Annotated in this window: 483 protein-coding genes, 12 tRNA genes, 2 pseudogenes and 2 CRISPR repeat arrays (2 of these 499 cut by a window edge); of the genes and pseudogenes, 266 read left to right on the top strand and 231 right to left on the bottom strand. The window is 46.0% G+C overall.

The features are described 5' to 3' along the window. The 3 genes from trpB to LPQ35_RS09005 all read left to right on the top strand — a co-directional run. Positions 1 to 467, top strand: partial view of a tryptophan synthase subunit beta gene (trpB, locus tag LPQ35_RS09015; RefSeq protein WP_193808617.1) — the 3' end only. 700 nt of this gene lie to the left of the window's left edge; only the last 467 of its 1,167 coding nucleotides appear in the window; its start codon lies off the left edge, out of view; it ends in the stop codon at positions 465 to 467. After that, complete coding sequence (trpA, locus tag LPQ35_RS09010) at positions 460 to 1,209, top strand: tryptophan synthase subunit alpha (protein WP_193808618.1); 750 nt, start codon at positions 460 to 462, stop codon at positions 1,207 to 1,209. Before trpB ends, trpA begins: the two co-directional genes overlap by 8 nt. 158 nt (positions 1,210 to 1,367) lie before the next feature. Next, positions 1,368 to 2,291, top strand: a complete 924-nt coding sequence (locus tag LPQ35_RS09005; RefSeq protein ID WP_193808619.1) for a phosphoribulokinase — start codon at positions 1,368 to 1,370, stop codon at positions 2,289 to 2,291. A gap of 14 nt (positions 2,292 to 2,305) precedes the next feature. Here LPQ35_RS09005 and LPQ35_RS09000 read toward each other — a convergent pair whose 3' ends face one another. After that, the gene (locus LPQ35_RS09000; RefSeq protein WP_193808620.1) at positions 2,306 to 3,808 is read right to left on the bottom strand and encodes a Na+/H+ antiporter; all 1,503 of its coding nucleotides are present in this window, start codon (positions 3,806 to 3,808) and stop codon (positions 2,306 to 2,308) included. Positions 3,809 to 4,006: 198 nt separating this feature from the next. On the opposite strand from LPQ35_RS09000, the gene LPQ35_RS08995 reads away from it, so the two are divergent. Next, entirely contained in the window at positions 4,007 to 4,834 is an 828-nt protein-coding gene (locus tag LPQ35_RS08995) for an EamA family transporter (RefSeq protein ID WP_193808621.1), read from the top strand. Here LPQ35_RS08995 and LPQ35_RS08990 read toward each other — a convergent pair. Both LPQ35_RS08990 and LPQ35_RS08985 read right to left on the bottom strand, forming a co-directional pair. Then, positions 4,784 to 6,691 carry a type II secretion system F family protein gene (locus tag LPQ35_RS08990; protein ID WP_193808622.1) on the bottom strand — a complete coding sequence of 636 codons (1,908 nt, stop codon included), beginning with the start codon at positions 6,689 to 6,691 and terminating at the stop codon, positions 4,784 to 4,786. The two genes, LPQ35_RS08995 and LPQ35_RS08990, sit on opposite strands and share 51 nt — an antisense overlap. After that, complete coding sequence (locus LPQ35_RS08985) at positions 6,675 to 8,219, bottom strand: type II/IV secretion system ATPase subunit (RefSeq protein WP_346297624.1); 1,545 nt, start codon at positions 8,217 to 8,219, stop codon at positions 6,675 to 6,677. Before LPQ35_RS08985 ends, LPQ35_RS08990 begins: the two co-directional genes overlap by 17 nt. A 183-nt stretch (positions 8,220 to 8,402) precedes the next feature. Here LPQ35_RS08985 and LPQ35_RS08980 point away from each other — a divergent pair, with 183 nt between their 5' ends. Continuing rightward, entirely contained in the window at positions 8,403 to 9,047 is a 645-nt protein-coding gene (locus LPQ35_RS08980; RefSeq protein ID WP_193808430.1) for a YIP1 family protein, read from the top strand. Here the strand turns inward: LPQ35_RS08980 and LPQ35_RS08975 are convergent. Beyond that, positions 9,044 to 9,352, bottom strand: coding sequence for a DUF5611 family protein (locus LPQ35_RS08975; RefSeq protein WP_193808429.1), 309 nt, complete (start codon positions 9,350 to 9,352; stop codon positions 9,044 to 9,046). The genes LPQ35_RS08980 and LPQ35_RS08975 overlap by 4 nt on opposite strands. Before the next feature lie 50 nt (positions 9,353 to 9,402). On the opposite strand from LPQ35_RS08975, the gene LPQ35_RS08970 reads away from it, so the two are divergent. The 3 genes from LPQ35_RS08970 to LPQ35_RS08960 all read left to right on the top strand — a co-directional run bounded on the left by LPQ35_RS08970 (position 9,403) and on the right by LPQ35_RS08960 (position 11,586). Continuing rightward, positions 9,403 to 10,119, top strand: coding sequence for a proteasome assembly chaperone family protein (locus tag LPQ35_RS08970; protein WP_193808428.1), 717 nt, complete (start codon positions 9,403 to 9,405; stop codon positions 10,117 to 10,119). A 5-nt stretch (positions 10,120 to 10,124) separates the two neighbouring features. Further along, positions 10,125 to 10,514: a DUF473 domain-containing protein gene (locus LPQ35_RS08965; protein WP_048093557.1), complete on the top strand. Its 390-nt coding sequence runs from the start codon at positions 10,125 to 10,127 to the stop codon at positions 10,512 to 10,514. 79 nt (positions 10,515 to 10,593) lie between these two features. Then, positions 10,594 to 11,586, top strand: a complete 993-nt coding sequence (locus LPQ35_RS08960) for an L-threonylcarbamoyladenylate synthase (RefSeq protein WP_193808427.1) — start codon at positions 10,594 to 10,596, stop codon at positions 11,584 to 11,586. Here LPQ35_RS08960 and LPQ35_RS08955 read toward each other — a convergent pair. Genes LPQ35_RS08955 through LPQ35_RS08930 form a run of 6 tightly spaced genes read right to left on the bottom strand, consistent with a single transcriptional unit; the run spans position 11,583 to position 14,783 of the window. After that, positions 11,583 to 12,110 (bottom strand): PUA domain-containing protein, encoded by a 528-nt coding sequence (locus tag LPQ35_RS08955; protein WP_193808426.1) that lies wholly within the window; start codon positions 12,108 to 12,110, stop codon positions 11,583 to 11,585. The genes LPQ35_RS08960 and LPQ35_RS08955 overlap by 4 nt on opposite strands. Beyond that, the gene (locus LPQ35_RS08950; protein WP_193808425.1) at positions 12,077 to 12,508 is read right to left on the bottom strand and encodes a hypothetical protein; all 432 of its coding nucleotides are present in this window, start codon (positions 12,506 to 12,508) and stop codon (positions 12,077 to 12,079) included. Before LPQ35_RS08950 ends, LPQ35_RS08955 begins: the two co-directional genes overlap by 34 nt. 36 nt (positions 12,509 to 12,544) lie before the next feature. Next, entirely contained in the window at positions 12,545 to 12,955 is a 411-nt protein-coding gene (locus LPQ35_RS08945; RefSeq protein WP_193808424.1) for a DUF1641 domain-containing protein, read from the bottom strand. Positions 12,956 to 12,965: 10 nt separating this feature from the next. Beyond that, positions 12,966 to 14,105: an FAD-dependent oxidoreductase gene (locus LPQ35_RS08940; RefSeq protein WP_193808423.1), complete on the bottom strand. Its 1,140-nt coding sequence runs from the start codon at positions 14,103 to 14,105 to the stop codon at positions 12,966 to 12,968. Between the two features lie 27 nt (positions 14,106 to 14,132). Then, complete coding sequence (locus tag LPQ35_RS08935; protein ID WP_193808422.1) at positions 14,133 to 14,369, bottom strand: sulfurtransferase TusA family protein; 237 nt, start codon at positions 14,367 to 14,369, stop codon at positions 14,133 to 14,135. Positions 14,370 to 14,390: 21 nt separating this feature from the next. Next, the gene (locus LPQ35_RS08930) at positions 14,391 to 14,783 is read right to left on the bottom strand and encodes a DsrE/DsrF/DrsH-like family protein (RefSeq protein WP_193808421.1); all 393 of its coding nucleotides are present in this window, start codon (positions 14,781 to 14,783) and stop codon (positions 14,391 to 14,393) included. Between the two features lie 128 nt (positions 14,784 to 14,911). Between LPQ35_RS08930 and LPQ35_RS08925 the strand changes: the two genes are divergently transcribed. Further along, positions 14,912 to 15,676: an ATP/GTP-binding protein gene (locus LPQ35_RS08925; protein WP_193808420.1), complete on the top strand. Its 765-nt coding sequence runs from the start codon at positions 14,912 to 14,914 to the stop codon at positions 15,674 to 15,676. Here the strand turns inward: LPQ35_RS08925 and LPQ35_RS08920 are convergent. The 11 genes from LPQ35_RS08920 to LPQ35_RS08870 form a co-directional block, all read right to left on the bottom strand. Continuing rightward, positions 15,673 to 15,939: a MoaD family protein gene (locus LPQ35_RS08920; protein WP_193808419.1), complete on the bottom strand. Its 267-nt coding sequence runs from the start codon at positions 15,937 to 15,939 to the stop codon at positions 15,673 to 15,675. The two genes, LPQ35_RS08925 and LPQ35_RS08920, sit on opposite strands and share 4 nt — an antisense overlap. Positions 15,940 to 16,013: 74 nt before the next feature. Further along, the gene (locus tag LPQ35_RS08915; protein WP_193808418.1) at positions 16,014 to 17,078 is read right to left on the bottom strand and encodes a 4Fe-4S binding protein; all 1,065 of its coding nucleotides are present in this window, start codon (positions 17,076 to 17,078) and stop codon (positions 16,014 to 16,016) included. A gap of 118 nt (positions 17,079 to 17,196) precedes the next feature. Then, on the bottom strand, positions 17,197 to 18,282 hold the full coding sequence (locus LPQ35_RS08910; RefSeq protein WP_193808417.1) for a histone deacetylase: 1,086 nt from the start codon (positions 18,280 to 18,282) through the stop codon (positions 17,197 to 17,199). Beyond that, positions 18,279 to 19,775 carry a hydantoinase/oxoprolinase family protein gene (locus LPQ35_RS08905; RefSeq protein ID WP_193808416.1) on the bottom strand — a complete coding sequence of 499 codons (1,497 nt, stop codon included), beginning with the start codon at positions 19,773 to 19,775 and terminating at the stop codon, positions 18,279 to 18,281. The genes LPQ35_RS08910 and LPQ35_RS08905 overlap by 4 nt, the downstream gene beginning before the upstream one ends. 58 nt (positions 19,776 to 19,833) lie before the next feature. Next, a complete protein-coding gene (locus LPQ35_RS08900) occupies positions 19,834 to 20,478 on the bottom strand; it encodes an N-glycosylase/DNA lyase (protein ID WP_193808415.1) in 645 nt (214 codons plus the stop codon). After that, the gene (locus LPQ35_RS08895) at positions 20,471 to 20,635 is read right to left on the bottom strand and encodes a 30S ribosomal protein S27e (protein ID WP_048090934.1); all 165 of its coding nucleotides are present in this window, start codon (positions 20,633 to 20,635) and stop codon (positions 20,471 to 20,473) included. Before LPQ35_RS08895 ends, LPQ35_RS08900 begins: the two co-directional genes overlap by 8 nt. 6 nt (positions 20,636 to 20,641) lie before the next feature. Next, entirely contained in the window at positions 20,642 to 20,920 is a 279-nt protein-coding gene (locus LPQ35_RS08890; protein ID WP_193808414.1) for a 50S ribosomal protein L44e, read from the bottom strand. Next, positions 20,917 to 21,471, bottom strand: coding sequence for a hypothetical protein (locus LPQ35_RS08885; protein ID WP_193808413.1), 555 nt, complete (start codon positions 21,469 to 21,471; stop codon positions 20,917 to 20,919). Before LPQ35_RS08885 ends, LPQ35_RS08890 begins: the two co-directional genes overlap by 4 nt. A gap of 2 nt (positions 21,472 to 21,473) precedes the next feature. Then, positions 21,474 to 22,538, bottom strand: a complete 1,065-nt coding sequence (gene priS / locus LPQ35_RS08880; RefSeq protein WP_346297623.1) for a DNA primase catalytic subunit PriS — start codon at positions 22,536 to 22,538, stop codon at positions 21,474 to 21,476. 24 nt (positions 22,539 to 22,562) lie between these two features. Next, positions 22,563 to 23,474, bottom strand: a complete 912-nt coding sequence (locus LPQ35_RS08875; RefSeq protein WP_193808411.1) for an EamA family transporter — start codon at positions 23,472 to 23,474, stop codon at positions 22,563 to 22,565. Further along, on the bottom strand, positions 23,407 to 23,946 hold the full coding sequence (locus LPQ35_RS08870; RefSeq protein WP_346297622.1) for a molybdopterin-dependent oxidoreductase: 540 nt from the start codon (positions 23,944 to 23,946) through the stop codon (positions 23,407 to 23,409). The genes LPQ35_RS08875 and LPQ35_RS08870 overlap by 68 nt, the downstream gene beginning before the upstream one ends. A 71-nt stretch (positions 23,947 to 24,017) precedes the next feature. On the opposite strand from LPQ35_RS08870, the gene LPQ35_RS08865 reads away from it, so the two are divergent. The 4 genes from LPQ35_RS08865 to LPQ35_RS08850 all read left to right on the top strand — a co-directional run bounded on the left by LPQ35_RS08865 (position 24,018) and on the right by LPQ35_RS08850 (position 26,581). Continuing rightward, a complete protein-coding gene (locus tag LPQ35_RS08865; protein ID WP_193808410.1) occupies positions 24,018 to 24,674 on the top strand; it encodes an amino acid racemase in 657 nt (218 codons plus the stop codon). 39 nt (positions 24,675 to 24,713) lie between these two features. Beyond that, a complete protein-coding gene (gene argB / locus LPQ35_RS08860; RefSeq protein ID WP_193808409.1) occupies positions 24,714 to 25,586 on the top strand; it encodes an acetylglutamate kinase in 873 nt (290 codons plus the stop codon). A gap of 4 nt (positions 25,587 to 25,590) precedes the next feature. Beyond that, on the top strand, positions 25,591 to 26,355 hold the full coding sequence (locus tag LPQ35_RS08855; protein WP_203219036.1) for a TIM barrel protein: 765 nt from the start codon (positions 25,591 to 25,593) through the stop codon (positions 26,353 to 26,355). 151 nt (positions 26,356 to 26,506) lie between these two features. Next, positions 26,507 to 26,581: transfer RNA gene (locus LPQ35_RS08850), tRNA-Ile, on the top strand. Between the two features lie 267 nt (positions 26,582 to 26,848). On the opposite strand, the gene LPQ35_RS08845 is transcribed toward LPQ35_RS08850, so the two are convergent. Then, positions 26,849 to 27,100: a type II toxin-antitoxin system HicB family antitoxin gene (locus LPQ35_RS08845; protein WP_193808408.1), complete on the bottom strand. Its 252-nt coding sequence runs from the start codon at positions 27,098 to 27,100 to the stop codon at positions 26,849 to 26,851. Between the two features lie 253 nt (positions 27,101 to 27,353). Further along, positions 27,354 to 27,437 (bottom strand) — tRNA-Leu (locus LPQ35_RS08840). A 202-nt stretch (positions 27,438 to 27,639) separates the two neighbouring features. Here LPQ35_RS08840 and LPQ35_RS08835 point away from each other — a divergent pair. Genes LPQ35_RS08835 through LPQ35_RS08810 form a run of 6 tightly spaced genes read left to right on the top strand, consistent with a single transcriptional unit; the run spans position 27,640 to position 33,281 of the window. Further along, positions 27,640 to 28,542: a hypothetical protein gene (locus LPQ35_RS08835; RefSeq protein WP_193808407.1), complete on the top strand. Its 903-nt coding sequence runs from the start codon at positions 27,640 to 27,642 to the stop codon at positions 28,540 to 28,542. Positions 28,543 to 28,549: 7 nt separating this feature from the next. After that, the gene (locus LPQ35_RS08830; protein WP_193808406.1) at positions 28,550 to 29,047 is read left to right on the top strand and encodes a DUF7288 family protein; all 498 of its coding nucleotides are present in this window, start codon (positions 28,550 to 28,552) and stop codon (positions 29,045 to 29,047) included. A gap of 2 nt (positions 29,048 to 29,049) precedes the next feature. Continuing rightward, entirely contained in the window at positions 29,050 to 29,463 is a 414-nt protein-coding gene (locus LPQ35_RS08825) for a hypothetical protein (RefSeq protein ID WP_193808405.1), read from the top strand. Next, positions 29,432 to 31,831 carry a PKD domain-containing protein gene (locus LPQ35_RS08820; RefSeq protein WP_193808404.1) on the top strand — a complete coding sequence of 800 codons (2,400 nt, stop codon included), beginning with the start codon at positions 29,432 to 29,434 and terminating at the stop codon, positions 31,829 to 31,831. Before LPQ35_RS08825 ends, LPQ35_RS08820 begins: the two co-directional genes overlap by 32 nt. Further along, positions 31,828 to 32,532, top strand: coding sequence for a DUF7289 family protein (locus LPQ35_RS08815; protein WP_193808403.1), 705 nt, complete (start codon positions 31,828 to 31,830; stop codon positions 32,530 to 32,532). The genes LPQ35_RS08820 and LPQ35_RS08815 overlap by 4 nt, the downstream gene beginning before the upstream one ends. Then, positions 32,529 to 33,281, top strand: a complete 753-nt coding sequence (locus LPQ35_RS08810) for a DUF7289 family protein (RefSeq protein ID WP_193808402.1) — start codon at positions 32,529 to 32,531, stop codon at positions 33,279 to 33,281. The genes LPQ35_RS08815 and LPQ35_RS08810 overlap by 4 nt, the downstream gene beginning before the upstream one ends. A gap of 51 nt (positions 33,282 to 33,332) precedes the next feature. Here the strand turns inward: LPQ35_RS08810 and LPQ35_RS08805 are convergent, their stop codons facing one another. Next, positions 33,333 to 33,680, bottom strand: coding sequence for a response regulator (locus LPQ35_RS08805; protein ID WP_193808438.1), 348 nt, complete (start codon positions 33,678 to 33,680; stop codon positions 33,333 to 33,335). Positions 33,681 to 33,858: 178 nt separating this feature from the next. On the opposite strand from LPQ35_RS08805, the gene LPQ35_RS08800 reads away from it, so the two are divergent. The 6 genes from LPQ35_RS08800 to LPQ35_RS08775 all read left to right on the top strand — a co-directional run bounded on the left by LPQ35_RS08800 (position 33,859) and on the right by LPQ35_RS08775 (position 39,788). Further along, complete coding sequence (locus LPQ35_RS08800; protein ID WP_193808401.1) at positions 33,859 to 35,217, top strand: PAS domain S-box protein; 1,359 nt, start codon at positions 33,859 to 33,861, stop codon at positions 35,215 to 35,217. A 76-nt stretch (positions 35,218 to 35,293) separates the two neighbouring features. Further along, positions 35,294 to 37,141, top strand: coding sequence for an aldehyde ferredoxin oxidoreductase C-terminal domain-containing protein (locus tag LPQ35_RS08795; protein WP_193808400.1), 1,848 nt, complete (start codon positions 35,294 to 35,296; stop codon positions 37,139 to 37,141). Between the two features lie 39 nt (positions 37,142 to 37,180). Next, positions 37,181 to 38,314 carry a radical SAM protein gene (locus LPQ35_RS08790; protein WP_193808399.1) on the top strand — a complete coding sequence of 378 codons (1,134 nt, stop codon included), beginning with the start codon at positions 37,181 to 37,183 and terminating at the stop codon, positions 38,312 to 38,314. Further along, on the top strand, positions 38,302 to 38,553 hold the full coding sequence (locus LPQ35_RS08785) for a hypothetical protein (RefSeq protein WP_193808398.1): 252 nt from the start codon (positions 38,302 to 38,304) through the stop codon (positions 38,551 to 38,553). Before LPQ35_RS08790 ends, LPQ35_RS08785 begins: the two co-directional genes overlap by 13 nt. Positions 38,554 to 38,592: 39 nt before the next feature. Next, positions 38,593 to 38,784, top strand: a complete 192-nt coding sequence (locus LPQ35_RS08780; protein ID WP_193808397.1) for a CooT family nickel-binding protein — start codon at positions 38,593 to 38,595, stop codon at positions 38,782 to 38,784. Further along, positions 38,781 to 39,788, top strand: coding sequence for a type II glyceraldehyde-3-phosphate dehydrogenase (locus LPQ35_RS08775; RefSeq protein ID WP_193808396.1), 1,008 nt, complete (start codon positions 38,781 to 38,783; stop codon positions 39,786 to 39,788). The genes LPQ35_RS08780 and LPQ35_RS08775 overlap by 4 nt, the downstream gene beginning before the upstream one ends. Before the next feature lie 39 nt (positions 39,789 to 39,827). Here LPQ35_RS08775 and LPQ35_RS08770 read toward each other — a convergent pair whose 3' ends face one another. The 6 genes from LPQ35_RS08770 to LPQ35_RS08745 all read right to left on the bottom strand — a co-directional run bounded on the left by LPQ35_RS08770 (position 39,828) and on the right by LPQ35_RS08745 (position 45,066). After that, positions 39,828 to 40,238, bottom strand: coding sequence for a nucleotidyltransferase domain-containing protein (locus LPQ35_RS08770; protein WP_193808395.1), 411 nt, complete (start codon positions 40,236 to 40,238; stop codon positions 39,828 to 39,830). After that, entirely contained in the window at positions 40,208 to 40,627 is a 420-nt protein-coding gene (locus tag LPQ35_RS08765) for a HepT-like ribonuclease domain-containing protein (RefSeq protein ID WP_193808394.1), read from the bottom strand. The genes LPQ35_RS08770 and LPQ35_RS08765 overlap by 31 nt, the downstream gene beginning before the upstream one ends. An 82-nt stretch (positions 40,628 to 40,709) precedes the next feature. Beyond that, positions 40,710 to 42,344 (bottom strand): aldehyde ferredoxin oxidoreductase C-terminal domain-containing protein, encoded by a 1,635-nt coding sequence (locus LPQ35_RS08760; RefSeq protein ID WP_193808393.1) that lies wholly within the window; start codon positions 42,342 to 42,344, stop codon positions 40,710 to 40,712. Positions 42,345 to 42,394: 50 nt separating this feature from the next. Then, positions 42,395 to 42,934: a YbhB/YbcL family Raf kinase inhibitor-like protein gene (locus LPQ35_RS08755; RefSeq protein WP_193808392.1), complete on the bottom strand. Its 540-nt coding sequence runs from the start codon at positions 42,932 to 42,934 to the stop codon at positions 42,395 to 42,397. Positions 42,935 to 43,004: 70 nt separating this feature from the next. Next, positions 43,005 to 43,751: an acetoacetate decarboxylase family protein gene (locus tag LPQ35_RS08750; RefSeq protein WP_193808391.1), complete on the bottom strand. Its 747-nt coding sequence runs from the start codon at positions 43,749 to 43,751 to the stop codon at positions 43,005 to 43,007. A 13-nt stretch (positions 43,752 to 43,764) separates the two neighbouring features. Beyond that, positions 43,765 to 45,066, bottom strand: coding sequence for an acyl-CoA dehydrogenase family protein (locus tag LPQ35_RS08745; protein ID WP_193808390.1), 1,302 nt, complete (start codon positions 45,064 to 45,066; stop codon positions 43,765 to 43,767). A 328-nt stretch (positions 45,067 to 45,394) separates the two neighbouring features. Here LPQ35_RS08745 and LPQ35_RS08740 point away from each other — a divergent pair. Then, positions 45,395 to 45,467 (top strand) — tRNA-Arg (locus tag LPQ35_RS08740). A gap of 181 nt (positions 45,468 to 45,648) precedes the next feature. Then, positions 45,649 to 45,954 (top strand): DUF3795 domain-containing protein, encoded by a 306-nt coding sequence (locus LPQ35_RS08735; RefSeq protein WP_193808389.1) that lies wholly within the window; start codon positions 45,649 to 45,651, stop codon positions 45,952 to 45,954. 76 nt (positions 45,955 to 46,030) lie between these two features. On the opposite strand, the gene LPQ35_RS08730 is transcribed toward LPQ35_RS08735, so the two are convergent. Next, a complete protein-coding gene (locus tag LPQ35_RS08730; protein ID WP_193808388.1) occupies positions 46,031 to 46,786 on the bottom strand; it encodes an MBL fold metallo-hydrolase in 756 nt (251 codons plus the stop codon). A 217-nt stretch (positions 46,787 to 47,003) separates the two neighbouring features. Here LPQ35_RS08730 and LPQ35_RS08725 point away from each other — a divergent pair, with 217 nt between their 5' ends. Further along, a complete protein-coding gene (locus tag LPQ35_RS08725; protein WP_203219035.1) occupies positions 47,004 to 48,149 on the top strand; it encodes an aldo/keto reductase in 1,146 nt (381 codons plus the stop codon). A gap of 8 nt (positions 48,150 to 48,157) precedes the next feature. Here the strand turns inward: LPQ35_RS08725 and LPQ35_RS08720 are convergent, their stop codons facing one another. Both LPQ35_RS08720 and LPQ35_RS08715 read right to left on the bottom strand, forming a co-directional pair. Then, on the bottom strand, positions 48,158 to 48,643 hold the full coding sequence (locus LPQ35_RS08720; RefSeq protein ID WP_193808386.1) for an NUDIX domain-containing protein: 486 nt from the start codon (positions 48,641 to 48,643) through the stop codon (positions 48,158 to 48,160). A 651-nt stretch (positions 48,644 to 49,294) separates the two neighbouring features. Beyond that, positions 49,295 to 50,485, bottom strand: a complete 1,191-nt coding sequence (locus LPQ35_RS08715; protein WP_203219034.1) for a magnesium transporter — start codon at positions 50,483 to 50,485, stop codon at positions 49,295 to 49,297. Positions 50,486 to 50,706: 221 nt separating this feature from the next. Here LPQ35_RS08715 and LPQ35_RS08710 point away from each other — a divergent pair, with 221 nt between their 5' ends. The 5 genes from LPQ35_RS08710 to LPQ35_RS08690 all read left to right on the top strand — a co-directional run bounded on the left by LPQ35_RS08710 (position 50,707) and on the right by LPQ35_RS08690 (position 54,917). After that, complete coding sequence (locus LPQ35_RS08710; protein ID WP_193808385.1) at positions 50,707 to 51,075, top strand: molybdopterin dinucleotide binding domain-containing protein; 369 nt, start codon at positions 50,707 to 50,709, stop codon at positions 51,073 to 51,075. Position 51,076: 1 nt separating this feature from the next. Then, positions 51,077 to 52,330, top strand: a complete 1,254-nt coding sequence (locus LPQ35_RS08705) for a formylmethanofuran dehydrogenase subunit B (RefSeq protein ID WP_193808384.1) — start codon at positions 51,077 to 51,079, stop codon at positions 52,328 to 52,330. A 5-nt stretch (positions 52,331 to 52,335) separates the two neighbouring features. Further along, complete coding sequence (locus tag LPQ35_RS08700; protein ID WP_193808383.1) at positions 52,336 to 54,018, top strand: formylmethanofuran dehydrogenase subunit A; 1,683 nt, start codon at positions 52,336 to 52,338, stop codon at positions 54,016 to 54,018. Position 54,019: 1 nt separating this feature from the next. Continuing rightward, positions 54,020 to 54,724, top strand: coding sequence for a formylmethanofuran dehydrogenase subunit C (locus LPQ35_RS08695; RefSeq protein ID WP_193808382.1), 705 nt, complete (start codon positions 54,020 to 54,022; stop codon positions 54,722 to 54,724). A gap of 119 nt (positions 54,725 to 54,843) precedes the next feature. Beyond that, positions 54,844 to 54,917, top strand: a tRNA-Arg gene (locus tag LPQ35_RS08690). An 85-nt stretch (positions 54,918 to 55,002) separates the two neighbouring features. Here LPQ35_RS08690 and LPQ35_RS11195 read toward each other — a convergent pair. Both LPQ35_RS11195 and LPQ35_RS08685 read right to left on the bottom strand, forming a co-directional pair. Continuing rightward, positions 55,003 to 55,080, bottom strand: a pseudogene (locus tag LPQ35_RS11195) (hypothetical protein); the annotation flags it as partial. A 393-nt stretch (positions 55,081 to 55,473) separates the two neighbouring features. Continuing rightward, a complete protein-coding gene (locus LPQ35_RS08685) occupies positions 55,474 to 56,082 on the bottom strand; it encodes a MarR family transcriptional regulator (RefSeq protein WP_193808381.1) in 609 nt (202 codons plus the stop codon). Between the two features lie 74 nt (positions 56,083 to 56,156). Here LPQ35_RS08685 and LPQ35_RS08680 point away from each other — a divergent pair, with 74 nt between their 5' ends. The 8 genes from LPQ35_RS08680 to LPQ35_RS08645 all read left to right on the top strand — a co-directional run bounded on the left by LPQ35_RS08680 (position 56,157) and on the right by LPQ35_RS08645 (position 60,775). Next, on the top strand, positions 56,157 to 56,363 hold the full coding sequence (locus LPQ35_RS08680) for a hypothetical protein (RefSeq protein WP_193808380.1): 207 nt from the start codon (positions 56,157 to 56,159) through the stop codon (positions 56,361 to 56,363). A gap of 175 nt (positions 56,364 to 56,538) precedes the next feature. Next, positions 56,539 to 59,214: a bifunctional DNA primase/polymerase gene (locus LPQ35_RS08675; RefSeq protein ID WP_193808379.1), complete on the top strand. Its 2,676-nt coding sequence runs from the start codon at positions 56,539 to 56,541 to the stop codon at positions 59,212 to 59,214. Then, positions 59,211 to 59,633: a hypothetical protein gene (locus tag LPQ35_RS08670; RefSeq protein ID WP_193808378.1), complete on the top strand. Its 423-nt coding sequence runs from the start codon at positions 59,211 to 59,213 to the stop codon at positions 59,631 to 59,633. The genes LPQ35_RS08675 and LPQ35_RS08670 overlap by 4 nt, the downstream gene beginning before the upstream one ends. Positions 59,634 to 59,635: 2 nt before the next feature. Next, positions 59,636 to 59,836, top strand: coding sequence for a hypothetical protein (locus tag LPQ35_RS08665; protein WP_193808377.1), 201 nt, complete (start codon positions 59,636 to 59,638; stop codon positions 59,834 to 59,836). Beyond that, positions 59,836 to 60,024 carry a hypothetical protein gene (locus tag LPQ35_RS08660; RefSeq protein WP_193808376.1) on the top strand — a complete coding sequence of 63 codons (189 nt, stop codon included), beginning with the start codon at positions 59,836 to 59,838 and terminating at the stop codon, positions 60,022 to 60,024. The genes LPQ35_RS08665 and LPQ35_RS08660 overlap by 1 nt, the downstream gene beginning before the upstream one ends. After that, complete coding sequence (locus LPQ35_RS08655) at positions 60,021 to 60,239, top strand: DUF736 family protein (protein ID WP_193808375.1); 219 nt, start codon at positions 60,021 to 60,023, stop codon at positions 60,237 to 60,239. The genes LPQ35_RS08660 and LPQ35_RS08655 overlap by 4 nt, the downstream gene beginning before the upstream one ends. 4 nt (positions 60,240 to 60,243) lie before the next feature. Continuing rightward, positions 60,244 to 60,441 (top strand): hypothetical protein, encoded by a 198-nt coding sequence (locus LPQ35_RS08650; RefSeq protein ID WP_193808374.1) that lies wholly within the window; start codon positions 60,244 to 60,246, stop codon positions 60,439 to 60,441. After that, entirely contained in the window at positions 60,419 to 60,775 is a 357-nt protein-coding gene (locus LPQ35_RS08645) for a hypothetical protein (protein WP_193808373.1), read from the top strand. Before LPQ35_RS08650 ends, LPQ35_RS08645 begins: the two co-directional genes overlap by 23 nt. Positions 60,776 to 60,937: 162 nt before the next feature. On the opposite strand, the gene LPQ35_RS08640 is transcribed toward LPQ35_RS08645, so the two are convergent. After that, a complete protein-coding gene (locus LPQ35_RS08640; protein ID WP_193808372.1) occupies positions 60,938 to 61,234 on the bottom strand; it encodes a hypothetical protein in 297 nt (98 codons plus the stop codon). 71 nt (positions 61,235 to 61,305) lie between these two features. Next, positions 61,306 to 62,877, bottom strand: a complete 1,572-nt coding sequence (locus LPQ35_RS08635) for a hypothetical protein (protein WP_203219033.1) — start codon at positions 62,875 to 62,877, stop codon at positions 61,306 to 61,308. Positions 62,878 to 62,995: 118 nt separating this feature from the next. Between LPQ35_RS08635 and LPQ35_RS08630 the strand changes: the two genes are divergently transcribed. After that, the gene (locus LPQ35_RS08630; RefSeq protein ID WP_193808371.1) at positions 62,996 to 63,385 is read left to right on the top strand and encodes a hypothetical protein; all 390 of its coding nucleotides are present in this window, start codon (positions 62,996 to 62,998) and stop codon (positions 63,383 to 63,385) included. A 279-nt stretch (positions 63,386 to 63,664) separates the two neighbouring features. On the opposite strand, the gene LPQ35_RS08625 is transcribed toward LPQ35_RS08630, so the two are convergent. The 4 genes from LPQ35_RS08625 to LPQ35_RS08610 form a co-directional block, all read right to left on the bottom strand. Then, on the bottom strand, positions 63,665 to 64,657 hold the full coding sequence (locus LPQ35_RS08625) for a hypothetical protein (protein ID WP_193808370.1): 993 nt from the start codon (positions 64,655 to 64,657) through the stop codon (positions 63,665 to 63,667). A 295-nt stretch (positions 64,658 to 64,952) separates the two neighbouring features. Further along, positions 64,953 to 66,578: a DHA2 family efflux MFS transporter permease subunit gene (locus tag LPQ35_RS08620; RefSeq protein ID WP_346297621.1), complete on the bottom strand. Its 1,626-nt coding sequence runs from the start codon at positions 66,576 to 66,578 to the stop codon at positions 64,953 to 64,955. Further along, the gene (locus tag LPQ35_RS08615; RefSeq protein WP_193808369.1) at positions 66,575 to 68,692 is read right to left on the bottom strand and encodes a hypothetical protein; all 2,118 of its coding nucleotides are present in this window, start codon (positions 68,690 to 68,692) and stop codon (positions 66,575 to 66,577) included. The genes LPQ35_RS08620 and LPQ35_RS08615 overlap by 4 nt, the downstream gene beginning before the upstream one ends. Next, positions 68,679 to 69,200, bottom strand: a complete 522-nt coding sequence (locus tag LPQ35_RS08610) for a helix-turn-helix transcriptional regulator (protein WP_193808368.1) — start codon at positions 69,198 to 69,200, stop codon at positions 68,679 to 68,681. The genes LPQ35_RS08615 and LPQ35_RS08610 overlap by 14 nt, the downstream gene beginning before the upstream one ends. Before the next feature lie 108 nt (positions 69,201 to 69,308). On the opposite strand from LPQ35_RS08610, the pseudogene LPQ35_RS08605 reads away from it, so the two are divergent. The 3 genes and pseudogenes from LPQ35_RS08605 to LPQ35_RS08595 all read left to right on the top strand — a co-directional run. Continuing rightward, positions 69,309 to 69,600 (top strand): annotated as a pseudogene (locus LPQ35_RS08605) (catalase-peroxidase); the annotation flags it as partial. 73 nt (positions 69,601 to 69,673) lie between these two features. After that, positions 69,674 to 70,069: a hotdog fold thioesterase gene (locus LPQ35_RS08600; RefSeq protein ID WP_193808367.1), complete on the top strand. Its 396-nt coding sequence runs from the start codon at positions 69,674 to 69,676 to the stop codon at positions 70,067 to 70,069. Between the two features lie 179 nt (positions 70,070 to 70,248). Beyond that, positions 70,249 to 70,812: a hypothetical protein gene (locus tag LPQ35_RS08595; RefSeq protein ID WP_193808366.1), complete on the top strand. Its 564-nt coding sequence runs from the start codon at positions 70,249 to 70,251 to the stop codon at positions 70,810 to 70,812. Here the strand turns inward: LPQ35_RS08595 and LPQ35_RS08590 are convergent. Genes LPQ35_RS08590 through LPQ35_RS08565 form a run of 6 tightly spaced genes read right to left on the bottom strand, consistent with a single transcriptional unit; the run spans position 70,789 to position 77,355 of the window. Continuing rightward, entirely contained in the window at positions 70,789 to 71,946 is a 1,158-nt protein-coding gene (locus LPQ35_RS08590) for an iron-containing alcohol dehydrogenase (protein ID WP_193808365.1), read from the bottom strand. The two genes, LPQ35_RS08595 and LPQ35_RS08590, sit on opposite strands and share 24 nt — an antisense overlap. After that, complete coding sequence (locus LPQ35_RS08585; RefSeq protein ID WP_193808364.1) at positions 71,939 to 72,673, bottom strand: TSUP family transporter; 735 nt, start codon at positions 72,671 to 72,673, stop codon at positions 71,939 to 71,941. Before LPQ35_RS08585 ends, LPQ35_RS08590 begins: the two co-directional genes overlap by 8 nt. Then, positions 72,670 to 73,527: a 3-hydroxyacyl-CoA dehydrogenase NAD-binding domain-containing protein gene (locus LPQ35_RS08580; protein WP_193808363.1), complete on the bottom strand. Its 858-nt coding sequence runs from the start codon at positions 73,525 to 73,527 to the stop codon at positions 72,670 to 72,672. Before LPQ35_RS08580 ends, LPQ35_RS08585 begins: the two co-directional genes overlap by 4 nt. Beyond that, positions 73,527 to 74,456: an NAD-dependent epimerase/dehydratase family protein gene (locus tag LPQ35_RS08575; protein WP_193808362.1), complete on the bottom strand. Its 930-nt coding sequence runs from the start codon at positions 74,454 to 74,456 to the stop codon at positions 73,527 to 73,529. The genes LPQ35_RS08580 and LPQ35_RS08575 overlap by 1 nt, the downstream gene beginning before the upstream one ends. A gap of 1 nt (position 74,457) precedes the next feature. Further along, positions 74,458 to 76,110 (bottom strand): thiamine pyrophosphate-binding protein, encoded by a 1,653-nt coding sequence (locus tag LPQ35_RS08570; protein ID WP_193808361.1) that lies wholly within the window; start codon positions 76,108 to 76,110, stop codon positions 74,458 to 74,460. 9 nt (positions 76,111 to 76,119) lie between these two features. After that, positions 76,120 to 77,355: an MFS transporter gene (locus LPQ35_RS08565; protein ID WP_193808360.1), complete on the bottom strand. Its 1,236-nt coding sequence runs from the start codon at positions 77,353 to 77,355 to the stop codon at positions 76,120 to 76,122. A gap of 366 nt (positions 77,356 to 77,721) precedes the next feature. On the opposite strand from LPQ35_RS08565, the gene LPQ35_RS08560 reads away from it, so the two are divergent. From LPQ35_RS08560 to LPQ35_RS08495, 14 genes are all read left to right on the top strand, one after another. Continuing rightward, on the top strand, positions 77,722 to 77,949 hold the full coding sequence (locus LPQ35_RS08560) for a hotdog domain-containing protein (RefSeq protein ID WP_193808359.1): 228 nt from the start codon (positions 77,722 to 77,724) through the stop codon (positions 77,947 to 77,949). A 122-nt stretch (positions 77,950 to 78,071) separates the two neighbouring features. Then, positions 78,072 to 78,353, top strand: coding sequence for a monovalent cation/H+ antiporter complex subunit F (locus LPQ35_RS08555; protein ID WP_048090849.1), 282 nt, complete (start codon positions 78,072 to 78,074; stop codon positions 78,351 to 78,353). After that, positions 78,335 to 78,646 carry a monovalent cation/H(+) antiporter subunit G gene (gene mnhG / locus LPQ35_RS08550; protein ID WP_193808358.1) on the top strand — a complete coding sequence of 104 codons (312 nt, stop codon included), beginning with the start codon at positions 78,335 to 78,337 and terminating at the stop codon, positions 78,644 to 78,646. The genes LPQ35_RS08555 and mnhG overlap by 19 nt, the downstream gene beginning before the upstream one ends. After that, the gene (locus LPQ35_RS08545) at positions 78,643 to 79,191 is read left to right on the top strand and encodes a Na+/H+ antiporter subunit E (RefSeq protein WP_193808357.1); all 549 of its coding nucleotides are present in this window, start codon (positions 78,643 to 78,645) and stop codon (positions 79,189 to 79,191) included. Before mnhG ends, LPQ35_RS08545 begins: the two co-directional genes overlap by 4 nt. Beyond that, positions 79,175 to 79,981, top strand: coding sequence for a hydrogen gas-evolving membrane-bound hydrogenase subunit E (gene mbhE / locus LPQ35_RS08540; RefSeq protein WP_193808356.1), 807 nt, complete (start codon positions 79,175 to 79,177; stop codon positions 79,979 to 79,981). Before LPQ35_RS08545 ends, mbhE begins: the two co-directional genes overlap by 17 nt. Further along, positions 79,974 to 80,432 (top strand): MnhB domain-containing protein, encoded by a 459-nt coding sequence (locus LPQ35_RS08535; RefSeq protein ID WP_193808355.1) that lies wholly within the window; start codon positions 79,974 to 79,976, stop codon positions 80,430 to 80,432. The genes mbhE and LPQ35_RS08535 overlap by 8 nt, the downstream gene beginning before the upstream one ends. Then, complete coding sequence (locus tag LPQ35_RS08530) at positions 80,419 to 80,820, top strand: NADH-quinone oxidoreductase subunit K (RefSeq protein ID WP_193808354.1); 402 nt, start codon at positions 80,419 to 80,421, stop codon at positions 80,818 to 80,820. The genes LPQ35_RS08535 and LPQ35_RS08530 overlap by 14 nt, the downstream gene beginning before the upstream one ends. Continuing rightward, positions 80,817 to 82,301 carry a proton-conducting transporter membrane subunit gene (locus tag LPQ35_RS08525; RefSeq protein WP_193808353.1) on the top strand — a complete coding sequence of 495 codons (1,485 nt, stop codon included), beginning with the start codon at positions 80,817 to 80,819 and terminating at the stop codon, positions 82,299 to 82,301. The genes LPQ35_RS08530 and LPQ35_RS08525 overlap by 4 nt, the downstream gene beginning before the upstream one ends. Further along, a complete protein-coding gene (locus tag LPQ35_RS08520; protein ID WP_193808352.1) occupies positions 82,298 to 83,770 on the top strand; it encodes a proton-conducting transporter membrane subunit in 1,473 nt (490 codons plus the stop codon). The genes LPQ35_RS08525 and LPQ35_RS08520 overlap by 4 nt, the downstream gene beginning before the upstream one ends. Further along, complete coding sequence (locus LPQ35_RS08515; protein WP_193808351.1) at positions 83,767 to 84,006, top strand: hypothetical protein; 240 nt, start codon at positions 83,767 to 83,769, stop codon at positions 84,004 to 84,006. The genes LPQ35_RS08520 and LPQ35_RS08515 overlap by 4 nt, the downstream gene beginning before the upstream one ends. Before the next feature lie 5 nt (positions 84,007 to 84,011). After that, entirely contained in the window at positions 84,012 to 85,700 is a 1,689-nt protein-coding gene (locus tag LPQ35_RS08510) for a Na(+)/H(+) antiporter subunit D (protein ID WP_193808350.1), read from the top strand. 169 nt (positions 85,701 to 85,869) lie between these two features. Then, a complete protein-coding gene (locus LPQ35_RS08505) occupies positions 85,870 to 87,537 on the top strand; it encodes an acetolactate synthase large subunit (RefSeq protein ID WP_193808349.1) in 1,668 nt (555 codons plus the stop codon). A 3-nt stretch (positions 87,538 to 87,540) separates the two neighbouring features. Beyond that, entirely contained in the window at positions 87,541 to 88,026 is a 486-nt protein-coding gene (gene ilvN / locus LPQ35_RS08500; RefSeq protein WP_193808348.1) for an acetolactate synthase small subunit, read from the top strand. Next, entirely contained in the window at positions 88,023 to 89,444 is a 1,422-nt protein-coding gene (locus LPQ35_RS08495) for a radical SAM protein (RefSeq protein WP_193808347.1), read from the top strand. The genes ilvN and LPQ35_RS08495 overlap by 4 nt, the downstream gene beginning before the upstream one ends. 232 nt (positions 89,445 to 89,676) lie before the next feature. Here LPQ35_RS08495 and LPQ35_RS08490 read toward each other — a convergent pair whose 3' ends face one another. Genes LPQ35_RS08490 through LPQ35_RS08465 form a run of 6 tightly spaced genes read right to left on the bottom strand, consistent with a single transcriptional unit; the run spans position 89,677 to position 96,763 of the window. Then, positions 89,677 to 91,512: a DUF2298 domain-containing protein gene (locus LPQ35_RS08490; RefSeq protein WP_193808346.1), complete on the bottom strand. Its 1,836-nt coding sequence runs from the start codon at positions 91,510 to 91,512 to the stop codon at positions 89,677 to 89,679. Then, complete coding sequence (locus LPQ35_RS08485) at positions 91,509 to 93,071, bottom strand: flippase-like domain-containing protein (protein WP_346297620.1); 1,563 nt, start codon at positions 93,069 to 93,071, stop codon at positions 91,509 to 91,511. The genes LPQ35_RS08490 and LPQ35_RS08485 overlap by 4 nt, the downstream gene beginning before the upstream one ends. Before the next feature lie 6 nt (positions 93,072 to 93,077). After that, positions 93,078 to 93,998, bottom strand: coding sequence for an ATP-grasp domain-containing protein (locus LPQ35_RS08480; protein WP_193808344.1), 921 nt, complete (start codon positions 93,996 to 93,998; stop codon positions 93,078 to 93,080). After that, positions 93,988 to 94,491: a TIGR00288 family NYN domain-containing protein gene (locus tag LPQ35_RS08475; protein WP_193808343.1), complete on the bottom strand. Its 504-nt coding sequence runs from the start codon at positions 94,489 to 94,491 to the stop codon at positions 93,988 to 93,990. The genes LPQ35_RS08480 and LPQ35_RS08475 overlap by 11 nt, the downstream gene beginning before the upstream one ends. Positions 94,492 to 94,523: 32 nt before the next feature. After that, on the bottom strand, positions 94,524 to 95,270 hold the full coding sequence (locus tag LPQ35_RS08470; RefSeq protein WP_193808342.1) for a YchF/TatD family DNA exonuclease: 747 nt from the start codon (positions 95,268 to 95,270) through the stop codon (positions 94,524 to 94,526). Continuing rightward, the gene (locus tag LPQ35_RS08465) at positions 95,270 to 96,763 is read right to left on the bottom strand and encodes a 2-isopropylmalate synthase (RefSeq protein ID WP_193808341.1); all 1,494 of its coding nucleotides are present in this window, start codon (positions 96,761 to 96,763) and stop codon (positions 95,270 to 95,272) included. The genes LPQ35_RS08470 and LPQ35_RS08465 overlap by 1 nt, the downstream gene beginning before the upstream one ends. Before the next feature lie 159 nt (positions 96,764 to 96,922). Here LPQ35_RS08465 and LPQ35_RS08460 point away from each other — a divergent pair, with 159 nt between their 5' ends. The 4 genes from LPQ35_RS08460 to LPQ35_RS08445 all read left to right on the top strand — a co-directional run bounded on the left by LPQ35_RS08460 (position 96,923) and on the right by LPQ35_RS08445 (position 99,286). Continuing rightward, complete coding sequence (locus LPQ35_RS08460; protein WP_193808340.1) at positions 96,923 to 97,396, top strand: (2Fe-2S)-binding protein; 474 nt, start codon at positions 96,923 to 96,925, stop codon at positions 97,394 to 97,396. Positions 97,397 to 97,555: 159 nt separating this feature from the next. Then, positions 97,556 to 97,855, top strand: coding sequence for a helix-turn-helix transcriptional regulator (locus tag LPQ35_RS08455; RefSeq protein WP_193808339.1), 300 nt, complete (start codon positions 97,556 to 97,558; stop codon positions 97,853 to 97,855). After that, a complete protein-coding gene (locus LPQ35_RS08450; RefSeq protein WP_193808338.1) occupies positions 97,852 to 98,535 on the top strand; it encodes an ATP-binding cassette domain-containing protein in 684 nt (227 codons plus the stop codon). The genes LPQ35_RS08455 and LPQ35_RS08450 overlap by 4 nt, the downstream gene beginning before the upstream one ends. Continuing rightward, on the top strand, positions 98,525 to 99,286 hold the full coding sequence (locus tag LPQ35_RS08445) for an ABC transporter permease (RefSeq protein WP_193808337.1): 762 nt from the start codon (positions 98,525 to 98,527) through the stop codon (positions 99,284 to 99,286). Before LPQ35_RS08450 ends, LPQ35_RS08445 begins: the two co-directional genes overlap by 11 nt. A gap of 61 nt (positions 99,287 to 99,347) precedes the next feature. Here the strand turns inward: LPQ35_RS08445 and LPQ35_RS08440 are convergent, their stop codons facing one another. After that, positions 99,348 to 99,986, bottom strand: a complete 639-nt coding sequence (locus tag LPQ35_RS08440) for a PAS domain-containing protein (RefSeq protein WP_193808336.1) — start codon at positions 99,984 to 99,986, stop codon at positions 99,348 to 99,350. Between the two features lie 127 nt (positions 99,987 to 100,113). Between LPQ35_RS08440 and LPQ35_RS08435 the strand changes: the two genes are divergently transcribed. Next, positions 100,114 to 101,625: a multiheme c-type cytochrome gene (locus tag LPQ35_RS08435; protein ID WP_193808335.1), complete on the top strand. Its 1,512-nt coding sequence runs from the start codon at positions 100,114 to 100,116 to the stop codon at positions 101,623 to 101,625. 124 nt (positions 101,626 to 101,749) lie between these two features. Here the strand turns inward: LPQ35_RS08435 and LPQ35_RS08430 are convergent, their stop codons facing one another. Genes LPQ35_RS08430 through katG form a run of 3 tightly spaced genes read right to left on the bottom strand, consistent with a single transcriptional unit; the run spans position 101,750 to position 105,403 of the window. Further along, positions 101,750 to 102,442, bottom strand: a complete 693-nt coding sequence (locus tag LPQ35_RS08430; RefSeq protein WP_193808334.1) for a DUF554 family protein — start codon at positions 102,440 to 102,442, stop codon at positions 101,750 to 101,752. Between the two features lie 29 nt (positions 102,443 to 102,471). Further along, positions 102,472 to 103,164 carry a DUF72 domain-containing protein gene (locus LPQ35_RS08425; RefSeq protein WP_193808333.1) on the bottom strand — a complete coding sequence of 231 codons (693 nt, stop codon included), beginning with the start codon at positions 103,162 to 103,164 and terminating at the stop codon, positions 102,472 to 102,474. Positions 103,165 to 103,213: 49 nt separating this feature from the next. After that, complete coding sequence (gene katG / locus LPQ35_RS08420; protein WP_193808332.1) at positions 103,214 to 105,403, bottom strand: catalase/peroxidase HPI; 2,190 nt, start codon at positions 105,401 to 105,403, stop codon at positions 103,214 to 103,216. Positions 105,404 to 105,680: 277 nt separating this feature from the next. Here katG and LPQ35_RS08415 point away from each other — a divergent pair, with 277 nt between their 5' ends. The 3 genes from LPQ35_RS08415 (at position 105,681) to LPQ35_RS08405 (ending at position 109,472) form a co-directional block, all read left to right on the top strand. Continuing rightward, entirely contained in the window at positions 105,681 to 106,589 is a 909-nt protein-coding gene (locus LPQ35_RS08415) for a formylmethanofuran--tetrahydromethanopterin N-formyltransferase (RefSeq protein WP_193808331.1), read from the top strand. Further along, on the top strand, positions 106,586 to 108,205 hold the full coding sequence (locus LPQ35_RS08410) for a DUF2070 family protein (RefSeq protein WP_193808330.1): 1,620 nt from the start codon (positions 106,586 to 106,588) through the stop codon (positions 108,203 to 108,205). The genes LPQ35_RS08415 and LPQ35_RS08410 overlap by 4 nt, the downstream gene beginning before the upstream one ends. Positions 108,206 to 108,326: 121 nt before the next feature. Beyond that, positions 108,327 to 109,472: a DUF401 family protein gene (locus LPQ35_RS08405; protein WP_193808329.1), complete on the top strand. Its 1,146-nt coding sequence runs from the start codon at positions 108,327 to 108,329 to the stop codon at positions 109,470 to 109,472. Here LPQ35_RS08405 and cbiB read toward each other — a convergent pair. Continuing rightward, complete coding sequence (gene cbiB / locus LPQ35_RS08400; RefSeq protein WP_346297619.1) at positions 109,414 to 110,247, bottom strand: adenosylcobinamide-phosphate synthase CbiB; 834 nt, start codon at positions 110,245 to 110,247, stop codon at positions 109,414 to 109,416. The two genes, LPQ35_RS08405 and cbiB, sit on opposite strands and share 59 nt — an antisense overlap. A gap of 89 nt (positions 110,248 to 110,336) precedes the next feature. On the opposite strand from cbiB, the gene LPQ35_RS08395 reads away from it, so the two are divergent. Continuing rightward, complete coding sequence (locus LPQ35_RS08395) at positions 110,337 to 110,783, top strand: protease complex subunit PrcB family protein (RefSeq protein ID WP_193808328.1); 447 nt, start codon at positions 110,337 to 110,339, stop codon at positions 110,781 to 110,783. Here LPQ35_RS08395 and LPQ35_RS08390 read toward each other — a convergent pair. Next, on the bottom strand, positions 110,770 to 112,065 hold the full coding sequence (locus LPQ35_RS08390) for an NADP-dependent malic enzyme (RefSeq protein WP_346297618.1): 1,296 nt from the start codon (positions 112,063 to 112,065) through the stop codon (positions 110,770 to 110,772). The two genes, LPQ35_RS08395 and LPQ35_RS08390, sit on opposite strands and share 14 nt — an antisense overlap. 138 nt (positions 112,066 to 112,203) lie before the next feature. On the opposite strand from LPQ35_RS08390, the gene LPQ35_RS08385 reads away from it, so the two are divergent. Both LPQ35_RS08385 and LPQ35_RS08380 read left to right on the top strand, forming a co-directional pair. After that, a complete protein-coding gene (locus LPQ35_RS08385; RefSeq protein WP_193808327.1) occupies positions 112,204 to 112,734 on the top strand; it encodes a ribbon-helix-helix protein, CopG family in 531 nt (176 codons plus the stop codon). Positions 112,735 to 112,836: 102 nt separating this feature from the next. Continuing rightward, positions 112,837 to 114,648 carry a DASS family sodium-coupled anion symporter gene (locus LPQ35_RS08380; RefSeq protein WP_193808433.1) on the top strand — a complete coding sequence of 604 codons (1,812 nt, stop codon included), beginning with the start codon at positions 112,837 to 112,839 and terminating at the stop codon, positions 114,646 to 114,648. Positions 114,649 to 114,701: 53 nt separating this feature from the next. Here LPQ35_RS08380 and LPQ35_RS08375 read toward each other — a convergent pair whose 3' ends face one another. Further along, on the bottom strand, positions 114,702 to 115,316 hold the full coding sequence (locus tag LPQ35_RS08375) for a VIT1/CCC1 transporter family protein (RefSeq protein ID WP_193808326.1): 615 nt from the start codon (positions 115,314 to 115,316) through the stop codon (positions 114,702 to 114,704). Positions 115,317 to 115,360: 44 nt separating this feature from the next. Between LPQ35_RS08375 and cysS the strand changes: the two genes are divergently transcribed. After that, positions 115,361 to 116,758, top strand: a complete 1,398-nt coding sequence (cysS, locus tag LPQ35_RS08370; protein ID WP_193808325.1) for a cysteine--tRNA ligase — start codon at positions 115,361 to 115,363, stop codon at positions 116,756 to 116,758. Positions 116,759 to 116,803: 45 nt separating this feature from the next. Here cysS and LPQ35_RS08365 read toward each other — a convergent pair whose 3' ends face one another. Both LPQ35_RS08365 and LPQ35_RS08360 read right to left on the bottom strand, forming a co-directional pair. Further along, positions 116,804 to 117,943, bottom strand: a complete 1,140-nt coding sequence (locus tag LPQ35_RS08365; protein WP_193808324.1) for an MFS transporter — start codon at positions 117,941 to 117,943, stop codon at positions 116,804 to 116,806. A gap of 36 nt (positions 117,944 to 117,979) precedes the next feature. Next, positions 117,980 to 118,456 carry a multiprotein bridging factor aMBF1 gene (locus tag LPQ35_RS08360; RefSeq protein WP_193808323.1) on the bottom strand — a complete coding sequence of 159 codons (477 nt, stop codon included), beginning with the start codon at positions 118,454 to 118,456 and terminating at the stop codon, positions 117,980 to 117,982. Positions 118,457 to 118,573: 117 nt separating this feature from the next. Here LPQ35_RS08360 and LPQ35_RS08355 point away from each other — a divergent pair, with 117 nt between their 5' ends. The 8 genes from LPQ35_RS08355 (at position 118,574) to LPQ35_RS08320 (ending at position 126,427) form a co-directional block, all read left to right on the top strand. Further along, the gene (locus LPQ35_RS08355; protein WP_203219032.1) at positions 118,574 to 119,782 is read left to right on the top strand and encodes a proteasome-activating nucleotidase; all 1,209 of its coding nucleotides are present in this window, start codon (positions 118,574 to 118,576) and stop codon (positions 119,780 to 119,782) included. A 72-nt stretch (positions 119,783 to 119,854) separates the two neighbouring features. Then, positions 119,855 to 121,606 (top strand): putative nucleotidyltransferase substrate binding domain-containing protein, encoded by a 1,752-nt coding sequence (locus LPQ35_RS08350; RefSeq protein WP_193808321.1) that lies wholly within the window; start codon positions 119,855 to 119,857, stop codon positions 121,604 to 121,606. Then, on the top strand, positions 121,603 to 122,223 hold the full coding sequence (locus LPQ35_RS08345) for an exonuclease domain-containing protein (protein WP_193808320.1): 621 nt from the start codon (positions 121,603 to 121,605) through the stop codon (positions 122,221 to 122,223). The genes LPQ35_RS08350 and LPQ35_RS08345 overlap by 4 nt, the downstream gene beginning before the upstream one ends. 193 nt (positions 122,224 to 122,416) lie before the next feature. Beyond that, the gene (locus tag LPQ35_RS08340) at positions 122,417 to 123,577 is read left to right on the top strand and encodes an ABC transporter substrate-binding protein (protein ID WP_193808319.1); all 1,161 of its coding nucleotides are present in this window, start codon (positions 122,417 to 122,419) and stop codon (positions 123,575 to 123,577) included. Then, complete coding sequence (locus tag LPQ35_RS08335; RefSeq protein ID WP_193808318.1) at positions 123,574 to 124,308, top strand: ABC transporter permease subunit; 735 nt, start codon at positions 123,574 to 123,576, stop codon at positions 124,306 to 124,308. The genes LPQ35_RS08340 and LPQ35_RS08335 overlap by 4 nt, the downstream gene beginning before the upstream one ends. Further along, positions 124,305 to 125,162, top strand: coding sequence for a branched-chain amino acid ABC transporter permease (locus LPQ35_RS08330; protein WP_193808317.1), 858 nt, complete (start codon positions 124,305 to 124,307; stop codon positions 125,160 to 125,162). The genes LPQ35_RS08335 and LPQ35_RS08330 overlap by 4 nt, the downstream gene beginning before the upstream one ends. After that, a complete protein-coding gene (locus LPQ35_RS08325) occupies positions 125,146 to 125,784 on the top strand; it encodes an ATP-binding cassette domain-containing protein (RefSeq protein WP_193808316.1) in 639 nt (212 codons plus the stop codon). Before LPQ35_RS08330 ends, LPQ35_RS08325 begins: the two co-directional genes overlap by 17 nt. Next, a complete protein-coding gene (locus LPQ35_RS08320; RefSeq protein ID WP_193808315.1) occupies positions 125,762 to 126,427 on the top strand; it encodes an ATP-binding cassette domain-containing protein in 666 nt (221 codons plus the stop codon). The genes LPQ35_RS08325 and LPQ35_RS08320 overlap by 23 nt, the downstream gene beginning before the upstream one ends. A gap of 74 nt (positions 126,428 to 126,501) precedes the next feature. Here the strand turns inward: LPQ35_RS08320 and LPQ35_RS08315 are convergent, their stop codons facing one another. Genes LPQ35_RS08315 through LPQ35_RS08300 form a run of 4 tightly spaced genes read right to left on the bottom strand, consistent with a single transcriptional unit; the run spans position 126,502 to position 132,817 of the window. After that, positions 126,502 to 128,145 (bottom strand): AMP-binding protein, encoded by a 1,644-nt coding sequence (locus LPQ35_RS08315; protein ID WP_193808432.1) that lies wholly within the window; start codon positions 128,143 to 128,145, stop codon positions 126,502 to 126,504. A gap of 10 nt (positions 128,146 to 128,155) precedes the next feature. Beyond that, positions 128,156 to 130,081, bottom strand: coding sequence for an AMP-binding protein (locus tag LPQ35_RS08310; protein ID WP_193808314.1), 1,926 nt, complete (start codon positions 130,079 to 130,081; stop codon positions 128,156 to 128,158). A gap of 44 nt (positions 130,082 to 130,125) precedes the next feature. Continuing rightward, positions 130,126 to 131,478, bottom strand: a complete 1,353-nt coding sequence (locus LPQ35_RS08305) for a CoA transferase (RefSeq protein WP_193808313.1) — start codon at positions 131,476 to 131,478, stop codon at positions 130,126 to 130,128. A gap of 10 nt (positions 131,479 to 131,488) precedes the next feature. Next, entirely contained in the window at positions 131,489 to 132,817 is a 1,329-nt protein-coding gene (locus tag LPQ35_RS08300) for a CoA transferase (protein WP_428832250.1), read from the bottom strand. A 433-nt stretch (positions 132,818 to 133,250) separates the two neighbouring features. Here LPQ35_RS08300 and LPQ35_RS08295 point away from each other — a divergent pair, with 433 nt between their 5' ends. The 3 genes from LPQ35_RS08295 (at position 133,251) to LPQ35_RS08285 (ending at position 135,991) form a co-directional block, all read left to right on the top strand. Beyond that, positions 133,251 to 133,961, top strand: coding sequence for a histone deacetylase (locus LPQ35_RS08295; protein ID WP_346297616.1), 711 nt, complete (start codon positions 133,251 to 133,253; stop codon positions 133,959 to 133,961). Positions 133,962 to 134,156: 195 nt separating this feature from the next. Beyond that, positions 134,157 to 134,387: a hypothetical protein gene (locus LPQ35_RS08290; protein WP_193808311.1), complete on the top strand. Its 231-nt coding sequence runs from the start codon at positions 134,157 to 134,159 to the stop codon at positions 134,385 to 134,387. Beyond that, on the top strand, positions 134,387 to 135,991 hold the full coding sequence (locus LPQ35_RS08285) for a sodium:solute symporter family transporter (protein WP_193808310.1): 1,605 nt from the start codon (positions 134,387 to 134,389) through the stop codon (positions 135,989 to 135,991). The genes LPQ35_RS08290 and LPQ35_RS08285 overlap by 1 nt, the downstream gene beginning before the upstream one ends. A 61-nt stretch (positions 135,992 to 136,052) precedes the next feature. Here LPQ35_RS08285 and LPQ35_RS08280 read toward each other — a convergent pair whose 3' ends face one another. After that, positions 136,053 to 136,808, bottom strand: a complete 756-nt coding sequence (locus tag LPQ35_RS08280; protein WP_193808309.1) for an alpha/beta fold hydrolase — start codon at positions 136,806 to 136,808, stop codon at positions 136,053 to 136,055. Between the two features lie 81 nt (positions 136,809 to 136,889). Here LPQ35_RS08280 and LPQ35_RS08275 point away from each other — a divergent pair, with 81 nt between their 5' ends. Beyond that, the gene (locus LPQ35_RS08275; protein ID WP_346297615.1) at positions 136,890 to 137,012 is read left to right on the top strand and encodes a hypothetical protein; all 123 of its coding nucleotides are present in this window, start codon (positions 136,890 to 136,892) and stop codon (positions 137,010 to 137,012) included. Between the two features lie 52 nt (positions 137,013 to 137,064). On the opposite strand, the gene LPQ35_RS08270 is transcribed toward LPQ35_RS08275, so the two are convergent. Continuing rightward, on the bottom strand, positions 137,065 to 137,841 hold the full coding sequence (locus LPQ35_RS08270; protein WP_346297614.1) for a TIGR00366 family protein: 777 nt from the start codon (positions 137,839 to 137,841) through the stop codon (positions 137,065 to 137,067). Between the two features lie 40 nt (positions 137,842 to 137,881). After that, on the bottom strand, positions 137,882 to 138,178 hold the full coding sequence (locus LPQ35_RS08265) for a TIGR00366 family protein (RefSeq protein ID WP_346297725.1): 297 nt from the start codon (positions 138,176 to 138,178) through the stop codon (positions 137,882 to 137,884). 309 nt (positions 138,179 to 138,487) lie between these two features. Here LPQ35_RS08265 and LPQ35_RS08260 point away from each other — a divergent pair, with 309 nt between their 5' ends. The 6 genes from LPQ35_RS08260 to LPQ35_RS08235 are packed head-to-tail and all read left to right on the top strand — an operon-like array spanning position 138,488 to position 143,871. Beyond that, positions 138,488 to 139,633 (top strand): thiolase domain-containing protein, encoded by a 1,146-nt coding sequence (locus tag LPQ35_RS08260; protein WP_193808306.1) that lies wholly within the window; start codon positions 138,488 to 138,490, stop codon positions 139,631 to 139,633. 5 nt (positions 139,634 to 139,638) lie between these two features. Next, the gene (locus LPQ35_RS08255) at positions 139,639 to 140,838 is read left to right on the top strand and encodes a thiolase domain-containing protein (RefSeq protein ID WP_193808305.1); all 1,200 of its coding nucleotides are present in this window, start codon (positions 139,639 to 139,641) and stop codon (positions 140,836 to 140,838) included. A gap of 5 nt (positions 140,839 to 140,843) precedes the next feature. After that, the gene (locus tag LPQ35_RS08250) at positions 140,844 to 141,374 is read left to right on the top strand and encodes an OB-fold domain-containing protein (RefSeq protein WP_193808304.1); all 531 of its coding nucleotides are present in this window, start codon (positions 140,844 to 140,846) and stop codon (positions 141,372 to 141,374) included. Positions 141,375 to 141,379: 5 nt separating this feature from the next. After that, positions 141,380 to 141,853, top strand: a complete 474-nt coding sequence (locus LPQ35_RS08245) for a zinc ribbon domain-containing protein (protein WP_193808303.1) — start codon at positions 141,380 to 141,382, stop codon at positions 141,851 to 141,853. 46 nt (positions 141,854 to 141,899) lie between these two features. Then, positions 141,900 to 143,084, top strand: a complete 1,185-nt coding sequence (locus tag LPQ35_RS08240) for an acyl-CoA dehydrogenase family protein (RefSeq protein ID WP_193808302.1) — start codon at positions 141,900 to 141,902, stop codon at positions 143,082 to 143,084. A gap of 4 nt (positions 143,085 to 143,088) precedes the next feature. Next, the gene (locus LPQ35_RS08235; RefSeq protein ID WP_193808301.1) at positions 143,089 to 143,871 is read left to right on the top strand and encodes an enoyl-CoA hydratase-related protein; all 783 of its coding nucleotides are present in this window, start codon (positions 143,089 to 143,091) and stop codon (positions 143,869 to 143,871) included. A gap of 30 nt (positions 143,872 to 143,901) precedes the next feature. Here the strand turns inward: LPQ35_RS08235 and LPQ35_RS08230 are convergent, their stop codons facing one another. Genes LPQ35_RS08230 through cobS form a run of 3 tightly spaced genes read right to left on the bottom strand, consistent with a single transcriptional unit; the run spans position 143,902 to position 145,765 of the window. After that, positions 143,902 to 144,552 (bottom strand): protein-L-isoaspartate O-methyltransferase, encoded by a 651-nt coding sequence (locus tag LPQ35_RS08230; RefSeq protein WP_193808300.1) that lies wholly within the window; start codon positions 144,550 to 144,552, stop codon positions 143,902 to 143,904. After that, entirely contained in the window at positions 144,516 to 145,016 is a 501-nt protein-coding gene (locus LPQ35_RS08225; protein WP_193808299.1) for an NTP transferase domain-containing protein, read from the bottom strand. The genes LPQ35_RS08230 and LPQ35_RS08225 overlap by 37 nt, the downstream gene beginning before the upstream one ends. A 23-nt stretch (positions 145,017 to 145,039) precedes the next feature. Beyond that, a complete protein-coding gene (gene cobS / locus LPQ35_RS08220) occupies positions 145,040 to 145,765 on the bottom strand; it encodes an adenosylcobinamide-GDP ribazoletransferase (RefSeq protein WP_193808298.1) in 726 nt (241 codons plus the stop codon). 55 nt (positions 145,766 to 145,820) lie between these two features. On the opposite strand from cobS, the gene LPQ35_RS08215 reads away from it, so the two are divergent. The 4 genes from LPQ35_RS08215 to LPQ35_RS08200 are packed head-to-tail and all read left to right on the top strand — an operon-like array spanning position 145,821 to position 148,392. Then, positions 145,821 to 146,030 carry a winged helix-turn-helix domain-containing protein gene (locus LPQ35_RS08215; protein ID WP_193808297.1) on the top strand — a complete coding sequence of 70 codons (210 nt, stop codon included), beginning with the start codon at positions 145,821 to 145,823 and terminating at the stop codon, positions 146,028 to 146,030. Further along, positions 146,027 to 147,172, top strand: coding sequence for a radical SAM protein (locus tag LPQ35_RS08210; RefSeq protein WP_193808296.1), 1,146 nt, complete (start codon positions 146,027 to 146,029; stop codon positions 147,170 to 147,172). Before LPQ35_RS08215 ends, LPQ35_RS08210 begins: the two co-directional genes overlap by 4 nt. Beyond that, on the top strand, positions 147,169 to 147,702 hold the full coding sequence (locus tag LPQ35_RS08205; RefSeq protein ID WP_193808295.1) for an ASCH domain-containing protein: 534 nt from the start codon (positions 147,169 to 147,171) through the stop codon (positions 147,700 to 147,702). Before LPQ35_RS08210 ends, LPQ35_RS08205 begins: the two co-directional genes overlap by 4 nt. A 36-nt stretch (positions 147,703 to 147,738) precedes the next feature. Then, positions 147,739 to 148,392, top strand: a complete 654-nt coding sequence (locus LPQ35_RS08200; RefSeq protein WP_193808294.1) for an adenylate kinase — start codon at positions 147,739 to 147,741, stop codon at positions 148,390 to 148,392. Here LPQ35_RS08200 and LPQ35_RS08195 read toward each other — a convergent pair. Beyond that, positions 148,382 to 149,089, bottom strand: coding sequence for an alpha/beta fold hydrolase (locus LPQ35_RS08195; protein WP_193808293.1), 708 nt, complete (start codon positions 149,087 to 149,089; stop codon positions 148,382 to 148,384). The two genes, LPQ35_RS08200 and LPQ35_RS08195, sit on opposite strands and share 11 nt — an antisense overlap. Next, positions 149,086 to 149,448 carry an ArsR family transcriptional regulator gene (locus LPQ35_RS08190; RefSeq protein WP_048090743.1) on the bottom strand — a complete coding sequence of 121 codons (363 nt, stop codon included), beginning with the start codon at positions 149,446 to 149,448 and terminating at the stop codon, positions 149,086 to 149,088. The genes LPQ35_RS08195 and LPQ35_RS08190 overlap by 4 nt, the downstream gene beginning before the upstream one ends. Before the next feature lie 118 nt (positions 149,449 to 149,566). Between LPQ35_RS08190 and pyrH the strand changes: the two genes are divergently transcribed. After that, positions 149,567 to 150,226 carry a UMP kinase gene (gene pyrH / locus LPQ35_RS08185; protein ID WP_193808292.1) on the top strand — a complete coding sequence of 220 codons (660 nt, stop codon included), beginning with the start codon at positions 149,567 to 149,569 and terminating at the stop codon, positions 150,224 to 150,226. On the opposite strand, the gene LPQ35_RS08180 is transcribed toward pyrH, so the two are convergent. Beyond that, a complete protein-coding gene (locus LPQ35_RS08180; protein WP_193808291.1) occupies positions 150,216 to 151,193 on the bottom strand; it encodes a hypothetical protein in 978 nt (325 codons plus the stop codon). The two genes, pyrH and LPQ35_RS08180, sit on opposite strands and share 11 nt — an antisense overlap. Positions 151,194 to 151,244: 51 nt before the next feature. Between LPQ35_RS08180 and LPQ35_RS08175 the strand changes: the two genes are divergently transcribed. The 5 genes from LPQ35_RS08175 to LPQ35_RS08155 all read left to right on the top strand — a co-directional run bounded on the left by LPQ35_RS08175 (position 151,245) and on the right by LPQ35_RS08155 (position 154,872). Further along, positions 151,245 to 152,342 carry a DUF362 domain-containing protein gene (locus LPQ35_RS08175; protein WP_193808290.1) on the top strand — a complete coding sequence of 366 codons (1,098 nt, stop codon included), beginning with the start codon at positions 151,245 to 151,247 and terminating at the stop codon, positions 152,340 to 152,342. Between the two features lie 122 nt (positions 152,343 to 152,464). Next, positions 152,465 to 152,869 carry a DUF123 domain-containing protein gene (locus LPQ35_RS08170; protein WP_193808289.1) on the top strand — a complete coding sequence of 135 codons (405 nt, stop codon included), beginning with the start codon at positions 152,465 to 152,467 and terminating at the stop codon, positions 152,867 to 152,869. Beyond that, positions 152,856 to 153,263 carry a translation initiation factor IF-2 subunit beta gene (locus LPQ35_RS08165; protein WP_048090726.1) on the top strand — a complete coding sequence of 136 codons (408 nt, stop codon included), beginning with the start codon at positions 152,856 to 152,858 and terminating at the stop codon, positions 153,261 to 153,263. Before LPQ35_RS08170 ends, LPQ35_RS08165 begins: the two co-directional genes overlap by 14 nt. Further along, positions 153,260 to 153,556, top strand: coding sequence for a DUF424 family protein (locus LPQ35_RS08160; RefSeq protein ID WP_193808288.1), 297 nt, complete (start codon positions 153,260 to 153,262; stop codon positions 153,554 to 153,556). Before LPQ35_RS08165 ends, LPQ35_RS08160 begins: the two co-directional genes overlap by 4 nt. Then, a complete protein-coding gene (locus LPQ35_RS08155) occupies positions 153,526 to 154,872 on the top strand; it encodes a transcription antitermination factor NusB (RefSeq protein ID WP_193808287.1) in 1,347 nt (448 codons plus the stop codon). The genes LPQ35_RS08160 and LPQ35_RS08155 overlap by 31 nt, the downstream gene beginning before the upstream one ends. On the opposite strand, the gene LPQ35_RS08150 is transcribed toward LPQ35_RS08155, so the two are convergent. Beyond that, positions 154,869 to 155,909: a hypothetical protein gene (locus LPQ35_RS08150; RefSeq protein WP_193808286.1), complete on the bottom strand. Its 1,041-nt coding sequence runs from the start codon at positions 155,907 to 155,909 to the stop codon at positions 154,869 to 154,871. The two genes, LPQ35_RS08155 and LPQ35_RS08150, sit on opposite strands and share 4 nt — an antisense overlap. Positions 155,910 to 156,032: 123 nt before the next feature. Between LPQ35_RS08150 and LPQ35_RS08145 the strand changes: the two genes are divergently transcribed. Beyond that, the gene (locus LPQ35_RS08145) at positions 156,033 to 156,479 is read left to right on the top strand and encodes an adenylyltransferase/cytidyltransferase family protein (RefSeq protein ID WP_193808285.1); all 447 of its coding nucleotides are present in this window, start codon (positions 156,033 to 156,035) and stop codon (positions 156,477 to 156,479) included. Here LPQ35_RS08145 and LPQ35_RS08140 read toward each other — a convergent pair. The 7 genes from LPQ35_RS08140 to LPQ35_RS08110 are packed head-to-tail and all read right to left on the bottom strand — an operon-like array spanning position 156,436 to position 161,478. Next, a complete protein-coding gene (locus tag LPQ35_RS08140) occupies positions 156,436 to 156,660 on the bottom strand; it encodes a KEOPS complex subunit Pcc1 (RefSeq protein WP_193808284.1) in 225 nt (74 codons plus the stop codon). The genes LPQ35_RS08145 and LPQ35_RS08140 overlap by 44 nt on opposite strands. After that, entirely contained in the window at positions 156,636 to 157,940 is a 1,305-nt protein-coding gene (locus LPQ35_RS08135) for a DHHA1 domain-containing protein (protein ID WP_193808283.1), read from the bottom strand. Before LPQ35_RS08135 ends, LPQ35_RS08140 begins: the two co-directional genes overlap by 25 nt. Before the next feature lie 40 nt (positions 157,941 to 157,980). Next, complete coding sequence (gene mer, locus LPQ35_RS08130) at positions 157,981 to 158,982, bottom strand: 5,10-methylenetetrahydromethanopterin reductase (protein ID WP_193808282.1); 1,002 nt, start codon at positions 158,980 to 158,982, stop codon at positions 157,981 to 157,983. 44 nt (positions 158,983 to 159,026) lie between these two features. Next, positions 159,027 to 159,776 carry a hypothetical protein gene (locus LPQ35_RS08125; protein ID WP_193808281.1) on the bottom strand — a complete coding sequence of 250 codons (750 nt, stop codon included), beginning with the start codon at positions 159,774 to 159,776 and terminating at the stop codon, positions 159,027 to 159,029. Between the two features lie 56 nt (positions 159,777 to 159,832). Next, complete coding sequence (locus tag LPQ35_RS08120; RefSeq protein ID WP_193808280.1) at positions 159,833 to 160,981, bottom strand: hypothetical protein; 1,149 nt, start codon at positions 160,979 to 160,981, stop codon at positions 159,833 to 159,835. A 20-nt stretch (positions 160,982 to 161,001) separates the two neighbouring features. Continuing rightward, positions 161,002 to 161,199, bottom strand: a complete 198-nt coding sequence (locus tag LPQ35_RS08115; protein WP_193808279.1) for a DUF2249 domain-containing protein — start codon at positions 161,197 to 161,199, stop codon at positions 161,002 to 161,004. 6 nt (positions 161,200 to 161,205) lie between these two features. Beyond that, complete coding sequence (locus LPQ35_RS08110) at positions 161,206 to 161,478, bottom strand: iron-sulfur cluster assembly protein (RefSeq protein ID WP_193808278.1); 273 nt, start codon at positions 161,476 to 161,478, stop codon at positions 161,206 to 161,208. Between the two features lie 112 nt (positions 161,479 to 161,590). Here LPQ35_RS08110 and pheT point away from each other — a divergent pair, with 112 nt between their 5' ends. From pheT to LPQ35_RS08095, 3 genes are all read left to right on the top strand, one after another. After that, a complete protein-coding gene (gene pheT, locus LPQ35_RS08105) occupies positions 161,591 to 163,234 on the top strand; it encodes a phenylalanine--tRNA ligase subunit beta (RefSeq protein WP_193808277.1) in 1,644 nt (547 codons plus the stop codon). Positions 163,235 to 163,357: 123 nt separating this feature from the next. After that, entirely contained in the window at positions 163,358 to 163,588 is a 231-nt protein-coding gene (locus tag LPQ35_RS08100; protein WP_193808276.1) for a hypothetical protein, read from the top strand. Then, complete coding sequence (locus tag LPQ35_RS08095; RefSeq protein WP_193808275.1) at positions 163,536 to 164,663, top strand: radical SAM protein; 1,128 nt, start codon at positions 163,536 to 163,538, stop codon at positions 164,661 to 164,663. Before LPQ35_RS08100 ends, LPQ35_RS08095 begins: the two co-directional genes overlap by 53 nt. Here LPQ35_RS08095 and LPQ35_RS08090 read toward each other — a convergent pair. The 3 genes from LPQ35_RS08090 to LPQ35_RS08080 form a co-directional block, all read right to left on the bottom strand. Continuing rightward, positions 164,657 to 166,063, bottom strand: coding sequence for a dihydrolipoyl dehydrogenase (locus tag LPQ35_RS08090; protein WP_193808274.1), 1,407 nt, complete (start codon positions 166,061 to 166,063; stop codon positions 164,657 to 164,659). The two genes, LPQ35_RS08095 and LPQ35_RS08090, sit on opposite strands and share 7 nt — an antisense overlap. Before the next feature lie 88 nt (positions 166,064 to 166,151). Next, complete coding sequence (locus tag LPQ35_RS08085) at positions 166,152 to 167,864, bottom strand: long-chain fatty acid--CoA ligase (RefSeq protein ID WP_346297613.1); 1,713 nt, start codon at positions 167,862 to 167,864, stop codon at positions 166,152 to 166,154. 154 nt (positions 167,865 to 168,018) lie between these two features. Next, a complete protein-coding gene (locus tag LPQ35_RS08080) occupies positions 168,019 to 168,429 on the bottom strand; it encodes a phosphate-starvation-inducible PsiE family protein (protein WP_193808522.1) in 411 nt (136 codons plus the stop codon). A 216-nt stretch (positions 168,430 to 168,645) separates the two neighbouring features. Here LPQ35_RS08080 and LPQ35_RS08075 point away from each other — a divergent pair, with 216 nt between their 5' ends. Beyond that, the gene (locus LPQ35_RS08075) at positions 168,646 to 168,828 is read left to right on the top strand and encodes a hypothetical protein (RefSeq protein ID WP_193808521.1); all 183 of its coding nucleotides are present in this window, start codon (positions 168,646 to 168,648) and stop codon (positions 168,826 to 168,828) included. Between the two features lie 145 nt (positions 168,829 to 168,973). Here the strand turns inward: LPQ35_RS08075 and LPQ35_RS08070 are convergent, their stop codons facing one another. From LPQ35_RS08070 to LPQ35_RS08040, 7 genes are read right to left on the bottom strand one after another with little or no spacing between them, the layout of a single operon-like run. Continuing rightward, positions 168,974 to 170,137: a YchF-related putative GTPase gene (locus LPQ35_RS08070; RefSeq protein ID WP_193808520.1), complete on the bottom strand. Its 1,164-nt coding sequence runs from the start codon at positions 170,135 to 170,137 to the stop codon at positions 168,974 to 168,976. Then, entirely contained in the window at positions 170,134 to 170,391 is a 258-nt protein-coding gene (locus LPQ35_RS08065) for a DUF2095 family protein (protein ID WP_193808519.1), read from the bottom strand. Before LPQ35_RS08065 ends, LPQ35_RS08070 begins: the two co-directional genes overlap by 4 nt. Further along, complete coding sequence (locus LPQ35_RS08060) at positions 170,333 to 171,208, bottom strand: acyltransferase (RefSeq protein WP_193808518.1); 876 nt, start codon at positions 171,206 to 171,208, stop codon at positions 170,333 to 170,335. Before LPQ35_RS08060 ends, LPQ35_RS08065 begins: the two co-directional genes overlap by 59 nt. Before the next feature lie 5 nt (positions 171,209 to 171,213). Further along, the gene (locus tag LPQ35_RS08055) at positions 171,214 to 172,440 is read right to left on the bottom strand and encodes a 2,3-bisphosphoglycerate-independent phosphoglycerate mutase (protein ID WP_193808517.1); all 1,227 of its coding nucleotides are present in this window, start codon (positions 172,438 to 172,440) and stop codon (positions 171,214 to 171,216) included. A gap of 38 nt (positions 172,441 to 172,478) precedes the next feature. Then, on the bottom strand, positions 172,479 to 172,958 hold the full coding sequence (locus LPQ35_RS08050; protein ID WP_193808516.1) for a DUF2299 family protein: 480 nt from the start codon (positions 172,956 to 172,958) through the stop codon (positions 172,479 to 172,481). Then, positions 172,959 to 173,429 carry a chorismate pyruvate-lyase family protein gene (locus LPQ35_RS08045; protein ID WP_193808515.1) on the bottom strand — a complete coding sequence of 157 codons (471 nt, stop codon included), beginning with the start codon at positions 173,427 to 173,429 and terminating at the stop codon, positions 172,959 to 172,961. After that, positions 173,426 to 174,382, bottom strand: coding sequence for an AAA family ATPase (locus tag LPQ35_RS08040; protein ID WP_193808514.1), 957 nt, complete (start codon positions 174,380 to 174,382; stop codon positions 173,426 to 173,428). The genes LPQ35_RS08045 and LPQ35_RS08040 overlap by 4 nt, the downstream gene beginning before the upstream one ends. Positions 174,383 to 174,463: 81 nt before the next feature. Between LPQ35_RS08040 and LPQ35_RS08035 the strand changes: the two genes are divergently transcribed. Both LPQ35_RS08035 and LPQ35_RS08030 read left to right on the top strand, forming a co-directional pair. Next, the gene (locus LPQ35_RS08035; RefSeq protein WP_193808513.1) at positions 174,464 to 175,468 is read left to right on the top strand and encodes an NMD3-related protein; all 1,005 of its coding nucleotides are present in this window, start codon (positions 174,464 to 174,466) and stop codon (positions 175,466 to 175,468) included. After that, the gene (locus tag LPQ35_RS08030) at positions 175,465 to 176,469 is read left to right on the top strand and encodes a class I SAM-dependent methyltransferase family protein (protein WP_193808512.1); all 1,005 of its coding nucleotides are present in this window, start codon (positions 175,465 to 175,467) and stop codon (positions 176,467 to 176,469) included. Before LPQ35_RS08035 ends, LPQ35_RS08030 begins: the two co-directional genes overlap by 4 nt. On the opposite strand, the gene LPQ35_RS08025 is transcribed toward LPQ35_RS08030, so the two are convergent. Beyond that, positions 176,450 to 176,947 (bottom strand): signal peptidase I, encoded by a 498-nt coding sequence (locus tag LPQ35_RS08025; RefSeq protein ID WP_193808511.1) that lies wholly within the window; start codon positions 176,945 to 176,947, stop codon positions 176,450 to 176,452. The genes LPQ35_RS08030 and LPQ35_RS08025 overlap by 20 nt on opposite strands. 19 nt (positions 176,948 to 176,966) lie before the next feature. Here LPQ35_RS08025 and LPQ35_RS08020 point away from each other — a divergent pair, with 19 nt between their 5' ends. The 3 genes from LPQ35_RS08020 to LPQ35_RS08010 are packed head-to-tail and all read left to right on the top strand — an operon-like array spanning position 176,967 to position 180,168. Beyond that, positions 176,967 to 178,442, top strand: a complete 1,476-nt coding sequence (locus tag LPQ35_RS08020) for a DNA-directed DNA polymerase II small subunit (protein WP_193808510.1) — start codon at positions 176,967 to 176,969, stop codon at positions 178,440 to 178,442. Between the two features lie 39 nt (positions 178,443 to 178,481). After that, entirely contained in the window at positions 178,482 to 179,390 is a 909-nt protein-coding gene (argF, locus tag LPQ35_RS08015; protein WP_193808509.1) for an ornithine carbamoyltransferase, read from the top strand. A gap of 1 nt (position 179,391) precedes the next feature. Beyond that, complete coding sequence (locus tag LPQ35_RS08010) at positions 179,392 to 180,168, top strand: NAD+ synthase (RefSeq protein ID WP_193808508.1); 777 nt, start codon at positions 179,392 to 179,394, stop codon at positions 180,166 to 180,168. Here the strand turns inward: LPQ35_RS08010 and LPQ35_RS08005 are convergent. Next, entirely contained in the window at positions 180,154 to 180,864 is a 711-nt protein-coding gene (locus tag LPQ35_RS08005) for a glucose-6-phosphate isomerase family protein (RefSeq protein ID WP_193808507.1), read from the bottom strand. The genes LPQ35_RS08010 and LPQ35_RS08005 overlap by 15 nt on opposite strands. Positions 180,865 to 180,988: 124 nt before the next feature. Between LPQ35_RS08005 and LPQ35_RS08000 the strand changes: the two genes are divergently transcribed. The 10 genes from LPQ35_RS08000 (at position 180,989) to thrC (ending at position 192,667) form a co-directional block, all read left to right on the top strand. Further along, a complete protein-coding gene (locus LPQ35_RS08000) occupies positions 180,989 to 181,459 on the top strand; it encodes a (Fe-S)-binding protein (RefSeq protein WP_193808506.1) in 471 nt (156 codons plus the stop codon). 4 nt (positions 181,460 to 181,463) lie between these two features. Beyond that, on the top strand, positions 181,464 to 182,681 hold the full coding sequence (locus LPQ35_RS07995; RefSeq protein ID WP_193808505.1) for a formylmethanofuran dehydrogenase subunit B: 1,218 nt from the start codon (positions 181,464 to 181,466) through the stop codon (positions 182,679 to 182,681). After that, the gene (locus LPQ35_RS07990; RefSeq protein WP_193808504.1) at positions 182,682 to 183,071 is read left to right on the top strand and encodes a molybdopterin dinucleotide binding domain-containing protein; all 390 of its coding nucleotides are present in this window, start codon (positions 182,682 to 182,684) and stop codon (positions 183,069 to 183,071) included. 151 nt (positions 183,072 to 183,222) lie between these two features. Beyond that, entirely contained in the window at positions 183,223 to 185,634 is a 2,412-nt protein-coding gene (cdhA, locus tag LPQ35_RS07985; protein ID WP_193808503.1) for a CO dehydrogenase/acetyl-CoA synthase complex subunit alpha, read from the top strand. 22 nt (positions 185,635 to 185,656) lie between these two features. Beyond that, on the top strand, positions 185,657 to 186,202 hold the full coding sequence (gene cdhB / locus LPQ35_RS07980; RefSeq protein WP_193808502.1) for a CO dehydrogenase/acetyl-CoA synthase complex subunit epsilon: 546 nt from the start codon (positions 185,657 to 185,659) through the stop codon (positions 186,200 to 186,202). Positions 186,203 to 186,219: 17 nt separating this feature from the next. Beyond that, entirely contained in the window at positions 186,220 to 187,785 is a 1,566-nt protein-coding gene (gene cdhC, locus LPQ35_RS07975; protein ID WP_193808501.1) for a CO dehydrogenase/CO-methylating acetyl-CoA synthase complex subunit beta, read from the top strand. Between the two features lie 88 nt (positions 187,786 to 187,873). After that, positions 187,874 to 188,656, top strand: a complete 783-nt coding sequence (locus LPQ35_RS07970) for an AAA family ATPase (protein ID WP_193808500.1) — start codon at positions 187,874 to 187,876, stop codon at positions 188,654 to 188,656. 17 nt (positions 188,657 to 188,673) lie between these two features. Next, positions 188,674 to 190,056: a CO dehydrogenase/acetyl-CoA synthase subunit delta gene (cdhD, locus tag LPQ35_RS07965; protein WP_193808499.1), complete on the top strand. Its 1,383-nt coding sequence runs from the start codon at positions 188,674 to 188,676 to the stop codon at positions 190,054 to 190,056. A 4-nt stretch (positions 190,057 to 190,060) separates the two neighbouring features. Further along, positions 190,061 to 191,479 carry an acetyl-CoA decarbonylase/synthase complex subunit gamma gene (acsC, locus tag LPQ35_RS07960; RefSeq protein WP_193808498.1) on the top strand — a complete coding sequence of 473 codons (1,419 nt, stop codon included), beginning with the start codon at positions 190,061 to 190,063 and terminating at the stop codon, positions 191,477 to 191,479. A gap of 30 nt (positions 191,480 to 191,509) precedes the next feature. Then, on the top strand, positions 191,510 to 192,667 hold the full coding sequence (gene thrC, locus LPQ35_RS07955; protein ID WP_193808497.1) for a threonine synthase: 1,158 nt from the start codon (positions 191,510 to 191,512) through the stop codon (positions 192,665 to 192,667). Here the strand turns inward: thrC and LPQ35_RS07950 are convergent. Beyond that, a complete protein-coding gene (locus LPQ35_RS07950) occupies positions 192,648 to 193,205 on the bottom strand; it encodes a tRNA-wybutosine modification methyltransferase TYW3 (RefSeq protein ID WP_193808496.1) in 558 nt (185 codons plus the stop codon). The genes thrC and LPQ35_RS07950 overlap by 20 nt on opposite strands. Then, the gene (locus tag LPQ35_RS07945) at positions 193,202 to 193,843 is read right to left on the bottom strand and encodes an MBL fold metallo-hydrolase (protein ID WP_193808495.1); all 642 of its coding nucleotides are present in this window, start codon (positions 193,841 to 193,843) and stop codon (positions 193,202 to 193,204) included. Before LPQ35_RS07945 ends, LPQ35_RS07950 begins: the two co-directional genes overlap by 4 nt. 74 nt (positions 193,844 to 193,917) lie before the next feature. Here LPQ35_RS07945 and LPQ35_RS07940 point away from each other — a divergent pair, with 74 nt between their 5' ends. Further along, a complete protein-coding gene (locus LPQ35_RS07940; RefSeq protein ID WP_193808494.1) occupies positions 193,918 to 194,328 on the top strand; it encodes an archease in 411 nt (136 codons plus the stop codon). On the opposite strand, the gene LPQ35_RS07935 is transcribed toward LPQ35_RS07940, so the two are convergent. After that, positions 194,325 to 195,503, bottom strand: a complete 1,179-nt coding sequence (locus LPQ35_RS07935; RefSeq protein ID WP_193808493.1) for an argininosuccinate synthase — start codon at positions 195,501 to 195,503, stop codon at positions 194,325 to 194,327. The genes LPQ35_RS07940 and LPQ35_RS07935 overlap by 4 nt on opposite strands. Before the next feature lie 82 nt (positions 195,504 to 195,585). On the opposite strand from LPQ35_RS07935, the gene LPQ35_RS07930 reads away from it, so the two are divergent. Beyond that, positions 195,586 to 195,792, top strand: a complete 207-nt coding sequence (locus LPQ35_RS07930) for an ArsR family transcriptional regulator (RefSeq protein WP_193808492.1) — start codon at positions 195,586 to 195,588, stop codon at positions 195,790 to 195,792. After that, a complete protein-coding gene (locus tag LPQ35_RS07925; protein ID WP_193808491.1) occupies positions 195,789 to 196,529 on the top strand; it encodes a BtpA/SgcQ family protein in 741 nt (246 codons plus the stop codon). Before LPQ35_RS07930 ends, LPQ35_RS07925 begins: the two co-directional genes overlap by 4 nt. Before the next feature lie 3 nt (positions 196,530 to 196,532). On the opposite strand, the gene tgt is transcribed toward LPQ35_RS07925, so the two are convergent. After that, positions 196,533 to 197,723: a tRNA guanosine(34) transglycosylase Tgt gene (gene tgt / locus LPQ35_RS07920; RefSeq protein ID WP_346297612.1), complete on the bottom strand. Its 1,191-nt coding sequence runs from the start codon at positions 197,721 to 197,723 to the stop codon at positions 196,533 to 196,535. Positions 197,724 to 198,382: 659 nt separating this feature from the next. Here tgt and LPQ35_RS07915 point away from each other — a divergent pair. The 3 genes from LPQ35_RS07915 to LPQ35_RS07905 all read left to right on the top strand — a co-directional run bounded on the left by LPQ35_RS07915 (position 198,383) and on the right by LPQ35_RS07905 (position 200,273). Continuing rightward, positions 198,383 to 199,045 carry a glutamine amidotransferase-related protein gene (locus LPQ35_RS07915; RefSeq protein WP_193808489.1) on the top strand — a complete coding sequence of 221 codons (663 nt, stop codon included), beginning with the start codon at positions 198,383 to 198,385 and terminating at the stop codon, positions 199,043 to 199,045. Between the two features lie 37 nt (positions 199,046 to 199,082). Next, positions 199,083 to 200,030 (top strand): methenyltetrahydromethanopterin cyclohydrolase, encoded by a 948-nt coding sequence (gene mch / locus LPQ35_RS07910; protein WP_193808526.1) that lies wholly within the window; start codon positions 199,083 to 199,085, stop codon positions 200,028 to 200,030. Positions 200,031 to 200,199: 169 nt separating this feature from the next. Next, positions 200,200 to 200,273, top strand: a tRNA-Phe gene (locus LPQ35_RS07905). A gap of 51 nt (positions 200,274 to 200,324) precedes the next feature. Here LPQ35_RS07905 and LPQ35_RS07900 read toward each other — a convergent pair. Next, entirely contained in the window at positions 200,325 to 201,227 is a 903-nt protein-coding gene (locus tag LPQ35_RS07900; RefSeq protein ID WP_193808488.1) for an IS481 family transposase, read from the bottom strand. A 267-nt stretch (positions 201,228 to 201,494) separates the two neighbouring features. Here LPQ35_RS07900 and LPQ35_RS07895 point away from each other — a divergent pair, with 267 nt between their 5' ends. Together LPQ35_RS07895 and LPQ35_RS07890 are read left to right on the top strand one after the other, a co-directional pair. After that, positions 201,495 to 202,655 carry a CBS domain-containing protein gene (locus tag LPQ35_RS07895; RefSeq protein WP_193808487.1) on the top strand — a complete coding sequence of 387 codons (1,161 nt, stop codon included), beginning with the start codon at positions 201,495 to 201,497 and terminating at the stop codon, positions 202,653 to 202,655. A gap of 510 nt (positions 202,656 to 203,165) precedes the next feature. Next, positions 203,166 to 203,240 (top strand) — tRNA-Ile (locus tag LPQ35_RS07890). Positions 203,241 to 203,408: 168 nt separating this feature from the next. Here LPQ35_RS07890 and LPQ35_RS07885 read toward each other — a convergent pair. From LPQ35_RS07885 to LPQ35_RS07870, 4 genes are all read right to left on the bottom strand, one after another. Further along, the gene (locus LPQ35_RS07885) at positions 203,409 to 204,860 is read right to left on the bottom strand and encodes a menaquinone biosynthesis decarboxylase (RefSeq protein ID WP_193808486.1); all 1,452 of its coding nucleotides are present in this window, start codon (positions 204,858 to 204,860) and stop codon (positions 203,409 to 203,411) included. A gap of 115 nt (positions 204,861 to 204,975) precedes the next feature. Further along, the gene (rnhB, locus tag LPQ35_RS07880) at positions 204,976 to 205,611 is read right to left on the bottom strand and encodes a ribonuclease HII (protein ID WP_193808485.1); all 636 of its coding nucleotides are present in this window, start codon (positions 205,609 to 205,611) and stop codon (positions 204,976 to 204,978) included. Between the two features lie 94 nt (positions 205,612 to 205,705). Continuing rightward, entirely contained in the window at positions 205,706 to 206,452 is a 747-nt protein-coding gene (locus LPQ35_RS07875) for a hypothetical protein (protein WP_193808484.1), read from the bottom strand. A 340-nt stretch (positions 206,453 to 206,792) separates the two neighbouring features. Next, positions 206,793 to 208,091 (bottom strand): signal recognition particle receptor subunit alpha, encoded by a 1,299-nt coding sequence (locus LPQ35_RS07870; RefSeq protein ID WP_193808483.1) that lies wholly within the window; start codon positions 208,089 to 208,091, stop codon positions 206,793 to 206,795. Between the two features lie 39 nt (positions 208,092 to 208,130). Between LPQ35_RS07870 and LPQ35_RS07865 the strand changes: the two genes are divergently transcribed. After that, positions 208,131 to 209,081, top strand: a complete 951-nt coding sequence (locus LPQ35_RS07865; RefSeq protein ID WP_193808482.1) for an MBL fold metallo-hydrolase — start codon at positions 208,131 to 208,133, stop codon at positions 209,079 to 209,081. On the opposite strand, the gene LPQ35_RS07860 is transcribed toward LPQ35_RS07865, so the two are convergent. From LPQ35_RS07860 to LPQ35_RS07850, 3 genes are read right to left on the bottom strand one after another with little or no spacing between them, the layout of a single operon-like run. After that, positions 209,029 to 209,673 carry a hypothetical protein gene (locus LPQ35_RS07860; RefSeq protein ID WP_193808481.1) on the bottom strand — a complete coding sequence of 215 codons (645 nt, stop codon included), beginning with the start codon at positions 209,671 to 209,673 and terminating at the stop codon, positions 209,029 to 209,031. The two genes, LPQ35_RS07865 and LPQ35_RS07860, sit on opposite strands and share 53 nt — an antisense overlap. Continuing rightward, positions 209,670 to 210,740, bottom strand: coding sequence for an ATP-binding cassette domain-containing protein (locus LPQ35_RS07855; protein ID WP_346297611.1), 1,071 nt, complete (start codon positions 210,738 to 210,740; stop codon positions 209,670 to 209,672). The genes LPQ35_RS07860 and LPQ35_RS07855 overlap by 4 nt, the downstream gene beginning before the upstream one ends. A gap of 23 nt (positions 210,741 to 210,763) precedes the next feature. Further along, positions 210,764 to 211,375 carry a biotin transporter BioY gene (locus tag LPQ35_RS07850; protein WP_193808480.1) on the bottom strand — a complete coding sequence of 204 codons (612 nt, stop codon included), beginning with the start codon at positions 211,373 to 211,375 and terminating at the stop codon, positions 210,764 to 210,766. 97 nt (positions 211,376 to 211,472) lie between these two features. Here LPQ35_RS07850 and LPQ35_RS07845 point away from each other — a divergent pair, with 97 nt between their 5' ends. After that, entirely contained in the window at positions 211,473 to 213,803 is a 2,331-nt protein-coding gene (locus LPQ35_RS07845) for a penicillin acylase family protein (protein WP_193808479.1), read from the top strand. Beyond that, a complete protein-coding gene (locus tag LPQ35_RS07840; RefSeq protein WP_193808478.1) occupies positions 213,800 to 214,099 on the top strand; it encodes a hypothetical protein in 300 nt (99 codons plus the stop codon). The genes LPQ35_RS07845 and LPQ35_RS07840 overlap by 4 nt, the downstream gene beginning before the upstream one ends. Here LPQ35_RS07840 and LPQ35_RS07835 read toward each other — a convergent pair. Continuing rightward, positions 214,090 to 214,413 carry a hypothetical protein gene (locus tag LPQ35_RS07835; protein WP_193808477.1) on the bottom strand — a complete coding sequence of 108 codons (324 nt, stop codon included), beginning with the start codon at positions 214,411 to 214,413 and terminating at the stop codon, positions 214,090 to 214,092. The two genes, LPQ35_RS07840 and LPQ35_RS07835, sit on opposite strands and share 10 nt — an antisense overlap. An 86-nt stretch (positions 214,414 to 214,499) precedes the next feature. Between LPQ35_RS07835 and hisH the strand changes: the two genes are divergently transcribed. Both hisH and LPQ35_RS07825 read left to right on the top strand, forming a co-directional pair. Further along, positions 214,500 to 215,081: an imidazole glycerol phosphate synthase subunit HisH gene (hisH, locus tag LPQ35_RS07830; protein ID WP_193808476.1), complete on the top strand. Its 582-nt coding sequence runs from the start codon at positions 214,500 to 214,502 to the stop codon at positions 215,079 to 215,081. A 45-nt stretch (positions 215,082 to 215,126) separates the two neighbouring features. After that, positions 215,127 to 215,199: transfer RNA gene (locus LPQ35_RS07825), tRNA-Met, on the top strand. 194 nt (positions 215,200 to 215,393) lie between these two features. Here the strand turns inward: LPQ35_RS07825 and LPQ35_RS07820 are convergent. Both LPQ35_RS07820 and LPQ35_RS07815 read right to left on the bottom strand, forming a co-directional pair. After that, positions 215,394 to 215,528, bottom strand: a complete 135-nt coding sequence (locus LPQ35_RS07820) for a DUF2283 domain-containing protein (RefSeq protein ID WP_193808475.1) — start codon at positions 215,526 to 215,528, stop codon at positions 215,394 to 215,396. A 110-nt stretch (positions 215,529 to 215,638) separates the two neighbouring features. Continuing rightward, complete coding sequence (locus LPQ35_RS07815) at positions 215,639 to 216,364, bottom strand: transglutaminase domain-containing protein (protein ID WP_193808474.1); 726 nt, start codon at positions 216,362 to 216,364, stop codon at positions 215,639 to 215,641. Positions 216,365 to 216,736: 372 nt separating this feature from the next. Here LPQ35_RS07815 and LPQ35_RS07810 point away from each other — a divergent pair, with 372 nt between their 5' ends. Then, positions 216,737 to 217,210 carry a hypothetical protein gene (locus LPQ35_RS07810; protein ID WP_193808473.1) on the top strand — a complete coding sequence of 158 codons (474 nt, stop codon included), beginning with the start codon at positions 216,737 to 216,739 and terminating at the stop codon, positions 217,208 to 217,210. Positions 217,211 to 217,224: 14 nt separating this feature from the next. Here LPQ35_RS07810 and LPQ35_RS07805 read toward each other — a convergent pair whose 3' ends face one another. The 3 genes from LPQ35_RS07805 to LPQ35_RS07795 all read right to left on the bottom strand — a co-directional run bounded on the left by LPQ35_RS07805 (position 217,225) and on the right by LPQ35_RS07795 (position 219,075). Further along, entirely contained in the window at positions 217,225 to 217,671 is a 447-nt protein-coding gene (locus tag LPQ35_RS07805) for a pyridoxamine 5'-phosphate oxidase family protein (RefSeq protein ID WP_193808472.1), read from the bottom strand. 4 nt (positions 217,672 to 217,675) lie between these two features. Further along, positions 217,676 to 218,878, bottom strand: coding sequence for a DUF7530 family protein (locus tag LPQ35_RS07800; protein ID WP_193808471.1), 1,203 nt, complete (start codon positions 218,876 to 218,878; stop codon positions 217,676 to 217,678). Between the two features lie 123 nt (positions 218,879 to 219,001). After that, a tRNA-Thr gene (locus LPQ35_RS07795) sits at positions 219,002 to 219,075 on the bottom strand. A 98-nt stretch (positions 219,076 to 219,173) separates the two neighbouring features. Here LPQ35_RS07795 and LPQ35_RS07790 point away from each other — a divergent pair. Then, a complete protein-coding gene (locus LPQ35_RS07790; RefSeq protein ID WP_193808470.1) occupies positions 219,174 to 219,554 on the top strand; it encodes a carbonic anhydrase in 381 nt (126 codons plus the stop codon). Between the two features lie 100 nt (positions 219,555 to 219,654). Next, on the top strand, positions 219,655 to 220,653 hold the full coding sequence (locus LPQ35_RS07785; RefSeq protein ID WP_193808469.1) for an aminotransferase class I/II-fold pyridoxal phosphate-dependent enzyme: 999 nt from the start codon (positions 219,655 to 219,657) through the stop codon (positions 220,651 to 220,653). On the opposite strand, the gene mtnP is transcribed toward LPQ35_RS07785, so the two are convergent. Together mtnP and LPQ35_RS07775 are read right to left on the bottom strand one after the other, a co-directional pair. Then, the gene (mtnP, locus tag LPQ35_RS07780; protein WP_193808468.1) at positions 220,624 to 221,472 is read right to left on the bottom strand and encodes an S-methyl-5'-thioadenosine phosphorylase; all 849 of its coding nucleotides are present in this window, start codon (positions 221,470 to 221,472) and stop codon (positions 220,624 to 220,626) included. The two genes, LPQ35_RS07785 and mtnP, sit on opposite strands and share 30 nt — an antisense overlap. Beyond that, positions 221,469 to 222,173: a phosphoribosyltransferase family protein gene (locus LPQ35_RS07775; protein ID WP_193808467.1), complete on the bottom strand. Its 705-nt coding sequence runs from the start codon at positions 222,171 to 222,173 to the stop codon at positions 221,469 to 221,471. Before LPQ35_RS07775 ends, mtnP begins: the two co-directional genes overlap by 4 nt. A gap of 109 nt (positions 222,174 to 222,282) precedes the next feature. On the opposite strand from LPQ35_RS07775, the gene LPQ35_RS07770 reads away from it, so the two are divergent. From LPQ35_RS07770 to LPQ35_RS07745, 6 genes are all read left to right on the top strand, one after another. Beyond that, entirely contained in the window at positions 222,283 to 223,074 is a 792-nt protein-coding gene (locus tag LPQ35_RS07770) for an alpha/beta fold hydrolase (protein ID WP_346297610.1), read from the top strand. An 81-nt stretch (positions 223,075 to 223,155) separates the two neighbouring features. Continuing rightward, positions 223,156 to 224,751, top strand: coding sequence for a hypothetical protein (locus LPQ35_RS07765; RefSeq protein ID WP_193808465.1), 1,596 nt, complete (start codon positions 223,156 to 223,158; stop codon positions 224,749 to 224,751). 40 nt (positions 224,752 to 224,791) lie between these two features. Beyond that, positions 224,792 to 225,571, top strand: coding sequence for a CBS domain-containing protein (locus LPQ35_RS07760; protein WP_193808464.1), 780 nt, complete (start codon positions 224,792 to 224,794; stop codon positions 225,569 to 225,571). 5 nt (positions 225,572 to 225,576) lie between these two features. Then, positions 225,577 to 225,855, top strand: coding sequence for a phosphoribosyl-ATP diphosphatase (hisE, locus tag LPQ35_RS07755; RefSeq protein WP_193808463.1), 279 nt, complete (start codon positions 225,577 to 225,579; stop codon positions 225,853 to 225,855). Next, complete coding sequence (locus tag LPQ35_RS07750; RefSeq protein WP_193808462.1) at positions 225,830 to 226,120, top strand: signal recognition particle subunit SRP19/SEC65 family protein; 291 nt, start codon at positions 225,830 to 225,832, stop codon at positions 226,118 to 226,120. The genes hisE and LPQ35_RS07750 overlap by 26 nt, the downstream gene beginning before the upstream one ends. Beyond that, complete coding sequence (locus tag LPQ35_RS07745) at positions 226,117 to 227,100, top strand: DNA methyltransferase (RefSeq protein WP_193808461.1); 984 nt, start codon at positions 226,117 to 226,119, stop codon at positions 227,098 to 227,100. The genes LPQ35_RS07750 and LPQ35_RS07745 overlap by 4 nt, the downstream gene beginning before the upstream one ends. Positions 227,101 to 227,133: 33 nt before the next feature. On the opposite strand, the gene LPQ35_RS07740 is transcribed toward LPQ35_RS07745, so the two are convergent. From LPQ35_RS07740 to LPQ35_RS07730, 3 genes are all read right to left on the bottom strand, one after another. Next, positions 227,134 to 228,840 carry a hypothetical protein gene (locus tag LPQ35_RS07740; RefSeq protein WP_193808460.1) on the bottom strand — a complete coding sequence of 569 codons (1,707 nt, stop codon included), beginning with the start codon at positions 228,838 to 228,840 and terminating at the stop codon, positions 227,134 to 227,136. A 5-nt stretch (positions 228,841 to 228,845) separates the two neighbouring features. Beyond that, on the bottom strand, positions 228,846 to 230,057 hold the full coding sequence (locus LPQ35_RS07735; RefSeq protein WP_193808459.1) for a hypothetical protein: 1,212 nt from the start codon (positions 230,055 to 230,057) through the stop codon (positions 228,846 to 228,848). 162 nt (positions 230,058 to 230,219) lie between these two features. Continuing rightward, positions 230,220 to 230,726 (bottom strand): DUF6653 family protein, encoded by a 507-nt coding sequence (locus tag LPQ35_RS07730; protein ID WP_193808458.1) that lies wholly within the window; start codon positions 230,724 to 230,726, stop codon positions 230,220 to 230,222. Positions 230,727 to 231,003: 277 nt separating this feature from the next. Between LPQ35_RS07730 and LPQ35_RS07725 the strand changes: the two genes are divergently transcribed. Further along, positions 231,004 to 231,234, top strand: a complete 231-nt coding sequence (locus LPQ35_RS07725) for a ribbon-helix-helix protein, CopG family (RefSeq protein ID WP_203219045.1) — start codon at positions 231,004 to 231,006, stop codon at positions 231,232 to 231,234. Between the two features lie 198 nt (positions 231,235 to 231,432). Here the strand turns inward: LPQ35_RS07725 and LPQ35_RS07720 are convergent, their stop codons facing one another. Both LPQ35_RS07720 and LPQ35_RS07715 read right to left on the bottom strand, forming a co-directional pair. Next, positions 231,433 to 232,164, bottom strand: coding sequence for a TatD family hydrolase (locus LPQ35_RS07720; protein WP_193808457.1), 732 nt, complete (start codon positions 232,162 to 232,164; stop codon positions 231,433 to 231,435). A 122-nt stretch (positions 232,165 to 232,286) separates the two neighbouring features. Next, on the bottom strand, positions 232,287 to 232,523 hold the full coding sequence (locus LPQ35_RS07715) for a HEPN domain-containing protein (protein WP_193808456.1): 237 nt from the start codon (positions 232,521 to 232,523) through the stop codon (positions 232,287 to 232,289). 272 nt (positions 232,524 to 232,795) lie between these two features. On the opposite strand from LPQ35_RS07715, the gene LPQ35_RS07710 reads away from it, so the two are divergent. Together LPQ35_RS07710 and LPQ35_RS07705 are read left to right on the top strand one after the other, a co-directional pair. After that, a complete protein-coding gene (locus LPQ35_RS07710; RefSeq protein WP_193808455.1) occupies positions 232,796 to 233,014 on the top strand; it encodes a hypothetical protein in 219 nt (72 codons plus the stop codon). Then, positions 232,999 to 233,442, top strand: coding sequence for a putative toxin-antitoxin system toxin component, PIN family (locus LPQ35_RS07705; protein WP_193808454.1), 444 nt, complete (start codon positions 232,999 to 233,001; stop codon positions 233,440 to 233,442). Before LPQ35_RS07710 ends, LPQ35_RS07705 begins: the two co-directional genes overlap by 16 nt. 55 nt (positions 233,443 to 233,497) lie before the next feature. On the opposite strand, the gene ilvD is transcribed toward LPQ35_RS07705, so the two are convergent. Then, the gene (gene ilvD / locus LPQ35_RS07700) at positions 233,498 to 235,138 is read right to left on the bottom strand and encodes a dihydroxy-acid dehydratase (RefSeq protein WP_193808453.1); all 1,641 of its coding nucleotides are present in this window, start codon (positions 235,136 to 235,138) and stop codon (positions 233,498 to 233,500) included. Between the two features lie 187 nt (positions 235,139 to 235,325). Here ilvD and LPQ35_RS07695 point away from each other — a divergent pair, with 187 nt between their 5' ends. Further along, a complete protein-coding gene (locus tag LPQ35_RS07695; RefSeq protein WP_193808452.1) occupies positions 235,326 to 235,895 on the top strand; it encodes a hypothetical protein in 570 nt (189 codons plus the stop codon). Between the two features lie 63 nt (positions 235,896 to 235,958). On the opposite strand, the gene LPQ35_RS07690 is transcribed toward LPQ35_RS07695, so the two are convergent. The 7 genes from LPQ35_RS07690 to LPQ35_RS07660 form a co-directional block, all read right to left on the bottom strand. Then, positions 235,959 to 236,294 (bottom strand): nucleotidyltransferase domain-containing protein, encoded by a 336-nt coding sequence (locus tag LPQ35_RS07690; RefSeq protein ID WP_193808451.1) that lies wholly within the window; start codon positions 236,292 to 236,294, stop codon positions 235,959 to 235,961. Beyond that, positions 236,282 to 236,662: a HEPN domain-containing protein gene (locus LPQ35_RS07685; protein ID WP_193808450.1), complete on the bottom strand. Its 381-nt coding sequence runs from the start codon at positions 236,660 to 236,662 to the stop codon at positions 236,282 to 236,284. Before LPQ35_RS07685 ends, LPQ35_RS07690 begins: the two co-directional genes overlap by 13 nt. A 330-nt stretch (positions 236,663 to 236,992) precedes the next feature. Then, complete coding sequence (locus tag LPQ35_RS07680; RefSeq protein ID WP_193808449.1) at positions 236,993 to 237,310, bottom strand: DsrE family protein; 318 nt, start codon at positions 237,308 to 237,310, stop codon at positions 236,993 to 236,995. 25 nt (positions 237,311 to 237,335) lie between these two features. Then, positions 237,336 to 237,947, bottom strand: a complete 612-nt coding sequence (locus tag LPQ35_RS07675; RefSeq protein ID WP_193808448.1) for a nitroreductase family protein — start codon at positions 237,945 to 237,947, stop codon at positions 237,336 to 237,338. 235 nt (positions 237,948 to 238,182) lie between these two features. Continuing rightward, on the bottom strand, positions 238,183 to 238,518 hold the full coding sequence (locus LPQ35_RS07670) for a DUF4387 family protein (protein WP_193808447.1): 336 nt from the start codon (positions 238,516 to 238,518) through the stop codon (positions 238,183 to 238,185). A 10-nt stretch (positions 238,519 to 238,528) separates the two neighbouring features. Further along, positions 238,529 to 239,878 carry an acyclic terpene utilization AtuA family protein gene (locus tag LPQ35_RS07665; protein WP_193808446.1) on the bottom strand — a complete coding sequence of 450 codons (1,350 nt, stop codon included), beginning with the start codon at positions 239,876 to 239,878 and terminating at the stop codon, positions 238,529 to 238,531. A 141-nt stretch (positions 239,879 to 240,019) separates the two neighbouring features. Continuing rightward, positions 240,020 to 240,985 carry an NrpR regulatory domain-containing protein gene (locus LPQ35_RS07660; RefSeq protein WP_193808445.1) on the bottom strand — a complete coding sequence of 322 codons (966 nt, stop codon included), beginning with the start codon at positions 240,983 to 240,985 and terminating at the stop codon, positions 240,020 to 240,022. A gap of 301 nt (positions 240,986 to 241,286) precedes the next feature. Here LPQ35_RS07660 and LPQ35_RS07655 point away from each other — a divergent pair, with 301 nt between their 5' ends. Next, positions 241,287 to 242,663: a TRAP transporter large permease subunit gene (locus LPQ35_RS07655; protein WP_193808444.1), complete on the top strand. Its 1,377-nt coding sequence runs from the start codon at positions 241,287 to 241,289 to the stop codon at positions 242,661 to 242,663. A gap of 12 nt (positions 242,664 to 242,675) precedes the next feature. Beyond that, positions 242,676 to 242,924 (top strand): hypothetical protein, encoded by a 249-nt coding sequence (locus LPQ35_RS07650; protein ID WP_193808443.1) that lies wholly within the window; start codon positions 242,676 to 242,678, stop codon positions 242,922 to 242,924. 120 nt (positions 242,925 to 243,044) lie between these two features. On the opposite strand, the gene sucD is transcribed toward LPQ35_RS07650, so the two are convergent. The 6 genes from sucD to LPQ35_RS07620 form a co-directional block, all read right to left on the bottom strand. Next, the gene (sucD, locus tag LPQ35_RS07645) at positions 243,045 to 243,914 is read right to left on the bottom strand and encodes a succinate--CoA ligase subunit alpha (protein WP_193808442.1); all 870 of its coding nucleotides are present in this window, start codon (positions 243,912 to 243,914) and stop codon (positions 243,045 to 243,047) included. Continuing rightward, positions 243,915 to 245,069, bottom strand: coding sequence for an ADP-forming succinate--CoA ligase subunit beta (gene sucC / locus LPQ35_RS07640; protein WP_193808441.1), 1,155 nt, complete (start codon positions 245,067 to 245,069; stop codon positions 243,915 to 243,917). It lies immediately after the preceding gene. Next, positions 245,066 to 246,286 (bottom strand): acyl-CoA dehydrogenase, encoded by a 1,221-nt coding sequence (locus tag LPQ35_RS07635; protein ID WP_346297609.1) that lies wholly within the window; start codon positions 246,284 to 246,286, stop codon positions 245,066 to 245,068. The genes sucC and LPQ35_RS07635 overlap by 4 nt, the downstream gene beginning before the upstream one ends. 361 nt (positions 246,287 to 246,647) lie before the next feature. Beyond that, positions 246,648 to 247,346 (bottom strand): uracil phosphoribosyltransferase, encoded by a 699-nt coding sequence (upp, locus tag LPQ35_RS07630; protein ID WP_193808266.1) that lies wholly within the window; start codon positions 247,344 to 247,346, stop codon positions 246,648 to 246,650. Positions 247,347 to 247,350: 4 nt separating this feature from the next. Next, positions 247,351 to 248,631, bottom strand: a complete 1,281-nt coding sequence (locus LPQ35_RS07625) for a solute carrier family 23 protein (RefSeq protein ID WP_193808265.1) — start codon at positions 248,629 to 248,631, stop codon at positions 247,351 to 247,353. Between the two features lie 108 nt (positions 248,632 to 248,739). After that, positions 248,740 to 248,813 (bottom strand) — tRNA-Gly (locus LPQ35_RS07620). Positions 248,814 to 248,899: 86 nt separating this feature from the next. Here LPQ35_RS07620 and LPQ35_RS07615 point away from each other — a divergent pair. Then, positions 248,900 to 250,180: a thymidylate synthase gene (locus LPQ35_RS07615; RefSeq protein ID WP_193808264.1), complete on the top strand. Its 1,281-nt coding sequence runs from the start codon at positions 248,900 to 248,902 to the stop codon at positions 250,178 to 250,180. A 6-nt stretch (positions 250,181 to 250,186) separates the two neighbouring features. Here LPQ35_RS07615 and hxlA read toward each other — a convergent pair whose 3' ends face one another. After that, positions 250,187 to 251,485 (bottom strand): 3-hexulose-6-phosphate synthase, encoded by a 1,299-nt coding sequence (gene hxlA, locus LPQ35_RS07610; protein WP_193808263.1) that lies wholly within the window; start codon positions 251,483 to 251,485, stop codon positions 250,187 to 250,189. An 83-nt stretch (positions 251,486 to 251,568) separates the two neighbouring features. Between hxlA and LPQ35_RS07605 the strand changes: the two genes are divergently transcribed. Then, entirely contained in the window at positions 251,569 to 251,955 is a 387-nt protein-coding gene (locus LPQ35_RS07605) for a hypothetical protein (protein WP_193808262.1), read from the top strand. Here LPQ35_RS07605 and LPQ35_RS07600 read toward each other — a convergent pair. Together LPQ35_RS07600 and LPQ35_RS07595 are read right to left on the bottom strand one after the other, a co-directional pair. Beyond that, on the bottom strand, positions 251,949 to 253,127 hold the full coding sequence (locus LPQ35_RS07600) for a tripartite tricarboxylate transporter permease (RefSeq protein ID WP_193808261.1): 1,179 nt from the start codon (positions 253,125 to 253,127) through the stop codon (positions 251,949 to 251,951). The genes LPQ35_RS07605 and LPQ35_RS07600 overlap by 7 nt on opposite strands. Next, positions 253,091 to 253,759 (bottom strand): hypothetical protein, encoded by a 669-nt coding sequence (locus LPQ35_RS07595; RefSeq protein ID WP_193808260.1) that lies wholly within the window; start codon positions 253,757 to 253,759, stop codon positions 253,091 to 253,093. The genes LPQ35_RS07600 and LPQ35_RS07595 overlap by 37 nt, the downstream gene beginning before the upstream one ends. Positions 253,760 to 253,814: 55 nt before the next feature. On the opposite strand from LPQ35_RS07595, the gene LPQ35_RS07590 reads away from it, so the two are divergent. From LPQ35_RS07590 to LPQ35_RS07570, 5 genes are all read left to right on the top strand, one after another. Next, positions 253,815 to 254,066: an NMD3-related protein gene (locus tag LPQ35_RS07590; protein ID WP_346297608.1), complete on the top strand. Its 252-nt coding sequence runs from the start codon at positions 253,815 to 253,817 to the stop codon at positions 254,064 to 254,066. Then, positions 254,056 to 255,012, top strand: a complete 957-nt coding sequence (locus LPQ35_RS07585) for a TPD domain-containing protein (RefSeq protein WP_193808258.1) — start codon at positions 254,056 to 254,058, stop codon at positions 255,010 to 255,012. Before LPQ35_RS07590 ends, LPQ35_RS07585 begins: the two co-directional genes overlap by 11 nt. A gap of 86 nt (positions 255,013 to 255,098) precedes the next feature. Next, the gene (locus tag LPQ35_RS07580) at positions 255,099 to 255,635 is read left to right on the top strand and encodes a hypothetical protein (RefSeq protein ID WP_193808257.1); all 537 of its coding nucleotides are present in this window, start codon (positions 255,099 to 255,101) and stop codon (positions 255,633 to 255,635) included. Between the two features lie 57 nt (positions 255,636 to 255,692). Further along, the gene (locus tag LPQ35_RS07575) at positions 255,693 to 256,235 is read left to right on the top strand and encodes a hypothetical protein (RefSeq protein WP_193808256.1); all 543 of its coding nucleotides are present in this window, start codon (positions 255,693 to 255,695) and stop codon (positions 256,233 to 256,235) included. A 38-nt stretch (positions 256,236 to 256,273) separates the two neighbouring features. Then, a complete protein-coding gene (locus LPQ35_RS07570) occupies positions 256,274 to 257,035 on the top strand; it encodes a DUF169 domain-containing protein (protein ID WP_193808255.1) in 762 nt (253 codons plus the stop codon). On the opposite strand, the gene pdxT is transcribed toward LPQ35_RS07570, so the two are convergent. Both pdxT and pdxS read right to left on the bottom strand, forming a co-directional pair. Further along, a complete protein-coding gene (gene pdxT / locus LPQ35_RS07565; protein ID WP_193808254.1) occupies positions 257,027 to 257,614 on the bottom strand; it encodes a pyridoxal 5'-phosphate synthase glutaminase subunit PdxT in 588 nt (195 codons plus the stop codon). The genes LPQ35_RS07570 and pdxT overlap by 9 nt on opposite strands. Continuing rightward, the gene (pdxS, locus tag LPQ35_RS07560; protein ID WP_428832249.1) at positions 257,611 to 258,618 is read right to left on the bottom strand and encodes a pyridoxal 5'-phosphate synthase lyase subunit PdxS; all 1,008 of its coding nucleotides are present in this window, start codon (positions 258,616 to 258,618) and stop codon (positions 257,611 to 257,613) included. The genes pdxT and pdxS overlap by 4 nt, the downstream gene beginning before the upstream one ends. A 60-nt stretch (positions 258,619 to 258,678) precedes the next feature. Between pdxS and LPQ35_RS07555 the strand changes: the two genes are divergently transcribed. The 3 genes from LPQ35_RS07555 to LPQ35_RS07545 all read left to right on the top strand — a co-directional run bounded on the left by LPQ35_RS07555 (position 258,679) and on the right by LPQ35_RS07545 (position 260,829). Next, on the top strand, positions 258,679 to 259,761 hold the full coding sequence (locus LPQ35_RS07555) for an LUD domain-containing protein (RefSeq protein ID WP_193808252.1): 1,083 nt from the start codon (positions 258,679 to 258,681) through the stop codon (positions 259,759 to 259,761). Positions 259,762 to 259,791: 30 nt separating this feature from the next. Continuing rightward, positions 259,792 to 260,679 carry a malate dehydrogenase gene (locus tag LPQ35_RS07550; RefSeq protein WP_193808251.1) on the top strand — a complete coding sequence of 296 codons (888 nt, stop codon included), beginning with the start codon at positions 259,792 to 259,794 and terminating at the stop codon, positions 260,677 to 260,679. A gap of 67 nt (positions 260,680 to 260,746) precedes the next feature. Beyond that, positions 260,747 to 260,829, top strand: a tRNA-Ser gene (locus LPQ35_RS07545). A 39-nt stretch (positions 260,830 to 260,868) separates the two neighbouring features. On the opposite strand, the gene LPQ35_RS07540 is transcribed toward LPQ35_RS07545, so the two are convergent. Further along, positions 260,869 to 261,045 carry a hypothetical protein gene (locus tag LPQ35_RS07540; RefSeq protein ID WP_346297607.1) on the bottom strand — a complete coding sequence of 59 codons (177 nt, stop codon included), beginning with the start codon at positions 261,043 to 261,045 and terminating at the stop codon, positions 260,869 to 260,871. A gap of 170 nt (positions 261,046 to 261,215) precedes the next feature. After that, entirely contained in the window at positions 261,216 to 261,419 is a 204-nt protein-coding gene (locus tag LPQ35_RS07535; RefSeq protein ID WP_346297606.1) for a hypothetical protein, read from the bottom strand. 49 nt (positions 261,420 to 261,468) lie between these two features. Here LPQ35_RS07535 and LPQ35_RS07530 point away from each other — a divergent pair, with 49 nt between their 5' ends. Further along, positions 261,469 to 262,479, top strand: a complete 1,011-nt coding sequence (locus tag LPQ35_RS07530; RefSeq protein WP_193808249.1) for a DUF362 domain-containing protein — start codon at positions 261,469 to 261,471, stop codon at positions 262,477 to 262,479. 13 nt (positions 262,480 to 262,492) lie between these two features. Here the strand turns inward: LPQ35_RS07530 and LPQ35_RS07525 are convergent, their stop codons facing one another. The 4 genes from LPQ35_RS07525 to LPQ35_RS07510 all read right to left on the bottom strand — a co-directional run bounded on the left by LPQ35_RS07525 (position 262,493) and on the right by LPQ35_RS07510 (position 265,235). Beyond that, positions 262,493 to 262,675: a 4Fe-4S binding protein gene (locus LPQ35_RS07525; RefSeq protein ID WP_193808248.1), complete on the bottom strand. Its 183-nt coding sequence runs from the start codon at positions 262,673 to 262,675 to the stop codon at positions 262,493 to 262,495. Positions 262,676 to 262,768: 93 nt separating this feature from the next. Beyond that, the gene (locus LPQ35_RS07520) at positions 262,769 to 263,125 is read right to left on the bottom strand and encodes a Mov34/MPN/PAD-1 family protein (protein ID WP_193808247.1); all 357 of its coding nucleotides are present in this window, start codon (positions 263,123 to 263,125) and stop codon (positions 262,769 to 262,771) included. Further along, on the bottom strand, positions 263,122 to 264,138 hold the full coding sequence (gene hisC / locus LPQ35_RS07515) for a histidinol-phosphate transaminase (protein WP_193808246.1): 1,017 nt from the start codon (positions 264,136 to 264,138) through the stop codon (positions 263,122 to 263,124). The genes LPQ35_RS07520 and hisC overlap by 4 nt, the downstream gene beginning before the upstream one ends. Positions 264,139 to 264,173: 35 nt before the next feature. Next, positions 264,174 to 265,235, bottom strand: coding sequence for a glycosyltransferase family 2 protein (locus LPQ35_RS07510; protein WP_346297605.1), 1,062 nt, complete (start codon positions 265,233 to 265,235; stop codon positions 264,174 to 264,176). Between the two features lie 173 nt (positions 265,236 to 265,408). Between LPQ35_RS07510 and LPQ35_RS07505 the strand changes: the two genes are divergently transcribed. The 5 genes from LPQ35_RS07505 to LPQ35_RS07485 all read left to right on the top strand — a co-directional run bounded on the left by LPQ35_RS07505 (position 265,409) and on the right by LPQ35_RS07485 (position 270,530). Beyond that, a complete protein-coding gene (locus tag LPQ35_RS07505) occupies positions 265,409 to 266,332 on the top strand; it encodes a glutamine amidotransferase (RefSeq protein WP_193808245.1) in 924 nt (307 codons plus the stop codon). A gap of 5 nt (positions 266,333 to 266,337) precedes the next feature. Next, on the top strand, positions 266,338 to 267,015 hold the full coding sequence (locus tag LPQ35_RS07500; protein WP_203219024.1) for a GXGXG domain-containing protein: 678 nt from the start codon (positions 266,338 to 266,340) through the stop codon (positions 267,013 to 267,015). After that, entirely contained in the window at positions 267,016 to 268,467 is a 1,452-nt protein-coding gene (locus tag LPQ35_RS07495; RefSeq protein ID WP_193808243.1) for a glutamate synthase-related protein, read from the top strand. Between the two features lie 170 nt (positions 268,468 to 268,637). Continuing rightward, the gene (gene glnA / locus LPQ35_RS07490; protein ID WP_193808242.1) at positions 268,638 to 270,083 is read left to right on the top strand and encodes a type I glutamate--ammonia ligase; all 1,446 of its coding nucleotides are present in this window, start codon (positions 268,638 to 268,640) and stop codon (positions 270,081 to 270,083) included. 135 nt (positions 270,084 to 270,218) lie between these two features. Then, a complete protein-coding gene (locus LPQ35_RS07485; RefSeq protein WP_193808241.1) occupies positions 270,219 to 270,530 on the top strand; it encodes a hypothetical protein in 312 nt (103 codons plus the stop codon). On the opposite strand, the gene LPQ35_RS07480 is transcribed toward LPQ35_RS07485, so the two are convergent. From LPQ35_RS07480 to gatB, 3 genes are read right to left on the bottom strand one after another with little or no spacing between them, the layout of a single operon-like run. Then, the gene (locus LPQ35_RS07480) at positions 270,523 to 271,491 is read right to left on the bottom strand and encodes a hypothetical protein (RefSeq protein ID WP_193808240.1); all 969 of its coding nucleotides are present in this window, start codon (positions 271,489 to 271,491) and stop codon (positions 270,523 to 270,525) included. The two genes, LPQ35_RS07485 and LPQ35_RS07480, sit on opposite strands and share 8 nt — an antisense overlap. A 34-nt stretch (positions 271,492 to 271,525) precedes the next feature. Beyond that, positions 271,526 to 271,981, bottom strand: coding sequence for a pantetheine-phosphate adenylyltransferase (locus tag LPQ35_RS07475; protein ID WP_193808239.1), 456 nt, complete (start codon positions 271,979 to 271,981; stop codon positions 271,526 to 271,528). Further along, positions 271,978 to 273,402 (bottom strand): Asp-tRNA(Asn)/Glu-tRNA(Gln) amidotransferase subunit GatB, encoded by a 1,425-nt coding sequence (gene gatB / locus LPQ35_RS07470; protein WP_193808238.1) that lies wholly within the window; start codon positions 273,400 to 273,402, stop codon positions 271,978 to 271,980. Before gatB ends, LPQ35_RS07475 begins: the two co-directional genes overlap by 4 nt. A 247-nt stretch (positions 273,403 to 273,649) precedes the next feature. On the opposite strand from gatB, the gene ppcA reads away from it, so the two are divergent. The 6 genes from ppcA (at position 273,650) to LPQ35_RS07440 (ending at position 278,558) form a co-directional block, all read left to right on the top strand. Beyond that, positions 273,650 to 275,074: a phosphoenolpyruvate carboxylase gene (gene ppcA, locus LPQ35_RS07465; protein ID WP_193808237.1), complete on the top strand. Its 1,425-nt coding sequence runs from the start codon at positions 273,650 to 273,652 to the stop codon at positions 275,072 to 275,074. Positions 275,075 to 275,115: 41 nt separating this feature from the next. Next, positions 275,116 to 275,187, top strand: a tRNA-Cys gene (locus tag LPQ35_RS07460). 257 nt (positions 275,188 to 275,444) lie between these two features. Further along, positions 275,445 to 275,594, top strand: coding sequence for a hypothetical protein (locus LPQ35_RS07455; RefSeq protein WP_193808236.1), 150 nt, complete (start codon positions 275,445 to 275,447; stop codon positions 275,592 to 275,594). 89 nt (positions 275,595 to 275,683) lie between these two features. Further along, entirely contained in the window at positions 275,684 to 276,322 is a 639-nt protein-coding gene (locus tag LPQ35_RS07450; RefSeq protein WP_193808235.1) for an SAP domain-containing protein, read from the top strand. 83 nt (positions 276,323 to 276,405) lie between these two features. Next, the gene (locus tag LPQ35_RS07445; protein WP_193808234.1) at positions 276,406 to 277,287 is read left to right on the top strand and encodes a hypothetical protein; all 882 of its coding nucleotides are present in this window, start codon (positions 276,406 to 276,408) and stop codon (positions 277,285 to 277,287) included. A gap of 641 nt (positions 277,288 to 277,928) precedes the next feature. Next, positions 277,929 to 278,558 (top strand): hypothetical protein, encoded by a 630-nt coding sequence (locus LPQ35_RS07440; RefSeq protein WP_346297604.1) that lies wholly within the window; start codon positions 277,929 to 277,931, stop codon positions 278,556 to 278,558. Positions 278,559 to 278,577: 19 nt separating this feature from the next. On the opposite strand, the gene LPQ35_RS07435 is transcribed toward LPQ35_RS07440, so the two are convergent. The 3 genes from LPQ35_RS07435 to LPQ35_RS07425 all read right to left on the bottom strand — a co-directional run bounded on the left by LPQ35_RS07435 (position 278,578) and on the right by LPQ35_RS07425 (position 282,150). Next, positions 278,578 to 279,471, bottom strand: coding sequence for a glycyl-radical enzyme activating protein (locus tag LPQ35_RS07435; protein ID WP_193808233.1), 894 nt, complete (start codon positions 279,469 to 279,471; stop codon positions 278,578 to 278,580). Positions 279,472 to 279,473: 2 nt separating this feature from the next. Next, a complete protein-coding gene (locus tag LPQ35_RS07430; protein WP_193808232.1) occupies positions 279,474 to 281,801 on the bottom strand; it encodes a formate C-acetyltransferase/glycerol dehydratase family glycyl radical enzyme in 2,328 nt (775 codons plus the stop codon). Positions 281,802 to 281,901: 100 nt separating this feature from the next. Continuing rightward, positions 281,902 to 282,150, bottom strand: a complete 249-nt coding sequence (locus LPQ35_RS07425) for a hypothetical protein (protein WP_193808231.1) — start codon at positions 282,148 to 282,150, stop codon at positions 281,902 to 281,904. Between the two features lie 91 nt (positions 282,151 to 282,241). Here LPQ35_RS07425 and LPQ35_RS07420 point away from each other — a divergent pair, with 91 nt between their 5' ends. Beyond that, positions 282,242 to 282,973, top strand: a complete 732-nt coding sequence (locus LPQ35_RS07420; protein WP_193808230.1) for a histone deacetylase family protein — start codon at positions 282,242 to 282,244, stop codon at positions 282,971 to 282,973. 117 nt (positions 282,974 to 283,090) lie between these two features. Next, positions 283,091 to 285,187 (top strand): ATP-binding protein, encoded by a 2,097-nt coding sequence (locus tag LPQ35_RS07415; RefSeq protein WP_193808229.1) that lies wholly within the window; start codon positions 283,091 to 283,093, stop codon positions 285,185 to 285,187. On the opposite strand, the gene LPQ35_RS07410 is transcribed toward LPQ35_RS07415, so the two are convergent. The 9 genes from LPQ35_RS07410 to cutA all read right to left on the bottom strand — a co-directional run bounded on the left by LPQ35_RS07410 (position 285,188) and on the right by cutA (position 294,976). Then, positions 285,188 to 287,404, bottom strand: coding sequence for an amino acid permease (locus LPQ35_RS07410; protein WP_193808228.1), 2,217 nt, complete (start codon positions 287,402 to 287,404; stop codon positions 285,188 to 285,190). Positions 287,405 to 287,516: 112 nt separating this feature from the next. Next, positions 287,517 to 289,166, bottom strand: coding sequence for an arginine--tRNA ligase (gene argS, locus LPQ35_RS07405; protein ID WP_193808227.1), 1,650 nt, complete (start codon positions 289,164 to 289,166; stop codon positions 287,517 to 287,519). Beyond that, the gene (gene prf1 / locus LPQ35_RS07400; protein WP_193808226.1) at positions 289,166 to 290,389 is read right to left on the bottom strand and encodes a peptide chain release factor aRF-1; all 1,224 of its coding nucleotides are present in this window, start codon (positions 290,387 to 290,389) and stop codon (positions 289,166 to 289,168) included. The genes argS and prf1 overlap by 1 nt, the downstream gene beginning before the upstream one ends. A 10-nt stretch (positions 290,390 to 290,399) precedes the next feature. Continuing rightward, on the bottom strand, positions 290,400 to 291,161 hold the full coding sequence (gene uppS / locus LPQ35_RS07395; RefSeq protein WP_193808225.1) for a polyprenyl diphosphate synthase: 762 nt from the start codon (positions 291,159 to 291,161) through the stop codon (positions 290,400 to 290,402). Then, positions 291,142 to 291,450, bottom strand: a complete 309-nt coding sequence (locus tag LPQ35_RS07390; RefSeq protein ID WP_193808224.1) for a DUF2551 domain-containing protein — start codon at positions 291,448 to 291,450, stop codon at positions 291,142 to 291,144. The genes uppS and LPQ35_RS07390 overlap by 20 nt, the downstream gene beginning before the upstream one ends. Positions 291,451 to 291,454: 4 nt before the next feature. Further along, entirely contained in the window at positions 291,455 to 292,447 is a 993-nt protein-coding gene (locus LPQ35_RS07385; RefSeq protein WP_193808223.1) for a radical SAM protein, read from the bottom strand. Further along, on the bottom strand, positions 292,444 to 293,943 hold the full coding sequence (gene lysS / locus LPQ35_RS07380; RefSeq protein WP_193808222.1) for a lysine--tRNA ligase: 1,500 nt from the start codon (positions 293,941 to 293,943) through the stop codon (positions 292,444 to 292,446). The genes LPQ35_RS07385 and lysS overlap by 4 nt, the downstream gene beginning before the upstream one ends. A 23-nt stretch (positions 293,944 to 293,966) precedes the next feature. Then, positions 293,967 to 294,668: a nucleotidyltransferase domain-containing protein gene (locus LPQ35_RS07375; protein WP_193808221.1), complete on the bottom strand. Its 702-nt coding sequence runs from the start codon at positions 294,666 to 294,668 to the stop codon at positions 293,967 to 293,969. Then, positions 294,665 to 294,976, bottom strand: a complete 312-nt coding sequence (gene cutA / locus LPQ35_RS07370; protein WP_193808220.1) for a divalent-cation tolerance protein CutA — start codon at positions 294,974 to 294,976, stop codon at positions 294,665 to 294,667. Before cutA ends, LPQ35_RS07375 begins: the two co-directional genes overlap by 4 nt. A 53-nt stretch (positions 294,977 to 295,029) precedes the next feature. Between cutA and LPQ35_RS07365 the strand changes: the two genes are divergently transcribed. Genes LPQ35_RS07365 through LPQ35_RS07355 form a run of 3 tightly spaced genes read left to right on the top strand, consistent with a single transcriptional unit; the run spans position 295,030 to position 297,835 of the window. Further along, a complete protein-coding gene (locus LPQ35_RS07365; RefSeq protein WP_193808219.1) occupies positions 295,030 to 295,482 on the top strand; it encodes a hypothetical protein in 453 nt (150 codons plus the stop codon). Positions 295,483 to 295,514: 32 nt separating this feature from the next. Next, positions 295,515 to 296,969 carry a site-2 protease family protein gene (locus tag LPQ35_RS07360; RefSeq protein WP_193808218.1) on the top strand — a complete coding sequence of 485 codons (1,455 nt, stop codon included), beginning with the start codon at positions 295,515 to 295,517 and terminating at the stop codon, positions 296,967 to 296,969. Then, the gene (locus LPQ35_RS07355) at positions 296,966 to 297,835 is read left to right on the top strand and encodes an ATP-binding protein (protein WP_193808217.1); all 870 of its coding nucleotides are present in this window, start codon (positions 296,966 to 296,968) and stop codon (positions 297,833 to 297,835) included. The genes LPQ35_RS07360 and LPQ35_RS07355 overlap by 4 nt, the downstream gene beginning before the upstream one ends. On the opposite strand, the gene LPQ35_RS07350 is transcribed toward LPQ35_RS07355, so the two are convergent. From LPQ35_RS07350 to ftsZ, 7 genes are all read right to left on the bottom strand, one after another. After that, positions 297,832 to 298,017 (bottom strand): hypothetical protein, encoded by a 186-nt coding sequence (locus LPQ35_RS07350; RefSeq protein ID WP_193808216.1) that lies wholly within the window; start codon positions 298,015 to 298,017, stop codon positions 297,832 to 297,834. The two genes, LPQ35_RS07355 and LPQ35_RS07350, sit on opposite strands and share 4 nt — an antisense overlap. Positions 298,018 to 298,026: 9 nt before the next feature. Then, the gene (locus tag LPQ35_RS07345; RefSeq protein ID WP_193808215.1) at positions 298,027 to 298,446 is read right to left on the bottom strand and encodes a PIN domain-containing protein; all 420 of its coding nucleotides are present in this window, start codon (positions 298,444 to 298,446) and stop codon (positions 298,027 to 298,029) included. Then, on the bottom strand, positions 298,413 to 299,639 hold the full coding sequence (locus LPQ35_RS07340) for a translation initiation factor IF-2 subunit gamma (protein WP_193808214.1): 1,227 nt from the start codon (positions 299,637 to 299,639) through the stop codon (positions 298,413 to 298,415). Before LPQ35_RS07340 ends, LPQ35_RS07345 begins: the two co-directional genes overlap by 34 nt. 161 nt (positions 299,640 to 299,800) lie before the next feature. Further along, on the bottom strand, positions 299,801 to 300,274 hold the full coding sequence (locus LPQ35_RS07335; protein ID WP_193808213.1) for a 50S ribosomal protein L11: 474 nt from the start codon (positions 300,272 to 300,274) through the stop codon (positions 299,801 to 299,803). 3 nt (positions 300,275 to 300,277) lie between these two features. Next, on the bottom strand, positions 300,278 to 300,733 hold the full coding sequence (locus tag LPQ35_RS07330) for a transcription elongation factor Spt5 (RefSeq protein ID WP_048090474.1): 456 nt from the start codon (positions 300,731 to 300,733) through the stop codon (positions 300,278 to 300,280). Continuing rightward, positions 300,730 to 300,903 carry a protein translocase SEC61 complex subunit gamma gene (locus LPQ35_RS07325; protein ID WP_048090472.1) on the bottom strand — a complete coding sequence of 58 codons (174 nt, stop codon included), beginning with the start codon at positions 300,901 to 300,903 and terminating at the stop codon, positions 300,730 to 300,732. Before LPQ35_RS07325 ends, LPQ35_RS07330 begins: the two co-directional genes overlap by 4 nt. A 33-nt stretch (positions 300,904 to 300,936) precedes the next feature. Next, entirely contained in the window at positions 300,937 to 302,025 is a 1,089-nt protein-coding gene (gene ftsZ, locus LPQ35_RS07320; protein WP_048090470.1) for a cell division protein FtsZ, read from the bottom strand. 74 nt (positions 302,026 to 302,099) lie between these two features. On the opposite strand from ftsZ, the gene LPQ35_RS07315 reads away from it, so the two are divergent. The 15 genes from LPQ35_RS07315 (at position 302,100) to LPQ35_RS07245 (ending at position 313,112) form a co-directional block, all read left to right on the top strand. Then, entirely contained in the window at positions 302,100 to 303,314 is a 1,215-nt protein-coding gene (locus tag LPQ35_RS07315) for a dihydroorotase (protein ID WP_193808212.1), read from the top strand. A gap of 398 nt (positions 303,315 to 303,712) precedes the next feature. Beyond that, on the top strand, positions 303,713 to 305,974 hold the full coding sequence (gene ppsA, locus LPQ35_RS07310) for a pyruvate, water dikinase (RefSeq protein ID WP_193808271.1): 2,262 nt from the start codon (positions 303,713 to 303,715) through the stop codon (positions 305,972 to 305,974). Next, complete coding sequence (gene hpt, locus LPQ35_RS07305) at positions 305,974 to 306,534, top strand: hypoxanthine/guanine phosphoribosyltransferase (protein ID WP_193808211.1); 561 nt, start codon at positions 305,974 to 305,976, stop codon at positions 306,532 to 306,534. The genes ppsA and hpt overlap by 1 nt, the downstream gene beginning before the upstream one ends. Next, entirely contained in the window at positions 306,521 to 307,468 is a 948-nt protein-coding gene (gene dph2 / locus LPQ35_RS07300; protein WP_346297603.1) for a diphthamide biosynthesis enzyme Dph2, read from the top strand. Before hpt ends, dph2 begins: the two co-directional genes overlap by 14 nt. Before the next feature lie 127 nt (positions 307,469 to 307,595). Next, positions 307,596 to 307,838, top strand: a complete 243-nt coding sequence (locus tag LPQ35_RS07295; RefSeq protein WP_193808209.1) for a hypothetical protein — start codon at positions 307,596 to 307,598, stop codon at positions 307,836 to 307,838. Positions 307,839 to 307,969: 131 nt separating this feature from the next. After that, complete coding sequence (locus LPQ35_RS07290) at positions 307,970 to 308,416, top strand: 30S ribosomal protein S13 (RefSeq protein WP_048090460.1); 447 nt, start codon at positions 307,970 to 307,972, stop codon at positions 308,414 to 308,416. A 10-nt stretch (positions 308,417 to 308,426) separates the two neighbouring features. Beyond that, positions 308,427 to 308,951, top strand: coding sequence for a 30S ribosomal protein S4 (locus LPQ35_RS07285; protein WP_048090458.1), 525 nt, complete (start codon positions 308,427 to 308,429; stop codon positions 308,949 to 308,951). A gap of 1 nt (position 308,952) precedes the next feature. After that, on the top strand, positions 308,953 to 309,354 hold the full coding sequence (locus LPQ35_RS07280) for a 30S ribosomal protein S11 (RefSeq protein WP_048090456.1): 402 nt from the start codon (positions 308,953 to 308,955) through the stop codon (positions 309,352 to 309,354). Positions 309,355 to 309,382: 28 nt separating this feature from the next. Next, a complete protein-coding gene (locus LPQ35_RS07275; RefSeq protein ID WP_193808208.1) occupies positions 309,383 to 310,171 on the top strand; it encodes a DNA-directed RNA polymerase subunit D in 789 nt (262 codons plus the stop codon). 2 nt (positions 310,172 to 310,173) lie between these two features. After that, positions 310,174 to 310,743, top strand: coding sequence for an HVO_0476 family zinc finger protein (locus tag LPQ35_RS07270; RefSeq protein WP_193808207.1), 570 nt, complete (start codon positions 310,174 to 310,176; stop codon positions 310,741 to 310,743). Then, positions 310,724 to 311,686, top strand: a complete 963-nt coding sequence (locus tag LPQ35_RS07265; RefSeq protein ID WP_193808206.1) for a nucleotidyltransferase domain-containing protein — start codon at positions 310,724 to 310,726, stop codon at positions 311,684 to 311,686. Before LPQ35_RS07270 ends, LPQ35_RS07265 begins: the two co-directional genes overlap by 20 nt. Before the next feature lie 23 nt (positions 311,687 to 311,709). Then, positions 311,710 to 311,782, top strand: a tRNA-Val gene (locus tag LPQ35_RS07260). Positions 311,783 to 311,944: 162 nt separating this feature from the next. After that, positions 311,945 to 312,136 (top strand): hypothetical protein, encoded by a 192-nt coding sequence (locus LPQ35_RS07255; RefSeq protein WP_193808205.1) that lies wholly within the window; start codon positions 311,945 to 311,947, stop codon positions 312,134 to 312,136. A 296-nt stretch (positions 312,137 to 312,432) separates the two neighbouring features. Further along, positions 312,433 to 312,693, top strand: a complete 261-nt coding sequence (locus LPQ35_RS07250) for a hypothetical protein (protein ID WP_193808204.1) — start codon at positions 312,433 to 312,435, stop codon at positions 312,691 to 312,693. Then, complete coding sequence (locus tag LPQ35_RS07245) at positions 312,690 to 313,112, top strand: PIN domain-containing protein (protein WP_193808203.1); 423 nt, start codon at positions 312,690 to 312,692, stop codon at positions 313,110 to 313,112. The genes LPQ35_RS07250 and LPQ35_RS07245 overlap by 4 nt, the downstream gene beginning before the upstream one ends. On the opposite strand, the gene LPQ35_RS07240 is transcribed toward LPQ35_RS07245, so the two are convergent. From LPQ35_RS07240 to LPQ35_RS07230, 3 genes are read right to left on the bottom strand one after another with little or no spacing between them, the layout of a single operon-like run. After that, on the bottom strand, positions 313,084 to 315,021 hold the full coding sequence (locus LPQ35_RS07240) for a type B DNA-directed DNA polymerase (protein WP_193808202.1): 1,938 nt from the start codon (positions 315,019 to 315,021) through the stop codon (positions 313,084 to 313,086). The genes LPQ35_RS07245 and LPQ35_RS07240 overlap by 29 nt on opposite strands. Further along, positions 314,933 to 315,238, bottom strand: coding sequence for a hypothetical protein (locus tag LPQ35_RS07235; RefSeq protein ID WP_193808201.1), 306 nt, complete (start codon positions 315,236 to 315,238; stop codon positions 314,933 to 314,935). The genes LPQ35_RS07240 and LPQ35_RS07235 overlap by 89 nt, the downstream gene beginning before the upstream one ends. Before the next feature lie 3 nt (positions 315,239 to 315,241). After that, a complete protein-coding gene (locus LPQ35_RS07230; protein ID WP_193808200.1) occupies positions 315,242 to 315,733 on the bottom strand; it encodes a hypothetical protein in 492 nt (163 codons plus the stop codon). Positions 315,734 to 316,218: 485 nt separating this feature from the next. Continuing rightward, a CRISPR array of direct repeats spans positions 316,219 to 318,323; the repeat unit is 24 nt; unit sequence GAATCTCATAAGGAGAACGGTAAC. Positions 318,324 to 318,426: 103 nt separating this feature from the next. Here LPQ35_RS07230 and LPQ35_RS07225 point away from each other — a divergent pair. Continuing rightward, entirely contained in the window at positions 318,427 to 318,651 is a 225-nt protein-coding gene (locus LPQ35_RS07225; protein WP_193808199.1) for a hypothetical protein, read from the top strand. Positions 318,652 to 318,891: 240 nt separating this feature from the next. After that, positions 318,892 to 319,029, top strand: coding sequence for a hypothetical protein (locus LPQ35_RS07220; protein ID WP_193808198.1), 138 nt, complete (start codon positions 318,892 to 318,894; stop codon positions 319,027 to 319,029). 61 nt (positions 319,030 to 319,090) lie between these two features. Here the strand turns inward: LPQ35_RS07220 and cas6 are convergent, their stop codons facing one another. The 7 genes from cas6 to LPQ35_RS07185 are packed head-to-tail and all read right to left on the bottom strand — an operon-like array spanning position 319,091 to position 326,222. Further along, the gene (gene cas6 / locus LPQ35_RS07215) at positions 319,091 to 319,873 is read right to left on the bottom strand and encodes a CRISPR-associated endoribonuclease Cas6 (RefSeq protein WP_193808197.1); all 783 of its coding nucleotides are present in this window, start codon (positions 319,871 to 319,873) and stop codon (positions 319,091 to 319,093) included. Continuing rightward, the gene (gene csm5, locus LPQ35_RS07210) at positions 319,866 to 320,897 is read right to left on the bottom strand and encodes a type III-A CRISPR-associated RAMP protein Csm5 (protein ID WP_193808196.1); all 1,032 of its coding nucleotides are present in this window, start codon (positions 320,895 to 320,897) and stop codon (positions 319,866 to 319,868) included. Before csm5 ends, cas6 begins: the two co-directional genes overlap by 8 nt. Next, positions 320,887 to 321,717 carry a type III-A CRISPR-associated RAMP protein Csm4 gene (gene csm4 / locus LPQ35_RS07205; RefSeq protein WP_193808195.1) on the bottom strand — a complete coding sequence of 277 codons (831 nt, stop codon included), beginning with the start codon at positions 321,715 to 321,717 and terminating at the stop codon, positions 320,887 to 320,889. Before csm4 ends, csm5 begins: the two co-directional genes overlap by 11 nt. Before the next feature lie 38 nt (positions 321,718 to 321,755). After that, a complete protein-coding gene (gene csm3, locus LPQ35_RS07200; RefSeq protein ID WP_193808194.1) occupies positions 321,756 to 322,562 on the bottom strand; it encodes a type III-A CRISPR-associated RAMP protein Csm3 in 807 nt (268 codons plus the stop codon). A 1-nt stretch (position 322,563) separates the two neighbouring features. Then, complete coding sequence (gene csm2 / locus LPQ35_RS07195; RefSeq protein ID WP_193808193.1) at positions 322,564 to 323,109, bottom strand: type III-A CRISPR-associated protein Csm2; 546 nt, start codon at positions 323,107 to 323,109, stop codon at positions 322,564 to 322,566. Next, a complete protein-coding gene (gene cas10, locus LPQ35_RS07190) occupies positions 323,110 to 325,566 on the bottom strand; it encodes a type III-A CRISPR-associated protein Cas10/Csm1 (protein WP_193808192.1) in 2,457 nt (818 codons plus the stop codon). 2 nt (positions 325,567 to 325,568) lie between these two features. Then, positions 325,569 to 326,222, bottom strand: a complete 654-nt coding sequence (locus LPQ35_RS07185) for a DUF6293 family protein (RefSeq protein ID WP_193808191.1) — start codon at positions 326,220 to 326,222, stop codon at positions 325,569 to 325,571. 141 nt (positions 326,223 to 326,363) lie between these two features. Between LPQ35_RS07185 and cas4a the strand changes: the two genes are divergently transcribed. From cas4a to LPQ35_RS07155, 6 genes are all read left to right on the top strand, one after another. Next, positions 326,364 to 327,248 (top strand): type I-A CRISPR-associated protein Cas4/Csa1, encoded by an 885-nt coding sequence (cas4a, locus tag LPQ35_RS07180; RefSeq protein ID WP_193808190.1) that lies wholly within the window; start codon positions 326,364 to 326,366, stop codon positions 327,246 to 327,248. Beyond that, positions 327,232 to 328,173 carry a CRISPR-associated endonuclease Cas1 gene (cas1, locus tag LPQ35_RS07175; RefSeq protein WP_193808189.1) on the top strand — a complete coding sequence of 314 codons (942 nt, stop codon included), beginning with the start codon at positions 327,232 to 327,234 and terminating at the stop codon, positions 328,171 to 328,173. The genes cas4a and cas1 overlap by 17 nt, the downstream gene beginning before the upstream one ends. Beyond that, positions 328,173 to 328,448, top strand: coding sequence for a CRISPR-associated endonuclease Cas2 (cas2, locus tag LPQ35_RS07170; RefSeq protein WP_193808188.1), 276 nt, complete (start codon positions 328,173 to 328,175; stop codon positions 328,446 to 328,448). Before cas1 ends, cas2 begins: the two co-directional genes overlap by 1 nt. Continuing rightward, entirely contained in the window at positions 328,423 to 328,977 is a 555-nt protein-coding gene (gene cas4, locus LPQ35_RS07165; protein ID WP_193808187.1) for a CRISPR-associated protein Cas4, read from the top strand. The genes cas2 and cas4 overlap by 26 nt, the downstream gene beginning before the upstream one ends. A 304-nt stretch (positions 328,978 to 329,281) precedes the next feature. After that, a CRISPR array of direct repeats spans positions 329,282 to 330,197; the repeat unit is 24 nt; unit sequence GAATCTCATAAGGAGAACGGTAAC. Between the two features lie 103 nt (positions 330,198 to 330,300). Continuing rightward, a complete protein-coding gene (locus tag LPQ35_RS07160) occupies positions 330,301 to 331,038 on the top strand; it encodes a CRISPR-associated protein Csx14 (protein WP_193808186.1) in 738 nt (245 codons plus the stop codon). Further along, positions 331,035 to 332,306, top strand: coding sequence for a TM1812 family CRISPR-associated protein (locus tag LPQ35_RS07155; RefSeq protein WP_193808185.1), 1,272 nt, complete (start codon positions 331,035 to 331,037; stop codon positions 332,304 to 332,306). The genes LPQ35_RS07160 and LPQ35_RS07155 overlap by 4 nt, the downstream gene beginning before the upstream one ends. Before the next feature lie 95 nt (positions 332,307 to 332,401). Here the strand turns inward: LPQ35_RS07155 and LPQ35_RS07150 are convergent, their stop codons facing one another. The 4 genes from LPQ35_RS07150 to LPQ35_RS07135 all read right to left on the bottom strand — a co-directional run bounded on the left by LPQ35_RS07150 (position 332,402) and on the right by LPQ35_RS07135 (position 336,699). Next, positions 332,402 to 333,388, bottom strand: a complete 987-nt coding sequence (locus LPQ35_RS07150; RefSeq protein WP_193808184.1) for a lamin tail domain-containing protein — start codon at positions 333,386 to 333,388, stop codon at positions 332,402 to 332,404. Positions 333,389 to 334,132: 744 nt separating this feature from the next. Further along, positions 334,133 to 334,561, bottom strand: a complete 429-nt coding sequence (locus LPQ35_RS07145) for a DUF365 domain-containing protein (protein ID WP_193808183.1) — start codon at positions 334,559 to 334,561, stop codon at positions 334,133 to 334,135. Between the two features lie 5 nt (positions 334,562 to 334,566). Next, positions 334,567 to 336,258: a GmrSD restriction endonuclease domain-containing protein gene (locus LPQ35_RS07140; RefSeq protein ID WP_193808182.1), complete on the bottom strand. Its 1,692-nt coding sequence runs from the start codon at positions 336,256 to 336,258 to the stop codon at positions 334,567 to 334,569. After that, on the bottom strand, positions 336,259 to 336,699 hold the full coding sequence (locus LPQ35_RS07135) for an EVE domain-containing protein (protein WP_193808181.1): 441 nt from the start codon (positions 336,697 to 336,699) through the stop codon (positions 336,259 to 336,261). It lies immediately after the preceding gene. A 133-nt stretch (positions 336,700 to 336,832) separates the two neighbouring features. Here LPQ35_RS07135 and LPQ35_RS07130 point away from each other — a divergent pair, with 133 nt between their 5' ends. From LPQ35_RS07130 to LPQ35_RS07110, 5 genes are all read left to right on the top strand, one after another. Continuing rightward, entirely contained in the window at positions 336,833 to 340,774 is a 3,942-nt protein-coding gene (locus LPQ35_RS07130; protein WP_193808180.1) for an Eco57I restriction-modification methylase domain-containing protein, read from the top strand. A 452-nt stretch (positions 340,775 to 341,226) separates the two neighbouring features. After that, a complete protein-coding gene (locus LPQ35_RS07125) occupies positions 341,227 to 341,667 on the top strand; it encodes a hypothetical protein (protein ID WP_193808179.1) in 441 nt (146 codons plus the stop codon). 131 nt (positions 341,668 to 341,798) lie between these two features. Next, on the top strand, positions 341,799 to 342,230 hold the full coding sequence (locus LPQ35_RS07120) for a DUF365 domain-containing protein (RefSeq protein ID WP_193808178.1): 432 nt from the start codon (positions 341,799 to 341,801) through the stop codon (positions 342,228 to 342,230). Positions 342,231 to 342,269: 39 nt separating this feature from the next. Next, positions 342,270 to 345,632 carry a helicase-related protein gene (locus LPQ35_RS07115; RefSeq protein WP_193808177.1) on the top strand — a complete coding sequence of 1,121 codons (3,363 nt, stop codon included), beginning with the start codon at positions 342,270 to 342,272 and terminating at the stop codon, positions 345,630 to 345,632. A gap of 133 nt (positions 345,633 to 345,765) precedes the next feature. Beyond that, complete coding sequence (locus tag LPQ35_RS07110; protein ID WP_193808176.1) at positions 345,766 to 346,452, top strand: hypothetical protein; 687 nt, start codon at positions 345,766 to 345,768, stop codon at positions 346,450 to 346,452. Positions 346,453 to 346,675: 223 nt separating this feature from the next. On the opposite strand, the gene LPQ35_RS07105 is transcribed toward LPQ35_RS07110, so the two are convergent. The 4 genes from LPQ35_RS07105 to LPQ35_RS07090 all read right to left on the bottom strand — a co-directional run bounded on the left by LPQ35_RS07105 (position 346,676) and on the right by LPQ35_RS07090 (position 349,559). After that, entirely contained in the window at positions 346,676 to 347,002 is a 327-nt protein-coding gene (locus tag LPQ35_RS07105) for a hypothetical protein (RefSeq protein ID WP_193808175.1), read from the bottom strand. A gap of 290 nt (positions 347,003 to 347,292) precedes the next feature. Further along, positions 347,293 to 348,543 (bottom strand): DUF2130 domain-containing protein, encoded by a 1,251-nt coding sequence (locus LPQ35_RS07100; RefSeq protein WP_193808174.1) that lies wholly within the window; start codon positions 348,541 to 348,543, stop codon positions 347,293 to 347,295. Positions 348,544 to 348,593: 50 nt separating this feature from the next. Further along, positions 348,594 to 348,746, bottom strand: a complete 153-nt coding sequence (locus LPQ35_RS07095) for a hypothetical protein (protein ID WP_193808173.1) — start codon at positions 348,744 to 348,746, stop codon at positions 348,594 to 348,596. 195 nt (positions 348,747 to 348,941) lie between these two features. After that, positions 348,942 to 349,559 carry a hypothetical protein gene (locus tag LPQ35_RS07090; protein ID WP_193808172.1) on the bottom strand — a complete coding sequence of 206 codons (618 nt, stop codon included), beginning with the start codon at positions 349,557 to 349,559 and terminating at the stop codon, positions 348,942 to 348,944. A 96-nt stretch (positions 349,560 to 349,655) separates the two neighbouring features. Here LPQ35_RS07090 and LPQ35_RS07085 point away from each other — a divergent pair, with 96 nt between their 5' ends. The 7 genes from LPQ35_RS07085 (at position 349,656) to LPQ35_RS07055 (ending at position 359,485) form a co-directional block, all read left to right on the top strand. Beyond that, entirely contained in the window at positions 349,656 to 350,675 is a 1,020-nt protein-coding gene (locus LPQ35_RS07085) for a hypothetical protein (protein WP_193808171.1), read from the top strand. A gap of 20 nt (positions 350,676 to 350,695) precedes the next feature. After that, positions 350,696 to 351,079: a hypothetical protein gene (locus LPQ35_RS07080; RefSeq protein WP_193808170.1), complete on the top strand. Its 384-nt coding sequence runs from the start codon at positions 350,696 to 350,698 to the stop codon at positions 351,077 to 351,079. Between the two features lie 69 nt (positions 351,080 to 351,148). Continuing rightward, positions 351,149 to 351,844, top strand: a complete 696-nt coding sequence (locus tag LPQ35_RS07075) for a DUF6293 family protein (RefSeq protein ID WP_193808169.1) — start codon at positions 351,149 to 351,151, stop codon at positions 351,842 to 351,844. 164 nt (positions 351,845 to 352,008) lie between these two features. Further along, positions 352,009 to 353,034, top strand: a complete 1,026-nt coding sequence (locus LPQ35_RS07070; RefSeq protein WP_193808168.1) for a DNA recombination protein RmuC — start codon at positions 352,009 to 352,011, stop codon at positions 353,032 to 353,034. Then, entirely contained in the window at positions 353,031 to 354,548 is a 1,518-nt protein-coding gene (locus LPQ35_RS07065; protein ID WP_193808167.1) for an MBL fold metallo-hydrolase RNA specificity domain-containing protein, read from the top strand. The genes LPQ35_RS07070 and LPQ35_RS07065 overlap by 4 nt, the downstream gene beginning before the upstream one ends. 201 nt (positions 354,549 to 354,749) lie before the next feature. Beyond that, complete coding sequence (locus LPQ35_RS07060; protein WP_193808166.1) at positions 354,750 to 355,871, top strand: metallophosphoesterase; 1,122 nt, start codon at positions 354,750 to 354,752, stop codon at positions 355,869 to 355,871. Then, positions 355,868 to 359,485 (top strand): AAA family ATPase, encoded by a 3,618-nt coding sequence (locus tag LPQ35_RS07055; RefSeq protein WP_193808165.1) that lies wholly within the window; start codon positions 355,868 to 355,870, stop codon positions 359,483 to 359,485. Before LPQ35_RS07060 ends, LPQ35_RS07055 begins: the two co-directional genes overlap by 4 nt. 159 nt (positions 359,486 to 359,644) lie before the next feature. Here LPQ35_RS07055 and LPQ35_RS07050 read toward each other — a convergent pair whose 3' ends face one another. Together LPQ35_RS07050 and hepT (LPQ35_RS07045) are read right to left on the bottom strand one after the other, a co-directional pair. Next, complete coding sequence (locus tag LPQ35_RS07050) at positions 359,645 to 360,031, bottom strand: nucleotidyltransferase domain-containing protein (RefSeq protein WP_193808164.1); 387 nt, start codon at positions 360,029 to 360,031, stop codon at positions 359,645 to 359,647. Then, positions 360,018 to 360,458, bottom strand: a complete 441-nt coding sequence (gene hepT / locus LPQ35_RS07045; protein ID WP_346297602.1) for a type VII toxin-antitoxin system HepT family RNase toxin — start codon at positions 360,456 to 360,458, stop codon at positions 360,018 to 360,020. Before hepT (LPQ35_RS07045) ends, LPQ35_RS07050 begins: the two co-directional genes overlap by 14 nt. Before the next feature lie 106 nt (positions 360,459 to 360,564). Between hepT (LPQ35_RS07045) and LPQ35_RS07040 the strand changes: the two genes are divergently transcribed. The 7 genes from LPQ35_RS07040 to LPQ35_RS07010 all read left to right on the top strand — a co-directional run bounded on the left by LPQ35_RS07040 (position 360,565) and on the right by LPQ35_RS07010 (position 364,207). Next, positions 360,565 to 360,786, top strand: coding sequence for an AbrB/MazE/SpoVT family DNA-binding domain-containing protein (locus LPQ35_RS07040; RefSeq protein ID WP_193808163.1), 222 nt, complete (start codon positions 360,565 to 360,567; stop codon positions 360,784 to 360,786). Positions 360,787 to 360,808: 22 nt separating this feature from the next. Then, complete coding sequence (locus LPQ35_RS07035; RefSeq protein WP_193808162.1) at positions 360,809 to 361,207, top strand: PIN domain-containing protein; 399 nt, start codon at positions 360,809 to 360,811, stop codon at positions 361,205 to 361,207. A 229-nt stretch (positions 361,208 to 361,436) separates the two neighbouring features. Then, positions 361,437 to 361,625, top strand: a complete 189-nt coding sequence (locus LPQ35_RS07030; RefSeq protein ID WP_193808161.1) for a hypothetical protein — start codon at positions 361,437 to 361,439, stop codon at positions 361,623 to 361,625. After that, on the top strand, positions 361,613 to 361,921 hold the full coding sequence (locus tag LPQ35_RS07025; RefSeq protein ID WP_193808160.1) for a PIN domain-containing protein: 309 nt from the start codon (positions 361,613 to 361,615) through the stop codon (positions 361,919 to 361,921). Before LPQ35_RS07030 ends, LPQ35_RS07025 begins: the two co-directional genes overlap by 13 nt. 108 nt (positions 361,922 to 362,029) lie before the next feature. Continuing rightward, on the top strand, positions 362,030 to 362,512 hold the full coding sequence (locus LPQ35_RS07020) for a hypothetical protein (protein WP_193808159.1): 483 nt from the start codon (positions 362,030 to 362,032) through the stop codon (positions 362,510 to 362,512). A gap of 2 nt (positions 362,513 to 362,514) precedes the next feature. Next, positions 362,515 to 363,531: a PIN domain-containing protein gene (locus LPQ35_RS07015; protein WP_193808158.1), complete on the top strand. Its 1,017-nt coding sequence runs from the start codon at positions 362,515 to 362,517 to the stop codon at positions 363,529 to 363,531. After that, entirely contained in the window at positions 363,515 to 364,207 is a 693-nt protein-coding gene (locus tag LPQ35_RS07010) for an HAD-IA family hydrolase (protein WP_193808157.1), read from the top strand. Before LPQ35_RS07015 ends, LPQ35_RS07010 begins: the two co-directional genes overlap by 17 nt. A gap of 4 nt (positions 364,208 to 364,211) precedes the next feature. Here LPQ35_RS07010 and LPQ35_RS07005 read toward each other — a convergent pair whose 3' ends face one another. Continuing rightward, positions 364,212 to 364,319: a toxin-antitoxin system TumE family protein gene (locus LPQ35_RS07005; RefSeq protein WP_346297724.1), complete on the bottom strand. Its 108-nt coding sequence runs from the start codon at positions 364,317 to 364,319 to the stop codon at positions 364,212 to 364,214. Positions 364,320 to 364,626: 307 nt separating this feature from the next. On the opposite strand from LPQ35_RS07005, the gene LPQ35_RS07000 reads away from it, so the two are divergent. From LPQ35_RS07000 to LPQ35_RS06965, 8 genes are all read left to right on the top strand, one after another. Continuing rightward, complete coding sequence (locus tag LPQ35_RS07000; RefSeq protein ID WP_193808156.1) at positions 364,627 to 367,116, top strand: type I restriction-modification system subunit M; 2,490 nt, start codon at positions 364,627 to 364,629, stop codon at positions 367,114 to 367,116. Beyond that, a complete protein-coding gene (locus tag LPQ35_RS06995; protein WP_193808155.1) occupies positions 367,109 to 368,464 on the top strand; it encodes an ATP-binding protein in 1,356 nt (451 codons plus the stop codon). The genes LPQ35_RS07000 and LPQ35_RS06995 overlap by 8 nt, the downstream gene beginning before the upstream one ends. Positions 368,465 to 368,605: 141 nt before the next feature. Continuing rightward, entirely contained in the window at positions 368,606 to 369,823 is a 1,218-nt protein-coding gene (locus tag LPQ35_RS06990) for a restriction endonuclease subunit S (protein ID WP_193808154.1), read from the top strand. Beyond that, entirely contained in the window at positions 369,813 to 371,552 is a 1,740-nt protein-coding gene (locus tag LPQ35_RS06985; RefSeq protein ID WP_193808153.1) for a GmrSD restriction endonuclease domain-containing protein, read from the top strand. The genes LPQ35_RS06990 and LPQ35_RS06985 overlap by 11 nt, the downstream gene beginning before the upstream one ends. 13 nt (positions 371,553 to 371,565) lie before the next feature. Then, positions 371,566 to 374,712 (top strand): HsdR family type I site-specific deoxyribonuclease, encoded by a 3,147-nt coding sequence (locus LPQ35_RS06980; protein WP_193808152.1) that lies wholly within the window; start codon positions 371,566 to 371,568, stop codon positions 374,710 to 374,712. Then, positions 374,696 to 375,385 carry a YgjP-like metallopeptidase domain-containing protein gene (locus tag LPQ35_RS06975; RefSeq protein ID WP_193808151.1) on the top strand — a complete coding sequence of 230 codons (690 nt, stop codon included), beginning with the start codon at positions 374,696 to 374,698 and terminating at the stop codon, positions 375,383 to 375,385. The genes LPQ35_RS06980 and LPQ35_RS06975 overlap by 17 nt, the downstream gene beginning before the upstream one ends. Positions 375,386 to 375,504: 119 nt before the next feature. Next, positions 375,505 to 375,780 carry an AbrB/MazE/SpoVT family DNA-binding domain-containing protein gene (locus tag LPQ35_RS06970; protein ID WP_193808150.1) on the top strand — a complete coding sequence of 92 codons (276 nt, stop codon included), beginning with the start codon at positions 375,505 to 375,507 and terminating at the stop codon, positions 375,778 to 375,780. After that, on the top strand, positions 375,777 to 376,013 hold the full coding sequence (locus tag LPQ35_RS06965; protein WP_193808149.1) for a hypothetical protein: 237 nt from the start codon (positions 375,777 to 375,779) through the stop codon (positions 376,011 to 376,013). The genes LPQ35_RS06970 and LPQ35_RS06965 overlap by 4 nt, the downstream gene beginning before the upstream one ends. Before the next feature lie 81 nt (positions 376,014 to 376,094). On the opposite strand, the gene hepT (LPQ35_RS06960) is transcribed toward LPQ35_RS06965, so the two are convergent. The 3 genes from hepT (LPQ35_RS06960) to LPQ35_RS06950 are packed head-to-tail and all read right to left on the bottom strand — an operon-like array spanning position 376,095 to position 376,859. After that, positions 376,095 to 376,490: a type VII toxin-antitoxin system HepT family RNase toxin gene (gene hepT, locus LPQ35_RS06960; protein WP_193808148.1), complete on the bottom strand. Its 396-nt coding sequence runs from the start codon at positions 376,488 to 376,490 to the stop codon at positions 376,095 to 376,097. Further along, positions 376,487 to 376,681 carry a hypothetical protein gene (locus LPQ35_RS06955; protein WP_346297601.1) on the bottom strand — a complete coding sequence of 65 codons (195 nt, stop codon included), beginning with the start codon at positions 376,679 to 376,681 and terminating at the stop codon, positions 376,487 to 376,489. Before LPQ35_RS06955 ends, hepT (LPQ35_RS06960) begins: the two co-directional genes overlap by 4 nt. Before the next feature lie 16 nt (positions 376,682 to 376,697). Further along, a complete protein-coding gene (locus tag LPQ35_RS06950) occupies positions 376,698 to 376,859 on the bottom strand; it encodes a nucleotidyltransferase domain-containing protein (protein ID WP_346297600.1) in 162 nt (53 codons plus the stop codon). A 440-nt stretch (positions 376,860 to 377,299) separates the two neighbouring features. Here LPQ35_RS06950 and LPQ35_RS06945 point away from each other — a divergent pair, with 440 nt between their 5' ends. From LPQ35_RS06945 to LPQ35_RS06885, 13 genes are all read left to right on the top strand, one after another. After that, a complete protein-coding gene (locus LPQ35_RS06945) occupies positions 377,300 to 377,830 on the top strand; it encodes a nucleotidyltransferase domain-containing protein (RefSeq protein ID WP_346297599.1) in 531 nt (176 codons plus the stop codon). Between the two features lie 5 nt (positions 377,831 to 377,835). Beyond that, entirely contained in the window at positions 377,836 to 378,066 is a 231-nt protein-coding gene (locus LPQ35_RS06940) for a hypothetical protein (RefSeq protein ID WP_193808146.1), read from the top strand. 82 nt (positions 378,067 to 378,148) lie between these two features. Then, a complete protein-coding gene (locus tag LPQ35_RS06935) occupies positions 378,149 to 379,177 on the top strand; it encodes a restriction endonuclease (RefSeq protein ID WP_203219023.1) in 1,029 nt (342 codons plus the stop codon). Between the two features lie 328 nt (positions 379,178 to 379,505). Then, positions 379,506 to 379,706, top strand: a complete 201-nt coding sequence (locus tag LPQ35_RS06930; RefSeq protein WP_193808145.1) for a hypothetical protein — start codon at positions 379,506 to 379,508, stop codon at positions 379,704 to 379,706. Between the two features lie 98 nt (positions 379,707 to 379,804). Next, positions 379,805 to 380,002 (top strand): PIN domain-containing protein, encoded by a 198-nt coding sequence (locus LPQ35_RS06925; protein ID WP_193808144.1) that lies wholly within the window; start codon positions 379,805 to 379,807, stop codon positions 380,000 to 380,002. 8 nt (positions 380,003 to 380,010) lie between these two features. After that, positions 380,011 to 380,145: a hypothetical protein gene (locus LPQ35_RS06920; protein WP_346297598.1), complete on the top strand. Its 135-nt coding sequence runs from the start codon at positions 380,011 to 380,013 to the stop codon at positions 380,143 to 380,145. After that, positions 380,124 to 380,288 (top strand): hypothetical protein, encoded by a 165-nt coding sequence (locus LPQ35_RS06915; RefSeq protein ID WP_346297723.1) that lies wholly within the window; start codon positions 380,124 to 380,126, stop codon positions 380,286 to 380,288. The genes LPQ35_RS06920 and LPQ35_RS06915 overlap by 22 nt, the downstream gene beginning before the upstream one ends. Positions 380,289 to 380,315: 27 nt before the next feature. After that, complete coding sequence (locus tag LPQ35_RS06910) at positions 380,316 to 380,759, top strand: EVE domain-containing protein (RefSeq protein WP_193808143.1); 444 nt, start codon at positions 380,316 to 380,318, stop codon at positions 380,757 to 380,759. Positions 380,760 to 380,930: 171 nt separating this feature from the next. Beyond that, positions 380,931 to 381,167 carry a DUF2283 domain-containing protein gene (locus LPQ35_RS06905; RefSeq protein ID WP_193808142.1) on the top strand — a complete coding sequence of 79 codons (237 nt, stop codon included), beginning with the start codon at positions 380,931 to 380,933 and terminating at the stop codon, positions 381,165 to 381,167. Further along, entirely contained in the window at positions 381,164 to 381,358 is a 195-nt protein-coding gene (locus LPQ35_RS06900; protein WP_346297597.1) for a type II toxin-antitoxin system HicB family antitoxin, read from the top strand. The genes LPQ35_RS06905 and LPQ35_RS06900 overlap by 4 nt, the downstream gene beginning before the upstream one ends. 110 nt (positions 381,359 to 381,468) lie before the next feature. After that, positions 381,469 to 381,639: a hypothetical protein gene (locus LPQ35_RS06895; RefSeq protein WP_193808141.1), complete on the top strand. Its 171-nt coding sequence runs from the start codon at positions 381,469 to 381,471 to the stop codon at positions 381,637 to 381,639. 15 nt (positions 381,640 to 381,654) lie between these two features. Then, a complete protein-coding gene (locus tag LPQ35_RS06890) occupies positions 381,655 to 382,083 on the top strand; it encodes a DUF365 domain-containing protein (protein ID WP_346297596.1) in 429 nt (142 codons plus the stop codon). Positions 382,084 to 382,089: 6 nt separating this feature from the next. Further along, positions 382,090 to 382,908: a hypothetical protein gene (locus LPQ35_RS06885; protein ID WP_193808139.1), complete on the top strand. Its 819-nt coding sequence runs from the start codon at positions 382,090 to 382,092 to the stop codon at positions 382,906 to 382,908. Here the strand turns inward: LPQ35_RS06885 and LPQ35_RS06880 are convergent. The 4 genes from LPQ35_RS06880 to LPQ35_RS06865 all read right to left on the bottom strand — a co-directional run bounded on the left by LPQ35_RS06880 (position 382,905) and on the right by LPQ35_RS06865 (position 386,032). Then, positions 382,905 to 384,377, bottom strand: coding sequence for a sodium:solute symporter family transporter (locus LPQ35_RS06880; RefSeq protein WP_193808138.1), 1,473 nt, complete (start codon positions 384,375 to 384,377; stop codon positions 382,905 to 382,907). The genes LPQ35_RS06885 and LPQ35_RS06880 overlap by 4 nt on opposite strands. Continuing rightward, positions 384,370 to 384,786, bottom strand: coding sequence for a hypothetical protein (locus LPQ35_RS06875; protein ID WP_193808137.1), 417 nt, complete (start codon positions 384,784 to 384,786; stop codon positions 384,370 to 384,372). Before LPQ35_RS06875 ends, LPQ35_RS06880 begins: the two co-directional genes overlap by 8 nt. A gap of 149 nt (positions 384,787 to 384,935) precedes the next feature. Further along, complete coding sequence (locus LPQ35_RS06870) at positions 384,936 to 385,634, bottom strand: helix-turn-helix domain-containing protein (RefSeq protein ID WP_193808136.1); 699 nt, start codon at positions 385,632 to 385,634, stop codon at positions 384,936 to 384,938. Between the two features lie 83 nt (positions 385,635 to 385,717). Next, positions 385,718 to 386,032: a hypothetical protein gene (locus LPQ35_RS06865; RefSeq protein WP_193808135.1), complete on the bottom strand. Its 315-nt coding sequence runs from the start codon at positions 386,030 to 386,032 to the stop codon at positions 385,718 to 385,720. Positions 386,033 to 386,178: 146 nt separating this feature from the next. Between LPQ35_RS06865 and LPQ35_RS06860 the strand changes: the two genes are divergently transcribed. Both LPQ35_RS06860 and LPQ35_RS06855 read left to right on the top strand, forming a co-directional pair. Beyond that, positions 386,179 to 386,676, top strand: coding sequence for a hypothetical protein (locus LPQ35_RS06860; RefSeq protein ID WP_193808134.1), 498 nt, complete (start codon positions 386,179 to 386,181; stop codon positions 386,674 to 386,676). Between the two features lie 20 nt (positions 386,677 to 386,696). Further along, complete coding sequence (locus tag LPQ35_RS06855) at positions 386,697 to 386,897, top strand: hypothetical protein (RefSeq protein ID WP_193808133.1); 201 nt, start codon at positions 386,697 to 386,699, stop codon at positions 386,895 to 386,897. A gap of 3 nt (positions 386,898 to 386,900) precedes the next feature. On the opposite strand, the gene LPQ35_RS06850 is transcribed toward LPQ35_RS06855, so the two are convergent. After that, entirely contained in the window at positions 386,901 to 387,713 is an 813-nt protein-coding gene (locus LPQ35_RS06850) for an EamA family transporter (RefSeq protein WP_193808132.1), read from the bottom strand. Between the two features lie 103 nt (positions 387,714 to 387,816). On the opposite strand from LPQ35_RS06850, the gene LPQ35_RS06845 reads away from it, so the two are divergent. Continuing rightward, entirely contained in the window at positions 387,817 to 388,128 is a 312-nt protein-coding gene (locus LPQ35_RS06845; protein WP_193808131.1) for a hypothetical protein, read from the top strand. Here LPQ35_RS06845 and LPQ35_RS06840 read toward each other — a convergent pair. Both LPQ35_RS06840 and LPQ35_RS06835 read right to left on the bottom strand, forming a co-directional pair. After that, positions 388,114 to 390,144 carry an acetate--CoA ligase family protein gene (locus tag LPQ35_RS06840; protein WP_193808130.1) on the bottom strand — a complete coding sequence of 677 codons (2,031 nt, stop codon included), beginning with the start codon at positions 390,142 to 390,144 and terminating at the stop codon, positions 388,114 to 388,116. The genes LPQ35_RS06845 and LPQ35_RS06840 overlap by 15 nt on opposite strands. Before the next feature lie 12 nt (positions 390,145 to 390,156). Then, on the bottom strand, positions 390,157 to 390,654 hold the full coding sequence (locus tag LPQ35_RS06835; RefSeq protein WP_193808129.1) for an HTH domain-containing protein: 498 nt from the start codon (positions 390,652 to 390,654) through the stop codon (positions 390,157 to 390,159). A gap of 86 nt (positions 390,655 to 390,740) precedes the next feature. On the opposite strand from LPQ35_RS06835, the gene LPQ35_RS06830 reads away from it, so the two are divergent. The 3 genes from LPQ35_RS06830 to LPQ35_RS06820 all read left to right on the top strand — a co-directional run bounded on the left by LPQ35_RS06830 (position 390,741) and on the right by LPQ35_RS06820 (position 395,546). After that, positions 390,741 to 392,678 (top strand): 3-hydroxyacyl-CoA dehydrogenase NAD-binding domain-containing protein, encoded by a 1,938-nt coding sequence (locus tag LPQ35_RS06830; RefSeq protein ID WP_193808128.1) that lies wholly within the window; start codon positions 390,741 to 390,743, stop codon positions 392,676 to 392,678. Next, positions 392,678 to 393,814, top strand: a complete 1,137-nt coding sequence (locus LPQ35_RS06825; RefSeq protein ID WP_193808127.1) for an acyl-CoA dehydrogenase family protein — start codon at positions 392,678 to 392,680, stop codon at positions 393,812 to 393,814. The genes LPQ35_RS06830 and LPQ35_RS06825 overlap by 1 nt, the downstream gene beginning before the upstream one ends. Positions 393,815 to 393,893: 79 nt before the next feature. Continuing rightward, entirely contained in the window at positions 393,894 to 395,546 is a 1,653-nt protein-coding gene (locus LPQ35_RS06820) for a long-chain-fatty-acid--CoA ligase (RefSeq protein ID WP_193808126.1), read from the top strand. A 21-nt stretch (positions 395,547 to 395,567) separates the two neighbouring features. Here the strand turns inward: LPQ35_RS06820 and LPQ35_RS06815 are convergent, their stop codons facing one another. Then, the gene (locus LPQ35_RS06815) at positions 395,568 to 395,990 is read right to left on the bottom strand and encodes a rhodanese-like domain-containing protein (protein WP_193808125.1); all 423 of its coding nucleotides are present in this window, start codon (positions 395,988 to 395,990) and stop codon (positions 395,568 to 395,570) included. Between the two features lie 124 nt (positions 395,991 to 396,114). Here LPQ35_RS06815 and LPQ35_RS06810 point away from each other — a divergent pair, with 124 nt between their 5' ends. Beyond that, positions 396,115 to 397,380: an amidohydrolase family protein gene (locus tag LPQ35_RS06810; RefSeq protein WP_193808124.1), complete on the top strand. Its 1,266-nt coding sequence runs from the start codon at positions 396,115 to 396,117 to the stop codon at positions 397,378 to 397,380. Here LPQ35_RS06810 and LPQ35_RS06805 read toward each other — a convergent pair. From LPQ35_RS06805 to LPQ35_RS06790, 4 genes are read right to left on the bottom strand one after another with little or no spacing between them, the layout of a single operon-like run. After that, positions 397,370 to 397,966 carry a 2-oxoacid:acceptor oxidoreductase family protein gene (locus LPQ35_RS06805; protein ID WP_193808123.1) on the bottom strand — a complete coding sequence of 199 codons (597 nt, stop codon included), beginning with the start codon at positions 397,964 to 397,966 and terminating at the stop codon, positions 397,370 to 397,372. The two genes, LPQ35_RS06810 and LPQ35_RS06805, sit on opposite strands and share 11 nt — an antisense overlap. A 4-nt stretch (positions 397,967 to 397,970) precedes the next feature. Then, entirely contained in the window at positions 397,971 to 399,842 is a 1,872-nt protein-coding gene (iorA, locus tag LPQ35_RS06800) for an indolepyruvate ferredoxin oxidoreductase subunit alpha (protein ID WP_193808122.1), read from the bottom strand. Positions 399,843 to 399,873: 31 nt separating this feature from the next. Then, positions 399,874 to 400,173: a hypothetical protein gene (locus LPQ35_RS06795; protein ID WP_193808121.1), complete on the bottom strand. Its 300-nt coding sequence runs from the start codon at positions 400,171 to 400,173 to the stop codon at positions 399,874 to 399,876. Between the two features lie 30 nt (positions 400,174 to 400,203). Next, a complete protein-coding gene (locus LPQ35_RS06790; protein WP_193808120.1) occupies positions 400,204 to 400,905 on the bottom strand; it encodes a queuosine precursor transporter in 702 nt (233 codons plus the stop codon). Positions 400,906 to 400,950: 45 nt separating this feature from the next. Here LPQ35_RS06790 and LPQ35_RS06785 point away from each other — a divergent pair, with 45 nt between their 5' ends. The 6 genes from LPQ35_RS06785 (at position 400,951) to LPQ35_RS06760 (ending at position 406,419) form a co-directional block, all read left to right on the top strand. Further along, positions 400,951 to 401,553, top strand: a complete 603-nt coding sequence (locus LPQ35_RS06785) for a LysE family transporter (protein WP_193808119.1) — start codon at positions 400,951 to 400,953, stop codon at positions 401,551 to 401,553. Positions 401,554 to 401,567: 14 nt separating this feature from the next. Further along, the gene (locus LPQ35_RS06780; RefSeq protein WP_193808118.1) at positions 401,568 to 402,341 is read left to right on the top strand and encodes a sulfide-dependent adenosine diphosphate thiazole synthase; all 774 of its coding nucleotides are present in this window, start codon (positions 401,568 to 401,570) and stop codon (positions 402,339 to 402,341) included. Between the two features lie 194 nt (positions 402,342 to 402,535). Then, positions 402,536 to 402,817 carry an Asp-tRNA(Asn)/Glu-tRNA(Gln) amidotransferase subunit GatC gene (gatC, locus tag LPQ35_RS06775; protein WP_193808117.1) on the top strand — a complete coding sequence of 94 codons (282 nt, stop codon included), beginning with the start codon at positions 402,536 to 402,538 and terminating at the stop codon, positions 402,815 to 402,817. Next, positions 402,814 to 404,181: an Asp-tRNA(Asn)/Glu-tRNA(Gln) amidotransferase subunit GatA gene (gatA, locus tag LPQ35_RS06770; protein ID WP_193808116.1), complete on the top strand. Its 1,368-nt coding sequence runs from the start codon at positions 402,814 to 402,816 to the stop codon at positions 404,179 to 404,181. Before gatC ends, gatA begins: the two co-directional genes overlap by 4 nt. Then, on the top strand, positions 404,171 to 405,763 hold the full coding sequence (gene sepS, locus LPQ35_RS06765; RefSeq protein WP_193808115.1) for an O-phosphoserine--tRNA ligase: 1,593 nt from the start codon (positions 404,171 to 404,173) through the stop codon (positions 405,761 to 405,763). Before gatA ends, sepS begins: the two co-directional genes overlap by 11 nt. Next, positions 405,760 to 406,419, top strand: coding sequence for an endonuclease V (locus LPQ35_RS06760; RefSeq protein ID WP_193808114.1), 660 nt, complete (start codon positions 405,760 to 405,762; stop codon positions 406,417 to 406,419). Before sepS ends, LPQ35_RS06760 begins: the two co-directional genes overlap by 4 nt. Here the strand turns inward: LPQ35_RS06760 and LPQ35_RS06755 are convergent. Then, positions 406,384 to 407,235, bottom strand: a complete 852-nt coding sequence (locus tag LPQ35_RS06755; RefSeq protein WP_193808113.1) for a ribbon-helix-helix protein, CopG family — start codon at positions 407,233 to 407,235, stop codon at positions 406,384 to 406,386. The genes LPQ35_RS06760 and LPQ35_RS06755 overlap by 36 nt on opposite strands. 38 nt (positions 407,236 to 407,273) lie before the next feature. Between LPQ35_RS06755 and fdhD the strand changes: the two genes are divergently transcribed. Then, positions 407,274 to 407,942, top strand: coding sequence for a formate dehydrogenase accessory sulfurtransferase FdhD (fdhD, locus tag LPQ35_RS06750; RefSeq protein WP_193808112.1), 669 nt, complete (start codon positions 407,274 to 407,276; stop codon positions 407,940 to 407,942). Here the strand turns inward: fdhD and LPQ35_RS06745 are convergent. The 3 genes from LPQ35_RS06745 to LPQ35_RS06735 are packed head-to-tail and all read right to left on the bottom strand — an operon-like array spanning position 407,929 to position 409,542. Then, the gene (locus tag LPQ35_RS06745) at positions 407,929 to 408,501 is read right to left on the bottom strand and encodes an iron dependent repressor, metal binding and dimerization domain protein (protein ID WP_193808111.1); all 573 of its coding nucleotides are present in this window, start codon (positions 408,499 to 408,501) and stop codon (positions 407,929 to 407,931) included. The genes fdhD and LPQ35_RS06745 overlap by 14 nt on opposite strands. After that, positions 408,501 to 408,671 carry a hypothetical protein gene (locus tag LPQ35_RS06740; protein WP_193808110.1) on the bottom strand — a complete coding sequence of 57 codons (171 nt, stop codon included), beginning with the start codon at positions 408,669 to 408,671 and terminating at the stop codon, positions 408,501 to 408,503. Before LPQ35_RS06740 ends, LPQ35_RS06745 begins: the two co-directional genes overlap by 1 nt. 16 nt (positions 408,672 to 408,687) lie before the next feature. Next, positions 408,688 to 409,542 carry an ATP-binding cassette domain-containing protein gene (locus tag LPQ35_RS06735; RefSeq protein WP_193808109.1) on the bottom strand — a complete coding sequence of 285 codons (855 nt, stop codon included), beginning with the start codon at positions 409,540 to 409,542 and terminating at the stop codon, positions 408,688 to 408,690. A 49-nt stretch (positions 409,543 to 409,591) separates the two neighbouring features. Here LPQ35_RS06735 and LPQ35_RS06730 point away from each other — a divergent pair, with 49 nt between their 5' ends. Together LPQ35_RS06730 and LPQ35_RS06725 are read left to right on the top strand one after the other, a co-directional pair. Further along, positions 409,592 to 411,250 (top strand): hypothetical protein, encoded by a 1,659-nt coding sequence (locus LPQ35_RS06730; RefSeq protein WP_193808108.1) that lies wholly within the window; start codon positions 409,592 to 409,594, stop codon positions 411,248 to 411,250. Next, positions 411,247 to 412,272 (top strand): ABC transporter permease, encoded by a 1,026-nt coding sequence (locus LPQ35_RS06725; protein ID WP_193808107.1) that lies wholly within the window; start codon positions 411,247 to 411,249, stop codon positions 412,270 to 412,272. Before LPQ35_RS06730 ends, LPQ35_RS06725 begins: the two co-directional genes overlap by 4 nt. Here LPQ35_RS06725 and rbcL read toward each other — a convergent pair. Continuing rightward, a complete protein-coding gene (gene rbcL / locus LPQ35_RS06720) occupies positions 412,269 to 413,603 on the bottom strand; it encodes a type III ribulose-bisphosphate carboxylase (protein ID WP_193808106.1) in 1,335 nt (444 codons plus the stop codon). The genes LPQ35_RS06725 and rbcL overlap by 4 nt on opposite strands. 98 nt (positions 413,604 to 413,701) lie before the next feature. Between rbcL and LPQ35_RS06715 the strand changes: the two genes are divergently transcribed. After that, complete coding sequence (locus LPQ35_RS06715) at positions 413,702 to 414,115, top strand: MgtC/SapB family protein (RefSeq protein WP_193808105.1); 414 nt, start codon at positions 413,702 to 413,704, stop codon at positions 414,113 to 414,115. 9 nt (positions 414,116 to 414,124) lie between these two features. On the opposite strand, the gene LPQ35_RS06710 is transcribed toward LPQ35_RS06715, so the two are convergent. The 3 genes from LPQ35_RS06710 to LPQ35_RS06700 all read right to left on the bottom strand — a co-directional run bounded on the left by LPQ35_RS06710 (position 414,125) and on the right by LPQ35_RS06700 (position 416,283). Continuing rightward, on the bottom strand, positions 414,125 to 415,267 hold the full coding sequence (locus tag LPQ35_RS06710; RefSeq protein ID WP_193808104.1) for a nicotinate phosphoribosyltransferase: 1,143 nt from the start codon (positions 415,265 to 415,267) through the stop codon (positions 414,125 to 414,127). A gap of 1 nt (position 415,268) precedes the next feature. Continuing rightward, positions 415,269 to 415,556 (bottom strand): MazG nucleotide pyrophosphohydrolase domain-containing protein, encoded by a 288-nt coding sequence (locus LPQ35_RS06705; RefSeq protein WP_193808103.1) that lies wholly within the window; start codon positions 415,554 to 415,556, stop codon positions 415,269 to 415,271. A gap of 88 nt (positions 415,557 to 415,644) precedes the next feature. Then, positions 415,645 to 416,283 carry a PHP domain-containing protein gene (locus LPQ35_RS06700; protein ID WP_193808102.1) on the bottom strand — a complete coding sequence of 213 codons (639 nt, stop codon included), beginning with the start codon at positions 416,281 to 416,283 and terminating at the stop codon, positions 415,645 to 415,647. Positions 416,284 to 416,318: 35 nt separating this feature from the next. Here LPQ35_RS06700 and LPQ35_RS06695 point away from each other — a divergent pair, with 35 nt between their 5' ends. Next, entirely contained in the window at positions 416,319 to 417,749 is a 1,431-nt protein-coding gene (locus LPQ35_RS06695) for a dihydropteroate synthase-like protein (protein ID WP_193808101.1), read from the top strand. On the opposite strand, the gene LPQ35_RS06690 is transcribed toward LPQ35_RS06695, so the two are convergent. From LPQ35_RS06690 to LPQ35_RS06670, 5 genes are all read right to left on the bottom strand, one after another. Then, on the bottom strand, positions 417,746 to 418,222 hold the full coding sequence (locus LPQ35_RS06690; protein ID WP_193808268.1) for a pyruvoyl-dependent arginine decarboxylase: 477 nt from the start codon (positions 418,220 to 418,222) through the stop codon (positions 417,746 to 417,748). The genes LPQ35_RS06695 and LPQ35_RS06690 overlap by 4 nt on opposite strands. 103 nt (positions 418,223 to 418,325) lie before the next feature. Further along, entirely contained in the window at positions 418,326 to 419,240 is a 915-nt protein-coding gene (locus LPQ35_RS06685; protein ID WP_193808100.1) for an archaeosine biosynthesis radical SAM protein RaSEA, read from the bottom strand. Continuing rightward, entirely contained in the window at positions 419,237 to 420,040 is an 804-nt protein-coding gene (locus LPQ35_RS06680) for a rhomboid family intramembrane serine protease (RefSeq protein ID WP_193808099.1), read from the bottom strand. The genes LPQ35_RS06685 and LPQ35_RS06680 overlap by 4 nt, the downstream gene beginning before the upstream one ends. Before the next feature lie 25 nt (positions 420,041 to 420,065). Next, complete coding sequence (locus LPQ35_RS06675) at positions 420,066 to 420,719, bottom strand: hypothetical protein (protein WP_193808098.1); 654 nt, start codon at positions 420,717 to 420,719, stop codon at positions 420,066 to 420,068. Beyond that, on the bottom strand, positions 420,646 to 422,211 hold the full coding sequence (locus tag LPQ35_RS06670; RefSeq protein WP_346297595.1) for an ATPase, T2SS/T4P/T4SS family: 1,566 nt from the start codon (positions 422,209 to 422,211) through the stop codon (positions 420,646 to 420,648). Before LPQ35_RS06670 ends, LPQ35_RS06675 begins: the two co-directional genes overlap by 74 nt. 215 nt (positions 422,212 to 422,426) lie before the next feature. On the opposite strand from LPQ35_RS06670, the gene LPQ35_RS06665 reads away from it, so the two are divergent. Beyond that, positions 422,427 to 423,107: a DUF6293 family protein gene (locus LPQ35_RS06665; protein WP_193807870.1), complete on the top strand. Its 681-nt coding sequence runs from the start codon at positions 422,427 to 422,429 to the stop codon at positions 423,105 to 423,107. Here LPQ35_RS06665 and udg read toward each other — a convergent pair. Both udg and LPQ35_RS06655 read right to left on the bottom strand, forming a co-directional pair. Then, the gene (gene udg, locus LPQ35_RS06660; protein WP_193807869.1) at positions 423,104 to 423,715 is read right to left on the bottom strand and encodes a type-4 uracil-DNA glycosylase; all 612 of its coding nucleotides are present in this window, start codon (positions 423,713 to 423,715) and stop codon (positions 423,104 to 423,106) included. The genes LPQ35_RS06665 and udg overlap by 4 nt on opposite strands. Before the next feature lie 36 nt (positions 423,716 to 423,751). Then, positions 423,752 to 425,065: an FAD-dependent oxidoreductase gene (locus tag LPQ35_RS06655; RefSeq protein ID WP_193807868.1), complete on the bottom strand. Its 1,314-nt coding sequence runs from the start codon at positions 425,063 to 425,065 to the stop codon at positions 423,752 to 423,754. Between the two features lie 344 nt (positions 425,066 to 425,409). Here LPQ35_RS06655 and LPQ35_RS06650 point away from each other — a divergent pair, with 344 nt between their 5' ends. Then, a complete protein-coding gene (locus LPQ35_RS06650; RefSeq protein WP_193807867.1) occupies positions 425,410 to 427,173 on the top strand; it encodes an AMP-binding protein in 1,764 nt (587 codons plus the stop codon). Positions 427,174 to 427,256: 83 nt separating this feature from the next. Further along, positions 427,257 to 429,116 (top strand): anaerobic carbon-monoxide dehydrogenase catalytic subunit, encoded by a 1,860-nt coding sequence (gene cooS, locus LPQ35_RS06645; RefSeq protein ID WP_193807866.1) that lies wholly within the window; start codon positions 427,257 to 427,259, stop codon positions 429,114 to 429,116. A 30-nt stretch (positions 429,117 to 429,146) separates the two neighbouring features. On the opposite strand, the gene lysA is transcribed toward cooS, so the two are convergent. From lysA to LPQ35_RS06620, 5 genes are read right to left on the bottom strand one after another with little or no spacing between them, the layout of a single operon-like run. Further along, complete coding sequence (gene lysA, locus LPQ35_RS06640) at positions 429,147 to 430,406, bottom strand: diaminopimelate decarboxylase (RefSeq protein ID WP_193807865.1); 1,260 nt, start codon at positions 430,404 to 430,406, stop codon at positions 429,147 to 429,149. Further along, the gene (locus tag LPQ35_RS06635; RefSeq protein WP_193807864.1) at positions 430,399 to 431,553 is read right to left on the bottom strand and encodes an LL-diaminopimelate aminotransferase; all 1,155 of its coding nucleotides are present in this window, start codon (positions 431,551 to 431,553) and stop codon (positions 430,399 to 430,401) included. Before LPQ35_RS06635 ends, lysA begins: the two co-directional genes overlap by 8 nt. Before the next feature lie 44 nt (positions 431,554 to 431,597). Continuing rightward, positions 431,598 to 432,725: a citrate/2-methylcitrate synthase gene (locus tag LPQ35_RS06630; protein ID WP_193807863.1), complete on the bottom strand. Its 1,128-nt coding sequence runs from the start codon at positions 432,723 to 432,725 to the stop codon at positions 431,598 to 431,600. 10 nt (positions 432,726 to 432,735) lie between these two features. Then, positions 432,736 to 434,253 (bottom strand): AMP phosphorylase, encoded by a 1,518-nt coding sequence (locus tag LPQ35_RS06625; protein WP_193807862.1) that lies wholly within the window; start codon positions 434,251 to 434,253, stop codon positions 432,736 to 432,738. A gap of 41 nt (positions 434,254 to 434,294) precedes the next feature. Next, positions 434,295 to 435,125, bottom strand: coding sequence for a D-aminoacyl-tRNA deacylase (locus tag LPQ35_RS06620; protein ID WP_193807861.1), 831 nt, complete (start codon positions 435,123 to 435,125; stop codon positions 434,295 to 434,297). 72 nt (positions 435,126 to 435,197) lie between these two features. Between LPQ35_RS06620 and LPQ35_RS06615 the strand changes: the two genes are divergently transcribed. After that, on the top strand, positions 435,198 to 435,656 hold the full coding sequence (locus LPQ35_RS06615; protein WP_193807860.1) for a deaminase: 459 nt from the start codon (positions 435,198 to 435,200) through the stop codon (positions 435,654 to 435,656). 36 nt (positions 435,657 to 435,692) lie between these two features. Then, entirely contained in the window at positions 435,693 to 435,992 is a 300-nt protein-coding gene (locus LPQ35_RS06610; protein WP_193807859.1) for a winged helix-turn-helix transcriptional regulator, read from the top strand. Here the strand turns inward: LPQ35_RS06610 and LPQ35_RS06605 are convergent. The 6 genes from LPQ35_RS06605 to LPQ35_RS06580 form a co-directional block, all read right to left on the bottom strand. Further along, positions 435,989 to 436,186, bottom strand: a complete 198-nt coding sequence (locus LPQ35_RS06605) for a TRAM domain-containing protein (protein ID WP_048093451.1) — start codon at positions 436,184 to 436,186, stop codon at positions 435,989 to 435,991. The genes LPQ35_RS06610 and LPQ35_RS06605 overlap by 4 nt on opposite strands. A 100-nt stretch (positions 436,187 to 436,286) precedes the next feature. Further along, positions 436,287 to 437,276 carry a GlcNAc transferase gene (locus tag LPQ35_RS06600; RefSeq protein ID WP_193807858.1) on the bottom strand — a complete coding sequence of 330 codons (990 nt, stop codon included), beginning with the start codon at positions 437,274 to 437,276 and terminating at the stop codon, positions 436,287 to 436,289. 51 nt (positions 437,277 to 437,327) lie between these two features. Beyond that, complete coding sequence (gene gatD, locus LPQ35_RS06595; RefSeq protein WP_193807857.1) at positions 437,328 to 438,551, bottom strand: Glu-tRNA(Gln) amidotransferase subunit GatD; 1,224 nt, start codon at positions 438,549 to 438,551, stop codon at positions 437,328 to 437,330. Next, positions 438,538 to 439,992 carry an argininosuccinate lyase gene (argH, locus tag LPQ35_RS06590; protein ID WP_193807856.1) on the bottom strand — a complete coding sequence of 485 codons (1,455 nt, stop codon included), beginning with the start codon at positions 439,990 to 439,992 and terminating at the stop codon, positions 438,538 to 438,540. Before argH ends, gatD begins: the two co-directional genes overlap by 14 nt. Continuing rightward, a complete protein-coding gene (locus tag LPQ35_RS06585; RefSeq protein ID WP_346297594.1) occupies positions 439,970 to 440,251 on the bottom strand; it encodes a DUF504 domain-containing protein in 282 nt (93 codons plus the stop codon). Before LPQ35_RS06585 ends, argH begins: the two co-directional genes overlap by 23 nt. Next, positions 440,238 to 440,753 carry an ArsR family transcriptional regulator gene (locus tag LPQ35_RS06580; protein ID WP_048090298.1) on the bottom strand — a complete coding sequence of 172 codons (516 nt, stop codon included), beginning with the start codon at positions 440,751 to 440,753 and terminating at the stop codon, positions 440,238 to 440,240. The genes LPQ35_RS06585 and LPQ35_RS06580 overlap by 14 nt, the downstream gene beginning before the upstream one ends. 94 nt (positions 440,754 to 440,847) lie before the next feature. Here LPQ35_RS06580 and LPQ35_RS06575 point away from each other — a divergent pair, with 94 nt between their 5' ends. From LPQ35_RS06575 to cobA, 6 genes are all read left to right on the top strand, one after another. Beyond that, positions 440,848 to 441,030 (top strand): DUF5350 domain-containing protein, encoded by a 183-nt coding sequence (locus tag LPQ35_RS06575; RefSeq protein ID WP_048090295.1) that lies wholly within the window; start codon positions 440,848 to 440,850, stop codon positions 441,028 to 441,030. Between the two features lie 120 nt (positions 441,031 to 441,150). After that, positions 441,151 to 442,473, top strand: a complete 1,323-nt coding sequence (gene hemA, locus LPQ35_RS06570; protein WP_193807855.1) for a glutamyl-tRNA reductase — start codon at positions 441,151 to 441,153, stop codon at positions 442,471 to 442,473. Further along, positions 442,394 to 443,359, top strand: a complete 966-nt coding sequence (hemB, locus tag LPQ35_RS06565; RefSeq protein WP_346297593.1) for a porphobilinogen synthase — start codon at positions 442,394 to 442,396, stop codon at positions 443,357 to 443,359. Before hemA ends, hemB begins: the two co-directional genes overlap by 80 nt. After that, the gene (hemL, locus tag LPQ35_RS06560; RefSeq protein WP_193807854.1) at positions 443,360 to 444,628 is read left to right on the top strand and encodes a glutamate-1-semialdehyde 2,1-aminomutase; all 1,269 of its coding nucleotides are present in this window, start codon (positions 443,360 to 443,362) and stop codon (positions 444,626 to 444,628) included. Then, positions 444,610 to 445,485: a hydroxymethylbilane synthase gene (gene hemC, locus LPQ35_RS06555; protein ID WP_193807853.1), complete on the top strand. Its 876-nt coding sequence runs from the start codon at positions 444,610 to 444,612 to the stop codon at positions 445,483 to 445,485. The genes hemL and hemC overlap by 19 nt, the downstream gene beginning before the upstream one ends. Continuing rightward, positions 445,482 to 446,231 carry a uroporphyrinogen-III C-methyltransferase gene (gene cobA, locus LPQ35_RS06550; protein WP_193807852.1) on the top strand — a complete coding sequence of 250 codons (750 nt, stop codon included), beginning with the start codon at positions 445,482 to 445,484 and terminating at the stop codon, positions 446,229 to 446,231. The genes hemC and cobA overlap by 4 nt, the downstream gene beginning before the upstream one ends. Here the strand turns inward: cobA and truA are convergent. Together truA and LPQ35_RS06540 are read right to left on the bottom strand one after the other, a co-directional pair. Beyond that, positions 446,204 to 446,977, bottom strand: a complete 774-nt coding sequence (gene truA, locus LPQ35_RS06545) for a tRNA pseudouridine(38-40) synthase TruA (protein WP_193807851.1) — start codon at positions 446,975 to 446,977, stop codon at positions 446,204 to 446,206. The two genes, cobA and truA, sit on opposite strands and share 28 nt — an antisense overlap. Then, positions 446,971 to 447,025, bottom strand: partial view of a nitrilase-related carbon-nitrogen hydrolase gene (locus LPQ35_RS06540; RefSeq protein ID WP_193807850.1) — the 3' portion only. Its footprint extends 731 nt past the window's final position; 55 of the gene's 786 nt are visible here — the last part of the coding sequence; the start codon falls outside the window, past its right edge — the gene reads right to left on this strand; it ends in the stop codon at positions 446,971 to 446,973. The genes truA and LPQ35_RS06540 overlap by 7 nt, the downstream gene beginning before the upstream one ends.

Raw genomic sequence — 447,025 nt, 5'->3', positions numbered from 1 at the left:
GGGCTTTTTACGAGTTTATCGATGAGAGAGAGGTGATGCTGATAGGTGTTGAGGCTGGAGGGAAGGGCATCGAGAGCAGGGAGCATGCTGCAAGTCTCAATGCAGGAGAGAAGGGAGTGCTGCATGGAATGCTCTCGTACTTCCTTCAGGATGAGGATGGTCAGATTCTCGACACCCACAGCATTTCAGCCGGCCTTGATTATCCGGGAGTAGGGCCAGAGCATGCGTGGCTCATGGAGACGGGAAGGGCGGAGTATGTAACAGCATCAGACGAAGAGGCCCTCTCAGCATTCATGGAGCTGTCAAGGACTGAGGGAATAATTCCAGCCCTCGAATCTTCCCACGCTCTCGCATATGCGATGAAGCTCGCGGAGCAGCTCGACAGGGATGATGTTATTGTGGCGAACCTCTCCGGCAGGGGTGACAAGGACATGGGCATAGTGATGGAGGTGCTGGGAAGTGCTTGACAGATCTCTGGTCACATTCATCACCGCAGGCGATCCTAGCCTGAAAAAAACCCTGGACTTCATGCTCGTTCTTGAAAGATACTCTGACGTGATCGAGCTCGGGATTCCCTTCAGCGATCCAGTTGCTGACGGCAGCGTGATACAGAAAGCAAACTTCAGGGCTCTGAAGAACGGGTTTAAAGTAAGGGATGTATTCGAAATCGTGAGGGAGTTCAGGGAGCAATCTGAAAAGAAGGTCGTGCTTATGACCTACTACAACCCCGTCTTCAGGATGGGGGTTGAGAAATTCATCAGGCTATCAGCAGAGGCTGGGGTTGATGGGATAATTGCCGTTGACCTGCCAGCAGACAGCAGCAGAGAGTACGTGGGGCTTTGCAGAAAATTCAACATCAGGACAATTTTCATAGCCTCCCCGAACACAACAGACGAGAGGCTGAGGGTCATTGACGAGGCAAGCACGGGATTCGTTTACCTCACCTCAGATTACGGCACGACAGGCAAAAGAGACAGGGTTGGGGAGAGGGCGTTTGATCTCCTTAAGAGAGCCAAGAAAACATGCATGAATCCTGTCGGTGTTGGCTTTGGTGTTTCAAAGGCAGATCACGTTAGAAGTCTGATTCATGCCGGGGCTGATGGAGTTATAGTGGGGAGTGCGATAATGGAGCTCGTGGAGAGGTATGGAGAAAATGCCGATGAGAACATTGAGGAGAGGGTGAGGGAGCTTGGAAGGGGGTTGGGCTAATTCTGTTCATAAACGGCGAAAAAATTCTGCTGCCCGCATGAGGACCATATTATTATTTCCATGATGCAGTAAAGGCAATGCCAGATTATCTCACGGCGAGAGTTTCGAGAGCTGTGGGGTGAGAAAGGCTTTTCTTTTTCCACGCAACAGAGTCTTCGATGAACAGGGTTTTCCTCATAGGCATCGCCGGAGACAGCGGCTCAGGCAAGACCACGTTCGCAGAGGGCATAAGGAGAATGTTTCACGGAAGAGTTGCAGCGTTCAGCATGGACGACTACCACACCCTATCCAGGAAGGAGAGGTTTGAGAGAGGAATAACGCCCCTCAACCCCGAGATGACGGATCTTGAGCTGTTCAGAGAACACCTGCTGATGCTTAAATGCGGCAAGGCGATCGAGAAGCCGGTTTACGACCACTCTCTAGGAGAGAGAAGGTGCTGCGAGAGGTTCGAGCCAGGGGAGATCGTCATCGCTGAAGGACTACACACTCTCTACGAAGGACTGAACGAGCTTTACGACTACAGAATATTCGTGGATCCTGCCAGAGAGATCAAGAGGACGTGGAAGCTGAAAAGGGACGTCGAAGAAAGGGGCTACAGGAGAGAGGATGTTATCAGAGAGATTATCCAGAGGGAGCCGGACTACAAAAGGTTCGTGGACTTCCAGAAAATCTATGCAGACACGATCGTGAAGATTTACCCCAGTATGCTGAAGAGCTCGGAAAGGATATCCTACCTGTCATCGCAGGAGGAGATGTATCGCGTGAGGCTTGTGTTCACCAACCTCTCGGTGAACATGAAGCATGTTGGCCTGAAACTGGACCTCTCAAGGATGATCAAGGCCGGAGAGAGGGATTTCGCCATATCCTTCTTCTCGGACTACTACTATGGAAAAAGGGCGAGCTTCATAGATGTGGATGGTTTTCTGAGCGTGGAAATTTTTCAGTCGCTCCTCGATGTTCTGAGGGACGAGACCGGAGAGAAGCTTGAGTGGGATGTTGGGGAGTACGCAAGCTCCACGGAAATTGCGAAGCTGATGATATGCTGGAACCTCGTTGAGGTCATGAACTCGGAAAAAATATAGCCTGTTTTTAGCAGCTATTCGCTTTCTCCGCCTTCAAGCCTGATCAGTTCCTCATCAATCTCCCGTATCACCCTCCCACCAGCGTCCTCACCGACTATACCCTTTCTGATTAGTTCGCTGACGGCACTTCTCCTTATTTCAAGTACCTCTCTCCAGACTTTTCTGTATTCTTCGTCCCGTATCTCCTCTCTGCCCAGAACCTCGGAAAGTTTTGCTTTCACGCCTTCTGCCATTTTACCAAGTCTTTCGATAATCTGAGCAGCGACCTCGTGGTCTATCTCACCTCTGCTCGCCATCCTGGATACCTCTTCCATCGCCTTTCTGATGCCGTACAGCCTTGCCCTCAGCACCTCGTATTCAGCCTTGCGCACATCCCTCCTGAAAACTCTCCTCGCATAGATGTCAAGACTCAACCCCTGAACGACCAGTGAAAAGATAACCACTCCAAAGACCATTGAGACTAGCTCCTCTCTCATCGGGCCCTCGTAGCTCAGCGCAAGCGCCACAGGTATTGTGCCGTGCAGTCCACCCCAGAACACTATGTTCTGCCAAGAGAGGTTCATCCGGAATGCCGTCAAAGTTGGATAGACGACAAAAGCTCTCCCGGCAAGAACGGCCAATATGGCAAGTCCAACCAGCCAGAGGTTGTCTGCAAGCCTGTAAACTGGAGTGTCGAGGCCTATGAGTATGAAGACAAGGGAATTGACTATGAACACTATTGCGCTCCAGAAGTTGACCAGTGTTATTCTCGTTGTCGGAGACATTGAAAACTCAGTGCCATAATTTCCTACAATAAGGCCAGCAGAAACAACCGCTATAACTCCGGAAACTCCGAGACTTTCGGCCACCAGGAACGTACCAAAGGCAAGGATTACCGTGAGTGTAACCTCTATCAGGGCATCGTCGATGTGCCTCAAAAGCCTGTGGGCAGAGTGTCCCAGCAGAAACCCAACGATCGCACCGCCCACGCACACGAAGAAAAACTCAATCACACCCTGAGATAGTGTCGATGTGCCCTCCAGCATACCGAACAGTATCGAATAAATGACCACAGCCGTGCCGTCGTTTATTATGCTCTCTCCTTCCATTATTGTCGTCAGCTTTCTGGGTGCTCCGAGCTTCTTGAACGTGGCAAGGACTGAAACTGGGTCTGTTGGAGACGCCATCGCCGCAAATATCAGAGCCAAAAGCAGAGGAAGTCCTGCAAGACTCGTAATGTATCCAGTGACCAGTATCGAGATGACAAGTCCGAGGGTTGCGAGCGAAAGGATGGGCTTAAGGTTTCTCCTCAGCTCTCCAATGTCCATCGCGAGTGCCCCTTCAAACAGCAGAGGTGGAAGGATGAGAGTAAAAACAAGCTCTTCGGTGAGCTGAATTGGCGGAAAAAGACCCGAGAGCCCTACCGCAATGCCCACAAGGACGAGGGCTATGGTGTAAGGTACACGGATATACTTTACGGCAGTGGCAATGAGTATTGCAATCAGCAACAGCGATAGAAGTTCGACCAGAATGTCCATGCAGACATCTCGTATTGAGTGAAGATAAATGAAACGGTTGGCATCAGTCTCCGCATCAGGGCAGTAAAGAGTGTTAAACTGGTCCCCTTCCCGCAAAAGGCGGAGAATTTATTTATCGTCTATCAGTGTGGCTCAAACTGGCACATAAACGGTTCGGCAGAAAAAAGGTTATATGCAAATAGAGTATTCGGCTGAAGAATGAGAGGAGAGCTTGCGGTGCTGGTGTCTGCAATCCTCATGGGGACTCTGCCATATTTCATCAAATCACTCAACCTTCACCCGCTCACAATGACGTTTTACAGGACGGGTATTGCGTTCCTCTTCACCTCACTATTCATGCTCGTTAAGAGGGAAAAACCTGCTTTCAGCCTCAGACTGCTGATTCTGGGTCTTTTCAATTTTGGCGTTGTTTTCTTCTACATCACCGCAATATCACAGCTAAGCGCCGCAACCGCCGCATTGCTGCTGTATATGGCGCCGGTCTATGTAACAGCATACACGATATTCACCGGAGAATTCTCCAAAAAAAGCCTGTTTACTCTTATTCTCGGAATATTCGGTCTCTACCTCCTCTTAAGCCCGGAAAACGAAATTAACACAGGCATCATTGCGGGGATGCTTTCAGGAATAAGCTATGCCGTGCTGTTCATACTTCTGAACAGGTTCGGAAAGCTGTACTCCTCGCTGCAGATAACATTCTCAAACCTGCTCATCCCCACACTCCTGGCCATACCGTTTGTCAGAATAACGCCGGCAGATCCATCACTTGTTATCGGTCTCGGCCTGATTTCCACAGCAATCCCGTTCCTCCTGCTCACCTACGGCATGAGCAGAACCAGAGTTGATAAAGGCCCATTAATTGCCCTCATTGAGCCGGTTGTCGCGGGGTTCATCGGCTTCATGATTTTCGGAGAGATGCTTGAAGGGGTTCAGCTCATCGGGGCCGTTCTGATCATGATCGCAGTCATAATCGCATTAAATGAAGACGGTGAAAAGCACATAGGCAAAGATCAGCATGATCAGTGAGTGCTTGACGCCCGAGGAGAAATCACCCTCACCCATCACTCCTGCAACCAGTCCGGCGAATAAGCCCTGAAAGACTGCGGCATGCATAAAGATTCCCTTGTAAAACTCCTCATCAATGCTCCCCATTGACATGAATCCTCCTCCCGCCGCAGCCACCTTTGAAGTGCTTTCGGCAAGGACGGACAGGAAGGTAGTGGAGATTATGTACACTATTCCAATGAAAACGAAGAAACTGATGTAGATGATCATAACGTACATCGACATGTTCTTTATCCTCTCTCTCCTGAGAAGCTCTGCATTGCTCGCATCCTTTGCCGAAATTCTGAGGATCTCGGTGACGTTGGGTGTGCTCCTCAGAGATTCAACAAGCAAAATGGTCGTTCTCGTGAGTTCAAATGTTCTGAGTCTGTTCGCAAACCTGATCAGGGCATCAACGAGGCTGATGTTCCACTCCAGATCTCTGTTTATCTTCTCTATCTCCTTCCTCAACGGTGTGGTGTCCGTTTTCGCAAGTGTCCTTATTGCCCTCGTGATATTCATACCACTTTCATTCATTGAAGCTATCCTGTTCAGAAAAACGGGCGTGAATTTCAGAACCATCCCGGTTCTCCTTTTGTTGATCTGATAAACCACAGCATAGGGGAGCAGAGCAATTACAATCGAGATGAAGATGTTGTCATCAACCAGAAAGAACCAGTCGATGGTTGGAGAGAAGGTGTACTGCATTATCCCGAACAGGGCGAACGCCACTGCAAGAGGGATAGAGATCAAAAACACAGCCGGAGGGTTTTCAATAAACAGCTCTTTCGGATTGAGCCTCTTCCTCATTTTCCAGCTGTTCCACTTCTTCATCACATCCTCATCAATCTCTCTCCTGAGAACATGCTTCTCCTGAATCACCGGAGCCTTTCCAGACTCCACAGGTGTGAGGAGTTTTATTATGAAAGCAAAGAAAAACGCACCAACCGGTATAATCATGTACACAACAGCATAGAGGAGCGTAACATCGCTTTCACCCATGACGGCCATCACCGTCTGGATGATGATAAGGAAGAGCGGCCCCGCTACAAACGCAGTTATGTAGCTCTCACCCATCAGGCTGAGGAATTCGAGAAAGCTTTTCTGATCCTGTCTCGCCATTTCAAGATAGTAGTCAGACCTCTCTCTGAAATAGCTGGTAAAATCCCCTCCGCTCTCAATGATGGTGATCAAACCCTGAAGAAGGTCTGCAAGATTTTTTGATGGTGTCAGCTCAACCGCCTTTGTCAGAGTTGTTACAAGGTCATGACCAAGCTCTTCGATTTCCAGAATAATCCTCGAGAACTCCTTCGCAAGCTCACTGTAAACATCCTCGTAGCTGGCGATAGATTTGAATATCTGAATGAGCGGCATGCCACCCGAGCTTAGGGAGTACATGAACATCACAGCATTGGGCATGAGTCTGTCGATCTTGCTCTTCCTGTCGCTGGCAACATATCCCGGATAGATGGCAAATATGAACTGGCCGATCATGAAGAACAGAACTCCGAGGAACACTGCGAGGAACAGGCTTATGAAGACCTTTCTGTATGCCAGCCAGAAGGACAGGAAAGGTTCCGGAAAATAGATGTCAAAGGTCGGGATTTCAACGAAGAGGTAAACAATTATCGCAACGATTGCACCGAGGATCAGGCCAAATGCTGCCAGAGCAATCGAGAACAGCATTTGAGTCGCAACATACACATCCGGTGGAATGTTTATCATTGCCTGCTGAAGCTTCTGCCCCAGCTCATAGTAATCACTAAGCCTTCTTCTCGCCCTGTCTCCAAAGAACCTGTCCGCAAGTTTGGTAAAGCTATTCTCAGATCTGAATACCAAATTCGCTCACCACCTTATCCGGATCTATCTGATAGGTCTGGATTATTCCGGCAACTTCCTTAAAGTCTCTTATGTTTTTGTCGAGCATGTATTTGAGGACTGCTTCCCTTCTCTTCAGCTCCTGTTCGAGTTCCTTTCTCGACCAGTTCCTCATGATTCTGAGTTCTTCGAGGGCTTTTGAGCTGCCGACCATTACGTGCTCGTCCTTGCTTGAGTCCCAGGTGAAGACTGTTGTGGTTCTCATGATCTTTGTGTGGGGGTCAACGCCTATGATCTCTGCTATCTCCAGGTTTCTTCTCACCCTCTTCTTGCCCATGAAGACCTGGGCCTGGATGCTGACTATGTCCAAAGCTTCGATCATGGCTCTGGGGACGTTTATGGGCGGGTTTTCAAGCCTGTGGATGACGCCATTGACGGAGTCAGCATGGAGTGTTGAGTAGGTGGTGTGGCCCGTGGACATTGCCTGGAAGAGGGTTAATGCCTCCTTTCCCCTGACTTCTCCGACTATTATGTATTCGGGTCTCTGTCTCAAGGCTGCTCTGAGCAGATCATACATGTCCACGACCTTTCCCGTTTCCCTTGTGACTGCGGGAATCCAGTTCTCGTGGGGGAGCATTATCTCTCTTGTGTCCTCAATGGTTACTATCTTTGAGCTTCTCGGGATGAAGATTGAGACGGCGTTCATGGATGTGGTTTTTCCGCTTGCGGTTCCTCCTGCGAAGATGAGGGACCTCTTGTTCTCTATGCAGAGCCAGAGGTAGGCCATCTGCTCTATGCTGAAGGTTCCCCAGGCGATGAGGTCGACAGGGGTTACAGGTTCATCTCTGAACTTTCTTATGGTGAATGTGGAGCCGTGGTCTGTTACCTCTTTAGCCAAGGTCATCTGGATTCTGGATCCGTCTGGAAGGGATGCGTCGAGCAGGGGTTCGGCTATGCTTATGTGCTTGCCCGACATCTGGGCAAGCTTTATGACGAACATGTCCAGCTCATCTTCACTGAAGGTGATGTTTGTTCTGATGTTCTGGTAGTTGCGGTGGTAGATGTAGAGGGGTTTGTTGTAGCCGTTGCAGGAGATGTCCTCTATCAAGCGGTCATTCATGAGGGGGGTGATGGGGCCGTATTCAATGAAGTCGGACTTGAGGTGGTAAAATATCTTCTGAAAGTCCTCCTCCTCAAGGTCTATTCCAAGCTCTTTCAGCAGCTTTCTCGACATTTCTTCAAGATGCTTTACTCTGTCATCCACCTGCTCCACATCGCTTTCAAGATATTCCACAACGGTATTTTTCAGAACATAATACACGGAGAACAGGTGATTATCAAGCTTAGGAACAACCACATAATACACATGTTCCTGGGTCTCTTTATTAAACCTTATTTGAATCTTGGAGAACGGTTCTTCTATCCAATATTCCTCTACAAGAACGTATTCCGGCTCTTCTTCTGATTTGACTTCTTCCAGCTTTACCTCAGCTTCGGGTCTGGCAGGTTCTTCCTTTTCCTTTTTTCGAAAAGAGAGTTTCAACCTCACCGAATCATTATTATCATCAAAATCTAATAAACTTTTCCGTTGTTAGGAACAAATGCTTTATTAAGGGGTGGTGCATAAATGCAGCAGGGCCCGGAACCCGACGGGGCTGAGAAGCATGATGCTCCGTGGCTCCAGGGCCCACAAAAACACAAATTTTATATTTCGCAATGTTTTGTTCGTATTATGATAAAAGCTCTAACAAATCCCGGAAGGTTTTTCGAAGAAGAGAGTGTGCCAAAGATCAGGGCTGCACTCCCACCGATCATCATTATTTCCACAATCGGTGCAATCAGCCAGTATCTCATCTCATCATACATGAAACCGCTTTTCAGCGGATCAGAGTTGATGCAGAACATGCTGGCGATTGCTCCGGTGATCGGATTTATCTCTGCATTCATAGTGCTTTTCGTACTGCTTGTCGTAATCGCCGGGATAATTCACGCGATCTCCAGTCTCTTTGGAGGAGAGGGAGAATTCGGCAAAACCATGGGAGTTACAGCCTACGGTTTTTACCCGCTGGCAATCGCATCAGTAATTCAGTTCGCAATACAGTATTACTTCCTGCAGTCAGCATCTCCAGAAACTCTGCAGGAATTTCTGATAGCGATTACAAACAAAAACCTGGTTTACAGCGGATTATTCATCAACCTGGCAACACTCGTATGGAGTATAGCGATATGGAGCAACGGAGTCGCAAAGATTAGAAAAATAGAACTCAAAAAAGCAATTATATCTGCCTCAATACCAGCAATCCTTTACCTGGGATACACGATATATTCGATCATGAACCTCCAGAACCTCACACAGCTCGGAAGCATGCCGGTCTAACTTCCCTCCACATCCTTCATCATGTGTTTCTTTCTTTCTTTTGCTGTGTATCCGGTAAGCTCATCAAGGAACCTGTTGTAGGTTCTGAGAGTCTCAAGTGCGGTTTCGTCATCCACATTCGGGTTCGTTCTGGTTTCAGCCTTCAGGACCTTCCCTTCGAGCCATAGTCTAAGCTCCTCGAGAGCCTTGTATCTGACAACATAAACATCACCGTCTTTTTCGAAGCTGCCAAAATACTTGATTATCATCTCCTCCAGCCTTTCTGCTGTGGGCTTGAAACCCCTTTTGAATCGATACTCTCGCATGAAATGAAGTAATCAGTAAGAGTAATATATTTTTCCGCCCAACTGTATTCATGGGAGATACGAGAGTCTTTTCTGAGAGCACAGAAATGGAAAACCCCATTCTGATTACAAGCTTTCCCGGAATAGGTCTCGTCGGAACAATTGCAAGTGGACACCTCATACTGGAACTTAAACTTGAACAGATTGGAGTTATCGAGTCAAAGCTGCTTCCCCCAATAGCCACACTTTTCGAGGGAGTCGTCCAGCCTCCCGTGAGGATATACAGGTGCCCGGAACTCAACTTTATCCTGATACACTCCGATGTCCCGGTTCATCCGGGAATAGCATACGACCTCAGTTCAGTAATTCTTGAGTGGGCAGAATCAATCAGCGCAAAAAGACTGGTGTCACTCGCTGGATTAACCACATTTGAGGGCAAAAAGAGGGTATACGGCGCAGCCACATCCGAGGAAGTTCTGAACGAGATAAAGGAGCATGTGGAGATATTCAGAACGGGAACGATAAGCGGCATAGCTGGAAGTTTGATGAACGAATGCGTGGCGAGAAAGTTCCCGGCATTTGCCCTCCTCGGCGAGACGGCAGGATTCAATCCTGATCCGAGGGCTGCAGCGGAGGTCATCCTGACCCTCAACAGGATTTATGGATGGGACATAAGCACGGAGAAACTGATAAAGGAGGCGGAGTTTATTGAGGCACAGATGCAGAAGCTCGCAGAGCAGACACAGATGCAGGAGGTAAAAGAAGATTATCATCCAATGTACGGGTGATGGAAATGAGGTGCTACGTTATCTCCGGCATTTCCCGGTACACCATCGAGGAAGTGTTGAAGGGGAATCTGAGAACTCTGGAGCTGAGAAACGTCGTCAACATATCAAGTGCCCTGAATGCAGGAATTGGCGAATGTGTTTTCATAACCACCGCCAAGAACGTTGATCTGTCGAGAGGAGTTACGGGAATAATAGCAGAGGTGGAGAGAAAGGAGCTTACCACCCACACGATGTATTACTCAAGAAATGACTACTTCGAGGAATGTGAGATGACCGCCGTCAGGCTTAAAATAAGGCCAAGGGGGGTTGGAAGAATAATCCAGGTGTTCAGAAAAGACATTTTAAGTCCGGTTGAGGCAGAGGTTATTCAGCTTGACCACTTTCTGGCAAGATAGTAACTGGAAGAACAAATGCGGATTGACCTGATGTATCGCCCGCCAATATTTTTAACCAGAGCCGTGGCAAGTATTCAGAGTGAGGATAATAAGAATATCATCCGAAAAATTCAGTGAGGAAGAACTATCTTATCCGGCGGAATTGATAAAAGCAGGTAGTCTGGTTGCTTTCCCAACCGAGACAGTTTACGGACTTGGAGCAAATGCACTTGAAGGGAAGGCCGTAAGAAAAATCTTCGCTGCAAAGGGCAGGCCATCCGACAATCCCCTGATCGTCCACGTTCATGAGCATGAGCAGATATACGAAATAGCCGAACCAAACAGGGTGGCGGAGAAGCTCGTTGAAGAGTTTTTCCCGGGGCCCCTTACACTGGTGATGAAGAAAAAAGAGGTTGTGCCAAGGGAAACCACCGGCGGTCTGAACACGGTGGCCGTCAGAATGCCTGCCCACAAGGTCGCCCTGAAACTGATAGAGCTTTCCGGCGTTCCAATAGCCGCCCCTTCAGCCAACAAAAGCGGAAAGCCAAGCCCCACTCGGGCAGAGCATGTAATTGAAGATTTCGGGAATGAGATAGACTGCATTATCGATGCCGGAAAAACCCGGATCGGGCTTGAATCCACTGTCGTGGACACGACCACATATCCACTGGAAATCCTGAGACCCGGAGCAATTACACGGGAAATGCTCGAGGAGTTTTTCGAAGTGAAGGTTATAAGAAAATCCGATGTCGCGAGAAGTCCGGGCATGAAGTACAGGCACTATTCTCCCGATGCAGATGTGATAGTCCTCGTCGGAGATACGGCAAGAGAGGAGATGCGTGAGCTTGCAGAGAGGCTTTCCAGAGATGGAAGAAAAGTGGGCATTGCTGCAATGAAGGCAGATGAGTTCCAGGACATTCCCACATACAATCTCGGCAGCACCCTGAGAGAGTTTGCCGAAAGGCTCTTCGATGCTCTCCGGGAGCTTGACAGAGTCTGCGACGTGATCATAGTGGAGGGGGTTGAGGAAAAAGGGCTGGGACTTGCGATAATGAACAGGCTTTCGAAAGCGGGCAGAGTCTACAGGGTTTAGTGGGCATCGTAGAGCTTTTCCTTTCTCAGATATTCCCCTCTATCAACAAGGTTCTCCACAACCACTCTTTCCTGCTGAAGCTCTCCAATCACATCTGCATCATATTTCGACCTGCCCAGGCCAAGTACATCACCGTATCTGTTGCACACAAACACCACGTCATTTTCTCTGACGTCCTCATCAACATCGACAACCGAGCCGGCAAAAACGTCCCTGCCGTAAAGAAAGAGCATTTCTCCTCTTTCAGTCACAATCACTCTTCTGCGGTCTTTGGCGATGAAAAATGCACCCTCCAGCGTCATTCTAAACCTTCGGCTACCCACTTCTCCAATCTTCACGCCAGCATGAACGGCGTCTGTTTTCATTAAAAGCTCAAAAACCTCTTCCGTGAACAGATATACCTCCCTTTTTCCAGATTCCACGATGAAGATTTTGTATCTTTCAAGAAGGTCCGTTGCCCTGAAAAATTTCAATGCGTTTCTTATGACCTTCAATTCCTTTTTCGTAGGCTCTCTGACTTCCATATCCACTCACGCATTGATTTAACGGCTTTTTCCATAGATGAGTAGTCTCCATCGATTCTGAAACTCTCAACGGAATTCAGAACCATGAACTTGCCAACCCTGTTTCCGAGAACCTCTGCATGTTCTGCGGAGAGCACAACCTCCCCATCCCGGGAGTATTCGCATGCTCTCCTGCCAGTCGGAATTGAGACAACAGTGAACATTGGTCTGAGGAAATATGGCTTTTCCCGCTCGTCCAGAAACCTGATCTTCACTTTTGTCTCATCCGGGATGAGAGAAGTGTTCACCTCTATTGCCTTCTCATTTATCCCGATTTCGTTCCGGGCAAATTCCTCACTAAAGCCGCCAAGCCTGGACAGATACGTGTCCGCAACAATTTCCTTAGGGTAGAGATACATCAGAAATTTTTTATTGAAAAAATTGGTAAATAAATTTTACGCCCTCTCTCTGAGGGCTCTGCCGAGGGCTTTGGCCATGTTGATGAGAAATCCGAGGGCAAATTTCACATCGGGGTCGTTCATGGCTTTCAGCAATCCGGTCAGCCCAACAGGCTCTGGTTCCTTGTCGCACCTGCAGATCGCATCTCCAATTGCGTCGATCAGCATCAGAGCGTTGTCGCTGGTGAACTTGGCAGACACAAGACCAAGGTTCGTGATCAGCTCGGAGTTCTTTTTGATGATTTCATCACTGAGAGTGTCCTGTGCAACTTTGACGAATGCTGCCAAGTCTGCCAGAGTGTCGAGCGCTCCCGTTTTCTCGAGAAGTATGATCTTTTCAAGAATTTTCTCTATTGTATCCTGGTTTTCGAGAAGTTTTTCAACAAGTTCCTGAGTCTTATCCTCCATCTTCACCACCTCACAGCAATCCTCTCGCAGTTAGCCAGTAAGCCTTGTTGTACGCCATCTTGACAAAGTGGACAAACTTGCTCGGCAGAACCGGCCTTGGCGGGGTGAAGTAATCGAACCAGATGTAGGTTGCCTCTTCCCATCCGGTCTCGATGAAGCAGAACGCCTTTCCGTTGAACATCGCTGTCGGCTCTATGCCCTCTATCTCCGCCGCGAGGTTTTCAGCCACAACCTCTGCCTGAAAGTGCGCAACACTCCCTGCTTTACTCACGGGCAGATTTGTGGCATCTCCAAGGGCATACATGTTGTCATATCCATCTACCCGGAGGGTGTACTTGTCCGTTGGCACCCATCCACCCTTGTCTCCCAGCCCGGAATCGATTATGACCTGGGCGCCCCTGTGCGGTGGGATGGCAATGAGCAGGTCGTAGCTCTCCTCTTCTCCCTCAAGCGTGATAACCTTTCTGTTTTTGGCATCTACCTCTATTGGGTTGAAGAACGTCTTGTACTGTATCCCCCTTTCATCGAACATCGGCTGAACAAGCTCCACAACCGGGTCCATGGTGAATATCTTGTTTATCGGGTAGGTGTAGAGAAGCTCTGTCTTATCCCTCAGATTTCTCCTCCTCAGGAAGTCGTGCAGGATGAACGTAACCTCCATGGGGGCAACCGGGCATTTATGCGGGATGCCCATCACGCTCACAACAATCTTTCCACCGTTAAACTTCGCAAGCGCTTCTCTAAGTCTCGTGGCCCCTTCGAGATTGTAGAACCAGTGGCCACCCTCTTTAAGGCCAGGAATTTCCTCCGGAACCACTCTTGAGCCCGTGGCAATGACAAGATAGTCGTAATCGTAGCTTCCGTTTTCAGTTACAACTCTGCTGTTGTCAGCATCTATTTTCGTCGCCCTGTCTATCACAAGCTGAACTGCGGGGTCCAGCAGTTCGCCAAGATTTCTCTTCAGCTCACCTTCTCCAAGCCTGTTGAAAATCAGATAGAGGAAACCAGGTTCGTAAATCTGAAAATTCCTGTCGGAGATGAGCGTTATCTGAACTTCTTCGTTTTTAATCCTCTCTTTTATTTTCGGAACAAGATAGTTCGCCGTGAGGGTGCCTGCAACACCCCCACCGAGAATGACAACCCTTTTCATTGAACCACCTCTCCAAAAATTAAAAAATTATCTGGTTTTCTTCACGACAATTCTCCAGTATCCGTCCGCCTCAAAAACCCCTACAAGTTCGTGTCCAGCCTTTTTAACCCATTCCGGAATGTCCTTAGCCGAGCTTTCATCACTTGACCAGACCTCAATAATCCTGCCAACGTCTTCCTCTCTGATAGCCTTGATCAGTTCCATGAGCGGTCCCGGACAGTAGCTGCCCCTTGCGTCCACAACCCTGTCAGCCTTTACCTCCATCTCAACCACCCCCTTCTGACTTCAGATAAACAGAACCTGTGCTCCCTCGATCATTCCAAGGAAAGCCGAAACTCCAACAACGTCATCAAAGATGTCCACAAAGTCGTCCTTGCTCATCTTGAGCATGTCCATGATCATACCGCAGGCATACATCTTGAGGTTACCTACCTCCTTTGCCTGCCTGAATGTGTCCACGAATAAGGGAACATTGCTTTCCAGCATGCCCTTACCGAGGTCTCCGGCAGTCTTCCATGCCTTATTCTCCACAACATCCTTTCTGAAAGCGAGCAACCCATCCATTGTTGCAAAGACCACAACCTCATTTCCCAGAGTTGAGGCCACACTTGCAATTATACTTGCCGCCTGGAGCTTTTCAAGCTCCCCACTTGCCAGAACTAAAGCCAGTTTTCCCATTCTAACCACCTCAAAATTTAATTAGGGCTTTCCGGATATAAATATTAGCGGTTTTTGAAATACCATTCAAAACAGACTATTAATCGTTAAGGTATACTTTTTTAAAGTTCGCCGCCCGTAAACAGAGCATGGAAGAGAGAATTTTTGTATTCGCCGTAGGGACTGCCGGTAGCGGAAAATCATATTTCACCAAGGCTTTTTCAGATTACCTCGACTTTAAAAAGATAGATCACGCCATTGTCAATCTCGACCCCGGTGCTGATTATCTCCCATACGAGCCGGATGTGGATGTGAGAGAGTGGTTCACCGTATCGGACATCATGGAAAAATACAATGTCGGGCCAAACGGCGCTCAGATAATCTCAGCAGATCTCATTGCCACAAGGGCTCAGGATATCGTCGATGACCTCGACCTTTACAGCGCAGAGTACGTCCTTGTGGATACTCCGGGACAGATGGAGCTTTTCACAATGAGAAGCAGTGGAGAAATAATCCTGAGGACTTTCGGTGTGAATAATTCCGTTTCAGTGTTCCTTTTAGATCCCGTAATCTCACAGCAGCCATCAGGGTACATCTCCATGGTCTTCCTGTATTCCTCAGCAGTACTGAGACTGAACATACCACAGATTCCCGTTTTGAGCAAATCAGACCTTCTGCCCGAACACACGCTGAGAAAGATTACGGGCTGGAGCGATGACCCCGAATCGCTTTATGATGATATTCAGGAAGAAAAAAGCCTTTCAAGAGATTTGTTCCACGTCCTGAAGGATCTCGGACTTATCAGACCCCTCATTCCGGTTTCCTCAGTTAGCGGTTACGGAATGGACGACATATACGACATCATTCAGGAAATTTATTTCAGTGGAGAAGATCTCGAGAGCATAAGGTACTAACCACCGGCGATCGGAGGGAATATACTTATCTTATCTTCTTTTTTCAGCTTAGGCATTTTTTCAAGGTCCTTGACGTTTCTGCCATTTATGAGAACTATTCTGTCATCCCTGACCGAGCCAGCCTCTTCAAAAACCTCGCTGTAAAAGCTCTTACCAAAAACCTCAGAAGCTTTCCTTATTGCATCCTCAAAATCCTCCGCCTCAACCTCAACCCTCTTACCGTACCTTTCTCTGAGGGTTGCGAATAATTCTATCACAACCATGCCGCAAGATTGGTCATTCATTTATTTAGACTTTATCACTTCCTCGGGCAAGAAAAATAAGAAAATACAAAGAATTACAGCTTCTCCCTGACAACTATGGCATCCATCGGGCAAACACTCTCACACAGCCCGCATGCTGTGCAGTTCTCCGGTTCGACTTCGCCCCTGACCTCGGACAGATTGATTTCTTTTGCAATTTTACAGACGGATTCACAGAAATGGCATCCTATGCACTTGCTGCTGACTTCTATGATCGGGTGGATCTCGTGATAACCACTTATCTTCCCCGGGAGATGGATTTCCTCATACCTTTCGGAGACGAACCTCTCGATCCCTATCGCATTCCCCGGACAGTACTTTTCACATTTACCGCAGAAATTGCATGAGTCACCGAACGCAACAATTTTGCCATCCCCGTATTCATACGATATTGCGTTGTTCGGACAGATGTTTATGCAAATCGTGCATTCATCCCCAAGGCATTTGTTCCCATCAAAGCTCTGCTCTCCTGCGAATATTCTGTTAACATGAATGGCATCAAACTCACAGACCATTTCACACGTTCCGCAAAGTGAGCAGCCAATATCAACATCCACGTTTCCGGAGACGGCATATTCGAATTTTATCTTGCATGAATCGCAGTGTATTTCGATGACATCCTTGGGACAGACACCCTGGCAGATCTGGCAGTAAATGCACTTGCTCTCGTCAATCTCAGGCCTGCCCCTGACTATCCTGACGGCATCGGTGGGGCAGAACATCACACAGTTCCTGCACTGAATGCACCCCTCTCCAATGCGAACATAACCGAGCCTGACCCTGTCCTTCTCGAGCCGTTTTTCAACGTCAATTGCATCTCTGGGGCAGTTTTCGGCACATTTCCCACAAAAGACACAGTTTTCAAAATTAACTTCTGTCTTGGAGTATTTTATCTTGTCAAGAATCTGGCTGAAAGGTGAGGTATCAAGAGTCAGCGCACCGTACTGGCAGTAAACTGTGCAAACACCACAGTCAATGCAACCCTCAATATCAGCATGATAACCTGAAACGGTTTTGATGACGTTTATTGCCGATTTCGGGCACGTCACTTCACATAACCCACATCCCGTGCAGTATTCTGGCTCAAAGGAAACTGTCATGTTTTTTGCGAACAGATTTTTGTATTTAATATTTGCGGTATTGCACAAAGTTGCAAACAAATAAATACAAATGAATTAATAAACAATTAATAGTGATTTAGGGAAATTAAAAAAACGATTAATCATCCCCGAAGCACTCCCAGTATTTTGAATGAATCCTCCTGACCTCCTCGACATTCTCCACAACCCTGTCGGTGGCATAGTACTTCTTTCTCCACCTGAGCTCAGAAAGGTAGTTTTCTGGCTCCCGAATGTTGGAGATGTCCATCCCAGCCATGGCAGCGATTATTCCAAGATTCGTGTACGGAAGGGCATGCTCAACACTGTATCCACCTTCCAGAACGGTAACAATCCTCCCCTCGCAAAGCTCGCTGGCAAGATTTACGGCCCTCTTCATTATCTCGGCATAACCTTTTGCAGTCAGTGCGAGGCCCGTTATCGGGTCGGTGAAGTGATTGTCCTGTCCTGCAGATACCGCAATGAAGTCAGGCTCAAATTCCTGAATGACAGGCTCAATAACCTTCTCAAAAACGTAGAAATAGCCCTCATCAGACGTGCCTGGAGGGAGAGGCACATTAATCGTGTAGCCCTCACCGCGACCCTTTCCAGTTTCGTACGGATACCCTGTCCCCGGATACAGCGGCATCTGGTGAGTGGAGATGAAGAGAACTGAATCATCGTCATAAAATATCTCCTGTGTTCCGTCCCCATGATGAGCATCCCAGTCAATTATCGCCACCTTCCGGAAGCCCTTTTTCTGAATCCACCTGACCATAATGGCCATGTTGTTGAGGTAACAGAAGCCGGCACCGGTGTGGGGTTTTGCGTGATGGCCTGGCGGGCGAATCATTGCAAATGCGTTGTCAACCTCAGACTCGATTACAGCCTGTGCAGCCCTTATCGCACCTCCAGCTGCAAGCAATGCCACATCAACAAGACCGACAGGTACATTGGTGTCCAGATCGATGAAACCACCTGTTTCACTTGTCTTAATCAGAAAATCAACGTACTCTCTTGTATGAACTTCCAGCACATCCTGAATCTCAGCTTCAAAAGGCTCGAGAAGGACGATATTTTCGAGGTCAAAAATCCCCTCCTCCATGAGCTGATCCAGAGTGTATGCGAGCCTCTCCCTTCTCTCAGGGTGAGTCGGAGACTGCTCATGCTCCAGATATTTAGGATGATAAACGATTCCAGTCCTCATACCACATCACAACACAATCCCGGCTTTATCTGAACAATTATATCCACAATCTTACCCCTTTTTATGCCCCCTTTGACAATATTGAAGGAGTTGAAATACATAACATCTATGTCCGCGAGGTCCCTTTCATTTGCTCCGTATTTCAGAGCCAGTTCTTTGGCCCGCTCAATTGCAAGTTCCACAAGCTCATCATCATCCGGATGCCCAGATATGCTCTCAAACTGCTCCTGATCAACCTCTCCGTTGAATATCGCAAGCCTCCTCTCGGTATCGAACCTGGCATAGAGCGTGAGACTTATTCTTGATACCGCAACACCCACAGCATTTGCCGAGCCGTAATGCTCGGGTATTGTGTATCTCCTCCCCGCTGCCTCGGCAATTCTGGGAACAAGGTGCTGGGCGAGGTATCCCGTTCCAATTATCGTCTTAACCCGGTAATTCCTGACGACCTCAGCTACGGAATTCACATACCTCTCAACCTCCCTTTCTGCATCGGCCCTCCCAACCTTTTCCCTCGACCTCTGAAAACTTCCAATCTCTGCCCCCAGTGCATTGAGCAGGTCGGTGAGCGTTGGAGCGTCCCCTCCAAAAGCCACAGATTTACCATCTCTGTATGGCATCAAAGAACCGCTGTAGAGGCTATCTCCCCCATAGGGAAGTGAAAAACTCCTCACACACCTCACATGAGTCCTCATACCATTGATTTCCACCTTTTCCTCAACTTCCGGAGACCCATCCTTCAAAAGTACGAGATCAGTGGTCGTTCCCCCAATATCAATGACGAGGGCATCCTTAATTCCAGTCAGAAAATACGCTCCGTAGGCAACTGCTGCCGGACTCGAGTTGTAAAGTTCCAGAGGATTTCTCAGGGCTATCTGCCAGGGTATTATTCCGCCATCTCCCTTGTAATAGAAAAATTCCTCTTTGATCTCCTTAACACTCTCCGTGAGTTTTTTAACCTTTTCAGCAATTTTTGCATTCAGAATTGTGGTATTTATCCTCAGGGGAAAGTTTATCAGGCCAACGTGGTGACTCAGGGCAATCCTATCCCCATCTATGAAGTTACTGGCCACCTCCGAAACCTTGTGTTCTATAACCGGATTTCTTATCGAAAACTTTGAGGAGATTGCCAGTGCATCATATTCCTCCCCTTCCAGAGCCTTTACAATCTCCTCTTCGTTAATCTCCTCAACATAAATGCCCCTGTGATTGACGTAACCCCTCATAACGATGCCATAACGGCTGTAATCCAGTCCGGGGCCGGGAAAAACAAGAGACAGAACCTTTATCCTGTCGAATTCACTCGTGAGGGCATTGAGAGGGACGGACGTGCTTATTATCAATCTTGAACGCTTAATGTCCACCTCTCTGGAAATCCTGTTCAGAATGTTTTCAACACCATACTCGTTTGGAAATTTGAAGGTTTTAACCTGATTTTCTGAGAGAAACGCTACATCGGTATTTGTCCCCCCGACATCTATACCCACTATCATCCATCTCTGAATCAAATTCCCATTATTTAAAGTTGCTGAATTTGAGTTTTTATATACGTTATTTAAGCACCTTACCTGTTCTCATATACCACACATAGAGATCAAGAATTCCCGGCTTCATTCCGGCCAGATCGGCAATCTCAACGAACTTCTGTTCGATTTCAAGGTATCTTTTTCTCGTGAGGGTTTTGGAGATCTCATTCAGTATGCCGTATTTGTGCATCACAGCAAGAATGTGTCTGTCAAGTATCGCAAGGTCAAAATAACCGACGTTTCTGAGAAAATGGCTGGCCTCTTTATAGCCAATACCCTTGATGTTTTTCACCAGCCACTCCCTTGCCTCACTCACACCACCGCTCTCGATGCTATCGACCACGATGTCCCTGATCCTGGAAAATTTTCTCGCCCGGACAATGAATCCAGCTCTCGTCCTCCAGAACCTGTGTCCCAGCCTTTTCAGCTCTTTCACAAGTTCGCTTTCAGACAGATGAAGAAAACCATCCCCAATTTCGTTCTGAATTTTAATGCCAAGCTCAGCAGAGCTGTTGGCCGTGAGAATGCAAAAACATAGCTCGGAAAACCACTCTTCATTACCCTTTCGGTTAAGATCGAGAAACTGCTCAACTCTCTCCGAAATGATGCGTCCGGCCTGATTTTCAACCTTTTCAATGGAAGAAATTAAAGAAAGAACAGGTTCAGACAAATGCCTGAAGCACCTCTGCCTTCAGCCTCGCCTTTCCTCCGGTCGGCTCAAGGAGAGTTCTCCCGCAAACGAGACACTTCACGTATGTGGAGGCCCTCTCAAACACAACCTGCTCATTCTCACAGTCCGGACACTTCACCTTCAGGAACCTGTTCATGCCGCATCACCCCACAAGTTCAAACCTCTTGGCTCTCCAGGTGGGGCGATGTTCTGCCTTACCGCACTCGGTGCATCTCCATCTGATGTTCACCTTCTTTGTGGGCTTGTCTCCACCAGGAACCTTGCTGAACTTTCCGAGGTTACCAACCTTGCCTCTCCTTTTCTTTTGCCTGTTAATCCATCTGAGCGAACTCTGCCTACCCTTGCTTACCCTTTCCACTTCATGAACAGTATGCTTGTTGCAGTATTTGCAATATGTCTTGACCTTTTTCGGATACTTCATCTTTTCACCTCTATTTTTTCAGCAACTCCGCTTTTGATTAACGCGTTAGCATTAAGGGAGGGAATCAATACCACATCCTCCCTTCTCAATTTATATGTTTTTCCATCAACACCCTCGAATTCAGGCACATCCTGCCTTACTCTTACCAGAACCCTCTCAGAATCAGGCAATTCTTCTGCCGACTCGTGAACGGGCTGACCTTCAATAACCGATTTCCGGAAGTCGGTCAGAAGGTCTCTCAGCTTTCTGTAAAACTCTCTCTCAACTTCAATCAGGTTCTCTCTGCCCTCGATCCCGCTTTCAGTCTCACAGATGTCCGCCCAGGCAAGTTTGATTATCTTGAAGGTTCTCATCTCGAAAATCCTTTTCTGAATTCTCTTGAGTGTTCTCAGTTCTTCATCGATTTTCGTAAACTCATCGTCATCCGCTTCTTTTCTGAGCTGATTAAGCTCGTCAATTCGCTCCTTAATTCTGAAATAAAGGTCTTCCTCAATTTTTTCAATCTTTTCTCTGCTCTTCTCAATCAGTATCAGCAGATCATCAATATTCATGATCACCACCCGTAAAGTGCCCTGTTCCTACATATCAGGAATACTGCTGCGTATTCCGGCAGCTCATGTTTGCCCGCCCTGAGTCTGAATTCCTCGCCTTTCAATTTAAACTTTACATTGCTGAGCACTCTGACTCTAACCTGCTCATCTCCAAACACGACAGCATCCCTGAAGGGTTCAAACTCCTCGATGCCGTCTCTGTCGAGAGGTGTAACTCTCAACGACGTTTTTCCGTGAAGCGACCCGGGGAGCCTGATCAACCTCTTAACGTCAGCGGTAACAGGTGGGTCCACGTGGACCCTTATTGCATCCACACACTTTTCAAAAACGATCTCCATCGATTTCCTGACTGTTCTGGGCAATGTTCTGAAATCTCCGGAGTATATTTTCTCCCTGTTTCTGGCAAAAATATCCTTCAGATTATCGGCAGTTTTCTTCTTTATCCTGAAAATCTCAGTAAGCAGATCCCTCTTTATTGCGTTCTCGAGAATTTTTGCCATACAGCCGGATATCCTCGAATACTGGGTTGACTGAAGCATGAGATTATCGTACGAAACCCCATTTAGAGATACATAATCCACTATCTCTCTCCTCTCAGCGGAGCCGAGAGCGAGAAATTCCTCATCATGGACGTGTATGTGGTATCCCCTTCCCCCCGAGAACACAAGCATCATATCCTCAATCCCGAAATCGGATTCCAGCAGGTCATAAAGCCTTACAATCTGCTTTTTCGCCTCTTCAAGGCCACCCCTGGGCAGGTGGTCAGCATCAATGTCAAATATGAGGTCTGCCCCCTTCCATCCCTTATCGTCCATTTTTTCTGCATCCGGTTTTTCATAGTATGCAGATGAGAAATATGCATGGAGCGGTGTGTTCTTCATAAGGTAACCCCTGAGTTCAATTTCGTTTTGAAATGCGATGTGCCTGTGCATGATAAATTCCGGAATGGAATCGACGTTCACAAAGGCCCATTCTCTTGTCTCAAATCTCCCAGGGGTGTAAACCCCATTTCTGGAATAATACTCCGAAAATTTTTGTTTCAGGTAGGATTTGGTTATTGTATCCACAGACGGCATGTATGGCAATTGGATTTAACTTTTTGCCCTCAGCACAATGAGGATTCCGGCGAGTATCATCGCACCTCCGGCGAGAGTCGATAGCGTTATCGGCTCCGATAAGAGAAGACTGCCCGCCACTATGGAAACCACAGGAATTGCATTGAGAAAGACCGATGCTCTCGACGCTTCCTCCCTTTTCAGGACATAATACCATCCCTGATAGGCGAGGTATGTTGAGAATACGCCCAGAAAAACCACCGAAAGAATGGTGATCGCATCAAGCTCCAGAAGCTTCTCAAATGACGATGGTGCATAGATGGAGAGTGGCACAGAGCCGAAGAGCATTACGTAAGACGTCAAAACTCCTGAAGAATACCTTTTCAGGGTGGATTTGCCGAGAACAGTATATATTGCAGCTGAGATGGTGGAGATAAGTACAAGAAGAACTCCGATCAGATGACCGGCACTGTCAGGTCTCGAGAGAACATAAACACCAACCAGTGCAATCGCTATGCCTGCAACCTTTCTGTAGGTGATCCCTTCCTTCAAAAACACGGCAGAGAGAACAAGAACGAATACCGGAGCTGTGGAGATGATGAGGCTGGCGATTCCCGAAGGAATGTACATCTCTCCTGCATTCAGACAGACGTGATAAACCGTAACTCCAAAAAAGCCGAGAACGAAAACCGTGGGAATATCTTTTCTCCTGATCCGGTATCCCTTAAAAAACACGGTCAGTATGAAAAGAAAATCGGCAACGAGAAACCTCAGAAACGCAAGCTCGAAAGGACTGAGGACCTGAACGGCATGTTTGATTGCCGTGAATGCGAGACCCCAGAAAATTATCGTGAAAGTGAGAACTATCCACTTTGTCCTGTCACTTCCTTCTCTGCTCAAGCCATGCATCACCCACGCTGTGATAACCCCTGCTTTCCCAGTACCCATCCACATATTCCTCGAGAAACTCCACTTCCTCCACCCACTTTGCACTCTTCCAGAAATAGAGGTCTGGAATTACTGCCCTGACAGGATATCCGTGTTCGGGAGGAATTGTTTGCCCGTTAAGCCTGAGGGCAAAAATTCCGTGCTGGAAATAGTTTAAAGGGACACAGGTAGTGTATCCGTCAAGACATTTCAAAAGAACGAATTTCGCTTCAGCAGGGCGAGACAGGGAAATTATCTCTTCAGCCGGAACTCCTTCCCATTCCAGCCCCGTAACACTCCATCCCTCAACGCAGTGTGCGGAAACTTCTGCCTCAACCTGTCTCATTTCCAGCAAATCCCCGTAGGAGAATTCGAGTTCATTACTCACACACCCACCGATTTTGAGCGTGTAATCGTCAGCATCAATCTCGGGAATTGACGAGATATTGAGCACTCTGAGCTTTTCCTCCTCAAACTGTCCGGGTGGGAGCATGCACAGGATAGGACATTTTTGCATTTAACCTTATCCCAAAATATATTTAGTGTGGCGAAAAATCCAAGCTCATGAAAAGAATCGGAATTATTGGTGGACTTAGTCCTGAATCCACTCTGTACTACTACCAGGAGTTCATCCGGCTTTCGAGAGAGAACTTTGAAAGCAACGTGTATCCGGAAATGGTGATATACAGCATCAATTTCTCCGAATTTCTGAATTCTGACTGGGAGACGAGGTTAAAGATTCTCAGCAGTGCAGTAAAATCACTTGAAAGGGCAGGAGCAGAGCTGCTCGCAATCGCATCCAACACACCGCACAAAGTCCTTCCCGAGCTTGAAAAGATTGCAGAATCCGACTTCGTCAGCATAATCGATGCGGTGGCGGAGAGGGCAAGAGAGATTGGAGCAGAGAGGCTCCTGCTCACAGGAACAAGGACGACCATGAAAGAGGGATTCTACAGAAAAGAACTTGAAAAATCCGGATTTGAGGTCACAATTCCTGAAGAGGTTGAAGAGATCAATTCAATAATCTTCGAAGATCTCGTTTTTGGAAACTTGCAGAGAAAAAACAGACTTGTGGAAATTATCAATAAATATGATGCTGATGCAGTAATTCTCGGATGTACTGAACTGCCGATCGCCATCAGCGAGGGGGACGTGAAAATGAACGTAATAGATTCTGCCAGAGAGCATGTCAGACTGATACTGAGAAAGGCCATCGAGTAAATCAACAATCTTTTTATTAAATCGCAGGTATCCAGAACCATGGAAAAAGTGAGCACCCTTCTTGAAGCCCTCCCGTACATCAAGGAATTCCACGGTCAGACGATGGTAATCAAGATAGGCGGTCATGCAATGGTCAGCGATGAGATGCTCGAACAGACAGTGAGAGATATAATGCTGCTTTATTTCGTAGGCATTAAGCCCGTGGTCGTGCATGGAGGGGGGCCAGAGATAAGCGAGAAAATGGAGAAGTTCGGTATAAAGCCAAAATTCATCGACGGGTTGAGGATAACAGACGAGGATACGATAGAAATAGTAGAGATGGTTCTCGATGGAAAGATAAATTCAAAGATCATCTCATATTTCATAAAGAACGGTGCGAAGGCCGTTGGAATCTCAGGTAAGGACGGTCTGCTCGTCATAGCAAGAAAAAAGAAGGTGAAGAAAAGAATCGGTGAGAGTGAGGTCGAGGTCGATCTCGGCTACGTTGGCGAAACTGAGTACGTAAATCCCAGAATCCTGGAAATTCTGATAGATAACGGATACATTCCGGTCATATCGCCGGTTGCTGCAGATCTAAACGGTAACATATACAACATGAATGCAGACATTGTGGCGGGAGACGTTGCCGGAGCGCTCAGAGCCAAGAAAATGATCATGCTCACCGACGTCAACGGGATTTACAGGGATGTTAATGATGAAAGTTCACTCATATCGAAAATGAGCGCAGAAGAGCTTGAAAATCTTCTGAAAGCAGGTATGCTCTCGGGAGGCATGATACCCAAAGCAGAAGCTGCACTGAATGCCCTGAAAAATGGTGTGGAGAAGGTGCACATAATAAACGGCTCAATTGAACACTCAATTCTTCTTGAGCTGTTTACAAAGGAGGGAATAGGAACCATGGTACACCGGTGATAGCATGATTCTTGGTTTTCAGCCCGATGTTGAACACTGCTTAGAGCAGGCGTTTGAGTTTGCAGCAGAAAACGGTTTCAACCATGTGGAGCTTTTGATGGATCACCCCCACTACCACTATTCTGCCATTCACCCTCAGCAGGTTTCAGAGCTTTCCATGAGCTACGAGATAGACGTGCTGATACACGCTCCCGCCATTACCACCAACTTTCTCGCAATAAGCGATGTTGCCAGGCAGGCCAGTTACGAAGAGCTTAGAAAAACGCTGTATTTTGCGGAAAAAAGCGAAGCGAAAGTAGTTACAGTCCATATCGGATGGAATCCCGGTTTCATCACATCGAGGGGGTTTATTTTCCGGGAGGAGTGGTTCGACAGGCACAATGAGAAGGTCCTTACAGAAGAATTCCTGCCATTCGTCAGAGAAAATGAGATCATCGCAATAGAGAACACGATAGGCATTTCAGGAGGAATAAAGAAGGGTCTGGAGAGAATAATCAACGAAACTGATGTCTGGCTAACATTTGACATCGGACATTATGCGGTAAAAGAGGGACATGATCTCTTCAGGGAGAATTTCGACAGAGTCATAAACGTTCACCTCCACGATAACAGGGGCGATTTTGACGAACATCTGAAACTCGGCGCAGGGAGCATAGATTTCTCGATAATACCAAAAAATTACAGAAACTATCTGACCCTCGAGCTCAGAGACGAAGATGCGATTCTCGAGTCAAAGGAGTTTATCTATGCTCATGGTTTCTGGATGTGATGAGCACTGCCCGCACTTAATACGCCCCCACCAGAACAGCAAGCCCGATAAGGTGGAGCTACCAACACTTTTATAAACACAAGCCAACCATGCATCATAGCGCTAAAGGCGCACATGCATGCACGCAGAACTGGCATATCCTGCCAGAAAAGGGCCCGTGGCTCAGCCTGGTTAGAGCGTGCGCCTGATAAGCGCAAGGTCCGGGGTTCAAACCCCCGCGGGCCCATATTTCTGATTTTGCCAGCAAGGATGAAACCCTGATTTCATGGGACTCCACTTCAAGAATTGTTAAGCATCTTTTTGACGAAGTACACTGGCCAGTGAAGCATGCGGAAAACCGATTAGAAGCAATTTTTGAGAATAATGTTCCCATTTCAGAATCATATTTCAAATTTTTGCCTGCATTGAACTCCATCAAATTGCAGAGCATTTCAAAAACAGAGTGTAAACAGAGAAAAGCAAAGGCTCGCAGGAGCCTGTCTAAAAACCGAGATCATATCGAATTTTCAGATTCAAACAGGTTTTCATCAAATAACGTATCGATTTCGACATTTATTACGCCAATGACATCCCTCTCCTCTATCTCCTCCAGAACTTCGGGCATCTTTTCGAGATACATCCTCGCAGCCTCCCGCATATTTTCAACCGCTTTGTCCATTGTTTCTCCCTGCGTAGTTACTCCGGTGAAAAACTCCTTGATGAAAAACAGATTCCCCTCTTTCCAGAGAACTGCATAGAGTCTCATAACCGAATGTATGTTCTTGAAAGTTTAAAAAGCCTTCACTGACTACCTACAAAAAAGCAAAAGTCACATTGGGATGGACTGATTGTTTGATTTAGTTTAGATAAATAACAATCGAGCTATTCTCAAAATTATTATCGGTGAATTTAATAAAATCAGAAACAGCTTTCTTATACCGGCGTTTTTCATCATCCGTAATGGATTTCAGCTCAATCATTTCGCAGAACTTCAGATAATTTTCGTTTGAAAAATCGGATGCGGGGGGAGGGATTTGAACCCTCGGACCCCTACGGGACGGGACCCTCAATCCCGCGCCTTTTCCTGACTCGGCAACCCCCGCGCAGGCGGAGATGAAGGAAATGCGACAGTGAGGCCTCAGAGGGGCTCACTCCTTTCCGTCTGCATTATCTCACCGGGTATGGTTTATGAAATTTATGGTTCAACGAATTCAGTATGTTGTCTCAACCCGGGTGCCATGGGAAATTGCAGGAATCTGTAACGAACCAAAAAACTAAAATTGTTCGCTGGAATATAAACTATGAATGAAAAGCAGTGGAAAAATGAGAAATGACGAGGGCAAGCTCAGTCTCGATATTCTCATAGGTCTGACAATTTTTCTCCTGAGTTTTATATTCATCATCCAGTACATCCCGGCAATCTTCGCCTCTGAGAGAAGCGAGATCTATCTCTACCCGCTGACTTACAGGATTTCCGCCCTGCTTGTTGAGGATCCCGGATACTGGAGCAACGGAAGTGTCAACGGAACCGACTGGGAAAAGTACTACACTCAGCAGAACGTAGAGGTCAGGCCGGGATTGATGGGATCTCAGGTAAATGTGCTCAACCCGGAGAAGATAGATGCACTGAAGAACCTTTATCTTTCGGCTGGGAAGGACGGAATCAGAAAAGCTCTGGGGCTGGAAACTCCAGACAGAGTATTTGGATTTAACATATCCCTTCAACTTCTGTCGAGCAATTCATCCAACCTCAGGTATTCCACGTACGGCGGTCAGCCGATGCTCTTGATTGGCGACCCTATACCTGACTGGAAGAATGTGGCAAAATACGAGAGAATAATAGCCTTTGAGAATACCACAAGCGTGTCTAACATCTCCAGCAAGGTTGACACGCCAAACACGGTCAATTACGAATTTAACGTTGATACTCCTGTTGGTTCGTTCGTAATCGTCATCACCGGTAGGAACGACAATCAGTCTGCCACCGAGCCCTGGATGAGAGTCGACATAAATAGAGTGAGAGTTATAGACGTTACGGGAAACGAAACGATAGACACGTTTGACCTGACAGGCGAGATAAACCAGTACAGCGGGACTGTCAATGTGGATGTGCAGGTGCACAATGTGAGGGGGTATGTGATCTCGACCAACGCTGGTGAATACATAGGAGGGAGGATAGTTGCCAAGCTCGTTGTTGCGGTGTGGTAAAGGACAGATGATGACACTGGAGAGCATAATAGCGGCAGTTCTCATCCTTAGTGTGGCCTATTTCCTCTTCCAGAGTACGATGATAATTTCACCCATATCAGATGAGGTCGTTTTCGTCCAGATTAAACAGTATGGAGATGATGCCCTTATGGTCCTCAACAACGAATCCGGCACAAAAGACACGCTCCAGTATGCTCTAAAGCACATCAACAACACATACAGGGCGGATGATCTCATCAACAGCCTTAAAAAACTCCTGCCGGACTATATCGACTTTCATCTCCAAGTATACTATCTGAATCACACCACCGGTAAAATCCAGGTATACAACATAACGAATAAGATTCCCACCTCAACCACCGTAACAGCTTCAACCTACGTCGTCATAAAAAATGGAGAGTTTGTCGACGACTCGCCCTTCAAGTTCAATTCAACCGATGTGGAGGGGACAGACAGTAACACCCCAGTGCTGTTCGAGGTTAGACTAACCCTTTGGAGGGTGTGATCATGAGAGAAATGAACGAGAGAGGTCAGCTGATAATAACCATGGGGTTACTGATCTCCATACTGCTGGTAGGCCTTTCCTTCGTCTATTCACAGAATTTGCTGGCAGGGACAGAGTCGTCAATAAGCCAGCTGAATTTCCCCAAAAACGATATCAGGCTCCTTAAAAAAATTGCAGTGGAAGAGCTGACAGAATATGCGAACGATCCTTCTTCCTTCCTTCAGCGAGCCAATGAGCTTGACAGACAGATAACCGCCCTGTATGCCCTGCACGGAGCCTACGCAAGCATCGATGTATACGATATCAAGAAAGGCTTTTCAGGAGGGAGCGAATCTATCACATCATTCACGGTTAAAATTATTTTCAGCAACACGGAGGTAGAATATGAGGATACGATCACGATCCGACTCACGTAACCCGGAAAAAGGAGTGTCATTCCTAGTTGAATACCTCATCCTATCGATAATTCTCATGATATTTTTCTCATTCATAGCACTACAATTCAACGACCTTCTTGGAAAGGCACCCATTTCCACAGCAATGGACAATCAGTTCCAAGACGTTGGAAACCAGATTGCCGTGAAACTCACGGACATTTCCCTGATCGCCCCAGAAAACGGTTACATAAAGGCAAAAGTATTCATGCCATACACCGTGGGAGATTATGATTTCAAAGCCGAGTTCACACAGGTGGGAGGAGAATATGTCCTCAAAATCTCATCAGAGAGGGCGGGAAAGACACAATACGTGCCGATAAATAACTTAGCATTAAAGGTCATACCGGTAGGATCAACCTTCAGCATAACACCAGTTCACGAAATTGAATATTCCAAATACACCCACCTGATGCCCACAGCGGTCGCGCTGGCGTATCCAACAACTGTGGAAGTTGGCAGCAACGTTACCTTTGATATGACTCTCTCCACCGGAGAGGGCGATCTGTGGTTCAGGTGGGATTTTGGTGACGGGAGCAGTTACGAAGCGAAGTATGATCCGAACAATCCGTCTCAGTCCTTAGTTGAGTACTCGTATTCTGCCGGAGGCACATATACGGCAACCCTTACGGTATGGGATAGTTATGGATACTCAGATACTAGCAATATCACAATTAAAGTCCTTAACCAGACACCCAATCCATTCCTCTTTGCCACCAAATACATCATTCCCGAAATCACCGAACCCGGCAACCCCGTTCAAATCGTGATTTACCTCCGGGGTGGTGGAATTATAGAGCAGGCGAGAAACGTGAGCGTGATGCATGTTATTGACGTTTCGGGAAGTATGGATCCAGATTATTTCCCTTACTGGAACAGATACATTGGTTATACGCCATACATATCTATGAACGGGAATGTTTCGCCTTCAAAATGGGAAGGCAGCGTGTATGTAGACAGCTCATTTGACAGACTCGAAATACATGCCCATTCTAACAGCGAGGATGTGGACCTCTGGGTTAAATCTCCAGACGGAGACTTTGCCAGAGCCCAATATATATCTAGTTACGTAGAAAAGTACAAAGTGAACAATCCGGTTGAGGGTAACTGGACCATCAGCGTTGTTGCAGACTATCCAAAAGACAGCGATACTGTAACGGTAGAGGTCTGGAAAAGAAGTAGGGGGAGCTGGTATCTCATTGCCTCATATAACTTTGTACTGGCTGCAAATCCGAAAACATTCAGCATAAATGTACCCGATGAGGTTGATGACCTGAAAATCAAAGTTACGCCGATTAACGGGAGCAAAGAACTCCACACATGGATAAGAGAGCCAGATGGGTCTTTGGTTGGTCCCTACTGGTCATCCTATGACGAATATTATGAGGATTCGAGCGCCCAGCCAGGACAATATACTATCTACGTTGTGGCCGATTTCCCATACGGATCCCAAGATTTCCAGATTGATTCATACATCGCCAAGATTGACGCAGTTAAAATTGCGGCAAAAACGTTCAATGGACTCATAAAGAGTAGTGACCAAGTAGGCGTTGCCTATTTCAATACGACCTCTGCATATAGTCCATATTATCCGAAAGGAGAAGTTATCCAAAGCCTAACAAATGATACATACGCTGCAAACTCCAGTATTGACAGTTTAAGGGCTTACGGAGGGACTCCTATGGCTTTAGGCATAAAGGCCGCAAGAGAGGAACTTGTTGCAAACACCACCCCCGGAAATATACCCGTCATGATTATACTCTCAGACGGTAACCCCACCATAACGTCCGACGGTGTGGCTTCTGAAACCCTTGCAATTCAGGAAGCCCTGAACGAAGCAGAAATAACCAAGCAGACACTTGTGAGCAACGAATCCATACTGATTTACACAATTGGATTCGGCAGCGATGCCAACGCAACACTCCTACAGCAGATAGCCACATCTCCTGACTACTACTTCTTTGCAGCAACGTCAGAAGAGCTTGAGAACATATACGAACAGATTGCAAAGGAGCTTAAGGAGAAGGCTGCTACGAACATAACCATCACAGACGTGCTCACGTCCAATGTTACCCTTTCTCAGCCTCCACCTGGCGCCAACATCAGCACTTGGGGCAACCAGACAGTAATTCAGTGGAACCTGACGAGCATAAGAATAAATGAGACCTGGACTGCGAGCTTTGAGGTTGTGCCTGCCAAGGAAGGGCTGATAAAGACGAACGTTTTTGGTCTATCAAACGTGACGTATCTACCGTGGCCGTTTACAGGAATGAATACTACGACTATCAAACTGCCTGCCCCAGACCTGAACGTAACGAGAATAAGTCCGGAAAAGGTTGTGTTAAAATGAGGGATGATGGCGTTTCGGATGTCCTGGATGCAATACTGATTATTGCTATGATGGTCATAACAATCTCCATCCTGCTCCTGTACGGAATGCCCGTAATTGACACCCATCAGAAGGTCATCAGGGAGAGAAACGCTGTTTCTCAGCTTGTATATCTGAACGAACAGATATCCAAGGTATCAGCAGATGTCTTTCCCGTTACAAGCACAAAATTCGCACTCTCTGGTGGATCCCTGTCAATAACCGACGGGACACGCATAACAATCACGGTCAGGAACTCGAGCGGAGTGGTGTTCCAGATGAGCGATGACCTCAAATCCATAGAGTATTCCAGCACCGGTTTTTCAATGGCAATAGAGAACGGTGGAGTCCTTGGAGACGCTATCGTCTCGCATCCAAAGATGTATCTGGAAAACGGCAACCTGAGCGTGGCGTTGTACAAGATAGTCGGCACGGGATCAGCAGGTGGTGGTCTGGGCGGAGGAATCATAAACGTAGTTCTGAAATTCAACACAACAGAGACACATGTTTTCAACGAATCCGGAAATCTAACAATGGAATTGAAGACAAAATACGTCAACGCCTGGACTAGGTTCCTGTCAAATCTGGGTAACGTGAGCGTGGATGGTGACGAGATTGAGATAACCATACCATTCAACAGGCTGGTGTTGACAAAATACGTTGTGGATGTGAGGTTCACATGAACAGCAAAGGTGTTTCTGAAATTGTGGGATACATCATAATATTCGGAATAGCCATCTCAGCTATCACGACGATTTACATCCACGTAAATTCAATGGTAAATGACGCCAAAGAAGATGTGAGATTCGAGAGCATGCTCCAGGGATTCAGAAAAATACAGGATGCAGTCGAAAGCGTTGTATATGGAAAAAGCACCAAAAAAGAGGTTAGAATCGTACTGAGCGGTGGCACATTGCAGGTGTCATCAGATGCAAACCTGAATACCAGAGTCATCATAAATAATTCAACGGCTTTTGAATCAACAGACATACTTGGAGGTGTGGAATACCGCTACCCGAACTACATAATGGCCTTTGAAAACGGTGGTGTGTGGGTAAAGTCATTCAACAAAACCACAATAATGTCAAATCCCAGAATATTCATCTACAAAAAGAACGTGAATAACGAAACAATCGTTTTCGTGGCAATTACATCAATCAGAGGGAATGGGTCTACAGGAGGTGAAGGATCGGTAACACTGATGTTTGAACTGAATTCCGCTGAAATAAACCTCTTCAACCAGAGCGGATACCTATATATGAGCATAAACTCAAGCTATGCCGACGCATGGAAGAGTTACTTCGATGACCTGAGGGGATACACAAACAACACGGTCCTGCAGACAAATCTCTCGGGCAGCACACTTAACATTACAATGTACTTCGACAGACTTGTTCTTGCAAAGTACAGCATCAGCGCAGGAATCCAGTGACACGTCAGAAATTATCACAAGAAGAGCGTGTCAAAAATTTAAGGGCAGACACTACACCTTTGCATACCTGGAAATCGCTTCCACAATCCACTTTCTCGTGAAGGGCTTTGAAATTATCTCCTTGGCTCCAGCTTTCATCAATTCATCTCCCTTGTTGGAATGAAAAGCAGTTACACCGATGACAACTGCCTCAGGATCAATCTCAAGAATTTTCCTGGTTGCCTCTATACCGTCCATTTTTGGCATGAATAGATCCATCAGCACGATGTCTGGTTTCAGCTCCTGATACATCCTGACGGCTTTCTCACCATCATCTGCCTCAAATGTTGTGTAATCCTTCAGAATTACCCTGAGGAGTTCCCGAACGGTCATGTCATCATCGACAATCAGGATTTTCATATCCACCCCCGTTCTCTTATTGGATACGCTTTATAAATTTATTGCGGTCTAATTTTTGTGAACCAATTTTTGGCTTTGTCAACTAACATGGCCACCTGTATAGACAGCCGAGTGACTGAAGCGCCATTTTATCGTCCGACGTTAATTTTATATTTACCAAGTAAATAAATAATTACAGATGGACTGTGATAAATTCGACGAAAAGTTCTGGAAAACAATAGTAAATAAATCGCTAGCTGGAATATACATTCATGACACTGACTTCAAACTAATATATGTCAATGAAATAGTGGAGAGGGCCACTAAATTCACAAAAGAAGAGTTGATGAAAAAATCACTATATGACCTCGTACACCCGGATGATTTAAGCTTAATTAAAAGCGAAGTTCTCAAAGTATTCAATGGTGAAGCAACTAACTATGAGTGCAGATACATCAGAAAAGACGGAAAGGTCAGATGGGTGTGGGGCTACGTTCTCCCGATAGAATGTGACGATGAAATACTGGCTTTAGGGAACTGGATAGACATAACACGGAAAAAACATCTTGAAAATAGGCTTAAAGAAAATAATGAACTATTTCGGGTTCTGGTTGACGATTCCCCAAATCCCGCATACATACTCCAAGATGATAAAGTTGCTTACGTTAATCAAAGCCTATTGAACTTAACAGGATACACTCGAGAAGAACTTTCCAAAATACACCCTCTCGAACTTGTCCATCCTGAAGACAGAGAGATGGTCGAAAGAAGATATAGGGAGCGACTTGAGGGCAAAAGGGGTGTTGAAACATATTCCTGGAGAATTCTCACAAAAGACGGAAACGTATACTGGGTGACCGGGAGGCCCTCAAGAATAAATTATCGCGGGAAACCCGCCGTTGCAAGCATTCTCGTCGATACCACAGACCTTCACAGGCTCACGGAAATGCTTAAAAAGAAGAACGAGTATCTGGCGCTTGTAAATAAAATCCTCAGACATGACATCCTAAACGATATTACAGTTATCAGGGCGGCATTTGAACTCGGTGAAGAAAAACTCAAAGAGAGTGCTCTGAAAAAGCTCGATAGAATTGAATCACTTATAAAAGAGTCGAAAGCCATAGAAGAGGCAATCGGTGAAACTTACACCATAAACATCTCAGACTATATAAGAGAAATAACCAAGGGCTATGAAGACCTTGCAGATATTCAGTATTCACTTACAAATGTTTTTGTAAAGGCAAATGAATCAATAAAATCGGTGATAGACAATCTGCTGAGAAACGCAGTTATGCACAGTAACAGCGATGATATTAAAATAACGATCGAAACTTTCGTTAACGGGAGATATGGCGTTTTCAGAATAATAGACAACGGAAAAGGCATACCAGATGAGATAAAAGACAAAATCTTCGAGGAAGGTTTTTCGACGGTTGGAGGGACAGGAATAGGGTTGTTTATTGCAAAAAAGGTTGTTGAACTTCTGGGAGGAGAGATAAAGGTGTACGACAATACCCCAAGTGGCGCCATTTTCGAAGTCAGACTGAAGAGATACTGATAGATTTATTAAATTTAATTTATCGCAATAAAGTATTTATAGAATTGTGATAGATTATATAACGCAGGTGATATCCATGGCAAACGGTTTTATGGGAAGTATTTTGAGAGTTGACCTGAGCAGTGGATCCTTAGACGTTATTGACGTCGATGAGGAGGTCGCAAAGAAATATCTGGGAGGGAAGGGCTATTCTGTGTACCTCCTGTACCAGTACCTGAAGGAATATGAGAAAGAGGGGCTGTCTGCAAGAGATATTGACCCGTTTGGAGAGGAGAACGTTCTGATTTTCAGTACAGGCCCGGCAACTGGAGTGCCCGGATTCCCCGAATCCGGAAGATACCACGTAATGGCGCTGAGGAGTCCCCTGACCGGCTCTGTTGCTTCTGCAAACAGCGGAGGAAAGTGGGGGCCATATCTCAAATTCGCCGGATTTGACATGATCGTGATTGAAGGAGCCGCAAGTGAGCCCGTATACCTTGAAATAATCGACGGTGTTGCTGAGCTGAGAAATGCAGGGGACCTGTGGGGCAAGAACGTTTTTGACACAACTGCCACTCTCGAGAGGAGATACGAGGAAAAAATCAGCGTGGCATGTATTGGGCCAGCAGGAGAGAATCTGGTGAACTACGCAGCAATAATGAATGACAACCACAGGGCAGCAGGGAGAACAGGCGTGGGGGCAGTAATGGGAAGCAAGATGCTGAAAGCAATAGTTGTAGGAGGTAGCTTCAGGCCAGAGATAGCAAAACCAGACGAGTTCAAGGAAGCGTCAAGAAAGGCACTTGAAAAGATCAAGCAGAACCCGGTTACCGGAGAGGGTCTGCCCAAATACGGTACAGCCGTACTTGTTAACATAATCAATGAGAGTGGAGCTCTGCCATACAGAAACTGGCAGGATGCTTATCACGAGAAGGCGAACGACATAAGCGGTGAGACCCTCGCCGAGAAATATCTCGACAGGAACCACGCATGCTGGGGCTGTGCTATCGGATGTGCGAGAGCCACATCCGTGAAAACGGGCCCATTCCAGATTATAGACTCCGAGGGGCCAGAATATGAATCCATCTGGAGCCTCGGAAATGATACAGGCGTTATTGACCTCGAAGCGGTTATAAAGGCCAACCACCTCTGCGACGAACTCGGGCTTGACACAATCTCGATGGGCTCTGCAATAGCCTGCGCGATGGAGCTTTATGAGAAGGGCAAGCTCACCCCCGAAGACACGCAGGGCATAGAATATACTTTCGGCAACCCTGTCGCTCTGGTTGATGGTGTCTGGAAGACAGCTTACAGAATTGGAATTGGCAAGTACCTCGCACTCGGCTCAAAGAGAATGGAAGAGATGTTCGGCATGGATGTGTCCATGAGCGTCAAAGGTCTTGAGATGCCGGCATACGATCCCAGAGGCATCAAGGGAATTGGACTGAACTACGCCACAGCCAACAGAGGAGGATGCCACGTCACAGGCTACACAGTGAGTCCAGAGATCCTGGGGCTGCCTGAGAAAATCGACCCGCTTACATACGAAGGGAAGGCCCAGTGGGTGAAGGTGTTCCAGGACTTCACCTCAACGGTCAACTCGACGGTCAACTGCCTGTTCACAACCTTTGCCCTCGGCGCAGATGACTACGCGAGCCTTCTTTCGGGAGTTACCGGATGGGACATAACTCCAGATGATGTGCTGACAATCGGAGAGAGAATCTACAACCTCGAGAGAGTGATAATGAACAAATTCGGATTCGATGGAAAGGACGATACGCTGCCGAGAAGACTCTTCGAAGAGTCTGTCCAGAACGGACCAACCAAGGGACAGGTCGTGAGCAGGGAAGAGTTCGAAAAGATGAAAGAAGAATACTACAGACTGAGAGGGTGGGTCAACGGCAGACCGACGGAGGAGAAACTGAAAGCTCTCGGAATATCTTAGCGTAAAATTATATATTCTATTTTCAACCAATTTTTTCCAATGAAAATTCAGCTTGAGGTAACCACATCCTGCAACTTAAACTGCGAATACTGCTTCAGAAAAAGAGATCTTGCAAGAAACGTGCCCCTTTCTGTCGCTGAAAAGGTTGGCGACGCTGATGAGGTCGTTATTTATGGATATGGCGAACCCCTTCTCAATCCACACCTCAAGGAGATACTCAGAATGATGAATGGAAAAATCCTGATCAGCACAAACGGAATGGTTGACACCGGATTTGAGGAAGTTGCCGAGATGGCTGACAGACTTGCAATATCGATAGACTTTGACGCAAGGCACAGAAGGGGGCTCGTGTTCGAGAGCATCGAAAGGAAGCTGAAAAAGGTCGGAGAAAAGGCAGTAACCCAGATCGTGGTGACAAGGGACAACATAGAGGTTTTGAAAGAACTCGTTGAGATTTCTGCACGTTACGGAGCATCAGTCCAGCTGACGAATGTCGTTGCAGGCAACAGGGAGATATACAGCAAGGCCCTCTACTTTGAGGGTAGCAGATTCTGTGTGGAGGAGGTCGAAAAACTCGACAGAGATTTCATCATCAGAGCAATAAAGGACTGGAGCAGAGGCAGGGGCATGTACAAGGAAGAATATCAGAAAATCCTTAAAAAAATCTACGACAGGGGGTATTCAATAAACATGCTCTACATTCTCGAAAGCAGAGACCGAATTGCCCTTGCCAGAAAAGCAGAAAAGACGGTCATGGAGTGTGAAGAAATTGCAAAAGATTATGGCGTAAAGCTGGAGAAAGCAGAGTTTTTCGGGGATTCACAAAAAAGAGAGTGTCCGTACAAAGACGTAGTTTTTGTCAGGGCAGATGGAAAGGTGTCCTCATGCATGAGCTTTGCATACAGCCACAGGGAATTCGTCAACAATCACTGGAAGGACATCAGAGAATTTGTCGTGTCTGATCTGAATAAAGAGGAAATCGATGATGCACTCCAGAAAATATCTGAATTCGAAAGGCTGAGGAAGGGTATGAGCGACAGTTTCCCGTGGTGTGCTGACTGCCCCTATGTTGCGGGATGTTGGTATGCCAAGAATAACATAGACTGCTACGCAAATAACATCTCATGCTCCGAGTGCCTCTACAGTTCGAAGATTGCGAGGTGTGTGCTATAGAGATAATAACCGGCATAAGCAAAGAGGAGATCCTGAAAATTATCAAGGACATTCTTGCAGAGCTGGATCTGAAGTTCAAGGTCGACAATGACAGAATTGAGACCACTCAGGGGAATATCATTATTCAAAGCTGCGGAAAATCCCATTTTGGTCTGAAACTCTACAGAGTGGTATTTCCGGAAAGAAAGATGCTTGAGAAATTCCGCGAAAAGCTCATGTCGAAAAGGGCAGGAGGTTGAGAAAGGAGAGTTTAAGTATTCTGAACCCCATTCTAAATCATGTGCGAGTCAAAGGTCATTCTTAAGAAGGGAGAAAAAGAGGAAGTCGTGATGGAAGACGTTGTCAGGATAGAGGTCGAAAACGGAAAAATTAAAATGTGGGGTCTTCTTGGCGAATATGGCGAGGTTGAGGGTAGAATAGTGTTGATGGACTTCAGAGGTCATAAAATCGTTGTGGAGGGTGGAGAATGAAGGTTAAGGTTGCGATAAACGGTTACGGGACAATTGGAAAAAGGGTTGCAGATGCTGTGAGCCTTCAGGGAGATATGGAAGTCGTCGGAGTTACCAAAACCAGGCCAGATTTTGAGGCAAGGATGGGGGCAGAAAAGTACTCGCTCTACGCGGCAATCCCGGACAGGGTTGAGGCTTTCGAAAACGCCGGAATAAAGGTCGAGGGCACAATTGAGGATCTGCTTGAGAAGGCCGACATCGTTGTTGACTGCTCCCCCGGAAAGGTCGGGGCTGAGAACAAGCCACTGTATGAAAAAGCGGGAGTCAAGGCAATATTCCAGGGCGGGGAGAAGGCCCATATTGCTGAGGCTTCGTTCAGCGCCCTTGCGAATTACGACGATGCTGTGGGCAAGAACTTTGTAAGGGTTGTGAGCTGCAACACAACAGGCCTTGCAAGAGTTCTGTCGATTCTGAAGGACATGTACAGCCTGAAGAAGGTGAGGGCGACGATGATAAGAAGAGTTGTGGATCCCAAAGAAGACAAGAAGGGACTCGTGAATGGAATAATGCCTGATCCTGTAAAGCTTCCATCCCATCATGCCGAGGACGTTAAGACTGTGCTTCCAGACGTGAACATTGTGACCACGGCTTTCAAGGTTCCCACGACGCTCATGCACCTGCACAGCATAGCTGTCGAGATAGATGGCGATGTGAATCCGGATGACGTCATAGCGAGGTTCGAGGAGGAGCCAAGGATAATGCTGTTCTCCAAGGAGGAGGGATTCACCTCTACTGCCAAAATAATAGAATTTGCGAGAGAGTACAGGCTGAGATATGATCTTTTCGAGAACGCTGTTTGGAGAGAGAGCATCAACTTCCACGATGGCGAGCTTTACATAACCCAGGCAATCCATCAGGAGGCGATAGTTGTGCCAGAAAACATCGACGCAATAAGAGCGATGTTTGAGCTTGCCGACAAGTGGGAGAGCATAAAGAAAACAAACAGGACGCTTGGGATTGTCTGACCCACTTTCTTTTTTAACCTCTGGTGGGAATGTCCGGGTTTACGCTGATCTTCTCTGTCTTCCTGCGAATGCTCTAAGCATTTCTCCAAGTTCCTCTTTTGTCAACCGGTTTCTCCTCTCCTGATCCTTCCACAGCTTTCTGAAAAAGTAAAAGTACTCGTAAAGCTCTAAAATGTCCCTGCAGTACACAACCACGTGGTTTAGGATAACCTCCATCTTCATGTAGAGCGGCAGCTCCTCGAAAAGCCACACATCGTAATTCTTTCCGGCGACGTCTACCCTCATGAAAACCTCCCTGAGGTCAAAACCACTGGGGGCGACTATGCACACATCCACATCTCCCGCTTCTGCTTCACTTACCGCCGAACCGAAAATCAGAACCGCGAGCACTCTATCTTTGAGAAATTCAAAATCCCTTGCTACTTGGTCTGCAACTTCTTTTCCAGCCATGACCCCATCACCTGAATAAACTCCTCAAGACAAGGTATGATGTCCCTCATCGAATCGAGAGCGAGTTTATCATCGAGCCCGTTGTAATGGTGATCGAGCCTGTTCCTCAAACCATTTGCCACCTTCAGGCAGTCGGATATTCTCCTGTCAGCCAGTTCTCCCCATTTTTCGAAGTTAGAGTAATCGTCTTTTGGCGGATACCCGGAATCCTTCAAAGACATGGATATGAGATCACAAGCAGCCTCAACGGCCTCCTGAAAGGCTTTGTAAACTGCAAGTCTTGATTTCTTATCTTCTTCTGCCTCATCGATCCACGCAATAACATCTCCAATCCTTTCTTTCATGTGCCCCAATTTGTCAAGATATCTTGCTACCCTCTTTTCGTTCACAACCCCAAATCTGCAAACCCCTAGTATTTGGTCTTTTTGATGCAAGGCAGAAAAGACAATGGTTAACTGAGAGTGCTGAAGCTCACTCCCTGAGTTTTCTGTATTCTCCAAGCATCCTCTCGAAGTCCTCTCTACTCAGCCCGTACTCAAAGAACCTGGAAGGCATCTTTCCATACTCGATCCCCTCCCTCCTGTTGAACTCCCATGCTAAGCTGTGTATCCTGTGGCCTATCCTTTTCAGCTGCTCCACCTCATATCTCCTGCCCGTCGCAATCTCCAGCAGCCTTGCCACATCCTCCCAGCCCATCCCTATTTGCGGCAGTGTGAGGAAGCGGCAGTAAACCAGGCTGTCAACAACAGCGTAGAAATCCTCAAGCTCCTTAACCAGCCTCGCCTGCCCTTCCGGGGAGAGCCTGTTTAGCTGCCCGGCAAGGTTTGGCCTGTAGGCGCAGCTCCTCATGTGGCAGGCTCCTCTTGGGGAGGTTGCATATGCCAAAGCCACGCCGAAAATTCCTCGGGGATCGTAGGCAGGAGGCTCAAGTCCGTTCACGTGCACACCCTCAACTCCCGTTAGCTTTTCCATTCCCGCAACACCTTCTGCCAGCATGTCTCCAATGCCCTCCCTGAAAGCGACCTTTCTGACGAGTTCGACGTATTTCTGGCTTTCACCAAAGTCCAGATTCTCGTTAATCTTTCCAAGCCTGCTCAGCTCAATCGCAAAGCCGATAGCGTTTCCCAGAGATATTGTGTCCATTCCCAGCCTGTCGGCGAGCTCGTTAGCTTCAATTATGGATTTCAGATCAGAGTTGCCGAGCAAGGAGCCGAAGGAGTAGAGCGTCTCGTACTCGGGCCCCTCAACCTCAGCCTGTTCAGTCCTGCTTATCCTTCCGCAGGCAACCCTGCAGCCAAAGCAGGCGTTTCTCCTGACAAAGTACCTGAGCATCGCCTCAGCGTCAATGCCCTCAATGTCGAACTCGGACTCCTCCCAGTAATACGAAGGCAGGCTCTTTGATCTGTTCACCAGCCACATGATGTTCGGCGTCCCGTACTCCTGCAGAGCGGATAGCTTTGAAATCACCTGCATGTCAAGAAACTCCTCAAACTCCGTGTCAACCCTGCTCTTTCCGTCTCCTTTAAAGACGATGGCCTTCACTCTTTTCGAGCCGAGAACCGCACCTCCTCCAGCTCTCCCAAACTGTCTGCCCCTCCTGTGAGTTATGCAGGCGAATCTTACCAGATTCTCGCCAGCCTGCCCGATGGCGATTACCTCTCCGCCTTCATCTCTCCTGAGCGCCTCTTCAGTCTCGAACGCATCAAGCCCCCAGAGGTGTTCTGCGGACTTTATCTCGATACCCCCATTCTCAACAACCAGGTAAACCGGTCTCTCACTCCTGCCCTCAAGCATGAGAAGGTGAATTCCCGTCAGTGCCATTTCATGGGGTGCAAAACCACCGCACTGGCTCTCGCCATAACCGCCCGTTAAGGGGGATTTGAAAACAGCAGTCATTCTTGAGGCTCCGGACAGTCTGAAGGAGTTTACTGGCCCTACGGCAAATATAATTGCGTTCTCAGGTGACAGGGGGTCGATTTTTGGCGGTATGCCGAGCAGAAGCTTCGTGGCTATGCCTTTTCCACCTATGAGCTCCCTCTCGTCCCTCTCCGAAATTCTCGAAATCCTGACATCCCTGCTGCTCAGATCCACACGGGCAAGGTTCATGATGGATTATTGAAAAACAAGTAGATAAATTATGGCACTAGATAGTAAACTCATCTCCTGTAAACCCCGACGATTTCCCCGTACTGAATCACGTGACCCTTCATGGCGTTTTCCAGCTCCTCCCTGCTCGCCCCGGGATTCAGATCGAGCGTGGTGTCGAGAGCATAAACTCTGAAGAAATAGCGGTGCTTCTGACCTTCAGGGGGGCACGGACCATCATAACCGAGCCTTCCAAAATCATTGACGCCCTGAACCATTTTTACGGGGGCACTGACCACACCCTCTCTGGGGATTTCATCGGGTATTTCACCCACAGGAGGGATGTTCCAGGCAATCCAGTGGGTGAACACACCGGAAGGGGCGTCCGGATCGTCCACTATTACCGCCAGGCTCTTAACTTCGCTCTTGAGCCCACCGATGTGCAGAGACGGGTTTGTGTTCAACCCATCACACGTGTATTTTCTGGGAATTTCACTCCCCTCGTTAAATACGGTTTTAACGATGAGATTCTCCTCTGCTTTCTTTTCTTCAGTCGAGCATCCGGAGAGCAATACTGCGAGGAGAGCCACAAGCAGAAGCACACGCCTCATACTCCTCCCCCATGACTCATGCCGGGATTGATGAAATGAAGGTTTCCAGAGTTTATCAGGGCATATCAGATCAGTAGTCCCTCACTATGTCCATAAACCCCAGCTTCATGTCGAACTGGAAGTATATGGCGAGCAGCACCTCATCTATCTCGATTTTATGCACTGGATCAATTGAAGAGGGCACATCGTAGCTCACACTCGCAGTTCCGGCGAAAACCACCTTCTCCCCATTTGGATCGGTGTGAAAGTCTATGTCCGCATACCACTTCACAAGCTGGGTCACACCGCCCTTCCCGTTTATCGGCGGGAGGTGCCTGACGGAGTACAGGTACGTGGGCTTGGGCAGAACCAGGTCAATAAGCCCTCCTGTGGCTCTGGCCGAAGGTTTCATCGTAAATGTGACGAGTCTCGTTCCCTCAGGTCTCTCGAGGATGCCCTGAACGACATCATAGCTCTTCCTCAGATCTATCCTCGCCAGCTTCTTCGGAGCTCCGGCTATCTCCCTGCCAGCAGCCATTGCAGCGTCGTTGGTGACGTAAATGTACGGGATGTAATAGCCCATGTCACCACTCTCATCCTCAACCTGAATCGTGCTTATGAACTCCCGGTACTCCCCGAGGGTGCTGAACGAGTAGTGGGAAATCCATACCCCTCCCTGCGGCGGGTCGCTGTAGGGCTTCAGGCCTTCGGGCAGGATCTCGCTCACGTCACCCTTTATTGTGAAAAAGGCAGTTATTGCTTCACAGTTTCTGTACTCTATCCCCCTCTCCTCATCCACCTCGTAAAGCGGAGAATCAAACGGAATTCCCCTCAGCATATTCCACCACCTCCTACTCATACCATCTCGAAACTCTCTCAACATCGTAGTAGTCCTTCTCGTAGTTCTCAACAACATCTTCTCCTGCTTCAAGGCTCAGAACCTCCACAGTCCCGTCCTCGATCTGCAGGGCTCTTGCATCTCTGAACAGCTTCTCGACAATGAACTCTCTGCTGAGCCCAGAGGCGCCAAAAATCTGCAATGCATCGTTGGCCACCTCAAATGCAATCCTCTTGGCATATATCTGCGCCGCCCTCGCATGTCTTGGAGATGCATCGGCGGTCCTCTCGTCTATTATCCTGCGGTGGGTGTATTCGGTGACCTTGCGAACGTAGTACCTTGCGGTCTCTATCTTCTCGAACATCTCGTAGAGCTTCAGCCTGATGTTCTTGTGCCTGATGAGCGGCACACCCCCCTGCACCCTCTCCCTCGCGTAGCTCAAAGCCTCCTCAAACGCAGCTCTCGCAAGACCTACCGCGAAAGCACCCATCCCGCAGCTCGTCAGGCAGAGAAGCTGGTCAAGAAACACCCCGTAAAAGAAGCCTGGGGCAACAACAACGTGGCTTTCAGGAATTCTCACGCTGTCAAAGAAAAGCTCTCCCTGCGGGTCGTCTCTCATTCCGAGCATGTCCGCGGGCTTACCCTTCCTCACCCCATCCACATCGAGGGGCACGATGCAGAACAGCCCGTCGAGCAGGGTTTTTCCATCCTTTAGCTGGGCATGCAACCCGCAGTGAGTGGCTACGGGAGCTGAAGAGACCCATGCAGACTTCTGGCCCGAGATTATCCACTCGTCTCCATCCTTTTCAGCGACAACATTGCCCTTTCCAAACCTTCTCACGAGATCCTCATCCTCTCTCAGAGCGATAAGGTAGTCACTGCCGTGCTCAGGCTCGGTCACGCCCCAGCATCCGTGGTATTTCCCCCTGTCATCCTCAAGCCAGGGAACCACAAGCTCATCGTAAATTTCAGGAGGGCCGAAGAGTGCAGCACATGCAAACGGAATCTGATCAACGCCTATTGCTGTTGCGAGTCCCAGGCTCCCCCACCCGAGCTCTTCCATTATCATGTACCTCTGGAGGGGAGTTAGATCCACACCGCCCATCTCCGCCGGGATTGTTATCCTGTGGTAACCGAGCCTCTTCATCTCCCCGAAAACCTTGAAGTACGGGGAGCCGGGTTTGATCCTCTCCTCCGGTTCCATTCTGTCCAGTTCTATGGACGCTGGCCTCATCACCTCCAGAGCAAAGCGGTGCACCTCTTCTTTCAGAAGCCTGTCCTCCTCGCTGAGTTCGTCGAGGTCGAGAAACTTCATGAACCTAACTTGACGGGAGAATTTATAATTATTTTTACTGAAAATTAATGCAGGATTTTTACCGAAGATGCAGAATTGCGTGGCAGAGTTCAAAAATCCATAGCGAGGTGAAATGCTGCCTTGTGGAAAACAAATCTTGATCTCGCGAATCCCACTTAGGGGTGATCCTGACTGCACCGTCTTTGGCTTGGCGATAAGCAAACTCATCCGGGGGAGGTATCACTCACAAATAAACAAGAATGTCAACCATGCACTCAGCCACAATGCAACCTTCTCAATCCCACCTCCGAAACCCTTTTTTAAACTCACGTGCTGGGGTGAAGCAGGTGCCCCGGTAGGGTAGCTGGATATCCTCGGGGGCTGCGGACTCCCGGACCCGGGTTCGAATCCCGGCCGGGGCACTTTTACTTCAGGCGCAAGTCCCTGCAGGGCTATTTTGTAAGAGTATTCGCTTTTTTCAACCCCAATGGCTCAGATGGCTGGCGACTGAAAACGGAGAGGGAGGTTTAGGATGCATCTCCTGTGAAAGGGAAAGTTTAAGATGGGAATTAAACAGACATTGAAAACCTGAGGGGGTTCATCATGGAAAACGTTATTGGAGTTTGTGGATGTGCATGCAGCAACTGCACGATGTATGGAAATGGGTGCGAAGGGTGTTATGCCATAGAGGGAAAACCCAGCTGGCTGCACGACGTGGGGCTTAGGGTTTGTGATTTTTATGAGTGCTGTGTGATTGAAAAAGGGCTGGAGCACTGCGGGCAATGTAATGAGATCCCATGCGACATATTCTGGAGCAATAAAGCTCCCACACTGACAGAAGAACAGCACAGGAAAATTGTGAAAGAGAGGGTTGCTTTGCTTAATAAAATGGCACAGAATAGGGACTGATCTCCACAGAAGGAGATTAATGAAAGCAGAAGAGTGCAATGAGATTGCCAAAAAATTACGGTAAAAGTGGGGCCGGCTAAATCAGAATGTGCGTGAAGTCTCTTGCCACCAGATGGGGCTTTACTCTTTCTTCAAGCTCTTCGTGTGTGTAGTTAGTGTGGTTTATGTGGGCAAAGACAGTTTTCTTTGCTCCGACCGCCCGGGCCAGCTTTACCGCATCGTCAACTCCAAGATGGGCCTTCGGAATTGAGTGTTTATGCGTCATATCCGCAACAAGCAGGTCAGCACCTTTGATTTTTTCCACTGTGATGGCATCATCAAGTATCTCCGGGCCTGTATCACCAGTAATCACTAACTTTTTGTTTTTAACCCAAAGTATAAAGCCTCCCGCCGCTTCCACAGGCTCGTGGACAACTTTAAAGTGGTAAACCATAAAGCCAAAGTCATACCATCTGTTGAACTCTAAAGGAAAATATTCCCAGTTCCACCTGCTCTCCCCAACAAAGCGTTTTTGTAGATCTCTGGCCGCTTCAAGCGTCTTATGGTGTCCGTAAAATTTGATGTGCCTGAAAATCTGCAGCTCAGGTAGACCACCTATGTGATCGAAGTGAGCGTGTGTGATAAAGACGTGCTCGATTCTCTCGTTAATACGCCCTAAATGATAGTGCAGATCCGGTGAAGGGTCTATCAGCGCTTTAATTTCGGGAATATATATTGAAAAGCGCGTTCTCCTATATAAGGGAAATTTTCTTGCTCTCAAACAGTTCTCACAGCTGCATAAAGGTTTTGGAGTGCCACTGTACACCCCAGAGCCCAGTATGATGATGTCCATCTCAGTTTTTCCTCCGAATCAATTGCATCCAAGGTAGGCAACTGCGATTTTTGACAAGCTTTATAAAGTTTTAGGCAATTAATACAGAAAAAATCAATTTATTTAAGGTAAGAAATCGAAAAAGACGTGAAGAATTTTATTAACACTGTCTTGGAAGTGTTAGCTTCGATTTAATCCACAGGAGGCACCATTCATGAAGCATCGAAAGCATGGAGATTTGAAAATTTCCGAAATTGGTATTGGGACCTATGCTCTGAGCGGGGTTTATGGAGCAAAAGATCTTGAAGAGTTTAAGAGGACGATCTACCGTGCCCATGAACTTGGAGTTAACTTCTTTGACACTGCAGAGGCTTACGGAAACGCTGAACAGATTTTGGGGGAGATATTAAAGCCATTCCGTGAAGAGGTTTATATAGCCACGAAAGTCGGGGTTAGGGGGAACATAAAGCCAGACCTCTCCAGAGATTACATCAGAAAAGCCTGTGAAGAGAGCCACAGGAGACTGCAAACCGATTACATCGACCTCTACCAGGTTCACTTCCATGATCCAGCCACGCCAATTGAAGAAACGGTTGAAGCGCTGGAGGAGCTCGTTGAAGAGGGGAAGATTCGATACTACGGCGTTGGGCACTTGCCCATAGATGTCACGGAGGAATACTGCAGGCTTGGAAAGCCTTTCTCAGTTCTCGCCGAGTTCAGTGCAGCTGCGAGGGAATCCTACGAAAAGCTTTTGCCCCTTTATAAGAAATACAATTTGGGAATCATTGCTTTCAGCACAACGGGGAGAGGCCTGCTCACAGGAAAGTTTAAAGAAAACCAAAAGTTTGAACCCGGAGATATACGCTATTTAGACCCGCTTTTCCAGAGGGAGCGTTTTCAACACGGCCTGAGAATTGCCAGAAAGTTTGCCGAGCTGGGGGAAAAATACGGTAAAACTCCAGTGCAGGTTGCCATCGCCTGGGTCCTTGCCCATGAAGGAGTGATATGTGCTCTAACCGGCCCTTCAACGGTAGAGCATCTGGAGGAGAACGTTGAGGCGAGCGAGTGGGAAATCCCCAAAGAGGACTTGAGAGAGCTGGAGGAGTTCTTTAAGAGAGAAGATGAGTGGCTGAGGCAGAAGCAGAAAGAATCCATAAAACAAATTCTCATTAGGCCTCTCCCGGAACCCCAAAAGGCCTTCGTTGATTTAATATATGTTATTGAAACCGCACTTTCCCTTGGCATTATTGCGGAAAAGGAGATACTGCCGGTTTTCTATGAGCTCTACGGCTTGAGGAAGGAGCTGGATAAAGAGGGAGTTGGTGAAAAACTGAAGGACATCCAGGCCCGGCTGCGAAGAGTAATCTCTCTGGATGCTCTTTGACCTTTCTTTCAAATTTCCCACACCTCTATATGCTGCGTGGTCTGAGGGAGATCTTTTAATGCTTTCCTCAAGAACCCCGGATATAACGGAAGATTTTCCAGCTCATCAAGAGAGAACCACTCAAAAATCAGCCTGATTTCTTTTTCTCCCTCTACATGTTCCTTCCCCCAAAACCGTCTTTTCCTGTAGAGAGAGCAATCTTCGGGGAGCTCCACCAGATAGTAAAGACCCAGCTCATGGAGGAGCGTTCCGCCATCCCTAAAGAACGTCTCAGCGACCCAGATCAGCCTGTCCACACGAGCCTCAACACCAAGCTCTTCGCGCATTTCTCTCTTTAACGCATTTTTTGAAGGCTCCAGCAGCTCAACCCTTCCTCCCGGCAGAGCCCAGAAATCATCCTCCTCTGCTCTGTGGAGGAGAACATAATCCCTGTTGAATACAATCCCAACCACCCGATAATTAAACCGTATTTTTTCTTTTTCAAACGTTACCATCTGTCTTATCCTCAAAACAATCATCTCCACTTTGAGTCGACTATAAACCTTGGCCCCTGTACTTAAATCACTATTGATATCATGATTTCACCCTGACAGTTTTCCCTTTTTGTGGGGGGTGGTTTACTGAAATGACTCTCCTCGTTCAGTATCAGTTTCCAAACCCATTCTGTCCCGAACGTGATTGGACGCAGATTAACTTCCTGTGATTCATCCGTTCTTTCCATCCTCCAATGGATCAAAACAGTTAATGGCGAAAACATGCTACAATGATGGCCCCTTGCATGAGCAGCTTAAGAATCTTCTCTGCCAGTACAATTTCCGCCAAATAATCGAGAAATGCAACAGTTCCGGTTGGAGACAGAAGGGGCATTATCCATGAAAACACGAAAAGATCATTACTACCAGTCGCCCCCAGTCAATTTGGGCGAAGGGTTTTGTAAATTAAGACAATGGTCTGAAAAATACTTACAACCAGCAGATCAACGATTGCACCCATCCGATCGACAGGCTGTACTGTATCCGCTAAACCAAGCACAATTTTCGTTTTCATGAACAAACTGAAGAAGTTGGACTCCTCCAATAAGCGAGCCTGAAAGCTTTTCCGCATTTGAACCAATTTCCAGATTTTAAACCCAATCAATCTCAAAATCAGAAACTTCCAACAATCACACCGGATACGAAGATGACAAAGATGACAGACATGAGATCAGAGATCGTCGTTATCATCGGAACCGTTGCATTGTCAGGGTCAAAGCCGAGTTTGCCGAAAAATCTGGCAATATAATAAGCAACAATCATGGCGGTGAGAAGGAGCAGCGGATAAAAGATTATGAACTCGGGGACGATTCCAGCGTTTTTACCGAGAAAGTATTTCGCAATGATTATGCCGGCAAAGTTCATGACAAGGCTGATCAGGAATCCGGTAAACAGATAAATGACTATGTCTGCGAGGGTTTCACGATCAACAATACCTTCGATGTCTCCAACGTGAATTCTTGTAGAGGTTGCCGCCCCCACAATTGCACCAAAATTACCTGTGGTGCCAGCTATGGCAGGATAGAGTATGCTGAACAGCACTGATGCATGAATCAGATCACTGTAATGTTCAAAGAATCCTCCCGAAACACTGGCTATGAGTGAAGTTATCCCGAGTATTGCAAGAACTTCCTTGAAAGTTCTGATGTCATCGCTGCCAAGTTTGATTTTAAATGCCAGAACTGCAAAAACCACCACACTGACAACGCTGAGAAGAACGAAAACAGAAAAATAATGCTCAAAGATTAAGATGAACAGAATCAGAAAAGGGAGAGTTATGAGATCGCCAACGGACGTGATTATAGGTGCTGCGACTCTGTCCGGGTCCAAGCCCCTCAAATAGGGAATCACCGTTGATATGGCTGTAGAATACCCCATGATCAGGGTGGAAAAAATCGTTGAGACAACGATTATGAAAAGAATATACATTCCGGACCATACATCACCGACTTTCAGCACACCAACCGCCCAGAGAATGAATACCGGTATCAGGGACAGCCATAAACTCAGGAGAATGTTTTTCTGAACCTCTTTATCGGATATTCTTGGCTCCATAATACCGATGTGGAGCATTGTGGTCAGCCGGGAAGCCATAGAGCCGAAGATGTTTCCCCTCAATCCCATCAGCCCGGGTATGATCACAAGGACTATCCTGTAAGACTCCATGAGCTTCTCAAAATAAGCGCCGAGAATACCTCCTGCAATGAACTCGATAAAGATGCAGAAGAGCAAAGCGGGAAGTGTTCCTGCCATAAGCTGTCTTATCCTGGCAGAATACAGCTCCTGGAAGCCTCTGTAATCCATCGTCATCACCACCCATCGTCTCTCACCCCTTCCCGCTTTTGGGTAACTTTTTTAGGAGATTTATAAAAACATTTTCCCTATTAAAATTTCACAGTGTCTGCCTGCTCTGCACAGCAATACACCTGCCGGCAAATCTCGCTTAAAACCGTTTTTTCAATTGTAAAAAATGGCAATCGTTAAATATATTCCGAGAGACCTGGATAAAAATAACGGTGACTGATATGATTGAGGTTGAAATCATTTCTGGCAGAACAATAGACCAGGGAAAGACCGTAGAAGAGAAACTTTCTGAGGAATACTTCAAAGCTGTCAGCTACTGTGAGATGAACGAGATGGACTTTAAAAAACTCGGCCTGAAAGAGGGGGACAGAGTTAAAGTAAAAACGGAATTTGGAGAAGTTGTTGTTTTTGCAAAAATTGGGGAGCTGCCCAGAGGAGTTATCTTCATTCCAATGGGCCCGTATGCAAATCAGGTAATTTCTGACGACACCGACGGCACTGGAATGCCAAGATTCAAGGGAGTAAGAGGGATAGTGGAGAAGACGGAGGAGAATGTTAAGTCTGTTAGAGAGCTTTTAGGGGTGGAATGAAATGGATGCAGTATGCACATTCTGTGGTAACGTATGCGATGATGTAGAATTTGACGTAAATACCCAGAAAGGAAAGAGATTCTGCGCTCTTGGTCTTGCGAAGTTCAGAGAGAAGGAGAGAATCAAGAGCCCGATGGTTGATGGAAAGGAAGTGAGCTATGAAGAGGCAATTGAAAAAGCGGCAGAAATACTTGTTTCTTCAAAAAAGCCCCTGCTCTACGGATGGGCGTCAACTGTCAATGAGGCGATAAGGTATGGAGTCATTCTGACCGAGAAAGTCAGAGGTGTTTACGACCAGTGCGCAAGTGTATGCCACGCTCCCGGGACACTCGCAGTTATCGAGGAGGGTATCCCAGGAGGGAGTCTCGGGGCAATCAAGAACAGGGCAGATGTCGTCATCTTCTGGGGGAGCAATCCCCTTGAAGCTCATCCGAGACACCCGACAAGATACAGCGTCATGGCGAAGGGTTTCCTGATAAAGGACAGAAAAGACAGGAAGGTAATCGTTGTTGACGTTAGAAAAACAAAATCTGCCAAAATGGCAGACAAATTCGTCCAGATAAAACCGGGGTACGACTATGCAATAATCTCAGCACTGAGAGCGCTCGTGAAGGGCGAGGATATTGAGGCAAATGAGGTCGGAGGGGTGCCAAAAGAGGAGCTTGCGGAGCTTGCAGATATAATGAAAAACGCAAAATACGGAGTTATTCTCTACGGCCTGGGAGTAACACAATCCAGAGGAAGGGACAGAAACATTGAAAACGCTGTAAAGCTAATTCAGCTTCTCAACAGATATGCAAGATGGATTATATGGCCAATGAGAGGCCACTACAATGTCGTAGGTGCCGGAGAGGTACCGGCCTGGGAGGTGGGATACCAGTATGCAATAGATTTCAGCAGAGGATATCCCAGATTCTCACCTGCCGAGTTTTCTGCTGTGGAAATGCTTCTCAGAAAAGATTGTGATGCCATGCTCGTGGTATCCAGTGATCCCGCAGCACACTTCCCGAGGAGAGCCGTTGAACACATGAAAAACATACCCGTGATCCAGATTGATCCGTTCCCCAACATGACTACCCTCCTGTCAAATGTCATAATACCCTCTGCAGTTGCAGGAATAGAGGCTGAGGGATGGGCATACAGAATGGACGGGATACCAGTGAGGGTGAAGAAGCTCGTTGACTCACCATACTGGAGTGATGAAAAGATTCTGAAAGAGATGCTGAGAATTGTGGAGGAGAAGCTTGAAGGGTGATTGAAATGCTCTGGATTAAAAACGGTATTGTTATTGATCCGAAAAATAAAATAGATGGAGAAAAAATGGACATTTTCATAAAAGACGGTAAAATCGTCGATGAAAGTGAGGTTAATAAGGACGAATGCAGAGTAATTGATGCAAACAACAAGCTTGTTGTTGCAGGCGGAGTTGAGATGCACGCACACATCGCAGGAAGCAAGATCAATGTCGGCAGAACGATGAGACCTGAAGAGATGAGAATCGTAAGGCACACGGCAAACAAATTAAGGGCATCCATTGGGAGAGTGCTGCTAACATCCCCTGCCATTGGTTATGAGTATGCCAAGATAGGCTATACAACCGCAGTTGAGGCAGCATCACCCCCGATAGGCTCACCCCACACACATGAAGAGCTGGACGCCATCCCCATAGTGGATAAGGCAATGCTCCCTGTTTTCGGAAACTGGCACTTTGTTTTCAAATACGTTGCCGAAAAAGATAGAGAGAAGCTGAAAGCGTTCATTGCATGGGCAATTGAGAGAACAAAGGGCTATGGTGTGAAGGTCGTCAATCCGGGTGGCGTTGAGGCCTGGATGTATGGAGGAAATGTGAAGAATCTAGAGGATGAGGTACCAAACTGGGGAGTTACACCCAAGGAGATTATCACCGAGCTCGTAAAATCCAACGAAGAGCTTGACCTCCCCCATTCCGTGCATCTCCACTGCAACAATCTCGGAAACCCAGGAAACTACCAGACCACGATCGAAACCATGAAACTCGTATCAGGTCTGGCCAACGAGAAAAGACAGACCCTCCACGTAACCCACGTTCAGTTTAACGCATACGCGGGAAGCTCATGGAGAGACGTTGCAAGCGGTGCTGAGGAGATCGCCAAGGTTGTGAACTCGATGGATAACATTACCATTGACATGGGACAGGCAATTTTCGGACATGCTACCGCAATGACCGGTGATGCCCCATTCCAGTTCACCCTGCACAAGCTCACAGGATCAAGATGGGTCAACAAGGACAGCGAAATCGAAGGAGGAGCAGGAATAGTGCCAATAGCTTATCTCCCTAAGAATCCCGTTCACGCCCTGCAGTGGGCAATCGGGCTTGAGCTTGGACTGCTCGTTGACAGTGATAAAGTCGTTCTCACAACAGACTACCCCAACGGTGGACCATTCACAGAATATCCATACGTAATGGCCATGCTGATGAGCAGAAAGATGAGGGAAAAAGAGCTTGAGAGAGTTAGTCCCTACGTTCAGAAGGCAACATCCCTGCCAGCAATAGAGGTCGAAAAAACCCTATACGATGTCATCCAGATGACGAGAAGTCTGCCTGCAAGAGTCATGGGAATGGAAAACAAGGGACATCTTGGCATTGGGGCCGATGCCGATGTTGCGATCTACAGCATTAACCCGGACGATGTTGATCCTGCAGCCCAGTACGAGCTGATAAACTCAGAGTTCAGAAAACCTGTTTACACAATAAAGGGTGGCGAAATAGTCGTGAAGGATGGTGCCGTTGTTGCCGAAAGCTGGGGAAGGACATTCTGGGTCGATGCAAGAAAGAAGGTCAGCCTTGACTCCATAGATGAGGACCTGAACTCCTTCTTCAACAGCTACTACACAATCCAGAGAAAGAATTACGGAATCCAGGAAGAATGGTTGAGAAACCCGGTTAGAGTGGAGGTGAACTGAGATGCTCATCCTTAAGCCAAAGTTCGAATTCGACGTCAGCGTTGAGGCCGAACTCACTCCCGAACTTGCAGAGAAGAGTCTTGAGGAAATAAAGAACTTCAAAGTCTGGTACGGAAATGCTGAGAAAACTCTTGGAGAGCTGTTTGATGTTGAGAAGGAAGGAGACGGTAAGAAGCTCCTACTTGATGGAGACTTTTCAAAGGTCAAATGGGTTGGAACAGGAATGGATGACGGAGAAATAGTCATAAAAGGAAATATTGGGGCAAACTGTGGCGCATACATGAAGGGCGGCAGGATAACGATTGAAGGGAGTGCTGACGACTGGCTTGGAGCAGAGATGAAGGATGGTGAGATAATCGTCAAGGGCAACGCAAAGAACCTCATCGGGTGTGCTTACTACGGTAACCCAAGCGGCATGCAGGGAGGAAAGATTCTGATAGAGGGCAATGCAGGGAACTATATCGGAGAGAAGATGACGGGAGGAACAATAGAGATCAAAGGTAACGCTGGAGACTTCATCGGAACAGAGATGAAAGGTGGGGAAATAATCATCCATGGAAACTGCGGCTATGCAGGAGGAGACATGAAAGCGGGAACCATAAAGATTGGAGGAGAATTTGATCTGCTTCCAACCTTCAGAAAAAGTGAAAACGGCTGGACAGGAGACGTCCTCGTCGGTGGAGAGGGTAGAATACTGAAAATCTGACCAGAGTGTGCAAAATCTTTTTTACATAACATTATACACATTTTCTTTTCGGTGCGGACAAATTGAAAAGCAGTGTGTAGGAAAATAAATTAAATCCGTGAGTTCAGTTCATACATTGTGGGCCCGTAGGGTAGCTTGGATATCCCAGAGGCCTTCGGAGCCTCTAACCCGGGTTCAAATCCCGGCGGGTCCGTAAGAATCTCCCTTCGGTATCCATATTTTACCAGACTGATATGTTCTCTCAGCTTAATCTCAAAAAAGGCCGACAGGTTTATCCCCATCTCCTTAGCTTCCTGAACCAGATTTTTATCTACACTCAGGGTTAATTTTCGCTTTACTGGAGCAACAGAAGTCATGCACGTATGTTGGAAGTATCGCCTAAAAAGTTAGCGGGGGTATCACTAAGGGAGGGGGAGATAATAAAATGTTCCACTGTTCCGCTGTTCCATAGGTTCCACGTTACTTTTGTGTTCCGTTGTTCCGCTGTTCCGTGAAAAGTCATAAAGTTGAGAAAAGAAATAAAGCATGCGCTAATAAGGTGCGGAACACATTTTCAAAACAGCTTTGAAATTCCTTCAATTCCGAAACTGAGAAAAAATAACCCTGTTCCGTGGGGTTTTATATTGCGGAACATATGTCATTTTCAAATCTGAGAAGAATTTCCCCTTAGTTTGCAGAATAGAGCATTATTCTGCCTGTGGAACACTTCGGAACACCCACTTAGTAACATTAAAAATTAAATAATGCTGTTAAATATCTGATTGTCTTGATTTCAATAAACTTAATGCTCCAATAACTGCCAAATCAGCCAAAAGTTCTCCAGTTAGCTCTTTGTCTGTTATATCCCCTTTCTTTCGATAAATAACTTTCTTTGCATAATTTTGGACTGGTTTCTTAAGTTCCTCAAATTTCTTTCTATACTCCTCCCCCACCTTAGGATTGAGTTCTTGCAGAATTTCGGCCAAATTTTTCAAGACCATATTTAAGACTCTTAAACCCTCGTCCCCTCCAGCCATACAGATTAGAGAAACTTCACCAATGCTTTCTCTCAATTCTTTAACATCTTTAAAGTTCTTACCTATAAAATAAGACAACAATACACTCATAAGTTTCTCAGAAACTTCCATAGCCTCAGGATTGATTTTGTAAATTTTTACTCTTCTATCTTTCGGATCAATTTCAGAAATTATTAACCCATCATCTTCCAATTCCTGAAGATGACTTGCGAGGACACTTTTTGATAAACCTGTTCCTTCAATGAGTTCTTTCCAAGTCTTTGGTCCTTCAGCTATGAGAGAATATATTTTCGTTCGATTGATTCTTCTCTCCATTTTCTTGGGATGTTTTCTTTCAGACATAGTTTGGTATAGTACACCGAAATATTTAAATATAACGGAAATAGGATTATTATTGTATGTCGAACCGAACCAAAATGATTGGAACTAAGACAAAATGGAATATGATCCAAGTTTCATTTACAGTATACCCTGAACACACCAAAATAATTGAGAAAATCCTAAATAGGGAGTATTCAAAGCCTATTGCCCACAAATCAGCTTCTGAAATCGTCAGGAGGGCTATTGAACATTATGCTATGTTTCTTGGTATTGATTTTGAAAAAATTAAATCGGAGGGGTAGAAAATGTCAGTCTTCCAGTCCACCTGCCTCTTAAAGGAAAATAAAGCGCTGAAATATTTTAAGATTCCGGAATTCTGCACCAACCAGGATTTTGACCACTTCTGCGGTCATTTTCTCACAAGTTCCCCCTGTCCCCTCGGACATCCATCCTGCATTTTCCTGAAGGGTGATAGACATGTCCACCTTATTAGAGCATGCTAAACAGTACCTCCAGGAAGGTTTCAGCATAATTCCGGTTGCTCTGATAAAGTTACCTGATGGCAAATCCAGAAAACCGGCTCTGGTGGACTGGAAGAAATACCAGCTCTCACCACCCACCTTAGAGGAGGTTAAAAGCTGGTTCTCAAATCCAGAACAGTTTCAGGCCATCAGGAATGGAAACAAAATCGGAATAGCAATCGTAACCGGTAAGGTTTCAGGAAATCTGGCAGTTATAGATTTCGATTCTAAGGAAGTGGCTGGAGAATTCCTGGGAGAGCTGTATGAAGCAAATCCTGAGCTTTATGAGAAGTTCATCAGTACCTGGGTGGTTGAAACAGGGAAGGGTTACCACTACTATTTCAGAGTCAGAGATCCGGATCCAAAGTTCTTCAACAACAGAATAGGCATAAGGCCAGGAATTGACATCAGGGCTGAGGGTGGTTTTGTCGTCTGTCCTCCCTCCCCTCACCCTTCAGGAAAGTTTTACAGGTTTGTCAATAAGCCTGAAAGAATTGCAGAGCTGAGCTGGGAGGAATATCTCTCCCTCCTTAGAATTCTGGAAAAGAATGAAGGACTTGAAAGCAGGTTCGAAAGAACCTTCGAGCAGGATCCCGCTCCCAGGAAGTCTAAGGAATCTTCGACATCCAAGGATGGTGAGAAACTCTCAGAGAGCAAAATCCTTGAGATCGTCAATCTGATAAGGCCGATCTACAGGCAGGGCTACAGGAATTACATAATCATGTTTCTAAGTGGATGGCTGAGGAAAGCGGGAGTTGATTACAGCTCTGCCAGAAGAATTGTCGAGATTCTGGCTGAGGGAGATGAGGAGAAGGATCTCAGGCTTTATGTTCTTGACCGGACCTACGGACTTAAGGGCAATCCTCCATCAGAAGAGGAGCTTAAAGGAAAGTCAGGTCTCCAGGAAATAGCTGAGAAATTGCTGGGTGAGTTCCAGTCCTTAGAGCTGATAAGAAGGCTGGAGGAAAAACTGGGAAGATCCTCCCCCTTCAGAGATTCGATATTCAGTCTGATTGATTTCTCCAGAAAGCTGTATTATGTTGCCAATCCCAGGAAGGGGATAATTGCCAGGGCCTATGAAGATCAGAAGAATGGAGGAATTGTTTATAAGGAGCTGATAGCTGAAACATGCCCTGTCAGGGTTGTTGTTTTTGAGGATCCCCTTGGCGGTGTGAGAAAGTTTGAGATTGAGTTTGATGGACTGTTAAAGAAAACGATAGGCCCGGCAGAGCTGGAGGTTATTGTCCAGAGGCTGAAGGCTGAGGGAATTGTCAAGCACAAAAGACTGATTGAGGATGCCCTCTCCTCCTTAGTTATTGCATTCATCAGGAACGGAAAGGCTGAGATCAGGAGAGAGCTGGAAAAGCCTGGCTTTTACTTCTTTGAGGGAGAGATCAGGGCGGTTAAGTGGGAAGCTGAGGAGTTCACCAAGGAGGACCTGGAGAGATCTCTCCTCCTTCTCAGGGAGCTGAGGGAGGAGTGGTATAACCATCTGGCAGACAGGTTCACCACAATAATCAAGTGGGGAATTCTGGCACCGTTCAGCTATGCGATAAAGCAGATCAGGGGGACTTATGGGATCCACTTTCCCTGGCTTTTACTCCATGGTTCAGCCTCCACCGGCAAATCCACCTTAGGGAAGATAATAAGAGCGATCTGGAATTTACCCCCAGAGGAGAAGGGTGGATCCCACATTGACACCGTTCCGAGGTTCGGGAAGGTTGTTTCAGAGACAACATTCCCCATCCTGATCAATGAGGTTGCTGACGTTCTTTCCAAGGACTCTCTGAGGGAGATCCTGAAGTCCAGCATAGAATCACCATTTGCCAGAGGGAGATACGTTCAGGGCGTTTATGTGGAGGAGCCGGCTTTAAGCCCGATGATTTTCACCACAAACAAAACCTATCCCTCAGATGATGCCCTCCTGAGAAGGTTTATCGGGATTCTCTTCAGCCTCTCTGACAGGGTTTCAGGTGAGAGGGTCAGGGAGTTTGAGAATAAGGTATTGCCCAGGATTCACGATCTCAGGTTCCTGGGTTATTTTGTCTTCCAGAGAATAGCTGAAAACCCTGAGTTGCTGAAAAAGGACTGGCTGGAAACTTCAACCCTCCTCCTTAGGGAAGCTTATGAATTTGCCGGCCTTGAGGTTCCTTCCTGGATTGATGAAGCACATGAAGGAGAGTCCCTGGAGGACATAACAGAGCTGGTAAATGAGGAGATCAGGGCCAGACTGCTGGAGGACATCAACCAGAGGTATTCCAGACACATTTCTAAGGTGGAGGTTACTGTTGAGAACGGGACATTTTACGCTCCAGACCTGGATTATAGACTGAAGGCCCTGATAAGGGAGAATTTCCTCCCGTGGGCTTATCTGAAGGGAGAAGATGTGGTTATCACAAATTCGGTTCTGAAGGTTCTGGACGGTCTGGCTGTGGACTCCCTCAAATCCTTGGCTGAGAGGTTTGGATGGAAATATGGTAAGATGAGAGTTGGAAATAAAACTCCATGGGCTATCAGAGTTTCTCTTTCTGAATTCGTTAATTTCCTCAAGGGTTTAGAAGAGCAGGAAGAGACAGGCAGAGAGGATTATTCTGGGGATTTTGAGCATTATGAGGAGGTTATGGGCTTATGAAGTGTCCTCACTGCGGAAATTACATTGAAAACACACTCTGGGAGGCTCTGAAACCATACAGGGAGTTATCTGACAAAGTGGTGATCACAAACATTGACACCGTCCTTGACGTCGGGCCAAGAATCAGAGCGATTTTTGAGGAAAAGAACGGAAAGCTGAAGATAAGAGGTTATCAGGCTGTCACGCTGAAGAAAGTGGCCAGAGCGTTGAGAGTTCCCCTTTACTATATCGAGAGGAGAAACGAGCTGGTCAATCTGTATGAGTTCAATCCAAGACAGAAAGTCTATTCCGATTACTTTCTGAGGGCTGATCAGCTCCTGCCTGTGTTTTCCGGGAGTGTTGAGGAGCTGGGAGACTGGATTTACAGGAAGTTCATCCTTCAGGCTCCCCCCTTAGCTAAGAAGGAGAGGAGGTGGTGAGTTTGGAGGCGTTGGTAAGTCCGGATCTGAAGGTAGATGATCGAGAGTTCTCCCGGTTCTGTCCAGTGATGAAAAGGAAGTGTCTGAGAGAGCTGTGCATGTGGTTTCTATCGGACAGGATATGCGCCATCTCGAGGATTGCAATAAGGCTTGATGCTTTCGTTGAGGGGGTGCCTGTTGTTCAGCTCTGGAGGGATGAATGATGGGCGATCTTGACCTCATGAAAAAGGAACTCCTCTACGGGAAGGGTGCAAGACTGGCAGAAGAACACGCAAGATGGTTCTCAAAATGGGTGTCAAGGCTGGTTGAATCCGTTTACCATGATGCTTTTTTACACGGTTATAAGCACGCTCTGGAAGATATTAAGCTTCTTGAGGAGGGAGAAAGATGAAGAGTAAAAAGTATCTTTCCGGATACGTTGATTTTGGTATTCTCGGCAAGAGAGAGGCTTACATCTTCAAGAACGAGAAGAAGGAGAAGGACAGTCAGCCAGCTTTCAGACTGGTGATCAGAGATAACGGCACATGGAAAGAAGTCGGAGTCTTCTGGGTGAGGGAGTCAAAGCCAAAAGAACCTGAGGAAGAGATCATAGACATGACAGGGTGAGATAATGCCTGAGGTTCTGTATATCAGGAAGGGAACAGGAAGACCGAGGAAGGACTTTCCCCTTGATCTCTGCCTCTCCCTTAGAGCTAAGGGGTATAGCTATGAGATGATTGCGTGGAAGCTCAGGCAGATGGGTTATGATGTGAGCAAGTGGACTGTAATGAGGAGGTTAAGAATCCATGAAAAAGGGAGAGATCTCTGAAGAGGAGATCCAGAAAATTCTTGAGAATCTTAAGAACGTTATTCCTAAAGGATCATCAAGGAAAAGTAAGGATAATATAATAACCTGCCCGATCTGTAATAGAAAAGGTATTCTTAGACTTGTCAAGAAAGGTAGAAATTACAGGTTCCATATTGAACATTGGATAGTGTATGGTTCAGACCCTGATTTTCTCACATTACGTCAGAGGACAGATAAGTGTCCCATTACCTTCCATGATGAAGAGTTATTCAAGGAGGTCTTGAAGATCTACATGGAAAGGTTTGAGTTATCACACAATTTCAGAAAGTGGCTTGAATTCTATGGGTTTCTGTGATTCAGTCTTACATTGGTAATACAATGTATTGTTATATTATATATTTACGCTGCGAATTCCGGCAAAAATACCCGGGATTTGGGAAAACTCTCCTTTTCCCAAGAGTTTAAAAATGGTACCTCCGAACCTCAAGAGTTGAGCTGGCCAGAATAATAGTGATTTCTAAAACACTGAACTCACATAGAATCCTAAAATAAGCCCAAAAAGAAGCCCAGTCAAAAATCCTAGAGGGTCCTTTTTCAAGATAAATAACCCTACAATCCAAGATATCAGAATAATTACCTGCGCAGCGGTAGTCACATTCTTCATAATGTCCTCAGCTTCTGGAGGAGTGTATTCTTCCAAGACCTCAAACATCTTAAAAAAGGCTTTTATGATCGTATCTTCTGGATTCAAATAATACAAAATGGAGAAAAAGCCAATTACAAACCCAGCTCCTAAACCTACAAGCTTGCCCATATTGGTGCTCAAAATTTCGATATAGAAAAACCTTGTTACTAAGGAGGGGAGAGGGAAAAATAGCTCTTGTCCTACAGATTGAGACCAAAGAGGTTGAACAGTGCCCTCCTTGCTGCCTCAAGCTCGTCGTAGTAGATGAGCTTTGTTTTCCTTGTCACATTTTCGTTCCCTTTGTCCAGTCTCCCTATGAACGGGAAGAATGGCAGAACCCTCGGCATTGGAGTTGGGGTTGGGGTTGGTGTTGGAGCTGGAGTTGGAGTAGGCGTGGGGGTAGGAGTTTGAGTTGGCTCTGGAGTTGGTGTAGGCTGAGGAGTAGGTGTTGGGGTTGGCGTTGGAGTTGGTGTTGGGACAGGTGCTGGGGTTGGGACTGGACTTGGAGTGGGGGAAGGACTTGGAGTGATTGTTGGAGTTAGTGTGATGGTTGGAACAGGCGTTGGACTTGGAGTTGGGGATGGGGTTGGTGTGGTTGATGGTGTTGGACTTGGTGTTGGAGAGGGAGCTGGAGATGGTGACGGAGAAGGAGCTGGTGTTGGCGTTATTGATGGGACCCTCATCTTTGCCTTTCTGGCGTTAATGCTTCTGTATATGCTTCTCGTAGATCCGGGACTGAGCTTCTCACGTGGAAGGTTCCCAGGTATATCAGATGGAGCTGGAGATGGGGTTAATGACGGTGGATGAATTCTCGGAATCCTCACAGGTTCAGGGATATCTGCAACTGGCAGGGAAGGCTGTGGGACTTTTATCTTTCTGGCAAAGCTCTCTCCTATCCAGTCTCCAGGCTTCTCGTATGGGTCAATTATTCCCGTGAAATAGTCAAGGGGTTTGGCAAGTCTCGAGCCTTTAACTGCCAGCCTTCCAATAACAGCACCTGCCACACCGGCAGCTGCTGCACCTGTAGCAGCACCAAAAGCAACGTCCTTCAACATCTCCTTAGGTTTGGTATACTTCTCTCTGCTCACATCCTGCATGGCTGAGACTGTTGCACCTTCCCATGCCCCAGCTAAGGCTGATGCTTTCCCCACTGCTTTTGTTCCAATACCCACAGCTTCCTTCTTGGAAACTGTTATCAGGCCCTTTTCCATCAATGCTTTTCCAACTGATTCAGCACCTTCTTTGACTATTGTTTTCCCGACCAGCTTCTCCACTCCTTCCCTTCCTAAGGTTTTGATGGCCTGCTCTCCTATCTCCTTGGCTATGAACTTCCCTGCCTGTCTTACTGCCAGAGCTGCTGAACCTCCTGCAGGAATTATGGCACCAACAACCTCTCCAATAGCCTTGGCAGATTCGACTCTCTCAATCGCTGATGCTGCTTTCCTGGCCTCATCAGGCGAATATCCCTGGGAGATGAGGATTTTTTCAGTTGCAGAGGCAACCTGTTTTTTGCTTGCATAGGTGGCAAGTCCAGGAATGGCACCATATATGTAATATGACACATCATCGAATGGTGAGGGGGTGGACTTCACTCTCTCATACTGCGCTCTTTCAACCTCCTCAATGGCTTTCCTGTAGGCCTCTCTAACCTCTCTTCTGCTGGCATACTCGTTAACCTCAGGGTTTCTCATTCTTTCAACCGCTTCTGCCACTTTTGGTGCTAGCGCGCTCGCAGCCATTGCAACGGCCAGACCGACAAGAGGCAGGACCATAATATCACCTTCAAGAGCCTTTTCTGTCTTTGGATGTATTAAACAGGCTCGAGGTGACACGTGTCACAGCGAGCGTTATTTGAGGAAAGAATCTACTCTCTTTTTTGGTGATGTGAAAATGGAGGCTGTCGTGGAGGAATTCAGGCCTGAGGGGTTTGAGGAAGTGAAAGCAAAGCCGGTGTACAGGAAGTCCGGATACGTTCAAGCGAACGTCGGCGACATCATAGCCCTCATAGTCGGCATAGGTGTGGCCACACTTGTCTTGATTTTCGTTGGAACTCTCGGAGGGCAGACCTATGTTATGGTGGAGCCAGAGATCAATTCAATAAACAACACCCAGGTGCAGACCTATGTCAACGATGCCATAATAAACAGCTTCAAGGCGCTGGCTCAGACGGGGAAGTATTTGCCAGTGGTCGTCATGGCCGTGATAATCTTCATAGTGCTTGGACTCGTGATGGGACTTGGAAGGGCTGGATACGGCTACTATTACGGAGGAGCTCTCTAAAGTGGATTGCTGTTCTTTATTTTTTGATACATACTAATACATATTAATTTATATTCAGGTCTCCGAAATACAAATTTCAGGGCTGGATTGATTATCCAGTAGATGAATCATCCAGTAACTCTAACAATCTTTCGACTTCCTGGAAGCTGGACCTATTCTAAAATTCCTTCGACTCTCAAGGAAGAACCAGAACCTGATTTTGCACCAAAACCTTAGCATGTTCTAAGGTGATAACTGGGAGTCAATGGGTGGAAGAGAGGGGGGTTAAAGAGTAGGGAGTTAATCCCCAGTTGGGGAGAGGTTATGGATCAGCTCCTCCAGCTTAACCTCTGGTGGCACAAGGTTAACCTTCCCCCACTTCTCCATGTACTGGTAATAGATCTCAGAGGGAAGTTTCCCATCATAGCTCTGAACGTCAAGACTGCCTGTGTTATGTGCCATGATGTAATCTCTCAGTCCAGGGTGAACCATCAGGACGTTGTTACACATCTGCTCGAAAAACTTCCTGAAATGAGAGGGCCTTATCGGTATGCCTGTATGGATTGCTTTAACGTTAATTTTCTTCAAGAGTTTGTAAACTGGATATTTGTGGAAAAGCCTGTTATCTGATGGTCCCTGAGGATGGATGTCATAGAATTCTATCACAGGTTTAAGCCATTCAACCACAACAGGGTGAAGAGGAACCCAGTGAGGGAAGGACTCTTTATCCTTCTCCTCAGGTATCCAGAGCATGGGCGGATCTCTTTCCAAGGCCTCCCGGATATCATTGAGGGTAAGTTTAACCAGGGTGGATTCAGGTCTCTGTCCTGTGTAGGATGCAAGGAGAACAAAGGCAATAAACTTGATCTTGGAATAATAGTGTCTCATCTTAGAATCATGCGGGTTTATTGGAAGTTTGTAAATTGCCGAAACTACGTTTCTTACGTCATCTTCTCTAAGGAGGATGGAATTGATCTTTTTGCTTGGCCTCTTTGGTGTTACCAGTAACTCCTTTAGCTCTCTAAACCTGTAGTCTCCAGTCTTCTTGTAAAGCCATTCCAGGAAATTCCTGGTGTTTGTGTAATACTTCTTTCTTGTTTCATGGTGGCTGTATTTAGTCATATACCAGTTCTGGAATTTCAGAATGCTGTCTCTTGAGATCTCTCTCCCGGTCACTTCTAACAAGTCCTTGAATATTTTTTCGATTCTCCTCTGTCCATCCTTTGTTTTGTTGTTAGTGAACCTGAAGAAGATATATTCCTCTTCCGTCCTATCATCTATCTTGAATTTCACAACGGATTTCTCTGCTCTCTTCTTCGGAGCCTCTAACCCGGGTTCAAATCCCGGCGGGTCCGTCATAATTTTTCTGATGTGAACACGCATTACAGATCCGGGATATCCTCTCAGTCTGGCTTATATGTATGCTAAGATATACAGTAAGCTATGAACTTTGGTCCACATTTTGATGGATCTGATTGATCAGGTTCAGGTTGCAGAATTATGAATCCCATGCTGCCACGTATTTCAGATAAACTCCAGATGGCGACCTTCAGTCACAGTTCTGAACGTACGGAGTTGCAGTGACCTCTCACTCCCCGGACCTTCCGGTTTCCCGGCAGTATTCTCCTTTACTCGACTGTGAGGGGACAACCGAATTATGCGAATTCTGGTCACTCTGATCAGTAAAACCTGATTTACCGATTGCCTCAAGATGCTCTCCACCCCTCAGGAACACCAGCACGATGAACAGGCTTATCAGGATAAAGGGTATGGCATTCAGGAAAACACTTCTGAAGCTCCTCATGAAAGCCTCTGTGACTATCACAATCGGACCGGCATAACCCTTCATGGCCAAAACTTCCAGTATTTTTATCTGCATCGGGTTCGGAATCTCATTTCCGAAATTCGGAATCAGCTCGTTCATCTTTCCTGTAAAGAGTATTCCGCCCAGCGATACCCCCATGGCTCTTGCAAGGGAATTGGAAGTCTGAATGGTTCCACTTGCCATCCCGGCCTTGTGAGGGGGTGCGGAGGTCATCATAACGTTCATTGCAGGGGGCATCAATAGACCCATGCCTGAGCCGATGAAGAGGAGCACCGGCAGCAGCTCCCAGAACGTCACGTTTGCGCTTATCTTGCTCAGGAGGTAGAGCCCGATGGAGAAGACCACCGGTCCCATCGACATGGTTATCTTCGGATTGATTCTGTCGCTGAGCCTTCCTGCAAGTGGGGCTATGACGGTGTTCACAATTGGAATTGGCATTATCCAGAGCCCCGCCTGCTCAGCCGTCAACCCCTTTATTCCCTGCAGGAAGAATGGCATGAGAAACAGAGAGGTTGAAAGCCCCATTGACATGAAAAAGAGAGCAGTAACTCCTGCTGTAAAATTCCTTATTCTGAAGAGATTCAGATCAAGAATGGGATAGTCACAGGTGAGTTCCCTTGCGATGAAAGCTGTAAGGTATGAGAACGCCACTATGAAGGACGCAATTGTCTTGTCGTCTCTCCAGCCCCACTCCTGCCCCTGGATGATTCCGATTGTAAGGGAGCCAAGAGATATGGACAGGAGTGCCAGTCCAAACACATCCACCGGCACCTTGGCCTTTTCACCCATTGCTGGGAGCAGCGTCAATCCGAGGGCAATTCCCGCAAGACCCACCGGCAGGTTGATGTAGAAAACCCAGTGCCAGCTCATATGCGTCGTCAGCCAGCCACCTATCACAGGTCCGAAGGCGAATGAGGAGGCGATGAGGATTGAGTTAAGCCCCATTGCAGCCCCTCTTTTACCCGGAGGGAATAGTTCTGTGATCAGAGCCATGCTGTTTCCCAGCATTATCGCTCCCCCAACTGCCTGTATCACTCTGGCCACAATGAACACTAAGATGTCCCAAGACTCCGCACAGAGAAGGCTTCCAGCAATGAAAACGGCCATTCCGGTAACGTAAAGGAGGTTTCTCTTCACCATGTCTCCCAGCCTGCCAAAGGTGACCAGCAGCACAACCAGAGTTATGAGATATGCGTTAAGGAGCCACTGAACGTCGGAGGCCGAGGCGTTGAACTCCTCGGCTATGCTTGGGAGGGCTATGTTCAGTATGCTGGTATCCAGCATCACCATGAATACCCCGGTGGCCACAGGAATCAGAGAGAGCCACGGATTCACTGCTTTTGTGTCATATCCTCCATGTCCGGATTGTCCAGCATCCATTCTTCTCATTTCTCCCGTTCATTCGCTTCAGACTTTCTCTTCCTCCTGCTCCTCCTCACAATTACAGCAGCGGTCAGTAAGGCTATCAGCCCCAGTGCAGCGGCAGCAAAAAGAACAGGGGTTATCAATGGCTTTTCCTTCACCTCGAGAGCAATGGGGAAACTGCCAGTTTCATGCTTGTAGCCCTCAGCATCGTAATAGCTCAGCCTCAGATTTGCAGGATAGCTGCCCGCTCCCGCATCCTTGTCAACCTTCACCCTGTACTTCACCACTGCCGTGCTGCCGGGCTCAAGGGTCCCGACAAAGTACATGCCAGGCTGTGACTGACCGACGAGACTGCCCAGAGAGCTTCCCCCAGCCACCGAGAGCGGTGCTGATACCTCCAGCATTACAATGGTGTTGTACAGGGTGCTGCCAGAGTTCTTTAGCTTTATGACAACTTCACCCGTGGAATCAGGGTAAAGAGAGGCTTCAACCGATGTTATTTCTATTTTCACCCCTCTGGACTCCACCGAAACCGGGATTCTGGCCGAGCTTACTATTTCCGCTCCGTTTATCTCAAATCTCTCCAGCAGGTAGAGGGTGTAGTTCCCCAGGACTGCATCATCATCCACGTCAATCCTGAACCTTGCATTACCAACCTTTCCGCTTTCCAGGCTTCCGATGAAAGCAGTTGTGGTGAGGGGCGTAATCGTGAGCTCAGGCGATAGGAGGCTCAGCTCGACATCCTCAAGCCTCTCTTTAATTCCGTTCTCCACCTCCACAACCATCTCGCCTTTCTGTCCGGCTGAAAGAAGGGCTTTCACGTCCCTTATCTGCAGGGGACTTTCTCCAATCTCAACGGCTATGTAGTGCTTTTCAGTCAAAACCTCATCTCCCCGGGGATTTGTGTAGCTGATCGCAACCCATCCCCTGTACTTTCCTTCCTGAGCCAGGTTCTCCACGTTGAAAAGAACCCTGACACTCTCGTTTCTGCCGAGATGCCCTATGTATGGCGAGTTCTCCACACGGATGAGTGGGGTGTCAAAGGACAGTATGGCTACAGCATCCCTCATCTCCTCTCCCGTGTTCTTGAGTGTGACCTCCACAATGCCTCTTGACGGAATCGTCACTACACCTGAAGCGGGCTGGACTTTTTTCCCGGATAGAAATGAAGGCGAAGAAGATGGCAGCGATGGGATAGAGGGGATGGATGGAAGGGAGGGGACACTTATTTTCTGCCTGACAGGGGCGTTCAGCGGTGGAGTCAGGATGCTCTGCCAGTTCTCAACTTCGATGCTATTGCTGCCCTCCACCCAAATAGGGGCTGTTTTTACAGCAGTTTTTGGAAAGCCTGCAGCGTCGCTGAACTGAAAAACGAACCTGGCTGGATAGCTCTGATTGAGTGCGTTTTCAGACACATACACCTTGAAAGATACAGTTCTCTTTTCTCCCGAGGCCAGATCCCCAATGTAAGCAATCATGCCTGTCGGATCTGGCATTAAAGGTGGGGTTGCGTTCAGAATGACAGAGGTGTTGTGTACTGGATTCTTACCCGTGTTGATGACCTCCACGCTCACAACATCTTTCTTTCCTGCCAGAAGGGTCGAGTTCAGAATCCTGACGTTGAAGTCGTAATCCTTCTTGCTCACACGAATGTTGACGTTTTTGAGATAAACGTCATGGTCATAGGTTATGTATGCCGTTTTCGTAAGCGGATCAATCGAGTAGGTGACATAGGTGAAGTGAATCTTCACGGTTAACGTGTATTCCTTCTCCCGAGCATCCGGATCGATCTTTATCCTGAAGGACACCTTGGAAACCATTCCCGACGGCAGATCTCCGGCAAGCTGCGGATTGATCGTCTTCACCTCAACAGGTGGGCTCCCGCTGAGCTCAACTCTGAGGTTCTTGGCAGTTGTGATGAGGGGCAGAAGATTCGACGTGTTCTCATTGATGATAAAACTGCTAACCTTTGCGTCATTCTCTATCAGCAGGGTTAAAACTGCATCCTCGCCAGGATAGAAGGTATCTCTGACCGGTGAGACGTGAAACCTGAAATCTGCACTCTCTGCACTTGCAACCCCCATGGCCAGCAGAAATGCCGCCAAAATCAGCACTGAAAAAATACTACGCCTCTTCATGTTTCCCACCTTCAGAGTCCCCAACAGCTTCAAACATCCTTATGGCATCTTCAACAGCCCTTTCAGTCTTCTCAGGATTCTTTCTGTATGCCTTCAGAATCGCCTCCTGAAGCCTGAACCAGTTTTTAATCCTTAAGAGCTCCCAGCGCTTCTCCCTTCTTTCCATGACGAAGGTTACTGCTTCATCAACGCTCTCACCCGAAAGGATGCCCGCCTCCATCAGAAACCTGATCTTATCGAGTATCAGCATCCTTTCCCTTTCCTTCAACTCTTCGAGAGCCCTCTTACCCTTTGTGGAAAGGGAGTATATCTTCCTGTTTCCCCTAACCGAAACCTCAAGAAAACCCCTGTCGTGAAGCTCATTCAGAAGGGGATAAACCGATCCGGGAGACGGTTTTTTTGATACGATTTTTCCTATTCTCTCGATGAGCTCGTAACCCGTTGCCTCTCCGCTTTCAAGCTCTCTGAGAATCAGAAGCTTGAGCATGCCCTTTAGCGCATCTGACATTGACGGTGTCTCTGATTTTGTTGTATTTATTACTATCGGTATCCGATAGTTTTCTCAGGTCATGGGTCAGAGTAGATGCACCGGGTCAGTTACAGATATGAGAATCACGGAGTTCTCACAGACACACCCGGCATGCTGACCAACGACTTTTTTGTGAATCTGCTCGATATGGGGGCTGGGTGAAGACAGGCAGATGAGAACCGCTATTATTTATTCGAGGGCTATGACAGAAAAAGCGGAGAACTGAAATTCAGGAAAACGAGGGTTGATCAGATATTCGGACACCAGATGGGGCCGGGCTGTGGTAGAGGTTTACGCCAGCGACGATTCCGGAGAAAAATTCATCCATGACTTTACAAAAGCCTGGAACAAGGCTATGAACCTCGACAGGTTTATCTGAGAATGGATGGTTGAAAACTCCGAAGGTGCAGAAGTCCCCAAGAAATTTATTTTTTAATAGCACATTCCTGATCATGACTGGAAAGCATCCCAAACCAGAACCGGATAGAGACAGTTTCAGAAAATTTCTGAATGCAGAGATTCTGGAGGTCAGGGACGGATACGCGAGGGTGGAGGGAGTTGTCTCAAGCAACTATCTGAACTTCCATGGAACTGCACATGGTGCGTACATAATGGCTCTGGCCGATTTTGCCTTTGCTCTTGCAGTAAATTCCGGCAATTACTCCAGATTCGCACTCTCAATAAGAATGGATTTTATCAAACCGGCATTTCATGGTGACAGACTTACTGCAGAAGCAGAGATAGAATACGGCAGAAAAGTTGCATTCTGCAGGCTGGAGGTCAGGAGAGGCGATGAAACGATAGCAAGAGGTCTTGCAATAGCTTATGGAAGTGAGGTGCCTGCATAATCTCCCAAAGCAGAATAAATGCAGGTGAAATATTCAATTATTTGGCCAGTTGCGAGCAACCATGTGTTCCTGACAGCGATTTTTTTCCGCTCGAAAGTGGTGCAGAAAACTCTTGCTGAAATTGATCAGACCAAACTCTCAAAAACAAATTTAAAGCTGCATTTTCCAGATAATCAAATATGCCAAAAACACGAATCCATACAACAGTGTCGCCACAGACGCTCAGAAAAATAGAGGAACTTAAGAAAGAGTACGGGACGCTGAGTGCGGTTATCGAAAAGGCTGTGGAGCTCCAGTACAATTCAGAACGTGCTAGTGTTGTCAGCAATGAGGATTTAATCCTCCTTGGTTTTGTCAAAGAGCTCAATTTCACTCTCTGTGCAAAGGACCACTATACAGCCCTTGCCGAGGGTGATCCAGACAGGGCGGTTAAGGAGAGCATGCTTGAAATGGCGGTCAAGTACATATCAAAAAAGCCAATCAGCGATTTGAGTCTCGAAGAGTTGCTTGAGAACATATGCACGCTCTGGAAAATTCTGAACAGGGCTGAGCATGCGGAGGTTGAAAGGGATGGAAACAGGCTCAATTTTGTGTTCTACCATGATATGAGGAGCGTCGCTGTTTCCGAGATACATCTAAATTTGCTGAAATACATCTTTGACAAATACTACTCCGGGAAATACAGGATGAGGGTCGACACGGTAACCGTCAATGGTTTTTCAGTTGTTTTTGAGACCATATAGCTCCCCGTGAATGGCCTTCCTCACAAGTTCATACATCTCCTCTTTCCTCACCGCTCTCGGATTTCTCGAAATGTGTTTTTCACTCATGAATATCCTTTTAACAATCTCTCCGACATCATCTTCTCCCACACCTGCATCGATGAGATTTGCAGGAATGTCAAGATCATCAAGGAGTTTAACGAAACCTATTCCTGCAAGAAAGGCTGCATCTCTTGGAGCTAAGCTGTCAACCCTCTCCCCCAGAAGCGCAGCAATTCTGGCATGTTTTTCCATGTTCGCAATTGCATTGTACTGCAGAACGTAGGGCTGTGTCATCCCAACGCTTTTTCCATGGGGACTACCGTGGATAAATGCATGAGCGTAACCTAAAGCATGGCCGAGAGATGTCCCTGCCTTGTCGAAAGCTATCCCTGCCAGCAATGCGGCATACGACATTTCAATCCTTGCTTCGAGGTTCTTACCGCTGGCATAGGCCTCTCTCAGAGCCCTTACCCCTTTTTCTATCGCCTTTTCCGCAAGCATGTCTGAAAGTGGGTTTGACAGCAAGGAAGTGTACGCCTCGACAGCATGGCAGATTGCATCCAGTCCTGAGCTGGTAGTAACTGCAGGGGGTGCAGAAAGTGTTAATTTCGGATCCACAATTGCCACATCAGCGTAAAGCGAGGGATCATCGAAAACGTGTTTCACATCCCTGTCTCCAAGCCTGAACACGGCAAGCTTTGTAACTTCTGATCCGGTTCCGGCAGTGGTCGGGCAGAGAATCAAACCGGCATTCCTCCCGGGCAGAGGTTTTCGCAGGAAATCAGACGCTTTTTTGCCACTGTTTCCAACAGCAGCAGACAGCTTTGCGACATCGAGCGTGCTCCCCCCTCCAATACCAACAACGGTGTCAAACCTGCAGGAATCCAGAAACGAATCTACAACATCAATCTCAGGCTCGGCTTTAATCTCGCTCCACAGCTCACAGGCAATGTCCGATTCATTAATTAGGTTGCAGATTCTTTCAGCTGTGCTCTTCACAGCCTTCCCGCAGACTATCGCAACCCTCTTTCCACCAGATTTCCTGATTTCATCCGGTAACCTGTTTATGGTGTCGCATCCAAATATAACTCTCACACAGCTAAACTCAAACAAGCAAACCACCTCCATACCTTGCAATCAAAACAATGGAGAGTACTATAACGGTGAGCAGCATAACCCTCCTCAAGTCCTCTCCATCCAGTTTTCCGAGAATTCTCCTGCCAGTAACGTAGGCCAGAGCAACAGATGGTACAAGGTAGGCAAATTTAACCACCACATCTGCATTGATATGGCCAGAAAGCAGGAATGCTGCAAGTGTTACGGTATCAATAATGACGAGATATGTTATTATGAAGCTCCGTATAAATGCAGAGTCATAACCCTGGTTCGTCAGTCCGAGTATTATCTGAGGCCCATTTACACCGGTCAAAACTCCCATGGATCCACTCGCAAATCCCAGGCTCAGAAAAAGTCTCTTAGTATTTTTAACCCTGAAATTGACACCGGCAAGCATCAGCACTGCGAGCACGACCATTCCCAGTCCGATTGACAGTCCAATCATCTGCTGGGATGCTATACCGAACAGGGCTATGCCAATGGCAATTCCCGAAAAACCTCCAGCATAAACCTCCTTTAGCCCCAGGTTCATCTTCTCCTTTACAACAAAAATTATGTTTACCGATGATTCAAGCAGAATTATCAGAACCACCGCCTCTTTTGGTGGTAAAATATTCGAAAATATGGGTGATAGCAGTATGGCACTACCGAACCCAGTAATTACCCTGATTGTAAAAGCTGCAAAGGTCAGCAAGCCCATTGCAACTGTTATGGAGTCAATCATTTCTGATCAAGAAATTTCAGAAGCATCCTGATCTTCTCAACCCTATGCAGATAAGATTTCTCGAAATCCCCGTATTTATAGACTCCTTTTCCTGTTTTGATTCCAAGCTCCCCTTTCTCTATTTTTCTGACAAGCCATTCTGAAGGTCTGAATTTTTCATCTCCGAACCTCTGATACAGGTACAGGCTTGCAGCATGCACGACATCAATGCCTATGTAATCGATATTGCCCAGCGGACCGAAGAGAGTGTAAAGAATTCCAAGATGGCTTTTCCAGACTTTATCGATGTCCTCAAACCTCACACCCTCCTCAATCATTTTTGAAGCTTCGCTGAGGACTGCAGCGTTAAACCTGTTCACAAGAGACTGATTTCTGCAAACAACGACTTCTTTTCTGAGATCTCCGAGGAACGTCTTAACTCTTTCAAGTGTTTCTGCATCCGTGTATTCTGACAGGATTATCTCAACGAGGGGCATCACGTAAGGCGGGTTCATCCAGTGAACCCCAAGAAATCTTCCCCTGCTTTTCAACCTCTCTGCAATATCATCAATACATATCACAGATGTGTTCGAGCATAGAATGGCGTCTGATATCTCTTCAATCTTCAGAAGGACGTCTGATTTTACATCCAGATCCTCGTAAACCGATTCAATGACCATTTCACAATTTTCTGCATCATCTATGTGTTCTGTGAAACTGATTCTCTCCTCAATGCCTTCAAATTCAGATATCATTTTCCTCGCCCGCTGCAGCGGCTCCCTGCTGACATCGTAGAGAATGACCTCATACTTTCTCGCAACGTCAATCGCTATACCGCACCCCATCATACCCGCACCGGCTATGAAAACCTTCATTATTCCACCTCTGAACGGAGCGTTTTGATGTGATCCTCAACGATTTTGTCCGTGCTGTCCCACCTTATCTCCCACCCAAGCTCGTCTATTTTCCTGTATCTGTCAAGAATACCTGAACTTACCGCAAGCTCCGTCATAACCGACCAGTTTCTCGCTATTCTCTCAGCTTCGCTGCTGACATCAAATCTGGGTTCGAAATCCGGGAAGAACTTCCTTGCAGAGGAGATTAACTCCTCGAGGGAAACAGCGATCCCTCCCGCATTGAACAACGGTTTTGAAACCCTGTCTGTATCATTCAATCTGAGAACAAGCTCTGCTGCATCCTTCACATAGAGAACGGGCAGCTTTGTTTCCGGTGGGAGATTCATAACACATCCCCTTCCGTAATACAAATCATCTATGAAGGACGAAAACGTCACACTCGCCCCCATACCTGCTCTGAAGGGACCGATCAGTATCGGAAATCTCACAGCCCTGAAATCCATGCCGTAAGCATGGAGATAGTATGTCCCGAGAATCTCGGAGCACGCTTTTGTTACACCATACAGCGATGCTGGCTCCCGGAATGAGAACTCATCCACCGGCTGCTGACTTCTCAGGCCGTAAACAGAGTGGCTGCTGATGAAAATTACCTTGCTCACATCGAACAGCCTGCAGGCTTCAAGAATGTTCAGTGTCCCCTCCACATTTGTTCTGAATGCATCAACATGGCTTTTCTCTGCTTTAACAGACAGATCGGCTGCAGTGTGAATCACCGAATCAATTTCATGGCATTTGAATACTTCTATTATATCCGACCAGGACGTGACGCTCCCGAATTCGAATTTACCATGCTCTGGCTTCCTCAGGTCAAAGATTACGGTATCTTCCAGCCTTCGGGCTATGAATCTTCCCAGAAATCCTGCTCCACCTGTTATAAGTGTGGCCATGCTATCCCTCTGATCCCGAGAGGATGTTTGCGAGCGGGGAGATCTCTTCAAGCTTTACCCGTACATCAATAACCGCCGGAATTCCGGCATCAACAGCCCTCCTTACTGCCTCCCTGAACTCCGCAATGTCTGTGATAAGTTCACCGTAAGCTCCAAGGCTTTCTGCAAACTTATCGTACCTCACGTTCTCGTTCAGAATTGCCCCATACCTCGCCCTCTCCTCTGACTTGGTTGTCAGGAGCCTTGTATGGTTAACCAGTCCCCACGCAGAGTCATTAACCACCACCACAATGATTGGAAGCTCGTGTCTCACTGCTGTGTCAATTTCGGCACCGTTGAACAGAAAGCTGCCATCACCCGTTACCACGAAAACCCTCCTGTCCGGTTCAGCTGCCTTCGCCGCAATTCCCATCGGCACCCCTGCCCCGAGATGGCCGAATGGACCCTGAGATGATATTACGCTTCCTGCTTTCCGGGCTTTGAGATAGAGAAGTCCCCAGGCCGTTGTTTCCCCTCCATCAAGTATCACGATGTCATCCTTTCTCATGATCTCCGAAAGTTCCTTCATCAGGGTCTGGGGTTTCATCGGCCTCTCATCTCCTTTCGCAGCATGATCAAACATCTCTGCAATGTTTCTGGCCATCATCTCCACACCTGCAGCCCATGAATCGAATTTTCTGTTCACGTTGGACTGTAGAGCTTTTGAAAGAAAGGCTCGGGCATCCGAGAGAACTGCAAGATCAACGTACCTGTTTTTACCCAGCGCATCTGGATCAATATCCACATGCACGATTTTGGCGTCTTTCGAGAATTTCTGCCCAAATCCGAGAAACTCATCCAGCTTGCTTCCTATGACCATCACAAAATCACTCTCTCCGAGAACGATGGAGGCCGAGGCATGGCCTGCAAAAAGTCTGTGGTCTGAGGGAATGCATCCGAAGCCAAGGCCATTTGCCAGCACAGGAATCGAATGCTTTTCAGCAAACTTCAGCAGCAGGTCCTCGGATTTGCTCCAGTAAACTCCAGATCCAGCGATTATAATGGGTTTTTCGGCCTCATTCAGCATGTTCATGGCCTCAGCAACAAGTTCATCCTCACACACAAATCTGCCTGTGAATCTATAGTTTTCTGGATCCTTAAATTCGATCTGAACATCGACATCAGCATTCAGAACGTCTTTCGGTATTTCAAGCAACACCGGACCGTATCTGCCAGACATAGCTTTTCTGAACGCATCCTGAACGTATTCATGAAGTCTGTGGGTAAACGGTACCAGTCTTGACCATTTTGTGTACTCCTTCACCCACAGGAACCCATCAATTTCCTCAAATGCGTTTCTGTCAAGATTCTCATACCTGCTGTGTCCCGCAACTGCAACTACAGGACTTGACGCATAGTACGCCTGAGCCAGAGCAGGCATGAGATTTGCCAGTCCAGGACCTGTTGGAACTATGCAGAACCCGGCCTCTCTCGTCACACGCGCGTACCCGTCTGCGGCATTTCCTGAAGCCTGCTCGTGTCTTGTAAATATCACGTCGACACCCTCGTCACGCAGGTATTCACATACCGGCAGAATTTCGCCGCTTGGGAGTGCAAAAGCACATTTAATTCCCTCTTTCAACAAAGCCTTGGCAACAATTTCCGCTCCATTCATTCTATCACCTCAAAACTCTTCAAGATCCTTACCTCTGGTCTCGGGAAGTAACCAGGGCAGCAAAATCATCAGCAGGAATGCAATTCCCCCGAGAAGCATCCCGGCAAGGAGAGATGCAAATGTTGCAACGTATCCAACTATGAGGCCACCAACCGACAGCCCCCTCGCCACGCTGAAAATGACAGAAGTAGCAGTAGCCCTGATCCTCGTCGGAAACATTTCACTGCTCCACACTCCAAACAGAGCATGGGAACCGAAGCCAACTGGAATTATGAACAGAGACAGCAGTGCAAGCTGCTGATTGTAGTTTATCAGAGTGAAATACCCCAGAAGGATGGAGCCAGCGAGTCCAAAAGCTGCAGAAACTGCAAAGCTTATCCTTCTCCCAACGTAGTCGCTTATAAATCCAACAAAAGGCAGAACCACCAGCGCAACAAGAGATATTTTCATGACGGTAATGCTCGCCTCTTCAGGTGAATAACCAAACTCCCTGATTATGAATGTCGGTGACCAGTCAACAATCGTATGGTACGCAAACTCTGCCAGCCAGAAGAGAAATGTCGCCAGTATCATCAGCTTGAGGTAGATTCTATTCCGGACTATCTCTCCGAGTCTGAGTGACTTGCCCACCTCCTTGCTGTGTTTCTTCCATATTCTTGACTCTGGAAGGTACTTTGCAAAGAGAATCAGGAATGGAATCGGGTACAGTGTGATGAAAAAGCACGCCCTCCATCCATAAACTGGATATATCAGCGAAACTGAGAGAGCAGAGAGTATAAATCCGAATATAAATGTAGCATGAATTAAACCGCCGAATAAACCCCTTCTTTTTGGGGAATAGAATTCACTCATGTATGTGAAGGCCAGACCCCATGTAACTCCCATTCCCGAAATGATTCTTAGAACAGCAAGAGTCCAGAAATTGGGGGCAAAGGCTGACAGAACGCTGAACACGGCCACCCACAGTATGGACAGTATCAGGGCATTCTTTCTGCCAAACCTGTCGCCAAGCTCTCCAAAGAGCATGGCTCCAAAAATGCAGAAGATGTACTGTGCGGAAAAAATAAAGCCTATTTCAAGCGTTCCAACATTGAACTCCTCCATTATTGGTTCTGCCAGAAAGTTCAGAAGAGTGAGACCAACGGCATCATGAGACCAGCCTATGGCAGCAGCCACAAGGACTATCAGCTTTTCCATTCTGGTAAACTCTGTTTTCTCATGGATTTCGGCAACAAAACCACCCATGAACTAAGATAATGATTAATAAAGTTAAATAACTTATGCGAAAAAATGTGCATAATTGCACATATTTTATGCAAACAGATTCACAAAAATGCGCATACACGGCCGAAAACAATATCCTGGCTGAAAACCAAGATTGCTGTTATTCACTTTTACAGCGATTCCATCACGCCACTCTGAGATGCACAGAAATTACTGCAGACTTCAGCTATGTAGCTTGTTGTGCATGTGAAGCTCGAGGATGTTGTTGGTCAGGATGAACCGAAAAGAAAGGCGAAAATAATTCTTGAATGCCTGAAAATCCCAAAAATTTGACAGGTGGGCCCAGAAAATGTCCTGTTTTGTGGTCCTCCTGGCACGGGAAAGACCATGACAGCCAAAGCCCTATGCGTAAATTCCGGAGAGTACCTAAGATTTGCTCTGTCGATAAGGATGGATTTCATAAAAGCTGCATTTATTGGAGAGAAATTGATTGCTGAAGCAGAAATAGAACATGGGAAGAAAATTGCCTTTTGCAGGCTGGAAGTCAAAAGAGGCGATGAAACTGTGGCAAGGGGTCTCGCAATCGCATACAGTACGGATGCCAAACGCCCGTGATGGATTTACCCGGAAAACGTTTAAAGGCAGCAGCATCGTGTAACATTTTCAATTTTCACGTTGTCGGCATTCAGGAATTTTTAGAAACCTATTTATATTGATTATTGGAGTTAAAATCCACTATGGAGATGCTTGACGTTTTCCTCGCTGTCGGCATTCTCATCACAGTGTCAATTCTCATGACAATGTACAGGGTTTTCAGAGGCCCCACAACCCTCGACAGGCTGATGGCCACCAGCGTCATAGGCACGAAGGTCGTGGTGCTTTTGGTCGTCATCGGCTACCTCTTTGAAAGGCCGATTTTCGTTGACATCCCTCTGACCTATGCTATGCTGAACTTTGTTGGTACACTGATAGTTGCCAAGTATATTGAAAGGGGAGAGTTATGGAAGCCCTACACGTAGTCTCAGCTTTGCTCATGTTCTCCGGCGTGTTCTTCATGATAGCCGGAGCCCTCGGCATCATTCGATTTCCGGATTTCTACACGAGATTGCATGCGGCAGGCAAATGCGATACTCTCGGAGAGGTGCTCATAATTCTGGGCTTCATTGTCTATGAGGGTTTCTCTTTCCTCTCGGTCAAGCTGCTCTTCCTGTCGTTCTTCATACTGCTCGCTAATCCCGTGGGCACTCATGCGCTGATCAGGGCAGCGTACCTCACAGGGGTCAAGATGTGGAAGAAGGAGGAGTCTCAATGAGCGAGAATCTGGACAGGAGAATATCTCTGATACTCACTTTCGTGACGATGTTCGTATTCTGGGTTCTGCTGTCAGCCTGGGCCATCTCACCCGACGCACCGGGCCACTTCAATGCGATTCACATCTCCCAGGGCATAGCTGCAGCCCTCATCACCACATACCTGTCGAGGAACGTTATATTTGACCTGAGCAGAAAGTGGCACGTGAAATTCCTGAGAGCAATACCCTACATAGCCTGGGAGCTCTGGCAGATCGTCCTCGCCAACCTTGATGTTGCATGGAGAGCAATACACCCGAAAATGCCTCTTGATCCTGTGGTTGTTGAATTCGAAACCCCGTTGAGGGGAGATCTTGCCCTAACGTTCATGGCCAACTCCATAACCCTGACTCCCGGAACGATAACCATACTGGTTGAGCCGGAGAAGGGAAAATTTGTGGTTCATGCCATAGACAGGAAACTGGCTGAACCGCTTCTGGTTGAGCAGACGATGCAGAACAAGATAGCCCATGTCTTTATGGAGGGTCAGCATGATAGTTCCGCTTGATATAGCCCTGATAATCTTCCTGATAGTATCCGCGGTTTCAGCACTGATGGTGAGAGACTTACTCGCCTCCATCGCAATCCTCGGCACATACACGTTCGTCATGGCATGCATTTACGTCCAGATGAACTCTGTGGATGTGGGTTTCACGGAGGCTGCGATAGGTGCGGGAGCGTCAACGGCCCTGATGGTCGCAAGCCTCACGAGGCTAAAGAGGTTTGACACGAGCAAAATCAACGTTTCAAAGGCGGTTGTTGGAGCAATGGCTGTTTTCATGCTCGCTGGTCTGTTCATTTACGTCGTTGAAGACATGCCCCCATTTGGAGAGCCAGAATCCCCTCCAAACAAGTGGATCGAGCTTTTCAGCCTCGAAGACAGCGGAATTTCTGCACAGCTTGAAAATGGCGTTCTCCCTGATGAGATCAGGAGTAGAATAGAGTCCATCGGGTACACCACAGCCAGCAACTGGCCACCCCTTGAGGATGGGACTTACAGGATTGTGTGGAATGAAGAAGAGCATGGCTGGGATGTGCTGATTGAAAAGAACGAGAAGTTCTTCCCCAATTTAGAGAAGCTCTACTTCATCGAATCATCGAACGGGGAGCTGAAGGTGTACAGGTACTCCATTCCGGTGAGGTGGGAGGAAAAGAGCGAAGAGGAGATGAACACACCCAACATGGTCACGGCAGGTCTTGCAGATTACAGAGGCTACGATACGCTTGGAGAGACCGTGGTCATTTTCACAGCAGCAGTTAGCGTTGCAGCACTGCTGAGGAGGGGATACCTTGAGTGATGACGTAAACGTGGTTATCAAAACAACCATACGAACCATGCTCCCGTTCATCCAGCTTTACGGCTTTTACGTCATGACGGGAACTGAGGGAGCAGGAGGTGGATTTCAGGGCGGTGTCATTCTCGCCGCATCCTTCATACTCTACGCCATAACCTTCGGGGCAGAGAAGGGTAGGGAGAAAGCTCCTGAAAGCTGGAACACGGCCTTCAAGAGCTTCGGCCTCTACATCTACGCTGGAGTCGGCATTCTCACCATACTCTACAGTCTTGGCTCTGCCGAGTTTCTGAACTACTCGGCAACTTTCCTCAGCCTGTTCGTGCCCCACACCGTTGCAAGGGGAATCCTGATTGCTGATGTGATTGAGGTCGGGATAGGTATAACCGTGGCTGCGAGCTTCACCTCGCTGTTCTTTGACCTCGTGTGGAAGGGTGATGAGGATGGACGTGATTGAGCTGTTCCTTGAGCGCTACAACTACTGGAGCTTTGTCGTGCTCATGCTGATCGGCCTGTACGGGGCAATAGTCTACAACAACCTTGTAAAGAAGATAATCGGGCTGAGCATATTTCAGACGGCCATATTCCTGCTCTTCATATCCATGGCCGATGTTGGAAGAGACATAGAAAACACGCTCGGGCTCAAGAGCGGGACAGCGCCGATAGTATGGGAAAAGGGGATAGAGCACGGCTACATGTACGTCAATCCCGTACCCCACGTTCTGGTGCTGACGGGCATAGTTGTCTCGGCAGCAACGCTCGCTCTGGCCCTTGCCCTGATGATTCGCATATACAGAGAGTTCGGAACGCTTGACGAAGAAGAGCTGAGGGAGATGATAGAATGATGGAACACCTGCCGGTAGTGATTGTTGCGATATCTCTTTTATCATCCTTCACGATCCTGATATCCGGGATATTCAGCAGGAGGGCGGGATATTACATATCTCTCGCAACCATAATCGTCCAGCTAATCTTTTCCACAATCCTGCTGGACTACATCCTGAAAAACGGGCAGATAAGATACTGGCTGGGCGGCTGGAGGCCTCCATGGGGCATAGAGTATGTGGTTGACGAGCTTGGGGCCTACATGCTGTCCATCGTCCTCGTGTTCAGCCTCCTTGCAACAATCTATGCAAGGAGAGTTGTGGAAAAAGAAATCGAGGAAAGCAAGTGGCCGTACTTCTATACTCTCTGGCAGCTGATGATCTCGGGAATGGTCGGCGTCTCCGTTACCGGGGACCTCTTCAACCTCTTCGTCTTTCTTGAAATTGCCTCACTTGCAGGCTATGCGCTGATCGCCATGGCAGGCAGGAAGGCTTTCGTTGCATCATATAACTACCTCATCCTCGGGACTGTCGGAATCTCGTTCTATTTGCTGGGAACGGCATTTCTGTATGCGGAGACAGGAACCCTGAACATGCTTGATGCGAGAATCCTTCTCTCTCTGGTCTACGAGAACAGGGTCGTGCAGGCCTCCTTTGTGTTCTACTTCATAGGCCTCGCGATAAAGATGGCACTCTTCCCCTTCCACACGTGGCAGCCCGACGCATACGAGCACTCTCCATCAGCAGTCACCGTGCTGATTTCAACCGCAATGGCCAAGATAAACGCCTACGCCCTGATAAGAGTTGTCTTTTCCGTCTTTACAGTCAGTTTCCTCGAAAGGTTCATTCAGGTATGGACACTCATTGCCTGGATTGCCGCTCTGGCAATAATTCTGGGTTCTGTATTTGCCATAATGCAGAAGAGCCTGAAGAGGATGCTCGCCTACTCTTCAATTTCCCACGTCGGATACATAGTTCTGGCCATGACCTTCCTGCACACAAAGTGGGGTCTGAGCGCTGCTGTTGTGCACCTCCTCAACCACTCCATAATGAAGGCGACGCTCTTCATGGTTGTGTGCGGTTTCATCTACAAGTTCGGGTTCAGGGAGATAGACGACCTCGCCGGAATTGGAAGAAAAATGCCCTTTTCAGCAGCAGCGTTCACCATAGCTGCAATATCCATGATTGGAATTCCCCCCACAGTGGGTTTCGTGACAAAGCTCTACATAATCCTCGCATCCCTCGAAACCGGGCAAATAGCATACATCTTCGTCATGGTCGCAAGCTCACTCCTCAGCCTGGTTTACTTCTGGAGGGTCATCGAGACCATGTACATGAAGGGCGATCACCACGAGCAGGAGAGAGACGAGCTTCCGGCTGAGATGCTCCTGCCAGCATTGTTTCTCGCTTTCCTCACCATAGCCTTCGGGCTGTTCTGGCTCAGCGGTGCAGGTATGCCGGTGCTCGACACAATTGCGAAAACCTTAGGGGTGGTGCCATGAACGCCGAGACGCTATTGCTGATTGCTCTGCTTTCCCCAGGTGTCGCTTCACTCCTGATACTGCTCACCGGCAGATATCCAAATCTGAGGGAGAGTGTTACCATCCTCGCTTCCATCGTGAGCTTCCTCGCCATAATCCCGCTGTCTAGGGAGGTCATGAAGGCTCCGGTTGAGGTCACGCTCTTCCACATCGCCCCGGGATTGGACCTTGCATTTAGGGTGGATGCGTTCGGGATGATATTCGCCATAACCTCGTCCTCCCTGTGGATTCTGGTCTCGGTATACTCTATCGGCTACATGCGTGCCCTGAACGAGCACGCCCAGACGAGGTTTTACTTCAGCTTCGCAGTTGCAATATTCTCTGCATTCGGCATAGCCTTTTCCAAGAATTTGCTCACATTCTACATCTTCTACGAGCTCCTCACGATCTGCACTTACCCGCTTGTTGCCCACGAAGAGACGCCGGAGGCAATATCTGGTGGAAGGAGGTACCTCGCATACCTCCTGCCGTCTGGAGCGGCTCTTCTCGTTGCGCTCGCCATAACCTACTGGCTTACAGGCACCACAGACTTCCAGGCAGGTGGTTTCCTCAACGGGCCAGCGGAGATTTTGAGAGTGCTCTTCATAATTTACCTGCTCGGTTTCGTGAAGGCTGCCTACATGCCCCTGCACTCGTGGCTCCCAACGGCAATGGTCGCCCCAACTCCCGTCTCGGCCTTACTGCATGCTGTCGCGGTTGTTAAGGCGGGAGTGTTCGGAGTGATAAGGGTCGTTTACTACGTCTACGGCCCCGACCTCGCCTCATCCCTCAATCTCGGTGCAATTCTTGCGATCATAGCAGGATTCACGATGATTGTGGCAAACATTCTGGCGATTGGTGAGGATAATCTGAAGAGGAGGATAGCATACTCCACAATAAACCAGCTATCATTCATTCTTGTCGGAGCGGCGATGCTGAACCCGCTGGCCTTTGCCGGGGCAATAATGCACATCCCGTTCCATGGCTACATGAAGATAACGCTCTTCCTCTGCGCCGGGGCGATAGCGGTGATCTCTGGAAAGGACAGGGTGAGCCAGCTTGACGGGCTTGGGAGAGCTATGCCGGTAACCTTCGCAGCTTTTTCAATCGGAGCCTTCGGAATGAGCGGCCTTCCCCCAGTTGCCGGGTTCATAAGCAAGTGGTATATTGCTCTTGGCACAATAAGTGCCGGCAACCTGCTCGCCCTTGCTACGATACTCATCGCCTCACTCCTCGACGTGGTTTATTTCTTCCCCATCATCAAGAACGCCTTTTTCAGAGAGCCGGATGGACAGTATGATGAGAGGGGCAGATTATACCACCTTTACATGGTGCTGCCACTCGCCCTGACCGCAATATTTTCAGTAATCCTCTTCCTGAATCCTGACATTCTGAACATTTTCGAGCTGGCGAGAATAGCGGTTATCGACGTCTGGGGTGGTGGAATATGATTGAGCTTGATGCAGAAAGATGGATGAAGTACCTGTACGCCATTGCAGCACTCCTGATCACTGCGGACATCGCATACTACCTCATTGCCCATCCAGAGCATCACTTCTCATGGGAGGTTCCGGCTTTCAGCGCAGCTTACGGCTTCGTCATGTGCATTCTGCTCGTCGTCGTTTCGAAGTCCATTGGCAAGCTCATAATGAAGGACGAGGACTACTACGAAAGGGTGGGAAGGTGAGGTAAATGACCTGGATTCATCCCGGCATCGTCATAATCCTCGGAGCTCTCCTGATTCCATTCATCAGATCGAGGAGAGCGGAGCAGATTCTGTTCCTTCTGCTCCCGCTTTCATCCCTCTTCATACTCCTGCTAACATCCTCGGGTTACTTTGGAGAGGTCCCGTTCACAGCGCTTAAGCTCAACTTCCTCGACTACGAGCTCGTTCTCGCAAGAGTGGACAGGCTCGCGATGGTTTTTGGGTATGTTTTCTCTCTCGCTGCAATAGCGATGAACGTCTACGCCCTTCATGCAGATAGGCGCGAACATTTTTCGGCGATGATGTACGTGGGCAGCGCTCTCGGAGCGGTTTTTGCAGGTGATGTCTTCACCCTCTACGTCTTCTGGGAGATAATGGCCCTTACATCCCTGTTCCTGATCTGGTTCAGGAGGACGAAGAATGCAGAAAGTGCTGGATTCAGGTACGCTCTCTGGCACCTCTTTGGCGGTCTGTGTTTGCTCGCAGGCATCGTGATGTACGTTTTCCAGACCGGAAGCATAGCGTTCAACCACTTTGACCCGTCCCTGGGTTATGCGTACTACCTCATGCTCCTCGGATTCATCATAAATGCAGCGGTCCCACCGCTGCATGCCTGGTTACCGGACGCGTATCCCGAAGCGACGGTTACAGGAGCGGTGTATCTCACAGCTTTCACAACCAAAACTGCTGTGTACACGCTTGCAAGGGGTTTTGCCGGAGAGGAAATTCTGATGTGGCTTGGCGCGATAATGGCCATGTATGGAGTCATCTTCGCAGTCCTGGAGAATGACGGCAGAAGATTGCTGTCGTACCACATCATCTCTCAGGTAGGATACATGGTTGCGGGAGTTGGAATAGGCACCGCCATGGCGATTAACGGAGCGACCTCCCATGCGTTCACTCACATACTGTACAAAGCCCTGCTCTTCATGGGAATGGGTGCAGTCATACACGTCACCGGCAGGAGCAAGTTTACAGAGCTTGGAGGGATTTACAGGTACATGCCGATAACCTTCTGGCTGTACATGGTCGGAGCGTTCTCCATTTCAGCGTTCCCACTCTTCAGCGGGTTTGTGAGCAAGAACATGACAGTGTATGCTTCAGCTGAAGCTCATCTGCCTTTAGTGTGGCTGTTGCTTGAGGGTGCGAGCGTTGGAACGTTCCTGCATACGGGATTAAAGCTGCCCTGGAACGTGTGGTTCTCCAAGGAACCGGAAATCGAGGCGAGAGAACCGCCGAAGAACATGCTTGCAGGAATGGCGATACTCGCACTGCTGAATGTGTTCTTTGGAACGTATCCCGGATATAAGATCCTGTATTCCATACTGCCGTACCCGGTTGAATACCACCCCTACACTCCAGCGAAGGTTCTGGCAATGAGCCAGCTGCTGCTCTTCACGTTCTTCGCATTCTGGCTCATGAGGGACAAACTGCGCGGAGAGGCAAAGATTGTCCTGGACACGGACTGGCTGCCCAGAATCCTTGGAAGATATTTCATTTACTACAGCATAAGGTTCACAGAGTTCTCCAAGGAGCTGGACAGGAGGTTCCTTGAGACCACATCCAGATTCAAGGCCATAGCAAATGTCAGGCTGAGGGAGCTCAGCGCCGGTTATGGGGTGCTGGTGGTGTGCATACTCTTTGCAGTATACCTCCTGCTCTTCTTAGCGTCATGAATTCATTTTTTATTTTTAACAGACCAGTTCGTCTGAAAGCCATGAAAAACTATTTAAATTCATACCCGAATGATGGGTCAATGCGAAAGTGCAGCAAACTAGCAGAACTGTGCAATCTCTTTTTGAGTGTAGTAGTATGCTGAATTTTCCATGTTAGTGGTGGTGGTTTATGAGAGCGGCTGATGCCATTATCAAAGCTCTGGAAAAAGAGGGTGTTAAGCACATTTTCGGAATACCGGGAGGCGCCATAATAGAGGTGTATGATGCTCTATTCGATTCTGGCATAAAACACATCCTGACGAGGCACGAACAGGCAGCAGTGCATGCAGCAGACGGATATGCAAGAGCCACAGGAAAGGTGGGCGTTGCATTTGCAACATCCGGCCCGGGAGCAACGAACACAGTTACAGGAATAGCCACGGCATACATGGATTCATCACCCATCGTCGTAATGACCGGACAGGTTGCGAAGAGCTTAATCGGTAATGATGCGTTTCAGGAAGCAGACATAACCGGAATAACCATGCCCGTTACGAAACACAACTATCTTGTTACGGACGAAAATGAGCTTCTGAAAACGATAAAAGAAGCATTCCACATTGCAGGCACAGGAAGGCCGGGTCCAGTGCTGATAGACCTGCCAAAAGACGTTACAACAGCAGAGGTTGAATTCAATTATCCTGAAAAAATCACTCTCCCGGGATACAAGCCGAAGTACCGGGGACATCCCAGACAGATAAAGAAGGCTGCTGAACTGATAATGAAGGCCGAAAGGCCGGTAATTCTTGCAGGAGGCGGAGTCATACTCTCCAACGCGAGTGAGGAGCTTACAAAACTTGCTGAGACAATTCCAGCATACGTTGCAACAAGTCTCATGGGCAAGGGTGCGATTCCCGAAACCCATCCACTAAGCCTTGGATTCATAGGAATGCACGGTACAAAGTATGCAAATTACGCCGTTCAGGAGAGCGACCTGCTGATTGCCATTGGAATAAGATTCTCTGACAGGACGACAGGAAGGGTTTCCGATTTTGCCCCCGATGCGAGGATAATCCACATAGACATCGACCCTGCCGAGATAGGGAAGAACATTGAGATAGACGTTCCAATTGTTGGAGATGCAAAGCTGGTTCTTCAGGAGCTTATCACACACATAACATACAGAAAAAGAAAGGAGTGGGAGGATAAGGTCGAAGGCTGGAAAAAATCATACCCACTGAGATACAGAAGAGATAATGAAAAAATCAAACCCCAGTTCGTTATCGAAAAGATATGGGAACTTCAGCCAGATGCGATCATTACGACAGAAGTCGGCCAGAACCAGATGTGGGCTGCACAGTACTTCAGGGTCAGAAAACCGAGGCAGTTCATAACGTCCGGCGGTCTCGGAACGATGGGCTTTGGATTTCCGGCAGCAATGGGTGCAAAAACCGCATTTCCGGAAAAACAGGTTGTTGACATAGCCGGAGACGGGAGTTTCCTGATGAACGTCCAAGAACTCGCAACCTGCGTTGACTACGGGATCAATGTGAAGGTGGCAGTTCTGAATAACATGTTCCTCGGAATGGTCAGACAGTGGCAGGAGCTGTTCTACGACGAGCGCTACTCTGCAACGTGCCTCAGATGCAAGGAAATGAGCATTGAAAAAATAGCAGAGGGATTCGGTGCGGTTGGAATGACGGTTGAGAGACCATCGGAAGTTGAAGACGCCCTGAAAGAGGCCTTTGAGATAGATGCCCCAGTGGTGATAGACTTCAGGGTTGACAGGCTCGAGAACGTTTACCCGATGGTGCCTGCGGGAGCCGCGCTGCACGAGGTTATCGACGAGGAGGTGTGAAAGATGAGACACACCATAGCGGTTCTTGTTGAAGATCGCCCCGGAGTCCTTGCCAGAGTTGCGGGGCTATTCAGGAGACGAGGATTCAACATCGAGAGCTTAGCTGTCGGAGTTACTGAAAAACAGGGAGTGTCGAGAATGACAATAGTCGTCTCAGGTGATGACAGGACAATCGAACAGGTCACAAAACAGCTGAACAAGCTGATCGAGGTCATAAAGGTCAGTGATGTCAGCAAAAATTCGGTTGAAAGAGAGCTCGCATTGGTAAAGGTGTCTGCAACACCTCAGAGCAGAGCAGAGATCATTGAGATAGCCAACATATTCAGAGCAAGAATAGTGGACGTGGCAAGAGACTCACTGATAGTTGAGGTTACCGGAGATGAAGACAAGATCAGCGCATTCATAGACCTGATGAAGCAGTACGGAATAAAGGAAGTTACGAGAACGGGCAAAATAGCGATGCAGAGAGGCAGTAAGGCACTGGAATGAGAGAGTTCAATCCCTTTTTTAAAAAATTTTCAAGTAAAGCCAAGAAAATCGCAGTAATCTATCCGAACAGATACGTTGGCGGGATAAGCAATACAGGAATCCAGAGACTGTATTTCGAAGTAAACAGAGAAGAAAAATACATTGCAGAGAGGTTTTACACAGATGTCTTCAACGGCCTGAGAAGTGTTGAATCGGCTACGCCGCTCGAAAAATTTGATGTGGCGCTGTTCTCAATACAGTATGAGGAGGATGCGTTCAGCGCAGTCAGAATCCTGAGCTCTTCCGGATTCTCAGGTAAAAAAATCGCCGGAGGACCATGCATAACCCAGAACCCGTTCCCGTACCTGAAACACTTTGACAGAGTTTTCATCGGTGAAGCTGAGAATGCCGTGAGAAGCATTGTAGAGGACGAATTAACGGATGGCCTATTTCCCCTGTCGAACAAACGAAGAGTTGTGAGCCTCGACACAGAGATGAAGAGGCAGATTGTTGCGGACGGGGCGTACGGTAAGGCAATACTGATAGAGATGGGGCGGGGATGTCCGAGAGGTTGCAGGTTCTGCATTGTCAGACAGATTTACTCACCGCCGAGGTGGAGAAGCAGAGACAGCATAATCGAGATAGCCGAGGAGAACATCGGACTGGCAGGCAAGGTTGCCCTGATAGCCCCCTCGCCCACCGATCATCCCGAGTTCCTTGAGATAGTCTCAGAACTCCAGAACATGGGGTATGAGGTTTCACCGTCTTCCATCAGGGCTGACAGGTTTGACGAGGAGCATGCAGAGCTTCTCGGCGACGTTAAAACCCTCACCCTCGCACCAGAGGCAGGAAGTGAGAGGCTCAGAGAAGTCCTGAACAAAGGCATAAGCGAAGAAGATGTCATGCAGGCGGCAGAAATCTCCAGTGCAAAAAAAATCAAGCTGTATTTCATGTTCGGTCTGCCCGGAGAGACCTACAGCGACCTGGACGAAATTGTGAGGATGGTAGAAAAGATAAGAAATCTCGGAAAGAGTGTACAGGTTTCCATAAACCCGCTTGTCCCAAAACCCCATACGCCATTTCAGTGGCTGCCTTATGGCGGAGACCTGTCGAAAAACGCAATGGAGAATATAAAAGAGCTGAAAAAGAAAAGAGACTACCTGTATTCCAAGCTGAGAAGAATTGCAGATGTGGAAATCGAGAACATTGAAAGATTTGCAGTTCAAACCGTAATCTCCCGTGGAGACGAAAGCATGGGAGATTTTCTGGACAGAAAGGTGAGACTCAGCACGATCAGAAAATTCCGGCTGGAAAGATTCCTCGAAGGGTTTTCTCCAGACTATGAATTTCCGTGGGACAGGATCGATATGGGTTACAGAAAGAACAGGATCAGAAGAGAATTTGAAATCTCCATGGAAAAGGCAGGAATAGAATTTTAAAGTGGATGGCTGTTAGCAACCTGTCCATGCGCAGAGGTTCACACAGTCTCTCAGACACACAGAAACAGATATATACATCTGTGCATATTTTGCAATATAACATGCTGTGTGAAAAATACAAAAGAAAAATTCTGCCCGGAGAATGCCACTGGTATTCCTGCAGGTACTGGATTGGTAACGGAGGGCTGTGCTTCAACGGCAGGTTCTGTTTCACACCATCCGAAGAGGTTTTTCAATTCACCTCGTAAATTTCAGTACCGTATTCATCAAAAACCTTCTCCATGCAGCTGAAATTGCTTTCACCATAAAGTTTCCGCTCATAATCACCATATACGATATATCTGGCACCATACTTTCTTGCTATTTCCTGCGAAACTGAACACGATGATGTGTACACTGCCCTCACATCAGATATTCTCTCTGAAAGCTCGTCGCCGTTATTCCTCCAGTGCACCTCGTGATTTGGCCAGGCTATGACTGCCTGATCCCCCGTAAAGGTTGCAATCCTTCCGCCGTAGGAATAACTGCCCTCCACTCCCTCGATAACGACCGCATTCTTTCCGTAAAGGAATTTCACAGCATAATAATCCCCGGGATAGCTGTCCCGCATGAACTTAAGTCCATCCAGAGAGAATTCGTGCTTGTAGTGCCTTACAGGTGTTGCGACAGCAGGGTAAACGAGCATCAGCGCCATGATGAGTATGGCTATGCTCTTCCGCCTTTCATAAATTACCCTGAGCCCCTCTGAGGCAGCAGGCAGGAACAGCGTCCAGGCGAGAAGATAGAATTTGAAATACGTGTTCATTCTGAAATCTATAACCACCACCTCACATCCAGCGATCGTGAGGATCGAAAGCATCACGAGGAAGTCGGTAAATTCTCTTTTTTCAGCTGCATACAACAGAATTGGGAAAAAAATGGCAGGAGGAAATACAGGCGAAAGTGCAGCAATCAGAAGATAAACAGGCTTATCTCTTATAGCCTCATAATACCTCGCATAAAGCAGGATTACAAAGAAGCCCCAGAATAGTAAAAACTCAGCGATACTGCTGAATTCAGTCGAAAGCTGAATGGCCGCATTGGCATTCATTTCGAGTCTGAAGATCAGGATAAGGATTGCAGACAGAGCCACGATTGGCCAGTAACTCCTGTCCTTGTAAATCAGAAAAGCGGAGGATAGCAGAAAGAAAGCAGGTGCATCCCAGGAATTCGTCGCAAAAAGAGCAAAATTCATGAGGGGAATTGCAAGAGCGTACTCATTTTCTCTGTAAAACCTGTAAAGAATCCCTATAAACAGTATTTTGAGAGGAATTGCTATAACGTGAGCATGCAGGTCTGCATGGATAAAGCTGAAGTAGGGAAATTCAGTTATGGCATGGCCAAAAGTGCTGTCAGAAAATATCCTCGTTGAATTCCAGTAAAACAGATACCCGGGGAGATTTCCCGCCGAAAGAGTTGATAACAGCTCATAAACAGAATACGGAACTCCGGCAATAAGGACAACAACCGCAAATTTGCCGACATCCATATCCCTTGCCAGTCCATAAACGGCAGACACACTTGCAGCCGAAAAAAACGCCATAGCAACGTTGTAGCCATATTCGGGGGGGAGCATTGAGAGTTTCACAATCACCGCAGAAAGCACGTGTCCGAAATAGTAGTACACGTTCAGCATTCCGCTCGCAAAGTACGGATCAGGTGGCGGAAAACGTTCTGCATTCAGAACCGAGTTGAGAAATGCCATATCCATGAACTTCTCCGCCCCGTTGATGTCAGGAACAAGGCTTCTCAGGAAAAGGAAAAATGCAAATGCCAGGATAAAGACAGCTTCAACCTCAAAGTCTATCCTGAACCCCCTCTTCCACATACGATAAGCAATGGGGGCAGATACTGCAATTATGGAAATCATGAATGCCGTGCTGAAGTCGGTGAAATGGGCTAAAGCATAGATTATGAAAGACAGCAGAACAACTGAAAGCAGTTTCGAGATATAGTAATGCTCAAACAGATTTGAGAGAAAAATTAGAGCTACAACAAGAACTATCAGACCGGAAATGACGTCAGTCATTTTCTCATCTCCCTCAGACTCAATCCCAGTTTTATCGACGACAGCAAACCAAGCACTAGGGTGCCGATATTTTTGATGGCATGATCAGCTATCGCCACGACGAGTGCCTCATCTCGTGTAATCCACGAACTCAGAATCAGAGTCAATGTCGCCTCATACGTCCCGATTCCTCCGGGAGTCAATGGCAGGATTTTGACAACGTTTCCCATCGCCACTGCAAACGCAGGGAGATACAGGGGGGCATCGGAGAAGGACCTGAGGACTATGTAACATACGAGAACATCGACCATCCATATGGAGAGAGATAGGGGTATGAAAAACAACGCCATTCTCGAAAATATCAGACCCTTGGCATCCCCCATCACCTTCGCCACGTATCCCCTTGTCTTGGAGAGAAAGATTACTCCGGCAATTATAATTCCGAGAAATATGACTGCATAAAACAGCATCCTGAAATACGCCATTCCAACAAACGCAATGCTGAAAAACGCTATTATGAGGATCGCAATCACATCATATATCCTTTCAGCAGCAAGCCCGCTGAAGCTGGTCTGGTAGGAAACGCCCTTCCTCGAATAAACGTAAGCCCTTCCCAGATCGCCAATCCTCACCGGCGTGAGAATGTTGAGGGTCTGGCTTATGGCGGTTGCCATCACCGCATATCCCACCCCTGCACTGCCCCCGATGTTTTTCATGAGGTGCTCATACCTCACACCCCTGAGGAGAAAAGACGCAAGATACATGATGAATGCGATAAGGATGTTTACATAATTCAGGGCTCTGAAGGACTGGACCAGTTTTTCTGGATTTGCAAAATACACAAGCGTTGCAAAGATCAGGAGAGTAACCCCTATGGAAAAATACAGAAACGCCCTTTCAGAGTGTCTGAGCAAGCTCGAGAACAGGTAGAGAGAGGTTTTAATAACGCTAACTGAGCTTCCCTCATAGTGTTCCCATCTCACCGGAATTTCCTTTATCCTGTATCCCTTTTTCTGAGCGAGAACAAGTATTTCTGTGTCCCAGAACCAGTGGTTGTCCCTGGCCAATTCTCCGAGCTTGAGCAGCACATCCTTCCTGAAAGCCTTGAAGCCACACTGATGATCTCTTATATTTGAACCGAGCATTTTTCTTGCGAGCAGATTGTAAAGTCTGGACGGGAGTTCTCTTTTCAGCGGTCTTTTAATCTCACTCCCCCTGACCAGCCTCGAACCTACGGCAATGTCATAACCCTCATCAATGGCGCTGAGCAAATCCCTTATGTGTTTCAGATCAGTTGAGAGGTCAGCATCCATGTACACAACAACAGGAAATTTTGAGATCTTCGCAGCTTCAAAAACGGCCCTTCCCTTTCCAAGCCTTTCCTCACTGTGCAGGTGCCTGACGAAAGAGTACTTTTCCTCCAGGCTCCTTGCTATTCTGTCCGTGCCGTCTGTGGAGCCGTCTTCAGCTATAATTATTTCGAATTCGTCGTATTCCTTTCTCAAAAAATTCACGAGTGATTCAATACTCTCCTCCAGCCTTTCCGCCTCATTGTGAGCGGGAACGATAATCGTAAACATTTGACTTCAGAATTCCTGAATTGTTTTTAAAATTATGGAATGTTCTCCATGCTGAACGTAACCATCTCCCTTACCTTTCAAAAGCATAACTCTTCTCAATGGTCTGAACTCCGCATGGCCATTTTTCAGTATCATCTCCCTCATTCCGGCATAACTCATCCCATAAACGTATTTGAAGGCAACCGATGGCGTTGTCAGCCTACCATTTATCTCGATCACGAACGTATCACTGCCGGCAACAGCATCCACTCCGACGAAACCGTTGAGACCCTCAACAACCTCCACGGCCCTGATAGCCTCCTCAACAGCATCTCCGTCATACTCTGCTGGAATTATTGCTCCCCGATACTCAAAACCCTCAAGAATTTGCTCATTCACGCTAAGGAGGTGTATTTCACCATCGTTTACATAAAAACTGAAACTCAAAGGTTTTCCGTCAACGAGTTCCTGAGCGATATATCCCTGAGGGACTTCTCCGCCTTTCTTTATCCCATCTCCTCCACACGACACTCTTGGTTTTACGACATACTCACCATCCAGCTTGTTAAGTGACGTTTCGGGAACATTAACCTTATTTTTTAGTTTACGGTAGAGTTCCCATTTATCAGAAGTTATCCTCAGAGCCTTTGAAGAGCTTCCGAAATTCTCAACTCCCGCTTTCTCGATCTTTTTCGTCAGATCGCGCAGAATCCAGTCGTTTTCAGGAGCCACAATTAATGCATGGTCTGCCATTTCAAGGACTTCATCAAAATTCCCATCTCCAAACCTGAAAAACGACCTGAACTCCGGCCTTACGAAAGAGACAAGGTCATAGTACTCTGAAAAATCGAGCATGCTCTTAAACATGGCAAGTCCTTCAACAGCAATACTCTCCGGGAGTTTTTCACCACATACTCCATGCTCGTAAATGAAGAGCTTACTCTTCATCATATTCGTCCTCATTCAGGACTATGGCAATATCTGCCGAGTTTTTGAGAGCTGCTGAAAAACCCGGCTCAAAGCCTATGATTATGGTTTCCTTACCGAGCTCCATGGCCTTTTTGAGGACTGCCTTGAAATCCGCATCTCTCGTAACAAGGGCAAGAACATCAATGGAATCGTTGTAGATGATCTCCATGGCCTCAACGGCCATCCTCACATCAACATCTCCGGAGGTTATTATCGGTTCGAATCCCTGATTCTCGATGGCTTCAACAAGCTTCTCTCCAGCATACTGGTTCAGAAACGTCTTTGCAATCTTTATATCTCCATACTCAGAAAGAATATCCCGTATTTCTTTTAGATTAAGATTGAACTCTTTTCTCAAGACATTTGGACCATCGACCAGAACACCAATTCGTTTTTTACCCTCTTTTCTCGACGAAAGTATTTTCTTAAACTTCTGAATCTTCGACACACTCAGTGTGGACTTTATCGCCATAATCACCACCAATCGATGCCATGGATGCGACATCAATCTATATTGAATACATTTCTTGCATTTTTTATAAGTTTAATGGCTACCTCATCCACACTCATGTTCTTGATTTCCGCAAATTTCTGATATGCAAGCTGCACGTTTGCAGGCTCATTTCTGCCCTTAAGAGGGGAAAGAAAGGGACTGTCGGTTTCAAACATCACGTTTTCAGGCTCCACCACCTCAGCAATCTTCTGGACATTTTCAGAGTAGCATAGGAGTGTGGAGAGCGAGATGTACATCCCCGCATCCACAATCCTCTCGGCAAGCTTTTCACTCCCAGTATAGCAGTGAAAAACCGCCACAACATCCCTGCCCTTCAGAAGCTCAAACACCTTCTCCTCGGCTTTCCTTGCGTGGATCACTGCAGGTTTCTCAAACTCCTCAGCCAGCTGAAGAAAATGAAGGAATATCTCTTTCTGCGTTTCATATTCAGCCTGTGCTTTTTTCAGATCGATCCCTATCTCGCCAATCCCCACTATGCTGTCCAGATTCTCCGAAATCTGACCGGAAACGTACCGATAATCAGACTTTCCAATCCTGTTTGGAGAAAAACCGAGAGTCGAAAAGACATAACCATCGTACTGGCCCGAAATGATAAGGGATTTTTCATTCGAACCGTAATCGAAACCTGAATCGATGATGAAGGACAGTCCTGCAATTTTCGCTCTTCTTATCACCTCATTTCTGTCCTTTTTAAAATTGCCAAAATTCAGGTGACAGTGTATGTCGGCTAACTCCATCATCTGCTCCTCATTTTCATCAGATAGTTCACTGCGTTTATGACGGCATCCACGCTCGCCATAACTATGTCCGCTCCCGCCCCTCTCGAGGTGAAGCTTCTCCCCTCCTCGTCCTCAACCGTCACATAGACCTCTGCAAGAGCGTCGCTCCCTCCAGTTATTGCATCCATCCTGAACTCAGTTATCCTTATCTGCTTCCCTACAAGCTCAGCAACAGCTCTCAAAGCCGCATCAACCGGTCCAACCCCAATAGCAGAGGTTATCTTCCTCTCACCGTTGACATCAGCATTTATCACCGCAGTTGGCGTGATTCTATTCCCTGTGATCACCGTAGCCTCATCCAGCTGTATGACTCTCTCTTCCTTCTTGACCTCACCCATCAGGACCTCGGCGAGAGTTATAACGTCCAGATCAGTTATCTTCTTGCCCTTATCTCCAAGCTCCTTTACCTTATCCACGATCTTCGTGAGGACGTCATCACTGACAGCATATCCTGCATCCTCAAGCAATTTCTTGATCTGGTGCCTTCCAGCATGCTTTCCGACGACTATCTTCCTCCTGTGTCCGACCATTTCGGGGGTTACGATTCCCGGCTCGAAGGTCGTTGCCTCGCTCAGTACACCATGTGCATGAATTCCGCTTTCATGACTGAATGCATTGTCTCCAACTATAGGGGTGTTTGGAGGAAGTTTGATTCCGGTAAGCCTCTCAATCAGCCTTGCGGTCTCAACGAGGTATTCGGTTTTTATGTTCGTTTCAAGCCCCTCAACCGCTTTTATCAGTATGACAACATCCGCAAGACTCGCATTTCCTGCCCTTTCTCCAATACCGTTTATCGTAACCTGTACCTGATCTGCCCCGGCTTTCACGGCTGCGTAGGTATTCGCCACAGCCAGACCGAGGTCATTGTGGCAGTGAACATCCACCGGAACCTCAAGAACTTTTTTAAGTTCGGAGATCAGTCCATACATCGAAAAGGGTGTTGCAATTCCAACCGTGTCAGGAACGTTGACTATATCGACGCCAGCGTCCTCAACAGCCTTGTAAATCGTTTTCAGGTATTCGACCTCAGTTCTTGTGGCATCCATTGCAGAGAACATGCATTCAACGCCGTGGGATTTTATATATTCCACACCCTCCACGGCCATCTCAACGATTTCCTCTCTGCTCTTCTTAACAGTATGCTCAATCTGGATTTTTGAAGTTGAAATGAATATGTGGACCATGTCCACATCAGCCTGAATCGTCCTGTCGATGTCTTCATTTACAAGTCTCGCCAGCCCGCTAACTCTGGCGTTAAGTCCAAGGTTCGCTATTTCCCTTACCGCCTCAAACTCTCCCTGAGTAGCGGCAGGAAAACCTGCTTCGATAACATCAACCCCAAGCTTGTCAAGCTGTTTAGCTATCTGAATCTTGTAACTTTTGGGAAAGGAGATACCCGGCATCTGCTCTCCATCCCTGAGAGTGGTGTCATATATGGTGACAGTGCGCATGGTACTCAGTCAGGGTTTCTTAATAAAAACTTATGGTTTTACGGAATCGGATGTGTCCACCCGGACAGCCGGCATCAGCCAAGAACCGAATGTAAAAAACATGCTGATAAATCCTTAAAAACTGCTAAATCAAACAATACAGAAGAAGAGGTGATAAGGATGAAGTGTATCTGCGGTACGAAAGGCTGGAAGGTCAAGAAAATAACACTCGGCAACCATCTCAATCCCGAATACTGGCACCTACTCAACGAGGATTTCCATTTCTGCCCGAACCCGGATTGCGATGTCGTGTATTTCAGCCAAAAGGTTTCGTTCACAGTTAAAGAAGTGAAGACAAAGGTGTTTTTCAAGGAAAAAGGCTCACCAAAACCGCTGTGCTACTGCAAACAGGTTACGGAAGAAGACGTAATTGAAGCGATAAATAAAGGGGCGAGAAGCGTTGAAGAGGTTGAAAAAATGACGGGCATAGGAAACGGGGGGCATTGTCTCATCACAAACCCTTCAGGGAGGTGCTGCAAACCCAATTACACGAAATTTATAAATGAGATCCTCGAAGCCAGAACTGAACCGGAAAACATCCAGGCAGTCACTCCTGAAACCCCATCTGAAGATTGCTGCACTCCAGAAAAATAGCTGATTCCATTGCGTCAGAAAGGGAAACTGACAGAGTGAAACCGGCGCAATCTGGATAGAGGTATCCGGCACATATGGCAGGGGCATATTTTGGCAACACATTATGGAAGGAAACATTTATTTATTCAATATCGAAATCCGATAACGGAAGGTGATACCTTGCTTGAACGTAAACTCTTTCTCAGCTTTGTGAGGATACACATTCTGTACCACGCATCTAAGGGAGAGATATACGGGGCTTGGATGATGAAGGAGCTTGAGAGACACGGTTATTCTCTGAGTCCCGGAACGCTCTACCCAATACTCCACGAAATGGAGAGAGATGGGCTGCTGCATTCAAGAAAAATAGTTGTCAGTGGAAAAGTGAGAAGAGTGTACAGAGCCACGGAAGACGGATCAAAAATGCTCGAGATCGCTAAAAACAAGATAAAAGAGCTTTTCAGTGAGGTACTGGAATGATCGAGCTATTGAACGTAAGGAAAAACATAGGACGAAAAGAAATACTCAAGGGCGTAAATCTGACGGTCGAAAAAAAGGAAGTAATGGTTATTGTCGGACCTTCAGGTAGCGGGAAGTCGACGCTTTTACGATGCGTAAACAGGCTCACCGAGATTACAAGTGGAGATATACGGATAAACAAAGTATCCATAAAGGATCTCGACCCGATCAGCCTCAGAAGGATTGTGGGGATGGTCTTCCAGTCTCCGGTGATGTTCGAAGGAAGTGTCAGAGAAAACATAACATATGGCCTCAGATTTTCGGAAAATGACATAAACACCTGGGAAACTGCTGAAGAGCTTGCCAGAGAAGTCGGCATTGAGCATCTCCTTGAGGAAGACGCAAACAAACTCAGCGGAGGAGAGCAGCAAAGAGTTGCGATAGCAAGAACACTGGCTTTAAAGCCGGAAATTTTGCTCCTTGATGAGCCGACTGCATCACTCGATCCGGAAAGTGCAAAAAAAATTGAAAATCTCGTGTTAAATCTTGTCAGGTCCAGAGAGCTGACCGTCCTATGGGTAACCCATGATGCTGAACAGGCGAAAAGAGTTGGAGACAGAGTAGCAGTTTTGAAAGATGGCAGGATTGTTGCAATTGAAGAGCCCAAAAAAATAGTGTGGGGTGAGATATATGTACGCTGAATCTCTGATCAAACTCGCCTCTGCATCAACTCTTGCAGTACTCGTCATAATTGTATCGCATCTCAGAAAAATAGGGGTCGCCAAAGATTTTTCTTCGGCAGCCATGAGAGGGCTGGTTCAGCTGATGATCCTTTCAGCCGTGCTTGCTTACGTTTTCACGTCACCAATATGGCCTGCTTTCGCATTACCCATATACATTGCCATGGCACTGCTTGCCGGCCACACATCTGCAAGGAGGGTTGGCATGCCAGGTGCGATATGGATAACCACGCCAAGCATTGCAATGGGTGCTGCAGTATCACTTGCAGTTATGACTGCCCTCAGAGTAATACCTCTGAAACCGGAGTTCGTTATCCCGCTCGCAGGCATGGCGTTTGGCAATGCGATGAACATATGCTCACTGACGCTGAACAGGCTCTTAAGCGAGGTCGGAAACAATAGAAACAGAATCGAGGCCATGCTTGCACTCGGGGCCACTGCCCAGCAGGCAATGGAGCAGTATGAAAGAACATCAATAAAATCTGCCCTTATCCCAAGCATAGATAACATGAGGACTCTCGGCATAATATTCATCCCCGGTGCGATGACTGGGATGCTCATGGCCGGAATAAATCCAGTAACCGCCACAGTCTACCAGATAGCCATATTCTTCATGATCATAAGCTCGGGAATTGTCGCAGCAGTTTATGCCACATACCTGACCAAGAAAAGGCTATTCACACCAGCCCATCAACTCATAGAAGAGATTTAACCATGTGTGGCAATTTAAAAAGATGCGTGCCAGAACTGGCAAAGTTTAGAGAGAGGAGGCTTCACGGATACATAATCTCACGCGGAAGCTTCTCCGTCTTCCCTTCGACCTTCGTTATTACCAGAACTCCAAGAAACTCGCCATCAGAAGACCATACTCCGCAGTAATACTTTTCATAATTCCTGCCCTCGAAATTTATTACTCGCCTGAAAAAATCTCTCTTTTTGCTTTTCAGCTCCTCAAAGATCTGTCTGACGAACTTTGCAGTCACACTGGAATGGAAGCTGTCAACTTTCTTACCAATTACTCCACTGTCGTTAATGACCTGACCGTTGCCGTAGAGCAACGTCAGAATTCCATTCCGATCTACAAACGCCACAGAATCGCTCGAATGGAGTCCACCAATGGCCGAAAAAAGACTTTTAACCATATCCGCAACTGGACTCTGAGCATCCACAGAGGTGAAATCCTCACTCAGATAATACAGATACTTTTTCCCGTATTTTCCCCTCGACCTTACTTCCATCCGATCGAGAATTTTCTCCGAATAAAGTTTCTCAAGAGCTGAGGATATTGTTGTATATGGAATTTGTTCTCCTCTACTCTCAAAAACCCTTTTAATGTCCCCTGCACTCATTTTACTGCCACTCTTCAGAATTGAGATTATTTTAAGCTCTTTATCTGTCAGGGAGACAGGCACAGATACCAATTCTGGGACAACATTTATAAATATTTTACGGACTTTTTACGAGACTTCGTTTTTAATTAACTTAAATATCGTAAATTTTAAAACCATTACAGACGAGTACTCACTGGAGGTGAGAGAATTGAAGAGGTTGATTCTGTCTGCTTTTATAGCCCTGATAGCACTGACAGCGATTGTATCTGCAGAAGAGCCATGTGTTGGCTGCCACAGGTCCGTAACCCCGGGAATAGTCAGCCAGTACGAGAGTTCTGTGATGGCCAAGGCGGGAGTCACGTGCCTGGACTGCCACGGTGAGATTAAAGGCATAAACGATCCCAGCGTAATTAACCACAATGGCTACAGGATAACACCGGTAGTGTCCCCGCTCCACTGCCAGAAGTGCCACCCGAAGGAGTATGAGGAGTTCATGAGGAGCAAACACGCCTGGACTGCGCTCATTGGGCCCTACAAGCTCTGGTACAGAGACGTTGTCTCAAAGGGTCTTGTCAAGGAAGGTGAAGCTCCGACGAACGACGTGTTCCTTGCGGAAGATCCCTACGAACACATGGGCAACACGGTCTCGGCCCTCTTCCCAGCATCTGGCATTCTCGACAGGGTTGGACTTCTCGACGAGATTGATGGATACAAGAACACGCTGAACTGCGAGGGATGTCATGGCAGCGCTGTAATAGTCAGGGACGGCAAGATCGTCAAGGGATGGCCCAACAACGGTATTGGCAGGATGAATCCCGACGGCAGTCTCGGGAGCTGTTCCGCATGTCACACAAGGCACAAGTTTGACAGAGCAGAGGCCAGGAAACCGGAAACGTGCGGACAGTGCCATCTCGGTCCGGACCATCCTCAGATTGAGATATATGAAGAGAGCAAACACGGGAACATCTATTACAGCCTCGAAAACCACAGCTTCCTGAAGGAAGAGAGGTTAACACCCGAGAACACTCCCGCACCGACATGTGCGGTCTGCCACATGAGTGGATTCAATGGGGCAAAGACCACCCATGATGTGGGGGAGAGGCTCTACTGGGAACTGCAGCCAGCAATAAGCACTCCTCAGTGGTACCCGTCCAATCTCGTGCCTGTGGGCAAGGCAAAACCGGACGAGGAAAAGGCAAGTCAGAACAGGGAGGAGATGAAGAAGGTCTGCAGAGGGTGCCACTCACCTTCATGGGTTGACAGATACTTTGTCGAGTTCGATCAGTCAGTTCAAGACTACAATGTGGTAGCCAAGTCGGCAAAGGGGTTCCTGCAGAAAATCTACGACGAGGGGCTTGCAGACAAGAGCAACCCGCTGGACGAGTATCCTGAACTCATGTGGTACTACATCTGGCACCACGATGGCAGGAGATGGAAGATGGGTGCATCGATGATGGGTTACGACTTTGCCCACTGGAGCGGTATCGTTGATACTGTCATGGACAAGTACGGCAGAATGATCGCCTGGTATGACACGCAGAAGAAGATAGAGAACATCAAAGCACTGGCAGAGGAGGGAAAAGCCACACCAGAGGCTAATGCAGAGAGTGCAGAAAGAGAGGCAGAATCGACGCCAGGATTTGAAGTGGTGAGTGCAGTAACCGCGATGGCCGCCCTGCTGGGAGTACGCCTGATGGGCCAGCGTAAAAGAGAGAATTGACGAAAACTCCAACATTTAAATTTATTTCAATTTTTTCTCGAACTCACGGGTTGCTATTTTCAGAACATCCGTATTTCGTAAACATCACTGTTCACGCCATCTATGATCACCGTCAGCCTGACCTTCATGACATCACTGCAGTGAGTATGGAAAAAATCTTCAGATAGATCGGCAGAACGATCAGAGATGGAAGCATGTTTCCGGGCTTCATGTTTGTAAGCTTCATGAGGTTTATCCCTATTGCAGCAATCATAACGCCCCCCGTTGCGGTAAGCTCGGTTATCAGAAAGTCTGTGGCATATTCCCTCACTCCAAGAGCTGTAAAATAGAAAAAGGACTGATACAGCAGCACAGGTATTGCTGAAAAGGTGACGCCTATCCCGAGAGCGGAGGAGAGGGCGAGGGATGCAATGCCATCGAGCATGGCTTTGGTTATGAGCAGTGTGCTGTCTCCTGTAAGAGCTTCCTGAACAGGACCTATAACTGCCATCGAACCAACGCAGAAAAGCAGTGTTGATGCGACAAACCCATCAGCAAACTTCGAACCTTCGAATTTCCTTTCTATCCTCAGTCCGAACTCCTCGAGCCTTTCCTCAATTTTCATCACACTTCCCATGACCGAGCCAGTCAAAATGGTTAGAGTCAGGATGGCAAAGTTTGTCGTCTCGAGTGCCATATCCACTCCAATCAAAAGCACAACAAGCCCGAGAACGTTCATCAAGTATTCCTTAAGCTCCTCCCCAATCTTTGACCCTATTGCGATCCCCGCAATGCTGAAAAAGATTATGGAAGCCACGTTGATCAGCGTTCCAATCATTGCAATCCTGCTCCTGCCGAAGGATATATTTACTTTCTTTTTATCGACATCTCCCTGAACCTGATGGCATCCTCAAGCATGTGCATGTTGTTGAACATGACATAGCATGTCCTTTCTCCCGAAACTCTTTCTAAAAGCCATTTAAGTTCATCATCGCTGTATTTATGCCTGTAGTTGAAACCGTGAAGCCTGTAGTACCTGATTTCACCATGCATGCTCCTGCTGACGAATGGATCGACCACATGCACGAGGTCAAGTTTCTGACACACATCCTTTACAACATCGCTGCCCCATCCTCTTGGCTCCCAGCAAAAAACAAACTCTCTTTCAATAGAATTGAAAAACTCCTTCATGTTTCTTACATTCTCCTCACACTCTCTGAAAGACCTGGGAGTTTGAAAGACGATTACACTGGAGTTCAGAATTTTTGCGACCTCTCTTGTTCGCTCCCATGCGTCAAAAACAGCCTTGACAGGTTTGAAAAAACCACCATCGTCCACTTTCAGCTTAGCTTTCCGGTACGTTGGTGAGGATGGGGGATGGGTTATAACCTGGAACGCCTTAACTGTAAACTCAAAACCCTCACCCGCAAGCTCTCTCCACCTTTCAGCGGTTTCGGGCATAGGAGGTTTGTAGAATGTCTTCTGTACTTCAACAACATCAAACATCCGGAAGTAATCTGCCATCGAAACCGGTAAACCGCAGCAGCCCACCTTTATCATTGCACAGATAAATATGTAAAAAAGAGAAAAAGGTTTTACTCCTGCAAAGCTAAGATGGCACCCTCCTCAGGTCGAACCGGTCGAGGTTCATGACCTTGACCCATGCCCTGACGAAGTCTGTGACGAGCCTCTCTTTTCCATCATCAGCAGCGTATATCTCGCAAATTGCCCTGAGCTGGCTATTCGCTCCAAAAATCAGATCGACCCTCGTCGCCCTCCACTTGAGATCTCCGCTCTCTCTGTCGTATCCTTCGAAGGCGTAGCGATCCTCAGAGGTCGGCCTCCACTCCACGTTCATGTCAAGCAGGTTGACGAAGAAGTCGTTGGTAAGGGTTTCAGGTTTGTCAGTAAGCACCCCGTAATCTGTCCCGTTGTAGTTTGCGTTCAGAACTCTCAGCCCCCCCACCAGCACAGTCATTTCTGCTGCATTAAGAGTTAGAAGCTGAGCCTTGTCAACCAGCATCTCCTCGGGAGAGTAAAGGCACCTCTCCTTCCTGAAGTAGTTTCTGAAGCCGTCTGCGACTGGCTCAACCATCTTCCAGAACTCCACGTCAGTCTGTTCCATCGAAACGTCCACCCTTCCTGGCGTGAATGGAACTGCCACATCAAATCCGACCCTTCTCGCAGCCTCCTCAACCGCAGCGCATCCAGCCAGAACTATCAGATCGGCGAGGGAGACTCTTCTGCCCCCACTCTGGCCCTCATTGAACTCTCTCTGTATTTCTTCCAGGATTCCGAGCACCCTTCCGAGCCTTTCAGGCATATTGACCTCCCAGTCTTTCTGCGGCTCGAGCCTTATTCTCGCTCCATTTGCTCCTCCCTTGAAGTCGCTTCCCCTGAACGTGGAGGCTGCAGACCACGCAACGTAGATGAGATCAGAGACTGAAAGCCCGGACTCCAGCACCTTCCTCTTCAGGTTACTGATGTCCTCTTCGCTTACAGGCTCGTGGTCTGCTTTTGGCGTCGGCTCCTGCCAGACGAACTGCTCTTTGGGAATTTCCGGGCCAAGATACCTGCTCGGCGGTCCGAGATCGCGGTGGGTTAGCTTGAACCACGCCCTCGCAAAGGCCATCAGGAACTCCTCCGGATTTTCAAGAAAGTGTTTTGCTATTTTCGAGTAGACAGGGTCGAATTTCAGGGCAAGATCGGTTGTGAGCATCATCGGTTTATGCTTCCTCTCGGGATCGTGAGCGTCGGGGATGCTCTCCTCTGCATCCCTTGCAATCCACTGGTAAGCACCTCCTGGACCCTTTATCAGCTCGTATTCGTACTCGAACAGGTTTTTCAGGAACAGAATCGTCCATTTCGTCGGGTTCTGGGTCCATGTAAGCTCCAGTCCGCTCGTGATGGTGTCGGGCCCCTTTCCAGACCTGTAACTGTTCTTCCATCCCAGTCCCTGCTGCTCTACAGGTGCAGCATCCGGCTCAGGGCCGAGGTAGCTCTGGGGAGCCGCCCCATGGCACTTGCCGAATGTATGGCCACCAGCTATCAGCGCAACCGTTTCCTCGTCATTCATCCCCATTCTGCGAAAAGCAATTCTGATGTGCTTCGCAGCCTCGACGGGATCCGGGTTTCCTCCGGGCCCTTCAGGGTTGACGTAGATCAGACCCATTTGAGTAGCAGCTAAGGCTCCTTCCAGGTCGTCTTCGACAAATCTCTGAGACTCAAGCCATTCCTCCTCTTCACCCCAGTAAATATCCTCCTGAGGTTCGTAGACGTCCTCCCTTCCGCCGGCAAAGCCGAGGGTTTTGAACCCCATTGACTCGAGAGCCACATTTCCGGCCAGTATTATCAGGTCTGCCCAGGAAATTCTCCTGCCGTACTTCTTCTTAACCGGCCACAGCAACCTTATCGCCCTGTCGAGGTTTATGTTGTCCGGCCAGCTCCTCAGGGGGAAAAGTCTTATTATTCCTCTGTTGGCCCCACCTCTGCCGTCGATAACTCGGTACGTTCCGGCGCTGTGCCAGGCGAGCCTTATGAAAAGAGGACCATAGTGTCCAAAATCGGCGGGCCACCAGTCCTGAGAGGTCGTGAGAACCTTCCTGATGTCTTTCTTCACCTCGTCAAGATCGAGCTTCTCGAACTCCTTCGCATAATCAAAATCCTCTCCCATCGGGTTTGCTCTCGAACAGTTCTGGTGCAGAACCCTCAGATTCAGAACGTTGGGCCACTTTTTCTTTTCCGGCGTGAACAGTACTTTCTCCCTATTTTCCGGTTTCGTATTTTCTCTTTCATGCATTCCAAAACACCATCTTCGAATTTCGATTAATAATGTTTGAAATTTCAACTATAAAAGGTTTCTGAACCTCCATGCCACCCAACTAAAGAGATGGCATTCATTCAGAAACTGAAAAGCGCAACAATGGGTGAGGTCAACACCTCATCAGTTCACCGCATACATCCCGGGAAAATTCTGCCCAACCTACGGTAGTTTCAACAACTATTAATTGCCATAAATTCCGTCGATGATTTAACGTTATCCAGCAAACTATATATTTGCCCGTCAAACCATACACATGGAACTGGAATTGAATGGTGTGCCTGTAGAGGATACGTACTGCGAGGCGTTTGATGGAATCTATTCCAGAATTTTGATAACCGCAAAGCAAAAGTGGTTGCTGAAGAAAGCCGCATACAACTCAACAGCACTGCCTTCAACGGTTTTTGGTGAATCTGAGGGAGGAGTTGAGAAATTCGTATCACCTGAGGAGACTCCTGATGGAAGGATTGGTGCGATAGCCCAGATATGGGTTGCCAAGAGCAAGAATTTCGAAAGCATCCTTACAAGGGAGATGAGCAAAAGAATAAGGCAGGGAATTCTTGTCGTTCCGACGACAAGGGTTTTCAACGCAACCGATAGCGATAGTCACTTTGATGCCGAGCTTAATGTTGGCAGATGTGGTGACGGATACGAATGGGAAGAGGAGATGTGGGGCAGGAAAGTTATCAGAGTTCCAATAATGTTCGGCGAGTTCATAATCGAGAGGTATATAGGCTATGCTGAGGGTGTTGCAGGTGGAAATGTGTGGTTCTTCTGCGACAGCGAAGAATCTGCTCTCGAGGCGGGAGAGGCTGCTGTTGAGGCTTTAAAGAATATGGATAATGTGATAACGTCATTCGACATCTGCTCTGCTGGCTCAAAGCCTGAAACAAAGTATCCGGAGATTGGCCCAACAACGAATCACTATTTCTGCCCCACGCTCAAAAACAAGATTTCCGACTCCATGGTTCCCGATGGGGTTAAGAGCATACCCGAAATCGTAATAAACGGTACAACCCTTGAGGATGTCAAAAAAGCCATGTACGTCTGCATGGAGGTCGTGAGCAGGATCGATGGAGTCCTCAAGATATCAGCCGGAAATTACGGAGGAAAGCTGGGCCAGCACAAGATTTATTTGAGAGACATCATTGAACAGTACGGATGATTGATGAAAAACTTCTGGAAAAATTTTATTCCAAAATTTTTTCTGTCCCGAAAAAGAGAGTGAGCATTGCAATAGGAGTTACGAGCATAATCCTTGCATCATATCTCAATGGAATATCGGGGAAATCGTTTTTTGTCATGAGGTATTTCTTCATAGGGCTGGCCCTGATAATTCTTCTGCTCATTTTCGGAAAACTCCTTGAGTCCGGGTTCAACAGCAGGAGAACGTTTTTTCTCGCATTATTTTTCCTGATTCTCATTGAAATTGCAGACATAATAGCAATACACCTCACGAATCCGGACTATATCATAATTTCTCCATCGGTTGTGGCATTCATCCTGACGGTTGCCCTTTACTTCACATCCAAAAAATTCAGCTATTCCGCACCACTGATCATCCTTCTTGTCCTGTATCCAGTAGATTACATCTTTTCGTTCAGCGCCCCACACAGAACCCTCGCATACACCATCTCAACAATAGCAGGAATCTTTTTCGGACACCTGTTCATAAAATACCTCGGCAGGGATGAGGAGCTGAGAATCCCCGAACTTCTCAGGAGCTTCGTCCTCTACTGGCTGAAAGGTTTGCCTGAGATCTTCGAAAATACGCTCAAGAAATTCTCCAGAATACACACAGGCAGAGTGCATTTAATCAAAATCGGAAAATGGAGCATAATAGCCCCGGAATTCCACCCGGGACCTTTTAGAGATATTGGCGGAGCCAAACTCGTCAACGAGGCACTGAAATACCATTCCATGTTTCTCCATGCAGTATCCACTCACTCAACGAATCCAGTAAGCAGGGAAGATGTCGATAGAATAGTCAAAATCGAGGGAGATTACGAGAATACCTCGTTTATGAAGCCTTACACTGTTTCCGGCAAAAATTTCATGCTGAAAGTTTATCCGGCCGAGGACTTCACCCTGCTGATAATCCATGGAAAGGAGAGAATAGACGACATCCCTCAGGAAATAAGGCTCATGGCCGAGAAATTCTTCAGAAATCCTGTTGTGATTGATGCCCACAACGCATACATGAGCAGATACCAGATAAGTCCCGAAGACCTGACGGAGATATACTTTCTGATGGAAAAGGCAGGTAAAAAGCCCAGGAAAAAATGCAATGAGCTAAAGGTCTATTACAGCTCAATGGATTATGAAAACGAAAGAATCTGCGGGAAGCTTGCCCTCCTCGTTATGTCATTTGATGGTGAGCTTCACGGAATCCTGATGATCGATTCAAACAATATGGAAAAAGTCCTCAGAGACTACCTCGCTGACGTTGGCAGAGAATATGGTGTAGAACTGGATATAGTAACCACAGACAATCATTCAAAGACTGGAATTTCGCCAAAAATAGGATACATGCCAGCAAACCTGGAAGATGCCGAAATAATCGAATCCTTTTTGAAAAAGGCCTTGGAGAACATGGATCTCGAAACGGCAGGAGTTCTGTACTCTTCAGAAGATGTCCAGGTAAGAACAATGGGTGAAGAGTTTTTCAAGAAGATGGATTTCGCATTCAGAAAGTACGGTGAGAGTGGACTTTACCTGTTCGGTGTGTTTTCCGCTTTGAATTACATAATATCCTTTATTCTCGCAGGTATAATACTGTGAGAACATGCCAGTGGTTTAGGTTAAATGGACAGCAAGCAGTATTATAACGTATCCACCAAAATATCCCTGTACTGACGAAACCAGGTAAAACTTTTATTTCCCACGAGTGATTCCAGAACCCATGGATGTTGTCGTTGCCCTCTTTGTTTCCATAATCATAATCCTCGCCCTCATAAAATTCGAGATTTCTCTTGCCGTTCTCGCCGGAGCGTTATTTCTTGCACTGTCCACCAACCCGGAAAGCATTGAAATGGCTCTTACAGACGTTTTCACCTGGAAGCTCGTTGCAATAGTCATTCTGGCTCATTCCATAGGGTATGCAATGGAGATCACAGGAATGCTCGATAAAATAACTGATTCTGTTTTCTCATTATCCGGGAAATACAGCGTCGCTATAATTCCCATGCTCATCGGTCTGCTCCCCATGCCAGGAGGGGCGCTTGTCTCTGCAGTCATGATAAAAGAACTCATCCAGAAACTGAAGATAGGGGCAGAAAAGGCAGTCTTCATAAACTACTGGTTCAGACACGTATGGGTTACCTTCTGGCCCCTCTACCCGAACATAGTGATCGCCATGGGAATACTCTCAGTGAATTACCTGCAAATTGCCAGCTCAACATTCCCGATCCTGATTTCAATGATTGCTGCAGGAGCAGTTTTTCTGCGCATTAAAAGCAACGCAGTGAAAAGTAAGGCAAACTTTGAAAATCTGAAATACATGTACCCTGTCCTCCTCATCGTGTTTTTTGCGGTTCTGACCGGAGATTTGCTCGCTGCCCTTCTGATTTCGTTCATCAGTATCATTCTGGCAAATAAAGCATTCTCAAAAGTGGGACACGTGCTTGGAAAGGCGTTTGACTGGAAAATAATTGTCCTGGTGATAGGAGTCATGATTTACAAGAGTGCAATTCAGGTTAGCGGAGCATCGCAGTCATTCTACAGCGAAGTCCTGAGTTTTTCAAACCCCTATGTGGCAAGCTTTGCCCTGACATTTTTAATCGGATTTGCGACAGGAATTGAGCTTAGCTACACGAGCGTTGCACTGCCTCTGCTGACATCATTTACCGGCGTGGGTGAAATTATCAGGAGCCATGTGCTTCTCGTATTTCTCGGAGGAATTACGGGCGTCATACTTTCCCCCATGCATCTCTGTCTCGTGCTTACAGCCCAGTATTTCAAAGCCGACCTCTACAGGGTTTACAGGTACCTCATACCAGCATCCCTGATATCAATGCTAATATCACTGTCATTCCTGACAGTACTTTGAAGTAATGCACCGCCCTAACCACATCATTCGCATCAGGCTCTCTCCCACAATTTATTGAATACGACCCGGGTTTCTCAAGTTTAATTCCAAGCAATCCAGCCATAGCCGGAATGGCATGCCCATTAAGCTTAGGATTGAATTTAAGCCCACACAGAAAAGACCTCCGGTTGAGAACCATAAAAAGCAGAAGAGAGAGCCTCGAAGGAATGTAGTTCAGAACATCATCAAATCTCGCAGATATTTTGCCGAAACGCTCGTATTTTCCTTTCCTGTATCCGAGCATAGCATCGCAGGTATTTACTGCCCGGTACACAAGCGCCCCATACACACCAAAAACAGAATAGTAGAGAAGAGGGGCGAGAACGCCATCAACAAAGTTTTCGGCCACGCTTTCGATAACTGCCGAGTTGAGCTGCCAGTCTTCGAGACTGTCAACGTCCCTGCTCACAATTCTCCCAACCATGCTGGCATTTGGTCTTCCGTCCTGAATGCATGCCATTGCATGCTCAATCATGCTTCTCACTGAAATTGCTGAATAAAGAAGGTATGCGGAAAACAGGGTTCTGAATGGTTCCTGAATGAATTGTGCAGTTCCTGCAAGCAGAATTGCTACAGATACTGTTAAAACAGGAGGAATCAAGCCCGATAGTACACTGGCCGGGAGAATATTATCAAGAAACCCAACAATCCTGCCGAACCATACTGTGGGGTGAATCTTTTCCGGTGGTTCCGCTCTCACCAGCTCGAAAGATATTGCAAGGAGCAGTTCGAACACACCGTAAGTCGTTCTGAGCAATATAAAATTTGATGCAATTTCTCGGCTCAATTGGAAACATTTATCAATTAGGGAAATGTTTCGACCATATGAATCGTCACATTTACATGCTCGCAGTCCTGCTCATTTCGATTGTCGCACTGGGGTGTGCCCAATCAGAGAACAGGCTGAGTTTCGAAAGGATAGCCGAAGGTATCTATGCACCCTTCCCCGAGAAAGCCTACTTCGTAATAAGAAACGATACAGAATATCTGGAATTCTGGAACAAGACCAACATGATTATAAAAAACCCCGATTTTGAGAAGTACAGCTATCTGGCCCTTTTCATGGGAGAGCGACCAACAGGAGGATACATGATCGCAGTTAAAGAAATCGTAAAAGAGGGCAACAAAGTCAAGGTCTATATTGAGCTTGCTGAACCATCCGAAACCTGCTTCGTAACCCAGGAAATAACAAGACCATTTCTGATTGTGAGGGTAGAAAAAATCGAGGGCGATGTGATTTTCGTTGAGGAAACAAAAACTATAAACTGCTGAGGAAGTCAGAGATTATTCTCACTTTTTCTTCCGTTATTTTCAGAATCCTGTCAATCTCGCTTCTAATCTCTGAATCGCTCATCTCCTTTCTTGCCAGTCCGTCTTTCACTGCTTTTCTGGCCACCCTAAATGCCACCTTTTCGTGTATTTCCAGTTCATCCATTCTCGGAATTATATAATCCTCGCACAGATTCGGCTTTGCATGCTCATAAAGGGCTTTTGCGGCTTCTATTGCCATGTCATCAGTTATTTCTCTGGCCCTCACTGTAAGAACTCCCCTGAAAACACCTGGAAAGACCAGACTGTTGTTAATCTGATTTGGATAATCACTTCTCCCTGTCCCAACAATTCTGGCACCTGCATCTATTGCATCCTCTGGCAAAATTTCGGGTATTGGATTTGCTTCGGCGAACACGATTGCATCTTCGTTCATAAGCTCGACCCATTCTTTTTTAATAACCCCGGGGCCAGGTTTGCTCGCTGCGATAACGACATCAGCATTTTTCATCGCTTCCTTTATACCTCCTCTGACCTTATTCAGATTTGTCTTTTCGGCAATCCACTTTTTGTAGTTCACTGCATTGAGGTCTTCTCGACCATCGTAAATTGTTCCTTTTGAGTCAACCGCAACAATATTTTCACCCGGAACTCCCGTCCTGAGCAGCAGCCGAATTGTCGCCGAATTTGCCGCTCCAGCACCAATAACAGCAATTTTCACCTCCTCAAGCTTTTTCTCCACAACATCCAGAGCGCCAAACAGCCCTGCAAGTGTCGCTGTTGCCGTCCCCTGCTGATCGTCATGCCATACAGGAATGTCAAGCCTGTTTTTCAGCTTTTCAAGAATGTAAAAACACTTGGGGCTTTCGATGTCCTCAAGATTTATCCCCCCAAAAGACGGAGAGATTTTTTCAACGATTTCAGTAAACCTGTCCGCATCATGTTCGTTAATTGGCAGTGGAATAGCATCGACTCCACCAAAAAGCTTGAAGATAAGTGCTTTACCTTCCATTACAGGTAAAGAGGCCAGACTGCCAATATCTCCGAGGCCCAGGGTTCTCGAGCCATCTGTAACAATTGCAACGCTGTTTGATTTCCAGGTTAATTCATAGGCCTCATCCGGATTGGCTTCAATCTCTTCGCAGGCCTTAGCAACTCCAGGAGTGTAAAGATAGTTGAAATCCTCAAGTCCCCTGAATGGTATCTTGATCATGGTTTCGATTTTACCGTGAAACTTCCTGTGAATTTTAATCGCTTTTTTATACATCTCGCCAGTGTCTCCCATGATATATAATTTGAAACTTCAAGCGTATATATTTGATTATTACCAGTGAGGTAACGATTCCAGAGACATCAATAATCCAAACACAAAGTGGTCGGGTTCTAAGGAAAGTATTTAACCATGGTAATACTCTTTCACACCATGGTACACAGGACCTCCGTAAGCCTTGATTCCAAGACTCTGGAAAAGATAAACGAACTTATCAGAAAGACAGGGAAGTCTGTGAGCGAGATAGTCAGAGAGGCCATAAACCTGTACCATGCCACTGAATTCTCTCCGGGATTTACTGAAAATGCGCTGAAAACATACATAGATTTCCTTTCCGAAGGTGAACACGTTATAGTCGACCTTGAACACTGGTGCGCAATCTGGGAAGAACTCAATGAGAAAGCGGATGACAGATTCTGGGAACTGATAGTGAAATCCGGGATAGAGCATGGGATCCAGTATTACAACAAGGGTCTGAGAGACGTCAAAAGCATTCTCGATTACATGGAACCCGGAAACTTTTTCAGATACAAGGAAGATTCGGATGGGAGCTACACGCTGATACTGTCCTGTCCTTCCGAGATGAAGTTTATCAGAGTATTCCTTGAAAACATCCTGAAAGCCCAGAATATTGATGCTGAAATAAGGGAAAGCATAGGAAAGCTCAGAATCGTTCTCAAATGATTAAAAATTTTAATAATCTTCAATTATTTATCAATTAGAATTGAATTTAAATTATTTTCTCCGAAAAATTAAAAAATTTCCAGCTTCTGTGAACTTCAGGTGATGCCCTTGAGCGATGCCGATAAAATCGTGAAAAAAATTGAAGAGGACTTCGAGGAGGGTGGCATTGCTGATGTCCTGATCCCTGATGAGGACAGGCACGAATACACCCAGAGACAGAGATATTCACTGATTCTCGGCGCAATACTCTTCATGGCCATCGTCCTCATGCCAGTACCATCAACATTCCTGAAAAGTGCCGTGAAAAATTCAGAGATCAGCGATAACATTCTTGTGGAGATAGAAAAAGCCGGTTACGCTTCACTGGAAAACGGAAAGATTGGAAAAATCTACGAACTCCACGGATTGCTTAACATGATTAAAGAAAAGGACGGAAAGCTGTACGATTCGATCGTCAAGAAGGGCAGAGACATGCAGGTTGTTCTTGCACTGGCACTGCTGATGGCAGTATGGTGGATGGGAGAGGCAATTCCACTGCCCGCAACTGCACTGCTCCCGCTTGTGGTTCTGCCGCTTTTCAATGTTAGCAAAATAACCAGCGTAGCCCCAAGCTATGCCAGCAAGGTGATCTTCCTGTTCATGGGCGGATTCTTCATAGCATCTGCAATGATGAAATGGGGTCTGCACAAAAGGCTTGCACTGCTGATAATCAATGCAATAGGCACGAGTCCAAGGCTCGTTATCCTCGGATTTATGGTCGCCACTGCTTTTCTGAGCATGTGGATTTCAAACACAGCAACGACCATGATGATGATGCCCATCGCACTCTCAATAATAATACATGTGGCCACAATTGGAGAAGACATGAAAAAGAGGGGGGAATTCAAAAACGTGAACTTCAGCCCGGGCAATTTCAGATTCGGCACAGCACTTATGCTCGGTGTTGCTTATGCTGCATCAATTGGCGGTGTGGCAACCATCATAGGCACACCACCAAACGCCATTTTCGTGGGAACTTTCTCGAAGATGTTTCCCGATGCACCCGAAATATCATTCACAGACTGGCTGATAATAGGCATTCCAATCTCGTGGATATTCCTGTTCATAACCTGGGCGATCTTGGTATTCCTGCTGCTTCCACCTGAGATATCAGAGATCCCCGGAGGGCGCAGGGTTGTCAGAGAGGAGCTGGCCAAACTCGGAAACTGGAGCAGGGGCGAAAAGATTGTGCTGACTGTTTTTGCCATAACTGCCCTGGCCTGGATCAACAGCAAACCGAAGGTCATTGGAGGTATGACCATACCGGGAATCAAAACATACCTGCCATTTGTCGATGATTACGTAATCGCGATGATGTCAGCCATAGCCCTGTTCCTCATTCCTGTCGATTTCAGAAGGGGCGAATTTGCACTCGACTGGGATCATGCGAAAGAGATACCCTGGGGTATCCTGCTTCTCTTCGGTGGTGGAATTGCTCTCAGCTCAGCATTCACAAAAAGCGGGTTAGCCAACTGGATCGCTGAACAGCTGCTGTTCCTGAAAGGAATCCATCCACTGATCATCATGCTGGCAATCACTACGCTGGTCATCTTTCTGACAGAGATGACGTCCAACACTGCAATAGCCACGCTCATGATGCCCGTGATGGCAGGATTCGCAATTGCAATGGGTGTCGATCCGAGATTCTTCATGATTCCTGCAGCGATAGCCGCAAGCTTTGCATTCATGCTGCCTGTTGCAACACCACCAAACGCCATCGTTTACGGAACAGGCTATGTGAAGGTGCCCCAGATGGCGAGAACAGGATTCCTGCTGAACCTCATTGGTATAATCTTTGTTTCACTGCTGAGCTACTTTATACTGCAGTTCGCCTTTGGCATAAATCCTGCAGCTATGCCAGCATGGGCCCCATAGCACGCATTCCCAGGTCTTTATTTTTTTATTCTGCACGTATAAAAAGTAAAACGTCAGAAGTGTGCCGGACTCAGCAGGGTGACAATTAAAAGCGTTGCAACTCCCGCAAGCACCATTCTGGCTCCGGATTTGATCAGATTTGACCTGGATACGCGCCCCATAGAAACGCCTACAATAAAAAGCAGCGTGAATCCAGTAAGGAGAGATACCAGAAACGCCATATTTTCTTCAAGAAAGAGGTAAGGAACGAGAGGGAGCACTCCAGCAGGAATCGGTGCAATGGCATGGACGAAGCTACTCACCTTCATTGCAAAATCATGTGCATCATCAATCAGGCATTGCTCACCATCCATCTTGAGCAAAGCTCTCCGCTTTTCCAGTGCCGATAGAGTCTGTTCCACCCTCTCTGCCTCATAAGCACCCCACCCGCTCGATATGCCAAGGGCGAGAGAGGTTGCAATTCCGGCTGAGAAGATGACGGTGGCATTCGCCTCACCACTCAAATGTGCTCCAAGAACCAGGCCCATGATCGTCAGAACACCGTCGAAAAAACCTATCACGAAATACCTTCTCGAAATCGATGAAAGGTCGGTAACATTGGAGTATATCCTGAACTTGGCCGCCCTATCTTTACCGAGCAATTTCTCTATGACTCTGCGCACAATCATAGAATCCCAGCAAGTAATTTAAATTTTAATTTGATTTTTGATTTATGAAACTTTTCGACACCATGAGAAAAGACTTGACCGAACTGAATCTTGAAAATGAGGTAAGAATTTATGTTTGTGGCATAACCGCCTACGACTACTCACACATCGGCCATGCGAGGAACGTCGTTATTTTCGATACACTCAGAAGATATCTGGAATTCAAAGGACATAGAGTTAAAATTGTACAGAATTTTACAGACATTGACGACAAAATCATCAACAGAGCGGTCAAGGAGGGAAAAAAAGCCTTGGAAATATCATGCAAATACATCAACGAATTCCTGAAAGACGTAGAAGAGCTTAATGTAAAGGGATGCATAAGACCAAAGGTGTCGGAATACATCCCTCAAATAATCAGTGCAGTGGAAAAGCTCATTGAAAAAGGTTACGCATACACTGTCAGGAAAGACAACGGCTACGACGTTTATTTCCACGTACCGGCATTTGAGAGTTACGGAAAGCTATCAGGTTTAAGTACTCAGGAGCTCGAAAGGCACAGAATCGAGCCAGATCCGCAAAAAAAAGATAAAAGAGACTTCGCTCTGTGGAAGTCTGCAAAAGAAGAAGATTTCAATGCAGAATCATATTTCGACTCACCATGGGGACCCGGAAGACCGGGATGGCACATAGAGTGCAGCATCATGTCCTCAGATATTCTCGGAGTTCCGTTTGACATACATGGCGGGGGCATGGATCTTGTATTCCCGCATCATGAGAATGAAAGAGCGCAGAGCTACGCTCTTTTCGACACCGAGCCCGTCAGATACTGGATCCACAACAACTTCATAACTGTCAACGGAGAAAAGATGAGCAAGAGTCTGGGGAACATAGTGAAAATACGCGATGTTGTGGAGAAATATGGAGGTTTGGCTCTCAGGTACCTCCTCATTTCAGCACATTACAGACATCCTCTCGATTATTCTGAAGAAAAGGTGATTGAAGCAAAGAAATCCTACGAATATCTGCAGAATTCCCTCAGAAATGCCGATATGGAGATCGCACATATAAAGACATTCCAGGGGGGCAGAGAAGGCGAAGAAATACCCTCTCTAAGGGATGGCTTCGTGGAAGCACTGGAAAACGACTTCAACACGCCGAGAGCTTTGGCAGTAATGCATGAACTCGCCTCCAACATAAACAGCAGACAGTTCTCTGCAAGCCTCAAGAGCCTAGAAAAAGCGTTCGATGAGCTTTACACAATGATGGACATAATGGGCCTCATCAAAGATTACGGCCGATCACCGGTACTGGGCGAGGACGACAGAGAGAAGATAACTGAACGGGAGGAGGCGAGAAAAAGGAAGGACTTCAAAACGGCAGACATGATAAGGGACGGGTTCAAAAAAAGAGGAATTATTCTCGTAGATACCAAGCACGGGACAAGATGGTATGTTGCTTAGCCAGCTTCTCACAACTTTTTTTCCTTCTGTGCGAGTGAACTCCACCTAAGTCTTCCTCACGACTATGCCACCAGCGATCCCAAGCGTGCCTGCAAGTGCAAGGGGCAGTACAAAATCACCTGTCAAGTCAGCAAGAAATCCGGCAACACCTGGCCCAAACATCTGGCCAATCCCGAAAAACAGAGTTACGAATCCTATTGCCGCAGAAGCTGAATTTTTACCTGCAATGTCTCCACAGTAAGCCTGGACGAGTGGGGGTATTGCGAGCATCGACAGACCCGCCATCAAAGTCGAAATGAGAAAAAACCCCAAACTGGAGGCAAGTGCAAAAACAAGAAACGCAGAACCCATCAGCAGATACACGGCAGAAATCGCCTGCTTTCTACCAATCTTGTCCGATATTCTCCCCCAGGTAATGGCACTTACAATTGACAGAACTCCGACGATGGCCCAGAGATGCCCTGCGACCTCATAGCCTATTCCGTTTTTGATGATATGGGACGTGTAGAACGTCACGAATATTATGTATGATGCCCCAAAGAAAACATAAGATATTCCAAGCACTATGAGCGGCTTGTGCCGGTAAACGTCACCACTTTTTACCTTCACTTCCGGCACAAAGTCAGAAGGTACTTCTTTCAAAGGTAACAGCATCAGCAGAACAAAAAGTGATATCACTGAGAGAAACACCCATCCCGCATTCCAGCCATAAGATAGGACAACGTAGGGTATGGTTGCCCCTGCAAAGATGATGCCCCAGCTTGATCCAGAATTGATTACGCCGAGAGCGAATCCCCTGCTCCGCTCGTCAAACCATTTCGCCATTAAACCCACCAATCCAACATTCACACCAGCTGACCCTGCCCCGGTTAGAAACCTGTAAACCCCTGCATCAACAAAACCCCGAGAAAGTGAGGTAAGATACAGAGACACGACAATAATTGCCATTGACCCAAGAACCACTTTCTTGGACCCATATTTTGTTGCCAGTATGCCCACAACTGGTGAAAAAAGAACATACCCGAAAAAGTTGAGTGATGCAATTGTGCCCATTTCAGTGTAACCAAGTTCAAGTCCGGCCCTCATGGGTTCAAGAATGACAGTATATGCAAATCTTGCAAGTCCAAGTCCAACAAAAATTCCGAGAAGCCCTGTAATGAGAACCAGAATTTCCTCTCTTTTCACAACCTAAACTTAATTAAAAATAATTTAAAAATTTTTTCAGCCCTGCTTTTTCTTTTTCTTTATGACAACGACATCGCCAAGTGTTGGAACGAGTTTTCTCTGACTCTCGACCTTCACTTCCTGAACCTTTTCTCTGAGTTTTAAGTCAAACAGCCTTTCCAGCTTCTCCACAACCTCCGGTTCAGGAGTTATTTCTGCGTTCTCTATCTTCCGTATAAGTGATTCCTTTTCCTGAATTCTCTTGGCAAGTTCTTCCTGACTCCAGCCCCTCTTCTGCCTTTCCTGCTTTATTATTTCGTTGTAGTTCTCAACGAGTTCCTCAGTAAACACTATTGGTCTTGAGGGTCTGCTTCTTTCCTTTCTGACAACCCTCACAGTACCGTGCTGTGATGACGATGATATGTCCTCAACTCCGTATTCTTTGCATGAAGCACAGACTCTTAATTCTGTCCCTTCAACGACAATCCTGAAAGTTCTGCCCCTAATCTCTTTCCCGCAGATCTCACACTCCATTGCCATCCCCTGCCAAATTTCCAATAAGTTAAAATACTTGAAGTTATATAACTTTAATCGGAGACCCCCGGAAAACGGGTCAAAAAAAGAATAGGGAAGAGAAATATGACAGGCGATATGGTAGAATCTCCAGCCGGAAACGAGGATGTCATGTTCAAGTTAAGATTACTCGAGAGAGAGTATGAAAGGCTTAAAGAACTTTACAAAAGACTTGAAGATGAGAAGAGATATGTAGAATCAGAAAGGATTAGATTCGAAAGAGAAGTTAGAAGGCTTAGGAGCGAAATTGAAAGATTAAGATCACCACCTCTCCTTGTTGGTACCGTTTCAGATGTGCTGGACGATGGACGGGTTGTCGTAAAAAGCTCTACGGGACCAAAATTCCTTGTAAATGTTTCACAGTATGTAGATCTTTCAGAACTGAAACCCGGAGCAAGGGTTGCAATGCATCAGCAAACCCTCGCAATAATTAGCATACTCCCCACCCCGAAAGACCCTATGGTCTATGGATTCGAAGTTGAAGAGAAACCCGAGGTTACATACAGCGATATCGGAGGGCTTGACAGGCAGATCGATGAAGTAAGAGAGGCTGTTGAGCTGCCCCTGCTGAAACCAGAAGTGTTCGCTGAAATCGGGATTGAACCACCGAAAGGTGTACTGCTTTACGGTCCACCTGGCACAGGAAAAACGCTCATCGCAAAGGCGGTGGCAACTGAAACAAATGCTACATTCATCAGAGTCGTCGGCAGTGAACTCGTTCAGAAATACATCGGAGAGGGTGCAAGACTTGTCAGAGAGGTATTCGACCTCGCAAGAGAAAAGGCCCCGACTATACTCTTCATTGACGAAATAGACGCAATAGCCGCAAGGAGGACCAACAGCGATACCAGTGGTGACAGGGAAGTACAGAGAACACTAATGCAGCTTCTGGCGGAAATGGATGGCTTTGATCCCAGAGGAGATGTGAAAATCATCGGTGCAACGAACAGGATTGACATACTGGATCCAGCAATACTCAGACCTGGTAGATTTGACAGAATAATCGAGATACCTCTCCCAAATCCAGAGGGCAGAGAACAGATCTTCAAGATACACTCGAGAAAGATGAGACTTGCAGATGACGTGGACTTCAGCAGACTTGCAGAGATGACAGAGGGTGCAAGCGGTGCAGATATAAAGGCCATCGTGACAGAGGCAGGCATGTTCGCAATAAAACAGGAAAGAGCGAGAGTAACAATGGCCGACTTTGAGAGAGCAGTCGAAAAGGTCTTGAAGAAGGACAATAAACCAGTAAGCTTTGAAGCAAAAGGTGTAATGTTTATCTAAGGCCGGGGGTCTCCCCCAGCCATTTTGGAAATATTTTAAAAACATTTATCATGAATTGTATCCGGTGAGTTGATGATACCACCCAAGGAACTGCTGAAGAAGACCCCTCCATTCAGCTATCTGGCAGATAACGAGCTGGATGAATTGATTGGCGCCATGGAGATCAACGCATTCGAGGAGGGAGAGACAATAATCCCAAAAAATACAGTTCCTGGTCAGATATTCTACATTTACACTGGCAGAGTCCTCATCAAAAACGACCATGAAGAAATCCTGTCTTCAGGAGAGCTGTTTCCAATCTCACTAATAATGTCAGAAAATGAATACCTTGACGCCGATGCTGTGGCCATAGAGGATACGGTGTGCTACATATTCGAAAAACAGCTGGTAAAAAAGATTGCCCTCAAAAACAGCAGATTTAAAAAGTTCTTTGAAGTCTTCAGAGAGAAAAAGTTCAGTGAGCTTGCATTTGATAAGGCAATAGAGGAAGTATTCCTCAAACCTGTTTCAGTCCTCATCTCTAGGCCTCCGGTAACCTGTTATCCAAGTTATTCCGTAAAAGACGCTGCAGAAATTATGCTGAAGAGCAGAGTGGGTAGTGTTGTGGTTACAGGGGGTGGAAAACCGTCAGGAATATTCACAGACACTGACCTGAAAAGAGCGGTTTCTCAAAAAGACATAGATGCACCTGTTTCAGAATACATGACACGAAGTCTCATAACTTCAGAGATTGAAGACCCGGTATTTGAAGCATACGTGAAAATGATGGAAAACGGGATCACACATCTCATAATCACCAGAAACGGAAATCTTGAAGGAGTAATTTCAATAAAAGACATTCTGTCAATATTCGAACCATTTGCAAAAATTGTGAGACTTTACGCCGAAATGAGGAGGGCCAAAGACTTTGCAGAAATGAAAGAAATATTTAACGAGGTGAAAAGAGAGATTAAGGTGCTTGCGTTAAGGGGTCTTTCATTCAAGGACCTTTCCAGAATGATAAGCTCGATTTACGACTGGACGTACGTCAAGGTTCTTGTCGAGCTTTCAAAAGAATTTTCACTCGAGGAAAGCTTTTCGTGGATAAACATGGGAAGCAGTGGAAGGAGAGAACAGATAATCGCCACAGACCAGGATAACGCAGTTATAACCGAAAACAGTTTGCCTGAAGATTTTCTGGAGGACGTAAACGATGCTCTTGATTACATCGGAATTCCAAAATGTAAGGCAGGATACATGGCAGTTAAATGGCACTACACCATTGATGAATGGAAAAAACTGTTTTCAGAATGGTTTTCCAACACAACACCGAAAAACCTGCGACTTCTGACAGTTTTCCTGGACATGAGGCACATGTTCGGTAACAAAAAACTGTACGACGAGCTTTTTGACCACATACTTGAAATCAAAAACAAACAGACAATGAGGTTCCTCGCCCTCGATGCGGTGGCTCTTGAACCACCCATAGGGTTTTTCGGAATAAAAGACCTTGAAAAGGGCATAGATCTGAAAAAGCATGCGATATATCCTATTGTGAACGCCGTGAGGGTCTTTGCAATAGATAACAGCATACAGGACCCGAATACGCTTGCCCGCATTTCTCACCTGATAGATGTTTTCGGAGAGAGCCGGGCAGAGGAGCTTAAAGAATCATTCGAATACATCCAGAATCTGAGGCTGAAACACCAGATTAAATCAGGAGATAACGTGATAAAATACGACGAGCTTGAGAAACTCGATGTGGCAATACTGAGGGAGAGTCTCAAAATAATAAAGAATTTCCAGAAATTCGTAAAAAGCTATTACGGAGTTGACAGGTTTTGAGGGAAGAAAAATTTGTGGTCGTTGATGTCGAAACCACAGGGCTGAACCTGAAAAAAGACAGAATAATAAGCATAGCGATGATCCCAATGGACGGCCTTAGAATACAGATGAACGACGTGTTTACAGCATATATACGGCCAGAAAACGTAGATGACCTGAGCATATCTTCCGCCAAGTACCACGGGATTATCCCGAAGGACATAGAGGATGCTCCGAGTTTCTGCGCATTATCCCATAAAATTGAAGGGATGCTGCAGGAAAGAATAGTTGTCGGTCATGGAATCACAATTGATATAGAATTCCTGGAAAAAGAATTCAAAAACTGCAGTAAATACGTAAAAATAGAAAGATTTCTGGATATCGCCATGATGGAGAGAGTTATAGGCGAAATTTTTGGAGAAAGGCCGAAAAACGAAGACCTCACACTTGAAGCTCTCGCAAGAAAATACAACGTCGAAATGAATTACAGGCACAGCGCTCTTGCGGATGCACTAATCGAAGCACATATATTCCAGATTCAAGTTATGCGGCTTATAAAATATGGAATAAACACATTTGAAGCCCTGAATTCATTTATACAGAGAGTCGGGCTGGACATGGGAAGTTTCACATTTTGAAGGCAAATGGTGCGAATCATTAAGAATTAAACAGCTCATTTTCCATTCATTTAATAATTTTTTGCTAAGTAATGATAAATTGCGAAAAATTTATATTCATAATTATTTTCAATTAACGTAAGGTGACGGTATTCTGCAACCGTTCAGCACGCTCAGAGGATGTGTCCATGAGTACGGTTCGGGAGGTGGAAGAGTGAAAAAAGCATATCTGCCGGTTTTGCTCCTTGCTTTACTTTTTCTTGGCTGCTCACAGCCTGAAACAACAACACAGCAGACAGAGAAGATCAAGATAGGTGTCCTGGTTCCTGAAACCGGATTGTATTCTTCCGCAGGTGTTGCCATGAAAAATGCTGCGGAGCTTGCAGCAAGGCATGCCGGAAATGTTGAGCTGATCTTTTCAGATTGTGGCGATAGTCCAGAAAAGACAAAAACCGCTTTCGAGTATCTTGTTTCGCAGAATGTTGATGCTATTGTCGGAGCTTATTCCAGCCCTCAGGCCATGGTCGCTGCTGATGCTGCCGGGGAGAACAGGATTGTTTACATTGTGAGTGTCGCCTCAACGGGAATTATAGAAAAAAAGGTTGCCGAGGGTAACAGCAATGTTTTCAGAGTTGCATACAACACAACTTACTGGGGTGTGCTTGCATCGGAGTTTCTGAAGCTGACAAAGCCGGAAAAATACTATTTTGTCGGATATGATCCCCTCAGAACATTCAACCAAGGAATGCTAGACGTCATAAGGGAAAAGAGCGGTGAACCTGAGATGGTTGTGTATTACAGATCGCCGGGCGTTGCTCCGGATGATTACAAAGCCGCTGCAAAACAGCTTGCCAGAATTGTCGGAGAGAGGGATGTGGTGATTCTGGGAGATCCGGGAGGGACGGCAATTAGATTTTTGAAGGAGTACAGGGCAAGTGGTGGAAAGGGGATCGTGTACTCCGTTGGCGGTGCCCTAGCCTTACCGGCAACACTCAAAAAGCTAAATGCAGAATATGTGGCATTTCAGGCCGCTGCTCTGGATGAGACTGAAAAAACAGATTTAACTGAAAAATACTTCAAGGAATACAGGGAAAGATATGGCGAGGATGCGAATAATTACGCCGGACTGCTAACTTATGATTCGGTTATGATTCTCTCACAGGCATTCAAACAGGGAGGGAAAGAGAAACTGATAGAAACTCTTGAGTCTGGTAGTTTTAAAGGTGCTGCTGGTATCTACAGATTTGATCAGAAGCATCAGGCGCTCTGGGGTGACAAGGGTCTCAAGGGAGTCATCGGAGAGTTCGTAGAGGGTAGCACAGAGGTGCTTTATCCGCCAGAGTACTCAACCTCCAGCCCAGTGTGGACGGAATGATAACCATACTCACTGCTGCAATTTTTCTATCCTTTTTTGCTTCAGCAATTCTAGTCAATTACTGTCTCGGGAGGATCCTCAACCTGTCGCTTTCCTCAATTTTCACACTTGGAGCCTATATTTTGCTGTACACCGGACAGCAGTCCCTGGCATTACCTGCGGCATTTTTAGCCGGATTCACACTGGGCGCAGTTCTTGCCACCATTACTCAAAAGTTAAGCGTGGGAGAGGGGACTATCGTATCACTCGGTATCGCCATAGCTGTGGAAGAGGCTCTAAGGATGACCTTCAGAACATCGTATTATCAGACGGTCGAAACCCAGTATGTCACCCTGCTCAGCAGCACCATAGACATATATGAAATTTATGCCTCTCTTCTCTCCGCAGTACTGCTGATACTGCTCGCAGTGGCCTTCACATCATCATACGGCATCAAACTGCGCTTTATTGAGGATGACTATGAGCTGGCAGAAATCTACGGTGCAAACACTAAGAAAATAAGACTGCTTTCCATTTCAATCACGTCCGGATTCATCTGCGTTTCAGGGGCAATTCTTGCTCCGACCTACGCCATTTTTCCATCCATGGGATGGAATGTTCTGGCAGTATCGGTCATAACAGCATCCCTTGCAACATGGACTGGAAATGCAGGACTGAGAAAGTACATCATCACTCTACCAATCGCCCTGCTGTACACTTCATTAATTTACGTCCTGAGGTGGTATGCTTGAAACTGCCGGACAGTCTCGACGTCCCTGTTGTCCTGCTGCTTCTTATGACACCCATGGTACTTCGAAATGAATTTATTGTGTCTGCCGCCGTGGTGGCTGCGATATATTCAGTACTCACTCTTTCGTGGTTTTTTTTGGAAAGGCAGGCAGGATGGGTCAGTCTATCACATTCAATCCCGTTCGGTCTCGCAGCTTACGCTGTTGCAATAGATCCCGTTTTTCTCCTTCCAGCATTTACTTTGTCACTGATCCTTTTCCTCCTGACTTCGAAACTCGGTAGGGAACGTTTCACCTTCGCCACGTTTATTCTAACTGTGGTTTTCTGGTACATTTCCCATTACTTTGTCGTGAAGGTCGATGGCCATTACATCGGGGGTGAGGAGGGCTTCAGCTTTGAATCAATCGGAACAGTGAACGCATACATGCTTTCGGCTACGTTAGTTGCCGTTACCCTCATAGCATTGTACCTCATTTCGAAATCACCACTTGGATTGAAGATTGCAGCCGTGAGGGACGACGAATTGGCAGCAAGAAGCATTGGAATCGGTGCAGAGATGGTCAAAACTATCAGCTTCACAATTTCAGCAATATTCGCAACACTGGCAGGGATATGCTACATTCTGTATTTCGGCCATGTTTCTCCGGAGGTTTTCTCAATAGAAGTATCTCTGATACCCTTCATAGCAAGTTTGCTTGCTGGAAGAAGGTGGATGTCTCCTGTGGTGGGAAGTTACGCGATTGTCATGGTTTCACGGGCTTTTGCAGGTTTACCGGAAGCGCACCTCATTCTTTATGCCCTCGTCCTTATCATATCACCCTGGCTGAACAGGTGGTGGGATGTTAGAAGTGGTTGATGTTTCAAAGGTTTACAACGGAAATGTCGTGCTGAAGAGCGTTAATCTTACCGTTAAAGATTTTGTTGGGATCCATGGCCCGAACGGTAGCGGAAAATCTACTCTCCTGAGCATAATTGCAGGCCTCGAAAAACCCAGTTGTGGGAGAATAATCTTCCAGGGGCAGGACGTTACCGGCATGAGCGCTGAGAAACTTGTCAAAATGGGTGTTGCAATTGTTTTTCAGATTCCACGCCCCTTCAAACGCCTTACAGTAGCTGAAAATATTGTTGCGGCATCCTTGCTCAGAAAAAACCACGATGAAGCGGAAAAATCAGCATACAGAATATGCAAGTTTGTCGGACTCGATGAGGTCGCCGATAGCTTCGCCTCGCAGCTATCGCAGGGCGAACTGAAACTTCTTGAAATAGGCAGGGCACTTGCAACAGAGCCAAAGCTCTTGCTTCTCGATGAACCCTTCTCCGGTCTTGATATTGAAAATGCCAGACGTGTTGTTAGACTTGTTGAGAGAATTAAAAGCAGGGGTGTGGATGGAATTATCACCGCCCATAGAACCAAGCTTCTCAGAAATGTGGCAGATATATGTTACGAGATGAGGGGTGGCAAAATTGCTGAGGGCTGAAAATGTCACAGTTTCGGTGAACGGCAGGAAAATTCTGGAAAACGTGTCATGCTCAATCCACAGGGGTGAAATTGTGCTTATAGCCGGCCCGAACGGTAGTGGTAAATCCACACTTCTCAAAACTTTCATGGGGCTGGTCGATCATGAGGGTAGAGTAATCCTCGATGGCAGGGAGATAACAGGAACGGAGCCACCAGAAAGGTTCAGACTCGGCATAACACTCGCCCCTGAAAAACTGAGGGTGGCGAAAAATTTGACGGTTGGAGAAAATATAAAGATAGCTGGAGATCCAGAGCATGCATTCTCCCTTTTTCCCGAACTCAAACCACTTGAGGATAAAAAAACAGGAAATCTCAGTGGTGGAGAAAGGCAGATGGTTGTTCTTGCGAGGGCGTTTGTTTCCAGGCCCAGATACCTCCTGCTCGACGAACCGTTTCAAGGCCTGCATAAAGATGTCAGAGAAAGGGTAATTGAGTACATCGAAGAGTATTCGAAATCTACAGGTATTGCAGTTGTCACCCACGACGAGATAGAGGAAATATTCCCCATGTCAGAAAAAATCTGCATTCTCACAGGTGGGAAGGTTCTGTATTCAGGTGAAAGCAGAAACGCTGAAAAAATAGTCAGCGAGATGTTCATTTAATTTTCAAAATTCAAAAATTAAAATAAATTGTGGAAAGATTGGGTCGCACACTCCTGCCATCTCTCAGCTTTAAATTACTGTCTCAGCAACCTCCTGATAATCTTGCCGGTCGGTGTTCTCGGCAGCGGCCTGTCTGTAAATTCTATAATTCTCGGAAGCTTGTATTTAGCTATGTGCTTCTCCAGAAATACCAGTATATCCTCCTTCAGCCTTTCATCGGCCTGATAGCCTTCTTTCAACCTGACTATCGCCTTAACAACCTGTCCCCGGATGCCCTCCGGATCTGGCACACCGATGACCGCACATTCAGCCACTGCAGGATGCTGACTCAGCGGGTGTTCTATCTCATCCGGCCCTATCCTGTATCCGCTTGATTTGATGAGATCATCATCTCTCGACACGAAGTAAATATATCCGTTCTCATCCTTTCTGACAAAATCACCGAGAATGTTCCATCCGTTTTTCACACTCTTAACCTGCTTTTCTTCCAGATTTCTTGACGGATGGTTCCAGTACCTGATTCCTGTTGGACCCTTGATATACAGGCTGCCCACCTCACCGGGCTGACATTCCTTTCCGGTTTCAGTGTCAACAACCTTTGCAATGTAGCCCGGAACGGGGAAACCTATGCTGCCCGCTACTGGCACCGGTGCACAGGCATTGGCAATGCATATGTGCAGCATCTCTGTTGCTCCAAGGGATTCGTAAATATCCATTCCAAAAACTTCCTTCCATTTCCTAGCGGTTTCTGCTCCAAGAGCCTCCCCACCTCCCGTGAAGAGTCTGAGACTGCTGATGTCATATTTCCCCAGGTATTCCTCAAGACCAGGGTCTGCAAGAATCATCCGGTACGATGTGGGGAGGGACGAAAAAATTGTTATTCCGTGATCTTCCACGAACCTGAAGAAGTTCTCCACACTGAATCTTGGCCAGATGCTTGCTGCTGCACCATGGAAGTATGGAATCAGACAGCCGTTCCCATAACCCATCGCAAAACTAACGGGTGCAGGACCGCCAACAACATCATCAGGCGTAAGTTTCCATACGTGTTTTCCAACAAGATAGACTGAGGAGATTACGTTTTCAACAAAGTGCACACATCCCTTGGGCAGTCCGGTTGTCCCTGAAGTGTACAGTACGAGTGCAGGGGAGCCAATTTTAAGAGGAATCGGGTCGAACCTTGCACTTTCAGATGTTACCTCTGAAAACGAAACAAAACCATCCTTTTCTCCATCAAGAACGACCATTGTCTGAACAGTTTTCATCTCATTTTTCGCTTCTTCAACAGCCCTGAAGGTCCTTTCATCGCCGCTCACAAAAAGTGCCTTTATTTCAGCATTGTTGGATACAAACGCAACCTCTTTACCTGTCCACATGGGATTCAGCGGGACCGGAATTGCTCCTGCCTTCATAATTCCAAAGTTGACAGCGATGGCTTCCGGCATGTTTCTGGTTCTGAAGCCAACCCTGTCATACTTCTCAACTCCCACACCTTTCAAAAAGTTTGCAATCCTGTTGCTCAGCCTGTACAAATCCCTATAGGTTACCCTTCTGTCCTCAAAATAAACAGCCACCTTCCTCCCTCTACCCTCCTTTACGTTCCTGTCAAGTATCTCTTCGGCAAGATTAATCTCCTTTTTCTCGCCGATGTAAGTTTTTACTTCTTCAGGAATTACAATTTCCGGCCACGTCTTTTCAGGCACGATAAATCGGCCCATATCCACACAATCACCTCCTCAAAACATCCTTTATTTTATCCAGTGAATCCGGATTTTCGAGAGAGGACGTGTCTCCAAGTTCTCCATCAGCCACAACGGCCTTTATCAGTCGCCTCATTATCTTCCCGCTCCTGGTCCTCGGCAGATCCGGAGCGAAAATGATTCTTTCTGGCTTGAATGGCTTACCGAATTCCTTCACTATCATCTCTGTTATCTCCCTCTCAAGCCCTTCACCCGGTTCGTGGCCGGGTTTAAGGGTAACAAAAACCCATACCACCTCTCCTTTAAGTTCATGCGGAATTCCAACACAGGCGGATTCCTGAACCGCTGGGTGGGAATTGACTATCGTCTCAATCTCGGCTGGTCCCATTCTCTTGCCTGCCACCTTGATTACATCATCTGCTCTGCCAAAGAGGAACCAGAAACCATCCTTGTCAACGTAGGCCCAGTCCCCGTGATACCATACTCCCTTCCACCTGTTCCAGTATGTCCTCAGGTACCTTTCAGGATCCTTCCAGAACCCTCTTGTCATTGAGGGAGCAGGTTTCTTACATACCAAGTATCCAATCTGCTGCCTTACTGAATTTCCATCATCATCAAAAACATCCACATCCATTCCTAAACCCGGATATCCAAGGGTTACTGGCTTCAGCGGCATTACTGGAGATGGTAACAGAAAACAGCCAAAGATTTCTGTTCCTCCTGAGAGATTTATTATCGGACACTGTTCCTGCCCAACACTTTTCAGCAGCCACATCCAGGTGTCGTGGTCTATCGGCTCACCCGTGTTGCCCGTAATTTTCAGTGTGCTGAGGTCGTGATCTCCTATTGCTTCGTCTCCATATTTCTTGAGCAGTCTGTAGACCGTGGCAGAACCTCCCAGCTGTGTTATTTCAAAGTCTTCAATCATACTCCATATCCTGTCGCTCTGCGGATAATCCGGAGCACCTTCAAAAAGAACATGCGTTCCGCCGAGATTCTGAGTGCCTATTATCTGCCACGGACCCATCATCCAGCCTATGTCTGTTATCCACAGGAAAACATCTTCTGGTTTGAGGTCCAGATTGAAAAATATCTCCTTGCTGCTCTGCAGGAGAGCACCGACATGAGATATAACAACGCCCTTTGGTTTCCCTGTTGTACCCGAAGTATAGAGAAGTAACGCCGGTTCATTCGACTCCACTGCAACAGTCTCACATCTCCTGCTCTCCCTGATCTCATCCCAGTAGATGTCCCTCTCCTCAACCATTTCCACATCTGTATTTGCCCGGTTAACCACCACAACTTTCTCAACCTTGGTGCCATCCAGCGCTTTATCCAGCTCGGATTTGAGAGGTACTGCCTTCCCTCTTCTGTAACTTGCATCTGCGGTAACAGCCACCCTTGCTTCAGAGTCAATCAGCCTTGTCGCTATCGCCGTGGAGCTGTAACCCGAGAAAATCGGCATTGCAATTGCTCCGATTTTCATGGCTGCAAAAAGAGTTATGACCGTTTCAGGAAACATCGGGAGATACATCGCAACAACATCGCCTTTTCCAACACCAAAAGATTTGAAGGCATTTGCAAGTCTGTTTACTTCCCTGTAAAGCTCAGAATACGTGTATTTTCTGACCTCACCATCCTCTCCCTGCCAGATGAATGCCAGTTTGTTCCTTTTTTCCGACCTGTGTCTGTCCAGAGTGTTGTGGACAACATTGATCTTACCGTTCACAAACCACTCAGTCCACTCAACACCCTTCGACGTGTCGTAGATTTTATCATACTGCTCAAACCATTCAACATTCAGCCACTCGACTGCCCTGCTCCACCACCACTCAATGTCTGATGTGGATTTCTTAACGAGTTCCTTGTAGTCTGACAGACCCTCAGCCTCCATGAACCCTTTAACGTTGCTCCCTTCAACAAGGTCTTTTGGGGGATGCCATACAAAACCCATTCACATCACCTTCTAATTTAATATAAAAACTAAATACATAGAAATTAAATTACTCCCATATTTTTCAGTTCATCAAGCTTTTTACCAGATATGCCCAGATACTTCCCGTAAATATACTCGTTATCCGCTCCAATCGGCCTGCAAACCCACTTCACTCTTCCGGGTGTCTTGGACATGAATCTGAACGTAGAATTTGGAATCAGCACCTCTCCATAGTGCGGGTCCTTAAGTCTCAGAAACATTTTTCTTACCTTCAGGTGTTCTATTTCGAGAACTTCCTTGGGAGCGTTGAGTCTGCCAGTTACAACAGTCCCCTTTTTGTCTGGTTTTCTTGAATACTCCATAACCATCTGTAAGAGTTCGGCAGAGGTGTAATCCATCGTGAATTTCTCAATTTCTCGCTGTATTTTGGGCTGATTTTCCGGATTGAGCCTGTCTCTGATTGTAGGGAACTGCTTTTCCAGATCAGGTCGATTCATAATCTCACACAGAGCTGCCCAGTTTGGATCTGTGAACCCCGACATGAATGCATAGCCATCCTTGCACTTCACATACGTGTAGGGAAAAACGGCATAGTCGAAGTTCCCTGCCCTGACCATCTTTTTCTTTGTAAGGTGGAAATATTGCATCAGGTAATTTGCTATTGCCATCATCCCTTCAGGAGGAGCGGTGTCAATAAGCTGACCTTTTCCCGTTTTCCTTTTGTGCAGCATTGCAAGGAGAATTCCAAAGGCCGCCCATGCTCCGCCTACATACCATCCCATCCAGTTCCCATGCTTGAGAGGTTTCTTGTATTCCTGAGGGACATCAGGATCGAGATCAGGTTCTCCTGTTACAGACATGATAACGCCTCTTGCCTGATCTATGAGATCATATCCGGGCTGGTTTCCGTGTTCCTTCGCATCTTTACCAAACTGCCCGTAGGTGTTAACCGCACAGTATATCAAACCCGGATTGATTTCCCTTAGATGTTTGTATCCCAGCCCCAGAGAATCCATGTACCCCGGTTTGAAGGACTCAATTAGAACATCAGCTTTTTTGACAAGTTTTTTGAGAATTTCTCTACCCTCTTCACTTTCTATGTTCAACGTAACGTGAAACTTATTTCTACCCTCAGTCAGATATGCCAGTCCTGCATCATTTACCATTATTCCATAAGGAGTCATTTTTCTTGCGATGTCGCCGTCTGGTGGTTCGATCCTGATGACCTCTGCCCCAAGCTCGGCAAGAATTGAGGATGCAAACAGTCCGGCATAGTTTCCATGACTCATATCGAGAACGACCATGTCATCAACTGCTTCAGGTTTTCTTGTGACGTCATCAGGGTTTGTTTCCGAGTAGATGAACCTGGCGTAGTGAGGATCAAGAGCCATACCAGTAATTGATTTTTCCTCCATTTTCATCACCTCATGGGAATTTCAAACCTTTCTTCCCATCCCAGTCGGGGGGAGGGGACTGTGGCGGAACATCTGGATTCCATCTGTAAATCACGCCCTCTTCATACAGAGACTCAATTTCATCCATGCTCAGACCGAGATACTTTGTCAGAACAAACTCATTATCAAAGCCTATAGGTCTGGCCCCCCATTTAAGCCTAGATGGGGTCTCCATTCTCGGAGGATAACAGGGTTCGACGAATTCACCATAAAGCGGATCGTCATACGACTGAACCGCACCCCTCTCCCTCAAATGCTCACTGTAATAGGCCTCTTCAACATCAATAACATGCGATGCTGCAAAGCCATATTTATCTGCCAGTTCCTCAACTTCTCTGACAGTCTTTGTTTTTGCCCATTCTGCAATCTCCCTGAGAATGTACCTCGCATTCTCGTCTTTCAACCTCTCAAGTGGGTCTGCATACTTTTCATAAAGGTCCATCCTGTCCATCGCCTGACAGAGTCCCCTGAATTCATCCTCAGAAAATGCAGCTATGGCCACCCACCCATCCCTGCAATCGAACAGGTCTGAGGGACAGATGGCCAGATCTCTGTTGCCGCATCTCTCTCTATTCTCGCCTGTCCTGAAAACATACATCCAAGTCCAGTCCAGAAATCTTACCACATTCTCCACCTGAGAGTAGTCAATGTACTGCCCTTCTCCCGTTCTCTCTCTGTAGTTCAAAGCCGCCACTATTGCAATTGCGCACATCAGCGCAGTCGTCCAGTCGGCAATCCAGACTCCAGATTTTAACGGTCCTCTCCTTTCATGACCGGTTATATACGCCAGCCCACCTTCACTCTGAGCTATGGCATCATACGATGTCCTGCCAGTGTAGGGCCCCCACGAACCAAATCCAGAAACATGAAGCTGTATTATCCTTGGATTGATTTCCCTCAACCTGTCATAACTCAGTCCCCACTTGGACAGTCTGCCGGGAGTCAGGTTGTCAACAACAACATCGCTCTTTTTTACGAATTCATAAAACAGCTCCCTTGCTTTTGGATGTCCAAGGTGCATACCGACCCAGTACTTGTTATGATTCTGCTCAAGCAGTCCGGGAGACAAATTCCTCCAGAAGTAGGCGTATGGAGTGACATATCTCATCTGGTCTCCTCTTCTAGCCTCAAATTTGATGACCTCCGCACCAAATTCTGCAAGGTAGTCAGTGGCTGCAGGTCCGAGAACGACCGAACAGACTTCGAGAACCCTTACACCTTTCAGGGGTTCCGGGTTATCAAAGAGGTCTTCAGCACCAAGTAGCTTTTTCACATAATCCATGTATTTTTCAACGCTCAACACAATCACCCCAGTATTATATCGATTAATAATTCAAATAAGCCCAAATATATAAGTTTTTCGATTCTTGAAGATTGAATTTACTATTTTACATTTATTTTTGAATTATACCAATATACATACTAAACATAGTATATTCCTAATTATTTACATATTCTTAATTATTTTCAATTAACGTAAGGTGACAGTATTTTGTGGTCTCTGAGCATTACTAAATACAGCAACCCTTAACAAAACAACCAGTCATATAATCAAACACCGAAGAGTTATGAAAAGCATTTTATTCCATTTTTCATAAATTCGATCTGTGAAACCGACAGGAGTGTTTTACCACACAAGTTTCAGCAGACGTAGCTATTTAACAGCAGGCACGAGACTGAAAGATTTCCCTGAAGCATTCAAAGAATTAAGAAGTTTCAAAAATTTCAAATTGATGGACTGTCCAGTGGTGAGCAAAGATTTGATCCTCAGAGTGCATGATTTTGAGCTACTGGAAGATGTGACTGCAGATCCACTGTGTTCCACAGCATGGCACTCAGCCGGAGGGGTTGTAAAAGCCGCCGAAATGGTTTATGAAGGCAGCCTCAGAAACGCCTTCTGCTACATTGGGGCCGGGGGACATCACGCAGGTAAGAGACTTTTCTGGGGGTATTGCTGCTTCAACGATGTGGTCCTGGCCATTGAAAACCTGAGAGAAAATAAAGGTGAAGTTAGATGTGCTATACTTGATACCGACGCCCATCATGGAGATGGAACGAGAGAGCTTGTTGAGGGTGACGAGAACATCCTTCATTTCTGTATTTGCATGAAGGATTTCGAAAGTTCAGACGGTCTCAGGATAGACAGGAATTACAGGGGACTTGACAAAAAAGAATACATAGAAATAATAGACGAATTTTCTGTCCGGGTCGATGAGTTCTCCCCAGAAATGATTTTCTGGTATTTCGGACATGATACACACACCGGAGATTACGCAGATGCAGGGCTGACCGTTGACGAATATATGGAAATTTCAAAAAAATTGAAAGGTCTGGCGAAGAGTGTGTGCGATGAAAAGCTCGTTGTTGTTCTTGGAGGAGGAATGTTACCAAATGTGGCAAAAGCTTCCACCCTGACAGTTATAAAGGAACTCTTGAAACCGTAGTTAAAACAGTCTGTATATCTTTTTACCATCTTTTTCTAAGATATTTTTACTAAAGATATTAAGGTCAACCTCTTTTCGTCAGATTTTACATCAAGGGGTTTGCTGAAACCCAGCATCAATTCATCAAGTGTTAATAATGACAAATTGCGAAAAATTTATATGGTTAATTATTATCAATTAACGTAAGGTGAGAAAATGCCTTGGCCGCCAAAAGTATTCTGGCTTGGTGTTTTAGTGATGTATGGGTACACATTCCTGATGTGGGCCCTCGAAGCGATTGCAGGGATCAACCACGTGTGGATCGGACCAGTGCTTGCGCCGACAATATACGCGAGTCTGATAGGGACGTTCATCATACCAGTGGTGGTAGCGTTTCTGTACTTCTACATACCCGAAAAGGCAGAAGAAGCGAGAGGTGGTAGCTGATGGCCGTAGATCCAATTGTTGTTGGAGTTACGGCTTTGTACTTTTTGATAACGATATATATCGGTTGGTGGAGCAGGCAGAAGCTGAAAAGTGCAACTGACTACTACGTTGCTGGCAGGCAGATCGGCAGCTTTGTGAACGGACTGGCTCTTGAGTCTACATACCTTAGCCCCGCATCCATGCTAGGACTGCCAGCCTATGTATTCATCCTCGGTTACCCGTTCTGGTGGGCAATGGCAGCAATTATTCTCGGAATGCCTCTCGCAACACTGCTCACAGCTTCAGCCCTCAGAAAGTACGCACCAACCAGTTTTGCAGACTACTATGCGGACAGATACAGGGACGAGAAGCTCAGATGGCTGATTGGAGTGATAGTTGCCTTCGGTTCGATACTGTACATAACGCTGTCAATCGTCGGTATGGCACTCTTCCTGCTTGCGATACTGAAGATCAACTACATCTACGGAGTTATAATAGGCACAGTGATTGTTCTGCTGTATGTCGTCTGGGGAGGCATGGTTGCCACATCATGGAACGCAGCATTCCAGGCCGCTCTGATGACCGTGGCCGCGGTTATCGCCGCGATTGTGATGATAATGAAATTCGGAGGTCTTCAGGGATTCCACGAAGCAGTTCTCGCCAACAGCCCCAAGTTCTTCAACACGGCAAGTGATGCGGAGCCCCCGCATGCATTTGTTGGGACATGGCTTGCAATCATGGGGTGGTATTTCACCTGGCATTTCGGCTTTGCGGTGATGCCATACACGGTTGTCAGGTTCTTCACAACCATGGACATCAAAACCGCAAGAAGGAGCATTTTCTGGACTGCACTGTTCGCAGGTATATTCTACATGGCCCTTCAGATAATAGGTGCCGGTGCAAAGGTGATGATCGAAAACTATCACCCGCTTGCTGCTGAAGCCGGAGGAAGTGCATTGGGTGTGCTGAAAATCATCCAGCAGACATATCAGGTTGGTTCAGTTGTTGACTACTCAATGATTGCCGCAGTTGAAGCATTATCCAACCCGCTCGTTCTCGGCATTCTTGCAGCAGGTGGTCTGGCCATTGCGATGTCCACGGCTGCGGGATGGGTCATGGTCGTTAACACACTTGTTACAAGAGATCTGCTCGGCATGCAGCTCAAAAGCACATATGCGCAGGAGAACCCAGTCACCACTGCAAGGATCGTTTCCATAGTCTTTCTGATCATCGGCATGATCATATCCTTCAACCCGCCAGCGCTTGTTCTCGACCTCTCTGGATGGGCATTCGTCGCACTCATAGCCTCAATAGGTCCGGGACTCATCCTCGGGCTGTGGTGGAAGAGAGCAACAAGAACGGCAATGTGGACAACCGCGATAATAATGTTTTTCCTCCACCTGTACGCATGGCTGCATGCAAAGTTCAACCTCGGTCATCACGCGTGGTTCTTCCTGAACCAGGTGCTCTTCGGCGACAACAAGGCAGCATGGATCGTCACACCACACCAGTTCTGGGCAATTCCGGTGGGCTTCCTGCTGTTTATCATAATCTCTCTGATTACTAGCCCGCCGGACGACGAGACTGTGAACAAATACTGTGTTGAGCTGACCGAAAACGTTTGAAATCATTACAATTTTTTATTTTTTGGCAGTTACAGGACAGCAGATAACAGGAGCGCTGTTCTTAAGGAATAATGTCCGTCAGAAACGCTTTAAGGACTGAGTTGAACTCATCCGGCTTCTCAACCATCACCATGTGACTTGCAGAATCGATTACTACAAGTTTCGAATTTTCAATGTGATTTTTGAAGAATTCAGCGTATTTCACCGGTGTTAATCTGTCTTCTGCCCCAACAACGATCAGCACCGGGACCTCAATTCGGACTTTTCCACTCCGGTAATCTTCAAGCATATCAAATTTATCACATAGCATCAGGTCAAGGTGAAGAACCTCAGAATTTTTCAGATACTTTTCCCTCATCCTCCAGTATTCATCCCCTTTCCGGAAAAAACCCATTTCCAGTATTTTCTCGATAGCATTATCAGGCCTGCTTTCAAGCTCATCAAGTATCTCGGGCAAAACTCTCAGTCTTGCACCAGTTCCAACCAGAACCAGTCCAATACAGAGCTCAGGATAATTCACACAGACTTTCTGAGCAACAGCTCCACCAAGGCTGTGGCCAGTGATGACTGCCTTTCCGCAGGTCTTTTTCACCGTCTCGCTCACATAAAACGCATAATCATCAATCGACTTAATTTCAGCTTCATAACTCTCCCCGTGATTCGGGAGATCTATCGCATATCCTCCCACAGCTTCAAGCTGATACTTCCACTGCTCCGCATCACTTCCTGAACTGTGGATGTAGAAAAGATTTCTTTCCTTCCCCTTCAAAACTGAAATTGCCTTACCATTCACGTCAATCCTTATTCTCTCAGCCATCAAACTCCACCCCGATTTTACGAAAGTTCAAAAATAATTCCGGACGATACCTATAAAACAGTTCTGATAAATTATGATGTAATGGGACTCAAATTTCCCAGAAAGAAAAAAGATGAAATCCTGACAGTTGCGGAGACGGAGGATAGAATTCTGCTCTTAATGCAGACTGCAGAAAAAGACCTTGAATTGAAGACAGCCCTATAAAGCATGGTGTATCTTATCGAAAATCCAAACACAAATGCTCTGAATCCAAGACTCAGAGATCAGGCTCAGAATTTTGTTTCAGCCATGCTACAATCGGGAAAGTTGTTGGAGTTGAGATCTTTATCAGCCATCCTGCCATTATCTTACCAAGTCCGGAGTACTTTATCATCCCCATTATTCCGGCATAGAACGGGAACTGCAAAACAATGCCTGCTGACGATGGTATTGCGTTGTAAAATGCCCTGAGATACCTTATTGGTCTGAGATACAGCAGGAGTCCGATAAACAGGAACGTGAAGTTCACTATGTTGAGATTGAGCCCTTTCTGAAGGACCGCGAAGTAATACACAATGTAGATGATTCCCATGAGCGCAAGAATAAGTCCAATGAGTACGCTGTTCTCAAGCTTATCTGCAATTGTTTTTAACTCAATTTTCTTCTCCTCCTCTCTCTCTTCAAGCAGGTGCGGAGCATAATGATCAATTCCCCTGCAAAGTTTTGGATCAGAGGGAGATATAGCATACATAACTGCTACAACAAAGATGATCGAGAGGACACTCAAACCAAGAGCATATACGGAAAATATAGTCTGGCTTGTTGGAATTATGCCGATAAGATCTGCAAGGAAGTGTCCTTCGGTTGCTGAGAGCAGTGGAGCTGAAGCTGAAAGTCCCCAGTGCCATATCATTCCCAGTCCAGTATATCCTGCAGTGACAACAGCCGGATAATGGATCGCAACTCCTCTGTAGTATGCCTGCTTTCCAACCTCCCTTGCCAGTAATGCCCCAACAATCAGCCCAAGTCCCCAGTTAATCCATGAAAATACCATTGCAAAAAGTGCAACCAAAGCGGAGGCTTGTTTCCCATCCTTAGGAATTGAAGCAACTCCTCACAAGCATTTTGTGCACGTAAGGGTGATGTGCCAGTGCATACCCTGTAACAAGAATCAGCACCATTTGCATGGCAAAGGTTAGCAGTGTCCAGAAGCCTTTGTACCAGTGCAATACCATGTCCATCGGAGATTGATTCGCTATAACTACCCCCATAATAAAGCTCAGAAACGTCAGCAAGATGGCAAAGAGAAATGGATCCGGCATCCATTTCTCGACGTTTCCTGAAATTCTGTAACCGACCTTCTCAAAAAGGCTGACCTTCTGCTCAGCCATAAAAACCACCAGTCCAAATCCTGCTATTTATAATTATAAAATTTTCGAGGAATTCATCACAACCTCTCAAACCCATGGATTCCGAAACGGATATGAAGTATTTGTACAGGCCATGTGACATTTCAGCCCGTGCATTCAAAGTTCTTGGATTTGAAGGGAAGATAACGGTTACATTCATAAATCAGTCCCGCATGATCCCGAGTTATGTGGTGGACTTGAACTCAGTTAATTTTTTAAATAATTCTGTTGGTAATGAAAAATTACGAAAGATTTAAATTACGTTAACGTAAATTTTATCGCGGTGAAACCATGGCCAGAGTTGCTGTTGTTGGTGTTGGATATAGTGGCTTCAACACAAACACACCAGACCTCAGCTGGAAGGAGCTGATGTATGAAGCCGCTGTCAGAGCTTACGAGGATGCAGGAATAAACCCGAGGAGAGACGTGGACAGCTTTGTAACGTGTGCAGAGGATGTCTGGGAGGGGTTTGCAATTTTTGACGAATTCGTTCCAGACCAGCTTGGAGCGGTACTGAAGCCGACCTTAACCGTAACCGCAGACTTTCTGTACGGCATTGCCACAGCATTCATGCACATAAAGAGCGGTCTTGCGGAGATAGCCGTTGTCGAGGCTCACAGCAAGGCGAGCGACATCCTAACGTTCGGCAACGTGATAAAGTTCGCATTTGATCCGGTCTGGCTCAGACCGATTGGCAAGGGACACCCGTACTACTTCGCAGCCCTCGAGAAGTCATATTACTCCAACCTGAGAGGTTACTGTGAGGAGACCTATGCTGAAGTTGTCGAGAAGAACAAGAAGAACGGGAGGCTCAATCCGAGCGCACCGTACTCAGGTAGCGTTACTGCTGAAGATGTGCTGAACAGCGATCCAGCGTACTATCCCCTCAGGAAGCTTGAGATTGCAGAAAGAGCAGATGGAGCAGTGGTTTTTGTGCTTGCAAGCGATGAGGTTGCAAGGCAGCTCACCGACACTCCCGTATGGGTGGATGGCATAGGCTGGTGGAGCGAGACGAGCAACTACGACACGATGAGCTTCACCGCTGAATACACGAGGAAGGCTGCTGAGATGGCATACGAAATGGCAGGCATTGAACATCCTGCCAGGCAGGTTGATATTGCAGAGGTAGACGACAGATTTGCATTCAAGGAGGTTCAGCACATCGAAGCACTCAAACTCGCCAAAGTAGGAGAGGTGGACACGCTTCTCAGCGAAGGGTACTTCAGCAGGGATGGAAGTCTGCCGGTAAATGTTTCCGGAGGAAATCTCAGCATTGGAAATCTGCTCGAGGCCACAGGAGGTCAAAAAGCTCTGGAGATAGTCCTTCAGCTGAGAGGAGAGGCAGGAAAAAGACAGGTTGATGCCGAAGTCGGTGTTGCTCAGGCCTGGAGGTATGTTCCAACTGCAAGTGGTGCCGTTGCGGTTTTCTCGAGGTGATTCGGATGTTCGAAAGGGTTAGGGGATTGAAGTTTCACAAGAAGCAGGATGTCGCAATAGTCGGTGCAGGAATCACACTTTTCAGGAGGAGAATGAACGAAACCGGTAAGGAGCTCAGCTACTATGCAGTCAAACAGGCTCTGGAAGAAGCCGGACTTGAGATCCAGGACATTGACATGGTTGTGATGGGCTCAGCTCCGGATGCTTTCGACGGCATTCACATGAAAGGTGAGTACCTGCTTGACGGTGCCGGAGGGAGCAACAGACCGTACATGAGGGTCTTTGTTGGTGGAGGAACGGGAGTATTTGCCCCGATTGCAGGATACTGGCATGTTGCAAGCGGTCTTGCAGACGTTTGCCTTGTGATTACTGAAGAGAAAATGAGTTCATCGCATCCACATCCGCAATCGGCATTCAAGTACATATGGGACCCGATTCTTGACAGACCACTCAATCCGAACCTCATCTGGATATTCGCCCTTGAGATGAGAAGATACATGCACGAGAACAACATCAAGCACGAGGATATCGCTCTTGTATCGGTCAAGAACAAGGGAAATGCTCTTGACCATCCTGCTGCTCAGGTTGCTGAAAAGATAACCGTCGAGGACGTTCTGAACAGTGAGCCTATGGCTCTTCCCGTCAGGAGGTTGGATGTCTCACCTCCGAGCGATGGAGCTTCCGCTCTGATAATGGTAGCCCCGCACATTGCAAGACAGCTCACAGATGAGCCTGTATGGGTTGACGGGGTTGGCTGGAGCCTTGATACAACATGGTGGACAAACAGAGACCTCTACTTCCCGAGGTACGTTGCCGAGGCTGCCAGGATGGCGTACAAGATGGCCCACATAACTGACCCGAGAAAGGAGATAGACGTTGCAGAACCATACGACCCATTCGACTACAAGGAACTGCATCACATGGAGGGTCTCGGACTTGCAAAGAAGGGTGAGGCCCCAATACTGACCAGAGAGGGTGTTACCGCCAGAGATGGAGATCTGCCGGTATGTCCAAGCGGTGGGCTGCTTGGAGTGGGTAACCCGATTGCTGCAACAATGGGCGTCAAGGTCGCAGAGCTTTACTGGCAGCTGGCCTACAGAGCGGGGAAGAGGCAGGTGGCAAAGGAGGTTACAACTGGAGTCACTCAGGCGTGGGGAGACCTGATGCAGGTTGGAACCGTGATGGTTCTGTCCAACAAGAGGTGATTGTGATGGCGGTTGGAAAGAAGAAGATCTCAGCCCCTGCCTACGTAAAGGGGCATGGTATTGAGGCAGAAGACATAAAGGAAGGGAAGGTGACACATGTTGAGGATCACACAGATATAAGATATCAATTCACTGCTGGTCAGGCAATAAGCAAATTCCTCAACGGTTTGAAGGAAGGAAAGATTCTGGCGACGAAGTGCAACAAATGCAGAAGGGTGATGGTTCCACCAAGGATGTTCTGCGAACTCTGCTACAGGCCCATCGACGAATGGGTAGAGCTCGAAGACACGGGCACTGTTGAGACATTTTCAATATCCTACATAGACCCCGATGCAAGGCCTCTTGATGAGCCGGAGATTGTCGCAGTGATTTCAATAGATGGCGCATCACCGAAGATGGGCATCCTTCACAAGCTCGGTGAGATTGAGCCGGACAGTGTTTACATCGGAATGAAGGTGAAGGCAGTGTGGAAGCCACCAGAAGAGAGAGAGGGCATGATAACTGACATCCTTTACTGGAAACCGATTGAGGGGTGATGGTGATGGTGTTCAACGAGAAGATTGTTAATCCCGCAGAGCTCAGACATGTTGAGGGGAAGATCGAGCTCTACTGGATTTACACCAGTGGAGAGGCAGGAGATGCATTTTTCAAAAAACTGAGGGATGAGGGCAGGTTTCTGGCAGCAAAGTGCAGAAAGTGCGGCCACGTCTTCTTCCCACCCAGACTTTACTGTGAATTCGACTTCAGCGATACAGAATTCGTGGAAATCAGCGGAGAAGGATGTGTTAAGGCGTTCAGCGTGGTTAGCTACGATGCTGATGGAAACAGGATGGAGAAGCCTGAAATCTATGCCATCATTGAGATTGATGGGACAGACGGGAGCATCATACACCTGCTTAGCGAGGTTGAACCGGAAACCGTGGAGATAGGAATGAAAGTCCAGCCAGTGCTGAAGCCAGAAGAGGAGAGGGAGGGTAGGATAACAGACATCCTCTATTTCAAACCCGTTTCCTAATTTTTTTGCACAGAATTTTTAACAATTAAAAATGGTGGTGATGGGTGTGGATTTCAAGTTTACGGATGAGCAGAAGATGATTGCGGATGCTGCAAGAGATATTGCCAGAGATTTTCCTCCAGAATACTGGAGGGAAAAGGACGAGAAGGGCGAGTTTGCTGAGGAGTTCTGGAAGGCAATAAGCAAGGCGGGCTTTCTCGGCATAGTAATCCCAGAAGAGTATGGCGGAGCTGGGATGGGGGTCACGGAGCTTTTAATAGCCATGGAAGAGCTCGCTGCCAATGGCTGCGGAATGGGTGGTGTGTGGTATCTCGTCCTGACAGAAGTTTTCGGTGCGCTGAGCATAGTGAGGCACGGCACTGAGGAGCAGAGGGAGAAGTACCTGCCGAAGATAGCGAAGGGAGAGCTGGAGTTTGCGATGGCTCTGACCGAGCCCGACGCGGGAACGAACACACTCAACATAAGAACGAGAGCCGTCAGAGATGGAGATGGGTGGGTGATAAATGGAAACAAGATATTCATCAGCGGCGCCGACAGGGCGAAAGGAATGCTGATAATAGCCAGAACGATTCCCAAGGGAGAGGCTCCGAAGAAGACCCACGGAATAAGCCTGTTCCTTGCCGATCTGCCAGATCCAGCCGTGAAAGTAAACCCGATACCAAAGCACGGCATAAACTACTCCAAGACGTGCGAGGTGAGTTTCAACAACCTTAGATTGCCGGAAGATGCACTCATGCCTCCGCAGGATGAGGGGTGGTACATGATTCTCGACACCCTCAACCCGGAGAGGATGAGCTTTGCCGCCGCAGCGATAGGAATTTCGAGACTGGCAATAAGCAAGGCAGTTGAATACTCCAAGCAGAGAAAGGTGTTTGATGATCCAATAGGCAGCTATCAGGGCCTGCAGTTCCCTGTTGCTGAGGCTTACGCAACTCTTGAGTGTGCGAAGCTTATGAATCTGAAGGCTGCATGGCTGTTCGACAACAACGCCAGTTACAAGGAGATTGGAGAGGCTGCAAACATGGCAAAGGTCGTTGCAGTTGAGGCAGGAATCAAAGCAGTTTACTGGGCGATGCAGACCTTTGGCGGGTATGGATACACAAGGGAATACGATGTCGAGAGGTGGTGGAGAGAGATCAACCTGATAAGACTCGCTCCCGTAACCCAGCAGATGGCCTTGAACTACATTGGCGAGCATGTCCTCGGAATGCCCAAGAGCTACAGGAGCTGACAGTATGGCGGTCGAATTTGAGGAGAAGGATGGAGTCGTCTGGGTCAGGTTCAACAGACCCGAAGCGCTCAATGCCATAAACGAGCAGTTCGTGAAGGAGTTCAGGGATGCTGTTGAATATGCAAAAAACAGCAGAACAGCAAGGGTGATGGTCGTAACAGGCGAGGGCAAGGCGTTTTGCGCAGGGGCGGACATAAAGATGTTCTCGGAGACCGATGTCTTCAGGGCAAGGAGGATAATAGAGGATCTCGGAGCGCTGCTTGAGAGTCTTGAAGAGCTCGACATCCCGGTCGTAGCAGCAATAAACGGTTACGCTCTTGGAGGTGGATGCGAGATAGCCATGGCCTGCGACATCATCATTGCGAGCAAGAAGGCAAGATTCGGTCAGCCAGAAATAAACATTGGCATAATCCCAGGAGCTGGCGGCACCCAGAGATTTGCCAGACTCATAGGCTGGAAGAGGGCCATGGAGTTGAGTCTAACAGGCGATCACATTTCTGCTGACGAGGCTTACAGATTCGGGCTCGTGAACAGAGTTGTGCCACATGACAGGCTCATGGATGCCGTAAATGGGCTAGTGGAAAAGATAAAGTCGAAGTCACCCTACGCGGTGATGCTTGTGAAACATGCCGTCAACAGGGGGTTCAAGATAAGCCTGAGAGATGGTATAATGTATGAAAGGGATCTGTTCACGATAGCATTTGCGAGTCCCGACTCCAGGAAGGGGTTTTTGGCGTTTGTTGAGAGGAGGCAGTCGAACTTTGAAAAAGAGCGGAAATGGGTCTGAAATCAATTCTTCCAATTTTTGACACTGGAATCAATCCTTAAATCCCTCTTCTCCAACAAGCGGAACGAATCTAACCGCACCCCAGTTTCTTGTTTTGATCTGGCCGTATTCGTCCCTGTCAACAACATGCAGATGCTGAATAAAATCGCCCACAGGGATGACCATCCTCCCACCGTTTTTCAGCTGCATCAAAAGCTTTGCTGGAATTCTTGGAGCTGAGGCAGTAACATATATTTTATCGTACGGTGCCTCAGGCTCATAGCCGATGCTGCCATCCCCAACAACGACCTTCACATTGGTGTAGCCAAGAGCTTTCAGTGTTTTTCTCGCCCTGTCTGCAAGTTCCGGGATTCGCTCCACGCTTATGACAACACCGTCCGCACCCACAATTCTGGAAACCACTGCAGCATGGTATCCGCTCCCGGCTCCAACCTCGAGAACCTTGTCCCCTTCCTCAAGGTCAAGAAGCTCACATATTATTGCCACCATGTGGGGTGCACTTATTGTCTGACCATGCCCAATGAGAAGAGGATAATCATTGTATGCCTCACTCCTCACTTCAGGAGGGACAAAAAGATGCCTCGGTACCTCAAGAATTGCTCTGGCAACTTTTTCAGATAGACCAATCTCTTTTTTCAGCCGTTCTACCAGTCTTTTTCTCTTCTCAAAGTACTCATCCATAACGCTCTCTCCAGGTCAGCAGGAGTGTCAATATTAATTACAGTGCTTTCATCCAATATTACCTTTTCTTCCTCCTGCTCACCGAAAATAGGGTCGAAAATGTTGATGCCTACATGCCTCCCATCCGGATACACAGTGGTCAATGCAGGTGTGTCTACAGCAAAGTAATGAGAAAGTATCCGATTAACCACTCCTTCCACAACATAGTACAAATCGGAATTGAGAGTCAGCACAGGGTGAGTTAATCGGTATTCCGCGAGAGCTTTCTGAATGTCCTGCATGTACCCTGTCCCGTCACCCCGAAATACCTCTAACCCTCTGTCCATCAGATATTTCTCAGTCCGCTCAGTAAACCTCGATGTTACAAAAATCGCATCAAGTCCTGCCCGTTCGACTTCATTCACAGCCATGTCTATTAGCCGGATTCCATTGACCAATAGCATGGGCTTCTCAACATAACCCATTCTGCTTCCCTTTCCTCCGCACATCACGATCGCAGTAACGCCCAGACTATCACCACCGCAAGAAAAATCAGGCAGTTCAGCGCACCCACCATGTCCCCGTTGATTCCACCGTACCGTCCTCTCACATATCCCCGAAACAGCACAAGTAGAACAGCATAAACCGCAAGAGAAACAACAACGGACAGGGGGTCGAACAGCATCATAAGTCCGGAGAAAAACAGTGTCAAAACGTAGGAAATCCAGTCCCGCCTTTTCCTGTTTCTGGTAAACTCAGATACCATGCCCTCCCACAGTGGCTTTTCTGAAAGCATAAGATGGAGCATACCCTGCTTTGCAAGAATCTGACCAAGAATCATGGAGAGCAGGTACGTTTTGAAGTCCATCTGTCCAAACAGAGCAATTAAGAAAACAGCATATGATGTAACGGCGATTACGCCACCCGTACCGATGTTCAGGTCTTTCAGAGCTTTAATTTTTTTCTCAGGTGGGGCGAAAAGGGAGTCAAAGAAATCCGCGAGCCCATCAATGTGATTGATTCCCTCAATCCCAACATAAACAATAAAAGCCAGCATAGCGAGGTTGAGCATAAAGAGTGGATAACCCACCACACCTGCAAACACTCCGATAATTGCCCCGATCACTGGCATTAGATACAGATTATTCGTGAGGTTTTCAAAATCGCCCCCCATACGCAGTGTCGTGAAAAAACTCAGACCGGCCCTCAGCGCATCCACAACAACTCTTCCCACTTACGATTAAAATCCTTGCGCAAGAGTTTAATAAATCGATAGCGTCAATAAGAGTATGCTTTCAGGAAACATGCTCAGAGTACTGGCACTGCTTGAACACGGAGAAATGGATTTCACCTCGATAAAAAAATCAGTCCGAATTCCCGAAAAGATGCTTGAAAGTGTTATTGCAAGACTTGTGGAGCAGAATTTTATTAACAAAGAGGGAGAGGCATACAAACTTACAGAAAAGGGCTTTGAAGTACTTAAAAAGCAGAAAGCATGATAAGCGAGTATGAATCAAATGGAGAGAAGGTCTTTCTGCTGAGAAGGATTATAGAAATAAGAATAGAAAAATCAATTTACGAGAGACTGAGCAGAAAATACTCGAAGGAGGAAATAATACAGTATTCTGACGAAAAGAGGATAATACACCATACCACAAAACGGAACCTGTATTATATCTCAGCGCAGTCAGGAGTGCCTCTGCTGGGACATGCCGCATTTGGAATCATAGATAGAGGGACAAACCTCCTCCAGATACGACCGATAACAGGGTGCAACCTCAACTGCATTTTCTGCAGTGTTGATGAGGGCAGAGGGACCAAAACCAAGGCTAACGACTACATAATCGATCCGGATTATCTTGCCGAATGGTATTCGAAGGTCGCCGGATTCAAGGGAGAGGGTGTAGAAGCCCATATTGATGGACAGGCAGAACCGTTACTGTATCCATATTTTACAGAACTTGTGGAAAAACTCAGATCAGTTAGAGAGACCGAAGTAATCTCCGTCCAGACGAATGGAACACTTCTGAGTGTGGGTGCAATCAACAGTCTTGAGGGAAAAATTGACAGGATTAATCTCAGCATAAGCACGCTCGACGAGGAGAGAGCCAGAGAGATATACGGAGTGAGGTATCCGGTGGAGAAAGTCAAAAACGTTGCCGAGACGATTGCAAGCAGCAAAATAGACCTACTCATTGCACCAGTATGGGTTCCCAGAGTCAATGACGAAGATATCGAAAAGATAATTGAGTTCGCCCTGGACATTGGTGCCGGCAAGAAATGGCCACCTCTTGGCATACAGAAGTACATACCTTACAGAGGAGGGCGGAAACTCAGGCACGTGATGTCTTTCAGAACATTCTACGACAGACTGCGAGAGTGGGAGGAGGAGTACGGAGTAAAACTCGTCCTCAGTCCAAAAGATTTCGGAATAGAAAAGAGGAAAAGATACCCGTCAGAGATCAAAAAAGGACAGACGTACACGGGAAAAATCATCATGGATGGCAGAAATTTTGGTGAGAAAATTGCCGTGGTTAAGGACAGAGTTGTTACGGTGATAACAAACAAGCAGGTAGGAGAACACGTCAAATTCAGAATAATCAGGTCAAAAGACGGAACATACTTAGGGGAGGAGATATGAAACACCTGGAATTCAAGAGGAAATTTGCTGAAAAGCTGTTAAATGGTGAAAAAACATCCACAATCAGAAAGAGAGTCTATGTAAAACCTGAAGAACTGGTTTACGTGCATAGCGGAGGAAAGATCATCGGTAAGGCAAGAATAAAGAACATAAGGCAAATCAGCTTCAGCGAGATAGATGATGAGATTGCCAGAAAGGAGGGATTTTCAAGCGCAGATGAGCTTCTTGAGGAGCTGAAACAGTATTACTCCCAGGAAGAGAACCTGTATCTTATAGAATTCGAGTTTACACCCTTCAAAACCCCGGTAAACCCGGCAGAACTGCACTACAAAAACTCAGACTTAATGGAGATTGCAAAAAAGGCTTTGAAGAGTGATGGGCTTAACGATGAGGAAAGGAAAATACTCGAACTCTTTCTCAGGACAGGAAGCATAAGAAAAACGGCCTTCAGACTTGGGGGACTCTGGAAAAGGGGCGAAGTGAGAGATGTGCTGAGAAAAGCCTGCACCATAATTAACGAACAAAAATGAAAAAACTTTAATAATTCTCTCTGGAGACTGAGCACCATGAACCTTATTCTTCTCGGACCTCCGGGAGCCGGAAAGGGGACGCAGGCAAAAAGAATTGTTGAGAAATACGGCATTCCCCAGATATCGACGGGAGATATGCTGAGAGATGCAGTGGCAAAAGGTACCGAACTCGGCAAAAAAGCGAAAGAATACATGGACAAGGGCGAACTCGTTCCTGATGAGGTCGTTATCGGCATTGTGAAAGAGAGGTTGATGCAGCCTGACTGTGAGAACGGATTCATTCTGGATGGTTTTCCAAGAACGATAAACCAGGCAGAGGCACTTGATGACATTCTCGACGAGATGAACAGAAAGATAGACGCTGTGATAAACATTGCAGTACCTGATGAAGAGATTCTCAAGAGAATAGTCTACAGAAGGATCTGCAAGGAGTGCGGAGCAGTGTACAATCTGATTTACAGTCCACCAAAGGTAGATGGAAAATGCGATAAATGTGGGGGAGACCTCTATCAGAGAGATGACGATAAAGAAGAGACCGTAAAGGAGAGGCTGAGGGTGTACAGAGAGCAGACCGCCCCACTCATAGACTATTATTCAAGAAAGGGATCACTCCAGAACGTTGACGGAACAAAGAATATCGAGGAAGTATGGAGCCAGATAGTGGCGCTGCTTGAGGGCATTAAAGAGTGATGCTCTCCACAGATTCTCCCTCCCTTTTTTCCACAATCCAGGAATACACCACTTCAAGAACCTTTCTGTGCTTTCTCAGAAAATGGTCCCCGTTTTTCACATTAACGAATTTTTTAGGCCTTTTAGCATGCCTGAAAAGTTTCGTACCTTCTTCAAAAGGCACAATTTCATCATGTTCGCCATGAACCACAAGAACGTTTCTTTTCGGAATTGAATTTTCGGGTGCAAGAATCTCGAATTCTTCTTTGAATTTCTTTTTGAATGATTCCAGACTCTCAAGTCCTCTCAGCGTTCTCTTCAGAATTGCGTTGGAATATATATCCTCAAGGAACCCATCTTCGAATATTCTGGTGCTGAATGGTGAAGCAATTATGCTGTAAGTGTCTGCATTATCGATACAGTATGCAATGACGCCCCCCATGCTGAAGCCCACAAGGTGCACCCTCTCAAAATTGTCCACGAGATACTCCAGGTCTTCCTGCCAGGATAGCAGGCTGAAATCTCCCTTACTCTTCCCGGTTCCGGAAAAATCAAAAACAACCGCAGCAATTCCCCTTTTTGAAAAAAATTCTGCCATCAAATCATAGCTCTTGTCAATTGCGGAACCCTGCTCATATGGCAGTCCGTGGCAGATTATAACAGCCTCATCGACATTCAACCTGACATGGTTCCTCCCCATCATCAAATCCAGTTTCATTTAAGCCCCACCAGCTCTTCAAGCTCCTCAAGCTCGCTTTCAAGCTTTTTAAGCTCTTCCCTCTTCTTTTCAACAAGCTCTTTAACAATGTCCTTTATATCAAGACTGAGCTTGTAACTCTTGAGTGGTCTACCCTTACCCTTTCTCTTGATTTCCTTCTCCTTGATCCACCCGAGATTCTTGAGTTCTTTCATTGCAAGGCTGACTTCAGGCTGTCTCAGATTCGCCTCACGTTCAATATCCCTCGAAATTGTTTCACCAACCTTTGAAAGGTAAACCACGACTCTGGCAATATTCCTGTTTAAGCCTGCTTCAGCTAAGAGCTCCACAAGCCTTTCATCCTTATCGGATAGCTCCATAATATCACCTCATTATTATTTTCCATGATGATATAAATATTTTACTATTTATTGTTTTATTCAAAACACTCCAGTATACTCGAAATGTTTTTCTACCCGTCAGGATAAAGGGGAAGGGATGAAAGTTCTTGCCCTTGGAGGTTCAATTCTTTTCGGAGATCTCGAGGCAAATAAAATCTCGGAATTCGCAGATGTGATTGACGAGTTTGATGGAAAGCTTGTCATAGTTGTGGGTGGCGGAAAAATAGCAAGAAAATACATAGAGATCGCAAGAGACCTGGGAGCTAACGAGACCCTGTGCGATATAATAGGTATCGACGTCACCAGAGTGAATGCAAGGGTTTTCTCCGCATCCCTCCGTGATGCTTCAAGCAAAATTCCACATTCTCCCGAAGAAGTGGAGATTCTCCTCAAAACCTGCAAAAAGGTGGTCATGGGCGGCACATTTCCGGGACACACGACCGACGCAACGGCTGCCATTGTGGCAGAATTCGTAGGAGCTGAGGAGCTTCTAATCGCCACATCGGTGGATGGTGTTTACAGTTCAGATCCAAACAGAAATCCTCAGGCTCAGAGATATGAAAGGCTCACATCGTCAGAGCTTGTTGAAATAGTCTCCAGAAGCGAAATCAACGCAGGAAGCAGCAGTGTTGTTGACCTGCTCGCAGCCAAAATAATTCAGAGAAGCAGAATTAATGCAAGGGTTTTTCTAGGAACTCCTGAAAACCTGAGGAAGGCATTAAAAGGGGAAAAAATTGGAACTGAGATTATTCCTTGATCTCCCATCCACCTGTGTCTTCTTCCTCCTCTTCGCCATTTTCTCCTTTCTTCGAAAACCTCGAATACGCAAGTATTGCAACTCCTGCTCCAATAAGGGCGACACCCGCAAGCAGAGTTGTATCCACACCGGAGCTGTCGGAATTTCCGGGCTGTGTAGTACCTGTAGGAGAAACCTGGGTCTGATCAACTTCCGCCTGAAGCTGGAATACACTGCCAGATGAGACGTTGTCGGTTCTGTAAACCCTGTAAACGACACCTTCAGAGTTTGTAATGGTGTTTTCCTGAACAAAGTTCTCTGGAAGCTGAACTGTGATGAATTCAGGCGAGATTACCCTTAACACCTTGGCAGGGTGGTCCACGATCAGGACCGGATCCGCATCGGTAAAGTACATGAATGCAAGAGTGAATGTTCCGTTGGGCTGAACCGTGAGATTCTCTATTTCTATGTAGTCATCACCCTGAGTGACATTCTCAAAATAAACACCTGACTGTGCAAGCGTTTGCTGATCCACAAAGAGATGATCCACGCCCTCAGGCAGCTTCTTTGTGAAGTTTCCGGAGAAGAACTGATTGCCGGTATTTCTGAGGTTTAGGACCTCCATTACTACGAAGAAACCGTTGCTGCTATCATAATTCAGTATATAATGTATATTGTCTGCCTCAATAACCGACACATCGTCCGTTTTTTCGAAGTTCACTGTCAGAGATTCGGTTTCAGGAACTACAATGTTGGCAGTATATCTTAGGCCGTTGTAATCAACAATCACATGATATGTTCCATTTTCAAGATTGTCGATCAGCAGAGTGCTGTTCTGGACAGTAAATTCTTTGGAAACATTCTGATTCTCGAGAGAAATAAGCCTGACTGTTACGTTTCCACCGTCATACCCTTCAAGCGTTATCTCGAAAGCTCCAGCCACTGAAACCAGGGCGAGTATAACCATTACGGCAGCCAATCCTTTCATATTACCTCTTTTTTCGAAAGATATTTAATATTTTGCAATAGATGTCAAACTATGTCAAAAGTGTTTTTCACCCCCGCAGATGTTGAGATAACAGACCCAACAAGATGGTATCAGCCCGATAAAAGTCTGGTCTCACGGCTTGAGAGGTTGATTGAAGAAAGTAGAATTCTAGATAACATCGACAAAGGAGATATCGTAGCCGTAAAGACCCATTTTGGAGACAGGGGTACGACTAAAATGCTCAGATCTCTTTTTGTGAGAAAGGTCGTCGAGAAAATTAAAGAGAAGAAGGCAAAAATCTATGTAACTGAGACAACCGGGCTCGGTCTGACGAGGGATCGAACCACTGCCATAGGTAGAATTAAGATCGCTGAAGAGAATGGATTCACCTCCCAGACCGTTGGAGCACCGATAATTATCGCAGATGGGCTGAAAGGTTTTGATGCGGTCAGGGTTGAGCAGAATACCAAGCACCTGAAGGAAGTGCATGTTGCGAGGGCCATAGCAGAGACGGATTTTGTCGTTGCCGTTACTCACTTCAAACTCCACATGAGGGGAGGGGTTGGAGGAAGTCTGAAAAACATCGGTGTTGGATGCGTAACGAAAACAACAAAGTTTGACATACACCTGCCATCTCCGCCGGAGATCGATAGAGAAAAGTGCACCGAATGTGACAGATGTGTCGAAATCTGTCCCTTCGATGCCATTGAAGACTATTCAATCAACCTCGACAAATGTCTGAAATGCCTGGGATGCGCAGAGGTGTGCGAGGAAAGGGCAGTAAAGCTCGGCCCTTGGCTTGATGGGGATGATATTGCCGAAAGAATAGTTGAGGCTGCCAAAGCGGTGATCGATACCGTAGGAAAGGAGAATTTCGCTTTTCTGAATTTCGCAATAGACATAACTCCCCACTGCGACTGTCACCCTTACAGCGCCCCACCCCAAGTGTCTGACATAGGCGTTTTCGCCTCGAACGATATCGTTTCCATCGATACGGCAAGTCTCGATGCCTACAAAAATGAAAGCCTGACCTCCAAAGCACTCATAAAAGAAAAATTCTGGAGCTGGACCTCTCCCGAAAGACTGGTCGAGTATGCCGAAGAACTCGGACTGGGTAGCAGAAGATATGAACTGGAAGAGGTACCATAGACAGATAATAACCCCATTTTTTGTGAGGAAAGGTGAAAAACTGTGGACTTTGCAGTGGAGAAGTCAGTGAATTTGGTTCATGAAAACAGCCATATATAAATACTGGCAGCAATTTTCAAAACATGTATTTTGTGATATTCAGACTCGACGAGGACAAAGAAATCGAGGTTGGCAGGCTTGGCAAGATAAAGTTCAGAAAGGGGTATTATATTTACACGGGTTCTGCAAAAAGAGGTTTCTCCAAGAGGGTGAAGAGGCATTTTTCCAAGAAAAAGAAGCTGAGGTGGCACGTGGATTATCTCAGCGTAAATGCAAGAGCCATAGAAGCCTACAGATGTCTGGCCGACGAACATAAGCTTGCTGAGCTTGCATCAAACTCCATGGAAGGAATAAAAGGTTTTGGTAGCTCAGACTGCAAATGCTACTCGCACCTTTACTATTCGGAGAACTACCCTGAAGAGTTTGTCGAACAGGCGAAAAAACTTAATTATGTGCTTGCAGAGAGGTTGGATTATGAAGAGTTATGATGAACTGCTTGAAAGGGCTTACGCTCTCCTCCCGGAAAAGGTTACCAGCAGAGATAGATTCGAAATCCCGAGGGTGAGTGTTCAGAAAGAAGGTAGCAGAACAATCGTAAAGAATTTTGGATCGATAGCCAAGATGATAAACAGAAGTGAAGAACATCTTTACAAGTACCTTGTAAGATCACTCGGAACCGCGGGTGTTGTAGAGTCTGGAAGACTCATTCTTCAGGGAAAATTCTCAGAAAGGGAGGTGCAGAAGGAAATCGATGACTATGTCAAAACCTACGTCATCTGCAAGGAATGTGGAGCGCCGGACACCGAGTTCGTAAGAGAGGAAAGAGTGCTCTTCGTCAAATGCCTCGCCTGCGGTGCGAAACATTCTGTTAAGGGATTATGAAATACAGAATGAAGATATACAGAGTTAAAGGCGAAGTGCTTGTTGCTGTATGTGATGAGGAACTGATTGGCAGGAATTTCAAAGAAGGCGAGCTGAAAATCGAAATCAGGGAAGAGTTTTACGGTGAAAAAAGTTACGAGGAAAGCGAAGTGAAGAAAATGCTAAGACAGGCTACGATCGCTAACATTTCAGGAGAGAGGGCCGTGAAGCTCGCAATCAGCATGGGAATCGTGGATGAAAACAGAGTTTTGAAGATAGGAGAATGCTGGCACGCACAGATGGTGGTAATGTAGTCCCCACTCAAAAACTTGCTGCAGAGGTACTTCAGCTGCTTGAGGAGAACACGATTTCAGAGAAATCTGCCCTCAGAGAGTACTTCACAGATAAGACCCTGGATTACAGAATCAGGGGAAGTGTTCATGCTTACGTGTTTGAGGTAGCAAAGAGAAGAAACTATATAGATTTCATCCTGCAAAAATCTCTCGGATTCAGGAATCTCGGCAGCGTAAACCCATTTATAAGGAATCTTCTCAGAATTGCAATCTATGAAATGTTCTTCAAGGGCGTGCATCCAGCCCTCGCAACAGACAGTGCTGTAAGGATTGCAAAAGAGATCAACCCAAAAGCAGCAGGCTTTGTTAACGCAATACTCAGAAACGCTGAAAAACTTGATGTCGAAAGCGAACTTGAAAAAATCAGAAAGAGAAGCAGGAGAAAATATCTCGCCCTGAAGTACTTCCACCCGGAATGGTACATAAAATTCGCCGAAAAAACCCTGCCGGATTTTGAAAACCTGCTCATCGCGAACCTGAATCAGACTCTCTACGTCAGGGCAAACACCATAAGGATATCTCCCGAAAATCTGTGGAGGTTGCTTGAAGGTCAGGGAGTGAATCTCGAGGAGACTGTTCTGCCAGAGGTCTTCAGAGTCGTGAGCTACGAAAAACCCCTGACCCTGCTCGACGGATATGACAGAGACTTTGTTCTCCAGGATCTCGGTTCGGCTCTTGTGAGCCATGCGCTGTCCCCTGAGCCTGGAGATGTGGTGGTTGACCTTGCCGCTGCACCGGGATCAAAGACAAGTCACATTTCCGCAATGATGGAAAACAGAGGGAAGATTATTGCCGTGGATAACTCAAAAGAAAGAGTCGAAAGAATGCGCCTGAGAATGAAGAAACTCGGCATAAGAAATGTCGAAATTCGTGTGGGAGATGGATCAAAATTCAAAGCTCAGGCAGATAAGGTTCTGCTTGACGCTCCATGTTCATCCACAGGTTCGGTAAGGGGCTACCCGTACGTGAAGTGGAGATACGAGGCAAAGAAGTTTCAGTCCCTCCTCAAACTTCAGAGAAAAATGCTCACAAACGCACTGAGAATTGGTGATGAAGTCGTTTACTCCACCTGCAGCATAACATTCGAAGAGAATGAAGGTAACCTGCTGAAACTCAAAGAGCTGTTCAGCATAGACGCCCTCAACCTGCCGATTGGCGTTTCGGGAATAAGAAAATACGGGACGAAAACGTTCCCCCACGCAGACAGGGTTGTGAGACTCTACCCACACATGCACGACACTTCAGGATTTTTCATATCCAAGATGAAGAAAATCTAATTTTTGAACATTTGAAGCAGCCTTTTTCCGATCATGTATGCTGTCCGGTAAAAGCTTATTGAGCTTTCCGGATCGACGGTCTCGAACGCCTCCTCAACTGGAAGGCAGATGGTCGTACAGGCAGGATTTTTCGTAAACCTGAAACCATCCTCGACATTGAAATCCGGGATTGGGATTAAGAGAGGGTAAAAACCCGTGATCTCCCTGCACTTTCTGAAGCCCTGAAGTGCTGGATTCTGTATGCATTCGTCAGCAGTTTCAAACACAGCTTCAATCTGGATGTATCGTGGCAGCAGAATGCCGGGTAGAAGATAAAACAGCTCAGAATAGTAGGTGGATGTTGCTGGCATAACCAGTCCCTCTGCAGCAAGCTCAATCAGGTCTTCGAATTTCAGAGTCTCGTTCCCTGACCGATATACCTCGCCATTGAACTCGAATTTTTTCCTTACAAGGGCGTTATTCTGAGACGTTAGAACAAAAACTTTACTGAAGACTCTGCCAGCATCCTTCCGTTCCAGAGTTTCCAGGGAACATTTAACAAAGGTCGAGAAAAAGGTTGAAATATCCCACGAATCGCTGCTGTATCCGAGATTTTCGGCAAAGTCGATATGAATCTGGTAAGCTTTTTTAAAATTATCCAGAGAACCTATATCCTTTATAACCTGATGATTCAGGAAGCGGTCAGCCAGGAAATACTTCTTCAAGATCCATCTCCTGCCATCATTTATTACAAATTTTGGTCTCACAAGGCTGTATTTGAACGGATTTCTCGTTGTAAATCCATCCTTCAGATAGGTCAAATCGAATTTTTCCATGCCATAAAGCCTCGCGAGGATTTCACCCACAAGGTTCTCGAAATTTGGCGTGAGAAACTGTCTCCAGAAACCCGCGCCAGAAAGTTCAGGCAGGAAATCATCCACATCGAACCCGAATCGATTGAGCAGATATTTTCTGGCTCTGTAATATGCCCTATCTCTCGACTCCAGTTCCCTCCTCAGATGGTTGATGTTCCTGAGATATTCAAAGACAAACACCATTGAAGTACCTTCATCAGGATTTAAACAATTTTCCATTGGATGTAAAACACGGCAATCGAGGCATGAGAACACAGGTCGCAGAACAGCAAAACAGTTATAAGCCCATCCAAACCCCCTGACTGGATGAAAAAAGTGGTGGCAACAGGGACTTTTGACATCATTCACCCGGGGCACATAAGATTTCTTGAAGAGGCGAAAAAGCTTGGCGATTATCTCATAGTCATCGTTGCAAGGGAACGGAATGTCAGACATAAACCAAAGCCAATCATTCCAGAAGAACAGAGGGTCAGAGTTGTTGAAGCCCTAAAACCAGTCGATATGGCAATTCTTGGTGATGAAGAGGACATCTTCAAACCGATTGAGGAACTGAAACCTGACGTGATTGCACTGGGCCACGATCAGCACTTTAATGAGACATGGCTCAGAGACGAGCTGAAAAAACGGGGCATCAACGCAGAAGTCGTTAGGATACATACCAGAGAAGAATGTGAACTTTGCAGCACTGCGAAAATCGTGAAAAGAATTCTCAAACTCGCTCCAGAGCGTTTAGAGCAGATGAAGAGGCTTTGATGTTCATAAAAAAGTCCTCAACCGCATTTATCAAAGCACCTATTTTATGAGTTTTAACCTCAACCACAAGCCCGCCATTCTCACAACGGCTTTTCGCCCACTCGAGGTCATCAGGCATCAGAGCCTTCGAGATAATTTCCGGATGCCCCTCATCGATCATGAGCTTAACTGAGAACAGCACAGCCTGTCCACCTCCCTGATGAAATCATCTACGGCATTATCGCTGATGTTCGCACCGGCGGCAACCACATGTCCTCCCCCTCTACCTCCAACTTTCTCTGCCGCAACCCTCATAACCTCGGCAAGATCGAGCTTTTCCGCTATTTTCTGATTCGACCTCGCCGAAACCTTCACCCTGCCATCTTTCTTTATATTCAGAGCGATAAATGGTCTGTCGGCAAACAGATACCTTGAAAAAACCGACGCTATTGGTCCGGTGGAGGTTCCATTTTCCATGACAAGGTAACGTATGCATTCTCCTTCCTGAACCTCGTGCCTTCTTCTCTCTATTTCCTCATGAATACCCTCTGTGAATTCCTTCCACAGCTCAAATCCCTTGTCCAGAAAGCTTTCATCTCTCAGGCAGATTGCAAGACCTACCGCATTAGCCGCCTTTCTGCCAGTGGCGTTCACAACCTCACTCATCATCACGGCGTTCTGTATAAGCTCGGCTTTCAGGTAAAACCTCATCCCGGTGAAATCCTCAACAACTCCAGGATAGGAATTCATTTTCAGAATTCGGAGAACTATTCCGTTGGCGAGTTTCCTTTCCTCGTCCCGTGATAGTTCGTCAAATTCTCTTTCACCATCAATGCCAATCTGGCTCAGAAATTCCTCAAGTTCTTCCTCCTTTGAATAAAAATCAAGGAAGGGCTCAAGACTCAACCTGAGAACGTCCCTAATTTTCCCGGAAATCATCCTCAGACCTTCTTTCTGCTCGATGTGGCCCTCCTTAACCCCCTCACCAATGATTTCGGCATTTCCTCCGGAAATCTTTTGTTTATCTCCGATGATACCAACCAGAGCTACGGACGACAGGTCCGTGTTATCACCAAGCTCCTTTGCAAAAACGTATGCCGTTCCACTTGCTGACAGCTCATAGGAGCCATCAATTCCAGCAAGATGTGGATTTATATGTGCAAAATCCTTTTTTGGCTCAATTCTCCCAACAGGAAAGTGATGATCGACAACAACTACATCAGCATCAATATCGGAGATGACATCCGGATAACCGCTCCCCATGTCTGCGAAAATAATGAGGTCGTCATCAACATCAATACTCTCATTCAGCCCACTTAAGAAGGACAGATGGAATGCCTTACCCCTTCTGTAGAGTGCAGCGGAGATTACGGCCCCGGCTGAAATGCCATCAGCATCATAATGGGTATATATTCTCGCAAAATCATGCTTTTCCAGAATTTTTGCCGCTTTTCTTGCCTCAACTCTCAGCATTTCAAACATTGTGCTTAGACGGAAGAAAAGAAATAAAAAAATTGCTGAGCTATTCCTTAAAGGCAGGAATTATCTCTTTTCCAATAAGCTTTATAGACTTCTTCTTGTCAGGCCCTATCGGAGAGCCTGCAACAACCTGTGTAACTCCTGACTTTGAAAGCTCTCTGATCCTTTCGATTACCATGTCTGGTGAGCCGCTGATGCTGAAGCTCTCAATCATCTCATCAGTAACTGCCTTGCTGACACCGGGCCAGTCACCCTTGGTGAATGCATTGTTAAGGGCCTCCCTAACCTTGTTCACATCATCCATGCTTATGCCGTGCCTCTCAAAGATAACGTCCGGAGAACCTGCTACAATGAAGGCCACAACAATCTTTGCAGCATTCTTTGCCTTTTCAGCGTCCTTGTCCACACTCATTGAGGCATACGCCACTGTATCGAACTGGTCTCTGCTCTTCCCTGCTTTGTCCAATCCGGCATCTATATTCTCCTTCGCCGCCTCAAAGTCTTTCGGGTGTGAGGCGTTTATCAGCACACCATCACCAAGCTCTGCGGCAAGCTGAAGCATCTTTGGCCCCTGCGCTCCGATATATATCGGTATATTTCCTGCCTTGAAGTCCATCCTAGCTCCGTTGAACTTGAAAATTTCTCCATCATAGTTTACCGGCTTTCCTGCGTGAAGGGCCCTTATGATCTCAACCGCTTCCCTCATCCTCCTGAGAGGTTTCTTCCAGCTGATTCCAATCCTGTCAAACGTAACCTTGTCACCTGCACCAATGCCGAGAACTGCCCTTCCATTGCTCAGCTCATTTACGGTCGCTATTGCTGAGGCAGTAAGTGCGGGAGAGATGTGGTACGGGTTCGTAACACCCGGGCCAAGCTTTATGCTGTTCGTTTTCAGGGCAAGAATTGTCAGCATAGAATAGACGTTTCTGTTGTTGTAGTGGTCCGTGATCCAGGTGTATTCAAATCCGCTGTCCTCTGCGAGCTTAACATAGTATTCAAGCTCGTAGTATTTCATATTTGGCACAAACTCGATTCCAAACTTCATAAACTGGCATAATTAATAGAGTGGTATAATCTTTTCGATTTTTATCAATCCATTTCCTCAACCTGGACTCTCCAGAGGGAATTTATCTGGGTCGCAACTCTGGGATTTTTAAAGCCCTTCAGAAGGAGGAAGTCCCTCGGGTAACCAATGAATGGATCAATCGTCCTTTCCTCAACATTAACAACCCAGATTTTGAAACCTGCCTTTTTTACCCTCTCAGAATACCTTGAGAAGAACCTCAGAAATCTGGTAAGTTCGTTTTCTGTTGGAACCACGACCACATACTCTCCGTCAAAGCTGGTAGCAACCCGTTCATGAATCTCCAGATCCTCTCCTACGTCATCAATAAGTGAGTAAAACGCCCCGTATTTGTATTTGCCCTTTGAATATACTCTGATCAGTCCATCCTCGATTGCATATCCATTGAAAAACACATCCGTAACTTCCATCATAATCTCAATCGAATCAATGAGCTTTCTTGACTTCAGGTACTCCTCGTACGCATTTTCCAGATCCTCTTCTGTTGGTTTGCACGTATGGATGTGCCTGAAGGCAACGTTTTCAATTTCAAGCTTCTCAGAATAATGCAGACTGTTAATTGACGCAGGTACCTCGCACAGACTTTCAACCACCTCGGAAACCAGATTTTCCATCCGGTCTCTACTTACATGCCTCGACAGAAAATGGGATAACATAGCCCTGTAGGCATTCCTTTTGATCTCATCCACAGTTGTAACTTCTCTACCAGCCATCAGTTCAGAAACTTTTTTCAAAATCTCTCTAAGATCGTCCATTGATAAAAGTGAAGAACTGAGAGGTTTTAAAGGTTTGGCGGATTTTGTACTTACATTCACCTCCTCTGAACCATGATCATGTCAAAGGTGAACAGCAAAAACACAGCAAACAGAATTATTCCGCCAAAGAGTCTTCCTGCATCCCAGACAATCAGCAGAGCGCCGACAACCGACAGAAGAAGCAGAATCTTTGCCAGACTTTCGTTGAAAAGATCTGCAATCATGGGAACTTCCTCCAGACCCAGCTTTGCGGAATACTTGTCCATCCATGAAATCATGGGGATTATGTGATACTCCGCACCAATGATCGTGAGGGTTACCCACCCGACAAGATACAGGTGAGATACCGAATACCACTCGATGCCAAAAAGATCCGCAAAAGCACCAACAAGACCGAATAACAGCGCCGGAATGAAGAATTTAACGCTGATGTCAAGTGGGGCAGGAGTTTCGGATTTTCTTGAAAGCGTTAGGACGAGATTGATCACGAGAATTGTGAAGGCGAGAGAGAACACTGCTTTTCCGAGCCAAACATAGGATTTTTCGGAGATGTGATATCCGTAAGATACCACCAATACTGAGAAGATGAGCATCGGAAGTGTTGCGTATGCAAGCCCTGTGCTTCTGAGCTTCCTCAGTGAAAGCATTGGAAAGAGTTCGTAAAGCCCGCCAAACGTCGTGATTCCCACCCATCCAGCCATCAGGATGTAGCTGTGGGCCCAGATACTGAATGATGTGATACCTGAAAAAGCCAGTGTCGCATACAGAATGCCTGCAAGGTAAAAAGCCACAGACATTACAAAAAACGGTACTGCCGGGCTCTTGAGCCTCATGTACCTGAGCGTCACCACTACAACGACCGCAAAAGAAATCGCTCCTGCCAGATAGAACATTCCCGAAACTGAGAATGGGACCGATGACACAAAAGATGCAATGAGAAGCAGAATCCCGGCATTGACAAGATAATAACTGATTTCAGCCAGATTTCTAAGCTTAAGTTCTGTCCCAGTAACGGTTGGAACGAGCTGGTACATCGAACCAATTATGGTCAGGCTTACAAAGCCCGCGAGCATCATGTGGGAGTGCAGGGGTCTGACCGGAAATTCCATCAATCCCAAGATACCCGCAAGGGATGATACTATCAGGTATATTAGCCCAGTGTAAATAAACCTGAGTGGCAGGTTATCCCAAAAGACCTTTCCCATAAAACGTCCTCCGGCAAATGCTACTTCCTGATTCTGACGACCCACTTTTCCCCGTCAAAGCTTGACTCGACTGTGTAGCCCTGCTCCTTCAGCATGGCCATCAGGGGTTTTGGTTCCACCTCCACCCAAACCTCCACCTCACCAAATTCCTTCAATTTCTGCAGTATTAGGGGTGGCCTTTCGGGATGGGGTTTTCCCCTGACGTCTACGATTTCCATTTCAGGTCACCTGGAAAGCGCTTCGTTCAGCTCATTCTCCTTCACGTAACCCACGACCTTAACTCTCACCTTAACTCCAAGATCCTCAACGCTCCTCTTGATAGCAAACGCAAGCTGCTGTCCTATTGGGCAGAACGGGGAAGAGGGTCTGAAGATGATGTCCACCACATCTTCTTCAACTTCAACTTGTTCTATCAAACCCATGTCCCATACGCTCTGTCTTGTATGTGGGTCTATAACAGTCTTCAGCTTTTCAACGACTTCAGATTTTTCTACCATTTTACTCACCATTAAGAATTAATCTCTGCAACAATATATCTCTATCCACTAACTATTTCGGTTCCGCAAACTTTAGTTAAACTTTATATTCTGAATTGAAACAGGCAAAGCAATGCCAGTTATAACATTATATTGGGACGAGCTTGAGAGAATGGTTGGAGCCGATAGAAACACAATACTCAAAAAATTACCCATGCTCGGATGCGATATTGAACGTATAGCTGACGATCATCTTGATGTTGAATTTTTCCCCAACCGCCCTGACCTGTACAGCGTTGAGGGTGTCGCAAGAGCATTGAGAGGATTCCTCGATATAGAATTCGGTTATAAGGATTACAGGGTGAACGAGGGAAACTGGAAGATATATGTCGATGAAAGCGTCCTGAGTGTGAGGCCGAGAATAACCGGCTGCATCGTCAGAAACATTCACGTTAATGAGGAACTCCTGAGATCCATAATCCAGATTCAGGAAGACCTGCACTGGACGATCGGCAGAAACAGAAGAAAGATGGCCATTGGAATACACGACCTGAACAGAGTGAACTTTCCACTCCGCTACACGGCGGTTGATGAGAACTTTTCTTTCGTCCCGCTTGACTTCGACAGAGAGATGAGTGTAAAGGAAATCCTTGAGGCTCATCCAAAAGGGCAAGAATACGGTTTCATTCTTGAAAATTCGGAAAAATACCCCATGATCATAGATGCAAAAGATGAGGTAATTTCATTCCCTCCAGTCATAAATGCTGAAAAGACGAGAGTGAAAGAAGGCACTTCAGGACTATTCATTGACGTTACAGGATTTGACGAGAACGTTGACAAAGCCCTGAGAATACTCACTGCCATGTTTGCAGACAGAGGAGGAGTTATCGAGTGCATGGAAATAATCTATCCCGACAGGGTGGAAAAAACCCCAGACATGACACCAGAAAAAATGAATGTGAGCAAAAAAGAGATTTTTTCCCTCCTCGGCTTCACGCTAAACGATGATGAACTGAGACTTGCTCTCGGAAGAATGAGGTACGGCTTTGAAATCGGTGATGAGAAGGTAACCGTAACCATTCCCCCATACAGGGCAGATGTGATGCACCCATGGGACGTGATTGAAGACATAGCCATTGGATACGGCTACGACAGAATTGCTGCAAGATACCCTCAAACACCGGGTGTCGGTAGAGAACATGAATGGAACAATCTTAAAGATATCGTGAAGGAAATAATGATCGGTCTCGGGTTTACAGAAGTGATAACGTTCACTCTCACAAATGAGAGAACAATGTACGAACACATGAACAGAACTGCAAAGCCCTGGGACGACTACACCCCTGTTATGCATCCTCTGACTGAAGAACATACAGTCCTGAGAACTCATATACTCCCGAAGTTAATAGAACTACTGAAACACAACAAGCATGAAGCGATGCCCCAGAGGATTTTCGAGGTGGGGGATGTCGTCGTGAATACGAAAAACAGACTCAACCTCGCAGCCTGTGTAACCCACTCGAAAGCCAATTTCGCAGAGATCAGAAGTGTCGTGCAGGCGGTGATGCATGAGCTGGACATAGAGTGGGAAGCCCATGAGAGCGATGACGGGGCTTTCATAAAGGGGCGAAGAGCAGATATTATCGTCAGAGGGGAAAAAGTTGGAGTTTTCGGTGAAGTGCATCCAGAAGTTCTGGAAAAATTCGAGATAACAATGCCCGTGGCGGGTTTCGAGCTGAAACTTTCAAAACTGTTCAATACGGGCATTCTCATCTGATGTGGTAACAAGAATGTAAAATAAAGTATTACTCGATGATAAATAGACATCTTTTTTTAATAAAAAGACTTATATAGTTTCTTAACGCAGTTAATTGGGTGATCGATATGAAGGTGAGCAAAGTTGAGAGGAGAGATACGGGCATCTGCAAGTGTGGAGACTCATGCTGAGATTGATTACAGAACCGCAATCTGCAGGGCCTGTGATTTCTATAAACCCGGAGACACTCTTGAATGCGCTGGCTACAGAGTTCTGAAATATTTTGTTGAAACGGGTAAACTGACGCTGGAGGAGATAGAGTTTGCAGCATCTCAGGCTTGCAGAAAGGATCCTGCTGAGGAAGTTCGGCAGTGATTACTACGCTTACAATGCAAAAAGCGACACCCTGTATGAACTCGATAATGAAGCTTTCTATTTTTTATTGAGCTGTGACGGAAGCGAAAGAGAAGCTGATAGAGAAATCCTGGATTTTTTGATTTCAGAAGGGATTCTTGAAGTCAATTCAGAAAAGAAAGAAAACGTGTATGTGGAGCAGAGCGAACCATCGCTACGGCATTTCCTCATTTCCGTAACACACTCTTGCAACCTTAAATGCCAGCACTGCTATATTCTTCAGAATACTTCCCATATCGATGAAACCACGTTCAAGAAAGCAATTGATGAGTTTTACAGTATCGGCGGACTTAAACTGCTTATCTCAGGTGGAGAACCACTGCTTCACCCGAAAATTTTTACTCTACTGGAACACGCCCGCAGATACCCGTTCAGAATAGTCCTTATGACGAACGGATACCTCCTGAATGATGACAGAATAGATAAAATCACAGAACTCGTTGATGAAGTCCAGATCAGCCTGGACGGATTCGAAGGACACCGAACGCTGAGAAATGCCGGATGGGAAAAACCCATAGATGTCATCAAATCCCTCTCTGGAAGCGTAGATGTTAGCGTTGCCACAATGGTCACAAAGTACAACATAAACGAGTTTGAAAGAATGAGCAGAGTTCTTGAAAGCCTGAATGTCTACAGGTGGAGCATCGATGTTCCCGTTACGGAAAAAGACATGCTGCCACCCCCAGACAGTATAAAGGAGGTGCTTCAGAATTACGGCTTTGGAAAAAGAAGCTATCCGAGCATTCAGGGATATGCCTGCGGCACTCATTACTGCGAAATGGACCCTGAAGGCAACATTGTAAAATGCGGGTTTTTTGAAGAACCATGTGGAAATATCAGAGACGGTCTCATAAAATGCTGGGAGAACCTGAAGAGAACCTACATCTGGAGACTCGATGAACTTGAATGCTCATGCCAGTATGTGGATGAATGCAGGGGAGGCTGCAGATACCGGGCTTTGATGTACTGCGGAGACATTCTTGGCTGCGATCCTGTGATGTGCAACATTTACGGCGTAAAGCAGTGCTGTCAGTAGCCAAGTTTTTCCATCAGCCGGTGATATTCCTCAACGCTCATGAGGTTGCCGAATGCCCAGCTTACAACCTCGCTGAGCGATGGGTGGATATGCAGCGCATGTAGTGCGGCATGATATGTGGCATCGAGAGCCATGAGTGTGGCAATTTCCTGAACAAGTACCGATGCAGATTTACCTGCAATATGGCCTCCGAGAATTTTTCCTGTCTCTCTGTGAACAATCACCTTGGCAAACCCTGTTGAATTCATGGCAAGGCCCTTTCCAGTAGTTTTCAGCTCCTCGAATCCTATCAGGATGTTCTCCCTGCCAAATCTCTCCACAGCCTCTTTCTCAGTCATACCAACACTTCCAACCTCTGGCTGAGTGAAAACAGCATGAGGTACTGCAGAATAGTCCATTTTCACTCCGGCATCATGAAAGGCGTTCGCATAGGCAATGGCTGCCTCTCTGTTTGCCACATGTCTGAACATGTATTTCCCGTTCGCATCCCCTATTGCGTAAATGCCCGGAACAGAAGCTTCAAGAAATTCGTTGACCTTTATCCACCCTCTCTCATCCGTTTCTATTCCACCCAGCCAAGGTTTCAGAATGTCGGAGTTGGATTCTCTGCCCACCGCCAGGAGTATTTCCTCACCTTCAACCACTACTCTCCCATCAGGGCCTTCCGCAACGACGCGCTTGACATTTCCATTTCTTTCAACGCCTGTAACCCTATGTGATGTAAACAGCTCTGCATGATTAGAGAGCTCTTTCTGCACGATTCGAGAAATTTCAGGCTCCTCGTTTGAAAGAATGCGGGGCATCATTTCAACTATTTTCACATCACAACCAGCCCGAGCAAAGAAGTTTCCGTATTCTACCGCAACATATCCCCCACCAACGATGACCATGCTTTCTGGCATGTCTTCAAGCTCAAGCAGCGTGTCGCTTGTCAGATAACCTGCATTTCTCAACCCCTTTATTTCCGGCACCATGGGCCTTGATCCTGAGCCGATAAAGATCTTCTTTGAGGTGATCTCCTCCCCACCTACCTTTAACCTGTATGGCCCAGTAAAAGATGCCTCTTCCTTAAAATAATCAATGTTTTCCCTCTCTCCAAGCGATCTCTCGATCATGCTGCTTTCTCTGCCCACCTTTTCCCTCATCCTCTCCATAAGTCTTCTGAAGTTTACCCGAATGTCCTTAACCTCAATAAGTCCGGACAGCCGTTCAATGTCATGAAGAACCTCCACCGGAGAAATTACAAGCTTGGATGGTATGCAACCCCTCGTAAGGCATATTCCGCCGGGTTTATCCCTATCAATAACTGCAACTCTTGCATCAGGTATATCTCTGAGGAGTTTGTTTGCAATGGATATGCCTGAACCGGTACCGATTACTATCGCATCGTAATTTTTCATAACATACGTTGACTTTCAAAAATATATTTTTTGGGAAGGTTATGACCTCATTTCTGGAGATCAGAATAAAAACAGAAAAAAATTGATGTCAGGACTGTTCCATTTTCTTAACTTCCTGGTCCCTGAGCACCCTTCTAAGGACCTTGCCGACTGCTGATTTCGGAAGTTCGTCGACGAACTCAATTATTCTGGGGACCTTGTAGGCTGCGAGCTTCTGCCTGCAGAACTGCTCGATGTCCTTTTCTGTGACCTTATCTCTGTGTTCGGGTCTCAGGACGATGAACGCCTTTACTGTTTCTCCCCTGTATTTGTCTGGCACTCCTACAACCGCAGCCTCCAGTACGGCAGGGTGTTCGTAGAGGACTTCTTCAACCTCTCTTGGATAGATGTTGTATCCTCCGGCTATGATTACGTCCTTCTTTCTGTCAACTATGTAGAAGTAACCGTCCTCGTCCATCTTCGCCATGTCTCCTGTCAAAAGCCATCCGCTGACCAGGGTTTTTCTCGTCTCTTCCTCCATCTTGTAGTAGCCCTTCATCACCTGTGGGCCGTAGATGGCGAGCTCGCCAATCTCGCCCACAGGAAGGACTTTTCCTTCCTCGTCTATGACGAGGGCGTATGTATTCGGAATGGGTATACCTATGCTGCCCTCCTTGTTTGTGCCGTAGATTGGGTTGACGTGCGTGACAGGAGATGTTTCGCTCAGCCCATATCCCTCAACAAGCTTTCCGCCGGTTATCCTCTCAAACTCTCTCTTGACCTCAAGCGGCAGTGGAGCAGAGCCACTTATGCACGCCCTTATACTCCTCAGATTCTTCTTGGGCGTGTCTGGATGTGTGTTTATTGCGTTGAACAGTGTTGGCACCCCGAAAAACAGCGTGATCCCGTGTTTCTCTATGGCATTCAGTATCCTCTTTATGTCTCTCGGGTCTGGAAGCATAACAATTTTTGCTCCGACGGCAATTGGCATGTTCATGCTCGTAGTCATTCCGTACACATGGAAGTAGGGCAGAATCCCGCTTACAACATCCTTTTCGCTGAACTCCGGAAGCCAGTGAATGATCTGATAGGTATTGGCAACGAGATTGTAGTGTGTGAGCATTGCTGCCTTAGGCAGACCTGTCGTCCCGCCAGTGTACTGAAATACAGCAATGTCCTCCTTGGGGTCCACCTTTTCAGGAGATGAAATGGGATCCGATTTTACCACGTCAGTCCAGAAGGCTATTCCGTCATCATTCGGAACGTTCACCTTCTCTTTCTTCAGCCTGTAAAGAAAGTTCAGCGGGAAAGGCAGGTAGTCCTCAATTTTGCAGACTATCACTCTATCGATTATCCCCTCTTTCTTAAGCTCGTAAACCTTTGGAAATGCGTTCTCGACGGCGAAGAAAATTCTGGCCTCGCTGTTTTCAGCAATGTGTCTCAGTTCCCTTTCGGTGTAAAGTGGATTGGCCTGGACAACAGTTGCTCCGGTTTTGAGAATTCCATAATACGCAATCACATAGTGCGGAGTATTTGGCATGTCTATTACTACTCTCGACCCCCTGCCGACGCCAAGGCTTTTCAGAAAGCCTGCCACCCTGTCAGAGAGTTCTTTAAGTTCACCATACCTTAACTTCTTTCCAAGAAAGTCGATTGCAATTTTATCTGGAAACTTTTCTGCAGTTCCATCAAGAAGCTCATAGAGTGGAATTTCAGGGATTTCAATTTCAGATGGGACTCCACTGTCATAACTCTTCTCCCAGAACTGATTGATATCCTTCGGATCAATTTCTGTTATGAGTTTTCCCTCAACACCAAGCATGGGATTAGTCGGATTGCATGATTTAAAAATTTTCCATTATTAATTTATAAAAATATCATGAATTAGTATGCGGAATGAAATAGCATATTTAAAGTTTACCAAAAATCTGAAACAGCCACCCAGTAGGGACAAAAAAAGAAGATGAGATACACACCTACTTCTTCGAGGGCTTGTACTTTAGTGCCATCGTCCTCACAAGAGTTAACGAGAGAATCAGTATGGAGAAGGCGATCAGAATTGTCCAGTCGAAATTCTGCTTATAAAGAGATATTAAAAGCTCCCTTATGGTGAATATGGATGCAAGTTCAGCCATGATATGAAGCCTGACTCTCTTAAACTCGAGATATTCAGTGAACGCCTTTGCAAGCTCTATTAGAACGAAAAAAGTCAGTATTTCGGTGATGAGCGTATCAAATGAAGCTGGAGAGAGAGTCATTATCGCCTCAGGAATCTGAACAACAATGGAAACCATCTTCACCCCAACGAGTACCGTAACAACCAGACTCATTAGAAATATTGCGATGTCATATACTCTGTTCAGGTACTCAAAACGGAGATTCCACATGATAAGAGGTCGGCATCACTGCATATATACTATTTGAAGAAACTTTGTGAATGTCTTCTCCACGGGATTGTTTGGAAAATTCTACAGAAATACAAAAAAACATATAGAGAACTGTACGATATGTAATTTCTGGGAGAAATTTCTGACAACTGTTTCGGAACATTTAAATATGATGATTATATAATCATAATTGTTGTTGTGTGAAAGGTGTAAAGCATGAAGTCAAAAATAGGTGAAATTGCAGAAAGAATGCTGGAAAAAGAAGAGATAGTAATTCAAAGCGAAGAAGAGAAAGTTATCGCAGAATTGCTGGAATTTCTCGGTTTAATAGAAAAGCGTGAAAACGGGCTTTACAGAGTGACCGAAGCGGGTAAAAAATTCCTTGAACTCGAACGCTGATATTTTTGTACACGCACAGACGTTTTCAGCACCTTCTGCAACAACACATCACTGCTCCCAAATAACTCAGGCAACCGCAACTGGCAGTACGACACCACAATTCGGCTGGACCAAAAATTGTGGGAATTCAGGTTGCTGACAATAGCTATGCACCTGAAACGATCTTTATAACATCCCCATTCTGAAGTTCATGGTCTTCCGAAATTCTGATCTTTCTCTTGGCATCGACGGCATAGATGTAGTTTTTCCCTATGTCCGTGTGGATTTTGTAAGCAAGCTCCTTGGGCGTTGTCCCTTTTTTCACGAGCATCGCATCCGGAAGAACATTGCCCTTGCTGTCAGTGTACTTGTTCTCATCCTCAACTGGATACACCACTATGTAACCCAGCTTATCAAAAACAATCCTATTTATCGCCTCCTGAATGCCCGTTCCTCCATATTTCTTCATGAAGGCTCTGATAGTCTCGAGAGCCTTTTTCTGCTTTTCATTCAGCTCTTTGACAATCTCGAAGTCATCATCACCCGGCAAATACCGGACGTATCCATTCTGACTTGCAGTCCTCAACGTGAGTTCGAACATTGCCGAGCAGATGACTGCGCCAGAATCCATGAATCTCTTTATATTATTCTCCGGAGCCTTATCTGCCTTGTTTGCAGCCACGAGGATTTTGAATCTCCTTTCCATGAGATTTCTTGCAAAGATTAGCAGATCATCGTCCGAAAATTCATTGAACTGTTTGCCGGTATCTCTCAGACTTTCTCTAACGGTAAGCTCATCGAAGCCAAGACCTGCAAGCTGCTCGTGTATGTATCTGGCAGGATCCTTTTTCTCCATTTGTATTCTCCTTACCATCTTGTCCCAGTTTTTCTTCAAAATGCCGAAAAGCCACATGTTAAGCTCCTTTTCAAGAAAGTCAACGTCCTCAAATGGGTCGTGTTCCCCAAGTCCGACCTCATTACCCTCTATATCCGTCGAGCCTGATGCATCCACCACGTGAATTATAGCATCGGCCTGTCTGAGATCATCAAGAAACTCGTTCCCGAGCCCCCTCCCCTTGTGAGCGTCCGGTACAAGACCGGCAACATCAATCAGCTTAACGGGGATAAACCTCCACCCATCGATGCAGTTACCGCATGGATAGACACCAAGCTCCCTGCACGCACACTCAACCCTCACATGGGCCACACCGACGTTTGGCTCGATTGTTGTAAAGGGATAATTCGCAATCTCCGCATCAGCCATGGTTGCAGATTTGAAAAAAGTTGATTTTCCTGCATTTGGCTTTCCAGTTAAACCTATCTCTATCACTTCAAACCCCTCCGGGTATACTCCCCGTGCTTTCTCGAACCTATGAGGTCCTTAACTATTTCACTCTTCTTCAAAAATTCAGCATACTCCTCGCTTATCTCTCCAATTTTGAGAAAGTATTCAATAACCTCGTGAGCCTCATCAACGCTCTCACACCTTTCTATGTGGTCAATGACCGAAGGCAGAATGTCCCCTTCAAGCTCCCTGTATATGTTCGGAAACATCTTTCTGAATCTCTTCTTCTCCCAGTTCATCATCCTCCTCTTCACCCTCAAATTCGATTTCTGCCTCGACCTTATCCCTTATCCAGACTCCTTTCCTGCCCACAATCGTTCCCTCAACCATACATCCCTTTTCGATATGGACTTCCTCGCCACTGACGCTCCCATAAACTATGCTGTCCCCAACGATAAATACCTTCCTTCCCTCAACCGCACCGTGAATTTTGGAGCCACTTATGATCAGATCTCTTCCCCTGAGGCTTCCATAAAGCTCAACGTTTTCAGCAATAACGTTTTTTGCTCTGACGTTTCCCAGTATTTTGCTATCCCTGAAATCAGCGTTTCTACCAGTCCTTATCTGCTCCATCGCTAACTTGGTGTTGTCAGGTATTACCAAAGGATTTTCAAACTCCTCGCTGAACAGCTCTTCAACTTCATCAAGCTTCCCGAGTCTGAGGAGTTCCATGATATAAACAAACAGGAAGATGATTACGGGCAATGGATTCTGAATTGTGATGAGACCTCTCGCTTCAAATCCCTTCTCAATTCGAACGTTTCTGCCAATCTCAAGGTTCCCGTGAACTGTAAGCTTTCCCTCAATAGATGAGAATTCACCTATGTAAGCATCTCCCCTGCACAGCACATCTCCCTTAACCCTAACCCAGGAATCAAGCCTTATTTCATCTCCTATTAGATCTCCGTTTATTGTCGCCCTGTCCCCAATGACTATCTTCCTCGCATCGATGCCAAATCCGATTGAGGAATCGTTCCCAACTATCACGTCTCCCTCATGTTTTATGTGGGTTTCATCAAACACAACACCGGGTGGGACAACCAGCTTTTCCATCATGCTCTCTACGCTCCGAACTTTTTAGCCTTGCCTATCAGATCAAGTATTATGTTCATCAAATCCTCTCCCCTTATCCTGCACAGTCCACCTTTATACACCTCAAACTCGTTGAAAGCTTTAACTTCATCCCTTCTGACACCTTCCTGCACAATCATTACCGGGACGGGGTCAGCAGAGTGATCTCTCACGCTCACGGGAGTGCTGTGATCTGAAAGCACCGTCAGACACACTCTGGAGAAATCAAGATCTTTGAGAGGCGCAATTGCCTGATCAACCTTCTCTATGAATTCCTTTTTGCCCTCAAAGTCTCCATCATGGCCAAACTCATCCGGAGCTTTGATGTGAAGCAGAACGAAGTCATGCGTTTCGAGGGTCTTTAAGGCAGTTTCTACCTTCAGATTGAGATCGGTATCTCTGCTCCCGGTGAATTTCGAATTTTTAATAACATCAGCCCCTATAAGCCTACCAATCCCTTTAATAAGCGTTGTTCCTGCAACAAACGCCGCCTTTAAACCATACCTCTCCTCAAACTTTGGAACGTGGACTGCCTTACCAACACCTCTCAGAAGGAGGGCATTTGCCTTCGGCAAGCCTGCTTCGGCTCTTTCCGCATTTAGCGGATGGTTTTCAAGAACCTCGTGGCTTTTCTCAATGAACTCGTTTACCATTCTTGCTGTGAATTCCGCCGAGCTGTCGAGAGGTTCGACCCTCTTAACAGCCCCCCCTTCCTTCTTCGGATCGCTGTCAGTAATTCTGTCCGAAAGGCCTTCGCCCCTGAAAACCAGCGCTGCCCTGTGGCCGGATGCGTTTGCAAGTATGAATTCCACCCCATCAAGCTTCACATTCTCATTTACTGCCCTGACAAGTTCTTCCTTGTCCTGAATCCTTCCCGCCCGCCTGTCCACAACAATTTTCTCAAAAATGCTGCCATCTCCCTCAACCGTCCCAAAGTTAACCCTGAAGGCTATGTCTCCGGGTTTGACATCAATTCCTGCACCCGCAGCCTCTATTGGTCCTCTTCCAGTATAGTATTCGAACGGATCATATCCGAGAATTGAAAAATGGGCAGTATCGCTTCCCGGTCTGATTCCCGGCCTTATCGTATCCATTATTCCAGCAATTCCCCTTTCAGCAAGAAAATCGAGATTTGGTGTGTGAGCGGACTTTAAGGGAGTCGTATCACCATTCCCTCTATCAGACATGCCATCAACAATGACCATCAGAACCTTCATGGTTCTTCCGTAAGCTGCAATCAATAAAAAATTAACTTTCAGAGGTACATGACCTCGCTGTCTCCTCTTCTCTCCGAGCGTTCAAATCTTTCTCTCATTCTCCATATAATGTAAAGCTTGCATTTATGCACTTCAGAAATCGAATCCATAAGAAGCTGGCGTGTTACGTTTTCAGCATAGAGTTTCCTCGTAAACTGAAATAGCTGGGGGTTCATCGCATCCGGAATAATCTGGAATTCCGTCTGCAAAAAGATCAGGTCAAATCTTATCGTCCACATGAATCTTCTCCGTTCTTTTTCATCCATCGCCATGACCATCGAATAGTGCTCATCGCTCAGCCTGATTCCGCTGGCAATTAGAATTACATCCCTGTCTCTGGGGGCTATGATGTCAATTACCTGATTCGAGCCGGGAGGGACCTCAATTACGTAATGAAAATCAGCATTTTCGTCGCTGACTTCCTCTCTGAAAAATCCCTCTTCAACAAGCCAGTCCTTTACCATTTCCTTAAAATTCATCTATTCCCACCTCAAACCGTCAAAGGCGCTGAACGGGAACGATTCAGTTATGTTTATCAGCACCTCTCCCCTGTGGATTATGCTGTAATTCCTGACGAGACACTTTCCAAGCTCATTTTCTTTTATACAACTCCAGTTAATCTCTCTTCTGACCTCCAGCTTATATTTCCTTATTATCTTACCGACAGGAATGTCAGCACTCATCAAATCTCTTTTAAAGCTCTCATCCAGTCTTTTTAGAGGAGTGTATGACACTGCCCTCGCAAACCTGATCCCGGCTGAGAAGATGTCCACGACCCTGAAATTGACCTCATCGCCCTCATTTATATTCAGCTTTTCTGCAATTTCTGGACTCGCGCCAATTACCTTCTGTTCAATAGTTTTAATCTTCGCCCTTTCCCCGGTTAAAGCTTCGATTATGGATGTAACGCTTCCATCCGTTCTCTCCAGAATTCTCAGAATCGGATTCATAGCCGTTCCAGTTCCCTGATTGGTCTTCCATCCCTCGTTTCAGGTGCCATATAATCAAGGAACCTCTCGAAATCGATGTCATAAAGCCTGAAGGTTACCCTGAGGGGAGATAGAATCGCATCCTCTTCTGCAAAATTAATCCTCGATACAAAAGCAGTCTGTTTGTTCAGGAGAACCTTAACTCTGTTCCCACTTCTGCCCCTGATGAGTTCGCTTCTTGCAGTATCAAGTATCCTCTGCATTCTCAAAAGTTCTCTGAATCTTGAAAGGCTGGACGTTCTTGCATACAGTTTCCCATCTTCAATTTCAATTGTTGCATCCGGAAAAAGATTTTTCACCGCTTTTTTTACCTTTTCCTCATCTTCCGTTGGAAATACATCTGTCTCAATCTCCACCTCAACTCTTGGCAAAAAATGAGTCAGTATTGCCCGGATTTTGTCTTCGAATTCATCAATCGTGCCAGTATTTTCCACGGTTATATCAGCAATCTTTATTGCTTCTCTCATACTCCAGGAGAGTTCCCTTTCATCTCTCCTCTTCAATTCTTCGGGAGTTTTTACGTCATCCTCTCTTTTCCGCTTCAATGCTCTTTCAAACCTCACCTCAAGTGGTGCTTCGACGTTTATAAGGATGAAATCATCACCAAACTCCTTTCTGAAAGTTTCTACCTCTGCTATCCCTCGTATCCCGTCAACGACTACAATTCCTCTTTCTTCGAGCTTCTCCCGTATCCTGGGAATGCATCTTTTCGCAATTGCATCCATACCCTCCTTCTCTCTCAGTTCAGTAGCCACTCTGCCTGCATTTTCATCTGTAAGCTCAAGACCCCTCCTCAGAACTTCCTCACGAACAACGTCGCCCATGACCACTACAGGAATTCCCATTTCCTCGGCAATTCTGGATGCAGTTGTTTTTCCGCTTAAAGGGAGTCCAACGAAAGCAATTATCTTCATATCACTAAAAGATACCGTGAACAGTATTTAAATAATTGGCGAAAAGAGATAAATACCATTCATCGCCATTCACGTTTTGCAATGAAATGTGCTGTCTGCGGAAAAGAGAGTGAACATCCCGTATGTGGAAAATGCCTGCTGGAAAGGATAGAAGCGGTGAAAATCCCACCTGTAGTTGAAATTACAGTATGTCCAAAATGCGACGCCAAAAGACTTGAAAAATGGAAAACCATATCGCTTGAAGAGGCTGTTGAAAAGGTGCTCGAGAAAGAGACGAGGATTCACGAAGAGGTGGAGGTACTGGATTTCTCCTTCCAGCCGTTCGGGCTTGACGAGACAGGAAAATATCAGTTCACGTTTTATGGCAAGATAAGAGACCATGAGTTCGAGTATTCTTCATTCTTTGAGGTCAGATTGAAAAAGATAGCATGCGAAAAGTGCAGCAGGCAGGCCGGTGGATACTACGAGGCCATAATCCAGATCAGAGCAGATAACAGAGAGCTGAAAGACGAAGAGCTTGAGAGGATTGGCGAAATAATAGGCGCCGGAATGGACAAACAGAGGTCCCATCCCAAAGCGTTCATCACAAAAATCGAGGAAAAAAAGGAAGGCATTGACATCTACATGGGTGACAAAAAGCTTGCCCAGAAAATAGCGAGAGCAATATTGAAGGAGCTCGGTGGTGAGCTTTCAGAGAGCAGCAAGATAGCAGGCAGGCAGGACGGAAGAGACATCTACAGGTTCACGTATTCCGTCAGACTGCCGGAATATTTTGAAGGAGACATTGTTGAGGATGATGGGCGTACGGCAATTGTGGCGAGTGTTCAGAAGAGGAAGGGCGTCGATATATTCACGGGCAGAACTATAAACCTGAAAAACCCGAAGGTCCTTGTCAGAAAGGAAGACATAATGGAAAGCTATGTGGTCAGTGCGGATAGTTCTGCATTAGAAGTTCTCGACCCGGAAACTTACCGGTACGTGTGTGTGAGGAAACCGGAATTTGAGTTCAATGCTGGAGACAGCGTATTTGTCGGTAAAGGTGAGGACCAAGTGTTTGTGATACATAAAAGCCTGGTAAAGCCATGAAAGCTGTAAAGGTCCGCAAAGAGGAAGCCGAAAAGATCAGAAAGTGGCTGGAAAAGAATGGTTACAAGGACAAGGATAGAAGAATCAGGGTGGAGGACGGGTACGTGATAATACCCGTCATTGAGACCTTCAACATACCTGGAAGCTACGACATAATTCAGGACAAAAATCCTGTTTTTAAAGAAAAGAAGGACTTTAGAAGCATTGTGGAAAATGTGGCCGGATACTACCCGAAATATGCAGATTTCAAGATATTTGGAAAAGTAGGTGTTGTAAAGCTTCCAGAAGAGATAACGCAATTTTCGAAGAGAATAGCAGATGAGCTTATGAGAACATACAGGCTTAAGGCTGTGTGGCTCGACAGGGGCAGACACGGTATGCTCAGGAAGCCTGAGATGGAACTGCTCGCGGGGCAAGGGAGCGAAACAGAGGTGAAGGAACATGGCTACATTTACAGGTTTGACGTTACAAAGGTGATGTTCAGTCAGGGAAACAAGTTTGAAAAAATGAGAATTGCAGGGCTTGTGGAGGATGGAGAAATCGTTGCAGATATGTTTGCGGGCATAGGCTACTTCACAATACCGGTTGCAAAGCATTCCCGGGCCAAAAAGATATACGCATTTGAGATAAACCCGGATTCGTACACTTTTCTGCTGGAGAACATAAAAATCAATAAAGTTAATGGTATCGTGCCGATTCTGGGCGATTCCATGCATATTGTTCCCGAAGGATTTGCAGACAGAGTAATCATGGGTCACATCAATGCAGAGCCTTTTATTCCCGTGGCCATCAGAGCGCTGAGAGATGAAGGCTGGATTCACTACCACGAGTCCACCCCGGAAAAAATTCTAAGCAGACCCGTCGAAAGGATAAAGAAACATGCCGAAAAACAGGGTGCTGAAGTCAAAGAAATCAACCTGAGAAAAGTAAAGAACTATTCTCCCAGAGTTCTGCATGTGGTTGTAGATGCGAGAATAAAAATTAACCGAACAGAAGTCTGAAGTATCCAATATACGGTATTTTGAACACAGCAACTCCCACAATCCATTCCTTCTTAACGGGCTTTGAAAGGAGTGGTTGATCCATAACAGGGTTGTTGTCGCCCTTTGTCAGATAGCCATCGTTCTCAGCAACATAGCCACCTATTTTTTCACCCTTGTGTACAAATGTTATCGCTCTGTGTATTATGGGCGTTCTGGACGGGTCACCATTCGGTCTGTAAACAATGACATCACCATAGTCTCCGAATTTTTTGTATCCGTTTTCCTTCCCCTCCAGATAGGTGATAATCTCCTTCTTCTCAGGGCTTACAAGGAAAACAACATCGCCGATATGGAGGTTTGGTTCCATCGAACCGCTCTGAACGGCAACCATGAATGGCCAGGTCCCGGTCAGGAGATAGCCTCCACCTGCAACCACACCAACAATTATAAGTGTAGTGAGAATATCCTTGATTAATCCCACAAGCTTTGATTGCATGATATCTGGGGGTTTAAAAATGGTTATTAAAAGTATCGATACAAGAACCGTGGTGGCAAAATTCGCCCTCAACGGAAAAAATGTCCATCCTGAAGCTGTAAAACTCATTATCAACAGTGGAGTTGACGTAGATAGAGTAGTTGATTACGCATGTAGGAAATGCAATGGCTCATTCATAATAACTCCCGAAGATATCTCCGATGTTTTGAAAGAACTTTCATCAGGGAGAGAGGAAAAAAAGGTTTTCGACACCGGGTTGAAAGATACTCCGAAAGAAGAAGTCGAAAGTAAAGGACAGATCTCAATTCTGAAAGACGTAACCGGAAAATCAACATGCAGAGGGACAGTGGAGGATTTCGTTGCCTACTTCAATTCCAGATACGAGAAGCTCTATTCAATTCTGAAACCGAGAGTTAAGGCCATACCAATAGGTTCCCTCGGCAGGATTAAAATGGAAGAGGTCGAGGTCATAGGTTTTGCAGACAATGTGAGGGAACTCGATTCGTCAAAGGCCATGTTCGAGCTTGAAGATAAAACTGGCAGAGTTCGCGTTTACGCTGAAGGAAAAGTAAAGGAGCAGGTTATGGAGCTTTTCGGAGATGAAGTCATTGGTGTTGCGGGCAGACTGAGAGGAAGAAGCATAATCGCAGACAGAATTATTTTTCCGGACGTTCCCATAAGCAACGGAAACAGAAAACGCAGGGATTTTCTGATGGTTTTTATTTCAGACGTTCATTTCGGCAGCAATACGTTCCTGAAAGAAGAGTGGAGTCGATTTGTGAAATGGCTGAATGGTGAGAGTGAAAACGAAAAGCTCAACGAACTGGCTCACTCGGTAAAATACATTTTCGTGGCAGGAGATTTGACGGACGGCGTTGGCATCTACCCCGACCAGGAAAAAGAGCTTGAGATACTCGACATCTACCAGCAGTATGAGTTTGCCGCAGAACAGTTCGACCTGATTCGGGAGGACATCAAAATAATCCTCTCTCCAGGAAACCACGATGCAGTAAGGCAGGCAGAGCCCCAACCAGCATTGCCAAAGGAGTTTTCCTCTCTTTTCCCGAAAAACGTCATACACGTTGGAAATCCTGCCTACGTTGACGTCGAGGGAATCAAAGTACTGCTGTACCACGGAAGGAGCCTTGACGATATAATCTCCAGAGTTCCAAGACTCAGTTATGAGAGGCCACATGAAGCGGTTATGGAACTTCTAAAACGGAGGCACCTTGCACCACTATATGGAGAGAGAAGTCCAATAGCTCCGGAGAAAGAGGATTATCTTGTAATCGATGATGTTCCCGATGTCATTCATTCCGGACACGTTCACACCTATGGAACTGGATTTTACAGAGGAGTTTTTGTGATAAACTCCTCAACCTGGCAGAGCCAGACAGAGTTTCAGAAAAAGGTAAACCTCAACCCCGTACCGGGAAACGTTGCTGTATATCAGCCCGGTGGGAACGTTTACAGACTAAAGTTCTACAGCGGTTAAATCAGAAACATTTTTTAAATTTCAATTCTGCCTTTCGACATGGTAAAACATCTCACGTCCATATCAGACTTAACAAAAAATGAACTACTCGAGATAATAACACTGGCAGAAGACCTGAAGGATGAAAGAAGGAGGGGAATCTTCAGAGATTACCTGAAAAATAAAACGCTCGCAATGATTTTTGAACTCCCATCTACAAGAACGAGAGTCAGTTTTGAAGTTGCAATGACCGATATGGGTGGCCATGCCATCTACTTAAACTGGAATGACCTCCAGCTTGGCAGAGGGGAGACAATAGCAGACACGGCAAGAGTCCTTTCAAGATACGTCTCCGGAATAATGGCGAGAGTAAGAGACCACGGAACCATCACTGAGCTTGCAAGATTCAGCGATGTTCCTGTTATCAACGGTCTGAGCAATCTCGAGCATCCCTGTCAGATTGTTGCCGACCTGCAGACCATAAGAGAAAAGAAGGGCAGTTTCGATATAAAACTGGCGTGGGTCGGAGATGGAAACAATGTCTGCAATTCAATGATACTCGCATCGGCTCTGCTCGGATTTGAAATGAGAATCGCAACGCCAGAAGGGTATGAGCCTGACGAGAGGATACTCTCAAGGGCCGAAAAGACGGGAGCCGAGATTGAGCTTACAGACAAACCTGAAGAGGCTGTCAGAAGCGCAGATGTTATATATACGGACGTGTGGACCTCAATGGGTCAGGAAAAAGAAAAGGATGAAAGGAACAGGATATTCCAGCCATATCAGGTAAACAAAAGACTTTTAAGTTTCGCACACAAAGATGTCATAGTCATGCACTGCCTTCCGGCACACAGAGGGGAGGAAATTACAGACGATGTGATAGATGGTCCACACTCGGTCGTTTTTGATCAGGCTGAAAACAGATTGCATGCACAGAAGGCAATACTTCTCAGACTGCTGGAGGGATAAGATGACCTGGGAGAAGATTGAGAAAAGAATCTGCCAGTTTATAAAAAAGAGAGTCGAGATGGCAAATGCAGACGGAGTTGTTGTTGCCCTCAGTGGAGGTATTGACAGCTCCGTCGTGGCATATCTGAGTGTAAGAGCTCTGGGACCTGAAAGAGTTTTTGGCCTGCTCCTTCCCGAAAAGGGCGTAACTCCTGAAGAGGACGTGGAAGATGCGCTGGAAGTGTGTAAAAGGCTGGGTATTGAACACAGAATTATCGAAATAAACCCTGTTGTTGATAAGTATTCGGAGATTCTTGGAGACAGCGATAGTATTGCCTTTGCCAACATAAAACCGAGGGTGAGGATGAGTCTGACATACTATCACGCCAACAGAATGAACAGGCTCGTTGCAGGCACAGGAAACAAGAGCGAGCTGAAGACCGGCTACTTCACAAAGTACGGTGATGGTGGAGTCGACTTTCTGCCCATTGGAGATCTGTACAAAACAGAGATCTTCGAATTCGCAGAATACCTGGGAATTCCAGAAAGAATCGTGAAAAAGAAGCCTTCAGCAAGACTGTGGCAGGGTCAGACAGACGAGGGAGAAATGGGAATAAGCTATGACAGGCTCGACAGAATACTGAAGGGAATTGAGAGCGGGTTGAAAAAAGAAGATATCGTGAAAAAAGCTGGAGTGACAGCAGAGGATGTTGAGAAGGTTATCGAAATGGTTGAAAAAAGCAGGCATAAACGGGAACTTCCCCCAATAGCACCTGTAAGGGCCTTAATCGAACTTTAAAGCTTTTTTGAACATATCTTCATACCCATCCGGGTCAGCGAGGAATTCAAGCACTTCAATCTCGTTTACGAGGTCATACATGTCCCCGGATACATCAAGAATCTGATTGGGCCTGGCGAACCTTAATTCAGGGACCGCAGCATAATTCGTGTTTTTCACCCATCCCAACCGGGTCAGATAATAGCACGCGCCTCTGAGATTGGTATATGGCTCGTAAATCGAACTGAAATTCCTGCAAACCCAGTTGGAGGTTACCAGCCTCCTGTCAGTTCTGTTTACCATAACATGACCATATTCAGGAGGAACAATTATGATCTCTCCTTCTTCAACCTCCACAGCCACAACATCTTCAATCTGATCATCCTCATTGCTCCTTTTCTGAATTATAAAAAGCGCCTTTCCTTCAATGACCTGATAAACTTCAGGAAAGCTGAGTTTTCCAGCCTTGGGGTGGTAGTGGCCATAGGTCTTTATGTACTCGTCCCCGATAACTGCTGGAGGAGTTATAGTGTAGTCATATCTCAAACCTGCCTCTTTTATCTTCTCCCAATCCTCTCCGGTTAAATAAGCATCCCTGTACATGAAATATGCCGGAAAGTTATCCTTAAGTTCATCAGGCTGACGCAAAACCGGTTTTAAATCGTAAGCGTATCTGATATCGGGCTTGAATCTTTCAAAATCTACCACCGGTTTCATGGTCTGTTATTTTAAATTACATTTTTATAAATGTTTTCATTGTTTTTTTCTCCCACCATAATGACTATTGATTAGAGATTCAAAAATGCGAAACGTTAAATTATTAAGAAACCTACTCTCTTCAATGCCGATCACACCAATGGAGATTTACAAACTTTTACCGAAAACCAACTGCAAGAAATGCGGCGAGCAAACGTGCATGGCCTTTGCCTTCAAGGTTGTCAACAGAGATAAGCAGATAGAAGAATGCACACCTCTTTTTGAAGAGGAAAAATACACAAAACAAAAAGAACAGCTCCTTGAAATGCTCGAACCCCTGAAAGAGGCAAGTGAAACAGGACTGATTGTCGATGAAAGCAAATGCACGGGATGTGCAAACTGCATTGTTGTGTGCCCTGTGCACGCAGCAGAAGATGCCTACGGATCGGGAAGCGGGTTTGGACCGAAAATCGACGATCCCATTTACAGGCTGGAAAATGGGGTGCTTAAAATAATCAACGTCCAGAGGTGCAGAAGATACGGTAAGAACAGGATACTCTGTGTAGCATGCAGAGAGAACTGCCCAAGCGATGCAATAAGTTTTCTGGAGGGGTGATGGAATGTACACATGTGCGGGATGCTCATGTCTGTGTGATGACATTGAAATAGAGACAGAAAAGGGCGACGTAAAAACTGTTTTTAACGCCTGCAGAAGAGGTGCAGGAATATTTCTGAACTACAGGCTCTCAAGGGCTGAACCGATGGTTGACGGAAAAAGTGCCGACTTCGAGCAGGCTATCGAGAAGGCTCAGGAGCTGATTCAAAGTTCGGAAAAACTTGCAATTTACGGACTGGACACAACAACCCTCGAAGTCCAGGAGCTTGCGATAAAACTTGCGGAAAAGAAAGGAGCATACATAGACGACAACTCAACATTCTGCCTCGGAGATTTTGTGGAAACGATTCTGAAAGGAGAACTGCCCAGCACCACACTCGAAGAGGTCAAGAATAACGCATACGTGATCACATACTGGGGGAGTGATGCGTACCACAGCCTCTCGAGACACATGTCCCGATACACATACTATCCGAGAGGCGGAAAAAGGCAGCGTGGCTACGAGGAAGACAGATTTCTCGTGGTCATCGATGTTAGAAAAACCCATACAGCTAAGCTTGCCAAGAAAAATGCCAGATTTCTTCAGATAAGGGACGATCTGGAGCTGATCGAGGCGTTCAATCAGGCTCTCGACGGAAAAGCTCCGTCAATTTTCGTCAACGACATACCCAGAATCCTGAAAGAAATGGAAAAAGCGGACTTCAACGTTATATTTGGAGGACTTGGATTGAAATACGGGCTGAAAGGCAATTATGACCCGTTTAAAAACCTCATGGCAAGGTTAAACGAAAGAACAGGAGTTTACTTCATCCCGGCCGGTTGCCATCCAAACATGAGGGGGTTCAACGAACTGATGTTTGAGAAAACAGGTGAAATCAACCGGTACAGCTTCAGAGAGCAGCGCAGTTCAGACGAGTTCGCATTCCACAAACTTCTCGAAAACGATGCAATAGATACCGCTGTGATAATTGGTACTGACCCTCTAAATTCCCTGCCGTTTGAATATGCGAAAAAACTGGCAAAAATAAACACAATCGTGATTGACCCGAGAGAGACATTTACCGGCAGATTTGCCAAGGTTGTCCTGCCATCAGCAATTGCCGGAGTGGAGACAGGTGGAACGATGATCAGGAGTGATGGTGTCAGAGTTGAGCTGAAACCTCTGTTTGAGAAGGAAATCAACGACGAGCGTATTCTCGGCAGACTGCTGGAGGTGGTCTGAATGCCTCTCCAGTTCTCAAAATTCCTGAAAAAGGTAAGTGTGGAAGTGGTTGTCGGGAGGCTCAGCTACCAGGTCGAGGCGATGGACAAAGGCAAATTTAGCGAAGAATTTGTCGAAAAATCGGCAGTAATATACTTCACAGATGATTTTGCAAAGAAAAATGGTTTCAAAGAGGGAGATATTGTGAAGGTTACGGCTAAAGGGCGGAGCGTAAATCTCAAAGTCCTGATATCAGATACTGCTCCTGACGATGGAGCATTTATGCCAAACAGCATATACAGCTCATATCTCACAGATTTCGACGATTTCAAGAGGTTTCAGGCTACGATTGAACCTGTGGAGGGTAGTGTTACTAAACCTGAAGAAATTATGCAAAAAGTGTTAACGTAATTTTATTTTATTTTAACATGGAAAAAATAGGTAATGTTTTATATTGCTGCATTACTGAGATGTCAGGAATAGCCAAATTGCAGCATATAAAACACAAAATCTGAGATTCAGAAAATCTGATAATTGGATTCGATATGTGAGGTGGTATGGTATGGCTTTCGAACTTAAAAAAGGTTTGTTTGCAATAGATGAGATGAGAAACGTAAGTATAAAGATAGGAAAGGTAGTCGAAGAAGAGGAAGAATGGACCGAGCCAATGGGACCCACACCAAAGCCCGGTATTCTTGAACTGAGGAAGTGGGATCACAAACTGCTCGAAAGGTTTGAACCTTTCTATGCTCCGATGTCTGACTACTGCAACCTCTGTACGATGGGCCCATGTGACCTATCCATGAACAAGAGGGGTGCGTGCGGCATTGACCTGAAAACAGCCAAGGCAAGACTCGTTACTATCGCATGCTGTATTGGTGCTGCCGCCCACACAGCCCATGCAAGGCACCTTCTTGATCACCTGATTGAGGATTATGGTGAGGACCTTCCAATAGACCTGGGTGGAGACATAAATGTAGAGGCTCCAAATATTAGGACGATCATCGGCATAAAGCCAAGAACTCTCGGAGATCTGAGAGAAGCTCTCGACTGGGCTGAAAAAGAGATCGTCAAAGTACTGCACGCAACACACATAGGAAATGAGGAGAGCTTCATAGATTACGAAAGCAAGGCCATGCATGTAGGTATGGCAGACCACATAGGTATGGAAGTGGCTGACATTGCCCAGATCGTGGCATATAACCTGCCTAAAGCCGAGCAGGATACTCCTCTTGTAGATACCGGATTTGGGATTGTCGACAAGAGCAAACCAGTTATTGTCGTTGTTGGCCATAACGTGATGTATTCAAGGCCGGTTGTGGAATATCTTGAAGAGCAGGGAAGAATCGATGACTTCGAGATTGCCGGACTCTGCTGTACGGCGCATGACATGACGAGAGTCAGTTCAAAAACAAAGATTTTCGGGCCAATAAGCTATCAGCTCAGAGTTATAAGGTCTGGATTGCCGGATGTGCTGATAAGCGACGAGCAGTGCATTAGGGCAGACCTGCTCGAGGCATGTAAGGCCGTTGGAATCCCGCTCATCGCCACAAGCGATGCAGCAATAAGAGGGCTGCCGGACGTGAGCGACTGGCCAGTTGACAAGATTGTCGATGCTCTCGTAAGCGGAAAGCTTCCGGGCGTTTTCCTGTCAGATCCTGAAAAGGTTGGTCAGGTTGCTCCACTTGTTGCTGAGGCGGTGTTCAAGAAGCACGGTGGCGAGAGAAAATACAGATTCTTCGAAACGGACGAGGACCTCTGGGGTGAGATCAACAAGTGTACGCAGTGCATGAGCTGTGTGTTCACCTGCCCACACAACCTGAGAATCGACCAGGGAATGGCTCACGCCCAGAAGACAAAAGACCTGAGCAAGCTCGGATATCTTGAAGAACAGTGTCTTGCATGTGGAAAGTGTGAGCAGGCATGCCCGAAGAACATTAAAATCATTAACGTGATAATGGCAAGCAACTTTGAAAAGCTCTACAACAAAAGCGGTAAGACCAGAGTCGGCAGAGGTCCGATACAGGATACTGAAGTGAGAAACGTCGGTCAGCCCATTGTCATGGGTCAGATTCCCGGAATTATTGCAGCTGTTGGTTGCATAAACTTCCCGGACGAAATGCAGTCGATAAGAGAGATACTTGAGGAATTCCTCAAGAGAAGATATATCGTGGTAACATCAGGTTGCCACGCAATGGACATAGGCATGCTCAAGGATGAAGAGGGGCAGACCCTGTTTGAGAAATATCCTGGCATATTCGATGCAGGTGGTCTCGTCAACACCGGAAGCTGCGTGTCCAACTCACACATAAGCGGTGTGGCAATGAAGGTTGCGAGCATTTTCGCAATGAGGCCGCTCAGAGGAAACTATGCCGAAATTGCAGACTACATCCTGAACAGAGTTGGTGCTGTTGGATTCAGCTGGGGACCGTACAGCCACAAGGCTGCAAGTATTGCAACAGGCTTCAACAGACTCGGTGTTCCGGTCGTTGTTGGACCGCATGGTGCCAAATACAGAAGGGCATACATAGGCAGATACTACAAGCCTGAAAAGTGGTGGGCATATGACATAAAGACCAGAAAGAAGATGAACATCGAACCTGCCCCAGATTCACTGCTTGTTGCAGTCGAGACCAAGGAAGAGGCAATCGTCCAGTTGGCAAGGCTCGCGCTGAGACCCAACGACACCAGCCAGGGAAGACAGATCAAGCTCACGCACTACCTCGAACTGAGCCAGAAGTACCTCGGCACACTGCCAGATGACTGGCCATTGTATGTCAGAAGCGAGGCAGACCTCCCACTGAAGATGAAAGACCAGCTCCTGCAGATTCTCGAAAGTGACTACGGCTGGAAGATTGACTGGGACAAGAAGAAGATACTTGAAGGGCCAATAAGACCGTTTGATGCAGGATTTAACCCGACGCTCGTTGAGGAGGTTTATGAAAAATACGCGGGGGAAAAGCCCCCACAGTAACTAATTTTTTGGAGGTGTTATAATGGCAGTAAAGAAGGAAGATAAATATCCGGCTGCGAGGAGATATCAGGTTGCCGATATTCAGGTGAGCAGAGAGGCCACAGCAGTAAAACCAAATGTGGTTGTAAATCTCGTAAAGAAGGCAAAACATCCAGTACTCGTCACAGGAGGTCAGCTCCTGAAGGATCCGAAGCTTGTTGAATTTGCAGTCAAGTTTCACGAGAAGGGGATTCCAATCATAGCCACTGGAGGATCAAGCAAGCCACTTATTGAAAAGGGAGTTAAGCCCCAGTCAGCCGTATTCCCTCTGCACTACGTAACCCAGTTCATGCTCGACGAAGAGTGGCAGGGGTTCGATGGTAAGGGATCCTATGATGTCGTTCTCTACCTGGGTTTCCTGCCATACTACCTCTCGAGGATGCTTTCAGCACTGAAGCACTTCTCCAAGATAACCACAATAAGCTTGGACGAATTTTACCAGCCACACGCAAAATTCAGTTTCACAAACCTAACCGCAAATAAGGAAATGCATTATCAGATGCTTGAAGAGGTTGTGAATAATCTGTAAGTATGGGGGTGATTTAAATGGCAGAAAGAAAAAGGGTGGAAATTCCTGAAGGTGCGAAAATAAAGGAAGTTCAGGGGACTGAGGCGGAGTTTCCGTTTGATATATCCCCAATGTTTGAAGGAGAGAGGGTCAGAAAGGGAGACATGTTTGTGGAGCTTGGAGGTCCATCACAGCCAGGATTCGAGCTTGTGCTCGCCCTTCCTGAAGATCAGGTTGAAGACATGAAGGTTACGCTGATTGGCCCAGACCTTGATGAGATGGAAGAGGGGAAGGCATACCCATATGCCATGATCTACTACATCGCAGGCAGCCAGGTTGAAGAGGATCTCGAGCCGGTTATTGAAAGAAGAAACCACGATTTCCAGAACTACATCGAGGGATACATGCACCTTAATCAGAGATATGATATATGGATCAGGCTGAGCAAGGGTGCGCTGAAGAAGGGGCTCAAAAGCCTGACCGAGATCGCTCATGCGACCATGTTCCTGTTCAAGAACGAGCTGCCCTTCATAGAGAAGATCGAGGCAGTTTACATCACAGACAAGGATCTTGTGGAAAAGATCCTGAACGAGGTCGCAATGCCGATTTACGAGGAGAGAGATGCAAGAGTTGAGACACTCCATGATGAAGACGTCGACGAATTCTATTCATGCACACTCTGCCAGAGCTTCGCACCAACAAACGTATGTGTTGTCAGCCCGGACAGACCATCACTCTGCGGTGCTATAAGCTGGTTTGATGGCAGGGCTGCTGCAAGAGTTGATCCGGAGGGGCCGAACAAGGCCATACCGAAAGGAGATGTCGTAGATCCAGTAGGTGGAGAGTACAGTGGAGTTAATGAGTTCGCAAAAGAGGAGAGCGGTGGAGAATACGACAGAATCAAGCTCCACAGCTTCTTCGAGTATCCACACACCTCATGCGGATGCTTTGAGGTCATAGGATTCTATATGCCAGAAGTTGATGGTATAGGCTGGGTCCACAGAGGGTATCCCGAACCTGCACCAAACGGACTCACGTTCTCAACAATGGCCGGTCAGACCGGTGGAGGAAAGCAGGTTATTGGTTTCCTCGGTATCGGAATAAGCTACTTCAGGAGCAAGAAGTTCATTCAGGCCGATGGTGGATGGTACAGGACTGTCTGGATGCCAAAGGAGCTGAAACAGAGAATCGAAAAATACATTCCAGAGGATGTGAGAGATAAGATCGCAACTGAAGAGGACGCGAGAACGATTGATGAACTCAAGGAGTTCCTCAAGAAGGTTAACCACCCCGTCGTTACCGGAGTTACAAGACCCGTAGACGGTAAGAAAATAACAGAGGGCTGGAAAGAGGAAGAAGAAGAGGTCGAAGAGGTAGAGGAGGCTCCAGCAGAGGCTGAGGTTGCCGAGGCGCAGCCCGCACAGCAGGTGGTACAGCCGGCACAGATGCCCATGATGCCACAGATGCCTGCATTCCAGATGCCGCAGATTCAGCTCCCGGCAGCACAGCCGGCAACCGCTGGAATCAAGCTGATAATCAAGGATGCAAAAATCGTTATCGACAAGATAATTGTTAAAAGCGAGGAGAAGAAGGGAGGGAAATGACCGACAAAAAAGATGAACCAAAATTTATTAAAATTACTTTAAAAGGCGCAGAAATTAAGATCAGTGAGATGATCATAGAGGAGTAGTCATGACAGTGATAGCAGTTACAGGGAAAGGAGGGACAGGAAAAACAATACTTTCAGCGCTCCTCACCCATTTTATTTCTCAGACGACAAGCAAGGTGCTGGCGGTTGACGCTGACCCGGACAGCAACCTTCCGGACGCACTGGGCGTAGCTGAGCTTGTGGAGAAAACGCTTGGAGAAGTAAGAGAAACATTTCAGGTAAGCAGAGACGAAATGGGTACCGCCAACAAAGAGCAGTGGCTCGAGGGGAGGATATACGGCGAAGCGATTTGTGAATGCGACAATTATGACCTGATAGTGATGGGCAGACCTGAAGGAGAGGGCTGCTACTGTTATGCCAACAGCCTCCTCAGAGGGGTTTTGAGAAAGCTCATGAGACACTATGAATACATCATCATCGACAGCGAAGCAGGACTTGAACACTTCAGCAGAAAGACAATCGACAGCGCAGACTACATTGTTGTTGTAACTGACATGTCCAAGAAGGGACTTGCAACAGCAAAGAGAATAAAGGAACTCAGTGAAGAACTGGATCTCAAATTTAAAGACATATTCCTCGTGGGAAATAGAATAACCAGTAAAGAGGCAGAAGAGACTATCAGAAAATTCGCAGACGAGATAGGGATGAAAGTGCTGGACTTTCTACCGTTTGATGAAAAAATTGCTGAACTTGATCTGAAGGGAGAACCTGTGGTGAACCTCCCTGAAAGTTCAGAATATTACCAAAAAGCAAGGAAAATAGCCGAGATGTTTATCGAACTTCATGCTAAATCTACCACTAAATAATCTCTGGAGGTGTGAGAATGGCAAATAAATTTACCCTTGAAGAATTTTTTGAAAAGCTGAAAAAGTATAATGTCGAAGAGCTTGAAGGAGTAAGAATTGAGGGTGACCTCGAAATTGAGATTGAACCGGGTAGTGGTTTGGATGCAAACGTTATCCAGGCTTTAGCCGCTTTGGCAGGATATACACAGCTGATACAGGAATTTGGAAACTTCCTCTACCACACAAGCATGGCCTTCACCTATCTGCAGAGACTCTCAAACGCACTTGGAATCCAGCTGCCAGTCGGTATGGCGCAGCCTGCAGTACCTGCACAGCAGATTCAGCCAGCAGAGATCCTCGAAAAGCCCAGGTTTGAAATTCCAGAAAGCCTTGCCCCGGCCAGGTTTGAACCATACAAAGTGGAATATCCTGGAGTCATTGAAGAGGTAACACTCGGTGCTACAAGAGCGGACGGCGGTACACGAGAGAGCGTGGTAACAATAGGCGGCGAGAGAAGTCTTGCATTCTACAACTTCGACGCCCAGAATCCACACACACCAGTGATTGCAATAGACATATTTGACAGAAGACCAATGCTGGCAAAGGCCGTGAGAGAACACTACGAAGACGTGCTTGACGATCCGGCAGAGTGGGCAAGAAAGGCCGTGAAAGATTTTGGTGCGGACCTTGTAACGCTCCACCTCATAAGCACAGACCCGCTCCTCGAGGATACTCCTGCAAGTGAGGCAGTAAAGGTTGTTGAAGAGGTTCTCCAGGCCGTAAAGGTCCCACTCATCATAGGTGGATCAGGTAACAAGGAAAAAGATCCCGAAGTGCTAGAGAAAGCAGCTGAAGTTGCTGAAGGAGAGAGAGTGATGCTTGCAAGCGCAACACTCGACATGGACTGGGAGAGAATCGGCAACGCAGCGAAGAAACACGGGCATGTTATCCTCAGCTGGACCCAGATGGACATCAACAACCAGAAGACCCTTAACAGATACCTGCTGAAGAGAGTCGGAATTGAGAGAGATAGCTTAGTTATGGACCCAACAACCGCTGCTCTCGGATACGGTCTTGATTACGCGTTCACCAACATGGAAAGGATCAGAATTTCAGGACTGAGGGGCGATCAGGACCTCAACTTCCCGATTTCGAGTGGAACCACAAATGCATGGGGTGCAAGAGAGTCTTGGATGATTGACTCTCCGATAGAGGGAGATACCCCGTGGGGCCCAAGAGAACTGAGAGGTCCGATCTGGGAGATAATCACCGGAATGACACTTGCTCTCGCAGGCGTGGATCTCTTCATGATGATGCATCCGGGTGCTGTGGCAGTGGTAAAAGACTGGATGGGCATGCTTTCGGGAGCCGTGAAAGAGTCCATCAAGGATGTCGATGCCTGGATAACCATGGAGGTGTAAGCAGATGAAGGTAAAAAGTCCCCTTGAGGTTTACAAATTCCTTCCACAGACAAACTGCGGTGAATGTGGATATGATACCTGCATGAGCTTTGCTGCCCAAATCATAGACAGAAGTGTCAAGCCCACAGACTGCCCACCTCTTGTCGAAAAGGCAAAAACGGACAAAAAATTTGAGAAAAAACTTAACGAGCTTATCGAATTAACATCTCCCGAGGTTGCCGAGGTTGTAATAGGAACAGGTGAGTCTGCCGTAAAAATAGGCGGAGAAGACGTGCTTCACAGACATGAGCTCACATTCTTCAACCCACCACCGTTCTTCTTCGACGTATGGGATACGCTGGATGAAGCCCAGATCGATGAGAGATGTAAGAAAGTTGTTGAATACAGGAAATTCTACGTTGGAGATTACATAACTCTTGAAGGTATCGCCGTAAGATGCACCTCCAACGACCCGGAGAAATTCAGAAGTGTTGCAAAGAAGGTCTCCGAATATGGAAAACCAATGATCCTGATAAGCCTGAATCCAGAATGCATGAGAGCAGCACTTGAAGAGGTTGCAGATAAGAAACCTCTGATCTACGCCGCAACAGAAGATAACTGGAAGGATTTCCTCCAGCTTGCTCTTGAATTCAATGTCCCGGTTACATTGAGAAGCAAGAACCTCGACACTCTGAAGAGCATGGCAAAAACCTTCAAAGATGCGGGAGTGAAGGAGATAGTCCTCGATCCGGTTACCGAACCTCTCGGAGATGGCTTGAGAGGTACATTCGAGAGAGTCGTGCAGCTCAGAAGGACGGGAATTCTCGGAGAGGATAAGGACGTAGCATATCCGATAATGGTCACACCAATAGCGGCATGGCTTGTTGAGGGAGATGAGGTTACGAAAGGTTACTGGGAGGCAGTTATCGCAGGAACATTCATTGTAAAGTATGCAGACATCATGATATTCAGAAACCTCGAGCAGTACACAGTCATGCCTTCAGTCATCCTCAGATACAACATATACACTGACCCGAGGACACCAGTGCAGGTCGAGCCTGGCCTCAGAGAGATCAACAGCCCAGGACCGGAGGACCCAGTATTCATAACCACAAACTTTGCCCTGACATACTATACCGTGGAGAGCGACCTTTCCAGCAACAACATAAAGGGATGGCTCCTCGTGCTTGACACCGAAGGTCTCGGTGTTGAGGTCAGTGTTGCAGGAGGACAGTTCACCGCTGCAAAAGTCAAGGATTTGATTCAGCAGACCGGCATAGAGCAGAAGGTGAACCACAAAAACCTGGTGATCCCCGGACTTGCTGCGAGATTGCAGGGTGCCATTGAAGACGAAACAGGCTGGAGCGTTTTCGTTGGACCAATGGATTCCGGAAGAATAAAGGGCTGGCTGGAAAAGAACTGGCCACCCGAGTCAAAAGAGTAAATTTATAAAAAACCCTCCTTTCCTTTTTTCATGTATCTACTCAGATGCATTGAATGTGGGGAAGAATACGAAACAGATTCTCTGTACACCTGCACGAAGTGTGGAGGGCTGTTAGAGGTCATTGTCGACCTGAGCAATGCAGACTTCAGGCTTGATGGTAACAACATCACGTTATGGAAGTACAGAAGCCTTATTCCCGTTAAAACTGACCCCGTAACATTATTTGAAGGTGGTACTCCTCTGTATTCACTGAAAACAGGCAAAAGCTCCAGGGTCTATATCAAACACGAAGGCCTCAACCCCTCAGGATCGTTCAAGGACAGAGGCATGACCGTCGGAATAACGAAAGCCTTGGAGTTGAAAAAAAGAAGCGTGATGTGCGCTTCTACAGGAAATACCTCTGCCTCAATGGCGATGTATGCTGCAAGAGCCTCACTGAAAGCATACGTCATTCTTCCATCGGGCAAGGTTGCTCTGGGAAAACTGACCCAGGCAATGATGCACGGAGCCAGAGTCATAGCAATAAAGGGCAATTTTGACGCTGCATTAAAAATCGTTCGAAAGCTTACTGAAAGGAATGAAATATACCTTCTGAATTCGATCAACCCGTTCAGGCTTGAAGGTCAGAAAACCATAGCGTATGAAATAGTGGACCAGCTCGGATACGTTCCGGATGCAGTATTTGTCCCCATAGGAAATGCAGGCAATATCTCAGCAATATACAAAGGATTCAGAGAACTAAAAGAGGCTGGATACACTGACAACATTCCCGAAATGGTTGGCGTTCAGGCAGAAGGTGCAGATCCCGTGTACAAAGCATTTGTCCAGAATAAGGATGAAATTGAGCCAGTCAGCAACCCGGAGACCATTGCAACGGCTATCAGGATAGGAAATCCCGTGAACGCGAAAAAAGCGCTTCAGGCGATCTATGATTCTGGCGGGAGAGTTCTCAGAGTTACTGACAGCGAAATAGTCGAGGCACAGAAATTCCTTGCAAAGCAGGGCGTGGGAGTGGAACCAGCCAGTGCTTCGAGTCTCGCAGGGTTCCTGAAAGAAGAGTTGGATTATGACACTGTTGTATGCATAGCAACTGGGAACCTGCTGAAGGATCCTGAGGAGATAATAAGAGTATGCGAGAAGCCGATGGAGGTTTCGGCAAACCCGGAGATTATAGAAAAACTTCTCTGAAAATGCTGTGGAATTTTTCAAACCTCTTTCTGCCCATTTCCAGCTTTTTCACCGCCTCAAGGTAGTTCTCTCTGAGAACAACAGCATCCGTGAAAACCTGTCCGTTTCTCGCCGCTATGAATTCAATCCTTTCCTGCCCGGCAATCTCCACAACCATCCTTTTTAAGGATATTATTCCTGCCCTTCTGAACCCTGATTTTCTGAGAATATCGAGCAAAATGCGGGCAGATTCCAGATCTTTGCAGGACACGTGAAGTATTGGTGGATGGAGCATGAACCACGTCTCCATGACACCTCTTCGAATGGCATTCAATACATCCTCCACTGCCGGCACATCGTGCCACTTTCCGAGAAAAACAGAGTTTCTCTTATCTCCAAACTCGGGCATATCCATTACCGCAAACCGTCCAGCACAGCTCGAGAGAGTAACAAAACACTCAGCCGAATTAATATCATCGGTTATGGGTTTGATCCACCCATCAATTTCCGCTTTTCTGTACTTTTCCAGAGTCTCTTCCCGAAACCTATTCCAGTTCATCTTCTCCGGACTCCCAGCCCTTCCATGAAGCTCCTTTCCAGAGTGATGCTCACACCATGACCGGGATAAACTTTCAGAGGTGTGAGGTTTCCCAGTTTCTCAAGGCTTTTGACATACTCACTCTGGTTCCAGTTGAAGTTTCTTGAGGATGGTCTCACAACATACTCCCCCGCAATAAAGCGTTTCTTTCTCAATCTGATGAGATCTCCCACGATCGCCTCATTCCCCTTCAGAAGCATGATGCTTCCAGGAGTGTGACCGGGAACATGGACAACATCAAACTCTCTCAGCCTGAGCTTTTCAACGTCCTCAGCCTGAATCAATTTCATCGGTCTTAGCGACTCAAGCCTTTTTATCATCCTGCCCACAAATCCATTGAACTGAAACTCCCCCCTGCCTTCAAGATATGGGTGTTCTGCAATGTGCGCATACACCTCACACGAGAAAAACTCCGAGATCTCAAAAGCGCTGCCAGCGTGATCGTAATGGGCATGGGTCAGGATGATCCCGTCCAGATTTCCTATGCACTTCTTAGCCCTTTTCAGGTTTCCAGGAGTTCCCGTGTCCACAAGATAGGTCTTTCCGGAATCATCTATCAGGTAGCAGTTACATCCCTTGAAGTTGAGTTTCCGAATCATGGCAGAGATTCTCGGGCACGATTGCTAATTAAACTTCTGCCAACATTTTTTAAACGTCTTCAGCCAGTACCAGTATGTACCGGTTCATCGACCACACCGCAGATACCGCATTTGAGATTGTAGCAGAGACGATCTCAGAGCTTCTGAGAGATGCATCTCTCGCTTTTTACGATGCCTTTGCCTATGTCGAAGAATTGAAGGCAGATACTATCAGGGAAGTCCATGTCCATGAGGATTCGGTGGACTACCTGCTGTACTCATGGCTCAATGAACTGCTGTACCTTTTCGACACCGAGAAATTTGCGGGGAAACTTGTAGAGGTGGAAGTCGAGGAGAGTGATGGATTTACAGCGAGAGGAGTTCTTAAAGGAGATATTCTCAGTCCGGAGAAGGTCAAAATGGAGCCAAAAGCCATAACGCTCCACAATTTCACTGTTGAAAAAAGAAAAGATGCCTGGTATGCTTTCGTCGTTGTTGATATCTAATTTCTCCTGTTTTTCACAACCCGGTAAAACACTCTCCCCTGAAGACCGTGAAACATAGAGAAACCCTCTGCGAGTGACTGATCCACGACAATGGAGTCAAAGGACGTTAGTTCCTCGTCATACAGTGAATACTCCGAATCTCTCGCTACGGGCATAACATATCCATCTCCGAGCTTCAGTTTCACCCAGCCGGTAACCCTCTCCTGAGTTTTGTCTATGAAGGCGTTGAGAGCGTGGAAGAGAGGATCGTTTACCAAACCGTAGTAAACAAGTTCCGCCCACTCCTCCTCCACGAATCTCTTAAATTTCAGCTCTCTTCTGCTCAAAACCAGCTTTTCGAGATCTCTATGTGCGGTGATGAGGATTGTGGCCGCGGGATGCTCGTAATTTTCCCTCGCCTTGAGACCAAGAACCCTGTCCTCCATCATGTCAGTCCGGCCAATCCTGTGCTTTCCTCCGATTTCATTGAGCGCCATAATCAGCTCTATCCCATTCATTTTCTTACCGTTGAGAGCTACCGGTATTCCCTTTTCAAACTCTATAGTTATTATCTCTTCTTCCGTTTTACCGCCCTTAGTCCACTCGTATATTTCGTCAGGGGGAACATAGGATGGGTCCTCAAGCTTCCCACCCTCTATACTCCTGCTCCAGATGTTCTCATCAATGCTCCAGGGCTTGTCCTTCGTTACGGGAATGTCGATACCATGCTCATTCGCATACTCTATCTCCCACTCCCGTGTAAGGTTAAGCTCTCTCATAGGAGCTATGACCTTGAACCCGTGCTGAAGGAAAATGTTATCGAACCTGAGCTGATCATTTCCCTTTCCGGTAGCTCCGTGAGCCACAGCATCTGCATTCTCCTTTTTCGCAACCTCAGCAACCTTTTCAGCAATTATCGGCCTTGCGAGTGCAGTACCAAGCACATAACCCTCATAGTCTCCGTTGGCCTTTACAAGCTGAAAAACGGCATTTACGAACTCCTCCTTGGCATCCACGGTGTAATGTCTGTCAGCGTATCTCTTACCCCTCTCCTCAGCCCTCCTGACTTCACTCTCTGGCTGGCCCACATCAACCGTAACCGTGATCACCTCAGCAAAACCGTAGCGCTCTTTAAGCAGAGGAATGCAAACGGTGGTGTCAAGGCCACCTGAATAACACAGCACAACCTTGCTCATGTTATGCAGAAGGCACACAGATTTAAATCAGTTTCCTTATCATTCTGACAAAATTTATATCCAAGCATACCAATTTAGCAGTATGGCAGAGGATATGAACAGGGCAATTTTGAAAGCCCTTGCCGAACTCGGCAAACCTGCAAAAGCCAAGGAGATAGCAGAAAAGCTTGGAGTTCCCACTTCGAAGGTGTCCTGCAGACTTGCACCACTAAGAAAAAAGGGTCTGCTTGATTCCCCTGAAAAAGGCGTTTACGTGATAACTGAAGAAGGAGAAAAGTTCTTAGAATGATAATTGGAGTACTTCATTTAAAACCCCTGCCGGGATCACCGCGCTACAGCAATTTTAGCGAGGTTATTGAGCATGCGGTCAGAAGCGCAAGGAGGCTCGAAGAAGGAGGGGTTTCTGCGATTCTCGTGGAGAACTACGGAGATTCTCCATATCTCAAAGAAGTCGGAAAAGAGACTGTGGCATGCATGACTGCCGTGATAAAAGAAATCCAGAGAGAGACCCACATACCCGTAGGCGTAAATGTGCTGAGAAACGACGCTATCGCATCCTGCGCAATTGCAAAGGCTGTTGGGGCAGAGTTCATAAGGGTGAACCAGGCAGCATTTCCATCGGCAGCACCGGAGGGTTTCCTCGAGCCTGCAGCAGCCACGCTCGCAAGATACATGCGAATGATTGATCTGAAGGCAGAGGTTTATGCGGACATAAACGTGAAACATGCAGTGCATTTTGCGGCCATTGAGGACTATCTCGAAAACATCGAAAGGACATTTGCGGATGCGCTCATTGTAACCGGAAAGAAGACGGGCATGGCTCCTGACCTAACTGAACTGAAAGAGATTAAAGAGTCAGTTAACATTCCGGTCTTTGCTGGAAGCGGCGTCAATCCATCAAATATTGCTCGGTTTGCAGAGTACGCTGATGGATTTATTGTCGGCAGCTACTTTAAAGCAGGAGATGAGATATCCGTTGAAAAAGTGGAGAAGCTCTGCAGGCTGGCCAGATCTTTAAAAAGATAGGAATCAGGCACCAAGCCATGTTTTTTTAAGCTCAAAAAACCTGCCTAAAACGATGCTCTCTCTAATTTCTCGCATAAGCTTCACCATAAAATAAACGTTGTGGTATGACGCAAGTCTGAAAAACGTTAATTCGTTGGCCTTGAAAAGGTGTCGCAGATATGCTCTCGAGTGGTTCTGACACACAAAACAATCACACCACTCGTCGAGAGGTCTGTCATCAAGCCTGAACTCACTCCTTTTGATGTGCACCCTGAACTTGTTTCTTCTGTTTCCTCCGCTGAAAGGGGATACGAAAAGAACTCCTCTCCTTGCCCACCTTGTCGGAGTTACACAGTCAAATGTATCAACCCCGCGCTCCACACCCTCGAAAATATCTTCCACACCTCCAATGCCGAGAAGATGGACAGGTTTCTCTCTGTCAAGCAGTGGAATGACCCACTCGAGAATGTTGAGCATGTCTCTCTTGCTCTTCCCAAGTGAGCCACCGATGCCGAAACCGTCAAAGGGCAGAGAGTTTATGAACCTGGCAGATTTTTCCCTCAAATCCCTGTACTCCCCACCCTGAACTATACCAAATATTTTCTGCTTTCGGTCATAAGCCTCAAGGCACCTCAGTGCCCACTTGTGGGTTCTCTCAAGGGCCTTTTTTGTGTAATCGTAGTTTGAAAGGGGAGACGTGCATTCGTCGAAGGCAAATATGATGTCACTGCCAAGATTGGACTGTATCCTCATGCTGATTTCCGGAGTGAATCTCGCCTTCCTGCTGTAAAGTGGGTCCCTGAACGTAACACCGTCATCATCCACGAACGCCCACCTTTCGCCCCTGTATTCTGCTGATTTCAAACCTTCGAGGAAGATGTTGTCGGCAATCTTTCCAACTCCATGCTCCATCCCAAAACCGAGAGAGAACGCCTGAAAACCTCCGGAGTCAGTCATAACAATACCATCATAGTTCATGAATCTGTGAATACCACCGTACTGCCTGATGAGCTCATCACCTGGCTTCATGTGCAGATGGTACGTGTTCGATATCACCGCCTGGACTCCCATTTCCCTCAGATCCCTCACATCCAGCCCCCTGACGCTTGCAAGAGTTGCCACCGGGACGAATGCGGGCGTATCAAGCCTCTTTCCATTTATTTTCAGAACGGCCCTTCTTGCCATCCCATCCTCTGCGATTATAGTGAATTTCACAGAGGTGCATTCTGGAAAAGTGGTCATTAAGTTTTTGTTGGGCATTCCGATAAAAAAGAAGAATCCTGAGCAAACGTAATGCGAAAGAGAGCTTAAAACTGCAGAGACCCTGAACATAATATAGACTCTGAAGCATACAGATGCCGAAAAACCTTATATTCTACATCCATTTGAATATCCATGCAGACAACAAATTTGGAGACGTCGAATAAAACTGAAAACAGGGGTGAGGCCATAATGGACAGAAACAGAATTTATAGATTGCTGAAAGGGATTTTCAGGGTTCAGAGCGGTTTTACCCTGATTAGGATCTGGTCTCTAAACAGAGTATACCCAAGAAAAACAAATATACATCTGTTTGACTTGATTGGCAAAATGATACAGAGAAGGTGAGCAGGCTGTCACAGCCATAGTACTCTGTTCGATGTCGCCCATTTTGGCGCACCCCATACCTAACAGAATAGCATGTGTTCAATTTTTCAGTCACCTTCGGAGTTTTGTCCACACAACTCAATATGCATTTCAGAGCCTGTAAATCTATGAACTGCCCCCCACTGACTGCACAGTGACGAAGATAAGCATTCCAAATTCAATCTAACCCCCACGAGTGTAATCTTTTCGGGAGTACATTTATATTTGGGCTGCCGATAAATCAGACCATGAAAATTCTCGCCATAAAAAATCACAGGGCAGAGGGCCTCGGATACATCGAGGAACTTTTCAGGGAGAAGGGTGTCGAATATGAGTACTGCGAAGCCTGGAATGGGGAGAGAAAAGTCGATGGAGATGGATATATAATCCTTGGGGGACCGATGGGAGTTTATGAGGCTGAAAAGTACCCGTTCCTGAAATGGGAAATGGATCTAATAGCCAAGAACTATGATAAAAAGCCAATTCTTGGAGTGTGTCTCGGATCCCAGCTTATTGCTGGCTCTTTTGGAAAGAGAGTATACCCCTACAGGAAGGAGATAGGGTGGTTCTGGATTGATAAAGTCCGTGAAGACGAGCTTTTCAGAGGTTTTCCAGAAAAGCTGGAAGTATTCCAGTGGCATGGAGACACGTTTGACATACCAGACAACGCAACAATGCTTTTCAGTGGAAAAGAAGTTCCAAACCAGGGCTTCAGAATTGGAGAAGCTGTGGGAATACAGTTCCACATCGAAATGACGCTGGAATTAATTGAGAAATGGGTTAAAACAACGGAAGGTGTGCCAGAGAGTATAATCGAAGAAAGTAAGGAAAGAATCGAAGAGCACAACAGGCTGTGCGAGATTATGGTAGACAATCTCATCAACTATCTCGAAAAAAAGCACAAGGTTTAAACATTAAAAATGCGAGAGATGAAAAGAGGTGGTAGAATTGATAAGCGTAAATGAGCTGGCTCTGAACATAGTTGAAGACATGCTTGATTTTGAGGAAGAGCTTAGAATTGAGTCAAAGAAGCTTGAAAACGGTGCCACGGTCATAGACTGCGGTGTGAATGTACCCGGCAGCTATGAAGCCGGAATAATGTACACTGAAATCTGCATGGGAGGTCTCGCCAAGATCGACATAGTTGTGGACTATGTGAACGACATACCGTTTGCGTTCATTACCGAGTATACAGACCATCCCGCAGTTGCATGCCTCGGAAGCCAGAAGGCAGGATGGGCCATTAGCGTTGACAAGTACTTCGCCATGGGAAGTGGCCCTGCAAGGGCTCTGGCACTGAAACCGAAGAAGACTTACGAGCTGATTGACTACAAAGACGATGCCAGCTATGCAGTCATAGCACTTGAGGCGAACAAACTGCCAGATGAAAAGGTCATGGAACACATAGCAAAGGAGTGCGATGTGGACCCAGAAGACCTCTATGCGGTTGTTGCACCAACAGCAAGCATCGTCGGCAGCGTTCAGATTTCAGGCAGAATCGTCGAGACCGGAATATACAAGATGGCGGAAATCGGATACGATCCAAAGAAAATACTCTATGGGGCAGGAAAATGTCCCATAGCACCAATCCTGGAAAATGACCTCAAAGCGATGGGGGCCACAAACGATAGCATGCTGTATTACGGAAGCGTGTATCTGACTGTGACAGAATACGATGAGATACTGAAAAACGTCCCGAGCAACACGAGCAGAGACTACGGCAAGCCATTTTATGAAATATTCAAGGATGCAAACTACGATTTCTACAAGATAGACCCGCACCTTTTCGCCCCTGCTCAGATTGTCATCAATGACAAATCTACTGGAAAAACATACGTGCACGGAAAGCTGAACTCAGAAGTTCTGCTGAAGAGCTATCAGATAGTCACAGAATAAACCACAATTTCAAATTTTTTCTTTTGAAAGTCAAAATAAATCGAGATTTGCGGCATATTCCAACTCCAATTCCGCCATCTTGTAGGTGTTTTATCCAATCGCCATGCTCTAAACGAGAGCGATTCTACCAAAAATTAAAAATACCCTTCGTGTGTATGATAGAATACACGCCCGGGTAGCTCAGCTTGGGAGAGCGTGCGGCTGAAGACCGCATAGTCGCCGGTTCAAATCCGGCTCCGGGCACTATTTATTCTGGTTCGATTCCCTCCAACACTGTAGTATCCTGAAATAATTTCACTCCTCAATCAACCACCTCCTGCTAAACTCGAACACCCTTTCGGCAGGCAACTTTCTCAGAAACGCCTGATAAGGAGTCTCAAGCTCATCAAAATTCAGGCTCATGTGAGGCTTCACGTGATTGTACCAGTAAACAAACTCCTCAACAGAATTAAACAAGCTTAGCTTCTGCTCCATCAGGCCAAAGAACCTCTCTATCTTCCCGTTGGTTTGAGGGTGGTTTACTCTGGCAACGATGTGCCTTATTCCATTCTCCTTCAGGAATTCTTTAAACCTGTGCCTGGCCTTCTTTCTGCTTTTTGCAGCAACAAATTGGGTTCCGTGATCGGTAAGAATCTCATCTGGAATGCCATATTCAGCGAATCCCTTTCTCAGAACTCTGACTGTGTTCTCAGTTGTTGCAGAATCAAAAACACCGTGGCAGGTTATGAAGCGAGAAGCATCATCCATGAAGGCTATTATCCACTCCTCTCCAAGCATTTTCCAGTCTCCCTGCCACAGACTCATGGAATGAGTTCTTTCAAATCGAACCCATTTCCTCCTCTTCTTCTTGTTCATGTTCTCAACCACGAGGTTGTGTTTCAGCATGATTCTGTATATGGTGTTGTGGGGGATGTGGATGCTGTGATCTCTTTCTATCAGCTTTTCCAGTGGAACTGGACTTAGTTTGTACTTTTGGTAGGCTTGCAGGATAATCTGCTCTGTTTCTTTGGGTATTAGCTTTGGTTTCCTTCCCGGTTGTTTTAGTTCAGGAATTTCTCCTGTTTCTTTGTACTGCTTCTTGATCTGGTAAATTCTTCTTGGTGTTATTCTCATCACAGCCGCTATTTCCTTTACTGGAGTTCCCTTGTTGAGCTGCTTGATGATCCATTTGATTTTCTTGTTAGTTAGTTTTCTCACAAGAGTTGGGTTTAGGGTTGTGAAATAATTTTGGGATACTACAGATTCCCTCCAACACCATTTTGCTGAAGTACTGAGTTTTCGTGGTGTTCAGAGTGGCATCATGACGACTTCCAGAGATGTGTTCGTCTTTATAGGCTTTGAAGCAAATTCGGCAAATCCTTAACAAATTTCAAGGATCGAGAATTAAAATAATACAAAATAGATAATAAATAGTTAAATTTTTATACTTCATAATACATACAGAAACATACGAGGAGGAACATCATGAATGACGAAAGCCTTTTGGAGATTATTACAGACGACTACAGCATTATTAATGCAGATGAGACGATTTCAAAGGCAATTTCACTACTGGCCGAATCAGAACACGAAAGACCCATGCTTGTCGAGAAGAATGGGGAGATCATAGGAGCCATAAGAGAGAAAGACCTTATCAGAGGGAGCCTGATGACGAACCCTGACGAAACAAAAATTGGAAGATTTACCGCAAAAACTGGAATAGTTCGTCTTGGCGAACTGACTCCGGAAAAATTGGCAAGAAGATTTATAGAGGATTCCACGCCATTTGTTCCTGTAAAACTTAACGGAGAAATAGGAATAATACGTATTAATGATTTCCTGGAAAGTATAAAGGACGTATTTGAAGACGCTGAAATCCAGAGTGTTATGAGTCCAGAAGTCATCACCGTTAAAACAAGCGATGGTGCATCAAAAGCCTTGGCAATCATGAGGAATCATGGCATAAGCAGAGTTGTTGTGGTTAATAGAGAAAACAAGGTTACCGGGATCATCACCGGTAAAGATATAATAGACCGGGTGGTTTCTCTCAAAAAAGACGAGGGACTCGGACATTTAAGCATGAAGGAAAGGGAGAAAGCGCTTTCCATACCGGTAGATAGTATAATGAGTCGACCAGTTGTAACAGTCAATAAAAACGACAGGGTTATCAAAGCTATTAATCTGATGATCGAAAAGAATGTTTCGAGCCTCGTGGTCATGGAAAACGACGTGGCAGGGGGAATTGTCGTTAAGAAGGACTTTCTAGAATATTACCTAAAGATGACGACCTCAAAAGAACAGAATGTACAGATTATCTCCAAAGGCATAACCCTGAGAAGCTCTGAAGTGGAGGGACTCCTGAATGATCTGGAGAGATTCCTAAGGAAGTTCGAAGATTCTCTCGGGACGGCGCATCTATTCATATATGTAAAAAAGCTCAAGAAGTATTACAGAGACTTGCCCCTCATCTACGTGAGAATGAGGCTCAGGAGCGATCAGGGGGACTTCTTTGTTACGAGTGAATCCTGGGGCGTGGAATTTGCGATCCATACTGCCCTCAACAAATTAGAAAGGCTGGTCGTAAAAGATAAAGAGCTTGTACTCGATAGGAGGATCGTGCAGAAAATTTACGAAGAGGATGTTTGACCGTAAAGCGTCAATTTCTCAGAAAAAACATACAGCAATAAAGAAAAACAACCTGCCAGACATATCAACTGAAGACACACGCAAACAGCATGTAACAAGTAATGGGGGGACATTGCTGGTAGCTTTCACCACCAGCAACGAGTGCTTACCACTCTCAGTCAAACTTCGAGATTTAAAAACCCTTAGGCTCTAAACCCTTGGGCTTTTAGTCTTGGAAGTTTGACCTTCGTCCCCAGTATATCTTGGTTTTCATACTATATAATCCTTTTGATTAATGTGATTACAGTTTGGAGGAATCCTGCAAAAGTGTATCAAAACCATTATGACTGCTCAAACCGAATTTCAACCTTCCATTACTGTCATACGCACTATTAAACCGGCAATCACAGACTGTACAATCCGAGGCGTGCACCACCATGATCTCCTACAATATCAGCCCGAAAAACCACTTGTTAAATTCGAAGCACCCAAAACCCTTATAAACAAATCTACTCAGTATCGTTAAGCCGAGGGCCCGTAGCTTAGCCAGGTCAGAGCGCCCGGCTCATAACCGGGCGGTCGAGGGTTCAAATCCCTCCGGGCCCATACCTTAAAAGATGCTAATGGATAGCGTACCCACCTGAAAACATAAGGATGCAGTTTTCAAAGAGTAGCTGAAGAATACTTCCTGCACTGGGCCTTAGCGTGTTCTGAGGCAATGTTAGAGAAACGGGAAAAATATTGGGCAAAAGTCAGCTATTGCCCTCTCACTACTCAGAAAATCATCCTCTTTATCTCATCCCAGTACCCATCCACCCTCTTCTTGGTCTCCTCATCCATCTCAACAACGTCCGGCCACTCCCTCTCGTAGCCCTCTTCTCTCCACTTCTTCGTTGCATCAATGCCCAGCTTTCCTCCAAGGTTTGGTTTGTATGAGGCATGATCAAGGCTGTCGAGGGGTGAGTCCGGGATTACCACAACATCTCTCGCAGGATCGAACCTGCTTGTGACAGCCCACATCACCTCATTCATGTCGTGCACGTTCACGTCCTCATCCACAACTATCACGACCTTAGTCAGGCTGAGCATCCCCGTGCCCCATATCGAGAACATGACCTTCCTCGCATGTCCCGGATAGCGCTTCTTTATGGATACTACGGCCAGATTGTGGAATGTGGCCGATACTGGCAGATTTATGTCCACAATTTCAGGGTGAATCATCCTTATCATGGGCAGGAATATCCTCTCCGTGGCTTTGCCGAGCCAGGCATCCTCCATAGGGGGCTTTCCGACGATGGTGGCGTGGTAAATCGGATTCTCGCGGTGGGTTATGCATTCCACGTGAAACACGGGATATGGCTCTGCTGGCGTGTAGTAGCCGGTGTGATCGCCGAAAGGTCCCTCCACTCTGAACTCATCCAGCTTCACGTAGCCTTCAAGCACAATCTCGGCAGTAGCAGGTACCTGCAAATCCACTGTCTCACAGTCCACCATCTTCAGCCTCTTCTTTCTGATGAAGCCAGCGAGCATGAACTCACTCATGTTCTCCGGCAGTGGTGCGGTTGAGGCGTAGAGAGTGGCTGGATCAACGCCAATTGCAACCGCAACCTCTAACCTGTCCACTCCCATCTCCTTCAGCTTTTTGTAGTGCAGGGCTCCGTGCTTGTGGATCTGCCAGTGCATTCCCGTTGTTCTTTCATCAAAAACCTGCATCCTGTACATTCCCGCATTGAGCACACCAGTTTCAGGGTCCCTGGTTATTACAACCGGGAACGTTATGAACCTCCCGCCGTCCTGGGGCCAGCACTTCAGAATCGGGAATTTCAGCAGGTTGGGGTTACGATCTACAACCTCCTTCACCGGCCCGCTCCTCACCTTCTTCGGTATGAAGCTCACCAGGTCTTTTGCCGAGGATAGTGCCCTGAGGCCATCGAGAACCGACTCGGGCTTCATTCTCGCAAGCTCCACAAGCTTTTCTCCAATGCTCTCGAGCCTTTCAGTCTCAAGGGCGAGCCTGATGCGCTTCTCGCTGGCAAATGCATTTATCAAAACGGGGATGTCGTAGCCCTTCGGGTTTTCAAAGAGCAGAGCCTTCCCGTTCTGCTTGACTGCTCTGTCCGCAATCTCGGTGATTTCAAGCTCAACGCTAACCTCCCTGCTTATCCTCGCCAGCTCGCCCTCCTGCTCGAGTCTGGCAATGAATTCCCTGAGGTCTTCGTAGGCCATGGTTGAGTTTTAAGTCAGTTCAGTTAAAAAACTTGCCACAGGACGAAAGGCTTAGCCAAGTTTTACAAGTTTTTAAAACTAACACACCAGCATGCCAGATCAGCAGAGAATTGGATCAGAACTCAGACAGGCTCTTCTGCTTCAAACCCTGCATCATCCTGTCAACGGTCTTCCATTTCCTTCGAACTATATCCGGAACCTCGCCGTTTTTCAGTCTCTCCTCCAGCCACTTCCTTGTTCTCTCGTCTGAGGCATACCCGCTCCCGAAATCGCCATATTCCTCCTTCAACTTTTCAACCATTTCATCTCTCAGGCACTTGGCGATGATTGAAGCCGCGGCAACAACAGGCTCTTCTTCGCCATAATGCTTGGCAACAACCCTCTTCCCGGTCAGTCGTTCAAGCTCTTTCGCAAGCCTTTCTGGTTTTACATCAAAGCTGTCCACAAAGACCATGTCAGGATTGAGCCTTGAAATGATTCTGGCACAGGTTTCCTTCAGAATTTCATTTATCGTCTTCTCCTCCATCATCCTGTCAAGTTCTGAGGGTTGAATAACTACTGTCTCCCAGTTCACGAGTTTTTTCAGCTCCTCAGCAATCTCCCTTCTCCTCTTCGGCGTGAGCTTCTTTGAATCCCTGACTCCTATCTCGGATAGCCTTTTCAGGGATTCTTCATCACATGCAACGCCGCAAACCACAAGTGGACCGATAACCGGGCCCTTTCCTGCCTCATCAATTCCTGCGATTTTCATTCCAATGACATCAAAATTCCAAGTTTGATAAAGATTATTCATTCTTCCAGTCGACAGGAAGGAAAAGTAACATTGAATCGCGTCTCCCCGACTGTTATTCCGAAATACTCAAAATTTTTTCCATCTCTGCTCCATATGACAGACCCACGAGAACAAATACAGCAAGAGACCCGACTTCCATCAAATCATACATCAAATGATTTCCGAAAGCCTCGAATACAACTCCAATAAAAAACATCAGAAACGATGCGGCGACCCCAATAAACACATTAATTGTATGGGCGGGGACGATTATCCTTCCCTCTTTTATCATGGCATTGTACTTCATTAATCTTAAGAGAATGTATACGAATGTCGGGAAAAACCCTATGTACAGGATCTCAGAAATCTTTACGATAAAATGCCCAATATCAGGACTGTTGCTCAAAGTATGACTTATAATCGCAAAAACTGAAACATACAATAGAGTAATTCCAAACTTACCGTAAAAAACTGAGCTGTCCAGCAGCTGTGTTTTTTCACTTTCTTTCCAAATTGAAATGGAAAGCGGAATCAAAAATGCGATTATTATTATCCCGATGACCAGAGTAAATATGTTGTGCACGATCTCCAAATTTCCAGGATGTATACCCAAATGTTCGGAAAATAGCTCAAAGCCCTCCATAACACTAATCAAAGTGACGATAAATGCAAATATCGCAAAATACCGACTGAACTTAAGCCAAGAGGCATAAATATTTTTAAAGTTTTCTTTTTCTGTTCCAATAATATATATCGGGATGGCCGAGGATATGATACCCGCGATTCCGATAGCCGCCATGAGTATATTAAACGCCGGCATATCTGTTTCTTTAATACGAAGGCTTTTATTTATAAAATTTTTGAGTAATAACTGCCGAGTATTGCCAACACAGGCTCGGGATAACATGAACGAAAATAACCAGAATTGCCCACGGTAAATAAATCTCAAACCAGAATAACCTTTGAGACTCTCGCCAATGGTTTAACGGACTTGGTGATTGGACTGAACCCATCCCCAGACAAAGTCCCCCTCAGAATTCTGCAAGTTCATCCCAGATCGCTATGCCCAGTAACAGGCACAGTACCTATAATCGCCCTGGCAACCATTTCTGATTTGGTCCTTTCGTTTAAAAAGTGTTGGTTATACCTAAAAAAGAACATCAGAACCCCATCTTCAGCCCCTTTATCGGCAGCCTGCCCTTCTTCATCCTCTTCATCAGGCTCTTCATGGTGTTGTAGTACTTCAGCAGCTCCTTGACCTCCTGCGGAGACGTTCCGCTGCCGATGGCTATTCTCCTAATTCTCGAACCGTCTATTATCTTGGGGTTGAGAAGCTCCTCCTCAGTCATCGAGTCCATTATCACCCTGAACCTCTTCATCTTCTCCTGGGTCATCTCCAGCGCGTCATCATCCACCTTCATTGACATGCCCAGCGGGAGCATTTCAAAGACCTTCCTTATCGGCCCCATCTTGTTCATCGCCTCAATCTGCTTGTAAACGTCCTTCAGCGTGAATTCACCCTTGAGGAACTTCTCCGGATCGAGTTCCTCCTCCTGAGTGATCCGCTCTATCTTCTCCAGCAGCGCCTTTATGTCCCCCATCCCGAGCAGTCTCGAGATGAAACCAGCAGGATCGAAGCGATCCAGGTCGTCAACCCTCTCTCCAGAGCCTATGAAGGCAATGGGTATCTGAATCTGCCTTGCTGCAGATAAAGCACCTCCACCCTTGGCGGTTCCGTCGAACTTGGTGATCACAATACCATCAATGCCTATTGCATCGTGGAACGCCTGCGCCTGTTTTGAGGCGAGCTGACCTATTGCAGCGTCTAGCACCAGAAACTTGTAGTCCGGCTTCGCAACCTTCTCGATCTCGACCATCTCTTTTATCAGCTCATCCTCAAGCGCGTGTCTTCCTGCGGTGTCGATAATTATCATGTCGTAGTCTTTCAGCTCCTCAAGCCCTCTTTTTACAATCTTTACCGCATCCTTCTCTCCCTTCTCACCGTAAAAGCCGACGCCGATACTCTCAGCCAGCTGCTTGAGCTGATCGTAGGCTGCGGGCCTCCATGTGTCTGCGGCTATGACAGCAGTCTTCATCCCCCTGTCCTTGAAGTACTTGGCGAGCTTTGCGGTGGTTGTTGTCTTACCGCTCCCCTGAAGACCGACGAGCATTATTCTGGCCTTCTCGAGAGGTATCTCGAGGCCATCTCCAACCCCCTTAAGCAGCTCTTCATAAACGATCTTGATTATGTGCTCCCTCGGGTTCAGGCTCTTCAGGGGCTCATCGCTCAGAGCCCTCTTCTTGATGGCGTCGGTTATCTCCTTAACCTGCCTCACGTTAACATCGGCCCTGATCAGAGCCCTCTGAATGTCCTTAACAACCTCATCAACGAGATGTTTATCAATTGAGGATGATCTTGCGATTTTTCGAACAACATCTTTCAGAGTGTCGAGAGCCATGGAGTAAGTTTAATAAGTCAAATTATAAACTTTCCTTTCATGGAAATCAGATTTGCAAAAATTTTCAGCCCTTATCCCGTAGGAGACACCAACGTGTACATAATAAACCACGAAATCGTTGTTGATGCAGGAATTAACCTCCCCATATCCATCAATGATCTCAAAAATGAACTCGAAAAATCGGATATGGACTTTGAGAGTTCCAAGCTCATACTCACGCACCCCCATGTTGACCATTTTGGTTCCGCCTATATGTTCAAAAACGTGTATGCTCACGAAATCGCCTGTGAGAGGATCCATGATGCTGAAAAAAGTTATTTTGAGCTCATATATCATCACTTTGGAGAGGAAGGAATGCCGTTAGAGGTATCCAGGAAAATGAAGGAAAACGCCCTCAAGGAGTATTCAAAACTGATACGCCCGTGCAAAAATTGCTCCAAAGTGGGAAAAAAGATCAGGGCTGGAGATGATGAATTCGAAGTGATTCACATTCCAGGTCATTCGTTCTCCCATATTGCGCTGTACAACGAGGAACATGGCATCCTCTTCTCAGGAGATACCCTGCTCAACGGCATCACCCCAAATCCGGTCATAGAGCCTGACGGCAGGTATAAAAGAAAGCCGGTTCTCCAGCATTACCTACGGACGCTCGGATACCTTTACGGGCTTGAAATAGAGAAAGTTTTCCCAGGTCACAGAAAACACATAGAAAACCACAGAGAACTCATCTCAGAATACCTTAACGGATTTGAGAGAAGAAGCATCGAAATCTTCAAGCTCTGTAAGGGAAAAACTGCTTACGAAATAGCGGTGGAGCATTTCAGGAGGAAAGATCAGCTTTTCTTGGCAATGTCAGAAGTCATAGCCCATCTGGACTTTCTGCACGATAAAGGGTTCGTTGAAAAAACAGATGGAGCATACACTGCAAGAGGCGAAGTCAGAGAACTTGAAGAACTGTGGAAAGAAGTAAAAGCAGAGATACTGCAGTGAGGACAGAGTCTTTCCCGGTCGGTTTCCTTAATTCTCCTACAGGGTTGTAAGCGAAATTTTTCGAGTAAAGCGCTTCGGATAGCGAAATCGAACGCAGAACTGAGGTAGATACGAAAGCCTTCATCACCTTACTGTATTTTGCAAATCCGGAATCATCAACTGCCCAGAAAATCTCAGCAAGGTCCTTTGCCAGAAGAGGTAACGACGCGAGAGCGAGCTGTATGAGAGACACGTATTTCTGCGGGATCCTCAACCAGAGAAGTGCCCCGGCAACTTCAGAAATTCTGGAAGAGTAGACTATCGCCCCGGTTGACAGTATCCCGGCAAATGCAAGTGAAGACCTGACCGCATAACCCATATTGAAGAACAGTCCGGAAAGCAAAATAAGGGCAATAAACGGAGAAAAAGACAGAACCAGTCTGAGATTTCTCGCCCCAGAAAAAAGTGCGGAAACCGCAATAACTGCAAAGGACACATAAAGGCTGAAACCGGAAAGATATATGGAGATGGAGAGCATTACTGATGACGTGAGTGCTGTTCTGCCCTCCAGATCTCCCTCACTTAAGGCAAGGTTCAGATTCTGCAGAATCATAGCCTGACGACCCCGTCACAGCATTTTGCAAGGTTTTCATCATGGGTCGCTATCACGGCAGTCTTCCCATATTTTCTCAGCAGATGAATCAGTTTCATCCGGAATGACATGTCCTGTCCTGCCGTAGGTTCATCAAGAAGCAGGATGTCGTGTTTGAACGCCCTTGCAATACTTACGCGTTTGGCCTGACCATAGCTCAGAGCGTGTGGGTGTCTGTCTTTCAGCCCCTCAAGACCGAAATCTCTTAGAAATCTTTCATCACCCACTTCCCGGGCAACTGTTCTTTCAGTCAGGTGATAATTCGGGTTCTGAAGAACCATTCCAAAATCCATTTTCGCTTTTTTCATCTCCCCTGCCAGCCTTTTCAGCATTGTTGTTTTCCCCGATCCATTATCACCGGTTACAGCAATAATTTCGCCTTTTCTCAGTCTCAGCGAACCGTCAAAGATTGCCTCACCAGTTTCTGCCGGAACATCAGGATAGACCACTTTGTCAGCACCCAGGTCTATGTGCTGGGGAAACAACTCCCGGAACTCGACCCTGTGATCTGAAATCACAGCAAAGAGGTCTTCAATTATCTTGACAAGGTTTTTGACGTTCCTTGTGCTTAAATGGGCAAAGGGTTCATCCATGAGAAGGACTTTCTTCATAGAGAGGATTGCAGAGAGTATTTCCACGATCTGCAGTTCGCCTGTCGAGAGAGAGTGTGTTGTCCTGCCAAGCAGATGTCCGATGCCCACCTCCTCAGCAAGAGCCTCAGCATCCTTTTTTGCATCCCGATATTTCACGCCACCCTGTACTGCTGGAAATACCAGTTCATCAATCACTTTCAGGGACGTTATCTGCTCGTAGGGATTCTGCATAACCAGGTACGCTACCCTGGCACTGGGTTTTTCCCCCAGAACCTTCACCTTACCCCTGAATACCCCTGCATAAAAATCGGGAATTAGGCCATTGAAAGTCCTGAGCAGCGTGCTTTTCCCCTTCCCCGTACCTCCAGAAATGAAGCAGCTTTCATCTATCCTTCCTGCAACACCAGCAAGCCCTTTCTGCCCGCTGGGATACACGTATTCCTCAATCTGGAACTCAATCAGATTCGAACACCCCTCTGCCTCATCAGTTCTCTAACATACCTGAAGACAACAACTGCAAGCAAATGGTCAACAAGCATGTCCTGTGGGATATAGATCAGAACGGTTGCAGCGAATATCACGAACGGGAAGGATATGGCAGGAATACCAAATCTCTCAACAGCACTCTGGGCCCATTCCGAAAGACCGGCACTTCCAAGAGCAAATTTGTAGAAGACAGCGAAACCAAGAAGGTATGCCGGTAAAGCTGCCACGAACGTGGATATCCATAGAAGGATCGGCCTGTCCCCAAATCTCCTGCCGAATATGCCTGCCAGGCTCGCAGAGAAGACGAAACCGAACAAATATCCCGCAGTGTATCCCATGAGAACACCGGGACCTCCACCACCTGCCCCAAAAGGAAGTCCAACGGCGATCATCCCGAGATAGATGATGACAGCCATTGCTCCGTAATAAGGTCCGAGCAGGAATCCCGAAAGCATTATGGCGAAATTCTGCATGGTATACGGTACTGGACCTATCTTAAAGCTCAATTGAGCAGACAACGCAATAATCGCTGCCATGATCACTGCCATCGACACCTTCGTCAGATTTTCCGCTCTGTCAACCATGTTTCAGAGGAGGTTAACGTGGTTTTTTAACAGTTGCCATTTTAATTTTCATTATTAATCCGAAAAATATATTTATTTGGCATTTAAATTACATACTATGAGACTGCGACCCCTCAGAAGAGGAGAATTTTTCTCCCTTCTATCTGTAGCGATTTTGCTGATACTGATCTCACCAATGTACGATTACATGAATCTTTTTGCGCCATTTGGACAGTTCTGGAAGTTCCACGAGGTCGATAAAATAGAACTCTCAACCCCGTATGGCAAAGCAGTAATCGAATACGATGAGTATGGTGTGCCTCACATTACAGCCGATAACCTTGAAAGCCTTTTTTATGCTACAGGATATGCTCAGGCCAAGGATAGGCTCTTTCAGATGGATTTACAGCGTAGACTGATGAAAGGCCAGCTTTCGGAGGTTTTTGGAGAGTCTTTAAACGAAACTGACGAATTTTACATCAAAATGGACTTCGAGGGTGCGGCCAGGGCAACCTGGGAATACTTCAAAAATAGCGAATACGCTCCACTTCTGCAGGCCTACTGTGACGGTGTGAACAAATACATTGAAGATGGGGAACTCCAGCCAGAATTCAAGCTCCTCGGATATACTCCAAAGCCATGGACCCCAGTAGATACATTTCTCGTAAACAAGCTGATAGCATGGGGTTTAACAGGAGATTTCTGGGACCTGAAAAGAGCAGTGATCCTCAAAAACCTCCCTGATGCTGAAGAACTTTATCCAGACTACCTCAACCACACCTACCAGATAATATACAGCGATATACCAAACATAAACAAAAGTCTCGTTGACTGGCTCAGCAACTTCGAAAAAGACGATTCGGCGGGTTCAAACAACTGGCTTGTCTCCGGCAAATACACGAAGAACGGGAAGCCCATGCTCTCCAACGACCCCCACCTGTCGCTGCGTGTTCCGCCTGTGTGGTACATGATGCACCTGAAAGCTGGCGACTTCGAAGTCCAGGGTGTCACTTTCCCCGGAATCCCGGTAATAGTCATTGGACAGAACAAGTACATATCATGGGGCGTTACGAATGTGGGTGCTGACGTTATTGACTTCTACACCTACAAGTTTGATGGGGATAAATACCTCTACAAGGGAGAATGGAGAGAAGTCAGTAAGGAAGTAAAAACCCTGAAGATGCTAACAGACGAAGGCATCAAGGAGAAAAAGATCGTGGTTGAAAAAACCGTCCACGGACCACTGATCGAAAAATACGGTACCAAAGTTGCGGTGGCATGGACAGGACTGAGCGCAACCACAGAACTCAGAGCAATCTTCAAGCTGAATAAAGCCAGAAACGTTCAGGAAGCAATAGATGCGCTGAAATGGTTTTACGTTCCAGCCCAGAATTTTGTGATAATCGACAGGGAAGGCCATACTGCATACTATCCGGCAGGAAAGTACCCGATCAGATACACAGACGGAAAAGAAGTTCCAGGAAATGTTATTTTCAACGGAAGCAGAGGTGAAGGCGAATGGGTGGGATTTACACCATACGGAATCTCAAGCTGGGAGGGGTTTGTACCATTTGAAGAGATCCCGCACCTCATAGACCCGGATTACGTTGCCACAGCAAACCAGAGACCCGTCCTGAACTTCAAACATTACATAGGAGATAGCGGGTATTTTGCAGACCCATACAGAGGGATGAGAATTTATGAGATGCTTAAAGAGAAGACGAAAGACGGAAGGAAGCTCACAGTCCAAGACTTCATCGACATGCAGAAAGACGTCTATTCCAAGCCCGCAGAGTTCTTCGTGAACGACATCAGGAAAAACTTTGACAGAATTCCGTTCTCAGATAGAGCAAAAGAATATGCAGAAGAACTGCTCAACTGGGATTACAGGATGACGTATGACTCCAAAGCGGCACTGATATTCTCGCTTTTCATAGATGAATTCATGAACGAGACCTTCCACGACGAATTCAGCTCGGCAGGGCTTGACGAAAGCTACTATCCCAAACTGTGGGTTCTGCAAAACCTGCCTGAAAACAGCAAATGGTTTGACGACATAAACACTGAAAAGACCGAGAACAGATACGACATTATTGCAAGAGCCATGGACAAAGTTGCCGAGAAAATCGAGGAGAAGGGATGGACAAGATACGGCGACATAAACAGATTCATAGCCGTTCACCCATTCTATCCGAAGGTTGCTTTCATGAACTATCCAATTATGGAAATGAACGGCTCAAAATACACCGTTTACAATTTCAGATACGATTACAGGCCAGACCAGGCAGGAAGCAGCTGGAGAATGATCACAACGTTCGACGATGCTAAGGGCATAATGTATGGGATCATTCCGGGTGGAAATTCTGGAAACTACTTCTCCAAGCACTACCACGACCTGCTTGAAATGTGGAAGGAGTGCAGATACATAGAGATGGAGGTGGGAGAATGAACCTCGGATTTCCAATATTTATTATCGGTGTTATGATCTCGGCATTCCACTGGATCGGGATAGTTATCGCCGGAGCAGGACTGTCACTCTACGGAAATTCAATAAAGTCCAAGGTACTGTATGGAGCATTTGGCGGATTGCTCGTATGGCTGGCTTTCGTTGCTTACCTATCCTCTGAAGGCATTTTCGAAAAAGCCACACAGACGGGTCAGCTGTTCGCACTGAGTATATTTTTCGCAGTGGTGATAGGAGCCGTTTCGGGCCTCATAACTGCCTTCAAAATAGATCAGAGGTGAAAGTCCCTCTCTCCCCTCAGTGCAAGAGCAATATTTGCCTTTAGAGTTATTTCAAAATAATTTTTATCCGGCTCCAGAACTGCGAATCTCTTTGGTACCGGCACGGCAATAAATTCTGAGGAATCTACCCCATTGTTGCTGACATAAATATCAACGAACTCTCTATCATCTCTGTGAAGCAGAAGATAGACGTTTTCGCGGCCCCTGACCATCTCCATGAGCTGATCAATGCTGTACTTTTCGAAGACTCTGCAGCAGACTTTATTTACCTCGGATTCAATACTGCCTGAAATCTCATCGTCGAGAGAGATCATTCCATCACCTGTTGTGCATACAGATATTTATCTCTTACGAGTTTTCACTGAGAAATATTTAAAGCCTGAAAAAACCCATTAAAATTGTGATTGCAATAATAAATTACGGCGCAGGCAATCTGAGAAGTATCAGTAAGGCTCTTGAAAAAGCAGGTGCTGTTGTGAAGATTACCTCCGAACTTGAGGAAATCGAATCCGCTGATGCGGTCGTACTTCCCGGTGTTGGGGCTTTTGAGACCGCCATCAATAACCTGCAGAACATCTCTGACCACATCAAGGACTCCAAGGTTCCTGTCCTAGGGATCTGCCTCGGAATGCAGCTTTTTGCCACCTACAGCGAGGAGGGCGGGCTGCACAGGGGGCTTGACGTGATTGAAGGCAGGGTTGTCAGGTTCCCGAAGGATTCAGGAAAAATACCCCACATGGGGTGGAATGAGATAGAACCCGGGGACCATCCGATCTTTGAGGGAATAGAGAGCCGCTACTTTTACTTCGTCCACTCGTACTATTTCAAAACAAAGGCGGAAAACGTAATAGCCTGGACAGAATATGGTATAAAATTTCCTTCGGCAGTGGCAAAGGGCAATTTCATAGGCCTCCAGTTCCATCCCGAAAAAAGCGGTAAAAATGGTCTGAAGGTTCTTGAAAACTTCATATCTATGATTTAACCCGCCAAAAATTTTAATAATCCTTTCCCAAATGCAGGTTCACAGGCCGAGGTAGCCTAGCTGGCGGGGCGCCTGACTCATAATCAGGAGGTCGGGGGTTCAAATCCCCCCCTCGGCAGTTGTTATTCTGGTTCAGTTTATCACATAACCACGTCCGAAAATCTGTGGGACCACAAATCCCATTTCTCAAAACCAGCCTGTTCAGCGCTATTACAAACATGCAGCTGTGATGAGCTAACCAACCTGCCCTGCAGATTTGATAAACCTCAGTATCTCAGGAACAACAGACTTTCTGGCCTCCCATCCCAGATCTCAATACCATATGATTTCTCCTTTTTCATTCAGCTCAACAAACACATCTTCGCCTATCTCATCCATGTCCATGACTTCTTCATCCTTTATTGAAATGCAAAAGATGTCAGCCTCAGGGTCACACCTGACCTTCATACCTTCACCCACCTGCCTTTTCCATCCTTTCTCCGGCATGAGTGGTGAATTCAATCATGATTTCACCCGGTCAATTGTTCTTCACGAACAAAAAACACAATCAGCATACTCTATCCTGTCACAATCTCCCATCTCTTTTCTGCCGGATAAATAATCAGATACACTCTTTCAAACGATGGCTTTCCTCCGATGTGTTCACATCCCAGGTCCAGACTGAGCCAGTAGCCACCTTTTGAATCATGCGTATAGTATATTCTGTCCTGAAAGGTTTCCGATAACCCCGCAAGGATTTGCTTCGCCTCCTCTTCAGTTCCTACAAACACCTCCGGACAGGCTCTGCAGATTCCATCATTCACATCACACCCAAATACAATCCTTGTTCTGAATCCCGCAGCCTCAAGCAGAGATGCCATAACCACAGAGTAGTCGAGCGATCCGCCTCTAAGCCCCCTTTCAATAATTTCCGGTGCAGACGATACCCGACCAAAGTTCTCGGATTCCTCCACGTACGTCCAGTTGGATGCCACGTAAGAGTAAATGGCCTGCACAGCCATCATGTCCTGACCTCCTTCCCCAGCATCCTGAACGATCCGCCGTGCAAGAGACATCACAACAGGGTCATGCGAACTCACCCCTGCATTCAGATCGGCTGTTAGCGACTCGATTTCACTCACCTCTGTCGGAAATTCGTATCTCTCCTTTACCTCTGGAGGCATGGGTATCAGAGCCTCCCCACCACCCACCGAACTGTGCAGATCAGAGGAAGCACACCCCGGGCTGAGCACAGAGGGGATGACGAGGACAAGGCACACCAAGACCATTTTTTCCGACATCATAGCAGACACAAATAATAGCTTAAAAAGAAGTGTTTATATGATTTGTGTTTCTGAATTTCATTAAGCTTAGCCATTATAACAATCTAAAAACTATGTTGGCCATGTGCCAGAACCGGATATGGCACTAAAAAGGCATTCTCCCACAGAAAACAGCATTCGACCTCCAACAACAAATGACAGCCCTAATGTTTCCGCTCCAGATCACGCAGGTGTAAGACATCTCCAGAGCCTGGACGACAGGAAAGCAAATGCTCGCACATTGTGAAACACCGCACAGCCTGCCAGAAACGCACTGATAAAAAACCACAGTAGAGAGATTAAAAAATAGCAGGGAAAAAGATAAATATTTTGGTAAGGACAGTTAATTTTGTTATGTCCAGAGAAGATAGCACCGTCATAAATGAAGAGGTGCTGATCCGCCTGCTTGAGAAAGCCATAAGCATGGAAGAGGCAAACATAAACATACTGTTAAAGCTGTTCGTGGCAGAAGACGATGAAAGCGGGAGAAAAAAGCTATATGAGCTTTTGAGGGACTCCGAATACCACAAAGTCAGGCTTATGGAGTGTCTCAGAACAATAAAAGGCGGCGAAGAAGCTGAGCCTGTAAAATTCAAGCAGTATGAATTTGAAGACATGCTTTACGCTGAAAAAGCCGCAATTTTGAGAAAAGTGGTGCTGGTACTCCGGGATTTCCACACCTATCTCCTGGAAGATGTTGAGCACGCAGTGGCTGAGGGCACAATAAATGGCTCTGTTGCAGAAAGAGTGACCTCTTGTCTTGAAACAATACTGAAAGGTAAGCAACGTCACATGGGAATCGTCAGAGAAATCTGGAGATCCTACTGATCCAGGGATTCGGATCAGTCGTGAAGTCTGATGTTCATAAACCGTGGTCCCTTCCAGTAGCTCAGTCTCTTCATTTCTATCCTAACCAGAACGTCATCATCTCCATGAACCGGTTCAACAAACTCAGCATACTTCTCTCTAAAAAGATTGTAGACAGTTATCAAAGAACCATAATCCTGAGATTTGAACTGATCCGGCAGATAGAGTCTTGCGATGCCGGAGATCATGACCCCCTCATTGTTAAAGGGATCATTTTCATCCCTTACATCAATTACGAGAGAGACACGCCGATCACTGGCAATATTTCTGATTTTTCTTGATCCAAAAGTCGACATGAAATACACGCCATCCCTCTGATCGTACACAAAGAAAACAGGAGTTATGTGGGGATATGTTGCCCTCGTGCAGAGATATCCAAAGTACGTTGTGTTAAGCAGAGACCTTACCTCATACGGGATCATGTTATCACAACCCAATCCTTATTTTTCTGGCACCTCTCCAGTAAATAACCCTCTCAGGCTCGACCTCAATAGGGATTCTGGTGAGGAAAGGCGTAAGCTTCCAGGCTTCAGGAAGTTCACTGTAGCTTTCCCTGTATTTTGAGAGATACACCGAGTACTTCTTCCTCGTTAAATAGAAAAGCTTTAAAATTTTTGGAAGGTTGAATAAAGCCCTCCAGATATAGTACGGTTTTGCTTTCCCCGATATCATCACGGCCCTGTTATTGAAAAAGTCTCTCGAATCCCTGACGTCGACAACCACCGTGATGGTATTGTCTTTCTCAATCAGGCGAAGTTTCTTGCTTTTCCTCGAGGTGAAAAAGTATATGCTTCTGCCATCGAAGACCTGCACAACAGGAGTGACATGCGGGTAGTAATCTCCATTATGCCCCACATACGCAAATTTTGCCTCTTCCAGCAGCTTCATTATGTCCGGAGGAAGCCACGGAACCATCCTGATGAGCCAGACCGAAGCAGATGAGAGCAGGAAAATCACCAGAAAGTAAGCCAGAACGGCAGAAGCCAGAAGTTTGTCCGGAGAGAGGACAGGATAGAGCATGAGAGACGTGAATGCGTAGGCAATTCCCCTCCTGTCAATACTCTCCATTGCTTTCAGATCATAGAGAAGGACGTGTTCAAGCTCCTTCCTCCTTTTTGAGAGTTTGAAGAGCCTGTATGACCTGAAAAGGCTCAAAGAAAAAACCCATATACCAATTCCTGCGCGGTAAACCACATCCCACGCAAGAATAAGGGCGAATAGTATCACAATCCAGTTTTCAAGGTGATAGAATTCAAGTAATGCTTTATGGGTGAAAATCCTGTAAAGAAAAGGAATAAAGATCAGTATGCCCGTGAAAAGCTCAGGTCTCCTTCTGCTGAAAAGCAGCTGTTTGTACTCCTCAATCACAACATTCTCTGCCTCACTCATTGACGGTCTGAAAGACCTTATCGACGGTGCAACGATAAGGGTCAGTCTGCTCCAGACAACAACAACCAGGATCGCCAGAGATCCCATCAGCAGAGAGACCAGCGGCAATTTTGCCAGTATTGCTATGAGAATACCTGCGGCAAGCATTAAGAGGAGCTGCACGAGCACCACATTTCTATCACTTATGAGAGAGAATGGTGGGATTTTTTCAATGATGAGCTCGTAAACCCATTTCTCCATGCTTTCACCTGTATGTCAGACGTCTCTTACGAACTCATTCATGTAACAAGTATTTAAATGGTTCTAAATTGACCCAATCAGAAATAGGGAGCCGCCAATACCCTCATCTGAAAAAATCCAGAGAGCCGCCGGCGGGATTCGAACCCGCGGCCTGGTGATTACAAGTCACCCGCTCTGACCAGCTGAGCTACGGCGGCAGCAATCCACTGTCCAATAAATTGAATTTAAGCATTGCGGTGCCTGCTGGAACCCGTGACGAGGCAAGATTTAAATTGGCAATTAACAGAGCCCGAACATGAAATTTGGCTGTGCCGTGAACTGTATCGATGGAAGAGCGCAGATTCCGGTTATAGAGTGGATGAAGGAAAACTTTGAAGTGGATTTTGCTGACATGATCACCGAACCGGGAATCGTGAAGCTATTTGAGGATGAAAAAAGTCTCAAAAAACTCATCGAAAAAATAAAAATCTCCGTTGAAAAACACGGATCCAGTTCGATCGCAGTTGTGGCGCATCACGACTGTGCCGGAAACCCGGTAGAAAAAGGGAGGCAGATTGAACAGCTAAAAACTGCTGTTGAAAAGCTGAGAAAGCATTTCGAAAATGCGAGAATAGCGGGATTGTGGGTCAATGAGAAACTCGAAGTTGAAGTTGTTTTCCAGTCCAGACCACCATGAAATGGTGTGGCCAGATATTGCAAAAAGCGGCTTTGTTACTGCAGCCGGACAGCATCCACACATTTGAAAAAGCTTATCACACACTCGCCATAGGAAGTCTGTGCACGGAGATTACTACGAAAGTTACCTGAAAAAGGGGTTGAAACCGCTGGACTTCGCCTCAAACATCAATCCGTTCAGACCGGGAGATCTGCACGAAACTCTCACTGAGGCCATTGAAAGTGCCTACTACTATCCTCAGAACAGCTACAGGTCTCTGGTTGAGGTCATCTCTGGCTCCACGGGATGGGACTCAAAAAATATCGTTTTCGGAAATGGCTCAATCGAGCTTATCGAATTCTTCTTCAGGACGCTGAGGAAGGGCGTGGCGATAGTCCAGCCAACATTCACCGAATACGAGAGGTTTGCGAAAATCTACGGACTCAGGGTTCACGATGTTCCGTGGAGCGTTGAAAAGATTCTGGAATTCATCGAGAGCAGAAAACCTGAGGGAATCGTGATCTGCAACCCGAACAATCCCACCGGAGAGTTTTTCAGAAAAGCCGTGATGGAGGAAATATCCGAGACCTGTGAAAGAAAGAACGTTAAGCTGATGGTCGATCAGGCATTCATAGACTTTGTAAAGACCCATGATGTTGATGCGTTCCAGATTCGATCTCTCACGAAAATTCTCGGCATTCCGGGATTGAGGTTCGGGTACGGATGCTTTCCTGAGGAGTATGCAGAAAAGTTTCACGATACAAGGATACCGTGGAGCGTTAACGGGGTTGCAAAATTCGTGGCCGAAAAATACCTGCCAAGACTGGGAGCGTTTTCAAGGTATGTGAGAGCAAGAATAAAAACGGAAAGAAATCATCTGGTACGCAACCTTAAAAAACTTGGTTTTGAGTGCCGGGGAAAAGCCAATTTCCTGCTGTGCGAAGGTGAATTTCAGGCTGAAGACGTTTTCAGGTTCCTGGAGCGAAAAAACATTCTGATAAGGACGTGCAGCGACTTTAAGTGGCTCAACAACCGCCACTTCAGAATTGCTGTCAAAAAAAGAGAAGAAAACAGGGCTTTGCTGAGAGAATTAGAGGTATTTGTCCAGGAAAATTCCTAATTTTTCTTTCGCCTCATCCGTAATTTTATCGGGACTCGTGGTTATCGCAAATTTCAGAGCATCTCCGCACTCGCATTCTCTCCTGTCAGGAATGGCCGGTATGAGCTTTCTGAGGATTTTTTTCACGTTTTCTTCATTCTTTGCAGCATTCTCCAGTACAGTTTTGACATCAACCGGCTCATCTTTCCAGACGTCGTAGTCTGTGACCGTCGCTATTGTCAGATAGCACATCTCAGCCTCCCTCGCAAGCTTAGCCTCTGGCAGAGCAGTCATGCCAATGATATCAAAACCAAGCTGCCTGTAAACGTTCGATTCAGCCTTGGTGGAAAACTGAGGACCTTCAATGCATACATAGGTTCCGTTTGGATGGTACGAAAGCCCGAGTTCATCAAGAGTTCTTATCGCCACATCCCGCATCTCACTGCAGAACGGTTCAGCCATGCCAACATGCACAACAACATCCTCAAAAAAGGTGTCCTTTCTGTGCTTCGTTCTGTCGAAAATCTGATCTGGAATCACTATGTCAAGCGGCTTTACCTCTTTTTTCAGCGAGCCCACTGCTGCGATGCTTATGATCCTGCTGACGCCCAGCTTTTTGAGGGCGTAGATGTTGGCCCTGTATGGCAGGTTGGTGGGAGAATAAACGTGTCCCCTTCCGTGCCTTGGAAGAAAAGCAACTTTCCTGCCTTCGAAATCTCCGATCAGGATCTTATCCGATGGTTTTCCAAATGGAGTTTCAATCTCGACCTCCTGAACATTTTCGAACGCATCGCTGTCATACACTCCAGTACCACCGATTATGGCGATCTCGGCATTCATTCTTTCAGCCTCCAGAAGGTCTTGTCGTCCTTAACCACCCTCTCGACAATTCCCCGTCTCTCCATTTCATCCATGACCTCAAAGAATCTTCTGGGCTGGGCAATTTCAAGATAAATCGGATCAATCTGATGGTACTCGTGCAGGCCCCATTTTATATCCCATTCTCCCCAGAGCTTATCCCTATCCCTTGCGAGCAGTCTTGTCGTGAGCTCAATCATATCCTCGACGAAGTTCCAGGGGAAGATAACCCACGCCCACTCCTCCATGTACTCGCCGAAGTAGTCGGGGGTGAAGCGGGACGTGTAGAGGAGCTGAAGGGTTGCGGTCTTGACCTCACTTGCTCCGTTCTCCTCGACGTGCTCCTTGGCCCTCATAAGGCTCTTTCCTGTGTCGGCTATGTCATCAACTATCAGCACCTTCTTGCCCTTAACGCTGTCCTCAGGCAGAGGGTACTTTATCTTCACCTCTCCACTCTGCTTTGCAGTGCCGACATAATGCTCAATTTTCAGGCTTGTCAGGTCATCAAGGCCGAGCAAATCGCACAGAACTCTGCCTGCAAACCATCCACCCCTTGCGAGCGCAACAATGATTTCTGGTTCAAAACCATCCTCTCTTATCTGCTCTGCCACCCTCCTGCAGAGCCCGTCCATGTATTCCCAGTTTGTCACAACGCATTTGAACTTATCAGGAAAAGCATCCACCTTATCACCCTCCCAATCTAATGCATCTGAAATATAATGTTTTTTGTCCATGTTCCCTCAACCTGTCCATTACCGAAAATTTAAATGTGGCATACTACAACAAATAATCATGATATTTGGGTTCTTCGACTCGGATGGGCTCAAACTGAGATACTTTGAATCTGGAGTAGGTGAGCCACTGATTCTCGTTCATGGTCTCGGAGGATGCATCGAGGCCTGGACTGCTCAGCTCGAGGATTTCGCCAGAGAATTCAGAGTCATCGCACTCGACCTCAGGGGTTTCGGGATGTCTGACGTGCCGGAGAGGATTTCAATCGAGGATTTTGCAGACGATATTCACCACCTGATGGACCACCTCGGCATTGAGAGGGCCACAATTCTCGGTCATTCAATGGGGGGCATAGTGTGCATGGAATTCTACAGGAAGTATCCAGAGAGGGTGAAATCGCTCATCCTCGCAAACACATTCCACAAACTCCCTGAACAGGTGAGAAAGGAGTTTGAGCAGAGGCTGAAAATCCTCGAAGCAAGCCCGGACATGACCCAGATTGCCAGATTCATATCCGAAATATCGCTCTACCAGAAAAGAGAAGAGCTTAGAGAGCTCGTTGAGACAATCATAAGGAAAAACAACAAGGATGCATACACCGCCGCAACATCAGAGCTTGCGAAGGCAGATTATGAAAGCCTGCTGCCCAACATACGCGTTCCGGTGCTTGTAATAACAGCAGAGCATGACGTTACAACACCACCTGCATTCGGCGAGGCAATAGCCAGACTTGTACCTGGCTCGACTGCAAGAAGGATAAGCAATGCCGCTCATCTCGCAATGCTGGAAAATCCTGATGAGTTCAACAGCGCTGTGATTGAATTCCTGAAAAATGTTCATGGACAGCGGTGAAAGTGCACCCGGCAGGCGTCCTGAAAAGGAAAGGAACAATTCAAGAAATCTTAAATATCTCTTTTGAAAAAATTATTTAACATGAAGAAACTTCTGGTCTTCGCCGTTCTTATTGCTCTTGCAATTTTCATTTCCGGCTGCCAGCAACCAGCAGAAAAGTCTGCGGAGCCCGAAAAAACAAAAACAGCTCCAGAAAAGACCCCGACAGAGGCAGTGAAAGCGGAGAAAATCGAACTTTTTGCACAGTCAGCATCGTGTTTCTGCCACAGTGATCTGAGAGATCGGAACGGTACAGACGTGTCCATTCTGCGAGAATGGGGTCAGAGCATGATGTCATTTGCGTCAAAGGACCCATACTGGAGGGCCAAGGTTAGTTCCGAGCTTGCAAAGTTCCCGGAGCTCGCCGAAGTGATCAACGAGAAATGCGCCAGATGCCACATGCCAATGGCCAGCGTTCAGGCACATGCGGATGGAATTGAAGTGAATGTGAAGTCGTTCCTGAATGCAGACAGCAGAATGCACTCCCTCGCCATCGAAGGGGTTTCGTGCACACTGTGCCACCAGATACTCCCGGACAATTTCGGAGAGAAGGAGAGCTTCAGCGGAAAGTATAAGATAGACACGAAGACCAGAAAGCCGGACAGAATCATCTTCGGACCCTTCGACCCGGTAAGGGTGAGGCCAATGATAAACAGCGTAGGATACATACCACAGCTTGGCAGACACATTGAAAAGGCCGAGTTATGTGCCACGTGCCACACGCTGTACACTCCATTCCTTGACGATGATGGAAAGGTTGCCGGAGAGTTTCCCGAACAGACGCCATATCTGGAATGGCTGAACAGCAAATACAGCCCGGACACTCCATGTCAGAAGTGCCACATGCCTCAGACTGATGGTGTAAGGATTTCATCCATGCCTCCAAACCTGCCCGAACGGAGTCCATTTTTCAGGCATGTGTTTGCCGGAGCGAATGTCCAGATGCTCGATATGCTCGGGGCACAGAATGGTGCAGATAAAGCCGGAGAGATGCTCAGGTCACACATAAACGTGAAGATAGTTTCTGCCAGCAGAGACGGGGACGAGCTTAAGGTCGATGTAAAGGTGGAAAACGGTGCCGGCCACAAGTTCCCAACAGGTTTTCCATCAAGAAGGGCGTGGATCCACCTGGTCGTAACCGATGGAGAGGGCAATATCATTTTCGAGTCGGGCAAGCTGGAGGGTAGCAGGATTGCCGGAGAAAGTGAACCCTACGAACCCCATCACGACATCATAACCAGCGAGGATGACGTTCAGATTTACGAAGCCGTGATGGTCGATGTCAATGGAAAGGTAACATCTACTCTTCTCAGGGCCGCAGACTACATCAAGGACAACCGCATCCCTCCCAAGGGGTTCGATGTCGCAAAAGCCATTCCGGATATAGCTGTTAAGGGCAAGGCATCAGAAGATTCCGATTTCACAGGCGGAGAAGATACGGTCAGTTACATAATCAATGTTGCTGGATACAAGGGCCCATTTGAGGTAAAAGTGGAGCTGCTCTACCAGTCTGTTTCATATCGCTTCCTGAAAGACCTGGAAAGTATGGATACTCCAGAGGTGAACGAGTTTCTGGACGGTTTCTCCAGAATAAGTCCAGCTACGGTGATCGCATCGGACATCACCACGATTTCCTGACATGAGAAACTAAATATATCTCCTATTTTTTATACCACCTGTGAAGCAGAAAGTGGCAGAATACATGACGAGAAACGTTATCACGCTCAGACCCGACAATACTGTTGAGGAGGCAATAGATATAATAGAAAAGACCGGTCATGACGGTTTTCCCGTTGTCGACGAGAACGGCAAGCTTGTGGGATACATCTCCTCGATGGACCTGCTCAGGAAGGACTTGAACGCAAAGATAAAGGACGTGATGACCAGATCCCTTTATGTGGCAAGAGAGTACATGGACCTGAAGGATGCCGCGAGAGTCATGTTTAGAACGGGACACTCCAAGTTACCTGTTGTCGATGACGAGGGCAGAATAAAGGGCATAATCACAAACACAGACATAATCCGCAGTCAGATTGAGAGAGCCGATCCGACAAAGGTGTCGAAGCTGAAGGAGACGATAGAAAAGGTTCACGGCACAGAGGTAAAGGTTTACAACGGAGAAGTTGAGGTGGACAGGCTGATTCCCACCCAGACCAAGATTTACGCAGACGAACTGAGGGGCCGAATATACGAGCTGAGGAGAGGTCTGGCTGAGCCAGTTGTGGTAATAAAAAAGGGTGGCAAGCTCTTTCTGGTTGATGGACACCACAGAGCGGTTGCAGCCAAAAAGATCGGCATGGACAGACTCGATGCATACATTCTCGAAGTTCCCGAAAATGTGGAGCTTGGCATGGAAAAGCTCGTCAGGAAGAAAAAGATTAAATCCATCAGGGACATCGAGATTATCGAAGATGTTCCCCACCCCCTTGTCGAGATAACGTTCAAGAACTCAAAGTGATTGCCATGCTGGAAGAGCTTTACGAGATCATAGAGGACAGGAAGAGAAACCCGGTTGAGGGCTCGTACACTTCAAGGCTCCTCTACGGTGAAAAGGGAGTAAACGGAATACTTGAGAAGCTCGGAGAGGAGACGACAGAGGTGATCCTGGCTGTAAAGGACGGGAAAAAAGAAGAGATTGTTTACGAGGTGGCGGATTTGCTTTACCACCTCCTCGTTCTGCTGTCAAAACTGGAAATAAGTCTGGAGGAAGTTTACGATGAGCTTGCAAGAAGGAGGAAGTAGTTACGTAATCTGGACTGTCAACATTGACAAAAAGAAGAGCAGGAACGAGGGGAGAAAAATCCCCAGAAGGTTTGCTGTCCCCAACGTGAAGCTGGACGAGCTTGCAAGAGCATGCGAAGCTCTCGGCCTCAGCTATGATGTGGAGCAGAAAAAGTATCCCCGGTGCTGGTGGGAAGAGGGGGGAAGGATCAGAGTCGAGAAGAAACTGAAAAAAACCGAACTGATGATCAGGCTCGCGGAAAAAATAAAGGAAATGCGAGGATGAGGCTGATATTCTACCTGAGCGGAGAGTTCGAGGAGCTTGCCAGAATAGAAGCCGAGACGTTCCTGAACGTTTTTGATGGCCACACTGAAAGCACAGACAACCAGATTGTGGTCGGAGAATGTTCCGAAGAAATCTCCGGATACTTCAACAGGTTCGGACTCATCCACGAGGTGAGCGAGCATCTATTCTCATGCACGAGTCTCGAAGAGCTGAAAGGGCGCTTTGAGAGCATTAAAATTCCTGATGGAAAGATCTGCGTGAGGGTCAGGAACATCGGTAAGAGAAAGGTGGACTCCCTCAGGCTCGAGAGAGAACTCGGGGCAGTTCTCTGGAGGAGGGGAGCAAAGATAAGCGTTTCAAAGCCAGACCATGTCATAAAGGTTTACTTCTCTGGGAGAATTCACACCGGAGTTCTTCTGCACGAGACTGACAGGAAGCAGTTTCTGCTGAGAAGGCCTGACCTGAAGCCGTTCTTCAGGCCCGGAGCGATTCTGCCAAGGATTGCGAGGAGTCTCGTCAACATCGCGGGAATTAAGGAGGGCGTGGTGCTCGATCCCATGTGCGGCACGGGCACGATTCTGGTTGAGGCAGGCCTTATGGGTTTGGAGTTCATAGGAATCGAGGCCTACAGAGTTATAGCGGAGGGCTGCGGAGTTAACCTGCAGTACTACGGGATTCCAAAGAACGTAATAATCGGTGACGTGAAGAGCATGGGTCTCAGAGAAGAGAGCGTCGACGGCATAGTCACCGACTTCCCCTACCTGCAGTCCACAAAGAGCCTCGGTGAGATTCACGAGCTTTACAGCAGCGCTTTTGCAGAGTTTGAGAGAGTGCTGAAAGGGAACAGCAGAGCGGTTTTTTTAACAAATCTGGATGTCGATGCTCTTGTTAAAAAGCATTTTGAGATCGAGTACAAGCTTTACCAGAGGCTGCACAAGAGCCTTACCAGAAGAGTATACGTGTGCAGGAAAATACGTTAAATTTTAGTCCGTATTAAGATAAGAATCTAAACATCATGCAAATCTCCGCAATTCTCCTTTTCCACGTAAGTAGATTGTGTAGAATTTAATGTCATATCCCCTCTTTTCGAAGTACGCTTTAATTTTTCGTATTTCATCGTAAAACAAGTATGCATAAATTGCAGGAAAGACGACCCTTATTTTACTTGGATTGTCTTTATATTTGGATAACTTCCATACAAGTCTTGCATGCGGACTCCAGTGCTCTATGATTAGTTCTTTTTCATCACTGGAAGGATAGCCGGTCTCTACTTCCCAGTATTCCTCATCAGCTACTATGTCCGGTATAACGTAACCAACAAACCCATTTTCATCTATTAAGGGAATCTGTTGTTCTACCCTGATATCTTTGTAACCCTTCTTCTTGAGGTATGAATACGTAATTCTCTTCATTAAGTAGTGAAACCGGGATTCCCTATCTGGAAAGTATTCTACATCTTCAGGAAGCTCTTTATCGAGTCTTTTTAGTTCCTCCTCATAAAGTCTAACAGCTACAGCCCACAACTCATCTATGCTCTCCCACTCAGGCTCCCCAATTGCTAAAAGGTCTACACCCAACAACTTCCCAACTAACTTTCGAATTTTCTCGCTACGTTCTGGAAGAGAGACTATAGCAATGTCAACATCGAGCACTCTCCTATCTAAGTCCTCGAAGGGTTTTATGTTTGAAACGTACAGTATGATACATTTCGACCCTCTCTTTGAGATCTCTCTGAGCCCTCTCACAATCTCTACCTTATCATTTTCGTTGGCTGAAACCAGCACTATCAGATCTTCAGAAATTATCGACGAATATGGATCTTCCTTTTTACTTATTTTTCTGGCAGGAATGTGTCTAACGCCCGTTTTTCTCTTCATCCACTCAGCAACTTCTACTAAAACATCTCTTTGCCAAGGTAAACCCTTAGCAAACTTGTATTGACCTTGGTAAGTGTATTTCGTGGACACTAAGTACTCAACCATCTCCAGTCCGTCTGCATGTTCACCAGCCACAATTAAGCAGAAAGGGCGTTGTAAACTAATTATCCTCCAATCACCTTTTCGTGTCGGTAAAATCTCCTCTAATATGTCCTCACATAGTCCAAGTCTGGTCTCTTCATCTTTTTCAGTCAATTCTTGCTTGAATCTATTTTCTATCTTTTTCACTCCATCCTCAGTTACAGCTTGTCCCTTTATGAACTTATGACCCTCGTTGCCCACTATGGGTGGTTTATCTAAAAACTTTTCATAAAGAATTGGAGTCCTTGCAATTTTAATATATATCTGGGGGATTTTAATCGATTTTTTATATGATACTCTTTCTAAAGACGCGTTGAGTTCGTAGCAAGTCAGTTCTGTAACATTTCCCGTTTTCATGTTTGGAACAAGTATTATCCCTGCTCTCGGCGCGATAAATGTTTTTGTGTCTAAGTCGTGATGTCTCTCATAAAAGTGATGCTTACAGTTCAATTGTGGGATTTTCAACAAGTCCTTTCCAACTTCTACGCTTGACTTTAACTCAACCGGTGTTTCCGAGATAGGTGATTTATACAATACTTGAGGTATGAGTAACCCATCTTTTAAGACTTCTTTAACCTTTTCGACATTTTTACCTTCCTTCACTCGGAGTCGTAATTTTGGTTTTTTAAGTTTCCTCTCACTTTCAAGAGATCTTGTAACGTTTACCCTCTGATAAATTTTTTTAAGTCCCTCTTCAGTCATCGATTTCACCTCTGGTGAATCCACTCATAAGCTCTTGTAGTGGGCTCAATTTCAAGAATATCTCCTTCAAACTTTAATTTGAATAACATGTCGCTTAGAAGGAACAGTGCTGGAGATATATCGTCTAAAAGCTGAAGCAATGGAATATTGCATTTATGCTCAGTTGACCAGTATTTTTTGGTTGTCCAATAGTTATACGAGGTTAGCAGTATTCCAGAAATTCGATACTTATACCTATCTCGACATATTGTGTGAGTAGTAGTGTGCCCAAATTCATTTTCCCATGTATAGCTTGGGAACTTCCAGCCTATACTCTTGAGTGCCTGAGCTGCCATTTCGTAGAACTCCTCTTTGAGGTTCGGGACTTCTGGGAAAACCAGTGTCAAACTCTTTCTGAAACCATCGTTAAAAGCATCCCAAATCGTCTTGTACAGTTCAATCAAGTTTCTACCCAGCGAACCCTCCAAAAACGAGTAAACTTCGTATTGCTCTTTCTTTTTTCTAACTTCTTCAGTGGCACCCTCAATTTCCGGTGAAAAAATAACATCTAGCCCGAAGATGTCTTTTATCATATCTAAAGCCTCTCTTGCTTTTAATTTGGGATATGCAGCAGTCATGTATCGATAAGTCAGCCTGTCGAGCGTCCAGATGAATAGAGACCTCTGGTTGTAGTTGGGGAGAATATCCTTCAACCTTCGAATAAAATCTGATAACATCTCCGTCAGCTTTTTATAATCTGAAAGAATTTCATAATAGTTATATTCTAACTTTATCTCTGCTTCCCAGTCCGATATCAAGTCATTTTCTTTAGCCTGCTCGAGAATAGTTTCTACTTTGCTTGATATATCCATCACAAACGAGATGAATTTCGTTTCCTCTACAAGAACTTTTGTTGTTGGCGGTAATTCTTCTTTCAACTTCTCGATCAAATCACGAACGTTTTCTGGTTTGAAACCAAAAAGCTCGCAGTAAACTTTGGCTAAACTCCTCTCCTTGTATATGCCATCTGCTGAAACACCACCAAGCAGAACGCTGCTGTAGTCCCAATCTTCTTGCAATTCTTTAAATGATATGCCATCACATTTTCTTTTCAGTTCTCTCCAAAATTCCCCTATTTTTCTGCAACTTTTTGCTAGATCTTTGATGGATGAAAAGTAGTATTTCCATTCATTTATTTGGTCATAATCAAACTTTACCGCTCTGAATGCCTGCGACATAGTTACTGGTATTAAATTTCTGGAATATAAAATGGTTTTGGATTCAAAAGTAATATTTTCAATTTGGGAAGCTAACCAATTAATTTCCACCACTATGTTTTGTTAAACTGTATGCTACCTAAATTGACTTCTCCGGAACTCCTTATCACCTTAAATAAGTTTTTATCGGTCTCTTTCCAGCTCAGTGACGCAATCTTTCAGCTCCTCGTATATCCACACCATCCTGTCCAGAAACCACAATTTGCTGAGGTAAATCCAAACAGCTCCGGCAATTGTGATCCACACGTCCAGCAGAAACATTCCGGCCACGAGAACGACGCCACCAGCAGCCTGCAAAAGAGTCTGTATTCTGATGACCCCGTAATGATGTTCGGCAACTGGATACCTGTCCCTGTTGGCCCAGAGGTACTCACCAATCACGCACTTCGACCACCAGCTGCTGATTTCCGTCTGTTTTGGAAAAAGAGTTGGATTGATTAGAGACCATACAACAACCAATACCACAAAAACCAGCGAATACCAGCCAACCCACACCCTCGACCAGACTGCAAGCACGAGAAGAGGCAGGGTTATAAACCTCGTAATCACACTCCACGGATTTGCATGTTTCATCCAGTCCTCAGGTCTTTCAAGCCCAAAGCCTCTGGCAATTTTCTTTTCTACGGCCATTGTTCTTCCATCCCGCAAGCAGTTTTGTTCTGGAAAACTCAGGTTCTGCTATAAAATCATTCTCTTTTGCCAACTCTCTGGAGCGTGTGATTCTAACTCCTCTTTTGGCACATTATAATAGGGTAAAACCACCTTTAAAAACCGAAAAAGTTGCCCACTACAATTGTGTTAGGTTTACTGCTGGGGATGGTTCGATGGCAGGAAATAATTTTAGGAAAAGACACATTACGACAGATTCGGAAAACTGTTTTAAACTCCTATTAGCATACTAACAGGCATGAACATAAGTGTCGAACTCACTCCCGAACTCCTCGAATACGTCGAAAGGAAGGTCAAAAGTGGATACTACAAAAGCAGGAGCGAACTTGTCAGAGAGGCAATCAGGATGATGATGAAAGCTGATATCGAAAGGATGCTTGAAGAGAAAGGAATCGACCTTGAAAAATTCGAGGAAGAGGGGAAGAAGGTTTCAAGTGAGCTGATTGAAAGAAAATTCGGGAGAGTTTAGACTTGTAATTGACACCAATGTCCTGTTTTCAGCTCTGAGATATAAGGGAAAAACATATTCGAACATATTCTGATTCTGCGTGAGGAATACCCCAAAAATTACCTTAGTAACTGGAGACAAAAAACTTAGAGAATCAATTAACAAATTTGAGAAAGGACTCTACATTACTGTTGACGAAGCTCTGGAGCTCGTTCTCCCTCAAATCTTGAAAAACCTTTCCGCATTCTTCCTCACAACCCTCTCGTTTCCGCATGCATCGTGGAGTTTTCTCACCGCAAGCATGTCAGACTCGCTGAAACCAGTGTCGCTGTTGGCTATGAGCCTATCATCTCCAAACTCCTCGATTATCATTACTGCTTCTCCAACACTCAGCTTTCCGGGCTGCACGGTTATTCCGGCCCAATACCCCTTTTCAAGCACAACCCTCACAGTCCCGACGGAGTTGTGATCTATCAGAGCAAGCTCTTCAGGGAATGACACAGCATCAAGGATTTCGAGGGTCTTCTCGAGAATCGCCTCCTTGTTCTTTCTGGGAGTGTGGATTATTGCCGGAATGTCAAGTTTCTTCGCAAGCTGTAGCTGGGCCTTCAGAACCTCCCTCTCCTCATCACTGCCGTCCTCAAGCCCCACCTCTCCAATGGCAACATATCCCGAATAGCTCTCGATGAAATCCAGAACTCTCTGCCAGTCTGGCGGAATACACCTCGGATGGATTCCAATCGCAGAATGAATCTCCATTCCGGCCTTCCTTCCCCTCTCAGGCTCGAACTCTGTCAGCTTTCTCGCAAGGTCAATCAGGGTTTCGGGAAAGCCCGGCCTTATCGGGTAGAAGGCGCAGGTTATCGCCTTCTTGATTCCGTTTTCAGCCATGTGCCTTAAATCCTCAACACTCCTCCCCTCGGAATGGATGTGGGTGTCAATGAGTGTCATGAACATTATTTGTCCGGCACAAATAAAAATCATGCTGTTATGCAATGCAAGTCATAGCGAAAGAGCCGGGGTGTTAACTGGAGCCCATCCACCGATAATCTGCTAAACACGGTTTTCACTTTTTACTGGAATTCTTCAGCGTCATGCACCACCTGTTCAGCCATCTCTTTGCTCAACTTAAGTCCACCTTCATAATCTGCGTCCATTCTGATGTCAAATGCAAGTTTGTACGCTTCAGCATGGGTTTCCTCAAGATTGTCCTTATTGACAAATTCGATACCGGGCATCCTCAAAACGCCAGCATGTCTCCTAGGAGAGATGTCTCTCGTAAGGAGCATTGCCTTTGCGGCATGAAACATTGCATAATAAGCTCTTGAAGCCGCACCACGGTACTATCCACCAGACACGGCAATCTCATCATGCAATTTCGTGCTCCACTGCTTCACGTCCCACAAGAATGAAGTCATCCAAACATCTGGTAAGGATAACCATAAACAACGAATTTAGGTTTATTCTCCCAGTAATTGAGAGCTTCCCTGATAAAGAAGTTAATGGTGAGGATTCCAGTCACTGTTACAGGATCAGAGCACGATTAGGATATCTTTATTAACTTTAAAGGCTACATTTTCGTATGGAAGCTCAGGTAGTGGAAGCTCGGAAGATTATAGATCCAAATGAGAAGGTAATTGTCTGGAAGATTGGAGATTACCTCGTAATAAAAAAAATCGAAGGAAAAAAAATTGTTGATAAGATCGGCGAACTCAGGAAAAAGTACGAAGCCAAGCTTTTATCGGATGAAGATGTTGTCAGGATCGTAAAGGAGGTCAGAGAAGAGTGGAAAAGGTTGTAATTGATACATCAGTCATTGCTGCAGCACTGTTATCGAAGAGAGGTGGTTCTTACAAGCTCATTTCACTCCTTGCCAATGGCAGGCTTGAGATCATTGTTAGCAGTGAAATTATGGATGAGTATTTTCGGGTTCTCCTAACCAAGATGACAGGTTTCTACAGCATAGAAGTTTTATTAGAGTTTTACGCTTTTCTGGAGAGTATATCCAGAATCACAGAACCAGAAGAACAGTTTGACCTTTGCAGAGATAAAGATGATAACAAGTTCCTGAATGCAGTCTACGCTTCAAAGGCAAATTTTCTGATAAGTCTTGACAAAGACTTGCTTGATCTGAGAAATGAGAGCAAGGATTTCCAGATCAAAGAACACAGATTTAAGATTCTGAGACCGGAGGAATTTTTAGAAATGACTGCAGAAGGCCAAATCTAAGGCAATACTGCCACTACACTGTTTTCATTAAAAAAATTTATTAAAAAATAATAGTTTATTTGAGCACAGCCCCTTCATCAGCCCCGCTCACGAGCTTGGAGTACTTCGCGAGATAGCCTCTGTGATCTATCTCCCTTGGCTTCCACCCCTCCCTTCTCTCCGCAAGCTCGTCATCGCTCAGCTTCACGTTCAGCCTCCTTTCTGGGATGTTTATCTCAATGATGTCTCCATCCTCTATCAGCGCGATGTTTCCGCCTGCCAACGCTTCAGGAGAGATGTGGCCTATTGCCGGGCCTCTCGTTGCACCGCTGAATCTGCCGTCAGTGATCAGCGCAACCCTCTGCAGCCCCATCCCTGCTATTGCTGCAGTGGGTAAAAGCATCTCCGGCATTCCCGCCGCCTTCGGACCCATGTACCTGATTACAACAACCTGTCCCTCCTGAATCTCTCCTGCCAGAATCGCATCAAGAGCGAGCTTTTCGGAATCGAAGACTCTTGCCTCACCCTCGAATACCCTCATGTCCTCCTCAACAGCGGCAGCCTTAACAACCGCTCCTCTTTCAGCTATGTTGCCCTTCAGAATCGCTATTCCACCTTCGCTGCTGTGGGGGCTGGACGGCTCCCTTATTATGTCCACACCTCTCCTAACCGCAAGCTCGGCAATCTCGTGAATTCTCAGCCCGCTAACAGTTAGCTCGTTGTGGAAGTACTGTCTGGCTTTCCTGAAGATCATGGGCACCCCTCCGCTTTCGTCAAGATCAACGACGACATCACTGCTCGCCGGGTCGAGCTTGACCAGATGTGGAGTCCTTCTGCTTACCTCCTCGAACACGTCAAGGCTGAGCTTTATCCCTGCTTCCCTTGCAATGGCGGGCAAATGCAGCACTGTGTTTGTTGAACCACCAATCATCATGTCCATCGTCACGGCGTTCTCGAAGCTTTTCTCCGTCACGATGTCCGAGGGCTTTATGTTCTGCCTGACCAGCTCAACAACCCTCTTCCCAGCCTCCTTCGCTATCCTGAGTTTTCTCGATGAACCGCATGGAGATGTGGAGGTGAAGGGCAGGCTCAGGCCAAGAGTCTCGGTCAGAATCTGCATGGTATTTGCAGTGTAAAGCCCCTGACAGCTCCCGCATGAGGGCGCACAGAAGTTCTCGTAAAGCTTCAGCCCCTCGTCATCGAGCTGTCCTGATTTGTAGAGGCCTGCAGCCTCGAAGGCGTCTTTTATCGTAACCTTCTTGCCGTAAACCTTTTCCGCGATCATTGGGCCTCCTGTGACTGCTATGGCAGGAATGTCGAGCCTGAGCATTGCCATGAGCATTCCCGGCACTATCTTGTCGCAACTGCCCACAACAACAAGACCGTCAAACCTGTGAGCCTCAACCATGATCTCTATGGAGTCTGCTATAACCTCCCTCGAGGGTAGAGCATAGCTCATCCCAACATGCCCCATTGCTATGCCGTCGCAGACCCCAATCACTCCGAACTCGAATGGGACTCCGCCTGCGGCAATTACGCCCTGCTTCACGTACTCCGTTATTCTATCAAGGGCCATGTGGCCAGGAACGACTGTATTGTAGGCATTGGCTATCCCGATGAAGGGTTTGTCAAAATCGTCATCAGTCAGACCCAAAGCCCGTAAAAGCGCTCTGTGGGCCACCCTATCAGCACCCTTCTTGACCGTGTCGCTTCGCATGACATGAAGTGGCAAGGAGGCATATTTTAACCTTCCCGTTTGGGAAAGTTTGACAGTATGTTCTTGTTCCGGCATGCCGTCAGCTCAATCTGCAAAGCTGTTTGATTATAAACTCTCTTTCATCTTCTGGTTATTATGGCCAATTATCAAAAAATTATTTAATTATGATAAAGAGAAAAATGCTGCAATGACACTAAAATGTCCAGACTGCGGGGCAGACCTGCCCGCCTGGGCGAAGATTGTCCCCCTGTTCGGACGTGCCCGCTTTATCGAATGTCCAAATTGCGGGGTGCTGATAGGTGTTAAGATCAGGCACGAGGGTTTGCACAGATATGTCGTAGCCGTCCTGCTTCTGATTCTGACAGGCTGGGTATTTCTTCTCGAAATTTCCAGAAATCCAGTTCTTCTGGCAGATAGAGTGCAGATTCAGAACTACGTTGAGCAGCTGAGCAATCCAGAAAAATACACACTGCCATTTATTCTCGCCATCCTGATTCTCTGGTATTCCGCAAGGTTTGGCAGCTACACTCTAGAAATTACCAATTCAAGCGCTGAAAAAAGGAGAATTTCTTTCATACTGCTCCTCCTCCTGTTTGTTCCGGCAGCAGTATTCGTCACGGCAGTGGGGCTGTATATCTATTTGGCCGAAGGGGAGAACTGGTTTACCGGGCTTGTGGTCTTGCTGGATGCCGTCATAATTATCGGTCTGAAAAGAGAGCGTGAAAAAATGAAAAAGCTGAAACAAAATCATTCATAGCCTTTAACCACAACGGCAACAGGATTTGAGTAATTCTACTTGGTGGATTGGAAAGGTATGCAGCTATAGAACTTTTCTGAACTCCTTCACAAATCTCCTGTAAAACTTCCACTGCTCCTTTGTGAGCACGTGAAACTCGAAGGGAGAGTCGAAAAACTCCTTCGTGAGCTTTCCGAACATCTCTAACTTCTTCTCCCTGTCAGAAAAGCTGTCTGAAACAACTGCAACATCAATGTCAGACAGGCCAACCGAGTAATCACCCCCGACAACAGACCCGAAGACGTAAATTTCAGATTCGGGAATATCTTTCAAAACAATTTCTTTCACGCTGTTGAGGTATTCATCCAGATTCTCGAAGTATCTCCTTCTCTTTTCGTATATCCTCTTCAGGAACTCCATAACAGATTCCTCAGCTTATCGTAAACATCGAACGCCTCTTCAGCTTCTTCCCTCATAAACTCCTCTGGCAGGTATCTCGAGGCTATGTACGCAAACTCCAGATTTCTGAGGGTGGTCCAATTCTCTCTCACGAACGATTTAAGCTCATCTCTCCTGAATACCTCCGACAGGTCTTCAAGAAGTCTCCTGAGACTGTGGGTTTTTTCGTAGTATCCGGTGAGATCGAGGAGCTTGGCCTTTATGATGAGCTGGCAGGCCTGCTCTATATGGAACATGGCAAGATCGAAATCCTCCCTGTCATAGTCCGATCGGGCGTCTGTCATGAAGCTCTCCGCTCTTCTCAGCAGAATCTCTATGTCCCTCTTCATTACGAATCGAAAATTGTTTCTATCTGATAAAAACATTTTGCCACTGGTAACACCTCCAGCCGAAGCAAAGTACACTCCGCAGAAACCTCAAACCCAGAAGTATTACCGGCTCAAGAATTTCAGGAACCTCATAACAATTGCCGAAATTTGAGGCCTGTTCTACGGTTCGGAGATCAAAGCAAGGAACGTAAAAATTACGATGATGTGGGAAACGGGATCTGAGAGGAGATAATAGCCCTCATTTCTTACCAGCCGGACAACTGGTCAGTGGATGTCAACCCAAAATTGTACGATACTGGATTCAGCCACCGGTTAGCAATTTTACAGTCCTTAGAACGTTAGAACCCTGTCGCTTTCCCTCACGATCTCGTACATATCCTTCATTGTCGAGATGGGGCAGAGTTCAGGCGAAGAATCTCTTATTTTCAAACAAGTTCCACAGGCGTAAATCTTCCCGCCGTGTTCCACGAAGTCCTCCATCTGCTCTCTGACATTGAACCTTTCGTCGCTCAGGCTCTCGCACTCAACACCCTTTCCCAGCAGGAAAACCTTGACTTCATCTCCCTGCTTCAGAGCAAAGTTTGCAAACCTGTATGCGTTCCAGACGGTCTCGGGATCATTTGAGTAAATCACTATTCCGATTTTCATACATCTCACCATCCGCCTTCGCTATTTAACCTTCTCTGCTCAGTTTTACTCCAAAGTAGTTCATGCTCGTGATTTCTTCAACACTTCTCCTCGGCTCCTTCGGCTTGTCATCCTCCGAAAAGCCAAGCGGTATCAGAACCTCCAGCCTGTACTCAGCAGGGCATTCCAGCAGCTCAGCAACCTCGTCTCTGTTGGGTGGTGTGTAGGTAAGGCTTGCAATGCCTCTCTCCTCAAGCGCGAGGAGCAAATAGCCCACAGCAAGCCAGACTGATTCTCTCGAAAACGGAGATTTCTTGTGCGAGAAAACAGCTATGATATATGGAGCGTCCGTCAGGAAAGGTTTTTCCCAGCTCAGCCCCTTGATCCTCAGCCATTCAGCGAGTTCTCCTCTTACGTGAGAGTAAAACCTTTTCTCCCCATCCTCGCATACTTCTCTGATTCTCTTTTTTAATCCAGAGTCGCTGACGATTACAAAATGCCAGGGCTGGGCGTTTTTGCCTGAGGGTGCTTCCTTTGCCACGTCTATACACTCGACAATGAGACTCAAATCGAAGCTTTCTGAGCTGAACTTTCTGACGGTTTTGCGCCTCCTTGCCAAATCACCAACGGAAATTGGAGTACTACCATCCAATATCATCATTAGAGATTTTTTCTAATCCATATAATTTTTGTGTTTAATTGGAATGCATTGTCATCTACTGCATGTGGACCGAAGAGAATCTCCCAAGGAAAACACAGATGAGTAAGCAACAGGTGCAAGTCGAAAGTGAATAACATAGTTAGAACGTAAGTGCAATCTACGATGCCTGCGAGAAACACACATGACCGTTTTACAATCGAAACACGAGTAAAAGGTTATAAAAAAGAGAAGTTTATTCAGTAGTATCATCCACTTCGATTTCCAAATCCAGGAGCGGAGCATATTGCTGGCTGCCAAAAATGTCCGATTCGCCCGGACTTCCACTCGGTCTGACTCTTCGAATTGTAAACTTGATGGCGTTTGCCGGATCGAACTCCACGAAACTGACGATGCGCTCCTCCGGTATTCCAAATAACCGTGCAATGGTCTTTTTGTTCAGCATTCCACTTTTCTTAACCTTCTCATAGTTGTCTGGATTGCTAAAGATTATGTCGAATGTTATGCTGTTTACTCCCGCATTCTTGCTTCTTATTGTTGATGCCAGCTCAACCAGCTTTTTAACAGCCATTCCATCACCTCTAAACATCCTCAAAGTGGACGTCAAACAGCTCCAAGGGGTCTGAAACCGGGATCAGATGATTTACTGTCCATTCGTATGCTGGTTTTGTCAGTATGGCCTCATCAGACATCATGGCCGCTGTTCCTGCTGTTCCCTTTACCTCCGGCAGTCTCGCATAGAATGTGTTTCTGGCTGCCAAGGTAGCTATCTCCTTCGCATCTTCAGCAGTTTCTGCAACACATTCGACGATCAGACATATTTCGTGAGATGAGGGATTCCTAACTGGCTCAAGATCCTTCATCACTCCATTAATGCCGTACAGGTGGTAATACAGCTGGTATGTCCTGTCAGAGTACCTTTCCTCGACCTTCTTTTTCGACCATTCGATGACCTTGTCTATATGTTTGATCAAATATGGATCCCTGAATCCGACAATACATATACATCTTTCACCAACCTTACCTGCACCTTCAAGCTTGATTTTGAGTTCGCTTTCTATGAATTTAAAGCCCGTAACTCTCGTTCTTCTGTGATCTATCTGCTCGTACACACATTCGCTCATATCCAGCACGCCACCTGGCACTCTCTCATAATAGGGATCAACCCTCTCATACATGCTGTGACTTGCCACAGAAGCTACTGTACACCGCTGCTTGGGGTGCATGGGTTCAACAATCACTTCTCCTTCTTTCACATAACCCATAACGCTTTCCTTACCCATGAAGGGCTCCGCACAGAACGACGCACACTCCAGCACTTTTCCGGCATAAAATGCCGTTGCCTTGGAAATACCTTCCCGGATGAGGGGGGCTGCAAAGATCGACGAATCCGAACTGCGTCCCGCAATTATCACATCTGCTCCATTATCCAGTGCATGAATTATCGGTTCAGGGCCCATCACTGCAACTATGTTGTCAGTCCTGTCCAGTATCTGAGAATTCAGGTCTTCAAAACCATCCAGCCCTTCAACCCTAACCTCATTAAGAATCCGCCTGATTCTGTTTTTATCCTGCTGAGAGTATATGTAGGCAAGGTTGAAGTGCAGATCGTTCTCTCTCGCTATCTCTTTGATTATACGCACAAACTGATCGACACCCTTGTTCGTTCCAGTATCGGAAGCGCTCCCTATGATCATAGGAACATCCAGATCTCTCGATGCTTTAAGAATCAGTTCCAAATCGTGCCTTTGCCACATTTCAGGGCTGCAGGGCATATCAGCCCCCAAGTAATATGGGCCGATGTCTGCGCTTCCCGAATCTGCAACAATGTAGTCCGGTTTTTTGCTAACACCAGTCAAAAAACTATCCTTTTCCAAGGGCGTGAAACCCAGATGTCCGGTAGGCGACAGTATTTTAATTTCCCTCAACATTACCCCTCCTGTTATTTTAGCTTTGTAATCGAAGGTTCTTCAAGTATTTAAATTTTTGGAAATTAATTTCCAAAACCGTAGAAAAATAAAAAGATTAAATTTTTAGATAAATGGAATAAAATATCCATTCTTAAAACAGAATCAACTCAAAATTTTATCTGGAGGTTTCATTTCGCTTACTTCAACCAGTGTAGCATTTATGGTCAATTTAACATCCATACCTTCTTCAACCAGTGGAGCAAAATAATTACCTCCCCCGAAAACAATTAATCTCCCCTTGCTTGCATCGGTGACATCTATTCTCTCTATCTCTGGCGTTATTGCGAAAAGTTCTATGACACCATCTATACCCATATTTCTAAACTGTTCAACAGTGTTTTCAACAACATCTGAAAAGAAGAAGGGAAATCTTTTGATTGCTGCAGTAACATGTCCATTGCCCGTCTCCGCAATCTTCCTCACAGAAGTCCATCCAGCTTTGATAAACAATTCACCGGGACTTAAAGTCGCTCCGTTGTGTGTTATTAGCTCCACAAATCCCACTGGTTTGCTGTCTCGTATCTCATAAACTCCTGCCGCTATGGATTCGACAAATATACCTTTTTTACGAAGTACGCTGTCATAAACGGTGGTGGAAATGCACCCAAGACCTACATGGTTTTCCGGAACGAGAAAATCCCCGAGACTCTCCCCCTCGTCACCGACGGCTATCAGCGGTGAAGGAAAAACATTCAGAGAGGATACGAAATTTATGATCTCTGCCGCCCTTTCAAAATCCTCTTTTGGTATCACGGCAACATTGGCAAGAACAGTTCCTTTACCGGTTTCAGGATTAAATGTACTGCTGGCGATCATCTTCTCCACCTGAATGGATGGCATACCAAGCCTCTCGTAAACCATTATCCTTTTCAGCTGCTCAAGACCCTCAGGTGTGATGATGCAGCCTTTCCTTCCAATTTTAGTGATAAAACCAAGATCCTCCAGTTGCCTGAGATGATATCTCACCGTTCTGGAGTCAACGTAAACCTTCTCCTTATGGAGGATTTTGGCTATTTCGATTGAATTCGTCAGCTTAGATGACATTGAAACTATCTTGAGTATCTCCACTGCAGTTTTCGGAAGATCTCCGTACTTTCGGGTCATAAACATGCTTTTGGTAATTTACTATTAAAATTTTATTACGGATTCACAATTCCATAAACCACATTTATAGGTCATTTAATTAATGGAAATCAATTACCAAAAAGTTTTAATATTATCAATGATGTTAAACTTAACGTCGGTGAGGTGGTAGGATGTGTGAAACTCGAAGAAGGTATCACACAGAAATGAGAAACTCGATGGAAATGGAAAAGAGAGCAGTGGTTTCAGAGATTGCAAGAGTCTCGCTTTCCAGGAGGTGCGAAAATTGAACGCCCTTTTTGGAGTCCCTCTGCCAATACTCTATATAGTGCTGCTGCTGGGAATAATCGCCATACTGTTCGTTGTATTCAGGAGGCCCATATACGAAGTGATGGCACTCTCGTACGTTCTTCTGATAGTGTTCAGCGGAAGGTTCGATCTGTTTCTGAAGTACCTGATAAAGCCCTCGACTAGCACACTGTTCTATGCGATTGTAGGATTTCTGCTGCTAGCACATGTTTTCGGAGAGACCAGAGTCATTGATAAAATAATAGGAATAATACTGGCAGCTGTTGGCAGATTCAGGGGTGGTGCCGGATACGTCAGCCTTTTCGGAAGTACATTCATGGCATCTTTGTCAGGGTCGGGTCCGGGTAACGTTGCCTCGACGGGTGTCTTCACCATCCCATCCATGATACGAACAGGCTTTCCGAGACACCTCGCAGCATCCGTTGAAATGGCGTCAAGCGCAATGGGGCCTATGATTCCACCCTCAGGAACCATCCTGCTCGCTTTCGGAGTGCTCGATGCAATGTATCCCGAGATGTTCACGCTTTCAGAGTTCTGGCTGGTGGTATGGGGAATAGGAATCTGGTTCGTTCTCCAGAGACTTGTAACCCTGATTGCAATGACCTACGTGTATGATGTGAAACCAATACCTAAGGAAGAACTTCCATCGCTTAAAGAGTCGCTGAAGGGCAGCTGGTATGTGCTGATACTCCCCCTGATGATATTCCTGCCGTTCCTGATAGATGCAACAATGAAAGATCTGATAATAGCAAGGATAGGAGCCGACGGAGCAAAAGCTTTTTCCAAGACTGTGCTGTTCTTCACACCCCCTGTCACAATGGCCTACGCAATCCTGATTTCCCGCTCGGAGCTATCTAAAGGTGGCCTCTTCAACAACATCGCCAGAATGTTCAAGAACTCGTACCACAGTGTTGTGCCCGTATCACTCACAGTTTATTTTGCGTATTCCATTGCCTACGTGTTCAAAGAGCTGGAGCTGGGACAGGCTGTGAATGCTGCAATAGAGCCACTGAACCTCAGCATCGTAGCTCTCGTGCTTCTGATAGTCTTCATAGGTGTTGTACTGGGAATGGTTCTTCCAGGCAGTTCACAAATTGCAATACTTGGTCCAACGCTGGTCACACTGCTGGTCGCAACGGGAATGAGTCCGGTTGTAGCCGCCGGAGTTCTGCCAGCACTTACAGGAGCTCTGGAAGGTATGACTCCACCTTTAGCACTGTGCATGTATGTGGCGATGGGAATTGCCGGATCAGGGTTTAAAGAGACCACAAAGATAACTCTCGTGTGGGTGGGAGCCCACGTCATTGTGCTGCTGCTATTGCTCTTAGGCATTCTGCCAATTGCTTTCGCATGAGGGGGTGAGACTGTGAAAGAAAAAACCGAAGAAATGGTGAAGAGCATCTTTGGAGCTCTTCTTGGAATTGCTATGATCGCAGGACTGCTGGTATTCCTCATGATACTCGTAGCTTTCGTAGTAGGAGGAGAATCAGGGGCATCTATTGCGACATTCGCATGGAAACAGGTTGTTCCCAAGTCAATTCAGGTTGCAACACTGGGAGTGCTTGTGGGATTTCTGATATTCTACATACGAGGCGAGCATACTTTAAGAATATGAATTTTATTTTTATTTTATGATAAAACACACTGTCCGATCGCAAACATCAAGACGCGTTCCGGAACAAACACAATTTTAGAAGAAAAATAGTAGGGAAACCGTGCAGCTTCCGATCCTACATCATTGCATAATATTTCTTATAGCATCGACCACATCCTGAAGGGACTGCACAACTGTAACTCCTGCATCCATCAAAGCATCTATTTTAGACTCTGCCGTTCCTTTTCGACCTTCGATGATTGCACCTGCATGACCCATTTTTTTGCCAGGAGGGGCGGTTACGCCAGCTATGTATCCTACAACAGGCTTGCTCATTTTTGTTGCAATGTATTCTGCCGCCTCTTCCTCAGCACTTCCCCCGATTTCACCTATGAGCAGGACAGTATCCGTCCCATCATCCTCCTCAAACATCTCAAGAACATCCCTGAAGGTCAGTCCTGGCATCGGATCCCCACCTATTCCGACGACCGTTGACTGGCCAATTCCTGCCTTGGTGAGATTCTCGGAAATCTGGTAGGTGAGCGTTCCACTTCTTGAAACTATACCTAATCTCCCCGGAGCGAAACACCTGTCTGGGAGGAGACCCACCTTTGATTTTCCAGGACTGATAACACCGGGACAGTTCGGGCCGATGAGCACGGTTCTGGAATTCTCAAGCCTTAAATGGACCCTCATTTCATCGTAGAGGGGGATCCCTTCAGTTACACAGACCACAAGATCCAGTTCGGAATCTATAGCCTCTAGAACTGCATCATAGGCAAATCTAGCAGGTACGTAAATTATCGAAGTGTTGGCTCCCGTTTCTTCAACAGCCTCATCCATAGTGTTGAATACTGGAATTCCAAAAACTTCTTGGCCACCCTTTCCCGGAGAGACTCCTCCAACAATCTTTGTTCCGTATTCAAGCATTCTTTTGGTCTGAAATTTTCCCTGAAACCCTGTAATTCCCTGAACTATCACCCTTGTGCGTTCATCGACAAGTATTGCCATTCAAACACCACCTCCCGCAACCTCCACAGCTTTTTTAGCCCCTTCTTCAATACTGTCAACTAAGTAAATCTCGGCTCCAGACCTCTCTGCAAATTCCCGAAGCAATTGCTTTCCAAGTTCTTCATTTGTTCCTGCAAGTTTTACAACATGAGGGATTCTGCGGCTGGTATCCATAGCAAGAACTATCCCCTCAGCAACCTTCTCACATCTCGTAATCTCGGCGAAAATGTTTACAAAAACGACCTTGACATTCTCATCTCTGACCACATGTTCCAGACACATCCTCATTTTCTGGGGATCTGACAGACCTCCACCCGTATCCAGAAAGTTAGCCGGTCTGCCTCCCATGAGCTGTATCAGATCCATCGTGGCCATTGCCAGTCCGGCGCCGTTGGCAACAATCCCAATATCCCCCCCGATTCTGACATAGTTCAGTCCTTTAAGCACCGCCTCCCTTTCGAGTTCATCGACCTCTGTTGCATCTCTGAGTTTCAGAAGTTCCGGATTGCGATAAAGAGAATTATCATCTATGTTCAGTCTGGCATCGGCAGCAACGAATCCGGCATCTGTCAGAATAAGAGGATTTATCTCAGTAAGCTCTGCTTCAAATTTAAAAGCTATTGTGCAGAGATTCTTGGCTATTTTCAAAAGTTCCGGAATTTCGTTGCTATCAAAATTTGCTTCGTACAGTACTTTCCTCACCTGATAATCTCTCAAACCCCACAGGGGATCAAAATGAATTCTGATCACATCATCAGGATATTTTTCTGCAATCTCTTCCACATTCATTCCGCCTCTTCTGCTCAGAATCAATGCTGGCCTCTTTCTGCTTTTGTCAATTACATAGCCAACGTAGTACTCCGCCTTAATGTCCAGTGCCTCCTCTACGAGAACTTTTTCAACTTTATGACCTTTTATATAGCTCCCAATAAGCCCATCGGCAATCTTTCCAGCTTCATCAGGATTTTCTGCCTTCTTTATTCCTCCTGCCTTGCCCCTGCCACCCACAAGAACTTGTGCCTTAACAACAACCTCTCCACCAAGCTCCTTAGCTATCTCTCTTGCCTCTTCAGAGGTTTCAGCAACTCTCCCTTTCGGTATTGAGATACCATGCTCTTCAAAGATCCTCTTCGCCTGATACTCATGAAGTCTCATATTTTCAGCTCCCTTCTGAAGGCCTGGATTCCGGTTATGGCTCTGCCGAGGATGAGGGTGTGGATGTCGTCTGTGCCTTCGTAGGTGTAGACTGACTCGATGTTTGCCATGTGTCTTATCGGGGAGTAGTCAAGGCTTATGCCGTTGGCTCCGAGCATTTCCCTTGCCAGTCTTGCTATATCCCTTGCGATTTTGACGTTGTTCTTTTTGGCCAAGGAGATCTGTTCTGTTGTTGCCCTGCCCTCATCCATGAGTCTGCCCAGTCTCCATGCGACGAGCTGGGCTTTTGTGATCTCTATAAGCATGTAGGCGAGCTTTTCCTGGACGAGCTGGAAGGATGCGAGAGGGGTTCCAAACTGCTTCCTCTCCTTCACATAGCTGAGTACTGTCTCAAAGCAGTCCAAGGCTATGCCTACTGCTCCCCAGGAGATGCCGAACCTTGCCTGATTGAGGCAGCTTAGAGGGGCGCCAAGGCCCTTTGCCTCAGGCAGCCTCTGTTCATCCGGGACTCTGCAGTTGACAAGCGAGAATTCACCCACGCCTCCTGCTCTCATTGAGCCTTTCTTAGTCAATGCGCTCTGGTGGAAGCCTTTGGTTCCCTTCTCCACTATGAATCCCTTCACCCTGCCGTCGTCAACGTCTCTCGCCCAGAAGATTGCAATGTCTGCTATGTCAGCCTCTGTAATCCAGGTTTTTGTTCCATTGAGGATCCACTCGTCTCCGTCTTTTTTGCATCTCGCCTCCATGCTTGCGGGATCGCTGCCGTGGTTTGGCTCGGTGAGGCCGAAGCAGCCTATGATCTCTCCGCTCGCAAGCTTGGGAAGGTACTTTTTCTTCTGCTCCTCGCTGCCGTACCTCCATATTGGGTACATGACGAGGCCGGATGTTACGGCCACGAAACTTCTGAGAGCGCTGTCGATTCTTTCGACTTCCTGGCAGATTAACCCGAATGTGGTGTAGTTCATTCCCGGACAGCCGTATTCCTCGGGGATGAACGCCCCGAGCATGCCGAGTTCTCCGAACTTCTTCCCGAGTTCTCTGAAGTTGAGGGGCTTTTCTTCATGCCAGGCATCTATAACGAGAGGTCTGACTTCCTTTTCCAGGAATTCCCTAACTGAGCTTCTTACAAGCTTTTCCTCGTCTGTTAGAAGTTCATCGATGTTGTAGAAGTCTGCTGGTCTGGACACGTTTATCACCCATGTGTTGGGACACTGCATGCCAATATATAGTTTTCGGAAATTAACTTCCGATTGTAGATGCTAACTAAGGCAATGTTTGATGTTGCACGTCCAAACTGTAAAAGTCATAATAACAGAGAATATGCCCAGAAAAAAACACAGAATAAAGTAACATTTCCAGAAGCATAGTATGAAAAACAATCGAATCTTTGGAATTAGATTTCCATATAATTTTCAAGCAGAGAGCCATGGACATAATTCCAGCAACCCTCAAAATGGACTGTAGCCCGATACAAGCATTTGATCGCATTTTTGAACAAGCAACATATTGAGACCTTACCCCACCAGACAATAAATTTCTTCAAAAAAAACGAAAAATACGATAATCCAGTTTTGTGAATTATTCAATACTCCTCAGCTGTGGAAGCGTTGAAAGCTTCACCGGCAATCCAAAAGCCCTGTCACCTGCATCTCCCAGCCCTGGAAGGATATATCCATCATCGTTAAGCTCTCTATCGACCTTTCCGACGAATATTTCGACGTCAGGGTGTTTTTCTTTAATTCTCGATATGCCCTCAGGAGAACCGAGAACTCCCGCCACAATGATTCTCTTGGGACTGCCGTATTTCTTTATCTCGGCTATAACTTCAAGGAGAGTTGAGCCTGTTGCAATCATTGGGTCTGCAATTATGACAGTGTCCTCGTCGCTTATGTGGGGTACCTTAATGTAGTTCATCTCAACCCTGAACTCAGGAGCCTTTCCCCTCACAGCAGAGACAATACCTATTCTGGCATGTTCAAAAACCTTCACAAGTCCTTCCATCATTGGAACAGCGGCTCTCAGAACAGTTATTATTACCACATTTTTTCTGTCTCTGACGACCACTCCCTCAGTCTCCTCAAGAGGCGTCTCAACAGTTATCTTCTCAATCTCCATCGTTTTTATTATCTCGTAGCCCATGAATCTCCCAAATTTTACAAGACCCTTTCTGAACGGAATTGAATCAGTCTCTTTGTCTCTCAGTTCGGTCAGCACCTCCATAAGATACGGGGAGTCCTCCATCGTGTAAACTCCATCCCACCTACCATCCTTTATCATAACATCACCTCAAAACCTGGTCGAGAATAATGGCGGTTATTGCTCCGACAGCCATTCCGGACTCAAGAATGCTTGCAATAAGCCTCGGGAAATGCTCAAGGAACTCCTGTGGAAGCTGCGGGGAGCCAAGCCCGACAATGAGCGCACTTGCGATAATCAGAACGTTCCTGTCGTTAAGCTCAACTTTTTCCTTGATAAGCCTCAGGCCAGTAACACTGATCATACCGTAGAGAGCAACTGTAAGACCGCCCAGGACAGGCTGAGGAATTGATGCAAGCAAACCCGAAAACTTCGGAAACATTGCTATGACGATGAGGATGATGCCTCCAATCTGCACCACCTGCCTGCTCGCCACCTTGGTGAGCGCCACAAGCCCTATGTTCTCAGAATAGCTCGTTGTTCCGCACGCACCCAGCGCTCCTGCAATCGTGCATGCGATTCCCTCACTCATGATACCTCTGTTTATGTGCTTTTTCGTAATCGGTGCTTCGGAAATTGCAGAAATTGCGTGATAATCTCCAACACTCTCTATTATGCTGACCATATATGCAAACAGCAGGATTATTATCGCTGAAACCTCAAAAACTGGAATGCCCCATGGAAACAGCGATGGAACGTTGAATACTGGAAGCTCGTTCACAAGAGTGAAATCCGTCATTCCGAGAGGGATACTCACAATGTAACCTACAACTGCACCCACTATGACAGGCATCGCCCTCAGCGATCCCTTCGCCTTCAATGCAACAGTCACAGTTACGGCAAATGTTATCAGAGCGATAGCAAAAGCCTTTGGAGCTGAAGCGGCTGTAGGATCGGCAAAAAAGTTCAGCGCATACTTCACCGCAACGTGTGCCAGCGAGAACCCAATGAGCATTATCGTCACTCCTGTAACGAGGGGTGTGAACAGTCTCCTGAGCCTTCCAACAATCCCGAGACCACCGAAAATCGCCTCGATAATACCTCCCGCGATAAGTGCACCCTCAACCGCCGCCAGACCGCTTGAACCCCCGATGCTTATGAGACCAGGAATGAAAGCGAAGCTCGATCCCTGTACAATTGGATATCTGGAACCTATCGTAGTCTGAAGAATTGTTGCAATTCCCATCGCAAGCAGAACTGCCTGAATCAGCAGTGCTATTTGGTGCTGCTCAAGGCCGATGGCATTGCCCACAACGAGGGGGACTGTGATCGTCGCACCAAACATCGCAAGCACGTGCTGGAACCCAAGAACCACCGCTCTGTCAAGCGGAACCTTTTCGTCAATACCCACTCTCACACCATTCATCTTACCGCCCTGATTATCTTCCCATACAAGTTAAAAAAGTTTTCCCAGACCTGCATTTTGAAAAAAGAGAGAGCGAGAGACCCCAGACTGGAAAAAACGTCGTATGAATGCGCCGGCCGGGATTCGAACCCGGGGCAGGGGCTCGGCAAGCCCCTGTGTTAGCCAGGCTACACCACCGGCGCCTGTTCGCTTGACAGTTGAAATTGTTAATAAGGCTTTCGGGTAAATGTTAAGTTTTTACAGATTTCACTCTAAAAAGGTGTCCTGAATGCTCATCGCAAAAGACCCTGAAAAGCTCCAGAAAATGCTGATCTCCAAGATAATTAACGAGAACTGGAAATTCTCCTCAAAATACGGGACAGAGCTGAGAGGAAGGCCTCAGCTCGTGATTTCTGAAAACCCGGCTTCAGACTTTGAACCTGACTCGAGCGGCTGGAAAGCCTGTGGAGAAACATACTCTGAAAGGGTTGAGGAGTGCATCAGTGATGCAATAGAGAAGCTGAAAAAAGTCCCGTACACCCGAAGGGTTTCAATCCCCGTGTGGAGGCCAAAAGACCACCTGTGTGATACACCACCGGCAATAACAGAGATAAGTCTCCTTTACGCAGATGACAGGCTGCATGCTACAGCATTTTTCAGATCTCTTGATGCTGTTAACTACTTCACGCCCAATTTCAGCTTTGTCAGCCATGTTCTGGAGGAAGTTTCCAGAAATGCCGGTTTTGAAGCCGGAAGTGTGGCGATGCTGATCTCGATCCCCCACATTTACGAGAGAGATGTTGATAGAGTGAGCAAAGAGCAATACACGGAGATTCTCGGATTTCACAAGCTCGGTACCCATATAGTGGAGGATTACCTCTCCTCCGCCTGGCATTCAGCCCTTGAAACCATCTACTACCATGGGGACTCAAAAAGAACGGAGTGGGGCGAGCTTTTTGAAGGACAGGAGGAGAGCAAATACATCCACAGAATGTTCATAGAGGTGAAGGATCCGGAAGAAAACCAGATACACGACAAGGCACCATTCACAAAGAAATACGGTGTTGAATACGCCCACGATTACGTCATTCACGCAGGTGCGATAGACAGGGAGGTTAAAGAGAACATACTCAAAGAGGGAGAAACATACACCTATGCCGAGAGGGCAAGATACTGTGAGAAAGACGAGATAAGTGTCGACCAGCTGTATACAGTAATACAGAAGCTGAAAGAGAGAAAAAGCAGGAGAGACTGCTACATAGGAATTTCAAGACCATGGGACATCACGAGCGACGAGCCGCCATGTCTGAGAGGGTACCAGTTCGGAGTCAATGAAACATTCTTCGGACTGTTCTACATGCGTTCAAACGATGCCTATGGTGCCATGCATGCAAACATGTTTGCATTCAACCTGCTTACCAGATATCTCGCAGAGATGTGCGGGTTCAGCACCCACAGATACTACCACTTTGCGCTCGACGCCCACATTTATGGAGAATTCGTAGAATCTGTAAGAGAAATACTCGAACCGGAAACTCCGGGATACATTGACATGATTGAAAAAAGATGAATCAATTTACTGAACCTTTTCCCATTTGTAAAGTTCCACAATCTCTGCGAGGGTTCTTCCCTTGTCCTCTATCTCACCCCTGATTCTCTCTTCATGTTTTTTGACCTCAAGTGCCCTTCTTGCCACCTCATATGCTCTTTCCTTAGGTATCACCATCACGCCGTTATCATCAGCCACGATCCAGTCTCCAGGGTTGACCTCAATCCCGCCACATTCAATTTTCACGTTAATCTCACCAAACCCCTTTGGCTCACCGGCATTGGGAACCTCTCTTTTTGCGAAGATCGGGTAGCCAAGCTCCCGGATATCATCCACATCCCTCACTGCCCCATCAATGATGACTCCCTCAATCCCCTTGTTTATGCAGCTCCTCGTGGCGAGCTCACCCCACACTGCTGCGTTATCTCCTGAAACCTTTATAACGATAACATCTCCCTTTCCAGCAACATCTATTGCCTCTACTGGTTTCGCCCAGTCACCATCAAAGGCGCTGACAGTTACAGCCTTCCCCACAATCTTCTTCCCCCTCACGACAGGATGCACGTCCCTCATGGCCCTTGCCCTGTGCATCGCATCGCTGATATTGGGTGTGGAGACTTTCATCAGAATCTCTCTTATTTCCTCGTCAAGCTCTCTTTTCTTCAGTTCCACCTTCTTTCCGCTTTTCCATGATTTATCTATTGCCTCCCTAACCTTCCTTGCGGATTCCACAACATTTCTTGACTTTGTTATATTGCTACCCACAATAACTATGCTTGCGCCCAGAGAAACACAGTTTGCAGCCTTTTCAGCATCCAGACCACCTGCTGCCGCAACGGGAATGCTGACCTCGTTCGCAACATTTGACAGGATTTCAAGGGGATCCATTCCCTTCATTTGCTGATCTATTCCAACATGCACGTTTATGTAATCAACACCAAGCTCCTCAAGCTCTTTCGCCCTTTCAACCGGATTGGGGACGTTTATCATGTCCACCATAATCTCGGAACCGTATTTTTTTGCTGCCCTGATTGCCTCCTGGATCGTGGAATCGTCACTCAGTGCGAGGATTATCACAATGTCGGCACCACTTTTTGCAGCCATCTCCACCTCAACATTACCGGTATCAATGGTCTTCATGTCGGCAAGGGTTTTCACCCTGAACCTCTTCTTGATCTCTCTGATTGCATCCATCCCCTCGCTCTTTATGAGGGGCGTACCCACCTCAAGCCAGTCGGCACCACCTTCAAGAGCTTCTCCTGCAATCTCAACAGCTCTTTTTAACTCAACAAGGTCAAGAGCAACCTGAAGTATGGGCTTATCCATGATTTCTTTTCCCCGGAGAAGTATTTAACGTTGATGGAGTTGTGGAGGTGAAGCTTTTAAATCCTGATCGGATTCTCAGGCCCATGAACATTTCATACCACGGACCGGCAGTTATTGACGATCCTGAAAAATTTGAGTTCCAGGATTTTGTCAGAAATGCTGTTGGTCTCGAGGTTCAGAGGGTGTTCTACTTCAATAAAAGACTCTATATTGTGGATTTCGAGACACTCCATGGCATTGTTGAAGACAAGTTCATAGTCGTGGAAATAATAACGTACTCGGCATTTACAGAAGTAGATGGATACAGAAGATGGATTCTCTACCACAACCATAACGACAGCTACGAATACACTGACAGAGTGGACATGCTCAGGGGAGACACGACGATTATTCCCGTTGTCAAGACAGGGGACAGATTCGTCAGAAAACTGGAAGAGCAGATAGAAAAGGGCAGATTCAGAACTCAGTAGAGAATCGCGGGAAGGATTATTGCGCCCATGCAGTGGATCCTCCTCACCCTGAATAAAAGTGTGAGCATCCCGATTGCAGATGCAACAGAAAATACTGCGATCCCATCAAAGCCAGTAAAGTAGAGAACAGCGAAGATCAGAAATGCAATCACTGACCTCGATAACTTTGATGGGCTTATTCTGCTGAAAAAACCCATAGCCGGAACTGAGATCAGCAGAGAAAACGCCATAGCTACAAAAGATGCGGACAGAGCCAGAATGGGCAAATAACCATAGTTTTCAGGAGACGTGAAGTAAAGGAAAGCGTCTGCAGTCCCACTCCTGGCTCTACCTGCTGATTGAAGAACTGCAAAATTCAGGATCGTGTTAGCAGTATTCGCAGAGCTTATCGAGGAGATGTACTTTTTCTCATCATCCCCTCTCCCAACAGATATTGCCGTTGCCACGCCAGAACTTATTCCCGGAAAAAGCGAGACAAAAAGACCCGAAACCACTCCCTTCAGGACGTTTTTAAATTCCGGAAAAACGAATTCAATCCTCTGATCGGGAATGCTTTCAGAATTTATCCCCGCAACGAGGGTTGGAAAGGCAAAAAGACCGGTTAGAAGGGGAAAGAGCATGGAAATGCCATCCGAATAGAAGTGTCTCAGCGAAATCACTCCGATGGCGCCTGAAAGCAGAAACACGACCGCTGCCAAAAGCCTCTTCTTCCACTTTGCGAAACTGCCACCAAACCTATCGTCCTCAATGAGAATCAGGTATGTCGCAACAGCAATTAAAACAGGGGTCGTGAGCGGTGAAAGGTCTGCTGATTTACCTGCCAGCAGAATGAGGTAGTAAACAGGGACACACAACAGAGATGAAAGAAAGCTCGAAACAGCCGAAATGGATATGGCAGCAAATCCTTCACCATCAAGAACCATTCTGTGAGCAGGAAATACTGCAAGCGAAGTATCTTCGTCCGGAACACCCACAAAAACGGCCGGAATGATGTTGACCACAGAATAGACAGCAGAAGAGACGAAGATCATTATCGCAATTTCGCTGCCAGTAAAATGGGCAGAAAACAAAAAAGATGCTCCGAGAATTAACGCCGAAAATGTATTTGGGTGGATTCCAGGTACAAGCCCGGCAATCACTCCGAGTATGAATCCCAGTAGCTCTGGAGCCATTTTCTGCCCATAAGCTTCTCTATTCTCCCTTCATCCTCACCGCTAACCTCAGACATTTTCGAAACACTCATCCCGTACCTCTCCGCCAGCATGTGGAAGTAGTCCGAAGCAACATCATCCTCATCAATATCCCACATGCCGGAGAACATGGGGTGACATTCCTCCATGAACTCGACCAGCTCCTCGAAGTCCATCTCAAAAATATCATCAATGGTTTTTCCAAGGAGATTATCCGCGAGAAGCTCCATCAGAACATCCCTGAGGCTGTTTAAAGTGTAGCGACTATTTTCTGGAGAGTATTTTCCAATTATAGAGTCGATCTCCTCTATGCTGTAGCCAAAGATCTTATCCTTTCCACCCAGACCGGCAGAAATTTTTCTGAGGATCGTGTAGGTTTCACCATCAACAGGAACCTTCCTGCTTTTTCCCGGCTTTCTCAGATACACCGCATAGATTTCTCTCCCGTTGCGACTCGAAGCAGAAATGTCTCTCCTGGTCAGATTCTGGATTTCCTCAATATCTGCAAGGGTGGAAAGTATGAGCCTGATCAGCGCATGTTCTCTATCATTTTTTCTGGAAGCCACATTTATGTACTGCAGATCTTCCTCGATCTCTACAAGCCTGTAAGACATCGCGGATAAAAACATTAAAACAGTTATTAAAATTTTGGATGTGAAACATCCCGCATTGATTCAACTGAGAGGAAACGTTAAAAAGCTTGAGAAATTTATAGAAAAACTGGAAGGTGTTGAGATAGTGGAAAATAAATACGGAGTGGATATCTATTTTGAAGATGTCAATGATGCAAGACAGGCGATATCGAAAATAAAAAAGCTGGCAAAAGTGAAAATAAAATCAAGCACGAAATATGCAGGCTTGAGAAGGGGGCGAGTTAGATGGTTTTTTACATACTCTGTGAGGCTCGAAAATGAAGATTGAAGAATACTTCATGCTGAAAAAAGACCTTAAAGGTTTCAGAGATTTCAGCAAGTACGAACAAACATATCCGAGAGGGACACTATTTGGAATTCTGCTGCAGAAAAGGATAGATAATGTCAAAAGAAGATACGGCGATTACACCTCAAGGCTTCCAGAACTTGCAAGTTACTGGGAAAAGAACAGGGAGATTCCCGGGTGGCTGAGATTGCCCCCCATAATGAGAATAAAACTCCTGATGAAGGCACTCGGCATGAGCAAAAAGGAAATCCTCAAACAATTCTCAAACCCTGAGAACAGTGAATTCGAAGATCTGGTATGGTCTGCAATATACAAGGACTTCATATACTCTCCAATAGCTGTTAGAAACCAGTTCGCAAGAGGGAGAGTTGGAGAGCTGATAATCAGGGACTACCTGGAAAGTCAGGGAATAGAGTTCAAGGACGAAAAACAGCTGAGGCCCGCAAAAAAAACTCCCGATTTCTACATAGAAGACAGGCTTGAGATTGACGGCAGAGTTATTAAGTGGATAGAGAGCAAAGCACTCTTCGGAGACTACCGAACGCACAAACTATACTCAAAGAAACAGTACACACCATATCTCGAAATGTACGGAGACGGTGTCGTGATATACTGGCTGGGCAAACTGGACAATCTCGAGTCACACGCAATGCTTAAGGACTACAGCTTCATCCAGAGCAAGTCGAAATTCTTTCTCTTGGACATGAAAGTTTTTCTCGCCAGTAAAAACGAAGAAGAACATGCAGAGGCTCTCGACGCCAGTGTTTACCAGTGGGAGGTGGAAGAAGACGTGAAAACCAAAGCCTTCCTCGATGAAACCCTCAAGCTCTTTGATTCCATAGAAAAGAATATAATTGTAACTGGCTGGAACAGGAGTTTAAGAACCATTCTCCGAAACATGGGCCTGATTCCGGTGGTTCTCAAGTAAAAAGCTGGCGGTATCGGTTCATATAACTTTTTAAAACGTCATCCACAACAAAGCTTATATAATGACGCGAAAGTTACCTAATCTCAATGTCAGTTATAGATGTGATCAAATCAGTGAAAAAAGGAGAAGATGTGCTGTTCATATATCCCGATAACGATGTTTTCCTTGCGTTTTCAAAATTAATAACGAAAACTTACGGTAAAGATGAGATAGGATGGTTTGTTTTCAATGAAATCGCTAAAAAAAGGCTTGAAAAACTGTTCAAGATCTTCAACAATGATTTTTCAAATAAAATATATACCAGCTATGACGAAATAGACCGCAGATTTGTGATAGCCTATGGCTACCACTTCTATGCCATATCAAGCCATTTTTCAGATGATGCGCTGATAAGACTGATCCTGGACGATGATATAAGCCTGTTCTGTTTTATCTACGACAGAGTCGTGGAGGAAAAGAGAATTCTGGTTCTGAAAGACCTTTTCGACTATGTTGTGGACATCAAGGAAAAAGAGGCGCCACTTGACAAGGAATTTTTCTACAGAGTGAAGGCATACGTTATGCCCCACATCGACCACTCGGCATACGTTAAAATTGACGAGAGGTACAACCTGTTCGAGTGAGTGGACTGGCAGAGCAAATAAGTAAATTATTTAAAATTAACAAAGTTCAAAATATACATGGATCTGTCCGAATTCCTGTACACGCGCGAAAACGAAAAAATACTGATCATCTATCCATCAAACGATGTGTTCTTATCAGTTTCAAAGACAATAGCAGATGCCAAGGGCCGTGAAAAGCTTGGCTGGCTTGTTTTCGATGATCTGGGAAAAAGCAGACTGGAAACATTTTTCGAGAAATTTATGCCATACGCTCCGGAGTTTCCCGGGAAAATTTTCAAGAACATGGATACACTGGAGAATGGCATAGAGACGATCTTCTGCTACGGCTTCCACTTCGCCAAGCCGAAATGTGGAATAAAACCTGTTTTCAAACTAATCCTTCAGAAAGGCAGAACGATCTATTTCTTTTTGCTTGAAAACTCCATTGAAGAGAAAGAAGAAGTGATAATAAAAGACCTTTTTGACGCTATTGTGAAAATCGAAGAAAAGGACATTACTTTCGAGAAAAAGTACACCTACTCGGTGCGAGAATACGTGTTTCCGTTCAGATATTTCTCAGGAACCTTCAGAATAGGCGAAGATTACAGCATACTTGAATAAAATGAGAAATTTTTAATATTTAATGTTGACGTTAACTTATGAAAACATCAGAATTCAGCCGTTTTGTTGAGAAATACATTCGTCCATCCACATATCCCATTGGATTCAAACTTGTAAGGCATGAAAGCGAGGTTCCGGAAAAAGCCAGGAGGTTTGAAGGCATAACAATATGTCAGGCATACAACATGGCAAGAAGATACAGGTGGACGGTTTATTTTGATGCGAACACAATCTGCCCCATCGGACTTGTTGCCTACGGGTTTTGCGAGGCGGATGAGCTTTACAGAAGTGGAGAACTTGCATATGATGCGGGATACGCCTCAACGAGAGATGTCGGAATTGAATTCGAAAAAGCAGTTGCAAAGCTCAAAGCAGGCGAATACTCGGGTGCCTTTGTTTTCCCTCTGGAAAGAGATGAGGTAGTACCGGACTTTGCCGTCATTTACGGAACTCCTGCCCAGATACTGAGGCTGATTCACTCAGTTCTCCATGAGAAGGGAGGAGCTTTCGAGACGAAAATACTGGGCAGAGCTGCCTGCAGCGAATATCTGGAGGCATTCATAGAGAAGAAGCCAAGATTCGTTCTTCCGTGCTATGGAGACAGACTGTTCGGTCTGACTCAGGATGACGAAGTTGCCTTTGCCTTTCCATGGAGCATGGCAGAAGACATAGCAAGAAACCTGGAAGCAACACACAAACGGGGAATCAGGTATCCCGTTCCTGCCACATCCCTCAGACTGAAGCTGAACCTTCCAAAAAGCTACGAGGAATCTCTGAAAAACATGAAAAAATCAGATTAAGGAAAGGAAATATTCGTGAACCCTCGTATCTCCGGAGAGTTCGGGATGGAACGATAGTCCAATAACATTTTTTTCCTGTGCCGCAACCACCTTTTCCTCAAAAGTGGCCAGAACCTCTACACCATCACCGACGTTTTCAACAACGGGAGCTCTTATGAACACTGCATTTACCCTGCCCACACCTCTGAATTCAAGTTCTGTCTCAAAGCTCTCCCGCTGTCTGCCAAAGGCGTTCCTCTTAACCCGCACATCGAGAAGTCTCAGTAATCTGGTGCCCGTTTTTTCAACCTGCTCATCACCATGTTTCGATAAAATTATGAGACCCGCACAGGTCCCCATGACCGGATTTCCACTTTCAGCGAGCTCTATGATCTCTTCAGCAATGCCGTCCTTCCATATCAGCTTTGAGATTGTCGTGCTTTCCCCGCCGGGGATTATGACCGCATCACTCTTCGAAACCACTCCCGGTTTCCGGACAGCAGTTACACTACCATCAATTCCGAGCCTTTCCATGGCGAGCTCTGTTACCACAACATGTTCTTCAACGTCGCCCTGCACGCCAACAACCGCTACCCTCATACCCCTCTTTCCTGCATCTGCACTTCGAGATCCGAAACATCCAAGCCCTTCATAGGTTCTCCAAGGTTCTTGCTCACCTCTGCAATCACATCAGGCTCATCGTAATGTTCGACCGCCTGGACTATCGCTTTAGCATACGCCTGCGGGTTTGAGGACTTGAATATGCCCGAACCCACGAATACACCATCTGCACCGAGCTGCATCATGAATGCTGCATCTGCCGGAGTTGCAACACCCCCTGCTGCAAAATTCACCACCGGGAGTCTTCCGAGTTTTCTGACCTCAACCAGCACATCATAGATGCCCTCAATTATCTGAGAGAAAGCGTATTCTTCATAGACCGTTTCCTTCATCAGGACATCAATACCGACTCCAAACTCATCATATATTGCAGAAGGCAATCTAAGGTATGCCTTGGAATAAATCTCGGCGAGTCTGTAAAGCTCGTTATCGTCCATCTGCCTGACCTTATCAATGGCGTAGTTCATCATTCTCATGTGCCTTACAGCCTCAACAACGTTTCCTGTTCCTGCTTCGCCCTTGGTCCTTATCATTGCTGCCCCTTCCCAGATTCTCCTCACAGCTTCTCCAAGACTTCTTGCCCCGCAGACGAATGGCACTGTGAACTTTCTCTTGTCGATATGATAGAACGGGTCTGCAGGAGTGAGAACCTCGCTCTCGTCAACCATATCAACCCCAAGAGCCTCAAGCGCTCTTGCTTCAGCGTAGTGCCCTATCCTGACCTTCGCCATTACAGGGATCGTTACAGCATCCATAATTTCCTGAATTATACGGGGATCAGCCATTCTCGCAACCCCGCCGGATGCCCTTATATCGGCGGGGACCTTGTGAAGAGCCATAACCGCAACAGCTCCAGCTTCTTCAGCAATAACAGCCTGTTCAGGAGTGGTAACATCCATTATGACTCCGCCTTTCTGCATTTTGGCAAATCCTCTTTTAACAAGCTCGGTTCCAAATCTCAGTTTTTCGATTTCCATAGCCATCACCCGTGACTGTATCAACTAAGATGGTAAATGTTTTTTTAACTTACGCATACACTGCTTGTGGTTATTAAAAAAGCTAGAAAAAACCTCACCGAGAGACGGCTCAAAATACTCAACAGAGAATTTTTCAGACTTGCTGAAGACGTGCGGAGAATAAAAGAGCATTCAATTGAAAATCTAGAATACCTGATTGACACAGCCGAAAAAAACATGGAAAGAAATGGATTTGAAGTATATTTCGCAAAAAACGTTCGAGAAGGTCAAAAAGTGGTGCTGGACTTTTTCGAAGACTCGTCAACCGTTCTGAAAGCAAAGTCAATGGTTAGCCATGAGCTTGATTTAAATTCTGCACTCATGGAAGGGGGAACCGAGGTGTGGGAGACCGACCTGGGAGAGCTCGTGATACAGATGCTGAACGATAGACCCAGGCACATGACCATGCCCGCCATCCACATAAAGGCCGATGAGGCGTTCAAGGCTTTGGGGGTCGAGGATTTTGAAGAGCTCAAAATCAGAGTGAGAAAACTGCTCAGAGAAAAATTGGCCAAAGCAGATGGAGGTATAACAGGTGCAAACGTGATCTCGGCAGATGGTTCCCTGTTCATCATAGAGAACGAAGGAAATGCGAGGCTCGTAAGTGCGCTGCCTGAAAAGGTCATGACGGTTACAGGGGTTGAAAAAATCGTTGACAGCTTTTCATCCGCTGTGAAGGTTTCCGAGGTTATATGGAAGAGTGCGGGGTATTACAGCCCGTCGTACCTCAACGTAATTTCGGGCATCAGTAAAAGTGGTGACATAGAAAAAAGAATAATTAAAGGTTTGCACGGACCATCTAAGCACGCAATCCTTCTTCTCGACAACGGGAGAATGAAGGCAAGGGATTCGGCGTTTAAAGAGGCTCTTTACTGCGTCAGGTGTGGAGCATGCCAGTTTTCCTGTCCGAGCTACGAAGCTCTGAACGCCGATTGGGGTGTAGTTTACAGCGGAGGAATTGGGGCGGTGTGGAACTACATTACTGGATCGGAGTCCAATCCATTCTACTGTCTGAACTGCGGTGCATGTGTTGAAACATGTCCTCTGAAAATAAATGTCCCTGAAATGCTGAGAAAGCTGAAAATGATAAAAATTGGTAAAATTAATTAACATCCACGTTAAATTGCGCTGGGTGGTACAATGAAACTCGGTTTTGTCGGAGCCGGTAGAGTGGGTGCAACGTCCGCATTCACATGTCTTCTGAATCTGGATGTTGATGAAATCGCTCTGGTGGATATTGCTGAAGACCTTGCAGTGGGAGAAGCAATGGACCTGACACATGCCGCTGCTGGGGTTGACAAATACCCCAAAATCGTTGGTGGGAGCGATTATTCCCTGCTTGAAGGCAGTGATGTAATTGTTGTAACTGCGGGACTCGCAAGAAAGCCGGGAATGACGAGGCTTGATCTGGCAACAAAAAATGCGGGAATAATAAAAGATGTGGCGAAGAACATAATGGAAAACAGTCCTGAGAGCAAGATAATCGTCGTAACAAACCCGATGGATGTGATGACATACATAATGTGGAAGGAGACAGGAAAGCCCAGGAATGAAGTATTCGGAATGGGCAACATGCTTGACTCATCAAGACTGAAGGCTACGCTCTTTTCACAGGGAGCAAGGAACATAAGAAAAGCATGGATCGTTGGAGAGCACGGAGACAGCATGTTCATCCTTTGGAGTCAGGCAGATTTTGACGGAGACGTGGACAGAAGCAAAACTCTGGAAGAGGTCAGATTTGTGGCTGCAGAGGTCATCAAGAGAAAAGGAGCCACAATATACGGACCAGCTGTCGCAATCTACAGGATGGTGAACGCCGTCGTCAGCGACACCAAAGAAGAAATCCCAACCAGTGTCATACTTCAGGGAGAGTACGGCATAGAAGATGTTGCTGTTGGCGTTCCGGCCATCATAGGATCAAACGGTGTCGAAAAGGTTATTGAATACGAACTTACCGGAAAAGAGCTGAACGCTCTTAAGAACTCTGCATCCATACTGAAGGAGAGGCTAAAAGAGCTTGGCTACTGACCCTCTTTCTTTTTTGCAGGAATTAGACCAAAATTTAAATATTCAGTGTGCTTTCTATACAACCTGAGCCGGGGTTGCAGAGAGGCACTGCGGTGGACTCGAGATCCACTGCCCGATGAGGGCACCTGGGTTCAAGTCCCAGCCCCGGCGTATTTCCAAAATCTCCAGCTATGGGATGGCCAGCCCATCTCAGAAGCTCCAGAAGGTTATCCTTGAAAAATTGAGAGAAGTTTTTGCGAGTTTATCCCCATCCAGACCTCTTGGAAGTTTCATAATGCCAGTACCTCCTGCCCTACAATGTGGAGTTTGACGATCTTGGGGCCGTTCTTCTTCATCAAAGTGACGCTCTACAACATCCTTGACCATTTCCCCAGTTCTTCAAGAGAATCGGCTTCGGTGAAAATTGAATGGCTCAAGGCTCTTGCTATGTGGCCGTCCTCTGTTTCTTAAACGAGAAAGTTGATTTCATCAATTTTCTCCAGTTCCTGCGTAGGTGTTTTTGGTCCGAACTTTGCTTAAACTTTTTGTCCTTAGAGTTATTTGGTGTGGTGAATAGGATCCATGAGTTTCCTCAGACTTACTCTTTCAGGTACCAGATTAACTCTCCCCCACTTCTCCATGTATTGCCGATAGATCTCAGAGGGAAGTTTCCCATCATAGCTCTGAACGTCAAGACTGCCAGTGTTGTGTACCATGATGTAATCTCTCAGTCCAGGGTGAACCATCTTGCCTGCAAACATGGAAAATGTCCGAAACCATTTTACCGATGAAATACAAAATTACGGGTGAATGGAAAGACGGGAGTTCCTGCTCAAAGCAGGTATTCTGGCATCCTCCATAATTCTGGGATGCTCAGACGTGAAAGAGGTTGATAATATGGAAATCTACGAAGGAGAGCCGAAAATAAATAGAGGGGAGCCGAAAGTTTACGTTATTAAAACGGATAACAGAAAAGAAGGAATTGAAGAACTCCTCAAATATTTCAGAATTGAGAAGTTTGAAGGAAAGACCGTGGCAATAAAGGCGAATTACAACAGCGACGACCCGTTTCCCGCATCCACACATCCTGATGCGCTTGATGCCATATCCAGAGAGCTTGAAAGAGTTAACGCAAAAGCTGTGCTTGCAGAAAGAAGCGGAATGGGAAATACGGCAGCAGTTCTGAAAAACAGAGGAGTTTTCGACATTCTGTCCAGATACGGATTTTCCGTCATAGACCTTGAGGGGCATAAAAGGTGGGTCAGATTTGAAGCAAATCACTGGAAAAGGGGCTTTTTGCTGGCGGATGTATTCTACGAAAGCGACTACGTTATCCAGACGTGCTGCCTGAAAACCCACAGGTTTGGCGGACATTTCACGCTATCTCTCAAAAACAGCGTGGGAATGGTTGCAAGGCATGCTGAAGGTCACGACTACATGAAAGAACTGCACACCTCGGAGTACCAGAGATACATGATAGCTGAGATAAACATTGCCTACAGTCCTCACGTGGTCATACTGGACGCTATACAGGGATTCTCAAAAGGTGGACCGGAAAGCGGCGAAACCATAAGTCCGGGAGTTATTCTGGCCGGAAATGATAGGATCGCCGTAGATGCGGTCGGCGTCGCCATCCTCAGGCTGTTCGGCACGACGCCAGAAGTTTCGAAAGGCCCGATTTTCTCCCAGGATCAGATAAAACGGGCAGTCCAGCTCGGCCTCGGAGTGAGTGAGCCAGAGGAGATTGAGGTTATTCCTGCAAACGACGACGCAACCGAAATATGCGCAGAAATTTCTTCCGAGCTTGTAAAAAGAAGTTAAAAACGAAAATAAGCTACCACTCCAGAGCTATTGCGTTGCTCGGGCAGGCCCTTACACATGCCCCGCACTCCATGCACATATCCTCGTTAACCTGTGCAACATTTCCGTTAAGGTAAATGGCTCCGCCTTTCTGTGAGCACACATCAACACATGTTCCGCATCCGGTGCATTTCGACCCATCAATTACCGCAGGCATACAGAAATTCCAAACAAGAGCCAAATAAATATCGGGGGGTTTTCCGGTTTTTACTCAAAACCTCACGCCCGAACAAAGGACTGAAAATCACGACTACACGATCTCAAGAGATATCTCCCTTCCGAGAGAATCGTAAGCCTTCCAACAATGCTTGCAGTATGGGTAGTAAATGATTATGTGCACCTTTCCATAAGATGTGAACGTGGAGAGGTCCTGACCCGATGGTCCGAAACTCGAAGAAGGGTGGCTGTGGACGGTTCCGTAAATCCTCATCCCAAGAGGCAGAAAAGACGTGTTGAAACTTGCATAGTCCTCACCCTGCTGGAACGGGATGTACACGAACTCCTCAATAATGCCCTTTTTCCCCGTAAGAAGGGCAAAGAATTCATACGGATGGTTGTTCTTTGCCATCTCTATAAGAGCCTCCAGCAGATCACGCCTTATTTTCATGTGATCTCCTCCACAGCACTGAGAAATGCATCGTTTTCATGCTTTCTCCCAACACTAACCCTGAAGTGGGGACCTTCCAGACCCTCCAGCCCTGTCACATCCCTGACAAGAATCCCTCGTTCCATCAGCCTGTCTGCAAGATTTCCCACCTCATGCCTCACAAGCAGAAAATTAGCATGACTTTCATACACATAAAACATCTTTCCAAGCCTTTTTGCAATTCTGTCTCTCTCCATAACTATCAGCCCAGCTATTTTTCTGTAATAGTCCACATTTTCCAGAGCGGCGATGGCAGCTTTGTATGCAAGAGTCGATATCGAAAACGGATTCCGTATTTTTTCTATTGCTCTCGCAACGTTTTCATGTGCAATTGCGTAACCAACTCTCATCCCTGCAAGCCCAAAAAACTTTGAAAAGCTTCTAATGACGATGAGGTTTTCATAATGGTTTATCAGATCAACCACACTCGTACCGGCGAACTCAGAATATGCTTCATCAACCACCACGTAATCAAAGTTCTCGAGAAATTCCTCAATAACGGCCCTGTCGATGACGTTGCCTGTAGGGTTGTTTGGAGAACACAAAAACGCAAGCTTTCCCCTGTCATAGCACCCATCCAGTCTGTACCCTTCAAAAACTTTCGTTACAACCTGTGCCTCTCTGAGCATAGAAAAAAGTGCGTACAGAGTGTAGGACGGCATGGGGATAAAGACTCTGTCAAATGGCTCGATGAAAAGATCGGTGACAAGTCTGAGCAGGTCAGATGCCCCGTTCGAGACCGCGATATTTGAAGAATCAACACCAAGATATTCCGAAATCAGATTTTTCAGCTTTCGGTAATAGGGAGACGGATAACGGTTTATCTCCATCACCGAGTTTTTCAGGGTGCTGATGACCTCCTGATGAGGCGGGTACGGATTTTCATTTGACGCAAGCTGGATGACCCTCCTGTCAAAATCTTCCGGAAACGGACCCGGATCGTATTCATTGATCAGGCTTACCACAAATCGCATGGCTTTTAATTGTACCGCTAAAATTTAACTTTTCCTCACACTTTCCAGCCGGAAAGCGTTATTTTTCTTTTAACTATCCTGTAAAGCACCTGCTTCGCTAGGGCAATAATCGCAATGGACATCCACAGAGGCGAATATATGAAGTAGTAGACTGGAAGATACCTGAAATCAATTCTGAACCCAGTTATTTTTGAAAGAACAATCATTAAAACCGCCCAAACTGAGAAAGTCAGCAGAATAAGAATGATATTCCTCAGAACATGGTACCCGTACAGAAGATACAGTACAAGAACAGACATCTTGCCGGAAATTACACCGAAAGAGGGCATTATAAAAAACAGGAGCTTGAACATCACACCATCAGGAATAGAAATGCCAAGAATAAGGGGCAGGATTGATGGAAAGAGGATTATGATTGCTGGAACCCACATTATAGGTTTTCTGATGATTTCTCTGAAATTCTCCATCAGCACCTCAGCCCCTCCTAAAGCCCATCTCTCCCTCTGAGAAAGCCACTCCCGGATGTTCTGGGGTGAATCTGTTAAGGCAAAACCATCCACTCCAAACCTGTACCCAGAAATCCCAAACCGTATACCAAGATCAGTATCCTCGTTGATCCTTTTCCTGAAGCCCCCCAGCTTTTTCAGAATCTCTTTCCGTATCCAGAACGCCGCACCATTGAATCCGAGGCAGATTCCAAGCCTGGCGGCAATCAAGGAGACCAGATACATGTTGAAATAATCTATATTCACAAGTCTGCTGAGCCTTGAATTCAGATCAATCTCCTTCTTGATTTCCAGACCATCAAAGCTCTCAGGGTTTCCAGGATTGACCAAAAGAGTATCCGAATCCAGAAAGAGCAGATATTCCCCCTCGGCCAGTTCAACAGCATCGTTGAGAGCCTTCCATTTGCCTCGCCTCTTGTGAGATATCGTTGCTTTTAAATCGTACCTTTCAATAATCCGCAACAACTCATCATCAGGCTCATCAACTGCCAGAATTATTTCAAAACCTTCAAGTCTCGCCAAATTCTCCTCCAGCCTTTCCGGATGTTTATAAGCAGAGATTATTACAGTCCTTTTCATGCAGCATCTCATGTGTCTCCGGCAGGAGTATTAAAAAATTTCTTCCAGAAAATAATAAAAAATCGTTGAAATTTATCAAATTCAAAAAGAAAAAATCTGTAGTGACAAGAATATATAGGAGTTCATTTGTATGCATATAATTCGCAACCTTTAAAAACTCACTGGCTTTCCAGAAAACGATCAGCATGTGCGGAATAGTGGGTATTCTTTCAAGAAACAAAAAGGATGATCTCGGTTCACTGGTCATAGAAATGATGAAAAGGCTTCAGCACAGAGGCAGGGATGGCGCTGGAGTCGCAATGTATGGCGGCATAAGCCTGAAAAAAGATCAATACCTCATCAGAGCAGAAATACTCGGTGAAGACCTTGAAGAAAAGCAAAGCGCAATGGAAAAGATAACAGACCTGGCAAACAGATACGGAAACGTCAGATCCATCCGTAACGTTGTTGAAAGCGAAGAATATTTCATAACCGATTTCCTCGTCGAGAAGGTCGATGATTTTCAGAAGGTGAGAAAGCTCGCACTGGAGATCCAGGGACTGGAAAACGTTGCTGTTCTCTCCGCAGGTAAATTTGAGATGTTCAAGGATGTCGGAACCATAGATGTCGTCGATTCGATATACGGTGTGTCCGAAAAAGGTGGAACTCACGCCATTGGCCACATAAGATTCTCAACGGAAAGTGGAGTTGACAGATATCACGCTCATCCGTTCCAGAGCTTCCTCTACCCAGACATAACGGTCGTCCACAACGGACAGATAACCAACTACTGGAACACGAGAAAGAAGCTCGAGGCAAAGGGCCACTACTTCACAACAGATAACGACACTGAATGCATAGTGCATTACGTTGCAGACAAGCTTCTTGACGGATACAGCCTCGAAGAAGCTCTTGAAAATGCCGTAAAAGACCTTGATGGTCCTTTCGCATTCATAATAGCTACTCCAGACGAAATAGGTGTTGCCAAGGACAAGCTTGGATTGAGACCGGCAATGGTCGCTGAAGGAGATGGAATGTATGCAATTTCAAGCGAAGAAGTTGCCCTTGAACCCCTGGAACTTGAAACAGAATATCTTGCCCCTGGAGAGTTTAGAGTTTACAGGAAGTGATCGAAATGGAGATCGATTGCAACGGTTTGAGTGTTAGGGAGATAAACAGGCAGATTAAGGAAGCCGTGAAAACCGGGGAGAAAGAAATTGTTCTGCTGAATCCCGGAGCTAAACATTATCTCGCTGCAGGAGTTGTCGGAGATGTGGAGATTCACGTAAAGGGCAGTGCCGGTTATTTTGCAGGGACGATGGTCCACGGCGTGAGAATGATCATCGAGAAGAACGCGGGATGGTTTGCGGGAGATAACATGACCGATGGTTACATAGAGATAAAGGGAGCAGCCGGTGATGGTGTCGGTCAGGGAATTTACAATGGAACAATAGTCGTCAGGGGCAATGCTGGTGCAAGAACCGGCGAGATTATGAAGAACGGGACGATAATAATCGGCGGAAACAGCGACTTTATGACCGGGCTGTACATGATGGGCGGAAAAATCGTGGTTCTCGGTAACATAAAGGGAATGGCAGGAGAGAGCATCGTAAGGGGAGCGATTTACGTTAAAGGTGATGTTGACAGTCTTGGAAAGAATGCAAAACTGGTTGAAATAACTGAAGAAGATGAGGAATGGTTAAAAGAAACTCTTAAGGCTCATGATTTTCCCGCATTCACCGAGAAATTCAGAAAAATTGTTCCGATTAAGAAGAGATTCGTGTATGGTAGCGCTCCATCGGAGGAGGGTTAAATGGTATTCGAAATCACGATCGATAGGGAAAGATGTATAAAATGCCTCAGATGCGTGAGGTACTGTCCTACCTCTACTCTAAGTTCTGAAGAGAGCAGAGACGGAAAGAAAGAGCCGGTTATAAAAGACCAGACAGCATGCGTGGGATGCGGAAACTGTGTGGACGTGTGCCCCGCATCAGCAATTCAGGTTTCAGGTACGTCAGACCTCGAAGAAAGAGGAATGTGGAGCAGAAGCATAGTGCATGAGATCTGGAGAAAATCTGAAACCGGAGAATACTTGGTCAGAGGTACGGGAGCTACAAGACCGGTGCCCCACTTTGATGACCTTGTCCTTCTTCCAGCTCAGACTTCAAGACCACCCATAGACAAGTACAGGGAGCCATGCGAAACAAGGGTGGTTCTGGGAGACAGGTTTGCAGAGCAGCCCCTGATTCTCGAAACACCCATAATGGTTGCAGCAATGAGCTACGGCGCTTTAAGCCTGGAAGCAAAGGTTGCAATCGCAAAAGGTACAGCGATGGCAGGAACAGCCACAAATACAGGAGAGGGGGGCATGCATCCCGAAGAGAGAAAACATGCGAAGCTTCTTGTTGCACAGTATGCCAGCGGAAGATTTGGAGTCTCAAGCAGGTACCTAAACTCAGCCGACGCAATAGAGATCAAAATCGGCCAGGGTGCAAAGGCCGGAATGGGTGGGCACCTGCTTGGGGAGAAGGTCACAGAAGACATAGCAAAAATCAGAGGCATCCCTGTTGGAACTGATGCCCTTTCACCCTCAAGACACATGGACATAATCGGGCCAGAAGATCTCGCAATGAAAATAGAGCAGCTCAGAGAGATAACTGACTGGAGAATCCCAATAGCAGTTAAGTATTCTGCAGGAAGAGTAGCAGATGATGTCAAGATTGCCGCAAAGGCTGGAGCAGACATAATCGTCGTGGATGGCATGCAGGGAGGCACTGGAGCCACACCAGATGTGGTTGCGAACCATGCAGGCGTGCCAACAATAGCCGCAATAGTTCAGGCGGATGAAGCCCTGAGAGAGATTGGGCTTAGAGACGAGGTCAGCCTCGTGGCAGCAGGTGGAATAAGGACTGGAGCTGACGTTGCAAAGGCGCTGGCCCTTGGAGCAGATGCGGTTCAGATTGGTACTGGAGCGTTGATCGCCATTGGGTGTACAGTCTGCAGACAGTGCCACAGAGGAATCTGCCCGAAAGGCATAGCAACGCAGGATCCCAGACTGAGAAGGAGGCTTGACCCAGAGAAAGGGGCAGTTAAGGTGTACAACTATATAAAAGCCATGACAGAAGAACTTAAAATCCTGACACAGCAGGCTGGAAAGACTGACGTGAAGAATCTCGAAAAAGAAGATTTGAGAGCCCTGGACATAAATACATCCGCCATAACAGGTGTTAAGCTGGCTGGCCTGGAGAAACCGTTCAGATTCTGAAAACACATTTTCTTTAAATTTTCCACTCATATTTTCCCTGATGTTTCAGCCGCATAAACACAGACCCTCTCTCTAAAAAAGCTGGTGAAAAATTTTAATCTAATTCAAAGTTTTAGAAAAATTTATATGCCAACTAACGGTTAGCTGCTAAAAAACTTTAAGGTGGTCAAATGGATGTGGAACAGGCAAAGAAAATTCTGCAGGAGAATGAGATAAAACAGGTACTGTGTGCATTTGCAGACGTCAGGGGATATCTGCAGACGTTTAGCATTCCTGCAAGAAAGTTTATTGAAGGTGGAGCTTTTGAGGGCATCGGATTTGATGGTTCATCAATAAGAGGTTTCAAATCAATCAACGAGAGCGACATGGTCTGGGTACCAGATGTTTCAACCCTGAAAATTGTTCCGTGGGAGACCGACCCGGTTCAGAAGACAGCAATAATGTTTGGAGACGTTTATGAGGCATGGGGCAGTGCGCAGAGCGACGCAGATCCAAGAGGATACGTTGCAAAAAGAATGGAAAAGAAGCTTGCAGACTTGGGACTTTCAGCCATTTTTGGCCCAGAAATCGAGTTCTTTCTGTTTGAAAACGTCGATCCGACAAAGCTCATCTATGATCTCTGGGTGTCCCCCAACGGAGGGACAGGAGACAGCTGGGGGCCACCGAGGGTGATGCCGGAAAGCCCCGAGCTGGCCTCCGGGGGATTCATAATAAGACCGAAAGAAGGTTACTTCAGGCCCCCACCTGAGGATACAACCGTCACATACAGAAACGAGCTTGTAGATATCCTTGAAAAACTCGACGTGATGGTCGAATACCACCACCATGAGGTTGCAACTGCCGGACAGGTTGAACTCGACTTCGAGCCAAAAACAATGGTGGATGTCGGTGATGCATTCTACCTCTACAAGTTTGCCGCTAAGAACCTCGCCGCAATGTACGGAATGATCGCCACATTCATGCCGAAGCCTCTGTACCTGGACAACGCAAGCGGAATGCACGTCCACCAGAGCCTCTGGGAGGGCGAGCCGTTCAGCGGCAAGAACATATTCGCAGATCCTGACGACGAGTACATGCTCAGCCAGAAGGCCAGATACTACATCGGAGGTCTGCTTGAGCATGCAAAGGCACTCACAGCCCTGACAGCACCAACGGTAAACAGCTACAAGAGACTCGTGCCCGGATTTGAAGCGCCGATTTACATCTGCTGGAGCCCGAGAAACAGAAGTGCTCTGATAAGAGTGCCAATGTACCACAAGAAACCTTCCGCAATCAGAGCCGAGTACAGAGGTGTTGATCCGAGCACCAACCCGTATCTCTCCCTGCCCGCAATGGTCGCAGCGGGTCTCGATGGTATCAAGAAGAAGATCGAACCCGGAGATCCGATAATGGAGGACGTTTACGAACTCAGCCCGGCAAGGAAGAGAGAGCTTGGAATTGGAGAGCTTCCAACAACACTGAGAGATGCAATCGACCACCTCGCAACCGACGAGGTCATTCAGGATGTCCTCGGTACACACATCTTCGATGCATTCATGGAGATAAAGATCGACGAGTGGAACCAGTACTGCCTGTACATAACTCCGTGGGAGTTCATGAAATACCTCGACATTTAATAAAATTTCAAAATTTTTTTCATTTGCATAGCATAGCGAAACAAAAGCAATTCTGCGAAATTTTTTGCTTAAAATCCATAAAATACCACAAATAATAAATAAGATCTTTTACAAATTAATACTGAGGTGATAGAGATGGGTGTTCACAGAATTACGAGCGAGGCTGCCAAGTATTATGCCATGAGAGAAAGAATCCTTGGCAGCGGAATTTCGCTTCTCGGTGCAGCAAGCGAAAAGGTACAGGAACTCGATAAGGATACTCTTGAAAAGCTGGGCGATGTTGCAGCCTTCCTTCTGCCACACAGCCCGGGATACGCAGGCAAGTTCACAGCAGTCATAGCGAGACTCTTCTGGGCTCTCGCCGGTGTGGAAGAGAAAGAATTTAAATTCATAGAACTCGACGATCTCGAAAAAATGATAGAAGAACTTAAAGAAAAAATCAGCTAAAATATTTTTTTAACTCCTCTGCAGTCTCTTCTGGAAGTCTGTTTGAGTAAGTTTCATCATATACCTTTGTTATTGCAAAAATGTCGTTCCAGTAGTACTTATCCATGACGCTCCTCGCAACAATGTCAAACTGAGACGCCAGATATTCCTCAGTTCTGAACGAAGCAAAGAGCCCGAAATTGAACGCATTGTACCCCTTCTCTCCATAATACTTCAGCACCTTCACGATACCCTCTGAAAGCTCCGAAAAGTCTTCTTCGTCAATCTCTTCAAATCCCTTGGTCATGAAGGCGCTCACATGCTCAAATCCCCTTGGAGAGAACGGAGCGTACCATTTCCATGCGCCTTCAAAAATTCTGAGATTTTCGGCATTTTCCCAGAAGACTTTCCAGAAGTTTGCGTTGTTTTCACTGTAAAACTTCTCTGCGCAGTCTCTTACCCTCCCCTGATAATCCATAAGCACCTCAGTTACAAGAACCTGAATGTGTGGGTGTGTCAGACTGCTCCCGGCAGATTTCATGTAGTTCATCGTTACCGACACGAAATCCGGTTCAAGTTTGGCCATGTACTCCTGAGTCAGCAGGAATGCATCTGTGAAAAGCTCAGGTCTGAACTCCCCTATGGGTATATAATGGGCCTTGGACAGCCTGACAACCAGTGAATTTCTGGCATACGGAGAGATGTTCGCCATGAGAATGGCTTCACCCCTTTTCATCAGCTCTCCTTTAGCGACTTTAACATCCCTGCATCCAACCTTGTATATGTTCTCCTCACAGAACGGGCACCATTCATTGCTGAAATCCGGTAATTCCGGCTCTGTCGAAAACGGAAGTGGTTTGGTGATTATTCTCGAAGGTTTTCCGGTAAGCAGGTCAAACCTCACCTCAACATCGACGGTCTCAATCTCGTTTGTCATCGGATTGAGGAACTCCGCCTTCTCAACAACAGTTCTGAACTCCATGATAGTAAATTGAACAGGAATTATAATAGTTTTCCTAAATCAGCCTGCCGTATCTGTCAATGATGCCTTTTTTTATCCTCGTAGCAGAGATGGGTTTATCATCGTCAGCAAGAACGAAATCAACTCTAACTATCTTGATCTCACTCTTCCCCATCTCCCTTCTTTTCTCGTTTATTATCTTAGCCATCTCACACGTCTCGGGAGAGACAACAAGATACTCAAAATCATAATCGAGAGTTTTGCCGTAAGGAGTCGTGATCTCAACAACATGCGGATCAAAGCCATATTTTCTCCTGACATACCACCTGACGTTTTCAGCCCTGATGACGAAGGGCAAAACACTCCGGATTCTCTGTCTTGCCATTTTATCGCTGGTAACTCCAATCGTAATATCCTCTCCTCCAAGCTCTACAGCCTTGTCAATCAGCCTCTTGTGTCCTTCGTGGAGAGGTTCAAACGTGCCTCCAACAGCAACCCTGAATCTCTTCATTGCATTTCCTCCAGCAGTTCCCTGATTCTTCTTGCAGTCTCTTCTGGGTCTGCCCTGCCCCTCGTAACCTTCATGACATAGCCAACAAGGAAGTTTGCAGCCTGTTTCTTTCCGGCCATGTAGTCCTCCACCGCCTTCGGATTTTTCTCTATGGCCTCTCTGCACAGCCTTTCTATTTCTTCCCGAGGGATGGAGAACAGCCCTCTTTTCTCGATGATTTCTCTTACACTGCCACCCTCATCAAGCTTTGCCCTTATTACCTCTACAACACTTTTTTCAGTTATCTCACCCTTCAGGAAGTAGTCAAGCAGCTCCACCAGTTCATCAGAAGACAACCTTCTCTCGCCCTCTGCAAATGACATATCCCTGTAATTCAGCTCACCCCTCAGCACGTCAACTATCCAGCTTGCAGACACCTTTGGATCTATTTTCTCCGCAACCCTCTCGAAGTAATCTGCCATTTTCGGATCCAGAACAAGGATCTTGGCCTTCTCCAGACCCAGGCCGTACTGCTCCATCAACCTGTCCCTCTTCTCCCATGGCATTTCAGGCAGGGTTGCTCTGACTTCGTCGATGAATTCATGGGTGTAAACCGGAACGAGGTCCGGTTCGGGGAAATAGCGGTAATCCTGTTCTTCCTCCTTACTCCTCAAAGAGACGGTTATGTTGTTCGCCTCGTCGAAATGCCTTGTCTCTCTCTTAACCGCCCTACCCCGCCTTATCAGATTTCTCTGACGGGTTATCTCATAGGTTAATGCCTTTTCGACCCCTTTGAAGCTTGAGATGTTCTTGATCTCAACTCTCCCTCCGCCGGCGATACTTATGTTGGCATCGACCCTCATCGAACCCTCGAGGTTTCCGTCAAAAACGTCCAGGTATTCCAGAATTATCCTCAGATTGTTCAGAAAAGCCCTTGCTTCCTTTGGTGAGTTCAAAACTGGCTCAGTTACGATTTCAAGGAGGGGGGCTCCGCTTCTGTTGTAGTCAATGAGGCTGTATTTTGAGGTTGTGATAGATCCCTTATAGCTGAGCTTACCCGGATCCTCCTCCATGTGAATCCTCTTGAGCGTTACCCTCTTTTCTCCTCCATCCGTCTCTATCGTCACATAGCCCCCCCAGGCAAGGGGCATGTCGTACTGGCTGATCTGGAAGCCCTTGGGCAGATCCGGATAGAAATAGTTCTTCCTGTCGAACCTCATTACAGGATTTATGCTGGCATCGAGAGCAAGCGCAACCTTTATTGCCGCTTTCACGGCCTCCTCATTCAAAACCGGCATTGCGCCTGGAAGGCCCAGGCATACGGGGCAGACATGAGTGTTTGGTTCCTTACCATGATAATCGAGAGGACATGAGCAGAACAGCTTGGTGTTTAATCTGTTGAGCTGAACGTGAACTTCCAGTCCGATGACCACATCATCCATGATTCGGGTCTCGGAAAAAAGGAATATATCTTTTTTGATTACCCGTCAAACCCTTCGACAGAAGAGCTGCGACGATGACTTCATCCCGCCTGGACGTGTCTGTGAGCTCCAGACGCCCCGCCATCAGTTTACGAAACCCAGCAGCAGAGATGCCATCGAAAAATGAAGGATTGACTTTAGGTTGAGAATCCCGAAAGGTGTACCGGCTACGTAAATATTTAAATACACTCGTATGCCAACGTATATCATGCACATTCCGAGGGTCATGAGCACCCAGCATCCAGACAATGTGGAGATGCCGTTCTTTGCGAAGCAGAACTATTTTGACGGAGAGGATGAGATAAAAGAAGCATATTACGTGTTCTCCCATCTCGGAATCGAGGAGCAGATGTGGGATTTCGAAGGAAAGGAGGTCGACGACTTCGTGGTCAAGAAGCTCCTGAGCACATACCCGGAGTTCTTCAGCGAGAAGGTTATCGGCCTAGAAGTGCGGATCACTCCGAGAGTGCCCAACCCGGAAGTTGAAAGGGATGAGGCAAAGCTTCTTGCCGAAACGCTCGAAATGATTCCCAGGAGCTTTGATTACGCCAGAAAGTTCTATGACGATCCGACACCACCCATATTCGAGATAATCGTCCCCATGGTTACCAAGTCAGAGGAGCTTGAGAGAATTTACCTGTTCTACAGGGATTTCGTTGCCGGAAAGTCAAAGCTAACACTTGCAGATGGGACAAGAGTTGGAGACTGGCTGGGGGAGTTCGAGCCAGAAACCATTGGAATAATTCCCCTGTTCGAAGACATCCCGGGAATGCTTAAATGCGACGCAGTGGTGAGGGAATTTGCCGATGGCAGGTTTGACGAGATGAGAGTATTCCTTGCGAGATCTGATCCTGCGTTAAACTACGGCTTCATACCGGCAACGCTTGCGGCAAAAATTGCTCTTCAGAGACTTTATGATCTGGAAATTGACGTCTACCCGATCATAGGGGTTGGCTGTCCGCCGTTCAGGGGGTCGTTTGACCCGGAGAACATGCACGCTCTCGAAGAATACCCATCGGTGCAAACATTCACAGCACAGTCGGCCTTCAAGTACGACTACGACTTCAACACCGTCTTCAGTGCCGTGATGAGCCTCAAAGAGAGCATGCCCGGAAAACCAGATCGCATAGAGACCAGCAAGGACACAATTGACAGGCTGAGCGGAGAGTACAGAAAGAGGATTCCCGCAATTGCTGAATTCGTCAACGAGGTGGGGAAGTTCGTTCCAAAGAGGAGAATGAGAAAGCTCCACATAGGTCTTTTCGGGTACTCAAGAGGAGACAGAATAAGGCTCCCGAGAGCGATAACCTTCTGCGCGGTGATGTACTCCATAGGATTCCCACCAGAGCTAATAGGCATTTCCGCATTGGGCGATAAGGATTACGAGAATGTGTGCGAGTCCATCCCCACACTCGAAAGTCAGATGGAGTTCGTTCTCTCCCACTACAATCCTGAAAGTCTGAAGATCGTTCCGTTTGAAGACGACATAAAAAGAGCGAGGGAGCTGTTCGACTTTGAACCGCGTGAAGACTACCTCATGGCCACCAGCAGAACCATAAACTCCATCAGGAAACAGAACGGAATTAGCGATGCGATAATCGAAACTGGAAAGCTCAGAAGGTTTCTCGGCTGACCAAAATTTTTAAATAAACGTTCCATGTCAGTGTTGTGTAGGCCAGGGTGGCAGAGGGGCTATGCGGCGGACTGCAGATCCGCTTTACCCCGGTTCGAATCCGGGCCCTGGCTCTCTTACCTCAAGTTCGGATCCTTACCCTCAAGAAGACCGAGTACCTCTGACTTTTTTGTCATGATGACTTCAACTGAGGGGTTCAATTTCTTATTTTCCGCGGGAGGACGGTGACTATGGATTTTCACCCACACCATAAACTATCCAAGGCCCTTCAAAGTGTGTTCTTTTCCAAAATCAAATTTTAACGATTGTGTTGACTGGTTTATAAAAAATGAGTTTATAGAAGAAGCTATTGGTAAATACACGGAAAGGCATGAACAGGAAAGGATATATCCTAACGCCAACCGGAAAGCGCATACTGGAGCTGTTGGAGGGGATAGAAAGAGTTTACAAGGAAGGTGTTTCTGAAGAGAAGAAGTTTGAGAGAGAAGCTGAAGAATTTTTACGCCCGGACAAGAAGTAAGTTAATCGTGTTAGAACTAATCAGTAACTTTTAAGTAAGGTTTCAACCATAAACAGATAATACTTTACATTTATGTAGAGGTGTGACCGATGGCCAGACTGACCCGCAAAAATGCAGCAGAAATCCTATCACAATTGAAAAAAGATCAGCTGAAGGAAATCTCACGAATTTTCGGTCTGCCAGTCTCCGGGAACAAAGACGAGCTGATCAGCCTGATTGTTTCAAGTACCAGACCGTCTGACTTGGCCAAGGTTCTCGAATCGGAGATCGGGCCAAAAGAAAAGAAAAAAGACGTTAGGCCTAAGACAGAGGCAAAACAGAAGAAGCGTGAGCAGGATGTTGACGCTTCAAAGGTTTTCAGAGAGATCGTCAAGCTTTTGAGGAAAATCACACCGCCCAAGGTAAAGAACGAAGACGAACTCGAACTATACGTTCTCGGACTCCTGCAGGGGAAGTTTGAGAACAAGAAAATAGAGGTGGTGCCGCAGACGATAGCAGTCTCAAAAGGGAAAACGACGCAACCAGATATCGTCGTTGGAGGTGCTGTGGCGGTTGAGCTGAAGTACATACGGGGCTCAGGTGATGCTGATCGCGGCATCGGTCAAGCGACGAAATACGCCAGCATGTACCCCTACGTTGTGCTCTACTACTACGACCCACAGAAAAGGAGTCACCACAGCAATTCCGCTTTGGCCAAAAACATTGAGCTGATTGTTTATCCAAAGTAATGGGGTGTCTGTAACCTCGAAGAGAGTCTACAAAGAAAGGGGTGGAAGAAAAGGGATAAGTTTTTGAAGACGGGGGATCGAGGATGGCTGAGTTGCCATTGTCTGATAAGTTATTGCCTACTAATAAGTTAAATGACAATGACAAAATGATTTTGGCTGATATAATCTACGAGTGTTTCACAGATTACTGTTACATAACTGACAGAGGTTTTGTGTCGATTGCAAGACGCTCTATGAAAAAAATAGTAGAACCGACTGGACGACGACGAGAAACAATATACAATGCTTTAATTAGTGCTTCAGATCAGCAAATCTTGAGATTTATAAGAGCACTCATACAAGAAGCAATCCGAAGACCTGAATGTAAAAATAAAATAAAGGACATTATAGACGAATTTAATGTATTTCTCACCGAAAAATTTGGATTAATAATAAATGAAAACGGTGAACTTCTTAGAGCTACAACCAAAACTCAAGAGCAAATCTCAATCTTCAATTTGCCACAAGAGACTAAATGCATACTAGTCGATCCGATTTTCCACGGTCGAGGTTTTCAAGTTGAAAAAGACTTATGCTTCGTGCTTATTCCCTTTAAGACTCAGTTTTATAGGATATTTGAAAATATTATAAAACTAGCTCTGGAAGAAGTGGGCTTTAAAGTTGTAAAAGCTGACGACATTTTCGAGCCAGGACCTGTGATCGAACAAATTTGGGAGTATATAAACAAAGCCGAAATAATTTTGGCTGATGTAACTGGAAGAAATCCAAACGTATTCTACGAATTAGGGATTGCGCACACATTGGGGAAAAATGTCATAATTATAACGCAGAGTGAAGACGATGTTCCATTCGATTTAAGGCATCTTAGATATTTCAAGTATGAAGATAACGAAAAAGGTTGGGAAAAATTAAAGGAGACTCTAAAAAAGGTTGTAACAGAAATTCAAAAGGAAGTGGGCAGTTGAGGGGATATTGTTCCTAAACAAAGAGAGACTCCATCCGAATAGTGGTTGGATAGACTTCAAACTCTAAATGGCTATAATGAAGAGACTAAGAAATTTACGAGAGATTAGGACTGACCCACATTCCTCCACAACTTTTTTTCGTCTCTTCCTGAGATATCATAGCGAGAGCAAAAACTCCACGACCCTTCAGGGCCGAGAGCGGCAGTCCCATCTCGATCCTGTCAATGATTGAGTAGTAGTACTTACCCGTACGTGAGGTGTCCAGCAGTTCTCACTGATCAGCTTGGCCATGTCGAGCATGAGGAACGGGGTGTCATCTCTTCCTCCCTTCCCCTCTCGCATACCTTGATGAAAACATGGCCCGGCTTCTTGCTTGAGCAACTCCAATCTAAGTCCCCTGATCCAACCCAGACATCTCTCCGCTATCTTTATGACCTTGTCCACCCATATTGGTAAGTCTTGCGAAACCGTCTAACCTCAACGAGAAGTCTAATTGTGAAATCAATGTCAGATGAATTTACTTCAGGTTCAGCCCTCATTTCACCAACAGTACACAACTTCCTCCAATTCAAATAATGGCGAAAGGATATATACTTCCAGAATCAGATTGAGAATATCCCAAGCAACCAGGAGATGGTAGTTTGAACAAAGAGAAAGAAATATTCTGTTTTTCAGCAAGGAAACTTCAAAAACTCCACATGGATGCTGAAGACCTGTGGAGAGTGCCAGCAAAGAGCGGCTGGCAGAAGTCGCCTGTCAGTCCCATGGATGTTTTGAGGCTATTCAGCAAACTGAAAATAAAAAGAGGTTATGAGCTTATTGCCTACATGTTCAGGAAGGGGTTGCAGGGAAAGGGCGTGGTCTGGGCTGTCCCTGAAGGACATTTTCCAGAAGTCGAGGAGTGCATGAAGCTTGACGAAGTCGGCACACCAAAGCCCGAAAAAGCACTTCCGCCTTCGAGGGTTCTCGACGGAGATCGCTCTCCAGAATCGTACATTCAGGCATCGATTTTTTTGCGGGAGATGGACGAGTTTGGTGCGCTCTGGTATGAACTGAAATGGGGGTTGCATGAGATAATTGACGAGGTGCCCGAAGAATTTCATCTTCCGGAAACACTGGACGTCAGACCCAGGACTGTTTTTGAGAATGATACCATCACGGAGTTCTTTACGCTTGAACTCCTGGAAAAAAGGATTTACAGACATTCCGACACGTTTGAAGGATACTCTCTGAAAAACCAGATCGACGAAAAATACGGGAGTGGGTGGTAAAGCCTGCACTGGCCATCCATCAAAAGTAACCTCCCACACTCACATCAATCCCGGCCTCTCTCAGCATTTCCACGAACTTTCTGTAATCGGGCCCGTTCCCAACCTCGAAGAACTCCCTGTCGAGCCACCTGTACTTGTCCCTCGAAAGTGAGTGGTAGGGCAGCACATCCACCCTCTCAGCATCAAGCCTCAGCAGCAAATTGAGAAAGCCGTTAAAGTCTTCAGGGCTCTGAAAGTTGTATGAGGGGATGAATGGAACCCTGATCACAACATCTGATGTGAGAAGAAGCCTCCTCAGATTGTCCAGAATGATCTCGTTCCCCACGCCCGTAAGCCGTCTGTGTCTCTGGCTGTCATAATCCTTGAGGTCGTAAAGAAAGAGGTCAACGAGTTCGAGAGTTGCATCGATGCTTTTCCAGGGCGCGTGTCCCGATGTATCGACGGCGGTGCTTATTCCCTCATCTCTGCACAGCCTGAGCATCTCCAGAAGAAAACCGGGCTGGGAGTATGGCTCCCCTCCAGAAAAGGTAACACCTCCTCCGGAATTCCTGTAAAAAACAGTATCCTTCCTGACCTCTTCCAGAACCTCAGACGGCTCAGCATCCTGCCCGTAGAGGAACAGGGCCCCATTTCTGCACGCTTTCACACACTCGCCACAGCCGTTGCAGGAGTTTCTGTCCACCTCTACTCTCAAAGAGGTCGGCCTTACCGCGCCCACAGGGCATGCGGCCACGCATCTGTGGCATGAGGTGCACCTCTCGCTCTTGTAGGCCAGCTCAGCCTCGAACCTCTGCGATTCCGGATTGTGGCACCACACACAGCGGAGAGGGCAGCCCTTGAGAAAGACAGTCGTCCTTATACCGGGGCCATCGTGGATGGAGAACCTCTGGATTCTGAATATTCTTCCCTTCATGCTCACAGCCTGCAGGAGATCCTTGCGATCAGTTCGTCCTGAACGTTTCTCGAAAGCTCCACGAAGTAAGCACTCCAACCTGCAACCCTGACGAGCAGCCACCTGTACTTCTCAGGCTCCTCCTGAGCCTTCCTCAGCACGTTTTCGTTAAGAACGTTGAACTGGATGTGCATTCCTCCGAGCTCGACGAAGCTCCTGATTAGTGCCCTGATCACACCCTCTCCCTTGCTCCCGAGGATTCCGGAGTCAAGGTTGACCGTAAAAGATGCCCCGTTCGAGAGCTTCTCGTAGTTGATCTTGCTCGCGGACTTTATCGCCGCCGTCACACCCTCCCTGTCCATTCCCGTTGATGGAGCTACTCCGCTGTTCAGGCTCGTTCCCTGCTTCCTGCCCGATGGCAGTGCAGAGGTCATGAAACCGAAGGCCACGTTTGTGGTCATCGGATAGCAGCCAGCGGTGAACCTCCCGCCCCTGAAGTTTCTGTACCTTGCAACCTCATCGCAGTACATCTCAAGAACCATCCTCGCGTACCTGTCAGCCTCGCCATCATTCCCATACTTGGGAGCGCTGAGCAGGATTGATTGCAGCTCCTCATACCCATCAAAGTCGCTCCTGCATGCCTCTATGATTTCCTCAAGCGTGTAGCCCTTCTTCAGCGCATGCTCTATTGCAGCAAGAGAGTCAGCAACATCCGCAATGCCCACAGCCTGAATTCCGGTGAAGTTGTACTTCGCCCCTCCCTCGGTTACATCCATACCCCTCTCAAAGCAGTCCTCTACGCAGAGGGAGAGCAGGGGTGTCGGCTTCACGCAGGCGTTCGCATACTCAAGAATGTTAGAGCCTGTAACGACAAGCCCCACGATGTGGGCGAGCTGCTCCCTGAATGCGGTGATCACGTCCTCAAGGGTTTTCAGGCTTCTCTCAGACTTCACGCCAAACTCGTAGCCGAAGACCATGTCCTGCCCGCTGTTGAGAGTATACTCCAGAGCCTTTGCAACGTTTATCAGCGCGGCATCGCTCGACGTGAAGGCATTTCCGAACGGTGAGATCTCCACACAGCCAACCGTGGAGTAGTTCCACGCATCGCCCTCCTCAACCCCCGCAAACCTGAGCGCTCTGAAGACTGTCTCGTCATTGAATATTCCCACGTTGTTCTTCCCCTCGGCTATGATTTCGGCAAGCTTCCTCAGAAAGTCGTCGGGAGTTTTCGAGCTTACCCTGACGTGGACGTTGGGCTGCCTCAGGGGGACTGCCTCGGTAACCTCAAGCATGAGGTATGACAGCTCGTTGGTCGCATCATTACCGCTGCTGTCCACACCGCCAATCGTCAGGGCCTGGTTCGTGGCCTGTCCGGAGAAGTAGAGCTCTAAGAGCGAGTCGAATGGGGGAACGATTTCGTTGGGCTTCACCCACAGGTTCGCGAGGATTTCGAAAGCTTCCCTTTTGCTGAGCCTCCCCTCCCTGACATCCCTCAGGTAGTATGGCAGCAGATACTGATCTATCCTGCCCATGGATATTCCCTGCTCGTAGTTCTCCTGATGGAGAGCGCACTGAACGAACCAGACGAACTGCACCGCCTCGTGGAAGCTTTCTGGCGGTTTAGCAGGAACTTTCTCGCAGATCTCCGCAACCTTCAGGAGTTCCTCTCTCCGCGACTCGTCATCCTCGTCCTCGGCCATCTTCCTCGCAAGCTCGGCATACCTTTCAGCAAATCTGATTATCCCCTCAGCAGCGATTTTTGCGGCCTCGTAAAAAACGAGCTTTCTTGCATCTTCACACCCGCTCTCCCTGATCTCGGCTATTCTCCTCTCGCTCTCCTCCACGAACCACCTGAAGCCCCTCCTGAGCAGATAGGGATAGTTCACGGCAACATGCGATATTCCGGCCAGCTCCGTGAGAACGAAGAGCGAGCCTGAAAGCATGACCTCCATTATATCCGGCATCAGCCTTGACGCGAAGGCCTCAATGTTCCTGCTCTCCCAGTACGGGGCTATTTCCTCCACAAGAACTCTCGCATCTTCCTCACTCACCATCAGCCGGTTGCTCTCCCTCTCTGGGAGGCTTTCAAGGTCGTTTATTATCCTCAGACCAACGCCTTCCGGAAAAAGAATTGCCCCAGGAGGATCGGGAAGCATCGTTCCGACAACAATCTCTCCAGGCAGAATCTGAATAGGGATGTTCTCGAGAACGTGCCTCAAAGCCTTCGCCTGCCTTACGGGCATAGGTTCCCCTTCACTCTCCTTCATGGACTCGGTGTAGAGAACAGCCCTTTCTATGCTCAATCTGGCAGGCTTCTGGACATTGGAAACAAGCACAGAAATTCGGTCCATAAAACGAGTCTCGTGAAGTGCATATTTAGAGGTTTCGCAAAAAGTGAAGAATTAATAATTAAAGTTTTCCGATCTGCAAAAAACAGGGAAAGACAAGCAATCAGTTACCGAACAGTTCTTTGATCGGGATCTCCTTTCCACAGGCGCAGCAAACAACAAATACTCCGACATTTCCTCTGTCCTTCACCTTTATATCTTCCCCGTCCCTGTAATCAAGATACCACACAACCTTTTCAAAGTCTGCCCCGCATCTCGTGCATGCAACCCCCCTCGAATTATCCCTGAACCACTTCAGAAGCTCAATAGAAGAAACCTCTTCAGAGCCGACAAGCTCTGAAAGCCAGGTCATGACCTTGAAACGTGGAGAAAGTTAGATAACACTTTCGTTTTCGTTAAGGTTATCGGGAAAGGTTTAGTAAACACAAGAGCAGATCAACATTATGAAAATCGTGTTTCACCCCGAATTTTACAGAGTCTACACTGCAGACCCCGCTGCTGAAGAGGGTAGAATGGAAGCAATAATAAGCGAACTGAAAGACTACGAGATCGTGGAGCCTGAAAAGGCTGAAAAAGAAGACATTCTTCTTGTCCACACCGAACGGCATTATGAGTGGGTCAGGAACGAAACAGGAGTTTACGATGTGGCTATACTGGCAGCGGGTGGGGCAATTCTTGCCTCGGAGATTGCATTTGAAGAGCCGGCTTTTGCCGCCGTACGCCCTCCAGGCCATCATGCAAGCCCCGACAGCTCATGGGGTTTCTGCTATTTCAACAACATTGCAATAGCAGTGAGAAAGCTCACCATCCGGGAAAAGATAGAGCGAGCAGCAGTCGTGGACTTCGACCTGCATTTTGGTGATGGAACTGCGAACACATTCAGGGATGATGAAAGGGTGAGTTACTTTCACATGAAAGGTGGAGATGTTAACGGCATTGCAGAGTTTCTTGAAAGCGCTGAATACGATATTGTTGCCGCTTCTGCCGGATTCGATCGAGCAAAAGAGGACTGGGGAGGTATTCTCGACAGGGAGGACTACACAGAGATAGGCAAAATACTGAAGGAGTATCCCGAGGATCGGTGCGATGGCAGAAGATTTGCGGTGCTTGAAGGCGGGTACAATCATGCGGTTCTCGGGAAAAACGTGAGAGCATTCCTCAGAGGTTTCGAATGAATGCAAATGCTATGAAACCGAGTCTGCCAGATTTTCGTTCATATTAATTTGGGGCTTATTATAAAATTATGCATCCACAATCGATTAATACTCCGTCCCCTCACACAGGTAGATACCATGCTGAGCAGTCCCGCAATCTGGAGAGAGTTCTTTCAGAATTACTACCAGGATGAACTTAACAAAATAGCCGGGAGAATTTCAACCGGGAGTTTTGGGGTCAGAAGCATAAACGTGGATGTCTTGTCACACCTCACAATCTTCAAGGAGGGTACTCTTGCAGAGGAGCTTTTTTCAAATCCAGACAAGGTAATCGACGATGCCAGAAGAGGAATTGAGCTTACAGACAACATTTACGATGTTAAACTCGAGAACTGCATTCCCAGATTTTTCAACCTCCCGCTCGCAAGGAGAATTCTGATAAGAGACCTGAGAGCAGAGCACATATCCAAGTTCGTGGCAATAGAGGGAATAGTGAGAAAGGTTACGGAAGTAAGGCCTAAAATCGTTGAGGCAGCATACTTCTGCGGCAACTGCGGCAAGAAGGTCAGAGTATATCAGGAAGAGGGTGTTCTGAAGCCCCCTTACGAGTGTCCAGCGTGCAAATCCAAACGCTTCACGTTTGTGCCAGAAGAGAGCGTGCTTATAGACAGCCAGAGAATAAAAATCCAGGAATATCCAGAAAATCTGAAGGGTGGAGAACAGCCGCAGAGCATCGACGTTTACCTGGAGGGAGATATTTCAGGAATCATAAACCCCGGTGACAGAGTGGTGATAAACGGCATCGTAAGGGCCAATCCGAGAGGCCAGGGGATGAAAAAGCTGACCCACATGGATCTCTTCATCGAGGGAAATTCAATAGAGATTCTGCAGCAGGAGTACGAAGAATTCGAGATAACGGAAGAGGACAAAAAGAAAATTCTGGAACTTGCTGAGGACGAGGGAATCTACAAAAAAATAGTCGGTAGTATCGCACCCTCGATTTACGGATACGAGGACATAAAGCTCGCAATAGCTCTCCAGCTTTTTGGAGGTGTGCCCAAAAGGCTCCCGGATGGAACGGAGATCAGAGGAGATATCCACATCCTCCTCGTGGGAGACCCGGGAGTTGCAAAGTCTCAGCTTTTGAGGTATGTTCACAGGATTGCGCCGAGAAGTGTTTACACCACAGGAAAGGGAACAACGACAGCCGGACTGACGGCAACTGCTGTGAGAGATGAGGTCGATGGCAGGTGGACCCTTGAAGCCGGTGCGCTCGTTCTTGCAGACAAGGGTATCGCGCTGGTGGACGAAATAGACAAGATGCGAGCTGAAGACAGAAGCGCTCTGCACGAGGCAATGGAACAGCAGACGATCAGCGTTGCAAAGGCGGGCATCAATGCCGTCCTGAAGGCAAGATGTGCCCTCCTCGGAGCTGCAAACCCAAAGTATGGTAGATTCGACAAATATCAGCCAATAGCCGAACAGATAAATCTATCTCCAACCCTCATGTCCAGATTTGACCTGACTTTCGTCCTTACAGATGACCCCGACGTCGAAAGGGACAAAGCCCTTGCCACCCACATACTGAAAACCCACAAACTCGGGGAAAAGCTCGAAAAAATGAAGAATGTTTCAAGCGAATACACAAGACAGAGTCTTGAAGCTGAGATTCAGAAGGTTACACCGGCAATAGAGCCCGATCTGCTCAGGAAATACGTTGCCTACGCCAAAAGGACAGTTTTTCCGGTATTGACAGAGGAAGCTGAGAGAAGAATAGTTGAGTTCTACGTGGGAATGAGGGGAAAAGCCAAGGAAAATTCCCCCGTTCCGATAACAGCAAGGCAGCTTGAGGCACTTATAAGGCTTGCCGAAGCATCTGCAAGAATCAGACTTTCCGACAGAGTCGAGGTAGAGGACGTTGAGAGAGTAATCAGAATAATAAGGAAGAGCCTTGAACAGATAGCAATGGATCCTGAGACAGGAGAGATCGACATAGACTATGCGTATTCCGGCACATCAAAAACACAGAGAGACAGAATAATGGTCCTGAAAAAGATAATCGAGGAGCTTGAAAAGGAGTACGAGAAGGGAGTCCCGGAGGAACAGATTTTCGATGAGGCTGAGAAGCAGGGAATAGACAAAGTCAAAACAAGAGAACTGCTGATAAAAATGAGAGAAAGAGGAGAGATATACTGCCCGAGGCCAGACCACTACAGAGTTGTCCACAATTACTGATCACTTAACGAACCTCACCCATTTTCTCGTTACGGCCACAGATCTGTCAGTGTTCTCAATTATTTTTTCGGGGAACAGACCCCTCAGAAAGTTGTACAGGAAGGTCCTCTCGCTCGCCCCTATAATTGTCAGATCAAATTTTTCAGATTCTCTGGCAATTCTCAGGGCAGGATCGCTGTCCACCACGTACTCCGTCTCAACATCTATACCCTCAAGCATTTCAACGAGCTTTTCAAACACCTTCTCCGCCTTTTTCCTCTCCTCAGCAGATCTACCAACGTGAATCAGCTTTACCATCCCGTGTCTTTCCCTCGCAATGTTTCCTGCTATTTCGCAGGCGAGTTCGACGTGCGGGCCACCGGCAGCCGGGATGAGAATCGTCTTGAAGTCGGGGACGTGCTCGCCATACTCAAAGCGGACGACGATGACGTCGCATGCAGCCTTCATCAGGACAGGGTCAATCGTGCTGCCCAGCACCGCGTCCTTTCTGAACGTCCTTCCTCTCCAGCCCATGACAATCAGATCCGCATCGACTTCCTCCGCAGCAGCTATCACAGCCTCAGCAATATTGTGTCCGACCTTAACAACCCCTCCAGAGGGTACAGTGAGGCCAGATATGAGGTTCTCAACGAGTTCCTTCGCCTCCTTAACCTCATTCCTCAGTGCAGAAGGTGGTGTCTGCATTGGAGCTTTAACAACACTCATAACGATTACAGCCCCATCCCTCTGCCTGGCGACAATCTCAGCAAACCTGACAAGCTTTTTTGCTATAACCGGATTTGCAACAGGTACAAGAATCGTAAACTCCTTTCTTTCAACGGGAGCTTCTGAGTAAACGGTAACAAGTTCCTCCTGAATTCTCTTCTCCATCTCTTTTTCAGAATATGCAAAATAAACAAATGCCCCGAGGAATATCCAGGCAAGCGTTATGGCAAATACAAGCAGGCCGTGTTCCAGCTGAGTTATCAGATAGTATGAAACCACAAGCTGGGAAACTATTGCCACAATGGACAGAACGTGGGCCAGAGGGAGTTTAAAGCTCCTCTTTATATCCGGACGTCTCAGTCTGAGAACCACGAGGGACAGGTTGACAAGGATGAACAGAATTATGAACATGAAGCTTGCAGCAGACGCCACGGTTTCAATAGGTGCCAGAGAAGAGACAGCAACAATAAGGTAGCTGAAAAATATTGCGTAATGGGGGGTTCTGGTCTTCTGATTTATGTCTGAAAAAATTCTGTGGAGGTAGCCGGTTCTGCTTAACGCAAACACGACTCTCGAGGATGAATAAATCGTTGCGTTCATGGCACTTATCGTGGAGATTATACCTCCCGCCAGAATCATGTAGCCCCCAAAGGGCATTATTCCGTCAGCAACCCTCACAAGACTGAGTTCAGCAAGCTTCCCGAGAAACATCCAGCTCGGTTCTTCTGCCTTCACAGCTCCAAGCAGAGAGAATGCAACCAGAATGTAAATTGCGACGGCAGTCCAGAGTGAGACAACTATGGCCTTCGGAATGTTCCTCTCCGGATTCTTAACCTCCTCTCCGCTCTGAACAATTATCTCAAAGCCCTCGAACGCTATGAACGTGAGACCCATGGCCGCGAGAACTCCCGACACTCCGTTAGGCATGAACGGTGTGTAAGACCCCACCCAGTCAGGGTACGTGAATGTTTTGTAAATGCCGAACAACGCGAAAACCACCAGAATCATAACCTTTAAGATGGTCACTATTCCGCCAAGCTTTCCGCTCTCTTTGGCACCCTTGTAATTGACGTAGGCAAGAAAGGTGATCATCAAAAAAGCAGAGAGTTTTGCCAGAGCTGGCCTCGGAAGGGAAATGCCTGCAAAACCAATAACAAGTTCAGCAAAGAATGCTCCAAACGTGACTGCGTAAAGAGCACAGGCGATTGTATGGGCCGCCCAGTCAACCCAGCCTGCAAGAAATCCCGGAAACTTGCCCATCGCTTCTTTTATCCAGAGGTAGCTTCCTCCAGCCTGAGGGAGAGATGAGCCGAGCTCTGCGTACGCCAGGCCTGTGAGCGTCGCAATGAGCCCGTTGAGAAGGAAAGCGAACAGTATTGCAGGCCCAGCAATTCCAGCTGCTATGCCCGTTAAAGCAAAAATACCGGCACCTATCATCCCGGCAATTCCGATCATTGTTATGTCAAAAAAAGAAAGATCTCTGCTCAGAGACACCTGAACACTCCGCTGCACAGAACCACCTGAAAGGTTTTCAAAACGCTGAGCAGATAAAGGTTTCTTTAACTGCAGTGAACCTGAAAGGAAAATGAGCTACAAAAAACAGTAAATAAAGATGGTGCAGGCTCTACATCCTTTCCAGAGCCTCAATTCCAAGAAGCTCGAGACCATTTCTCAGCACGATCCTCGTGGCATCAACAATGGCAAGCCTGTGCATCCTCAGATGACTGTCCTCAACGAGAACAGGATTTCTGTGATAGAAATCATTGAATCTCTCTGCTACATCCATAACGTACTCGGCAAACACGTTCGGCCTCAGGGTGCTGACGACCTTTTCCAGCATATACGAGAATTTCGAAAGGAGAAGAATCAGAGACCTCTCCACTTCATCCATGTGCTCATAGCTGAATTCGAGGTCAGCGTAGCCATTCTCGACTGCCTTCCGCATTATGCTGCACGCCCTTGCATGAGTGTACTGAATGTAGCTTGCGGTCTGCCTCTCAAAATCCAGAGCTTTTTTCCAGTCGAAGGTCATGGGCTTTTCCGGCGATACCCTGACGAAGTCAAACCTCAGTGCACCGACCGCCACAGCCCTTGCCACCCTTTCTTTCTCCTCCGCATCAAAATCCCTGTTGGCCAGTATCTTCTTCGCCTCAACCAGAGTCTTTTCAATAAGCTCATCCGCCGAGATGAACTTGCCCTTCCTTGTACTCATTGACCCCTCCGGCAGGGATACGAATTCAAAAAACACAGTTTCTGGAGGTTTAAGCCCGATAGCTTCAAGAACTGCTGAAAGCTGGTTTGCTATGAGCTTGTGATCCGCTCCGAGTATGTTCACAAACCTCTCATAATTTTCATTCTTCCAGAGATGGTATGCCAGGTCTCTTGTTATGTACAGAGTTGTCCCGTTTTCCCTCCTGAGTATAACATCCTTGTCAAACCCGAACTTCTTCATGTCAATGTAATGAACTCCATCATGCTCAAGCAACCCTTTTTCCTCAAGCATTTCAAAGATCCTGTCAACATAGCCATTCCTGATGAACTCTGATTCCCATACATATCCATCATGCTCAACATTGAGCGTCTCAAGCGTTTCCTTTATGCCCTCAAGAGCCTTGCTGATCACATCTCTGAACAGCCGGATTACCTCCTCATTTCCCTGTTCGTACTCAATCATCAGTTTCTCCACATCCTGATTTATGCTCTCGTCCTCCTCAGCATCTGCATTGATCCTTATGTATGCCCTTGCAACCTCGTGATCAGGTTTCCCTTCGCCGAGACCATATCGTTTAACACCCAGCACGGCCATTGCGGCCTGCCTTCCCATGTCATTAACATAATACTGGGTCACAACATCAATGCCCGCCTTTCTGAAAATTCGGGCAAGTGTGTCTCCAATTATGGAGTTTCTAATGTGTCCGATATGCAGCGGCCCATCAGGGTTCGCAGACGTGTGTTCTATAAGGACCTCTCCTCCAAGCTTCAGTCCCCCGTACTTAAAGTCTTCATCCAGCACGGCATTCACGGTATCCTCAAAAAACTCCTCGCTGGCGAAGAAGTTGATGTAACCATTGACCACCTCAATTTTACCAATGTAATCTCCAGAAAATTCAAAATCTTCCACAAGCTCCTCGGCAACTTCCTGAGGCTTTCTTTTCTGCTCTTTTGCAAGTTTAAACGCAACTGTGCTTGCAAGATCTGCATGCTCGCTTTCTCTCAGAAATTTATCTTCAATCCCGGTTGCTTTTTTAACCTCATCATAAAACAGCCTGAACATTACCATCCCTCTGGTTTGTACCTGAGAATGGCTGCAATACCACCAAATGCATTCTTAAGCATGGCCCCCTCTTCAGACTCGCCTGAAATGAATTCCACTTTAGCTCCGCTTGCCTCCGCAAGCTCGGCAAGCTCAAGAATGACGTCTTTCCTCTCGATTTCCTCCATCTTGACGTTATCCTTTTCACAGAGCATTTCCTTATCAGTATTTTCCTTTATGGTTACCTCTTTCTCCTCTCCGCAGACAGGGCATCGGTACCTGACCCTCTCATACCTCAGGTCTTCAGAAACCAGCAGAGTATCTACAGCCCCCAGGCTCAGATACTTTCTAACTTCTTCTTCACCATAAGCTGCATTCCCGTCCTTTATAACCTCCTTCATGAACCTGTTCAGCAGTTTCTTCTCCCTCATCAGGTCGAGTTCCTGCAGTGCATCGCTTGCCTTTTCCACAAGTTCGTATAGTCCGCTTTCATCGGTATAACTGACGTCAAACAGCCCGATAACCTTCTGCTGAAGCTCGTGGTGGAGGTAACCTCCCTCGTAAAACTCCTCCTTGGTTGGTGAGGGCCCTCCAATGAGAATCCCGAGCAGGTCCTCCTTGTAGGGAAGCAGAGCCTCCGTTGCCTTGTCGCCAACTCTCTTGTAGAATTCATGGATGGCTATCTCTCTGAGCCTCTCAAACCTCACACTGCTCTGACCACCCTGTCTGTGCTTTCCAGGAACGTTGGAAGTTGCGTATGCAAGAAGTTCTATTCTCTTGCCCCTGAGAACGCCCACCGCTGCCTCTCTCCTGTCCAGCACAATCAGCCCGTAAACCTTCTTCTCGGCCAGCATCTCTTTCAGAGGTTCAAGGTAGAATGTCGAGTCGCAGTGATACTTGTAGAGGGGTACAGGTTCAGGAGGTTCAATGATCTCAGTTATGTGCTTCTCCCTTCCACCTCCGAGGTCAATAACTCCGCTGATGATCACCATTCCATTCTCAGGAGGTTTTCTGTAAAGTTTCAGCCTTTGCAGTATCGCTTCGAGTCCAGCCGTTACGTGCGTCCTTGTCTGCTTGGATTTTATGTTCTGGGCCTGGCTGAGCTCATTTCTAAGCTGAGCGGAGACATCCGCAATGTTCTTATCAGGAGGAATGTAAAGGGTGATCAGTTCGGTACCTCTACCCTTAAACTTTTCAAGTTCCTCGAGTTTTCTTCTGAATTCATATTTAAGCCTGCTATCCATGACCATCACCTCACACCATTGCTTTATAATACCTCGCCCTCAAACTCTGCCAGGTTCTTATAGCTCTCAAAAGGTCTATTTTCCTGAAGGCCGGCCAGTAAACATCAACGAAATACGTTATGCTGTTGGCACACTGCCAGGGTAGGAAGTTGGAAAGCCTCTGCTCTCCCCCGGTCCTTATGAGGATATCCACGTTCTCGTAACCATTATCAGAGTAGAGGTGGTGTGATATCAACCTCTCATCTATGTCGTTCGGCTTAATTTTCCCTTCCCTGACCTTCCGGAGTATATTCCTGACCGCGTCTATTATTTCCTGCCTACCTCCATAACCGAAGGCAATATTCAGGAAAAATCGGTCATATCCTGCAGTTTTTCGCTCAACCCGCTCAATCACCTCAAGAAGGTCGTCGGGAAGCATGCCTCTGTATCCCACAACTCTTACCCTCATCCGGTTTCTGTGCGTTCTTGGGTCTTCAAGGAGTCTGTTCATTTCCTTCCTGAACAGATCAAAGATATTTCTCTTTTCCTCCTCGCTCCTCCTGAAGTTCTCGGTTGAAAAGGCGTAGAGCGTTACAACCCTGACTCCGATTTCCCTGCACCAGTCCAGAACCTTCTCGGCTTTCCTGGATCCAAAAAAATGACCCATGTGGGATGGCATGCCTCTCTTTCTGGCATACCTTCTGTTACCATCCATTATTATCGCAACATGTCTGGGAATTTCCCCCTTCCTAACATTCCTCCACAATCTAAGCTCATAGATTTTTGCTATCATACTCCATCAAAACGTTCTTAACCAAGTCAAGATACTCGCTTTTGAGACAGTACCTATTCTTTTCTCCCATCTCCACCTTTAAAATACCCAGTCTCGCACTCATGAGTCCAACCATTGCTGAAACTCCCCTCGGGTTTAACTCGAAGCCCTGATCCTTCAGCATTTCGTGTATTTCTCCAGTCGTGTATTTTCTGCCCTCAATGAGCAGTTTTATGAGGCTCTTCCTCACACCTGTCCTGTCTCTTTCCAGATACTTCCTCAAACGTCTTTCAATTTCCTCTGCCCTCAAGTCCTCACCTCAGCGGATCTTTTTCAAGTATCAACCTTTCTGCAGTGGGATACCTTTCAATAATCGACGCATAAAACCTGTCCTTCAGCTTTTCAGCCACACCGATATCAACTTCAAAGCCCTCATCAACCTCAGTAAACTGGGCATTCATGCGGATTAAGAATTTTCTGATTTCGTCTTTATCGCCTTCAACCAGCCCACATATCACCGTCCCTTCCCTTGTAACCCTGTAAAAATCGGGCATATTGAAGGCCATTCTTATCAGCCTTCGCCTGAACTGGGCTATTTCCTTGAACTTCACGCTGCAAAAGTGAAACTTATCCACTTTCCGGGCGTATTCATCAGCAACCTCTCTGCTCCCGAGAGCCTGATAGAAGTCCCCCGGTTCCCAACCCCAATCCATAAGCCTGCGGTAATTGGAATCGGAGAACTCGAGCTCATTTACGTTGAGAAACACATCATTCCCGTTCACAATTTTAACGATGACTTCATCAAATTTCAAAGCAGGGACCTCAAAGCCAGCTTCAATTCCAGATTTCTTTGCTGCTTTCAGAGGTGCTTCATACTTTCCAGCATTTTCAAGCTCTGGAGGGTGGAATCTTATTTCATCCAGCCCTTTCTCAGATAGTTTTGAAATAATGCTCTCCCGTACGGGGAGGCTTGTATACAGGTGGGTGTGCAATCCGGCATGCGAGAAGACTTCAAGAAATTCATACACTCTTTCCGGATTTGATAAAGGCTCACCTCCTGTTATCGCAACACCCTCTGCCGACATACTCAGAGCCTCATCAACGATGTCGTCAAGATTTTCCACAAAACGCTCATTCGCAAAGACCACGTCCTTCCCACGCCTGTCCTCAGATATTGGGCAGTAGAAACAGTTATGGGGGCAGCTCCCTGTTACAAACAGGACCATCTTGGCTCCTTTTCTGCAAAGCCTGCACCCCTCAGAGAGATAGGAGTAATAGCTGCCAGCTTCGATCCTTCTGAACTTCATATTTCCATAAACCTCTTTCTGACGAAATCTACTCCAAGGGAGCTCAGGAAATAGCCGGCCCTCGGACCATGCTTTGTATCGAGAATTGCCTTGTAAATCGCCTGAAAAGCTTTTGCAGGCTTTATACCGACTTTCTGAGCGACTTCATAAACCAGCTTGTGTAGTTTTTCCGCATCCATGTTATCCCCAAGAGATTCAGCAAACTCGTTCAGAAACCGCTTTTCGTCATCGCTGAACACGGATTTGATCTCATCCCTGCTCTTTTTGACAGAGAATTTGAGATTATCCGGTGCGTATTTTTCAAGCCACTTTCTTGCATACCTCAGCCTTCTTTCAACATCTCTCCTGAGGTCTTCATCAATTTTATGCCCATTTCTCTCCAGAATCTCCAATACCTTTTCCAAGTCCCATTCAGCAATCTGCCCGACAACCAAGAGATGCCTGAAGGGCACATCAGAATAAACAACATTCTCGACCAGAGAAAGCTCGACACTTCTATCTCCATGATGATAAGCATTTTCGAATTCATCCACCACATCCAGCAAACCGATGCCAGGATCGAACTCGATGTGCCTTTCAGGTTTTGACCGTATAATGATATATCTGACAATCTCTGGAGGCAGAATCTCTACCATCTCTCTGACGGGAACGACTATGCCCTTCGAACTCTTCATTGCTCCCTTGCCCTTTAGATTTATCCATTCATAGACGATGGGGAAAGGAGGTTCTATTCCAAAAATCTCCCTTGCTATTCTCTTTCCAGTATCATAACTGCCTCCAGCAGCAGCATGATCCTTTCCGAATGGTTCAACATTAATTCCGAGGATTCCCCACCTTGCAGGCCAGTCGACCCTCCAGACGAGCTTTCCCTCAGTAAGATCGCTCTCCCCCTCATGTCCGCAGCTCTTGCAGACGTAGCTCACCTTTTCTCCGTCGAAACCCGTAACTCTTGTGGAATTCAGCCTGCCACAGTTTTTGCAGACAGGCATGAACGGGCTCCAGCCCTCCTCAACATCTCTGCCCGACACTTCTTTCAGGATTCCTGCAATTTCGTCTTTCTTTTCAAGAGCGATCCTCGTTTTTTCTGCGTACTCTCCGCTTTCATACATCTCATGAGCTTTTTTCAACGTTACAGGAATGCCGAGAATATCGAGAGACTCGAGGAACGGTTGAAGAAAATGCTCTGCATAATTCCCGTGACAGCCCTCCGGATCGGGGATCCTGCTCAGGGGCATTCCCACGTAATTCTCATACTCTTCAGGAAGGAAGGGGTATCTCTTCCTCAGAGGATCAAACGTGTCAGCAATGTAAACAATCTCAGCCTTACCCCCCTTTTCGTCTATCGCCCTCCTTATTGCATCTGCCGTGAGCATCTCTCTCAGATTTCCGAGGTGAATGTGACCGCTGGGAGTTATTCCGGTGGCTATCCTCACACTATCCTTTTCAGATAGAATCCTATCAGCAATAACATCAGCCCAGTGAATTATATCGCTCATCGCTTTTCAGCCGAAGAGAGGTTTTAAAAAAGTTTCATCCTCCTCCTCAGAAAGACATTTTCAAGAGCGAGAGAAGAAAGATGTGACTCAAAACTCTCAAATTCCGGAACGGGTTCATTTACAAACACTCCAGTTCGCCCAATCTCCCTCCTTCTCTCGAGAACCCTGAATCTCTCCTCCACAATCTCTATACCAACGCCGAGATAATCTGCAAGCTCACTCTTGTCCATCTCGTTGGCGGGAATCTCCATATGACCATCCTTCACGGGAACAATCAACATGAGCCTCTTATCCACTCCAGCAACCCGCTCATCTCTCCTGAGCATATCAAGATCGAGAAAACCACCAAACCTGTAAAAGTCAAGCTCCTTATCCCGCATCTTCACAAGCGGGAAGCTCACATTGGCCATGTCAAGAGCAATCTCCCCTTTAATGGCATAATTCGGCGTGGCCTGTATTATCCGTCGCTCCAGAATGCTGAAATCCCTTAAAGCCAGTTCAACCTTATAAGATGGAATGTTGAGAGGTATGAAAATGTCAACATCACTGCTCTTTTTCACATCCCCTCTTGCCACGGAGCCGTAAACAATCGAGGGTATTCCATGACTCTCGAGGGTGTCCATGATTTCTTCGGCTATCTTTCTTTTCTCCGCAAGCAACTTCCATCTGTCGTGTGAATATCTCACTCTCTTCCTCTGACCAAAGGTAGCTGTTTTCCCCCTCATCCTTCCACAATGCTATCAATCCACCTTAAAAACTCCAGATTGCCTTCCTCAATGCTGATCGCGCAAATGCATGGAGTGGTGTAGCTGTGTATTTTCTTTATCTCATTCCTAACTTCCGAGAATTTTTCAGCCTTGGTCTTCAGGATCATTGCATATTCTCCATCTTCCTGTATCTCCCCTTCCCACCAGTACATTGACTTTATTTTCCAGAAATTAACACATGCAACGAGCTTTTTTTCAAGCAAATGCTTTGCAATCTTTTTTGCTTCATCTTCGGTGGGAGCGGTAACGTAAATGAAATAATACATAATGTGTAGGCATTCGCAACGTATTTAAATTTTTAACCATTGAGCAGGATAGTATGAAAACTGGAATCGTAATTGTGTCGGTTTTCATGCTCACTATGTTCTCCGTCTCGGCATACATCGCCATGACGGTGGCACTGACCAAAGAAGACTTTATACGTGAGTTTGAAAAAAGTGTAAACTCCGTAGGTTATGAAATGCCGGAAAACATAGACACAGACCAGATTGCAAATGCATTTATTGTCTCATCTGCCGTTTTTTCCCTGCTGTACCTTCTATCCGGCATAGGCCTCCTGCTCAGGAGAAGCTGGGGGAGAAATGTTGCAGTAATTGTTTCAGTATTCCATCTCATGTATGGCCTTATTTCGCTGGGAATGATTTCCATTTCACTTCCGAATCTGGCCATTGGTGCAGGGCTGCTCTTTTACCTCACAAGACCACAGATCAAAAGCGAATTCGAAAAAACAGTCAGCATTGAAGAGCGCATTCTTGGAAAAGAGTTTGAATAAACTTTATTAATTAATACCAAATCCTTAACCCAATGAACGTTCAGCTCGGAATACTCGTGTTCCTAATTTACTGGGGAATTGTGGAGTTACTCAAACAGAGAGGCGTTCTCGAAAGGAAGAATATCAGCTCTTATGGCCCAATACTGATGATAAGAACAGAAAAAGGGCTCAACCTGCTCAAAAAACTTGCGAGGTACAGAATGCTCTGGATAATCCTCGGGAATGCCGGTATACCTGCCGTTTTTGCTGGAATGGTGTTCATGTTCATCCTGATACTGTTCATGGATTACTCATTACTGACATCCCCACCACCACCCTCGGAGCTTACAAGCCCGAGAAACGCCCTTCTCATCCCCGGTGTGAATAAATTCATCCCCTTAGTGTGGGGTCTGATCGGCCTTATTGTAACGCTCATAGTCCACGAGTTCAGCCATGCGATTTCTGCACTCTCAGAAAACATAAGGGTGAAGTCCTTAGGCATACTCGTTGCCTTGGTCCCGGTCGGAGGGTTTGCAGAACCAGATGAAGAAGAACTGATGCAGAAAGCCAGCAGGTCAACGAGATTGAGGGTTTTCTCCTCAGGTGTAATAAGCAACTTTATCACGGCCATTATAGCCTTCTCAGTATTTTTCTACCTGCTCGGGTTCATAACACCATCCATAGCCGTGCTGAAATCCGATGATCCCCGGCTGAAAACGGGAGACATAGTGATGGAGATAAACGGGGTCGAGATACGATCGCCGGAAGATATTTCGAAAGCAATTGGAAATTCGGACAAGATAACCCTAACATTAAAAGATGGCAGGACTGTGACGATTGAAGGAGTTACAGGAGTGAAGATTGCCGGTGTGGTGAAGAACTATCCGGCAGACAAAGCTGGATTCAGGGAAGGATGGATAATAACCGGTGTTGATGGTGTTAAAATCCACACACTCGACGACTTTCTCAAGATAATGAAGGAGAAAAAAGGAGGAGACCAGATTACCCTCGAGGTCTACGATGGACACAGATTCAGGAGCTTTGACATCACCCTCAGGGACAGTAACGGAAGAGGAATCATTGGTGTGCAGGTAGAGGAATACTTTGCAGGTATCACATTCAGCTACTATTATGCTGAAAACATCCTTAACACTCTCAGAAACATCCCGTCAATGCTGCTTCATCCGGCAGGCTGGCTGTTCCTCATCTCAATGCCGATCGTCTACTTCAACAGCTTTTCATACCCAATAACAGCGTTCTTTGCATCCCAGGTAGGAGACTGGATATTCTTTGCACTTAACACATTTTACTGGGTGGGATGGATCAATTTCTATGTTGGTCTCTTCAACTGCCTGCCAGCCCTTCCGCTGGACGGCGGACGGGTGTACTACGACGTTGTGGAAAAGATCGGTGGCAGAAGGGTGGCAGAGGCGTCCACGAGATTTCTCTCAATACTGATATTCGGTTCGATAATTCTTTCAATCGTCATACCGAACATGCCGAGATGATGTGTTCATCATGTGGCAAAAGGGCATTCGAAAAATTCAGAGGAAGGTATTACTGCAGAGAATGTTTCATAAGGAAATACGAGGGTGCCGTCGAATCAGCCATCAGAAGATACAGAATGGTAAAGAAGAACGAGAGAGTTCTCGCAGCGCTTAGTGGTGGAAAAGATAGCGTTGCGATGCTCATGTCCCTAAAATCACTGTCCAGAAAATTGAATTTCGAGCTTGAGGCATTTTTCATCCATCTTGGAATTGAAGACTATTCGGATAAATCCCTTGCAGTCTCGCAGAAGGTTTCCAGCATTCTTGATGTCGAGCTGAATGTTGTGAGAATAGAAGATTATGGATTCAGGATAGACGACGTTAAGAGGAAAACATGCTCTGTTTGCGGTAATGTGAAAAGGTACCTGTTCAACAGGTTTGCGAGAGAGAACAGGTTCGATCTGATTGCAACAGGGCATTGTGCCGAAGACATACTGGCGAACCTGCTGAAAAACATGTATTCGGGAAACCTCGGGTGGAGTGAAAAGCAGAAGCCAAGGATAGAGGGATACGACAGGATGGTTGGAAGGATAAGGCCCCTGTACGAGATGAGCGAGCGTGAAAACCTCCTCTACGTTCTGGCGAGAGAACTTCCATTTGTTAGCGAGGAATGTCCGCACGCCCCATCAACCATGTGGAAGGAGATAGTATATGACATAGAAAAAAGGGTCCCGGGCTACAGAGTTTCGGTACTCAGAAATCTGGCGAGAGAACGCAGGGATGAGAAAACCGAGTACAGGTACTGCAAGAAGTGTGGGGAGATAACAACATCCAGCATCTGCCAGTTCTGCAGAAACGTCATGAAGTATTCTAAAAAATCCGGCTAAAGCGGCCCGCACAGATAACATACAAAGTCGTTATCCGTGTAAACAAGCCTGCTCATCTTTTTCTCGACAACTGCAAATCCGGATCCGTTCAGCAGGTGTTCGACTTCATTCTCGGAATAAATCGGAATGTGTGTCTTACCATCTGTCGTATCGCTCTGCAAGGCGTCAAACAGGGAATCCATGGAAACTCCTCAAAAATCATCCTCAACCTCCACATATCTAAGCTCTCTCAGATACCCTACAGGGATCCCCTCCAGTTTGGCCCTCTTTCTCAGGCGTTTATCGTTCGTTATTACGGTAGATGAAAACATCTTCGCCAGCTTGAGAATTGCGTTGTCGTTCCCCTCTGCATCCACCCTGAAAATTTCACACTCACTACAGTTCTCAATTAGCGTCAGGGCAAATTTCGCAGCCCTCTTTTCCAGCCCATCGAGGCTGAGCTGAAGTTTTTTCAGTTCTTCAATTGTCTGCTCTGGAAATATGAACCTCCTGAATCCAAGTTCTCTCAGCTGGCTGAAAACGTCAACCCTGTGGGTGAAAATGTAAATTAAAACATTCGTGTCAATTATTACACTCTTCAGATTAAAGTTCCGGCGCCTATCAGCCTCCATCTCGAGCCAACCCTTCTGCTTATAGCAACCTTAGAGCCTTTCTCAGCACAGACTGGCCTCTTCAGCTTTACTTCAACAACATCATCTCTGGCAGATGTTACAACCCCGAGTGTGATGGATGTTCCAACGGCAAGCATCAGCGGTTCATTCATCTTTATCTTTTCCACCCTCAGCTCTTCCTCGGCACCAACGACCCTCTCAAGGAGATGCACATCCATCGTGAAGTCGAACAGAACATCAGGAAGCTTATCAGGGTGACCCACAACATTTCCCACGAGCCCATCAGCCTTTGTGAGGAACGGATCGAGTTTTGTGGCAACGCCGATGAGACCTCCGGGCGTGGCCTCATCAATCTGCCTGCCTGATGCCATGATGCTCACAACCTCACTGTGAATGGGATTGTAATTTCCTCTTTCGTCCTTTATTCCCGGTCTGACCTCTATTTCGTCTCCCACCCTGAGCCTGCCCCTTGAGAGGCTGCCACCCAGAACTCCTCCCACAAGCTTCTCTGGATCCGTTCCGGGTTTGTTGACATCAAAGCTCCTGGCAACATACATGAGCGGAGGAGAGTCCAGATCTCTCTCAGGTGTCGGTATCGTTTCCTCAATCACCTCAATCAGGGCGTCAATGTTAACCCTCTGCTGTGCAGAAACGGGAATTATAGGGGCGTTTTCAGCTATAGTGCCCTTAACAAATTCCTTTATCTCCTGATAATTCTCCACAACCCTCTCCTTTGAAACGATGTCGATCTTGTTCTGCACGATAACAATCCTGTCGACGCCTATAATTTCCAGAGCCATCAGATGCTCTTTGGTCTGTGGCCTGGGGCATTTCTCATTTGCAGCAATGACAAGCACTGCTCCGTCCATCAGGGCGGCACCGCTCAGCATTGTGGCCATCAGCGTCTCATGTCCGGGACTGTCCACGAAGCTCACTGTTCTGAGAATATCTGTCTCAACACCGTGTTTCGGGCATACCTTTTCCACCATGTATGCCTCAGTCCCCTCACACCTGGGACATTTTCTGAAGGTTGCATCGGCATAACCGAGCTTGATCGAAATTCCCCTTTTGAGTTCTTCACTGTGCCTGTCGGTCCACACACCACTCAATGCAGCAACAAGAGTAGTTTTACCGTGATCAACATGACCAACCATACCGATATTCACTTCTGGCAATGGAACGTCATCACTCATAGGGCTAAGCAGGAAGAAATGATATTTAAACATAATTACTCCGGATGACTTTCACTGGATGACTTATAAAGAACAGCATCTGGGGAAAGCTAAAACAATCCACAGAGAAAAAGACACAGGATCACGGCCTTTAAAAGGTATTAAAATTAAAAAACAGGAGATTACTCAGCAGGAATTTCGATCTTTCCTTCACTGACTTCCTGCTGAACTTCCTTGGGATGCTTTCCTTCTACAGTTACACCCATTGAGACCGCTGTTCCGAGAACTTCCAGCACCGCTCCCTTCAGGTCATACGAGAGCATCTGCTTCAACTTTATCCTCGCAATCTTGAACACCTGCTCCATCGTGAGGTCTCCGACGTACTCCCTTCCTGTTGCCTTGGAGCCTTTCTCAATTCCGAGTTCCTTCTTTATCAGTGCCGAAACGGGTGGAACACCCACCTCGATGTCGAAGGTTCTGTCTTCATTTGCTATTATCTTGACAGGAACCGGCAATCCATCAAAGTCTTTCGTCGCCTCGTTGATCTTATCCACTACCTGCTTGACATTTAGTCCGAGAGGACCTATGGCCGGACCAAGTGGTGGTCCCGGGCTTGCTTTCCCTCCTGGAACAAGAACTTCAACAACCTGTGGCATCCATTACACCTCCTCATCCGTTTTTTCAAGAATCCTAACGTTGTCAGCCTTAACCGTTACAGGAATTGGAACTACAGCCTCAAGGAGTTCGACCGTTATTTCATTCTTCGCTTCGTCAACTCTCTTAACAATAGCCATTTCACCCTTGAACGGTCCGCTGATGATTTCCACCTTGTAACCTTCCCTGATCTGCTCAGCAGCTTTCTTTGGCTTCAGAAAATGTTCAATTTCCGTGAAGCTCACTTCACCCTTCACAAGGCCCTTGATGTGAGGAATGCCCTTTATTGCATTGACTATGTCCTCATTGCTCTCTGCCTCAACAATGATGTATCCCTTGATTTCCTTCGGAGATAGAATTGAATAAAGATTTATGCCCCTCTTTTTAACAGCCGCTGCCATCAGGTTCGCCACTATTTTCTCCTGATTTGCCGTCGTTTTCACTATAAAGAACTTGCTCATCCCAGATACCCCGGCAGTACATCCATTAGCAAATAAACTATGAAGCCTATCAGACCGATTACCAGCATCACGGCTACAGATACCTTCAGAGTGGTTACAAACTCCTCCCTATCCGGTTTTCTGGTCATCTTGAGTATGTTGATGTAGTCTCTGAATTTTTCACTGAGCATATCTTCCGCTCACCAAACTCGGTTTTTAAAGGTTTACCTGACAAAGTCAATTCCGTATCTCTTTGTTACCGCTGGACCCTTTCTTCCGAAGATCTGAGGTGATTTCACGCCCGTAACTATTACCAGAGTCCTTATCGTATTCTCAAGCGATGGATCAATCATTGCACCCCAGATTATCCTGGCATCGGGATCTATCTTGCTGTATATCTCCTCTACAATGCTCTCTGCCTCTTCAATGGTCATATCCGGACCACCGGTAACATTGACCAGCGCCGCCTTTGCACCTGTTATGTCCACGTCAAGCAACGGGCTCTTCAATGCCTTCCTCACACTTTCAGATGCTTTGTCCTCACCGCTGGCCTCACCAAGTCCAATCATCGCAACTCCGCCCTTCTCCATCACTGTCCGAACATCTGCAAAGTCCAGGTTTATCAGAGCCGGCTTTGTGATAAGCTCCGTTATGCCCTTAACTGCCCTCATCAGTACCTCATCCGCCACCTTGAACGCAAGCTGTATTGGATAGTTCGGCACAACATCCAAAAGCCTGTCGTTCGGAATGACAATGACTGTATCTGTAACCTCCCTCAACCTCTCAAGCCCTGCTTCAGCATTCGCCCTCCTTATAGCACCTTCAGCCGTAAACGGAAGGGTTACAACAGCTATGGTAAGGGCTCCGGCATCCTGAGCAGCTTCAGCAACAACCGGGGCAGCCCCGGTACCGGTTCCACCACCAAGACCGCATGTAATGAATACGAGGTCAGAGCCTTCGAGCAGTGCCTTGATCTCCTCCTCGTTCTCTCTTGCTGCCTCCTCGCCAACCTGCGGAAGGCTTCCTGCTCCGAGACCTCTTGTTCTCTTCTTTCCAACAAGTATTCTTTTATCTGCCTTCGTATAGTAAAGATGCTGGACATCCGTATTTATTGCGATGAGTTCTGCACCTTCGATTCCCTCATCGTACATCCGTGTAACAGTATTGCATCCGCTTCCCCCAACTCCCACAACCCTTATAACGGTTCTCAGCTCGTGAAGCATTTCGAGAATTTCGTCATCCTCATCCTCTTTCGTAAAAGGTCTCTTCTCCTGATTTGCCCTCTTTAAAGCCTCTTTCACTATTGAATCCATAATCCTCTCCCCGCTGATTTTTTTACCTAAATTTCCAGAATAGTATTTAAATCTTTGTTTAGGGGTTCTATTTAATGCTCATCCACGGAAAAATTCTGCTAGGAAACACAATAGTAACGGCGGGAATGAAAATCGAAGATGGTAAAATATTGGAAATAAGCAAGCAAATTTCAGGAAAAAAACTGAAGGGAATCATAATGCCTGCAGGCATAGACGTTCACGTTCACCTGAGAGATTTTGACGAAAGCCATAAAGATACGATAAAAAATGGGACACTTTCTGCTCTGAACGGTGGAATCTGTCTTGTCGTCGATCAGCCCAACTCCAAGCCATTTATCGACAGCGAGGAAATGTACGAGAAAAGGATGAGACTAGCAGGCAAATTTCTTAATGTGGATTACTCCCTGAACGTTGGTCTCACCAAAAAGAATTTCACCAAAATAAACAGTATTGTGGAGAGAATAAAGAGCAAGGGCTACAACCCGGCAGTTGGAGAGATCTTCCTGCAGCACGAAAACAAAGATGTGGAGGCTACAATAGAAATGGTGGAAAAGGTTACGTCATTCTCGACAGTACATGCCGAAATTCCGGAATTTGTGGAATCGAACGAAATTCCAAACTTTTTGCATAGAAAAAGAGAGGCTGAAATTCTTGCAGTTAAAAAACTTGCATCTGAGGGCAGATACTTCTGTCACATATCCACAAAGGAAGCTTTTGAAACAATCAGGGAAAAAGGAGCATACGCAGAAGTTACTCCCCACCACCTCCTGCTTGACGCATCTCACCACAGCCGGCTTGGAGACTTCGTGAACGTCAACCCCCCGCTCAGGACCGAAAATGACAGGAAGTTTCTGCTTGATAATTTTTCAAAAATAGACGTTGTTGCTTCGGACCATGCGCCACACTCTCCAGAGGAGAAAGAGAACGGAGCCTCAGGATACCCCGGCGTTGAAACCCTCTACCCTCTCCTCATGGGACTTGTTTTTTACGGCAAGCTGAACATCTTTGATGTGGCGAAGGCGATCTCAGAAAATCCTGCAGATATATTCGGTTTTGAGGGATACGGAGCAGTAAAACCAGGAAACTACGCAAATCTTGCAGTATTTGACATTTCAAAGGTGGAGAGAATCAACCCGCAGAAACTCCATTATTTCCACAAATGGAGCCCCTTTGAGAGCTTTCCGGCAGTATTTCCCCACACAGTTATTCTGAGAGGAGAACTGGCAAAAGATAGGGGTGAGCTTGCAGAGGGTTTTGGGAAGATATACAAAACCGATGCAGTGTTATAAACACCTGCGCTCAGAATTCAGGCATGGATGATGACGAACTGCTGGATTACTACTTCGAGCTGAACCAGAGCAGGAAGATGTGCCGGAGAGAAAAGCTCAGCAAAAGATTCATTGAGGCCAGAATAAAGAAATTCAAGAAATAAATCCCGTTGGTGATCCTGCACCTACAGCAGGTGTTGCATGAATCAGAAACATTTAATAGAAAGTACTCCAGAGTATTATTGCTCCGCTTCCCACGCCCGTGTGAAAAACGTGATCTCGGGTCGGTTGGCGGAGCAACACTTTATCTGTAATTATTTTTTATAGTCAAATAGTCAGACGACATATCCTTCACACGACCCGACACACTATGAAAAATCTTTTTAAGTTACCGACCATTTCTCAATCGGGTGATGTTTATGGGTATTCTCTGGCTGAATGAAATCGGAAAAGACGATGTTCCACTTGCCGGTGGAAAGGGTGCGAACCTTGGAGAGCTTCTGAGAAACGAAATTCCGGTTCCAAACGGTTTTGTTGTTGACAGCAGAACGTTCATCGAGTTCATGGAAGCCACGGGGTTATGGTATCACATAAACGACCTGCTGAGGGGTCTTGATGTTGAAAATACCGATAACCTCAACGAGATTTCCGGAAAAATAAGAAAGCTCATCGAGGAGGCAAAAATTCCAGAAAACATTGAAGAAGAAATAAAGAAAGCCTACAGAAAGCTCTGTGAAGAAGAGGGTGAGGAAGTCTTTGTTGCGGTGAGAAGCTCGGCCACCGCAGAAGATCTGCCAGAGGCGAGTTTTGCTGGTCAGCAGGAGACATACCTCAACGTGAGGGGCGAAGATGATGTGGTAGACAGGGTCAGAAAGTGCTGGAGCAGTCTCTACACGCCGAGAGCGATATACTACAGGGTCCAGCAGGGCTTCAAACACGAAGAGGTCAGCATAGCAGTCGTTGTCCAGAAGATGGTGAACAGCGAGAAGAGCGGAGTTATGTTCACCTCACATCCAGTAACCGGAGAAAAGCTGTGCATAATCGAGGCCGCATTTGGTCTCGGTGAGGCAATTGTCAGCGGTTCTGTAACCCCAGACACCTATATTTATGATAGAAATGCAGGAAAGCTCGTAGATGTCTCAATTGGAGAGAAGAAAATTATGATCACAAAAGACGAGAGCGGAAAGACGGTAACGGTTGATCTCCCTCCGGAAAAGTCCAATGAGCGGGTTCTGTCAGATGAAGAGATCGAGGAGCTTGTGAAGTATGCCGAGCTTATAGAAAACCATTATGGCAACCCGCAGGATGTTGAGTGGGGAATGGAGAAGGGTAAGGTGTACATCCTGCAGTCACGTGCCATAACGACCATTAAAGAAGGAGCAAAGGAGGAGAGTAAGGTGAGCGGCGATCTGAAGGTTATTATTAAAGGTCTTGGAGCTTCTCCGGGTATTGGCATCGGAAAGGTGAAGGTCATCTTCAGCGAGAAGGAGATAAACAAGGTCGAGCAGGGCGATATTCTCGTAACAACCATGACCACCCCGGACATGGTTCCGGCGATGAAGAGGGCATCAGCCATTGTCACTGACGAGGGTGGATTGACCTGCCATGCCGCAATTGTCAGCAGAGAGCTTGGAGTGCCAGCGGTTGTAGGAACGAAGGAGGCAACTAAAGTCCTGAAGGACGGAATGATTGTTACTGTGGATGGTGAAAAAGGCAATGTCTATGAAGGCGCCGTTGAGCTTAAAACGGAAGAAGATAAACCTAAAGTTCTGGCCGGAGGCGGAAAAATAATCACTGCCACAGAAGTCAAGGTAAACATCTCCATTCCCGACGGTGCAAAAAGAGCCTTTGAAACCGGGGCAGATGGAGTGGGACTGTTCAGGATAGAACACATGGTTCTCGGCCTGCCCAAACACCCGATGAAATACATAAAAGACGGAGAAGTCGAGGAATACGTCCAGAAACTTTACGAGGGCATGAAAGTCGTCGTTGATACATTCTATCCAAAGCCTGTCTGGATAAGAACAATTGACGCACCGACAGACGAGTTCAGGGCAATGGAGGGTGGAGAAGACGAACCGATCGAAGCAAACCCCATGCTGGGATTCAGAGGGATAAGAAGAGACCTCATAGAGGAGGAGCACTTCAGAGCAGAGATAAGAGCAATAAAGAGGCTCGTTGAGGAGGGCTACACGAACATAGGCATAATGCTCCCGCTGATAACAAGAGTGGATGAAGTGAGGAGGGCCAAGCAGATAATAATGGAAGAGGGGCTCCCGCTGAGCAAAATCGAGTTCGGAATTATGGTGGAAACCCCTGCGGCCGCACTCATAATAGAGGACCTCGTGAAAGAGGGTATTGACTTCGTATCTTTCGGAACAAACGACCTCACCCAGTACACAATAGCCGTGGATAGAAACAACGAAAATGTTGCGTATCTTTATGACGAGACACATCCAGCAGTCATGAAGCTCATAGAGCACGTGATAAAGGTTTGCAGAAAACATGGTGTTAAGACATCGATATGCGGACAGGCAGGAAGCTACCCGAAGGTGGTCGAAAAACTCGTTAGACTGGGAATAGACAGCGTATCTGCCAATCCGGATGCTGTCGAGAGGGTTAGAGAGACTGTCGCGAGGGTAGAAAAGAGGATAATGCTTGACAGATTGAGGGATGAATGATGCTGAGCAAGCTCGTGAAAAGCCTTGAAAACGCTCCGGTGATAATGAAGGGAGACTACCCGTATTTTATTCATCCCCTCACGGACGGCGTTCCGGAGCTTGACCCGGACATAGTGAGAGAAGCAGTTTCAGGAATAATCCGAATAGCAGACCTTGACGTGGACAAGATCGTCACCGTCGAAGCAATGGGAATACCCGTGGCGATGGCCCTTAGCCTTGCAGTCAGCATTCCAATCGTTGTTGTAAGAAAGAGAGCATACAACCTTCCAAACGAGATTGTGGTCGACCAGGAAACAGGATATTCAAAAGGAAAGCTGTACATCAACGGAGTTGACAGAGGCGACAGAGTTATTCTGGTTGACGACGTGATCTCCACTGGAGGGACTGCGCTTGCAACCCTCAAGGCTCTTGAGAAGGCAGGAGCAGTTGTGAAAGATTTCGTTGCAGTTGTGGAGAAGGGAGACGGAGCAAACAAGCTGAGAGAGGCAGGGTACAACGTTAAAAGCCTCGTGAAGATAGAGGTTAGCAGTGATGGGGTCAGAGTCATTGACCATATTTGATAAAATCAATTTTCCAAATATTTTTGAAAAAATTGGGAATGCCAGAACAGTTGGACTGCAGCTTCCAGATGGACTGAAATACTATGTCAAAGAAATTTCTGAGGAATTCGAGAAAAGAGGTTTTGAAACGATAATATCTGGAAAAGCCTCATACGGTGCATGTGATCTCGATACCGAGCTTTTAAAGCATGTTGATGTGCTTGTTCACTTTGGCCACAGCAGATTTGTTGATACACCAAACGTTATCTACGTACCCTACACAGTGAACTATGAAATCAACCCTGAAAAGATAAAGAAACACATTCCTGAGAGAAATATTGCCATTATTGGAACGCTAACGTATGCCTGGAAGTTCAAGGAAGTGAAAAAAATTCTCGAGGATGCGGGATTCCAGGTTGAGCTTAAGTCAGGCAGAGGAGTGGAATTTGAAGGTCAGGTTCTCGGCTGCAACTACTCATGCCTCAGAGAGAGCAAAAGCGATGCAGTGCTGTTCATAGGCGACGGAATGTTCCACGCAACAGGGGCAGGGATATACTCTGGAAAAAAGACATACGCCTACCACCCCCACTCTGACGAGGTTATCGAGGTGGAAACAGAAGACTTCATCAAAAAAAGATATATCCTCATATCCAAGGCAAAGATGTCTGAGAGTTTTGGAATACTTGTGTCTTCCAAACCCGGCCAGTTCAGACTGAACCTCGCAAAAAGGTTGAAGAGAGAGGCAAGCAGGCATGGATTGAAGGCAGAAATTATAGTTGCTGATGAGATCACTCCAGAGATCGTCGAAAATTTCAGATTTGATTGCTATGTAAACACTGCATGCCCTAGAATTGCCTATGACGACACCAGAAGATTTGGCAAGCCTATAATATCTCCCCAAGAATTTGAGATATCCATTGGACTGAAAGACGAATACGTGTTCGATTTTATTTGAAATTAACAATGTTTAATTTTTGAACCCGAGTCACATATTCTCACAACCATATCAGTATCGCAAAACTTATATGGGTTCAAATCCAGATTTCATTTACTGATGACAATAACAATAATGAGGAGATATTATGAACCGGTATGAAAACCCGTGCGATGGGTGTGAAATAATTGTCAAGGTGAGAGTCAGAAGAACCGAATCCAAAATTGTTATAGACATCAAGAACAGAAAAGTCAATGTTCTTGAATGCAACCTGCTGAGAAACAGATGTTTTGACTGTGTCCCATTCTGTGAGGCTATAGTCGCAGCAAAAGACTTTGCTTTCAGAAGAAGAGAGCCAAAAGCGGAAGTTATCGTACTCAACAAAAACTGATCGGTTTTTTTGTCAATCCATTATTCAGATTTTCCGAAACCCTCTCCCGACGGAAGGCAGGATTCTGCCATCGGCGCATCAGCAATCTTTAAATATCTTCTCTTAAAGGCAGTTGGCAGAAGGTGATAACTATGGAGGACGGCTTCAAACACATTGTGAGAATTGCTGATACTGACCTGGATGGGAACAAGCCAGTAATTCACGCTCTTACAGGAATAAAGGGCATAGGGCTGAGATTATCAAGGTCAATAGTAAACCAGCTCGGCGTGGACGGAATGGTTAAACTGGGAGAACTGGACGACGAGAATCTGGAAAAGCTGAAGAAGTTTGTCGAAGAAGAAATAGAGTCCCTTCCTACATGGATGCTGAACAGAAGAAAGGACTATCATACTGGCAAAGACCTTCACCTGCTGAACAAGGATATCGACTTTGCGAGGATGCTTGACATTGAGAGAATGATAAGGGCCAAAGCGTACAGAGGAGTCAGACACGCCAGAGGTCACAAGGTGAGGGGCCAGAGAACAAGGTCTACTGGCAGAAAGGGTGCCACGGTAGGAGTTATTAGAAGGAAGAAATGAGGTGAGCTGAATGGGAGATCCTAAAAAGGCTAGAAAGAAGTACACCACTCCGACCAAGCCATGGGATAGAGTCAGGCTCGAAAGAGAGATGCCTCTGGTAATCAAATACGGTCTCAGAAACAAGAGAGAACTCTGGAGATTCCAGAACCTCCTCAGAAAGTATAGAAGAGTTGCAAGAGACCTGCTTGCAAAGGTAAACTACCCCGGAAGAGAGGGTGAAATAGCCAAAGCCAAGGCTCAGCAGGTAATCAAGAAACTCCACAGGATGGGTATTCTTCCCGAAAACGCTACCCTCGATGATATCCTGAACCTCAAGGTTGAGGACTTCCTTGAGAGAAGGTTGCAGACGATAGTTTACAGACAGGGGCTCGCAAAGACGATAAAACAGGCAAGACAGATGATAGTACACGGACACATCGCAGTGGATGGAAGAAGAGTAACCTCTCCGAGCTTTATCGTCGAGAGAGAAATGGAAGGTAAGATAGGATATTACGCAAACTCACCGTTTACAAAACAGCAGGTGGTGGAGGGATAATATGGCTGAAAAGAAGAAGAAATCGGTCTGGGGTATTGCACACATCTTCTCATCTTACAACAACACGATCATAACAATAACAGACATCACGGGCAGTGAAACAATAGCAAGAATCAGCGGCGGTATGGTTGTGAAGGCAGGAAGAGATGAGGCGAATCCGTATACGGCAATGCAGGCAGCACTCAGGGTTGCTGAAGTTGCAAAGGACAAGGGGATCGAAGGTGTACATATAAAAGTAAGAGCCCCAGGTGGCAACAAGCATACAACCCCGGGGCCCGGCGCACAGGCAGCCATAAGAGCTCTTGCAAGAGCAGGCCTCAAAATTGGAAGAATCGAAGACGTAACTCCAATACCCCACGATGGAACAAGACCCAAAGGCGGTAAGAGGGGTAGAAGGGTTTAAATCCCCCATTCTTTTTTGGTGAAACAGTATGAAAGTAGAGTTTGTTAAGGCTGATGAAACCTATGCAGAATTCATTCTCAGAGATACCTATCCCGCATTTGCCAACGCCTGGAGAAGGGCAATGAAGAGCCTCGTCCCAACACTGGCCGTGGACTATGTTGACTTCTACATGAACTCATCCTACCTCTACGACGAAATACTCGCTCACAGAATCGGACTCATTCCCCTGAAAACAAACATTGACAGATTCAACCTGCAGGATCAGTGCGTGTGCGAGGGCGAGGGCTGCCCGAGCTGTCAGGTGTCGCTGAGGCTCAACATTGAAGGGCCGAAGGTCGTTTACTCGGGCGACTTCATATCTGACGATCCCGACACCCGACCGGTTTATGACAACATCCCGGTTGTGGAGCTTTATGAAGGACAGCAGCTAATGCTCGAGGCCGTGGCAAGACTCGGGTTTGGAAGAGAGCATGCAAAGTTTCAGCCTGTCTCAGTATGCACATACAGGAATCTTGCAAAGGTTAAGGTTATTGAAGAAAAGTGCACGGGATGCGGTAAATGCTTTGAAATATGTCCGAAGAACGTTTTTGAAGAAAAAGATGGAAAGGCAAATGTTGTTAATGAATACGCCTGCTCACTGTGCAGAGATTGCATAAAAGTCTGTGAACAGGATGCCATTGAAATCGAAGAAACGGATGATTTCGCATTCAAAGTTGAATCTGTTGGACAGATGGATGTTAAGGAAATAGCCAGAAGGGCGCTCACCGCACTCAAGAGCAAGGCAGAAGAGATGATAAAAATCGTTGACGAGCTGTAAGGATGATAAGAGAGATATTCTGCGATACGTGTAAAGACGAAACCCCACACAGGCTCATAAATCCCTCAAAAAATCTTTTTCAGTGTGAAGTCTGCAACAGCGTTACAGAATATAAAAAAGAGAAAAAAATTGAGATCAGAGCAATTATCAGCAAGGACGATTACTCGGAAAGAGGGAAGATTGAAGTTGGCCCCTCTGAAACCCTGACAGTGGGAGAAGAAATCGTTGTGGAAACTGGGGAAGGATACAGACTTGGAGAAATAACATCACTGGAACTTAAAAACGGGAAAAGGGTTGACGTTGCTGGTGTTGAAGACATTGAAACTGTGTGGTTGAGAGACGTTGGAGAGGTTAAAGTCAGATTCAGCCTCCACAAAGGCGCTGTAACAACAGCCTACGAAATATTCACTCCCGGAGAAGTGGAGTTCAGTGTTGGGGAGGTAATTCCCATCGAAGGAAGAAAATACAGAATAACAAGAATAAAGCTGATAAATGGTGGATTGCTAAGAAAGGACGGTAGAATTGCTAAAGCGAAAGAAATCAGAAGGATATATGCCCAGTTCATCCGCTAAACCCATCCGGCTCAGAGATTTTGTCAGAGTGGGAGACCTCTATTTTTCAGTAGTTGGCTACAGGAACGAAAAAAGAGTGAGGTGCTTTCTGAGGTACGCCCCCGGGAAGGGCGGCAGGTTTAAGGATGGCAAAGAATACAGAAAACTGAGCCATGCAGAGGCGATTGAAGCGGGCAGGGAATTTTTTTCTCCTTCAGAGGGGATATTCAGGGTTGATTACAGCAGAATAGACGAGGTTTTCAAACCCGAAGAAAGGTTAATGGACGTCATGGACGCAGAGGTTGAAAAGGTGGTCTCATTTTTCTCGGGAATCCCAGAAAACCAGATGGGAGTTACAGGATCAAGACTCATAGGTCTGAAGAGCAATGAAAGTGATGTCGACTTCATAATCTACGGAAAATACTGGTTTGAAGGCAGAGAAAAAATAAAAAAAGGCATTGAGAGAAAGAAACTCCTTGAACCCGACAGCGACACCTGGGAATTCATATACCGGAAGCGAAAGCCGCCATTATCCTACGATGCATTTATTGCACACGAAAGAAGAAAATATCACCGGGCGTTTATCGGAAACACGTATTTCGATCTGCTCTATGTGAGAGGATACGGCGAGCTGGACAAACCAATCCCGGAAAAAACCGGCGAAAAGCTGGGAAAGATGAAGGTGATCGCAGAGGTCACTGACGATACATCAATTTTCGATTATCCCGCATACTATCCAATAGACCACGAAAAAATAAAGGCAGTACTCAGCTACACTCACACCTACGCAGGCCAGGTTTTTAAAGGAGAGGTGGCCGAAGCTTACGGTGTCTTAGAGGAAATTAACGGAGATTACTACCTCATAGTGGGAACGACAAGAGAGACCGACGATGAGTACCTCGTCTCAAAAACCCTGCTCGAGAGGGCTGGGGTGAAAGAGTATCTTAACCAAAATTTTTATTAATCTACCTCGATTTGAGTGAATGAGGGTCCGTGGTCTAGTGGTTATGACGTCGCCTTGACGAGGCGAAGGTCGCCGGTTCGAATCCGGCCGGACCCATCCTAATTTTCGGGTGAGTCCTGCTTTTGATTCTGGTTTCGCAGCTTCTCCAACCTCCAAATGGCCAATGGAGATCTGTTATGATAAATCATGAGATTATTTAATTTCGTGCAAAATATATATCACCGAAAATATTTATAAGCCGAGAGATAAGATTAAGATATGCGAGAGGACAGTTATGTAAAACTGCACGAGCTGAAAGAGTTCGTCAAGACATTACCTGAAGATGCAGTATCGAGAGAAATAATCCTTGGTGAGAGGGATAAATTGTCTTTTAGGGAGTGCATGAGCAAAATAGACCTCTGGATCAGGTTGATAGAAAGGGATTTGAAGAGAATTGAGAATGAAAAATGAATCAAATCTGTTTGACTTGAAAATTGTCTGTTTTGTGTGGTGAATAAATCAAATTAAGGATCGGCTTTATTTTCGCAATGGAGTACGGTCTGAACCGCCTCCAAAGACGGGAATATCCAGAGCGAGAATCATGAATTAATCTGCGGGAGGATACTTGAGAAAGGCAGGAAAGAAGCGCAGGGGGATGATCAGGTACATTATCAGGAGGTATGACAGGGAGCTGATGCTGAGAACTCTCATGAAGGGATGAAACGCAGAAAACATATTTAAGAGATGGCGACAGTATCCATAATGTTATGGCTCAGAACACCGAATCCCTGAGAAAGGAAATTTTCAGGCTGAGGAGAGAGATGGACCACCTGAAAAGAAAACTCGATGTGCTCGAGCTTGAATTGATCCAGAAATCTGTTGAAGAAATAAAGGCAGAGCTGAAGGAAGAGTATCCCGATATAAACTTCGACGATGATCTTCTCTCTCTTGTCGGGAGCGTTCCACCAAACCCTCCCGAAATGGATAAACAGGTTATAAGAGAGGCTGTGGAGAAGGTTCTGAGATGAAGGTCTTTATAGACGTAAACGTCTTCATGGACGTTCTCGAAAGGAGGAGAGGCTGGAAGGCGAGTTTAGCTGTTATTCAACTCGTCAGAAATGGCAAAATTGAGGGTTACGTTTCTGCACTCACTCCACCTATAATATACTTTCTGAGGGCCAGATACACCGATGAAGATAGGGCAAGGGGAGACGCCAGAAGAGTTCTGAGGGAATTCAGAATCGTTCCGCTAACGGAAGAGATTGTTCTTAAATCCTATGAAGAATCACGAATTGACGATTTTGAGGACTGTATACAGTTCTATTCTGCACTCCATAATGCTGAAGTCTTCATCACCAGGAACATCAGGGACTTTGAAGCAGTCAGGGATGAGATGGCGGTCATGACTCCCGAGGAGTTCATGAAGGAGAGGAGAGAGCGTTTCTGACAGCAAACTCAACCTCCCTGTATGCCTTCTCAAGCAGTTTTCTGTAGTATTCAACATCAATACTTTCTGGATTCCTGACTGAAACAATCTTCTTACTAAAATCAACAACCACGTATTCTATCTCCATTCCGGGAGAAAGCTTCACGCCCGCCCTCTTCATCTCCTTTACTGCCGAAGCTTCAAGAGAGTTTTTAGAGTAGGACGTTCTGCTTATTCTCTTTCTGATGAAGAACTCTTCTGGGTCTGCATACTTCATGGCCAGAAAATATCTGCGATAAATTGCATTCAGATTATTCTCAAGCTTGGCAAGCTCTTCAATTGTACTCGCTTTTCTCAGCAAATCAAACATCTCCAGCTGTGCCTTCCTGATGAACTCAGGAGTGTCCCTCCTCCTTGCCATCACTCCCCTCAGCTTCATCTCGCCATTCTCGAGCAGGCCATAGTAGCGGGCAGGAGCCCCAAAGCCATCCTTCTTTGGAAGAAATGCTATCCAGTGATACCTGTCCTCCTCGGCAAGCAATCCTGTTTCTTTTTCTATCCTTTCTTTGAGGCTGCCGTTTGAGTTTCTGACAAAAATGCTGTCAACCATCGCATGGATAACTTCAGTGCCACTCTCTTCAGCCAATCTCATGCTTTCAAGCAGAATTTCTCTTCCTATCGCAGTTATCCTCTCGTGCACTGTTATGCTGCCGAACTTGGCATTCCTGAAACCTGTATATCCAAAGCAGGTAACGAGCATCCATTTCAGAGCAGCATCAATGCCCGCAACATCAGGGTTTAACTTCTTCATCCTCTTTGTCTGTATTCTGAGTTCAAGCAACGGTTTCAGAATTGTGGAGAGAAAGCCTTTTCTTCCATTTCCAATCGATTCAGGGCTTAAATTATACTTCACGATTATGGCGGGATACATTGAGGTAAAATCTATCTGAGAAACATTCTCATAAACTCCCGGCTCGGGCTGGAGGATCAATCCTCCCTTGTCGTTCTTCCTCAGCTCTTCAATCTTCCTTGGTTTTTCAGCATCCCTCTTTCTGAAGGGGACGGCTATCCCTCTTTTCAGTGCTTCATATACTTCATAGCTGGAGATCAGCGTGCCAGGGGTGAAGCGGGAAGTGAGATTTGCAGATAATCCCGTAAGTCTGGAGGTGAAGAGAATCCCCTTCAACCCGTACTCCCTGAATGCAAATGAAGTCGTATCAACCAGAATCCTTCCCTCAGGAATTAACGCACTCTTTCGATGTTTCACCGCTCCATAGCTGTAGTAGCTGTTCTCCTTCAGGAACCTGAACTTACCCCTTGAAAGAGTAAAGTCGATTCCGTATTCCCTGCATTTCTCGAACATCATTCTCGCTGCTATGTCCGCATTCTCCATCAGGATAACATCAGGATCAAACGAGTCAGTGAAGCTCATGAACTCCTCGATGATGACCTTTTCCCTCCCCTCCACGCTGAACTGCCTGCTCTCAATTGAGGTTATGCGGGAAGGATTCAGAGAATCATCAAATCCAACCCTGCATTCAAATATTTTCAGCTCTGGAATGCTCAAATCGAATCGGTCCTGAAATGGCTCGGTAAGACAGGAAAGTCCTCTTGTGGCGAGGTATTCCATCTCCCTGCGTATATCTGCGTTGTAGATTTCTGCCTCAGGAGCCTGGGTTTCTATGATTCTCGCAACCTTTTTCGGAGCAAAAACCCTGTATCCTTCCTTCTCTCCAAAGATGGTTCTGAATGTTGTCTCCTCAACCCTGTATCTTGTTTCGAGACCTTCTATCAGCTCTGAATGCTTATGCTTATCGGGAAAGTGAATCAGGAATGAGTCATCATGCCTGATGTATCTCTTCCTTGCCTTCTTTCCCTTCAGCCACAGGTTCACTCCCTTCCTTGCTGAATAAACGTCCAGAATCAGCATTGTCCATCATCCTCATTAATTCGACTGCTACTGAAAAAAGGGCAGCCTCCTCTGCAGAGTCAAATGCGAGGTAGCAGACTGCATACCTCTTCTTTATTGAATCAATTATCCTGTCCGCATAGATTCTCTCCTCCTTTTTCATCAGGCTCTTTGCCCTCTCAATCTTCGCTATCAGGTCGTTGAGCTGCAACCTCACACTCGCAACACTCCTGCCCATTGCCTACACCTCCAGAGTGAGCTGCACATCCGACAGCAGGAAGCTCCTCACTTCCCTTCTCGGATTCAGCTCGATGATGTCTGCGACGTAGCCGGGACGGTGCTTTGTAACGACGATAATTCTGTCTGCAAGCCTTGAGATGATTCTGAGATGCTCGTCGTGAGTTGCAGAATAATAAACGAGAGTCTCGCACCTGCTGGCAGTGTCTCTCAGGGCCAATGCAAGAATCTCAGCATCTCTCACACTCTCGAAGAGGGATGGGTCGTGCTCGATGAAAATGGACTGATGATGGGCATTTTCAAGAAGAGTCAGCAGCTGGTGTGATGTGAACGCCCTGGCAACCTCGTAGCCGTGCTTGATTTTGGTGAGGATGCTGATCCTGTTACCTGCTATGAACAGGCAGGATAGACTGGTGTTCGTCAGATTTATGGCTTCATTCACCGCTATTGCTGAAGGTGAGATGAGAACGTTGAATCCTTCCCGTATGAGTTCCATATCACATTTGGTTGTGATTGTTTAGATAAGGGTTGGGCGTGGTGCGAATGTAAAAAAGATAAGGTATATGTTGATTACTAGTTAAAATAAAAGTATTTAAAAAACCGGATTGGTCTCACCCCGAACGGACAAATTAAGGTGTACAAATTGCGGATACAGAAAAATCTGTAAGGAACTGTGACATAATTGTGTTTTATAATTTTCAGACTGAATAAAACTGGTCTGACTGATAAACAAAATTAATTGATTTTCAAACAGGATAAAAATTTTAAGGCCTGATAATTCCGGTTAAAAAATTCCCAGGGTTACTTCTTATTGCTTCTCTGTTTTAATTTCCTGAAAAGCAAAATTCAGTGATGAGACTCCTTCTCAAAAACTGGCTGCTCTTTAAATACTCACGGTCAGTTCACCATGCAACCAGCAACCCCCGGAAAAAGCAGGCAGGAAAAAGGTTATAAAGGGTCAAAGGAGAAATTTGAACATCGGAATCTCATAAGGAGAACGGTAACCACCTCGTTTATGGGTCAAGGTATGCACCACAATGTTCGGAATCTCATAAGGAGAACGGTAACGCTTTCCATTGTTAAAGCACCACACCCTACAGGGTCTCCAGAATCTCATAAGGAGAACGGTAACACACCACCATTCACGGTGTCAAAAGTCAGAACATACGAATCTCATAAGGAGAACGGTAACTGATATGCTTAAAATGAGTGATATGATAAAAGACAATGAACATTTCGGAATCTCATAAGGAGAACGGTAACTTATTCAATCACCCCATCTTTGTAGTCTTTAGCCCCTTCAAGAATCTCATAAGGAGAACGGTAACTTATTCAATCACCCCATCTTTGTAGTCTTTAGCCCCTTCAAGAATCTCATAAGGAGAACGGTAACTCAGAAAGAACCCACGCACGGGAAGGCGGACAGTTTAGAATCTCATAAGGAGAACGGTAACTCAGCCTCCTCCCTGCACATGTCCTTGAACTCCTTATGAATCTCATAAGGAGAACGGTAACATGGCGAGGCGCTTTCCCCTTTCCATTAGTTCTTTTTCCGTGAATCTCATAAGGAGAACGGTAACGTATGACATTGCGATCAGGAGACTGTCCGTGAATGAACCATGGAATCTCATAAGGAGAACGGTAACATATCATCGGGGCCGGATTCGATATACAAGAACTCGACTCAAAGAATCTCATAAGGAGAACGGTAACCTATCAAACTTGCCGCTGTTAATGCCTGAATCACCAAGAATCTCATAAGGAGAACGGTAACTTGGTTTAAATTCATTCTGAATCCATGTAAATAACTCTTCTGAATCTCATAAGGAGAACGGTAACAAAATAATACCAGTTGAGTATTTGGATGAGAAAAGAAAGGAATCTCATAAGGAGAACGGTAACATTATATAATATATCCGCATCATGGCGATCACCTAAAAGAATCTCATAAGGAGAACGGTAACTCTTGCAATCTGGTCCACTATCCTGACCTCAAACTGAATCTCATAAGGAGAACGGTAACTCTTGCAATCTGGTCCACTATCCTGACCTCAAACTGAATCTCATAAGGAGAACGGTAACCCAACCTCCTCAAACTTCACGTCCACGATCTCAATGTTGGAATCTCATAAGGAGAACGGTAACACTTTTATCTTCAAAACGTCCATCCTTTCCATTTCAGAATCTCATAAGGAGAACGGTAACTTTTATTATAAACTATTGTCCAAACATCAGTAACATGATATGAATCTCATAAGGAGAACGGTAACTCATTCTGAAAGGATGCCTCATAAATATATGATACAATAATCTCATAAGGAGAACGGTAACATAATATATTGAGCTAACTGTTCCAACTGCGATCAGATGTGGAATCTCATAAGGAGAACGGTAACTGCCTTCCTTCCTTGCCATCTTCTTGAACCAATTGAGAATCTCATAAGGAGAACGGTAACGTCTCTTTACCGCACACATCGCACTTAAGGACTCTCTGAATCTCATAAGGAGAACGGTAACTAACATAGTTGTAAACCGAGACGAGGTACAGGTCGTCAGAATCTCATAAGGAGAACGGTAACGAAAACGCATTTTCCGTATTTGGCGAGTCTTATTACGAATCTCATAAGGAGAACGGTAACCTCACTGGCGGAGTACCTACTTGTGTGGTCTCTCTGAGAATCTCATAAGGAGAACGGTAACTATATCACTCCTGCCATTTTTATCGACCTCCTTTATTTTTTTGAATCTCATAAGGAGAACGGTAACGCAAATTCTATGTCATTATCGAATTTCTCAATTTTCACGAATCTCATAAGGAGAACGGTAACGCAAATTCTATGTCATTATCGAATTTCTCAATTTTCACGAATCTCATAAGGAGAACGGTAACCAATGCACACATGTTGATTATGTAGCCATCACCCATATACTCTGTAGAATCTCATAAGGAGAACGGTAACCCAAATTTGAATTGCATTGTCCTCTCATCAAAATCAAGAATCTCATAAGGAGAACGGAAACCAATGTCATTTTTCAATGTTCTGAGTTTTTCGAGTTTTTCGGAATCTCATAAGGAGAACCGCGTCTACACAGAACAGCAGCCAGGTTCTGGATACCTGATGAGCGCGGAGCGGTAGGCGAAGGTTTACTACGTTTAATGAAACAGTCTTAAACTGCATGAGAGTTGCCATGGACTCAGACGCGCTGATCAAGCTGACCAAGGCGGGATTGAAGGAGCTGATAGTCGACAATCTGGAGGTCGTCGTTCCCAGAAGGGTTTACAAGGAAACAGCAGAAATCCCGAGGGGCAGATTTCCAGATGCGGAGGAAATAGAGAACAACGTGAAGTCCGGCAGGATACTTGTCAGGGAGACTGAGAGGAAAGGAAGGGAGAGTTCAGGTCCGGGGGTTTAGAAGCAGTCGTTAGCGATGACAGGAAGTTTCTCAGGCAGCTTGGCAGAATGAGAATCCCGTACCTCACCCCGTCCTCGCTGATAGTTCTCCTGTTCTATCGTGGCAGGCTCACGAGGGAAGAAGCACTATCCTGCATTGAAAAGCTGAGAAAGTATATATCGTTATGAAGAATACTTAATCAGTAGAAGAGGGAAGGACTTGACGAGGAGGGGGCGATAAAAAATAATTCGCCTCGGAATTATGGATTACATCCTCGACCTCTACCAGAGAGGAGATCTCACACTCAGGGAGATTGCTGAGCTTTTGAACCTCACACTGAGTGAAGCTCTCGAGCTTGTGGGGGAAAGAGTGGGCGGGAACGTTTCGGCTGAGGAGTAGATAAAGGCTTTAGAGCTGGCAAGAAAACTATCCGAGTGAATGCTCTGACTTTCTTGCGAAATCATTCGACAATTTTGCACCTCATCACTCCCAGTCCAGAAGTCCTTCCCCCACCCACGTTTGAATACTCTCCAAATCTCAGGAGCTTTGCCGTCAGCCTGGCATGCTGTTCGGAGTACAGGTCGTCAGGCATGGAGAAGTTCACCCATCCTGTGAAGCCAGCCGCCCACTTACTCTTTTTCAGCAGAACCTTCTCTGTTTCAATTTTGAGTCCTGAAACTGCAATACCGCCCTCATCAAGCCACCGCCTGTAATCTGCCGGAACCTCCTCAATGAATGCAGAGTAGAGCCTCGCAAGACTCCTGAACATGAGCTCTGGCATCGGCATGGGAACGAATCTGTAGCTGTTTGAGGGCATTCTGAAGTAGCACGGAGATACGAAGTCAACCCTGAATTTGGTGGTTGGCCCTTCTTCCAGGGATCCCATGTCCACGTACCTCACTCTCACCCTTCTGAGCGGATTTTCCACGGCAGTGAAGTACACGCTGTTGGCAGAGATCAGGTAGTCCCTGAGCGCCTCCCCTATTTCGGGAACGAAAAAGGTGATGGAGAAGCGGTATTCTTTTCCCTCCTCAAGGCTGCTCACCGGATAATCGTTCAGCATCACCGGTGTGACGGAGAATGGAGAGATGCCCCTGCTTGAGTGCAGTCTTTCAGCAAAGGCTCTATCCATTCTCCCCAGTACCCAGTAAACAAAACCCCTAACATAGGCGCCGGAGTACATCCTGAACCTCTTGCTCTCCAGCGCCTCAAACTCAATCTCAACTCTGACGAAATCAGTCATGAATCGAAACCCAGCCCAGAGGCTTGTTGTCGGAAGTGACTCTCCTTATGAGTGGAAAGTTTCTGCTGAACCTATTTGTCCTGGGATTTCTGCCGAGTCCGAGCTTCCTTCTAAGCCCCTCAAATTCAGGGTGAGTTTTGAGCAGCGTTCCGATTGTTGACGAGTACCAGCCGGTTCCCCACCCAATCCTGAGAATTATGCCCTTTGCTTCCAGAACGTTTCTGAACTCCCGTTTTACCTCTTCAGGATAACCGCGACTCGTTTCGGCTTTAACCACCTCTTCGGCGAACTCTCTCGATGCAGAAGCGATACTGTCCAAGTCCACTTTCTGGTTTAAATACTGCAGTGTAAATTCATCCACATCTATTTCAACTTCAGTCTTCTGCCCGCTATCCACACACTCTGCAAGCACGCTGAAGTTTCTCATTCCAAGATAGTTAATTTGGTAAACGCTGCAGCTATCAAAAAACGCCGAGTCACTTATTCTCAAAGCCCTCAGAAGGTCGTTTTTCGGATCTCCGTCCTTACCGGACAGGTTTGTTTTCCTGAATACTTTCCTCTCAAGATTATCGTCAAGCTTTGTCAGGTCTTTCCTCTGGAGGTATCTTTTTCCCCTTAACTCGTTTTTAATTTGATGTATTGTCCAATCGAGAAGGCTCCTGTTTTCTTTAACCTCTTTCCAGAGGAATGCAGTCCTTATCGCTCCCTTTATAGACGATCCGGGGATGTAGGGTTTTCCACAAGTTCTTATGTGCATCAGAATTTCTTTCCTTGCAAATCGGCCGAAAAAGGGAGCTTCACGCACCTTTATCTTGGATATATTGCTGACGTAATCCTCTATAGATTTTTCACCTCTGCCTATCTTACTTGCTACATCTACGGCATCAAACCCCATTTTCTCGATTTCCTCGAAAAATTTCATTGAGTCAATAAATATGACTCTGTCTCTCTTTATCACATAGTCTATTGCAAGATATTTGTCTCCCGAACCTATGTGAGTTGGTGTGAGAATCTCAAGCCTCATCTGTGACCACCGTCCTGATCAGAAACGACTTTCCGTTCACCCACACCTCATGACCAGCGAGAGGTGGGAGGTCGGTGTAGGCGATACTGAGGTTCACCAGCTCTCCCTCCTCGGCTCTCCTGAAAACCGAACCCTCTGAGGCCATGATTACCTTTGGCTTCCTGAGTGTCGCTTTTCGCGAGTTTATCCACCCGCTCCTGACAAGAGGTTTCCAGTAAACAACGCTTTCGAGGTCTCTCGGGTATGTTAAGGAAAGGGTGACGTAGCAGTTTCCGTCTTCTCGAATTTTTATCTCGTCATCTCCCACCTCGAATTTCCCGAGTCCCCATGTCCTTTTACCTCCAATCCCCTCATCCTGCAGGTACTTCAGAGCAATCTCGATCAGACCATCCCTTCCATCCACCAGGAAGTACAGGCCGGAATTTTCTTTGAACTTAAGGGCTGTTAAATAGTAGATTCCGGAATTTGATGTCGTTCTGTCCAGAACAACCTTCGGGATTTCCACCTTTTTCATGAAATCCATTTTGTCGTTATCACCGACCTCAGAAACGTTTCCTGAAATGACTTTTTCGAAATCGTCAAGGGGCAGAAACCTCCACTTTTTCTCCAATGGCAGGTGAGGTGCCGGCAGGTAGTAAGTCCCGTTTTTGAACGGAAAGCACGAGCTGAACCTCAGCTCTCCATTGCGAACCCTGCTGACGAACTCTTCCACATCCTCGTTCAATCTGCTGAGAGCGTTTGCTATCGCTCCAAAAAGTGTGTCGGAGCGTAAGATCTCCCCTGTTCTCTCGAGACCCAATCCCGCCTCGCCCACTCTCACTGGTGTCCTGAAATGGAGTTTGAAAACTTTAAATGTCCTCATAGCGCTTCCATAATCTGACTAACAGCCTCCTCTGGCCTCAGACCACTTTCGCTGCTCAGGAGCTCCCTTTCCGCTTCGCCTTTCAGGTAGTATTCCCGTGACCTCTCAACGACTTTAGTGATTCTGAACTCCACCTTTCCGTACCCCCTAGATCCTGAACCTCCGAGATAATCGTCTTCAAGCGTTTTCATCAGACTGATGAGGTTTTTAATGTCCTCTCTCTTTTCATCCTGATTTTCGATGTTGTAAACTATTTCAAACTCAAATTCAGCCCCTGGAACCACTCTCTCCATCGGTCTGGGATTTGCGGCAGAAGTTATTCTGTCAATTGCGGTCTCGGTCTTGATCTCTATGACTTCTTCCAGACTTTTCTCGTTTATCAGGTGAGCATCTCTAAAAATGGTTCTTGATGGGTAGTTCGTTTTCCCGGAGCTACCAAACAGCCGACAAATCTCACAGGTTTTAGCTGTATCGTATTCTTCGTGTACGTGTATCCAGATTGGATTGCTTGATGTGCCTATATTTCTATTTAAAAAGTACTTGCTTTTGTCTTTTTCATCTTTTGGAGGCGGACCTCTCAGTTCGGGAGGATAGTCATTAATCTTATCTTTTTCAAAGAGACTCCTTAACTTGCCCTTCAGAGATGATCCGGGAATGTAGGGCATTCCCGTATTTGGGTCCTTCAGAATCGGATTATCCACACCTCCAATCTCGATAGCCTCAGTTTGAGCACCAATGTGCAGTCCGGTTTTGAGTTTTATCTTGCCCTTCAGAATAATCTTACCCAAAATTATTTCACCCATTTTAATCACTCCCCCCTAATAGCCTGTGATATGCCAAAACGGCTTGCAAGAAGTTATGTACTTTCTCATAGTCGTTTTTACTGGGTTTTTGTGGCAATTTGGTGATCGCCTTGTTGAGAACTCTAGCTAAAGTTTCAAGCTCTCTTTTATGGCGTCCTAAGGAGTAAGCCAGTGTATAGCTAAGCTTAGCTACATCCATGGCCACAAAGGTATCTTCTTTGTCGTTTTTCAATTTTCGATATATTGAATTCGACATGTTGAGAATTTTTCTGATCTGACTCGTTTTTAACCCTCGAGCCACCGAATCTACAGCAACGGCAAAAGAGAGTCTGTTCAATTCCCATTCTTCAAGTCCGAAGAAATTCTCTGACTTGTCAAAAGGACTCCATTTTTCGTACAATTTTTTTATAATTTGGTCGTACTTAGCATCGTATTTTTTGTGTTTCTTGATTGCCCTGTCATCGTCTATTTTCTTAAACTCATCTTTGATTTTCAAACCCAGATCTACAAAATCTCCCCTCTCAAACAGCTCCACAAAATCTGCCATTCAACCACCTCCTCTAACAGCAAGGTCAACAAACTTCAGCGGAATGTCCACATGGTATATGTCCTGTGGCCTCTTCTCTCTGACTTTTTCCGGATCTCTTGTGGCAAGCTTTGGCACAACATCAATCATCCTGCTGCCTTTCTTCTCAGCCCCGTTCTTCTCGACCTTTATTCTCGCGAGGTAATACGTGAGCAAAACAGACCATCTGAAGCCGTTCGGGTTCTTGAGGTACTCTCTTCTCGCGTCGAGAATCCTCCTTATCGCGCTTCTCCTTACCAGCAGCTTGGACTCTCCGCTGTCGTATATTCTGGTAACGTACTCTGACCAGATCCTCCTGAACTCGTCCCACTCGTAGGATTCCCTGAACGCGATTCCGGTTCCATGAGATTTGGCTTTTTGAAGCCCTCTGTCACCAAGGTGGATTCTGTTCTTCTTTCTGATTTCAACTCCATCTATCTTCGCAACGACATCGCCATCTTTTTTCGCTACTTCCTCTCTGTTTCCTGTAATCTCGGCCATTCTGTAGAGCGGAAACTTGGGGTCGAATATCGCGTACCCCGCCGAAATCGTGATGTTGGGGTTCGCGCCGACGTACCTTCTGAACGCGCCCTCGATCTCAAATGCCAGCTCAAAAACATGGTCCCACGCACCGACGATAAATAGGTCGTCTCCTCCAGCGTAGACCACGACGACCTCCTTTCTTTTCCTGCCGCTCTTTATCCTAGGGGTCTCTCCAACAACTTCGGCAGGAATACTCCCTTCGCAGATGAGATCTATGCAGTTCTTGAAGAAGTGATTCATGAACCTGGAAAGTGTTGTAACCCTTGAAATGGTATCACTTCCCTTCAAACCAATGCTGAATATCTTTCCAAGATCGTCCACGTCCATTCTAAGTACTGCAAGCTTTTTGACCCCACATGCCCCTTCAGCAAGTTTGTCAAACTCTTTAACGCTTTTGTCTTCATCTCTGGAATAGTAATCTCCAACATTCAGAAGAATGTAACCAAGTTCGTCAAGCTTTTCGGAATTCTTCGTCTCTATTCTGTGTCCTTTTAAGTACAATAATCCTTCATTGTATTTATCCACCTCATCCACCCTGATTGGTACAAAAGATGAAAATGGAAGTGTGTATTTCACCTCCACCATCACTTTGCCCTTAACTCTCGCAAATCCATCCGATTTGGGGATCTCTCCCCCTATCAGGAGAAACTCTCTGCAGCTTTCGCAGACTTTATTGTTTTCAACATTGTGGAGAATTCTGGGGCCCTTGCATACATCACACTCCCCGAATTCTTCGGAGTCTGGAATGTAGTTTTCAATAAAGTCTCCCTCTTTTGCAATATCCAGAAACTTCCTCAGTTTCTTCTTTTTCAAGCTCTTTCCAATTACTTCCCAAATGGACTTTTCGCCAATTCTGAATCTGCTCAGTTCCTCGCCATTAACCTCGACAGAGTCAACTGCGAAGTACAGCTTTCCCCAGAACCTGTCGAAGAGCCATCTGTTGACGTGCATTGCAACGTCTTTGATGATCCTTTTTGCCTCCTCTGTGTTGTGTGTGATGATGTAAAATCTTCCCCCTCCTGCGAAGATGATGTTGGCTCTTGTCAGCTCCAGCCTTTCGATGAGCTCTGCGACAACATCCTCAACCAGCAGCTCAAGGAAAAGTGACCGTGACCTCAGGTATTTCAGCGCCCCTTTGCTTGTTATCGTGTAGATAAACTCCTGAATTCCAGAAATGTCTCCACCGACGATCAGGTATTTCTTTTCTTTCCTGTCTTCTATCTCTTTTTCGATGTCTTCATCGAGCTGTTTCCTGTGGTAGTGGTACATGCAGAGCGCGATGGCAGAAGTAGTCTTCAGGTGGTCGAAAAGGGAGATGTCGTTGTTCTCTGTCAGCATTGTCGGGATGAATGTTGTGTATTTTTCGAGAACATGCAGGAGATGGTTGAAGCTATGACTCTTTATCGCGGTGTCAAATTCTTTCTCGAAGTCATCGAAAAGTCTCCCGTAATCTTCTGAAGTGTTCTTGTGGGAGATAACTGGATGAAAATAGCTTTCTGGAGAATACGTCCTGAGTGGATAGTACATCTTTTTCGCGTCTCCTTTTCCAAGGTTTACGGAAGAGAACACGCATTCAAGAGGGTTTTCAATCCTGAACTTTGCATCCTCTTCTATTTCTCTTCTCTCTCCAGATGAGATGTTATCTGCTTCGCAGACAATGTTAAGGAGGTTCCTCAGTCTGATACTTCCGTTGAAAGTTTTGAGGTCGTCCCTGTGGTGGTATCTTGCGAATAGCGGAAGTTCTCCGTATTCTTTCAGGTATCTCTCGACGTACTTTTTGAGAAACTCGTATCCAAAATCCTGATGCCTTCTATTCTGCGTCTTGCCTCGCTGCTCAAATTTTCCAATATCGTGAAGCAATCCTCCAAGGGCAACAAGTTCAGCTTCACCGTCCATAATCATCTCCACCTCGCTCTGCAGATTTTACCCGCAAATGTGAGCCTGTATTTCCTGGCCTTTCCATTTGCCGCTTCCACAAGCCCGTACTCTCTGAGCTCCTTCAGGTACTGAGATGCGGTTTTCCTGCTAATTTTGAGCTTTTCAGCAATCTTTCCAGCATCGTCACCATCCTCAAGGACCTTCAGCACGTCCTTCCTCGCTCTGGGAATGCTGTCCAGTTCAGAGAACGTAAGAGGTATCTCAATAAGGTGTGAACCGTTTTTCGACTCCTGAACGTAAAACACATGACAGCCGCAAACGTATGCAGCATAGGAGGCTGCGAGCGACTGAACCTTCGTTCCTCCGGAAATGACAACCCTTATTTCAGAATCGATCTGTTTTTCGTTCTCTATTGCCTGAATAGCAGTCATGCAGCACTCTTCAAAGTCAAAGGGATTGACGGGGATAACTTCCACGTCACCACCCATTGTTTCAAGCCTGACTCTAATGGCTTCAGCGACGTCGAGCGGATTCACGTGGTTTTCAATTGAATCGTCAAGAACCTCACCAGCAGGTTTCCCAGCAAGAAGGATTGCTTTATCGAAGCCGAGCTTTCTTGCTGAGATGACAATTGGATCTGCACTGCCACCTACTGTAGCAACAAGCACTTTCATTTGAAGTAAAAGCACTTTCTCTAAGATATATAGCTTTCGATAATACTTCCGAGAATAGTTTGGAAATCTGAAATTTTATCGGATTTTCTCCGGGATGGCTAATATACAAAGTATATCTTAAATTTGTGCATGTTTCCGAATTTGGGAGACGTCGAGAAGAGGATACGGATACTGCGAAGAAATACAGTCACTGCTGAAATATCGGATGAATTGAGAGGATATTCCTGGGAAAAACCTCCTGTAGAGCCGGCAACAACCACAACCATCTCCGTTTCTGACATAAATGGCTTCTGCCCAACGAGAAGAGACATTTACGTCAAGTACATCCTGAGGGAGAGGCCCTCTCTGAATCCGTACATGCTCAGGGGCATAGCCTGCCACAGACTGATAAAGGAAACGATTACATCAGTGAAAAAGGCAGTATATTCTGGATTTAGGACAGGAAGCGAGGTGATAGATGAGTTTTACAGCAACCATGCCATACCAGAAAAAATAAGCAGAGATACAGGAGTTGACTTTCGGGAACTTCTAAGCCTTTACAGGTTTCTCGTGATACAATCTGCAGCGAAAATTGATGATGTCGTCTCCAAATACCCGAATTCGGACTCGGAAAATATAGCAGGGCTGACATTCCCTCCCATCATCGAAAGGAAGATTGATGGCAGACCTGTCGGTCTGTCACCGAACCTCTCGGTTGACGTATTCACACCTTTCAGCATCATAATGGACTTTAAAACCGGTATCGAGAGATATGAGCACAGACTCGCCCTTGCAGGCTACGCAATTGCCATCGAGGCTGACGATGAAACGGATATCAACTTCGGATGCCTGATATACATAAGGCTTGGAGATCATCTCCATTTTACCCAGGAGGAGTTCGTGATAACTGACGAGCTCAGAAGGGAGTTTCTTGAAATACGCGACGAGATTGCGGAGATGATTGACTCAGCAGTTGACCCGGGCAAGCCAGAAAGGTGCCACAGGGCTTGTGCGTACTTTGGTGTCTGCAATGAAAGTGGTAATTAGCGGTTACGGAACTTTCCTTGGAGTGAAGGATGGGCTGATAAAGATCAAGAGGGGTGATGAAATCAGAACGGTTTCTCCGGGAAATGTTGATCAGCTAATAGTAGAAGGGAGTAGCGTATCAATGTCATCGGCTTTTCTCAGGCTCGCGTCGGAAAACAACATTGACGTGATAGTCCTGAACAGGAACGGAACTGTGGCTGGAAAGTTCTCTTCTTTTTACAGGAAGGCTAACGTTTCTGTCAGAAAAGAGCAGTACGCTGCCCAGAGGGATGAGAGGTCTCTTTTCTTAGCAAAGTGCTTTGTGAGAGGAAAGGTGATGAATCAGTACTACCTCGCAAAGTCCATCTGCAAGAACAGGGGGAGGAAAGACCTGATTAAGATGTGCTACGAAATCAAGAGATCGGTGAGCAAGCTGGATCGGTGCGAGAGACAGCAGAACATAATAAACGTGGAGGCTCAGGCTGCCGAGGTGTACTGGAATGTTGTTTCAGAGTTTTACGAAATGTCTGGCAGGAAAAAACGATACGATAGCCCTGATCCGTTCAACATGGCTCTCAATTACGGGTATGCAATTTTAATGTCGGTGGTCTCTCTTGCCATAGATACAACGAACCTCGATCCGTTTGCCGGGTTTCTGCACGCAGAAAATCCGAGACGGCCTGCTCTGGTGGTTGATCTCATGGAGGAGTTCAGGCAGCCTGTTGTGGACAGGGCCATTTTTAAAATAACTCCAGAGGTCAAGGACGGTTTTCTGACAGCAGATTGCAGGAAGGAGATAATTTCTGAGATATTCAGGCGACTTGAGACCAAGGTTACATTTGAAAACAGGAAACTGCCCATAGAGTACCACATTTACCTGCAGGCCAGAAGACTCGAGCGGTTTCTGCTCGGAAAGAGCAGTTACACGCCATTCATACTGAGATGATGACCCTCGTGATTTACGACATCTCGGAAAACAGAACGAGAAGCAGAATCGCCACAGCATGCAGAAGGTTCGGACTAAGCAGAATTCAGAAGAGCGCGTTTCTCGGAGACATAAGTTCAGCGAGGAGGAGAGAGCTTGTTGAAGTTCTGAAGAGGTTGCTCAGAGGAGAGCAGGGAAACATTCAGGTTTTCGTGATCTGCAGGCCGGATATGGCGCTCAGGACTGTGATCGGGGAGGTGCTGGAGGAGGATGAGGATGACATCATATTCGTTTGAATTTCCCGTTAGCATGGTGAAGCAGTACCTTTACTGCCCCAGAATACCTTACTTCATACTTGTTCTCGGTTTTAAAGAGAGAACGACTGAGCTCATGAAGTACGGGAAGGAGGAGCACGAGAAGAGAATGAAGAAGCTCGAACGAAAGGGATGGAAAACGAACGTTTACCTGAAATCGGAAAGATTTGGAATATATGGTTACGTTGACGGGCTGAGACAGACACCAGATGGTTACGAGGTTTACGAGTTCAAGAACTCAGAATACAGGAAAAAGTCGGCGAAAATTCACCTCTACCAGACCGCATGCTACGCTCTCCTGGTGGAGGACAATTTTGGGAGAGTGGTGAAGCTCGTGGTCGGTTACAGGGATGGAGAAAGGGAATCACCGTTCAGTCTGGGCGTTAGAAGATATGCTGCGTCAATAATAAACAAAATCCACCACATTCATGAAACCGGACTGGTCTCGTCCCCGAGAGACAGATCAAGATGTCGGGGATGCGGATACAGAAAAATCTGTAAGGAGCTGTGATATAATGGTGTTTTATAATTTTCTGACTGAATAAAACTGATCTGACTGACAAACAAGTTCATTTGATTTTCAAACAGGATAAAAATTTTAATGCCTGATAATTCCGGTTAAAAAGTTCCCAAGGTTACTTCTTATTTTATCTCTGTTTTAATTTCCTGAAAAGCAAAATTCAGTGATGAGACTCCTTCTCAAAAACTGGCTGCTCTTTAAATACTGGCGCTCAAAATTGCATGCAACCAGTAACCCCTGGAAAAAGCAGGCAGGAAAAAGGTTATAAAGGGTCAAAGGAGAAATTTGAACATCGGAATCTCATAAGGAGAACGGTAACTCTAACAACACTCCTTATGTGAAAACCATCCATATCCCTGAATCTCATAAGGAGAACGGTAACTCATCATAGCTATGCTTATCCATTATTCTATATCTAACTGGGGAATCTCATAAGGAGAACGGTAACTTCTCAACTCCTCCCTCATACATCATCAATTCCGACTATCAGGAGAATCTCATAAGGAGAACGGTAACCACACTGCCCATAACAGGCAGTGCTGCACCTAAATCCAAGAATCTCATAAGGAGAACGGTAACAATTATTATAATACTTTAATTATATTTAACACTAATCAGAATCTCATAAGGAGAACGGTAACCCCATCCTTGGTGCAAACTGCATGAATTCTTCTAACCCCTGAATCTCATAAGGAGAACGGTAACCATTCCAAAGCTCATGAATTCCTCTAACCCTTCTTTCAGAATCTCATAAGGAGAACGGTAACGGTTCTAAATATCGCTTATTGGAATCAGCAATTAGAGAATCTCATAAGGAGAACGGTAACAAAGTCTCCCAGTCTGGATTCTCTTCTAAATATACAATTAGAATCTCATAAGGAGAACGGCAACACTTCCCACGGTGCCAATTCCTCTTCTTCTATCTCAAGAATCTCATAAGGAGAACGGTAACCACATAGGGAAGTATGGAGCCTCTTCAGGAGCAAGTATTTCAGAATCTCATAAGGAGAACGGAAACACTGCCCTCGCCTCGTTTTGCATTCCGAGCCTCTCAGCCACTTTGAATCTCATAAGGAGAACGGAAACTTTAACAATTCGTGCAATGCTTTTATTGCGAGTGCTGCAGAATCTCATAAGGAGAACGGCAACTTTTCCTCATCTTCTTTTTCCACTTAAGGGATTTTTCAGAATCTCATAAGGAGAACCGTGACGCAATCTCAGGTTTAAAACAAACTCAAGCTTCAAATTTAACTTCAAAACCAAAAATTTTAATTAAGTGGCTTTAGCCTATATGACAAAAAAGGAGGCGCAGGAATGAGGGTTGCGGTTATCGCCACACTTGGAATGAGCCCGCCTGTTGTGACAGCGTTTGTTGATTACATTGGAAAGGTCTCCGACCTCGTTGTGATGACCACGGCAGACGAGAAAGTCAAGCAGGGTTACGAGCTTGTGAGGGTTGCCATGAAGTCCAAATACCCGGGAACAAGAATACACGAGGTTGAGATTCCCTTTGAGGATGTTACGACAGAAGAGCAGAACTTCGAGTTCATGAGGATTGCTGGTAAGACAATAAAGGACCAGAAGAAAAAGTTCGGTTCTGATGTGGTTTACCTGAACGTGGCCGGTGGAAGGAAGAACATGTGCATAACCCTCTCGCTTCTCGGCCAGTTTCTCAGTGTTGATGGAATATTCCACGTGGTATCTCCTGACGTAAAAATCGTGAACGAGACGCTTGAAAATCTCAGATTAGACATAGAGAGGATGTATTTCTCAGAGAGCGATGAGGAGAAGATGGAAATATACCGGGAGAAGGAGAGGTACTTCGATGCACTGATGTTCCCCAGGGACTACAGAGTAATCAGAATCCCGACAGTACCCATTCCGGAGGACTACATGATGAGGCTTGTGGACGTGCTCTACAACAGAAAACTTGACAGCCTGACGTATTCTGATAGGGAGCTGCTGTTAAGGCACGGGCTGATAGAGAAGTTCGGCAGCAGGTATCTGGTCACGGATTTTGGGAAGAAGTTTGCAGAGGTGCTGATTCGGTGACCACCATCTTTCAGGTAATCGGAAAACCCGAATCGTATCAGGAGAAGGAGTTCACAATCGATGGGGTAAGCTATACCACTCCCCTGTGTTCTGATGCCCTCAGGAGACACCTGATGGAAAAGGGGGAAGAGGTGGACCTCACGATTTTCGTTCCTGAGAGCATGCTGATTAAAGACAACCTCGACACTTTCAAAGAAAAGCTCGCCGATAAAGGGATAGACGACTTTGAGACAGTCACCATCCCTCCGGTGGGCAGGTACAGGGAGCAGGATGTGGAGGTTTACTTCTCCGGGAGTGTTGAGACAATAGCAACTGCCATCTTCCTCCACCTGCTGAAAGAGAGACCAGGAAAGCTATTTATTGACTTATCCACTGGATTCAACATATATCCTGTGAGCCTGCTTGAGGCTACAAAGAGGTACCTGACCTACAGGAAGATGGAGAAAATCCTGCAGGGGTCTTCAGATGTTGACGCTTCAGCCATTTTTACACCACCTGTAACGAGGACCGTGCAGAGCTACATTGTCGAGATTCAGCATTTAGACGTTAAGGCCTTCTTTTCCCTCCCAAATGCCAACATTGATAAGATCGTTAAGCTGTGTCCTGAAAGTCTGAAAGACGAACTTGGCAGGATAAACCGGGAAAACGCTGGGCTGAAAAAGGAGTTCAGGCACATGTTTGAGGAGCTCAGGCTTGCCTATAACGCAATAAGGCTGAACATACCACTCACCTTTTACGAACTTCTCCAGATGTCTTACGGAATAGATGAACTGGAACGGAAAATTGTGCGTTTTGTGGAGAAACTTCTAGAACCTCATGAAAATGGAAACAGGGTGGAAAGATTTCCACTTGATGGAGTTAATGTTTCAAATGTCTTCTATGCCATTGCAATGTTCAGGAGCATCAGGGAATTCAGAGAGTCTCTGAGCGAGCCTGAAATAGATGAAATACTGGAGAAATTCACTGAGGTGTACAGAAACAGGAACACTGGAACTGGTGTGAACGAGTACTTTCTTCAGAGGGATGTGAATGAAATAAAGAAGCACTCTGAAAAGCTGAGTGACGGTGAGACCGAGCTTCTTGGCATGCTGATTCACGGGCAGAATTTCTACAAAAGCTCGGCAAGCAAAAGAAACTTTTTCGCTCACAGTGGATTTCTGCAGGAATATACTCTGGTGGAAAGGAAAAATGGTAAGATTATTCTGAGATGGGCTGAAAACAGGAGAAAAGAGATAAAGAACTGGATTCTAAATCCAGAGAAGAATTAAACTGGTTTTAATATTAATTTAAAACAAGAATTGAGCGCTTCCGTAAATGGAATGCCAAAGAACCATTCAAAAATAGATCAAAAATCTCCTTTCATTCACCACTCATAGCTATCCATCAGCTCCCCCTCACTGTTGTAGAGGTAAGCGGTATCGTGATCGTTGTTCCAGATAGCCCTTCCAGAATTCCAGAAAAGGTCGGTTGAGTTGTCAAAACCCTTGCCCGTGTGAAGAACCACTTGCTCTCCGGGATCGAGGATAACATCTGGGAAGATGTAGTACTTGCCCGACTCGTCCTGTATTTTCCAGCCGTAGAGCGATACTGGAGTGCTGCCGGTATTGGCTATGACCACATACTCGTCATTCAGGCACTCCCTGTCATCAGTTGCTCCACAAGCGTCGTAATTGACTGAGAGAATCTCAACTACAGGTGGTGAGTAGCTCCAGAGTCCGGCTTTATTCAGCTTAGCCTCTTCTTCGAGCTGCCTGTAAAGACCTCTCTTCGAGAACTCTGCCTCGCAGTAGCACCTCGCATAACCCTCTTTGAGCATAATGGCTCCGAAGTCCTTACCATCCACGTAAACATATGCCAGGAGCCTTCCATAGATATCTCTGAGATCTGCTTTCTCGTCCGTCTGAACCACAACCTGCTTTCCGTCGAGCAGCTCTCTTGCCTTATCCTCAGCTTTTCTGCCCCAGACTGCGAGATATTGCATGTCGGCTATGCCATCATACTCGCCCTTTCTGTTTCTCTCCGCATCAGTTTCCGGGCAGTCTATTCCCAGGATTCTGATTCTTTCCTTAGTTCCATCCTGAAAGATGACGTCAATCGTGTCGCCGTCGACAACGTAAACCACTCTTGCGGTGTAGTTCTGGCCGGGCTGAATTGAGAGTTTTTCAGCAGTTGGTGTGGGGACGGGTGTCTGTTCAGGGGGTAGGGATTCTGGCGAAGTTGAGAGTGGTATGGGTGATGTGGCAACTGGAGCTGGAGTTGCTGTGGGTTGAGTGTTTTCGTTTGTTTGAGAACAACCCACAATTATTAACGAAAGCAATATCAAAAACAGGACAATAGCCCTAGGCCGCATTAAAAGGAAATAAGTTGATAGGCGAATTTAAAGATTTCTTAAGCATGCTAATCTCGTTTCTTTCCATCATGCACATACCACAGCAACAGAGGAATCCAGTATCCTAAGAAGAGTCCAGCATAATGAGCTCATATGTTAATGAAGCCCCTGTCAGTCAAGATTATGCTCGGAAACGATCCCACAATGGCCAATAAATATGGAACAAGAACCAGTAAGCTGCTTTTGGGTTTTAAATTCTTAATTACGAACCAAAATGCAATCCCCACCAAAATTGAGATCAGAATCAAAAAAGTATAATAGCTGTAGACAATTGCCACAATTAAAACTCCGAGAAGAAATACGAGAAAGAACGGGAATACGTTAGGCACAGACTTCGAGCGTAATAACAATGCCGCCGAGAATGAATACAAACCGACAAAGCCAGAAACAATTCCAGAAAAAATCCAATTGCTTCTAATTTGGCAAGTGCTACTGCAATTGGGATAATCGTGAACAATGCGACAAACGACATCCAGAACAGTTTCTCTTCTCGCAAGCTTTTGAGTAAAAGGAAGGAGAGATATGCAAATACCAGATATGCCAGAATGTTCACCAAGAAATGGTCCAAATCGTAATGGATGAAATTTGATGCATATATGGCCATAATTCCGGATGTTTGAATAGAACCTAGCTTCACAATAAAAAGGACGGAGCAGATTATTACAGGTAAAAGTAATACCAGATATTTGAAGAAGGTAAGGCGATTCATTCTCTCAGATACTGCCCCCCAACAGGCACAAACCTCTTCGGCTTTACCGGCTTATCGTATTTCTTAATGTCTTCAAGCTCTATAGCCATCCAGAGCTTTTTCTTTTCTTTACCTCTGCTTTTCCATCCGGATCTCCACCTTTCCTGAGATTTGAGGTAATCCTTGAGTTCTTCTCTGGTTAAGAAAATTCTGTCGCCGTAAGTCTCGAAGAACTTCATCGGATCCTCCTGCAGAAGAATTCTCTTAATCTTAGCCTCACCAACAAACCCCGTATCCTCGTGGGATTGATAAAAAACGAACTTCATTCCGGGTTTTAGCTGCTTCCAAACAGTTGCAGGCTTGACGAAAACGTCTTTGCCTTCCTTGAAAAAGCGATCCATGAACTGCTTGGGAATTGGGTAAGTTACGCCTACAATTTCAGACATCTAAATCACCCCAATCCCTTTCTTAAAGAATCCAAAAATCGGTTGATTCCGTCAACTAAAAGTTCCGCTCGTCGTTCTAGAAATCTTCTGTAATTTTCGACATGCCATAGTTCCTCCTCTACCGGGATAAACTGTTGTTTGAGCATCTCCTCAGTTATGTTATGTTTTTTAATGTAGTCGTGGGGTTCAGTTTTAAACACTCTTTGCTTCGGATTGAGAATGGTTATGTTTGCAAGAGAGTTTATTTCCTCTTCCCTGATTTTATCCTCTTCACTCAACTTCTCGTTATATTTTTTGAGAACGTTCTTCGGGAAGAAGTGGTGCCATTGTGGTTTAAATTCTGAAAATCGTGTATCTTTTCCAACAAAACCAATTTTAACCTTTTGCTTCCAGTCTATAGCACCATTGTTATAGATTGTGAGATATAGCAGAAATCTCATGAATCGGTCTTTTGTGTAATCTTTCAAGACATCCTCCTTTTTTATCTTTCCTTCCACTTGCAACTTGTTCAGCAACTTTTTTATGGCATCCTCAAATGACACGGAGTTGCCAATACTTTTCAAATCTTCGCTTATTTTTGTAGCTGACATGCTACTGTATCTTCCATCCCAAGTCGCAAGAATGAACCAGTATAGTGCCTTATTTCTGTCAAAATCATCTTCAAATTTCTCGTAAAGAGCGACCAATGGAATCAATACATATTTTGAGACCATAATGTCTGTGGAGAGTATACCAAAATCATTCAGAATCTTACTGATGGTTGTCAGAGACTCTCTAGTCCTTTTCCAATACTTATTGAGATCGAATTCCCTTGACCAGAACTCCTTACCTACCTCTGACAATCTTACTGTCCTTTTTGGGGAGATTGCCGAGAGCATTCTGATCACAAAGTTCGGATCGAGTTCGAATCCAAATTCTTCCTTGAGATCCACTAAAAATGGCAAAAATTCATCTCTAATCCAGCCCTGATGTTCTATGGAGAGCAAAGCAACCATGATATCTGCTTCTTTTACTTTAGTTCCTTTAGTGTTAACTCTATCAAATATTTCGATTACATCATCAACATCATGAGTCGTTTTCAGAAAAGTCACTTCATATTTTTCCAATTTCTCCTTTAGGTTTTTGAGTAAATCTCTGATTTTGTCTCTGGTTTTCTCAGACGTGAGTTCTAACCATTGAGGATCATTTTTGAGGGCTTGTGCACCTTCGGGAAAATATTCTTCGTCAGTCGATATTTCCTTTACAAGTTTTCTCAGTTTTTCATCGTCCATGTTCAGAAGTTCTCTTATTGGAATCCATTTTCTGTCTTTTTTTCTCACTGGATTAGCAACAGCAAATTCAAGGCCCGTCAAGTCCTTATTAACCTTCACCATGATGTTATATTTTTCCAAGATTTTATCCCAAGGTTGTTCCCTTTCGTTCCACCACGGAGGTTTTATACCATACAGGATACAAAATGATGTCATCCTCTGTTGTCCATCGAGTATCCAAGAAGTGAATTTATGATAATCCCCAACTTTAGGAGTGTGCTCACCCTCCCATACCAATATTACTCCTATCGGGTACTCTTTCCATATGGATTCGGCAAGATCTCTAACCTGTTGAGGACTCCAGACAAATCCTCTCTGAAATTCTGGTATGTTGTATTTTCCTTCTTTGATATCTTTAATGATTTCTTTGATTTTTGGGGGATTCATTTACACACCTCCTACAATTAATTTGTAATCCTCCTCAGGAATCTCCCTCATCGCCTTGCCCATCAGGTGGCCGCTCCACCTCTTCTTGTTGGTGATGAACCTCAGCTTTGGAATCAGGGGTTTGAATTCAACAGGCTTATCGAAGATTTTTACCGGTTTGAGTTTAATTCTGAGCGGGAAAGTTTCATTTCCCATGCCTTTTGGAGACTTGAAAATCCTGCCTGAATCCCTGAAAACTTCAGAAGCTGCCTCGTAAACTGCCACAATTCTCGGTTCTTTGATTTCATCTTTATTTCTCTCCTGTTTCAGGTAGATTAGGAGTTTGTCTCCCGGTTTAACTCTTGCAATTGTGTTTTTGTGCCTCTCTGGCACTCCCCAGATGTTTTTCTGCTTTATAACTTTCCAGTTATCTTCGTTGGTTATGCAGAACCAGTAGGCCATAGAATCACCTGCTACTCTCTAACTAAGGAAAAGCACAATAAAAATTTTGTTATATTTTTTTGAATTCCTACCAAAAACAATATTTAGAGATTTTACTGAGAAGAACTTACCATACAAAAATGGGGGGAATAGCGTGACGGTAAACTTCCAACAAAAGACAATTGGAGCTAATGACGATCTCGCTGGAGAAATACAGAAGGTTCTTGACAATCTCAAAGGGTTGAGCGATGAAGATGCGAAAAACTTGTTTAGGCGGATTTTCTCTCTACTTAAATTTGAGCCATCAAATGTTCAATTCTCAATAGGGATTAAACATGATGGGAGAGAAATTGAGTTAAGAGCTGAAGTTATTGCTGAAACTAAGCCAAAAGATGCAGAGCCATTTAGGATAATGTATCTCTCGTTACCTAAAATGACAAAGACGTTGAGAAGAGAGATCGTCAAAGCTTTTGTTGATTGGGATGAGAAATATGCGAATTTTATCTTAATAATACGTGTAAACGATACTTGGCAGATTATCTCTCCAGTTTACATTAAAGAAACTGACAGGCTTGAGTTGAGAGTATATATTGTCGGTGAAGGTAAGGCACATAGAACTCCTTCAATTGCCCTTTCAAAATTAAGGCTCGACAGCCCCGGCACCCCGGCAATAGAGGTAAGAGAGAAGGTTAATGAGGCTTTCAGGGTTAAGACTCTCACTGAGGATTTCTTTAAAGATTACCAGAAGTTCTACAACGAGCTGAAAGATTTGGTTGTAAGAAGGTATGGAAGCAGGTTTGAGGAAGCATACACGGGCAGAGACAGCATTCCCAAAGAAATCTTCGTGATGAGAGCCGCCAAAACCTTCACGCACTCCCTGCTCAACAGGCTGATGTTCATCTACTTCCTCCAGCGGAAGGGCTGGCTTGCCGGCAGGAAGGACTTCATCGTCTGGCTATGGGAGAGGTACGTAAGCACACTCGACAGGAACGAGGATGGAGAGCCTGTGTTCAGGGATGAGTTCTACAGCCACTATCTGAGACCTCTGTTCTTCGACGCAATGAACAAGCCAAAGGAAGAGAAGGTGGGGCTCTTCTACCACCTGCCGAGAGAGGTTGCTGAGGCGTTCGAGGAAATACCTTACTTCAACGGCGGGCTTTTCGAGATGGCCAGAGAAGGGGACGTGGTTGTTGATGAGATCGTCGTGAGTTTGCCTGACGAGGCAATTAAGAGTGTGATATTCGACTTTCTTGAGCTGTACAACTTCACGGTCAGCGAGAAGACTCCTCTGGAGGTTGAGATTGCTGTTGATCCCGCGATGCTCGGCCACATTTACGAATCGCTGATCGCTCAGGAGGAAGGGGCGAGGAAGAGCTCGGGCATCTTCTACACCCCTGAAGCTGAAGTGGACTTCATGGTGAGGATCGCGATTCTGGAGTACCTGCTTACAAACCTCTATGAAAAGCATGGTGGAGATAGAGACGAGGACGAGTTCAGGCAGGCGATTAGAGAGGAGCTCGTCAGGTTCATCTGGAACAGTATGGATGGTAGAATCAGGGATGAGCTCAGAGAGGATGTCAAAGAGTTGCTTAAGAAGGTCAGGATAGTTGATCCGGCGTGCGGTTCTGGGGCGTTCCTCGTAGCGGCCTTCAACGTTCTCAGGGAGCTCCGCAGGAAGCTCGGCCTTCCGGTAGATTATGAGGGCAAGAAAGAGATCATAAGAGAGAACATCTTTGGGGTGGATATTAAGGGCTGGGCGACGAGGGTTGCGGAGCTGAGGCTGTGGCTCGCCCTGATTGAGGATGAAGATGCTCTACCAGAGAGACCTTACGTTGATCTTCAGGATAATAGAAGGAAAGAGTTGCCGATCCTTCCAAACCTGAAAGCCAACATCAAAACCGCCGACTCGATCGTTCCCAAGGAGATAGAGGTGGACGGGAAGAGGATCGTTCTGCCGAGGCATGTTGTTGACATGCTGAGAACCAGAATGAGGGCAGTCGGCCCAACCATAAAGGCTGAACTGAAGAAAATATTTGACGGAGAGGTTGAAGAGCCTGAGAAGAAGCTGAAAGAGACCATGAACGGGGTCTTCAGAGGGTTCATTGAGAATCTTTATTCTTCCAGCAGGAGAGTTCAGGCCACTCTTGATGGCGAGGTTCTGCACAACCTCGTGGAGGAGGAAAGGGAGCTGATAAGAAAAATCTACGAGGCCTACAGAAACAACAGAAATGTCGAGGTTCCGTTCATCTGGCAGATTGACTTTGCACAGGTTTTTGCGGAGGGTGGATTTGATATTGTAGTCTCAAATCCTCCATACGTCAGGCAGGAGAAGATCTACCCTGAATATCTGGACCTCAACGAGTTTGAGAAGCTCAGCAGTTCCGAGCAGAAGAAGCTCAAGAGCTGGTATAAGAATGCGGTTCAGGAATCTGTTAAGGAGGTCGTGGAATCAATTTATGGAGACAAGTTCGAGCTCCCCGGGAGGTCTGACCTGTACGCCTATTTCTTCGTGCACAGCACCATGCTCCTCAAGCCCCACGGCGTGCTGGTTTACATCACCTCCAACTCTTGGCTGGATGTCGAGTTTGGTGTGAAGCTACAGGAGTTCTTCCTGAGGTATGGAAAGCTGAGATACGTTTTCGACAGCCTGTACCGCTCTTTCGAGGAAGCGGACATCAACACGGTGATAACCGTCTTCGAGAGGAAGGATGTGGACGAGGCGAGTGTGCTCGACGGCCACTACATCAACTTTGTCTTGCTTAAGAAGACGTTCGAGGAGCTGACGACAGACGACGTAGCCGAAGTGGTGTCAGTCTATCCCCTCCACGTGGATAAGGCTGGAGAGGTTAAGCACTATGAGGTGTTTGGGGCTAAGCTCCACTTCTATGAAGGAGAGGTTGCGAGGATAAGATATATTACAGAGAGGGAGCTCGCCAAGCTTGGAAATGCCACATTCAACGGTGAGTCGCTTGGGAAGTATGAGGGTGAGAAGTGGGGGGGGTTGCTGATAAGAGCTCCGGAAATCTTCTACAAGATCGTGGACAAGAATAAAGACAAGCTTGTCAGACTTGGAGAAATTGCTGAAGTAAAGTTCGGTATTAAGACCGGGGCTAATGATTTCTTCTATCTGAAGAGGTTGGTAAAAAGACCTGTCTGTGAGTTGTGTGGAGTTGTGCACGAAGAGGATAATCTACTGCCTGTGGAGAATGGAGCTGGCTGGAAAGGATACATCGAGAGAGAATTTTTGAGGCTGGTAATAAAAAGCCCTCAGGACATACCAAAATATATGGTGTTTAGTGATAATACTACAGTACTCGCTTTTATGTGCTTGCTTTCGAAAAAAGAGCTTCAACAGCGAAACTACATACATGCTTTAGAATATATCAAACGTGCGGAGAACTCTTTAATGAGTTGTTCATCTAACTCTAAGCATAAGTTGTTTTATTCACAACACGATGGCATTGCGTCTTGCCCTCAATGCGGAGCTCGGGCAATACCGTTTTACAAAAGACCAAGTGTAGCTAATAATAGGCCATACTGGTGGTCTATAAACGTTAAAGAGATAAGCAAAATTTTGTGCATGATGAGTTATAATGATAGATACCCTTTTTGGCTGAATAACTTAGCTCTATGTGATGCTCGATTGTACAATATATACTCAAGTGAAGATGAACTAATATTATTTGGACTTTTAAATAGTAGTTATATACCTTTAATGGTGGAATTGTTTGGTAGAGCAAATTTGGGAGAAGGGGCACTAGATTTTAAAGTATATGAAGCAGAATTATTGCTTATTATAAATCCTAAAATAATTAGAAATCTAAATTTGGATAATAGAATAAAATCTATCGTAAGAGAAATTGTCAATCGTGATGTAAAAACTATATTCGAGGAGTTTGGTTTCTCAAAACCCGATGATGACTTTAATAACATAAACATAAAAGATCTCAAATTAAATTGGATTCTGAGAGATCGAAGAAAATTGGATGAAATTATATTTGAAGTTCTAGGATTAAACGAGGAGGAACAGCTTCAGGTTTACAGATCAGTTATTGAACTCGTTAAATGGAGATTGTCAAAGGCAAAATCAAAATAACAATGGTGATTTTTTGATTTAAAAAAATAAAATAGAAATATTGACACTATTTCAATGAAGACGAAATGTGGATACTTGTTTAAAGCAAAGAAGAATAGTGGATCCGGTCAGCTCTGAAAGTTAGTTCTCGCAAAATATTGAGTTATTCTGTTGAAGACGGGCATACCGGTACGCTAAGAGAATTGTGAAATGATATTCCAGACAAAATCAAACAGAGAGTCACATATTCCGTACAGATAGATGAGATACTCACAACTTGATTCCGTATACGCAAAGAGTGGCGAAGAAAAGTGAAACAAACCATAGAAAGAACTTTTCTCGCGGTAAGAAACGATCGTGCGAGATTTTGCAAAAGTACTACCAGGTTTTTCATGTCTAAGGAGATGTTGTGGTATTGTACAGAACAGAAACAGAAAATATAATATATATTAGTTAAGGAATAACTACCCATTATGCCAGCCATAAAACCCGTGAATAAATACACGTCAAATGAATTCCATGAATGGCAGCGAGAAAATTTACCTTCACATTTTGTGATTCAAGATATAGACACTTGGGTAGTATGTGTGTCGGATTCTCGGCAAAATTACGAACCCATTTGTATTATAGAGCTCAAGAGATCATCAATAAAACCTGAGCATTGGAAACCTTTCCCAGAAGATAAACCAAACTACCTAGCTTTAAAAAAATTATGTGAACGAGCAAAGATACCCATGGTTATCATCTATTTCAAAAAAGGAGAACCCATTACAGACGAGTCTATATTGGCTATTTTTCAAGTAAAAGACGTCAGAGAGAGTGAGTCCACTGATGATTGGATAAAATTCCACAAAAAATTAATAAAAGCTGGTGAATTGAAAGAAAATTTTCCAAACTCGTTACTTGATCCTTGAGACCCATTAGCAATATTAGCCGAATTAAATAAAATATAATTTTAAGAACCGACAGAGCCCTTCCGGTAATATTATATGTCACGAAGTATGTTTTGATATCTACCCAGTTTAGAGAGTTAATGGTGGTAAATATGCCCAGAATTGCAGGAGTTACCTATCCTATACCAAAACCGTGCGTAAACAGGTTTTTTGAGAAGGATAAAAACGTCTTCGTTAAACCGGCCACTGTCTGGAAGCAGTTAAAGCCAGGCATGAAGTTTGTTTTTTATCAGTCGAGAGAAGATACAGGTTTTGTTGGAGAAGCCATCATAAAAAATATAGAAGTTGTTGAAGATCCGCTTAGAATCTTTGACAGGTACGGCGACCGTGTGTTCCTTACAAAAGACGAACTTAAAGAGTATGTAAAATCCCAAGAAAAATGGCGCTCTGGCTGGAGAAGTAGGGGGCAGCAAAAGAAGAAGCTCTGGCTCGTGATCGAGCTGGAGAACATAAGGAAATACGACAGGCCCGTAAAACCAAAAAAGTTTGTACCGGTGAGCGGACAGTACTTAAAAGAAGAATAGTCAAATCTTACCACAATCTAAAAAAGTGCTGGTGATTTAATGGATAAAAACTACATCCAGCTCCTCCAAGAAAGAGGACTGGTAGATAACAGAACCATCAAGCTCCTCGACGTTCTTAAGGAGGCCCTCACATGCGGGCTGTATCCAAGGATAGACATCACCGTAGGCTTCCTCTTCCTCTCAGGCCTCAAGGAGATTAAAGACGAGCTGAAGCAGTTCTTCGAGAACGGCGGGGAGATGCGAATAGTCCTCGGCAACGTCATGCAGGAGAAGACCTACGAACAGCTCGTCTACGCCTACAACTCAATCGAGAGGGTGAAGAAGATCCAGAGCAAGAGCATGTTCTCCAACGAAGACAGAATCAACCCAAATGCTGAGGCTTACAGCAGACAGCTCGGCCAGACCAGCCACACGAAAGAGAATCAGGAGATGGCCATGCTCCTGAAGAGCTGGCTCGAAAGTGGTCAGCTAAAGCTCAGAATTTACACTCAGGAATACATGCACGCCAAAACCTACCTCTTCCATGCGGAACGGGGCGTGAGCTTCGGGCTTGTCGGCTCAAGCAACCTGAGCCTTTCTGGTTTGATGGCCAACACCGAGCTCAACGCCCCCGTTGCTATGGGGCATTACAACACCCTCAAAAACTGGTTTGAGGAGATATGGAATCAGGCCGAGGACTTCAATCCCGCCCTGATTGAGGTTATAAGGAAAAGCTGGGCGGATCCGGAATACCTCCCTCCCCCCTACGAGGTTCTGATAAGGGGTCTGTACGAGCTCTTCAGGGATGTGGTTGATGCGGACATCAAGGGAATGTATATCACGACGCTGTTCAGCAAGCTCTACGAGTTTCAGATTGACGCAGCAAAAAGAGCCATTGCCATAGCAGAGAGGCTGGGAGGAGTACTGATAAGTGATGTAGTCGGACTCGGAAAGACCTACATAGCTTGTGCAACAGCCCACGATTTATCTTTAAGGAGCATGTATTCCGGAAAGCCATACAGAGTGGCAGTTATATCACCAAGACAACTCGTTAAATACTGGAAAAGCATGCTGGCTGCATTCAATATTGAGGGCGAGGTGTTTTCAGCCGGTTTACTTTCCATAGACGAAGAGCGTTCTGAAAACAAAAGGGTGATGATGGAATATGTCAGAGATAAGGCGGGAGTGGTCATTGTTGATGAAGCTCACAACTATGCGAACCCTGAGACTGAAAGCTACAAAACTTTAAAGAAAATTCTTGTCGGCAAACATGTTCTTTTGTTAACTGCAACACCCTACAGAAGAAACTATGGAGATATCATAAATCTCATCCAGCTCTTTGTCCATACTCCCACACCTCCATTCCAGGTTCCAGCAAAGTCTTGGACCGAATTGGCAGAGTTGATTCAACAGGGCAAAATCCCTCCAAGTTATGTTCTTAGAGAAGTGATGGTGAGAAGAACGAGGTATGACATCATAAAGCTGTATGGAGGAGAGCGAAATTGTATTAACTTTGGTGATAAGACACTATGTTTCCCAGAGCGTAGACTTAAAACCCTTACATACAGTATTTCAGATGTTTACGACCTGAGACTCCTACCAGATGTAGTATCTAAACTTACGAGAGGTAAACGCAGGATAGAAGATGTGTATGAACTTCTAATTGAAGGGATCAAAAACATGACCTATGCAAGGTTTAATCTCTACAAATACGTTCGCCCCGAGTACAAAAAAGTCAGACCATACTCAGAACTTTCTCAATCCGGAAATCTCAAAGGAATAACCAAAATGCTATTCCTCAAAAGACTTGAAAGTTCTTGGTATGCTTTCTACAAAACCGTGGAGAGGTCTCTCATAATTTCAAAGAATTTTGTTAAGTTTTTGAGGAGAGGTGTTGTTCCGGCTGGAGAAGATTATGAGGACATTCTGCTAAACCTACAGGAAGGAACACCGAAAGAGCTAACGTATCCTGAAGTTGACGCAGAGATTGCGAGAATTGGTATAAAATATGACGCTGACAAGTTCAATGTTGATGCTCTCCTAAGAGATGTGAATAGAGATATCGAGATTTTAGAAGCAATGTATGAGCTTGTAGAACCGCTTAAGGAGACGTTTGAAGAAAACCCACTGGAAGATAATAAACTCAGTGCTCTTGCTGGACTCATAGAAGACCTCATGCAAAATACTGGACAAAAAATCCTGATATTTAGTGAATATTCAGAAACGGTCGAATGGATTTACAGGGCTCTCGAAAGAATAGGGTTAACAAATAATTGGAGTATCGCGGCAATAACCTCCAAAACCAAAAACATTAACGAATTTGTGAAAAGATTTGCGCCCAAAGCCAATAATTATGCAACCGATGACCCCATCGACATCTTAATAGCAACAGATGTTCTAAGTGAGGGTCTCAACCTACAGGACGCCAATGTAGTTGTCAATTATGACTTGCACTGGACGCCTGTAAAGCTTATTCAGAGAATCGGAAGGGTGGATAGGATAGGCAGTGAACATGAGACAGTCTACATCTACAATTTCTTCCCCGAAACCTTACTCGACAGAAAACTTGGACTTGTTGAGAAAATTAAGACAAGAGTCAAAGAATTTGGAAGTGCCCTCGGTGCCGACGGCAAAATTTTGGAAGAAACAGAGGAATGGAACCCCTCTGCAATTGAAGCAATCTACGGAGGGGATGATAACTTCCTGAATAAGCTGGAAGAGGAGACTTCATTAGCTATTGCAGATGGTGCTGAATCTGTCTTAAGAAAGTTCATGGAAGAGTGGCCAGAAAAATTTGATGAAATCAAAAAACAATACTCAATGAGAAGCTGTTGTCACTGGAATGGAGAATACCCCCTTGCATTCTTTGTATGCACAAACGGTGTAAAAACGAATTATTACATATTGAGGCGGGATGGCGAGACATGGGAGCTCAATTTGGAAAGAAATATTGAGAAATTGCTAAAAGACACCGAATTGACTATCGAAACAAGACCATCCAGATTTCATGGTGAATTGTATTACAGCGCTGCAGAGAAAGCTATGCAGGTATTCAAACAGATGATCGAGGATACGGAGTCTGGTATTGAGCTGGCAGGAAAGAAAAAAGGAAAGAAACTCTCAAGGAAAAATCTCGACAGGCTTTACAAAATACTCTCATCGACAACAACTGAAGAAAGAAGTGAATTAAGTAAAATCTTCGATATGGCCAAATGGGCTGTCAAAAACGTAAAATCGTTTGATAGTGATTTTAAGAAGATTAAAACTAAAAGTGATAGCGAATTTATCGATGTGGTTAAGAAATTACTGCTTCAGTACAACATACCAGAAATGATGGCAATGTCGAAGGAAAGGTTAGAAGAATCTGGGAGAAAAGCGTTCGAGCCACACATCGTGGCAGGATTAATATTTGTACCGAAGTAACTTAGAGGATTTGTTTTAGCTACTGTATCCATAGTCTATTCAAAGGGCGGGTGGTGATCGGTGGAGGATCGAACCAAATCCCCTAACATAAGAACACAACCGTTATAGTGTTCAAAATCAACATCAAACAATGATGAACGAATTGATCAGGTTCAACAAAGAAACGTGCAACATATTATGGTCGCTCCCTGACGTGGATCACAAACCAATACTGGATTGCCCAAGGCTGATAATTCCGAGCAGAAGGGATAAACACAGGAGAATAAGCGAGCAGGAGGCGAGATTCGTATTTTGCAGCATTCTGAACAATTCTGATTTCTTTTACTCAATCGAAACACCAACCGAAAAGAAATACAAGATGAGCGGAGAAGGGATGAGGAGCGCCTCAACCGACCTCACCATCTACGAATACAGAGATGGCTTCAGAAAGCTCGTGAACGTTGAATTCAAGGCACACAACCCAAGATTCAGGGAGGTAGAAAAGGACATTAAAAAGCTGGTGGGTGAAGAACCAACAGGCAACTGGTTCCATCTTCTGAAGAACGTCAACAGCATGACCCTCAAAGCCCTTTTCGGCAAAATTAAAAACGCTCTTATAAAGAACTACAGCGATAGCATTTCCATACTGTTCTGCTTCTGCGTTCTCGATAAAAAATGGGCCTGTATGAAGCACTTTAACTGGAGTGGATCCGAATTACCACAAAAAGAAAAACAGGAAAAATACAGGGCTTTTGTTGAAGAATTTTTCAGGCTGGATTATTTTGTGAGACGGGAAGTGATTGTAGTGGATGAGAATGGCTGGATAGTCTACAGTAACTAATAGAAAATCATCGCAACTGCAAAGCCTGAGAATCGGGAAAAACAGAACGACCAAAATGCAAAATAGTTAAACAAGAGAAGATAGCACAATCTTAACCCATTTCCCTGTATCATCAGGCATCGCACAGGCATCTTCTCTCGCATTGTCCTCGCTGTAGTCAATCTGCGGAGGTTCGTAAGCATCCCTCAGCTCTTCAAATCTGAGTACATCAAATCATGTTTAATCACGTTACCAATATCAATAAGCCCACCACAGCAGAGCTGTAAACCAGCGAAATCAGGTAGAACCAGCCCGGCAGCGACTCTCTGCTGGCATAGGATGCCAAAGCAATCAGGCCCACAATCAGACCGATGTTGGCATACCGCACCAGCCACAGTGGGGCTGCTGCAAATGCGGCATGGATGTTTATTGCCACCGTATTGGCGAAGGTCGTAGTTCTTCCAACATAATGCTTTTCAACCAGCAGACCCACAGCGACAAGGCTCAGGGCTCCGAGCCTCTGAAGGAGCCAGACAGGCAGGACATGGGTTATCCAGAGAGTATCGAACATTTATTACCACTCTCCTCCTGATATCCTCCTATCATGCAGTATGGCCCACACGTATGCCGGTTCCCGAACAATAAGGTTGATATCGCCTGGTTTCTCTATCGGAACCATCCTGTAAGCCTTTTCGAAATCACTTCCATGTAAATTGTAATCCGCCCTGTTCGTAATGATGTAACTGCCTTCAACCCTGTATGTAAACTCCAGACCCTTTTTCGTCCTGAAAGTCTCGCCATCATGCTCCTTTATCCGTTCCTAGATTTCACTGAAAGGTGGTTTGGACAGGGATACCACCCCTATCCTGCCACAGCACCCAGAGCTTTTTTAAGGGAATCTAGGCTCTCCTCAAGAGACTCCTCGAGGCTATTCGCAATCTTCTCCACATCATCTATTGCCTTCTTTGCACTTCTACACTTCTTTTTGATCTCAGAAAGGTTGTAGAGTTCGTCATTTAGTTTATCCAATTCACTCATTACTCTATTAATAGCTTCCCTGTCAGCATCCCCTTCAGCCTTCAACTTCATCTTTGCCCACTGGTAGGCTACGTGCAGCATTTCTGGATGGAAAGTGTCCGCCTCTCTGCTCCCGAGTGCACAGACTAAGATGTTTCCATATTCGTTAAACCACCCAACGCTCTTAGGCAGAGCTTCAATGTATTTCGAGACGAAAACACCATAATCAGCACCCCTGTTTTCTATCGCCTCGCTGACTTCATCCTTGATTTTATTAAGAGATACATTTTGCCAGTCTTTGACTTCAAAAACTACCTTTTTCCCGTTTTCAAGTTCCACAACAAAATCACCCTTTTTGCTTCGAGGGATTTTTCCAACTTCATCCGTTGTTCTGATTATCGACTCACCAAATCCTACGCAGCCGCTGAGAATTTCCTCACATGCGTCTTCAAACACGTAACCCTTCAGTGTTGTGGCGTCAACCACTTCTTTTCTGCCCTCTTCTTTGCTGAGAATATCTCTGATCTCTTTGATTTCCCGGAGGATTTCCTTCTTCAACTTTCCTAATGGCGAATCGTCCTCCGCCGGATTCAGAAGCTCTTCGAGCCGTCCACCTCTGCCGAGATATTCTTCAAGCTTTTTACTGAACCTTCCAATGGGGCTGGTTTCGCTGTCTGGATTCAGCAGGCTTTCAAGCTTCCCGCCGCTGTCGAAATATTCCTTAAGCGATCTGACGAATTTTCCGAGAGGTGTGTTCTCCGTTTCTGGATCCAGAATATCCTCAATTTTGCCCCCTCTGTCAAAGTACTCCTTAACTCTCGACATGAAGACTCCCAAAAGGCTTGTTTCGAGATGGGGATCAAGTGTTTCCTCCAGCTTTGAAAGCATCTCTTCTATTTTCTTCTCCACGAAATCAAGATCCACGCCGATATTCATCCTTCTGTATCCCGTAACACCGATTTTCACAATGTCGACAAAAACTTCGAGTCTTTTGTCATCTTCAATATCCTGCAAAACCTCGAACAGTTCCCGGCTCTTTATCTCACACTGGATATAAACAGTCTCTCTATCATCTCCGAGTGTGATTCCCGACATTTAACACACCTCATTAGTTTCTATTCTTTTTCCCCTCCTGTTCCAATTCCTCAGCGGAATAAACCTGAAATTTCCGCTGTCACCATAATGAACATAAGAAGCAACCCCTCCTGTTTCCTTGCGACAATTATGAAACCCGGTTTCTTCAGCCAGCCCGCAACTTTCTTTTCGGCAATTCGCCCCCCGAGATACCAGTTTGTCATGATAATTGATTGTTTAATTAATACTTAAATTTTTCGTTAAACTATTACGGTATGGAGTTACATGACCCTGCTCTGGACGCCAAAAGTAAAAATGTGGTGAGCCCATGAATCTCACAGACCTCGTCAACAAAAATCGAACAGCACCACTCCTCAAAAAATAGAAATTTAAAGTTCTGTGGCACAGAAATCAAAGGGCTAGCTGTCTTTCTTTCTTTTCTTGTACTCAATAATCGACTCGAGGTCTTCGATCTGATCTCTGTACCATGCCACGAGCTCCTCAAACTCAGACATATCGAAATCCAGCTCATTTTCAATCTCTTCGAGGCATGAAACATCCTCTTTCTTCACCTTCTGTAGGGCGATGATCTCCCGGATTTTGTCTCTCTTCTTCTTTATCCTCTCGAGTTCTTCTTGAGCCACTTTAAGCCGTTCTTCCAGAAATTTCCTTTCCTTAGACAGGGTTACCTCGACAGGCTCTCTCTTTTTTGTCAACACTGGTTTGAGTATTACGGTGACTCTAAGCTCGGCCCAGTGCCTGATCTCATCCAGTACAATTGACTTGATTTGATGTGCAGCATCGGATGGCAGATCATATTCGGAAACGAGCTCTAACCGCGTCCATACTAATTCAATTCTATCTGAAGCCAGAAGCATTCTGAAGTCCTTCCTTATTCCATCGAAGACCTCATTCAGAAACTCTCTGTCATCTTTATCAAGCCCCAGGATGTATATTTTCTGGAGGGTTTCGATTTTTGCAACAAAGTTATTCCGTCCAAAATTGTGATAGAACGTTTTCAGTTTTTTAGCAAGCATGCTTTCTCCTCCCTTTTTAGCCCCGTATTGCATGCAGACAGGTTGTCGGGGCCAGGCAAACCTGCCTGCTGAGAGTGGGGGGCCGGAGGTGCGAAAATGTTGCGTGTAGAAGACGAGAGGTTGAAGCTGAGAGAATGCAGAACCTTTGGCTACTCGTGCCCCGTAGGAGACAGGTGCACGATTGCGGAGCTTAAAGAAAAAGCATGTGTGAGCTGCGTTGGCGAGATCAGGAGAATTCTGAGCGAAGAGGGGTTTTTTGTCGTTCCGGCTGGAAGAACAACTGTTGTGGTGGAGCCTGGCGTGGAGGGGGCGAGAACCGGCGAGGTTTTTGAGGGTGCCAAAATCTACGTGCTAAGCGATCCAAGTTCTGGGATTAGCAGAATAGACAGGCTGTTCATAACAGGCCTCAGGTTCGGGCTGACCGACGTCGTTCTGAACGACATTCCGGTTTACTCAGTTTACGGCCACTTCGGGAGTGATGCCCGTTACGCTCTCGCGAGGCTTATGGCGATTGTCAACGGGAAGTTTCTGGACGTGAATGGCAGGGTGACAGATGAAGAGAACTTGAAAAAAATGCAGAAAATGCTCATCGATATTGGCAGAGAGTTAAACTGCCGCATTGACGAGAGATACGCATTTTACAGCACATACTTCGATATATTCGATCCCATGGTGCCGAAAAGAATTCTGATCGTCTCCGAGAACGACTCGCTCCTCGGACCAATTGCCAGGTTCGCTCTCCAGAAAGCAGTGGACAAACGCGAGCTGGGAATTTTCGTTGACTCTGCAGCGTATTTGGAGTCAAAAGAGCTGCACGAATTTGCACGGGAAGTGATAGATAAGCTGTACGGAAACTCCAACGACTTCAAACCAAAATCGGTGGAGTGTCTCGAGTTCGAGGTTTTCAGACAACCCGTTCTCGACTACGACCTGATAATCGTGCTGGAGGAAAGGTTCAGGGACGGACTTCCGGAGGACAGAACTTTTTCGCTCGAAGAGCTGACAGGGTTGCGTGTGGGCATTCCTGAGGACATTTTTGAAGCTTTTGAAATAGCGGAAAAGCTCGAAAGAGAGTTTGAAAAGAAATTGTTCCACATACTGGAGCACGTTTGCTGATTTTTGAGGAGGTGACGTTTGTGGACAGAATCAGAATCCCTCCCGTTCTTTTCCAGAAGCTTATTGACGTCGAGCTACCCTACTATCTGTACTACCGCAAGAAAATAAATGACGTCGAGAAGGCTGATTACGTGGAAATCGTCTGCGATGGAACGGTGGTGAGAGCCGAAGCTGTTGCTGGAGAAAATCGTGTGTTTCTGGGAGAGGTGGACAGAAGAGAGCTTGAGAGAGTTGAAGAGCTCAGGCAAAAAGGACTGATAAAACCCGTCCGTTACATGGGTGAACCAGAGGGTAAGGCTCTCTGTCCGGTGTGCGGTGAGCCGGTTTCTGAAAGCTGGGCATACTACGTGGGCCATTACTACCACAGTGATTGTTTCAAAAAGGCCTACAGGAAGTTCTGGTGAGAATAAACTCTCCTATTTTTTATTTAGCTTGAACGCAAAATTTAAGTATTACTGATCCTATCAATCAATATGCCCGTAACCCAGATCACGTTCATCGGACACACAAGGGAAAGGATTATCGAATCCATCCGCGCCCTCAGGGAACTGCCCGTCACCAGAATCATTCTCGCAGTTGGAAAGCCTGACACGAGTGGTGAGAGGAAGGCCAGAAGAGTTGCCCGGGAAATTGCAGATGAGCTCAAAACAATATTTGACGTCGAGATTGTGGAGATTGACAAGAAAAACATCATGAACGCTGTTCTCGAGCTTGTGGAGGTGGCAGAGAGAGAGCGGGAGAATGGTAATGAGGTTGTGTTCAACGTCTCGGGCTCTCTCAGAACTTTCGCAATTGCAGCATACATTGCCGCGAGCATCACGAATTCAAGGGTGTTCTCCTCAATTCCGAAATACGGTGAAAACGATGAGGAAGAAGGAATAGAGGAGATCGTGGAACTGCCCATCCTACCGGTAAGCTTTCCCGGAAAGGAGCAGATGGAGATTTTGAAAGCCATAGGAGACGGTGTATCTTCCCTCGATGAGCTGGTAATAAAGCTCAATCCAGAAATTGACAGGGGAAGCAGAGAGTTCCAGAGTGAGAGGAGCAGGCTGAGCCACCACCTCTCAAAGCTTGAAAGGGCAGGGTTTGTCAAGAGAGAGAAGCATGGCAGAAACGTGAAGATAATGCTTACGGAACTCGGAAAGGCGATAACTGCAGCTCTAAACTGAGATTAGTGTTTTCTGCATCGAAACTGCATGTTTTATCCTCCAATTTGTATCTCCGTGAATCCTTTCAGTGTTCATCATACATCGAACTCGTTTTCGATCCATGCATTTTTAAACTTGAACAAAAAGTTTAAGTAATATCAAATCAATCAACCTCAGGTGGTGAAATGCAGGTCGCGGAATTCTACGACATATTGCTGCCGATCACCGTTCTTGCAGTTCTGGGGTATGTGATCCTCAAGCAGAGGAATGCTGAAAGCAGGATCGAGGAGGTCAGCAGGAAATTCGAAGATTTGAACAGAAGTTTGCCAGAATGGGTTGAAGGTGCTGTTGCAAAAACGTTCCAGAACTCGGCAGGAGTTTTCGAAAGTCTCTTTGCATCGGCCATAACAAAGAATTCAGAAGTGATAAAGGGTGCCTTTGCAACCTCCCTGAAAGAGCTGGGAATTCAGGAGGATCTTGGAAAGCTGAGTGAAGCTTCTGCAGATCTCAAGGCGATAACCTCCGACCTGAAAACAATGTTTCAGGTGAAGCATGCGAGGGCAAAATTTGGCGAGCTCCAGCTCGAAAGCTTGCTGAAGGACATCTTTCCAGCTTCTCGCATTCAGTTTCAGAAAAATATTGGAGTTGGTATTCCGGACGCATGCATTCTTGTAGAAGATGGCAGGTATCTCTGCATAGACTCAAAATTCCCGCTTGAGAACTTCAGGAAGTACAGTGAGGCGAATAGCGAATCTGAGAAGGAGAAGTACTGGAGAGATTTCATAAAAGACGTGAAAAATCACATTGAGGAGATCAGGAAGAAGTACGTGGGGAAAGAAAGCACTCTTGACTTTGCTTTCATGTTCGTTCCATCTGATGCGATATTCCACCACCTCGTCTCTGAATCTCCAGACATTGCAGTTGAGGCATCCAAGGCAGGAGTAATTCTGACATCTCCTTCAGTGCTTCCAGCCTACCTTTCTCTAATCTCTGCCAGAATAAAGGCTGAAGAGATCTCAAAGAGAGCTGACGAAATCCAGAATAAAATAAATGTGCTTGGCAGCTACATCAATGATGTTGATTCTAGATTTGAAACGCTCTCAAGACACGTTAGCAACGCCTACAGTAACTTGTCAAAAGTCCAGCAATCCATAGCCAGTCTAAAAGGGTATTATTCTACAATTGCCAAGCTTGAGGAGGTAGAAGAATGAAAATAACAGTTTACGATGGTGCGACAACAATCGGCGGGAACAAGATCTACGTTGAAGAAGACGGCAGGGGAGTTTTTCTGGACTTCGGCATGAACTTTGCGAAATACAGCCAGTATTTCCAGGAATTTCTGACAGAGAGGAGCGGAAGGGGCATTCACGACCTCATTCACCTCGACCTGATTCCGAAGATAAATGTTTACAGAAAGGACCTGATACCATCCGATCTGGACACTTCATCATACCCTAAGCTCAATGTCGGGGCAGTTCTTTTGAGCCATGCCCACATGGACCACTGCGGGAACATCGGCCTGCTCAGCGAGAACATCGCCATAGTCTCCTCACCAATATCGGTTGCCATCCTCAAGGCATTGAGGGATTCCTCACAAGCAAAGATTGGATCGGAGATAGCGTACTTCTCTCCCAGAGCGCCTCAGGAGAATGGAAGGTACCTCAAATCCAAAAGCGGCAATTATGTGGGACGGAAATTCGTGTGCACTTCTGAATTTTCTGATGATCTCATGGAGTTCGTCTCAAGCAGACCCGGGACAAAAGGTATTGTGGATGGAGAAGTGACCCACATATCTGACACCGCACTACCGTTCGAGGTCAGGGCTTTTGAGGTTGATCACTCAATCTACGGGGCCAATGCATACATCATCTACGGGGATGTGGCAGTATCGTATACCGGAGATCTCAGGCTTCACGGCAGAAACGCTGCCAAAACAAGGGAGTTCGTCAAAAATAGCAGGGATGCGCGGGTTCTGATTACAGAAGGGACAAGAACTTCGAGAGATGACGAGAATGAATCTGAAAAAACAGTATTTGAGAACTGTCTCAGGGCTGTTGAAGAGTCGAAAGGGATCGTAATAGCTGATTTCTCACCGAGAAATTTTGAAAGGCTTGAAACTTTTCTGAAAATTGCACGAAAAACTGGGAGAGAGCTTGTTGTAACTGCAAAAGACGCCTACATGCTTCATGCCATCGAGTGTGCTGATGGAGTTTGCAGGCTGGAAGATGCTCGAATTTATTACGAAATTAAAGACAGGTCAAGAGCCAAATGGGAAACGGAAACCATCATGAAGAGGTGGGGTGAAAAGTTCGTCGATCCAGCAGAGATTTCGAAAAATCCAGAGAACTACATTCTCTGCTTTTCATTCCACGACATGAAGCATCTGCTCGACATAAAGCCGGATGGTGGAGCGTACATCTACTCTTCGAGCGAGGCGTTCAGCGAAGAACAGGAGTTCGACTTTCTCAGACTGTACAACTGGCTGAGAGAATTCAATCTGAGGGTCTACGGCTTCAGGATGGTGCTGAAAGATGGAAAACTGGCTCCTGAGTTCATAAAGGGCTACCACGCCTCAGGGCATGCCTCAAAAGAGGATCTGAGGTGGATAATCGAGCAGATTGATCCGGATGTGATCATTCCGGTGCATACCACAAACCATGAGTGGTTTGCGGAAAACTTTGAGAGTGTGGTTGTGTTTAGAGATGGTGGGAGAGTGGGGGTCTGAGTATACACTTGAAACACCATATCAGAATTTTTCTGATAAAATTGACCACGAAACAGTGTTTGAATTTAGCGAGAGAAGATTGTATGGAGTGTAGCAAAATTATTTTGAGATATTACGCTGATTATGAACAATTGGAGAAATTAAATTTAAATACTAGCACAAACCTCAATGAGCGTCTATAAATAAACTTGAGGTGATAGCTTGATAAAACTGTTACATATTTCCGATATACATCTTGAAGCACCATTTAGATTCTTAGGACCAAAAGGATACGAAAGAAGATTGGAGTTAAAACAGTCTTTTGAAGAGATTTTAAATAATGCTGAAGATTTTGACGTTGACGCAATACTTATAGCGGGAGATTTGTATGAGGCAAAGTACGCAACAAGGGACCTTGGATATTTCATCAAAAAATGCTTTGAGTCTTTAGATATCCCTATTTTCATTACACCCGGAAACCATGACCCCTACACCAAAAACTCGCTGTATTCTCTGATCAAGTGGCCAGAAAACGTATATATTTTTTCCAAAAATTTTTTTGAAGAAATAGAATTGAATGAACAATATCTAGTATATGGAATCGCAAACGTATGGGACAACGATACTACCAATCACTTAGCCAAACTCAGAGTTGAAACCGACACGCCCACTATAGGAATTATGCATGGTTCTTACAGCCCATACTCCATGTTGCTCCCTGAATCCAGTAAAATGTGTTTGCCATTTACTGATGGAGATTTGAAAAATTCTAATTTGAACTATCTTGCCCTTGGCCACTACCATAAATATGCAGAAATAGAAATTGATGGTGAAGTCAGAGCAGTTTACCCTGGAACACTTGAGCCATTAAACTTTGATGAGATTGGTGAAAGAAATGCATTACTCGTAAAAATTTCCAGTAATACTGTGAAGCTGGAAAAGGTTCCAACAGGAATCAGAAACTACGAAATACTCGAAATAGATTGTTCATCAGCAACTTGTTCTGCAGACATAATATCCAAGATAAAACAAAGTGGAATTAATGAGCGCAATATCGTGAAAATCATTCTTAAAGGGGAAATTAGCCCATCAGTGGAACTACGATTAGAAGAAATAGAGGCTGCAGCTAAAAAACAATTCTATCACGCTATCGTTGAGAACGAAACCAATCCTGCCTATGATATTCAAGCCATATCCCAAGAAAATACTCTCAGAGGTGAATTTGTAAGAAGAATACTCAGTAAAATTGAGCAAAATCCCGAAAAAGAGGAGGTTTGGATGAAAGCCCTGTATTATGGGCTCGAAGCTTTTGACAGCGACAAAAAAGAGGTGCAAATTCTATGATTATCGAAAAATTGCATGTGTGGGCACATGGTAAACTTAACGATTTAGAACTGGAGTTCTCCCCCTCCTTAAATGTCATTTATGGTGAGAATGAGGCTGGTAAATCCACTTTACAGAATTTCATAATAGCGATGGTTTATGGACCTCTCAGACATGACATAAAACAGAAGAGATATGAGAATGAGGTCCTTCTCAAAAAACCCTGGAATGGGGAAAGATGGGGAGGGACAATCCGCTTTAGGCTGGATAATGGCGGGATTTATGAAGTCGTGCGCGATTTTGGCAAAAAAACAGTCAATGTTTATGACGAATTTGGCAATGATATTACCAATAAATTTAGCCGGACACGAAATGGAGACTCCAACTTTGCAGAAGAGCTTTTGGGAGTGGATAAGACCATTTTCAAGGATACAGTTTTCATATGCCAAAACATGGTGGATTCCCTATCCAATAGAGAAAGTCTTAAAGACAGAATACAAGCTATCGTAAGTACTGGTTCTGAGGATATATCGTCTAAATTTGCAGTAGAGAAACTCGAAAACGCACTGAATAAAATAGGTACACGCCATGCTCTATCAAAACCGCTTGGATCATATGCCAATAAACTTAAGGAGCTTGGAGATGAATTAGAGAAATCGAAAAAAACATTTAAAGAAATTTTAGAGAAACTAGAAGAGTTGCAGAATTTAAGATTGGAGCTTACTCAATTAACTGAAACGAAAAGAAATTTGGAATATGCTGAACTAGTCGTCAGTAAAAATGACTTGGAGGAGAAAATAAAAGCAGTCGAAGAAACCCAGAAAGAAATTGATGAGCTCATGCATATCTTACGTGAAAAAGAGATTTTGGAGATAGATAAAGAAGATTTTCAGGCTGCTGTTGCTTTGAATGCTAAACGAGCTGAACTATCTGAACAGTTGAGGAAACTTAAAGCGGAATTAGGCGAGTATCAAGTGCAAATGAGGAAACTAGAGAGTACCTTGCCAGTATATGCTGACAAAGTTAGCGAATTTATTGAGAAATTAGAGGAAACTTACAAAGAATTGCAAATCGAAAAAAGCTCACTTGAATCGATTAAACTAGTCGTCAGTAAAAATGACTTGGAGGAGAAAATAAAAGCAGTCGAAGAAACCCAGAAAGAAATTGATGAGCTCATGCATATCTTACGTGAAAAAGAGATTTTGGAGATAGATAAAGAAGATTTTCAGGCTGCTGTTGCTTTGAATGCTAAACGAGCTGAACTATCTGAACAGTTGAGGAAACTTAAAGCGGAATTAGGCGAGTATCAAGTGCAAATGAGGAAACTAGAGAGTACCTTGCCAGTATATGCTGACAAAGTTAGCGAATTTATTGAGAAATTAGAGGAAACTTACAAAGAATTGCAAATCGAAAAAAGCTCACTTGAATCGATTGAAGATCAGATTAAAGCATTATCGAAAGATAAAGAAGAATTGTCTAAAACTCTTTCCGAACTGTCAAGATTTAAGACTGTAAGTGAAGAAGAAGTGAATGAACTATTGGAGAGCAAAACTAGAGAACAATATTATGAAGAATGGGCGCAGGCTAAAAAAGAGAAAATTGAGGCAAACAAGTTGCAAATTGAGTTATTAGAGAGAAGTAGATACTTAAAAAGGAGAAATTCACTAATCCTGTCAGTTTTGGGCACTTTAATGGGAATTTCTCCAGTACTTGGAGCACCAACAATAATGGTTCTGATAGGCGGATTACTCGTAATTGCAGCTTTGCTTTATCTTAAAGGCGCGCCAAAAGCTGAAGAAATTGATAATCTGAGGAAAGAGGTAAGTAAATTACGAAAGGAATTGGAATCCATGAGTTTACAGGATAAATCTAAAGAGTTACTCCATAGATTTGGTGTAGCAAGCAAAGAAGAATTTCTAGAAAAATACAGAAAGTTCAAGTCAATATCTGGAAAACTCGATTTAATAAACCAGGATGTAGAGAGATTGCAAAAAAGACGAGACGAGACCATAGACAAAATCAGATTGCACATTGAAGCTGTAAAAGATATCTTCTCCAAAATCGGGTTAGAGTTTGATGATTCAGAGGACGAATCGAAAATAAATGAAAGAATTGAGAAAATCACATCCTCAATAGACATGGCAATCAAAGACCTGAAATCCGTTTTGGAAGCTAAAAAATCCCTCGAAAGTATAAGGGGACAGATTACAAGATTGGAAGAAGAGGTTGAGAGAGTTAAAAACAATCTAAGAAAAACTGAGGACGAATTATCGAGAATACTCAGCAAATACTCTGTAGAGTCTTTTGATGATCTAAAAAGAGCGTATGATGAGTACGCCAAAGCTAGCAATGAGATCTCAGAATTGAACAAGCTGAAAGCTAAGAGGTCCGCTCTTCTTGGGGATAAGAGCCTCGAAGACTATAAGAATGAACTAGAAGAACTCAAACAAGAGATCGAGCGTGTTAAAGACAAAATCAGATTGCACATTGAAGCTGTAAAAGATATCTTCTCCAAAATCGGGTTAGAGTTTGATGATTCAGAGGACGAATCGAAAATAAATGAAAGAATTGAGAAAATCACATCCTCAATAGACATGGCAATCAAAGACCTGAAATCCGTTTTGGAAGCTAAAAAATCCCTCGAAAGTATAAGGGGACAGATTACAAGATTGGAAGAAGAGGTTGAGAGAGTTAAAAACAATCTAAGAAAAACTGAGGACGAATTATCGAGAATACTCAGCAAATACTCTGTAGAGTCTTTTGATGATCTAAAAAGAGCGTATGATGAGTACGCCAAAGCTAGCAATGAGATCTCAGAATTGAACAAGCTGAAAGCTAAGAGGTCCGCTCTTCTTGGGGATAAGAGCCTCGAAGACTATAAGAATGAACTAGAAGAACTCAAACAAGAGATCGAGCGTGTTAAAGGAGACCGTACATATATTAGATTAAGCAAGGAAGAAATTAAAGCAAATCTCAAAGAAGTAAGGGAGAGAATAGTTCAATTAAGAGAGCAGATTAAGATAAATGAAGGGAGGATAGAAATCCTTGAAAAGAGTTACAAGCCCATCCAAGAGATCGAAGAGGCAATTGCAGAGGTGAAAGAAAAAGTAAACGAGTTAGAGATGTGTAGGGATGCTTTAGAAATTGCCAAAAAAACACTAATTGAAGCAGAACGAGATTTTACAAAGGACTTTGTCAGAGTGTTGAACGAAAGAATTTCTCCTGTGGTAAAGATGGTTACAGGCAAGTATAGCGATATACGCGTTGACGATGACTTAGATGTAAATGTTAGGGACCCAGAACACAAAATATTTGCAAAGTGTGACTATCTTAGCAGAGGTGCAATTGATCAGATTTATTTCATACTCAAAGTTACCATTGCAGAAATGCTAACCAGAAATTACGAATCTCTTCCCTTGATAATAGATGATATATTTGCAAACTATGATCCACAGAGACTTGAAAATGGGCTAAAGCTGCTTATAGATTTATCGGCCAAATACCAAGTAATCTTCTTCACATGCCACAAATATCAGGTTGACTTATTGGAGAAGATTGCTACAGAAAGAGGACTTCAGATGTCTAATGAGGATGTAACAGGACTCAGAATTACGAAGATTTCCTTCGGAAACTGACTCGAACAAAACTTGAAGCTCGGCCTGATGAATGATAAAACCAATCTGGGGGGATCAATTTGCATGTTCGAACCATATCGCTTGAAAATGTATTCGAAAACGGCAGGCTGTCCACTGACTTTAAAGAAAGATTGAAAAATGCAGTTGGCCTGAGTTAGATCACATACTCAGTATCTCTCTGATCATCCTCTCTTCGACCGGCTTGAAATCCAGATATTCTCGTATTACTTCCTCCATAAACCTGAATCTCAGCTCATCGTCCCTGCTGAGCAGAAGCTCTCCCCTGATCGCCCGGTACTTGAAGCTGAGGGGGGCAGAGTTCAGGACTCTGACATCAACAGGAAGTTTTACAGATTTCTCAATTTCGATTGACAGCTCGACCTCATACTGGATAAAGTCCTTCACTTTACCCTCATCCACAAAAACTGCTACATCGACATCTCTGAAGTGGGCTTCGCCAAAACTACCGTGCAGGTATGCGAATATAACCTCTTCTCTGCCCTTCAGGATATTTTTGATTCTATTTTTTATGTCATCCCTGTCCAAGATACGCCCTCACCTCATCAATGAATCTGTCTAGATCAGATAAATCCCTTCCGATTATCTCATAGACCTTTCGGTCGTCAATTTTCCAGTAGACATGAACAAGCATGTTTCTGAACTTTGCCATTTCAGCCAGCTTCTTCGCCAGCTCTTCAGAGATTACCCCACTTCTTCCGAGAATTATGAAGCACTCAGAATAGCTCCCCGGAACCTCTTTAGCAACCCTTACGGCAATGTGATTGCAGATAGATATTGCGGCTTCGATTGCAACAAGGAGCTTGTATTTCGCCGCATCTCTTACGTACGAATCGGATAGAAACTTTTCCAATCCCATGTCAAGTATTTCCTTCAGCTCGTCAGCGAGCAATTTTATCTCTGCAAGTCTCCGGTTCACGAGGGCAGTATCTATTTCCGGCATTTGCGACACCATTTTAATTTTTGCACTGTTCCACTTAAAAATACTTGTAAAAAGATAAAAAGATTGAACAACCAACTAAGGCGTAAAGCTTAAGCATAGTAATTACAAACAATCTACTATGCCTGCAACCAAGGTTACTAGAAATTATCAGATTACTATCCCTAAGGAAATTAGAGAACAACTCGGTATAAATGTCGGAGATATCCTCATCTTCGACATTGAGGGCAGCAAAATCGTATTGAGGAAGGAGAGGCTTGAGCTTCCGGTTCTAAAGGGTGGAAAAGGTCTTACAGTAGAGAAAATTGAGGAGAACATCAGGAAGGGCATGAGAGAGGAATGAAGAGTTACATTAAGGTGACAGCATGGTGATAGACACAAACGTGTTCATCTACGCTGTTCTGCAGGATTCAGAATTTCACCGGCAGGCAAGGGACTTCCTTGCTTCGCTGGATAGGTGGATCATTCCCAGTATCGTTATCTATGAGCTGTACTGGTTTTTCAGGGAAGAAGGATACAGCAGCGAAGATATTGAGAGGGTTGTGAAGAGCATCATCGACAGCCAGAGGAGCAGAATTGTCGGTGATAATGGCAGCTTTACAAGGAGGGCTCTTGAGCTGACGAAGAGCTCAGCAAGGTTCAACGATATGGTGATTCTCGCTGTGGCAGAGAAATACGGAAAGCTCGCCACTTACGATAAAAGGCTGAGGAAAGATGCTGAAAGTCTGGGAGTAGAAGTGATAAAAGTTGAACAAAAAGTTTAAGTATTACCAAAGGGCACTGTCGAAAATAACCTCGAAAAATTAAAAGAGAGCCTGAACGGATTATTCTGCAAAATTTCGGGATATGAGTTGCAGAACTTTCGACTTAAACAAAGAGTATGGATAAATGTCAGGATGACACTCGTAAAAACCCGGATTGAAGGCTTTCTGAATTCAAGGGCAGAGAACCCTTAAATAGGTTGTACAAGAACAATCTCTGAAGGTGACATGTATGAGCGAGATAACTGTCAAGCTCAAAATCCCAGATGAAATATTGAAGCAGGTGGATTTGGACAGAGTAGTTGAGAGGATTGAGAGAGAAATCATGCTTGAATACAATTTGAAAAAGCTTCACGGAAAATTCAAGGGCAAAAACCTTGAGAAAATGCTCGAAGAGGTAGACGAGGAATGGGGGATTTGAAGGCGATTACTGGGAAAAAGAGCTACGAACTGAAGAACAATCCAGAACTGATTGTTGAGAAAGAAGATGAACTTGAGGAACTCTTCATGCTCTTCGAAATTTTTGAAGAGCTGGAAATCAATAGGGAAATCAGGAATCTGGCGTACAGGTTTGTGAAGAAATATGGCCTGCTGCCAAACGATGCTCTGATTCTTGCCACCTGCAGGTTTTATGGAATAAAATATCTGATTTCGTTTGACAGTGATTTCGAAAGGGCATGCAAAAAGGAAGGTATAGTGCTTATTGACAACATTTAGGTGTCTGTGATGATGGTAAACCACTTGAAGGATCGGGGGCTGTGAGTAATTAGTTGAACAAAAAGTTTAAGTATTATACCATAACTCAACTTAACAGGTGAAACCACGATGAAAAGAGCCTACATCACAATCCTTGGCCGCTCCACATGGGCGCTGATCAACACATACTACGCAGTCCTGATGAAGAAAGAGTATTTTCCAGATACCCTCCACATCTTCTCTGAGAACGTATTTGCAGACGAGCTTGAAAAAGCCGCTGAAGGGATGAGAATTCTGAGCAAGGAGTTTGGAATCTCTCCAGAGATTCAGACCCACCTTGTTCCCGAAGCAGATTTTGTTAGTGCTGGCAGAATGATTAGCGAACTTATACGCAGGCTGAAGGAGGAGGGTTGCAGCATAGCCATAGACATTACGGCGGGGAGGAAGGCTCTGGTTGCCGCTGCGCTGATACCGGCTGTCAAGCACAAAATGGATCACGTCTTCTATCTTGCAGTTAAGAGGCTCGAAAGCAAGCCATACATGATGATCCCGATGGCAAATCAGAGCCTGAGAGATTTCATTCGGGAAGCGGAGGCTGTGAAGGGGGATTAACGATGGCAAATTATAGCGAGGAAATTATAAGCTCGGATGAACTTCAGATCCTCCTGAACCTTGTGGATGATATTAGCGTCATGTATCCCCTATACTCCCGCTTCCAGCTCCTTGAAGCTGTAAAGCATGGCGAATCCTACAAGCTGAAGATCATGCAGGGCAGGATTGATTTTGACAATCAGCAGAGCCATTTCGACCACCTTGCAGATGAAATGCCTTCCTACAGCGATTTTGCAGAATGTCTGCTCGCAAGTGGGGTAATCTCCTACGAAAACGCTGAAGAACTTAAAAACATGCTCAACCACTATCGCAGTTTGAAGAAGAGAGTGTATTTCTGCCCCGACACAAACGTCATCTATCACCGATTCTTCTCTTCTTCATCTCTCTTCAAACCTGAGGAAATACTTCTCGTTGAGACGGCAAGAGAGGAAATCGAAGCATCTCTCAACATGAAGTACACTCCGGCTTTGATTTCAGAGCTGAAGAGACTGGCCAGATATCAGAATTTCCTTCTGGACGAATTTCTGAACAGGAGGATGAAGAAGTCGAGGCTTGCAGCATACATTGCGATGAAGGAGTACAGGGAGCTGAGAAAGCTCGCGATAGAGATCGAAGGCGCGGAGAGATCCACTGACGACAGGGAGGCAAACGACTACGTAATCGTCAGAACTCTCAGGAGGTTTGAGAGGGAAAGAGGTGCGATGCCTGTACTGCTGACAGCAGACAGGCAGATGGCAGATATATGCGAGGCCGAAGGCATAGAGTACTTCCACTTCACCATACCCCATGCGGTCGATGCCGATTATTGCAGCTGCAGATCCCTGATTGGCCTGATATACAGTCTCGCAAGTGTGTTTGGAGTTGTGAGGCTCAACAGTGTGGTCGTTTTCGGGGAGTTCAGGGGGAAGAAGGGCCATGACGAGTTGAAGCTGAGGTTCCTTGATAATCGACTGTATGAGGATTTCAGCAGACATCTCCGCATCTGCAGGAGGTTGATGAGACTTGGCATCGAGAATTAGGGCCTTGATCTTCGACCTGGACAACACGCTGCTGGATTTTGTTGAGGCGAAGCTGAAGGCATGCAGGGCTGTGATAGAGTGTCTCGGTCTGAACGAGGATGAGCATGAGCTGCTGAACTACTTTCTGAGGGGAGTTCACGGTTTCGAGGATGTGAGAAACATAGCGGATTACATGAAAGACAGGGGAGTTTACTGCGAGGAGAAGTTCGGTGAATGCTGCGAGATATACGAGAGGGTGAAGCTGGAAAGCATTGAGCCGTATCCGGGTGTTGGAGAGACTCTCGAAAGGCTGAAAAAAATGGGACTGAAGCTGGCCGTTGTTACCGACGCAATGAACGGCCATGCAGTTGGCAGGCTCAAGAAGGCCGGAATTCTGCACTATTTTGATGTTGTTGTATCCTCAGACATGACAGGGAAGAGGAAGCCGGAGCCAGACTCGATTATTCTTGCTCTCAACAGGCTCGGAGTTAAAGCGGAGGAGGCGGTTATTGTTGGAGACAGTCTGAGGAGAGACATTGAAGCGGGAAAGAGGCTGGGCATGGTTACCGTTTATGCAAGCTATGGGGACAGGAATTTCTTTGAGGAGAAAAGAGGAAGTGCGGATTTTGTTATTGAGAGTGTTGAAGAGCTTTTGAAAATTTTGAATTTACACTCAACTAGGATGAGTGAGCTTTGAACGTTTATTTTTCACCGATTCTGTTTTCAATAACTCTGATAACATCCTGAAGTCCTATTTCTTCAGATTCTTCAACTTCTGGTGTGTGTTTGTGATGCGGGAATGTTCTGATGTTTTTGTGATGAGGAGCATTATCCCATCTTATTATCAGATTTCCATTCCTGTCCTACCAGTGGTATGAGTAAATGAACTCGTTTTCTGAGACAAACTCCCTGATGTAAAGCTCGCTCCCGTCCACTATGCAGATAAGTTCGTTGAAGCAATAAGAAAAGACTGGGAACTTGACAGGGAGTTGCTCAAAGTGGGAATGCTCTACTTTATTTAGACAAGAAGTAATAAATCAAGAAGTATTATCCAAAGTTAAACGAAACAAAAAAGATAATAATTCAATACATTAAAGGCAAAATGGAGGTATCAGAATGAACAATGGGAAAATAACTCTTAAACAATTGGAAACACATCTCTTTAAGGCTGCAGACATTCTGAGGGGCAAGATGGATGCCTCAGAATACAAAGAATACATTTTTGGCATGTTATTCTTAAAACGTGTTAACGACGTATTTGAGGCTAAAAGAGAAGAATTGAGAGAAAGATTTGAAAAACAGGGATTCACAGAAGAAGAAATAGAAGAGCTTCTTGAAGACCCCACTACGTACGGGGATACATTTTTTGTTCCAGAAAGAGCAAGGTGGGAAAACATTCTGAATTTGAAAGAAGATGTTGGAAATCAGCTGAACAAGGCTCTTGCTGCTTTAGAAGAGGCAAATCCAGAACTGGATGGGGTGTTAAAACACATTGACTTTAACGCAGTGAAGGGTAAAACGAGGCTGAAAGATCAGCAGCTCATCGATTTAATCCACCATTTCAACAAGTACAGACTTAGAAATGAGGATTTTGAGTTTCCTGATTTGCTGGGTGCAGCTTATGAATATCTTTTAAAGGAGTTTGCAGACTCCGCAGGAAAGAAAGGTGGAGAGTTCTACACTCCGCCCCATGTGAAAACTCTGATGGTGAGGTTAATTAAGCCACATGAAGGGATGAGCGTATATGACCCAACATGTGGTTCAGGCGGGTTTTTAATTGAGGCAAGGCAATACGTCGAAGAGCAGGGGCAAAATCCGAAAAACCTTGCACTTTACGGTCAGGAGCTAAACGGTGTTACCTGGTCCATATGCAAGATGAACATGATCCTGCACGACATCCCCGATGCTCACATAGAAAACGAAGATACGCTTACAACCCCAATGTTTCGCGAGAATGGCTACATCAAGAGGTTTGACAGGGTTCTGGCCAATCCTCCATTCTCTCAGAATTACACCACTGCAAACATGGAATTTCCGGAGAGATTCAAATACGGCTTCACTCCAGAAAACGGAAAGAAAGCTGACCTGATGTTCCTGCAGCACATGATTGCCAGCCTCAACGATAACGGAATACTGGTGACGGTTATGCCCCACGGAGTTCTTTTCAGGGGTGGGCAGGAAAAGATCATCAGAGAGGGGATCGTAAAAGATGATCTAATAGAAGCCATAATTGGTCTGCCTCCAAAGCTCTTCTACAACACTGGGATTCCGGCCTGCATCATTGTTATAAACAAAAATAAGCCTGAGCATTTGAAGAACAAGATCTTTTTCATAAACGCAGAGAGGGAATACGGAGAGGGCAGGAATCAGAACTATCTGAGACCTGAGGACATTGAGAAGATCGTAACAGTTTTCGAGAAAAAGATGGAGATACCCAAGTACTCAAGACTTGTTGATATTAAAGAGATAGAGGAGAACGATTACAATCTGAACATAAGGAGATACGTTGACAGCTCTCCAGACCCTGAAATAGAGGATGTCAGGGCTCATCTGGTTGGTGGAGTTCCCAGGAGAGAGATAAACCTCTACAGAAAGCAGATGGAGAAGTTTGGGGTGGATGAGGAGGTCTTTTTTACTGAACTTGATGAGGAATATTTCGCATTCAGAGAAAGTATCAAAGAGAAGAGTGAAATTAAGGAGTTATTAGAATCTCACGAAGGTGTTAAAGAGAAATTTGAAGAGCATTTCCAGAAACTTGAAGAGTGGTGGACCCAGGTTGTGGAGGATATAGAAAACTTCCCGGGAAACAATAACCTATGGGAATTCAGAAACAAAGCTCTTGAGAGCCTCAAGCAAAAACTTCTACCCCTTGGTGTCCTGGATGAGTTCAAGGTTGCGGGAGTCTTTGTAAACTGGTGGGAGGAGCTCAAGTATGATTTCAAGACTGTTGTGGCTTCTGGGTGGAGCAAGAGAATTATTGAAGACGAAAGAATAGAAAGGAAATATTTCCAAACAGATCTGGAGCAGATAGAGGAGCTTGAGGCAAAAATCGCAGAGGTTGAGGGAGAGCTTAACGAGCTTCTTGAAGAAATAGAGGAGTGGGACGAAGAAGACAACGGAAAGAAAACCCCAAATAAGGCAATCAAATACCTGAGAGAGCAGATAAACGATTTGAAAAGGTATGAAAGCGAGTCGGCTGTTAAGGAAATCAGAAAGCTTCAGGAGTTGCTCACGAACATTGATAGAAAGAACAAACAGCTCAGTCAGCTGAAGAAAAGTCTTAACAAAAAAATTGAGGAGCTGAGGGGAAAGTACACGACTGGCAGGCTGACAAAACAGCCCGTCAAGGTCAAGAAAGGCAAAGTTGATGCAAAGAGGGAAAACCTGTCGGAAGAGGATGCAAAGGAGCTGATTCTCGAAAAATTCCACGATGTTATTGTGAAGCAGCTGGAAAAATACCTCAACGCCGAGAAGAAAGAGCTGATAAGGATTTTTGAGAAGCTCTGGGACAAATATTCTGTTCCAGTAACTCAGTTAAGGACTGAAAGGGACGAGGAAGTAAGAAAACTGGACGAATTTCTGGCGAGGCTGGGGTACTATGGCTGAGGGACTTAAAGAGAACAGAGATGTCGAATTTAAAAGAAAGTGGGATGATGAATATCTCAAAACTCTGTGTGCCTTTGCCAACGCAGATGGTGGCATGATGTTTGTAGGTGTGGATGACGATGGAAATCCCGTAGAGGTAAAAGACCTGAAAAAACTTCTTGAAGACCTGCCCAACAAGATAAAAAATAAACTGGGCATTTTAGCTTCGGTCAGTCTCGAAAAGATAAGGGGAAAAGAGGTCATAAAAATAGAAGTCCATCCATCAGATGTTCCCATCTCTTACAATGGAAAGTTTTACCTCCGAACAGGCTCAACAGTTCAGGAAATTAATGGAAATGAACTCATCAGGTTTATTCTGAAAAAACAGAACCTCACATGGGACGCTATACCATCTGAAGCCGGAATTGACGAAATAGATGAAAAAACGGTGCAGAAATTTAAAAAACTTGCAAAGGAAAGGCTCCCGGAAATATCTGACGAGGACTCTATTGAAAAGATACTGCAAAACCTTGAACTTTTAAAGGATGGAAAACTTACAAACGCAGGGGTTTTGTTGTTTGGCAAAAACCCTCAAAAATACATAATAAACGCCGGGGCTCGCGCAGGCAGATTCAGGACTTCCACCGATATTACTGATACGGTTGACGTTAGAGGGAATCTTTTTGAGCAGGTTGATGGTCTGATGGATGCAATAAAAAAGCATATAAGTGTGAGGTTTGAGATCGAGGGGGTTGAGAGAAGAGATGTATGGGACTATCCCCTTCCTGCTCTGAGAGAGGCGGTTATAAATGCGCTTATCCACAGGGATTATCTGGAGCCCGGTGATATTCAGATAAAAATTTACGATGATAGAATCTGGTTCTGGAATCCGGGAAAACTCCCCGAGGGTCTGACAGTCGATATGCTAAAAAGAGAACACCCCTCAATTCCACGCAACAGGCTGTTAGCAACAGTTTTCTACTTTGCAGGACTTATTGAAAAGTGGGGGAGCGGGACAAAGAGGATTGTGGAGCTGTGCAAGGAACAGGGACTGCCTGAGCCAGATTTTAAAGAGGAGATGGGTGGTTTTTCAGTGGTGTTTTACAAGGACATTTACACAGAAGAGCATTTGAGAAAACTCGGCCTGAATGAGAGACAGATTAAGGCGGTGATGTACGTAAAGGAGAGGGGAAGGATAACGAATAAGGAGTACCGGGAGTTATGTAAAGTATCTGAAAGGACTGCCACGAGAGATTTGTCACATCTTGTATCTGTAGGTATTTTTAGACAAATAGGCACAACAGGCAGAGGAACTGAATATAAATTAAGTCGTCATAATGATGCCAAAGACGCCATAAAGACGCCATAAAGACGCCAGTTGAGGGAAGTGATCAATCATGACAATGATAAAGTATGGACAGACAACAACTGAGATGGAGCAGAAAGAGCATGAAAGGGGCACTAAAAGGGCAAAAGAAACTTCAAATGGAGGGACGGAATAAAGATGATGATGGCTGAGGATGTGAGAGTGCCTGAAGGGTGGAAAAAGGCAAGTCTTGGAGAGATTGCGGATATTAATATGGGTCAATCTCCGCCTTCTAATGTAATCAACGAAATAGGGATTGGTACTCCTTTTTTACAGGGAAATGCTGAATTTACTAATAAATATCCTGCTCCAAGAAAATGGGTTATAAAACCATCAAAATTGTCGAAAAAGGGAGATATTCTGATTAGTGTCAGAGCACCAGTAGGTGAAGTCAATAAAGCAGATAGAGTATATTGTATTGGAAGAGGATTGGCTGCAATATCTTTTAAATCAGTCGATGAGGAGTTTGGCTGGTTTGGGTTGATTTACTGGAAACATCTTTTAGAGGATTTATCACAAGGTAGTACCTTTGAAGCAATCAGTAAAGACGACTTGAGGAATCTTTTATTGTTAGTCCCAACATCTCTTCAAGAACAGCGCAAAATCGCCGAAATCTTAAGCACGGTGGACAGCGCCATAGAAAAGACCGACAGAATCATCGAGAAATACAAACGCATAAAGCAGGGCCTGATGCAGGAGTTGCTGACCAGGGGCATAGACGAGAACGGGCAGATAAGGAGCGAGGAGACGCACAGGTTCAGGGACTCACCGCTGGGCAGGATTCCGGAGGAGTGGGAGGTTGTGGAGTTGGGAGAAGTTTTTGATTTTTACGCTGGTGGGGATATAGACAAATTAAATTTTTCGCCAGATAAAACCAATATTTTTAAATATCCAATATTTTCTAACACTTTAGAAAATAAAGGATTATATGGATATAGTGATACTTATACATATCCAGAAAATTCTATTACGATTACCGCAAGAGGGGCTTTAGGAGTAGCTATACCAAGATTTGAAAAATTCAATGCTATTATCAGGTTGTTAGTTCTTGTGCCAAAGTATGAGGTGGATGTGAGGTTTATTTCAGAATATATAAACGGATTTGTAAAATTTTATGTAGAGGAAACAGGGATTCCGCAGTTAACAGTACCAAAAGCATCAAGACATTTAATCCCCCTTCCCCCACTCCCAGAACAACAACGCATCGCCTCCATTCTCTCACAGATAGATAAAGCTATAGAAAAGGAACAGGCTTATAAAGAAAAACTTGAAAGAATAAAAAGGGGATTGATGGAGGATTTGCTTACCGGGAAGGTTAGAGTCAATCATTTGATTGAGGAGGTTGGACAAAATGGAAACTAACATCGTTTTTAATCCTAAAACTTATCATCTTGTCAATTTAATAAATGATATAGAGACAGGGGAAATAGCACTCCCCGATCTTCAAAGACCTTTTGTATGGAATACTACAAAAGTAAGGGACCTGATAGACTCACTTTATAAAGGACTGCCTGTTGGTTTAATCATACTATGGGAAATTTTAGAACCAAATAAATACAGGAAAATAAACCTCAACAATAAAAGGGAGCCAAGGTTTCTTGTAATTGATGGGCAACAAAGGCTAACGTCTCTTTATTCTATCATAAAAGATAAAAAAATTATATCCAAGAATGTGAAAGAAGTTAAGCTGAAGATAGCTTTTAATCCTATTGAAGAGAAGTTTGAGGTCTGGAATGTGGCAATAGAGAAAGATCATAGGTGGATACCGGATATAAGCCACATCTTTAAAACAGAATCCACATATTCGTTTATTCGGGGATATCTGGAAAAGTTTTCAGGAGAGGATGAAGTACACGAAATAAATGAAAATGAAATAGCCAGCAGAATTGAAAAAGTTAGAAATATTATAAATTATCCGTTTTCTGTCTTGGAGCTATCAACTGACCTGGACCCTGAAGAAGTTTCCGAGATATTTGTAAGAATAAACAGTAAGGGAGAATCACTGACTCAATCTGATTTTATCCTCACATTAATGTCAGTCTATTGGTCTGAAGGACGAGAACTACTTGAGAACTTTTGCAAGGCTTCCCATAAAGAATCTTCTGATGGAAAACCAAGCCCTTACAACCTGATAAGAATAACTCCAACCCCGGAGAATCTGATAAGAACCATAGTGGCATACTCTTTCTTGAGAGGAAAATTGAAGTATGCCTATTTAATATTAAAAGGAAGAGATTTAGAGAACAAAGTAACCTTGGAGGAGATAAGAGAAAAGAATTTCCAAAAATTCAAGGAAGGTCAGGAGAAGGCTTTAGATTTAACAAACTGGCACGATTATATCAAAATCATTCACAGTATAGGGTTTGTTAATGAAAAGCTAATAAGCTCTAAAGTTGCTTTTTACGTAACATATGCGTTCTACCTCCTGGGCAAATATGAATTTAACATTGATTTCAGAGATCTTGAATCGCTTATCAGGAAATGGTTTGTGTTCTCGCAAATAACACAGAGATACACAGGAACGCCGGAATCGGTAATTGAGGATGACTTGAGCAGATTATCCTCCTCCAATTTCGAAAGTTTTGTAAATCAAACAATCAACACTTATCTGACGGATGATTTCTGGAATATTTTATTGCCTCGAAGATTGGAGACCTCTTCAACGGTGAATTATGCTTTCTCAGTATACACTGCGGCCTTAGTATTCTCCGATGTAAATGTCATGTTTTCAAATATCAAACTTAAGGATTACTTAAACCCATTAATAAAACAAAAGAAGAAAGTAATTGATTTACACCACATCTTCCCTAAAGCCTTTCTAAAAAGAGAAGGGATCACCTCACGAAAAGTTATAAACCAAGTCGCAAACCTTGCATATCTTGAATACAAGGACAATATAAAAATTGGAGACAAATCTCCAAGAGAATACTGGACTGAACTTCTAAAGGAGTTGTCAGAAGATGAGATAAGAATCTTTTTATCTAAGTATGACCTTCCAGAAAACTTTTGGGAAATGAACTACTATGAATTCCTTGAAGAAAGAAGAAAACTAATGTCATTAAAAATAAGAGACTACTTTAATAAGCTATAGCTGGGTGTCAAAGATGTTCCGCAAGCTTGACGAGGAACACTATGTTGAAAATCCCTTCCTCGCCCAGCTCCAGCGGCTGGGCTGGGAAATTTACAGACAGAATAAAGACGATCCAGAGGACGTAAAAGAGATTGTCAGATTTAAGTCAGGCTACGAGCCTGAATACGGTAAAAGCGTAAAATTCAGGGAGAGTTTTAGAGAGGTGATCCTTGAAGGAGTCTTAAAAGACTCAATAAAGAGAATAAACCCCTGGATTGAGGAAGATCAGATAAGCGAAGTGGTGAGGAGGATAACGACACCATCTGCCAGCTCACTTCTGGATGCCAACAGGGAAATCCACGATCTCCTACTCGAAAACACTTCAGTATCTGAGAACAGAAAAACGGGAGAGAGAAGCCCCACTGTGAGGTTCATAGACTTCAAGAACCCTGAAAACAACTCATTTATTGCCGTGTCTCAGTTCAAGGTAAACGTCCCGGGAACTGAAAAGCACATCATACCCGATATTGTCCTGTTTGTAAACGGTCTGCCCCTGGTTGTTGTCGAATGCAAATCCCCAACAGTAGCGGATCCAGTAAACGAGGCAATAACCCAGCTTATGAGGTATTCCAACAGAAGAGGAGTAAAAGAGGGTAATGAAAAGCTCTTCTGGTACAACCTTTTCATGGTGGCAACCTCGAATCAGGTGGCAAAATACGGGACAATTACATCAGATTATGAACACTTCGTCGAGTGGAAAGACCCATACCCCTACAGCCTGTCAGACATAGGAAGCGAGATAGTGACGAGCCAGCAGGTGCTGATCCAGGGAATGCTTTCAAGGGAGAATTTGCTCGAGATCCTTCATAACTTCACCCTATTCAAGGGGGACTCAAAGGGTGGAATTATAAAGATAGTCCCGAGATATCAGCAGTTCAGGGCGGTAAAGAAGATTGTAAAGAGAATCAAAGAAGGAAAAACTCCGGAAGAGAGAGGAGGAATTGTCTGGCACACTCAGGGGTCCGGCAAATCCCTAACGATGATCTACACTGTAAGGGCAATGTACCACGATCCCGAGCTGAGCAAATTCAAAATAGTTTTTGTCACCGACAGAAAAGATTTGGAGAAACAGCTGAGAGAGACTTCAAAAAGCGTTGGCTACACCGTAAATCTTGCGGATAGCATAAACAAACTAAAAGAACTGCTGAGAACGGACACGCCAGACCTCATTATGGCAATGATCCACAAGTTCCAGGAAAGAGAGTTGAAAAAAGAATTTCCTGTTCTCAACACTTCACCAAACATTCTTGTGATGATTGACGAAGCACACCGAACTCAATACAAGCTTCTTGGTGCCAATTTAAGAAGAGCTTTACCAAATGCTACGAAAATAGCCTTTACTGGCACTCCGATAGAGAAGACCGAGAAAACCTTCGGGGATTACATTGACAGATACAGCATAAGACAGGCGGTTGAGGATGGAGTAACTGTGGAGATCGTTTACGAGGGCAGGGTTCACAGTGCGGAACTTTCTGATGAGGAGGCAGCGAACGCTAAATTCGAGGATGTCTTCTCGATGCTGGATGCCGAGCAGAAGCAAAAGATTATGGGCAGATACACCTGGCGAGCCTATCTTGAGGATGAGAATGTCATCAGGGACAAGGCAAAGGACATGATCGAACACTATGTGAAGCACGTTTTTCCAAACAGATTCAAGGCCCAGGTTGTTGCGGTTTCAAGACTCGCAGCTATAAGGTATAAAAAAGCCCTTGAAGATGCATTGAAGGCGAAAATAGAAGAACTCGAAAAAAATGGATATCCTGAAGAAGATTTGGAGCTGCTCAAAAAACTGGAAGTTGCTGCAGTCATATCTCCAGCTCAAAATGATCCCCCTGAATATCGCAAGTATACTGACTCAAAGGAACATGAGAGAGTTATTAAGAGCTTTAAACTCCCATTTGACCAGACTGACGATAGCGGAATCAGTGGAAATGTCGGCATAATCGTCGTCAATAACATGCTCATAACCGGATTTGATGCTCCGCTTGAGCAGGTAATGTATCTTGACAATGTAATCAAAGAACACAACCTTTTGCAGGCGATTGCGAGAGTTAACAGAGTCTACAAAAATAAGAGCTGTGGTTATGTTGTCGATTATGTTGGAGTGCTTAAGCATCTGAGAGAGGCGCTCGCAGTTTACGCTGATGAAGACATAGAAGAAATAAGCCAAGTTGTCGTTAATAAAGCCAAAAGCATTGATGAGCTAAAATTCTGGCATACCCAGCTCAACAATTTCTTTAAAAAATTCGGTGTGAACAACTGGAGAGAAAATATTGACGAGTGCATAGACATCCTCGTGGATGAAGAGGTCAGAGACGAATTTATAACGCTTGTGAGGAGATTTAACAGAGCGGTAGACAAAGTACTGCCTGATCCGGAAGCTCTAAAATACGTTACAGACCTGAAAATTGTAAATTTCATTAAAGAATCCGCCAGAAACAGATATAGGGACGATAAACTTAGCATAAGGGATGCAAGTCGGAAAATAAGAGAAATTGTTGAAGAGTATCTTATTTCCAGAGGTGTTGATCCAAAAATTCCCCCTACACCTCTTTTCTCAGAAGATTTTATCCGAAAAGTCAAGAAGAACAAGTCGCCGAAGGCGAGAGCAGAAGAGCTCAGATATGCAATTATAGAACATATCGAAAAACACTACGAAGAAGATCCCGAATTTTACGAGAGATTTTCAGATAGATTGAAAAGAATACTCGAAGAATACAAAGAAAACTGGGAATTGCTCGCCATCGAACTTGAAAAACTCAGAGAGAAAATGAAGAAAGGCAGGGAGGGTGAAGAGACTTTCGGATTTGATCCCAAAAAGGAGATGCCCTTCTTTGGACTTCTGAAACAGGAGATATTTGGAAAAGTACCCATCGAGAGTCTCGAAAAAGAAAAAATAGAATTTCTCGTTGAAATGACAAGAGATATAGTTGAAATAATCCGGAAAGAGACAAAATCAGTGGATTTCTGGGAAAATTATACGAAGCAGAAGACATTAAAATCATACATAATCTCACATCTGCTACTTCCAAAATCAAAGGAGATAAGACTGCTATTCAAAAAAAGGAACAAGATTGCTCAAAAGCTCCTGGAGCTGGCATATCATGTATACGGAGAATAAAGCAGACATTTTAATTGATGAACTGATTAAAACGAGAAGAAAGACCATTTCCTTACAGATAACTGATGAAGGTAAGTTAATAGTGAGGGCACCGGTTAACGCGAGCGATGAGGCTATATGGAATACCATATTGAAACACAGAGATTGGATTGAAAGAAAAAGAAAAGAGATTCTTTCAAGAGATCCGAAAGCATCAAAAAAAGAGTTCGTAAATGGGGAGGGGTTCCTCTATTTGGGGAAGTACTACAAATTGAGAATCGTTGAAGGACAAAAAGAACCCCTTAAACTCGATAACGAGTTTTTGCTTTCAAAGGAATACCTTCCAATCGCAAAGGAAGTGTTTGTTAACTGGTATAGAGAGAAAGCATACGAAAAAATAACAGAAAGAGTGGAATGGTACGCAAAAATTCGAGGCTTTGATTACAACAAGGTAAATATAACCAATGCACAAAAAAGATGGGCATCATGTTCCCACAAACGGAATTTGAACTTTTCTTGGAGGCTAATCATGGCACCGTTGCCTGTCATAGACTATGTCGTTGTTCATGAGTTGGTACACCTAGAAGAGAAAAATCATAGCAAAACCTTCTGGAATAAAGTAAAAATGTTAATGCCGAATTATGAAAAACACAAGGAATGGCTTAAGAAAAATGGTCATCTGCTCAGACTGTAACACTCTGTCAAAAATCCCCACGCTCCAACATGGCTAGGCGCTATGAAGGTAACAAAATTATTATCTATTCAAAAACTAGAGCAATCAAGCTTAAACTCGAAAATGAACTGTGCAGCAACATGAATAGAATTGCTAAGGTTGACGTAATTCAGGAGGGTGATGGTTTGCCTATAAAAATATCCACAAAAGGGCAGGTGGTGCTTCCAGCTAAAATCAGAAAAAAGTACAATATTGAGGCTGGAAAAGAGGTTGAGATACTGGACTTCGGAGGTGAAATAGTTATCGTGCCCGTTCCGGAAACAAGAGGAAGAGGTCTCGTGAAGTTCAGGAGAAGGCCTGACGAGATACTTGCCGAATACAAAGAAGAGGAGAAGAAAAGGGAGATGGAAAGATGAATTATATTCTCGATGCCTTTGCAGTTTTACACACCTTAGTGACTGAAAAAGGTGCAGACAAAGTGGAAGAACTCCTCGACAAGGCTGAAATTGGGGGAATAAAGCTCAGTTTGAGAGAGTTTATTCCGATATTCTGTGGATACGGCGATTCCGATTTAATGAGCTCGACTGTTTTTTCAAGTCAGACAGAAAAGAAATCTGAAAAGCTGGAATGCGGGACATGGTTTCAATAAGGTCAGTGAAGACTGCATCGAAGTGGTTCTCAGTAACCCGGTGGCTGATGACAGCAAAACATACGTGAATTCCAAATGCATTCACTCCCAGCTGGCCTCTGTCTTTATTCTACTGACAAAGCCAGAACATTTCTCAAGCAGATTCACCATCTCGAGCAGTTCGCTTTCTGAAATCCTGTAGTACTCGTGAGCTATGAGGTTTCGAAGAAATATCAGCCGTTTGAAGGTTCTTAGTTCATCCTCGCTTATGTATCCTTCCTTTTCAAGAATTTCGAAAAGCTCTCTGTAGGTTGAGGGAAATCCCAGTTTCTTCTTTGCAACTATGTACTGTGCTAAATCCATAAGGGTGTTTGCGGCCTGAAAGCATTCCATCGCTAGAGTGTTGTAAATGAAGTAATCCTTCACGTCCTTTGACTTGAGGTTTACCGCACCTTTGAGGTGTCTCTCAAAACGCAGTATGTATTCTGCAAGCCTCATCCAAGCACCTCTGAGGATATTCGCCTGTACATGGGCAGTGTGTCGAGATATTCCCTCATAACCCTGAATCTTATTTCTGCGAGCTTCTCCTCGTCCCTGACAAAAAGCTCTCTCCCGTGTCTGAAGACCTCGAATTTGATGTGTAACGGCAGGCGGTGAAACAGGACGATGTCAATTTCCTGAGTTGCCATGCTGCCTATGTCTGCTTCACTTTCTGGAGTTGGATTTTCGAGGATTTACTGCAATGTCAACATCTGATAGTGGGGTCTGATCCCCCTTTGCCTGAGAACCGAATAGGTAGATTGCGATTACATCGGGATGAGTTTTAATGGTCTCAATGATTTCCGGGAGTATTCGATTCAGTTCCATGTTGTTTTGATTGTGATGAAAGTTAAAATTCTTTGCTTCCCCACATCATGAATGCATCAATTACATCTTCTCCCCTGGAGCTTTAAAGGCATTCAATTGATTTCACTGTATCTCTCTCGATCTTTTTCCGCCCTGCTGGCTTGCTGACTCCAACAACCCCAATATCGCGAGCTTTTTCACTTACAGGGAAGCCGAAATGCCTGTGCTCCTGATTTATAAACCCTCATTCTGTTATCCTTTCATTTTCTTAGAGCGTTTGAATGACGTCTTCAGGCCAACACATCTATTCCCGGTTGTAGTCAGACATAATCAGAACTTCTCTAATTTTTTGAGGCTCCATGAGGGCATTTTTTTGAAGTTGTTTTTCTCCAGACAACTCCCTGCATGAAATCCGGATAAAATATTCAGTTCACAAACCATGAACTACAAGTTCACATATCATGAACATATGGAAAATTCTCTCCAGCAAAGAGAGGGTGGAAACCCTAGAATTCATTCTGGAAAGAGAAGTGGTTGGGGTTGAGGAGGTTGCAACGTCTCTGAAAAGAAGCAAGGGTTTTGTTTCACAGTTTCTCAGGTTGCTTGAAATGGAAGGAGTCCTGAAAAGGCAGAAGAGGAAATACGTGGTTCTTCATGAAGCTCCTGAAGTAAGGGCGATCAAAATTATGCTCAACATAACAAAACTGCAAACATCACTTGTCAAACACCGAAGAGAATGGATGGTAAGCCTTGGAGTTTACGGAAGTTATTCAAAGGGAACAAACAGGGAGGATAGCGACATTGATATCTGGATTCGAGTGGAGAAGCATCCGGGAGAGAAGGAGATTGCAAGGGTTGAAAAAGACCTTGCGAAAGAGATTGGAAAACCCGTTCATTTACTCATACTGACTCCTGAAAAAATTGCCAGAATTAAAGAGAATGATCCAATCTTTTACTGTGAGCTTGTGAATTCCCTTTGTTATATGGGGTGAAGGAGTTGGACTTTGAGGATTGTGTGAGAAAAAGATTGTTGAGGAGAGTAACTCCATCTGCCGATAAGGCCAGACAGAGCATGAAGAGAGCTGAGCAGAGATGCAAATTGGTGGATACCGTTCTAAATCTTCCACCTGAAGAAGTCTTTTCTGGGCATGGAAACTCTCATCCACGAAGAATGGGGCTTATGATTTTAGAGTGCTTTATGGGTTGGTATAGTAAACATCGCACATAACTGGCCGATTTCTATGAATTTTAAGTTCTGTTAAAAACAAACCAAATAAAATTTTAAAAATAGAATATTTTATAGACTTCCTATGGGGTTTAAATTGTTTTTTTGGGGAGATGACAACTCTGAAAAAGGTAGTGATGAAATCCAGAAATTGCTAAAAGACGATAGAGCATACAAATACATATCTAACTTGATAAAAGAGGCTGAAAAATGGGTAAACAAATATCGGCAATTTCCAACTTTCGATATATTAGATGATTACATAGACTATGATGACATCGAAAAAGTGAGCTACATTCTCAACAACAGATACGGATACAAACTTTCTGGTGAAGATCTTGAAGAATACTTAGTGCAGGAATTGGAAAAGATAGGATATGAAAAATTCAAGGAGTGGATAAAACTCAAAAATCCGAGAGATGAAAACGAAATAATTAGGTTATTTCTCCAATATGATGAAAATATTGCAGATGAGATTGATTTTGCCATTTCTGATGTTGATACACAAATAAATGCACAGTATTTGAAAGAGATTATTGGAGAAAGTCTGAAGTATCTCACAAGAGTTCTACAGGAATACAATATCCAATTGGAAGAAAGACAGATATATGCCAAGATTGTAGAAATTATTGAAAACATGCGATTACAAAGGTATGAGAGCGAGCTTGAGTCCAATTCAATGAACAAAATAAGCGAGAATGATGCGTCAAAAAATGCTCTGCCAATATGTTGGGTAGAACTAACCAAAATGAGTGGGCACGACTTCGAAACGCTGATTGGAAGCATATTTGCGAGTTTGGGATTTGACGTTGAAAAAACAAAACATACAGGAGATCAGGGAGCTGATTTAATAATTTCCAAAGGCGGTTTGAAAATAGCTGTTCAAGTGAAAAGATATAGTGAAAAAAGAAAAGTCGGTAACAAGGCAGTTCAGGAGATTGTTGCTGCAATAAAATATTATGGTACCGATAAAGGGATGATCATTACAACCAGCAATTACACTAAACCCGCAATTGAGCTTGCCAGAGCAAATGGAATAAAATTAATTGGTGGGCAGGAGCTAAAAAAGGTTGTAGATAGTCTGAACTCAATATACAATATACTTTTATCTTAAATTTTTAAATTTTAAGGAATTCTTAAGCTTTTAATATTTGCTTACTTTATCTACTCTCAATTAATATTATACTCCTTTCAGTGATTCTTTTTTTCAGCTTCCTGATTTCCTGAAGTTCTTCCTCAGAAACTTTTTTCCACGGATATCATAAGCTCTTTGAGTTTTTTCCCGTATCTTCCATATTTCGCTGTAGATCTCTTGCAGGAGTGCTTTGTTTATAATTCCACCTGTATTCACTCAGCCTTAGGAAGATGAAAATTTGCTTCGATTCAGATTTTAAGTCAAATAATTTTTAAGGTTAAAAGCTTATGTTAAACAGGCGCTGGAAATGGGTGAGATAACAATTAAGGCGAGGATACCAAGGGAGCTTGAAGGCTCTGAAAAAGAAATCGAGAAAATTCTGAGAAGGAAGGTAGAAGATACGATAAAAAGACTTGAAACTCTGAAAAAAACCAAAGGTGTGCTCAAAACAGAAAAATCTTGGCATGAGCTTGAGGCTGAAATATATGAAGGTATTTTTGGACAGTAACATCTTCATAGAGCATTTTGAAGGAAACAAGAAGGCAAGCAGCCTGCTGGAAAGAAGTTTGTAGAGCTGATATACCCAGCTTTAAAGCTTTGAACTTTTTGGAGATCAATAGAGAGGTCGTGAGCATTTCAAATGATTTCGTCCAAAAATACGGGTTGCTCCCAAATGATGCTCTAATTTTGGCAGCCTGCAAGCACTACGAACTGGATGCACTGGCGAGTCTCGATACTGATTACGAAGAAGCCTGCAGGAATGAGGGCATTACATTCATCTCAGATGTTGAAAATCTGAGATAGGTGATCCGATGAGACTGCTGATTGAAGAATTCATCCCGGTAGAGGAGATTAGCGAGGAGGCAATAAAGGGGAAGTCCGGAAGGGCTCCTACCTTTGAACTCCATTACTTGAAAGGGAGTGGATTGATCTGTTTGACAGACTGAGGGAAACGAGGCATGTAGATCAGTACGATGTATCTTACTTCGCAACCAGGGAAGAAGCAAAATCTGCTCTCAGCATAGCATTTGAGTTTGTTGAAAGAATGGAGAAACTCCTGAATGAATCTCAGGCAAGGTTTATCTATTAATCTCGAAAATAATATGATGGTGATAACATGACCTGCTGGCTCTGCATAACCAACGAAGATAACTGGAAAGTTATCAGGCAGAAAAACATCTGGGGCGTTCCTGAGAGGCACAAAAACACCATAGCCAAGGTAAAACCGGGAGATAAGCTGCTCATCTACCTGAAACAGGAGAAAAATAAAGACGAAATCAAAGAACCGAGAATTGTAGCTGTTTATGAAGCTGTTTCCGAAGTTTTCAAAGATTCGAACAGGATTTTCAAGTCTCCAAAAGGCATGGGAAATGAAACTTTCCCTCTGAGAATCAAGCTCAAACCGGTAAAAATCTTCGATAAGCCTGTTGAATTCAAACCCCTGATTCCAAAGCTGAGGTTCATCACCAACAAGAAAAAGTGGAGCGGGCACCTGATGGGCAAGGCGATGAGGGAGATTCCAGGGGAGGATTACGAGCTAATCGTGAGTGTGGCAAAATGATAGGAATAGCAGTTATCCAAAACGGCAAGTATCTGGTTACAGATTACAGGGAACTTGAGAACGATGGTTTCGCTCGTGCGAAGCACGGCGTGCCATCGCGAAAAGCGATGTACATATAATTACGGCTTTCATAACTAAGAAAGTGGATAAATTGATGAGGAGAGGTGCAGTATGGCAGAAGAAGTGAAAAAGATTGTTGACGCAATACCAGTGCTTCTGGAATTTCCTACAGGAAGATTCCATGTGGATTATGATAGAGAAGCCGATGTTCTGTATATCAGTTTTGAAAGACTTCAGAAAGCCACAGATACTGAAGTTACTGATGAAGGTATTCTGCTGAGATTCAGAGATGATAAGCTCGTGGGCATAACCATCCTCAATGCGAGCAGGTTCAAAGTGAAGGTATGAGCACGCACGAATATACGATTGGGATATTCTACAGCGAGGAGGATGAGGGTTACATCGCTGTAGTTCCCGAGCTGCCGGGCTGCTCTGCCTTTGGCGAGACTGAGGAGGAGGCTTTGAGGGAGATCAAGACTGCCATTGAGTTATGGATCGAAGCTGCAAAGAAGGAAGGCAGGAGATGCCAAAGCCTATGAGTAAGGAGCTGCTAAAGGCTGAAAAAAACGGGATTCATAAAGAATGTTTGAAAGAAGGAATAACGCTCTATGCCAAAAGTTATGAAAGATTGACTTGATATGGATAATACATGAACACAGGTGAAGCAAAAAAGGTTCTCGAAATTCTTGCCAGAGCGGACGGTGGCTGCGAGTTCTGTGCGAGGGAACTCTTCCACATCTTCATCCACGAATTCCCGGAGTTTTCGGACATGGCCAAAGCCATCTTCAGAGAGAAATTTAATAAAGACCTTGAGGAATAAAAATGGGGTGAGAGCATGGAGAAAATTGTGGGCGTAACCTACCCAATTCCTAAGCGGTTCATGGACCGCTTTTTCAGGGATGGTAAGGACGTGTTTGTTAAACCTGCAACCGTGTGGAAGCAGCTCAAACCGGGAATGAAGTTCGTTTTTTATCAATCCCACGAGGATACGGGGTTTGTTGGTGAGGCTAAAATCAAAATGATTCTCCTGCAGGAAGATCCGATGAAGTTCTTCGAGATTTATGGGGATAGAATTTTTCTGACGAGGAAGGAGCTCAAAGAGTATCTGAAGTCCCAGGAAAGGTGGAGATCCGGATGGAAAAGCAGAGGTAAAGAAAAGAAAAAGCTCTGGATGGCTATAGAGCTTGAAGACATTAAGAAATACGATAAGCCGGTAAAGCCGAAGAGGTTTGTGCCTGTTGGGGGGCAGTATCTGAGAGAATGAATCGCCATGAGGTACAGGGAGATCATTCCTGACGCTTTTATACTTCTGCTTCCAGCTCTTGCGTGTCTGGCAGTATTTTACCTGCCCGACGGAGTCAAAGTCGTACTGACACTAAACACGGAGAATTACTCCATTTTATCAATTTACACCACGAATTTCGTTCACTACGAGTGGGAACATCTCGCCGGAAATCTTGCCCACTATTTGGCATTTGGGTTCACCTCACTGCTGCTCTACAGCCACCTCGGTTACGGAAGGGTTTTCAGATTCTCGCTGCCCCTGATTCTCGTGCTGGTTCCCGTCATCTCTTCAGTCTATTCTCTGTGGGCTGTAAAGAGTTATGGCGGTAGTGGAAGCATTTACGGGTTTTCTGATGTTGCTGGGGCTGTGATTGGTATGTTCGGATACGGTGGCGCTCTGTTGATTTCCATCGATAAGACTGATATCCCCTATTCTTACCTGTTCCTCATGCTGGTCACACTGTATTACTTTGTCTCAACATACCTGGGGCTGCTGAACGCATTCTCCGCGGGACTGTTGCTCATTGCCATGCTGCCATTTTACGTGATTGCAGCCAGGCATGCTGGAAACAGAGAGGGGAAAAAGAGAATTGCAGCAGGATTCGGACTGGCAATGGTTTATCTCTTCTTCCTCAGCTCCATGTTCCCCGAAAATTTGGCATCAAATGGAAAGGTCGTGAATATTCTGGGCCATTTGATGGGCGTGGTTCTCGGCATCATGATTCCGTTCCTGCTTGTAACAGCATCAGATAGATTTGCCGGGATGCGTGGTCGCTCAGCCATCCTGAAAAAAAATAGAAATTAGGCCTCAATTGCGGCCCTGATGTCCGGATCGAGGTCATCCTCAGCAGCACCCTTCGTGAAGAGAGACACAGCAATCATGACCAGCAGTGCCACAATTATGCTCACACCGTAGCTTGGCATGGCATACGGAAGCTTCATTCCGAGGACCTTCTCGTAGAACAGGAAGCCTATGTTCAGCAGAAGCGCCACCGAAAGACTCGCTATCGCTCCTTCTCTCGTTGCCCTCTTCCAGTTCAGGCCAACTGCCAGAAGTGGCAGTGTTGCAGAGGCGAAGTATCCCCAGCCTAAAGCGCCAAGTATGGCCACCAGGTACTTTCCGTAATACCCCAGGACAACCGCAAATACCGAGAGAAGCACGGTTACAACCCTTCCCCACCACATCTGCTTTGAAATATCAAGCTCCTTTCCAAAAGCCATGGGAAGGTCTCGGACGATTGCTGCCGTGCCGATTGCAATGAAGCCGCTTGCCGTGGACATTATCGCTGCAAGAAGACCGGCGTAAACCAGCGCACTCATCCACGTTGGTAGCTGTCCGAGAAATGCTATGGCAGCCTGATCCGGTTTCTGAAGAGCCGGAATTTGTCCGCCGATCACAAGCCAGAGAGCAGCATAGCCGACAAATATCCAGAGAAGGCTGGAGAGCATGTAGCTGCCACCGCTGATCAGCGCCCCCCATTTCAGGTCCCTGTGACTTTTCAGGGCATAAAACTTGGTTGCAAGATGCGGCTGGCCAAGTCCGCCGAGTGCAAAGACAAAGAACCACATCAAAACGAGGACCCAGGTTCCCCTTCCGAGGGGGTCGATCAGGGTGGGATCCTTCTGACCGATCGTCGTGAAAAGACCTTCAGTCCCGCCGGTCATCGTCAGGGCAAATATCAGCACACCGATGGCCGCAACGACCATTATCAATCCCTGGAAGAAGTCTGTGAGAATGCTGGCTGCCATCCCCGCCACTGCCGTGTAGACCATGGTTATTCCGAAGATGATTATGATGGCCGTTTCGAGGTTAACGCCAAGGAGGCCGGAAACAACATAACCTCCTGCCATGACCTGTGTCCCGAGGTATGCTATAACTCCGAGAACCAGACCGATTGCCAGCAAACCCCTGACCGCATCGCTCTTGAACCTTGCCGCTGCAAGGTCGGGCAGTGTTGCAATCGTTCGAGTTTCAGCTATCAGCCTCACTCTCTTGCCTATAATGAACCACCCGAGTCCAAAGCTCACCGGGGCGGCGAGAGTTATCCAGAGAGATGTGGCTCCAAGAGCGTAAACAAGCCCCGGCCCGCCAACGAAACCAAAACCACTCATTATGGACGCGAAGGCAGCTATGGACGTTACGAAAGCTCCGAACAGTTTGCTCGCACCGAAGTAGTGTTCCGCTGTCTTCACCCGCTTAACAGCATAAACCCCTATAGCGAATGTCAGCACAAAGTAACCAATAACAACGGCAACTGTAACCGGATCACTCATTTCCCTCGCCTCCTGAACCTTTAACCTTCATCTTAAACTCGTTCCAGGTTTCCTCACTGAGAATCCACCTGTCAAACAGCAGAGCATAGCTGAGCGTTCCCGGAATGAACAGCAGCAACCACATCAGCGGGAACAGCACGAAGAACCCGGGATGCATCCCTGCAATGGTGAACTCCGGAAACTTACCTCTGAATTCGGCCCAGTATTTGAATATCAGGGTAATGCAAATTCCCCAGAAGATGAACAGCGTTATTCCAAGTGGCAGTGCTGGCCCGAATTCATTCTCCCTCATCGCACCTATCACAAGCCACAGTGACAGACTCAATCCGACGAGATATCCAAGGAGCTGCCATGAGTTTGCAAACGCAGCTACCAGAATCAGCAGCATCACTGCTCCATTAAAAACCATAAGCCTACCCCTCAAAGCGATTTCTACCACCTCCAGGGTTCAGTTAAAATTGACATGATTTAAAATGTGAAGTTAACATGTTCACAGAATACCGGGCTTTGAAATCCCGGCAAACTGGCCATACAGTTCACAAAACCGGCTAAATCGCTTCACTCATGCCTGATGGAGATAATCCTTTCTATGTGAGATAGAACCTTCTTTTCGGCCCGCCTTATGTTCTTGGAGATTCCTGCCTTGGATATTCCGAATTCCCTGGCAAGTTTCGTTATGTTGATTTTTCGGGGGTCTTCGTAAAACCCGTGGCGAATTGCAGCTTTGAGGATTGACTTCTCCGTCAGAGTCAGTTCATCGATCGCCCTCATGAGGTCCGCCAGAACCGACGAATAGCTTATGATCCTCGAAAAGTCCTCAACAGTTATCCGATTCTGATTCCGGATAACAAACTGATTGTTCTCCTCGAGGTCTCTCAAAGCGTTTTCAACATCATCCTTTGTGTCAAAGCCAACCTGCCAGAGTTCACTACCATTTCTTACGTGGAACGGTCCAACTATGTACCCCCGGTTTTTTCTTATGGCCTTCATTGCATCGGTGTAATCTATTTCAACTCTCACAGAGGCTTTGTTTCTTTCCTTCGAGAGAAAATCGAGTCTGTGAAACTTTGGCTGAGTCTGAAGTGCCTGAATGGCATTTTGAAGCTCATCAGAATCTTTTGAAATTATGTATCCACGAATGATGAAGGATGAGGGTGAAAAATCCCAGTAGGTCCCGAAGTAAAAAACGTCCAGGTCATCGGACGTGTTTACGAACGGACAGTCGTACTGCAGCATATCTATTGTCAGGACATACATTCAATCGGTTATTATTTTTAATGATATATTAAGTTTTGGCCAGAATAGACAGGACGGCATCGATGTTAGTAGATGGTGAAAAGTCAAAAAGTACCCCTCATTATCCTGCCCAGATCGACCACCAGACACCTGCTCAGCCTTTCGTATTTCTGCTCAAGCACGCCTCTCAGCCTTCCTCCAGTAAACTGCCCGAGGAAAAAGGACGCAACAAAAAGTGGTACGTGGGTGAGCGATACGCCTGCGAAGAGTCTTGTCAGGAAAACAAGTGGCACGGGAGAATGGACAGCCAGAAACCACTCCTTAGAGAGCTTTCTCGTGACCCTTCTCCAGTAACCGAACGGGAGGTTTACTGTGAAAGTCACGGCTAGAGCAACGGCCTCAATGACCCAGCTAACCATACCGATACTATGCGCCGCACCTTGTAAATCTTTCGCATCGCCATCCAGAATTGAGCCCGTAAACTGAACAGAAAAATGCCTGAAAGTCAAGTTTGAATTCCAGAATCCATGGGAGAATTTTTAAGCCATTCAAGCAAACCCCTCGCATGGTCGAACTGCGCAGAACATACCTGTTGGGAGTGCTGCTTATAATAATCGGCATTTTTATCGCAGCCCATGGGTACTTGGGGCTTCAAAGCCAGAATGATTTCAGGGTTGTCAACATCGTGAAAGGCGAGGACGCAATCAGAATGACAAAATCAATCCATCTCGGCAATTTCAGCATTGTAAACGCTGCAATTCTTGATCTCGAAGGCAAGGGACAGATAAGGGTCTGGGTGGCATGGACTAACAGCAAAGAAGAAGCCAGAAATCTGACAGAAAAAATGGCCGAGAAGGTCCACCTGTACTTTTCAGAACCAGAAATAGTTAAAATCGGAGATATAAAGGCATACAGAACGTACAAGGGTAGTGAAACCCATTACTTCTTCAGCTACGAAGACATGGTGATATGGATTCAGTTCGAAAATCCCGATAAGGGCTACCACATGCAGGTAATCGAGTCCCTGATCCTGAAAAATGGTCTGGAAAGATATTTAAATTAAACTCTGTTAAAAGATCAATCATGCCAATGGAAATTGAGGGCTCAAAGGCATTGCGGTGCGATAACTGCGGGAAACTGATAACAGGAAAACCGCTGTCATTCAAAACCTGCTGCGTGAACAAGCCCAGAAATTTCTGCAGCAAGCAGTGTTTCATGAAGTGGAGAAGCGAATGGCTCAGAAACCAGGAACAGATAAAAAGGACCGGAAATGTAATTTTTTAACTTCTACCCCATTGTGAGGTAAATTCCCACCAGTATTATCAGCAGATACAGATAGGCCAGAGGTGTTAGCACCTGGCCAAGAAAAACAGCCGCCAGCAGTGCCGATCCCGCCACTTCTCCCAGCACGCTCCCCGTTACAACGACAACCTTCATCCGTCTTATGAGGTAGTTCAGAATCGTGTGTCCGAAACTCATGGGGATTATCGCCAGGAGAACAAAATAGGAAAACGTTTCTGTCGAATAATCAGTTAGACTTACTCCTAAAATAAAGGCCGCCAGGCCTGAGAAGACGGCCGCCATGATGTACGTGGAGACGACATAATCGTGGAAGCTGACGGACTGAGAGAATCGTGCAAGGGAAAAATACAGTCCGCCGGATATTGCTCCAATGAAGGCAAGAACTATGCCAGCAGGTTCTGCATACGTGTCCGCCCCGCTGAGAAGGAAGATTCCCACCAGTGCCACAAAAATGCCGGCAACTTCACGCAATCTGAACTTCTCTCCCGCAAACGATGCAAAAATCCCTGAAAATATGGAGTGTGTGCACACGATAGCTGTGCTGAGAGCAACAGATGCACGAAAAAGCGATTCTATCCATGAAACCATGTGGAGAGCAAGAGCAAGCCCGGCAATGGCAGAATACCTGAGCACATCTTTTCTGAAGCCAAACGTTCTGTAATATGTTCCCATCACAATTCCCGAGATCAGAAACCTCCAGAAACTCGCAGCTATTCCGGGAGCATTTGCGAGGACTGCAAATATGGAGGCTGTTGAGACTGCAAGGACACCCGCAAAAAGCAGGACGTAGTGCAGCATCTGGAGGTGTTGAATTGTCCAGAATAAAAGTTTTCTCACCCCTGGAATGAAAACCGTCACAAAACCCAGTAAGCCTTTTTTAAAACCCATTCCTTGAAAAGCTGTGAAATGTCTGATAGTCAGGGAGAGGCTGCACAGCTATGCAAAAGAGCTTGAAAGGGGAGATGACTGGAACATACCATTCATATCAATAGAACTGAAGTCCAGCAGCCCTGAAACCTACTTTACGTGGTGCAGCGAGATGGACAGGCTTGAGATCAGCTCGGTGAGGGGTGAAGCGGGCGATGAGCTTGTTGAATTTGCAGTGACAAGTAAAGAAAGCTCAGTCAGGATTCTGTTTAACGGAGACCTGGCAAAAGCCATCTCTGAATTAATAAAAAATGTCAAAGAAATGAAGAAATCACTGGAGGGATGATCTCCTAAGAGCATACTGTGTAACCTTCCCGAGAACTTCTACAGCAGTGATGGCGTTTGGATACACGGGAATTCCGTTGATCTCGTATTCGTTTTTCAGCTCAAACACTATGTCTCTTCTGCCTTCGATAACAAAGTAAACCGGCTTCCCGTAGGACTTTATCCACTTGAAGTCGGGCCTGTAGTTCTCTCCAAGACCGCCAAACCCGCTGGCAAATATTGCAACGATCAGCGAGTCGACATTCTGATCAGTCATCAGAGCCTCAATCACAGTATTGTATGCGTTGTGAGAGCCATGGTACTCGACCATGGGCCAGATGTCGACAGGGTTGTTCACCTGATGCCACTCAGGGGTTACCCGCCTTATCTTTCTGACAGTCTTCTCCCCAAGCTTTGCGAGATTCAGGTTGTTCAGATACACGGTATCAGCAGCCTGGACGCATCCAGAGCCGGTGTAATGTACGACAGCCACGTTTTTACCCTTCGGCAGGGGCTGCAGGGACAGTGCTTTAGAAACGTTGAATAGTTCGTCGAAGCTGTATACTCTAACCATATTTGCCTGCTTTACAGCGGCATTGAAGATATCATCATCTCCTGTCATGGATGCTGTATGGCTGAGAGCGGCTTTTTTCCCGTACTCAGTCCTTCCGCTCTTGAAAACCACCACCGGCTTGTCTGCATTCCTTGCAACATCAAAAAAAGCCCTTCCGTTCCTCAAACCCTCTATGTACATTCCGACAACGTCCGTTTTCTCATCGGAGAGAAGGTAATTCAGAACCTCGTAGTCCTCAACGTCTGCCTTGTTCCCCATGCCGATGACCTTGCTGAAGCCTATGCTGGGATGGTTGGAGACGACCATTTCCATCATTACCCCGAGGAAAAGTCCTGTCTGGGCAATAACTCCAATCCTTCCAGCTCTGACCACGGGAAGAAGAGCAAACGTCGTTATGAACCCGTTGTCCGTGTTGAGGACTCCGGTTGTGTTTGGACCGAAGATTCTTATTCCGGCACTTCTCGCAATCTCGAGGACTTCTCTCTCAAGCTCCCTTCCCTCCTCACTCTCCTCGCTGAATCCCGAGCTTACGATCACCACACCCTTAATTCCCTTTTCAGCGCATTCCCGCATTATCCTGGGAACTATTCTCGCGGGAACACCGATTATGGCAACATCCACATTATCGGGGATATCAAGCACCGAGGGGTAGCACTTAAAGCCAAGAATCTCCTTTGCGTTTGGGTTCACGGGATAGATCTTTCCGCGGAATCCGTGCTGTTTCATGTTCCACAAAATGTTGTATCCCGGCTTTCCCACGTGCCTCGATGCGCCGATAACTGCTACGCTTTCCGGATTGAAAAGGAAGCCTATGTCCTCAAGAGAGTATGAAAAGTCTCCCCTCTTCCCGACGACCATTCTCGCATCTGCCACATAACAACCACTTTCACTGGCAAAGACCGGATTCAGGTCAAGCTCAAGGATTTCTTCATCCTCCACGAGTCTGCTCACGTTCACAAGAAGCTCGGCAATTGAGTCCACATCCGCCCTGAAACCCCTGTATCCCTCAAGCACCCTGTATCCTCTTATCTCCCTGATCATCTCCTCCGCATCTTTTCTGCTCAGTGGTGCAAGCCGGTAGGAGACATCCCTCAAAACCTCTGCAAAAATCCCTCCAAGTCCGAACATCACATAACTTCCAAAATGCTCATTCTCCCCGCCACCAACAATAAACTCGATCCCACTCAGAGTCTCCTGGACTGTTACTCCCTCCGCTCCGTCAATGGACATAAGCTTTCTGAACGCCTCCCTCACTGCCTCCTCGCTATCAATTCCAAGAATGACCCCTCCAGCATCGCTTTTGTGAACGATTTTTCTGGAGGCGACCTTCATCACGACGGGAAATCCAATTTGCCTTGCTGCCCTGACCGCCTCATCCTCACTCACACAAAAAACCGTTTTCGAGCTTTTAATACCATAATTTTCCAGAATTTCCTTTGCTTCGTGCTCAGGAATGTATTTCACACAATCACCTCCTCAGATAATACTTCTCCTGTGATCCTTGTGAGTTTTACCGCTGATGTATGCTTTAAAGTCATCAACGAGAATTCCATTTCTGTTCATCCACCTTATAAACAGATCGTTTTCTTTCATCGCTTCCTCAAGTCCCCTGAATCTGACGATCACACACAGGTCGAACTCTCCGCCAATGATCTCGAACACATTCTCCACATAATCCAGGCGCTTCAGATGCTCAATCAGCTTGACCAGGTCCTCCCTTGAATTTTTAACAGAGAGAAGAACCACAGCAATTGTGTCAAGCCCAATCTTTCTGTAATTCACCTCCCACACGCCCTTTTTCTTCTCGACTATGCAGCCCCTCTTTTCAAGCTGTTTGATCCTGTTCTGAACTGTTCTCACAGCCACATTAAGCTCTTCAGCGATTTCATCCAGCGTCTGGTTCCTCAGCAAACCTTCAAGAATTCTTCTGTTGATAGGATCCTCAATTTCCGATTTGCAGATTTCATTCTCCATTATAATTCAGTTTATCAGAACTAATATTTTATATTTTTGCATGATACCCGAAACGATTAAATAGTTCTGCAGGCAAACATTACATCATGATAGATGGTGTTAAAACCGTTCTTGTGGTTGGAGCGGGGACGATGGGGCACGGAATAGCAGAGGTGTGTGCGATTTCAGGCTACAGGGTCATTCTTGTAGATGTGAGCGAGAAAGCACTTCAGAAGGCAACTGAAAAAATAGAATGGAGCCTGAAGAAACTGGAAAAGAAGGCAAAAATCAATGCAAATGATGTTATGAGCAGGATACAGACCTCTACCAATCTTGCAGAATCTGCAAAAGAAGCAGACCTGGCCATAGAGGCGGTTGTTGAGAGGACAGACATAAAGAAGAAGATATTCAGCACCCTCGATGAAAACTGCAGGGATGAGGTAATTCTTGCAACAAACACGTCCACAATCCCGATCGGAGAGATAGCCTCAGCAACGAAAAGGCCCGATAGGGTTATTGGCCTTCACTTCTTCAACCCACCAACGCTCATAAGGTTGATTGAAATAGTAAGGGGTGATGAAAGCTCCGATGAAACCGTTGAATTCGCCAGAAAATTCTCCAAATCTATAGGAATGGACTTTGTTGTTGTGAAAGATGTCCCCGGGTTCCTGGTTAACAGAATAAACGCAAGAGTGTTCACTCAGGCCGTAAGGCTCCTTGAGTCCGGATATACTGCCGAACAGATAGATGCGTGTGTCAAATACAGGCTAGGCATGCCGATGGGCATATTTGAGGTGATTGATTTCAGCGGTGTGGACGTGCTTTACAACGTTTTGAGAGAGCTTTCAAACAGAGGATTTGACACCACGATTCCTGGTATTCTCGAAAAAATGGTCTCGGAGAACAGACTCGGAATGAAAACCGGAGAGGGATTCTACAAATATTCAGGGTTCTATGGAAGGGCTGAGATACCAAAGAGCAGGGCATACGACGTGAATCCTCTCATGATTATAGCTCCAGCAGTAAACGAGGCCTGCTGGATTATAAGAAACGGGGTTGCGAGTAAAGAAGATGTCGAGAAGGCCATGAAGCTTGGAATGGGGTACAGAAAGGGGATACTCGAAATAGCAGACATATACGGGATAGACAGAGTTGCCGAGGTTCTGAAGAAGTTTTCAATTACCCCGGATCCGCTGCTCGAGGAGATGATTGCAGAGAACAAAACAGGAAAGAAATCGGGAGAAGGGTTCTTCAGGTGGAGCCATGAGAGAAAGACTTTCGGCCCTGTTGAATACGAGAAGAGAGACACGTACGCAATCATCAGAATGAAGAGGGTTGAGAAGCTCAACGCTCTGAATGAGGAAATGTGGACCGGAATCAGGGACGCCCTGATTCACGCTGAGAGAGACAGAGAAGTTAAAGCCGTCCTGATCACCGGAGAGGGGAGAGCTTTCTCAGCTGGAGACGATATTGCAGTGATGAAATCCTGGGAGGGCATCGTCGATGGCCAGGAGTTTTTTGAAAAAGTTGCTGGACCGCTCATTTACACCCTCGTGGAATACGAGAAGCCGGTGATATCTCTTGTCAACGGTCTCGCCTTTGGAGGGGGGATGGAGCTGAACCTCCTCATGGACGTCGTTATCTCCGGCAGGAAAGCAAGGTTTGCCCTTCCTGAAGGCCTCATAGGTGCCTTCCCCCCAATAGCATCCTCAGTGGGGTTCTTCATGAACAGGGGAATTACCAGGTACTGCATCACCGGTGAAGAATTTGATGCTGAGGAGGCTTTCAGGCTCGGTCTGGTGGACATTGTTGTTGATGACGACCAGCTTGAGATTGCAGGAATCGAGCTGGCAGAGAGTATCTCCGAGGTTGCACCGCTGTCGCTCAAGGCTGTAAAGAAAATAAAGAACGCTGTTTTCCAGATCTGCAGGAATTCACTCGAGAGCGCTGTCAGAGAGCTGATAGTACTCTCAGCAACAGAAGACTTCAAAGAAGGGATGAAATCTTTCGCAGAGAAGAGGAAACCCGTATGGAGGGGGAAGTGATGAACTTTGAATTGAGCGAAGACCACAGAATGATTCAGCAGGCGGTGAGAGAGTTTGCTGAAAAGGAAATTATGCCCTACGGAAGAGAACTGGACGAGAAAGGCAAATACCCATTCCATCTTTTCAGGAAAGCTGCAAAACTCGGGTTCATCGGTATTGACCTGCCAGAGGAGTACGGCGGACAGGGGCTTGACTACACCTCAAACGTGATCATCTGCATAGAGCTTGCAAGAGCTGACAGCAATGCGGGCAGTGCCATAGCCTCATCAACCCTTGGATGTCCGATGCTCAAGTATTTCGGGAGTGAGGAACAGAAGGAGAACTATCTCACGAAGGTCCCGAAAGGGAAGAGCACGTCAGGGATAGCCATAACTGAACCTGATGCTGGAAGTGATGCGGCCAAGATTAAAACAAGGGCGGAGAGAACAGAGGGTGGATGGACAATAAACGGTAACAAGGTGTTCATAACAAACGGAAGCATCTCTGACTGGATAATCCTGCTTGCAAGAACCTCTGGAGAGGGTTACAGAGGAATATCGGCATTTGTTGTCGAAACTTCAGCGGAAGGATACGAGACGAGACCCATAAAAAAGATGGGACTTAGCTGCCACGATACTGCTGAAATAAGCCTGAAAAACGTATTCATACCTGAAAAAAATCTGGTTGGCATGGAAAACTACGGATTCTACCAGCTTATGAGGTTCTTTAACGAAAGCAGGATAATGGTCGGAGCAATACACCTCGGAATGGCAATCGGAGCATACGAAAGAGCATTGCAGTATGCGAAGGAAAGGAAGAGCTTTGGAAAACCCCTGATAGAGCATCAGGCAATAGCATTCAAGCTTGCGGATATGTACAAGGACATAGAGGCTGCAAAGCTTCTCGTCTTCAAAGCGGCATGGCTTGTTGATAACGGCAAGGCTGATCCGGCTTTAAGCTCTGCAGCGAAGTTATTTGCAAGTGAGGTTGCGATAAAGGTCACCTACGAGGCTGTGCAGATCTTTGGAGGATACGGTTTCAGCAAGGAGTATGATGTGGAACGCTATTACAGAGACGCGAGGGTTGGGACGATTTATGAGGGGACGAGCGAAATCCAGAGGCTGATAATATCGAGATCCCTGGCAGGAAAGCTGTAATGAAAATGGCGAACCAGAATGGTAACATATTTATCCCACCTATTTTTCAAGATTAATTGTTAAAAATGGAGGTGCGCAGATGAGATTCGTTAAGGGATTTCCCGCAACAACAATGGAAGAATACCAGCTGAACGTGATAAACGTGCTGAAGCATGCGGCAAAGTATTTTGGAGACCGAGAGATAGCGTCAAGGCTCCACAACGGAGAAGTGTTCAGATACAGCTACGGTGAGGCTTACAGAAGGGTCAGAAAGCTTGCAGATTCTCTCGAAAAACTTGGAATAAATCCGGGAGATAGAGTGGGTGTGCTGAGCTGGAACACCCACAGATTCTACGAGCTGTTCTTTGCAATTCCCGGAATGGGGGCTGTTTTGCTGGAGATGAACCTCAGGCTCCATCCAAAAGAGATAGTTTATGTTGCAAACCACAGCGGAGCAAAGGTAATTTTCGTGGATGAAACCCTGATCAAGCTTGCCGAGGGCATAGCTCCCCACATCAAAGCCGAGAAGTACATCATAATGGCTGACGGTGATCTGCCTGAGACGAAACTCGAGAACGTTTACAGCTATGAGGAGCTTGTGAAAAATGGAGACGAAAATTATGAGTTTCCGGTTGTGGATGAGCATTCTGCAGCGACAGCCTGCTACACATCCGGAACGACTGGAAATCCGAAGGGAGTTTATTATTCCAACAGAGCAATGATTCTGCACTCCCTCGCAGAAATACACGCTCTCGGTCTGAGACCGGATGACGTTTACATGCAGCTCGTGCCCATGTTCCATGCAAACGGGTGGGGGCTGTTCTATCCTGCCACAATAGCGGGAGCAAAGCTCGTTTTCCCGGGGAGATATGCGGTGGACGCTCTCGGCCCGGTTCTGGAACTCATGCAGAATGAAGGGGTAACGGTCACGGCCGGAGCACCCGCCATCTTTCTGCCAATGCTGAAATACCTGGACAGCCTCGAGGACCCTCCCAGATTCAACCTGAGAGCCTGGAGCGGCGCAACAGAGCCGCCACTGGCCATGATGAAGGGTCTGCTCAAATACGGAATAGAAGTCATTCACGCATACGGTGCAACGGAGACATCACCTCTCGTATGCTACAATTTCATAAAGCCTGGTCTGGAAGAGATGAGCGAGGACGAACTCTGGGACATGAAGAGGAAACAGGGTATCCCCGTTTTCGGTGTCGAGGTGGCCATAGCAGACGAAAACGGAAACTTCCTCCCGTGGGATGGAAAAAGCATAGGGGAGCTGTACATCAGGGGACACTGGATAACGGGCGAGTACTACAAAGACCCGAGAACGTTCGATTCGTTCGCAGAGGATGGCTTTCTGAAGTGGTGGAAGAGCGGAGATGCCGCCACGATAGATGAATATGGATACATAAAGATAGTGGACAGATTTAAGGACCTGATCAAAAGCGGTGGAGAGTGGATAAGCAGTGTGGACCTCGAAAACTTCCTTGTTGCCCATCCAGCCGTTTTTGAGGCGTGTGTTGTGGGCATACCGCATCCAAGATGGGAGGAAAGGCCGCTTGCATTTGTCGTCCTGAAAGAGGAATACAGGGGAAAGGTCAGCAGGGAAGAGCTGCTGGAGCATTTAAGCCAGAGGTTTGCAAAATGGCAGCTGCCAGACGAGATACTGTTTGTGGATGAAATACCGAAAACCAGTGTGGGTAAAGCGAGTAAAAGGACTCTCAGAGAAAAATACAGAGAGTTTTACACAAAATAAGGTAAGAAACAACTCAATTTTTTATTTTATCACAGGATATCCCTTGGCCATCCACTGCATAATCCCGCCCTCCATTTCGTAGACGTGCTCAAAACCCAGCTCATCCATTATTTTCAGCGCCTCACCTGATCTGTGCCCGGTTCTGCAGTAAATCAGATATGTTTTTGATTTATCAAGTCCGTTGAGTTCGTCCCTGAACTTGGGAGAGTAAAAATCGATGTTGATCGCCCCATCTATGTGCATCTGAGAATACTCCTGCGGGGTTCGAACATCTATAATTATGAATTCAGGATTGTCTCTGTTCTCCTGAATCAATCTGTAAGCCTCATCCACAGAGACCCTTTTAAGAACTCTATCATCCTTCTGAACGCATCCTGGAACAACTGATACGGCGAGAGCAAAGAGGACAAGGATCGCTGCCAGGATATACTTGGTTTTTCTCATGAATTGAGGAGGTTTTACAAAGTTAATTAACCTTTCTTGTTTCTGAAATCTGCTGCAAATGCGAGCATTCACTGAGCTTTTACAATTCCAAAAATTAATGTATCCTCGAGTGCCAGAAATGTGCATGTACTCTATCGCGATAAACAACGGACTCTGCTTCATCAATGGGGAATTCACCAGAGCCTCAATAGGGATAGAAGAGAATAAAATAGCGAGAATAGCTAAGGAAGTGCTGAAAGGAGAAATTGAATTTGATGCGAGAGAGAACATAATCATTCCTGCATTTTTCAACGCCCACACTCATGCGGCCATGACCCTGCTGAGGGGAATAGCAGAGGACATGGAGCTTAACGTCTGGCTGAAAAATGTCTGGAGGCTTGAGCGGCTTCTCACTCCAGAAGACATCTACTGGGGTACGATGCTTGCGATAGTTGAGATGATAAAAAGCGGAATAGCTGGATTCAGCGACCTCTACATCCACATGGACGAGGTTGCAAAAGCGGCTGGAGAGGCGGGCGTCAGGGCGGTGCTTTGTTACGGAATGGCAGACAGGGGAGATGAGGAGAAGGCGAAAAGAGAACTCGACATTGGTGAGAGGTTCATATCAGACTGGGACGGAGCGTTCGATGGCAGGATCAAGGCGATTTACGGTCCCCACGCACCCTACACATGCACGCCCGAATTTCTGAAAACGGTGAAGGAAAGGGCAGACACGCTGGAAACCATGATACACATACACGTTTCAGAGACACAGTGGGAGGTTGAGGAGATAAAGAAGCAGTACGGGACTACTCCGGTCAGATTGCTCGACGAAATTGGATTTCTGGACAGTAACGTGGTCATAGCCCACGGAGTGTGGCTCGATGATGAGGAGCTTGAGATTCTGAAAAATAGGGGTGTGAGTGTGGTTCACAGCCCGGTAAGCAACATGAAGTTATCCTCGGGAATTGCGAGGGTGAGGGACATGCTCAAAATGGGTATCACCGTTGCCCTCGGCACGGATGGGGCAGCGAGCAACAACTCCTACAACTTCTTTCAGGAGATGAAGTTCGCATCCCTCTCCCAGAAAATAAAGTACATGAGGGCAGATGCGGTCAGGGCAGAGGACGTTCTCAAAATGGCCACCGAAAACGGTTACCGGGCCTATGGAATTTTGGGAGGAAGGCTTGAAGAGGGGTACCTTGCCGACATCGCCATCCTTTCGAAGTCCCAGCACCTGTATCCGCTGTACAGTCCCACCTACGGCCTGGTTTACTCTGCGAGCGGCGAGGAGGTCCAGCACCTGATCGTCGACGGCGAAATCGTTATGGAGGACAGGGTGATACTGACCGTGGACGAGGAAAAAATCTATGACAAGGTGGAAAAACTGAAGGAAAAATTCATTTCCTGAGTTTTTCACCAAGCTGAAACCCTTCCCTCAAAGCTTTGATATTTGCCTCAACCATTTTTTCTGGCAGCACCTCTCCCAGTGCTTTTTCAACCGAATTTAGTTTCACAGGCATACCCAGTCCGATTAGAATTCCGGCCATAACAACATTCGTTGCCTGAATGGTTCCCGCAAGCCTTTCAGCAATTTCGGATGCGTTTACTGTATGCAGCTCACCGAGATAGAGTCTGACTCTCTCAGTTATCTCTTCAAGCTCAGGATATCTCGCAACGCCAGTGGAGACGCTCGGTGGAGAGATTGGTCGGGTGTTGACAACGGCAACAGTATTTTCACCCATGTAATGCCCGTACCTCAGTATTTCAACCGGCTCAAGCGCAGCTATGTAATCTGCCCCGCCGTAAGGTATCAGGGGTGCCTTCACATCCCCTATCCTGAGATGTACCTCCACACTCCCTCCTCTCTGAGCCATTCCATGCGTCTCTGCAGAAACTACATTCAATCCTTCTTCCATCGCAGCTCTTGCCAGAATACCGGATGTCGTCAGAACGCCCTGACCGCCAACCCCGACTATGAGAATGTTTACCCTCATCATCTCACCTCGCTGCCCTTACCGCCCTGTACGGACAGACCGACGCACAGACTCCACAACCCACACACAGTGCAGGATCAATTTCCGGCTTTCCTTCCTGGATGTATATTGCCGGGCAGGTGAATTCATTAACGCATTTCATGCATTCCCTGCAATCATCGGTTATCTCAAACGATCTTATTTTGATTCCCTTTCTTTTCCTCTCTCTCGTCCATAAAATTGCGCACGGCTGTTTTGCAACAATAACTGCAACACCGTCATGATTCAGCGCCCGTTTCAGGGAATCTTCAACTGCCCTCAGGTTATATGAATGCACCACCTCAACAAACTTAACTCCCAAAGCTCTGCAAACGTCCTCAATCCTGATGGAATCTGCTTTCTCACCACAACCCTTAACATCAACCCCCGGATGGGGCTGGTGGCCAGTCATCCCTGTCGTCGAGTTGTCAAGAACAACAAGCACGAATTTATTTCCGTTGTACACAGCATTTATCAGGGGTGGAATGCCAGTGTGGAAGAAGGTGGAATCGCCTATGGTTGCGATTATCGGGTTAGAAAGCACATAACTCAATCCGTTGGATGATCCAGCGCTTGCTCCCATACAGATTGTGATGTCCACACCCTCAAGAGGCTTGTTTATACCGAGAGTATAACAGCCGATATCACTCGGAAGGGCAGCCCTGCCAGTTTCGTTCACAACCTTCCGTATTGCGTAGAAGACTGCAGTATGGGGGCAACCCGGACACAAAACCGGAGGTCTTGGCGGGGCGATCTTAACAAGCTCAGTTGCAGCGGACAGATAACGGGAATAATCAAAATCCTTTCCTGCAAGTCTTGCAATCCCTTCCTGAACAACTGAAACGTTGTATTCGTAGTTTTCAGGCAGATAGCCATCCATCTTCCCGTGAACCCTGACACCAAACTCTGCAGCCATCACCCTTACCTGCATCTCAACGACCGGGTCAACCTCCTCAACCACCAGCACCTCATCGAGGTTCGCAAGGAAGTCAGTGATGAGTTTCCTCGGAAGAGGGTTCATCGAGGAGAGCTTAAGAACGGGATACTCCAAACCAAGATATTCCATTGCTTCTTTCGCATAATTGTAGCTCATTCCGCAGGCAATCAGACCCTTTTTGCCGTCCCCTTCATCAACCCAGTTATATTTCCAGCCATTAAAGTAATCTTCAAGCTTTTTCATTTTCTCCTGAAGCTTGGGCTTGAGTCTTCTTGCGTGAGCTGGCAAAACAACATCAGTCTCTGGATGTCTCTCCCATTCAACCTTCTCGATTTTTTTGTACGGAATTTCGCCAAGTTCGACGACACCACTTGAATGACTCAGTCTCGTGTAGCTCCTCAATATGAACGGCAACGAGAATTTCTCTGAAAGCTCAAACGCATCCTTTGTGATCTCCTTTGCCTCGTTCACGCTGGAAGGCTCAACCACCGGCACCTTCGCGGCTATCCCGTACCACCTGTTGTCCTGCTCATTCTGACTGGAGTGCATTGAGGGATCATCCGCAGAAACACATACGAAGCCACCCCTCGCTCCAACATAAGCGAAGCTGAAAAGAGGATCAGCAGCAACATTCAATCCGACATGCTTCATCGCGGTCATACCCCTTTTACCAGCGAGCGATGCCCCTATCGCAACCTCGAAAGCTACCTTCTCATTTACCGCATACTCCATCCTGTATTCCATTCTGTCCCTCAGATAACTGCAGGCAGCGTTCAGGGTGTCAGTTATCTCGGAAGAGGGAGTGCCAGGATAGGCAGAAAAAACGTCAATCCCGGCCTCAATTGCCCCTCTTGCAATGGCTTCATTCCCCAGAAGGAACACTTTCTTCCCTGGTGCATCCAGTATGACATCTTTTAACATACCCTTAAGCCAAAAAATTTGCTTTAAAAAATTAGCGTTTTAAAAGAGATTCGAGAACATCTCCAATGAAAGTGCCGATGATGAATACCAGTCCAAAGTAAAGCGCAATAAAAACTCCTGCCACAATACCCGCCAGCCCTCCAAGGAGGGGTATGAAAGGCACAAACAACCCAGCGGGAAGCGTAAACACAAAGAACAGCAGAGCTATCAACACTCCGAAAACGAATCCAACAGCAAGTGAATTCCTCAGGAGCCTGAGCTTGTTTTCCCTGCCGGGATTTACAAACCCATAGACAAAACCTATCAGGAACACAAGAAACGTCAGATTCATGAAATAAATTTGGAAAACAGGTTTAAAAAACTAATCCTCTTCCGGTTTTATCCTTGTCGCCAGATAGATGAACGGCGTGTCCATCAGCGCAACAACGAACTTCATGATGTATGAAGTTATGAAGATCTCCCAGATGCCCTGCCAGCCAAGCTCTGCAAACAGTTCTGGGTTGAACACCACGAAGAAAAGCAGAGTAAACGTCGCATTGTCTATCAGCTGTGAGACGAGCGTTGATGCGTTGTTTCTCAGCCAGAGGAACCTGCCCTTGGTCTTTTCCTTCCAGAAGTGGAAAGCCCAGACATCGTGAAGCTGGGAAATCAGGTATGCTGTGAGGCTTGCAATGGTAACGTCAGGCATGAATCCAAATATCTGCTGCAATGCTGGATCTAAAGCGTCTTCAGGTGCCGGAGTGAATGCGAGAGTTATCTGCATTATGATCGTCGTTGCGATCAGCACGAAAAAGCCTATGAACACTCCTTTCCTTGCATATTTCTTGCCGTACTTCTCAGCCAGGATATCGGTGGCAAGGAAGGTGGAGCCATAGATGATGTTACCCATCGCGGTCATCAGTCCGAAGAATTCTATCAGCTTGGCTACCTGAATGTTCGCCAGAATTATCGCCATGCCTATCCATACATAAAGCCCTGCCCTGCCAAACAGCCTGTAAACCAGAGTTATCAGAGCAAAGCTGACCATCAGCAGAATGAACCACAGAACTTCGTTGGACAGCATGGGGTAACCCAAATACTTATTTAATTTAAAAGTTTTCCCGGATTCATGGACTTCATCACATTCATCCTCACAACTGTCTTCATCTCACTGAGTGGCGTTCTCGCCCCGGGACCAATGCTCGCATTGACGCTCACAGAAGGGAAGGTGAACAGACTGGCCGGAGTTGAAATCTCCGCAGGTCACGCGATTGTCGAACTCCCGATTATCGCAGTGCTTTTCATGGCAGGAAAGTCCTTCGAAATCGGCATTTTCAAAGAGATTCTTGCTCTGTCTGGAGGGATTCTAATGCTCTACCTCGCATTCAGAGAGCTTAAAGGAAAAAACTCAGAAATCAGAATAAGGGGAATTCTCTCAGGGATTGCTGTCAGCGCACTGAACCCTTACTTCATAATCTGGTGGCTCACCATTGGCTTCACCCTCATTCTGATTTCCATGAACTTCGGCCCCGCAGGAATTGCCGCATTTGCAATCGCTCACCTCGCATGCGATTTTGGATGGTATGGCAGCGTATCTATTTTTGCAAACAGAATTTCCGGAATGAAGAACATTAACAGGATTCTGAGCATTATCTCAGCATCAATTCTCGCTGTCTTCGGGCTGTATTTCATTGTGTCTTCAATAAGGGCATTACATTTATATTTCAGATGAAAAAACCCTGAATTATGTCATACAGTGAGAGGAACATAACCAGAGTAATCGTAAGGGAAGCTGCAAAAGACTGGGAGGAAATTAGCGATACCGATATTGTTATTGTCGGAGCAGGTCCGGCCGGGCTGACTGCTGCATATTACCTCAGAGAATTTGGATTTGATGTGGTTGTTTTCGAAAGAAGGCTCAGTTTTGGTGGAGGAATAGGCGGAGGAGGAATGCTCTTTCACAAAATAGTTATAGAGGAAGAAGCGAAAGAGATCGCAGAAGGATTCGGAATGAAGCTGAAGGAAGTCGAAAGCGGACTTTACTCCGTAGATTCGTCAGATTTCCTGGCAAAACTGTCATATTCTGCAGTTGAGAGTGGAGCCAAGGTCATTCTGGGAGTTACTGTTGATGACGTCGTTTTCAGACCAGACCCCCTGAGGATTTCGGGTGTTCTTGTTCAGTGGAGCGCTGTTCAGATTTCCGGACTTCATGTTGATCCGCTGATGATAGAGAGCAAGGCTGTTGTCGATGCAACAGGTCACGATGCGGAAATTATAAGCATTGCCGCAAGAAAATTGCCCGAACTCGAGATATTCATCCACGGCGAGAAATCGGCATACAGTGAAATGAGTGAGAAGCTGGTCGTAGAGAAAACAGGAAAGGTTGCCGAGGGACTTTACGCTGCAGGAATGGCAGTCGCTGCTGTACACGGTCTGCCCAGGATGGGTCCGATATTTGGTGGAATGCTGATGAGTGGAAGAAAGGTTGCGGAACAGATTATGTTTGATCTCAAAAAATGAGGTGCGAGATCTGCAAAACGAGGATAGCACGGCAGAAATGCAGGAGGTGTGGAAGGGCAATTTGCAAGAAATGCCACTTTCACCATGGGCTTTGCGTGGAGTGCAGGGGCAGGCTGAGAGATCAGTAATACGATTCCCTCAGCTTTTCGGAATTTGAAGAAAATTTATTAATTCATCCCTTTTAGGACTGAAGGATGATTGACGAAGAAACCGTGAGGTATGTTTCCAATCTTGCAAAAATAGAACTGAAAGATGATGAAGTGGAAAACTACAAAAATGAGTTCGGAAAGATTCTCGAGTTTTTCGACCAGCTCGATGAGATTGATCCTGACGTCGAACCCACCTATCACGTTATCCCCCTCAAAAATGTTTTCAGAAAGGATGTGCCAGGAAAGAGCCTTGACAGAGATGAAGCACTCAAGAATGCAAGGCATAAGGAAGAGGGATACTTTAAAGGTCCGAGGGTTGTGGAATGATAACGGTTGGAGAGTGGAAGGAAAGGCTTGAAAACGAAAAAGCATACGACCTCGTTTCCGAACTGATTGACAGGATAAGGAAAAGCAAGCTGAATGCATACATCACGGTAACAGAAGATTACGCCCTTAAGCTGGCTGAAAACTTCGATAACGGAAAAAAGGAAGGGAAGCTTGCCGGAATCCCGATCGCCATCAAGGACAACATATCCACAGAAGGCGTAAGAACGACATGCGCATCAAGAATGCTTGAAAACTACACCCCTCCCTTCGACGCCCACGTTGTGGAGAGGCTGAAAAAAGAGGGCGCCATAATAATCGGCAAGACGAACATGGACGAATTTGGAATGGGAACAACAACAGAAAACTCCTATTTTGGAGTTGTCAGAAATCCGCACGATACTAAGAGGGTCGCCGGAGGTAGCAGCGGAGGAAGTGCTGCTGCAATAGCCGGGAACGAGACAGTTCTGGCACTTGGTACCGATACGGGAGGAAGTATAAGATGCCCCGCAAGCTTTACAGGCGTTTACGGGCTAAAACCAACCTACGGACTCGTTTCAAGATACGGGCTGATAGCTTACGCCAACAGCCTTGAACAGATAGGCCCAATGGCTGGCAGCATAGACGATCTCGGACTTCTTCTCGAAGTTATAGCTGGTAGAGATGACAGGGACTCCACCAACGCTGGAAGGGAGTTTACATACTCTCCTGTCAGCAAGAAATTCAGAGTTGGTGTAATAGAGGAAATGCAGGCAAATGCTGAGGTTAAGGAGCATTTTGATTCGTTTGTCGAAACTCTGAGGAAATTTGCAGATGTCGAGTTTGTAAGCCTCCCATCGCTGAAGTACGCCTTGCCTGCATACTACATAATTGCGATGAGCGAAGCCTCATCCAACCTTGCAAGGTATGATGGCGTGAGATACGGATTTTCCCTCGAGAATCTGGATAGCTGGAGCAGATACTTCTCGAAAGTCAGAGCAGAGGGCTTTGGAACAGAGGTGAAGAGAAGAATAATGATGGGAAGCTACGCACTCTCGGCAGGGTACTATGGAAAGTATTACCTCAAGGCTCTGAAGGTCAGGACACTCGTCATCGAGGATTTCAGAAGAGCCTTTGAAAAATTCGATGTCCTCATTTCGCCAACAATGCCATCCACAGCATTCAGAATTGGCGAGATTGCTGATCCGGTAACAATGTACATGGCGGACGTGAACACAACACCGATAAACCTTGCAGGACTGCCCGCACTGTCAATGCCAATTGGCGAGAGCAGTGGGCTTCCCGTGGGATTGCAGGTTATAGGAAATTACTTTGAAGAAAATAGTGTTCTCGGTTTTGCCAAGGCGGTTGAGAAAAATGAAGTTTAATGCCGAAGAGTGGCTGGAAAGGGCAAGAAAGGATTTCGAAAGTGCATGGCTGGACAGTGAGATAATTCTGAGTGAGCGCCCGCTCAGTGAAAGATACCCGCTCAGGGGCTACGAGGAGGGTAAGGCTCACCCCGTCTTCGACACGATACAGAAACTGAGGGAGGCATATCTGAGGCTCGGATTCAGCGAGGTCATCAACCCGCTCATTGTTGATGAGGTTCACGTGAGAAAGCAGTTTTCCAAGGAGGCTCTGGCGGTTCTGGACAGATGTTATTACCTCGCAGGTCTTCCAAGACCGAACGTCGGGATTTCTGAGGAGAGGATCAGGAAAATTGAGAAGATAACAGAAAAGAACTTCGATCCGGACGAACTCAGAAAGATTCTCCACATCTACAAGAAGGGAAAAATTGATGGAGATGACCTCTCCGCAGAAATAGCCCGTGTTCTCGGAGTGGAGGACCAGATTGCCCTCAAGGTTATAGATGAGGTGTTTCCTGAATTCAAAACCCTCATGCCCGAACCAACCACACTCACGCTCAGGAGCCACATGACCACAGGCTGGTTCATCACCCTGTCGAAGCTTTCCGGAAAATATCCACTCCCTGTGAAGCTATTCTCAATTGACAGGTGTTTCAGAAGGGAACAGAGTGAGGATCCCACTCGTCTGTACACATACTTCTCGGCAAGCTGTGTCATAATGGCCGAAGATGTGAGTGTTGATGACGGGAAGGCTGTGGCCGAGGCTCTGCTGAGACACTTCGGCTTTGAAAAATTCAGGTTCAGGAAAGACGACAAGAGGAGCAAGTATTACATACCTGGAACTCAAACAGAGGTGTTCGCTTACCACCCACATCTCGAAAACAACAGGAAATATGCAGATGGCTGGATAGAGATTGCTACCTTCGGAATATACTCTCCGACAGCACTTGCCGAGTATGATATAGAGTATCCGGTAATGAATCTCGGACTCGGAGTTGAGAGGCTTGCAATGGTTCTGCACGACTATTCGGACGTCAGAGAAATGGTCTACGGATTCAAACACATCGAACTCAGCGATCTGGATATAGCAAGGAAAATAAAGCTGAAGGACATACCATTAACACCAAAAGGTATTGAAATTGCGAGCAGGATTATACAAACCTTCGAGGAGAACGCAACCGCCCAGGGGCCCTGTGAGTTCACAGCATACAGGGGGAAACTGTTTGAAAAGGATGTTGAGATCTTCGTTTTTGAGAGAGAGAATGCAAAGCTCTGCGGACCCGCCTATGCAAACGAGATAGTCGTGCACGACGGAAACATATATGGCATCCCGAAAAACGAGAAGTTCAGGAACCTGTTTGATGAGGGAGTCAGCACGGGAATAAGATATGTCGATTCGTTCGCTTACTGCGCTGTAAGGAGGATAGAAGAAATGGTAGCAGAGGGCAGAGAAAGCGGAGAGGTCAGATCGAGAGTCGTTGAAAACCTGTCAGACATCAATCTGAAGCTCGAAGAGGGCCTGATGAATTACCTGATATCAAGAGGAAAGAGCGTGGACGTGAGAGGACCTCTTTTCCTTGGCGTTGGGTTCAGATTGCTATGAACCTCGAAAGGCTCAGAGAAATACAGGACGAGATCGCAAACAGAGTAACAATTTCCGAACCAGGAGAAATAGAGTATGTCGCGGGAATTGATACTGCATTTTTCAGATATTCAGGGACAGAATACGCAGTCTCCTCAGCAGTGCTCATGAGCTACCCCGGACTTGAACTGCTGAAGGTCGAAAGCGTGGTCGATACCGTTGACTTCCCTTACATTCCAACGTACCTCATGTTCAGAGAGAGCAGGACCGCAATAAAAGCCCTGAAAAAGGTTTTGAGAGAGAAAACAGTAGTAATGGTGGACGGAAGCGGTCTTGCCCATCCCAGAAGGTGTGGGATAGCAACATACATCGGAGTTGAACTTTCCCTGCCAGCAATAGGAATTACAAAGAAGAGGCTCTGTGGAGAGGTCGCTGGGGAGGGAGATGTCAAAAAACTCATTGTAGATGGAGAACATGTCGGATACGAGATTCTTACCTGCAGGAGATGCAAACCGATTTACGTCTCTGCTGGAAATATGATTACACCCGATAAAGCTCTGGAGGTTGTGATGAACTGTCTGCGAGGCTACAAACTCCCGGAGCCAGTAAGAATGGCAGATAAGTACTCAAAGAAAGTCAAATCAGAGTATCTCTCCGATCTCCAGTCCTCCATTTAAGGGCATCTGTTTTGCCGTAACGATGACGGCTGTTGCTGGACACCCTCTATCCGCCACATCATCAATGCTCAGCTTCCCCCCTGCAATTGACGCAGCATACAGACATGCCTCTCTCACACCATCTCCCTTAACAGGAAAAATTGAGTTTGCCCTGCCCTCTGAGACCAGTTCTGCAAGCTTTTTGAACAGAGCAGTGTCGGGAAGCTCTCCATCGACAAGTTCTTCACCACTCATGATTTCTCCGTAGAGGAATATCTTGTCACCCCTTTCAGGGACGTTTTTAACGCTCATGTCCCTGAGAGCAATTACTGCGGCGCCAAAGAAACTCTGAACGGTCTCTGCAAAATCCTCCGAATCGGTAAGAACGACCCTTTCCCTGAACTTTTTCCTGAAGCTTCTGTAAAACTCAAGAGCATATTCAAGCTCATTCCCGGAGAAAAGAAGGATGGCGAGGGGTTTGCTGAACCTGCACAGACTTTCCACCTCAATCTGGTATGCCATTATCTCTGCAACCTTCTCAACATCCACTTTCAACCAGTCCCCTTCTTTCCTGCCTATACCGCCATAAGCAACGCTGAAAACGGCAAGAGAGACATTGTTACCGAGATCAACAGATATGGCGTTTCTCTCAGCATACACATCCAGCTTCGGGGCCAGCAGTGAAGGCTTGAAGTAAAAGCCGATGTTCTCTATCAGGGAAAGGTAAATCGTTATTGCCTGTCTTATAAGCTCACTTCTCGAAATCAGCAGTTTTGAAGAGATTTCGTCAAGCCTGTCAACGATGTTTTCATCGAGTCTGAGGTTAACAACCTTCATCGCAACTCTTTAATTCACCAGTAAATAAAAAGTTCTGGATGGAAGTTTTCGAGGTGGGAAAGAGACTCGAAATCGGAAAAGAATTCGAATTCAAGATAATAGTCGGAAACAGAGTTATCAGGCTATTCTGCACACCCGTTAATCTGGAAGAACTTGTCATGGGTTTTCTGATTACGGAGGGGTTGTCCTCCAGCCCAGAGGTTATTGTCGAGGGTGATGTTGCGGTTGCGAAGGTTGACAGGAACTTCGACACTGCGATAAACTCCTCCGGATGTGCAGGAGTCTACGTTGATGAAAAGCTGAACCCCGTCAAACCCGGCTTCAGGTTCAGCATGAGCTTCATAGAGGATTTCATTGAAAAGCTTGAAGGAGATTATTACAGGAGAACGCGAGCATACCACACCGCCCTCATCGTCAGCAAGAATGGTGACTTTGTCAGAGCTTTTGATGTCGGACGGCACAATGCGGTGGACAAGGCAATAGGACTGGCATACAGGAACAGATTTGATTTCTCAAGTTCATTCCTTCTGCTTTCAGGGAGGATAACGGCAGGGATAGTGAAAAAATGCATTCGTGCGGGGATACCTCTCGTGGTTTCAAAAGCTGCGATACTTGATCTTGCGGTGGATTACTGCAAAAAATATGGTTTATCGGCAATTTCATTTGCCACGGGACTTGCGTTAAACAGCGGAGCTATAGAGGTCTGAGGAGGATCAGCTTTTTCACTCCATCGTCGACCATCAGTTCATCGGTATCCACCACAAGCAAGCCATTTTTCACCTCCACTTCTTTCCCCGGATAAATCCCCGCCTTTTCCATGAAGAGTGGAGCAACAATGACAACGTATCTACCATTCCCGGCCTCCTCAAGCGTGCATGTACTTTCAATGCAGATGTCGCAAACGTCACAGTATCCGGATATCACCCTGCATATCCTGTCGATTACATCCTCACTCGCAATATGCTCGAGCGTGCAGCTTAAGCCGTGGGCAGTTTCGTCATCCAGACCAAAAAAATCAGTGAAGAATTTCTTGAACACCATGTAGTTTTTCTTGATTCGCTCTGCCACATCCAGGCCCTTCCTCGTAAGCGTAGCCCCCTTATACGGCTGGTAATCCACATAACCCATCTCACTCAGCTTGTTGAGCATTTCAGTAACACTCGAAGGCTTTATGTTGAGCCGCTCCGCAATTTCCTTCGTCTTTGCCACCCTGCCGGATTTCTGAATGTCGTAAATCGTCTCGAGGTACTCCTCAATCCTTTCCATTACAGTTCACCGAAAAAGATCCCTTTTCTTTTCACCACTCTCCGGCTGCCGCAGAAAGGACAGAACAGGTTGGGGATGTGAAGTGGGCCGCTGTACCCTGTTGTCTTCCTTATCTTAATGTCAAACTCGCTACCGCACCTCGAACAGTAAAGCTCGTTGAGTTCTCTCATTATCCAGAATTCTTCATCAGTCCATAATACTTTTTCCATCTGTGAGCGTGAAGTATATTTCTTCCAGTCTTGGAACCCTTGTTTCAATGGATATTATTTCACCACCATTTTCAGTAATCTCGGCAAGAAGCCTGTTAACATCCCTGACATCTTCAAAAACGTCTTCAAATTCCCTTTCTCCGATCCTGTAGCTCACAATGTACTTTTTCATTCTGTCCCTGAGAGCGTCAAGCTCACCGAAATACAGCACCCTCCCTTTCTTTATTATGAGAAGCAGGTCGCAGGCAGATTCGACGTAGAACATGTTGTGGGCAGAAAAAACCACAGTCTTTCCCTGTTTGCCCAAATCTCTGACATACTCTGTAACAAACATGGATGTTGATGGGTCGAGACCGCTCGTTGGCTCATCATAGATGAGGTACTCAGGATCATGTACCAGAGTTCTTGCTATTGAGAGCTTCCGTTTCATGCCCTTGGAGAACTCGCCCACGGGTTTATCAACAGGAAGGTTGAGGGTTTCCAGAAGTTCGTAAATCCTTTTTTCGGCTGTATCCGCATCCACGCCATAAATTTCTGCAAAAACCCTGAGATACTCCTTAGCATTGAGATTGTCGTAAAGGGCGTCAAATTCTGGGAGATATCCGATTTTCCTTTTGATAGCATTCAGATTTTCGAACAGATTTCTGCCATCGTATTGTATTTCGCCAGAAGTTGGTGTGAGAAGCCCGACAAGCATTTTGAGTGTCGTGGATTTCCCGGCACCATTCTCCCCAATAACTCCAAGAACTTCCCCTTTTCCAACCTCAAAGCTTATTCCATTCACAGCCAGGAATTCACCGTACTTTTTTGTGAGATCGATCGCTCTGAGCATCAGACAATTACTGGGAAAAGAATTTATTAAACTTTGTTTGAGTTTTCCTGTGCTGCCACTCATAAAAGCTGAGTTCAGGAAAGGCAGGAAGAAGTTCACAAATAAATTCAGGCTCCTCATTGCAGTAACTGCACTATTATCGCTGGTGGCATCCATTGTATCATATAACTACGGATTTCTCTCAGATTCCTGGATATACTCATCCGCTAGTGACGTTTACGAAATAGAGAACAGACTGTTCACCCACATTCTCGTTGATAATTTCCAGGACGGTATGGATTTGCTGAAAAATGGTGAATCAGACGTTTTTATAACAGGAAACAGAATATTCATCACAGATTCGTTCAAATCCCAGTCTGCGGGAGAAGAAATGAAAAACTACATCAAAAACGAGTTCACAAAATGGCTGTACGAAAATTATGGCACCAGAGCCTTTCCAGTATTTGTAAGGGCTGAATACCTTGAAAGAAAGCAACCTCAGGCACTTTCCCCCAAACCAATCCCCCAGGAAACACTGAAACAGCTGGAGAAGCGTTCCGTACAGAAGAATCAGGTAACTGAAGAGGAACAGAAAGCCCAGATAGAGAGAAAAATCCAGCAGAGTCTAACTGAAGATGAAAGAAAATCGGTCATACTGCCTGAAAAGCAGGAAACCGGATATGAGACTCCAGACACGTTCAGCCCGCCATCCCTGATTTCAAAGATGGTGATCGCTTTCATCTTCATCATTCCATCTCTTTTTTCAATGCAGCTGTACACCTCCTCCCTTGCCGAGGATGTCAGAATGAGGCGGATGGAGGTTCTGCTGTCGGCACCGTTTTCCCCGTACTCGCTGATCTTCCAGAAGCTGCTCCCGTACTTCATCATCTCAGTGGCGATGATAGCAGCAACATCGATCGTCTTCAGAGTGAACGGGCTGCTCTTCATGCTCATACCCATTCTCGCCTTTCTCTCATTTCAGACGTTCATAGCGCTCAATTCGAGATCATACAGAGAGCTTACTTTTCTGATCCTCGTCTTCAACCTGTTTCTGATCATATATCTGATACTTCCGTCGGTTTTCTCGGGAATTGCGTTATCTGACCTTTCCCCGATAACATTCCTCCTCAGGGACCTCTCCGGAGAGAAGATTGAATTTCAGGATTTCATATTCTCGAATCTGATTCTTGCTGGCTTTACAATCATGGGGTTCGTCCTGTCGGCCAGCTCTCTGAATATCGAGACTCTTTACAGTCCCAGATCGCCCTTTGGCAGACTTGCAGATGTGCTTAAGAATTCTGCAGCGAGTGATCTAAACGCCTTTTTCCTTGCATTCCTGTCAGTATTTCTCGCCCTTTTTCTGGAATTCTTTCTGCTGTTTTTTGGTCTTTCAGTCCCCATAATAACATCATTTGCCCTTATAATGCTCGGCGTAGCGGTTATCGAGGAAGCATTAAAATCGATACTGATACTTCCATCGCCGAGCCTGAAGAGAGCCGTGATTGTGGCTTCAGGATTCTTCATCGCCGAAAAAGGCATTCTGTTCCTCGAGGCGTTCAAGGACTACAGCATGGTGCTGCCCGGTGAACTTCTCATTTTCCCGCTGCTCTTACACATAACCGCATCCTCGTCATTTGCTGTCGTTTCCAAGAGAAGCTGGAAAGCGGGATACGTTCTGGCAGTGGCGATCCACTTCGCCTACAACTATTACATGGTGGTGGGTAGATGAAAGCGATGATCAGAAAAGACCTCAGACTCATAGTAAGGGAAAGAACCATCATGTCTGCCATAGCCATACTGATTTTCATCGCCTCATTCACATCCGTAATAACGTTCGGGCTTCTTGTCCTTTACAAACCGGATTCGGTTGCCACAGGCAGCGTCAAGATTGGGGTTGCGGGAAATTGTCCGGTCCTGAAATCATTTGCTGACGAGAGATATTCAGAACTTGAAGATGCGTTAAACGATTTCTATGCTGGCAAGATAGATGCCGTGCTTTATTTGCCGGAAGAGAATTACACCTCTGCTAATTTCGTCACAGTATTTCTCCCGAAGAACGAGATCACCGGAATACTGGCAGGCACACAGGTCAAGGAGATTCTAAAGGAATACCAGAAAGCAATGAGGGAAAAACGGGGAATCCCGGGAGACGATGGCTTCAGAGTTTACAGTCTCAATGGTGAAAAAACTGAACTCCGGGATGGATCCTCCATGACCTTCCGGTTCATTTATGCCATACTCATCCCGCTGCTTTTAATCACAACAGCAATAATTGCAGGGGGACTTGTAATAGACCTGATAAGTGAAGAGTACGAGACCAAGACCCTGGATGTCGTGCTATCAACACCAATGTCGGTAACGGATTTCATATCTGCCAAGGTTTTTTCAGCCCTTATTGTGTCTGCTGTTCTGTCTGCCGTATGGGTGTTCCTTCTCCACATAAACACGGGCATTTTCCGCCCAGTACTTCTTCTCATTCTGTCAGTATCATTTTCGATGATTTTCGCGTCCATAGGAGCCATCATATCCTCAGGCCTGAAGGACAGAGAAAGAAGTCAGCTCATATTCTCCATACTTTCTGTTTCAATCGTTACTGTATCATTCACACACCCATCAATGATTTCAGGAGTTTCAGCCAGAATCTCCGCCGGAAGTTACATGCAACCATGGGAATTTCTGATCTACCCGGTTCTCGGATCAGTTCTGATGCTCATATCAATTAAGTTCTCTGAAAAATTGATAAAAAGTTAGATTGGGGTTTCTGTTCCCCACTTTTCAAGCGCCCTTGCAAGCTCATTATGCGATTTTGCATATTCTTCGAGAGGAGTGTTCTGAACAATCGCCTCCAAAGCCTGTCTCACCGCCTTAGCTCCGGCACCTGGTCCGTCTGGATGTCCTATGGTTCCACCGCCAAGCTGAAGAACTATGTCGGTGCCAAGCGCCTCGATGACTTTTGGCAGTATGCCCGGATGGAGCCCTCCAGAGCTTGTGGGGAAAGCAGGTTTTATACCATAAAACTTCTGTTCTAAGTGGAAAACGTCACCGTCTTCAGGAACATAGTGATTCTCCCTCAGGACCTTTGCGTTCTGCAGCACATCCCATTTCTTCCCTTCAAGCTTTCCTGCACCGGCAGTACCGACATGAAGCTGGTCAATTCCAACAAGCCTGTAAAGCTTCGCAAGAACGAACATGGAAATACCGTGCTGGGGATTTCTCGTCATCGCCGCATGCATCGCCCTGTGTCCGTGTATCGCAATGTCGTAATCCTCCGCAAGGTCCCTTATGTACTCAAGCACTGCCCATCCGCTTATGACGACATCGACCATCGCATGTTTCAGTGAAAGCTCCGCCAGAAGTTCGAGCCTGTACTCCATATCCCTCACGTCCCCGGTAATGTTTGCAAACCAGGTCTTTTTCTCCCCAGTCTCGTTCTCAACCCTCTCAATGATATTTGCCATCACCTCTGCCCGTTCCTCAAACCTGTTGTACCAGGGCGATGCCAGGTTTTCGTCATCTTTCACATAATCTGCCCCGGATAGAAGGAGCTCCTCAGAGAGAGCGTACAGCTCCTCAGGAGAATAGCCAACCTTAGGTTTCGGCACAACACCGTAGATCGGCCTTTTCTTTATATCAAGCATTTTTCTAACGCCCTCAATACCAAACGCAGGTCCGTTAAATTCCCTGACTACTTTTTCAGGGAAATACAGGTCCTCAAGCCTGAGTCCCTTCACCCTTCTCATTCCAAACACGTTTCCTGCTATTGATGCAAGAAGTGCCGGCAGGTTGTTCTCCTCAAAAGCATGAGACGGATAGGCAATTTTCACAATCCAGCTTCCATCGCCCATGTCGTGGAAATCATATGCTTTTGCAGACAGGTCCTCCCATCTCTCCCTCTCATACCACGGGTAAAGGGTCGTCCAGGTGCCTGTTGAGCTTTCAGCAGCCACGCCACCAGCAGCCTGCTCGATTGTGTAGCCTTCAGCAGGCGTAATCCTGAAAACTGCAACCACATCCCTCTTGTAATTCGGTTCGTAACCCTTATCCACATAGTAATCATATATCTTGTCAAACCTCTCTGTCATTGTTCCACCCCTCCCAGAGTTTGTCAAACCCAAATATTAATTTATTCGTCCAGAATGCTGGCGAAAAAAATTTTGTATTGAAACGCAAAGTTCAGTTTATGGAAGAATACATTTCCCTCATTCTTGCATCAGTTTTCGGAGCGGTTGTGGGACTCGAACGATCAAAAGTCCACAAACCTGCCGGACTCAGAACCCACATGCTCGTATCTGCAGGGTCGTGTCTGTTCATGATAGTCTCGGCCAGATTCTTTAACGACCCTGCCAGGATAGCTGCAGGAGTTGTTTCCGGAATAGGTTTCATCGGAGCCGGCACGATACTTGCCGAGCAGAGGAAAGAAAGAACAAAAGTTGTCGGAATCACCACGGCAGCGAGTCTCTGGATGACAGCTGCAATAGGAATGATTACAGGTTTTGGAGACTACAGACTCGCCACATTCTCCACAGCATTAACATACATCATACTCAAGCTAAAGAGGGTCGAAGAAATGCTCGAGAAAAGGGAGAAAAGTTAGGTCAGAATGTTAGACAAACTCATTCTCTCTGCCAAGCGCCCTTATGATTTCCATCTGCCTGAGTGCGAGTTCTCTCGCCTCACCCATATCGCTCTTCATCAAGACTTTTCCGCCTTCCATGACCTTCTCAAGCAGCGGCTCCATGCCCTCGGGCTTATCCTCGATGAACAGCCTGATTTCATCCCTCAAGCTATCCCAGTCTCTGTAAACCTGCTTCATTCCCCCTCTCTTCCCTCTTTTGGCGCAGAACTCGCCATTCCTTTCCACAATATCCATGGAGAAATCAACAGGGTTTGCTCCTGCTATGCTCGTTCCCACGCCAAAGATGTCAACGATGTCCCTCAAAGCCACAATGTCATCTATGTCGAGCCCACCGCTCACAACAATCTTCACATCGCCCCTGCCCCTTATTCTGAGCTCCCACTTAATTTCCTCGATTATCTTCCGCATGTTACCTCTTCTCGTGCCGGGAGTATCAAATCTGAGCCCATCAACCCTCTCCACATTCTCGATCGCAAGTATGGCTTCGGTTTTCTCATCAAAATATGTGTCCGCAAGAAGCGTCCGGGGAATATTTTCATCAACAACCTCATCAAACGCTCTCCATGCTGAGATCTGGTCCCCAAATGAGATTATCAGGGCGTGGGGCATCGTTCCGACGCTCTCAATGCCGAGATACTTCTCTGCTGAAACGTTGCTCACACCATCCACTCCCCCTATCCACGCTGCCCGTTCAATAACTGGAGCTATAGCAGGATGCTGTCTTCTCGTCCCGAATGACAGAACCTTTCTGTCGCCCGCGGCGAGCTTGGTTCTGAACGCCTTGGTGGAAACACCGGAAGAGTGGCAGATGAAACCGAGTATCGCAGTCTCAAACCTGGCAAAATCCAGATAGTGGCCAGCAATGACCATTACAGGTTCATGAGGAAAGAAAAGCGTTCCTTCCTTCATCGCATAAATGTCAACATTTATGCCCTCCATCAGCTCAAGCACATCACGCAGTCCCGAAAAAATACCCCAGCTGGATGCCGTGAATTCTGCCACAACGTACGGATTGACCTTTTTCTCTCTCAAAACTTTTTCAGTCCACACAAAGTATTTATCAGTCACAATCCCGTTCCGTATATCCTCATCTCTTGCAATCAGAAACATATCACAATCCCTCCTCACACTTACATGGCCGGGAACCACATTTTATGCAGTAATCCGGATATTTCTTCCTCACCTCTTCCTCAAGTTCAATCCCGCAAAGATTTGCCAGACTCACGAGCCAGGCGAAGACATCTGCAAATTCTTCCCCGAGATTTTTGTTTTTTCTCAGCGCCTCTGAAAGTTCCCCAACTTCCTCAATAAACCAGAAAAAGGTCTTTCCCACACCCCTTTCGATGTCCTTCTCGTAGTAAAGGTCTTTTATCAGTCTCTGAAACTCGGATATCTTCACGTGGTAAAGGTGAGAGTCTGATAATTTAAATCATTCTAATAAATCGCTTAAAGCATGGTCGGGGAAAAACCACCATAGTTCAAGCACATCAAAATTGGCGGATGAACTTCTTTTTCAGCGAATAACCTATCTGCCTCGAAAGCGGCATTTTGCGGCCGGAATATTCGGTTTTTCTCTCCGCAATAGCTTCTTTCAGATTTCCCGTATATAGAGTCAACCCGTATCCCACCTCGTTTGCCGTATGGGCATCGCTACCCGCTATTTTAGCCATTCTGTATTTATCCGCAATTCTTTCGGAAATCCTGTTGAAAATACCTACGACATACTTTGCATTGAAAACCTCCAAAGCGTCTGCGTGCTTTATAAGCTCGATCCTGAAAGCACCACTCCTCTCTATCTGGAAGGGATGCGACACAGCACAGATTCCGTTCTGCTTTCTCACCTCGCCGATCGTTTCCATCAGAGACATACCCCTATCGATGTCCCTCTCGATATAATAAACGAGAAGATGTCCATCAGAAGTTGAAACTTCAGCACCCGGTATTATCTCAATGTCCAGATGCTCATCCCTGACGTAATCAAGTGCCGCCATGCTCCCCTCCACAGTGTCATGATCCGTTATTGAGATCGCATCGATTCCGAGTCTCACGGCTTCATCAACAATTCGCTCAACCCTGTCAAGGCCGTCACTGTACGTGGAGTGGACATGCAGTTCAGCCCTTTTCATCGAAGACTTTTTGACTTTAAGGTAAAATAAGATTTGTGAAGGTCCTTCTCGTCACAGGAAGACTGGCCGAAAAAATGGTAAGGGAAAACGCCATGGGAAATGACGTTCATGTGGCGGATGTTGACGTCGCTGCTTTTGTATCGGAAAAAGACCTTGAGAATCTTGACCTTTCCGATTACGATCTCGTGCTTGTTCCGGGACTTGCCAAAGGAAGGTGGAGAGAACTGGAAAAAGAGAGTGGCGTTAAAATTCGCCTCGGACCTATTCACGCATACGACATTCCCTCAATACTGAAAAGACTTGACGAAATCGAACTTTCTCACGAGATCCCTGCGGACAGACTTGTTGAGATTGACAGACGAAATGAAATTCTGAAAGAGATTGAGACGCTCGAAAAGGGCGTATTTGACATAAACGGCATCGTTATCGGAGGTGAGAGCAGATTAAAGGTTGTTGCCGAGATCGTCGATGCCACCGAGCTTGAAAGATATGAGCTTGTGGAGAGAATAGAACACTATCTCGAAAGTGGCGCTGACATAATAGACCTCGGCATTCCAATAAGTTTTTCCACAGAAGATGTCAAAAAAGCAGTTAAGATAGCAAAAGATTGCTGCAATGCGGTCAGCATAGATACATTCTCCCCAAGAGCAATAAGGGCGGGAGTCGAAAGCGGTGCCGACATGGTCATGAGCATCTCACTCTCGAATCTGAAGGCACTGAATTATATTAAAGATCAGGCAGTTGTCGCCGTCGAAAGAAACCCGGTGAGGCTGAAGTGGCTGGTTGACTTTATAAAAACAAAAACAGACAGAGTTATAGCAGATCCGGTGCTGGACATAAACGGATTTTTCGATTCCCTGGCAAGATACAGAAAATACAGGGAAATCGATGTCACAACCCCCATGCTTTTCGGTTCAGGAAACATCACCGAACTTTTCGATGCAGACAGTGTGGGTATGAACGGGATTCTCGCATACATTGCGGAGGAGCTTAAAGCTGACCTGCTTTTCACTACCGAGGCGAGCGTTAAAACGAGGGGGTGCATTAAGGAGCTTAGAACCGCAAGCATCATGGTCAGGGGAGCTAAAATAAAAGAGTCTCCACCAAAAGATCTGGGCATTTCTCTGCTTGTACTGAAGGAGAAACGAAAAGTTGCAGAAGCACAAGATCTTAGAGAGTATATTGAAGCCGAAAAAAGCGAAAGATTCGTTAGAGATCCTGCCGGCGATTTCAGAATATGGATTTCAGGAAATAAAATAGTCTGCAGCCACGAAAAGGCAATTATTGCAGGGAGGGATGCAAAGAGCATAATTGACACCATCCTGAGACTCAAGCTGGTAACCAGACTGGACCACGCAGCGTACCTTGGGAGAGAGCTGAAAAAAGCAGAAATGGCATTAAAACTTGGAAAGAATTACGTGCAGGACATGCCCTTAGATTTCGGAATTTACGGAAAGATTGATTAGAAAACAAAAACCGCAGCAGCAACAACCGTCGTATAATCCTTTACCTCTGCCACCTTCGTTACATTGAAGGTCTTTGCAGGCTTTATGCCGAAGGCTGTTTCGAGCATGAACGCCGCGCTCTCCTCAGCCTTCCTCCCAACATCCTCTCCGGTGTACTCCCCGTGATATTCTGTAAGATACCCGTGAAGAGAGGAATCTTCAGGGATTGCCGCTCCAACGCTCGCATAAATTTTCTTACCCTCTTCGTTGCTCGTCTCCCTCGACATCACGCAGAAAACAACCTGACCGGGGTAAAGCTCCCTCAGACCGTCGTCAATGCCGATTATTTCACACTGAGGTGGAAATATACTGCTCACAGGGACGAGGTTGAACCTTTCTATGCCAGCATCCCTCAATGCAAGCTCAAAGCTGACCAGCTCATCCTCATGACTGCCCGCTCCCGCTGTGAAGAATACCTTTTTCGGGACGAGCATTCTGTTAACATCCACAGTTACGCTTTCAGCCCCTGAAAACCCATCTGCTCTGCTTTCAAATCTCACGTGTCAGAGTAGGGAGGAGAGTATTTAAAACTTACCTCTATGGAAAAAGAGGCTTTTCTATAAGGTCTTCAGCCTCAAGAGCGAGTTTCCACTTCTCCTTGCACTCACAATCAGTCTCGAAAACCCCTTTATCTCCTGTAAGTGAAAATCTCCTTATCTCGTCCACAACAGAGCTGTCACATTTGAAGCAGTTGTGGGGACCTCTCCGTTTCCCTCCCGCAACCGGATCACACAGTATGTCCAGATCCGCCCATTTCAGGATTTCCACAGCACTCCACAGCCACGGAGGCCTGTAAACGCCTTCTCTCCACAGCTTTTCAACATACGTCCCTGAATGGATTGTCATGAGGTTGAGCGAGACCACATCCGTGTAAGGCTTTACGTCTTCAATGGACTTCTTCATGTCCTCCATCGCCTCTTTCTCCGTGAGCAGAGGGGGTTTGAGCAGCAGATAGGTCTTGATCCTCGCCACACTACCTACACGTTCGACTGCGTTTCTGTATTCCTCGAAGCTGAAGCCTTTGTTAATCAGGTGTTCTCTGTAGAAATCGTTGGAAGTTTCGAGACCTATACCGATCTCAATCTCTATGTCGGCCTGAGAGATTTCCTCAACCACCGCTTCAGTCAGAAACTCAGGTCTGCTTTCAACAACAAGCTTTCTGAATCCCAGCTCCACTGCCCTGCGGTAGATTTTCTCCCTTGTTTCCCTCTCAACCTCACCCTCATCGAAAAAACTGCCTGAGGTAAATATTTTCAGCACTTCCACCTGTTTTTTTCCTGCAGCTTTTTCAAACGCCCTGTAAACCGTCTCCTGGGTTGCGTTTCTGTCTGAGTCGAGGGTGTAGCTACACATGTAGCATTTATCCCATCCACACCCCCTCGTGGGGAGTATCACCGTGAGACAGTCCACCACCTCTCCGTCAAGCCTTTCTCTTTCAATCCAAGCCTTCAAAGACGCAGCCTCCTTCTCATTCTCAGTCTATCACCATAGTAAAGTCCCACCACAAGCCCTCCGAGGTGTGCTATGTAAGCCACACCGGTGAAAAGCGAAAACGGAGTCATCAGCAGATTGTAGAGCGCAAACAGGAGTACTGCCATTCGGATATTCATCGGGATAAAGAAGAACAGCAGCACTCTGATCTCCGGAGCCATGATGGCGAGAGCCCCCATTACACCGTAAATCGCCCCTGAAGCTCCTACAGCCGGCGTAAATGTCCCACTTGCGTATGAAAAAAGGACATACATCACGTTCCCAAAAATGCCTGAAAGCAGAAATATCTCGAGATACTTCTTCCCGCCTACTCTTCTTTCAAGCTCTGTTCCAAAGAAGAAAAGCACGAGAGCATTTACAAAATAATGCTCAAACGAACCATGAAGGAAGATGCTGGTAATAAGCTGCCAGGGTCGCAGATAGACGTCGTAAGGATAAAGAGCAAGCAGATTGAAGAGAGGTCTGAATATGAGCGTCAGAGCAAACAGGACAGTGATTATTGCAAGAATCATGTTGTTGTAGCCATAAATCTCAAACGGGTTTTTTCTGACCTTCAATTCGGGATCATACTTCTGCAATTCAGCAATTCTGCTCCTTTGTCTCCGCCCTATATCTCTGTCCCGCTTAACCTTAACAGGAATATCATACAGCCCCTCGCAGCTGTGCTTTTCGGGCAACCTGTGATCAGAGCAGAACGTACCTCCACAATAACTGCATTTGTACGGAAGAAGCTCATCCTTTCCGCATATATCACATTTCACCGCTTTAATACTGTTCCGTCAATATTTAAATTTTGGCCAGAATTCGGGAATACCTTCTTATTTTTTCATCATCGTAACTTGAAAGCCAGGAAAGCCAGCATATTTCGGTACTTCCAAATCCCACTTCTCTGGACAAAGATTCCACAAATCTGATGAACTCAACAGGTTCGTTCGGATGATCAATAAACCTTCCAACGAATCTCCTCACGATACGGTCAGGCATAACGGTGTCAACCCCTCCCATCATCCTGAGGTACTGGAAGGTGTTTATTCCTGCCCCTTTCACGTCAAGCCACTCCCTCCAGCTTTCAACCTCCGCCTCTTTAGCCCACCCCCTCAGGGCTGTGGCACCCTCACCGTACTCTGAAATTATGCTGCACACTCCTTTTGCAACCTGCCAGCTCCTTTTATTCTTCCACAATGAATAAAGTTCAGCATCATCACATGAAATCAGATCGCCAAAGCCTGCAATTCTCCCGGAATCAATAAATCTCCTTTTAAATTCAAGGACTCTCGGAACTACCACAGAAAAATAATTGACCCCAACGGATGTTATGGCTGCATCCACCACCATCAGTATAACGTTACCCCCGTACCTCTCCGAATCAAGGACCTTCCTGCAGAACTTCAGCGTTTCCGGAGACTTTTCCGCCAGCCTTTGCAGCTCTCTTCTCATCATCCCAAGACTCGACAAGCTCCATCACCTTATCCGGATCTACCTGATAGAGCTGGATTATTCTGGCAACTTCCTTAAAGTCTCTTATGTTTTTGTCGAGCATGTATTTGAGGACTGCTTCCCTTCTCTTCAGCTCCTGTTCGAGTTCCTTTCTCGACCAGTTCCTCATGATTCTGAGTTCTTCGAGGGCTTTTGAGCTGCCGACCATTACGTGCTCGTCCTTGCTTGAGTCCCAGGTGAAGACTGTTGTGGTTCTCATGATCTTTGTGTGGGGGTCAACGCCTATGATCTCTGCTATCTCCAGGTTTCTTCTCACCCTCTTCTTGCCCATGAAGACCTGGGCCTGGATGCTGACTATGTCCAAAGCTTCGATCATGGCTCTGGGGACGTTTATGGGCGGGTTTTCAAGCCTGTGGATGACGCCATTGACGGAGTCAGCATGGAGTGTTGAGTAGGTGGTGTGGCCCGTGGACATTGCCTGGAAGAGGGTTAATGCCTCCTTTCCCCTGACTTCTCCGACTATTATGTATTCGGGTCTCTGTCTCAAGGCTGCTCTGAGCAGATCATACATGTCCACGACCTTTCCCGTTTCCCTTGTGACTGCGGGAATCCAGTTCTCGTGGGGGAGCATTATCTCTCTTGTGTCCTCAATGGTTACTATCTTTGAGCTTCTCGGGATGAAGATTGAGACGGCGTTCATGGATGTGGTTTTTCCGCTTGCGGTTCCTCCTGCGAAGATGAGGGACCTCTTGTTCTCTATGCAGAGCCAGAGGTAGGCCATCTGCTCTATGCTGAAGGTTCCCCAGGCGATGAGGTCGACAGGGGTTACAGGTTCATCTCTGAACTTTCTTATGGTGAATGTGGAGCCGTGGTCTGTTACCTCTTTAGCCAAGGTCATCTGGATTCTGGATCCGTCTGGAAGGGATGCGTCGAGCAGGGGTTCGGCTATGCTTATGTGCTTGCCCGACATCTGGGCAAGCTTTATGACGAACATGTCCAGCTCATCTTCACTGAAGGTGATGTTTGTTCTGATGTTCTGGTAGTTGCGGTGGTAGATGTAGAGGGGTTTGTTGTAGCCGTTGCAGGAGATGTCCTCTATCAAGCGGTCATTCATGAGGGGGGTGATGGGGCCGTAAAGCAGTGTCTCCCTCAGCACATAATAAAGAAGAGCGTGATAGTAATATTCGTCCTCCAATTTAAGCTTCAGAGATTCCACAATCCTGTCAAATGTCTCAACTATCGCCTTTTCCTTGTCTTTTTTCTCATGGATTGACGGCAGGACGAACTCGAGTCTTCTCAGGATGTCATTCTTAACTTCTTCATATTCATTAAGGGGCGGCTCAATAACATAATACAGAGCATCGAGGCCTTCCTGCAGGATTTTGATGGCAGAAAAAACCCTTCCCCCGTAAATAGGATAAGACTCAATTTCTTCATATCCCTCAGGAGGGGGCAATTCTGTCAGAAGTTTAGCATAATCTTTCAGATTGCTCATCAAGATAATTCGAAAACCGGATTATATAATCCTTTTCATGATTGTGATAACCCCTCTCGACCCTCAATTCTTCCACCGTATAGCATTTGTCAGGTACCGATTCAGGCTTTTTAATTAGATTGTTACAGCGTTTAACTATTCACCACATCTTTGACAAATAACAACACGCCATCACCTATAGAAAAATTTATTAAGTTTTCCACAAAATGGAACGCATGGCAAAAGCAGTCCATGTTATTGCGGTTGGAAGGAACAAAGAGAGAATCATGGAAAGCTTGAAACTGAGCGGGTACCCCATACAGAAGGCCTACCTGATAATTCCGGACGGCGAGGGTTACATGGAAGTCGCTGAAGACCTTGAAAAAATGCTGAGCGTTCTCGTCGAGATCGAAAAAATCAGAGTTAGTGAGACCGATGTATATGATTCTGCCATAAAAATACTGGACCAGATAAAACCAGAAATAGCTGAAGGCAATAACCTCCTGATAAACGCCACAGATTCTCCAAGGACGCTGATGATCTCGCTCTACCTGGTTGCCCAGCTGACAGGTGGCAGGCTTTACGTGGGAATGCCGAAGTATGAAAAGGACAAAGAAGCTGGAATCGAAAAAATTGTAGAAATACCTGTTCCTCCGCTCAAGAGGATCGGACAGGACAAAATAACAATCCTGAAAGCAATATACGAAAATGGAAAAGAAGTTGACTCAATAAACACGCTGATAAAACTCGTCGATGGAAAGCTCGAAAAGGATAAAGCGTATATGGCTCAGAGAGCAAAAATGAGCTACCATCTGAAAGGACTTGAAAAAGATGGATACATAGAAACAAAAAGAGAGGGTAAAAACGTAAAGATACTGCTGACACCTCTCGGTGAAGCAATCTGCACAATATTCTAATCAGATATGAAGTCTGAAAGAGTCAAATTTTTTCTTTTTATCAGACCGCTTATCTTCTCAAAATCACTCTCAATTATTTCCCTGTAAGCCGGTTTGTAAAGCGCCGCCGCTGGATGATATGTAGCCACAAAGCTGATCTTCCCAAAATCTGTATTCTTAACGTGCACCTTCCCCCTGTCTCTGGAAATATTCCTGAAGGGTATCTCAAAATGCTCGAAAATGGTTTTTGCAGAGTGTCTGCCGAGACAGACTATGACATCAGGCTTAATTATTTCAATCTGCCTCAGGAGATACGGAAAACACGCATCCACCTCATGCTCCATGGGGTCCCTGTTGTTGGGTGGTCTGCATTTCAGAATGTTTGCAATGTAAACATCTTTCCTGGCAAGACCCAGCTTTCGTTCTATTAGAGCAGTGAGAAGCTTGCCAGCATTTCCCACAAAAGGCCTGCCCTGCTCGTCCTCCTCCCTGCCAGGTGCCTCGCCGATGAACATTATCTGTGCATTCTCATTTCCCTCTCCGGGGACGTAATTTTTCTTTGTCAGATGGAGAGTGCACTTTCTGCAGGATTTGATTTCATCTATGAGACTTTCAAGCTCAGACTTCATTGGAAGAAATAAAAAAGAGCAATAAAAAAGGTTTTGCTAAAACTTCAGCACCCTTGCAGCCACAATCACGGGATCCCAGATCGGTGTGAATGGCGGGGCGTAAGCCAGATCAGAGAAGAATACGTCCTTCGTTGTTAATCCAGCCTGGATCGCCACTGCAAAAACATTGACCCTCATTGCGACCATCTCATACCCTGCAATCTGTGCACCGAGAATCCTGTTGGTCTCCGCATCCTTAACAACCTTGAGATATGTTTTCTTCGCCCCGGGGTAATAGTGGACCTTGGTATTGGCAGTTATGAACGCACTCTTAACCTCAAAACCTTCTTTTATCGCCTCTTTCTCGCTCAACCCTGTCTTTGCAATCTGCAGGTCATAGAATTTTGTGATCTGGGTGCCTACAACGCCAGGAAATTCTATGTTCCCACCAGACATGTTGACTCCCGCAACATACCCCATCTTGTTTCCAGCCGGTGCCAGAGGAATCCATGCTGGTTTGCCCGTGATGAGATGCCTCGTCTCGGCAACATCTCCTGCAGCGTAAACGTTCTCAACACTTGTCTCCATTTTCTGATTGACCCGGATGGCACCAGTTTCCCCAAGCTCAACCCCTATCTGCTCCGCAAGCTCAACATTGGGCTTTACACCCAGAGCAAGGATGACAAGGTCTGCTCTGTACTCCCCCCTATCAGTAATGACTCTCTCAACACTGTCCCTGCCTTCGAAGGCCTCTATTTTTTCATTAAGCCTCAGGTCAACCTTCTGCTCCATGTCTTTCTTCAGAATTTCTCCAATCTCACTGTCAAAATTCGGTAAGGGATGTTCCGCCATTTCCACAACAGTAACCTTTTTTCCAAGGGAGGATACCGCTTCAGCCATCTCGAGGCCCACATATCCTGCACCTGCTATGACAACGTTCTTAGCCTCTGCCAGAGCGCTCTTCAGAATTTCTGCATCTGGGGGAAGATCGACGGTGTAGATGTTTTCAAGGTCAACTCCTTCAATCGGTGGAACTTTTGGCGAGGCGCCCGTGGCTATTAGCAGTTTATCCCATTCGTACTCATTCTTTACCCCGTTTTCATCAACAACTATGCTGCCATCCTTTACCTCAGTGACCTTCGCATGGAGGCGCAGATCTATTCCTCTTTCCTTTATGAATACTTCTGGTCTGTAATACATCAGCTCGTCGCCCGGAAAGCCATACTCAATGGAATACGGTATCCCGCAGGGAGCGTGACTTGCAAAGCCTGTCGCCTCAAAAACTTTCACATCCCATTCAGGTTTTAGCGCACGTATTCTTGAGGCCGCAGTCATCCCGCCAGCTCCTGCACCCACTATAACGACCTTCATGTCATCACCCGAACCTTTTTTAATTTTAAAATAAAATAGATTTTCCCGGTTTTGCCTACAGAAATCACCCGTGATGATGGGGATTGCAACCTCCCTGTTATCCCAAATGGACCAATAGAGAAATTACCCCGGAAAACACAGGTAACAAAAACAGGAATTTTACCATTTCTGAGCTCGCCCGTCAGAGCCAGGGATCGGATAAGTGAGTCCCATTTATCGTAAAGTATTTTTTAGAAGATAAAATTATAACGGCTAATCTGATTTAAATTATTATTTAATTAAATTCGAAAAGCTTAAGTATCATCAAAAAACATTGCGATTAAAATTTACGGAAGGTGGAACTTATGGCAATGGAGGAAGTTTACAGGAAGTTTATTGAACTTGTGCAGTTGCCTGACGACGAGAACAAGGCAAAGGCGATGGAAGAATTCTTCAAAAACCTAAACACGATGCAGCTGCCCGAGTACTTCAACTGGGCAGAAGAAATCTTCGAGGGAATACACGTAAAGGAAAACGGCGACAAAACTGCGCTTCTCTGGACAGACATTGAGACAGGGGAGAAAAAGAAATTCAGCTACAAAGAGCTTGCAGAGGAGGGAAACAGAATAGTCAATTTCCTGAGAGGCCACGGGATAGACAAGGGAGATAACTTCTACATGATGATTCCGCTCGTGCCAGAGATCTGGTTCAGCACCCTTGCAACAGTCAAGGGAGGATTTGTTGGAGTCCCAACAGCAACAACCATGACGGCAAGGGAGCTCGAATACAGATTCAAAACCTATCCACCAGACTCAGTTATAGCAGATGAGGCCTCAGCGAAAGTCATTGATGAGGCTCTTGAATTGGCCGGTGTCGAACCCAAGGTGAAGATCGTTCTGGGGCAGAAGGACGGATGGACAAGCTATGACGAAGTAAGAAAAGAGAGCGGAACCGCTGAAAGCGCAAAAACAAGGTATGACGATGTTATATTCTGCTTCTTCACATCAGGAACCACGGGATTGCCAAAGAGGGTTGTCCATACGGCAACATCGTACCCTCTGGGACACCTGAGCACTGCGTGCTTTATCAACATCCAGCCCGGAGACGTCCACAACAATCTCAGCCAGCCAGGATGGGCCAAATATGCATGGAGTTCATTCTTCGCTCCCCTGATCGTCGGTGCCACTGCAACAGGATTCTACTATTCCGGAAGGCTGAACGGAGATCAGTATCTACAGGCACTTGACGAGAACGGTGTTACAACATTCTGTGCCCCGCCAACAGCCTGGAGACTGTTCCTGCTCTCAGACATCGGAAAGTACGACTACAAGCTGAGAGACGTTGTCAGTGCAGGAGAACCGCTCAACCCTGAAATATACGAACAGTGGCTGAAGTACACCAACACAGAAATCAGAGATTTCTACGGTCAGACGGAGAGTACAGCCATGATCGGCAACCCGCCCTGGTTCAAGGGCAAGATAAAGCCAGGCTCATTCGGAAGGCCCTCATTCATGCATGATGTAACTCTCGTGGATGATGAAGGCAATGAGATAACAAAGCCAGGAGAGGTTGGGCACATTGTCGTGAGGGTTGACAGATGGAGGCCAATTGGCCTGTTCAAGGAATACATGGGTGATCCGGAGAAGACTGCAAAGGTGTTTGTCGGCAAATACTACTACACCGGAGACAAGGCATACTTCGACGAGGATGGATACTGGTGGTTCGTCGGTAGGGCAGATGATGTCATAAAGACGTCAGATTACAGAGTTGGACCATTCGAAGTTGAGAGCGCATTGATCGAGCATCCCGCTGTGGCTGAAGCTGCAGTTGTCGGCAGCCCTGATCCTGTCAGATATCAGCTCGTGAAGGCGTTCGTCATTCTCAAGCCTGGACACGAGCCGTCCAGAGAGCTTGCACTTGAACTGTTCCAGCACTGCAGAAACATCCTCGCAAGGTTCAAGATTCCGAGAATAATAGAATTTGTGCCGGAACTTCCAAAGACAATCAGCGGTAAGATAAGAAGGGTTGAACTCAGAAAACTTGAAGAGGAGAAAAAGAAGAAAGGAGAGAGAGGAGAACACGAATACTTCTACGAGGACTTCCCGGAGCTTAAAAGCAAAAAATCCTAAATTTTTATAGCCCCACATATTTTTCTTTTCTGCCAAAAATCTTAGGGTCAAAAAATATATGAAGTATTCTTGTGAAATTGATCATGAAACTGGAAGAAACTGTTAGTTACCACGAGACAATAAATGAAATGTACAACAAAGTGAAAAACGAAACAACAAACATTGTGGACAGATTTAACGCACAGGAGAAAACAAGATGTCCATTCTGTGAAAAGGGTTTGAGCTGCCAGCTGTGCAGCATGGGTCCCTGCAGAATAACCCAGACCAATCCCTACGGTGCCTGCGGTATCGACGCAGCAGGAATGGTCGTGAGGAATTTTGTTCACAAGAACATGCTCGGAACGGAAGCATACACATATCACGCAATTGAGGCCGCAAAAACATTGAGAGCCACTGCTGAGGGGAAAACACCATTTGAGATAAAGGAACCTGAGAAACTCAAATGGTTTGCCGGGCTGCTCGGAATTGAAGGAGAAGACATAAAGGAGCTTGCAATCAAGGTCGCAGATTTTGTGATATCCGACCTGAGTTCCACAGAAACAAGCAAGCTCGTCGAAATACTTGCTCCAGAAAAAAGGAAGGAACTGTGGAAGGAGCTCGGATTGATGCCCAGCGGGGTATTCCTGGAGCTTTTGACGGTTGGATCATCCTCCATGACCAACGTTGACAGCAATTATGTCTCACTCGCGAAAAAATCCATGTCTCTGGGCATATCTACATGCCTTGCAGCCCAGATTGCTCTCGAAACCATACAGGACATTCTGTTCGGAACCCCAATGCCTCACGAAACCTATGCAGACCTCGGAATTCTCGACCCCGAGTATGTTAACATAGCAGTCAACGGTCATGAGCCTTTTGTTGGCATGGCGCTGATAAAGCTGGCAGAAAAAGAAGAAGTACAGGAAATGGCAAGGAAAGCTGGAGCAAAGGGACTGAGAGTGGTGGGATTCATTGAAACTGGACAGGAAATAATTCAAAGAGTTGACAGCCCTGTCTTTGCAGGAATTGTAGGAAACTGGATCGTGCAGGAATACGCTCTCGCCACCGGAGCTGTTGACGTTTTTGCTGCAGACATGAACTGCTCTCTTCCATCACTGCCAGAATACGAAAAGTATGGCGTAAAAATAGTTCCCGTCAGCAAACTGGTGAGATTCAAGGGAATAGACGAGGGTCTGGACTACGAGCCTGAAAAAGTTGAAGATATAGCAAAAGAGCTTATACAAATCGCAATAGAGAACTTCAAGCAGAGGGACAAGACAAAAGCAGTAAGAGTTGGTAAAAAGCAAAAAATTGTCGTCGGATTTTCGCCTGAGGCAATAGACAAGCTTGTTGGTGTGGACAATCTGCTTGAGGCTATCAAAAATGGATCCATAAAGGGAGTGGTCGGCCTGGTGAGCTGCACCACGCTCAAGAACGGCCCACACGACAGCAGCACGGTAACCATAGCAAAGGAACTGATCAAGAGAGACATCCTTGTTCTCTCGCTCGGCTGTGGAAACGCAGCACTCCAGGTAGCTGGTCTGACCTCAGTGGATGCGAAGGACCTTGCAGGAGAGAACCTGAAGAAGGTTTGTGAGGCGCTCAACATCCCGCCCGTTCTGAGTTTCGGAACCTGCACGGACACCGGCAGACTTGCGTATCTGCTCAGAATCCTTGCTGAAAAGCTTGGAGTGGACATACCCGACCTCCCCATCGCAGCGACCGCTCCAGAGTACATGGAGCAGAAGGCCACAATAGATGCTGTCTTCGCCGTGGCGTACGGTGTTGTGACACATGTATCACCTGTGCCACCAATAACGGGCAGCGATAAGGCCGTAAGGCTGTTTACAGAGGACGTTCAGAAGCTGACCGGAGGAAGAGTTCTCGTAGAAGAAGACCCGGTCAAAGCCGCTGAAAAGATAGAGCAGGTCATTCTTGACAAAAGAAGATCCCTCGGGATCTGATTTCCAAATTTTTTATATTGTGTTAAAAGATTAAAAGAGTTCTTCTGGGATTCTCTGTCTTGCAATGAGATCCCCAACGGTTTCCTTTTCCCGGGTGATGTGGAACAGACCCCCATCAACAAGAACCTCAGCGCATCTTGGTCTGCCATTGTACTGGCTGCTCATTGCAAACCCGTATGCCCCCGCATCAAAAACGGCAATGTAATCACCCCTCTTAACTTTTGGAAGCTTTCTGTCTTTTGCAAGAATGTCGCCAGACTCACATATCGGGCCAGCAATTGTATACAGCTCTTCTGCTGGCTTCTCCATTTTGTTCGCAACCACCACCCTGTGGTATGAGTCGTACATGGCCGGTCTTATGAGCAGATTGAAGCCCGCATCCACAGCGACAAAGTTTTTGTAGGCTTTTTTCACCGCATTTACCCTGGTAAGCAGAATTGTCGTATTGGCGACAAGGCTTCTCCCCGGCTCAATCCAGAGTTCCGGCTTGGACTTCAACATCTGGAGCCCATTCTCAAGCGTTTTTTTGATTGGCTGGGAGAATTTTTCCACTCTGCACTCACCATCTCCTTCGTAATCTATACCAAATCCACCGCCCATGTCCAGAAACTCAAGCCTCACACCAAGTTTTTCAAGCTCTGCTGCAATTTCAAACATCTTTTCAAGCTCATGCACGAAAGGCTCTACATCCCTAATCTGGCTTCCTATGTGGCAGTGAATTCCAACCGGAACCACAGCACCAGCCTGAACTGCGGCCTCGTAAGCCTCAAGAATCTGCTCAGCCGGAATCCCGAATTTAGATGTTTTCAAACCAGTTGCGATCTTGGGGTGGGTCTCTGCACTTATATCCGGATTTACCCTGAACGCTATCTTTACCTCTCTTCCGCAATTTTGGGCAATCTCGGAAATCGTGTAAAGCTCGTCAAGGCTATCAACGCTGAACTTCACCCCAGCCTTAATACCGGCCTCTATTTCCTCATCACTTTTGGAGTTTCCGTTGAACAGGATGAAATTTCGGTCAAATCCAGCAAGAAGAGCGAGATAAAGCTCACCCAGACTGAAAACATCGGCACCAAAGCCATTTCTTGCAAAAATTTTCATGATGGTCAGGTTATTGTTGGCCTTGACTGCATAGAGCATTCTGGCAAATCCAAAGCTCTCCTGGAATAATCTGATATTTTCTTCAAGCTTTTTCCTTGAGGTGATGTAAACAGGGGTGCCGGTTTTTTCCACTATTTCTTCAAAATCAACCTCTTCTATGAGAAGTCTCCCATCTTTCGAGCTAAACAATATCGACTCCCTCCATTCTTCTCAGAGCTTCATCAATCACGGCAACATCCCTTGTCAGGGCAAATCTAACATATCCTTCTCCGCTCTTCCCGAATCCAACGCCAGGAGTTACAAGAACGCCTGCCTTGTCGAGAAGCTGCTTGGCAAACTCCATGCTGGGCATGTCCACCCTGAGCCAGACATAGAACGTTGCTTTTGGTTTTTCAACCTTGAAACCAAGCTCTTTAAGCCCATCAACAAGCCTGTCCCTTCTTTCCCTGTAAATGGCATTGTTCTCTTCAATCACATCATCGCTCCCATTCAGTGCAGCCATACCCGCTTCCTGGACTGCATTGAAAACACCGCTATCAACGTTGGTCTTTACCTTCAGCAACCCCTTCACAGCATCTTCGTTTCCGAGAGCATAGGCTATCCTCCAACCGGTCATGTTGTAGGTTTTGCTGAGAGATCCAAACTCAATCACACATTCGAAGGCATTCTCGTACTCAAGGAAACTCCTGGGTCTGTAATCGAATCCTATTTCGCTGTAGGCCGCATCGTGGGCAAGAATGATTTTATTGTCGATGCAGAAATCCACGGCCTCCTTAATGAAATCCATTTCAGCAACGGCGGTTGTGGGGTTGTTCGGATAGTTTAGAAACATGATTTTCGCTTTTCTTGCGACCTCATCAGGAATGCTATCCAGATCTGGTAAAAATCCGTTTTCTTCCTTCAAGGGCAGTTCATACGGTATTCCTCCAGCCATGATGGCCGATGAGTGATAAACAGGATACCCTGGTTCGGTATATATAACATAGTCTCCACTTTCCACGAACGCCAGAGGAAGGTGAGCAATACCTTCCTTTGACCCAATTAGAGCGATAACACTGTCAGGTTCCACCTCCACGCCCTTTCTCCGCCTGTAGAAGTTTGAAACTGCTTCTCTAAACTCATACTTCCCGGCATAGCTTGGGTATTTCTGATTCTCAACCTTCTCCACAGCCTTTTTCATCGCTTCAACAACATGCTTGGGAGTCGGAAGATCTGGATCACCCACTCCGAAGTCTATGACATTCACTCCCTCACTTTCCTTCTTCGCCTTCATTTCGTCAAGCTCTGCAAAAAGATATGGCGGTAATTTTCTTAGCCTCTCAGCTAACTCAAACAAAGTAACACCTCCTGAAACTGAGGTGAAAAAAGATTATAAAAAACTTATTCTCTCTCACTCAGAGGGAGGAATTTTTTCCCCGCTGGCCCAATATATTCCGCTCTCGGTCGTATCAGAACATTGTTCTCATACTGTTCGATGATGTGTGCGGTCCAGCCAGAAACCCTTCCGATGGCAAAAATGTTTATGAAGAGGTCATCCGGAATGCCAAGATTCGCATACACGCTGGCCGAGTAAAAGTCAACGTTGGGTAACAGCCCTTTATGCCGGTAAACTGCCTTTTCTATGGCCTCACTGATCTCAAACCATCTTGTTCCCTTCTCCTTAGAAAGCATTCTTGCAAGCCTCTTCAGCTCAACCGTCCTTGGATCTATGACATTTCTGTACACTCTGTGTCCAAACCCCATGATTCTCTCTCCCTTTGCCAGCTTTTCAAGCACATATCTCTCTGCCCTCTTTGGCAATGCCACTTCTCTGAGCATTTCCATTACCCTCTGAGCCGCACCCCCATGCAGAGGCCCAATGAGGGTTCCTGTTGCGGCAACAACGCAGGCGTACATGTCAGCGAGCGTTGATGCTGCGACCCTTGCCGCGAAGGTAGAGGCGTTCAGTTCATGATCCGCATGAAGAATGAAATCCAGGTCAAGGGCTTTTTCCATGGTCTTTGTAGGCTCTTCGCCATGGAGCATGTACAGAAAGTTGGCCGCATGTCCGAGGTCTTCGCTGGGATGGACCAGCTTTTCACCCATCCTGATTCTGTGGAAGTAAGCGACAATGGTCGGAAACTTGGCAATAAGGTTTTTTGCCTTTTCAATGCTCTTTTCGTGGCCTGTAAATGAGATGTGTTTGTCCATTGTTCCCAGAAAACTCACCGCAGTTCTCAGAGCAACCATGGGATGACAGAACGGTGAGAGGTTCGTGAGCAGGCCAACTATTTGGGGCGGTAGCTCCCTCCTCTCCTTCAGATCCTCGCTGAAGTATTCCAGATCGCTCTTCGATGGAAGTTCACCGAAAAGCAGCAGATATGCCACCTCTTCGTAGGTCGAATGTCTTGCGAGATCATGAATGTTGTATCCTCGGTATTCCAGTACCGCCTTACCGTCCTCGATGGCAATCCGCGATATGCTCGACTCAGCAGCAACCACATCCTTAAGGCCATTAACTGCACCCATAATAATCACCTCAAACAACCTTGAAAGAGGGGTACTTCTCCAGTATCATCCCTGATACGACTATGGGTGGATTTTCCATCGCATACTCAATAGCCTTTTCCAGTTTCCAGGCCGTTTCAGCATAAATCGTAATCAAAGGGTCACCCTTTTTCACGACCTCCCCTCGCTTCCTGTGAATGTAAACACCCGCTCCCTTGTCCTTCGGAGCCCCAGCCAGTCTTGCCAACCGGACAACCCTCTGATTCAGAATGTCGACAACCGCACCCTCAAACTTGCTCTCAATCACATATTTTTCCTCGCCTATTGGAATGTCGTCAGACTTGAGTATTCCCTTACTGCCCTGAGCCTGAATTATCTCCAGGAGTTTCTGATGAGCCTTTCCACTCTCGAAAATCATTTTTGCACGATCATATCCGTCCTGCGCAAATCCAGAAATCTCAAAAAGCAAACCTGCAATTCCGAGGGATTTCTCGATCAGACTTGACGAACCTTTTCTTTCTTCAAGCGTTTTCAGTGCTTCCCAGGCCTCCAGAGCAGGTCCAACTGTCCTCCCAACAGGCTGTGAACCATTGGTGATGGCGCACGAAACATTCAGACCGAGTCTCCTTCCGAGCTCCACAAACTCTCCAGCAAGCTTCCTGCCCTCTTCAACAGACGAGATTTTCGTCCCGTTTCCTGCCGGGATGTCTATCGCAACGTGTCTCGCCCCGACAGCACCTTTTTTGGCCATAACACTCGCCAGAAGCTGAGGCCTTGGGTCTATGGATAAAGGATATTCCACCCTTATTATCTTGTCATCAGCAGGAGCTATGTTGGTTGCACCGCCCCATGCAATTACGCCTCCTGTTTTCAGGGTTATTTCCTTAATCTCTTCAACAGACATGTTGACATCTGCAAGCACTTCCATTGTGTCCGCAGTACCGCTTGCAGAGGTTATTGCCCTGCTTGCGGTTTTGGGAATCAGCAACCCGGATGCCGCAATTATGGGCACGATGAGCAGACTCACCTTGTTTCCGGGAACCCCACCTATGCTGTGCTTGTCAACCACAACACCTTTCTCGAACTCTATGGCTTCTCCAGTATCAATCATCGCCTTTGTCATCCACTCAATTTCATCAAAATCCATCCCCACAAGATAGCTGCCAAGAACAAATGCTGTAAGCTCGACTTCTGCAAGATTGCCATCAACGACGTCAGAGATTATACTGTAAAGTTCCTCTCTCGAATATTTTTTCCCACTGAGCTTTTTTCTGATGAATTCAACACTGGATGGCCTTGAAATGGGGTATATATCAACCTCGTCCCCATCTTTAAGATTCAACTCTGCTGCAATTTCCTCATAAACGCCAATTTTCCCCCGGGAAATCAGGCCAAAAGCTATTTGAACTATCGCACTTACACTTTTCCCCGATTTTATGACTCTGATCCTGTCTCCTTCTGAAACACCAATCTCTGCAGCATCATCCTGATTTAAGGCAACCGCAAATTTGCCTGCATTAATTGGAAGAACAGCCGCCCTGACCTTCATTGTGGATAAATGGCCCACAGGGTATAAATATCTTTGTATGCTTATGTATCCCAGATATATTTCTTGGCCTCCTTGGACCTGATTGCCTCAATTCCGACCATTTCTGCCACCTCCTTTATCAACTGCTTCACTTTGGAGTTTGCAGACTTCTCGTCAAAAATTATTATCTCGGCATTGCTGAGATCAATCGCATATTTCAGAAATTCCGGGGTGAGGTCCTGAAACGTGTACTTTGGGAAGTTGTGTGCAAAGGCAAAAACAGTGTTCAGCTCTATTTCAGTCTGCCTTGGAACATAATGTGTTCCTCCCACACCAACAGCAACCTTCCAGTTATTCTCCCCCTTCAAAGCCTCAAGTATCGCATCAGCAACTATGTGTGCGATGTCTTCATCCCTCCACTCCTCTTCGGTTGAACCGATCTCATAAAATGCACACGGCTTTTTTATTTCCGATGGTCCATGGTGGGTTGCTTCAAGTGTGAATTCATACTCGGTATCGGGTATTTTTTTACTCACAGCAATTGAAAAGTTCTTCATCGTTATTGGTGCAGGTTTTGCAAGCCTGTATGGCAGACCGCCGTAGTCTGCTCGCCCCACATTACCGGAAACGTGAGCCGTTACGATCTTCCTCCCATCCTTGCTTGAATGTCTTGAAGCAAACACAATTTCATCAAACTCAATAAGCTTTGAAAGGCGCTCATCAAGATTGTCGCAGTATATGAGCCGTTCCTTAACCTCGACAATAGCGCATTTTTCTGAAACGTGAAACTCGTACTCTCCGACAACCTTCCTGTCAAAATCGCCATTTGATAGTAAGACATTTTTTATGTTCTGACCAGCCAGGTCTTCTTTACTGCAGACTATCAGTTTCATGATTTCAGGTTCATGCCGAGGCACAAAAAATAATCGGAGAAACACTTATTTTTCAGAAGGAAATGCTTTCGCATGCACAGAAGACCATCACTTGATGAATACTTCATGAGCATTGCAAGAGTTGTAGCCAGCAGATCCACATGTCTGAGACAGAACGTTGGAGCAGTTATTGTGAGAGACAAACGAATCCTCTCAACGGGATATAACGGGGCCCCAATGGGTCTGCCCCATTGTTTTGACATAGGATGCCTGAGAAAAGAACTTAACATACCATCAGGCGAGAGACATGAGCTTTGCAGAGCGGTGCATGCCGAGCAGAATGCCATAATCCAGGCAGCATATCATGGTGTGAGCATAAAGGATGCCACGCTGTACACAACACACCAGCCATGCATAATGTGTGCCAAGATGATAATTAACGCCGGGATAAAGAAGGTCGTATATGGAAAAGACTATGCAGACAACAGGGGTCTGGAGTTCCTGAAGGAAGCGGGCATAGAGATAGTCTATTTCCCCATGGAGGAAGATTAATATACTATTATATAGATTTTTAAACTGGGGATAAAAATGAGTTTGAGGAAGCTTAAGTATGAGGCCGAAATAGCACTGAGGCATTTTCTGGTCCTCAAAGCAGTGAAGGAAAATCAACCAATAGGCATCTTCAAGTTATCCGAGATCCTCAACATGCCAAAACACAAGGTCAGGTATTCGCTGAGAGTGCTCGAGCAGGCTGGAGTTATCGAGCCATCCCAGCACGGTGCCGTAATACCAGACGACGCCTACGAAAAGATCGAAAAAATGAAAAAAGACATTCAAGAAATCAGAAAATGCATTGATGAAATTGAAGAACTGTCCAGAATTATTTAAACCACTTCTGCAAATCCATATTTTCTTAAAACCTTTGTAATTCTGACTGTAACTTCCTCGTCCACATCCACACCCGGAACGAATACGACATAGCCTTCGATTCTCGCAATTCCATCTCCACCGCTTCCAATGTTCTCAATCCTAACTTTCCTTACATCTCCCACCTTTACAGGTGGCTTCCTTTCAAATTCCATTTCAAACACCTACCTTCCAATTTCATAACGCTCTGTAGAAAAGTATATAAAGTTTTCTATAATTAATTCCTGAATGAAAAATAATAGTGGCTTATCAATTTCAGGTCGTTTTTGAGATACTCTCTCTGTATTCCTCGTACTTTTTCCTGGCATCTTCTGCTTTTTCCATCAATCCGAGTTTCTCATACGCCTCAGCCACGTGTTTGAACCACATCGGATCGCTCTCAGCCTCCTGTTCGCAGTATCTTGCAAACTTCGTCCATGCGCCCTTAGCAAGTTCTTCCTCTCCGAGAGCCTCATAAAGCTTGGCAACATCCTCCCAGAAAACTCCTTCTTCCTCAGCCTCCTTCTTGTAATACTCAAGAGCCTTTTTCAGGGCTTCCAGGTATTTTTCCTCATTGCCCGCCTCGCAGTACAGTTCAGCGACATCCTCCCAGAACCATGGTTCATCTTCCGCATACCTCTCAAGGCATTCCGCCGCTTTTCTCAGATCGCCTGATTTTTTGTAGAGTTCATGAGCTTCCTTCCAGTAATATACATCCTTCTCTCTTTCTGCAAGCATGGCATAAACATCTGCCGCCTCTTTATATTTTTCAGCCTTCTCGTATGCCCAGGCTGCGCTTTCGAGCATCTCTGCTTTGATATATGCCTCTGCCGCCCTGACGTAGTCTCCCTTCTTTTCAAATTTTCGGCCGGCTGCCCTGTATCTGCCCTTTTTCATCAGGGACTCGGGACTTGAGAACCTTTCCGCCAGACTCAGATCTGGCTCAGAGATATACCAGACAAACACAACAAACGCCAATACAAAAACTGCGAGGACGACAAGAAAGTCCCCCACGTGCCACAGATACACGGAATAAAGCCCATAAGCAGACAGAAGCGCCCCCAGAAGTGTTACGAGACCGTATTTAAAAGATCTCGCATAAAACGTTAGCGCAGTCATCAATCCAAAAACTGCCAGAAGCCCGAGATAGCCCAGTCCAAAGACTATCTGAATCAGCAACTTAATCCCGAAGAAGTGTACAATTGAAGCGGCTACCGCAAGTAAGATTACAAAAAACGTCCCTATGGCTACCGTCAACCTGTCCATGGCTAAATATTGCAGGGATGGATATATAAATTCTTTATCCCTCCCACAAAGTTAAATTGTCAGGTCCTCATATCCGAGCATCGGATTTATCTCTCCCACAATGTTTTCCTTCACCAGCATTTTTGCATCCTCCACGTCAAAGTTACCGAGGAGCCACATGAGCTTTATCAGAGCAGTTTCAGGCAGCATATCTTCGCCCTCAATGACTCCAGCCCTGAGCAGGTACCTGCCAGTATCGTAGACCCTGTCACACACCCTCCCCCACAGGCACTGGGAGGTCATGACAATCACGCTATCCTCCGCTATCCTTTTCACCGTCTCTACCCAATCCGTGGAAACGTGCCCCAATCCAGTGCCCTCAATTACGAAGCCCCTGTATCCCCTGTCATGGAAAAATTCCAGTATCTCCGGTCCAAGCCCAGGATAGTATTTTATCAGGGCAACTTTTTCTTCAAATTTATCATAAAGCTCAAGCTCCCTCTCGTTCCGTCTGAACCTTTCCGCAATCCAGTCGATCCTTCCATCAGGAAACACTTTTCCGAGCGGAGAATAATTCACGCTCTCGAAAGCATCCCTTCTTGAAGTGTGATTCTTTCTCGCCTTGACACCCCGATGAATATAGCAGAATTCATCAGCGGTTGTCCCGTGCATGACGATTGTGACTTCACCCAGATCGCTCAGTGCAGTATGAGCGGAGCATATCATGTTCATCGCAGCATCACTGCTCGGTCTGTCAGAGCTTCTCTGGGCACCAACAAAAACCACCGGTACGGGAGTCCTGAGCATGAAAGCCAGTGCAGATGCGGAATAATGCATCGTATCAGTGCCGTGAGTTACAACAACCCCATCATATCCATCTCTCACAGCCTCATGCACACGCCTTGCAAGCTTCACCCAATAATCAGGTTTCATGTTTTCACTCAGAATATTGTAGAGCAGCTCTGCATCAATATTTGCAATCTCAAGCAACTCCGGAATGTCCGCAACGATTTCCTCTGCAGAGAACTGACTTGTAACGGCGCCGGTTTTGTAATCCACCTTGCTTGCAATCGTACCTCCTGTCGAGATAACCTTTATCGTACCCAGATTTTCCCTGCTTTCAAACCTTTGAGGCACAAATTCATGCATTTCCACTTCTTTTTCCTCAAGAATTTCATAATCGTAAAATCCAGCATTATAGCCACTATCAAGTTTTAAAACGAGTTTATTATCATCAGATGGGAGCGCCACCCCTTCAAATACTCTACCTTTCGCCTTTATTTTAACTCTCTTCATTTTCAAAGCTCTCCACCTCCCCTACCAGATCATTCAGAGAATTTTCAATACTGGATTTAATCTGGATCAGTATCTCTTCATCCTTCTTTAGCTTTTCGAGTCTTTTAGCAATCATACTTGTTATGTTGTCCTCACTCGTACCACCTTCACTTCTCTTCATCTCGACAGCATTTTCTGGCCTGGCGAACATATCGAGCTCTTCAGGCGCAATTTCCAAGCTCAATCCGAATTTCTCAAAAACATCTGCAAGCTCTTCAGCACCAATTTCATCCTTTTCAAGCTTTGCAAGCTCCCCGACAATCCTGTGAGCATCTCTGAAAGGCACTCCCTTCATAACAAGTAAATTTGCTATATCTGTTGCCAGAGAGAAGCCTTTGGACGACTTTGCCTTCAAAACATCTGTTCTGAATTCAATTTTTTCAAACAACCCTGTCATGACTCTGGCAGAGATTAAGGTTTCATCCAGTGTTTCAAACAGCAGGCGATTCATTTCCTGGAAATCCCGGTTGTATGCAAAGGGCAGTGCCTTGTAGATCGTCAACGCAGCAGTAAGGTTACCAATCATCTTTCCGGCTTTCGCCCTTATGATTTCGGCAGTATCAGGGTTTTTTTTCTGTGGCATTATGCTTGAGGATGAAGCAAATTCATCGGGAAGATTCACAAACCCGAACTCAGAAGACCACAGAATTATCTCCTCACAGATTCTGCTGAATGACAGCATCAGAGACGTGCAGGCAAAAATGCATTCTACCAGAAAATCCCTCGTCGCAACCGCATCCATCGAGTTTTCAACGATTCCATCAAAGCCAAGAAGCCTTGAAGTCAGGAAACGATCGACGGGAAAACTCGTTCCTGAAAAGGCTGCAGAGCCGAGTGGAGAAAGATTCGTTCTTCTGAAAACCTCAAGGAACCTCTCGAAATCCCTTGAAATCATGTCGTGGTATGCCAGAAGGTGGTGCGATAATTTGGTTGGCTGGGCATACTGCAGATGAGTGAAACCTGGCATCACGTCATTCAAATGCATTTTAGATTTTTTAAGCAGTACAGACCTGATCTCAAGGATTTCAGCCATTATTTCGGTAAGCCTATCTCTTGCAAACAACCTGAGACATGTGGCCACTTCATCATTCCTGCTTCTCGCAGTATGCATCTTTTTTCCGTTTTCACCTGCAAGCTCAATTACTCTGGCCTCAATAGCCTCATGCACATCCTCATACTCTCTTGACAGAGAAGAAAAACCCTCTGATTCGATTTTCTTCAAAGCCAGGACGATTTTTCTCGCAGAATCCCTGTCAATTATTCCCCTTTTTTCAAGCATGATGACGTGAGCGTAATCAACGAGAATATCATAGTAAAAGATGTTTTCATCAAAATCCATAGAGGTCGTCAGCTTGAGAGCGTATTCATCCATTTTTTTATCAAGCCTGCTTCTCACCGTCATCTCTGTCAGCTAATTCACCGGAATTAATTAACTTTTTCCAGACTGTCTTTCCACAGTACGAAATCTCAATGACCCTGTGGTGGGGGATCGCAGAGCTTTCGGTATAGATGAAGGCATGCCCGATCTCTCTTATCTGATCACCCGAAATCACAGAGTAACCCTTCGGCCTGTCCAGATACCTAATAAGCACGTTTCTCAGATCGTATTCGGGATGCCATCTGAATTTGTCCAGAATTACCTTGATCTCAGACTTCTTCATTTTTTGCTGGCTCAACAAGCTGACCTTTCAGATTGAGCTTCAGTGATTTTTTCGCCAGTGCCCTGATAAACAGGTTGTCAAGCCCGGTTTCCCTGCTTATATGCTGAACGGATATTCTTCCCCTGCCAATCTGCTCGAGTATTCTGTCAACAATCTCGCTTTCCTCATCCTCAGCCATAAAAATCGCATTCAGTATCGTGTTGAGTTCCTTGAGTGAGATGTAAACGTTTATGCTCAGGTGTGTGTAACTGACATGGTACTCCTTTTCCGGCTTTCCTGCAGGGTCAGAGGGCATTCTCCACTTAATCTCAAGCATGCCTGCATTTTTAAGGATTCTAAGCGCCTCCTCCACACCTTCCCCGTAAAGCTGTTTCAGCTCTTCCAGAGTTCTCCACTCACTCAGCAAAGTTTCATAAACTCTCCTGTAGGTCTCGGTTGAGAAAAGCTGCAGAACCGGAACAAGCTCCACCGCATCATTTACAAGCTTTGCCCTTCTTACCATCTCTGATATAATCTGCTCTTGCGGTATTTATTATTTTGCATCACCAATATTATGAGAGAAAAGTTTTTTAAGTCTGCTTGTTTCAGGCACAATCATGGGTAAGACTGGAACGACTCAATGGATCAAGATAAAGAACAGAAAAGGCGGTACCAGGCTTGTGCCAACAAAGTATCAGCTCCATAAAAAGCCAGGACCGAATCAGAAGTACACATCAGACGGCAAAAAGAGAAGGAAGATAAAAAGAAGCCCCAAGAGCATAGCCGGTGCGAAGACCTGAATTTTATAATTATCTTTTCTAATAATCCCAGTTTCGACAGGCTGATTTGCCGGAAATTCTTTTACAGCAAACCTAAAGTTTAAATTACTCCCTACCCCAGGATTAAAACAAGGTGATGAAATGGAAATAGCCAACCTTGTGATATCTCATAAAAAAGCTTCAATCGATCAGATTCAAAAAGCCTGGCATGGCGATTATAAAACGCTACTCGACAGGGTGATGTCATTCTCGAACATAAGAGAATGTGCCATCCTCCTTACCTGCAACAGAGTTGAGGTTTATGTTTACGGATCCGGCACCATAGAAACCCTCAGAGAGTTTGCCAGGTCGATGGGTGTTCCTGAAAGGATTATCGAAATCCACAAAAATGGAGAAACCCTTGAACACATCCTGAGAGTCGCGTCAGGTCTCGAATCGATGATGGTCGGAGAGGACCAGATTCTCGGGCAGGTTAAGGATTTCTACAACATGGGGAAGGAATACGGAAGTATCGGTGAAGTCCTTGACCTGGTTTTCTCCAAGGCAATTCAGGTGGGCAAAAAAGTCAGAAACAAGACAAAGATAAACAAGGGTGCGGTGAGCATCGGTAGTGCTGCTGTTGAGCTTGCCGAAAGAAGGTTGGGAACTCTCACAGGAAAAAAGGCATTAATTATTGGGGCTGGGGAGATGGGCAAGCTCGTTGCAAAGGCTATAGCACACAAGAACCTCGATAAGATATACATAGCAAACAGAACCCTTCAGAGAGGCAAGGCTCTCGCTCAGGAAGTTGGTGGGAAGGCAATTGCTGTACCGTTTGACAAGGTCGAGAAATACATCACCGAATGCGATTTTGTGATCTCGGCAACATCTGCCCCCCACTACGTCATAACAAGAAGCATGATGGAAAAGATCATGGAAATCAGGAAAGAACCGGTTCTCCTTGTCGATATAGCTCTTCCAAGAGACGTGGAACCGGAAGTAGCTAACGTTGAAGGTGTCCTCCTCCACACAATTGACGACCTCAGAGAAATCAGCAGAGAGAATCTGAGAAGAAGGTTAAAAGAGGCAGAAAAAGCTGAAAAGATAATAAAAGAGGAGCTTGGTGACCTCATCGAAAGGTTGAAGGAATTGAAAGCAAGAAATGCCATCTGCATGATGTATTCCCACGCAGATTACATAAAAAACGAGGAGATCATAGAGCTTTACAACAAACTTCATGCAAAATATGGTGTCGATGAAGAAGTTCTGCCTATGCTCGAAAGCTTTGCAAACTCACTCATCAAAAAATTCCTCAGAAAGCCAACTGTCAGACTGAGGCAGGCAGCACGTAATGGAAAACCGGAAGTTGTGGATGCGGTGGAGTTTTTATTCGGAGGTGTTAAGTATGGAATTTCCAAAGGTGAGAATGAGAAGATTGAGAAAGAACAGAATCCGCCCCCTAATGCAGGAGACGAAGCTGTCTAAGGAAGACCTGATAATGCCAATCTTTGTTGATGAAAACATTTCATCAAGACAGGAAATTCCCTCAATGCCTGGATACTTCAGAATCCCCCTTCACAGCATATCCGATGAGATAGGAAAGGCAATGGAGCTGGGAATAAGAGCATTTATTTTCTTTGGCATACCTGCCAGCAAGGACGAAATTGGAAGTTCCGCATATGATGATGATGGGGTAATTCAGAAGGCTTTGAGAGACGTCAGGCAGGACTTTGATGATGCCGTACTGATAACAGACGTCTGCCTGTGCGAGTACACCACCCACGGGCATTGCGGTATTGTCCATAATGAAGAGATCCTGAATGACCCAACCCTGCCGGTTCTTGGAAAAGTTGCTGTGAGCCACGCCAGAGCCGGAGCAGACATCGTTGCTCCCTCCGGAATGATGGACGGGATGATAAAAGCTATACGAGGCGCTCTTGATGAGAATGGATTTGAAAATACGGCAATAATGAGCTATTCTGCCAAATACGCTTCGTCATTCTACGGACCATTTAGAGAGGCTGCTGAAAGCGGATACGCCTTCGGAGACAGGAAGAGCTACCAGATGGACTTCCACAACAGTGATGAAGCGTTGAGAGAGGTTGAACTCGATTTGAGAGAGGGGGCTGACATGGTCATGGTCAAGCCCGCCCTCAGCTATCTGGACATCATACGAAGGGTTAAGGAGGCATTTAAGGTTCCCGTTGCAGCCTATAATGTTAGCGGAGAATACAGCATGGTCAAGGCCGCTGGCAGAATGGGGTGGCTCGATGAGACGAGCATAGCATATGAAATACTCACCTCAATAAAAAGGGCAGGTGCTGACCTGATAATCACCTATCATGCAAAGGAAATTGCGGAGGTTTTGTGAATGTGGGAGAAATCAAAGGAGCTTTATGAAACCGCCAGGAATTTGATGCCTGGAGGGGTTTCAAGCCCGGTTAGAGCCGTAAAGCCGTTTCCATTCTACACAAAAAGGGCTAAAGGTTCGAAAATATACGATGTTGATGGAAGCGAATACATAGACTACTGCATGGCGTATGGGCCATTAATTCTCGGTCACGGGAATGAAAAAGTTAAGAACGCAGTTAAAGAGAGGCTTGAAGATGGTTGGGTTTACGGAACCCCCATAGAACTAGAGATAGAATATGCAAAACTCATAACAGATATCTATCCATCCATAGACATGGTCAGGTTTACAAACACCGGCAGTGAGGCGACGATGGCAGCACTCAGGCTTGCCAGAGGATTCACAGGAAGAAAGAAATTCATAAAAATTGAAGGAAGTTTTCATGGTGCCCATGATTCCGTGCTTGTTAAGGCGGGCAGCGGAGCCACAACACACGGAACGCCAAACTCAGCAGGAGTCCCTGAAGAATTCGTGAGGAATACTCTTCAGGCTCCATACAATAATGTTGAGGCTCTCTCTGAAGTTATTGAGAAAAACAGAGAAGATATTGCCGCCCTGATTCTCGAACCCGTGATGGGCAATGCTTCACTGATAATCCCTGACGACGGTTACCTGAGAGAAGTCAGGAAAATCACCATGGAAAACGACGTTCTGCTCATCTTTGATGAGGTCATAACAGGATTCAGGCTTTCACTCGGCGGTGCCCAGGAGTATTTTGGTGTTGAGCCGGACATAACCACTCTCGGAAAAATTGCCGGAGGAGGATTCCCGATAGGCATCGTTGGAGGGCGAAAAGAGATACTTGAAAAATTCAGCCCTTCCGGACCAGTTTATCAGGCTGGAACATTCAGCGGAAATCCGATAAGCCTCACGGCAGGATACACAACAGCGAAAATCCTTGAAGAGGAGAGACCGTACGATGAGCTTAGGAGAAAAACCGAAAATCTGGTGAGCGCACTGAAAGATGAGGTCCATGATGCGAAACTCAATGTGAGCATTGGCTCCATTGAATCAATGTTCTGCGTTTACTTCGGAGAAAAGCCCAGAGACTATTCCTCAGCTCTGAAACTGGACAGTAGAAGGTTCATGGAGTTCTACTGGAAACTGCTTGAAAACGGGGTGTTCTTCCCACCATCTCAGTACGAAACGTGCTTCATGAGCGTTGCCCATGGGCGGGAAGACGTGGAAAAAACGGCAGAAGTGATTGCAAAATGCCTGAGAGCATTGTAATCGGGACAAGAGGTAGCAAGCTTGCCCTGGCACAGGCGGAAAAAGTAAAGGGAATACTGGAAAAAAAAGGATTCGAAACAGAGCTTAAAATAATCAAGACATCTGGAGACATTAAGAGAGACAGACCCCTGCATGAATTCAGGGGAATCGGAGCATTCGTAAGGGAGATAGACCTTGCGCTGAAAAGAGGCGAGATAGACATTGCCGTCCACAGTCTCAAGGACGTTCCAACTGAAAGGGTAGAGGGGACGGTGATTGCCGCGGTTCTTGAAAGAGAGTCACCATGTGATGCATTCATAACCAAGGATGGAAAGAGATTCGAGGAGCTTGAGAGCAGCTCTGTAATCGGCACATCGTCACTGAGAAGGAGAGCTATGGTTTTAAAATTGAGAAAAGACTTGAAGATAGAGAATCTCAGAGGAAACGTTGACACAAGACTGAGAAAGCTGAACGAGGGTATGTACGATGGAATTTTTCTTGCTGAAGCGGGATTGATCAGGCTCGGATGGGATAAAAAACTGAAATACCAGAGGCTCGATCCCAAAATATTCGTGCCATCAGCCAATCAGGGGATAATCGCCATAGCCACGAGAGAGAACGAAAAAGAGCTTGTCAGCTTTATGAATCACGAAAAAACATACAGAGAAGCTATGCTCGAGAGGGCTGTGATCAGCGAACTGGGAATAGGGTGTGCAATTCCGGCTGGAATCTATGCAGAGAGCGAGGGCAGAAAAATCAGACTCGTGTGCGAGATACTCAAAGAGAACGGAGAAATTACTGCCAGAATTGATGAAAAACTGGATAGAGATTACTCACAGAGTGATGTTAAAGAGATTCTGAGGGAAGTGATATCTTGACAGTATATATCGTCGGCTCAGGTCCGGGAGACCCTGAACTGCTGACCCTCAAGGCTTTGAGATTGATACGAGAAGCGGATGTTATTCTTTACGACGAACTCATAGGGGAGGAGATAAAAGAGCTTATTAAAAGAGAGAGCAGGGCAATCCTGATTGACGTAGGAAAAAGGGCCGGAAAACACAAGAAAAAGCAGGACGAGATAAACGAACTGCTTGTGAAATACGGGAAAGAACATGACAGAGTTGTAAGGCTCAAGGGTGGCGATCCCTTCGTCTTTGGCAGAGGTGGCGAGGAAATAGAGGTTCTGGCAAAACACGGAATTGAGTTTGAAGTTGTGCCGGGAATCACTTCAGCAATAGCAGTTCCAGCATACGCAGGCATACCTGTAACCCACAGGAAATACGATCCCGCACTGGTTTTCATAACGGGCAAGCAGGAAAGAGAGAGGCTTGACTGGGAGGCACTTGCAAGGCTGAACGCCACGATCGTCATACTCATGGGGGTGTCGAACCTCAGAGAGAACGTCGAAAAACTCCTGAACCATGGTAAAGACCCGGACACGCCTGTTGCAATAATCGAAAATGGAACCACGGAGAAACAGAGAATCATAAGGGGTAAGCTATCCAGCATCGCCGGGATTGCAGAAAGGGAAAATGTGAAGGCTCCGGCAGTGATAGTAATCGGAGGAGTGGCAGAGGTATCTGACAAAGTGAAGGATTACCTTAAAAACCTGAAAATACCGTAGAGCTGTGCAAATTTTCTCATCCTTTCCTGAATCCTCTCCTGCAGCAGCCCGTAAATTTTTTCATCCTTTTTAAACTCGAAAGGATATTTCACATCAATGAGTATCAGTCCGTACGGGCTTGCTGGAGTTAAGGGTACGTGTTCTCCCGAAAGAACAAGCTTGACTATTTCCGGATCACTCTTCATTCCTGCAATTTTCAGAGCCGTTACAATCTTCCTCACCATGTTCCAGGCGAATGCATTGCCCTCAACAGTATAGATGATAAAATCTCCCCTCTTCTCAATTTCCGAGCGGAGAATCTCCCTGACACAGGGCCTACAGGCTTTTGCAAAGCCAGAAAAGTCGTGCTTTCCCAGCAGCATCTGTGCCGCATTTTTCATCGCTTCAACATCAAATCCCTCGTCGGGCAGAACATACCTGTAAACTCTCGAAAGAGCTTTCCTCGGATTGAAATGCCCATCAACAACGCTGTATGCCCAGACAGAGACATCGTCAGGCAAATTCGAATTGAGAACTCTCAAAAACCAAGGCTCAAAAGAGTCGAGATTAACCGCAAAAACGTTGCCAAACGCGCTGACACCCGCATCGGTCCTGCCTGCAATCCTGTATCTTCTCTCCCTGGCGTTGATGCCGAGCTTTTCAAACGCCCTGAAGATTTCTCCATCAACCGTTCTGAGATGTGGCTGAAACTGGTTTCCAGAGAAGTTCCAGCCAAAGTAAGCATACTTGAAGGCCACCCTCAGCATTCAATTCCTCCATCCAGCAGTTCCCTCATTGCTGAAATGTTTCTATCC

The organism is Geoglobus acetivorans, assembly GCF_039641995.1.
GTDB classification, from domain to species: domain Archaea; phylum Halobacteriota; class Archaeoglobi; order Archaeoglobales; family Archaeoglobaceae; genus Geoglobus; species Geoglobus acetivorans.
Note: the sequence above shows the minus strand (reverse complement) of the source record. Positions and strands in the feature narration are given on the sequence as shown.

Excerpts from the sequence above, each read along its gene's own strand:
- LPQ35_RS09005 (WP_193808619.1), top strand. The coding sequence starts at position 1,368 with ATGAACAGGGTTTTCCTCATAGGCATCGCCGGAGACAGCGGCTCAGGC.
- LPQ35_RS09000 (WP_193808620.1), bottom strand. The coding sequence starts at position 3,808 with ATGGACATTCTGGTCGAACTTCTATCGCTGTTGCTGATTGCAATACTC.
- LPQ35_RS08995 (WP_193808621.1), top strand. The coding sequence starts at position 4,007 with ATGAGAGGAGAGCTTGCGGTGCTGGTGTCTGCAATCCTCATGGGGACT.
- LPQ35_RS08980 (WP_193808430.1), top strand. The coding sequence starts at position 8,403 with ATGATAAAAGCTCTAACAAATCCCGGAAGGTTTTTCGAAGAAGAGAGT.
- LPQ35_RS08975 (WP_193808429.1), bottom strand. The coding sequence starts at position 9,352 with ATGCGAGAGTATCGATTCAAAAGGGGTTTCAAGCCCACAGCAGAAAGG.
- LPQ35_RS08970 (WP_193808428.1), top strand. The coding sequence starts at position 9,403 with ATGGGAGATACGAGAGTCTTTTCTGAGAGCACAGAAATGGAAAACCCC.
- LPQ35_RS08965 (WP_048093557.1), top strand. The coding sequence starts at position 10,125 with ATGAGGTGCTACGTTATCTCCGGCATTTCCCGGTACACCATCGAGGAA.
- LPQ35_RS08955 (WP_193808426.1), bottom strand. The coding sequence starts at position 12,110 with ATGGAAGTCAGAGAGCCTACGAAAAAGGAATTGAAGGTCATAAGAAAC.
- LPQ35_RS08950 (WP_193808425.1), bottom strand. The coding sequence starts at position 12,508 with ATGTATCTCTACCCTAAGGAAATTGTTGCGGACACGTATCTGTCCAGG.
- LPQ35_RS08945 (WP_193808424.1), bottom strand. The coding sequence starts at position 12,955 with ATGGAGGATAAGACTCAGGAACTTGTTGAAAAACTTCTCGAAAACCAG.
- LPQ35_RS08940 (WP_193808423.1), bottom strand. The coding sequence starts at position 14,105 with ATGAAAAGGGTTGTCATTCTCGGTGGGGGTGTTGCAGGCACCCTCACG.
- LPQ35_RS08935 (WP_193808422.1), bottom strand. The coding sequence starts at position 14,369 with ATGGAGGTAAAGGCTGACAGGGTTGTGGACGCAAGGGGCAGCTACTGT.
- LPQ35_RS08930 (WP_193808421.1), bottom strand. The coding sequence starts at position 14,783 with ATGGGAAAACTGGCTTTAGTTCTGGCAAGTGGGGAGCTTGAAAAGCTC.
- LPQ35_RS08925 (WP_193808420.1), top strand. The coding sequence starts at position 14,912 with ATGGAAGAGAGAATTTTTGTATTCGCCGTAGGGACTGCCGGTAGCGGA.
- LPQ35_RS08920 (WP_193808419.1), bottom strand. The coding sequence starts at position 15,939 with ATGGTTGTGATAGAATTATTCGCAACCCTCAGAGAAAGGTACGGTAAG.
- LPQ35_RS08915 (WP_193808418.1), bottom strand. The coding sequence starts at position 17,078 with ATGACAGTTTCCTTTGAGCCAGAATACTGCACGGGATGTGGGTTATGT.
- LPQ35_RS08910 (WP_193808417.1), bottom strand. The coding sequence starts at position 18,282 with ATGAGGACTGGAATCGTTTATCATCCTAAATATCTGGAGCATGAGCAG.
- LPQ35_RS08905 (WP_193808416.1), bottom strand. The coding sequence starts at position 19,775 with ATGATAGTGGGTATAGATGTCGGGGGGACAAATACCGATGTAGCGTTT.
- LPQ35_RS08895 (WP_048090934.1), bottom strand. The coding sequence starts at position 20,635 with ATGAACAGGTTCCTGAAGGTGAAGTGTCCGGACTGTGAGAATGAGCAG.
- LPQ35_RS08890 (WP_193808414.1), bottom strand. The coding sequence starts at position 20,920 with ATGAAGTATCCGAAAAAGGTCAAGACATATTGCAAATACTGCAACAAG.
- LPQ35_RS08885 (WP_193808413.1), bottom strand. The coding sequence starts at position 21,471 with ATGAATATTGATGATCTGCTGATACTGATTGAGAAGAGCAGAGAAAAG.
- LPQ35_RS08875 (WP_193808411.1), bottom strand. The coding sequence starts at position 23,474 with ATGGGTACTGGGAAAGCAGGGGTTATCACAGCGTGGGTGATGCATGGC.
- LPQ35_RS08870 (WP_346297622.1), bottom strand. The coding sequence starts at position 23,946 with ATGCTCCCACCCGGACAGTTTGAGGAGGAAAAGCTCAGAGTGCTCAAT.
- LPQ35_RS08865 (WP_193808410.1), top strand. The coding sequence starts at position 24,018 with ATGAAAAGAATCGGAATTATTGGTGGACTTAGTCCTGAATCCACTCTG.
- argB (WP_193808409.1), top strand. The coding sequence starts at position 24,714 with ATGGAAAAAGTGAGCACCCTTCTTGAAGCCCTCCCGTACATCAAGGAA.
- LPQ35_RS08855 (WP_203219036.1), top strand. The coding sequence starts at position 25,591 with ATGATTCTTGGTTTTCAGCCCGATGTTGAACACTGCTTAGAGCAGGCG.
- LPQ35_RS08845 (WP_193808408.1), bottom strand. The coding sequence starts at position 27,100 with ATGAGACTCTATGCAGTTCTCTGGAAAGAGGGGAATCTGTTTTTCATC.
- LPQ35_RS08835 (WP_193808407.1), top strand. The coding sequence starts at position 27,640 with ATGAAAAGCAGTGGAAAAATGAGAAATGACGAGGGCAAGCTCAGTCTC.
- LPQ35_RS08830 (WP_193808406.1), top strand. The coding sequence starts at position 28,550 with ATGATGACACTGGAGAGCATAATAGCGGCAGTTCTCATCCTTAGTGTG.
- LPQ35_RS08825 (WP_193808405.1), top strand. The coding sequence starts at position 29,050 with ATGAGAGAAATGAACGAGAGAGGTCAGCTGATAATAACCATGGGGTTA.
- LPQ35_RS08820 (WP_193808404.1), top strand. The coding sequence starts at position 29,432 with ATGAGGATACGATCACGATCCGACTCACGTAACCCGGAAAAAGGAGTG.
- LPQ35_RS08815 (WP_193808403.1), top strand. The coding sequence starts at position 31,828 with ATGAGGGATGATGGCGTTTCGGATGTCCTGGATGCAATACTGATTATT.
- LPQ35_RS08810 (WP_193808402.1), top strand. The coding sequence starts at position 32,529 with ATGAACAGCAAAGGTGTTTCTGAAATTGTGGGATACATCATAATATTC.
- LPQ35_RS08805 (WP_193808438.1), bottom strand. The coding sequence starts at position 33,680 with ATGAAAATCCTGATTGTCGATGATGACATGACCGTTCGGGAACTCCTC.
- LPQ35_RS08800 (WP_193808401.1), top strand. The coding sequence starts at position 33,859 with ATGGACTGTGATAAATTCGACGAAAAGTTCTGGAAAACAATAGTAAAT.
- LPQ35_RS08795 (WP_193808400.1), top strand. The coding sequence starts at position 35,294 with ATGGCAAACGGTTTTATGGGAAGTATTTTGAGAGTTGACCTGAGCAGT.
- LPQ35_RS08790 (WP_193808399.1), top strand. The coding sequence starts at position 37,181 with ATGAAAATTCAGCTTGAGGTAACCACATCCTGCAACTTAAACTGCGAA.
- LPQ35_RS08780 (WP_193808397.1), top strand. The coding sequence starts at position 38,593 with ATGTGCGAGTCAAAGGTCATTCTTAAGAAGGGAGAAAAAGAGGAAGTC.
- LPQ35_RS08775 (WP_193808396.1), top strand. The coding sequence starts at position 38,781 with ATGAAGGTTAAGGTTGCGATAAACGGTTACGGGACAATTGGAAAAAGG.
- LPQ35_RS08770 (WP_193808395.1), bottom strand. The coding sequence starts at position 40,238 with ATGGCTGGAAAAGAAGTTGCAGACCAAGTAGCAAGGGATTTTGAATTT.
- LPQ35_RS08760 (WP_193808393.1), bottom strand. The coding sequence starts at position 42,344 with ATGAACCTTGCCCGTGTGGATCTGAGCAGCAGGGATGTCAGGATTTCG.
- LPQ35_RS08755 (WP_193808392.1), bottom strand. The coding sequence starts at position 42,934 with ATGAGGCGTGTGCTTCTGCTTGTGGCTCTCCTCGCAGTATTGCTCTCC.
- LPQ35_RS08750 (WP_193808391.1), bottom strand. The coding sequence starts at position 43,751 with ATGCTGAGGGGAATTCCGTTTGATTCTCCGCTTTACGAGGTGGATGAG.
- LPQ35_RS08745 (WP_193808390.1), bottom strand. The coding sequence starts at position 45,066 with ATGAAGTTTCTCGACCTCGACGAACTCAGCGAGGAGGACAGGCTTCTG.
- LPQ35_RS08735 (WP_193808389.1), top strand. The coding sequence starts at position 45,649 with ATGGAAAACGTTATTGGAGTTTGTGGATGTGCATGCAGCAACTGCACG.
- LPQ35_RS08730 (WP_193808388.1), bottom strand. The coding sequence starts at position 46,786 with ATGGACATCATCATACTGGGCTCTGGGGTGTACAGTGGCACTCCAAAA.
- LPQ35_RS08720 (WP_193808386.1), bottom strand. The coding sequence starts at position 48,643 with ATGGTAACGTTTGAAAAAGAAAAAATACGGTTTAATTATCGGGTGGTT.
- LPQ35_RS08715 (WP_203219034.1), bottom strand. The coding sequence starts at position 50,485 with ATGGATTACAGAGGCTTCCAGGAGCTGTATTCTGCCAGGATAAGACAG.
- LPQ35_RS08710 (WP_193808385.1), top strand. The coding sequence starts at position 50,707 with ATGATTGAGGTTGAAATCATTTCTGGCAGAACAATAGACCAGGGAAAG.
- LPQ35_RS08705 (WP_193808384.1), top strand. The coding sequence starts at position 51,077 with ATGGATGCAGTATGCACATTCTGTGGTAACGTATGCGATGATGTAGAA.
- LPQ35_RS08700 (WP_193808383.1), top strand. The coding sequence starts at position 52,336 with ATGCTCTGGATTAAAAACGGTATTGTTATTGATCCGAAAAATAAAATA.
- LPQ35_RS08695 (WP_193808382.1), top strand. The coding sequence starts at position 54,020 with ATGCTCATCCTTAAGCCAAAGTTCGAATTCGACGTCAGCGTTGAGGCC.
- LPQ35_RS08685 (WP_193808381.1), bottom strand. The coding sequence starts at position 56,082 with ATGTCTGAAAGAAAACATCCCAAGAAAATGGAGAGAAGAATCAATCGA.
- LPQ35_RS08680 (WP_193808380.1), top strand. The coding sequence starts at position 56,157 with ATGATTGGAACTAAGACAAAATGGAATATGATCCAAGTTTCATTTACA.
- LPQ35_RS08675 (WP_193808379.1), top strand. The coding sequence starts at position 56,539 with ATGTCCACCTTATTAGAGCATGCTAAACAGTACCTCCAGGAAGGTTTC.
- LPQ35_RS08670 (WP_193808378.1), top strand. The coding sequence starts at position 59,211 with ATGAAGTGTCCTCACTGCGGAAATTACATTGAAAACACACTCTGGGAG.
- LPQ35_RS08660 (WP_193808376.1), top strand. The coding sequence starts at position 59,836 with ATGGGCGATCTTGACCTCATGAAAAAGGAACTCCTCTACGGGAAGGGT.
- LPQ35_RS08655 (WP_193808375.1), top strand. The coding sequence starts at position 60,021 with ATGAAGAGTAAAAAGTATCTTTCCGGATACGTTGATTTTGGTATTCTC.
- LPQ35_RS08650 (WP_193808374.1), top strand. The coding sequence starts at position 60,244 with ATGCCTGAGGTTCTGTATATCAGGAAGGGAACAGGAAGACCGAGGAAG.
- LPQ35_RS08645 (WP_193808373.1), top strand. The coding sequence starts at position 60,419 with ATGAAAAAGGGAGAGATCTCTGAAGAGGAGATCCAGAAAATTCTTGAG.
- LPQ35_RS08640 (WP_193808372.1), bottom strand. The coding sequence starts at position 61,234 with ATGGGCAAGCTTGTAGGTTTAGGAGCTGGGTTTGTAATTGGCTTTTTC.
- LPQ35_RS08635 (WP_203219033.1), bottom strand. The coding sequence starts at position 62,877 with ATGGTCCTGCCTCTTGTCGGTCTGGCCGTTGCAATGGCTGCGAGCGCG.
- LPQ35_RS08630 (WP_193808371.1), top strand. The coding sequence starts at position 62,996 with ATGGAGGCTGTCGTGGAGGAATTCAGGCCTGAGGGGTTTGAGGAAGTG.
- LPQ35_RS08620 (WP_346297621.1), bottom strand. The coding sequence starts at position 66,578 with ATGAGAAGAATGGATGCTGGACAATCCGGACATGGAGGATATGACACA.
- LPQ35_RS08615 (WP_193808369.1), bottom strand. The coding sequence starts at position 68,692 with ATGAAGAGGCGTAGTATTTTTTCAGTGCTGATTTTGGCGGCATTTCTG.
- LPQ35_RS08610 (WP_193808368.1), bottom strand. The coding sequence starts at position 69,200 with ATGTCAGATGCGCTAAAGGGCATGCTCAAGCTTCTGATTCTCAGAGAG.
- LPQ35_RS08600 (WP_193808367.1), top strand. The coding sequence starts at position 69,674 with ATGACTGGAAAGCATCCCAAACCAGAACCGGATAGAGACAGTTTCAGA.
- LPQ35_RS08595 (WP_193808366.1), top strand. The coding sequence starts at position 70,249 with ATGCCAAAAACACGAATCCATACAACAGTGTCGCCACAGACGCTCAGA.
- LPQ35_RS08585 (WP_193808364.1), bottom strand. The coding sequence starts at position 72,673 with ATGATTGACTCCATAACAGTTGCAATGGGCTTGCTGACCTTTGCAGCT.
- LPQ35_RS08580 (WP_193808363.1), bottom strand. The coding sequence starts at position 73,527 with ATGAAGGTTTTCATAGCCGGTGCGGGTATGATGGGGTGCGGTATAGCG.
- LPQ35_RS08575 (WP_193808362.1), bottom strand. The coding sequence starts at position 74,456 with ATGGCCACACTTATAACAGGTGGAGCAGGATTTCTGGGAAGATTCATA.
- LPQ35_RS08570 (WP_193808361.1), bottom strand. The coding sequence starts at position 76,110 with ATGAATGGAGCGGAAATTGTTGCCAAGGCTTTGTTGAAAGAGGGAATT.
- LPQ35_RS08565 (WP_193808360.1), bottom strand. The coding sequence starts at position 77,355 with ATGGGTGGTTTTGTTGCCGAAATCCATGAGAAAACAGAGTTTACCAGA.
- LPQ35_RS08560 (WP_193808359.1), top strand. The coding sequence starts at position 77,722 with ATGACAGCCAAAGCCCTATGCGTAAATTCCGGAGAGTACCTAAGATTT.
- LPQ35_RS08555 (WP_048090849.1), top strand. The coding sequence starts at position 78,072 with ATGGAGATGCTTGACGTTTTCCTCGCTGTCGGCATTCTCATCACAGTG.
- mnhG (WP_193808358.1), top strand. The coding sequence starts at position 78,335 with ATGGAAGCCCTACACGTAGTCTCAGCTTTGCTCATGTTCTCCGGCGTG.
- LPQ35_RS08545 (WP_193808357.1), top strand. The coding sequence starts at position 78,643 with ATGAGCGAGAATCTGGACAGGAGAATATCTCTGATACTCACTTTCGTG.
- mbhE (WP_193808356.1), top strand. The coding sequence starts at position 79,175 with ATGATAGTTCCGCTTGATATAGCCCTGATAATCTTCCTGATAGTATCC.
- LPQ35_RS08530 (WP_193808354.1), top strand. The coding sequence starts at position 80,419 with ATGGACGTGATTGAGCTGTTCCTTGAGCGCTACAACTACTGGAGCTTT.
- LPQ35_RS08525 (WP_193808353.1), top strand. The coding sequence starts at position 80,817 with ATGATGGAACACCTGCCGGTAGTGATTGTTGCGATATCTCTTTTATCA.
- LPQ35_RS08520 (WP_193808352.1), top strand. The coding sequence starts at position 82,298 with ATGAACGCCGAGACGCTATTGCTGATTGCTCTGCTTTCCCCAGGTGTC.
- LPQ35_RS08515 (WP_193808351.1), top strand. The coding sequence starts at position 83,767 with ATGATTGAGCTTGATGCAGAAAGATGGATGAAGTACCTGTACGCCATT.
- LPQ35_RS08510 (WP_193808350.1), top strand. The coding sequence starts at position 84,012 with ATGACCTGGATTCATCCCGGCATCGTCATAATCCTCGGAGCTCTCCTG.
- LPQ35_RS08505 (WP_193808349.1), top strand. The coding sequence starts at position 85,870 with ATGAGAGCGGCTGATGCCATTATCAAAGCTCTGGAAAAAGAGGGTGTT.
- ilvN (WP_193808348.1), top strand. The coding sequence starts at position 87,541 with ATGAGACACACCATAGCGGTTCTTGTTGAAGATCGCCCCGGAGTCCTT.
- LPQ35_RS08495 (WP_193808347.1), top strand. The coding sequence starts at position 88,023 with ATGAGAGAGTTCAATCCCTTTTTTAAAAAATTTTCAAGTAAAGCCAAG.
- LPQ35_RS08490 (WP_193808346.1), bottom strand. The coding sequence starts at position 91,512 with ATGACTGACGTCATTTCCGGTCTGATAGTTCTTGTTGTAGCTCTAATT.
- LPQ35_RS08485 (WP_346297620.1), bottom strand. The coding sequence starts at position 93,071 with ATGTTTACGATTATCGTTCCCGCTCACAATGAGGCGGAAAGGCTGGAG.
- LPQ35_RS08480 (WP_193808344.1), bottom strand. The coding sequence starts at position 93,998 with ATGAAGAGTAAGCTCTTCATTTACGAGCATGGAGTATGTGGTGAAAAA.
- LPQ35_RS08475 (WP_193808343.1), bottom strand. The coding sequence starts at position 94,491 with ATGGCGATAAAGTCCACACTGAGTGTGTCGAAGATTCAGAAGTTTAAG.
- LPQ35_RS08470 (WP_193808342.1), bottom strand. The coding sequence starts at position 95,270 with ATGGAGTTAGCCGACATACACTGTCACCTGAATTTTGGCAATTTTAAA.
- LPQ35_RS08465 (WP_193808341.1), bottom strand. The coding sequence starts at position 96,763 with ATGCGCACTGTCACCATATATGACACCACTCTCAGGGATGGAGAGCAG.
- LPQ35_RS08460 (WP_193808340.1), top strand. The coding sequence starts at position 96,923 with ATGAAGTGTATCTGCGGTACGAAAGGCTGGAAGGTCAAGAAAATAACA.
- LPQ35_RS08450 (WP_193808338.1), top strand. The coding sequence starts at position 97,852 with ATGATCGAGCTATTGAACGTAAGGAAAAACATAGGACGAAAAGAAATA.
- LPQ35_RS08445 (WP_193808337.1), top strand. The coding sequence starts at position 98,525 with ATGTACGCTGAATCTCTGATCAAACTCGCCTCTGCATCAACTCTTGCA.
- LPQ35_RS08430 (WP_193808334.1), bottom strand. The coding sequence starts at position 102,442 with ATGATTGGAACGCTGATCAACGTGGCTTCCATAATCTTTTTCAGCATT.
- LPQ35_RS08425 (WP_193808333.1), bottom strand. The coding sequence starts at position 103,164 with ATGATAAAGGTGGGCTGCTGCGGTTTACCGGTTTCGATGGCAGATTAC.
- katG (WP_193808332.1), bottom strand. The coding sequence starts at position 105,403 with ATGCATGAAAGAGAAAATACGAAACCGGAAAATAGGGAGAAAGTACTG.
- LPQ35_RS08415 (WP_193808331.1), top strand. The coding sequence starts at position 105,681 with ATGGAACTGGAATTGAATGGTGTGCCTGTAGAGGATACGTACTGCGAG.
- LPQ35_RS08410 (WP_193808330.1), top strand. The coding sequence starts at position 106,586 with ATGATTGATGAAAAACTTCTGGAAAAATTTTATTCCAAAATTTTTTCT.
- LPQ35_RS08405 (WP_193808329.1), top strand. The coding sequence starts at position 108,327 with ATGGATGTTGTCGTTGCCCTCTTTGTTTCCATAATCATAATCCTCGCC.
- LPQ35_RS08395 (WP_193808328.1), top strand. The coding sequence starts at position 110,337 with ATGAATCGTCACATTTACATGCTCGCAGTCCTGCTCATTTCGATTGTC.
- LPQ35_RS08390 (WP_346297618.1), bottom strand. The coding sequence starts at position 112,065 with ATGGGAGACACTGGCGAGATGTATAAAAAAGCGATTAAAATTCACAGG.
- LPQ35_RS08385 (WP_193808327.1), top strand. The coding sequence starts at position 112,204 with ATGGTACACAGGACCTCCGTAAGCCTTGATTCCAAGACTCTGGAAAAG.
- LPQ35_RS08380 (WP_193808433.1), top strand. The coding sequence starts at position 112,837 with ATGCCCTTGAGCGATGCCGATAAAATCGTGAAAAAAATTGAAGAGGAC.
- LPQ35_RS08375 (WP_193808326.1), bottom strand. The coding sequence starts at position 115,316 with ATGATTGTGCGCAGAGTCATAGAGAAATTGCTCGGTAAAGATAGGGCG.
- cysS (WP_193808325.1), top strand. The coding sequence starts at position 115,361 with ATGAAACTTTTCGACACCATGAGAAAAGACTTGACCGAACTGAATCTT.
- LPQ35_RS08360 (WP_193808323.1), bottom strand. The coding sequence starts at position 118,456 with ATGGAGTGTGAGATCTGCGGGAAAGAGATTAGGGGCAGAACTTTCAGG.
- LPQ35_RS08355 (WP_203219032.1), top strand. The coding sequence starts at position 118,574 with ATGGTAGAATCTCCAGCCGGAAACGAGGATGTCATGTTCAAGTTAAGA.
- LPQ35_RS08350 (WP_193808321.1), top strand. The coding sequence starts at position 119,855 with ATGATACCACCCAAGGAACTGCTGAAGAAGACCCCTCCATTCAGCTAT.
- LPQ35_RS08335 (WP_193808318.1), top strand. The coding sequence starts at position 123,574 with ATGATAACCATACTCACTGCTGCAATTTTTCTATCCTTTTTTGCTTCA.
- LPQ35_RS08325 (WP_193808316.1), top strand. The coding sequence starts at position 125,146 with ATGTTAGAAGTGGTTGATGTTTCAAAGGTTTACAACGGAAATGTCGTG.
- LPQ35_RS08315 (WP_193808432.1), bottom strand. The coding sequence starts at position 128,145 with ATGGGCCGATTTATCGTGCCTGAAAAGACGTGGCCGGAAATTGTAATT.
- LPQ35_RS08310 (WP_193808314.1), bottom strand. The coding sequence starts at position 130,081 with ATGGGTTTTGTATGGCATCCCCCAAAAGACCTTGTTGAAGGGAGCAAC.
- LPQ35_RS08305 (WP_193808313.1), bottom strand. The coding sequence starts at position 131,478 with ATGGAGGAAAAATCAATTACTGGTATGGCTCTTGATCCTCACTACGCC.
- LPQ35_RS08295 (WP_346297616.1), top strand. The coding sequence starts at position 133,251 with ATGGACTGTCCAGTGGTGAGCAAAGATTTGATCCTCAGAGTGCATGAT.
- LPQ35_RS08290 (WP_193808311.1), top strand. The coding sequence starts at position 134,157 with ATGCCTTGGCCGCCAAAAGTATTCTGGCTTGGTGTTTTAGTGATGTAT.
- LPQ35_RS08285 (WP_193808310.1), top strand. The coding sequence starts at position 134,387 with ATGGCCGTAGATCCAATTGTTGTTGGAGTTACGGCTTTGTACTTTTTG.
- LPQ35_RS08280 (WP_193808309.1), bottom strand. The coding sequence starts at position 136,808 with ATGGCTGAGAGAATAAGGATTGACGTGAATGGTAAGGCAATTTCAGTT.
- LPQ35_RS08275 (WP_346297615.1), top strand. The coding sequence starts at position 136,890 with ATGGGACTCAAATTTCCCAGAAAGAAAAAAGATGAAATCCTGACAGTT.
- LPQ35_RS08270 (WP_346297614.1), bottom strand. The coding sequence starts at position 137,841 with ATGGTATTTTCATGGATTAACTGGGGACTTGGGCTGATTGTTGGGGCA.
- LPQ35_RS08265 (WP_346297725.1), bottom strand. The coding sequence starts at position 138,178 with ATGGCTGAGCAGAAGGTCAGCCTTTTTGAGAAGGTCGGTTACAGAATT.
- LPQ35_RS08260 (WP_193808306.1), top strand. The coding sequence starts at position 138,488 with ATGGCCAGAGTTGCTGTTGTTGGTGTTGGATATAGTGGCTTCAACACA.
- LPQ35_RS08255 (WP_193808305.1), top strand. The coding sequence starts at position 139,639 with ATGTTCGAAAGGGTTAGGGGATTGAAGTTTCACAAGAAGCAGGATGTC.
- LPQ35_RS08250 (WP_193808304.1), top strand. The coding sequence starts at position 140,844 with ATGGCGGTTGGAAAGAAGAAGATCTCAGCCCCTGCCTACGTAAAGGGG.
- LPQ35_RS08245 (WP_193808303.1), top strand. The coding sequence starts at position 141,380 with ATGGTGTTCAACGAGAAGATTGTTAATCCCGCAGAGCTCAGACATGTT.
- LPQ35_RS08235 (WP_193808301.1), top strand. The coding sequence starts at position 143,089 with ATGGCGGTCGAATTTGAGGAGAAGGATGGAGTCGTCTGGGTCAGGTTC.
- LPQ35_RS08230 (WP_193808300.1), bottom strand. The coding sequence starts at position 144,552 with ATGGATGAGTACTTTGAGAAGAGAAAAAGACTGGTAGAACGGCTGAAA.
- LPQ35_RS08225 (WP_193808299.1), bottom strand. The coding sequence starts at position 145,016 with ATGGGTTATGTTGAGAAGCCCATGCTATTGGTCAATGGAATCCGGCTA.
- LPQ35_RS08215 (WP_193808297.1), top strand. The coding sequence starts at position 145,821 with ATGCTTTCAGGAAACATGCTCAGAGTACTGGCACTGCTTGAACACGGA.
- LPQ35_RS08210 (WP_193808296.1), top strand. The coding sequence starts at position 146,027 with ATGATAAGCGAGTATGAATCAAATGGAGAGAAGGTCTTTCTGCTGAGA.
- LPQ35_RS08205 (WP_193808295.1), top strand. The coding sequence starts at position 147,169 with ATGAAACACCTGGAATTCAAGAGGAAATTTGCTGAAAAGCTGTTAAAT.
- LPQ35_RS08200 (WP_193808294.1), top strand. The coding sequence starts at position 147,739 with ATGAACCTTATTCTTCTCGGACCTCCGGGAGCCGGAAAGGGGACGCAG.
- LPQ35_RS08195 (WP_193808293.1), bottom strand. The coding sequence starts at position 149,089 with ATGAAACTGGATTTGATGATGGGGAGGAACCATGTCAGGTTGAATGTC.
- LPQ35_RS08190 (WP_048090743.1), bottom strand. The coding sequence starts at position 149,448 with ATGGAGCTATCCGATAAGGATGAAAGGCTTGTGGAGCTCTTAGCTGAA.
- pyrH (WP_193808292.1), top strand. The coding sequence starts at position 149,567 with ATGAAAGTTCTTGCCCTTGGAGGTTCAATTCTTTTCGGAGATCTCGAG.
- LPQ35_RS08180 (WP_193808291.1), bottom strand. The coding sequence starts at position 151,193 with ATGAAAGGATTGGCTGCCGTAATGGTTATACTCGCCCTGGTTTCAGTG.
- LPQ35_RS08175 (WP_193808290.1), top strand. The coding sequence starts at position 151,245 with ATGTCAAAAGTGTTTTTCACCCCCGCAGATGTTGAGATAACAGACCCA.
- LPQ35_RS08170 (WP_193808289.1), top strand. The coding sequence starts at position 152,465 with ATGTATTTTGTGATATTCAGACTCGACGAGGACAAAGAAATCGAGGTT.
- LPQ35_RS08165 (WP_048090726.1), top strand. The coding sequence starts at position 152,856 with ATGAAGAGTTATGATGAACTGCTTGAAAGGGCTTACGCTCTCCTCCCG.
- LPQ35_RS08160 (WP_193808288.1), top strand. The coding sequence starts at position 153,260 with ATGAAATACAGAATGAAGATATACAGAGTTAAAGGCGAAGTGCTTGTT.
- LPQ35_RS08155 (WP_193808287.1), top strand. The coding sequence starts at position 153,526 with ATGCTGGCACGCACAGATGGTGGTAATGTAGTCCCCACTCAAAAACTT.
- LPQ35_RS08150 (WP_193808286.1), bottom strand. The coding sequence starts at position 155,909 with ATGGTGTTTGTCTTTGAATATCTCAGGAACATCAACCATCTGAGGAGG.
- LPQ35_RS08145 (WP_193808285.1), top strand. The coding sequence starts at position 156,033 with ATGAAAAAAGTGGTGGCAACAGGGACTTTTGACATCATTCACCCGGGG.
- LPQ35_RS08135 (WP_193808283.1), bottom strand. The coding sequence starts at position 157,940 with ATGTTTGAAATGCTGAGAGTTGAGGCAAGAAAAGCGGCAAAAATTCTG.
- mer (WP_193808282.1), bottom strand. The coding sequence starts at position 158,982 with ATGAAGTTTGGAATCGAGTTTGTGCCAAATATGAAATACTACGAGCTT.
- LPQ35_RS08125 (WP_193808281.1), bottom strand. The coding sequence starts at position 159,776 with ATGGACGATCTTAGAGAGATTTTGAAAAAAGTTTCTGAACTGATGGCT.
- LPQ35_RS08120 (WP_193808280.1), bottom strand. The coding sequence starts at position 160,981 with ATGGGAAAGGTCTTTTGGGATAACCTGCCACTCAGGTTTATTTACACT.
- LPQ35_RS08115 (WP_193808279.1), bottom strand. The coding sequence starts at position 161,199 with ATGGAAATCGTAGACGTCAGGGGAAAACCCCATCCCGAAAGGCCACCC.
- LPQ35_RS08110 (WP_193808278.1), bottom strand. The coding sequence starts at position 161,478 with ATGGTAGAAAAATCTGAAGTCGTTGAAAAGCTGAAGACTGTTATAGAC.
- pheT (WP_193808277.1), top strand. The coding sequence starts at position 161,591 with ATGCCAGTTATAACATTATATTGGGACGAGCTTGAGAGAATGGTTGGA.
- LPQ35_RS08090 (WP_193808274.1), bottom strand. The coding sequence starts at position 166,063 with ATGAAAAATTACGATGCGATAGTAATCGGTACCGGTTCAGGCATATCC.
- LPQ35_RS08085 (WP_346297613.1), bottom strand. The coding sequence starts at position 167,864 with ATGCTTGGTGTTGAGGGAAAACTCATAACAGAAATTGATCCGAAGGAT.
- LPQ35_RS08080 (WP_193808522.1), bottom strand. The coding sequence starts at position 168,429 with ATGTGGAATCTCCGTTTTGAGTACCTGAACAGAGTATATGACATCGCA.
- LPQ35_RS08075 (WP_193808521.1), top strand. The coding sequence starts at position 168,646 with ATGAAGTCAAAAATAGGTGAAATTGCAGAAAGAATGCTGGAAAAAGAA.
- LPQ35_RS08065 (WP_193808519.1), bottom strand. The coding sequence starts at position 170,391 with ATGAACTGGGAGAAGAAGAGATTCAGAAAGATGTTTCCGAACATATAC.
- LPQ35_RS08060 (WP_193808518.1), bottom strand. The coding sequence starts at position 171,208 with ATGATGGAAAAGCTGGTTGTCCCACCCGGTGTTGTGTTTGATGAAACC.
- LPQ35_RS08055 (WP_193808517.1), bottom strand. The coding sequence starts at position 172,440 with ATGAAGGTTCTGATGGTCATTGTTGATGGCATGTCTGATAGAGGGAAT.
- LPQ35_RS08050 (WP_193808516.1), bottom strand. The coding sequence starts at position 172,958 with ATGAATTTTAAGGAAATGGTAAAGGACTGGCTTGTTGAAGAGGGATTT.
- LPQ35_RS08045 (WP_193808515.1), bottom strand. The coding sequence starts at position 173,429 with ATGAATCCGATTCTGAGAATTCTGGAGAGAACGGATGGAAGCGTTACA.
- LPQ35_RS08040 (WP_193808514.1), bottom strand. The coding sequence starts at position 174,382 with ATGAAGATAATTGCTTTCGTTGGACTCCCTTTAAGCGGAAAAACAACT.
- LPQ35_RS08035 (WP_193808513.1), top strand. The coding sequence starts at position 174,464 with ATGAAATGTGCTGTCTGCGGAAAAGAGAGTGAACATCCCGTATGTGGA.
- LPQ35_RS08030 (WP_193808512.1), top strand. The coding sequence starts at position 175,465 with ATGAAAGCTGTAAAGGTCCGCAAAGAGGAAGCCGAAAAGATCAGAAAG.
- LPQ35_RS08025 (WP_193808511.1), bottom strand. The coding sequence starts at position 176,947 with ATGCAATCAAAGCTTGTGGGATTAATCAAGGATATTCTCACTACACTT.
- LPQ35_RS08020 (WP_193808510.1), top strand. The coding sequence starts at position 176,967 with ATGGTTATTAAAAGTATCGATACAAGAACCGTGGTGGCAAAATTCGCC.
- argF (WP_193808509.1), top strand. The coding sequence starts at position 178,482 with ATGGTAAAACATCTCACGTCCATATCAGACTTAACAAAAAATGAACTA.
- LPQ35_RS08010 (WP_193808508.1), top strand. The coding sequence starts at position 179,392 with ATGACCTGGGAGAAGATTGAGAAAAGAATCTGCCAGTTTATAAAAAAG.
- LPQ35_RS08005 (WP_193808507.1), bottom strand. The coding sequence starts at position 180,864 with ATGAAACCGGTGGTAGATTTTGAAAGATTCAAGCCCGATATCAGATAC.
- LPQ35_RS08000 (WP_193808506.1), top strand. The coding sequence starts at position 180,989 with ATGCCGATCACACCAATGGAGATTTACAAACTTTTACCGAAAACCAAC.
- LPQ35_RS07995 (WP_193808505.1), top strand. The coding sequence starts at position 181,464 with ATGTACACATGTGCGGGATGCTCATGTCTGTGTGATGACATTGAAATA.
- LPQ35_RS07990 (WP_193808504.1), top strand. The coding sequence starts at position 182,682 with ATGCCTCTCCAGTTCTCAAAATTCCTGAAAAAGGTAAGTGTGGAAGTG.
- cdhA (WP_193808503.1), top strand. The coding sequence starts at position 183,223 with ATGGCTTTCGAACTTAAAAAAGGTTTGTTTGCAATAGATGAGATGAGA.
- cdhB (WP_193808502.1), top strand. The coding sequence starts at position 185,657 with ATGGCAGTAAAGAAGGAAGATAAATATCCGGCTGCGAGGAGATATCAG.
- cdhC (WP_193808501.1), top strand. The coding sequence starts at position 186,220 with ATGGCAGAAAGAAAAAGGGTGGAAATTCCTGAAGGTGCGAAAATAAAG.
- LPQ35_RS07970 (WP_193808500.1), top strand. The coding sequence starts at position 187,874 with ATGACAGTGATAGCAGTTACAGGGAAAGGAGGGACAGGAAAAACAATA.
- cdhD (WP_193808499.1), top strand. The coding sequence starts at position 188,674 with ATGGCAAATAAATTTACCCTTGAAGAATTTTTTGAAAAGCTGAAAAAG.
- acsC (WP_193808498.1), top strand. The coding sequence starts at position 190,061 with ATGAAGGTAAAAAGTCCCCTTGAGGTTTACAAATTCCTTCCACAGACA.
- thrC (WP_193808497.1), top strand. The coding sequence starts at position 191,510 with ATGTATCTACTCAGATGCATTGAATGTGGGGAAGAATACGAAACAGAT.
- LPQ35_RS07950 (WP_193808496.1), bottom strand. The coding sequence starts at position 193,205 with ATGAACTGGAATAGGTTTCGGGAAGAGACTCTGGAAAAGTACAGAAAA.
- LPQ35_RS07945 (WP_193808495.1), bottom strand. The coding sequence starts at position 193,843 with ATGATTCGGAAACTCAACTTCAAGGGATGTAACTGCTACCTGATAGAT.
- LPQ35_RS07940 (WP_193808494.1), top strand. The coding sequence starts at position 193,918 with ATGTACCGGTTCATCGACCACACCGCAGATACCGCATTTGAGATTGTA.
- LPQ35_RS07935 (WP_193808493.1), bottom strand. The coding sequence starts at position 195,503 with ATGAGCAAGGTTGTGCTGTGTTATTCAGGTGGCCTTGACACCACCGTT.
- LPQ35_RS07930 (WP_193808492.1), top strand. The coding sequence starts at position 195,586 with ATGGCAGAGGATATGAACAGGGCAATTTTGAAAGCCCTTGCCGAACTC.
- LPQ35_RS07925 (WP_193808491.1), top strand. The coding sequence starts at position 195,789 with ATGATAATTGGAGTACTTCATTTAAAACCCCTGCCGGGATCACCGCGC.
- LPQ35_RS07915 (WP_193808489.1), top strand. The coding sequence starts at position 198,383 with ATGAAAATTCTCGCCATAAAAAATCACAGGGCAGAGGGCCTCGGATAC.
- LPQ35_RS07895 (WP_193808487.1), top strand. The coding sequence starts at position 201,495 with ATGAATGACGAAAGCCTTTTGGAGATTATTACAGACGACTACAGCATT.
- LPQ35_RS07885 (WP_193808486.1), bottom strand. The coding sequence starts at position 204,860 with ATGGCCTACGAAGACCTCAGGGAATTCATTGCCAGACTCGAGCAGGAG.
- rnhB (WP_193808485.1), bottom strand. The coding sequence starts at position 205,611 with ATGAAAATCGCAGGAATTGATGAGGCAGGAAAGGGCCCGGTTATCGGT.
- LPQ35_RS07875 (WP_193808484.1), bottom strand. The coding sequence starts at position 206,452 with ATGCCGGCGTTTAATATACTCATGGCGGCTATCGGAATCGCGGGTATC.
- LPQ35_RS07870 (WP_193808483.1), bottom strand. The coding sequence starts at position 208,091 with ATGGCTCTCGACACTCTGAAAGATGTTGTTCGAAAAATCGCAAGATCA.
- LPQ35_RS07865 (WP_193808482.1), top strand. The coding sequence starts at position 208,131 with ATGGAAATCAGATTTGCAAAAATTTTCAGCCCTTATCCCGTAGGAGAC.
- LPQ35_RS07860 (WP_193808481.1), bottom strand. The coding sequence starts at position 209,673 with ATGATTCTGCAGAATCTGAACCTTGCCTTAAGTGAGGGAGATCTGGAG.
- LPQ35_RS07850 (WP_193808480.1), bottom strand. The coding sequence starts at position 211,375 with ATGGTTGACAGAGCGGAAAATCTGACGAAGGTGTCGATGGCAGTGATC.
- LPQ35_RS07845 (WP_193808479.1), top strand. The coding sequence starts at position 211,473 with ATGAGACTGCGACCCCTCAGAAGAGGAGAATTTTTCTCCCTTCTATCT.
- LPQ35_RS07840 (WP_193808478.1), top strand. The coding sequence starts at position 213,800 with ATGAACCTCGGATTTCCAATATTTATTATCGGTGTTATGATCTCGGCA.
- LPQ35_RS07835 (WP_193808477.1), bottom strand. The coding sequence starts at position 214,413 with ATGATCTCTCTCGACGATGAGATTTCAGGCAGTATTGAATCCGAGGTA.
- LPQ35_RS07820 (WP_193808475.1), bottom strand. The coding sequence starts at position 215,528 with ATGAAGGTCAGGTGTGACCCTGAGGCTGACATCTTTTGCATTTCAATA.
- LPQ35_RS07815 (WP_193808474.1), bottom strand. The coding sequence starts at position 216,364 with ATGATGTCGGAAAAAATGGTCTTGGTGTGCCTTGTCCTCGTCATCCCC.
- LPQ35_RS07810 (WP_193808473.1), top strand. The coding sequence starts at position 216,737 with ATGTCCAGAGAAGATAGCACCGTCATAAATGAAGAGGTGCTGATCCGC.
- LPQ35_RS07805 (WP_193808472.1), bottom strand. The coding sequence starts at position 217,671 with ATGATCCCGTATGAGGTAAGGTCTCTGCTTAACACAACGTACTTTGGA.
- LPQ35_RS07800 (WP_193808471.1), bottom strand. The coding sequence starts at position 218,878 with ATGGAGAAATGGGTTTACGAGCTCATCATTGAAAAAATCCCACCATTC.
- LPQ35_RS07790 (WP_193808470.1), top strand. The coding sequence starts at position 219,174 with ATGAAATTTGGCTGTGCCGTGAACTGTATCGATGGAAGAGCGCAGATT.
- mtnP (WP_193808468.1), bottom strand. The coding sequence starts at position 221,472 with ATGAATGCCGAGATCGCCATAATCGGTGGTACTGGAGTGTATGACAGC.
- LPQ35_RS07770 (WP_346297610.1), top strand. The coding sequence starts at position 222,283 with ATGATATTTGGGTTCTTCGACTCGGATGGGCTCAAACTGAGATACTTT.
- LPQ35_RS07765 (WP_193808465.1), top strand. The coding sequence starts at position 223,156 with ATGAAGAAACTTCTGGTCTTCGCCGTTCTTATTGCTCTTGCAATTTTC.
- hisE (WP_193808463.1), top strand. The coding sequence starts at position 225,577 with ATGCTGGAAGAGCTTTACGAGATCATAGAGGACAGGAAGAGAAACCCG.
- LPQ35_RS07750 (WP_193808462.1), top strand. The coding sequence starts at position 225,830 with ATGAGCTTGCAAGAAGGAGGAAGTAGTTACGTAATCTGGACTGTCAAC.
- LPQ35_RS07745 (WP_193808461.1), top strand. The coding sequence starts at position 226,117 with ATGAGGCTGATATTCTACCTGAGCGGAGAGTTCGAGGAGCTTGCCAGA.
- LPQ35_RS07740 (WP_193808460.1), bottom strand. The coding sequence starts at position 228,840 with ATGACTGAAGAGGGACTTAAAAAAATTTATCAGAGGGTAAACGTTACA.
- LPQ35_RS07735 (WP_193808459.1), bottom strand. The coding sequence starts at position 230,057 with ATGTCGCAGGCATTCAGAGCGGTAAAGTTTGATTATGACCAAATAAAT.
- LPQ35_RS07730 (WP_193808458.1), bottom strand. The coding sequence starts at position 230,726 with ATGGCCGTAGAAAAGAAAATTGCCAGAGGCTTTGGGCTTGAAAGACCT.
- LPQ35_RS07725 (WP_203219045.1), top strand. The coding sequence starts at position 231,004 with ATGAACATAAGTGTCGAACTCACTCCCGAACTCCTCGAATACGTCGAA.
- LPQ35_RS07720 (WP_193808457.1), bottom strand. The coding sequence starts at position 232,164 with ATGACACTCATTGACACCCACATCCATTCCGAGGGGAGGAGTGTTGAG.
- LPQ35_RS07715 (WP_193808456.1), bottom strand. The coding sequence starts at position 232,523 with ATGTTTCATGCCGCAAAGGCAATGCTCCTTACGAGAGACATCTCTCCT.
- LPQ35_RS07710 (WP_193808455.1), top strand. The coding sequence starts at position 232,796 with ATGGAAGCTCAGGTAGTGGAAGCTCGGAAGATTATAGATCCAAATGAG.
- ilvD (WP_193808453.1), bottom strand. The coding sequence starts at position 235,138 with ATGCGAAGCGACACGGTCAAGAAGGGTGCTGATAGGGTGGCCCACAGA.
- LPQ35_RS07695 (WP_193808452.1), top strand. The coding sequence starts at position 235,326 with ATGACACTAAAATGTCCAGACTGCGGGGCAGACCTGCCCGCCTGGGCG.
- LPQ35_RS07690 (WP_193808451.1), bottom strand. The coding sequence starts at position 236,294 with ATGGAGTTCCTGAAGAGGATATACGAAAAGAGAAGGAGATACTTCGAG.
- LPQ35_RS07685 (WP_193808450.1), bottom strand. The coding sequence starts at position 236,662 with ATGAAGAGGGACATAGAGATTCTGCTGAGAAGAGCGGAGAGCTTCATG.
- LPQ35_RS07680 (WP_193808449.1), bottom strand. The coding sequence starts at position 237,310 with ATGAAAATCGGAATAGTGATTTACTCAAATGATCCCGAGACCGTCTGG.
- LPQ35_RS07675 (WP_193808448.1), bottom strand. The coding sequence starts at position 237,947 with ATGATATTGGATGGTAGTACTCCAATTTCCGTTGGTGATTTGGCAAGG.
- LPQ35_RS07670 (WP_193808447.1), bottom strand. The coding sequence starts at position 238,518 with ATGGCTGTTAAAAAGCTGGTTGAGCTGGCATCAACAATAAGAAGCAAG.
- LPQ35_RS07665 (WP_193808446.1), bottom strand. The coding sequence starts at position 239,878 with ATGTTGAGGGAAATTAAAATACTGTCGCCTACCGGACATCTGGGTTTC.
- sucD (WP_193808442.1), bottom strand. The coding sequence starts at position 243,914 with ATGGCAATACTTGTCGATGAACGCACAAGGGTGATAGTTCAGGGAATT.
- sucC (WP_193808441.1), bottom strand. The coding sequence starts at position 245,069 with ATGAGACTTCATGAGTATCAGGCGAAGAGGATCTTTGAAGAGCATGGT.
- LPQ35_RS07635 (WP_346297609.1), bottom strand. The coding sequence starts at position 246,286 with ATGCAGTGTCCCAACACATGGGTGATAAACGTGTCCAGACCAGCAGAC.
- upp (WP_193808266.1), bottom strand. The coding sequence starts at position 247,346 with ATGATAAAGGATGGTAGGTGGGATGGAGTTTACACGATGGAGGACTCC.
- LPQ35_RS07625 (WP_193808265.1), bottom strand. The coding sequence starts at position 248,631 with ATGAATGGTGTGAGAGTGGGTATTGACGAAAAGGTTCCGCTTGACAGA.
- LPQ35_RS07615 (WP_193808264.1), top strand. The coding sequence starts at position 248,900 with ATGCTCATCGCAAAAGACCCTGAAAAGCTCCAGAAAATGCTGATCTCC.
- hxlA (WP_193808263.1), bottom strand. The coding sequence starts at position 251,485 with ATGGATAAGCCCATACTTCAGGTTGCTCTTGACCTTGTTGAGTTAAAA.
- LPQ35_RS07605 (WP_193808262.1), top strand. The coding sequence starts at position 251,569 with ATGAACATTTCATACCACGGACCGGCAGTTATTGACGATCCTGAAAAA.
- LPQ35_RS07600 (WP_193808261.1), bottom strand. The coding sequence starts at position 253,127 with ATGGCTCCAGAGCTACTGGGATTCATACTCGGAGTGATTGCCGGGCTT.
- LPQ35_RS07595 (WP_193808260.1), bottom strand. The coding sequence starts at position 253,759 with ATGTCTTACAGGCTTGTAGAGATCGAGGAAGATCTGCAGTACATAAAT.
- LPQ35_RS07585 (WP_193808258.1), top strand. The coding sequence starts at position 254,056 with ATGAAGATTGAAGAATACTTCATGCTGAAAAAAGACCTTAAAGGTTTC.
- LPQ35_RS07580 (WP_193808257.1), top strand. The coding sequence starts at position 255,099 with ATGTCAGTTATAGATGTGATCAAATCAGTGAAAAAAGGAGAAGATGTG.
- LPQ35_RS07575 (WP_193808256.1), top strand. The coding sequence starts at position 255,693 with ATGGATCTGTCCGAATTCCTGTACACGCGCGAAAACGAAAAAATACTG.
- LPQ35_RS07570 (WP_193808255.1), top strand. The coding sequence starts at position 256,274 with ATGAAAACATCAGAATTCAGCCGTTTTGTTGAGAAATACATTCGTCCA.
- pdxT (WP_193808254.1), bottom strand. The coding sequence starts at position 257,614 with ATGAGGGTAGCGGTTGTTGGCGTGCAGGGCGACGTTGAAGAACATGTT.
- pdxS (WP_428832249.1), bottom strand. The coding sequence starts at position 258,618 with ATGGCTATGGAAATCGAAAAACTGAGATTTGGAACCGAGCTTGTTAAA.
- LPQ35_RS07550 (WP_193808251.1), top strand. The coding sequence starts at position 259,792 with ATGAAACTCGGTTTTGTCGGAGCCGGTAGAGTGGGTGCAACGTCCGCA.
- LPQ35_RS07540 (WP_346297607.1), bottom strand. The coding sequence starts at position 261,045 with ATGGTCAAGGATGTTGTAGAGCGTCACTTTGATGAAGAAGAACGGCCC.
- LPQ35_RS07535 (WP_346297606.1), bottom strand. The coding sequence starts at position 261,419 with ATGTTTGCAGGCAAGATGGTTCACCCTGGACTGAGAGATTACATCATG.
- LPQ35_RS07530 (WP_193808249.1), top strand. The coding sequence starts at position 261,469 with ATGGAAAGACGGGAGTTCCTGCTCAAAGCAGGTATTCTGGCATCCTCC.
- LPQ35_RS07525 (WP_193808248.1), bottom strand. The coding sequence starts at position 262,675 with ATGCCTGCGGTAATTGATGGGTCGAAATGCACCGGATGCGGAACATGT.
- LPQ35_RS07520 (WP_193808247.1), bottom strand. The coding sequence starts at position 263,125 with ATGAAAATAAGGCGTGATCTGCTGGAGGCTCTTATAGAGATGGCAAAG.
- hisC (WP_193808246.1), bottom strand. The coding sequence starts at position 264,138 with ATGCGATTTGTGGTAAGCCTGATCAATGAATACGATCCGGGTCCGTTT.
- LPQ35_RS07510 (WP_346297605.1), bottom strand. The coding sequence starts at position 265,235 with ATGAGATGCTGCATGAAAAGGACTGTAATAATCTCTGCTTATAAACAT.
- LPQ35_RS07505 (WP_193808245.1), top strand. The coding sequence starts at position 265,409 with ATGTGCGGAATAGTGGGTATTCTTTCAAGAAACAAAAAGGATGATCTC.
- LPQ35_RS07500 (WP_203219024.1), top strand. The coding sequence starts at position 266,338 with ATGGAGATCGATTGCAACGGTTTGAGTGTTAGGGAGATAAACAGGCAG.
- LPQ35_RS07495 (WP_193808243.1), top strand. The coding sequence starts at position 267,016 with ATGGTATTCGAAATCACGATCGATAGGGAAAGATGTATAAAATGCCTC.
- glnA (WP_193808242.1), top strand. The coding sequence starts at position 268,638 with ATGGATGTGGAACAGGCAAAGAAAATTCTGCAGGAGAATGAGATAAAA.
- LPQ35_RS07485 (WP_193808241.1), top strand. The coding sequence starts at position 270,219 with ATGGGTGTTCACAGAATTACGAGCGAGGCTGCCAAGTATTATGCCATG.
- LPQ35_RS07480 (WP_193808240.1), bottom strand. The coding sequence starts at position 271,491 with ATGGAGTTCAGAACTGTTGTTGAGAAGGCGGAGTTCCTCAATCCGATG.
- LPQ35_RS07475 (WP_193808239.1), bottom strand. The coding sequence starts at position 271,981 with ATGAAGAGATTCAGGGTTGCTGTTGGAGGCACGTTTGAACCTCTCCAC.
- gatB (WP_193808238.1), bottom strand. The coding sequence starts at position 273,402 with ATGGATGATGTGGTCATCGGACTGGAAGTTCACGTTCAGCTCAACAGA.
- ppcA (WP_193808237.1), top strand. The coding sequence starts at position 273,650 with ATGCACATTCCGAGGGTCATGAGCACCCAGCATCCAGACAATGTGGAG.
- LPQ35_RS07455 (WP_193808236.1), top strand. The coding sequence starts at position 275,445 with ATGAACAGGAAAGGATATATCCTAACGCCAACCGGAAAGCGCATACTG.
- LPQ35_RS07450 (WP_193808235.1), top strand. The coding sequence starts at position 275,684 with ATGGCCAGACTGACCCGCAAAAATGCAGCAGAAATCCTATCACAATTG.
- LPQ35_RS07445 (WP_193808234.1), top strand. The coding sequence starts at position 276,406 with ATGGCTGAGTTGCCATTGTCTGATAAGTTATTGCCTACTAATAAGTTA.
- LPQ35_RS07435 (WP_193808233.1), bottom strand. The coding sequence starts at position 279,471 with ATGAAGGGAAGAATATTCAGAATCCAGAGGTTCTCCATCCACGATGGC.
- LPQ35_RS07430 (WP_193808232.1), bottom strand. The coding sequence starts at position 281,801 with ATGGACCGAATTTCTGTGCTTGTTTCCAATGTCCAGAAGCCTGCCAGA.
- LPQ35_RS07425 (WP_193808231.1), bottom strand. The coding sequence starts at position 282,150 with ATGACCTGGCTTTCAGAGCTTGTCGGCTCTGAAGAGGTTTCTTCTATT.
- LPQ35_RS07420 (WP_193808230.1), top strand. The coding sequence starts at position 282,242 with ATGAAAATCGTGTTTCACCCCGAATTTTACAGAGTCTACACTGCAGAC.
- LPQ35_RS07415 (WP_193808229.1), top strand. The coding sequence starts at position 283,091 with ATGCTGAGCAGTCCCGCAATCTGGAGAGAGTTCTTTCAGAATTACTAC.
- argS (WP_193808227.1), bottom strand. The coding sequence starts at position 289,166 with ATGTTCAGGCTGTTTTATGATGAGGTTAAAAAAGCAACCGGGATTGAA.
- prf1 (WP_193808226.1), bottom strand. The coding sequence starts at position 290,389 with ATGGATAGCAGGCTTAAATATGAATTCAGAAGAAAACTCGAGGAACTT.
- uppS (WP_193808225.1), bottom strand. The coding sequence starts at position 291,161 with ATGATAGCAAAAATCTATGAGCTTAGATTGTGGAGGAATGTTAGGAAG.
- LPQ35_RS07385 (WP_193808223.1), bottom strand. The coding sequence starts at position 292,447 with ATGAAGTTCAGAAGGATCGAAGCTGGCAGCTATTACTCCTATCTCTCT.
- lysS (WP_193808222.1), bottom strand. The coding sequence starts at position 293,943 with ATGAGCGATATAATTCACTGGGCTGATGTTATTGCTGATAGGATTCTA.
- LPQ35_RS07375 (WP_193808221.1), bottom strand. The coding sequence starts at position 294,668 with ATGAGGGGGAAAACAGCTACCTTTGGTCAGAGGAAGAGAGTGAGATAT.
- cutA (WP_193808220.1), bottom strand. The coding sequence starts at position 294,976 with ATGTATTATTTCATTTACGTTACCGCTCCCACCGAAGATGAAGCAAAA.
- LPQ35_RS07365 (WP_193808219.1), top strand. The coding sequence starts at position 295,030 with ATGAAAACTGGAATCGTAATTGTGTCGGTTTTCATGCTCACTATGTTC.
- LPQ35_RS07360 (WP_193808218.1), top strand. The coding sequence starts at position 295,515 with ATGAACGTTCAGCTCGGAATACTCGTGTTCCTAATTTACTGGGGAATT.
- LPQ35_RS07355 (WP_193808217.1), top strand. The coding sequence starts at position 296,966 with ATGATGTGTTCATCATGTGGCAAAAGGGCATTCGAAAAATTCAGAGGA.
- LPQ35_RS07350 (WP_193808216.1), bottom strand. The coding sequence starts at position 298,017 with ATGGATTCCCTGTTTGACGCCTTGCAGAGCGATACGACAGATGGTAAG.
- LPQ35_RS07345 (WP_193808215.1), bottom strand. The coding sequence starts at position 298,446 with ATGGAGGCTGATAGGCGCCGGAACTTTAATCTGAAGAGTGTAATAATT.
- LPQ35_RS07340 (WP_193808214.1), bottom strand. The coding sequence starts at position 299,639 with ATGAGTGATGACGTTCCATTGCCAGAAGTGAATATCGGTATGGTTGGT.
- LPQ35_RS07335 (WP_193808213.1), bottom strand. The coding sequence starts at position 300,274 with ATGCCACAGGTTGTTGAAGTTCTTGTTCCAGGAGGGAAAGCAAGCCCG.
- LPQ35_RS07330 (WP_048090474.1), bottom strand. The coding sequence starts at position 300,733 with ATGAGCAAGTTCTTTATAGTGAAAACGACGGCAAATCAGGAGAAAATA.
- LPQ35_RS07325 (WP_048090472.1), bottom strand. The coding sequence starts at position 300,903 with ATGCTCAGTGAAAAATTCAGAGACTACATCAACATACTCAAGATGACC.
- ftsZ (WP_048090470.1), bottom strand. The coding sequence starts at position 302,025 with ATGGATTCAATAGTGAAAGAGGCTTTAAAGAGGGCAAATCAGGAGAAG.
- LPQ35_RS07315 (WP_193808212.1), top strand. The coding sequence starts at position 302,100 with ATGCTCATCCACGGAAAAATTCTGCTAGGAAACACAATAGTAACGGCG.
- ppsA (WP_193808271.1), top strand. The coding sequence starts at position 303,713 with ATGGGTATTCTCTGGCTGAATGAAATCGGAAAAGACGATGTTCCACTT.
- hpt (WP_193808211.1), top strand. The coding sequence starts at position 305,974 with ATGCTGAGCAAGCTCGTGAAAAGCCTTGAAAACGCTCCGGTGATAATG.
- LPQ35_RS07295 (WP_193808209.1), top strand. The coding sequence starts at position 307,596 with ATGAACCGGTATGAAAACCCGTGCGATGGGTGTGAAATAATTGTCAAG.
- LPQ35_RS07290 (WP_048090460.1), top strand. The coding sequence starts at position 307,970 with ATGGAGGACGGCTTCAAACACATTGTGAGAATTGCTGATACTGACCTG.
- LPQ35_RS07285 (WP_048090458.1), top strand. The coding sequence starts at position 308,427 with ATGGGAGATCCTAAAAAGGCTAGAAAGAAGTACACCACTCCGACCAAG.
- LPQ35_RS07280 (WP_048090456.1), top strand. The coding sequence starts at position 308,953 with ATGGCTGAAAAGAAGAAGAAATCGGTCTGGGGTATTGCACACATCTTC.
- LPQ35_RS07275 (WP_193808208.1), top strand. The coding sequence starts at position 309,383 with ATGAAAGTAGAGTTTGTTAAGGCTGATGAAACCTATGCAGAATTCATT.
- LPQ35_RS07270 (WP_193808207.1), top strand. The coding sequence starts at position 310,174 with ATGATAAGAGAGATATTCTGCGATACGTGTAAAGACGAAACCCCACAC.
- LPQ35_RS07265 (WP_193808206.1), top strand. The coding sequence starts at position 310,724 with ATGCCCAGTTCATCCGCTAAACCCATCCGGCTCAGAGATTTTGTCAGA.
- LPQ35_RS07255 (WP_193808205.1), top strand. The coding sequence starts at position 311,945 with ATGCGAGAGGACAGTTATGTAAAACTGCACGAGCTGAAAGAGTTCGTC.
- LPQ35_RS07250 (WP_193808204.1), top strand. The coding sequence starts at position 312,433 with ATGGCTCAGAACACCGAATCCCTGAGAAAGGAAATTTTCAGGCTGAGG.
- LPQ35_RS07245 (WP_193808203.1), top strand. The coding sequence starts at position 312,690 with ATGAAGGTCTTTATAGACGTAAACGTCTTCATGGACGTTCTCGAAAGG.
- LPQ35_RS07240 (WP_193808202.1), bottom strand. The coding sequence starts at position 315,021 with ATGCTGATTCTGGACGTTTATTCAGCAAGGAAGGGAGTGAACCTGTGG.
- LPQ35_RS07235 (WP_193808201.1), bottom strand. The coding sequence starts at position 315,238 with ATGGGCAGGAGTGTTGCGAGTGTGAGGTTGCAGCTCAACGACCTGATA.
- LPQ35_RS07230 (WP_193808200.1), bottom strand. The coding sequence starts at position 315,733 with ATGGAACTCATACGGGAAGGATTCAACGTTCTCATCTCACCTTCAGCA.
- LPQ35_RS07225 (WP_193808199.1), top strand. The coding sequence starts at position 318,427 with ATGGACTCAGACGCGCTGATCAAGCTGACCAAGGCGGGATTGAAGGAG.
- LPQ35_RS07220 (WP_193808198.1), top strand. The coding sequence starts at position 318,892 with ATGGATTACATCCTCGACCTCTACCAGAGAGGAGATCTCACACTCAGG.
- cas6 (WP_193808197.1), bottom strand. The coding sequence starts at position 319,873 with ATGACTGATTTCGTCAGAGTTGAGATTGAGTTTGAGGCGCTGGAGAGC.
- csm5 (WP_193808196.1), bottom strand. The coding sequence starts at position 320,897 with ATGAGGCTTGAGATTCTCACACCAACTCACATAGGTTCGGGAGACAAA.
- csm3 (WP_193808194.1), bottom strand. The coding sequence starts at position 322,562 with ATGGGTGAAATAATTTTGGGTAAGATTATTCTGAAGGGCAAGATAAAA.
- csm2 (WP_193808193.1), bottom strand. The coding sequence starts at position 323,109 with ATGGCAGATTTTGTGGAGCTGTTTGAGAGGGGAGATTTTGTAGATCTG.
- cas10 (WP_193808192.1), bottom strand. The coding sequence starts at position 325,566 with ATGGACGGTGAAGCTGAACTTGTTGCCCTTGGAGGATTGCTTCACGAT.
- LPQ35_RS07185 (WP_193808191.1), bottom strand. The coding sequence starts at position 326,222 with ATGAAAGTGCTTGTTGCTACAGTAGGTGGCAGTGCAGATCCAATTGTC.
- cas1 (WP_193808189.1), top strand. The coding sequence starts at position 327,232 with ATGAAAGTGGTAATTAGCGGTTACGGAACTTTCCTTGGAGTGAAGGAT.
- cas2 (WP_193808188.1), top strand. The coding sequence starts at position 328,173 with ATGACCCTCGTGATTTACGACATCTCGGAAAACAGAACGAGAAGCAGA.
- cas4 (WP_193808187.1), top strand. The coding sequence starts at position 328,423 with ATGAGGATGACATCATATTCGTTTGAATTTCCCGTTAGCATGGTGAAG.
- LPQ35_RS07160 (WP_193808186.1), top strand. The coding sequence starts at position 330,301 with ATGAGGGTTGCGGTTATCGCCACACTTGGAATGAGCCCGCCTGTTGTG.
- LPQ35_RS07150 (WP_193808184.1), bottom strand. The coding sequence starts at position 333,388 with ATGCGGCCTAGGGCTATTGTCCTGTTTTTGATATTGCTTTCGTTAATA.
- LPQ35_RS07145 (WP_193808183.1), bottom strand. The coding sequence starts at position 334,561 with ATGTCTGAAATTGTAGGCGTAACTTACCCAATTCCCAAGCAGTTCATG.
- LPQ35_RS07140 (WP_193808182.1), bottom strand. The coding sequence starts at position 336,258 with ATGAATCCCCCAAAAATCAAAGAAATCATTAAAGATATCAAAGAAGGA.
- LPQ35_RS07135 (WP_193808181.1), bottom strand. The coding sequence starts at position 336,699 with ATGGCCTACTGGTTCTGCATAACCAACGAAGATAACTGGAAAGTTATA.
- LPQ35_RS07125 (WP_193808179.1), top strand. The coding sequence starts at position 341,227 with ATGCCAGCCATAAAACCCGTGAATAAATACACGTCAAATGAATTCCAT.
- LPQ35_RS07120 (WP_193808178.1), top strand. The coding sequence starts at position 341,799 with ATGCCCAGAATTGCAGGAGTTACCTATCCTATACCAAAACCGTGCGTA.
- LPQ35_RS07115 (WP_193808177.1), top strand. The coding sequence starts at position 342,270 with ATGGATAAAAACTACATCCAGCTCCTCCAAGAAAGAGGACTGGTAGAT.
- LPQ35_RS07110 (WP_193808176.1), top strand. The coding sequence starts at position 345,766 with ATGAACGAATTGATCAGGTTCAACAAAGAAACGTGCAACATATTATGG.
- LPQ35_RS07105 (WP_193808175.1), bottom strand. The coding sequence starts at position 347,002 with ATGTTCGATACTCTCTGGATAACCCATGTCCTGCCTGTCTGGCTCCTT.
- LPQ35_RS07100 (WP_193808174.1), bottom strand. The coding sequence starts at position 348,543 with ATGTCGGGAATCACACTCGGAGATGATAGAGAGACTGTTTATATCCAG.
- LPQ35_RS07095 (WP_193808173.1), bottom strand. The coding sequence starts at position 348,746 with ATGACAAACTGGTATCTCGGGGGGCGAATTGCCGAAAAGAAAGTTGCG.
- LPQ35_RS07090 (WP_193808172.1), bottom strand. The coding sequence starts at position 349,559 with ATGCTTGCTAAAAAACTGAAAACGTTCTATCACAATTTTGGACGGAAT.
- LPQ35_RS07085 (WP_193808171.1), top strand. The coding sequence starts at position 349,656 with ATGTTGCGTGTAGAAGACGAGAGGTTGAAGCTGAGAGAATGCAGAACC.
- LPQ35_RS07075 (WP_193808169.1), top strand. The coding sequence starts at position 351,149 with ATGCCCGTAACCCAGATCACGTTCATCGGACACACAAGGGAAAGGATT.
- LPQ35_RS07070 (WP_193808168.1), top strand. The coding sequence starts at position 352,009 with ATGCAGGTCGCGGAATTCTACGACATATTGCTGCCGATCACCGTTCTT.
- LPQ35_RS07065 (WP_193808167.1), top strand. The coding sequence starts at position 353,031 with ATGAAAATAACAGTTTACGATGGTGCGACAACAATCGGCGGGAACAAG.
- LPQ35_RS07055 (WP_193808165.1), top strand. The coding sequence starts at position 355,868 with ATGATTATCGAAAAATTGCATGTGTGGGCACATGGTAAACTTAACGAT.
- hepT (WP_346297602.1), bottom strand. The coding sequence starts at position 360,458 with ATGGTGTCGCAAATGCCGGAAATAGATACTGCCCTCGTGAACCGGAGA.
- LPQ35_RS07040 (WP_193808163.1), top strand. The coding sequence starts at position 360,565 with ATGCCTGCAACCAAGGTTACTAGAAATTATCAGATTACTATCCCTAAG.
- LPQ35_RS07035 (WP_193808162.1), top strand. The coding sequence starts at position 360,809 with ATGGTGATAGACACAAACGTGTTCATCTACGCTGTTCTGCAGGATTCA.
- LPQ35_RS07030 (WP_193808161.1), top strand. The coding sequence starts at position 361,437 with ATGAGCGAGATAACTGTCAAGCTCAAAATCCCAGATGAAATATTGAAG.
- LPQ35_RS07025 (WP_193808160.1), top strand. The coding sequence starts at position 361,613 with ATGGGGGATTTGAAGGCGATTACTGGGAAAAAGAGCTACGAACTGAAG.
- LPQ35_RS07020 (WP_193808159.1), top strand. The coding sequence starts at position 362,030 with ATGAAAAGAGCCTACATCACAATCCTTGGCCGCTCCACATGGGCGCTG.
- LPQ35_RS07015 (WP_193808158.1), top strand. The coding sequence starts at position 362,515 with ATGGCAAATTATAGCGAGGAAATTATAAGCTCGGATGAACTTCAGATC.
- LPQ35_RS07000 (WP_193808156.1), top strand. The coding sequence starts at position 364,627 with ATGAACAATGGGAAAATAACTCTTAAACAATTGGAAACACATCTCTTT.
- LPQ35_RS06995 (WP_193808155.1), top strand. The coding sequence starts at position 367,109 with ATGGCTGAGGGACTTAAAGAGAACAGAGATGTCGAATTTAAAAGAAAG.
- LPQ35_RS06990 (WP_193808154.1), top strand. The coding sequence starts at position 368,606 with ATGGCTGAGGATGTGAGAGTGCCTGAAGGGTGGAAAAAGGCAAGTCTT.
- LPQ35_RS06985 (WP_193808153.1), top strand. The coding sequence starts at position 369,813 with ATGGAAACTAACATCGTTTTTAATCCTAAAACTTATCATCTTGTCAAT.
- LPQ35_RS06980 (WP_193808152.1), top strand. The coding sequence starts at position 371,566 with ATGTTCCGCAAGCTTGACGAGGAACACTATGTTGAAAATCCCTTCCTC.
- LPQ35_RS06975 (WP_193808151.1), top strand. The coding sequence starts at position 374,696 with ATGTATACGGAGAATAAAGCAGACATTTTAATTGATGAACTGATTAAA.
- LPQ35_RS06970 (WP_193808150.1), top strand. The coding sequence starts at position 375,505 with ATGAATAGAATTGCTAAGGTTGACGTAATTCAGGAGGGTGATGGTTTG.
- LPQ35_RS06965 (WP_193808149.1), top strand. The coding sequence starts at position 375,777 with ATGAATTATATTCTCGATGCCTTTGCAGTTTTACACACCTTAGTGACT.
- hepT (WP_193808148.1), bottom strand. The coding sequence starts at position 376,490 with ATGAGGCTTGCAGAATACATACTGCGTTTTGAGAGACACCTCAAAGGT.
- LPQ35_RS06955 (WP_346297601.1), bottom strand. The coding sequence starts at position 376,681 with ATGGCAACTCAGGAAATTGACATCGTCCTGTTTCACCGCCTGCCGTTA.
- LPQ35_RS06950 (WP_346297600.1), bottom strand. The coding sequence starts at position 376,859 with ATGGAACTGAATCGAATACTCCCGGAAATCATTGAGACCATTAAAACT.
- LPQ35_RS06945 (WP_346297599.1), top strand. The coding sequence starts at position 377,300 with ATGAACATATGGAAAATTCTCTCCAGCAAAGAGAGGGTGGAAACCCTA.
- LPQ35_RS06935 (WP_203219023.1), top strand. The coding sequence starts at position 378,149 with ATGGGGTTTAAATTGTTTTTTTGGGGAGATGACAACTCTGAAAAAGGT.
- LPQ35_RS06930 (WP_193808145.1), top strand. The coding sequence starts at position 379,506 with ATGGGTGAGATAACAATTAAGGCGAGGATACCAAGGGAGCTTGAAGGC.
- LPQ35_RS06920 (WP_346297598.1), top strand. The coding sequence starts at position 380,011 with ATGAGACTGCTGATTGAAGAATTCATCCCGGTAGAGGAGATTAGCGAG.
- LPQ35_RS06910 (WP_193808143.1), top strand. The coding sequence starts at position 380,316 with ATGACCTGCTGGCTCTGCATAACCAACGAAGATAACTGGAAAGTTATC.
- LPQ35_RS06905 (WP_193808142.1), top strand. The coding sequence starts at position 380,931 with ATGGCAGAAGAAGTGAAAAAGATTGTTGACGCAATACCAGTGCTTCTG.
- LPQ35_RS06900 (WP_346297597.1), top strand. The coding sequence starts at position 381,164 with ATGAGCACGCACGAATATACGATTGGGATATTCTACAGCGAGGAGGAT.
- LPQ35_RS06895 (WP_193808141.1), top strand. The coding sequence starts at position 381,469 with ATGAACACAGGTGAAGCAAAAAAGGTTCTCGAAATTCTTGCCAGAGCG.
- LPQ35_RS06890 (WP_346297596.1), top strand. The coding sequence starts at position 381,655 with ATGGAGAAAATTGTGGGCGTAACCTACCCAATTCCTAAGCGGTTCATG.
- LPQ35_RS06885 (WP_193808139.1), top strand. The coding sequence starts at position 382,090 with ATGAGGTACAGGGAGATCATTCCTGACGCTTTTATACTTCTGCTTCCA.
- LPQ35_RS06880 (WP_193808138.1), bottom strand. The coding sequence starts at position 384,377 with ATGAGTGATCCGGTTACAGTTGCCGTTGTTATTGGTTACTTTGTGCTG.
- LPQ35_RS06875 (WP_193808137.1), bottom strand. The coding sequence starts at position 384,786 with ATGGTTTTTAATGGAGCAGTGATGCTGCTGATTCTGGTAGCTGCGTTT.
- LPQ35_RS06870 (WP_193808136.1), bottom strand. The coding sequence starts at position 385,634 with ATGTATGTCCTGACAATAGATATGCTGCAGTACGACTGTCCGTTCGTA.
- LPQ35_RS06865 (WP_193808135.1), bottom strand. The coding sequence starts at position 386,032 with ATGGTTAGCTGGGTCATTGAGGCCGTTGCTCTAGCCGTGACTTTCACA.
- LPQ35_RS06860 (WP_193808134.1), top strand. The coding sequence starts at position 386,179 with ATGGTCGAACTGCGCAGAACATACCTGTTGGGAGTGCTGCTTATAATA.
- LPQ35_RS06855 (WP_193808133.1), top strand. The coding sequence starts at position 386,697 with ATGCCAATGGAAATTGAGGGCTCAAAGGCATTGCGGTGCGATAACTGC.
- LPQ35_RS06850 (WP_193808132.1), bottom strand. The coding sequence starts at position 387,713 with ATGCTGCACTACGTCCTGCTTTTTGCGGGTGTCCTTGCAGTCTCAACA.
- LPQ35_RS06835 (WP_193808129.1), bottom strand. The coding sequence starts at position 390,654 with ATGGAGAATGAAATCTGCAAATCGGAAATTGAGGATCCTATCAACAGA.
- LPQ35_RS06830 (WP_193808128.1), top strand. The coding sequence starts at position 390,741 with ATGATAGATGGTGTTAAAACCGTTCTTGTGGTTGGAGCGGGGACGATG.
- LPQ35_RS06825 (WP_193808127.1), top strand. The coding sequence starts at position 392,678 with ATGAACTTTGAATTGAGCGAAGACCACAGAATGATTCAGCAGGCGGTG.
- LPQ35_RS06820 (WP_193808126.1), top strand. The coding sequence starts at position 393,894 with ATGAGATTCGTTAAGGGATTTCCCGCAACAACAATGGAAGAATACCAG.
- LPQ35_RS06815 (WP_193808125.1), bottom strand. The coding sequence starts at position 395,990 with ATGAGAAAAACCAAGTATATCCTGGCAGCGATCCTTGTCCTCTTTGCT.
- LPQ35_RS06810 (WP_193808124.1), top strand. The coding sequence starts at position 396,115 with ATGTACTCTATCGCGATAAACAACGGACTCTGCTTCATCAATGGGGAA.
- LPQ35_RS06805 (WP_193808123.1), bottom strand. The coding sequence starts at position 397,966 with ATGAGGGTAAACATTCTCATAGTCGGGGTTGGCGGTCAGGGCGTTCTG.
- iorA (WP_193808122.1), bottom strand. The coding sequence starts at position 399,842 with ATGTTAAAAGATGTCATACTGGATGCACCAGGGAAGAAAGTGTTCCTT.
- LPQ35_RS06795 (WP_193808121.1), bottom strand. The coding sequence starts at position 400,173 with ATGAATCTGACGTTTCTTGTGTTCCTGATAGGTTTTGTCTATGGGTTT.
- LPQ35_RS06790 (WP_193808120.1), bottom strand. The coding sequence starts at position 400,905 with ATGCTGTCCAACGAAGTTCTGTGGTTCATTCTGCTGATGGTCAGCTTT.
- LPQ35_RS06785 (WP_193808119.1), top strand. The coding sequence starts at position 400,951 with ATGGACTTCATCACATTCATCCTCACAACTGTCTTCATCTCACTGAGT.
- LPQ35_RS06780 (WP_193808118.1), top strand. The coding sequence starts at position 401,568 with ATGTCATACAGTGAGAGGAACATAACCAGAGTAATCGTAAGGGAAGCT.
- gatC (WP_193808117.1), top strand. The coding sequence starts at position 402,536 with ATGATTGACGAAGAAACCGTGAGGTATGTTTCCAATCTTGCAAAAATA.
- gatA (WP_193808116.1), top strand. The coding sequence starts at position 402,814 with ATGATAACGGTTGGAGAGTGGAAGGAAAGGCTTGAAAACGAAAAAGCA.
- sepS (WP_193808115.1), top strand. The coding sequence starts at position 404,171 with ATGAAGTTTAATGCCGAAGAGTGGCTGGAAAGGGCAAGAAAGGATTTC.
- LPQ35_RS06760 (WP_193808114.1), top strand. The coding sequence starts at position 405,760 with ATGAACCTCGAAAGGCTCAGAGAAATACAGGACGAGATCGCAAACAGA.
- LPQ35_RS06755 (WP_193808113.1), bottom strand. The coding sequence starts at position 407,235 with ATGAAGGTTGTTAACCTCAGACTCGATGAAAACATCGTTGACAGGCTT.
- fdhD (WP_193808112.1), top strand. The coding sequence starts at position 407,274 with ATGGAAGTTTTCGAGGTGGGAAAGAGACTCGAAATCGGAAAAGAATTC.
- LPQ35_RS06745 (WP_193808111.1), bottom strand. The coding sequence starts at position 408,501 with ATGGAAAGGATTGAGGAGTACCTCGAGACGATTTACGACATTCAGAAA.
- LPQ35_RS06740 (WP_193808110.1), bottom strand. The coding sequence starts at position 408,671 with ATGAGAGAACTCAACGAGCTTTACTGTTCGAGGTGCGGTAGCGAGTTT.
- LPQ35_RS06735 (WP_193808109.1), bottom strand. The coding sequence starts at position 409,542 with ATGCTCAGAGCGATCGATCTCACAAAAAAGTACGGTGAATTCCTGGCT.
- LPQ35_RS06725 (WP_193808107.1), top strand. The coding sequence starts at position 411,247 with ATGAAAGCGATGATCAGAAAAGACCTCAGACTCATAGTAAGGGAAAGA.
- rbcL (WP_193808106.1), bottom strand. The coding sequence starts at position 413,603 with ATGACAGAGAGGTTTGACAAGATATATGATTACTATGTGGATAAGGGT.
- LPQ35_RS06715 (WP_193808105.1), top strand. The coding sequence starts at position 413,702 with ATGGAAGAATACATTTCCCTCATTCTTGCATCAGTTTTCGGAGCGGTT.
- LPQ35_RS06710 (WP_193808104.1), bottom strand. The coding sequence starts at position 415,267 with ATGTTTCTGATTGCAAGAGATGAGGATATACGGAACGGGATTGTGACT.
- LPQ35_RS06700 (WP_193808102.1), bottom strand. The coding sequence starts at position 416,283 with ATGAAAAGGGCTGAACTGCATGTCCACTCCACGTACAGTGACGGCCTT.
- LPQ35_RS06690 (WP_193808268.1), bottom strand. The coding sequence starts at position 418,222 with ATGCTCGTCCCGAAAAAGGTATTCTTCACAGCGGGAGCGGGCAGTCAT.
- LPQ35_RS06675 (WP_193808098.1), bottom strand. The coding sequence starts at position 420,719 with ATGATGAGAAGAGAGCTGCAAAGGCTGGCGGAAAAGTCTCCGGAAACG.
- LPQ35_RS06670 (WP_346297595.1), bottom strand. The coding sequence starts at position 422,211 with ATGAGCAATCTGAAAGATTATGCTAAACTTCTGACAGAATTGCCCCCT.
- LPQ35_RS06665 (WP_193807870.1), top strand. The coding sequence starts at position 422,427 with ATGGCAAAAGCAGTCCATGTTATTGCGGTTGGAAGGAACAAAGAGAGA.
- udg (WP_193807869.1), bottom strand. The coding sequence starts at position 423,715 with ATGAAGTCTGAGCTTGAAAGTCTCATAGATGAAATCAAATCCTGCAGA.
- LPQ35_RS06655 (WP_193807868.1), bottom strand. The coding sequence starts at position 425,065 with ATGAAGGTCGTTATAGTGGGTGCAGGAGCTGGCGGGATGACTGCGGCC.
- LPQ35_RS06650 (WP_193807867.1), top strand. The coding sequence starts at position 425,410 with ATGGCAATGGAGGAAGTTTACAGGAAGTTTATTGAACTTGTGCAGTTG.
- cooS (WP_193807866.1), top strand. The coding sequence starts at position 427,257 with ATGAAACTGGAAGAAACTGTTAGTTACCACGAGACAATAAATGAAATG.
- LPQ35_RS06630 (WP_193807863.1), bottom strand. The coding sequence starts at position 432,725 with ATGGGTGCAGTTAATGGCCTTAAGGATGTGGTTGCTGCTGAGTCGAGC.
- LPQ35_RS06625 (WP_193807862.1), bottom strand. The coding sequence starts at position 434,253 with ATGAAGGTCAGGGCGGCTGTTCTTCCAATTAATGCAGGCAAATTTGCG.
- LPQ35_RS06620 (WP_193807861.1), bottom strand. The coding sequence starts at position 435,125 with ATGAAACTGATAGTCTGCAGTAAAGAAGACCTGGCTGGTCAGAACATA.
- LPQ35_RS06615 (WP_193807860.1), top strand. The coding sequence starts at position 435,198 with ATGCACAGAAGACCATCACTTGATGAATACTTCATGAGCATTGCAAGA.
- LPQ35_RS06610 (WP_193807859.1), top strand. The coding sequence starts at position 435,693 with ATGAGTTTGAGGAAGCTTAAGTATGAGGCCGAAATAGCACTGAGGCAT.
- LPQ35_RS06605 (WP_048093451.1), bottom strand. The coding sequence starts at position 436,186 with ATGGAATTTGAAAGGAAGCCACCTGTAAAGGTGGGAGATGTAAGGAAA.
- LPQ35_RS06600 (WP_193807858.1), bottom strand. The coding sequence starts at position 437,276 with ATGGACAGGTTGACGGTAGCCATAGGGACGTTTTTTGTAATCTTACTT.
- gatD (WP_193807857.1), bottom strand. The coding sequence starts at position 438,551 with ATGAAGAGAGTTAAAATAAAGGCGAAAGGTAGAGTATTTGAAGGGGTG.
- argH (WP_193807856.1), bottom strand. The coding sequence starts at position 439,992 with ATGACGGTGAGAAGCAGGCTTGATAAAAAAATGGATGAATACGCTCTC.
- LPQ35_RS06585 (WP_346297594.1), bottom strand. The coding sequence starts at position 440,251 with ATGAAGAAGTCTGAGATCAAGGTAATTCTGGACAAATTCAGATGGCAT.
- LPQ35_RS06580 (WP_048090298.1), bottom strand. The coding sequence starts at position 440,753 with ATGGTAAGAAGGGCAAAGCTTGTAAATGATGCGGTGGAGCTTGTTCCG.
- LPQ35_RS06575 (WP_048090295.1), top strand. The coding sequence starts at position 440,848 with ATGGGTAAGACTGGAACGACTCAATGGATCAAGATAAAGAACAGAAAA.
- hemA (WP_193807855.1), top strand. The coding sequence starts at position 441,151 with ATGGAAATAGCCAACCTTGTGATATCTCATAAAAAAGCTTCAATCGAT.
- hemB (WP_346297593.1), top strand. The coding sequence starts at position 442,394 with ATGGAATTTCCAAAGGTGAGAATGAGAAGATTGAGAAAGAACAGAATC.
- hemL (WP_193807854.1), top strand. The coding sequence starts at position 443,360 with ATGTGGGAGAAATCAAAGGAGCTTTATGAAACCGCCAGGAATTTGATG.
- hemC (WP_193807853.1), top strand. The coding sequence starts at position 444,610 with ATGCCTGAGAGCATTGTAATCGGGACAAGAGGTAGCAAGCTTGCCCTG.
- truA (WP_193807851.1), bottom strand. The coding sequence starts at position 446,977 with ATGCTGAGGGTGGCCTTCAAGTATGCTTACTTTGGCTGGAACTTCTCT.